This window comes from Ketobacter alkanivorans (assembly GCF_002863865.1).
GTDB classification, from domain to species: domain Bacteria; phylum Pseudomonadota; class Gammaproteobacteria; order Pseudomonadales; family Ketobacteraceae; genus Ketobacter; species Ketobacter alkanivorans.
Window position 1 is genome coordinate 461,371 of record NZ_CP022684.1, and the last position, 461,373, is coordinate 922,743.

General features: G+C 50.5%; 324 protein-coding genes, 8 tRNA genes and 2 pseudogenes (2 of these 334 cut by a window edge). 143 read left to right on the forward strand and 191 right to left on the reverse strand.

What is annotated here, in order from left to right; translation table 11 throughout:
• The 6 genes from Kalk_RS02100 to Kalk_RS02125 all read right to left on the reverse strand — a co-directional run.
• Positions 1-15,390, reverse strand: partial view of a non-ribosomal peptide synthetase gene (locus tag Kalk_RS02100; protein ID WP_158643265.1) — the 5' portion only. It extends 1,053 nt beyond the left edge of the window; only the first 15,390 of its 16,443 coding nucleotides appear in the window; the start codon lies at positions 15,388-15,390; its stop codon lies beyond the left edge, outside the window.
• An 81-nt stretch (positions 15,391-15,471) separates the two neighbouring features.
• Positions 15,472-26,565 (reverse strand): non-ribosomal peptide synthetase, encoded by an 11,094-nt coding sequence (locus Kalk_RS02105; RefSeq protein ID WP_101892632.1) that lies wholly within the window; start codon positions 26,563-26,565, stop codon positions 15,472-15,474.
• Between the two features lie 124 nt (positions 26,566-26,689).
• Complete coding sequence (locus tag Kalk_RS02110) at positions 26,690-28,633, reverse strand: sensor domain-containing diguanylate cyclase (RefSeq protein WP_101892633.1); 1,944 nt, start codon at positions 28,631-28,633, stop codon at positions 26,690-26,692.
• Entirely contained in the window at positions 28,561-37,737 is a 9,177-nt protein-coding gene (locus tag Kalk_RS02115) for a non-ribosomal peptide synthetase (protein WP_101892634.1), read from the reverse strand. Before Kalk_RS02115 ends, Kalk_RS02110 begins: the two co-directional genes overlap by 73 nt.
• Positions 37,734-50,327 carry a non-ribosomal peptide synthetase gene (locus Kalk_RS02120; RefSeq protein WP_158643266.1) on the reverse strand — a complete coding sequence of 4,198 codons (12,594 nt, stop codon included), beginning with the start codon at positions 50,325-50,327 and terminating at the stop codon, positions 37,734-37,736. The genes Kalk_RS02115 and Kalk_RS02120 overlap by 4 nt, the downstream gene beginning before the upstream one ends.
• 139 nt (positions 50,328-50,466) lie before the next feature.
• The gene (locus Kalk_RS02125) at positions 50,467-59,106 is read right to left on the reverse strand and encodes a non-ribosomal peptide synthetase (RefSeq protein WP_101892636.1); all 8,640 of its coding nucleotides are present in this window, start codon (positions 59,104-59,106) and stop codon (positions 50,467-50,469) included.
• A gap of 558 nt (positions 59,107-59,664) precedes the next feature.
• Between Kalk_RS02125 and Kalk_RS02130 the strand changes: the two genes are divergently transcribed.
• The 4 genes from Kalk_RS02130 to Kalk_RS02145 all read left to right on the forward strand — a co-directional run bounded on the left by Kalk_RS02130 (position 59,665) and on the right by Kalk_RS02145 (position 67,561).
• Positions 59,665-61,248, forward strand: a complete 1,584-nt coding sequence (locus Kalk_RS02130; RefSeq protein WP_101892637.1) for a TolC family outer membrane protein — start codon at positions 59,665-59,667, stop codon at positions 61,246-61,248.
• 111 nt (positions 61,249-61,359) lie between these two features.
• Positions 61,360-63,057: an OmpP1/FadL family transporter gene (locus Kalk_RS02135; RefSeq protein WP_101892638.1), complete on the forward strand. Its 1,698-nt coding sequence runs from the start codon at positions 61,360-61,362 to the stop codon at positions 63,055-63,057.
• 285 nt (positions 63,058-63,342) lie between these two features.
• A complete protein-coding gene (locus Kalk_RS02140) occupies positions 63,343-65,178 on the forward strand; it encodes a CocE/NonD family hydrolase (RefSeq protein ID WP_101892639.1) in 1,836 nt (611 codons plus the stop codon).
• A 238-nt stretch (positions 65,179-65,416) separates the two neighbouring features.
• Positions 65,417-67,561 (forward strand): hypothetical protein, encoded by a 2,145-nt coding sequence (locus Kalk_RS02145; RefSeq protein WP_101892640.1) that lies wholly within the window; start codon positions 65,417-65,419, stop codon positions 67,559-67,561.
• A gap of 99 nt (positions 67,562-67,660) precedes the next feature.
• Here Kalk_RS02145 and Kalk_RS02150 read toward each other — a convergent pair whose 3' ends face one another.
• From Kalk_RS02150 to Kalk_RS02170, 5 genes are all read right to left on the reverse strand, one after another.
• The gene (locus Kalk_RS02150) at positions 67,661-68,122 is read right to left on the reverse strand and encodes a MaoC family dehydratase (RefSeq protein ID WP_101892641.1); all 462 of its coding nucleotides are present in this window, start codon (positions 68,120-68,122) and stop codon (positions 67,661-67,663) included.
• Positions 68,123-68,166: 44 nt separating this feature from the next.
• On the reverse strand, positions 68,167-68,415 hold the full coding sequence (locus Kalk_RS02155) for a hypothetical protein (protein ID WP_101892642.1): 249 nt from the start codon (positions 68,413-68,415) through the stop codon (positions 68,167-68,169).
• Positions 68,416-68,530: 115 nt separating this feature from the next.
• Positions 68,531-69,322, reverse strand: a complete 792-nt coding sequence (locus Kalk_RS02160; RefSeq protein WP_158643267.1) for a TatD family hydrolase — start codon at positions 69,320-69,322, stop codon at positions 68,531-68,533.
• An 87-nt stretch (positions 69,323-69,409) separates the two neighbouring features.
• On the reverse strand, positions 69,410-70,951 hold the full coding sequence (locus Kalk_RS02165; protein WP_101892644.1) for a GMC family oxidoreductase N-terminal domain-containing protein: 1,542 nt from the start codon (positions 70,949-70,951) through the stop codon (positions 69,410-69,412).
• Positions 70,952-70,957: 6 nt separating this feature from the next.
• A complete protein-coding gene (locus Kalk_RS02170; RefSeq protein WP_101892645.1) occupies positions 70,958-71,572 on the reverse strand; it encodes a hypothetical protein in 615 nt (204 codons plus the stop codon).
• 197 nt (positions 71,573-71,769) lie between these two features.
• Here Kalk_RS02170 and Kalk_RS02175 point away from each other — a divergent pair, with 197 nt between their 5' ends.
• Positions 71,770-72,018 carry a YdcH family protein gene (locus tag Kalk_RS02175; RefSeq protein ID WP_101892646.1) on the forward strand — a complete coding sequence of 83 codons (249 nt, stop codon included), beginning with the start codon at positions 71,770-71,772 and terminating at the stop codon, positions 72,016-72,018.
• Positions 72,019-72,065: 47 nt separating this feature from the next.
• On the opposite strand, the gene Kalk_RS02180 is transcribed toward Kalk_RS02175, so the two are convergent.
• The 3 genes from Kalk_RS02180 to Kalk_RS02190 all read right to left on the reverse strand — a co-directional run bounded on the left by Kalk_RS02180 (position 72,066) and on the right by Kalk_RS02190 (position 74,645).
• Positions 72,066-72,884: an outer membrane beta-barrel protein gene (locus tag Kalk_RS02180; RefSeq protein WP_101892647.1), complete on the reverse strand. Its 819-nt coding sequence runs from the start codon at positions 72,882-72,884 to the stop codon at positions 72,066-72,068.
• 85 nt (positions 72,885-72,969) lie between these two features.
• Positions 72,970-73,899, reverse strand: a complete 930-nt coding sequence (locus Kalk_RS02185) for an electron transfer flavoprotein subunit alpha/FixB family protein (RefSeq protein ID WP_101892648.1) — start codon at positions 73,897-73,899, stop codon at positions 72,970-72,972.
• Positions 73,899-74,645 carry an electron transfer flavoprotein subunit beta/FixA family protein gene (locus Kalk_RS02190; RefSeq protein WP_101892649.1) on the reverse strand — a complete coding sequence of 249 codons (747 nt, stop codon included), beginning with the start codon at positions 74,643-74,645 and terminating at the stop codon, positions 73,899-73,901. Before Kalk_RS02190 ends, Kalk_RS02185 begins: the two co-directional genes overlap by 1 nt.
• 497 nt (positions 74,646-75,142) lie before the next feature.
• On the opposite strand from Kalk_RS02190, the gene Kalk_RS02195 reads away from it, so the two are divergent.
• The 3 genes from Kalk_RS02195 to Kalk_RS02205 all read left to right on the forward strand — a co-directional run bounded on the left by Kalk_RS02195 (position 75,143) and on the right by Kalk_RS02205 (position 77,484).
• Entirely contained in the window at positions 75,143-75,712 is a 570-nt protein-coding gene (locus Kalk_RS02195; RefSeq protein WP_101892650.1) for a chalcone isomerase family protein, read from the forward strand.
• 150 nt (positions 75,713-75,862) lie between these two features.
• Complete coding sequence (locus Kalk_RS02200) at positions 75,863-76,651, forward strand: GNAT family N-acetyltransferase (RefSeq protein ID WP_101892651.1); 789 nt, start codon at positions 75,863-75,865, stop codon at positions 76,649-76,651.
• Positions 76,648-77,484 (forward strand): lysophospholipid acyltransferase family protein, encoded by an 837-nt coding sequence (locus Kalk_RS02205; protein ID WP_101892652.1) that lies wholly within the window; start codon positions 76,648-76,650, stop codon positions 77,482-77,484. Before Kalk_RS02200 ends, Kalk_RS02205 begins: the two co-directional genes overlap by 4 nt.
• On the opposite strand, the gene Kalk_RS02210 is transcribed toward Kalk_RS02205, so the two are convergent.
• From Kalk_RS02210 to Kalk_RS02245, 8 genes are all read right to left on the reverse strand, one after another.
• Positions 77,408-78,388 (reverse strand): DUF2817 domain-containing protein, encoded by a 981-nt coding sequence (locus tag Kalk_RS02210; protein ID WP_101892653.1) that lies wholly within the window; start codon positions 78,386-78,388, stop codon positions 77,408-77,410. The two genes, Kalk_RS02205 and Kalk_RS02210, sit on opposite strands and share 77 nt — an antisense overlap.
• Before the next feature lie 124 nt (positions 78,389-78,512).
• On the reverse strand, positions 78,513-79,166 hold the full coding sequence (msrA, locus tag Kalk_RS02215) for a peptide-methionine (S)-S-oxide reductase MsrA (RefSeq protein WP_199767994.1): 654 nt from the start codon (positions 79,164-79,166) through the stop codon (positions 78,513-78,515).
• A 58-nt stretch (positions 79,167-79,224) separates the two neighbouring features.
• Positions 79,225-81,192 (reverse strand): acetoacetate--CoA ligase, encoded by a 1,968-nt coding sequence (locus Kalk_RS02220; protein ID WP_101892655.1) that lies wholly within the window; start codon positions 81,190-81,192, stop codon positions 79,225-79,227.
• 2 nt (positions 81,193-81,194) lie between these two features.
• Positions 81,195-83,192: an acetyl/propionyl/methylcrotonyl-CoA carboxylase subunit alpha gene (locus Kalk_RS02225; RefSeq protein ID WP_101896179.1), complete on the reverse strand. Its 1,998-nt coding sequence runs from the start codon at positions 83,190-83,192 to the stop codon at positions 81,195-81,197.
• Positions 83,193-83,194: 2 nt separating this feature from the next.
• A complete protein-coding gene (locus tag Kalk_RS02230) occupies positions 83,195-83,989 on the reverse strand; it encodes an enoyl-CoA hydratase-related protein (protein WP_101892656.1) in 795 nt (264 codons plus the stop codon).
• Positions 83,990-83,998: 9 nt separating this feature from the next.
• Positions 83,999-85,606 carry a carboxyl transferase domain-containing protein gene (locus tag Kalk_RS02235; RefSeq protein WP_101892657.1) on the reverse strand — a complete coding sequence of 536 codons (1,608 nt, stop codon included), beginning with the start codon at positions 85,604-85,606 and terminating at the stop codon, positions 83,999-84,001.
• A 26-nt stretch (positions 85,607-85,632) separates the two neighbouring features.
• Entirely contained in the window at positions 85,633-86,802 is a 1,170-nt protein-coding gene (locus Kalk_RS02240; protein ID WP_101892658.1) for an isovaleryl-CoA dehydrogenase, read from the reverse strand.
• 35 nt (positions 86,803-86,837) lie between these two features.
• Positions 86,838-87,239, reverse strand: coding sequence for a MerR family transcriptional regulator (locus tag Kalk_RS02245; RefSeq protein ID WP_101892659.1), 402 nt, complete (start codon positions 87,237-87,239; stop codon positions 86,838-86,840).
• Positions 87,240-87,436: 197 nt separating this feature from the next.
• Between Kalk_RS02245 and Kalk_RS02250 the strand changes: the two genes are divergently transcribed.
• From Kalk_RS02250 to Kalk_RS02265, 4 genes are all read left to right on the forward strand, one after another.
• Positions 87,437-88,270 carry an SDR family oxidoreductase gene (locus tag Kalk_RS02250; RefSeq protein WP_101892660.1) on the forward strand — a complete coding sequence of 278 codons (834 nt, stop codon included), beginning with the start codon at positions 87,437-87,439 and terminating at the stop codon, positions 88,268-88,270.
• Between the two features lie 138 nt (positions 88,271-88,408).
• Positions 88,409-90,010: an FAD-binding oxidoreductase gene (locus Kalk_RS02255; protein WP_101892661.1), complete on the forward strand. Its 1,602-nt coding sequence runs from the start codon at positions 88,409-88,411 to the stop codon at positions 90,008-90,010.
• 1 nt (position 90,011) lies between these two features.
• Positions 90,012-91,613 (forward strand): glycerol-3-phosphate dehydrogenase/oxidase, encoded by a 1,602-nt coding sequence (locus tag Kalk_RS02260; protein WP_101892662.1) that lies wholly within the window; start codon positions 90,012-90,014, stop codon positions 91,611-91,613.
• Entirely contained in the window at positions 91,610-93,166 is a 1,557-nt protein-coding gene (locus tag Kalk_RS02265) for an FGGY-family carbohydrate kinase (protein ID WP_101892663.1), read from the forward strand. Before Kalk_RS02260 ends, Kalk_RS02265 begins: the two co-directional genes overlap by 4 nt.
• A gap of 7 nt (positions 93,167-93,173) precedes the next feature.
• Here the strand turns inward: Kalk_RS02265 and Kalk_RS02270 are convergent, their stop codons facing one another.
• On the reverse strand, positions 93,174-94,313 hold the full coding sequence (locus Kalk_RS02270) for an HD domain-containing phosphohydrolase (RefSeq protein WP_101892664.1): 1,140 nt from the start codon (positions 94,311-94,313) through the stop codon (positions 93,174-93,176).
• A gap of 212 nt (positions 94,314-94,525) precedes the next feature.
• Between Kalk_RS02270 and Kalk_RS02275 the strand changes: the two genes are divergently transcribed.
• Complete coding sequence (locus tag Kalk_RS02275) at positions 94,526-97,177, forward strand: ATP-binding protein (RefSeq protein WP_158643268.1); 2,652 nt, start codon at positions 94,526-94,528, stop codon at positions 97,175-97,177.
• Positions 97,178-97,241: 64 nt separating this feature from the next.
• On the opposite strand, the gene Kalk_RS02280 is transcribed toward Kalk_RS02275, so the two are convergent.
• Together Kalk_RS02280 and Kalk_RS02285 are read right to left on the reverse strand one after the other, a co-directional pair.
• Positions 97,242-97,442 carry a DUF2788 domain-containing protein gene (locus Kalk_RS02280; RefSeq protein ID WP_101892666.1) on the reverse strand — a complete coding sequence of 67 codons (201 nt, stop codon included), beginning with the start codon at positions 97,440-97,442 and terminating at the stop codon, positions 97,242-97,244.
• A gap of 151 nt (positions 97,443-97,593) precedes the next feature.
• Positions 97,594-98,634 carry a PA0069 family radical SAM protein gene (locus Kalk_RS02285; RefSeq protein ID WP_101892667.1) on the reverse strand — a complete coding sequence of 347 codons (1,041 nt, stop codon included), beginning with the start codon at positions 98,632-98,634 and terminating at the stop codon, positions 97,594-97,596.
• Between the two features lie 144 nt (positions 98,635-98,778).
• Between Kalk_RS02285 and Kalk_RS02290 the strand changes: the two genes are divergently transcribed.
• Positions 98,779-100,314, forward strand: a complete 1,536-nt coding sequence (locus Kalk_RS02290; RefSeq protein WP_101892668.1) for a thymidine phosphorylase family protein — start codon at positions 98,779-98,781, stop codon at positions 100,312-100,314.
• Positions 100,308-101,204, forward strand: coding sequence for a ribose-phosphate diphosphokinase (locus tag Kalk_RS02295; RefSeq protein WP_101892669.1), 897 nt, complete (start codon positions 100,308-100,310; stop codon positions 101,202-101,204). The genes Kalk_RS02290 and Kalk_RS02295 overlap by 7 nt, the downstream gene beginning before the upstream one ends.
• On the opposite strand, the gene Kalk_RS02300 is transcribed toward Kalk_RS02295, so the two are convergent.
• Both Kalk_RS02300 and Kalk_RS02305 read right to left on the reverse strand, forming a co-directional pair.
• A complete protein-coding gene (locus Kalk_RS02300) occupies positions 101,198-101,683 on the reverse strand; it encodes a hypothetical protein (RefSeq protein ID WP_101892670.1) in 486 nt (161 codons plus the stop codon). The two genes, Kalk_RS02295 and Kalk_RS02300, sit on opposite strands and share 7 nt — an antisense overlap.
• On the reverse strand, positions 101,683-102,306 hold the full coding sequence (locus Kalk_RS02305) for an alpha/beta fold hydrolase (protein WP_101892671.1): 624 nt from the start codon (positions 102,304-102,306) through the stop codon (positions 101,683-101,685). Before Kalk_RS02305 ends, Kalk_RS02300 begins: the two co-directional genes overlap by 1 nt.
• A gap of 77 nt (positions 102,307-102,383) precedes the next feature.
• Here Kalk_RS02305 and rdgC point away from each other — a divergent pair, with 77 nt between their 5' ends.
• Positions 102,384-103,316: a recombination-associated protein RdgC gene (gene rdgC / locus Kalk_RS02310; RefSeq protein WP_101892672.1), complete on the forward strand. Its 933-nt coding sequence runs from the start codon at positions 102,384-102,386 to the stop codon at positions 103,314-103,316.
• A 28-nt stretch (positions 103,317-103,344) separates the two neighbouring features.
• Here rdgC and Kalk_RS02315 read toward each other — a convergent pair whose 3' ends face one another.
• The 4 genes from Kalk_RS02315 to Kalk_RS02335 form a co-directional block, all read right to left on the reverse strand.
• Positions 103,345-104,319, reverse strand: coding sequence for an FHA domain-containing protein (locus Kalk_RS02315; protein WP_158643269.1), 975 nt, complete (start codon positions 104,317-104,319; stop codon positions 103,345-103,347).
• A gap of 260 nt (positions 104,320-104,579) precedes the next feature.
• Positions 104,580-105,758 (reverse strand): acetyl-CoA C-acyltransferase, encoded by a 1,179-nt coding sequence (locus tag Kalk_RS02320; RefSeq protein WP_101892674.1) that lies wholly within the window; start codon positions 105,756-105,758, stop codon positions 104,580-104,582.
• A 172-nt stretch (positions 105,759-105,930) separates the two neighbouring features.
• Positions 105,931-106,668, reverse strand: a complete 738-nt coding sequence (locus Kalk_RS21160; protein WP_158643270.1) for a hypothetical protein — start codon at positions 106,666-106,668, stop codon at positions 105,931-105,933.
• Between the two features lie 189 nt (positions 106,669-106,857).
• On the reverse strand, positions 106,858-108,036 hold the full coding sequence (locus Kalk_RS02335; protein ID WP_199767995.1) for a ferritin-like domain-containing protein: 1,179 nt from the start codon (positions 108,034-108,036) through the stop codon (positions 106,858-106,860).
• 206 nt (positions 108,037-108,242) lie between these two features.
• Here Kalk_RS02335 and Kalk_RS02340 point away from each other — a divergent pair, with 206 nt between their 5' ends.
• A complete protein-coding gene (locus tag Kalk_RS02340) occupies positions 108,243-109,628 on the forward strand; it encodes a multicopper oxidase family protein (RefSeq protein WP_101892676.1) in 1,386 nt (461 codons plus the stop codon).
• On the opposite strand, the gene Kalk_RS02345 is transcribed toward Kalk_RS02340, so the two are convergent.
• The 9 genes from Kalk_RS02345 to Kalk_RS02385 all read right to left on the reverse strand — a co-directional run bounded on the left by Kalk_RS02345 (position 109,610) and on the right by Kalk_RS02385 (position 122,602).
• A complete protein-coding gene (locus Kalk_RS02345) occupies positions 109,610-110,683 on the reverse strand; it encodes a DUF1513 domain-containing protein (protein ID WP_101892677.1) in 1,074 nt (357 codons plus the stop codon). The two genes, Kalk_RS02340 and Kalk_RS02345, sit on opposite strands and share 19 nt — an antisense overlap.
• Positions 110,684-110,710: 27 nt before the next feature.
• Positions 110,711-111,784, reverse strand: coding sequence for an imelysin family protein (locus Kalk_RS02350; protein ID WP_158643271.1), 1,074 nt, complete (start codon positions 111,782-111,784; stop codon positions 110,711-110,713).
• A 119-nt stretch (positions 111,785-111,903) separates the two neighbouring features.
• A complete protein-coding gene (locus Kalk_RS02355; RefSeq protein WP_199767996.1) occupies positions 111,904-113,313 on the reverse strand; it encodes a di-heme oxidoreductase family protein in 1,410 nt (469 codons plus the stop codon).
• A 37-nt stretch (positions 113,314-113,350) separates the two neighbouring features.
• Positions 113,351-114,607, reverse strand: coding sequence for an imelysin family protein (locus Kalk_RS02360; protein ID WP_101892679.1), 1,257 nt, complete (start codon positions 114,605-114,607; stop codon positions 113,351-113,353).
• Between the two features lie 46 nt (positions 114,608-114,653).
• The gene (locus Kalk_RS02365; protein ID WP_101892680.1) at positions 114,654-115,718 is read right to left on the reverse strand and encodes an LbtU family siderophore porin; all 1,065 of its coding nucleotides are present in this window, start codon (positions 115,716-115,718) and stop codon (positions 114,654-114,656) included.
• A 99-nt stretch (positions 115,719-115,817) separates the two neighbouring features.
• On the reverse strand, positions 115,818-116,756 hold the full coding sequence (locus Kalk_RS02370) for an alpha/beta hydrolase (RefSeq protein ID WP_101892681.1): 939 nt from the start codon (positions 116,754-116,756) through the stop codon (positions 115,818-115,820).
• Positions 116,757-116,839: 83 nt separating this feature from the next.
• Entirely contained in the window at positions 116,840-117,763 is a 924-nt protein-coding gene (locus Kalk_RS02375) for a histone deacetylase family protein (protein ID WP_101892682.1), read from the reverse strand.
• Between the two features lie 4 nt (positions 117,764-117,767).
• Positions 117,768-120,443 (reverse strand): bifunctional acetate--CoA ligase family protein/GNAT family N-acetyltransferase, encoded by a 2,676-nt coding sequence (locus Kalk_RS02380; RefSeq protein WP_158643272.1) that lies wholly within the window; start codon positions 120,441-120,443, stop codon positions 117,768-117,770.
• A 5-nt stretch (positions 120,444-120,448) separates the two neighbouring features.
• Positions 120,449-122,602 carry a tRNA(Met) cytidine acetyltransferase TmcA gene (locus Kalk_RS02385; protein WP_101892684.1) on the reverse strand — a complete coding sequence of 718 codons (2,154 nt, stop codon included), beginning with the start codon at positions 122,600-122,602 and terminating at the stop codon, positions 120,449-120,451.
• Positions 122,603-122,794: 192 nt separating this feature from the next.
• Here Kalk_RS02385 and Kalk_RS02390 point away from each other — a divergent pair, with 192 nt between their 5' ends.
• Positions 122,795-123,511 carry a DUF6901 family protein gene (locus Kalk_RS02390; protein ID WP_101892685.1) on the forward strand — a complete coding sequence of 239 codons (717 nt, stop codon included), beginning with the start codon at positions 122,795-122,797 and terminating at the stop codon, positions 123,509-123,511.
• Between the two features lie 3 nt (positions 123,512-123,514).
• Positions 123,515-125,107, forward strand: a complete 1,593-nt coding sequence (locus Kalk_RS02395) for a diguanylate cyclase (RefSeq protein ID WP_101892686.1) — start codon at positions 123,515-123,517, stop codon at positions 125,105-125,107.
• A gap of 6 nt (positions 125,108-125,113) precedes the next feature.
• On the opposite strand, the gene Kalk_RS02400 is transcribed toward Kalk_RS02395, so the two are convergent.
• A complete protein-coding gene (locus Kalk_RS02400; RefSeq protein ID WP_101892687.1) occupies positions 125,114-126,790 on the reverse strand; it encodes a DUF342 domain-containing protein in 1,677 nt (558 codons plus the stop codon).
• Positions 126,791-126,938: 148 nt separating this feature from the next.
• Here Kalk_RS02400 and Kalk_RS02405 point away from each other — a divergent pair, with 148 nt between their 5' ends.
• A complete protein-coding gene (locus tag Kalk_RS02405) occupies positions 126,939-128,282 on the forward strand; it encodes an acyltransferase family protein (RefSeq protein ID WP_101892688.1) in 1,344 nt (447 codons plus the stop codon).
• Positions 128,283-128,350: 68 nt separating this feature from the next.
• Here the strand turns inward: Kalk_RS02405 and Kalk_RS02410 are convergent, their stop codons facing one another.
• The gene (locus tag Kalk_RS02410; RefSeq protein ID WP_101892689.1) at positions 128,351-149,716 is read right to left on the reverse strand and encodes an Ig-like domain-containing protein; all 21,366 of its coding nucleotides are present in this window, start codon (positions 149,714-149,716) and stop codon (positions 128,351-128,353) included.
• Positions 149,717-150,159: 443 nt separating this feature from the next.
• Positions 150,160-157,764 carry an Ig-like domain-containing protein gene (locus Kalk_RS02415; protein ID WP_101892690.1) on the reverse strand — a complete coding sequence of 2,535 codons (7,605 nt, stop codon included), beginning with the start codon at positions 157,762-157,764 and terminating at the stop codon, positions 150,160-150,162.
• 543 nt (positions 157,765-158,307) lie between these two features.
• On the opposite strand from Kalk_RS02415, the gene Kalk_RS02420 reads away from it, so the two are divergent.
• Together Kalk_RS02420 and Kalk_RS02425 are read left to right on the forward strand one after the other, a co-directional pair.
• Positions 158,308-159,342, forward strand: coding sequence for an SDR family oxidoreductase (locus Kalk_RS02420; protein ID WP_101892691.1), 1,035 nt, complete (start codon positions 158,308-158,310; stop codon positions 159,340-159,342).
• A 79-nt stretch (positions 159,343-159,421) separates the two neighbouring features.
• Positions 159,422-160,228, forward strand: a complete 807-nt coding sequence (locus Kalk_RS02425) for a mechanosensitive ion channel family protein (RefSeq protein ID WP_199768055.1) — start codon at positions 159,422-159,424, stop codon at positions 160,226-160,228.
• A gap of 39 nt (positions 160,229-160,267) precedes the next feature.
• Here Kalk_RS02425 and Kalk_RS02430 read toward each other — a convergent pair whose 3' ends face one another.
• The 6 genes from Kalk_RS02430 to Kalk_RS02455 form a co-directional block, all read right to left on the reverse strand.
• Entirely contained in the window at positions 160,268-160,480 is a 213-nt protein-coding gene (locus Kalk_RS02430) for a cold-shock protein (protein ID WP_101892693.1), read from the reverse strand.
• Positions 160,481-160,661: 181 nt separating this feature from the next.
• Positions 160,662-161,507: an RluA family pseudouridine synthase gene (locus Kalk_RS02435; RefSeq protein ID WP_101892694.1), complete on the reverse strand. Its 846-nt coding sequence runs from the start codon at positions 161,505-161,507 to the stop codon at positions 160,662-160,664.
• 3 nt (positions 161,508-161,510) lie between these two features.
• Entirely contained in the window at positions 161,511-165,146 is a 3,636-nt protein-coding gene (locus Kalk_RS02440) for an ATP-binding protein (RefSeq protein ID WP_101892695.1), read from the reverse strand.
• Positions 165,147-165,149: 3 nt separating this feature from the next.
• Positions 165,150-165,860 carry a DUF4194 domain-containing protein gene (locus Kalk_RS02445; RefSeq protein WP_101892696.1) on the reverse strand — a complete coding sequence of 237 codons (711 nt, stop codon included), beginning with the start codon at positions 165,858-165,860 and terminating at the stop codon, positions 165,150-165,152.
• A 4-nt stretch (positions 165,861-165,864) separates the two neighbouring features.
• Positions 165,865-167,313, reverse strand: a complete 1,449-nt coding sequence (locus Kalk_RS02450) for a Wadjet anti-phage system protein JetA family protein (protein ID WP_101892697.1) — start codon at positions 167,311-167,313, stop codon at positions 165,865-165,867.
• Between the two features lie 100 nt (positions 167,314-167,413).
• Positions 167,414-168,184: a glutathione S-transferase N-terminal domain-containing protein gene (locus tag Kalk_RS02455; RefSeq protein ID WP_101892698.1), complete on the reverse strand. Its 771-nt coding sequence runs from the start codon at positions 168,182-168,184 to the stop codon at positions 167,414-167,416.
• A 253-nt stretch (positions 168,185-168,437) separates the two neighbouring features.
• On the opposite strand from Kalk_RS02455, the gene Kalk_RS02460 reads away from it, so the two are divergent.
• Both Kalk_RS02460 and Kalk_RS02465 read left to right on the forward strand, forming a co-directional pair.
• Positions 168,438-168,902, forward strand: a complete 465-nt coding sequence (locus Kalk_RS02460) for a hypothetical protein (RefSeq protein WP_101892699.1) — start codon at positions 168,438-168,440, stop codon at positions 168,900-168,902.
• Between the two features lie 97 nt (positions 168,903-168,999).
• Complete coding sequence (locus tag Kalk_RS02465) at positions 169,000-171,312, forward strand: hypothetical protein (protein WP_101892700.1); 2,313 nt, start codon at positions 169,000-169,002, stop codon at positions 171,310-171,312.
• A gap of 177 nt (positions 171,313-171,489) precedes the next feature.
• Here Kalk_RS02465 and Kalk_RS02470 read toward each other — a convergent pair.
• Together Kalk_RS02470 and Kalk_RS02475 are read right to left on the reverse strand one after the other, a co-directional pair.
• Positions 171,490-171,580, reverse strand: a tRNA-Ser gene (locus tag Kalk_RS02470).
• Positions 171,581-171,661: 81 nt separating this feature from the next.
• Positions 171,662-172,213, reverse strand: a complete 552-nt coding sequence (locus Kalk_RS02475) for a nitroreductase family protein (RefSeq protein ID WP_101892701.1) — start codon at positions 172,211-172,213, stop codon at positions 171,662-171,664.
• A 262-nt stretch (positions 172,214-172,475) separates the two neighbouring features.
• On the opposite strand from Kalk_RS02475, the gene Kalk_RS02480 reads away from it, so the two are divergent.
• The 3 genes from Kalk_RS02480 (at position 172,476) to Kalk_RS02490 (ending at position 176,241) form a co-directional block, all read left to right on the forward strand.
• Positions 172,476-173,195: an endonuclease V gene (locus Kalk_RS02480; protein ID WP_158643273.1), complete on the forward strand. Its 720-nt coding sequence runs from the start codon at positions 172,476-172,478 to the stop codon at positions 173,193-173,195.
• 150 nt (positions 173,196-173,345) lie between these two features.
• Positions 173,346-174,746, forward strand: coding sequence for an adenylate/guanylate cyclase domain-containing protein (locus tag Kalk_RS02485; RefSeq protein ID WP_101892703.1), 1,401 nt, complete (start codon positions 173,346-173,348; stop codon positions 174,744-174,746).
• Between the two features lie 16 nt (positions 174,747-174,762).
• Positions 174,763-176,241, forward strand: coding sequence for an AbgT family transporter (locus Kalk_RS02490; RefSeq protein ID WP_101896182.1), 1,479 nt, complete (start codon positions 174,763-174,765; stop codon positions 176,239-176,241).
• Between the two features lie 7 nt (positions 176,242-176,248).
• Here the strand turns inward: Kalk_RS02490 and queF are convergent, their stop codons facing one another.
• The 4 genes from queF to Kalk_RS02510 all read right to left on the reverse strand — a co-directional run bounded on the left by queF (position 176,249) and on the right by Kalk_RS02510 (position 179,493).
• Complete coding sequence (gene queF / locus Kalk_RS02495; protein ID WP_101892704.1) at positions 176,249-177,070, reverse strand: NADPH-dependent 7-cyano-7-deazaguanine reductase QueF; 822 nt, start codon at positions 177,068-177,070, stop codon at positions 176,249-176,251.
• Position 177,071: 1 nt separating this feature from the next.
• Positions 177,072-177,845: an ABC transporter permease gene (locus Kalk_RS02500; RefSeq protein WP_101892705.1), complete on the reverse strand. Its 774-nt coding sequence runs from the start codon at positions 177,843-177,845 to the stop codon at positions 177,072-177,074.
• Position 177,846: 1 nt separating this feature from the next.
• On the reverse strand, positions 177,847-178,764 hold the full coding sequence (locus Kalk_RS02505) for an ABC transporter ATP-binding protein (protein WP_101892706.1): 918 nt from the start codon (positions 178,762-178,764) through the stop codon (positions 177,847-177,849).
• Positions 178,765-178,854: 90 nt separating this feature from the next.
• Positions 178,855-179,493, reverse strand: a complete 639-nt coding sequence (locus Kalk_RS02510; protein ID WP_233716791.1) for a histidine phosphatase family protein — start codon at positions 179,491-179,493, stop codon at positions 178,855-178,857.
• Between the two features lie 165 nt (positions 179,494-179,658).
• On the opposite strand from Kalk_RS02510, the gene Kalk_RS02515 reads away from it, so the two are divergent.
• From Kalk_RS02515 to Kalk_RS02525, 3 genes are read left to right on the forward strand one after another with little or no spacing between them, the layout of a single operon-like run.
• Positions 179,659-180,378 carry a TetR/AcrR family transcriptional regulator gene (locus tag Kalk_RS02515; RefSeq protein ID WP_158643274.1) on the forward strand — a complete coding sequence of 240 codons (720 nt, stop codon included), beginning with the start codon at positions 179,659-179,661 and terminating at the stop codon, positions 180,376-180,378.
• A gap of 14 nt (positions 180,379-180,392) precedes the next feature.
• A complete protein-coding gene (locus tag Kalk_RS02520) occupies positions 180,393-182,777 on the forward strand; it encodes an efflux RND transporter permease subunit (protein ID WP_101892708.1) in 2,385 nt (794 codons plus the stop codon).
• Complete coding sequence (locus tag Kalk_RS02525; protein ID WP_101892709.1) at positions 182,764-183,681, forward strand: cobalamin-binding protein; 918 nt, start codon at positions 182,764-182,766, stop codon at positions 183,679-183,681. The genes Kalk_RS02520 and Kalk_RS02525 overlap by 14 nt, the downstream gene beginning before the upstream one ends.
• A gap of 84 nt (positions 183,682-183,765) precedes the next feature.
• On the opposite strand, the gene Kalk_RS02530 is transcribed toward Kalk_RS02525, so the two are convergent.
• Positions 183,766-183,840, reverse strand: a tRNA-Gly gene (locus tag Kalk_RS02530).
• A 218-nt stretch (positions 183,841-184,058) separates the two neighbouring features.
• On the opposite strand from Kalk_RS02530, the gene rimO reads away from it, so the two are divergent.
• Complete coding sequence (gene rimO, locus Kalk_RS02540; RefSeq protein ID WP_101892711.1) at positions 184,059-185,393, forward strand: 30S ribosomal protein S12 methylthiotransferase RimO; 1,335 nt, start codon at positions 184,059-184,061, stop codon at positions 185,391-185,393.
• Positions 185,394-185,403: 10 nt separating this feature from the next.
• Here the strand turns inward: rimO and Kalk_RS21640 are convergent, their stop codons facing one another.
• Positions 185,404-185,538 carry a DUF2905 domain-containing protein gene (locus tag Kalk_RS21640; RefSeq protein WP_199767997.1) on the reverse strand — a complete coding sequence of 45 codons (135 nt, stop codon included), beginning with the start codon at positions 185,536-185,538 and terminating at the stop codon, positions 185,404-185,406.
• Between the two features lie 211 nt (positions 185,539-185,749).
• Here Kalk_RS21640 and Kalk_RS02550 point away from each other — a divergent pair, with 211 nt between their 5' ends.
• Positions 185,750-186,169: a hypothetical protein gene (locus Kalk_RS02550; protein ID WP_101892712.1), complete on the forward strand. Its 420-nt coding sequence runs from the start codon at positions 185,750-185,752 to the stop codon at positions 186,167-186,169.
• Between the two features lie 150 nt (positions 186,170-186,319).
• Positions 186,320-186,727, forward strand: a complete 408-nt coding sequence (locus tag Kalk_RS02555) for a cereblon family protein (protein WP_101892713.1) — start codon at positions 186,320-186,322, stop codon at positions 186,725-186,727.
• A gap of 10 nt (positions 186,728-186,737) precedes the next feature.
• Here Kalk_RS02555 and yfbR read toward each other — a convergent pair whose 3' ends face one another.
• Both yfbR and Kalk_RS02565 read right to left on the reverse strand, forming a co-directional pair.
• Positions 186,738-187,316 carry a 5'-deoxynucleotidase gene (yfbR, locus tag Kalk_RS02560; protein WP_101892714.1) on the reverse strand — a complete coding sequence of 193 codons (579 nt, stop codon included), beginning with the start codon at positions 187,314-187,316 and terminating at the stop codon, positions 186,738-186,740.
• Positions 187,317-187,397: 81 nt separating this feature from the next.
• Positions 187,398-188,786 carry a PhoH family protein gene (locus tag Kalk_RS02565; protein ID WP_101892715.1) on the reverse strand — a complete coding sequence of 463 codons (1,389 nt, stop codon included), beginning with the start codon at positions 188,784-188,786 and terminating at the stop codon, positions 187,398-187,400.
• Between the two features lie 475 nt (positions 188,787-189,261).
• Between Kalk_RS02565 and Kalk_RS02570 the strand changes: the two genes are divergently transcribed.
• Both Kalk_RS02570 and Kalk_RS02575 read left to right on the forward strand, forming a co-directional pair.
• Positions 189,262-191,409, forward strand: a complete 2,148-nt coding sequence (locus Kalk_RS02570) for a GGDEF domain-containing response regulator (RefSeq protein ID WP_101892716.1) — start codon at positions 189,262-189,264, stop codon at positions 191,407-191,409.
• A 93-nt stretch (positions 191,410-191,502) separates the two neighbouring features.
• Positions 191,503-193,662 (forward strand): acetyl-CoA hydrolase/transferase C-terminal domain-containing protein, encoded by a 2,160-nt coding sequence (locus Kalk_RS02575; RefSeq protein WP_101892717.1) that lies wholly within the window; start codon positions 191,503-191,505, stop codon positions 193,660-193,662.
• Between the two features lie 36 nt (positions 193,663-193,698).
• Here Kalk_RS02575 and Kalk_RS02580 read toward each other — a convergent pair whose 3' ends face one another.
• Genes Kalk_RS02580 through Kalk_RS02590 form a run of 3 tightly spaced genes read right to left on the reverse strand, consistent with a single transcriptional unit; the run spans position 193,699 to position 198,048 of the window.
• Positions 193,699-194,607: a beta/alpha barrel domain-containing protein gene (locus Kalk_RS02580; RefSeq protein ID WP_101892718.1), complete on the reverse strand. Its 909-nt coding sequence runs from the start codon at positions 194,605-194,607 to the stop codon at positions 193,699-193,701.
• 22 nt (positions 194,608-194,629) lie between these two features.
• A complete protein-coding gene (locus tag Kalk_RS02585) occupies positions 194,630-196,366 on the reverse strand; it encodes a thiamine pyrophosphate-binding protein (protein WP_101892719.1) in 1,737 nt (578 codons plus the stop codon).
• A 26-nt stretch (positions 196,367-196,392) separates the two neighbouring features.
• Positions 196,393-198,048, reverse strand: coding sequence for an FAD-binding dehydrogenase (locus Kalk_RS02590; RefSeq protein WP_101892720.1), 1,656 nt, complete (start codon positions 198,046-198,048; stop codon positions 196,393-196,395).
• 241 nt (positions 198,049-198,289) lie between these two features.
• Between Kalk_RS02590 and Kalk_RS02595 the strand changes: the two genes are divergently transcribed.
• Entirely contained in the window at positions 198,290-199,882 is a 1,593-nt protein-coding gene (locus tag Kalk_RS02595) for an aldehyde dehydrogenase family protein (protein ID WP_101892721.1), read from the forward strand.
• Between the two features lie 59 nt (positions 199,883-199,941).
• Here Kalk_RS02595 and Kalk_RS02600 read toward each other — a convergent pair whose 3' ends face one another.
• The 3 genes from Kalk_RS02600 to Kalk_RS02610 form a co-directional block, all read right to left on the reverse strand.
• A complete protein-coding gene (locus tag Kalk_RS02600) occupies positions 199,942-201,417 on the reverse strand; it encodes an amidase (protein WP_101892722.1) in 1,476 nt (491 codons plus the stop codon).
• Positions 201,418-201,520: 103 nt separating this feature from the next.
• On the reverse strand, positions 201,521-202,270 hold the full coding sequence (locus Kalk_RS02605) for a helix-turn-helix domain-containing protein (protein ID WP_101892723.1): 750 nt from the start codon (positions 202,268-202,270) through the stop codon (positions 201,521-201,523).
• Between the two features lie 8 nt (positions 202,271-202,278).
• Positions 202,279-204,066, reverse strand: coding sequence for an ABCB family ABC transporter ATP-binding protein/permease (locus Kalk_RS02610; RefSeq protein WP_233716793.1), 1,788 nt, complete (start codon positions 204,064-204,066; stop codon positions 202,279-202,281).
• Positions 204,067-204,146: 80 nt separating this feature from the next.
• Between Kalk_RS02610 and Kalk_RS02615 the strand changes: the two genes are divergently transcribed.
• Complete coding sequence (locus tag Kalk_RS02615) at positions 204,147-204,854, forward strand: glutamine amidotransferase (protein WP_101892724.1); 708 nt, start codon at positions 204,147-204,149, stop codon at positions 204,852-204,854.
• A 65-nt stretch (positions 204,855-204,919) separates the two neighbouring features.
• On the opposite strand, the gene Kalk_RS02620 is transcribed toward Kalk_RS02615, so the two are convergent.
• Positions 204,920-204,995: transfer RNA gene (locus Kalk_RS02620), tRNA-Glu, on the reverse strand.
• Positions 204,996-205,188: 193 nt separating this feature from the next.
• On the opposite strand from Kalk_RS02620, the gene Kalk_RS02625 reads away from it, so the two are divergent.
• The 3 genes from Kalk_RS02625 (at position 205,189) to Kalk_RS02635 (ending at position 207,570) form a co-directional block, all read left to right on the forward strand.
• Positions 205,189-206,268 (forward strand): SMP-30/gluconolactonase/LRE family protein, encoded by a 1,080-nt coding sequence (locus Kalk_RS02625; protein WP_101892725.1) that lies wholly within the window; start codon positions 205,189-205,191, stop codon positions 206,266-206,268.
• A gap of 106 nt (positions 206,269-206,374) precedes the next feature.
• Positions 206,375-206,686, forward strand: coding sequence for a DUF962 domain-containing protein (locus Kalk_RS02630; RefSeq protein ID WP_101892726.1), 312 nt, complete (start codon positions 206,375-206,377; stop codon positions 206,684-206,686).
• A gap of 116 nt (positions 206,687-206,802) precedes the next feature.
• Positions 206,803-207,570, forward strand: a complete 768-nt coding sequence (locus Kalk_RS02635) for a hypothetical protein (protein WP_101892727.1) — start codon at positions 206,803-206,805, stop codon at positions 207,568-207,570.
• A gap of 37 nt (positions 207,571-207,607) precedes the next feature.
• Here Kalk_RS02635 and Kalk_RS02640 read toward each other — a convergent pair whose 3' ends face one another.
• The 3 genes from Kalk_RS02640 to msrB all read right to left on the reverse strand — a co-directional run bounded on the left by Kalk_RS02640 (position 207,608) and on the right by msrB (position 209,432).
• A complete protein-coding gene (locus tag Kalk_RS02640) occupies positions 207,608-208,069 on the reverse strand; it encodes a MarR family winged helix-turn-helix transcriptional regulator (protein ID WP_199767998.1) in 462 nt (153 codons plus the stop codon).
• Positions 208,070-208,083: 14 nt separating this feature from the next.
• Positions 208,084-208,566 (reverse strand): glutathione peroxidase, encoded by a 483-nt coding sequence (locus Kalk_RS02645; RefSeq protein ID WP_101892728.1) that lies wholly within the window; start codon positions 208,564-208,566, stop codon positions 208,084-208,086.
• 461 nt (positions 208,567-209,027) lie between these two features.
• Complete coding sequence (gene msrB, locus Kalk_RS02650; protein WP_101896186.1) at positions 209,028-209,432, reverse strand: peptide-methionine (R)-S-oxide reductase MsrB; 405 nt, start codon at positions 209,430-209,432, stop codon at positions 209,028-209,030.
• A 146-nt stretch (positions 209,433-209,578) separates the two neighbouring features.
• Here msrB and Kalk_RS02655 point away from each other — a divergent pair, with 146 nt between their 5' ends.
• Both Kalk_RS02655 and Kalk_RS02660 read left to right on the forward strand, forming a co-directional pair.
• Positions 209,579-210,799 (forward strand): pyridoxal phosphate-dependent aminotransferase, encoded by a 1,221-nt coding sequence (locus Kalk_RS02655; protein ID WP_101892729.1) that lies wholly within the window; start codon positions 209,579-209,581, stop codon positions 210,797-210,799.
• Between the two features lie 26 nt (positions 210,800-210,825).
• Positions 210,826-211,260 (forward strand): hypothetical protein, encoded by a 435-nt coding sequence (locus Kalk_RS02660; RefSeq protein ID WP_101892730.1) that lies wholly within the window; start codon positions 210,826-210,828, stop codon positions 211,258-211,260.
• Here Kalk_RS02660 and Kalk_RS02665 read toward each other — a convergent pair.
• Genes Kalk_RS02665 through Kalk_RS02680 form a run of 4 tightly spaced genes read right to left on the reverse strand, consistent with a single transcriptional unit; the run spans position 211,248 to position 218,091 of the window.
• Entirely contained in the window at positions 211,248-212,843 is a 1,596-nt protein-coding gene (locus tag Kalk_RS02665) for an adenylate/guanylate cyclase domain-containing protein (RefSeq protein WP_101892731.1), read from the reverse strand. The two genes, Kalk_RS02660 and Kalk_RS02665, sit on opposite strands and share 13 nt — an antisense overlap.
• 57 nt (positions 212,844-212,900) lie before the next feature.
• A complete protein-coding gene (locus Kalk_RS02670; protein ID WP_101892732.1) occupies positions 212,901-215,690 on the reverse strand; it encodes an Hsp70 family protein in 2,790 nt (929 codons plus the stop codon).
• Positions 215,690-217,513 (reverse strand): Hsp70 family protein, encoded by a 1,824-nt coding sequence (locus Kalk_RS02675; RefSeq protein WP_101892733.1) that lies wholly within the window; start codon positions 217,511-217,513, stop codon positions 215,690-215,692. Before Kalk_RS02675 ends, Kalk_RS02670 begins: the two co-directional genes overlap by 1 nt.
• Positions 217,510-218,091 (reverse strand): DUF2760 domain-containing protein, encoded by a 582-nt coding sequence (locus Kalk_RS02680; RefSeq protein WP_101896187.1) that lies wholly within the window; start codon positions 218,089-218,091, stop codon positions 217,510-217,512. Before Kalk_RS02680 ends, Kalk_RS02675 begins: the two co-directional genes overlap by 4 nt.
• 277 nt (positions 218,092-218,368) lie before the next feature.
• Between Kalk_RS02680 and htpX the strand changes: the two genes are divergently transcribed.
• On the forward strand, positions 218,369-219,253 hold the full coding sequence (gene htpX / locus Kalk_RS02690) for a protease HtpX (RefSeq protein ID WP_101892735.1): 885 nt from the start codon (positions 218,369-218,371) through the stop codon (positions 219,251-219,253).
• 69 nt (positions 219,254-219,322) lie between these two features.
• Positions 219,323-220,672, forward strand: a complete 1,350-nt coding sequence (locus Kalk_RS02695; RefSeq protein WP_101892736.1) for an MFS transporter — start codon at positions 219,323-219,325, stop codon at positions 220,670-220,672.
• Here the strand turns inward: Kalk_RS02695 and Kalk_RS02700 are convergent.
• Positions 220,636-221,754 (reverse strand): ATP-NAD kinase family protein, encoded by a 1,119-nt coding sequence (locus Kalk_RS02700; RefSeq protein ID WP_101892737.1) that lies wholly within the window; start codon positions 221,752-221,754, stop codon positions 220,636-220,638. The genes Kalk_RS02695 and Kalk_RS02700 overlap by 37 nt on opposite strands.
• A 148-nt stretch (positions 221,755-221,902) precedes the next feature.
• Between Kalk_RS02700 and Kalk_RS02705 the strand changes: the two genes are divergently transcribed.
• A complete protein-coding gene (locus Kalk_RS02705) occupies positions 221,903-222,661 on the forward strand; it encodes a DUF6962 family protein (RefSeq protein ID WP_101892738.1) in 759 nt (252 codons plus the stop codon).
• Here the strand turns inward: Kalk_RS02705 and Kalk_RS02710 are convergent.
• From Kalk_RS02710 to Kalk_RS02720, 4 genes are read right to left on the reverse strand one after another with little or no spacing between them, the layout of a single operon-like run.
• Entirely contained in the window at positions 222,624-223,781 is a 1,158-nt protein-coding gene (locus tag Kalk_RS02710) for a 4-phosphoerythronate dehydrogenase (RefSeq protein ID WP_158643275.1), read from the reverse strand. The two genes, Kalk_RS02705 and Kalk_RS02710, sit on opposite strands and share 38 nt — an antisense overlap.
• A gap of 19 nt (positions 223,782-223,800) precedes the next feature.
• Complete coding sequence (locus tag Kalk_RS02715) at positions 223,801-224,238, reverse strand: fructosamine kinase family protein (protein WP_199767999.1); 438 nt, start codon at positions 224,236-224,238, stop codon at positions 223,801-223,803.
• Entirely contained in the window at positions 224,231-224,479 is a 249-nt protein-coding gene (locus tag Kalk_RS21310; protein ID WP_199768000.1) for a fructosamine kinase family protein, read from the reverse strand. The genes Kalk_RS02715 and Kalk_RS21310 overlap by 8 nt, the downstream gene beginning before the upstream one ends.
• Positions 224,472-225,362: a 5'-3' exonuclease gene (locus Kalk_RS02720; protein ID WP_101892741.1), complete on the reverse strand. Its 891-nt coding sequence runs from the start codon at positions 225,360-225,362 to the stop codon at positions 224,472-224,474. The genes Kalk_RS21310 and Kalk_RS02720 overlap by 8 nt, the downstream gene beginning before the upstream one ends.
• Positions 225,363-225,629: 267 nt before the next feature.
• Here Kalk_RS02720 and Kalk_RS02725 point away from each other — a divergent pair, with 267 nt between their 5' ends.
• The 15 genes from Kalk_RS02725 to Kalk_RS02795 all read left to right on the forward strand — a co-directional run bounded on the left by Kalk_RS02725 (position 225,630) and on the right by Kalk_RS02795 (position 242,043).
• Complete coding sequence (locus Kalk_RS02725) at positions 225,630-228,587, forward strand: tetratricopeptide repeat protein (protein WP_158643276.1); 2,958 nt, start codon at positions 225,630-225,632, stop codon at positions 228,585-228,587.
• Positions 228,574-229,383, forward strand: a complete 810-nt coding sequence (locus Kalk_RS02730) for a tetratricopeptide repeat protein (RefSeq protein WP_101892743.1) — start codon at positions 228,574-228,576, stop codon at positions 229,381-229,383. The genes Kalk_RS02725 and Kalk_RS02730 overlap by 14 nt, the downstream gene beginning before the upstream one ends.
• On the forward strand, positions 229,380-229,670 hold the full coding sequence (locus Kalk_RS02735; protein ID WP_101892744.1) for a hypothetical protein: 291 nt from the start codon (positions 229,380-229,382) through the stop codon (positions 229,668-229,670). Before Kalk_RS02730 ends, Kalk_RS02735 begins: the two co-directional genes overlap by 4 nt.
• Before the next feature lie 137 nt (positions 229,671-229,807).
• Positions 229,808-230,503, forward strand: coding sequence for a MotA/TolQ/ExbB proton channel family protein (locus tag Kalk_RS02740; RefSeq protein ID WP_101892745.1), 696 nt, complete (start codon positions 229,808-229,810; stop codon positions 230,501-230,503).
• A gap of 46 nt (positions 230,504-230,549) precedes the next feature.
• Entirely contained in the window at positions 230,550-231,089 is a 540-nt protein-coding gene (locus Kalk_RS02745) for an ExbD/TolR family protein (RefSeq protein ID WP_101892746.1), read from the forward strand.
• On the forward strand, positions 231,086-231,595 hold the full coding sequence (locus tag Kalk_RS02750) for an ExbD/TolR family protein (protein WP_101892747.1): 510 nt from the start codon (positions 231,086-231,088) through the stop codon (positions 231,593-231,595). The genes Kalk_RS02745 and Kalk_RS02750 overlap by 4 nt, the downstream gene beginning before the upstream one ends.
• Entirely contained in the window at positions 231,592-232,521 is a 930-nt protein-coding gene (locus Kalk_RS02755) for an AgmX/PglI C-terminal domain-containing protein (protein WP_101892748.1), read from the forward strand. Before Kalk_RS02750 ends, Kalk_RS02755 begins: the two co-directional genes overlap by 4 nt.
• 16 nt (positions 232,522-232,537) lie before the next feature.
• Positions 232,538-233,038 carry a peroxiredoxin family protein gene (locus Kalk_RS02760; protein ID WP_158643277.1) on the forward strand — a complete coding sequence of 167 codons (501 nt, stop codon included), beginning with the start codon at positions 232,538-232,540 and terminating at the stop codon, positions 233,036-233,038.
• Positions 233,039-233,061: 23 nt separating this feature from the next.
• Positions 233,062-233,814: a hypothetical protein gene (locus Kalk_RS21315; RefSeq protein WP_199768001.1), complete on the forward strand. Its 753-nt coding sequence runs from the start codon at positions 233,062-233,064 to the stop codon at positions 233,812-233,814.
• A gap of 18 nt (positions 233,815-233,832) precedes the next feature.
• Complete coding sequence (locus Kalk_RS02770) at positions 233,833-235,992, forward strand: tetratricopeptide repeat protein (protein WP_101892750.1); 2,160 nt, start codon at positions 233,833-233,835, stop codon at positions 235,990-235,992.
• A 98-nt stretch (positions 235,993-236,090) separates the two neighbouring features.
• The gene (locus Kalk_RS02775) at positions 236,091-236,492 is read left to right on the forward strand and encodes a hypothetical protein (RefSeq protein WP_101892751.1); all 402 of its coding nucleotides are present in this window, start codon (positions 236,091-236,093) and stop codon (positions 236,490-236,492) included.
• A gap of 40 nt (positions 236,493-236,532) precedes the next feature.
• Positions 236,533-237,132 (forward strand): NUDIX domain-containing protein, encoded by a 600-nt coding sequence (locus Kalk_RS02780; protein WP_101892752.1) that lies wholly within the window; start codon positions 236,533-236,535, stop codon positions 237,130-237,132.
• Between the two features lie 451 nt (positions 237,133-237,583).
• On the forward strand, positions 237,584-239,050 hold the full coding sequence (locus Kalk_RS02785; RefSeq protein WP_101892753.1) for a DUF4139 domain-containing protein: 1,467 nt from the start codon (positions 237,584-237,586) through the stop codon (positions 239,048-239,050).
• A 281-nt stretch (positions 239,051-239,331) separates the two neighbouring features.
• Positions 239,332-240,960 (forward strand): arylsulfatase, encoded by a 1,629-nt coding sequence (locus Kalk_RS02790; RefSeq protein WP_101892754.1) that lies wholly within the window; start codon positions 239,332-239,334, stop codon positions 240,958-240,960.
• Between the two features lie 69 nt (positions 240,961-241,029).
• Positions 241,030-242,043 (forward strand): HAD family hydrolase, encoded by a 1,014-nt coding sequence (locus Kalk_RS02795; protein ID WP_407656848.1) that lies wholly within the window; start codon positions 241,030-241,032, stop codon positions 242,041-242,043.
• Between the two features lie 51 nt (positions 242,044-242,094).
• Here Kalk_RS02795 and ftsH read toward each other — a convergent pair whose 3' ends face one another.
• From ftsH to Kalk_RS02835, 8 genes are all read right to left on the reverse strand, one after another.
• Positions 242,095-243,954: an ATP-dependent zinc metalloprotease FtsH gene (gene ftsH / locus Kalk_RS02800; protein WP_101892756.1), complete on the reverse strand. Its 1,860-nt coding sequence runs from the start codon at positions 243,952-243,954 to the stop codon at positions 242,095-242,097.
• Positions 243,955-244,036: 82 nt separating this feature from the next.
• A complete protein-coding gene (locus Kalk_RS02805) occupies positions 244,037-246,469 on the reverse strand; it encodes a putative bifunctional diguanylate cyclase/phosphodiesterase (RefSeq protein ID WP_101892757.1) in 2,433 nt (810 codons plus the stop codon).
• 75 nt (positions 246,470-246,544) lie between these two features.
• Positions 246,545-247,549, reverse strand: a complete 1,005-nt coding sequence (locus Kalk_RS02810; protein ID WP_199768002.1) for an FAD:protein FMN transferase — start codon at positions 247,547-247,549, stop codon at positions 246,545-246,547.
• Between the two features lie 6 nt (positions 247,550-247,555).
• On the reverse strand, positions 247,556-248,248 hold the full coding sequence (locus tag Kalk_RS02815) for an SDR family oxidoreductase (protein WP_101892758.1): 693 nt from the start codon (positions 248,246-248,248) through the stop codon (positions 247,556-247,558).
• A 66-nt stretch (positions 248,249-248,314) separates the two neighbouring features.
• Positions 248,315-248,824, reverse strand: a complete 510-nt coding sequence (greB, locus tag Kalk_RS02820; RefSeq protein WP_101892759.1) for a transcription elongation factor GreB — start codon at positions 248,822-248,824, stop codon at positions 248,315-248,317.
• Positions 248,825-248,877: 53 nt separating this feature from the next.
• A complete protein-coding gene (locus Kalk_RS02825) occupies positions 248,878-249,330 on the reverse strand; it encodes a hypothetical protein (protein WP_101892760.1) in 453 nt (150 codons plus the stop codon).
• Positions 249,331-249,444: 114 nt separating this feature from the next.
• Complete coding sequence (gene cobO / locus Kalk_RS02830; protein WP_101892761.1) at positions 249,445-250,035, reverse strand: cob(I)yrinic acid a,c-diamide adenosyltransferase; 591 nt, start codon at positions 250,033-250,035, stop codon at positions 249,445-249,447.
• Positions 250,036-250,082: 47 nt separating this feature from the next.
• On the reverse strand, positions 250,083-250,628 hold the full coding sequence (locus Kalk_RS02835) for an elongation factor P hydroxylase (protein WP_101892762.1): 546 nt from the start codon (positions 250,626-250,628) through the stop codon (positions 250,083-250,085).
• A gap of 130 nt (positions 250,629-250,758) precedes the next feature.
• Between Kalk_RS02835 and Kalk_RS02840 the strand changes: the two genes are divergently transcribed.
• Entirely contained in the window at positions 250,759-252,141 is a 1,383-nt protein-coding gene (locus Kalk_RS02840) for an MATE family efflux transporter (RefSeq protein ID WP_101892763.1), read from the forward strand.
• 182 nt (positions 252,142-252,323) lie between these two features.
• The gene (locus Kalk_RS02845) at positions 252,324-253,013 is read left to right on the forward strand and encodes a hypothetical protein (protein WP_101892764.1); all 690 of its coding nucleotides are present in this window, start codon (positions 252,324-252,326) and stop codon (positions 253,011-253,013) included.
• Between the two features lie 3 nt (positions 253,014-253,016).
• On the opposite strand, the gene Kalk_RS02850 is transcribed toward Kalk_RS02845, so the two are convergent.
• The 3 genes from Kalk_RS02850 to Kalk_RS02860 form a co-directional block, all read right to left on the reverse strand.
• A complete protein-coding gene (locus tag Kalk_RS02850) occupies positions 253,017-257,285 on the reverse strand; it encodes a DUF2341 domain-containing protein (RefSeq protein WP_101892765.1) in 4,269 nt (1,422 codons plus the stop codon).
• Between the two features lie 89 nt (positions 257,286-257,374).
• The gene (gene tusA, locus Kalk_RS02855; protein WP_101892766.1) at positions 257,375-257,620 is read right to left on the reverse strand and encodes a sulfurtransferase TusA; all 246 of its coding nucleotides are present in this window, start codon (positions 257,618-257,620) and stop codon (positions 257,375-257,377) included.
• Between the two features lie 46 nt (positions 257,621-257,666).
• A complete protein-coding gene (locus tag Kalk_RS02860; protein WP_101892767.1) occupies positions 257,667-258,920 on the reverse strand; it encodes an MFS transporter in 1,254 nt (417 codons plus the stop codon).
• A 131-nt stretch (positions 258,921-259,051) separates the two neighbouring features.
• On the opposite strand from Kalk_RS02860, the gene Kalk_RS02865 reads away from it, so the two are divergent.
• Positions 259,052-259,372, forward strand: coding sequence for an antibiotic biosynthesis monooxygenase family protein (locus Kalk_RS02865; protein WP_101892768.1), 321 nt, complete (start codon positions 259,052-259,054; stop codon positions 259,370-259,372).
• A gap of 27 nt (positions 259,373-259,399) precedes the next feature.
• Here the strand turns inward: Kalk_RS02865 and rlmM are convergent, their stop codons facing one another.
• From rlmM to Kalk_RS02890, 5 genes are all read right to left on the reverse strand, one after another.
• A complete protein-coding gene (rlmM, locus tag Kalk_RS02870) occupies positions 259,400-260,449 on the reverse strand; it encodes a 23S rRNA (cytidine(2498)-2'-O)-methyltransferase RlmM (RefSeq protein ID WP_101892769.1) in 1,050 nt (349 codons plus the stop codon).
• 73 nt (positions 260,450-260,522) lie between these two features.
• Positions 260,523-261,368, reverse strand: coding sequence for a MaoC/PaaZ C-terminal domain-containing protein (locus Kalk_RS02875; RefSeq protein WP_199768003.1), 846 nt, complete (start codon positions 261,366-261,368; stop codon positions 260,523-260,525).
• Between the two features lie 95 nt (positions 261,369-261,463).
• Positions 261,464-261,856 (reverse strand): SCP2 sterol-binding domain-containing protein, encoded by a 393-nt coding sequence (locus Kalk_RS02880; protein WP_101892771.1) that lies wholly within the window; start codon positions 261,854-261,856, stop codon positions 261,464-261,466.
• Between the two features lie 245 nt (positions 261,857-262,101).
• On the reverse strand, positions 262,102-263,415 hold the full coding sequence (locus Kalk_RS02885) for an ammonium transporter (protein WP_101892772.1): 1,314 nt from the start codon (positions 263,413-263,415) through the stop codon (positions 262,102-262,104).
• A gap of 74 nt (positions 263,416-263,489) precedes the next feature.
• Positions 263,490-263,828: a P-II family nitrogen regulator gene (locus Kalk_RS02890; RefSeq protein ID WP_101892773.1), complete on the reverse strand. Its 339-nt coding sequence runs from the start codon at positions 263,826-263,828 to the stop codon at positions 263,490-263,492.
• A gap of 411 nt (positions 263,829-264,239) precedes the next feature.
• Between Kalk_RS02890 and ccoN the strand changes: the two genes are divergently transcribed.
• The 12 genes from ccoN (at position 264,240) to Kalk_RS02950 (ending at position 276,664) form a co-directional block, all read left to right on the forward strand.
• A complete protein-coding gene (ccoN, locus tag Kalk_RS02895; RefSeq protein WP_101892774.1) occupies positions 264,240-265,667 on the forward strand; it encodes a cytochrome-c oxidase, cbb3-type subunit I in 1,428 nt (475 codons plus the stop codon).
• A gap of 12 nt (positions 265,668-265,679) precedes the next feature.
• Complete coding sequence (ccoO, locus tag Kalk_RS02900; protein WP_101892775.1) at positions 265,680-266,294, forward strand: cytochrome-c oxidase, cbb3-type subunit II; 615 nt, start codon at positions 265,680-265,682, stop codon at positions 266,292-266,294.
• A gap of 5 nt (positions 266,295-266,299) precedes the next feature.
• A complete protein-coding gene (locus tag Kalk_RS02905; protein ID WP_101892776.1) occupies positions 266,300-266,482 on the forward strand; it encodes a cbb3-type cytochrome oxidase subunit 3 in 183 nt (60 codons plus the stop codon).
• A 3-nt stretch (positions 266,483-266,485) separates the two neighbouring features.
• The gene (gene ccoP / locus Kalk_RS02910; RefSeq protein ID WP_101892777.1) at positions 266,486-267,385 is read left to right on the forward strand and encodes a cytochrome-c oxidase, cbb3-type subunit III; all 900 of its coding nucleotides are present in this window, start codon (positions 266,486-266,488) and stop codon (positions 267,383-267,385) included.
• Between the two features lie 78 nt (positions 267,386-267,463).
• Positions 267,464-268,870 (forward strand): cytochrome c oxidase accessory protein CcoG, encoded by a 1,407-nt coding sequence (gene ccoG, locus Kalk_RS02915; protein ID WP_101892778.1) that lies wholly within the window; start codon positions 267,464-267,466, stop codon positions 268,868-268,870.
• A gap of 30 nt (positions 268,871-268,900) precedes the next feature.
• Positions 268,901-269,407 carry a FixH family protein gene (locus tag Kalk_RS02920; RefSeq protein WP_101892779.1) on the forward strand — a complete coding sequence of 169 codons (507 nt, stop codon included), beginning with the start codon at positions 268,901-268,903 and terminating at the stop codon, positions 269,405-269,407.
• Positions 269,407-271,863 (forward strand): heavy metal translocating P-type ATPase, encoded by a 2,457-nt coding sequence (locus Kalk_RS02925; protein WP_101892780.1) that lies wholly within the window; start codon positions 269,407-269,409, stop codon positions 271,861-271,863. Before Kalk_RS02920 ends, Kalk_RS02925 begins: the two co-directional genes overlap by 1 nt.
• The gene (gene ccoS / locus Kalk_RS02930; RefSeq protein WP_101892781.1) at positions 271,863-272,045 is read left to right on the forward strand and encodes a cbb3-type cytochrome oxidase assembly protein CcoS; all 183 of its coding nucleotides are present in this window, start codon (positions 271,863-271,865) and stop codon (positions 272,043-272,045) included. Before Kalk_RS02925 ends, ccoS begins: the two co-directional genes overlap by 1 nt.
• Before the next feature lies 1 nt (position 272,046).
• The gene (locus tag Kalk_RS02935; protein WP_158643278.1) at positions 272,047-272,730 is read left to right on the forward strand and encodes a sulfite exporter TauE/SafE family protein; all 684 of its coding nucleotides are present in this window, start codon (positions 272,047-272,049) and stop codon (positions 272,728-272,730) included.
• Between the two features lie 31 nt (positions 272,731-272,761).
• Entirely contained in the window at positions 272,762-273,946 is a 1,185-nt protein-coding gene (locus tag Kalk_RS02940; protein ID WP_101892783.1) for a phospholipase D-like domain-containing protein, read from the forward strand.
• A 20-nt stretch (positions 273,947-273,966) separates the two neighbouring features.
• Positions 273,967-275,958: a monovalent cation:proton antiporter family protein gene (locus Kalk_RS02945; RefSeq protein ID WP_101892784.1), complete on the forward strand. Its 1,992-nt coding sequence runs from the start codon at positions 273,967-273,969 to the stop codon at positions 275,956-275,958.
• Positions 275,959-276,145: 187 nt separating this feature from the next.
• Positions 276,146-276,664 carry a hypothetical protein gene (locus Kalk_RS02950; protein WP_101892785.1) on the forward strand — a complete coding sequence of 173 codons (519 nt, stop codon included), beginning with the start codon at positions 276,146-276,148 and terminating at the stop codon, positions 276,662-276,664.
• A gap of 3 nt (positions 276,665-276,667) precedes the next feature.
• Here the strand turns inward: Kalk_RS02950 and Kalk_RS02955 are convergent, their stop codons facing one another.
• The 6 genes from Kalk_RS02955 to Kalk_RS02980 form a co-directional block, all read right to left on the reverse strand.
• Entirely contained in the window at positions 276,668-277,459 is a 792-nt protein-coding gene (locus Kalk_RS02955) for an NAD-dependent deacylase (protein WP_101892786.1), read from the reverse strand.
• Between the two features lie 10 nt (positions 277,460-277,469).
• Positions 277,470-278,684, reverse strand: a complete 1,215-nt coding sequence (locus Kalk_RS02960; protein WP_101892787.1) for a GGDEF domain-containing protein — start codon at positions 278,682-278,684, stop codon at positions 277,470-277,472.
• 75 nt (positions 278,685-278,759) lie between these two features.
• Positions 278,760-280,061: a GGDEF domain-containing protein gene (locus tag Kalk_RS02965; protein ID WP_101892788.1), complete on the reverse strand. Its 1,302-nt coding sequence runs from the start codon at positions 280,059-280,061 to the stop codon at positions 278,760-278,762.
• Positions 280,062-280,184: 123 nt separating this feature from the next.
• Positions 280,185-281,060 carry a tetratricopeptide repeat protein gene (locus Kalk_RS02970; protein ID WP_101892789.1) on the reverse strand — a complete coding sequence of 292 codons (876 nt, stop codon included), beginning with the start codon at positions 281,058-281,060 and terminating at the stop codon, positions 280,185-280,187.
• A gap of 117 nt (positions 281,061-281,177) precedes the next feature.
• A complete protein-coding gene (locus Kalk_RS02975) occupies positions 281,178-281,594 on the reverse strand; it encodes a tetratricopeptide repeat protein (RefSeq protein ID WP_158643279.1) in 417 nt (138 codons plus the stop codon).
• A gap of 459 nt (positions 281,595-282,053) precedes the next feature.
• Positions 282,054-282,503, reverse strand: a complete 450-nt coding sequence (locus Kalk_RS02980) for a phasin family protein (RefSeq protein WP_199768004.1) — start codon at positions 282,501-282,503, stop codon at positions 282,054-282,056.
• Between the two features lie 224 nt (positions 282,504-282,727).
• On the opposite strand from Kalk_RS02980, the gene mfd reads away from it, so the two are divergent.
• Together mfd and Kalk_RS02990 are read left to right on the forward strand one after the other, a co-directional pair.
• The gene (gene mfd, locus Kalk_RS02985; protein ID WP_101892791.1) at positions 282,728-286,198 is read left to right on the forward strand and encodes a transcription-repair coupling factor; all 3,471 of its coding nucleotides are present in this window, start codon (positions 282,728-282,730) and stop codon (positions 286,196-286,198) included.
• A 54-nt stretch (positions 286,199-286,252) separates the two neighbouring features.
• Entirely contained in the window at positions 286,253-287,128 is an 876-nt protein-coding gene (locus Kalk_RS02990; protein ID WP_158643280.1) for a CsiV family protein, read from the forward strand.
• 3 nt (positions 287,129-287,131) lie between these two features.
• On the opposite strand, the gene Kalk_RS02995 is transcribed toward Kalk_RS02990, so the two are convergent.
• From Kalk_RS02995 to Kalk_RS03025, 7 genes are all read right to left on the reverse strand, one after another.
• On the reverse strand, positions 287,132-287,860 hold the full coding sequence (locus tag Kalk_RS02995; protein ID WP_101892793.1) for an S-methyl-5'-thioinosine phosphorylase: 729 nt from the start codon (positions 287,858-287,860) through the stop codon (positions 287,132-287,134).
• 25 nt (positions 287,861-287,885) lie between these two features.
• A complete protein-coding gene (locus Kalk_RS03000; protein WP_101892794.1) occupies positions 287,886-288,443 on the reverse strand; it encodes a hypoxanthine-guanine phosphoribosyltransferase in 558 nt (185 codons plus the stop codon).
• Positions 288,440-289,552 carry a mechanosensitive ion channel family protein gene (locus Kalk_RS03005; RefSeq protein WP_101892795.1) on the reverse strand — a complete coding sequence of 371 codons (1,113 nt, stop codon included), beginning with the start codon at positions 289,550-289,552 and terminating at the stop codon, positions 288,440-288,442. The genes Kalk_RS03000 and Kalk_RS03005 overlap by 4 nt, the downstream gene beginning before the upstream one ends.
• Complete coding sequence (nagZ, locus tag Kalk_RS03010) at positions 289,553-290,599, reverse strand: beta-N-acetylhexosaminidase (RefSeq protein WP_101892796.1); 1,047 nt, start codon at positions 290,597-290,599, stop codon at positions 289,553-289,555.
• A 55-nt stretch (positions 290,600-290,654) separates the two neighbouring features.
• On the reverse strand, positions 290,655-291,140 hold the full coding sequence (locus tag Kalk_RS03015) for a L,D-transpeptidase (protein WP_101892797.1): 486 nt from the start codon (positions 291,138-291,140) through the stop codon (positions 290,655-290,657).
• Positions 291,137-291,811 carry a TetR/AcrR family transcriptional regulator gene (locus Kalk_RS03020; RefSeq protein WP_101892798.1) on the reverse strand — a complete coding sequence of 225 codons (675 nt, stop codon included), beginning with the start codon at positions 291,809-291,811 and terminating at the stop codon, positions 291,137-291,139. Before Kalk_RS03020 ends, Kalk_RS03015 begins: the two co-directional genes overlap by 4 nt.
• 103 nt (positions 291,812-291,914) lie before the next feature.
• Positions 291,915-293,144 carry a hypothetical protein gene (locus tag Kalk_RS03025; protein ID WP_233716795.1) on the reverse strand — a complete coding sequence of 410 codons (1,230 nt, stop codon included), beginning with the start codon at positions 293,142-293,144 and terminating at the stop codon, positions 291,915-291,917.
• Between the two features lie 333 nt (positions 293,145-293,477).
• Here Kalk_RS03025 and Kalk_RS03030 point away from each other — a divergent pair, with 333 nt between their 5' ends.
• Both Kalk_RS03030 and lexA read left to right on the forward strand, forming a co-directional pair.
• Positions 293,478-293,807, forward strand: a complete 330-nt coding sequence (locus Kalk_RS03030) for a DUF6763 family protein (RefSeq protein ID WP_101892799.1) — start codon at positions 293,478-293,480, stop codon at positions 293,805-293,807.
• Positions 293,808-293,967: 160 nt separating this feature from the next.
• Positions 293,968-294,579 carry a transcriptional repressor LexA gene (lexA, locus tag Kalk_RS03035; RefSeq protein ID WP_101896192.1) on the forward strand — a complete coding sequence of 204 codons (612 nt, stop codon included), beginning with the start codon at positions 293,968-293,970 and terminating at the stop codon, positions 294,577-294,579.
• Between the two features lie 11 nt (positions 294,580-294,590).
• Here the strand turns inward: lexA and Kalk_RS03040 are convergent, their stop codons facing one another.
• A complete protein-coding gene (locus tag Kalk_RS03040) occupies positions 294,591-294,866 on the reverse strand; it encodes a hypothetical protein (protein ID WP_101892800.1) in 276 nt (91 codons plus the stop codon).
• Positions 294,867-295,032: 166 nt separating this feature from the next.
• Positions 295,033-295,548, reverse strand: coding sequence for a DUF6586 family protein (locus Kalk_RS03045; RefSeq protein ID WP_101892801.1), 516 nt, complete (start codon positions 295,546-295,548; stop codon positions 295,033-295,035).
• A gap of 164 nt (positions 295,549-295,712) precedes the next feature.
• On the opposite strand from Kalk_RS03045, the gene Kalk_RS03050 reads away from it, so the two are divergent.
• Positions 295,713-297,731, forward strand: a complete 2,019-nt coding sequence (locus Kalk_RS03050) for a methyl-accepting chemotaxis protein (RefSeq protein ID WP_101892802.1) — start codon at positions 295,713-295,715, stop codon at positions 297,729-297,731.
• Positions 297,732-297,752: 21 nt separating this feature from the next.
• Here the strand turns inward: Kalk_RS03050 and Kalk_RS03055 are convergent, their stop codons facing one another.
• The 3 genes and pseudogenes from Kalk_RS03055 to topA form a co-directional block, all read right to left on the reverse strand.
• Positions 297,753-298,895 carry a hypothetical protein gene (locus tag Kalk_RS03055; RefSeq protein WP_101892803.1) on the reverse strand — a complete coding sequence of 381 codons (1,143 nt, stop codon included), beginning with the start codon at positions 298,893-298,895 and terminating at the stop codon, positions 297,753-297,755.
• 81 nt (positions 298,896-298,976) lie between these two features.
• Positions 298,977-300,053 (reverse strand): matrixin family metalloprotease, encoded by a 1,077-nt coding sequence (locus Kalk_RS03060; RefSeq protein WP_233716797.1) that lies wholly within the window; start codon positions 300,051-300,053, stop codon positions 298,977-298,979.
• A gap of 518 nt (positions 300,054-300,571) precedes the next feature.
• Positions 300,572-303,184: pseudogene (gene topA / locus Kalk_RS03065) on the reverse strand (type I DNA topoisomerase); the annotation flags it as partial.
• 347 nt (positions 303,185-303,531) lie between these two features.
• Here topA and Kalk_RS03070 point away from each other — a divergent pair.
• On the forward strand, positions 303,532-304,278 hold the full coding sequence (locus Kalk_RS03070) for a hypothetical protein (protein WP_101892805.1): 747 nt from the start codon (positions 303,532-303,534) through the stop codon (positions 304,276-304,278).
• On the opposite strand, the gene Kalk_RS03075 is transcribed toward Kalk_RS03070, so the two are convergent.
• On the reverse strand, positions 304,251-305,264 hold the full coding sequence (locus tag Kalk_RS03075; protein ID WP_101892806.1) for an AraC family transcriptional regulator: 1,014 nt from the start codon (positions 305,262-305,264) through the stop codon (positions 304,251-304,253). The two genes, Kalk_RS03070 and Kalk_RS03075, sit on opposite strands and share 28 nt — an antisense overlap.
• A gap of 138 nt (positions 305,265-305,402) precedes the next feature.
• Here Kalk_RS03075 and Kalk_RS03080 point away from each other — a divergent pair, with 138 nt between their 5' ends.
• Positions 305,403-306,269, forward strand: coding sequence for a sterol desaturase family protein (locus Kalk_RS03080; protein ID WP_101892807.1), 867 nt, complete (start codon positions 305,403-305,405; stop codon positions 306,267-306,269).
• Here the strand turns inward: Kalk_RS03080 and Kalk_RS03085 are convergent.
• Positions 306,255-306,752, reverse strand: a complete 498-nt coding sequence (locus tag Kalk_RS03085) for a hypothetical protein (protein WP_101892808.1) — start codon at positions 306,750-306,752, stop codon at positions 306,255-306,257. The two genes, Kalk_RS03080 and Kalk_RS03085, sit on opposite strands and share 15 nt — an antisense overlap.
• A 131-nt stretch (positions 306,753-306,883) precedes the next feature.
• On the opposite strand from Kalk_RS03085, the gene Kalk_RS03090 reads away from it, so the two are divergent.
• Positions 306,884-307,327 carry a universal stress protein gene (locus Kalk_RS03090; protein WP_101892809.1) on the forward strand — a complete coding sequence of 148 codons (444 nt, stop codon included), beginning with the start codon at positions 306,884-306,886 and terminating at the stop codon, positions 307,325-307,327.
• Between the two features lie 5 nt (positions 307,328-307,332).
• On the opposite strand, the gene Kalk_RS03095 is transcribed toward Kalk_RS03090, so the two are convergent.
• Complete coding sequence (locus tag Kalk_RS03095; RefSeq protein WP_101892810.1) at positions 307,333-308,052, reverse strand: DUF6901 family protein; 720 nt, start codon at positions 308,050-308,052, stop codon at positions 307,333-307,335.
• A 217-nt stretch (positions 308,053-308,269) separates the two neighbouring features.
• Here Kalk_RS03095 and Kalk_RS03100 point away from each other — a divergent pair, with 217 nt between their 5' ends.
• A complete protein-coding gene (locus Kalk_RS03100; protein ID WP_101892811.1) occupies positions 308,270-308,869 on the forward strand; it encodes a hypothetical protein in 600 nt (199 codons plus the stop codon).
• A gap of 26 nt (positions 308,870-308,895) precedes the next feature.
• Here Kalk_RS03100 and Kalk_RS03105 read toward each other — a convergent pair whose 3' ends face one another.
• Positions 308,896-309,690 carry an MOSC domain-containing protein gene (locus Kalk_RS03105; RefSeq protein WP_101892812.1) on the reverse strand — a complete coding sequence of 265 codons (795 nt, stop codon included), beginning with the start codon at positions 309,688-309,690 and terminating at the stop codon, positions 308,896-308,898.
• 116 nt (positions 309,691-309,806) lie between these two features.
• On the opposite strand from Kalk_RS03105, the gene Kalk_RS03110 reads away from it, so the two are divergent.
• Positions 309,807-310,019 carry a hypothetical protein gene (locus tag Kalk_RS03110; protein ID WP_101892813.1) on the forward strand — a complete coding sequence of 71 codons (213 nt, stop codon included), beginning with the start codon at positions 309,807-309,809 and terminating at the stop codon, positions 310,017-310,019.
• On the opposite strand, the gene Kalk_RS03115 is transcribed toward Kalk_RS03110, so the two are convergent.
• Positions 310,016-311,416 (reverse strand): MBL fold metallo-hydrolase RNA specificity domain-containing protein, encoded by a 1,401-nt coding sequence (locus Kalk_RS03115; protein WP_101892814.1) that lies wholly within the window; start codon positions 311,414-311,416, stop codon positions 310,016-310,018. The genes Kalk_RS03110 and Kalk_RS03115 overlap by 4 nt on opposite strands.
• 144 nt (positions 311,417-311,560) lie before the next feature.
• On the opposite strand from Kalk_RS03115, the gene imuA reads away from it, so the two are divergent.
• From imuA to Kalk_RS03135, 4 genes are all read left to right on the forward strand, one after another.
• Positions 311,561-312,331 (forward strand): translesion DNA synthesis-associated protein ImuA, encoded by a 771-nt coding sequence (gene imuA / locus Kalk_RS03120; protein ID WP_158643281.1) that lies wholly within the window; start codon positions 311,561-311,563, stop codon positions 312,329-312,331.
• Between the two features lies 1 nt (position 312,332).
• Positions 312,333-313,769, forward strand: a complete 1,437-nt coding sequence (locus Kalk_RS03125; protein ID WP_158643282.1) for a Y-family DNA polymerase — start codon at positions 312,333-312,335, stop codon at positions 313,767-313,769.
• 91 nt (positions 313,770-313,860) lie between these two features.
• Positions 313,861-315,201, forward strand: coding sequence for an acyltransferase family protein (locus tag Kalk_RS03130; protein WP_158643283.1), 1,341 nt, complete (start codon positions 313,861-313,863; stop codon positions 315,199-315,201).
• Positions 315,202-315,275: 74 nt separating this feature from the next.
• A complete protein-coding gene (locus Kalk_RS03135) occupies positions 315,276-318,353 on the forward strand; it encodes an error-prone DNA polymerase (protein ID WP_101892817.1) in 3,078 nt (1,025 codons plus the stop codon).
• Between the two features lie 77 nt (positions 318,354-318,430).
• Here Kalk_RS03135 and Kalk_RS03140 read toward each other — a convergent pair whose 3' ends face one another.
• Positions 318,431-319,111, reverse strand: a complete 681-nt coding sequence (locus Kalk_RS03140) for an OmpW/AlkL family protein (RefSeq protein WP_101892818.1) — start codon at positions 319,109-319,111, stop codon at positions 318,431-318,433.
• Between the two features lie 133 nt (positions 319,112-319,244).
• Between Kalk_RS03140 and Kalk_RS03145 the strand changes: the two genes are divergently transcribed.
• Entirely contained in the window at positions 319,245-319,700 is a 456-nt protein-coding gene (locus Kalk_RS03145) for a DUF1499 domain-containing protein (RefSeq protein ID WP_158643284.1), read from the forward strand.
• A 17-nt stretch (positions 319,701-319,717) separates the two neighbouring features.
• Here the strand turns inward: Kalk_RS03145 and Kalk_RS03150 are convergent, their stop codons facing one another.
• On the reverse strand, positions 319,718-320,656 hold the full coding sequence (locus tag Kalk_RS03150) for a chemotaxis protein CheV (protein ID WP_101892820.1): 939 nt from the start codon (positions 320,654-320,656) through the stop codon (positions 319,718-319,720).
• A 168-nt stretch (positions 320,657-320,824) separates the two neighbouring features.
• Here Kalk_RS03150 and Kalk_RS03155 point away from each other — a divergent pair, with 168 nt between their 5' ends.
• Together Kalk_RS03155 and Kalk_RS03160 are read left to right on the forward strand one after the other, a co-directional pair.
• Positions 320,825-322,042: an EAL and HDOD domain-containing protein gene (locus Kalk_RS03155; protein WP_101892821.1), complete on the forward strand. Its 1,218-nt coding sequence runs from the start codon at positions 320,825-320,827 to the stop codon at positions 322,040-322,042.
• A gap of 27 nt (positions 322,043-322,069) precedes the next feature.
• On the forward strand, positions 322,070-322,858 hold the full coding sequence (locus tag Kalk_RS03160) for a TatD family hydrolase (RefSeq protein WP_407656850.1): 789 nt from the start codon (positions 322,070-322,072) through the stop codon (positions 322,856-322,858).
• Between the two features lie 36 nt (positions 322,859-322,894).
• On the opposite strand, the gene Kalk_RS03165 is transcribed toward Kalk_RS03160, so the two are convergent.
• The 3 genes from Kalk_RS03165 to Kalk_RS03175 form a co-directional block, all read right to left on the reverse strand.
• A complete protein-coding gene (locus Kalk_RS03165) occupies positions 322,895-323,137 on the reverse strand; it encodes a glutaredoxin family protein (protein ID WP_101892822.1) in 243 nt (80 codons plus the stop codon).
• A gap of 12 nt (positions 323,138-323,149) precedes the next feature.
• On the reverse strand, positions 323,150-327,217 hold the full coding sequence (locus Kalk_RS03170) for a hypothetical protein (RefSeq protein WP_101892823.1): 4,068 nt from the start codon (positions 327,215-327,217) through the stop codon (positions 323,150-323,152).
• Positions 327,218-327,361: 144 nt separating this feature from the next.
• Positions 327,362-328,555, reverse strand: coding sequence for a DUF5610 domain-containing protein (locus tag Kalk_RS03175; protein WP_101892824.1), 1,194 nt, complete (start codon positions 328,553-328,555; stop codon positions 327,362-327,364).
• A 155-nt stretch (positions 328,556-328,710) separates the two neighbouring features.
• On the opposite strand from Kalk_RS03175, the gene Kalk_RS03180 reads away from it, so the two are divergent.
• Positions 328,711-330,027, forward strand: coding sequence for a coiled-coil domain-containing protein (locus tag Kalk_RS03180; RefSeq protein ID WP_158643285.1), 1,317 nt, complete (start codon positions 328,711-328,713; stop codon positions 330,025-330,027).
• Positions 330,028-330,053: 26 nt separating this feature from the next.
• On the opposite strand, the gene Kalk_RS03185 is transcribed toward Kalk_RS03180, so the two are convergent.
• Together Kalk_RS03185 and rlmKL are read right to left on the reverse strand one after the other, a co-directional pair.
• Positions 330,054-331,652, reverse strand: a complete 1,599-nt coding sequence (locus Kalk_RS03185) for a hypothetical protein (RefSeq protein WP_101892826.1) — start codon at positions 331,650-331,652, stop codon at positions 330,054-330,056.
• A gap of 67 nt (positions 331,653-331,719) precedes the next feature.
• Positions 331,720-333,879, reverse strand: a complete 2,160-nt coding sequence (gene rlmKL / locus Kalk_RS03190) for a bifunctional 23S rRNA (guanine(2069)-N(7))-methyltransferase RlmK/23S rRNA (guanine(2445)-N(2))-methyltransferase RlmL (RefSeq protein ID WP_101892827.1) — start codon at positions 333,877-333,879, stop codon at positions 331,720-331,722.
• 270 nt (positions 333,880-334,149) lie between these two features.
• Between rlmKL and rmf the strand changes: the two genes are divergently transcribed.
• The gene (gene rmf / locus Kalk_RS03195; RefSeq protein ID WP_101892828.1) at positions 334,150-334,353 is read left to right on the forward strand and encodes a ribosome modulation factor; all 204 of its coding nucleotides are present in this window, start codon (positions 334,150-334,152) and stop codon (positions 334,351-334,353) included.
• 191 nt (positions 334,354-334,544) lie between these two features.
• On the opposite strand, the gene Kalk_RS03200 is transcribed toward rmf, so the two are convergent.
• The 3 genes from Kalk_RS03200 to Kalk_RS03210 are packed head-to-tail and all read right to left on the reverse strand — an operon-like array spanning position 334,545 to position 340,664.
• The gene (locus tag Kalk_RS03200) at positions 334,545-335,555 is read right to left on the reverse strand and encodes a quinone-dependent dihydroorotate dehydrogenase (RefSeq protein ID WP_324775035.1); all 1,011 of its coding nucleotides are present in this window, start codon (positions 335,553-335,555) and stop codon (positions 334,545-334,547) included.
• A gap of 53 nt (positions 335,556-335,608) precedes the next feature.
• Positions 335,609-335,839 (reverse strand): DUF2835 domain-containing protein, encoded by a 231-nt coding sequence (locus Kalk_RS03205; protein ID WP_324773684.1) that lies wholly within the window; start codon positions 335,837-335,839, stop codon positions 335,609-335,611.
• Positions 335,811-340,664, reverse strand: a complete 4,854-nt coding sequence (locus tag Kalk_RS03210) for an NAD-glutamate dehydrogenase (RefSeq protein ID WP_101892830.1) — start codon at positions 340,662-340,664, stop codon at positions 335,811-335,813. The genes Kalk_RS03205 and Kalk_RS03210 overlap by 29 nt, the downstream gene beginning before the upstream one ends.
• Positions 340,665-340,984: 320 nt before the next feature.
• Here Kalk_RS03210 and Kalk_RS03215 point away from each other — a divergent pair, with 320 nt between their 5' ends.
• From Kalk_RS03215 to Kalk_RS03240, 6 genes are read left to right on the forward strand one after another with little or no spacing between them, the layout of a single operon-like run.
• Positions 340,985-341,962, forward strand: a complete 978-nt coding sequence (locus Kalk_RS03215; protein WP_101892831.1) for an AAA family ATPase — start codon at positions 340,985-340,987, stop codon at positions 341,960-341,962.
• An 8-nt stretch (positions 341,963-341,970) separates the two neighbouring features.
• On the forward strand, positions 341,971-342,954 hold the full coding sequence (locus Kalk_RS03220) for a DUF58 domain-containing protein (protein ID WP_158643286.1): 984 nt from the start codon (positions 341,971-341,973) through the stop codon (positions 342,952-342,954).
• The gene (locus Kalk_RS03225) at positions 342,951-343,421 is read left to right on the forward strand and encodes a DUF4381 domain-containing protein (RefSeq protein ID WP_101892833.1); all 471 of its coding nucleotides are present in this window, start codon (positions 342,951-342,953) and stop codon (positions 343,419-343,421) included. Before Kalk_RS03220 ends, Kalk_RS03225 begins: the two co-directional genes overlap by 4 nt.
• On the forward strand, positions 343,418-344,479 hold the full coding sequence (locus tag Kalk_RS03230; protein ID WP_101892834.1) for a vWA domain-containing protein: 1,062 nt from the start codon (positions 343,418-343,420) through the stop codon (positions 344,477-344,479). Before Kalk_RS03225 ends, Kalk_RS03230 begins: the two co-directional genes overlap by 4 nt.
• Positions 344,476-346,287 carry a VWA domain-containing protein gene (locus tag Kalk_RS03235; RefSeq protein WP_101892835.1) on the forward strand — a complete coding sequence of 604 codons (1,812 nt, stop codon included), beginning with the start codon at positions 344,476-344,478 and terminating at the stop codon, positions 346,285-346,287. The genes Kalk_RS03230 and Kalk_RS03235 overlap by 4 nt, the downstream gene beginning before the upstream one ends.
• On the forward strand, positions 346,281-347,990 hold the full coding sequence (locus Kalk_RS03240; protein ID WP_101892836.1) for a BatD family protein: 1,710 nt from the start codon (positions 346,281-346,283) through the stop codon (positions 347,988-347,990). Before Kalk_RS03235 ends, Kalk_RS03240 begins: the two co-directional genes overlap by 7 nt.
• A 173-nt stretch (positions 347,991-348,163) precedes the next feature.
• Here Kalk_RS03240 and Kalk_RS03245 read toward each other — a convergent pair whose 3' ends face one another.
• The 4 genes from Kalk_RS03245 to pepN form a co-directional block, all read right to left on the reverse strand.
• The gene (locus tag Kalk_RS03245) at positions 348,164-350,485 is read right to left on the reverse strand and encodes an efflux RND transporter permease subunit (RefSeq protein WP_101892837.1); all 2,322 of its coding nucleotides are present in this window, start codon (positions 350,483-350,485) and stop codon (positions 348,164-348,166) included.
• 32 nt (positions 350,486-350,517) lie between these two features.
• Positions 350,518-351,564: a WD40/YVTN/BNR-like repeat-containing protein gene (locus Kalk_RS03250; protein ID WP_158643287.1), complete on the reverse strand. Its 1,047-nt coding sequence runs from the start codon at positions 351,562-351,564 to the stop codon at positions 350,518-350,520.
• A 125-nt stretch (positions 351,565-351,689) separates the two neighbouring features.
• A complete protein-coding gene (locus tag Kalk_RS03255) occupies positions 351,690-353,054 on the reverse strand; it encodes a DUF1329 domain-containing protein (protein ID WP_199768005.1) in 1,365 nt (454 codons plus the stop codon).
• Positions 353,055-353,343: 289 nt separating this feature from the next.
• Positions 353,344-355,998, reverse strand: a complete 2,655-nt coding sequence (pepN, locus tag Kalk_RS03260; RefSeq protein WP_101892839.1) for an aminopeptidase N — start codon at positions 355,996-355,998, stop codon at positions 353,344-353,346.
• A 130-nt stretch (positions 355,999-356,128) separates the two neighbouring features.
• On the opposite strand from pepN, the gene Kalk_RS03265 reads away from it, so the two are divergent.
• On the forward strand, positions 356,129-356,581 hold the full coding sequence (locus tag Kalk_RS03265; protein WP_101892840.1) for a DUF6231 family protein: 453 nt from the start codon (positions 356,129-356,131) through the stop codon (positions 356,579-356,581).
• 9 nt (positions 356,582-356,590) lie between these two features.
• Here Kalk_RS03265 and Kalk_RS03270 read toward each other — a convergent pair whose 3' ends face one another.
• The 6 genes from Kalk_RS03270 to Kalk_RS03295 all read right to left on the reverse strand — a co-directional run bounded on the left by Kalk_RS03270 (position 356,591) and on the right by Kalk_RS03295 (position 363,058).
• Positions 356,591-356,854 carry a YeaC family protein gene (locus Kalk_RS03270; protein WP_101892841.1) on the reverse strand — a complete coding sequence of 88 codons (264 nt, stop codon included), beginning with the start codon at positions 356,852-356,854 and terminating at the stop codon, positions 356,591-356,593.
• 59 nt (positions 356,855-356,913) lie between these two features.
• Positions 356,914-358,620 (reverse strand): EAL domain-containing protein, encoded by a 1,707-nt coding sequence (locus Kalk_RS03275; protein ID WP_101892842.1) that lies wholly within the window; start codon positions 358,618-358,620, stop codon positions 356,914-356,916.
• Between the two features lie 75 nt (positions 358,621-358,695).
• Positions 358,696-359,658: a metallophosphoesterase gene (locus tag Kalk_RS03280; protein WP_233716801.1), complete on the reverse strand. Its 963-nt coding sequence runs from the start codon at positions 359,656-359,658 to the stop codon at positions 358,696-358,698.
• On the reverse strand, positions 359,655-360,542 hold the full coding sequence (locus Kalk_RS03285) for an NAD(+) kinase (protein ID WP_101896199.1): 888 nt from the start codon (positions 360,540-360,542) through the stop codon (positions 359,655-359,657). The genes Kalk_RS03280 and Kalk_RS03285 overlap by 4 nt, the downstream gene beginning before the upstream one ends.
• 4 nt (positions 360,543-360,546) lie before the next feature.
• A complete protein-coding gene (locus tag Kalk_RS03290) occupies positions 360,547-361,545 on the reverse strand; it encodes a 1-aminocyclopropane-1-carboxylate deaminase/D-cysteine desulfhydrase (protein WP_101892843.1) in 999 nt (332 codons plus the stop codon).
• Between the two features lie 64 nt (positions 361,546-361,609).
• Positions 361,610-363,058 (reverse strand): hypothetical protein, encoded by a 1,449-nt coding sequence (locus Kalk_RS03295; RefSeq protein ID WP_101892844.1) that lies wholly within the window; start codon positions 363,056-363,058, stop codon positions 361,610-361,612.
• A gap of 266 nt (positions 363,059-363,324) precedes the next feature.
• Between Kalk_RS03295 and Kalk_RS03300 the strand changes: the two genes are divergently transcribed.
• A complete protein-coding gene (locus Kalk_RS03300; RefSeq protein ID WP_101892845.1) occupies positions 363,325-364,344 on the forward strand; it encodes an AraC family transcriptional regulator in 1,020 nt (339 codons plus the stop codon).
• A gap of 15 nt (positions 364,345-364,359) precedes the next feature.
• Here Kalk_RS03300 and Kalk_RS21595 read toward each other — a convergent pair whose 3' ends face one another.
• From Kalk_RS21595 to Kalk_RS03325, 6 genes are all read right to left on the reverse strand, one after another.
• Entirely contained in the window at positions 364,360-364,482 is a 123-nt protein-coding gene (locus Kalk_RS21595; RefSeq protein ID WP_267892415.1) for a hypothetical protein, read from the reverse strand.
• Positions 364,483-364,698: 216 nt separating this feature from the next.
• A tRNA-Asp gene (locus Kalk_RS03305) sits at positions 364,699-364,775 on the reverse strand.
• A gap of 6 nt (positions 364,776-364,781) precedes the next feature.
• Positions 364,782-364,857, reverse strand: a tRNA-Val gene (locus Kalk_RS03310).
• A 137-nt stretch (positions 364,858-364,994) separates the two neighbouring features.
• The gene (locus Kalk_RS03315) at positions 364,995-365,189 is read right to left on the reverse strand and encodes a hypothetical protein (protein WP_101892846.1); all 195 of its coding nucleotides are present in this window, start codon (positions 365,187-365,189) and stop codon (positions 364,995-364,997) included.
• 83 nt (positions 365,190-365,272) lie between these two features.
• Positions 365,273-365,959 (reverse strand): TetR/AcrR family transcriptional regulator, encoded by a 687-nt coding sequence (locus tag Kalk_RS03320; protein ID WP_101892847.1) that lies wholly within the window; start codon positions 365,957-365,959, stop codon positions 365,273-365,275.
• Positions 365,960-366,274: 315 nt separating this feature from the next.
• Complete coding sequence (locus Kalk_RS03325) at positions 366,275-366,844, reverse strand: TetR/AcrR family transcriptional regulator (protein ID WP_101896200.1); 570 nt, start codon at positions 366,842-366,844, stop codon at positions 366,275-366,277.
• 219 nt (positions 366,845-367,063) lie between these two features.
• Between Kalk_RS03325 and Kalk_RS03330 the strand changes: the two genes are divergently transcribed.
• The 9 genes from Kalk_RS03330 (at position 367,064) to Kalk_RS03370 (ending at position 379,100) form a co-directional block, all read left to right on the forward strand.
• Complete coding sequence (locus Kalk_RS03330; RefSeq protein ID WP_101892848.1) at positions 367,064-368,863, forward strand: acyclic terpene utilization AtuA family protein; 1,800 nt, start codon at positions 367,064-367,066, stop codon at positions 368,861-368,863.
• 5 nt (positions 368,864-368,868) lie between these two features.
• Entirely contained in the window at positions 368,869-369,747 is an 879-nt protein-coding gene (locus Kalk_RS03335) for an SDR family oxidoreductase (RefSeq protein ID WP_101892849.1), read from the forward strand.
• A gap of 2 nt (positions 369,748-369,749) precedes the next feature.
• Positions 369,750-371,366: an acyl-CoA carboxylase subunit beta gene (locus tag Kalk_RS03340; RefSeq protein ID WP_101892850.1), complete on the forward strand. Its 1,617-nt coding sequence runs from the start codon at positions 369,750-369,752 to the stop codon at positions 371,364-371,366.
• 53 nt (positions 371,367-371,419) lie between these two features.
• Positions 371,420-372,580 (forward strand): acyl-CoA dehydrogenase family protein, encoded by a 1,161-nt coding sequence (locus Kalk_RS03345; RefSeq protein WP_101892851.1) that lies wholly within the window; start codon positions 371,420-371,422, stop codon positions 372,578-372,580.
• 17 nt (positions 372,581-372,597) lie between these two features.
• Entirely contained in the window at positions 372,598-373,398 is an 801-nt protein-coding gene (locus Kalk_RS03350) for an enoyl-CoA hydratase/isomerase family protein (protein ID WP_101892852.1), read from the forward strand.
• 20 nt (positions 373,399-373,418) lie between these two features.
• Positions 373,419-375,365, forward strand: a complete 1,947-nt coding sequence (locus Kalk_RS03355; protein ID WP_101892853.1) for an acetyl/propionyl/methylcrotonyl-CoA carboxylase subunit alpha — start codon at positions 373,419-373,421, stop codon at positions 375,363-375,365.
• Positions 375,366-375,661: 296 nt separating this feature from the next.
• Positions 375,662-377,500 carry a long-chain-acyl-CoA synthetase gene (locus Kalk_RS03360; RefSeq protein ID WP_101892854.1) on the forward strand — a complete coding sequence of 613 codons (1,839 nt, stop codon included), beginning with the start codon at positions 375,662-375,664 and terminating at the stop codon, positions 377,498-377,500.
• A 100-nt stretch (positions 377,501-377,600) separates the two neighbouring features.
• Complete coding sequence (locus Kalk_RS03365; RefSeq protein WP_101892855.1) at positions 377,601-378,002, forward strand: antitoxin Xre-like helix-turn-helix domain-containing protein; 402 nt, start codon at positions 377,601-377,603, stop codon at positions 378,000-378,002.
• A gap of 120 nt (positions 378,003-378,122) precedes the next feature.
• The gene (locus tag Kalk_RS03370) at positions 378,123-379,100 is read left to right on the forward strand and encodes an NAD(P)H-dependent flavin oxidoreductase (RefSeq protein WP_101896201.1); all 978 of its coding nucleotides are present in this window, start codon (positions 378,123-378,125) and stop codon (positions 379,098-379,100) included.
• Between the two features lie 71 nt (positions 379,101-379,171).
• Here Kalk_RS03370 and Kalk_RS03375 read toward each other — a convergent pair whose 3' ends face one another.
• Positions 379,172-379,864 carry a hypothetical protein gene (locus Kalk_RS03375; RefSeq protein WP_101892856.1) on the reverse strand — a complete coding sequence of 231 codons (693 nt, stop codon included), beginning with the start codon at positions 379,862-379,864 and terminating at the stop codon, positions 379,172-379,174.
• Positions 379,865-380,073: 209 nt separating this feature from the next.
• On the opposite strand from Kalk_RS03375, the gene Kalk_RS03380 reads away from it, so the two are divergent.
• The 3 genes from Kalk_RS03380 to Kalk_RS03390 all read left to right on the forward strand — a co-directional run bounded on the left by Kalk_RS03380 (position 380,074) and on the right by Kalk_RS03390 (position 383,410).
• Complete coding sequence (locus Kalk_RS03380; protein WP_101892857.1) at positions 380,074-381,408, forward strand: serine hydrolase domain-containing protein; 1,335 nt, start codon at positions 380,074-380,076, stop codon at positions 381,406-381,408.
• 208 nt (positions 381,409-381,616) lie between these two features.
• Complete coding sequence (locus Kalk_RS03385) at positions 381,617-382,030, forward strand: hypothetical protein (protein WP_101892858.1); 414 nt, start codon at positions 381,617-381,619, stop codon at positions 382,028-382,030.
• A 189-nt stretch (positions 382,031-382,219) separates the two neighbouring features.
• Positions 382,220-383,410 carry a fatty acid desaturase gene (locus Kalk_RS03390; protein ID WP_101892859.1) on the forward strand — a complete coding sequence of 397 codons (1,191 nt, stop codon included), beginning with the start codon at positions 382,220-382,222 and terminating at the stop codon, positions 383,408-383,410.
• A gap of 81 nt (positions 383,411-383,491) precedes the next feature.
• On the opposite strand, the gene Kalk_RS03395 is transcribed toward Kalk_RS03390, so the two are convergent.
• Complete coding sequence (locus tag Kalk_RS03395) at positions 383,492-384,676, reverse strand: acetyl-CoA C-acyltransferase (RefSeq protein WP_101892860.1); 1,185 nt, start codon at positions 384,674-384,676, stop codon at positions 383,492-383,494.
• 174 nt (positions 384,677-384,850) lie between these two features.
• On the opposite strand from Kalk_RS03395, the gene Kalk_RS03400 reads away from it, so the two are divergent.
• Positions 384,851-385,387: a lipocalin family protein gene (locus tag Kalk_RS03400; protein ID WP_101892861.1), complete on the forward strand. Its 537-nt coding sequence runs from the start codon at positions 384,851-384,853 to the stop codon at positions 385,385-385,387.
• Positions 385,388-385,463: 76 nt separating this feature from the next.
• Here Kalk_RS03400 and Kalk_RS03405 read toward each other — a convergent pair whose 3' ends face one another.
• Positions 385,464-386,045 carry a TetR/AcrR family transcriptional regulator gene (locus Kalk_RS03405; protein ID WP_101892862.1) on the reverse strand — a complete coding sequence of 194 codons (582 nt, stop codon included), beginning with the start codon at positions 386,043-386,045 and terminating at the stop codon, positions 385,464-385,466.
• A 199-nt stretch (positions 386,046-386,244) separates the two neighbouring features.
• Here Kalk_RS03405 and Kalk_RS03410 point away from each other — a divergent pair, with 199 nt between their 5' ends.
• Together Kalk_RS03410 and Kalk_RS03415 are read left to right on the forward strand one after the other, a co-directional pair.
• Entirely contained in the window at positions 386,245-386,853 is a 609-nt protein-coding gene (locus Kalk_RS03410; RefSeq protein ID WP_101892863.1) for a glutathione S-transferase family protein, read from the forward strand.
• Between the two features lie 18 nt (positions 386,854-386,871).
• Positions 386,872-387,531, forward strand: coding sequence for a glutathione S-transferase family protein (locus Kalk_RS03415; protein WP_101892864.1), 660 nt, complete (start codon positions 386,872-386,874; stop codon positions 387,529-387,531).
• A gap of 71 nt (positions 387,532-387,602) precedes the next feature.
• Here the strand turns inward: Kalk_RS03415 and Kalk_RS03420 are convergent.
• From Kalk_RS03420 to Kalk_RS03480, 13 genes are all read right to left on the reverse strand, one after another.
• Positions 387,603-387,679, reverse strand: a tRNA-Pro gene (locus tag Kalk_RS03420).
• 104 nt (positions 387,680-387,783) lie between these two features.
• Positions 387,784-388,143, reverse strand: a complete 360-nt coding sequence (locus Kalk_RS03425; RefSeq protein WP_101892865.1) for a MerR family transcriptional regulator — start codon at positions 388,141-388,143, stop codon at positions 387,784-387,786.
• The gene (ihfA, locus tag Kalk_RS03430; protein WP_101892866.1) at positions 388,121-388,426 is read right to left on the reverse strand and encodes an integration host factor subunit alpha; all 306 of its coding nucleotides are present in this window, start codon (positions 388,424-388,426) and stop codon (positions 388,121-388,123) included. The genes Kalk_RS03425 and ihfA overlap by 23 nt, the downstream gene beginning before the upstream one ends.
• A 2-nt stretch (positions 388,427-388,428) precedes the next feature.
• Positions 388,429-390,807: a phenylalanine--tRNA ligase subunit beta gene (pheT, locus tag Kalk_RS03435; protein WP_101892867.1), complete on the reverse strand. Its 2,379-nt coding sequence runs from the start codon at positions 390,805-390,807 to the stop codon at positions 388,429-388,431.
• 53 nt (positions 390,808-390,860) lie between these two features.
• A complete protein-coding gene (gene pheS, locus Kalk_RS03440) occupies positions 390,861-391,877 on the reverse strand; it encodes a phenylalanine--tRNA ligase subunit alpha (RefSeq protein ID WP_101892868.1) in 1,017 nt (338 codons plus the stop codon).
• Positions 391,878-391,985: 108 nt separating this feature from the next.
• A complete protein-coding gene (gene rplT, locus Kalk_RS03445) occupies positions 391,986-392,345 on the reverse strand; it encodes a 50S ribosomal protein L20 (protein WP_101892869.1) in 360 nt (119 codons plus the stop codon).
• Between the two features lie 30 nt (positions 392,346-392,375).
• On the reverse strand, positions 392,376-392,570 hold the full coding sequence (gene rpmI, locus Kalk_RS03450; protein WP_101892870.1) for a 50S ribosomal protein L35: 195 nt from the start codon (positions 392,568-392,570) through the stop codon (positions 392,376-392,378).
• A gap of 59 nt (positions 392,571-392,629) precedes the next feature.
• Positions 392,630-393,175, reverse strand: coding sequence for a translation initiation factor IF-3 (gene infC / locus Kalk_RS03455; protein WP_101896202.1), 546 nt, complete (start codon positions 393,173-393,175; stop codon positions 392,630-392,632).
• Between the two features lie 178 nt (positions 393,176-393,353).
• Positions 393,354-393,430: transfer RNA gene (locus Kalk_RS03460), tRNA-Val, on the reverse strand.
• 63 nt (positions 393,431-393,493) lie between these two features.
• Positions 393,494-394,501 carry an NAD-dependent epimerase gene (locus tag Kalk_RS03465; protein WP_101892871.1) on the reverse strand — a complete coding sequence of 336 codons (1,008 nt, stop codon included), beginning with the start codon at positions 394,499-394,501 and terminating at the stop codon, positions 393,494-393,496.
• 14 nt (positions 394,502-394,515) lie between these two features.
• The gene (gene uvrB / locus Kalk_RS03470; RefSeq protein ID WP_101892872.1) at positions 394,516-396,528 is read right to left on the reverse strand and encodes an excinuclease ABC subunit UvrB; all 2,013 of its coding nucleotides are present in this window, start codon (positions 396,526-396,528) and stop codon (positions 394,516-394,518) included.
• A 2-nt stretch (positions 396,529-396,530) separates the two neighbouring features.
• Positions 396,531-397,946, reverse strand: a complete 1,416-nt coding sequence (locus tag Kalk_RS03475; protein ID WP_101892873.1) for a mannose-1-phosphate guanylyltransferase/mannose-6-phosphate isomerase — start codon at positions 397,944-397,946, stop codon at positions 396,531-396,533.
• A 124-nt stretch (positions 397,947-398,070) separates the two neighbouring features.
• A complete protein-coding gene (locus Kalk_RS03480) occupies positions 398,071-399,348 on the reverse strand; it encodes an aminotransferase class I/II-fold pyridoxal phosphate-dependent enzyme (protein WP_101892874.1) in 1,278 nt (425 codons plus the stop codon).
• Between the two features lie 245 nt (positions 399,349-399,593).
• On the opposite strand from Kalk_RS03480, the gene Kalk_RS03485 reads away from it, so the two are divergent.
• Positions 399,594-399,669, forward strand: a tRNA-Asn gene (locus Kalk_RS03485).
• Positions 399,670-399,764: 95 nt separating this feature from the next.
• On the opposite strand, the gene Kalk_RS03490 is transcribed toward Kalk_RS03485, so the two are convergent.
• Entirely contained in the window at positions 399,765-400,226 is a 462-nt protein-coding gene (locus Kalk_RS03490; RefSeq protein ID WP_101892875.1) for a transcription termination/antitermination NusG family protein, read from the reverse strand.
• A 164-nt stretch (positions 400,227-400,390) separates the two neighbouring features.
• On the opposite strand from Kalk_RS03490, the gene Kalk_RS03495 reads away from it, so the two are divergent.
• Positions 400,391-400,888: an acyl-CoA thioesterase gene (locus tag Kalk_RS03495; protein WP_101892876.1), complete on the forward strand. Its 498-nt coding sequence runs from the start codon at positions 400,391-400,393 to the stop codon at positions 400,886-400,888.
• On the opposite strand, the gene Kalk_RS03500 is transcribed toward Kalk_RS03495, so the two are convergent.
• The 6 genes from Kalk_RS03500 to ihfB all read right to left on the reverse strand — a co-directional run bounded on the left by Kalk_RS03500 (position 400,889) and on the right by ihfB (position 404,615).
• Complete coding sequence (locus Kalk_RS03500) at positions 400,889-401,557, reverse strand: MlaC/ttg2D family ABC transporter substrate-binding protein (RefSeq protein ID WP_158643288.1); 669 nt, start codon at positions 401,555-401,557, stop codon at positions 400,889-400,891.
• A 71-nt stretch (positions 401,558-401,628) separates the two neighbouring features.
• Positions 401,629-401,922 (reverse strand): ComEA family DNA-binding protein, encoded by a 294-nt coding sequence (locus Kalk_RS03505; protein ID WP_101892878.1) that lies wholly within the window; start codon positions 401,920-401,922, stop codon positions 401,629-401,631.
• A 51-nt stretch (positions 401,923-401,973) separates the two neighbouring features.
• Positions 401,974-402,678 carry an orotidine-5'-phosphate decarboxylase gene (pyrF, locus tag Kalk_RS03510; protein ID WP_101892879.1) on the reverse strand — a complete coding sequence of 235 codons (705 nt, stop codon included), beginning with the start codon at positions 402,676-402,678 and terminating at the stop codon, positions 401,974-401,976.
• Between the two features lie 36 nt (positions 402,679-402,714).
• A complete protein-coding gene (gene lapB / locus Kalk_RS03515; RefSeq protein WP_101892880.1) occupies positions 402,715-403,887 on the reverse strand; it encodes a lipopolysaccharide assembly protein LapB in 1,173 nt (390 codons plus the stop codon).
• A gap of 1 nt (position 403,888) precedes the next feature.
• A complete protein-coding gene (locus Kalk_RS03520) occupies positions 403,889-404,200 on the reverse strand; it encodes a LapA family protein (RefSeq protein ID WP_101892881.1) in 312 nt (103 codons plus the stop codon).
• Positions 404,201-404,300: 100 nt separating this feature from the next.
• Positions 404,301-404,615, reverse strand: coding sequence for an integration host factor subunit beta (gene ihfB / locus Kalk_RS03525; protein WP_101896203.1), 315 nt, complete (start codon positions 404,613-404,615; stop codon positions 404,301-404,303).
• Positions 404,616-404,983: 368 nt separating this feature from the next.
• Between ihfB and Kalk_RS03530 the strand changes: the two genes are divergently transcribed.
• Together Kalk_RS03530 and Kalk_RS03535 are read left to right on the forward strand one after the other, a co-directional pair.
• Positions 404,984-406,429, forward strand: coding sequence for a rhomboid family intramembrane serine protease (locus Kalk_RS03530; RefSeq protein WP_101892882.1), 1,446 nt, complete (start codon positions 404,984-404,986; stop codon positions 406,427-406,429).
• 152 nt (positions 406,430-406,581) lie between these two features.
• Positions 406,582-407,832 carry an acyl-CoA dehydrogenase family protein gene (locus Kalk_RS03535; protein WP_101892883.1) on the forward strand — a complete coding sequence of 417 codons (1,251 nt, stop codon included), beginning with the start codon at positions 406,582-406,584 and terminating at the stop codon, positions 407,830-407,832.
• Between the two features lie 43 nt (positions 407,833-407,875).
• Here the strand turns inward: Kalk_RS03535 and Kalk_RS03540 are convergent, their stop codons facing one another.
• Positions 407,876-408,421 (reverse strand): arylesterase, encoded by a 546-nt coding sequence (locus Kalk_RS03540; RefSeq protein ID WP_233716805.1) that lies wholly within the window; start codon positions 408,419-408,421, stop codon positions 407,876-407,878.
• A 153-nt stretch (positions 408,422-408,574) separates the two neighbouring features.
• Here Kalk_RS03540 and Kalk_RS03545 point away from each other — a divergent pair, with 153 nt between their 5' ends.
• From Kalk_RS03545 to Kalk_RS03570, 6 genes are all read left to right on the forward strand, one after another.
• A complete protein-coding gene (locus Kalk_RS03545; protein WP_101892884.1) occupies positions 408,575-409,252 on the forward strand; it encodes an ABC transporter ATP-binding protein in 678 nt (225 codons plus the stop codon).
• Positions 409,249-411,735, forward strand: coding sequence for an ABC transporter permease (locus Kalk_RS03550; RefSeq protein WP_101892885.1), 2,487 nt, complete (start codon positions 409,249-409,251; stop codon positions 411,733-411,735). Before Kalk_RS03545 ends, Kalk_RS03550 begins: the two co-directional genes overlap by 4 nt.
• 6 nt (positions 411,736-411,741) lie before the next feature.
• Positions 411,742-413,640, forward strand: a complete 1,899-nt coding sequence (locus Kalk_RS03555) for an ATP-binding cassette domain-containing protein (protein WP_101892886.1) — start codon at positions 411,742-411,744, stop codon at positions 413,638-413,640.
• A 556-nt stretch (positions 413,641-414,196) separates the two neighbouring features.
• Entirely contained in the window at positions 414,197-414,913 is a 717-nt protein-coding gene (locus Kalk_RS21740; RefSeq protein ID WP_267892448.1) for a methyl-accepting chemotaxis protein, read from the forward strand.
• A gap of 20 nt (positions 414,914-414,933) precedes the next feature.
• Complete coding sequence (locus tag Kalk_RS03565) at positions 414,934-415,230, forward strand: STAS domain-containing protein (protein WP_101892888.1); 297 nt, start codon at positions 414,934-414,936, stop codon at positions 415,228-415,230.
• Positions 415,231-415,254: 24 nt separating this feature from the next.
• On the forward strand, positions 415,255-416,925 hold the full coding sequence (locus tag Kalk_RS03570) for an ATP-binding SpoIIE family protein phosphatase (protein WP_101892889.1): 1,671 nt from the start codon (positions 415,255-415,257) through the stop codon (positions 416,923-416,925).
• 9 nt (positions 416,926-416,934) lie between these two features.
• Here the strand turns inward: Kalk_RS03570 and Kalk_RS03575 are convergent, their stop codons facing one another.
• Positions 416,935-417,939, reverse strand: coding sequence for an AraC family transcriptional regulator (locus Kalk_RS03575; RefSeq protein WP_101892890.1), 1,005 nt, complete (start codon positions 417,937-417,939; stop codon positions 416,935-416,937).
• 310 nt (positions 417,940-418,249) lie between these two features.
• On the opposite strand from Kalk_RS03575, the gene Kalk_RS03585 reads away from it, so the two are divergent.
• Positions 418,250-419,386, forward strand: a complete 1,137-nt coding sequence (locus Kalk_RS03585) for an acyl-CoA dehydrogenase family protein (protein ID WP_101892892.1) — start codon at positions 418,250-418,252, stop codon at positions 419,384-419,386.
• A 138-nt stretch (positions 419,387-419,524) separates the two neighbouring features.
• On the forward strand, positions 419,525-420,427 hold the full coding sequence (locus Kalk_RS03590; protein ID WP_101892893.1) for an SDR family oxidoreductase: 903 nt from the start codon (positions 419,525-419,527) through the stop codon (positions 420,425-420,427).
• A gap of 66 nt (positions 420,428-420,493) precedes the next feature.
• Here the strand turns inward: Kalk_RS03590 and Kalk_RS03595 are convergent, their stop codons facing one another.
• Together Kalk_RS03595 and Kalk_RS03600 are read right to left on the reverse strand one after the other, a co-directional pair.
• Positions 420,494-421,279: a thioesterase family protein gene (locus Kalk_RS03595; protein WP_101892894.1), complete on the reverse strand. Its 786-nt coding sequence runs from the start codon at positions 421,277-421,279 to the stop codon at positions 420,494-420,496.
• Between the two features lie 15 nt (positions 421,280-421,294).
• Positions 421,295-421,681 (reverse strand): SirB2 family protein, encoded by a 387-nt coding sequence (locus tag Kalk_RS03600; protein WP_101892895.1) that lies wholly within the window; start codon positions 421,679-421,681, stop codon positions 421,295-421,297.
• A 21-nt stretch (positions 421,682-421,702) separates the two neighbouring features.
• Between Kalk_RS03600 and Kalk_RS03605 the strand changes: the two genes are divergently transcribed.
• Positions 421,703-422,740, forward strand: coding sequence for a DUF2804 domain-containing protein (locus tag Kalk_RS03605; protein WP_101892896.1), 1,038 nt, complete (start codon positions 421,703-421,705; stop codon positions 422,738-422,740).
• Positions 422,741-422,801: 61 nt separating this feature from the next.
• Here Kalk_RS03605 and Kalk_RS03610 read toward each other — a convergent pair whose 3' ends face one another.
• The 5 genes from Kalk_RS03610 to Kalk_RS03630 all read right to left on the reverse strand — a co-directional run bounded on the left by Kalk_RS03610 (position 422,802) and on the right by Kalk_RS03630 (position 427,723).
• Entirely contained in the window at positions 422,802-423,233 is a 432-nt protein-coding gene (locus tag Kalk_RS03610; RefSeq protein ID WP_101892897.1) for a phosphate ABC transporter substrate-binding protein, read from the reverse strand.
• Positions 423,234-423,247: 14 nt separating this feature from the next.
• A complete protein-coding gene (locus tag Kalk_RS03615) occupies positions 423,248-424,762 on the reverse strand; it encodes a hypothetical protein (RefSeq protein ID WP_101892898.1) in 1,515 nt (504 codons plus the stop codon).
• Between the two features lie 459 nt (positions 424,763-425,221).
• Complete coding sequence (locus tag Kalk_RS03620) at positions 425,222-425,515, reverse strand: DUF503 domain-containing protein (protein WP_101892899.1); 294 nt, start codon at positions 425,513-425,515, stop codon at positions 425,222-425,224.
• Positions 425,515-426,063 (reverse strand): histidine phosphatase family protein, encoded by a 549-nt coding sequence (locus Kalk_RS03625; protein WP_101892900.1) that lies wholly within the window; start codon positions 426,061-426,063, stop codon positions 425,515-425,517. Before Kalk_RS03625 ends, Kalk_RS03620 begins: the two co-directional genes overlap by 1 nt.
• Before the next feature lie 34 nt (positions 426,064-426,097).
• Positions 426,098-427,723: an OmpP1/FadL family transporter gene (locus tag Kalk_RS03630; RefSeq protein WP_101892901.1), complete on the reverse strand. Its 1,626-nt coding sequence runs from the start codon at positions 427,721-427,723 to the stop codon at positions 426,098-426,100.
• 416 nt (positions 427,724-428,139) lie between these two features.
• Here Kalk_RS03630 and Kalk_RS03635 point away from each other — a divergent pair, with 416 nt between their 5' ends.
• The 3 genes from Kalk_RS03635 to Kalk_RS03645 are packed head-to-tail and all read left to right on the forward strand — an operon-like array spanning position 428,140 to position 433,147.
• On the forward strand, positions 428,140-430,257 hold the full coding sequence (locus Kalk_RS03635; protein WP_101892902.1) for a carboxy terminal-processing peptidase: 2,118 nt from the start codon (positions 428,140-428,142) through the stop codon (positions 430,255-430,257).
• Complete coding sequence (locus Kalk_RS03640) at positions 430,257-430,667, forward strand: HIT domain-containing protein (RefSeq protein ID WP_101892903.1); 411 nt, start codon at positions 430,257-430,259, stop codon at positions 430,665-430,667. The genes Kalk_RS03635 and Kalk_RS03640 overlap by 1 nt, the downstream gene beginning before the upstream one ends.
• Positions 430,668-430,708: 41 nt before the next feature.
• On the forward strand, positions 430,709-433,147 hold the full coding sequence (locus tag Kalk_RS03645) for a hybrid sensor histidine kinase/response regulator (RefSeq protein ID WP_101892904.1): 2,439 nt from the start codon (positions 430,709-430,711) through the stop codon (positions 433,145-433,147).
• 18 nt (positions 433,148-433,165) lie between these two features.
• On the opposite strand, the gene Kalk_RS03650 is transcribed toward Kalk_RS03645, so the two are convergent.
• Entirely contained in the window at positions 433,166-433,483 is a 318-nt protein-coding gene (locus tag Kalk_RS03650; RefSeq protein ID WP_101892905.1) for a YqcC family protein, read from the reverse strand.
• An 86-nt stretch (positions 433,484-433,569) separates the two neighbouring features.
• Here Kalk_RS03650 and Kalk_RS03655 point away from each other — a divergent pair, with 86 nt between their 5' ends.
• Complete coding sequence (locus tag Kalk_RS03655; RefSeq protein ID WP_101892906.1) at positions 433,570-434,898, forward strand: TolC family outer membrane protein; 1,329 nt, start codon at positions 433,570-433,572, stop codon at positions 434,896-434,898.
• Between the two features lie 72 nt (positions 434,899-434,970).
• On the opposite strand, the gene Kalk_RS03660 is transcribed toward Kalk_RS03655, so the two are convergent.
• The 9 genes from Kalk_RS03660 to mtnA form a co-directional block, all read right to left on the reverse strand.
• A complete protein-coding gene (locus Kalk_RS03660) occupies positions 434,971-435,816 on the reverse strand; it encodes an SDR family NAD(P)-dependent oxidoreductase (protein ID WP_101892907.1) in 846 nt (281 codons plus the stop codon).
• Positions 435,817-435,967: 151 nt separating this feature from the next.
• Positions 435,968-437,644 (reverse strand): 30S ribosomal protein S1, encoded by a 1,677-nt coding sequence (gene rpsA, locus Kalk_RS03665; protein ID WP_101892908.1) that lies wholly within the window; start codon positions 437,642-437,644, stop codon positions 435,968-435,970.
• Between the two features lie 238 nt (positions 437,645-437,882).
• Complete coding sequence (gene cmk, locus Kalk_RS03670) at positions 437,883-438,581, reverse strand: (d)CMP kinase (protein WP_101892909.1); 699 nt, start codon at positions 438,579-438,581, stop codon at positions 437,883-437,885.
• Positions 438,574-440,790: a bifunctional prephenate dehydrogenase/3-phosphoshikimate 1-carboxyvinyltransferase gene (locus tag Kalk_RS03675; protein WP_233716807.1), complete on the reverse strand. Its 2,217-nt coding sequence runs from the start codon at positions 440,788-440,790 to the stop codon at positions 438,574-438,576. The genes cmk and Kalk_RS03675 overlap by 8 nt, the downstream gene beginning before the upstream one ends.
• Positions 440,791-440,813: 23 nt before the next feature.
• Positions 440,814-441,920 carry a histidinol-phosphate transaminase gene (hisC, locus tag Kalk_RS03680; protein ID WP_101892911.1) on the reverse strand — a complete coding sequence of 369 codons (1,107 nt, stop codon included), beginning with the start codon at positions 441,918-441,920 and terminating at the stop codon, positions 440,814-440,816.
• 1 nt (position 441,921) lies between these two features.
• On the reverse strand, positions 441,922-443,022 hold the full coding sequence (pheA, locus tag Kalk_RS03685; RefSeq protein ID WP_101892912.1) for a prephenate dehydratase: 1,101 nt from the start codon (positions 443,020-443,022) through the stop codon (positions 441,922-441,924).
• Positions 443,023-443,031: 9 nt separating this feature from the next.
• Positions 443,032-444,111: a 3-phosphoserine/phosphohydroxythreonine transaminase gene (gene serC, locus Kalk_RS03690; protein WP_101892913.1), complete on the reverse strand. Its 1,080-nt coding sequence runs from the start codon at positions 444,109-444,111 to the stop codon at positions 443,032-443,034.
• Positions 444,112-444,116: 5 nt separating this feature from the next.
• Positions 444,117-446,792 (reverse strand): DNA gyrase subunit A, encoded by a 2,676-nt coding sequence (gyrA, locus tag Kalk_RS03695; protein ID WP_101892914.1) that lies wholly within the window; start codon positions 446,790-446,792, stop codon positions 444,117-444,119.
• Positions 446,793-447,010: 218 nt separating this feature from the next.
• Positions 447,011-448,087 (reverse strand): S-methyl-5-thioribose-1-phosphate isomerase, encoded by a 1,077-nt coding sequence (gene mtnA / locus Kalk_RS03700; RefSeq protein WP_101896205.1) that lies wholly within the window; start codon positions 448,085-448,087, stop codon positions 447,011-447,013.
• Between the two features lie 230 nt (positions 448,088-448,317).
• Between mtnA and Kalk_RS03705 the strand changes: the two genes are divergently transcribed.
• The 5 genes from Kalk_RS03705 to Kalk_RS03725 all read left to right on the forward strand — a co-directional run bounded on the left by Kalk_RS03705 (position 448,318) and on the right by Kalk_RS03725 (position 453,145).
• Complete coding sequence (locus Kalk_RS03705) at positions 448,318-449,673, forward strand: TRZ/ATZ family hydrolase (protein WP_101892915.1); 1,356 nt, start codon at positions 448,318-448,320, stop codon at positions 449,671-449,673.
• Positions 449,666-450,364: a bifunctional 2-polyprenyl-6-hydroxyphenol methylase/3-demethylubiquinol 3-O-methyltransferase UbiG gene (gene ubiG, locus Kalk_RS03710; protein ID WP_101892916.1), complete on the forward strand. Its 699-nt coding sequence runs from the start codon at positions 449,666-449,668 to the stop codon at positions 450,362-450,364. Before Kalk_RS03705 ends, ubiG begins: the two co-directional genes overlap by 8 nt.
• Positions 450,365-450,371: 7 nt before the next feature.
• Entirely contained in the window at positions 450,372-451,049 is a 678-nt protein-coding gene (locus tag Kalk_RS03715; protein WP_101892917.1) for an HAD family hydrolase, read from the forward strand.
• An 81-nt stretch (positions 451,050-451,130) separates the two neighbouring features.
• Positions 451,131-451,889, forward strand: a complete 759-nt coding sequence (locus tag Kalk_RS03720; protein WP_101892918.1) for a YciK family oxidoreductase — start codon at positions 451,131-451,133, stop codon at positions 451,887-451,889.
• Between the two features lie 275 nt (positions 451,890-452,164).
• Positions 452,165-453,145, forward strand: coding sequence for a GGDEF domain-containing protein (locus tag Kalk_RS03725; RefSeq protein ID WP_101892919.1), 981 nt, complete (start codon positions 452,165-452,167; stop codon positions 453,143-453,145).
• A gap of 18 nt (positions 453,146-453,163) precedes the next feature.
• Here the strand turns inward: Kalk_RS03725 and rluB are convergent, their stop codons facing one another.
• The 6 genes and pseudogenes from rluB to Kalk_RS03755 all read right to left on the reverse strand — a co-directional run bounded on the left by rluB (position 453,164) and on the right by Kalk_RS03755 (position 458,954).
• The gene (gene rluB / locus Kalk_RS03730; RefSeq protein WP_101892920.1) at positions 453,164-454,003 is read right to left on the reverse strand and encodes a 23S rRNA pseudouridine(2605) synthase RluB; all 840 of its coding nucleotides are present in this window, start codon (positions 454,001-454,003) and stop codon (positions 453,164-453,166) included.
• Between the two features lie 182 nt (positions 454,004-454,185).
• On the reverse strand, positions 454,186-454,983 hold the full coding sequence (scpB, locus tag Kalk_RS03735; protein ID WP_101892921.1) for an SMC-Scp complex subunit ScpB: 798 nt from the start codon (positions 454,981-454,983) through the stop codon (positions 454,186-454,188).
• 211 nt (positions 454,984-455,194) lie between these two features.
• A pseudogene (locus tag Kalk_RS03740) lies at positions 455,195-455,956 on the reverse strand (segregation and condensation protein A); the annotation flags it as partial.
• 131 nt (positions 455,957-456,087) lie between these two features.
• Positions 456,088-457,302, reverse strand: coding sequence for a tryptophan--tRNA ligase (locus Kalk_RS03745; protein WP_101892922.1), 1,215 nt, complete (start codon positions 457,300-457,302; stop codon positions 456,088-456,090).
• Between the two features lie 158 nt (positions 457,303-457,460).
• The gene (locus Kalk_RS03750) at positions 457,461-458,081 is read right to left on the reverse strand and encodes an L-threonylcarbamoyladenylate synthase (protein WP_101892923.1); all 621 of its coding nucleotides are present in this window, start codon (positions 458,079-458,081) and stop codon (positions 457,461-457,463) included.
• 21 nt (positions 458,082-458,102) lie between these two features.
• Positions 458,103-458,954, reverse strand: coding sequence for a PHP domain-containing protein (locus tag Kalk_RS03755; RefSeq protein WP_101892924.1), 852 nt, complete (start codon positions 458,952-458,954; stop codon positions 458,103-458,105).
• An 86-nt stretch (positions 458,955-459,040) separates the two neighbouring features.
• Here Kalk_RS03755 and Kalk_RS03760 point away from each other — a divergent pair, with 86 nt between their 5' ends.
• The 4 genes from Kalk_RS03760 to Kalk_RS03775 all read left to right on the forward strand — a co-directional run.
• The gene (locus tag Kalk_RS03760) at positions 459,041-459,625 is read left to right on the forward strand and encodes an inner membrane-spanning protein YciB (protein WP_101892925.1); all 585 of its coding nucleotides are present in this window, start codon (positions 459,041-459,043) and stop codon (positions 459,623-459,625) included.
• Positions 459,625-459,924, forward strand: a complete 300-nt coding sequence (locus Kalk_RS03765) for a YciI family protein (protein WP_101892926.1) — start codon at positions 459,625-459,627, stop codon at positions 459,922-459,924. The genes Kalk_RS03760 and Kalk_RS03765 overlap by 1 nt, the downstream gene beginning before the upstream one ends.
• 84 nt (positions 459,925-460,008) lie before the next feature.
• Positions 460,009-460,671, forward strand: a complete 663-nt coding sequence (locus Kalk_RS03770) for a TIGR04211 family SH3 domain-containing protein (RefSeq protein ID WP_158643289.1) — start codon at positions 460,009-460,011, stop codon at positions 460,669-460,671.
• A 182-nt stretch (positions 460,672-460,853) separates the two neighbouring features.
• Positions 460,854-461,373 carry the 5' end (the start) of an alpha/beta hydrolase family protein gene (locus tag Kalk_RS03775; protein ID WP_101892928.1) on the forward strand. Its footprint extends 1,343 nt past the window's final position, so the window shows 520 of its 1,863 coding nt (coding positions 1-520); its start codon is at positions 460,854-460,856; the stop codon falls past the right edge of the window.

Consider the following 461,373-nt stretch of genomic DNA (forward strand, 5'->3'; position numbering starts at 1 on the left):
GTATTCTGATCCACCCAGTTGCATGGTAACGGGCCTTGGCAATGATTTACGGTCGATCTTGCCCGCTGGGGTTAAAGGTAATTTGTCCATAACGACAATGGCAGCCGGGACCATGAAATCGGGCAAGGCGTCACGTAACAAACTACGCAGTCTCTGCGGCTCCAGTGTTTCACTTTGATCTAATGGCACAACGTACGCTGCAAGCGCTTTGCCGCCAGGCAAATCGTCACGGACAATGACGACATTCTCACGCACACCCGGCAAACTTGAGAGTGCAGCTTCAACCTCACCCAATTCGATGCGGAAGCCACGAACTTTTACCTGGTTATCCACGCGATCCAAATATTCAACGCTACCATCTGCCAGCCAACGACCGAGATCACCGGTTCGGTACATAATGGAACCGACGGCATTAGTGTATGGATCAGTTACAAAAGCCTGTGCGGTCTTATCTGGGTTTTTCCAATAACCCTCCCCTACGCCGATACCACCGATACAAATTTCACCCGGAACGCCCGCTGGCACCAGTCGCAACAACTCATCAACAATATAAACCTTAAGGTTGCCCAGAGGTTTACCAATTGGAACGGACTTCTGTGTAATGGGTAAAGGGGCATTTATGGCACACTGAATTACATCATCTGCTGCCTCAGTAGGCCCATAAGCATTAACAACAGGCACATCAGGGTAAAGAGCCAGCCAATCATTTACCAGCTCTACAGATACAGCCTCTCCCGTCGCCATCATCCAGCGCAGCGACGGAAGCCCCCGGTTGATCTCAGGCAAAGAACGCACATACTCCATCAACAATTGGAGGGCAACCGGCACCAACTCTACGACGTCAATGTCATTATCCTTCACCAGCTGGAATAGCTTCTTTGAATGAGTAACGTCATCAAGAACAACAACTTTACCTCCTCTGGTTACCGGGCCGACAAACTGCCATACGGAAATATCAGAAGAAGACGGCGCTGTCTGCAAGAAGCTAAAAGCATCCGAAAATGCCAACACTTCACATTCAGCTTCAATGTGATTCATCGCCCCATCGTGCCGAACGATCGCACCTTTGGGCAAGCCAGTAGAACCCGAGGTATAGATCATATAGGCTCGACTGCGCGTAGTTATGGGCAAGTTAGGATTAGCGCTTGACCTTGACTCGATATCGCTCCAGTCACGATCAAGGCACAGCCGAGTAACACCGGCGGAGACAGCGTCAGACTTCTGCAACAAAGCCACTTCAGTTATCAGAACCGATACTTCGGAGTTTTGGATCATATACTCAATGCGATCGTCAGGATATTTCGGATCCATTGGAACATAGGCACCACCTGCCTTCATGATGCCGAGTATACCAACCAGAAAATCACGCGAACGATCAGCACACAACCCCACAAGGTCACTCACTTGCACACCCGATTCAATCAGATAGTGAGCCAGCTTATTAGCTCGAATATTCAGCTCAGAATAGCTATACGATCCATTATCATCGATGATTGCGATATTCTCAGGCATTGCCTGCACCAACATCTCGAACTTTTGATGCACACACAAACTGAGATCATAATCTCGATGGGTATTATTCCAATTCTCGACAAGCTGCACTCGCTCTGACGCAGAATGTACGGTTTGCAATTCAGCCAATGTAATTTGAGGATTATCAAGTACCTGTTCGCTCAGGCTTTTGATCCTTTCGAGCATACCAAGATCAGAAAACAGATGCTGATGGTAAAACAAATTCAATTTAAGACGGCCAGCAACCTCTGTGACAACAAATTGCACATTATTGGCAGGATCACTCGGGGTACCCTCAGGGCTGTAGGTATCTCCCAGAAACTCGGACGTGGCAAGAAACTGATAAAAATTGTACATAAAGCCAATACGGCCTTTCGGTGACAACTCTAATTGTTTGCCGATAGAAATCAAACGCTGGTCTTTTATGGTTTTCTGATATTGACGAGCGTATTCCAGCACATCAATAAACCGCTGATTCGGAACAAGAGACTGCTTCTCGAATACAAAGGGAATTTCCTGGATATAACATCCCATAGATTCCGCATGCCCCTTAATCCTGCCTCCCATTGTTTCCTGCAGGGAAAAGTCGCTGTCTGCGCGACAGTATTGCTGAATCAAATATCCGAACAGGCATTTGAAGTACAAAGACGGTGTAATTCTGTGTTTGCGACACAGCAATTTAACCTGAGACCAGTGATCCTGCTCAAGCATCAACTCCCGCGTAATAAAATGCGCGGGAGCAGGAACCGGGGAAGGAACCGTAAACCCGAGCGGCTCAACCGACGCCAATCGCTGCTGCCAGAAATTTAAAACAGGAGCGGTATCCATAACCATACGGTCATGATTAACAAACTCAGAAAAATCAATAGACTGAATCTTCGCCGTCTGCCCAACAAGGAGCTGGGAATAGGTATTCGCAAGCTGAAGCCACAACACATTAAGCGAAGCACCATCAAGCAGCGCATGATGCACTGCTGTAACAACAACAAAGTGCTCGTCTTCCAGCACCAGCACGTGGAAAGTTATCAAATCATCGTTTTGTATGTCGTATGGTTTGTATATCAATTTATTGATGCGGTCGGACAAATCACAATCAGTGATGTGCTCTTGCCTAAGATCAATCACATCAACAACAGGACGGCGCTGTTTGAAAACAGCTAAGTAACCCATATCCAGGCAAGCTTTTTCAGCGGCGATGAACTGAGCCCTTAACATAGGTTGTTGACGGGCTACATCCTCAATTGCGGCAGACCATAAATCAACATCGAGTGGCTTGCGGACATGTATATTCCACCCATGACTGCTTTGTAGCGAGTCGGGGTTAACTAAACTGTCCAAGAACATATCGTGCTGCATTCTAGAAAGCGGTTGAACGCATTCGCACTCAGCTGGATCAAGCCCAAGCGCCGACAAAAGATCGGGTTCTGCTACGATTGAAATATTCGTGAGTGGCTGCTGCAGGTTATCAACGAATTGCTGGCAAACACGCTCAAACCCTTCCAGCAAGAACTCTGCGGTATCGTCTTGGAACAAGTCGGTATTATATTCAAGAGACGCGCTGAGCTGGTTCCCATTCAGAGTCAAATTGAGGGTCAAATCAAACTTGGCAGATGCAGTCTGACCGCCAACCACTTCAATCTCCATGCCGCCGATAGAAGCGTTGCCCACCATCTCCGATGCGTTAAAATCGGCATTATCCAATAGCTGAAAAGCGACTTGCACCAAAGGCGAATAGGCTGAGCTCCTTGGAATAGATAGATGTTCAACTATTTTATCGACAGGCACATCACCGTTGGAGAAACCATCAAGAACGGTCTGTTTGACCTGCTGCAATGCACCTTCAATTAGGGGGTTGTTATCAAACTTACTTCTAAATACTAAGCTCTGAATGAAGAACCCTATTATATTTTCAAGCTCGGGAGCATGACGCCCCAACGATGGCACACCCACAACCACATCTTTTTGCCCGCTGAATCTACTGAGCAAGACCTGCCACGCAAGGAGCGTGGCCATGAACAATGTCACACCTTGCTGCTCGCATAGCGCTTTCAATTCCTGTGTTAACACCTCAGGCAGGGCTCGACTAACAGTACTCCCGTTCGTGGTTTGCACCTTGGGCCTGGGCTTGTCTAACGGAAGATCCAGCAAAATAGGTGCATCGGCAAGCTGCTGACGCCAATACTCTAACTGACTGGCCATGGCCTCATCATCCAGCCACTGACGTTGCCAATGAGCAAAATCGGGATACTGAATCATCAACTCCGGCAAGGGAGACGGCTGATCAGACATATAAGCGACATACAATGTCATCAACTCACGAAACAACACAACCTGAGATGCGCCATCCGAAATAATGTGATGCATGCAAAGTAGAAGATGCTGTTCATTGGGAGCATTCGAAGTCACAACGACTTTAGCGCGCATTAAGGGTGCTGCAGTTAAGGCAATGGGATTCTGACTGTTCTGGCGAATAAGGTCATCAAGTCTAATATCCAACTCGGACGGATCAAGTGCGGTAATATCCTCTACTTCCAACACAAATTCTGATTCTGAATGAATCAATTGAACAGGGGCACCGTCAGAACCCGCGAGAAATGAAGTCCTCAAGGATTCATGTCGACGACATAACTCCGAGAAGGCTTTCTGCAATACAGCGCAATCCAACGCACCTTTAATTTTTATGGCAACAGGCATATTGTTTGCCTGAGTACCCGGATTGAGTTGCTCAAAGAACCATAAGCGCTGCTGACCAAACGAAAGCGGTGCTTGCTCAATGTCAGGGCGACGCGTAATGATGGGGCGTTGGGCGACATGAGCACTCTGCTCTAGCTGATGTACGATCTGCCGAATCGTTGGATAATCAAATAGCATCCTAACAGAAATACTGCGTTCAAACAGACGCCCCATACGACTTACAAGCTGAGTGGCCAATAGTGACTGCCCCCCCAGCGTGAAAAAGTTGTCGGTAACACCCACGCGATCAACCCCTAGAATTGCACTCCATAGCTGACATAATGATGCCTCAGCGTCTGTTTCAGGCTGCACATATTCGGCGGTGGAAACAAGCATAAGCTTAGGAAGCGCCTTACGATCGATCTTTCCGTTTGGTGTTAACGGGAACGCCTCCAAAGCCAACCAAATTTCTGGAATCATGAAAGCGGGCAAGTGATCAGCACAGGCCGCAATGGCTTTGTTTTCCCAATCGCCGGACACATCAGGCACCACCACCCAAGCAACCAACCTCTGGATACCATTTTCGTCTTTTACTACATCTACAAGGCTATCTTTTACAACTTCGGCATGATTAATAACGGACTGAATCTCACCCGCTTCAATCCTATAACCACGCAGTTTAACCTGATGATCCCTTCTACCCAAATACTCCACATTACCGTCAACACGATACCGTACTCGATCGCCTGTACGATATAATGTACCTTCGTTTGAATAAGGGTTTGGCAGGAAAGACGCCTCTGTTTGTTCCTGGTTGTTAATATACCCTGGGCCAACACCGTCACCGGCGATACACAACTCTCCTATAGCGCCTATCGGCAATAATTCCTGTTGATCACCCAACACATACAGTTGCACGTTGTAGTTGGGTCGCCCAATAGGTAAAGCAGGTGCGTCGTAATCACGATCAACATGAACTGGATACCAAGCAGCAATGTCAGCGCACTCTGTTGGCCCATAGCTATTAATCAACTGACACTTAGACTGCCTCAACCAATCAGACAGACGCGGCACATTGATGGGTTCGCCACCCAAAAACAACAAACGAATACTGGACAACCTACCCCAATCCGATCGCTCATCCTGTAACGCATAAAACGCGCTTGGCGCGCAGTTCAACCATGTAACCTGCTCTTTTTGCAGCAACGTTGTTATTTTCTCTCCGTCAAATTCGGTAAAGTCTGGAATAACAAGCGCAGCACCACTCAACAATGGCGCAAACAGATTCTTCTGGGTAAGATCAAATCCAACGGCTGAAAGTAGAAGCACCTTATCGGACGCGGTCATGTTGAACTCACCGCAATACCAGTTCAACAGGTTCATAGCAGAACGATGATAAGCCCCGGTGCCCTTTGGATTGCCTGTGGACCCTGAAGTGAAGATCAAGTAAAGAAGTTGCTCAGGCTGAACCGTAACCGGATCAAAGCTTTCAGGCAAAGCGTCAAGACTTTCTAAATGATCTTCCCAAATCAGGGTCGATAAGTTTGGCGGTAGTACATCAGACAGGTGCTGTTGAGTTACCACCAAATCTGCTTGAGCATTCTCTAGTATGTATTGAATACGCTGGGCAGGATATGATGCATCAAGCGGAATATACGTAGCACCAGCTTTCAATATGCCGATGATTATCGACATAAGGTGAAGATTTCGGTCTACGCAAAGACCAACACAATCCCCCGCTCTAACACCGCGTGCTTGTAATAAATGCGCTACTCGGTTTGAGCTGGCTTGCAATTCAGCGTAGCTGAGCGATTCACCTCCACATATTATCGCCGTTTGTGCAGCGTGCAAATGGAGAGACGTCGTCAAGGCACGATCTAGGGTTAACTCACGATCGTACTCTCTATCAGTTAGATTCCACTCGATGACTTGCTGATCACGCTCTTCTTGGGATAGATAATTCAGCGCGCATATAGGCGTATCCGGCTTGGATGACAGCTGCTCTAGTAACGCCACGAAATGACGAGACATTGATTCTATGGTAGACCGGCTGAACAGGTCGGTGTTGTATTGTAATGAGCCGCCGAACCCATCTTCGGTATCCCAAAGAGTCATGGTTATTTCATACTTACTGGAATCAACGCCCGGATCAAAAGGCTCCAGCGATATATCCCCTAGAGTCTCCTGTCCGCCCAGCCCCTGCTGATCCATAGGAATATTCTGATACGCAAGCATGACCTGAAACAGCGGGGAACGGCTCATGTCACGTGCTGGATCGATTTCTTCAACAATTTGCTCGAACGGAACCTCCTGATGAGCATACCCATCCAGAAGCGACTGTTTCACTCGAACCAGAACATCATTAAAACAGTCACTTGCAGCAACGTCAGCTCGAACTGCAAGCGTGTTAACGAAAAACCCAACCACTTTTTCTAACTCTGAACGTTCTCGCCCGGCCACAGGGGTGCCCACGCAAAAATCATTCTGCCCAGAGTATTGCCGCAACAAAATAAAGAAACCGCTAAGCAACCCGGCAAACAAAGACGCATTCTGCTCAATCGAAAGATGGTGTAACTGACTTCTGGTAACAGCGGGCACTTCAAAACGAACGGTATCACCGTTATATGTTTGAATGGCTGGGCGCCGGTAATCGGTTGGCAACACCAATGGCTCCACACCTGCCAAATTCTGCCGCCAATATCCCATAAGCTGTTCTTGGCGATCTTCGTCAAGATGCAGACGCTGCCACGTAGAATAATCTGCATATTGGATAGGAAGCCGCTCTAGATAAACCTCCCCATGTAAATCCATTTGAATATATGCATTCCCTAGATCCTGCACCAGGATATTCATGGACCATCCATCTGTGACGATGTGATGTATGAGCACTAAAAATATGAATTCGGATTCTGAAAGCTGATAAAGTCTGCAGCGGAAAAGCGGCCCTGAAGCCAAATCGAATGGTGTCATCAGCTCTACAGCAATGAGACGCTTGGCTTCCTTAAGTATGGCCTGCTCATCCAGCGAGTCTGCTGAAGACGCAACATCAACCAGAGGCAAAGACCAATCCTGCTCAGGCAATATCAATTGATAAGGGCCAACGTCATCTTCTTTGAAAACGGTTCTTAGACCTTCGTGGCGATTCAACACTTTACTAAGCGCTCGCTCCAGCACATCCGGTTTCAAACTTCCGTTTATTCGCAATATAGAAGGTACACTATAAGCAAGGGATCCAGGTTCGATTTTGTCTAACAACCACAGTCTCTGCTGAGCAAAAGAAAGTGACAAACGCTGGTTCCGATCAACTCGAATTAGCGGCAAAGCATCGGTATCCGCTGACATCCGAGAAATCTTGGCTGCCAATGCCGCAATCGTAGGCTCTGCCATAAGATCACGAATAGGCAACACAATGCCTGACCGGCTACGCAGCCGCGCAACGACCTGCGTTGCCAACAAGGAGTGTCCGCCTAACTCAAAAAAGTTATCAAACACTCCAACTTGATCAAGATGAAGAACTTGCGCCCAGATTTCCGATAGCAACACTTCATTTTCGTCCCGAGGAGCTACGAATTCGACTTTCCGCTCTAACCAATCGGGGGCAGGCAAGGCTTTCCTATCGATTTTACCGTTAGCAGTGAGTTTGAATGCATCGATAAGAACCCAAGAATCAGGCTGCATAAAGACCGGCAGGTTATCTGCACATGCAGATCTCAGCGAATTCAGTATCTGATCCTTATCGCCTGCGCCCTCATTGAAAGCAACCCAGGCAACTAACTGATCAATACCTGAAGGAGTCTTAACAACATCAACTAATGACTCTTTCACAGAACTGGTACGGTTGATCAACGACTGGATTTCTCCAGCTTCAATGCGATATCCGCGCAGCTTGATCTGGTGATCGCGACGCCCAAGGTAAACAACCTTACCGTCCTCCTCATACCTAACCCGGTCACCCGTTCTATAAAGCACTGAGCCTGGCTTGTATGGGTTCTCGACAAAAACTTGCCTCGTAAGATCAGGTTGGTTCAAATATCCGGGGCCAACGCCTGCGCCGCTAATGCATAATTCACCAACAGCACCGCGAGGCAACAATTCCTGGTGCTCTCCAAGAACATACAGCTCTACGTTGTAATTAGGCCGCCCAATAGGTATAGCGCGCTTATTGCCATCTACAGTCAGATCGATCTGATGCCATGCAGCAATATCGGCACATTCCGTTGGGCCATAGCTATTGACCAACTGACATTGAGACTGCCGTAACCATGGTTCTAATCTGGACATATTAATGGGCTCGCCGCCCAGAAAAACATACCTAAGCGAACTCAGGTTTGCCCAATCGGATTCATTATCCACTAATGGATAAAACGCACTCGGGGCGCAGTTTAGCCACGTAACTTCTTGTGCTGCGATCGTGGAAATAATTTTGGAAGGGTCGAACTCCTGAAAGTCAGGAATAATAAGACGAGCGCCTGATACCAGTGGGGCAAAAAGGTTCTTCTGCGTCAAATCGAAACCGATAGAGCTTAGCAGCAGCACTCTGTCGCTGCTGTTCATTCCGAATTGCTCAGTATACCAATTAAGCAGGTTCACTTCACTGCGGTGATATGCGCCGGTCCCTTTCGGGTTACCTGTAGATCCGCTGGTATATATTACGTACAGAAGGTCTTCATGTGAGTAGTCAATTGGTTTAAAGCTCGGTGCGCCACTGCACTCTTGCCGCCAGGTTTGAATGTTTCCGATATCCAATACATTGACATCATTCGGGATATTACGAACTAGATGAGCAAGTGAAAGAATGATTTTGATTTCCGACTGGTCACATATATAACGAATGCGCTCTTCTGGGTAATTACCATCTATCGGAACATAAACCGCGCCAAGCCTCAACACACCCAAGATAGCTGACATCAAGTGAAGGTTTCTGTCCAACACCACACCAACAAAATCACCACGGCCGACTCCAGAATCTGCCATCTGTTTAGCAATACTATCGACACAGTTACTCAACTCTGCGAAGGTAAGGCTACTACCACCTTGAACAACCGCAATGTCGTTAGTGCACCTTGCCGCACACTGATCAAAAAGTGCCTCAACCCGTTGCTCTATATTATGGTTGGTGGAAGTCTGATTCCATTCGATTACCTGTTGGTTTACCTCACGCTGACCCAACACACCTATACTAAATAGCGGTGAATTGGGATTGCTGAAGGCGTTCTCACAAAACTCGATGAAGTGATTAATGAATTGATGAGCCGACTCCGAAGAAAACAAATCAGTATTGTAGGTAAAACTCCCCCCCAATCTGTTGTTCTCAGGCCATAGCGTGAGGGTCTGTTCAAACTTTGCGGTGTCTATATCAAGCTGGAAAGGCTCAAGGCTGATGTCACCAACCTGCGCAGCTGCAAGCCCACCTTCACTTTGGGGCAAGTTTTGATAAGCCAGCATCACCTGAAAAATAGGCGATCTACTCATATCGCGGGGCGGATTTAGCTCCTCGACGATTTGCTCGAATGGGACGTCCTGATGCTCAAAACAACGAAGGGCTCGATCCTTCACTTGTTCAAGTAACGTAACAAATGATTGAGTCGAGTCAGGTGATACACGTATAGCAACCGTGTTCACAAAAAATCCAACGATGCTTTCCAGCTCAGGCATATCCCTGCCTGCAACTGGGGTTCCTATTGCAAGCTCTTCCTGACCAGAATACCTCTGCAACAAAGCGCCGTAGGCAGCAAGCAACACCATAAAATTCGTTGCTTGAAAACGGTTTGCCAATTCATTCAAAGCAGTAGAGGCTGCAACGGACAGCTTGAAATCAATGCTGGCACCGTTAAAAGTCTGGACTGTGGGCCTCGGATAATCAGTGGGTAGCTCTAGTGCAGGAACATCGACAAGCATGTCGCACCAAAAAGCCACCTTTTCGCTAAGTTGGTCAACAAGCATATTGTGTTGCCAAGCGGCAAAATCGGCGTACTGAAGCGGTAGCGGCTGATCATTTAACTGTCCGGACGATGCGATCTGCACATACGCCTCGCCTAACTCCCTAACCAGCAATCCGTTAGACCAACCATCGGTCACAATATGATGTAACACAACCAGGAGTATGTATTCATTTTGCGAGCGCTGTATCAATGCAGATCTGAAAAGGGGCCCATTCTCAATATCAAAAGGCAATACAACCTGGGCAGCAACCCGCTGTTTCACCCTGTCTTCGGTATCATCCTGTGCATCAATTTTGGTAAGCGCCCAATCTCCACAAGGAAGGAAGTGCTGAAATGGCCCCTCCTCATCCTCTTTAAAATATGCTCTTAGCCCCTCGTGCCGATTAACAACATACGCAAATGCCTGGTCAAGAATTTCGGCATTCAGATTACCTTTAATAGTTACAATGCTGGGAACATGATAAGCGACATTACCTGGCTCTATTCTATCAAGTAACCACACCCGCTTTTGAGAAGCCGACAAAGGAATACGCTGATCCCTGGAAACAGCAACCAATTCGCCAAGGCTGACGCGTTTCTGGGCCATAGCAACCCGCTGAGACAGTAGCGCTACAGTGGGATGTAAGATCAAATCACGCAGAGGCAATTCAACTTCGAAGTGCTTTCGAATACGAGACACTATCTGATTTGCAAGCAGCGAATGGCCACCTAAATCAAAGAAACTGTCATCCACACCAACCTGATCTACCTTGAGCACCTGAACCCAGATCTGGGCTATCAGCTTCTCCGTTTCGTTACGAGGTTCGACGAAAGGCACAGATCGTTCACTAGCATTAGGAGCAGGAAGGGCTTTACGATCAATCTTCCCGTTAGGTGTTAAAGGCCATTTTTCCAGAATCTCAAGATGCGCTGGCACCATGTAATCGGGAATCTTAGCCCGAAGCTCAGCCTGCCAATTCTCGGGCTTAACACCAAGAGGATTCAGACCGTAAGCAATAAGAGCTTCGTTATATACCAACACCACGGAGTCGATAATACCGTCTATAGACTTAACAGCAGATTCAACCTCGCCAAGCTCAATACGAAGCCCCCGAACTTTAACCTGAAAATCCTTACGCCCAATATATTCTATGCTTCCATCGGGGCAAAAGCGCCCCAAATCACCGGTTCGGTAAAGCTTGCCTTCAGCCAAATCTGAATTAACGAAAACTTCACTGTTTAAGTCATCGCGCCCAATATAACCCAAACCAACACCAGCGCCAGCGATAACGATCTCACCTACTGCACCCATGGCAACAGGCAAGAGATTGTCATCCACTATATGAATCTGCGTATTACAAATAGGTTTCCCAATCGGAATCAGCGTGTTTTCTGACGCTATATTACGAATAACATGGAAAGACACTACATCGGTACATTCTGTGGGGCCATAACTGTTAACAATCTGAGCGCTGGTATCAGAAGACTGAAGCCATTGCTGCAGTGCACCAAGGCGAATAGGCTCCCCACCAAGAAAAACCCAGCGGAGATTTTTGAGCTGAGCAGCCCGATTTTGATCACAACCTTCGACGATAGAGTACAGTGCGCTGGGCGCACAGTTGATATGCGTGATACCGTGCTTTTCAATTTCTAAAGCAACCACATCAGCGTCGAATTGTTCCATAGCAGGAATAACAACTGCACCGCCACACAAAAGAGGGCCGAATAAGTTTTTCTGAGTTAGATCGAACCCAAATGCACTTATGATCAAACTCTTGTCGCCGACTTTAAACTCGCTTTGCTCCGTGTACCAAGCTTGCAGGTTGACTTCGCCCCCATGAGTGACCAGCGCCCCTTTCGGCTTACCCGTAGAACCCGAAGTGTATATCGCATATATTGGATCATGCTTGGTAATCGTCACAGACTGTGGATCATCCTGCACTGATGCCAATACGGCATCCAAACAATCCACTATAACCACATTACCATCGAATTCTTCTGCTTTGATCTGCAAGCAAGATTCGGTAATCAAGGTTCGCGCACCAGAATCGGTCAGAATATATTGAACCCGATCCTTGGGGTAAGCAGCTTCGATAGGAACATATACTGCACCCAACTTTATCACCGCCAAAATCGATATTAATGACCATTGGCTACGGCCAAGAAACACACCAACACGATCATACTGTTCAACGCCCTGCTGGGATAAGTGGTTAGCGAGTCTGTTCGATATACTGTCCAACTGCTCATAGCTCAGTACCAGATCCCCGAATATCAACGCCGAATGTACCGGGTGTTTTCGAACCGATTCTGCAAACCAATCTATTATTCCGTCATAGGGTAATACGCGAGGTTGCTCATTCCAGGCCTCTCGAGTGGCCGTCTCTTGAGGGAGTTCATACCGAACATTAGACAAATCCATTTGAGGGCTAGCTACCAACTGGCGCGTAACTTGCTCCATTCTTGGCAAAAAATGCAGCGGAGTAAAAACGGAACCATCAAACCACAATTCGAAATCTACGGAATCGCCATAGTCTTTAACAAAGATCTGAACCGTACCATCAACATGAGATGAGAAAGTATCTGGCAATGAGGAAGAACCTTCCATTGATACAGGTTGCAGGAAGTTAAAATAGTTATACTGGAAATTAATGGAACCCGTAGGGAAAAGCGAATTGAGCGCAGATAAAGACAACAAGGTGTGATCTTTTATCTCTCTCCGATATTTCCTCTGTTGAGTGTAGAAGTCACCTGCAGTGTGCCCAGCCGACAGCAGGCTTGATGATATAACATAAGGCACTTGCTGATAGAAAACTCCGATTTCCTGCTCATATCCTGCTGCGCGACCTGACTGAATATCCCACAACACAAAATCGCTGTCTGGGCGGCAGTACTGCTTGATCATAAGAGAAGCAATGAGCCGATAAACGATACTAGGATGGGTTTTTTGTTTGCGGCAGTAAGCATGGATATCGCTGAGCAGATCGTCGCTCAAACCGTGCCTCAGGATCTGATAATCCTTCTTATGAGGCCACGCTGGTGGAATGGAAAACACCAAAGGTGACACTTCAAGCGCCCTATCACGCCAAAATGCTACTGAATCAGGATCATCAACGGCTTTGTTGTGTGAGCTGACATACTCCGGAAAGTAATCCTGATAGATACTTAGTTCAGTCCCAGATAGATTTGCCTCATAGCTCTCAACTATCTTGGTCAGCATAGCCATACCAGAAATGCCATCCAATATTATATGATGACATGACAACAACAACCAACTGCGGTCTCCACTAACAACCAACTGGAACCGAATCAGTTCGTCCGAAAATATATCGTGGGTGCGATAACACCAGTCATTAAAGTGGCTCTCAACGAACTCCCTGGCGTCAACACGTGGGCCGATATCTACTACTTCCAGTGGAACATTCTTGCAAGGCTGAAAAATCTGGTACGCCGAGTCTGCCCAAGGCAAATCGCAACGGACGAAACGTGCTCGTAGAATTGCATGTTGACTGACGACATGATTAATGGCCAACTCAAGTACAGACGTGCTGACGTTCTTATGTATTTCGTAGTTAAAACCGACCGCATACTGCTTGGTATCGGGCCTCAGTTCAATATCTTGCACAAACGCTAACTGCGTTGTGGTAAGGCGCGATACAACCTCACCTTGTTGCAAATCAAGTTCAGCGCCCAAAGCGCTGACTGATTCAAGCGCAATGCTCTGAATACGCTCAGCGGTTTCGGACACCATACTATCAAGCGCTACAGTAAAGTGCGTAACCAGTCGAGCAACGGTCGACTCATCGAACAAATCGGTGTTGTACTCTACATAACCACTCAGATCAGCATCATTCTGAGCCACACTTACGATCATATCGAACTTTGATTCGGCCTCCTCCAACCTGATGGGTTCCATGGAAAGATTGGTCATCTTTCGGAACGTATCCATCATGACTACATCTTCGTCACCGCCCTGAACCGAGCCCGAGAAGTTCTGCAATTGAAAGCCAACTTGAGCCAAAGGTGGGTAGCTCGGGTTTCTGGATATATCCAAATGATCGATAATAAGCTGTGCCGGGGTCTCCTGGTGAGAGAGCACATCCAGCATACGCTGTTTTACGTTATCAAGATGCGTCTGCCATGAGGGGTTGCCCTGCAGATTAGCTCGAACCAAAACACCATTAACAAAAAAACCGATAAGCTGCTCAAGCTCTCTATAATGACGACCAGCGGTGGGCATCCCGATACAGAAATCCGTCTGCTGTGCGTGGCGTGACAAAACCATTTGCAATGCAGCCATCAATCCCATAAAAACGGTGTACCCGTTTGACTGGCAGAACGAGATAGTCGCCTGCGCCGTATCGCTGGGTATATCAAAGTGGTATTTGGCACCTTTGGTGGATTGAATGAACGGACGAGGTCGATCAGTAGGCAAGGCCAGTAATGGTGGAACGCCTTCCAGTTGATTCTTCCAAAAAGATATTTCTTTATCTAGTTTATCACCGGCGAGGGTCTCCCTTTGCCAGGCGGCAAAGTCAAGATATTGAATGTCAAGCGGTGGTAATGGGACAGGCGCACCTTGAAGAAGTGCCGCGTAGATTATTGCTATTTCCCGAACGAGTAGATTCTGAGACAAACCGTCGGAAATCACGTGATGAAGACACACTACCAGTACAGAATGCTGTTCACAGCGACCTGAAACGCGAATCAAATCAAAACGACATAACGGCCCCTTAGATAGGTCAAAAGGGCGCATCGCATAGTGGTCGATGACCTTTTTAATCTCTGATGAATAGTCGCCTTCAGCATCAAGAATAAAGTCATGTTGGGGCAGGTTGAATTCCCAAGGCTCGCTGACATGAGCGACAGGTTTACCATCTTCCGTCTCCAGCACAGACAATCTCAGCGTTTCATGGCGTTCAATGATTTTGGAAATGGCCTGTTGCAAAAGATCAACGCGCAGCTCCCCGAAAAACTTGAATGCCATCGGCAGATTATAAGCAACTGAACCCGGGTTAACCCTGTCGAGCGTCCAAAGCGCTTCCTGCGTATAGGATAGGCTCAATGCCTGATCTCTTGGCGATTTGGGGATGGTGCTAACCCCACCTACCGGTGCAGAAGCCTCCTTCAGGAACTCAATTATTTCCTGTTTGGCTTCAGTCAGCTGTTGCTTGATCTCTGGCGTGATTGCACCCTGGGGAGCCTTGATTTTAAGCTTGTCATCCACAAGAGAAATCTGAATATTGGCCTTGCGCAAGCTGGACAGCAGATCAAGCACATTCATAGAGCGAAACATTTCCTGTTAAATTAGTATTGATCGGGTGCAGGCGATAACCCATGGCACCCGCTCTTTATTATGTTGGTCTTATATTTCCAATTCTTCGAAATCGTCACCTGAATCATCATCCGTCGACTCAGACTGGCGCACCCAGAGCGAACTTTCTACATAACTCGCCATGCCCTCAATGCTGGCAATCTCAAGCAGACGCCTCATGGAAAACTCAATTTCGTATTTTTCCTTAACGCGAGCGACAATCTGAACCGCCAAAAGAGAATGCCCACCGACATCAAAAAAGTTATCCACCACACTTATCTGATCGATTTTTAAAATGGACTGCCATATTTCTGCAATATCACGTTCGTAGTCATTGCGTGGGGCAACATACTCCTTCGCTACCCAATAATCCGCAGGGTTTGGCAGAGAGAATCTGTCTACTTTACCGTTTCGATTTAAAGGTATGCTATCAACACTGATAAACAGCGACGGCACCATATACTCCGGCAATTGCTTCCTTAACCTCAGCCGAAGGTCAGTCACGAAATCCGTCTTTTGGGTTTTTACATACGCGACCAAACATTCGTCGCCTCTGGGGTCTCTTGACGCCAACACAACGGAGTCAGTTTTATTCTCAAGTGCTTTATTAATACATCGTTGAACTTCTTCTGGCTCAACCCTGAAGCCACGAATTTTCACTTGTTGGTCAATCCTGCCGAGATACTCCGCAGTGCCGTCAGCCCGATAGCGGCCTTTGTCTCCAGTGTGGTATAACCTGTCGTGCTCACAATGCGTGCGCTTGTTAAGGGTGAAAGGTGATGAATCAGAGTTGATATAACCCCGGCTTAGATAAGGAGTGCGAACAACCAATTCACCTACTTGTCCTGGCGCACATAGGTGGCCATGCGTATCCAGCACGAGCAACTCAACGTCATCAATACCCTGCCCTAAAGGCAAAAACTCCGGCAACCCTGTAATTTCAGAAGGTACATTGAACACAGCCATGACCTGAGGTGTCTCTGTCGCCCCATAAAAGCCTGCAACCAAGGTATTAGGAGCTATTGCTCGGATCTCATCAACGATCTTGCAACTTAAACGATCCCCGCCCACACCGACAAAACGTAGATGATTCAGTTCCTGTTCTTCAGACGCTGTATCAAGCAATAAACGCAGCATGGACGGCGTTACATGTGTAATGGTAACTGCATTTGAGTCAAACCAACTGAACAAATCCTCTGGTTTCAGCATCCAGTCTGGCTCGGGTATACAGATACTTGCACCTACAGACAGCGGCACAAACACATCTCTCAATAGAGGATCATGGGCAAGCCCAGACATCATGCTGACTCTGTCAGTACTGCTAATTGAATACTCATTTACGTACCACTGAACAAAGTGAGATAACGGCTGAAAATCAGCTTTTATTCCCTTCGGGGTACCGGTAGAACCAGAAGTAAACGCAATGTACGATGCATTATCGGGATTGTGATTATCTTGGAAAAGTTCACATTTTGTTGAGCCCTGTCCAGCCAAAGCTGAAACAGAAAGAACTGCACACCCAAAGGTCTGCTCCAGCTTGCTACAATCAACCCCTTGACCAGTTGCATCAATTATCAGCAGAGGCTCACTTTCCTGAACAATATGAGTTAGGCGATCTTCGGGATAACCAGAATCGAGAATAGTGAACACCGACCCCGTACGCAATACCGCAAGCAATGACTCAATCAGCAGGGATGATCTAGTAGCCAGCACTGCAATAACGACCCCTTCCCCCGCGCCTCTTTGAACCAGCTCAGAAGCAATATTGAGACTATTCTTAGCAAGCTCGCCGTAGGTTATATCTGAACTATTCTCCCGAATCGCGAGTGCGCTTGGGTTATTGTTAGCATGTCGCAGAAATAGATCGATTGGGCTTGCATGCTTCTCCAGCTTTGGAGCGACATCTAGATCCGGCAACCACGGCAGACCGCGTGAGTCCAAGCTCAAGTCACTTATCTCTTTATCGGATTCTGCGCTTATGCTGCCCAGCAGACGAGAGAAGTCTGTAACAAATCGTTCAACGGTATCTTGGCGATAGAGGTCAGAGTTATACACCATCACCAACTCTAATCCATTATCACCATCCTCACTTACATATAAATTGAAGTCATATTTAGCATGGCTATGGGCGTCATCGTCCGACAACGGCTCAATTTTGAGCGCAGCGTTATCATCACTTTGAGGCGGCAAATTCAACAGATTCAAGAACACTTGAAAAAAGGGTGTTCTGGATGAATCGCGTGGGGGTCTTAACTCCTCAACCAATTTTTCAAAAGGCAGTGCTTGATGAGAATAGGCACCCAAAGTAACCTCTTTCACCTGTCGCAGAAGAGATCTCCCAGACATTGCCCCCTCAAGCTCAGTAGACAACACCACTGTATTGATAAAGAACCCGACTAATCGCTCTGACTCGATCGTGTCCCTTCCGGCAATTGGAGTTCCTATATTGATTCTCTGCTGACCGGTGTACTTATGCAAAAGCAATTGATAAGTAGCCACCAACACCATGAACAGTGTGGCGCCCTCTTCTTTTGCAAATTGTTGCGCCATCGCCAAATCACGAGGAGCTATGTGCCCCTTAACGACACCACCATTACTGGTCATCACAGCAGGACGAGGATAGTCCGTCTGTAGTTGCAACACCTGCCCATCATTGTCCAACTGATTGCGCCAGTAGTTCAGATGGGTATCCAGCGTATCGCCTGTCAACCAATTTCGTTGCCAAGCGGCCACATCCACATACTGAATATCTAACTCGGGCAAAAATGGAGATCGTTGATCGATAACCGCCTGGTAGAACTCCATCAACTCAGCCGTCATCACATTCAACGACCATCCATCAGAGACAATGTGATGAATCGCGCCGATAAAAGCATGTTCAACTTCAGGCCCGTTACTAACTTTGATAAGTTCTCCACGCATCAAATGATCGAATTTCAGATCAAACCCCATGCTCATTTGAGTATGGACGATGCGTTTTAATTCCGCTTCACGGGCGATCGCATCCAACGATGAAATATCCCGCTGCGCCATATCCCATATGCGCACATCATGTATCAACGCTGTTGGCTTGCCATCAACTGAGTCAAAATTAGTGCGCAGGGTTTCGTGACGCTGAATGATTGCATTAAAGCTTTCTATAAACGCGGCAACATTCAATTCACCTCGAATCCGCAGAGCGACTGGCATGTTGTAAGCTGGCGTACCTGGATCTAACTGATCCAACAACCACAATTGCTGCTGAACGAATGACAAAGGTAGTGGCTCATCTCGATCAATGCGTACAATAGGAGGTACGTTATGATCATCAGACGAAATCGCACCATCAATGTGTTGTGCAGTGTTGCGAATCGTGGGCTGCTCAAACAGTGCTCGCAGAGGAAGATTAACGTTAAACTCCCTCCGAATTCGAGACATCACTTGCGTTGCCAGTATTGATTGACCACCAACTGCAAAGAAATCATCTTCTACAGACAAATCATCGCGCTTTAGGATGCTCTGCCAAATTTCCAACACGCGCGATTCTGATTCGGTTGTAGGCGCAACGATAACCCGGTCTTCAACCGCTACCACATCAGGCGCAGGCAGCATATTTTTTGCGACTTTTCCATTGGGCGTTAAAGGCATTGCATCCAATGGCACAACTACTGACGGCAACATAAATTCAGGCAAATTGGGTTTAAGGAAATCCCTATATTCAGCCTGGCTGTAGCTGTGTCCAGTAACAACATAAGCGACCAGCGCCTTTTGCCCCTGAACATCTTCTCGTACTATCACGCAACTGGCTTTTACACCATCCATTTGTCGGAGTAAGCTTTCGATCTCACCAGGCTCAATTCGGAAACCCCGAATTTTGACTTGATTATCGATACGACCAAGATACTCGACCTCACCGTTCGGTAGAAAGCGAGCCAGATCCCCGGTTCGATACATTTTGGGTTGGTGGGCGACATTAACGTTTAATACAAACTTGTCAGCAGTTTGCACAAGATCATTAAAATAGCCTGGGCCGACACTCTCCCCACCAATGCAGAGCTCCCCTGGAACGCCCTCAGGCACCATTCTTTGCTTTTCATCAACGATATAAAGTTTAACGTTATCTATCGCTGCACCGATGGGAATCGAACCTGATTCATATAAGTCTAGATTCTGAACGATATGATAGGTCGCGATATCCGCGCACTCAGTAGGCCCATAACTATTAACCAGCCGGCCATTACCGTGTTGAAGCCACTCACTCACCCGATCGAAGTCTATGGGCTCACCACCCAAAAAGACCCATCTTAAAGAATCTAACTGTTTATAGTCGGCCGTCTCATCTAAAATTGGATAGAACGCGTTAGGGGCGCAATTAATCCATGACACAGAATGCTTCTCTATATCGTTAAGCAACTCATATGGGTCATATTCAACCGCCATCGGCATTACAAGCGCAGCGCCGCTCACCAACGGCGCAAACAAATTCTTCTGAGTTAAATCAAATCCAATTGCACTCACTAACAGTACGCGATCATTCTCAGACATACTGAACTCGCGACAATACCAATTCAGAAGGTTAACTTCCGCGTAATGACGGGCACCAGTGCCTTTAGGTTTACCTGTGGATCCAGATGTGTAGATCACATATAGCAATGAATCTGCTGCCCCCTGTAACGTTGGGCGCGAGTCTGCATGTGCTACAAGTTCAGCCTCTATACTAGCCAAAGAGATTCGAGCATTAACATCAACATCAGATGCTAATCTTTCTTTCGTATCAGTAATAAGAAGCGACGCTTGCGAATCCTGAAGCATGTACTCAATACGCTCACCAGGATAAGCTGGATCTAAAGGCAAATAGGTTGCCCCTGACTTAAGGATAGCCAATATTGTCACAATTAATTCAGGTGAACGTGGCATCATCACAGCAACAACAGCACCGGCAACAACGCCGCTTTGCATAATATAATGAGCAAGCTGATTGGCTTTGGAATCTAACTCTATATAGGTGAGCGCTTCATCTCCACGAATCAAAGCTGGTGCGTGAGGGGTTCTATCAACCTGACGCTCAATGAGTTGATGAACAGTAATATCACGATCGTAATCTCGTTCAGTATTGTTCCACCCATGTAAACGCTGGATCTCGGCTGGCGTGATAATTGAGATGTCGTCAATTGAACTCTGTGGAGCTTCAACAACCTGTTCAAGAATATTAATATAATGTTGAATCAAATTTTGAACAAAGGGCTTATGGAATAACTCTGTGCGATACACCACCTCACCATTGATTACATCACCTTGCTCCATCAAACTAAATTCTAAATCAAATTTCGCTACAACCTGATTGTTTGCAATAGAGTCCAAACTGATGCCAGGAATCGTTGCTGATGCATCGATACCGATATTTTGCAGGGAAAACAGCACTTGGAACAACGGCGAATGCAGCATATCCCGTTCTGACACAAGCTCATCCACCAAGCGTTCAAAAGGCACATCTTGATGGGCAAAAGCATCCAGTGTTTTTTGCCGGATCTGCCCCAAGAAGTCAGTAAAGCTCAGATCGAGATCCAGCTCACCTCGTAACACCAAGGTGTTGACAAAAAAGCCTATAACAGGCTCTATCTCTTCAAAATTACGGTTGGCAATTGGGCTTCCAACGGCGATGTCACGCTGGTTGGTATACTTTGATAAAAGCACCATGTACGCCGCCAGTGTTACCATATACATACTGACACCATGCTGCTTACACAGCAGGTTCAGCTTGGCGCTTAATTGGCTGTTCAACTGAAAGCCAAGAACATTCCCCGCAAAACCTGTCTTTGTGGTTCTGGCATGATTAGTGGGTAACCCTAGAACTTCTACTCCTGCAAGCGCATTGCGCCAATAACTTACCTGGCGCTCTAATTCGTCGCCGCTTAGCCAGTTACGCTGCCATTTGGAAAAATCCCCATACTGAACCTTAAGATCAGGAAGCGGTGACGGACGGCCATTGGAATAGGCGTCGTACAACTGCCCTAATTCGCGCATTAATATTCCATTAGACCAACCGTCGGAAACTATGTGATGCATATTGATCAGCAGCACATAGTCCTGCTCACCCAGCACCAGCAATTTGGCATAGAAAAGAGGACCTTGATCAAGGTTGAAGACATGACCGTACAACCCATCGACCTCACTATCCACTCTGACGTGCTGTTGTTGATGATTCAAATGGGCCAATTCAATAATATCGAAGGCCCAAGTGTGCGCCGCAGAAACAACTTGAACCGGCTCATCATCTATCAACTGCATGGTGGTACGAAGTATGTCATGTCTGGCCACTATTGTTTCAAGTGCCTGCCTGAGCGCACTTACATCTACTCGGCCACGTAACTTGAATGCGCCAGGCATATTGTATGCAGTGCTACCCGGCTCAAGCTGATCCAGAAACCACAGGCGTTGCTGCGCGAATGAAAGTGGAACTACGCTATCTGAAGGCACACGCTCAATTGGTGGAATATTGCGGGTTTGATTTGCCCTTTCAACCGCGATGGAGAGCTCCGCTATGGTAGGCGCTACAAACAATTCCCGAACACTAAGGGGTATCTGAAACTGCTTTTTTATTCTGGACACAATACGGGTCGCAAGTAGCGAATTACCGCCCACATCGAACAGATTGTCCTGCACACCGATATTCGTGCGCTGTAATACCTCTTGCCAGATAGCTACTAGCTGTTGCTCGGTAGCGTTACGAGGAGCGACATAGACTTGCAAATCGGCAACGGCCGCGTCGGGGTCAGGTAACGCCTTTCTATCGACTTTGCCATTTGGCGTTAGTGGCCACCGATCAACGCTAATCAACAAAGAAGGGATCATGTATTCGGGAATGTGATCCCGCAACATCTCTCTCCAACCTGCAGGTTCATTCTGGGCAACGATGTAACCAATCAACCGATCCTGGTGAACCACTACCAGCGCATCGTCTATACCTTGCAGCGCCTTCAGTGCATGTTCGATTTCCCCTAACTCAATGCGCAAGCCACGCAACTTGACCTGAAAGTCTTTGCGACCTATGTATTCAATATCGCCAGTTGGCAACAACCGCCCCAAATCACCTGTACGGTATAACTTTCCTGATGCTAGAGAAGATTCCACAAAGACAGCTTCGGTCAAATCGTCGCGATTGATATAACCCAGGCCAACACCGGCACCCGCTATGCAAATTTCACCAACACAACCAGGCACAACCTGCTGTAAGTTGTCATTTAATATAAACAGTTGTGTATTCGGTACAGGCTTCCCTATGGGAATCGATTGTTGATCATTTTCGATTACATCAAGAACATGAAACGCCACAACATCGGTACACTCGGTGGGACCGTAGCTGTTGATTAACTGGGCCTGAGAATGCGCACTGGTAAGCCATGGATAAAGTGGCCCCAATCGAATGGCCTCACCACCCAGCACTAGAAAGCGCAACGATTTAAGCGCTTTATAACCATCAACCGCTGCTAATTCTACAATTGGATAGAATGCACTGGGCGCACAATTCACCCAGGTTATAGCATGCTGATTGATCAAGCCCAACAGTTCGTGCTCATCATAAAGTTCCATGCTGGGCATAACCAATCCAGCACCCACCATTAATGGAGCAAACAGGTTTTTCTGGCTCAAATCAAATCCGACAGCACTCACCATCAGGGTTCGATCCTGATTGGTAATGTCCAGCGATTCAAGATACCAGCTCTGGAGATTTACCTCCCCACCATGACAAACCATAGCTCCTTTGGGCTGACCGGTTGAGCCGGAAGTATAAATAACATAGATCTGCTGACTAGGGTCGATTAACACTTGAGGGTTAACGACTGACTCACCCGACAAGCCAGAATCTTCCGCATCCAGGCAAAGCACATGCCCATCAATCGATCCAAGACAATCAGCATGCTCAGAAACTGTAACCACAACGGGAGCAGCAGAATCCCTGACCATATAAGACAAGCGTTCCCGCGGATACGATGGGTCAAGCGGCACATAGGCTCCGCCGGCCTTTAGCACACCCAAAATAGCCACAAGCAAATTGGCACTACGATCCAAACATACGCCAACTCGAACATTGGCTCCCACACCCATATCAATCAGAGCATGAGCTAACTGATTGGAGCGCTCATTTAGCTGTTTATAGGTCAGCGTTTCTACAGCACTGATAACAGCCTCGTTGTCAGGATACTTCTCTACAATACTCTCGAAACGGACGACCACATTATCCTGTGGCTCTATATCCCGTTGCGATACGTTAACCAACTGAGCAATCTGTTCTGCACTGGACAGAAATTGCAAATCCGCAACGGACGCCAAATCCTCAAACTGTATCTGTTCATTCAGATGTATTGTTCGCTCAAGGAACCGTAGGCCGTTAAATGTATTAGCATCATAGCGAAGCTCAAGCTCTATCCCTTGAGTTTGCTCCTTAACAATAAACTGAACGCCACCATCCACTTTTGGTGCTGACATAACAGGCTGCACGGACGCATGATCCAGCGTTAGATCACTAACAAAATTATAGTAATTGAACATGAATACGGTGCGACCAACAGGGAGTATCTGTTGCTGGGCTTGCAGCGATATAGCTCGAAAGCTGCGGGCGCTGTCTCGAGATTCTTTTAGCGACGTCAGCCAATCGTGAACAGTAACACCCCGGCCGTTCAATGCGGCAGGCACTATGGACGGAAACTGCTGATAGAAACAACCCAGTTCACGATCCCAGGCATCCTGGCGACAGCTGTAGAACTCTGCGAACGAAAAGCCTGCATCAGGCCTACAATAGTGATGAATCATCAAACCGAATAATGCTTTAAAATACAGTGGCAGGTTCACTTTGTTGGCGGCACAGTATTCACTGATGGTGGCCACTTGACGATGGTCCAGCGTAATACTGTCCACGCAGTCGTTAAAACGCGTTTCACGACCTGGGTCTCGGTAACGTGATGAAAAAGAAAAATTCAATGGTTCAACAAGCGTTGCTTTCTGGCGCCAGAAATCCAATACCTGAGGATGATCAGAATGCTGCTTGCTCCAACGTAAAAATGCCTCGGCACCGACATCGGTTTGCAGCGCGACGGCCTCGCCCATCAGAATGGCTTTGTAGGTATCAAGCAGCCGTTCCATCAATAGATATGTTGAAGCACCATCTAATACAATATGATGGCATGCCACCACCAGTCTAAAGCTTTCTTCTTTATGCAATAGATAATAGCTAATCAGATCATCCTGATAGACATCATAGGTTCTATGCATCAGTTTCATGGCTGCATCATGGATGGAGAACCCATCCCAATGCTGCTTGGTTAGATCGACTGTTTGCAGGTTTGCTGCAGACTTTCGCGGTATCACAGCATATGCCATATCCGCAGCCGGTATATTGCATTCGGTGATTTTCATTCGAAGTACAGGGGCTGCATCCACCACTAGCTGGATCGCACGATGCAACACATCAAGATCCGGTTTGCCCGGAAGATCAGCGTAAATGCCGTAGGCATTCTGAATGGTTTCTGGGTGCGCCAATTGATCCAGCAACATCGACCGTTGATTTGAATTAAGACTCAACAGATCGTTATCCTCAGCACTGTAACCCAACTGATCAAGCAAATGCACAGAGTCATACAGCTCGATATCATCAATACAGGTAGATTGCGAGCCAGCCAGCGCATCCAGCAGGAACAAGTACTGATCCATCATTCCTGACACTGTATGATCATCAAATAGATCTGTATTGAACTCGAGGCTGGCCTCGTAGTGGTCGCCCGTTTTTGCAATACCCAACACCATATCCATACGAGCAGCCACATGACTGGATGGAATGGGTTCAATCTGCACGGGGGCATCACCAAAGGGATTCGCGCCGTCAGCATCCTGCATATTGATCAACTGAAATGCAGCTTGAGCCAAGGGGGGATATCCGGGCTGGCGTTCCACCTCCATTGCTTCAAGCAAACGGTCGATGGGCAGATCCTGATGACTGAATGCACCCAGGGACATATCTTTAACCCGACGATAAAATTCCTCTACGGTAGGGTTGCCGCTTAAATCCAGACGCATTAACAGCAGATTCACAAAGAATCCGATCAGTTCCTGAACTTCGCTTCGACTTCGACCGGCAATCGGTGAACCTATGACCACATCCTGGCTAATGGCATAACGCCCCAGCAGCAGTTGCCACGCACCGAGAAAGAACATGAACGGCGTTACATCCAGGCTCGAACAGGCATGATTAATCTTACCTGCCAAAGCATCGTTCAGCGGCACCACTTTCAGGGCACCGTTATTGGTGGGAATGTCCTGACGAGGTCTATCCGTAGGAATAGCCAACACTGGCGGCGCTCCGTTTAACGTCTGTTGCCAGTAATCAAGATGCTTTTGCATCTCGTCGCTTTCCATCTGCTGACGCTGCCACGCAGAGTAATCAGCGTACTGAATCGTCAGAGGTGGCAATGGAGAAGACATTCCTGCCGAAAAGGCCATATACAGAATGCTCAGTTCTTTAACCAGCACCTCCATTGACCATGCATCAGAGATAATATGATGCATCCCGGCAACAAGGACATGATGATCTTGCTGTAATTGAATCAAATGGGCACGAAACAACGAACCCGCTTTCAGATCATATGGAGTAAGAGACTCGTCGTTGACCGCCTGGGCAATTTTGGCCTGTTGTTCTGCTTCTGGTAGTTCGCTGAGGTCAGTACGGCGAAAGTGCCAACTCTCAGGAGGCAGAATGACCTGAACTGGCTCACCATCGTTATCATCGAACCGAGTACGCAGTGATTCATGGCGCTTGACCAGCTCCCGCAGCACTTTCTCGAGTACCGTCACATTCAATGCACCTCGAATGCGCAGCGCACTAGACATGTTGTAAGTGACATCACGGGGGTTCAGTTGATCCAGAATCCACAGTCGCTGCTGCCCAAAAGAGGTTAGCAGAGGCAGTGATCGGGATACGGGCTCAATTGCCGTTTCGTTGAGTTTTCTGGCCTGACGCAAAAATTCGATGATAGCAGGCTTGTTGGAGACCACCTTATCGCGAATATCTGAAGTAAAAGCGCCTTCAGGTGCGCTAAAGCGCAGGTTTTCACCTTCCAACCAGAGGCGGATGTCCAGTTTCGATAGAGAAGCCAGAAACTCAACTACGTTCATATTCTTCCTGTTGTATGCTGTTATTGTTATTAGTATACGTGCCGTTTACACCTGATTGGGCCCGAGCTAACGAGTATCAGGTAAACTCTTAATTTTGGGGGATTTATCCTGAAGTTTAAAGAGGTTACAAAGTGTCTTTTGGTGTGTTTTTGAAATAATCGCCAATATTGACCACCGGAGTGTTGCGCTGCTCAGTCAGGACAAAGGTGTTTCGGCCTTTCCGCTTGGCGTCATACATGGCCTGATCGGCAATCTGGATAAAATCCTCAGCCCCAATATTAGCATTTTTGGCCACCGCCGCCCCAATACTGACTGTAACTTGTTTAAAGGGGCTCTCTTCGTGAGGAATACATAGCTTGCGTATGGCGGATATCACGCGCTCCCCTGTGTGCCGTGCGCCCTCCTCATCGGTATCGGGCAGCACCACAGCAAACTCCTCGCCGCCGTACCTGAACAACGCGTCAGAAGGCCTGCGCAAGGCATTACGCATAATTAAGGCGGCACGAACCAGCGTATCATCTCCCTGCTGATGGCCGTATCTATCATTAAAGTTCTTGAAATAGTCGATATCGATCATCATCAACGAAATGGATCTTCGATCACGGCGACAACGTTCTATCTCCTGCTCCAGAACGCTATCAAATGCCCTTCTGTTGGGTACCCCGGTGAGGCTATCCACCAGGGCCAGCTCATAATTTTCCCGAGCCTCTTTCTCATAGCTCTCTTTTTCCTGGCGTAGCTTTCTAATGTGTGAAGCCATCGAGAAAGACAGCAACACGACATTCAAAACTATCCCGTATTTCAATGAGTTAACCGTGATTTCGTTGGTAGCCACCCAACCTTGCTGCTGCGCAGAAAACAACACGGCACCCACTAGCCCTGCCCCCCATGCAGCCACAAAAATCCGCGCCCCGGGGCGATTCCTGAGGATAGCCAAACCACCTGAGATGATGACAGTTATCACTACAAAGAGGGGCCAAATGGCAGTGAAGCGCACCATCCATTCATTGCTTACCAACGCGCCAACGATGGCCATTATGGCGCTGAGAATACATTCAATGAGCAATATCTTGTTAAGAGCACTGCTCATACTCTGAACATCAAGAATACTTCGTGTAAACAGCACCACAAAGGTCAAACACAACCCAACAGTAATGGCTTGCACATGCGAGTTCATCCAGCTCGGGTTGTCCCGCCAGAGATACATGGAGCCGTACCCCATCACTGAAAGTTCAAATAATGTAATAGAGGCAATCAGGATCACATAATAAAGATAGGCCTCATCACGAGCCATCAAGAACACAAATAAGTTGTAGAAAATCATGATGATAAGCGCGCCAAAGAAGAGGCCATGGAACACAGCATCATCAATGAGCGCTACGTCCAGCGCTGTATCATCGTAAATTTTAAAGTGGAATTGCATGGAGCCCAAGGTCTGCAGGCGTACGAGAGCATACGTAGTATCGGGCGGAATCTGGAAATAGAAATTTGGACCATATCGCTGGCGCGCCGACCAGGGACGCATATCGCCCATGCTTGAAGCAAAATGCCAGCCTTGATCATTAAGAAAATAGACATCGATGTTGTCAATTAGCGGGAATCCATACTCAAGCCAGTATGGACTGGGTTGAACCATACCCAGCGGATCAAGGGGGATCAGCACCCAGTGAGCATTAGCGGAATATCCCTTATTATCCTTCGACACATGAAGCTGAAAAGAATGGTTGCGTGTTAATAACTCAACATCCTGATATTCAGAAGGATTCAACGTGCCATTGAGCTCCTCGTGAATGAAAAATTCAGGCACCGCAAAACCTGCACCTGAGGCCATTGCATCAACCCGAGGCAGCAACACTAATATCAAAAAAATCAGACTGCGAGCCACAGTCAACATCAATAAAACACCGGGCATCATCAACCATTCAAGGGGGTTCTGCTCAAGTATAACCTTTAACAACCACGACCTTGAATGGTTAAATGATTGGATTGTGATGTCTAGAGGAAGCCTTCGTCCCGTCCCTCTTCTGAATGACCCGAACTGACCTGCTCGGCGGTCTGTGCTGCCCATTTCATGGTATCCAGATACTGAGCTATATCCGCGATGGTATGCAGCTCAAACAATGAGCGGAGTTGGATATCAACCTCGAATGCCTGCCTGAATTTAGCAACTGCCCTGGCAGCCAGAAGCGAATGTCCACCTAGATCGAAGAAACTGTCGTGAACACCTATGTGCTCAACACCCAAAACCTCACTCCAAATTTCCACCAGCTTTTCTTCGGTGGCAGTTCGTGGGGCAACATAGGGTGGGCGCCCATTGCTTTCAGGATCAGGTAGTGCGTTCCGATCAATCTTGCCATTCGGGGTAAGCGGCCAACGATCCAGGATCGTAACCGTAGACGGAATCATATAATCGGGAAGTGAATTTCTCAGTTGCGCACGAACCTGATCCGTCGACACGTCAGACTGCGCAACAATATAAGACACAAGCTGTTCATTCCTAACGAGCGTAAGGCTATCGGAGATACCGGAAATAGACTTAAGCGCTATCTCAATTTCTCCCAACTCAATACGTAAGCCTCGCATTTTAACCTGAAAATCTTTCCGTCCAATGTAATCAATAGATCCATCGAGTCGCATCCGCACAAGATCACCAGTGCGATACCATCGACCATCACCAAAAGGATTAGGTTCAAATACAGCCCCGGTTAACTCAGGCTTATTAACATAACCCAAACCAACACCCGCACCGGCAATACAAAGCTCGCCCACAACCCCGGGAGGCAGCTGGTGATTTGCGCTATCTACAATATAAAGCTGGGTATTACAGATGGCTTTACCAATGGGCAACTCGTCACCATCGAGACCTGGCTGATACTGATGGAACGCAACAACATCGGTACATTCAGTAGGCCCATAGCTATTGACCAACCTGCACTGACCCAGCTTCAACCAATCCGCGAGCAATGGAAGGCGAATCGGCTCACCACCCAACACAACGTAGCGTAAAGACTGATAGGGATAACCACTCAGCGAACCGTCTTCAACCAAGGGGTAGAACGCACTGGGAGCACAATTAACAACAGTGATAGATTCATCTGATATTGTTTTGGCTACAACACCGATATCGTAATCGTCCATATCAGGAATAACCAAACGCCCGCCAACTAGAAGGGGTGCGAAAAGATTCTTCTGGGTTAAGTCAAACCCGAATGCACTCACCAACAAGAACCGGTCTGATTCAGAAACACCAAGAGCATTGATATACCAAGACTGCAGGTTTATTTCGCCTGCATGGGTGACCTCCGCTCCCTTGGGCTTTCCGGTAGACCCCGAAGTATATATAACGTAAATGGGATCAGCCGCCTTTGGCAGCGCTTCCGAGTCGATGGCGATTGAATCACGCCAGCTGGTGTCAGAATCAAGTTCAAGTACTGTCGCCTGGATCTGGGTGCCCGCCTGCTCCATGCGTTCACGAACACATTGTTGCGTGATCAACACCGGTGCAGAAGAATCATCAAGAATATACGCAAGTCGCTCCGAAGGATACGCCGAATCCATCGGCACATAAGCTGCCCCACACTTCAATACGGCCAGTACGGACACCAACATGTCCATACCTCTATCCAGACATATTCCAACCTTGCTACCAGAAACCACCCCTGAGGCTGCAAGCTTGGCTGCCAACGCCCCAGACATATTATGCAGTTCAATATAACTTAATTGGTCGCCGCCATGTTTAACTGCAATGGAGTGCGGCGTTTTCTGCACCTGCTCGACAAACCCGTGCACCACCGTTTCAAACGGGAGCATCTCGGCAGAAACACCCTCAACTGGAATTGGTTTCTGCTCCTCTGGAAGGCGCAATTCCAACTGATCGATTTGTTTGACGCCTCTCAGAATCTGATCACTCAGAAATTCCATACGATGCAAGAAGCCAAGATCGCTAAACAGATCAGCAAGGTAAATCAAGTTCAATTCGACCCATCCATCCTGCTCATGCACGACAAATTGAACCGGCCCATCCTGCACTTGCGGGTAAGCTTTGAGCTTGATATCGGTACCAAACAACTTCATAGAAGGGATAAAGTTGTAATAGTTGAACATGAAATTCAGACGACCTTGCGGTAATAGCCGTCGCTGCGCCATCAAGGAGATATTGGCATTGGCGCGTAACGATTTCCGATACTGTCTGATGTGGGAAAAAAGCTGATTTACACTGGAGTCACCACGAAACAGATCTTTAGGAAAGACAACCGGCAAGATCTGAAAATAGTTGCCGAATACGCGTTTATGCTGGCCGACACGCCCACCAACAACCTCAGACAGATAAAAGTCAGCCTCGCCCCGACAATAGGCATTGATCAGCAATCCGTACAATGCTTTAAAATAAAGAGACGGCGTAATCCTATGCTCTTCACAGAAGGCTTTGAGCATGCTCCAATGTTCATCAGGCAGCCGTATAGTCTGCTCCATTCTACCAGAGTCAGATCGCCCTCCTGGAGGAATCGAGAAATCCAATGCTTCAATTGATGCACTCTGTTTGCGCCAGAACGCAAGCACCTCAGAACTATCTGTGCGGCGAATATTATCAGCAACGTATTGATCAAAAATATTCGGTGCTGATTCAATTGGTTTACCGCCACGAATAGACTGAACACAATCAATAGAATTCTTGAGATGCACCGCCATGCCAGCACCGTCAAGAATTATATGATTCATTCTAAACACAACCAGATGACGCCCTGAATCTAATTTGAAAATAAAATATTGACTCAGCTCACCTTCAATATCATAAGGCTGCCAAATAAGATCCTGGGCATATTTTGCGGCGTCCTGATCGCTGGTTTTCTTGGTGGACCAGTCCTCAACAATGGGGCTCAAATACGCATTCCTGGCTACTTTAAGATATGCCACGTCGGTATACGGCAAATCAGATCGTAATATTCGAGCGCGCAACATTGGTTGCTGCTGAACAAGCGCCTCGCTGGCCTTAATCCAGTCATCAATATTGAAGTCGCCCTCCGTTATAAAGTGATAACCCAAACTGTTCTTCAGTGATTCTGGTTCCAGCAATGCATCAAGATACATATCCCTCTGCATCGGTGATAACGTTCTAATCTCGTATTGCGATGAATCGACGCCCAGTAAATCAGGAAGATCCTGTTGTGAGAATACATCGATATGGTCAACCATTTTCTCTGGCTGGCGAACCAACTGATCCAACACCTGCGTAAAATGTTTAGCCATTCTAGCTATGGTAGATTCGACAAACAGATCGGTATTGTATTCAAACACACCGGACAAGCCGCTGTCTGAAGATTCTTGAAGGATCAATGACAGCTCATACTTGGCGGTCTTATGCTCTCGAGCAACAGGCTCTATATGCAACCCTGCCACATCCGCACGAATAGATTCCTGCGCAACATTTTGCAACGCGAAGCCAACCTGAGCACCTGGCGAGGTATCAGCGGTGCGCTCCATCTTAATCGCATCCAAAAGCAGATCCGCGGGCATATCCTGATGTGCGTAGGCCCCTAACGAAACCTCTTTGACCTGACGAAGATACTCAATAACCGAGGGATTATCTTCAAGGCGAGTGCGTATAACCAGCCCATTTATAAAGAAACCAATCAAACCCTCCAGCTCTGCACGGTTGCGCCCTGCAATGGGAATTCCAACACATATATCCTTTTGGCCAGCATAACGGGACAGCAATATTTGATACGCGCCCATTAGCACCATGAACGGAGTAAAATCGTTCCGCTCACAAAATCTATTCAGTGTTGCAGTTAAATCAGCTCCAAGCTCAACCGGAAAATGCGCGCCATTGAAGGTTTGATGTTTTGGCCTCGGTTTATCTGCGGGCAACCGCAACACGTCAGGCGCCCCGCGCAACGCCTCTTGCCAATATTGACGAAGTTCATCCAAAACCTCGCCCTGCAACCAATTACGCTGCCAAACAGAAAAATCCGAATATTGAATCGGTAATGGAGGCAGCGGAGAGGTCTGACCTGCGGAAAAAGCTGGATACAACAACTGGATCTCTTGAATTAACACACCTAAAGACCATCCGTCCGAGACGATATGATGCATGTTCAAGAGAAGAATGTGGGTACTCTGATTCAGTCGGATAATCTTGGTAGAAAACAGGCTGTCATCCTGCAGCGAATAGACCCTAGCCGCGTCCTCATCAACCAAACGTTCAATCTCACGCCCCATCTGCTCCGCAGGCATGTGAGAAAGATCAATCAGTTCTGACTGCCAATCTTTGGGCTCACGCACAATCAGCTGAGGAACCCCCTCTGTCTCACCAAAATTGGTCCTCAGCACCTCATGACGAGAAACTATCTCTCCAAACACTTCATCGAGAACATGTAGATCAAGCGGGCCACCGATCTTCAATGCAGAAGGTAAATTATACTCGCTACTGCCCTGATTAAGCTGATCTACAAACCAAAGACGATATTGCGCAAATGACAACGTGTCCCGATTGGGGGGATCCAAACGAACCAATGGTGGAGCACTGGCTGTGACGCCAGATACAGAAGCCGTACTGATATAACGAACCAGCTTTTCAATAGTTGGCGCTTCAAACAGCGCCCTAACAGATAGCTCGACGTTAAATTCCTTTCGGATACGGGAAACCACTTGAGTAGCGAGTAAAGAGTGCCCTCCGCTCTCAAAGAAATTGGCCGTAACACTGACCTCAGAGGTCTTAAGCACCTGACACCAGATGTCCGCTATCTTTTGCTCACTGTCATTTCGCGGAGCAACAAATTCCGCAACAGAGCCAACACTTGGTTGCGGCAAAGCTTTACGATCAATTTTACCATTTGGAGTCAGTGGCCAAACCGCTACACTTATAATTGCAGCAGGCACCATGTAATCGGGTAATTTCTGTCGCAGGTAATCCTTTGCTGCTGTCAGATCGATGTGTTTATCTGAAAGCATGTATGAATACAGGTTGTCATCCCGAACCAATGACAACGCATCCTTAACGCCACCAAAAGATTTCAATTGACTATCAATTTCACCCAGCTCAATCCGAAGGCCGCGCAACTTCACCTGAAAATCAGCGCGCCCAAGATACTGAATAAGATTACTTTCGTTAAGACGGCAAATATCTCCGGTTTTGTACCATCGACCATCACTGTAGGGACATTCTTCAAAACTCTGGTAATTCAGTTCGTCACGATTCCAATAACCGGCACCAACACCCGCCCCGGATATACGCAGCTCACCAGCGGCGCCTTTTGGCATTAATTGGCCAGATTTATTGACGATATACAGGTTTGTATTAGAAAGAGGCTTACCTATCGGTAAATCGGCACATCCAGGCGGCAGCTCTTTTAAACTATGGGATGCTACGACATCACTGCACTCTGTTGGGCCATAACTATTCGTAAGCGTAGCCTTTACGCTTTCCTGAGCTAACCATGCCCCCATCACATCTAGCCGAATGGGCTCCCCCCCAAGAATTACGTGCCGAAGGCCAACAATATCATGCTGGAAATCCAATAGCGGATAGAACGCAGATGGAGCGCAATTGACTATTGTGATGCAGTGACGTTTGATATCCTGCGCCAACTGCTGCGGGTCGTAGTCATTATTTTGCGGGATCACCAAAGTAGAGCCGCTGCAGACAGGAGCAAAAAGATTCTTTTGAGTAAGGTCGAAGCCTAAGGCCGATACTAGCAAAAAACGATCGCCTTCATCACTCTCCAGCAGCGACTGATACCAATCAAGAAGATTAGATTCGCCTCTGTGGTATACCCCAGCACCCTTCGGCAGGCCAGTTGAGCCAGACGTGTAAACGAAATACAGCAGCGCACTACTGTCTATAGTGACAGCAGGCGCATGATCAGAAACATTCGCTAATACCGATACGATTTCGTCGACAAGAACAACCTGCATAGCGGTAGAGAGTGAGGTTTCCTTCGCATCATCAAATCGCGCTTTAACGCAACGCTCCGTCAAGAGGAAGCTGGCTTCAGAGTCAGACGCGATGAAAGCGATTCTGTCGGCCGGATAATTTACGTCCAATGGCACATAAGCAGCGCCCGTTTTTACAACACCTAAATACCAAGCTAGCAGGTTAACACTGCGTCCAACACAAATTGCAACCCTGTCACCAAAGCCCACACCAAGATCAAGTAAATAATTGGCCAGTTGGTTGCTAAGAGAATCAAGCTCCCGGTAGGACATCTGTTCTTCGCCACAGATAACAGCTGTCTGAAGAGGCAATCTATTAACCTGAGAGGAAAAGCGCTCTAACAGAGTTGGGCCAAGTTCTCTATCTTGGCCAGACGCTACCGTTAAAAGTTCACTACGCTCGTCTTTCAGAAGCCAATCGAGTTTCGACTGATGAGTGTGGCCACTCATGATCTCCTGATGCACACTAGACATCCGCTCCAACAAAGAAAACCCAGCAAACTCGTTCTCTCTATAACTCAGCCTTAACGTTAACCCAGCCTCATCAGGTGTAACCAACAGCTTAACAGTGCCAGCGTTGTCCGGTTGCAACGGCTCGATCACTACCTCTTTTCCAGCCAATTCAATCGGCTGTTTTACCTCATCCAGTCGATAGTTAAACTGAAACTCCAGAGCATCCGAGGTTAAGAATGCATTGCGCTGTAACATTGAAATATACTGTGCATCACCTACCGACTTCTTCCACGCTCGGTTAGCCTGTAAAGCGGCATGAACAGTGTCAAGTTTTGCAACCGTACCATGTTGAACATGTGGCACAAACTGAAACGCACAACCAATCAGGCTCTCGCTGTTTTCGTTCCGACCAGAAGCAGCATCAACCAGAACGAACTCATCGGAATGATAATAGCAGCGTTGTAAAGCGTAGGTATAAAGCGTTCGAATATAATTTGCGACAGATACAGCGTTGCTGGAACACCAATCTCTCAACTGGTTAAGGCTGGCTTCGTCAATCCGCAAACTCTGCACGGCCACCGGACCAGGCTCATGTAATTTAGGCGCAGGTGCGTCATAGTTAGCAAGCTCATCACCCCAAAAATTCAGGCTCGCAGCTCGGTCTGTATAAGCAATACGAGTGCGCAACCAGTCAGCCAACTCAGCTGGCGATACAGTATCGATGCTTCTGCCCTCATAGGCCGCCACAACCTGCGTGAAGTGCTTAACTTTGCTGATTCCATCAAATATAGAATGGTGCGCAGACACAACGAAATAGTAATCAGCATCAGTGATCTTCACTAAGCTGTAATGACACAGAGACCTATCTTCAATTTGCCACGAAGGCAACGCCAACGCATTCAGTGCATCTGCCAGCTGATCTGCGGTAAGCTTATCCTGACTCCAATCATGCTGTTCAAGATGCACACTGCTGTCTTGAATGACCAATTGATAAAGGCTATCTGCCCCACGAAGGTCGGCAACCACCACACGGCTGCGAAGAAATGGGTGTGCTTGCGCAACACTACCAAGCGCATCACGCCAACGACCAATATCAATCTGCGGAATGCGAACAGCGTACCCTATGCTGTTGCGGTTGCTATCAGGATTGCGCAAACTATCAAGGCAAAAATCACGCTGCATTGGCGACAAGGGAAGAACGGCATCAACTTGGCGACCGTTTGTCAGCTGTTGACACAGCTCCTGTTGAGAATACAGTTGCAAGGCATCAAGGCTAAGATCCCGATCATCACAAACTGACTCAAGCACTTTCGTAAAATGGGTAAGAAAAAGGTCGATGGTGTCTGGATCAAATAGATCCGTATTAAATTCAAGCATCCCATCTACAACATTCCCATGATCTACTAACATCATGGTTAGATCCAAACGTGCGGCCACCAATTCGATGGGCATCGGTTCGATTTCCAGGCCACCCACTACCGCCTTTTGAGCAGTGCCATCGCCACTGGTTAATGATAACGCAACTTGATACAGCGGCGAAAAACTGAGATTCCGAGGAGTATTTAGCTCCTCCACTATCGCTTCGAAAGGTACATCTTGGTGGCTTTGCGCACCTAGTATTTTTTCTTTAACCTGCAGAATAATCTCACGAAAAGACGGGTTACCCGTGAACTGAGTACGAATCACCAATGTGTTGACGAAAAAGCCAATCAGGCCTTCTACCTCGGCCCTTGTGCGCCCAGCCACAGGCATGCCAACGCACAAGTCTTTCTGCTGCGACCATTTCGACAAAACCAGCTTGTAGGCAGCCATAAACACAACATAAAGTGTTGTATCAAACTCGCGAGCTACCCCACGCAAGCGAACCACAAGTTCAGCATCGAAATTGACTGCTCTAGTCGCTCCATTCAGAGTTTGCAAAGCAGGACGTGGCCGATCAAAAGGCAGTGCCAAATGGGATGGAGCCCTGTCCAATACCTTACGCCAGTAACTTAACTGGCGATCAAGTTCTTCCCCTTGCAACCATTGTCGTTGCCATGCCGCAAAATCCGGATACTGAATCGGCAACTCGGCGAAGGGGGCCTCGGCCCCCATCCGTTCGGCGGCGTATAATGCCGTTATTTCACGAACAAAGACGCCCATTGACCAACCATCAGTGACAATATGGTGCATCGTCACGATTAATCCGTGCTTGTTATCATCCAGCTTATAGAGTCTTGCCCGAATCAAAGGTCCAACAGTCAGATTGAACGAGGTTCTCACCTCAGCCTCGACTCTGCGAGTAGCCTCTTCCATCCTGCTAGATTCATCAAACTCCAGTAGCGACTCTACCGGAATTTCAAAACGCTCAACACTGCTCACGATCTGAGCGGGCTCTTCGCCGTCACCTGTAAATATCGTACGTAATGCCTCGTGCCGCTGCACCAACTTAAGAAACGCACGCTCGAGCGCACTAATGTCGAGAATACCGTGCAGATACAGAGCCGCAGGTATATGAAAAGTGCTGCTGCCAGGAGTAAGCTGCTCAATAAACCAAAGGCGTTGCTGGGCGTGAGAAAGAGGAATCGGAAGTGTGCGATCAGCCTTTGGAATCGACGCCTGAGTGCCACCTTCTGAAATTCTAGCCTCACTTAAAAATGTGATTACAGACTGCTTGTTATCAATAAGGTTTTGTTTAAGCTCAGGAGTCAGTGCACCCTTAGGAGCCTTGAATTTGAGCTGCCCTTCTTCTACCCAAAGCTTGATACCTGCTGCACCAAGCTTTGCCATCAGCTCATAAACTGTCATAGGGAACCTTCCTCAAAATCTTCTTCATCCCACGCTTCATCAATCTCAGACACATTGGGCACCGCCAAGCTTTGTAGAATTTCTGCCAGAGAAGCAATCGTGGGAACTTCAAATAGGGTACGCAACGGCAATTCAACGCCGGTTTTCTGCTTAAGGCGTGTGGAAACCTTATTAATTAAAAGAGAGTGCCCGCCTAAATCAAAGAAATCATCAAATACTCCGACTTTATCTAACTCAAGCACTTCCTTCCAGATATCAACTAACGCTTGCTCCGACTCGTTGCGCGGTGCCACATAATCGTTAACAACAAAATCTTCTGAAGCTGGTTCCGGAAGCGCGCGACGATCAACCTTTCCATTGGGATTGAGTGGCAGCTGATCAAGCATGACTATCGCGCTCGGAACCATATAATCAGGCAGAGTTTGTCGCAACTTAGCTTTCAATTCAGCTACTGAGAGCTGCGCCTCGCTGCTCTGCCTCTCGCAGTAAGCCACCAGTTGTTTGGAGCCATTCGCCATAGCTCTCACCACAACGGTAGACTCGCGCACAGATGGCATTAAATTGAGCGCAGTTTCGATCTCCCCTAATTCAATACGATAACCTCGAATCTTGACCTGATCATCAATCCTACCAGATATCTCCAGTGCTCCATCCGGTAACAGACGGCCAAGATCACCAGTTTTATACAGGCGCTCACCCGGCTTAAACGGATGATCAATAAAAGCGGATGAAGTCAATTCGGGACGGTTCAAATATCCATCGGCCAAGCCAAGCCCACCAACATAGATCTCACCATTTACACCAATGGGTGAAGGCCTTAAAGAATCATCAAGTACATACAGCGTGCTGTTTGCTATGGGTCGACCGATAGGAATAGTCGTAGACCCTGGCAACACCTTCTTAACCTCATACCAAGTAGAGAACGTTGTGTTCTCTGTGGGGCCGTAAACATGAAGCAAGTGATTGGGGCCGTTTCCTGAATCAATCACAGATTTGACTTGATTTGGATCGCAAGCCTCGCCACCAAACAAACAGTAATCCAACCCAGCAAACACATCGAGCTTCTGCTTTGAGAGCGCATTAAATAAAGCGGTTGTAATGAATAAAACGTCAATACTTTCATTAACGATCGCATCGGAAAAATGCTTAGGGCTCAAAGCTGTATCACGATCAACACAAACCAATGTACCACCGTTGAGTAACGCTCCCCACAATTCGAAGGTGGCCGCATCAAATGAAACGTTCGATGCATGCCCCATCCTGTGTCCTGGCTTAAGATCCACATAATCCGTATTCAATACCAGCCGACTAACTGCTATCTGAGGAACACACACTCCTTTTGGCTTTCCAGTGGAGCCGGAAGTATAAATAACATATGCCCTCGCTTTACTCCCACTATTAGAGCCCAAGTTAAGATTGGCATCAGATAAGGCTGCAGCTTGATCAAGCAAGGTCTCTATAGCCAACACTTCCGTATCGACTGCAGACGCCATGGCCTGCATTCGATCTATGTTATCTTTAAACGTCAACAATACGGGTGAGGCAGTATCCGTAACAATATGCTCGATTCTATCCTGTGGATACTCGGGATCAATTGGAACGTATGCCCCGCCGACCTTGAGCACCGCGAGCATCGCCTCAACCATCTGCAAGGATCGGTCAAAGCTAATTGCGATATCCTGCCCTGGCTGAACGCCTTTCTCAACAAGAGCTCGCGCAAGCTTATTTGATCTACGATTAAGCAAATCGTAGCTTACCTTTTGGTCGCCATGCTCCCAAGCGATGCGCTCCCCATGATCATCTACTTTCTTTAAGAACAGATCTATCAGAGATGAATCCGAGGCAAATAGCCGACCAGTATCGTTCCACGAGTTCAACAACTGCTGCTCTTCGCGCATGCTCAGTAGAGGAATATCGTTCAAACGAATACTGGGTGAACCTTGCACAGTAAGCAATATATGCTCAATGTGAGTCAGCATCCTCTGAATGGTTTCTGCCTCAAACAGAAAGCTGTCATATGAGAATCGAAGAACAAGCTCAGCGCCCGGGATCACGATCAGAGTTAAAGGGAAGTTGGTTTGTTGAAATGCATCAACTTTGCCTATGCTAAGAGATGCTTGGGTCTCCTCAAGTTTCTCATCGATTGGATAGTTTTCAAATACCAATATTGAGTCAAAAAGCGCCTGCTTAGAGGACAACTCACTAGCTTTATGTACTTCCACTAATGAGCTATATTCGTAGTTCTTTATCTCTGATTGCCTGGCCTGCTGCTCCTGCAACCAGTCAATAAAGCTTGCCCCTGGCTTAACGTCTAAACGCATCGGCAACGTATTAATAAACAGGCCAACCATCACCTCGATACCAGGAAGCTCTGCGGGTCGACCAGAAACAGTGGTGCCAAACAAAACATCCGTTTCGCCACTGTATCTATTCAAAAGAAGCCCCCAAGCTCCTTGCAATATATTGTTAAGGGTAATCCGATATCGCTTCGCAACATCTTGCAGCCCTTTAAGAAGCGCCCCACTGATAATGATCTCCCGCTCGCAGTAACGCGATGCACCATCTAATGAGCGAGCCTTTTCAGCTGCAATAGCAGCTGAGTTTCTAACAGGGATGGGAGTCGTTGCAGTAAAGCCTGAAAGGTATTCTGTCCAGAATTCAAAAGCAGCTTTTGCATCCTGCCGGTTCAGCCATGCAATAAAGTCCTGATAGCGGGGCGCTATAGGTAGAGCAATATTCTGTTTACTCACTATGGATTCGTAGGTAGCAAACAATTCGCCAAACACAACGGGCATGGACCAACCATCTAGCAGGATATGATGGAAACTCCAAACTAATCGATGTTCGTTATCAGGGAACGCCACCCAACTCAATCTCATCACACTGTGGCGCTTAAAATTAAAGCCCAAATTCCGATCATCTTGCAGAAGCCGATCGAATTTGGCACGCGCCACATCGCTCTCAAGGTTGGACCAGTCATAGCGTTGAATATCAAGCTCAGCGTTTTCGACTACTACTTGCAGAGGCTTTACCAAACCCTCCCACACGAATCCAGTACGCAATATCTGATGACGAGACACAACGGTGCGCCAGGCCTCGAACATTGCGTCTTCGTTGACCGCACCCACAATGGGAACAATGATCTGATCGAAGTAAACCCATGAGCCCGGCTCATAGAGCGCATGAAACAACATACCCTCTTGAACGGGCGACAAAGGCACCACCGTCTCGATACCAGGCATAACACACAGGGCATCAACCTGAGCCTGATCTAATTTGGCTAACGGGAAGTCGGATGGGGTGTATCCGACAACCGCGTCATTACAGCAATGATCGACAATCGCAATCAAGCTTTCTAGGTATTGTGTGGCCAGCTTCTCTATGGTTTCGGCATCATGAAGGTTCTCGCTATACCGCCAAGACATAGCCAACTCACCACCCTGAACACGAGCACTGACTTCAATTAAATAGTGACGTTCGGCATTGGCCGATATTTCAGCTCCTGTATGTTCTGGAGCTCGCGAAAGCATGCCACCCTCTTCCACCACCTGATCAAGCTGCCCCAAATAATTAAAGCTTAACTCGGAGCCAGCTGATTGCTGTGATTCAACATCTTCAGAATGTATTGAGAGGTACTTATACAGCCCGAACGTAAGCCCTTTCTTGGGAATATCTCTGAGTTGTTGCTTTACCCCTTTTACAAGTGCATCGATGCCAGCATCGAGCTTGGAACTTAACACGACGGGGTAAATCGACGTGAACCAGCCAACCGTTCGACTTATGTCTAACTGATCACTAACGAACTCCCTGCCATGCCCTTCCATATCCACGGTTATACGATCTGTGTTGCTCCAGGAAGAAACAACCTGATAGAGCGCCGCCAGCAAGAGATCGTTAATTTCAGTTCGATATGCCTTACCCGCCTTTTTCAACAAACGTTCAGTAACAGCTACCGGCAGAGTTCGCTCTACAGACTTAACAGATTCGACGTTATTTATACCTGAACGGTCGACGGGCAAAGCACCGGACTGGTCTTGTTGTAATGCAGACCAATATGCGTAATCACCGCTTAGCTCATCAGATCGAGCATATTGATGTAAAGATTCTGACCACTGCTTGAAGGATGTGGTTTTAGCTCCAAGATCGATCTTGGCACCACGCAATGCAAGCCCAACAGCGGTCTGCAAGTCTTCTAACAAAATCCGCCAGGAAAAAACATCAACCACCAGATGATGAATGATTAATGCCAACCGAGCCTGAGCCTGATCGCCCAGATCAAAATACACAAATCGAATCAATGGCCCGCTTTCAAGATTGAGTGTGGCCTGCGCTTGATCACACAAGTGTTCAATTTGTTCACTTCGCAGATTCTCCGGCAGTCCGGATAGGTTAATCACTTCGAATGATTCTTCGATAAGATGAGATATGTGCTCAGGATCAATATAATGCTGAACCCATCGACTATTATTTAGCTTGAACTGTGTGCGCAGCATATCGTGCTGACAGACAATTGCTTCCAGGCAAGCCTTCAGTTTTTCAACCTCCAAGCGCCGATCAAGCTGCAGAATTAAAGACTGATTGAAATGGTGTCTGTCAGATAACTGTTCCTCAAAAAACCATGTCTGTATGGGAGTGAGCGGAATTTCACCGGTCAACAAGCCTTGCTCGGCCAACACCACATCTTGAAGCTCTCTGGCAACCTCACTCAACTCAGCGATTGTCTGATAATCAAAAATCTGCTTGGCCGTAATATGAATACCGGAACGTTTGGCGCGACTGATAATCTGAATACTGAGTATAGAATCGCCACCCAGCTCAAAAAAATTGTCATAAATACCGACTGTATCCGCTTTTAACACCTGCTCCCATATATTGACCAGAGCACGCTCTTTATCGTTACGCGGAGCAACATATTCATAGCTGCCCGTTTTCTCAAACACAGGTTCCGGTAGCGCCCGTTTATCTACCTTTCCATTAGAGGTAAGCGGGAATTCAGCAATGATCATGAAAGATGCAGGAACCATGTGCTTAGGCAGATATTCCAACGCCATTTGACGCAAGGTCTGTGCATCGCCCTCACCTTCAAGCTTAACGTAGGCAACCAACTTTTTCTGGTTGTCGCTATCCAATTTCACTAATACAACCACATCCTGGACTGCATCAATTCTGGATAAATTAGCCTCCACCTCACTGAGTTCTATACGGAACCCACGCACCTTAACCTGATCGTCGGCACGGCCAAGTATTTCTATTTCACCGTGTTCGTTATAACGCGCAATATCACCGGTTTTGTACAATCGGTCGGAAGGATTGGATGAGAACGGATCAGGCACGAAAGACAACGCGGTTCTTTCTGGATCATTTAGATAACCGAGCGCAACCCCATCGCCGCCAACATACAGCTCCCCCTTAACACCAACAGGCACTGGCTGCATGCACTCATCCAGCACGTAAGCGGTAGAGCCACTTATTGGACGACCGACTGGCACATTGGTAGCACTTTCTGGCAAAAACGTAATGTCGTTATAAGTAGAAAAGGTCGTGTTTTCTGTGGGGCCATACCCGTTAATGAGGTGCTTTGGCTTATGCTGCTTAAGTGCCGCACGAATAACGCTGGGGTCGAGCGGCTCACCACCGACAATCAAATACTTGAAACGTGAAATGATACGTGGCTCTGTTGACATGTACATATTGAACAGAGCTGTGGTGATAAATGAAGTATTAGCGTTGGTTCGTGTCATCTCCTGAAGAAACAAGTCGGGATTAAGCAACTGCTCTCGAGTAAAGAGCACCATTCCAACACCGTTTAACAAAGGAGCCCATACATCAAATATTGCCGCATCAAAAGATACGTTTGAAACATGGCAAACTCTATCGGACGCATCGAGCGTAAAATAATTAGTATCGAGCACCAACCGCAGAACACTCAACTGATTAACCAGGACTCCCTTTGGTCGGCCGGTGGAACCAGATGTGTAAATAATATAAGCATGTCTGGAGGGATGCGCGGAGAAATTTGAAATCAAATTGTCCCCACTCTTCGAGCAGATCTTCTCCTCCTCCTGATCCAGCAACAGGATGTTCGTTTCCAAGCTTCCAGATTTGACTATCTGAATCAGCTTCTCTGCCTGACTGGATAGAGAAATAACGACAGGTGCCATGGCATCGCTCAGCATATACTCGACACGCTCAGCAGGGTAATCAGGATCGACTGGCACATAAGCAGCGCCAATTTTTAGCGTAGCAAGAATGCTGACAATCATTTCAACAGAACGTTCAAGCGCAATTGCGACGTAACAGCCATCCTTAACACCAAGAGCCTGCAAATGGCGGGCAAGTCGATTGGCCTTAGCATTCAATTCAGCATAGGTGAGTTCAACTTCGCCCGCTACCAATGCAACCCTCTCGGGATGAGCTTTGGCATGCCGCTCAAAAATCTGATGCAAACACAGGTTCCGCGGGTAATTAGCCGCAGGCGGATTCCACTCATGCAATACTTGTGTACGTTCAGTTTCACTTAGCATGGGCAATCGAAGCAGTGGTACATCTGGCTGCGATAATATTCCGTGAAGTAAAGTACGCAGATGATCCAAAGCTCGAGAGATAGTAGTACTATCAAACAAGGAGGCATCATAGGACAACTTCACCCGCAACTGATCGCTGGGCTCCACGATCACCGTCATGGGAAAGTTGGTATGCTCAATGGTCGTTATATGACCGAAATCCAGCAGTTCATCAGCACTGTGTACCGCCTCACCTACCGGATAATTCTCGAACACCAAGATACTGTCAAATAGACTTTGGTCGCCTGGTACTTGTGATACACGATGAATGTCTACCAGAGGGGTATATTCGAAACGCCTTAAATCCAGTTGTTCATCTTGCATGGATTTCAGCAAAGGTAGAATAGTCGTCTGGGAATCTAACTGAACTCTAAGTGGCAGTGTATTGATGAATAGCCCTACGATGTTTTCAACATTTGCAAGATCGGCTGGGCGTCCAGAAACAGTAGTACCAAACACAACATCTTTGTCACCACTATACCGAGCCAACAACACGCCCCACGCGGCTTGCAAAACAGTATTCAGCGTGACGTGCTGATCGCGAGCAAACTGCTGAAGACGCCCGGTAAAACTCTCATCGAGTATGAATTCATTCTCAAGAAATGCCTTGTCGACTCCAGACATTGGGCTGCGCTTATTAGGCAAGGGTGTGGCTGCTTCAAACCCTCCCAGATAAAGCTTCCAAAACTGCAGGGCGTCACCCTTGTCCACTTTTTCAAGATACGATATAAAGTCCTCGTAGGATCCTGGCTGGGGTAATCGGGGGTCTTCGCCCTTTATCATTAAACCGTAGGTCTGGAACACCTCCCCCATTACCAACGGCAAAGACCACCCATCCAACACAATGTGGTGGAAACTCCAGATCAGGCGGGCGCGGTTTCCAGGCATATCAACCCACGCCAAACGCATTAATCCAGGCCGCTCAAAATCAAAGCCTCGCTGCCTGTCTTTTTCCAGCCAGGTGTCGAGTCGATCCTGTACTTGACCGTCGCCTAAATAGCGCCAATCGAGTTCTACGATCTCCATGTCGATTCTTTGATAAACAATCTGCAGAGGTCGGTCTATATCCTGCCATACAAAGGCACTCCGCAACGCAGGGTGTCGATTCACCACGTTCGACCATGCGCTCTTCAAAGTCTCACGGTTAACGCCGCCTAATACTTCAACACTGAGCTGTTCAAAATAGACGCCATCATCATTATCAAAAAGGCTGTGGAATAGCATGCCTTCCTGCATGGGAGACAACGGGTAAACAGACTCTATATCCCTTTGCGCCCCAATTAATCGGTCTATTTGTGATTGATTAAGCCCCGATAGCGGGAAGTCGGAAGGCGTATAGCCAAAGGCAATTGGCTGAATACAGTGCTGAATCAATTGTTCTAACGCAGCAATGTATTGCTGGGCCAGCTTTTCAATAGTTTCAGATTTGAAGATAGCCTTACTGTATATCCAATCAACACGGAGACTGTCACCCACAATATGACTGTTTATACTCAAGGGGTGGGGATCATCACTCTCCAGGCTGTGCTCATGGCCACGGTCTTCTTTAGCAACGGAAAACCAAGAACTATTCTCAAGAAGAGAATTAAATTGACCGAGATAGTTAAATACTATGTCAGCTGCAGGCGCAGACTGAAGCCTTTCATTTTGATTCGGCCCACCCAAATAGCGAAGCGCGCCATAACCAAAACCTTTAGCAGGAATGTGGCGTAACTGCTCTTTAATAGATTTCAGATTATCCTGCAGGGATTGTCCATTCTCATATTTCAACCGTACTGGGTATACCGACGTAAACCAGCCTACCGTTCGGCTAAGATCAATCTTATCAGAGAACATTTCCCGACCATGACCTTCCAGATCGATATATATATCGACATTGCCGCTCCAATCTGAAATACATCTTGCAAGGGCTGTCAGCAGCAGGTCATTAATTTCTGTACGATAGGAATGATGTACATCACGCAACAACGACTGGGTTAGACCCTCTGGCAAAGATACGCTAAAACTCGTTGTATCTGATACCTTCAAACTGCCACCGGGAAAATCGAGTGGTAGATTGGGTTTTTCTTTATCGGTGATGGATTCCCAGTAATCAATCTCATTATTGAAATGACCGTAATCTATCCCTTCTTTTAACGATTCGACCCACTGCTTGTATGAAGTGGTTTTATAACCAAGCGCCACCTCTTCACCTTTCAATACAGTTTCCAGTGCGGCGTTGAAATCCTCCAGCAGGATGCGCCAGGACACTCCGTCGACAACAAGATGATGTAACACTAAAAGCAGTTTGCGCCGACCTCCAGATAACTGGAAAAGCCCCACTGCCAGCAGTGGGCCCCGGTGTAAGTTTAGAGAGGCTTGCAGTCGATTACAGTGGTCTGTAATGCCTGCTGACTCCGCATCAGCAGGCAAGGATGAAAGATCAACCTCTTCAATGTACGCATGTTCGCGTACATCTTGAGCTGCAAGAAAAAACTGCCGCACGCCCGATTCGTCACGCTCAAAACGTAAACGCAAAGCGTCATGTTGAAGCACCAGCCCCACCATTGCCAAACGCAATTGATCAACGCTAAACCCCTGCTCTGGAGCAATATCCAGCAACACAGATTGATTCCAATGATGCTCATTGACAAACCGATGGTTAAAAAACCAGTGTTGAATAGGAGCTAAAATCAGCTCCCCGGTTACCTGTCCCTGCTCTGCAAGCACAGGGGATTCAACCTCGCTGGCCACCATTGCCAGCTCTTCAACTGTCTGATTTTCGAAAATATGTTTGGTAGTAATGTGGAGGCCAGCCAGTTTGGCGCGGCTTATTATCTGAATACTGAGGATGGAATCCCCACCCATCTCGAAGAAATTATCGCGAATACCCAGCTCATCCAAATTAAGAACCTGTTTCCAGATATCAACCAGAATGATCTCTTTTTCGGTTCTTGGGGGGATTCGCTTCAGCGCAATATCTGAGTCCTGCTCGGGCTTCGGCAAAGAGCGTCGATCCAATTTTCCGTTTGCCGTTACTGGCAAGGTTTCCATGGAGACGAATGCCGATGGGATCATGTATTCGGGAAGCGCCTGTTTCAGTTCCGAGCGCAATTCGGACGCCGTTGGATTGGCTCCTGTTACTGGCACCAAATAAGCAACAAGTCGCTTGACTCCCGGATTGTCCTCGCGCGCAATTACGGCAACTTCTCTTACTGTGTTAATTTTACCTAGCGCGTCCTCAATCTCGCTTAACTCGATTCGAAATCCACGAATCTTAACCTGCTGGTCTACGCGGCCTAAATACTCAATGTTGCCATCTGAAAAATACCTGACCAAATCGCCGGTCTTGTACATTTTCGAACCGGAAGAAACACTAAACGGATCATCCAAGAAGACTTCAGACGTCAATTCATCCCGATTCAAATAGCCGTTGGATACCCCATCACCACCGGTGTAAAGTTCACCAGGTATGCCTACGGGCACCGGTTTCAAATTACGATCCAGAACGTAAGCAGTTGTATTAGATATAGGGCGACCTATAGGCACCGTATGGCGAACATCCGCCACGGCGCTCATGGAGTAACAACAAGTAAACGTTGTATTCTCAGTAGGCCCATAACCGTTTATGAGTGTTATCTGCGGTAGTTCTTCAAGCACTTTGCGCGCCACCTTCGGCGCAAGCACATCCCCACCCGCAAGCAGCTGTTTCAAGGGGCGCAACACATCGATGTGATATTCTGCAATGTAGTGAAAAAGCGCTGCCGTAAACCAAGCTGCGTTAACATTACCTTGCTCAATAACGCTGCCGATTTCCTCAGGAGTAAGTTGACCTTTGGGTGCAACAACCACCTTACCGCCATTCAGAAGAGGCGCCCAGATTTCCAATGTGGCTGCATCGAAAGAAATAGGTGCGTATTGCAAGAACGCAATATTGGCATCCATATTCATGAAAGTGGTATTACGAACCAAACGCACCACATTGCGATGAACAACTTCAATGCCTTTCGGTTTACCGGTAGAACCTGAGGTGTACATCACATAAGCTGGTGCCTTGGGGCCAACCCTGATAGCCAAACCAGCGGCTGGCTCAGTCTGGCCAGCAAAACTATCTAGCTCCAGCAAACATGCCTGATCCACAGGCAACTTCTCCATCAAATGGGAGTGGCATATCACAATTGGCGCCTGTGTATCGGCCAGCATGTACTTAAGGCGTTCTTCCGGATACGAGGGATCTAATGGAACGTAAGCTGCTCCGACTTTTAAGATCCCCAAAATAGCAGCAATGGTCTCTACCGATCGCTCGGCGCATAGACCAACACGCGCGTTGCTCTCCACTCTTCTTTCACGCAAAGCATGGGCAATATGGTTACTCATATGATCCAGATCAGAGTAGCTAAGCCGAGCTTCACCACATTGAACCGCGACTGTATCTCCATGCTCTTCAACCACCAGCTGAAAAACATCCAGGATATCCGAGTCACGCTCATATGCTGTGGAAGTTGCGTTCCACTCTTCGAGCAATTGCGTTCTTTCGGCTTCAGTCAGATAGTCAACGTCATCAATACTCTGTTCTGGGTTTTTAACCAACTTCTGCAACAGGTTTGTAAGGTGAGACACCATCCTGTGCATAGTGTCTTCAGCGAACAGATCCGTGCGATATTCAAAATCACCTTTAAGGCAACCTTTCTCCTCTCGCATATTTATAGTGATATCGAACTTGGATGTTTCGGATTCCTCGGGCAGCAGCTCTATATCCAAGCCAGGCACCGATAACGTACTGCCGGCAGTTGCGTTCTGCAGAACAAACATCACCTGGAACAGAGGCGTATGACTCATTTCACGAGCAACACCCAGTTCATCAACCAGCCTTTCAAAAGGAATATCCTGATGATCATAAGCGCTGGTCAAGTTCTGTTGAACCTGCTTAACTAATGCGATAAAGCTAGGGCTGTTCCCAAGATTGCTTCGAATAGCCAAGGTATTAACGAAGCATCCGATCAATTTCTCGACCTCAGGACGCACTCGACCAGCGATAGGGGTTCCTACACAAATATCATCCTGACCGCTGTATCGGTGCAATAGAACCTGCAAGCCTGCGAACAACAACATGAACAGTGTAACGCCCTGCTGCTTGGCTAGTCGGTTCAATGCCTGCGTAAGGTCTTCTGAGAACGAAAAATGCAGATTCCTGCCTTCGTAGCTATGCACCGGAGGGCGTGGAAAGTCGGTTGGCATTTCCAATACAGGGACACCATCCAACCGCGTTTTCCAGTAACTGAGCTGACGATCAAGCCGGTCACCGGACAACCACTCCCTCTGCCACAAGGAGTAATCCGCGTACTGTATAGACAAATCTTGGAGTGGCGAATTCTTATCTTGACGATACGCATCATAGAGCAGGGCCATTTCCTGGATAAACACACCCATGGACCAACCATCTGAGATGATATGATGCATGGATACGATAATGACGTGCTCAAGATTGTTAAGACGGATTAGCCTTGTGCGCAGCAGGGGACCATTAATGAGATCAAAAGAGGTGTGGGCATCACCTTTAAAACGGGCCTTGATGACTTCATCTTGTTCTTCCGAGCTAAGCGGTTCCAAACTGATGGTCGGTAGCTCCCAACGTTGATGCTGGTTGATAACCTGACGCCCCTGCCCCTCATCAGTGACAAATGTAGTACGTAACACCTCATGACGGCGGACAATTTCATCAAAGCTCATTCGCAACGCTTCAACATCCAACGCGCCCTTTAACCGTAACGCAGCAGAGATATTGTAACTGGCACTGCCTGATTGAAGTTGGTCGATGAACCATAGGCGCTGCTGCGCATAGGACATAGCAATGCGGTTGCTGTCACGCTGGACGGCAACTATCGCGTCTTTTCTGGGTTCTGCTCCTTGCGTTTTTTTCTTCTGGAGCTGCTTCAGCAGTGCTTCGCGTTGCTCTGGAGTCAAACTGGCCAGACGGCTCAGTAACTTCTTATCAGTCATTCGGTGATTTGCCCATTCTGATAGCGCCCCCCTTTCTGTATTTAACAATGAAGGCAGGCGCTCTGTATTTATTTACCAGTTTCTTTATTCTAGTTGTTTATAAACCAGTTAAGGCAGGCCCAAGGCCTGCCTTATTTTTAAACAGATTAAGTCTGAATTCCACTATTTAAGCGAGCTGCTTTAACCATTAAAGATTTCTGAGATCCTCTTCAGACAAACCCTCAATCTCGGCAAGCAAATCAGCCATTTCAAGGTCATCGGCGGAAGCCAATTCCGCCTGCAGCAGATGGAGCGCAATATTCTCAATGGTTGGCTCCTCAAACAACGCGCTCAGTGCCAACTCGACATTAAAATGTTCGCGAACACGAGATACGACCTGTGTTGCCAACAGCGAGTGCCCACCCAGATCAAAGAAATTATCGGTTACCCCAACTCGCTCCAATCCAAGCACGTCCTTCCAGATCAGGCAAAGCGTCTCTTCTGTATCATTTCGGGGGGCAACATACTCATTCTTCGCAACAGAACCGTCATCAGGTGCTGGCAGGCTCCTTTTATCAACCTTTCCATTTGGCGTCAGCGGGAACTCATCCATTACCATATAGGCCTTCGGCACCATATAGTCAGGCAGCGATGCACCGAGAAACGCCTTCAGTTCACTCAGGTCAATAGCTTTATCGCTTAAAACATACCCAACAAGCCTTTTGTCCCCAGGTACATCCTCACGCGCCAGAACAACAGCTTCACGTACACCCTGATACTGACTGATTGTAGACTCAATTTCCCCCAGCTCGATACGATAACCCCGGATCTTCACCTGATCATCCGCGCGCCCCATGTACTCGACGACACCATTGGGCAAGTAACGACCAATATCGCCGGTTTTGTAGAGGCGTTTATAGAGCCATTTTTCCCTATGGAAATCAGCACTGAACTCGCTATCAACGAAGCGCAGATCGGTAAGATCATCCCGATTGAGATAGCCATGAGCCAGCCCCTGACCACCGACATGCAACTCACCAGGCACCCCGATAGGCACAGGGTTCATGTGCTGATCCAAAATATACAAATCCAGATCAGGTATCGGCCGCCCAATTAAGCTTTGGCGACGAGCCAGGTCGTCGTTCGTAATTCGATGGTAGGTCACATGAACTGTGGTTTCGGTAATACCGTACATATTGATCAACTGCGGCTGTTCCAGCCCATGGTGATCGCTCCATTTCTGCAGCGCAGAAAAGTCGAGAGCCTCTCCACCAAATATCACATACCGCAGTGAAAGCTGTGTATCTGTTTGAACAATACCATCCCGGCTATATTCATCCATTTTAATAAACTGGGTGAATGCTGAGGGCGTCTGGTTTAGCACCGTTACACCTTCTCGACAAACCAGCTGATAAAAGTCTTCTGTCGACTTCGCTACAGAGGTCGGCACAATGATGACTTTACCGCCATAGAACAAGCCACCCCATAGCTCCCACACAGAAAAATCAAACGCAAACGAATGGAACAGCGTCCACACATCTGAGGCATCAAATCCAAACCACTGATCAGTCGCCGAGAACAGTCTGACCACGTTAGAATGAGGTATAAGTACGCCTTTGGGCTTGCCTGTGGTACCAGATGTGTAAATAACGTAAGCCCGATCATCGTAACCTGACACAGATTCGAGGTTTGTATCCGGTTGTGCGCTGAGCTCCCCTTCCATTTGATCCAGAATGACCGGCTCGAACTCACCGGCAGGGATCACAGTGAGAATAGATGTCTGAGTAATCAATAACGACACGCCAGCATCGCTCAATATAAAGCGTATTCGCTCTTCCGGGTTAGTCGGATCAATTGGTACATAAGCGCCTCCGGCCTTGAGCACAGCCAAAATAGAAACCACGGTATCGAGTGATCGCTCAAGACAGATACCGACCAACTGATTAGTTACTACACCTTTTTCTCTCAGGCAGCGGGCAAGCCGATTAGCGCGTGCGTTAAGTTCGGCATAGGTAACGGATTCATCAGCAATACTCAGAGCTATAGCATCTGGAGACGCCTCAACACTCATTTCAAAACGCTGATGGATTGTGTCTTGGTACGCGTACTGTTGTGGTTGATGATTCCAATCAGTAAGGATCGTGCTCTTTTCATGAGCGCTGAGCAAAGCAACTTCGGACAATCTACAATGAGGGTGCTGCGCAACCACATCCAGAATCTGTTCCAAATGGCTAACCATGCGATGAACCGTTTCCCGATCAAACAAATCGGTATTGAACTCAATCATGCCCTCTAGACCTGAAGGGCCCTCCTCCAAGTTTAGAGTAAGATCAAATTTGGCGGTCTTGGCCACAGACGGCAACATTTCAACGTTAACATCGGGCATCTGCACGTTTAAGGTATTGGATGCATTCTGGAGAGTAAACATCACCTGGAATAATGGGGAATGGCTCTTGTCGCGAGACACACCAAGAGCATCAACAAGGCGCTCGAATGGCAAATCTTGATGACCATACCCCGACAATGTCACATCCTGAACCTGGGACAACAACTCTACGAATTTTGGATCATCTTCGACGTTCACTCGCAAAGCCAAGCTGTTAACAAAACACCCTATGAGCTTTTCGAACTCCGGACGAGCACGATTAGCTACCGGTGTACCAACGCAAATATCAGTTTGTCCAGTGTAGCGATACAACAAGGTATAAAATGCCGACAGCAGCGTCATAAACAGTGTAACGCCCTGCTCCCGGCTCAAGGCATTTAATTTCTGGGTCAACTCAGAACCGATCCTGACTGGCTCATAGGCACCATTAAACGTCATCAAAGCAGGTCGGGGACGGTCGGTTGGAAGTTCAAGAACCGGAACGCCAGTTAAATGACCTTGCCAGTATTTCAACTGATGATCGAACACCGGCCCATCCATCCAGTTACGCTGCCAGGATGCATAGTCCGCATACTGAATATGAATATCATCCAAATCGGGCTCGACACCCGACACTATCGCCCGATATAACTCACCGACTTCATCAATCAATATGCCGAGGGACCAACCATCAGAAATAATATGATGCATAGTCAGCAGCAGAACATGCTCGGTTTCAGATGTCTGCAGTAAGCGCGTGCGCATCAGCCGAATACGGCGGGCTTTGTTTAATGGGCCCAGCACCAAATCAAACGAGCGCGTGGCTTCATCTTCCGCCAAACGAATAACTTCTGCTTCCCGCTCTTCTGCATCCAGATGACGCAAATCACGTACATCCATAAACCAATCACTAGGCTCACGAATCACCTGTGTGGCTCGACCGTCATCAATCAGAAATGATGTGCGCAATGCCTCATGTCGTTCAACCAGATGTTGAAATGCTTTTCGCAAGGCTGATATCTTCAACTGCCCACTTAAGCGGATCGCAGCGGGCATATTGTAAGAGGTGCTTATGTTGTACTCGGACTTACCCGACTCAAGTTGATTAATAAACCACAGTCTCATTTGCGCAAAAGACAGCGGCAGCTCGCCTTCACGATCCAAACGTTCAACAGGAGGCGGAACCAAATCAGAAATAGCCTCGGCGTTATCCAGCTGCTCACAAAGAGATTCAATAGTGGGCATCGTGAATAACAGCTTAACCGGAAACTCTACACCGAACTGATCGCGAATTCGCGACACGCACTGAGTTGCCAGTAATGAGTGACCACCCAGCTCGAAGAAGTTATTGGTAACGCCCACTTTTTCTAACTTAAGAACACTGCACCAAATTGCAGCCATCTTGCGTTCGTTTTCGGTTCTAGGTTCAACGAACTGATCGCCCATCAAATCATCGATGGAAGGAGCGGGTAACGCTGACCGGTCAATTTTTCCATTAGGTGTCAACGGAAACGCCTCCAAAACCACAAAGGCAGACGGCAGCATATACTCAGGCAGTGCACTTCTTATGGCGGCTCTCGTTGCATCCAGCAACGTTTTAACCTCAGCCTCCGGAGCAACTAAATAAGCAACCAGGCATTTTGCTCCTGCTGCATCCTCTCGAGTCAATACTAAGCTGTCCCGTACTGCAGGAACCGAGTTAATAACCGACTGTATCTCACCAAGCTCGATTCGGAATCCGCGCACCTTTACCTGATGATCTATACGACCCAAATACTCTAAATTGCCGTTATCCATGTATCGAACTAAATCACCAGTCCGATACATACGAGCATAACGGGGATCGTTATCAAAGGGGTTAGGTAGAAACTTCTCTTGTGTAAGCGCTTCTTGATTACGATAACCCTGAGTTACGCCTGTGCCGGAAAGATATAATTCCCCGGCCAACCCAGGCGCCACCAGGGAGCCATGCTGATTAAGAATATAAGCCTTGGTGTTACTGATCGGACGACCGATAGTGGCTGCCTTACCAGATTCCCGCAAGGTGTAGGTTGAATAGGTAGTGTCCTCGGATGGCCCATACAAATCATACACCCGGTCAACACTCGTATTTTGATATAGACCATCCACCAGGCTTGCCACCAAGGCCTCTCCTGCCAGGTTGATGACTTTAACATTGCTTGGGATTGACCTGTCTCTAAGCAGGGTGGCGATGGCTGAAGGAACGGTGTTAACCAGAACCACCTCATCACGTGCAGGTATGTTCGGCAACGCCAACACATTCTCTGCCAAAATGACCTTTCCGCCTGACGCGAGCGTCACAAACAGTTCATACACCGACAAGTCAAAACATATCGATGTCGCCGCGAGCACACCGTTCAGGTCTTCATTGCTATAGACTGTCTGCGCCCAGTGTATTAGCCCAGTAGCATTGCCGTGAGAGATCATTACACCCTTTGGTTTACCAGTAGAACCCGACGTATAAATCACATACGCCAAATGATCTGAGGATGTATCCAGCAAAAGGTTGCTGGCAGACTGCGCTGAAAGCTCATTAGCAAGTTTGTCTACAAAAACAGGTTGGAAGCATTCACTCTCCTCAGGCAACAATGAGGATAATGCGCTATGAGAGATAACCAAAGGAGCACTGGCATCTTCAAGCATGTACGCAACCCTGTCAGAAGGGTAATTAGGATCGATTGGCACATAAGCACCACCGGCTTTGAGAATAGCCAGCAGGGATACCACCAAGTCGGTCTCACGTTCCATGCATACACCGACCAGGGTTTCTGATTTAACACCCAGAGCAACAAGGTGGTGCGCAAGACGGTTACTGCGTTCATTCAACTGCGTATACGTTAGGCGCTCAGTACCGCATACCAAAGCAACTTGATTTGGGGTTGATTGCACCTGGGCTTCAAACAGGCTGTGAATACAATCGCTCAAAGGAAGATCGGCATCCGTTGCATTATATTCCTGCAACAATTTGCGTCTGTCGTCCGCTGTGAGCAAATCCAATGAGCCGATAACTTGCTGAGGGTCTGCAATTGCACTCGCTATCAGCTGTTTGAAGTGTTCCATCATCTGAACAATGGTTTCCTCTTCAAACAGATCCGTTGAATACTCCAGATCGCCCTTCAACACGCCTGATTCTTCAGACAGCTCCAAAGTCATGTCAAACTTGGATGTGCCTGGTGCTGTGTGCAGACTTTCAACATCAACACCTGCAAGGTTGAATTCTTTGTCTATGGTGCTGTTCTGCAACACAAACATCACCTGAAACACAGGGGAGTAACTCATGTCACGGGGAATACCTAAACGTTCAACCACACGCTCAAACGGCATTTCCTGATTGGCGAATGCCCCCTGGGTAACCTTGCGAACTCTTTGCAACAGATCAACAAAACTGGGGTTACCAGACAGGTCTGTACGCAACGCCAGGGTATTAACGAAGAAACCAATCAATTTCTCCAGTTCTGGAGTCGTTCGATTTGCGATGGGGGTACCCACACAAATGTCTTCGCTCTGGGTATATTGATGCAAGAGCACATTGAAAGACGTGAGCAACGACATATACAACGTCACACCCTGAGAGCGGCTGAGCTTTTTAAGCGCCTGCAGATGCTCCTTGGGTATTTCGAAATAATAGTTGCTGCCACAGAAACTCTGCTCAGGTGGCCGCGGGTGATCCAGTGGTAGATCCAGCACAGGCACACCTTGCAAGTGCTCCAACCAATAATCCAACTGTTTGTTTAACAAGCCACTATCGAACAGCTGCTTTTGCCAATGCGCGAAATCAGCATATTGAATCTTCAGTTCTGGCAATGATTCCGGAACATCTGAAACAAATGCTTGATAAGCTCCCGAGATTTCTTCTGTAATAACCTTAAGGGAGAACCCATCACCTGCGATATGATGCATGGTAACCAGAATCAAGTATTGTTCCGCTGCTCTGCCTTTTAATGAATCAGACTCTACATCGGGGAGCTGCAGTAAACGCGTCCGAATGACCGGCCCTTCCGCCAGATCGAACGGTTTACGGGCCTCACTGTCAATTCGATCCTGAATGGCCTTCCCAAGCGCCGGCTCCTTAAGGTAAGTGAAGTCTTCACGGGTAAACTTCCACTCCGCAACCGGTAAAACCGCTTGATATGCGTGCCCGTCACGCTCTGTATAGACGGTACGCAGCACTTCGTGCCGAGAAATCATCGTTTCAAACGCTTTTTCTGCCGCCTGGATATCCAGCGCTCCCTGAATTTTCAGAGCAAAAGGCAGGTTATAGGCGACGTTGTTCTCCCGCAGTTTATCCATGAACCACATACGCTTCTGGGAGAAGGACATGGCCATGGTTTCACTGCGTGGAACCGCCTCCAATGGAGGCAGATTGGATTTGGAATCGCTTTCCATGGCATGAGCTAAAGTCGCAGCCAAAGCTCGAAAATCACGGGCATCAAACAATGCGGGCAACTCAAGATTCACCTCAAACCGATCACGCAACCGGGTGAACAACTGAGTGATCTGCAAGGAGTCGATCCCCAACCCCATCAGACTCACATCGTCGCTGATACGCTCGATTTTTTCGCCAATCTCACTGGCTATTGCAGCTTTTAGGTACTGCATTAGGCGCGGTTCTTTCTGATCCTCCGGCAACTGCTGCCATTGCGCTTTACTTAGATCAAGAGCAGCCTCAATTTCTTTTTTGTCATCCTCGCCCTGCGCCTTCGCATTCATAGCAGAGACAGCGATGGGTTCTAATGTGTTTTCAATAAATGCTTTTTTGTTAGCGCTACGCTGAATTTTTCCACTTGATGTTTTTAGAATTGCACCGGGCTTGAGATATACAATAGTGTGAACCTGAAGCTCGTGATTCTCAGCTACTGCCTGACGTATTGCAGCGCTCACCACTTCAGCAACCAGCCGCATCCTGTATTTACGCTCTACTTCCTGCACGATCACCAAGCGCTCTTCGCCATCTATTTCTACGGCAAAGGCAGCACCAGCATCGGACTTCAGGGCCACATGACTTTGCTGAACGGTAAATTCGATATCCTGCGGATAATGATTGCGACCACGAATAATGATCACATCCTTCTGGCGGCCGGTTATATACAGTTCGTTGTTGATTAAACAACCCAAATCGCCGGTACGCATAAACGGACCATAGCCATCTGCCGTATGAGCCCTGAAGGTTTCTTCTGTGGCCGCGTCATTGCGCCAATAGCCTTTGGCAATGTGGTCACCTTTCGACCATATTTCACCCACTTGCCCTTCGGGTAGCGGATTCAAACTGACAGGATCCACAATAACAAGTTCCGCATCCAATGGCGAAACGCCATTTGAAACCAGCCTCATGGTTTTATCGCTGTCGGTATCAGCATCAACCAACTCAATCCGATTCTCAGAAAGCGCAACGGCATCAACTGAGGTAAACAGTGGGCGGTTCTCTTCCAGGGCGCAACTCACCATCAAGGTGGCTTCAGCCAAACCAAATGTGGGCGTGAACGCGCTACGCTTAAACCCACAGGGCTCAAACGCCTTGATGAAGCTCTCTAATGTTTCCGGGCGCACCGCTTCTGCACCCGATAGCGCAATACGCAAACTGGACAAATCCAGCTGGGTTTTCTGTTCTTCTGTAATCTGACTAACGCACAACTCATAGGCAAAGTTGGGAGCACAAATAGCAGTGCCTCGATAATCACTGATAGCCTTAAGCCAACGCATAGGCTTCTGCAGAAACGAAGCAGGCGACATGAATACAGACGTGGCCCCGATAAACAGGGGCTGGAGAGTAGTACCAATCAACCCCATATCATGGAACATTGGCAGCCAACTGACGGACACATCCTCAGAATGACTCTTGAAAGCCGAGGTGATCATGGCCTCGTTATAAATCAAGTTGCCATGACTCACCATAACGCCTTTCGGGTTACCGGTTGAGCCGGAGGTGTATTGAAGAAAAGCCAGCGTATCAGGGCCGGAATCAGGGCTGCTCCACCCATCAGGCGCGACCGCCTCATCCAAATCGATGGTAAGGAATTGCAGATCACCCAGACCTTCCGTATCGGCAAACAAAGGCTCGGCAACCGACAATACCTTGGAAGTAGTCAAAACAAAGGCAGGATCGCTGTCATCAATAATGGATTTCAATCGGCCCAGGTTCTGATTACGGCGGGGCGGATAGGCCGGTACGGCAATAACACCACTATATATGCAGCCAAAAAACGCGAATATGAACTCCAAGCCCGACGGGAACAGCATCAAGGCCCGCTCGCCAGGCTGAGCAATCGCAGAAAACCGCTTCGCGGTTGACTTGGCCCGATCACGTAGCTCGCCATAGGTAACCTTGATGCCCTGATCTTCTCCATCAGGCAAAAAGGTAAACGCCACCTTGTCCGCATGCATATCTGCGCGCACTTCAAGTAGTTCGATCAAAGAAGCACACTGCGCGGGATTGAAGGAGTTAGGCCCAACTTCTAGCGACATAAAGAATTTTCCTGCTTGTTTATTCTTATTATGCAATCACACCTTGAGAGGCTCGAGGGACTAATCCATGACCCAGAAAGCAAATCCAATGCGACACACCACCATACAAATGAAGGCGTCAAAGCCGATGATAAAGGCGAGAATCCACCTAATTTTTATAATTATAGAACCTTAGGGCAGCGGATACTTTATTCAAATTCTCACTTTTAATAAAGATAGACCCCGCGTATACATGCCCACAAGCAGCGGTATACGCCAAAAAACCCGAAATATCAATAAGATAAAGCCAGTCGGATACACCATCCCCACAGCCTGCAGCATCATTCAAACGTTTGTTTACATTGCTTTACGGGCGCTTAACAAAGCCATACAAGAAGGCATCTGAATTTGTGGTCAGATTTTATATGATGATAAAAAGCTTGGCTCCTTAATGTCCACCACTAGACCTAACTTATCTTGGCACCTCTAAAGCCCATGGGAAGGCTTTCATTTGATACAGTTCTGGCGTACAGTGGGCCACAAAAAATACCAAGCATAACAAACAACTACTGAAGAATTATGAGAATAATAACCGTAGTATCTCGCTTGTCGTTAATTTGCTTTTGCTTATCAAGCACCAACCTCTTCGCGGAAAACCTGGAAGAGATCTTCTCCCTCGCCCGCAAAAACGACGCGGAATGGGCAGGCAAGAAGCAAAAGTACCTGGCCGATCGCGAGAAAATGGAACAGGCTTTTGGCAGTTTGTTACCCACCGCCGACCTCAACGGATCATGGGGCAAGCAATACTACGAGGGATCTACTACCACCCTGGATCAGGCTGGTGCGATCGATTGTATTATTGACGAAAACCCGGCCGATATAGGCGAATGGGTGGACTTGTGCCTCGATCGCTCGATCGGCGAAGTGCCTCTCAAAGAAGACTACAGCGCCACCATGTATGACGTTACCATCTCGCAACCTCTGCTGCGCATGGATCGCTGGCACCGCTACAAACGCGCAAAGAGCATGGACAATGCTGCCAAGGCCAACCTGGCGTTTGACCAACAAGAATTAATGATCCGCTCCGCCGAGGCCTATTTCGGAGTGCTTCGTGCCGAGGAAGAAATGCGCTTGGCGCAATCCGAAGAAAAGACATTACGCACGCAACTCACAGAGATCAAAAATCGCTACAAACTGGGCCTGATGCGCGATACCGACGTATTCGAGTTACAAGCGCAGCACGACATCGCCAAAGCTGCGGTAATAGTTGCCCAAAGTCAGGTTCAAGTGGTTAAAGAAAACATGGCCCTGCTGACAGGCACTTATATCGAGATCGTCAACCCCCTCCCAAAAGACATTCCTATAGAGCCACCACAGCCCTATGAACTTTCCGAATGGGAAGACTTCGCCAGAAAAAGCAACTACCAGCTGATCTCGGCACAATATGCAGCTGACGCGGCTGACAAAGAAGTCATGGAAAAGAAGTCCGGTCACGCCCCTACTGCAGATTTATTCCTGCGTTATGAGCATCGCGACGTAGGAGGTGGTTTTATACCCTCTTCCGACACCACAACCTTTGGCGTACGGGTAACGATGCCACTGTACAGTGGCGGCATAACCACATCACAAGGCAGAGAAGCAGACTATCGCGCTCAGGAAGCTCGCTCCAAAGTCGACTTGGCCCTACGTAACGCCCTCAGAGAAACCCGGCAATACCACACCCAAGTAAACGCAAACGTCGCCAGTGTGCAGGCCCGCCTTAGAGCAGTGAAATCCAATAACAGCTCATTAAGGGCCATTAAGGCAGGCTGGCAAGACGGCATTCGCACGATGTCGGATGCCCTAGCAGCCCAGCGCAAGGTGTTTCAGGCCCGAAAAGAATACGCTACGTCAAGGTACGATTACATTCTTAACACATTAAAGCTGAAAAAAGCGGCTGGTGTTCTATCCCCTAATGATTTACAAACGTTAAACAGTTGGCTTGACAGCCCCACGGATACCGTTAGCTCCGTCCTCGATGACTCTGACTCCTATCTCGAGGAAGTGGATGACATCAAGTTTGAGCAAGAGCTTAAAACCTTCGAAGACGAGAAAAAAGCTGAAACCGGAAGCTCGCATAAGAGCCTCTATGATGCCTTTAAAGCATGGCGTGAAAGCGAATAAAAATACAAATAACAAACGTATAGCAAGATTTACAAAAACTAAAAAAGAGGGGGTTCCCACTCGAAGCACTTGCAGCTGAACAGCTGTGGCTGAAGGGTCGGAATGCACTGAATGGATAAAGACCTTAGACTGGATCAGAAAACTCGTATGTATATACAGAATGCTCGCTATCTGGCGTTGGCGGCTGCCATATCCATAAGCTGTGGTGCCAATGCTCAGCTACTTCACAACGTGACCATCGGAAACCCCAAGGCCCTTGCGCTTGGTAACGCGGTTACCGCTGATCCACCCGGAATAGACTCTATCCACTTTAACCCCGCTGGTCTGGCCAAAATCAAAGGCCGCCAGATGAACATCAAGATTCTAGCGGCACATATGACTCTGGACGCTGAGTTTGGAGAGCCCACCCGCCCCGACTCAGACTACAAACAGCTTTACTACAACCTGGTTCAGAACAATCCAGATATTTGCCCGGATGCCAATAACGCTGATGAGTGCTGGGGGACCGACCCTATTGCTAACACCAGCTCATCATCTGACGGCCCTTCATTGATGCTGCCTTTTTTTGGCATGACCGAAATTCCTATACTGGCGTTCCCCTCAGGTGGTATAGCGTTTGAAGATTCTGCCCGCGGTTGGACTTTCGGTACTGCGGTTTATTCCCCTCAGGGTATCGGTTATCGTCGCGAAGATGGAGATCCGGCAGCAAGCGTCAATCCAGGCGATCCAGGCGGTTACCAAGGTGTTGGCGTTGGCGTAACACGTCTGACGTATTTTTCACCAACCGTTGCCATTCCAGTATCTGAAACCCTGTCTTTCGGTGTAGGTATAAATTTCTCATATCAAGGGCTGGCAATGGATACCTATATCCGCGCGCCACTGGAAACAACGAGATGGCTGGAGACGATAAACGAAATCCTTCCTGATGAAGATGCTCTGCATATTTTGCGTCCTTATGACACGGTAGGCAGACTATCTGTGGAAATGGAAGACTTCCTCTCCGTCGGCTTTAATTTCGGTATTCTGTACGAGCCCTACGAATGGCTGTCCTTCGGATTCCTCTATCAAAGTGAAACCACCTCGCAGCTGTCCGGTGATTACAAGATGGAGAATACCGAAAGCTTCATTCACACGGCTGAAGGCCTGGGCACTTTCGAGCTTCTGCTACCGCTATTTGATGGCACAGGGTTCCACGCAACACCAATCGAAGAAGGCACTGTAGAGCTGGAGTACATAATGCCCCAGAACATTGCCTTTGGAACATCGGTCAAAGTCCTGCCAAACCTCAAAATCAATTTCGATGTGCGTTGGGTTGAATACAGTGTTTGGGATGAGCTGGAGTTCGAATTCAGTGACAGCGTCGACTTCTTGAATCTTTCGAGTGTTATTTACTCGGTTTCTGGCTTGAAAGACAACGCCGACCCAGATGCGATGCGGATACGCCGCGCTTACGAAGACACATGGTCTATTGCGATCGGTGCCGAGTATCAATTGAACGACAACGTTGTTCTGCGAGCCGGTTACGAGCCACGAGAAGGCGCGATTCCCTCAACTTCAGCAGATCTGTTATTCCCAATCGGCGATGCTGACCTCTTCACTGCCGGGTTTGGCTGGCAGATGAGCAGCACCACACGCATCGATGCAGCTTTTGGTGTTCTTTATTCCGAGCAGAATATTGCTGCCTGCGAATCCAAGAATGCGAACTCATGTCAGGAAGGCGACGTAGTGTACAACCCTTACTATTCGATGCCCTTCAAGACAGAGACCATTGCCTATATTGGCGCGCTCTCATTCGACAAAAAGTTCTAATATTGAATGCACTCGTAAAGCCCGGAACACCACCGGGCTTTTTTGTGCCTGGTAATTTCCATAATGCCAAATATTCATTTATATCAATACTTTACACGGGCAACCGTGACCAAATAGTCCTTTTGATCTATGTAATTTATTCTTCATAAAGTTATAAATGGAGGTTGAATTAGCTGGAAGCTGACGACGATTTCACGGTAGCGCTTTACAACAATAATGGCGCGCTCCGTAAAAACAAAAACGAAGTAACTTATTAAGTCTGTTTTAAGGCAATAGGGAACCATTATGAATTTGCGGCAATTCACCAAAGGGCTTGTTGCCCTACTCTGCGTATTCCAGATTCACTCCATTCAGGCGGCGGAACGCATTAGCCCCAACAATCTTTGGATTTATAACGACGATATTGGTGTACCGACGCTTACCGACCCAAGCGATCCATCATCAGACGTCATTTACCTGCCCGCCAACATTTTTGTGCCCACATCGGCCGATCCGGACGCACGTTTTCCCGCCATCATATTCATCAGTAGCTGGGCTCTAAACGAACACGAATATTCATCCCAGGCAGAAATCCTCGCTGAGAAAGGATACGTGGTTCTAAGCTACACATCCCGAGGTTTTAATGGCTCACCCGGCCTGATCACCACCGGAGGTGTCGAGGATACTGCCGATGCTTCCGCCGCTATCGATTATCTGTTGGACAGTGCAAATCAATACCCGGTAAATGCCAACGCCATCGGGCTTTCGGGAGTGTCCTACGGCGCGGGCATATCACTCATGACCGGCTTTCAGGACGAGCGCGTCAAGGCCATTGTTGCCATGAGCGGATGGGCTGACTTGGTTGACTCGCTTTGGGCAGGCTTCACACCCAATTACTCTTGGTTGGAACTGCTCATATTCTCCTCCCAACCGGTTCCATTTTTAATACGGAACAATCCGAGCCCGGAAATTGATGCCAATTACAACAACATGAAGATCCATGAAAACGTCGAAGATACCAAGATCTGGGGTGCAATACGCTCCCCCATCAGTTACATCGACCTAGTGAATAGCCGCGAACAGAAGCCTGCGGTTTATATTGCCAATAACCTGCACGACTACTTATTCCAACCGGACGGACTGTTTCGCATGCTGAGCCAGTACGATGGCGAGTGGCGCCTTGATTTGAGCCGAGGCGTGCATGCTTCTGGCGAAGCTGGCGGTTTGCTGGGGAATGAAGATCACGTCATCTGGTTGAATACGGCAATGTGGTTTGACCATTATCTGAAGGGAATTGATAACGGCATAAACAACAGCAAGCCTTTCAGCACCAAAGTACTGAACACAGCCAAGCGCGAAAGCTATGATAGCCTGAACCCAGAGAATGAGGTGAAGATATTCAATCTCATTCCTGAATCTGGCGCACAGGGCGGCCAGTTGTCAGAAGCGTATACTAACACCGTTGATCTGGATGTGAGCTTTAGCACAGTTGAACAGATCACCTATTCAGGCTGGATTACCGGCGCGTTGGCACACACCGGCCGAACGCTCAATATTAACGATATAAATCAAGAACTTGGGCTGGTGTTCACAACCGGCATACTGGACGCTCCACTCCGCCTTAGAGGCGAGGCAAGGGTTAACCTGCCTATCATCGCACAAGATAAAGCCCAATATTTTGGCTACCTGTTCTACCTAAATCCACAGACTGGTATCGCCAACTGGGTTGGACATGCTCCCTTCTCCTGCCATACATCAGAAGGCTGTGCATCAGAACCAGGACAGGTTGAAGAGATTGTTCTGGATTTCTATTGGACCTCTGTGGATATACCGGCTGGCAGCCAATTGATGCTGGTAATCGATGGCAAGGACGCAGATTACTGGCGTTACGCGGCAACACCGGAAACCAACACGGTAGCGTTCAGTGCGACTGCACAAGCAACCCTTAGCCTGCCTGTGGTATGGGAAAACACCCAATACGATGATCCTGTCGCAGCCTACGAAGATCAGATCAGCAGCGCACGAGGTGCCGATGGCGATAACGGCTCCTTCCAAAGCAGTGGCGCTGGTGGTTCCACAGCTCCAACACTGCTGCTCACACTAAGTCTGTTAGCAATACGCAGACTTAAGCGTACCCGATAAATTCGTTCGCGGGGGCTGCCAAGGCCCCCGCTCTGATCACTTTTCCGCCTAACACTTTTTAAATCAAAAATTTGTGAATTCCTCCGCACAGTTTTCATGCATCGCCCCGGAAAACGTCTACTTTTAATCTTGTTACTATCGTACTGATTACGATGATTCACGGTTACCCCAGGTGATGTACCTTGAGCAGTTCATTGTTGGCCCAGCCAAGGCATACCCTTACAATTGAGTATTTGGCATGTTGTTTAGTCGATTGTTACCCCGTTTTACCCCTGCGCTCTTGGCCCTATTTATTGTTGCATGTGGCGGGGGCGGCTCAGAGAGCAGTGACTCCGCCTCAACAGAGAGTTCAACCAGCACAGCGAGTTCCATCCAAGGCAAGGTCGTCAAAGGTGTGGTTAAAAATGCCACAGTAACCGCGTTTAGAGTAGAAAGCGGCTTGGTGGGCAGCGTTTTGACATCAACCACCACCAATAGCGAAGGCCAGTACAACCTAAGGTTTAGCAACTACGAAGGCCCGGTTTACATAGAAGTTACGCCCATTGGTAACTCGACACAGATGGTATGCGATGCAGCCAGCGGTTGTGGGGAGTTTATTGGCCTAACTGACTTAGATTCCAACAACAACGGACTCATTGATTTTGGTGAATCATTTCAGGTACCTGCTGATTTTATCTTAACTGCCGCATTGCCTAACTCCACAAGCGCCAGCAACGTGAACGTATCCACCTTAACTCATCTGGCTGCTCAACTGGCTACAAGCTATCCACAAGGCATTAATGACGTTTCCATAAGTGTTGCTCAGTCCCAGCTAGAGAACCTGTTTCAAATCACCGATCTTGCGAATGCGCCTTTAGTCGACCTGTCCAACCCAACTGCGGTGGCCAACTCCACCGATAACGCCCTTCGCCACGCATTGATTTCAAGCTCACTTCTTGGCTTAACCAACGAAGTTGCCTTCGCCCAGGTACTGGAGCAATTGGTTCAACAGTTCCAAACCAATGCAGGACAGCTGGTCACCCAGGATAGTTCAAGCAATATTCCCACTCTATTAGACCTGACAGAAGAAGCTCAGCGCACAGCCCAACTGCTGAACCTGAGTGGCCTTGCGGCAGCATTAGCTCAAGAAGCATCCGCCCTGCTTAACTCCGCAAGCGGAACCCTGACTAACTCGCAGCCATCGCCCACCGCTGGTGGCAGCAATGCTGCTGTCATCGCAGCGTTCATGGATGACTTAAGCCTGTGGCAGGGTTATTTGAGCCTATCACCCAACGACACGTCATTTGCACAGATTGTTTCAGCAATAGGCGTTTCAACCGGAGCCGATTTAGCACAACTGTTGAAAGCAGTGTCCATCGCCGGTCAATTCGGCCCCGTTGTGGCGTTGCCCGACGCAGCACTGAGTGCCGCTTGCGACAGCTTGGGTAACTATTTTGCGAGGCTGACCTGCCGTGTTCTGATTTCTGGAAAGTCACTGGAGGAAATCTGCAATGGCACTCTCAATCTTGTAATCTTCGGCCGCTCACTGTGCGACCTGTTAAACGATATCACGCTGCCTTTAGGCAACGGTCTGACCGGGAACTTTGCTCTTTACGATGGTGTCGCTCGTATTTATGGCACCACTGAAGGGGTGGATTTGGATATAACGTTTACTTCATCCAGTAACCGCCAATCCAGTTATGGTTTTAGCATCAGCGGTACAGCAGAGTCTGAAATCGGCTTTCTGGAGATTACTGACGGAAGCTTCCAGCTAGAATTCGATGGTGGTCTGGACATTCGTAACCTTAAGCTCCCTGAAACGGCATCAGGCACCTTGAGTGTCGCGTATCAACAGGATATAAATACCGTCGATGCACCAACCTCCTTCGTCGGCGACTTATCGATTGCTCTGGATCTAAGTGGCGTAACGGAATTAGATGACGAACAAGAACTCCCTTACGCAGGGCTGGAAACCATTGAACTTCGAATGACGGCAGATGGCACATTCGAATCTTTCGGAGGTGATCGTTTTGAGGGATCAATCGACCTCAATGGCGGCATAGACAGTGATATCGTATTGCAATTTGAAACAGATCTACCCGACTATAGTGATCGCGCCGTCATAACCCTTACCAGCACCCCTAGCCTGCTGGCCGAAGGACAACTGCAAGACATTCAAATGGAATGGGCAGGCAAACGGTATGACATCATGTACTTCTATGCGCCTTATCGAGGGGTTCGAATTACCAATCAAGATGGCGTCATCATGGATCTTGATTTAAGTGTAGAGGATGGTGATAACGCGGGCTATTTACTCTTGGAAGGTACATCCTACGGCAATGTTACACCTTTAAATGGTAGCGTACTGTTTACACTCTCCAACGGTGAAGAGTTCGTGCTGTAACAGCATACAACCAAGTAATAAAAAAGGGAGCCTGGCTCCCTTTTTTATTACTTGGCATTCGCGCTTGCGTTTTTATGACCAAATAAAGCGCCACCCCAATTAGGCGAAATACATTACTAGCCAATCGGCGATCAACGCTGGTTTGGACTCGCCCTCGATTTCAATGGTGTACTCAGCACTAAACAGGTACTGCCCTGGGTTCTTTTCAGTGATTTCCTTCAAGGTTGCCACACCGCGAACGCGTGAACCGGTTTTAACCGGTGCCAAAAACCGGATTTTATCAAAACCGTAATTCATCCCCATCTTAAGGCCGGCAGGCACAACCAGATCAGCCATCTGTGACTGCATATAGGGCAACAATGACAAGGTTAAAAACCCGTGAGCGATGGTTCCACCAAATGGGGTTTGCTTGGCCATCTCAGGATTCACATGAATAAATTGATGATCCAGCGTAGTATCAGCAAAGGCATTAATCCGATCCTGATCAATCTGAAACCATTCTGATTCACCCATGGATTTGCCTACGTATTCTTGCAATGTCGCGGCATCGACTGCTTTCATTGTGCTTCCTCTGTAAGATTCAAAAGATATAGATCAAACAAACACTATTCGTTAAATAGCTTTTCTAATTGATGCTCAACAAGAGACCAGGGAATAAGCATTGGCTTCTTGGTAACCGTTAAAGTACAGGATTCCCCCAACACCACATACTCCACATGGAAACCCTTGCCCTTTGCATAGCCTTTCTCAACATCGCCACTGAACTCTACATCGTGCTTTTTCGCCATACGATGGAGCCGTTCAACGATTACCGAAGGGTCTTCTTTCAAACGCCCCGTAACTGACCTGGTCATACCTACTCCTAACCGGGTATACACCCGTTAACACCCAACAATCAAACCGCCATTTTACCATGAACAGGCTCACTGTCAGGCTATATAGAGCGTTAAACTGTCCGTGAACCTCCTGCTAAGTGGATAAATTAAATAACTTAATTAAATTTTTCGAACTGAATTGCCACAACTCAGCAACTGGCTCCTCCCGTACATCTGCCAATATTTCTACGATTCTGAACAGATTAAGTGGGCTGTTGGCTCTAGTCCGTGAAAAAGAAGGAGGAATATCGGGTGCATCTGTTTCAAATACAATGGCATCCTGCGGCAACTGCTTGAGCAAGGAGCGCAAACGGCGTGCGCGATCGTAAGTAGCAGCCCCCCCAAAACCGATCAAAAAGCCCATTTCATGAAGACGTTGCGCCTGCTGCAGACTTCCTGAGAACGCATGCATGATTCCACCGGCAGCGAAACCGCTCTCCCTCACCAGTTTTAGTACCAGATCTTGAGTCTTTCTAGCATGCACAATAATGGGCAAGTGATGATTAGCAGCGATCGACAGCTGCCTGCGAAAAAGTGCCATCTGCTGTGGAAGGTCCTTATCGGTCTCGAAGGCATCCAAGCCTATTTCGCCGACGGCTATCGCTCCGTTATCCAACTGGGCGTCTAACTGATCGAGATGCTTGGCATCATGCTTAGTCATAAAATAAGGGTGCAAGCCATAAGCAGGCAGTAAGCGCGGCGCATCCGTCGCATCCGCATTGATCGACGCCACAAGCTCGGCCATACCCCGCCACTGATCGCACGACACACCAGGAACAACGATCGCTGACATGCCCTTTTGTCGGCAATCAGCCAGTATATCTTGCCGAGACTCATCAAATTGCGGGAAATCGATATGACAATGGCTATCTATCAATGTAGGCATAGGGCGCTCTTTATTGGTAAACCCAGATACCACCATAAAAACTCATTTACCGATTCAATTCAACGACACACATTAATGACGGACGCATCAAGCAAAATAGTCATTAGCATCCTCTAAAATACGATCTGCTATATAATTAGATAACGCATATACGCTTTCTTGTGGATTAACAATGATCGAGGTTGGGAAGAGACTCGCGTCACACACAAACAACCCTTTAACATCATGGGTTTCTCCGTAGGGGTTCACTACCGACTTGGCAGGATCGCTGCCCATGCGCATAGTCCCCTGAGGATGGTAGGACACCATTCTCAAGGCAAACGGATGGTTTTCAATGCCATCAACCACCGTATCAATCTGTTCTTCAGACTCAATAACCCGCTTATCACCGGTTGGTAAAAACACACGCTCAGCACCTGCAGCAAAATAGATCTTTGCTGCCGCCTTAAACGCAGCTTTCATGGCAGGAAAATCAGCATCAGCAATCTGATAATCAATCTGTTTTTCACCATCGACCAAACTGACCCGGCCAACATTGTGATCATGGATCAGAGAAATACAAGATGCATAATTCTTGGCTCGCGACATAAAATCAAGATAGGCTTTGCCGGTACCAGGCTCAGTGGACATGCCAAGCTCTATAGGTCCGGCACCACCTCCCTCAAGCACAAATCCACCCTTGTCCGGATGCTCAAACTCATCGACATACACACCCAGCATAGCGCCTCGCCAGGTAAAAATATCCTGAGCAAACTGTGCAACGATCATAGTGGAAGGGTGACACGCAAAGTTGCGCCCTACCTGCTCACTGGAATTAGCAATTTCACTTCTCAAAAACAATAAAGGTGTTTGCACTGCGCCTGCGGCAGCTATGACGACCTTTGCTTTAACATTGATATCCGCAACTTTGTGTTTTGTTACAGGATCAACCATGGTAGCTTGCACGCCCTTGGCACGACCATTTTCAGTCACTATACGGGCAGCAAATGTATCTGTAAAAATTTGCGCACCATGATGGCAAGCCCAAGGCAAGTACGTTACCAACATAGATTGTTTGCGATCCGTTTTGCAGCCCGACAGGCAGTGCCCAGTGAGCGCACAATCTTTAATATTGCGGCTAAGTGGCTTGACCGACCAACCAAGCGCCCTCGCCCCAGCCTCCAACTTACGGCTGTTTTCATTGATTTCATGTGGCTGATTGATATGAATACTCAGGTTACGCTCAACCTTCTCGAAGTAAGGCGATAAAATTTCAGGGGTTAAATTGGTAAGCCCGTACTCCTTGCCCCATTTTTCGAGGATGAAATCAGGAACCCGAAACGTGACACAACCGTTTACTACTGTAGACCCACCCAAACAACGGCCCTGCAACACCAACAAATCACCCTGTTTAGTCGCCTGATTGCCCTTCTCTTCATAAAGCAGTTCCAACATGTCCGGGAATGTTTCATTAAATTGCGTAGAAGGTACGTAAGAACCAGCCTCTAATACCACAACGCTTTTTCCGGCTGCAGCAAGCTCATATGCCATTACCGCGCCGCCCGCACCAGACCCGATAATGACCGCATCAACATCCAAGTCGATATGGGCAGACGTGACATCTGCAGCACTGGTTACCTTTAACATCATAATGCCTTATACCTTCTGCAGCAGTGGAAGTGGTGCCTCACCAAGCGAAGGGAGCCCCCATGTTTCTGATACGGGTCCAGCAAACTGCAATGCTCCCCAGGTTCGTGCATCACGCCAATAAGCGGCATACACCAGCTTCTTGAGTACCGTTGCGATACCTAGCAGAACCGGATGCCCAGCCTGCCAGCTATCGATGTACAAGACTGCATCTTGCTCTGACATGCGGGTAAAACGGGAAAAATTCCAACCCATGACCAAACCACCACATTCAAACAGGTCAATGGCTTTGCCCAGATCAGAGCGTATCTGAGCTGACATACCGTTGAACATTTCATCTAAATTTCTAAGCACAGGAACGCTTTCAAGGGGGGCCATTTCTGTGCCATCGGTTGGCAACAGGATTTGGGCTAAACGCTGAAAAAAGGCCATTTGAGAAGAGCTGAGCGCTTTACCGGCGTCCATATCGCCTACGGGGCTTTCCGTACAAGCGGACACCAAGCTACCCGCACCCGCCACCAACAGACCGTGGACCGCTATGGTCAGGAATCGACGACGTTTCATTGGCGCCAAAGCCGAGACGATTTCGTTTTGTATTGATTCAGGCACGATTGGCTTCGTCATAATGTCATCCTATGCAGTGACTAAAGAGTCTACACAGTTTGTTTGGGCAAAGGAAATGACCAAAATGTACTGTCCATCTGACAAATTTCATCAGTGCGTATCACCTTGATATGGGTCAAAAACCTATACCTACTTTAGGTTATTCTGTGGGTGTACTAACCAATCAGATCAATTTCAACGATGATAAGGGTATTTAGATGACCTTGGAAAAACACGATTTAGTCCATGAGTTTCCAGAAAGCCGGGATGCCATCCATGAATTAAAAATGAACAACAACCACTTCTCCAGGTTGTTCGATCAATACCACGATAAAGATCATGAAGTGCATCGAATTGAGGCTGGCGTAGAAAACACCAGCGACGAATATCTGGAAGTGCGCAAGAAAGAGCGCTTAAAGTTGAAAGATGAGCTTTATAAGATGATTAAGGATCACGAAGGGCAATGATTCAATAAAAAGGGGCGTAAGCCCCTTTTTATAAAGCTTATCTATAACTAATCGCGTCCTCTGCACATTAAACCTGATACATCCTTAAATCGCTCATCGCAAGCCGTCACATCGCGGGAGCCAGAGGATTTGGTTGTCCCATCTGACTTTTTCCGGCTGCTGGATCTTGGTGGCGGTGAGAATTGCCAACGAACACCGGCCATGAGTGAAGATGCTTCGAACCAGCTGTACGAAGATCCGTCCGACGCACTGTATTCAGCCTGCTGAGAAAAGTATTCTCCGTAAATAAACAGATCCTCAGTAAGTCTATACTCCATCCCTACAGAGAAGAACAGATCGTTATCGTCTTCGGTGTCACTATATTTAGACGTAAGTTCTTCGTACTGATCCCCATTCAGAAAAACCTCATCTTCATAGGTATATTGGAATTCCCATGAAGAAATCCCTAATTTAGCAAACGCGGACAATCGATCGCCAAATGGTATAGATCCCCTTAGAGATATACCTGTTGTGGTGGTACGTCCAGACATGGCGGTGATATAGAGTTCCGGTCCGCTTCCGCTCATGATGGTCTCACTAAGCTCGCTCTCCACCTCTCCGAAATCTACATAATTTAATTCGACTGACAAATACCTGGGTATTAATTCCCAGCCACCGAAAACCCCAAAGCCCACAGCAGTGTCATCGAACTCATTATCTAAATCAGGATCAACAAATAGATCTTCAAGAGAGCCATAGGAAGAGTAGCCAACGCCACCGCCGACATAGAAACGACCATCCGAGAAAGCCCCCGCACATACATTGGAGGTGTGAATCACACCGAGCGCTGCAACCACCGCCGGAAGAATGAACCGAAGAATCCCCATAAACCAACCCACTTATTATTATGAATATATAGGCAAAAAAAAGCCCGGCTAAAGCCGAGCTTCTTTTTTAACTCGTATTGACTGCTTAAACAAGCTTTTCCAATTCAGGAACCGCTTCAAACAAGTCAGCAACCAAACCGTAATCAGCAACCTGGAAAATAGGTGCTTCTTCGTCTTTGTTGATTGCTACGATTACTTTACTGTCTTTCATACCGGCCAGATGCTGGATCGCACCGGAAATGCCTACAGCGATGTACAACTGTGGTGCAACAATTTTACCGGTTTGGCCAACCTGCATGTCATTAGGTACAAAACCAGCATCGACCGCAGCACGAGATGCGCCAACAGCAGCACCCAACTTATCTGCCACTTTGTACAGCATTTCAAAGTTGTCGCCATTCTGCATACCGCGACCACCAGACACTACAATTTTAGCAGCAGTCAGCTCAGGACGATCGCTCTTCGCAAGCTCTTCGCCCACGAATGAGGACACACCAGCATCTTTCGCTACAGACAGGGCTTCTACCGCAGCAGAACCACCTTCAGCGGCCACTGGATCAAAAGCAGTACCACGAACGGTCATTACATTCGTTGCTTGTGTGCTTTCAACAGTAGCAATGGCGTTACCAGCGTATATCGGGCGCTGGAACGTTGTGGCATTAACCACGCCAGAGATCTCAGAGATCATCTGGACATCCAATAATGCTGCAACGCGGGGCAGGAAGTTCTTACCGATTGACGTGGCAGGAGCAAGAATGTGGCTATAGCCCTTTCCTACTTCAGCAACCAGCTCAGCAACATTCTCAGCCAGCTGATGTGCATAAGCCGCATCGTCTGCAACCAGTACTTTAGAAACACCAGCGATCTTCGCAGCCGCTTCAGCAGCAGCGCCACAACCAGAACCAGCAACCAACACAACAATGTCGCCGCCGATTTTCTGAGCTGCCGCTACAGTGTTCAGGGTAACACCTTTCAAACTGGCATTATCGTGTTCTGCATAGACTAATACGCTCATTAGATCACCTTCGCTTCGTTTTTCAGCTTGTCAACCAACTCTGCAACGTCGGCCACTTTAACACCCGCTTGACGCTCCGCAGGCGGCTCAACCTTCAAGGTTTTAACCAGAGGACTAACATCTACGCCAAAATCGCCGGGAGACTTGATATCAAGCGGCTTTTTCTTGGCTTTCATGATGTTTGGAAGGGAAGCATAACGAGGTTCGTTAAGACGCAGGTCTGTAGTAACAACCGCTGGCAATTTCAGATCAACAGTTTGCAGACCGCCATCGATTTCGCGGGTAACTTTAACGGAGCCATCAGCTACATTCACTTCAGAAGCGAAAGTGCCTTGACCCATACCAGCCAGAGCAGCCAACATCTGGCCAGTCTGATTGTTATCTCCATCAATTGCCTGTTTACCCATAATCACCAGTTCAGGCTTCTCTTGATCAACAATGGCTTTGAGCAGTTTTGCAACAGCCAGTGGCTGTGCGTCTGCAGCTTCAACCAGAATACCGCGATCTGCACCCAGCGCTAGAGCAGTACGAATTTGCTCCTGAGCTTCTTTAGGACCTACGGCCACCGCAACAATCTCGGTAGCAACCCCCTTCTCTTTTAAACGAACAGCTTCTTCAACAGCGATTTCGCAGAAGGGGTTCATGGCCATCTTGACGTTAGTCAGGTCGACGCCGCTGTTATCAGCAGCCACTCGTACCTTAACGTTGTAGTCAACAACTCGTTTGACAGCAACAAGAACCTTCATGGAACCCTCGGCTTTATATATAGAATGTGGATTTAGGGTGTCGGCAAGAAACGATTAAATTTTGAGCTAACACCATGCGATCGTCATGAGCATGAAATAGATTCAAAACTCCGACCGCCCTTGTTAAAAGCGCGTGGTATCTTGCCGCTTTATCAAAGACAGGTCAATAGCAAATCAGGCCCGGCCAGCGGTCTAAGATGTCAATAATGCAAACTGCATTAGGATGAATTGCTTCTCATAAATCAGCGACTTACCCTATCTCACCCTACCGGCCCATCGCCATGGATACACCAAAAGAGTGGCAAAATTTGCTGAGGTCGTCAATTTTAGTTATTCCCATATCAGTAATGAATTTATCGAGTTATAACTTAAATGAAATAACTTACACTTACGCGGGGCCACCTGCTATCCAGGTGTGAGCGAATCACATCAAAGCCTAATCAAATAAGCCAAAAAGCGGCAACTTGAACAAATTTGACCAACAGGAGTACGTTTGGATGAAGAAATTTGCAACACTAATCACAGGGATCATGCTGAGTCTCAACGCGTTTTCGCTTGATATCGGCGGCATTAATATGCCTGAATCCATCACATCAAACGACAATACCGAGCTACAACTAAACGGGGCTGGCATCCGAGAAAAATGGTTCATGGATCTATATGTTGGCGGCTTGTATTTAGCAGCCAAACAACAGGACGCTGCGGCAATTCTATCCGCGGATGAGCCTATGGCCATCCGCTTGCACATGGTCTCCGATTTGATCACCAGCGAAAAAATGACCAGCGCCACGATTGAAGGGTTTGAACACGCCACAAATGGTGAAACCAAGCCCCTCCAGACAGAAATTGAAACATTTTTATCAAGTTTTGCTGAACCGATAAAAGCTGGTGACATTTTCGACTTTTACTACCAGCCCGGTAAAGGTATTGCCATCCTGAAAAATGGGGTCATCGCCCAATCCATAAACAGTGGAATTGAGTTTAAAAAAGCGCTATTCGGCATATGGATTTCAGATCAGCCTGCCCAGAAATCGTTGCGGAAAGAAATGCTCGGCCAAGAAAGCTGATTACGAAACGGCACATGAGCATCGAGCCTCATGTGCCTGATTCCACGGGGCTAGCACGCCTTGTCTTAATATATTCACAGAACGGTCACCTACAAGAAACAGTCACTCCATAGAGTCAGCATCGAGGTTTCACATACTGCGGAGGCCAAGATGCTTCAGAACCAAACAGCCACCTCTCATAAGGCAGACTTTTCTGGTAGACCGGGAATATTTGCAGAATTCATCACTACCGAACAACAAATCCGCATGGCGCAAAAAATGCGATACGATGTATTCTGTGAGGAATACAACGTTCAGCTGCCGGTAAACATGATATGGAACGGCCAGCCCATTGATGTGGATGAACTGGATGATCATTGCTTACATTTAGTGGTGCGAAACCAGAATAACCATGAAATTATCGGCTATACACGAGTCCTAACCTGTGATTTGGCTAAGCGATTCGGGCGTTACTATTCCAGTCATGAATTCGACATCAGCAACATCATTAATCGCCCTGGTCGCTTCCTGGAAATAGGCAGAACCTGCATTCACCCTGAACATCGTAATGGGGCTACCATCGCAGTACTGTGGGCTCACCTTGCGAAATTCATGCAAGAGAACGATTACCAATATCTATTCGGTTGCGCCAGTGTTTCCCTGGATGATGGCGGCAATACACTCGCTGCCCTAATGCCAGTAATCACACAAAAATACCTTGCAGATGACGAATACAGGGTGACGCCACGAGTACCCTGTACTTTGCGCAAAGCCAAACCTGATACAAAGGCGACACTCCCTCCTCTGCTTAAAGCCTACACTCGGATGGGTGCTAGAATATGCGGTGAGGCCTGTTGGGATCCTGATTTTAATGTGGCAGACCTGTTTGTGCTGCTGGACATCAACCAGGTTGCTAATCGCTACGCTCGACACTTCCTAAAAGATCGGGAAGCGGCATGACTCGAAAGATATATGCATCTGCCCGCCTGCTTTTACATATTCTGGCGGGCGTCGTTCTACTGGCATTGACCGGCGCTATCTGGAACAACAAAACCCAGCTGGTTAAATCCACTAAACAATGGTGGCTCGCTCGTATGGTTCATTTGCTTGGCATCAATGTGAACATACATGGACAGATGCCTATGCCGACAAACAGTAAGGGAATTTTATACGTCAGCAATCACGTCTCATGGATAGACATCCCCCTCATTGGCGGTCTTTCTCAGCTTAACTTTCTATCAAAAGCAGAAGTACGCTCGTGGCCTCTCATCGGTAAACTGGCCGAAGGAACGGGAACCCTATTTATAAAACGGGGATCGGGAGACGCCGCGCGGGTGTCCGAATCAATAGCCCGCTATTTGGATGATGGAAGATCAGTATTGTTCTTTCCAGAAGGAACCACATCCGACGGTAAGACTGTACGTAAATTTCACAGCAAACTATTTAAAGCAGCCCACCACACCACAGTCAACGTCTGCCCTATAGCGATCCATTATCATTTTGATCAAAGTGAGATACCATCATCGGGTAATCCAATAGCATTTATTGATGAGGATGAATTTACAGAACATCTCTGGAGGGTTCTGGGCTTACCCAAGGTTTCCGCAACGGTGGAGTTTTTGCCGGTGCGCTCTGCACCCTCAGGCAATCTGGAAGTATTCGTACGTGGGTTACGATCAGAAATCAACGAAGCACTGCAACAGCTACAGAGGAAGACTAGTACCAATATTCAATGGCCTGATGCATCCACTCACGACGGTCAACGGGATGAGGCAACCAGTTTTTATAGCTAGCAGTGGCTCGTATCAGAAACTCCATCAAACACTGATGCCTACGCAATACTCGTTCATGACGGTGAGGCAAAACAGGATTAAATACCCCCAAAGCATTGAAAAGCTGTAATGGGTTTTTCTTTACCCACAACCATGAGCCCATCTCTAAGGTTAAGGGTAAATAGGTGCCTTTCCGTTTGTGCAGGGTTTCCCGATAGACGTAATCCCAAAGATCACCGTGTGTCGTATAGTTTCGAGACTGGGGTTCAATCAGGTAAAAACTAAATGTCGGATGGGTGCGCCGGAACAGCAATCTAAGCGCAAACATCTCACCGATATCATCGAACGGATCAGGTGTGAATGCATATGGAAACCAAACCTGATCCTGATGCCCAAACCCAGAATGACAATCCAACGAGATCACAAACCTAGAGTCTGCAACAACATTCTCAACCAACTGCAGCAGCGCCGCTGATTCGCGTTGCATCGGGTCACCTTTGCGGCCACGATACCAAGGGATATGACTACTCATACGCTGCCCCCCCAGAAGAAAGGGAACCTTGCCCATCGCTTCAATAGGCGCGTTACGCATCAAATCAACACCATTCCCATTGCTGCGCGTTCGCTTTAACATACCAACTGGATTAACTAAAGGAACAAACAATAGCCTCACATCTTTCAACAGGGAATGGAGGCTCTCATCCCAGTCCATCCTGTTAAATATGGTGTTCATAAACGACAATATGACCTGAGTACCAATTCGCTCCACACCATGCACTCCCCCGGTAAAAATCACTACCGGAGCGTCAGGTTTTGTACTTCCTGTTTCAAAACAATAGAGAGGTAAACATTCTTCACCGCACTCAACAGCGGACAGAGTATTCACCCTGGCGGGCAAATCGGCTTGTTCAAGCCAGCGATCCATTTGGTAAAGTTCAGGTAGGCCTTTAAGTACACGGTCTGAACGGATTAATGTCAACGGTGCAAAGCTCCAAGTCTATTAATGCAACCGTTTTATAACATAAACATTACAGAAACATGACGTCAGCCTAACTCATAGGCAACCGAGGCAAACCTGTGGCATCACAGCCATGATTAGGGCAATACCCTAGTGGATTTTTTGCCAGATACTGCTGATGATACGCCTCAGCATAATAGAATTTAAATGTACTGATAATTTCTGTAGTGCTTGCATCCAGGCCGCGATCAGATAACACGCCATCGTAAGCCGCCTTTGCCTGTTCTGCTTGTCGTTGTTGCTCTGAGGTTGTCACATAAATGCCAGATCGGTACTGAGTACCTACATCATTACCCTGACGCATGCCCTGACAAGGGTTGTGATTTTCCCAGAAGAGCTTCATCAAGCAGGAATAAGATATCTCATTTGGCCAATAAATCACTTTTACGATCTCGTTGTGACCGGTCATTCCGCTGCATACTTCTTCGTAGGTTGGATTTGGGGTGAATCCGGCACCATATCCCACGGCGGTGCAATATACACCCTTAACACTCCAAAACAGTTTCTCGGCTCCCCAAAAGCAACCCATACCGAAGTAGGCAACTTCAGTATCGCTTGGATAAGGCTCAACTAATGGTTTATCTAATACTGCATGGTTATTTGACAGATGGACAGAGGTTGCTCTACCAGGCAGGGCAACGTCGGGTGAAGGTAAACTCTGCCTATATTTATGGAATTTCATCATATCCAACCAACTTCCCGACGTTAACTTATTAATAACATATAAAAACAATGACAATTAATCAGCTCTGCAATACTGGTAAGTTCCTAAAAAGCGCTAGAGATTCAGGGTTCGCCAGTGCATCCGTATTATTGACACACTCATTGTGCACAACTTTCCTGACCGCGAGCTCTGCTATCTTACCACTAATGGTTCTTGGTATATCATCAACCTGAACAATCTTTGCGGGAACATGCCGTGGTGTAGTGTTACCCCTAATTGTAGATTTTATCAAGTTAATACGATCTTCATCCAGGTTTTCGTCTTCACCCAACTTTACAAACAATATTACACGTACATCATCCTGCCATTCCTGCCCTATCACTACGCTATCAACAACGAAATCCAATTGCTCAACCTGCCGATAAATTTCCGCTGTTCCTATTCTAACACCGCCGGGATTCAATACTGCATCAGAACGGCCATAGATAATCATACTTCCGCGATCTGTAATTTCGCCATAGTCGCCATGCGCCCAAACGCCTTCGAAACGCTCAAAGTAGGCGGCACTAAACTTAGTGCCATCTGGGTCATTCCAAAATCCTATGGGGCAAGAAGGAAACGCGTTAACACAAACCAACTCACCTTTCTGATTTACGACACTTGTGCCGTTATCATCGAATATACGCACATCCATGCCAAGTCCAACACACTGCAGCTCACCGCTTACAACCGGAAGGATCGGATTGCCCAACGCGAAACAACTGATAATATCAGTTCCCCCTGAAATTGAAGACAAGCAAATATCAGATTTCACATCACGATACACATAATCAAAGCTTTCAGGGGCCAACGGCGAGCCTGTTGAGAATATCGCCCTCAACTGATCCAATTTATGGGTGTTCCGCGGTTTGATGCCCGCCTTTTCCAGGGCAGATATATATTTGGCACTTGTACCAAAAAGACTGATATTTTCTTCATCTATCATATCAATCAAAGAGGCAGCGGCTGGATGAAAAGGAGAACCATCAAATAGCACAAGCGTTGCCCCACTCGCCAACCCGCTTATCAACCAATTCCACATCATCCAACCGCAGGTTGTAAAATAGAAAAGAACATCACTGGCTTTTAGGTCAGCATGCAGTACGTGTTCTTTTCTATGTTGCAGCAACGTTCCACCGGCAGAGTGGACAATACATTTCGGAACGCCGGTGGTACCAGATGAGTACATGATATATAGAGGGTGCAAAAATCCGAGGTGTGCGAAATCAATTTCACCGTTGGCGTTAGACTGCTCTATCTCATTATAGAAATCTACGCCTGTGATAGGTATTGCATTTGAATCGAGCTCTAGAAATGGAACTATCACCGTAGTTTTTATAGAAGATATTCTCTTTTGTACCAGCTGAACTCGATCCAATATAGAAATAGCCTTACCCGCGTAGAAGTAGCCATCAACTGTCAGCAAAAACACCGGTTCTATTTGCTCAAAACGATCAACTATACCGTTGATGCCAAAATCTGGTGAACACGAACTCCAGATTGCACCCATACTACTTGCGGCGAGCATTCCAACCACGGTTTCTATGCAATTGGGCATCACCGCTACGACTCGGTCACCTGCTGAAACGCCTTGTTCACGCATATATTTAGCCATTCGAAATACACGTTGATATAGCTCGCTATACGTGACACTGTCACGGCGACCATTCTCACCACGAAACACCAATGCTGCTTTCTTCGACAACTGATCGTCATGAGCTGATGCCAAAAGGTTCTCCGCAAAGTTAAGCCGAGAATTGGGAAACCAGTTGGCTCCTGACACTCTTAACGGATCATCAACGACCGGAGTCAGATCCCCTTCAATCCTCACACCACAGAAATCAATGATGGATAACCAAAACTGCTCAGTTTGGTCGCAGCTCCAGCGATGTAATTCTGCATATTCGTGAAAATCTGTGCCATAACATCGATTCACATACTGTATGAAGCAATCTATGTTAGTAGCCTTGATCCAGTCACCTTCCGGTTGCCACAACACTCTACCCACAGTTAATCCTCTTCTTGTTTTAATTCAAGCTCAATTAGCTCATCGCCCTCGTTAACCAGCTCGCCTTCGTTGAAGAATATCGCTTTCACAAAACCGGTTTTTTGAGCACGGATTCCATGTTCCATTTTCATGGCCTCGACAGTAACCAGCAAGTCACCTGCATGTACTTGATCGCCGTCACTAACGGCAACGTGAACAATACGCCCATTCATCGGTGCCCTCAGATGTTTTTCTGATTGAGGATCAACCACTGATACCGGAGAATATCGATATAATTGCACATGGGAATTGCCGGAATCCTTGAACAATACAACACTGTCATCAGTGGAAATCACTGTCAGCGTCAAGGACAGGCCTCCCGTTACGGCCAATCTATCCCCTTCAAGCCTGCATTGAAGTGTCAGGCTCAGTTCTGAACAGATCGCCACGATCTCATCACCATAAAAACTGAGATCCACTTTTATCTGCGCACGATCATTATTAAAGAAGCAAAACTGCTGACTAATAGCTCCATTCACATGCCAACCTTTCAAAACCTGCCAGGGCTCGCCGGATGATTCGGTAGAGTGCCCCTTCAGCGCCAGATAGACCCCGGCAAGCACATAGTCAATATCATCTTTTGGTGCGCTTTCGAACGCCAGTTCTGATTGATGATCTTCGATAAAATGAGTGCTCAGGTTTCCCGCGCAGAACGCATCATGGGCAACCAAGCTCCCCAGAAAGCTGATGTTGGTATTTAACCCAAACAAGTTAATCTGTCGAAGTGCGCGCTGCATGCGATGTATAGCTTGATCACGATTTTTATCCCATACAATCAGCTTGGCGATCATAGGGTCGTAAAACACGCTGATTTCATCACCCTGTACCACACCTGAATCAATTCGCAGATGTACAGATGGATCCGGCAGACGTAGGTAATGAATGATACCTGTGGAAGGCAAGAAGTCCTTTGAGGTATCTTCAGCGTAGATCCGAACTTCGATCGCGTGGCCGTCAATCCTGATCTGTTCCTGCGTCAATGGCAATGGATTACCTTCTGCCACACGCACTTGCCATTCAACAAGATCCTGTCCGGTTATCATCTCGGTTACCGGGTGTTCAACCTGCAAGCGGGTGTTCATTTCCATGAAATAAAAATCACCCGAAGACGCAAGCAGAAATTCGATCGTACCGGCCCCTTCGTATCCAATTGCTTTAGCCGCCCGCACCGCAGCCTCACCCATACGGCTGCGAGTAGTCGGATCTAAACCTGGTGCAGGAGCCTCCTCAATCACTTTTTGGTGTCTACGTTGAATAGAGCAGTCCCGTTCAGACATATAAACAGCATTGCCATACTGATCAGCAAAAACCTGAATCTCAACATGACGAGGCTGATTGATATACTTTTCTATGAGTATATGATCATCCCCAAATGATGACTGAGCCTCACGCTTACAGGCGCTCAAAGCAGCATCAAAATCGTTCTCGCTGGCAACGATGCGCATGCCTTTTCCGCCACCGCCCATGGATGCTTTTAAGAGCACGGGATAGCCAATAGCGCCAGCTTGCTGTTTTAAAAATGCAGAATCCTGGGTGTCACCATGATAGCCAGGCACCAGTGGCACGCCTGCATCCTGCATAATATGCTTGGCCTGAGATTTTGATCCCATTGCCACCATTGCGCTGGCCGGAGGGCCGATTAGTACAACATTGTTTTCTAAGCAGCGTTGCGCAAAGCTAGCATTCTCGGACAAAAAGCCATAACCAGGATGAATAGCATCCACTCCTGAGCGCTTCGCAACATCCAAAAGACGATCCATATTAAGATAGCTCTCAGCTGCAGATGATGGTCCAATCCAATACGCTTCATCGGCCTGCAGAACATGTTGGGCATATCGATCCGCATCGGAGTACACAGCAACAGCCTCGATATCAAGCCGATTTAATGTTCGAATGATGCGACAAGCTATTTCACCACGATTTGCAATCAACACTTTCTTAAATAATTTATTCGTCGACATGATTAATTGGCCTCGCCCTTTACCCGCCATGCAGGTGGTCGTTTTTCAAGGAAGCTGGTTAATCCTTCCTGCCCCTCTTCCGACACCCTGATGTCTGCTATAAGCTTGGCAGTCTGAGTAATTGTCTTATCGCCTATGCGCTCATGGGCGATAGCGTTGATTAGTTGCTTACAATGTGCCGTTGCATCCGGGCCATTTTTAGCGGCCACATTAGCCAATGCGATAACTTCACAGTCAAGTTGATCACGCGGAAATGCAGCCTGAATCAAACCCACACTTACTGCCATGTCTGCATCAAACACCTCTGCGCTCAGCATGAATCTGCGAGCATTGCGTATCCCCATGGCCTCGATCACATAAGGGCTGATAACAGCCGGCACCAAGCCTATTTTGACTTCGCTCAGGCAAAAGGTGGCACCCGTATCAGCGAATGCCACATCGCACGCACTGATCAAGCCCAGCGCACCACCAAAGGACGCACCGACAACTTTTGCAATTACCATTTTGGGTAACGTATACACACGATGCATAAGCCCAGCCAGTCTAAGTGCGTCTGCTTCATTTTCTTCGCGGCTTAGGGATGCCATGCTTTTCATCCAATTCAGATCTGCACCCGCTGAAAAGTTTCGTCCTTCTGCCTGCAACACAACCACCCGGCAAGCGTTATTATGTGCTGCTGTTTCGAACGCATCCGTCAACTCCCTAATCATTTGATCGTCGAAAGCATTGTGAACGGTTGGCCGATTCATGGTGATGAATGTAATGTCTGACTGTTGTTGTACGTTGACATAATCCATAGCAATGCCTCACATACGAAACACGCCAAAGCGCGTATCGGGTATAGGTGCATTGAGCGCAGCACTGATTGAAAGCCCCAAAACATCGCGGGTCTGGGCAGGATCGATCACACCGTCATCCCATAACCGGGCACTTGCATAATAAGGGTGACCTTGGGCCTCATAGGTATCAATAATGGGTTGCTTGAACGCTTTTTCATCTGCCTCCGGCCAAATCTCGCCATTTCGCGTCAGGTTATCCTTTTTGATTTGCGCCAATACACCCGCAGCCTGTTCGCCCCCCATTACCGAGATACGCGCATTAGGCCACATGAAAAGAAACCGTGGATCATAAGCACGCCCGCACATTCCGTAGTTGCCTGCGCCAAAGCTGCCGCCAGTAATGATGGTTATTTTGGGTACCTGAGCACAAGCAACGGCCGTTACCATTTTTGCACCATGCTTGGCAATGCCTTCTGATTCGTATTTTCGCCCCACCATAAACCCGGTTACATTCTGCAAAAATACCAAAGGAATCTTACGTTGCGCGCACAGCTCGATAAAGTGTGCACCTTTTTGGGATGACTCACTGAATAGCACCCCGTTGTTTGCGACTATGCCAACTGGGTATCCCCAGATCCGGGCAAACCCACAGACCAAGGTGGTACCATACAGCGCCTTAAATTCATCAAATTCAGAACCGTCCACTGTGCGGGCAATCACCTCACGCACGTCGTAAGGCGTTTTCAAATCCGCGGGCACTACGCCGTATATTTCTGCAGGATCATAACGGGGCAATACAGGCTGAGCCACGTCCATTTGGAGGTGTTTTTTGCGGTTCAAACGTTTAACTGCTGCCCGTGCCAACTGCAACGCATGCTCATCGTTTTCAGCGTAATGATCAGCTACCCCGGAAGTACGACAGTGAACATCAGCCCCACCGAGATCTTCTGCGGTCACCTCCTCTCCGGTTGCTGCCTTCACCAACGGAGGCCCTGCAAGAAAAATCGTACCTTGCTCTTTAACGATGATGCTTTCATCTGCCATGGCTGGAATGTACGCTCCACCGGCCGTGCAAGACCCCATTACTACGGCGATCTGAGGAATGCCCTTCGCCGACATATTGGCCTGATTAAAGAAGATCCTGCCAAAATGTTCGCGATCAGGAAACACTTCATCCTGGCGAGGTAAATTAGCCCCTCCAGAATCGACCAGGTATACACACGGCAAATGATTCTGCTCTGCAATGGCTTGGGCACGGAGATGTTTTTTTACCGTGAGTGGATAGTAACTGCCCCCTTTCACGGTCGCATCGTTGGCCACCACCATGCATTCCAATCCATGAATCCTGCCAATGCCGGCTATGGCTCCTGCCGCAGGCACCTGCTCATCATAAACGTTATGCGCCGCTAATTGACCCAGCTCCAGAAAAGGTGAACCTTGATCCAGCAGACGTGCAACACGTTCACGGGGTAATAACTTACCGCGGGCGAGGTGTTTCAGTTGCGCTTTTTCACCTCCGCCCTGCTTTATGGCTGCGGTAACATCCCAAAGCTCTTTCACCAGCTTGTTCATTCCTTCTTGATTCGCTATGAACTCAGCAGAATGAGGGTTGATTTTACTTTCCAAAATCGCCATGAATATAAACCCTATTGAATATGGCCTCAGGCCGTTTCATTAAACAATTCGCGCCCAATCAACATCCGCCGAATCTCCGATGTACCTGCACCAATTTCATAAAGCTTTGCATCGCGCAACAAGCGGCCTGTCGGGTATTCATTAATATAGCCATTGCCACCCAGGGTCTGAATCGCATCCAATGCGCATTTGGTTGCGTTTTCGGCTGTGTAAAGAATGACAGCAGCAGCATCTTTGCGAGTGGTTTCTCCACGGTCACAGGCCTGAGCAACCGCGTATAAATAAGCTCGGCTGGCATTGGTTATGGTATACATATCGGCCACCTTTCCTTGCATCAGCTGGAATTCACCAATAGCCTTACCAAATTGCTTACGCTCGTGAATATAGGGCACCACCACATCAAGACAGGCCAGCATAATGCCAGTAGGCCCACCCGATAACACAACCCGCTCGTAATCGAGGCCGCTCATTAACACTTTTACACCTTGATTCAGTTGCCCCAAGATGTTTTCCTCTGGCACCTCACAATCTTCAAACACTAATTCACATGTGTTGGAACCGCGCATGCCCAATTTGTCCAGTTTCTGCGCTTGAGAAAAGCCTTTAAAGCCGCGCTCAACGATAAACGCTGTAATACCATGGGGGCCCTTTTCCAGATCAGTTTTTGCGTAGATCACATAGGTGTTTGCATCGGGGCCGTTCGTAATCCACATCTTGCTGCCGTTAAGAATATAACGATCGCCCTTTTTTTCTGCGCGCAGTTTCATGCTGACCACATCCGAACCCGCATTCGGCTCGCTCATCGCCAACGCACCAATGTGCTCTCCACTTACCAGCTTGGGTAGGTATTTAGTTTTTTGCTGTGCATTGCCATTACGGTGAATTTGGTTAACGCACAAATTTGAGTGAGCACCATAGCTAAGGCCCACTGAAGCAGAAGCTCTACTGATTTCCTCCATGGCAATTGCATGGGCAAGATACCCCATATCGCTGCCACCAAACTCCTCTGCTACTGTCATACCCAGCAGGCCCAATTCACCAAACTTTTTCCATAGATCCATAGGGAACTGATTACTGGAATCTACTTCAGCTGCTCTAGGTGCGATCTCTGCTTTGGCAAAACGATTTACGGTATCCCGCAATGCATCCATTGTTTCGCCGAAACCAAAATTTAAGGAGGGATAGAGCGTTGTCATGATGATGATCCTTTCTTTAAGCTTTACGTGATTATCTATTGCCCAGCTTTAAGCGCATTTACACAGCGCTGGCGAGCCTCTTTTAGTTCAATTTTCATAATTTCGATGTCATGAAGTTGCTGATCCAGTAGCGCTTCCTTTTCATCAAGCATGGCAAGAAACTGCTGAAGCTGCTTGGAATTACCTGAATCAGGATCATACATATCGAAGAGAACGCGACTTTCTGCCAGAGTAAATCCGAGGCGCTTTCCTCTAAGAATAAGCTTGAGCAGCACGCGATCACGGGGCCCATAAATGCGTTTTTGCCCTTCCCGCTTGGGGGTCAACAGACCCTGATCCTCATAGAAGCGGATAGCACGGGTTGTAATATCAAATTCGCGGGATAGATCACTGATTGTGTATGTGACTGATTTTACTTCTAATTTTGAGTCCGTCATGGGTTCTTTCGCTGCTGGCATTCGCTAATAAGGGCCCGAATGTAGATCAATATAAAGGGTTCTGATTAACGCCAATACTAGTTGACGTTTACGTAAAGGTAAATAGTCGATATTAAGGTATCAGTTTGCCCTCCTGCTGTTATAAAAACCTGTTACCATCGAATTTATCCATAATTGACAATCAGTTAGAGGCTTCAATGACTAAGACCGTTCTCATTACCGGCTGCTCAAGTGGAATCGGAAAGCAGCTTTCGATGGCAATGCTGGATAAAGGCTATCGAGTGATATCCACTGCTCGTTCACTCGAGAAAATTGCTGACTTAAGGGCGAAAGGTGCCATTACCTTGGCACTGGACGTTACTGTGCAAGCCAGCATTGATGACGCCTTGAATCAGATAAGCGCCCAAGGACATTGCATCGACATCCTGGTCAACAATGCTGGCTATGGGGCGATGGGGCCTGTGGCAGAAATGCCATCCGATGAGCTGGAAAAACAATTCGCCACCAATGTTTTCGGGCCAGTGTACATGGTACGAGCCTGCGTACCTCATATGCGCCAACGCGGCGGGCTGATTGTTAATATCGGTTCGGTGTCGGGCATTTTGGTTACCCCGTTTTCGGGCGCTTACTGTGCCACCAAAGCTGCACTGCATGCTCTTTCAGATGCGATGCGCATGGAGCTTGCCCCTTTCAATATAAACGTTATGACGGTTATGCCCGGCGCAATAGAGTCAGAGTTTGGCAACAGCGCTGAATCCTCGCTTACACGTACGCTACCCGAAGACTCGCTCTATGAGTGGGTAAGAGACGGCATCCAAAAGCGGGCTCAGGCCTCACAATCCAACCCCACACCAACCGGTCAATTTGTAAAGGCACTGCTGAAAAATATAGAAGCAGTCAAGCCGAAGGCAGAGGTAGCCATTGGCAACGGCAGTACTGTCCTGCCGTTGCTGGCGAGGGTCCTGCCCACCAAGTTAAGGGATGCAATCCTCAAACGTTCCTTTGGCTTACATCAACCCCCTACTCGATAAGCGGAAATAGTTCTAAAGCTTTCCTATACTTACTCTCTGAACTTGCTTATAGAACAAACCCACCGGCCAACTTAACTTATCCAGTACCAGCGCATCCGGCTAACAACCGGATGCAGGCGACCACGACAGGTAACCTAAATGCGACGATGGAATGGCTGGGGTGATGAATCTAATCATTACCCCCTCAAAGAGGAAGCAAAGCAATTTCTTGGGCAACAGATCGGGCCAGGTAACCCTCTGCCGGATGCAAGTCTGGAAACAGTGATAGCGTCAGTGCCTGCCTCCCGCCTGCCGGAACACCCGCTAATCAATACAGATGCCGAGCACAGGGTGCGCCACGCCAGAGGCCAGAGCTTGCCAGACTGGCTGGCCCTTCACTCGGGCAATATCGGGCAGTTCCCCGATGGGGTAGCGTTCCCCGAGAGCGCAGATCAGGTGAGAGAACTAATGAACTACGCTGTTCAAAACCATGTAGAGTTGATCACCTATGGCGGTGGTTCTTCCGTGGCCGGACACATTAATCCGCGCCCATCGGAGCGCCCCACTCTTACGTTGAGCATGCTGAATTTTAACCAGCTGATCCATCTGGATCGGGAAAGCAACCTGGCCACGTTTGGCGCGGGCACTCCAGGGCCCCTAATCGAATCACAACTCAAACCCCATGGATATATGCTGGGGCACTTCCCGCAATCCTGGGAGCTGTCCACCGTAGGTGGCTGGGTTGCCAGCCGTTCCAGCGGCCAGCAATCGCTTCGCTACGGCCGTATTGAGCAGCTCTTTGCTGGCGCCAATATAGAAACAACAGAGGGCACTCTATCCATACCAACCATTCCCGCCTCATCCGCTGGCCCGGATATCCGTGAGATAATTTTAGGTTCCGAAGGAAGAATGGGAGTCATAACCGACGTCACCGTTCGAGTCTCTCCTCTACCGGAGCAGGAGCGCTTTTATGTTGTCTTTTTTCCAGACTGGGACAGTGGTGTGCAGGCTGTGCGCTACCTCACCCAGCAACGGATACCTCTGTCGATGATGAGGCTCAGCAATCCCCAGGAAACCTGGACTCAATTGAAGTTGGCGGGGCATGCCACTGCAATAAACGTTCTAGAACGCTACTTGTCGCTAAGAGGGGCTAGAACACAGAAATGCATGTTTACCTTTGGCGTCACCGGCAGCAAAGCCGCGTGCAAGTCGGCTCTGGCTCTGGCAGCACCGGTCATCAAGCAATTCGAAGGCGTAAACACGGGCACCCTTCTGGGCAAAAAGTGGGAAGAAAATCGCTTCAAGTCACCCTATCTACGTCACGGATTGTGGGAGCAAGGCTATGCGGTAGACACGCTTGAAACTGCTGTTGACTGGGTGCGAGTACCTGCCGCTGTAGATGCCATAGAGCGGGCTATTAATAACACATTAAAATCAGCCGGTGAGAGAATTCATGTTTTCACACACCTTTCCCACGTTTACAACCAAGGGTCGAGCATATACACCACCTACGTTTTTCGGTGCGCGAAGACCTATGACGAAACCCTGGATCGCTGGCGCAGAATAAAGCAAGCCGCAAGCCAAGCTATAATCAAAAATGGCGGCACCATCAGCCACCAACATGGTGTTGGAACCGACCACGCACCATACCTTAAGGCAGAGAAAGGCGAATTGGGTATTGCGGCGATCGACCGCCTCTGTCACCAATTTGATCCCAACGGCATTATGAACCCAGGCAAATTATTGCCTCAGGATCAATAGTATGAAGCCCATTGATCAAGTGCGGACCTGGCAACAGTTACAAGAGCACCCCGACATCTGGGATATTATTGTGATTGGTGGCGGAATAACCGGCGTAGGTATACTGAGGGAAGCGGCCCGGCTGGATCTAAAGTGTCTGCTATTGGAACAAAAGGATTTCTCATGGGGCACCTCCAGTCGCTCTTCTAAAATGGTGCATGGCGGATTGCGTTACATTGCCCAAGGGGACATCAAGCTCACCAAACATTCTGTGCACGAACGGGAACGACTGATTCGCGAAGCGCCCGGCCTGGTTCAGCGACTGGGCTATTTGTTTCCTATACGCAAGGGGCAAATTCCAGGAAAACTACTATTCAACAGCCTGTTGAAGATATATGACAAGCTAGCGGGCATAAAAACCCAAAAGTATTTTAATAGCCGAAAACTGCTGGAGAGAGTATCCGGGCTTAACCCGGAAAACCTCAAAGGGGCGAGCTACTATACCGACGCCATCACAGACGATTCGCGCCTGGTATTAAGAGTGTTACACGAAGCGATCGAAGCTGGCGCAGAGGCATTAAATTATTGCTGTGCTGATAGCTTGCTATTCGATGACCAAGGCCAGGTTAACGGACTCATCGTACGTAATGACATAAACGGGGAGACACTGAAGTTAGAATCGAAAGTGGTGATCAACGCCACCGGCGCATGGGTGGATGGCTTGCGAGAGGCCGTTAGTGGCGAACGTAATATCCGCCCTCTCAGAGGCAGCCATATTATCATCCCTCATCGTTTCGCCCCCGTAGAAGACGCTCTAACTTTATTTCACCCTCAAGATAAGCGTGCCGTGTTTATCTTTCCGTGGGAAAACACAACCGTCATTGGCACCACAGACCTAGACCACGACAGTGATCTAAATCAAGAGCCCAGTATTTCTGCCCAAGAGCTGGACTACCTACTATTACTGGCTCAACAACAATTCCCCAAATCCAATATCTCTAAAGACACCATCATTTCAACCTTTGCCGGTGTACGCCCTGTCATCAGTAAAGATCGTACAAAAGCACCCTCCAAGGAGAAGCGCGACCATCAAGTATGGGTAGATAAAGGATTAGTCAGCGTCAGCGGCGGCAAACTTACCACGTTTCGCCTGATCGCACTGGATACACTGAAAGCCGCCCTTTCACAGATGGGAAGATCCGACGCAAGCTTTCTGTTTAGTGACAAGAACAGCATCATTACCCCTGCCAATATCACACCTGCCGATCTCGATCTGGATGATACCAGTCTGGCGGCTCGTTTGATTGGCTGTTACGGCAATGCGGCCGAAGACCTGGTACGCAATGCACGTAGTGGCGAACTGGCATGTATTAAGCGGACCCGATTCTGCCTGGCCGAGGTACGCTGGTGTGCTGCAAACGAAAGCGTGCAGAAGCTTGATGATCTGCTACTGCGCCGCACCCGCCTTGGCCTTCTACTCGATCAAGGCGGTTACGAACTATTCCCTGCTATAGAAAAAATTTGCCGCGAAGAGCTAAACTGGAATAACGAAACTTGGCAGGCTGAAGTGACGCGCTATCAGACACTTTGGCAGCAGCACTACTATTTGCCCGAGACAACATGAAGCAAGACACTCTGCTTGCCATTGATAATGGCACCCAAAGTATCCGCGCTCTGCTGTTTGATCTGCAGGGCCAGCTGATTGCAAAAAGCAAAGTTGATATTGAGCCCTATTATTCAATCCATCCAGGCTGGGCAGAACAAAGCGCTGAATATTTTTGGGAAAAGCTATGCGAGGCTTGCCAACTACTGTGGCAACAGGATGGCGTCGATCGCAAAAAAATAAAAGCCGCTTCAATTACTACGCAACGCGCTACCATGATCAATCTGGACAGCGATGGAAACCCTCTGAGACCTGCCATGATCTGGCTGGACCAACGTAAACTGGACAGTGTTCCTCCGTTGAAAGGGCCTTGGCGCTACCTTATAAAAGCCGCCGGTGGAGCTGACACGCTAAACTACTATCGCACTCAAGCGGAGTGTAACTGGATAGAATCCTATCAACCCAATATTTGGCGCGCCACCCATAAATACTTACTGCTTTCGGGCTATCACACCTACAAACTGACCGGAGCATACGCCGACTCAACAGCATCACAGGTGGGTTATCTGCCGTTTGATTTTAAACATCATCGCTGGTGCAAGAAACACGACTGGCGCTGGAAAGCACTAGCGATTGAGCCAAAACATCTACCCAAACTGTACCCGCCCGGTGCGCAACTTGGCACCATTACCGCAGAAGCGTCTGCTGCCACCGGAATCCCTGAAGGGCTGGCACTGATTTCATCGGGATCCGACAAAGCGTGTGAAGCCATTGGCTCCGGCGGGCTCAACCCTCAAATTGGCAGCATCAGCTACGGAACAACCGCCACGTTCAACACCACCAGCCCCAAGTATTTTGAAGCGATCTCTATGCTGCCTCCCTACCCCGCCGCCATTCCCAAGCAATACAGCACAGAAGTGATTGTGCACCGTGGCTACTGGATGGTGAATTGGTTCAAGCGAGAATTCGCTCATCAAGAGGTGACAGAAGCAAAACAACAAAACATTCCGGTAGAATCGCTGTTCGAAAAAATGCTGAACTCAGTTCCCCCCGGATGCCTGGGGCTGACCTTACAACCATACTGGTCACCTGGCCTGCGCATTCCAGGCCCCGAAGCAAAAGGTGCCATTATCGGCTTTGGCGATGTGCATACCCGTGCGCATATTTACCGAGCCATTATTGAGGGCATCGCCTACGCTTTGCGAGAGGGCAAGGAACGGGTTGAAGATAAAAGCGGAACCGAAGTCAAAACCCTGATGGTATCCGGTGGAGGCGCTCAAAGCGATGCGGCGATGCAAATAACGGCAGACATCTTTGGTATGCCAGCCATCCGCCCCCATACTGTCGAGACATCAGGGCTCGGCGCAGCCATCAACGCCGCTGTCGGCTCGAATCTATTCTCCTCTCATAAGGAGGCCATTCAAGCCATGACTCATAAAGGCGCAGTGTTCAACCCCGATCCCAGCAATCAAAAACTCTACGACGCTCTTTACAACGAGGTCTATAAACAGATCTACGACAATCTCAGCCCGCTCTATGGCGCCATACGCCGAATCACCGGCTACCCTCAGTAAAGCGGATTTATCCGTAAGGGTTCTCCTTGAACAGACGTTGGATTTCCTCAATCTGCTCAACATTACTGACCAAAGCATCGACACATTCAGCATCCAGTTTCACACCGGCCATCTCACGGAGCTTGTTGAACGCTTCGGTGTTGCTCCAGGCCTCTTTATACGGTCTGCGACTGGTTAGTGCGTCAAACACATCGGCAACCGCCACAATACGGGCTTCTAACGGAATAGACTGCCCCACCAGGCGATCAGGATATCCAGACCCATCCCAGGCTTCATGATGGTGCAGAGCGATGTTGTGTAAAATATCAACATGGGTAACGCCGCTTAACCCACAGTTTTTTAATAGCTTTTCAATCAACTTTCGCCCTTCCTCGGAGTGAGTACGCATAACCGCCAACTCAGACTCATCCAAAGGGCCTTGCTTCAACAGAATGCTATCGGGTATAGCCAGTTTGCCCAGATCATGCAGCGGCGAAAACAGGAGTATATGCTCAATATACTGGTCATCCAGGTTGTGTTTGGGCGCGATGGTCTGCGCGATAAGCTGCGAATAACGCGACATTCGCTCCAAATGGCCGCCCGTTTCTGGATCCTTAGAGTGAGTTAAATCCAAAGCTGATTTAATCGTGGCTAACAATACCCGCACATTAGTACGTTCGTTATACACCAGCAGGGTTATCAAATGGGCAACAACGTCTAATTCTGTTAAAACACGCTCACTGAAAACATCTCTCTCATCACCATTAAAAAACACAAACCCGAAAAAGTGGCCATCCCACTGCATGGGCAGTGTATAACTTGAGCGTAAACCCGCATCGTAAATTGCCTGGGTGTGCTCATGCTCTTCACCATGACGGTTAAAGATACGCAAATCATTTACAACCCTGGGCAAACCAGATGCTGCAATTTCAGCCAAAGATGCACAATCTGCCAACTTGGCCCTGTAGCGGGTCAGCGGGCTCTCCTCCTGACTGCTGTATACAAAGGTGCGCAAATAATCGGTATCCGAATCATGCAGTGCCACAGCAATACGGGTTATGTGGGGCATATGCCCAGTCATCACCTGGTGTATAAACTGTAGCTTGGCAGCAATACTGTCCGCACCATTCAGGCCCTGCCATGGATCAGTATGATGATTGCTAGACATAATGAATCCTCATTATTATCGCCCCCTGAATATTGCTCATCGATCGGCCATATGAACACAAGTATTCATCGTTGTCCCAAACTGGCGTTATTGCAAGTTGAATTGGGAGAAAAACAATTGACCTACGACAGAGATAGTTGAATTACATAAATATTCTGTCACCACGCATCTTATAATCCTATACTTTGGGTATGCATCAAAATGAGCAATCAATGGACTTGAAACGCTCCGGCGACCCTGAGAACAAGCAGTATAATCCGCCCCAAGTAGCGTGGCTCAGCAGCTTACGTTTTAAGTTGGGAGTGGGGCTGTTTCTGTTATTTCTAATATTAGTGTGCTCAAACCTGTGGCTGATCTGGTTTAAAGGGTTGCCACTGCTGGTTCAGCAAAGCAAAGAGCTGAATGAACAGATTGGTCAGAACATTGTGACCGAATTGAATCAGCAGTTCATGCAGGCAGAAACGCTGACTAAAGACATTGCCAATTTAGCAGAAGCATTACCAACCGAGGATCAGCTTTTCAAGAGCACCATCCCGCACCTGCTGGATCTTGAATCCATGCGCGACATCATCGCCGGTGGAGGGTTCTGGCCTGAGCCGTTCCGGTTCGACCCAGACAAAGAGCGCGCCAGTTTTTTCTGGGGGCGAGAAGCCAATGGTGTGCTCAAATTCTATGACGACTATAACGCTTTAGATGGGCCTGGGTACCACAACGAAGAATGGTATGTACCCACCACCCGCCTGCAAGCAGGTTCAGCTTACTGGTCACGCTCCTATACCGATCCCTACTCTTTACAACCTATGGTCACCTGCTCTGTTCCTATTCATCGTGCCAATACACTAATGGGCGTAGCAACCGTTGATTTGAAACTGGAAGGAGTGAACAAGCTGGTCACTGAAAAGATCGGCTCACGCAGCGGATATGCATTCGTCATAGATCGAAACAATAAGTTTATTTCCTACCCAGATCAAAACATGGTGATCACCCAAAGAAGCGAAAACAATCAACAAGAATATACGGATTTTATCTACGCTAAAGAGCTGGCAAAAAAAGCCCCAAACTTTCAGGAAATTGCCGACAAACTTGATTTTATAAGCTATCGCAACACCACTATCGTCAACCGCGATGCAGACCGCATCAAAACCGTTGCAAAAAATATTGCTGATAAAAGTTACCAAATCAACATTCAGGAAGCGCGATTGATCGCCCACAATTTATTCCGTAATGGCGAGGGTAACATTGCCGTATTGGATAGATTTGAGATTTCAGACGATGTTTTTCTACACGGAAAGTCCGATGTTACTGTGTATCAAATGCCCCATACCTATTGGAAGGTTATTACTGTTTTTCCGTTAGAGGATACGATAGAAGCGGCCCGGGATATTAGCGAATCCGTTACCTGGGGATCTCTGACAGGCATCGCGATATGGGGCATGCTGTGCACAGGGTTCCTGTGGCGAGTGCTGTTTTCCAGGCTCCATGATATGACCGATCGCATTCGCCAATCCGCCCACGATGGCAGGGAAATCCCCCTGGATCACAGCGCTAATGACGAACTTGGGTTACTGGCACAGTGGTATAACCGTCGCACCAAACAATTGCATCAAGCGCTTCGCTCTGCAGAGGTCAGCGCCCACGATCTTAAGCGGGAGAATAACGAACACAAGGTCACGGCCAAATTACTGGAACGCAGCCTGTCCATGCAACGGGCGATTCTAGACAGCGCCAACCTGGCGATTATTACCCTCGACAAGCAAGGCCGCATACTGAATTGCAACGCAGGCACCACCAAATTGCTTGGCTATCGAGAGCAAGACCTGGTTGGAAAAACCTTTCCGCATGCATTAATTGACAAACAGCAGATGGAAGAATATCGCGTCGACCTGCAGCAACGCTATGACGTAAACATCAGCGGTTTCAGGCTTTTTACCACTGCGCTCGACAAAGGAGAACGCCAGGAGAACGAGTGGACGTTCACCTGTAAAAATGGTGTCAAACTGGATGTAATGCTGTCCATAACGGCCGTCATCAGCCCGCATCATTCAATTGAAGGCTGGCTGGCGGTAGTAGCTGACATATCGGAACGCAAACAAGCCCAGGGCGAGCTTGAAAGGGCACGCCATATCGCCGAATCCTCAAATCAGGCAAAGAGCCAATTCCTGGCAAGCATGTCTCACGAATTAAGGACACCGCTTAATGCCATCCTTGGATTCACCCGTCGCTTACAGAAGTACTTTAAAGAATCAGAATCAGACAACAATCAGGCACTGCGTAACCTCGATGCACTGAACACCATCGAGCGTAACACCCATCACCTGATGGAGCTAATCAGTGATCTGCTGGACATATCAAAAATAGAAGAAGGCAAACTGGAGCTGGAAAGCAAACTGTTTGATCTTGGCAAGCTGGTGGAAGAGGTACATTCTGATACCCATTCACTGGCAGGCAATCGAGACATTCAATACAGTTTTACGCTGCCACGAAACGGGGCCTACCTACAAGGTGACCGAGCCAAAATTAAACAGATTATATACAACCTGGTTTCTAACGCGTTCAGGGCCACAGAGCAAGGCTCCATCCAAATCGGCGTTACCGTGCAGCATCATAACAACACTGCATTAATCAAGGTAACCGACACCGGCAGAGGCATTACTCCGGAAGACAGCAAGCACCTGTTTGAGAAGTTTTCCAATCTGCACAACTACACATCGAATCAACTCAGCAGCGGGCTTGGCCTGTTCATTACAATGGAGTTGGTTAAACTGCACGAGGGCAACATATCTTTTGAGAGCATTCCAGGAGAAGGGTCAACATTTATAGTTGAACTGCCTTTACACCCTGGCCGTAAAGACGACGACACCTGAAAGCCGCCCCCAGAAACAGAAAAGCCCCCTTATCGGAGGCTTCTCTGTGTTTAATTCTTAGTGGCTAAACCGGCATTACGATGGTCAGCACTTCTTTGGCGATAAAAGCAAACATACCCAGACCTAACGTCAGGAAGATAGCAAATGTACCCATTTTGCCTGCTTTGGATTCGGACGCTAGCTTATACATGATGAAAAACATGTATGCGATCAACCCGGATACACATACATAAAGGGATACCGCTTCAAACTGTTCAATAGACATTACGCCACCTCGACTCTGGAACCTGATACTGCAGGCGTTTCAAGCGAGGCGGACTATACATATTGGAAAATGAATTAACAAGTTCCAAGTGATAAAAAATTGATCTAAAACACAATTAGCGAACACTTGTTTACATTTCTTAATATTGACATCAAAACAGAGCTAACTGATTGTTTTTGCATGGTAAAGAAAACTGACTTTGGTCAAGGATGCGGCTTCCAGCATACTGAATAGCCGAACGTGAACACGCCTTTCTGAAACGGGAGCTTAACAACTCAGCGATCACACCTCGCCCCCTCATTCGTTCGCCAAAGCGCGCCTCATAGAGCTTCCCTCCCCGGCTATGACGAATACTATTAAGCACCCGCTCAGCTCTATCTGGATAATGGTTCTGCAACCACTCCTGGAACAAGGGTGCGACCTCAAGAGGCAATCTCAGAAAGATGAAATTAGCGCTCTCAGCCCCCGCCTTTGCCGACCTGCTTACAATCTCTTCCACCTCATTATCATTAATCCAGGGGATAAGGGGTGCCATCAGTAACCCCACCGGTATGCCCTGGCTCGATAGCATGTCGATAGCGCGAAGCCGTGCCTCTCCCGAAGCCGTTCTGGGCTCCAGTCTGGCTTTCAACTCGTTGCTCAGTGTGGTTACGCTAATCATAACTTTCACCAACCCCATCTGGGCAGCTTGTTGCAGTAAATCAGCATCTCGACAAACCAATGCGCTTTTTGTGATCAGGCTGAATGGGTGTTTATATCTAACCATCAGCTTAAGCAAACTACGTGTGATTTGCTTTTCTCTTTCAATTGGCTGATATGGATCCGTTGCTGTACCTAATGTAATAGGCATGGGCTTATACCCTCTGCGTTGAAAGGTACGCTCCAGACATTCTGCTGCGTTTTCCTTAATGAAGATTTTGGTTTCGAAATCCAGGCCGGGTGAAAGGTCCACGTAAGCGTGGTTTGGTCTGGCAAAGCAGTAAATGCAGCCATGCTCACAACCGCGATAGGGGTTTATCGAAAAATCAAAGGGCACATCCGGTGATTGGTTCTTAGTGACAATGGATTTTGCTGATTCGCGATAGAATACGGTTTTTGGGGCTGGGCGCTGACATTCTTCATCCCATTCAGAGTTTAATGTGTCGAAACGGCTGTTCTTATTGCTGATCGCCCCTCTGCCTTTATACACCATAAGCCATATCCCTCACACCAACCCAAATGAACCTTTAACTGTATATTTATACAGCCGCAATTAACAGTCAATATATTGATGTAGATACAGGGTTCATGTTGTTACTAGATCTATGATAAAAGGATAAGAAACAAGGAGATAATAATGGAAAGCACCTCCCAACCGATATTGACACTGAAACGGGTGGCCATTGATACCTACCATGAAAACGTAGCGTATCTGCACAGAGAATGCCCCACCTATAAGGTCGAGGGGTTTCAGGCGCTGAGTAAGATTGAGATCCAGCAGGATGGCAAACACATTCTGGCGGTGTTAAACGTGGTAGACGATGAACGCATCGTTATGCCAGGCCAATTGGGTTTATCCGAGCAGGCATTTAGTAATTTAGGTGTGTCTGAAGGCTCAAACGTCAAGGTCAACCACGCCGAGCCTCCGCAATCGATGGAGTTTGTTCGAGAGAAATTATCCGGGGAACGCATTACGCAGGAAAAGTTTAATCAGATCATCAAAGACATTGCCAGTAACCGCTACTCGAAACCTGAAATCGCCGCATTTATCGTAGCAGTATCTGAGGCCGGCCTGGATCGGGATGAAGTTCTGTACCTTACCAATGCCATGGTGAGTTCCGGGCAACGCCTGGATTGGGAAGAAAAGCGTGTTGTAGATAAACACTGCATTGGGGGAATTCCAGGGAACCGCACCTCCATGATTGTCGTGCCCATAGTTGCGGCGTTCGGCCTGCTTTGCCCCAAGACATCAAGTCGCGCTATTACCTCCCCTGCAGGCACAGCAGACACTATGGAGGTTCTGGCGCAAGTGGATCTTCCAGTTAATCGGCTGCATCAAATTGTACGTGAACAGCGAGGCTGCCTGGCGTGGGGCGGTACAGCCAAACTGGCACCAGCCGATGATGTGCTCATCTCTGTTGAGCGGCCGCTGGCCATCGATTCTCAGGCCCAAATGGTGGCATCCATCATGTCAAAAAAGCGGGCTTGTGGATCAACGCACCTGTTAATCGATATCCCAGCCGGGCCAACGGCAAAAGTACGAACCATGAAAGAAGCCATGCAACTGCGCAAACTGTTCGAGTACGTTGGCGATCGAATCGGGCTTGAGACCCAGGTAATCATAACCGATGGCCGTCAACCCATCGGCCGCGGCATAGGCCCCGTTCTGGAAGCCCAAGACGTAATGAAGGTGCTGCGCAACGATCCTGACGCGCCCCATGATCTTAGGGAAAAGTCACTGCAGCTGGCTGGCCGCCTGATTGAGTTTGAAAATGACATTCGAGGCGGAGAAGGCTATGACGTTGCCCGAGACATTCTTGACTCCGGCCGCGCGCTATTCAAAATGGAGCAACTCATAGCCGCTCAGGGCAAGCAGGAAACCGTCTATACCCTGGGAACTCAGACCCAGGACGTAACCGCCGTCAAAGATGGTGTGGTAGTGGAGATCAACAATCTGACTATGGCCAGAATTGCGCGACTGGCAGGAGCCCCCATGGATAAAGGTGCTGGCGTCTATCTATTTAAACGTATTGGAGACCATGTGAAGCAAGGTGAGCCGCTTTATCGCATCTATTCCGAGTTCTCAGCTGATTTCCAGTTTGCGTGCAACCTGGCAAACAAGGATAACGGTTTTCGTATCGGCCAATCTGAGGAGCTTCAATTTACATGGTAATGGATGACGCAATGATCGTATTGGGGTTTGAAGGTAGCCGCGACCAAACAGAGAAACTGGCCGCCCAACTTCAGGTGCCGTTCGACCTGATAAAAGTACATCGCTTTCCGGATGGGGAAAGCTGTGTAACCGTGCCCATCGGGCTTCCTGAAACCGTCGTATTTATGCTGAGCCTCGATCAGCCTAACCAAAAGCTGATTGAGTTACTGCTGGCCGAATCAGCTGCCCGCAAGCACGGATGTAAAAAATCGGTATTGGTCGCGCCCTACCTCTGCTATATGCGTCAGGACATTGAGTTTGAGCCTGGGCAGGCCATAAGCCAACTGATCATTGGTGATTTGCTGTCCAGATGCTTCGATACGGTCATCACAATCGATCCGCACTTGCACCGCATCAAATCACTCGATGAGGCCTTTACCCATTGCGAGGCGATCAGCCTGTCTGCCGCAGGTTTAATCGGCACACACTTGTCCAACAATGCCGAAAACACAATTCTGGTGGGGCCGGACGAAGAATCGGAGCAATGGGTGAAAGTTGCCGCCAAACACAGCGGGATGCCATGGTGCGTTGCCAGCAAAGTTCGCAGCGGGGACCGCAACGTGAAGGTAGCGCTACCGAAGGTTGATTTTCAAGGTAAGCACGCAATCCTGCTGGACGATGTGATCAGCTCCGGTCATACCATGAAAGAAGCAGCCGAAGCGCTGCTGGAGGCCGGATGCACACGAGTGGACGCGGCCTGCACCCACGCCTTGTTTGCGGCAGGAGCTGAACAAGCACTGAAGGCATCAGGTGTAAACTCTGTGATCAGCTGCAACAGTATCCCCCACCAAAGCAACCGCATTGACCTGAGCCCATTGTTTGCTGAAACCTTACGCGCGCGACTTTATTGACACTCCCAACTCTTATATTCGGGAACCTGATCCACGCCAATAGAACGCAACGGGAGGCTGTCTACCTCGAACACTCCCTCCCCTTGATCGGGCCACATACCCAAACTGATCTCATACTTGGGTGTTAGTGGGTATTTCTGCAATACCATTTTCTTTACGTTAACGCGTTTAATGGGGAAATACTCAAGAATTAATCGGCTGTGGTTACGTGCGCCGCTGGACATGATTTGCCGACAAAGAAGGTTCGCATACAACACATAACCGTCCTCACGTACATGCATATAAACCCGTTGCACAAAAAGATCATCACCCTCCTGCACTGATTCACTTAAATACCAGCGCCCCACAATAGGCTGCCCTGAAATATCTGCCGGAGCCACCTCTACCCCATCGCAGGCGGCCAACAAGGTAACCAGTACCAGGGGCGTAAGTACCTGACCCCATTTGAGGTAAAACGCAGCATAGAACTGTTTGAACATCAGGATAACCCCACAATAAATTCACTAACCCAGTCTGCAGCTTGTACCCAATGCTGAGATTGGGTTAGTCCGCTGGCCTTGCGCGGCTTGAAATCATGATCACCATCATCCAGCCACTTTACCAACGCACTGGATGGCAACTCGTAACCCTCAACCTCCTCGCGCTTCCCCATAGGATCTCGGGTACCTTGCACAATCAACCAAGGTGCCTCGATGGCTCCCCAGTGATCCTTGCGCAGATTGTCGGGCTTACCTGTAGGATGGAATGGATACCCCAGCGACACAGCCGCTTGTACCGCCCCGTCGGCCAGCAACATCGACGCGACCCGCCCCCCCATGGATTTGCCTCCGACAACACACAACTGCGGGCCACCACAATGTTCAACAGCGGCATAAAAGCTCTTCATAAGCTCCGGCATCCTATTAGGCGGCCTTTTCTTCCCGGATTCCCGCCGCTCAGCCATATACGGGAATTCAAAGCGCACAACGCTGATACCACGGTCGTTCAGAAGCCTGGCCATACAGGTCATGAACTCACTGTCCATAGGGGCACCGGCACCATGAGCCAATACCAGCGTCAAGTGACTTTTCGGCTTTTGCGGGCGATCACACAGGTAAGGCAACTTACCCTCCAAAGCGGTTGGAAACGAGGCTGCATTGTCTCATAATCGGCCTCCATTTTGTTGGGAGCAATCAGATTATGTGGTTCAAAAACTTGCGCATCTATCGTTTTACCAAGCCGTTTGAGATGGGCGCAGAGGAGTTACAGAGCCAGCTGGCGGAAAAGGCCTTTCACCCCTGTGGACGCCAGGATCTGAGCAAATACGGCTGGGTACCCCCCATTGATCAGGATACCAACCAAGAGGCAGAGCCATTGTACGTCCACGCTTGCAACGGCTATCTAATGTTGTGTGCCAAACGCGAAGACAAGGTGATTCCCGCTTCCGTCATCAAAGAAGCGGTACAGGAGCGCTCTCAACACATCGAACAGAAAGAAGCCCGCAAGGTGTTCAAAAAAGAACAGGATCAATTGAAAGATGAAGTCATGCTGGAATTGTTGCCCAGGGCCTTCTCTAAAACGCAGCGGGTATACGCCTACATCTCTCCCAAAGACGATCTGCTGCTGATTGATGCATCCAGCTCGGCCAAGGCAGAGCAGTTCATGAGCCACCTGCGCGACACACTGGGTTCGCTGCCCGTCATTCCGCCTGCCAGCAAACAAGTTCCTACCGACGTGATGACCCATTGGCTTGCCGAGCAGTCTGCACACCCTCCATTCCAACTGGAAAAAGAGTGCGAGTTGAGCAACCCTGCCGACAGCGCCAACGTGATCCGTTGCAAGGCGCAGGATCTGGATGCCGATGAAGTACAGTCCATGCTGGAATCCGGCAAACTCTGCACCAAGTTAGCCGTCAACTGGAACGACAGTTTACACTGCGTTATTGAAGACGATCTGTCCATAAAACGGATGAAGTTTGATGATCAACTGATCGAGCAGGCGAGCGAAACCGATGCTGACAGCAAAGCACAACAGTTCGATCAGGATTTTGCGGTAATGAGCCTGGAGCTTTCCAAGTTTTGCAAGGATCTGTTCAAAGCATTTGGCGGACTAGAGAAAACTAGGGTTATCTAGCGCAGACTGCGTAAGCTGGGCCACGCAGTCAGACAAGAATGATTCCTAATACCAGGCCCAGCACAACGACGGCACCGATCAATAGCGCCACATTGGTACGTGAAGCGGCAAAACGCGGTGTTTCATCGTGATCCGGAACCAGCGCTTTTTCGTCGGTACGAAATATCAATTCCATACGGCCGACCCGAATTACATCGCCGGGATGCAAAGTGGTGAATTCAACTGAGCGGTTGTTTATAAAAATGGGGTTACGCCCTTCGCAGGATTCCAGCACCCATTCATCTGCCAGCTTGCGAATCCTGGCGTGTTGCCCGGATACGGTTTTGTCCCCTACCTGAAAATCAACACTCTGATCTCGGCCAATTACCCAGGCACTTTTGTTTTGGGAGATCAGAGAATAAACCTTACCGCGAATCGGCGCGGTGAGCATCACCAAACGGGGGCCACTGCCATTGTCCACCCTGGCATTTACATGCTCTGACTTACCTTGTAGGCGATTCAGGTCATCAACGCTGAGCAGGCGGGTGCTGTCTTCATCTGGCTCAGGGGCCGCTTCAGCCATAGCTGGCTGGGCTTGAATCTGCTCGGCGACTGAATTGGTCACCTTGCGAGCGGACGTATCCTTAGTGGATGCCACGGCAGGTGCCGACTGAAATACGGTGGCATCGGCATCGCCAGAGCCCTCATCATCAGACACCAGCCGAAACGATATTTCATGGAATCTGACTTCATCGCCAACGCTAACGGACTGGGGCGCCGAAATACGCCGCCCATTTATGAACGTTCCGTTGGTAGAGCGCAAGTCTTCCACTACCACATCACCGTTCAATAGGCTGATTTTAGCGTGGTATCGCGAAATATGGCCGCTATCCAGCGTAATACTGCATTCCACTTCCCTACCGACCAACATCTCATCTGTATCAAGTGGGAATTCTTCACCATCTTGAAGAGAACGCAGCCGGAAACCACCAACTTTTGTAGGGGTTAGGGTACTATCATGCATAGTTGCGTACTGAACATTTTTATAACTCATTATTTCATTATAGGTTGTGTACTCTACGAGCGAAAGGATGAACTACCGGCACGAAGCCTTAAAATTTCACAATGAAAGGTGCAAACGGCAGTAACACACCAGCCTTAATAACGAAGTCTGATGGTAAGTATCGATCATGACGGGAAGAATACAAGCTATACAGGCACAGGAATCAGCCTGTATAGCTTGATAATATTGATATTTTGGCGGGAACTAGCTCAAATCAGCCACTAGATTTGTAAGTTTTCGATGATGGTGGCGTTAGCGGTACCCAGCCCCTCGCAAATGGACAGAAGGCCGTATCGCTCCTTGCGACGAATCAATTCGTAGGTCAGAGTCCCCATCAGCTTGGCTCCGGTGGCACCTAATGGATGCCCCAATGCCTGCGCGCCGCCATTTACGTTCAGGCGATTCAAGTCTGCTCCCAGTGCATTTTTCCAGGCCAGTGGAACAGAGCCAAATGCCTCGTTCACTTCATACAACCCGATATCCTCAATTTTTAAACCTGTACGCTGAAGGATTTTCTGGCTGGCGGGAATCGGGCCTTCCAAAACCATGGTGGGGTCTGAGCCTACCACTGTCATATCGTGGATTTTAGCCAATGGCGTGAAACCATATTGCTTCAAGGCGCGCTCACTCACCACCAAAACTGCGGCGGATCCATCACAGATCTGGCTGGCAGAGGCGGCTGTAATCAAGCCCCCTTCCTGCAGCGGCTCAAGCCCTTGAATGGCTTCCAGACTGGCACTACGACGCAGGCCTTCGTCGACATTGTGTACCACCTGCTCCCCTTCCACTTCGACATTTACCGGCACGATTTCGCGATCAAAGCGGTTGTCATCATAAGCTGCCGCGCCTTTCATATGGCTCTGATAGGCAAAAGTATCCAAATCATCTCTGGATACACCATATTTGGTGGCCATTCGCTCGGCACCGACAAACTGGCTGAACTCTACACCCGGGTAGCGGGCGGAAATGGCTGCACCATCAAACGGTGTCCGCATTCCAGCTTTCGCAGCCACCAACAAAGGTGAACCAATCGGGGTCATGCTCATGTTCTCTACGCCGCCTGCAATGATCATATCCTGATTGCCGGACATAACCGCTTGAGCGGCGAAGTGTATAGCCTGCTGGCCTGAACCGCACTGGCGGTCCACTGTTACACCTGGCACTTCAATGGGCAGATCGGAAGCGAGCACTACAGTACGGGCAACGTTAAAGGTTTGGGGCCCGATCTGGCTCACACAACCGAAAATAACGTCTTCAATCAGGGCGGGATCTACGTCGTTACGCTTTAACAGCGCATTAACAACAACGGCCCCCAAATCGGCCGGACTGACCTGGCTGAGGCGACCATTACGGCGCCCACCGGCGGTTCTTACAGCATCAACAATATAGGCAGCAGCCACGTTATTCTCCTAGGTATCGGGTTGGTATCAGCCAATAGTGACCAGTTGGTCTAAGAGTTTCAATGACATTAACGCTCACGTGGTTGGCAATTCCACCCAGCCCTGAACGCAGAAAAGGCAGCCTAAGCTGCCTTTGTTTACTGTCTGCCATAAACCGGGTTAAACAAACGGCCTACTCGGTAGGGCCAGCCGCCTTTTTAACAGAACTCTTCTTGGCTGGTGCTTTTTTAGCCACGGCCTTTTTGGCGGGGGCTTTCTTTGCGGGAGCTTTCTTCTCAGTCGGTTTTTTAACCGCAGCCTTTTTGGTTGGCGCCTTTTTGGCAGCTGGTTTTTTTGCCGCTGGCTTGGTTGCCGCCTTTTTGGCTACGGGTTTTTTATTGCCAAAAGACAAACCGCTTTTCTTCAGCAGTTCTTTTTCACGTTTTTCAAATTCGTCGGCTGCTTTTTTCAGTTTGGCTTCCAAACCTTTGCTGTAATCCAAAACCTGCTTGGCGTATTTACTCTCCAGTGCGGATTCTACTTGCTTGCGAGCCTTCTCATAGGCATCTTCCAGCTCTTTTTCCAAGCGATGGCGCAGCTCTTCTTCACGGGCAATCATCTTCTCACGCACTTTTTGTTCGGTCTGAATAAAGCGCTCCCGCAGCTGCGATACCTGGGCTTCAAGCTTGGCTTGAGTCAGTTCTTTGCGGGTGTCCTCTACTACATGCATAGCAGTTTCCAATGCATCCTGCGCCTGTTCGACAGCAACCTGAGCAGCGGCTGTCGCCTTTATCCGCCAGCGTTCCTGAGCTTGTACCAACTTGGAGCGTGCCGCTGCCACCCTCTCCTGCGCCTTGTGCAGTCTCGCTTCCATTTTCTCTACCCACTGTTTCGCCATATCGGAATTCAGGTTCCCAAATGCATTTGCCATATTTGTCTCCCAAGTTTGATCAAAATATTCAAGCACAGTCGAGTATCGGCACCCGCTACTGCGTACGCTCAAATAGCTTTATCGCAATTAAAATTAGAGGTTGCAATCTAATTTCCAAAATATTACCGCAGAAATCAGATTGCGCGCTTGGGCAGAAATGGAATATGGATCAAAACAGATGGCTCAGAGCTAACTGAGATCAGCGACCATATCCTGTTCAGACAGCTGGCTGGCGTTCTTGCCTTTCAGGTAATCAAGCATGCCGAACTTGTCATAGTAGGGGCGAATTCGAGGCGACATCAACCCGATAAAATCAAGATTGGGGATCAGTCGGTAGAACATATTCTGACGGAATTGCATCATGGCCGGGGAATTCGAAATCAGATTGTTCCATTCCCGACGACTGATAATACCCTCAAACCACTCTTCAAAAATCTCATGAGCCATAAAGCGATTGCGCATTAAAACCGCCACTTCAAAGGCCCAGTCTTCCCGCTCCCTGCGTTCAGCATCAGACAGCTCATTGGTAAAATGATCTTTCAATGCCAATACACCATAGTGGACATGGCGGGCCTCGTCTTTAATAACGTATTTCAATAGATTCTTAAGGAGAGGCTCCTTGCTCATATTATGGATGGTACGGAACGCCCCCAATGCCAGGCCTTCCACCATGATCTGCATACCAAGAAACTTGAAATCCCAACGGGCGTCGGTCAATAAATCATCCAAAATCACAAAAAGATTGTCATTTACATCGTAACGCTTGTTCAGCTTATCGGTGAGATAACGATTGAACACTTCCAGGTGGCGCGCCTCATCCATAACCTGCGTACCACCAAACAATTTACCTTCCATCCAGCCCACACTTTCAGTTACCTGGGCAGAGGCGTATAACGCACCCTGCTCTCCATGCATAAACTGGCTCAGCATCCAGCAGGCTATGTTGTAGTTGAGTTCAATCCGCTGCTTGCCGGTTAGCTTGACCGGCAACTGCTGGATATAGTCATCCGGGAAAAAGTCATTGGATATAATGGGGATCTCAGGGTTACGGGGGTCAACATCCGTAGTCCAATCAAGATCCTTATCGGCATTCCACTGGTTCTCCACCGCGCGCTGGTACAGTCGGCGCATCTCAGGAAAGTCCATCTTATAGGTAAGATCGAAGGTAACGGGGTGATGCGAATTCATATGCACTACGGATTTACGCTTACCCTGCTTTAAAGCCAAGCCCCGCACTGCCGATGGTGCCATGGAGGCAAAAACCTTTGGATTGCGCATTTGCAGTACCACCGAGATATTATCAATGGCCTCCTCCACCCGGCCCCGAGCTCCTGCGGGCATACCCCGCAACATGGAATCCAGAATCATGACTACCTCCGCGCACTTGCTTTATATGATTATTATTGTCTGACAATATTACAATATAGACGTTATCACCATAATCTCAAGTTAGGTCACTATTTAAACGCCGGTAGAAAACCCTCAGGAAATTAACCCCTTAATGCATTTAAGCCATGCCTATCGACACCAATTAATGGATAATTTAACGAAATAACAGCAACTCCGGTGAGCTCATGCCCCTGTCTCGACGCACTTTCCTTGGCGGATTAGGTTCCGCGCTTACTCTATCAGCCTGCTCGCACATTCCCCGTTTTAGCTTAGAGAGCTCCGCTGAGTCAGGCTACGACTACATACTCACCGCAGCCCCCACACCCATCGAGCTGATCCCCGGCACCACCACACCCGCTTGGTGTTTCAACGAAAGCTTTCCATCCCCGACGATATTTGCCAAACAGGGTCAGGAAATAAAAATACTGTTTCGCAACCGCTTATCGGAACCCACTACAATCCACTGGCATGGGCTGCGTATTAAGAACGAGATGGACGGTGTCCCCTTTCTAACCCAGCCACCCATCCAGCCAGGCGAAGATTTTCTCTATCGATTCACGCCACCGGATGCCGGCACGTTCTGGTATCACCCGCACGTAAACAGCCTGACACAGCTGGGGAAAGGTCTGGTGGGAGCCATTGTGGTAGCAGAGGCAGAACCTGTCACATTCGACACAGACCTACCCCTGTTATTGAAAAACTGGCATATCAACGAAGACGGTAGCTTTGCCCCTTTCACCAGCCCCCGCAATGCGTTTCGAATGGGAACCCCTGGTGCCTGGGAATCAGTGAATGGCGTGCAAAATCCAGAATACGAAGTCGCTCCGGGTGCCCTGGTCAGGCTCCGTTTTTTGAACGTTGATAACACGGTGATGTACAAAATCACCGCCCCTGCACACGCGGCATGGATTATCGCTATAGACGGCAATCCCATTGAAAAGCCCACACCGCTAACACAGCATGAGATCGGCCCAGGCATGCGGCTTGATGTGGCAATCCAAGCGCCCACAAAAGCAGGGGAAAGAATCGCTATCAAGAATGCAAAAGGTCGGCTTTTATTTGATTTGTTGAGCCTGAAAACCGCAGGTGAGGCCATCGCCCAACCCCAAGCAATATCACCACTGCCTCTGAACCCGATATCGGCCCCTGATCTGGATAATGCCGAAACACTGAATTTCGTATTTGAGTGGGAAGGCGCAATAACCCCCACCAATACCAGCGGAAAAGCCAACCACAAGTTCTGGACTATTAACCGCAGGGCTTGGGAGGGCATGTCAGCAGAGAATATCCCCGCCCCGCTGGCCGACCTGCAGTTAGGCAAAACTTATATTTTCCGCCTAAAAAACGTGACCCCGCACAGCCATCCGATCCATATGCATGGATTCACCTGGACTGTGTTGCGCTCAAACCAGAAGAAGATAGTGCCCTATCACACCGACACCGTACTGCTGCAAAAAAATGAAATGGTTGAAGTAGCATTCGTAGCAGACAATCCAGGACATTGGATGTATCACTGCCACGTTATCGAACACATGAAGACAGGGTTGATGGGCTATATCACCGTTAAGTGATTATCCCAACGCAAGGCAGAATGAGCTACCGCCGACCGTTCTAAACGTTGGTCGGCATACTTCAGCAGGCTCACGTCACCATAGCCATTACTGCTGATCCAGCCCGAATGTGGCAGTCGATATAGACCGGCAGCATCAGGGCTATCCAATTGCTGTATCAGATGCCCACTGGCGAGATCCCAGCAACCTAACATGTTACCTCGAGGACAACTCACTACAACGTAGCGCCCAGCATTATCGATCGCCACGCTGGCAGTATACTGTTTAGCGCGCCGCTGCATTGCCACAGGCAGATCAAACCAGCGTATGGGTTCACCGCGTTTATGACTACCCACCAAAGGCACAGTGTCATTGAGTTCACCCTGATATTGCACTCCAAAAACAACCGATCCGTCTGTAGCGACATCCAAATGACGAACACTCATTTTATGGTGAAGAGGCTCATGTAACTCTAACAGCTCACCATCGTTTATGTTGAGGTAGGCTAGATTGGGCGCCATGGTATCCAAGTTTAATACTGAACGTTCAGATGACGGATGAGTAGCCATACCACCATTGGCCACCACCAGTGTTTTTTGATCAGGCAGCAACGCCAATTGATGAGGGCCTATGCCACCAGAGGGGAACTCAGCTACTTTCCGGGGTGATCCAGCCAGGGAATAAACACCGATCACACCGCTAAGATCAGCAGTGTTGTTCTCGGTGGCAAAAAGTGTTTCACCATCAGCACTCACAACACCATGCCCGTAGAAGTGTCGATCAGGCGTATTTGTAAAAGTGTGTACTAATCTGCCTGACCCAACGTCCAACTGATATAGTTGATTTCCTGGGCGACGCGCAAAAAAAAGTGCGCTATTGATCTCACGAACAAATACCGAGCCATGCACCCTAAGAGGCACTTTAATGCGTACGGCAACCTCACCAGATGGAGTTAATTGTGCAATATAGTGATTGCCCGCTGTGTCGTCACAGCCGCTGAAAACAGCCTTAAATGAAGATGGCCGCTTACCTGTGCAGCCTACGTTATAACCAGCAGCCAGACTCAACAGAGACATTTTACAAAATTGCCGCCTCAGCAAGATCTAGTCTCCATCGTTGGAGTTGAACCCGAGCGTTATACCCAGAGCCGGACTCAATCGAGTTTTTAACTGGGAATTCAGGTTTCCCACCGCCAGATGCAGCTCTTCTAACTGGACCCTTGAACCGACATCGGTAACCGCCTCGTTCAATGGTTTGTCTATTGTCGCAACGACATTCAGGATTTCGTTAATACTGGATTCAATATCATTCGCTACAGCATCACTGTCTTTGGCGTCCAGCAGTCGACGCAAATCGTAACTATCCTGATTGGAAATCAATATTTGCAAGGCCAACAAATTGGTCTTGATATTATCCAGCGAACTATTACTACGCCACCCTTCAGAGAAATAGCCATTTGGCTGCTTGCTACGATTCTTGTAACCCAAAGGGCCACCCAACTTATCAGCTTTCAGCTTCTCCATTTGTGTCAGCATGGCAGCTACAACGTCGGTTAATGCGGAAGGGGCCAAGCTCTCTTGCTCTTGATTCACCGTCGCCACCCATGAATTACGGTAGTTCTGATCCTGCCATTGGCTTTTAACCCTCTCGATTGTACTTACCAGTTGCTCACCAATTGCCACAATCAATTGGCACTGCCTCTCTGATGGCTTGGCATTTTGATAAAACAACGCTACATACTCCGCATCGAACAGCAGAAGTTCCAATGCACTCAACCCCTGCACAACAACACTGGCATCAGCAACCACCTGCTGATCAATCTTGTTTTCCTTATCTAATATTTGTTGCACTTTACGAGACACTATATTTTTCTTGTCCGGCCAGAACTGGATCTTCCAATCATCATTATTCTCCACCATCGGACCAAAGCGCACCCATTGAATGTGCTGCCAGGCTCCCATCGTGCGCCGCCATTCGATCTGCACAGTGGATAGCTCGGCAGACAACGCAACAGTACCATCACCACTTTGGCGCTTAGCCTCACAAAAACGGTTGGCGCTCTCCACCAACAATTGACTGTGATGAAATAAATCAGCGTAATCTGCAGCTATCCTGGTTGATAGCGCAGAGACCCATTTTTCTTCCGGAGATACCCGCTCACAGCCCACGCTCATCATTACCAACGCCAAAACAGATAAGATCCTAAGCATATAGATCGTAGCGGCGTTGTTTTTATCAGAGCTATAACAATGTTTCATGTTCATCCGTTAGGCTGTCCCATTTTTGAAAGGGATATTTATAAGGATTTTAGAAAAGCCAGCAAAGCTTCTCGATCCGAGGTACTGGCTTGGACAACAAACTCTTGGCTTCGTTTCGCTTCTCCACCATGCCACAACAGGGCTTCCAGCAGGCTCCCGGCACGACCATCATGAAGATAATGCTCGAAACCACTAACAACCTTGGTTAACCCAATCCCCCACAATGGAGGCGTGCGCCATTCACGCCCTGATGCATTATACACCGCTCGCCCGTCCGCCAGCCCCTCACCCATGTCATGTAATAGCATATCCGTGTATGGGTGAATGGTCTGCTCTGACAGTTCCGGCCGATCTTTGAGCTGTGGTGTCACATGCAGAACTTGATGACATTGGCCACACCCCGCCTCAACAAAAACCAACTCACCTTGTTTTACCATGGGATCATCCACTGCTCTGCGCTTGGGCACCGCAAGATGACGAGTGTAAAACGTTACCAGATCGAGCAGCTTATCAGACAGCTCCGGTACACCTCCTGAAGGTGACTCCATGCATAATTTCTGGTTACGGGTACAGTTTTCTATCGGAAAAAGTGAGCTTGTTATACCTATATCGCCATTGAAGGCGGCTGCATTTTGCTGTCTGAGTGTAGGCTGTTCAGCTTTCCAACCAAAACGCCCCATTACGTATCCCTGTTGCTCAACACTCCAAACCGTATTCCAGCGCCCGGAAATTCCGTTCGCATCAGAATCATCCGGGTCGGCCAGCTTCTTGATTTGATCATCACTCAAAGCCTCCAGCAACCCCAGCCCAATCATCGGAGGAGCAAGACGCAAAGAGTAAACCACCGCCTCATCTATTGGGCCGTATGCAGGGTTGTGCAAAACAAGCTTGGGCTTGCGTAGAGTCACCTTGGCACCGTCGGATAACACGATCTCCGTCTTCTCATACTCTAACTGTAGCTGTGCCTCAGGATTGACTCCGGGCACAGCAAAATCCTGAATCTGATCACCGTACGATGGATGAGGGATCACACCGTGTTTGGCGACATAGTCTCGCTGTTCGTCTGTGACAGGTTTGATACTGATCCGAGCCAGCAGTGAAACTGCATTATCATCAGCGGATTCTGGCAGGTGCCCACGACCGTCTCGTATGTGGCAATTCTGGCAGCCATTAGTATTGAACAGCGGGCCCAAGCCATCCCGAGCCGTAGTGGTTGAGGGAGCTGTTACCCATGGGTTTCGGAAGAAGCTGTTACCAACGCTGAAGTCCAAACGTCGTTCAAATGACATATTGGCCGCAGGCAACGAAAATGCGTTGTTATCGGTTTTACTGACACTGGTTTCGCCCCCGGAATACAACCCAAAAGCCAACGCTGCATTTCCAAACAGCAACAGCAAAAAGCCCCACAACATCTTGCGGGGCCAATGAATGAAACGCTTTATCGTCATGATCTGATGCTTGTCGCTTAAGCTAATATTCTATTGACTAGAAATCATGGTCAGCATTATCTGGCGACAGATTTTCAACACCCAGAGCCATGGCAGCGCTCTCTATCTTACGGGTCAGGGCCACCAGTCCGCCGATGGCATCCTGAATCAGCGTGGCACCTTTAGCGTTCCCTTCAGCTATCATCTGATCGAATTTCATGCCACCGCCGTTAGCTTCAGCGCTGTCCACCAATGCCTGCATGGCCGACATAGATAGCTTGAATTGCTGGTCAATAGCAGCGGCCAGTTTGGGATCTTTGGCAGCTACAAGCTGTGCGATGGAAGCACCTTTGATAGTGCTGCCATCAACGCGTTTATATGTACCGTAATATACATTTTCAATGCCTTTAGCATCGTAAAAATGGGAAAAATGCGTGTTATCACTGAAGCAGTCGTGCTCGTCTTCTGTAGAATTGGCTTCCAAAGCAACTTTCATTCGCTCACCTGCCAACTCGCCCAATGCCAGGCTACCCATGCCAAACAGCGCTTTGGTTAAGCCCAGTTGGGGTTTTTGGCTTTCCAGCTCAGCGCGATAGTTGTCGGCTTCGGCTGCCCACTGCCCCTGCATGTATTTTAAATCAGTCACCAACAGTGTGGTCACCGCCTTTAAATACGCGGCACGACGATCACAGTTGCCATTTGTGCATCCATCACCCTGAACGTAATCAGTGAACGGGCGCTCACCTGCTCCGGCTTTGGTACCGTTCAGATCCTGGCCCCACAGCAAAAATTCGATGGCATGGTATCCGGTTGCGACATTCGCCTCTGACCCTCCCAGCTCGTTGAGACTGGCCAACAACTCAGGTGTGATATTGCTTAGATCCAAAGTTGTACCACCGAGCTTCAAGGTTGAGTTGGCAATGATATTGGCAGTTGCTCCCACATTGCCCATCTCATGATGATAGTTAGAGGAAGCAACGTAATCTATAAGCCCTTCATCCAGTGGCCAGGCATTCAACTGACCTTCCCAGTCGTCAACAACACTGTTGCCGAACCGGAAAACTTCAGACTGCTGATAAGGCACGCGGGCCTGTTTCCAGGCCGCGCGAGCAGAATCCAGAGTAGCCCCACTTGGCTTGCTGATCAGCATATCGATTTTAGACTGCAGTGCTTCCGCTGTGATCAGGGCATCACTGAATACGGCATGGGCGATCTCGCCATAATGCTTGACCACAGCCTGCTCCGTAACAGCGGCCTGCGCAGTTCCCGCAACCAAAATGCTTCCAGCCAGTGCCAGATGTGTCACTACTTTCATTAACTAACTCCAGATTCTGTTCTTCGTTATTAACGTGTGGGCTTAATTAAAATTCAGCTGCCAGCTGCACGACGATGTTGTTGGACTTTTCGTCTGTACCGCCTTTCGCATCGCTGTAATCGGTATCGCGCCAGAATTCAACGGCCAAACCTACGTTCTCATAAACTTCTGTTGAGCCACCGAATGACAAACGCTGCTCAGGCAACCAGCCACCAGCATCGTCGGTTTCCTGGATGGCAAAGCCAATGGTGTAGTCCTTTTGGCCGATTTTGGCAGCGAAATCCACCTCAATCTGAAACGCGGACAATTCACGGCTTTCATTGTTGTATTCAATGTCATCCACGGCCGTCAGGTATTCACCGATAATGGTAACGGCATCAAGATTCAGGCTACCGGACAAAGAAATAGCACCGTCGTCACTTTCAAGATCGGCTGCATCGACTTCTTCAGAAATAGCATCAGACTCAGACAGCGCAGATATATAATCGAAACCGGCGCTGAAATTGTCTTGAGCAAAACTGACCGTCAGACCGTAGTTTTCAGTATGACGCTCACGATCAACTGAACCGTCAAACAAGTATGCACCGATAGTCAGGCCATCCTGCTCCAGTCCGAACAGGGCGGCTGTTTTGTTGGTTTCAGCCAACTCCAGAGCCAGTGTGTCGTTTACCAAAGCGGTTTCAAAACGTCCGAACGGCAGGTATTGCTTACCCACTAATAAATCAACCGGGCCAATCAAATCCTCAAAAGAAAGGGTAGCTACATCAACATCCAGCTCTGTTTCACCCTCTTCGTACAGGAGCACAATCTCGGCATCGACTTTTTCGTTGATCTCTGCAGCAATACCCAGCTCAACGGTGGCAACGGTCAGGTCGCTGTAGCTTTTGTCTGCAAACTCAGTCTTGTCACCCATAGACGCTTCGATCTCTACAAGACCGCTGAACGTCACTTTGTCTCCCAGCATATTACCTTTGCTGGCACCCTGCTGTTCGAGTTTTGCCAGCCGATCTTCGACTTTGCGCTCAAATTCAGCATCAGCAAAAGCCGATGCAGACAGGCCTGTCATGGCAAAAGCCAAAGTAGATAAGGCAAAAGGTGCGACCAATTTCATGTTATTAACTCCTGATAAATATAAAAGGCAGCGTGCGCCTTCAAAGCGCACACACTTTATCGCTAATGATGATTGTTATCAACTGCATCTAATTAGCGTTTACTGATTTCTGTCAAAAAACGACGCAATTTCACTTATGGCTATGCGCCCATCTTTCAACAATGGAAAGGTGTAGTGCCAAACATGCTGCATTTTTTCCCAGATCTGCAGCTCCACCTGAACGCCGCTTTTTTTGGCTTTCTCGGCAAGGCGAACGGAATCATCCAACAAAATCTCTTCTGAGCCAACTTGAATAAGCAAAGGTGGGAGCTGGTTCAAATCTGCCGCCAGGGGTGACAGTTGGGGGCTATTCCCCCGCTCCTGCGCTGGGGTTCCTGCTGAATAATGAACGGCAAACTGGTCTAAAAGTTTTGGCGTGAGCAGTAAATCGACATCCTCCTTAGAGGAAATGGTTTCACCGCTCATTGATAGATCTGTCCAAGGGGAGATACAACAAGCGGCTGCAGGAAGCGGTAAATTAAGGTCTCTGAGCTTAATCAGGGTTGCCAGTACCAAGTTGCCTCCGGCTGAATCCCCTGCCAGATAGATATTGCCTGCTTTAATGCCCTCCTTTAATAGATCCTTATAAACCATCACAGCGTCATCGATAGGCGCAGGGCAAGAATGCTCGGGAGCTTTACGATAATCAGGGGCAACGGCTCGCATCCCGGCCTCTTTCGCAAGGCGCGATATGATATGGCGATGACTGATCGGTGAGCCTACGCAATACCCCCCACCGTGGAAATACAACACAACCCTATTAGTTGGGGCATGCCTTGGCTGATGTTCCTCACACACCACACCACCGTAGGTGATTGGCTTGATTTTAACACCTCGGGCAACCGGCATGATTCTGCCAAAGAAGTTCATACTGTTGCGGGAGTGTTTGATCTTTTCCGGTTCAACGGACAAGTCGGGCGCGAACGGCGACCGCATTAGAGTATTAACTAATGTTACCGGCACGCGACCGGATGAGCAGGTCATGTGACAGACGCTCATTGTTCCCTCTCTGCTTTTATGGTTATTAGTAAGCCGAGCAACTTAGCACCGCTTGGGCGGTCTAGGCAAGTACCGGGATCGCGTTATAGGCCGCTTAAAACCCGTATATGTTGATACACACTGCGAGCCAGCGCATCTAAGTGATACCCTCCTTCCAGACTGGAGACTATCCGTCCCTCGCAGCAGTTTTCTGCCAGCCTTTTCAACTCGCTGGTGAGCCAGTAATAATCCCTGTCATCAAGATAAATATCAGCCAATGGATCGGAATGATGGGCATCGAACCCGGCGCTGATCAGCAATAATTGCGGGTTAAACTGATGCAGTTTATTCATCCACTGCTGCAATACCCAGTCACGAAACTCATCACTGCTGGTACCTGCGTGCATAGGTGTGTGCACAATGTTGGATCGATTTTGATCGGGAACAGTGTGAGGGTAATACGGATGTTGAAAGCTGGAGCAGAACAACACCCGCTCATCGTACTGCAGGATATTCTCGGTTCCGTTCCCATGATGGACATCGAAGTCCACAATGGCAACTCGATCCAGATCATACTGGTGAATAGCATATGCCGCAGCCACCGCAACATTACTAAATACGCAAAACCCCATCGCCCTGTTCTTTTCTGCATGATGACCGGGTGGGCGTACCGCACAAAATGCGTTAGCGGCCTGCCCATTCATGACCATATCCACCGCTTTGCAGACACCACCAGCTGATCTTAACGCAGCGTTAAGAGTGTGAGCGTTGGCTACCATATCATCGCCGAGAGTTTTCGTTTGCTTGATGGGAAACTGGCTGAAGATTCCATCTACGTATTCTCGACCGTGTACCCGATACAGATGTATTTTCTCAATTTTTGGCGCATCAACATGCAGCAAAACATCCCACAGCTGCCGTTCCATTAGATAATCACGGATGGCACTGAGGCGACGGGGGCATTCAGGGTGACCTGCCCCCATATCATGAAGTTCACAATCTTTGTGGCTGATATAAGCTGTCATCATGGCATTAAAGCTTCTTGGCTATATAAACAATATCTTCGTCTTTTTCGTCGTCACGGATCTCAAAACCCATGGAGCGGGCAAGCTTGCGCATAGGAACATTATCCCTCAACACAATGCCGTCCATCACTTTCAGGCCTTTGTTCCGAGCTGCCTCTATAAGCAACTCCATTAACTTATACCCGATCCCGGTACGATGCCATTGATCTGAGACAACCACTGCGAACTCGCAACTGACACCATCAGGATTGAGCACATAACGGCTGACACCTATTTCATGCCAACCCCCCGGCTCTTTCACCAACGCCACCAAAGCCATCTCCCGGTGGTAATCAATCTGCGTAAAGCGAGCCAACATTTCCGGTGTTACCCGTTTTACATTGTGCATAAAACGATAATATCGAGAGCGCTCCGACAGGCTTTCTATAAATGCTTTCTCCAGCTCTGCGTCTTCTGGACGAATGGGCCTGATGACTACATCGGTACCATTTTTCATCTGCCAGTTGGTTTCCAGATAAACCGGATAAGGGTGAATCGCCATATGCTCATAACGACGCTGCGCAGGTGGCAGGTAATCCACTTCGATCACGGCATCCAGCACCATTGCGCTCTTATCATTGAGCACCAGCGGGTTGATGTCCAGATTCCTAACCCACGGCAACTCGCATGCTATTTCTGACAAGCGCAGAATAATTCGCTCCAGTTCTGCATGATTCGCTGCTGGCATATTACGAAAGCTGTCCAGCATTTTTGAGACCTTGGGAGATTGAATCAGCGTCTTCGCCAATAAGGAATTTAAAGGGGGCAAACTGATGGCAATATCATTCATGACTTCCACCATGGTTCCGCCGTGTCCAAACACAATAACCGGACCAAAAATGGAATCGTTCTTAATTCCGAGCAACAGTTCCCTGTTCGCAGCAGACGTAACCATATGCTCTACGATCACCCCTTCTATACGGGCATCGGGCTTGGTTTGCTTCACGTCATCTACTAGTTTTTTATAAGCCGAACGTACCGCCTGGGCGTTCATAACATTCAAAGAAACCCCGGAGAAGTCAACTTTGTGGCTGATATCCGGCGAGTTAATTTTCAAAGCGACCGGAAAACCAACCGATTCTGCGGCCACCAATGCTTCATTCGCTGAATGGGTATTCCACGAGGGATTGATGGGAATATTGAACGCTTTCAAAACCGCTCGTGATTCCATCTGATTCAGAACCTTTCGGCCTTCCTGTAACACGCCTTCAATAATTAGCCGCGCCCCCTCAATGTCTGGGGACACATGCTGCTCCATGGATGCGGGCGCCTGAATCAGATATGTCCGATTTTTAAAATAGGTAGTTAAATACTTCGCCGCCTTGATCGCGTTCTCTGGCGACGAAAACACCGGAATACCTCGCTCTTGCAGCGACTTGCGGATACTTGCGATGTTGTCTCCACCCATACAGCAAACAACAATTGGCTTGAAGCTTGCCTTCTGGATTCTATGCAATCGTTCATCGACATCCCGCAGCACTTTTCCCCTGGGAGGCGTAAGCACAACCACCAAAAAATCTACACTTTTATCTTTAGCGATGATTTCGCAGGCTTCCATGAACTCTTCATTTAAACCAAAGCGGCTGCTATATACCGGGTTACTGCTTGCATCCATGGATCGCAGTTGCGCCAATTTAACGGAGCTTTCATTGCTTAGTTGCGCCAAAGGCAGGCCCAGATCGAAGGCTTTATCACAGGCCATGATAGCTGGCCCCAAGCCATGCGAAATAATCCCTATATTTTCGCCTCTTACACTCCTATGAATAGGAAACGCTCGCGCCGCAAGGAACAGATCGGTAAGGGAGTTGGCTCGCACAATACCGGCACGCTCCAATGCGGCATCGAACACGTAATCGTTACCGATAAGTGCGCCGGTATGAGAAAGATGCTGGCCAGAATCCTCCCCGTGACGCCCTGTTTTCATTACGATAACCGGCTTACTGCGCGCTACACCCCGCAAACCCGATAAGAAGCCACGGGAATCCTGCACACCCTCGGCATAAATTAAAATACATTCGGTCTGCTGATCGATAACCAGATAATCAAGAATATCCCCGGCATAGACTCCAGCGGCCTGTTCAAGGGAAATAATCGTAGAAAACCCAACTCCGTTAGCCTTGGCCCAATCAGTAACAGCTCGACATATTGCGCCCGAGTGGGATATGAGTGCGATCTTGCCAGGGCGAATATTCACATTATCCAAAGTAGCCCGAATACCCAGTGCAGGCCGAACAAACCCGTAGCAATCAGGCCCCCACATGCGTATGCCTAATGATTCGGCCTGTTTGCGCAAACCCTCGACAAACTTACTACGCATAAATCCATCGCGATCGTCCAAATGGGAAAGCACCACCACTGAGTCGATACCCACACCGGCGCACCGTTCAAGCTGTTCTGCTACCAAAGAATCCGGGGTTACAATAATGGCAAGATCTATCCGACCCGGTACCTGATCAATGGTTTCGTAAACTTTATTGCTGCCCAACAAGCTTCGATGCCGTGGGTGCACCAACCAAACCTTACCGCTGAACTGCTCTTTCAACCGCTCTGCCAGTTTCGATTCAATTGAGTCTCCTCCATCACCTGTTCCGATAATGGCTATTGAGGAGGGCTCAAAGAAATGCGTCAAATAATGCTTTTTCATAATGTTTAACCGGACAATTGACCTGATAACTGCATCCATTGCTCAATAGATTGCCTAAGTTCGCTGTGAGCCTGCTTTTTTCCTGCAAGGTTCAAGCGCGCTACGCAGTCTTCCCAGGTTGAATTCTGCAGCACTTTCATGACGATGATAGTGCGTGCACGCTCGTCTAGGCGCTCTACAGACTCAGCCCTACTGTAGCTATACCACACTAGACGCCACAAGCCTGCCGCCACGTTCTCATACGGTGTAGAGCCTGTCACATACTGTTCTAGACTTCGTTGATCTCTCTCATAGTAGTTCATACCAGTCATAGCAATTGACATGAAAGAACCTGACAGGATTTGCCACACAAGATCTACTGGCACCTGACTGTGAATATTTTTCAGCGTCAACGGGAAATCTTCCCGAAAGCGTTGACTTGAAGCGTCGCTCACCAGCACACCGTGCTCACTACACCCCTTTGCTACCAACAAACTATACGAACCGGTGGTGGACTCGCGGGTATATCCCACGCGCAACACGGAGAAACCCATTTTCTGCCAGAACCTCAACACTTGATGGTCACCAGAAAACAATGAGCCGATATTATCAACACCTTCTTTCTCTGCCCGTTCAATCAAATGTTGCACGAGGCTTGTGCCGAGCCCTTGCCTCTGTTCATCGGGCTGCACCGCGATACGCACGATTCGCCAATGATGCTGCGCTAAAGCAACATCCTGCCCTAAATGTACGGCAAGCGTCTGCGATAATACCTGGCCATGGGGTCGGCGCTTGCCTGCCAGTATGCTTTCGGCCAAATCACCTGATAACTGGCCCTCCTGTGCCACCATCGCCACCGCTTTGATGCTTTGATTTTGACGCAAAACAAACAGCCTGATATTGCTGCCATCCAACATCGTGCGTAGATCACTGGGTCGGGTGCGATAGTGAGCCGAGACCAACAACTCGAATACGCTATTGAGCTGATGCTCTGACCTGTCATCACAACGAAAGCAGAACTCGTCGAATGCGACCGGGTCGGCTTGATCCGATTGCGCTTGCTGCTGCGCTGGCTTCAACAGCAGCAACTTGTTCAAACAGCCTTCCAGCCAATCACCCGGTAGCCAACGCACAGGCTGTGTCAGGCTACATTTGCTCCAGCCGGGATAATGAACATCCAGATGACGCTGAAAACGAATAGCAAAACCTCTACCTGTTCCTTCGTAGCCATTTACCGTTGTAGCGAACGCCACTCTTGAATAGGTTCGCAGCATAGCTTTCAATAACTCAGGTGCGATTGCCGCAGCTTCATCCACTAACAGCAGATCTGCTGACGGCTGGGTTTGCAGCAGGTGATCCGGCGCAAAATATTGCAATGAGCCACCAACCTGATTGGTTGTACGTTCGGCAAATTTTATAAGTGTTTCTACACAGTCTGGCCTGGGGGCAGTCACCACTATGCTCTTGCCTTGCGCCATAAGCCTCGCCACCGCAAGCCCCATCGCGGCACTTTTCCCTCTACCTCTATCGGCCTCAAGCACCAATGGCCGCTTACGATGACCGCTGACAACATGCATTACGGCTTCCACAGCTCTACGCTGACAGGCCGTTATACAACCCCAGTCGTCCTCACTGGCTGACGCTTTGGTTGGAGCATTGATATCAATGCTCTTCCATGGGCCCTCTTGGCATAATCTGATTTTGTGTGGAAACGCATCTAAAATCCATGCGGCCCGTTGGATAAAGTCACGCTTTACCATGCTCACACCCCAAGGCTCCACTGCAATTCGGCTAGCCAGTGCGTCCTGAAAGTGCGCCCACGACACCAACGGCGGCCCGAGGATTAGCAGAACACCACCACCCTTAATTGCACCCGCAATCGCAGCCATGGCATCAGGCGCAAAGCCGGAATAGAGGTCAAACACAGCGGCTTCCGCTTCGCGGCCCAGTTCATGATTGACCTTGTTCGCAGGAAGTTGCCAACTCCCTTTCGGAGCGCGCTCGGAATACCACAAAACCGACGAAGAACCGAATATCGACAACACTGCCTGCGCTGCCTGTAAAGTCCACCCTTCATCACCTTCAACCAACACAGGCATACGCTGCCCGGCACGTGCCATCTCAGCGAATATGGCTGCTAGCTGTTGCCGAATTTCAAGACCCAAGATCACTGATTTCATTGCTCCGTAATTCAAGTATGCCTGATCTGCTAGCAGGCCGTTTTTGGCCTCAAGTTAGCCAAATTTAGCAGTGAGCAGAAATGAATCCAGCTGGTCAAGCGAATCAGATGGACTTCATTCCCCCTCTTACATTGATTTCTTCAGAATAAATCTATACTTACAGATAATACTATCGCTTTGGGGCAAGAAGATATGGACAGAAACTATACAAAACGGGTGCGTTACGAGTTTATCTTCAAATCTCAGGACAATTTCCAGTACGAGGTAGATATCGACCCGGTATCGCTGGAGCACTCTGCGCCCCTGGGTAGCGCACCGGAATGGGCCAAACTTGACGTGGACAAATGCCCCCACTGCCCCCTCAACAACAGCAGTTCGGAATACTGCCCCTTGGCACTAAGAATCGCGCCGATTCTCAGTTTTAGTGCTCACCCTGCCTTTGAATCAGTAAAGGTTAGAGTTCACAAAGACAACATGACCATCGAGAGCCAATCTACAGTCCAGGAGGCGTATCGCTCCCTTATAGGCCTGGTCATGGCTACCAGCGGGTGCCCCCATACCGGTTTTTTCAAACCTATGGCCTGGTTTCATCTTCCCTTTGCCACACAGGATGAAACCCTGTTTCGGGCCTGTGCGACCTTCCTGCTCTTTCAGTTTTTTGATCCTGTCGACCCTGAAAATGGCAACCATTTCACCGATCTGAAGCAGGTTTACGAAGACATACACATCGTTAATCAACACATTGCCAAACGATTAAAGAAAGCGTCTGCTTCAGAATCCACCCTTAATGCCCTCACGATACTGGACATATTCGCACAATCATTCCTGCCGACCTTAAATGAATCATTACAGGAATTATCATTCCTGTTCCGACCGGGCATCAACGAAGTCAGCTTTGAGACCCCATAAAGAGTGAACGTATTTTACCGACTCCTGCTGGCGACACTCACAGCATTGATTATCACGGGGGGCGCTTTCGGTGCGCCCGTGGAAATCCACAGCGCTGAGCAGCTTTACATATCTGTATTGCCACAGATTGCGTCGAATAACGAACAGGAACGAACGGAGCTGTGGATACCAGGACGGGAAGATCTCACTGCAGTGCAGGTGAAAAGCCCCAGAACCTCGCTATGGTACCGCTTTGACCTGCTGAATAGGTCCGACCAGGAAAAATGGTATCTTCAGGTTACCAACAGCCTGATCAACGAGGTGAACGTATATACAGTCAATGCCAATGACCATCACCACGGCCATAATGGGTACACATTAGCAATACCTTTTGATCTTAGTAATGCCGTCGCGCTGCCATTACCATCCAACAAAGCCACCAGTGTCTGGGTAAACGTTCAGGCATCTTATGTCAGTCCGAACTTACTGATCAGCGTGATCCCTGAGGACAAATATTCCCAATACCACTTTAACTACACCTCGATGATATTGATCGCCATTGGCGCAATGCTTGCCCTGGTAATTTATAACGCTTTTCTGTATTTCCCTACGCGGGACCCATCGTTTCTCTGGTACGCAAGCTACCAAATTCTGTGTACCTTTGCATGGGCAGTACACTTCAAGGTGATGCTGTATTGCTTTGGCCTTGAATTAGATGCAAGCACGCTGTATCTACCGTTCTTTATCGCAGGTGCAACCAGCCTGATGTTCGCTATAGCCTTTCTAAAGCTGCCTCAGCGCGGCTGGCTGGCGCTGTTAGTAAGGGCTTTTGCTATAGGTCTGGTCGTATTCGGCCTACTGGGGTTATTGCTACCGATCGAAGTATACCAAACGATATTGGCAGTATGTGTATGCGCATGGATGTTCATTATGCTTAGCCTTGGAGTGTGGCGGCTTAATAAAGGTTATCGGCCTGCAAGAATCTATGTAGTAGGGTTCAGCGTAATGACAACCTACTTCATGTTCACCATGGCAGGAAACCTAGCAGGTACCACGTTATTTGATAATCAAATGCTTTGGGCATTATGGGCACAGCTATTTGATTCTATTGCCCTGGCCCTAGCCCTAGCTGATCGCATTAACTTTTTACGCAAGTCACGCCAGCATGCAGACAAACGGGCCAGCACTGACCAATTAACCGGCTTACCCAATCGAACAGCTTTTGAACGGGATGTGCGAGCCTGGGAAGTTTATTACTCGGAAGGAATCGTGCCTGAGTTTTTTCTTACCTTTATCGATGTAGACGGATTAAAGCGGGTAAATGATCAGATGGGACACAATGAAGGGGATCGCCTGCTGTCTCTTGTCGCTCAGTGGCTCACAAGTCAAAGCAATCAGCAAAATGTTTACCGAATCGGTGGCGACGAATTTGTAATCCTCTCACGCCAGCAAATACAGTGGAACCTTTCCAGCCTGCATACGCTTCTTATAGCTGAAGGGTTTCCGAATTCGGATTTAAGCATTGGAACCAGCAGTTATTCTGAAAGTGGAAGCCGATCAACCTTGCTGAAACTGGCAGACGAACGCATGTATGCGATAAAGCATAGCAGTCGTTAACAACTGCTAATCTAAAGTGAAATACGTAATACCGTCATCTTTAGCCTTAATACGGCAGCCATCTCTTTCCTGCTTTACCGGTACGGCATTCTGTACAAAAGTAACCTGAACGCCAGGAAAAAGCGCCTTTTGAACTGTCACTTCGAGGTTATCAACGATTCTACTCACCTCCTCTATTATGGAAGCTCGTTTCGCCTTTAACTCTTTAATAACTGCTTCAAAGTGAGCAACGGTGTTCGCTATCTTACTTACCTGTTCAGCCACATCGCCGCCTGCACTCTTGTCATCTATCCGTCTTAACGCTTCTTTCATCCCTCGGATAACATTAAGCCGTTCTCCCATATCCTCGCGTATATCAGAAAGCTCGGTAAGCTGCACTGAGAATCGCGATGAAAAATCAACCATAGTAGGAATATAAGAGGGGCCGCCGAGAGTGTTGCAACTCAGGCTATTCAAGGGGCGAACCACCCCACCGATAATCTTTCCTTCGTTTTTTTTCGGGCTCAGCACTACAATATCGGTGCCCATTATGTCGCTGTGCATAATATGTTTAGCGGCCGTTATAGTTCCACCTGCGCGAATACTTGCATACTGAATATAGTTAGAAAATACCGTAGAGGGAGTTTCAATACAGGCGGTATACGGATCGTCATCATTACTCGTTGTTGTTTTTTGTCGCCCTAGAATACCCTTTCCTATCACCACTTCATCACCGGCGTAGATGTGTGCAGATTCGAGATAATCGGTAATTAGCACCTTACCTGTCGCCTTGACCGACATACCTTCTTTAACCGACCCCTTTACAATCACAGTGCCATCAAAATCAATATTGCCGGTATTAAGGTCAACATCACCGACACAATACGCGTCAGATACCATAATCCCATCATCGATTTTAAGCGGTACACCACGCCGCGAAGCAACCAGTAGGTTCTTGTCAGTAGCGCTGATTTCTGCCCCCTCTCCTACCGACAGAACCCTGTCTTGCGGCTTAGGCGGGGCTACGATTTCACCCATCACATTGAAGCCCAGCTCTCCGACCACTGGTGGGATGCGTTTCATCAGCGCTTCGCCAACCTCAACCATCTCTATCTCGCCGAAGTCGTGCATATCCACAGTGCCATCATTGCGCAGCTTGGGTTTCATCAGCCGATCCTGCACCGGCATGACCAACACCTCCAGTCGCGCCTGCCGGGACTGGCCAGCAGGCTTACCGTTAGCCACGATCTCTTTGATAACAGTTCCTGGCGCTACGTTATCGATCTTTGTACATATGGAATCCAAGATGGTCTCGTTGATGCCCTTGATGATCCCTGTTTTAGTTAAATACGCCTTCAGGTTCTCTCGGGTTGGATTGGGGGCGCCATAAGCTGTCTCAACCAGCAACGAACAGGACATCTTGTTTTCACCAAGCTCTATAGAGATCATCGCGTCTCTACGCTCAGCCACAACGAAATCAACTGGCTCTGTCAGGCCGTTTTCGTTGCCAGGCTCTAGTGCCTTGTTTTTATAGAGAGAAATCGCCTTTATAAGGGAAGATTCAAGAAGATAAAAGCTGCGAAATTCGGTAATATTGAACTGGTTACGCAAAAACTCAACGGTCAGGGATGCCTGATCCATATTGATCATAATCAAATGGATCTCTTTTCCGTCCTCTGAGGCCTCGAATCTTAGATTGTTCATGATATTCCGGTTGTGATTATTGTAGGCTAGGAGCAGATCCTAAATTTGCCACTAACTTATTAAGTATAGATTCAAGTAGCTCAATTGAAAGCCGCTGGGCTTTCTAATTAGATTTGTCGAGAGACATCAATATCCGAGAAGTATAATAATGAATCCAGCCACCGATACACGTCCGGCGTCCATACTAAAAAACTGGTCCATCTCCCGAAATTTCAAGTCCCTTTTTGAGCAGGGCGGCGAGACTTTTCACCTTATCAATGGGTTACGATTCTTCAGTTTTGTGTGGATTCTGGTATTTCATACCGTTTACATCTACGGACTTTTAACCGGCAAGGAACTCTTCTACGAGCTTTCAGATACAGCTCCCCCTTGGCTGTGGTGGATATGGAATGCAGACAAAGCAGTTGACCTGTTTTTTGTAATCAGCGGCTTTTTGATCAGCATCATATTATTCAAAGAGCTGGGGAAAACAGGCCAAATCAGCTTGAAACGCTTCTATTTTCGCAGATATTTACGTTTAACCCCCATCTATGCAGTTATTGTTCTTATCTATTGGTTGAGCGAAGGGCGTAATTACGAATGGGTTTGGACAAATATCCTGTATCTGAACAACTTTCTGCCTGTTGATAAAATGGCCCTGCATTGGACCTGGACCTTAGCTGTAGAGGAGCAATTCTACCTGGTTCTGCCGCTTATTCTGGGTGCAATTTATAAAAAAACGACTCGCCCCTTTATCAGTGTACTTATTTGGATGCTGATCGCATCACTACTAATTCGATTAGGCGTGATCTACTATTATCAGGAAATCTGGAACGCCGATTATCGCGAAATGTTATCTGCAGAGGCTGTCTATCCTGCCTTCTACACTAAGCTGTACGACAACCTCCTTACCCGCTATGGACCATTTGTGTGTGGAGCTATCGCAGCTTATGGCTATTGTTTCAAACAAGATGAACTACGGGCGTGGTTGTCAGCTGCCCCAATAAAAAGCACCTTGTTGAACCTGCTGGCCCTGGCCACAATACTATTCTTTACGTTGTTTCCCGTGATGAGCGCCGAATTCAGCGAAGCCGGACCAGCTCTCAGATTTTACGTCGTTGCACATAGAACGCTGTTTGCAGGTGCGGTAGCCTGGTTTATGCTCTCTGTGTTTTTGAACATTGATACGTTCAAGCCGCTGGCACGCTTTTTATCCCTGCGCTGCTGGCAGCCACTCAGCCAGCTCACCTATTCCATGTACCTGGTACATTTTATCGTGATTTACTTATGCGTTCAGAATGTGTACCAAAATCTAAAACTGATAGAAGGCCTGGACAGCACAATGCTCGCTGTTTATAGCATTAGCTTAAGCTCGATTATCGCATTGCTGATCACTATCATTATTGGGGTATTGTGCTGGTTGCTTATCGAAAAACCATTTTTGAATATGAGAGATCTGTTTAAGATAAATAAGGGAGCTACCAATACCGCACCCCTGAATCATGATCTGTAATAAAAGCTGTTGGATACCAAACCTTAGCTGCTATGTGGTTTTCGTAATTCCAATTCTAAACGCATTACTTAAGGTACCGCCGTCGCGTCAACTGTGTTTTCTATGTATAAAAACGCACCATTATCCTCGTAAATGTCATAGTCTACACCGCCTACTGTTGCACTTCCGGTATTCACCCAAGCATCAGAGCCTGACGATACCACGGCATCACTTGAACCACCCTTTACATACAATATCGATGTCTCTTTGGACAATCCCAAAACCGTTATTCGACTGACAGTCAGCACATTACCGCTGTCTGCTAGGTCGATCACTTCAATATCCGAGATTGACTCTTCACCAATCGAGGTTAAATCGAACGTATTCAAGGAAGTGGTAAACAGAATGGTATCAGTGCCCAGCCCTCCGTCAATATCGAAAAAATTCACATCCTCAATTTCGACGATATCATCACCAGACCCGGTTCTGATTGCATCCAGCCCCCCTCCGGACTGCACCGTGTCGTCGCCATCAGTACCAATCAGATTTTCATCCGCACTGGTGCCTTCCCCACTTACGTCTACCGCACCTAGGAAATCCTGCCCCCAGATCACATTCACTTCCCCTGAGAAAGAGCCTGCGTTATCACCGGCCACCGACGACACCATGATGTCTTGATAGCCATCACCGTTCATATCGCCCGACGTTGCGGATTGCCCAAAGCGATCATCACTGGTATCACCACTGATTTTAAAACCAGTGCTGGCGCTCAGGCTGCTCAGATCAATATCACCGCGACTGGTGCCTGTGATCCCAAAGATCACCCAGGCAGCACCGGCATTGGTGCCCGCATCGTCATCCTTGCCACTGGAAAGCATAATATCGTCAACGCCATCGCCATTGATGTCGCGAACACCTTGCGCGGTGTAAGAGGATTCTTCTCCCGAATCTTCACCGTAAATGACATAGCCCCGGGCAGCCGGCAAGGTTTCCAACGTCAGATCACTGTGAGGGGCGCTGCTGGTTCCATAAATCACCATAGCCGCACCATTGCTGGTGCGCGATGCATAGGTTGCACTGGGCGCACCGACGATCAGATCCGACAATCCATCACCGTTGACATCCGCAGCCCCTAAAGAGCCACCCAACCAGGCATTGGAATCGGTGGTGCTGATGGCAAAACCGTTGGTGCCATTTAAAGCTGCCAAGTCGATATTACTGAACGTTGGTCCGGCATTACCAAAGACCACATAGGCTTCACCATCATCACTGGAAACGCCTGGAGCACCGATCATGACATCACTGTAACCATCACCGTTGTAATCTCCAAGATACTGAGCGCGACCCACGTGAGCCCCGGTTTCTGAGCTGTATACGCGGAAACCATGAGTTGCATATGCATCCAAACGGAAATTCGCTCGTGTCGCGCCTGATTGACCGAAAATCACATAGACATACCCCCCGTTCGTCGCATTCTCGTCACCCTGCTCATGACCAATCAATAGATCATTGATGCCATCGCCATTAAAATCACCACTTGCATCAATAAACTGAGCATTATTGGGTTCATAGCTATTGTACATGCCGATTTCATCCGAACTTTCGTGCCCGGTAATTACAAAACCCTTGCTGTTAGTAAAGCCCGAAGTGCGATTGAAATCCGATGACAAATTGATTCCTGAAGGTGAACCATTACCCCAGATGACATAAATATTACCCCCAGTGGTAGCACCATCATCAGCTCTACTGGCCACTACGATCATATCGTCGTAACCATCACCATTAAGATCGCCGCTGATGTCTACCACACTGCCCGCGTAATCCGCCGTATCAGCACCATCGACTTCGAATCCATCACTGGCGCTGAGCGAAGTCATGGCAATACCGGAACGGGTGGCTCCAGCTTTGCCATAGACCAGATAGGCGAAACCGCCGCTGGTGTTGCTCAAGTTACTGTCGGGCACCCCAATGGCCAGATCCTCAAAGCCATCACCGTTAAAATCACCACCGCTGCTAATACTGTGGCCGAAATACACTGTGGAGGTTTCTGCGCCGGTAATAAAGAAACCGTCTTCGGCTCTTAAGAACGTAACATCCAAGGTAGTCGCACCACTCAACACAATGGCTTTGTTGGCATTGAGCGAACCACTGGCCCCCGGTGATGGCAATGTTAGGTTCGCATTGGCGTAATCCGCACTGCGAATCACCCCGCCGTTCAATTCCAAAGACGTGGTTGAGGCGTAGGCCAGATCCGAGGTAGTATCACCCAATGCCACCGTATAATTGAACGTCAAGGTGGTAGTGCCTGTGCCACTGGTGTAACTCACATAAATATCCCCAGCATTTAAGCTCAGACGCAAACGCGGCTTTCCACCGGAAATCGTCACGTTAACCAGCTCGCTAAAGGTCACTTGAATGGAAATTTGATCGCCCCCTCGATAGGTGCCGTTGGCGGTGGACGAGGTGACATTGGTGACTGTGGGCGTGGTGACAAATTTGGTGGTGAAATTCCAAGTGCTGTTGTCGCTGATACCAGTAAACGCGACGGAATTAGCGTTGCGAAATGCACCGGAATCTATCTCGACATAATACGCCGTCACAGGATCGAGTACGGCACTGCGTGCAACGCTGATCACCGCGCTACCACTGCCGGTAACCTGCCCTGAGGTAACGTCAATGGTTTCTATGAGGGTGTCATCGGATAACTGCCGAATGCGAAGATCACCACTGTTCACCGTGACGGCCTCGTTAAACGTGAGCGTCAAACCCGCATCTAAATCAATGCCGGTGGCTTCATCGGCTGGAATGGTGGCGCTCAATTGAGTTGGCACCGTGGTGAAATTCCACGTAGTGGTATCGGCAATGCCCCCATAGGTATTGCCCAATCCATCGGCAAACGTGCCTGCGGCAATCTGTACGTAATAATCACTGCCACCGACAAAGGTGCCAGAAGGGTTAATCGTAATGGTATTGCTGCCAGAACCGGTGACCCGAGCATCCCCCACCGGAATGGTTTCAAACACGCTGCCGCCACCGTTGTAGATAACAATATTGCCAGTGCCTACCGTTACCGTTTCCCCAAAAACAATCACAAGATTACTTGTGTAAGCCACCGAGGTATTGCCATCGGTGGGCGATAATGTGCTAACACTTGGGCCTGCGGTATCGACGGTGATATTAAATGCACTCGATGCCGCCGAGGTATTACCGGCTGTGTCAGCCGCGGTGGCCGTGATGGCGTAAGAGCCATCGCTTAGTGTGGTGCCGGTGTAATCATAACTCCAACTACCACCACCGCTTGCGGTAGTGGTGCCAATGCTTCCCGCACCGATGAAAACTTCCACTGTGGCGTTGGCTTCGCTGGTACCACTGAAAATCAGCGTATTATCGGAGGTAACACCATCGCCGCCTGTGCCCGTATCACTGCTGATACTGGTGACCGACGGTGCCGATGGTGTGCTGGAATCTATCGTAATATTGAAAGCGCTTGATGCGGCTGAGGTGTTGCCAGCGGTATCACTGGCTGTCGCCGTCAACACATAGCTGCCGTCACTAATTATCGTGCCGGTGTAATCATAGCTCCAGGCGCCACCGCCGCTGGCCGTGGTGGTACCGATTGAACCGGCGTCGACAAAGACGGTAACCGTGGAGTTGGCCTCGGCGGTACCTGAAACTACCAATGTATTATCATTGGTAATGCCATCACTGTTGTTGCCAGTATCGGTGGTGATTGCGGTCACTGCTGGTGCTGCAGGTGCGCTTGCATCTACGGTCACATTAAGCGCAGAAGACGCCGCAGAAACATAACCACTCAAATTGGTGGCTTGCGCGGTGATGGCATAAGTGCCATCCGACAAAGCGGTACCAGAATAATCGTAACTCCAGTTACCAGAGGCATCGGCTGTGGTTGTACCTATGGAACCTGCATCAATAAACACTTCGACATCAAAGTAGGCGCCTGTGGTGCCACTGAATACCAAACCTGTATCTGAAGTTATATTATCACTTAAGACACCGGTATCATTGGCGAAGGCCGTGACAGCTGGCGCCGATGGTGTAACCGGTTGCGATAGAACATCTTGAATATATAAAGAGGCCTCTCCGTTATCGTAACGGTCGTAGGTGATGGTATTAACTACTGCGCTGCCATTGGGTGTCCAGGTTTCTCCTGCATCGGTAAACACCCAATCGCTGCTGCCGCCATTGACGTAAAGAATCCGCGCTTCGTCAGACAGAGCCAGCAGACTTGGCTTGTCCAGTGATAATCCATTACCGTTGTCTGCCAGATTAATGACTTCAATACCTCGAATCACTTCATAATTTACGACACGTAAGTCCAGAGAAAGCCCTGTCCCCGTCAATTCAAGGGTGTCTTCACCTCGGCCACCGTCAACACGAACGAAACTCAGATCAGCCACTTGAATAGTATCGTCACCCGCTCCGGCACTCACTGCATCGGCGCCACCGGCGGCTGCTATCGTGTCATCTCCACTAGTGCCCACCAGATAATCGGCACCGGCGGTGCCGGTGAGATCAGAATCAACCAGTGAGAGAAAATCCTTACCCCAAATAACATTCACTTCTCCAGCATCTGCGGCACCGTTATCACCCTGCCGCGAAGCCACAACCAAATCCTGGTAGCCGTCGCCATTAAGATCAGCTACCGCATTGGCCATTCCAAAATAATCAACCGCCCTGTCACCAATGATTTTAAATCCATCGCTCGAATCAAGCGTGTTCAATTGCACATCAGCACGAGAGGCACCGCTTACGCCGTAAATAATCCAGGCGGCACCGGCATCACCACCACCTTCATCATCAACCCAGGAGGTGGCCATGATGTCGTCAACGCCATCACCATTCACATCACCCACACCCTCCACCGCGTGAGAGAAAAAATCGGAGACACCTTCACCGTAAATAGTAAATCCGCTGCCGATGGGCACTGAGCCGAAGGTCATATCCGCGTAAGTGGCAGAGTTGTAGCCATACAGCACCAGTATCGAACCGCTATCACCGTACCCAGTGTTCGATGCTACATTGCCTATCAAGACATCGCTCAAACCATCACCGTTTACATCAGACGACCCTACCGATCCACCCAACCAACTGGCTGCTTCTGAGGTGGAAATAGTAAATCCTTCAGTATTGGTCATCGCCGTTAAGTCGATATTATTGAAGGTGGGCCCGGCGTGCCCGAAAATCACATAAGCCTGACCAGCATCACCGGCCACTGCATCAGACCGCACTGCGCCTACCACCAGATCGTTGAATCCATCACCGTTAAAATCACCAATGAACTGTACGCTATGACCTAGTAATTCCCCTCCTACACCACCAGTGTTGATTTCAAAGCCTTGCCCAGCATAGCTTGATAAATCCACATCCGATCGAGTTGCGCCGGTTTGTCCAAAAATCACGTAAACCAGTCCACTATCACCACCACCTTGATCACTGGCTGAATGCCCTATAATCAGGTCATCAATACCATCGCCATTGAAGTCTCCATCTGCATCAAGGAACTGCGCATTCTGAGGATCAATAAAACTGGTATTGCCTACCGCATCTCCCACTTCATGACTGAGAATACGGAATCCATCGGATGGTCCCATTGCAGATAAGTCAATATCAGATCGGGTAGCACCCGCTTCCCCCCAAATAACATAAATGGTTCCACCATCGGCCACTGAGGTATCATCGTGCGAAGCCACCACCACAATTTCATCGTAGCCATCACCATTTAAGTCGCCGGTCAGATCCACTGTCATACCCAGGAAATCTGCCGCATCTGTGCCATAAATCAAGAACCCATCGGTGGCAGCCAATGAATTGACCTGGATATCAGAACGGGTTGCTCCTGCTGCACCGAAAATCACATAAGCGGCACCCGCATCACCGGCCGATATATCACTGTAGGCAACACCGATCACGATGTCTTCAAAGCCATCACCATTGCTGTCTCCACCGCCTCCCACCGAGCGCGCGAACCAATCTCCAACCTCATAACCTTCTATAAAGAACCCATCGCTTGGAGTTAGGTTGGTGATATCCAGTGATGCGGCAGTAATGACAATATTTTTGTTGTTGCTTAAAGAATTTGCCGCGCCGGGCGATGGCAACGTGAGCGTTGCGTTAGCTAGATTTGCACTGCGAATGGTGCCACCATTTAAGCTCAGTGATGCCGCTGACACATAACCCAAGTCACTAGTGCTATCACCGGTCACAACTGAATAGTCAAACTGTAAAGTGGTGGTTCCTGTGCCACTGGTGTAATTAACGTATTTATCCGAACCATCCAGATCGATGTAGATCCGAGGTGTCCCGGTCACGTCCACCGCTTCGCTGAACACGATCTGTATGGGAACGGTATCTCCGCCCCGATAGGTACCGTTTGCCAAGGATGATGTGACGTTGGTCACCGTGGGAATGGATACGTTAACGGTAGTGAAATTGAGCGTGCTGTTGCCACTGATACCAGCATAGGCGGCTGAATCTGTATTTATAAACGCCCCAGCATCGATTTCCACATAATAGGCAGTATTGGGGGCCAGTGTATCGGACAGGGAAACGGTAATGCTGGTAGTGCCATCGCCAGTGATGGTAGCCACTGCCACATCAATGGTTTCGAAAACAACATCGTCACTGACTCGTTTGATCACTATGTTGCCAACATTCGCCGTCACGGCTTCATTGAACACGAATGTTAAATCAGTGTTTAATGCAACACCGGTGGCTTCGTCTGCCGGTGTTGTGCTCGTCAGCGCGGTATTTAACGTAGTGAAAGCCCAGGTGCTGTTACCGCTGATTCCGGCGTAACTGTTGCCTGCCAGATCAATCAATGCACCGGCATCAACTTCCACATAATATTGACGACCACCAACCAAGTCCGATGTCGGGTTGATGGTAAGAGTGGTGGTACCGGTTCCGGTCACCTGGCCACTGGTGATGTCGATGGTTTCTACGATGGTGTCGTCGAGGTAGCGCCGAAGGACCAGGTTGCCTGTCGCCACATAGACGTTGTCGGCAAAGGTCATGGTGAGGTTGCTGGCAAAGGCAACACCGGTTGCACCGTTTGCGGGCGTATAGCTGCTGACAGCGGGTGCCACTGTATCCACCGTGACATTGAAGGTGCTGGAGGTGGCAGACGCATTTGCTGCGTTGTCGCTCGCTACCGCAGTGATCGCATAGGTGTTGTCGGATAAGGTGGTGCCGGTGTGATCGTAGCTCCAGTTGCCACTACCATCGGCAGTCGTAGAACCAATCGATCCCGCATCAATAAATACTTCCACAGTTGCGTTGGCTTCAGCGGTACCGCTGATCACCAATTGGTTGTCACTGGTTACGCCATCAGATGCTGTACCGGTGTCGTCGGTAATTGCGGTAACCGCAGGCGCTGCAGGTGCGGCTGTATCAACCGTCACACTCATTGCAGATGATGCTACGGACGTGTTACCCGCCAGATCCTGAGCAGTGGCAGTGATACTGTAGCTGCCCGCACTCAGGGTGGTTCCTGTGTGATCGTAGCTCCAATTACCTGAGCCGTCCGCGCTGGCTGTGCCAATGCTGGCCGCGTCAATAAATACTTCCACAGTTGCGTTGGCTTCGGCTGTGCCCGAGATCGCCAAGGTATTATCAGACGTAATGCCATCGCCGGCTATTCCAGTATCCGTGGTGATAGCCGTGACTGCCGGGGCCGCTGGGGTACCAGTATCCACAGTAATATTAAATGCACCTGATGCTACAGAAGCATTGCCTGACGTATCCGTAGCAGTAGCCGTAATAGCATAGCTACCATCCGCTAACGTGGTGCCGGTGTGATCATAACTCCAGTTGCCACTGCCATCCGCTGTCGTAGTACCAATCGATCCTGCATCGATAAATACTTCCACAGTTGCGTTGACTTCCGCGGTACCGCTGATCACCAATTGGTTGTCACTGGTTACGCCATCAGATGCTGTACCGGTGTCGTCGGTAATTGCGGTAACCGCAGGCGCTGCAGGTGCGGCCGTATCAACCGTCACACTCAATGCAGATGATGCTACGGACGTGTTACCCGCCAGATCCTGAGCAGTGGCAGTGATACTGTAGCTGCCCGCACTCAGGGTGGTTCCTGTGTGATCGTAGCTCCAATTACCTGAGCCGTCCGCACTGGCTGTGCCAATACTGGCCGCGTCAATAAATACTTCCACAGTTGCGTTGGCTTCGGCAGTACCAGAGAACACCAGCGTGGTGTCACTGGTGATCTGATCGTTGTTGGTACCGGTGTCGGAGGTGATCGCAGTGACAAATGGCGCTGCTGGGGTACCAGTATCCACAGTTATATTAAATGCACCCGATGCTACAGAAGCATTGCCTGACGTATCCGTAGCAGTGGCCGTAACGGCATAGCTACCATCCGCTAACGTGGTGCCGGTGTGATCGTAGCTCCAGTTACCACTGCCATCGGCTGCAGTGGTTCCAATGGACCCAGCATCGATAAACACTTCAATACTAGCGTTGGCTTCAGCAGTACCGCTGATCACCAATTGGTTGTCACTGGTTACGCCATCAGATGCTGTACCGGTGTCGTCGGTAATTGCGGTAACCGCAGGCGCTGCAGGTGCGGCCGTATCAACCGTCACACTCAATGCAGATGATGCTACGGACGTGTTACCCGCCAGATCCTGAGCAGTGGCAGTGATACTGTAGCTGTCCGCACTCAGGGTGGTTCCTGTGTGATCGTAGCTCCAATTACCTGAGCCGTCCGCACTGGCTGTGCCAATACTGGCCGCGTCAATAAATACTTCCACAGTTGCGTTGGCTTCGGCAGTACCAGAGAACACCAGCGTGGTGTCACTGGTGATCTGATCGTTGTTGGTACCGGTATCGGAGGTGATCGCAGTGACTGCCGGGGCTGCCGGGGTTCCGGTATCCACAGTAATATTAAATGCACCCGATGCTACAGAAGCATTGCCTGACGTATCCGTAGCAGTAGCCGTAATAGCATAACTGCCATCCGCTAACGTGGTGCCGGTGTGATCATAACTCCAGTTGCCACTGCCATCCGCTGTGGTGGTTCCAATGGACCCAGCATCGATAAATACTTCCACAGTAGCATTGGCCTCAGCAGTACCCGTGAACACTAGAGTGTTATCAGAGGTAATGCCATCGGCTGCGTTGCCAGTATCCGTGGTGATGGCCGTGACCGACGGTGCGCCAGGAGCACCAGTATCCACAGTAATATTAAATGCACTTGATGCTGCAGAAGCATTGCCTGACGTATCCGTAGCGGTAGCCGTAACGGCATAGCTGCCATCCGCTAATGTGCTACCGGTGTGATCATAAGACCAGTTACCACTGCCATCGGCAGTCGTAGTACCAATCGATCCTGCATCAATAAATACTTCAATACTGGCGTTAGCTTCAGCTGTGCCGGAGATCACCAAGCTGTTATCAGACGTAACACCATCGGCGGCGGTGCCAGTATCCGTGGTAATAGCCGTGACCGACGGTGCGCCAGGAGCACCAGTATCCACAGTAATATTAAATGCACTTGATGCTGCAGAAGCATTGCCTGACGTATCCGTAGCGGTAGCCGTAACGGCATAGCTGCCATCCGCTAATGTGCTACCGGTGTGATCATAAGACCAGTTACCACTGCCATCGGCAGTCGTAGTACCAATCGATCCTGCATCAATAAATACTTCAATACTGGCGTTAGCTTCAGCTGTGCCGGAGATCACCAAGCTGTTATCAGACGTAACACCATCGGCGGCGGTGCCAGTATCCGTGGTAATAGCCGTGACAGCTGGTGCTGCTGGGGTACCAGTATCCACAGTAATATTAAATGCACCCGATGCTACAGAAGCATTGCCTGACGTATCCGTAGCGGTAGCCGTAATGGCATAGCTGCCATCCGCTAACGTGGTTCCAGTGTGATCATAAGACCAGTTGCCACTGCCATCCGCTGTAGTGGTTCCGATGGACCCAGCATCAATAAAGACTTCTACACTGCTGTTGGCTTCGGCTGTGCCCGTTATCACCAATTGGTTATCGGAGGTAACGCCGTCGGCTGCCGTTCCGGTGTCGTCGGTAATTGCGGTAACCGCAGGCGCTGCAGGTGCGGCTGTATCAACCGTCACACTCAATGCAGATGATGCTACGGACGTGTTACCCGCCAGATCCTGAGCAGTGGCAGTGATACTGTAGCTGCCCGCACTCAGGGTGGTTCCTGTGTGATCGTAGCTCCAATTACCTGAGCCGTCCGCGCTGGCTGTACCAATACTGGCCGCGTCAACAAATACTTCCACAGTAGCGTTGGCTTCGGCAGTACCAGAGAACACCAGCGTGGTATCACTGGTGATCTGATCGTTGTTGGTACCGGTATCGGAGGTGATCGCAGTGACTGCCGGGGCCGCTGGTGTACCAGTATCCACAGTAATATTAAATGCACTTGATGCAGCAGAATCATTGCCGGACGTATCCGTAGCAGTAGCCGTAATAGCATAGCTACCATCCGCTAACGTGGTGCCGGTGTGATCGTAACTCCAGTTGCCGCTGCCATCGGCTGTCGTAGTACCAATCGATCCTGCATCGATAAACACTTCAATACTTGCGTTAGCTTCAGCAGTACCCGATAACACTAGAGTGTTATCGGAGGTAACACCATCTGCGGCTGTTCCAGTATCCGTGGTAATAGCCGTGACCGACGGTACGCCAGGAGCACCAGTATCCACAGTAATATTAAATGCACTCGATGCTGCAGAAGCATTACCTGACGTATCCGTAGCAGTAGCCGTAATGGCATAGCTGCCATCCGCTAACGTGGTTCCAGTGTGATCATAAGACCAGTTGCCACTGCCATCCGCTGTAGTGGTTCCGATGGAGCCTGCATCAACAAATACTTCCACAGTTGCGTTGGCTTCGGCTGTGCCCGAGATCGCCAAGGTATTATCAGAGGTAATGCCATCGCCGGCTGTTCCAGTATCCGTGGTGATAGCCGTGACAGCTGGTGCTGCTGGGGTACCAGTATCCACAGTAATATTAAATGCAGTTGATGCTGCAGAAGCATTGCCTGACGTATCCGTAGAAGTAGCCGTAATGGCATAGCTGCCATCCGCTAACGTGGTGCCCGTGTGATCGTAGCTCCAGTTGCCACTGCCATCGGCTGTAGTGGTTCCGATGGAGCCAGCATCAATAAATACTTCCACATCAGCGTTGACTTCGGCGGTACCCGTGAACACTAGAGTGTTATCGGAGGTAATGCCATCAGATGCTGTACCGGTGTCGTCGGTAATTGCGGTAACCGCAGGCGCTGCAGGTGCGGCCGTATCAACCGTCACACTCAATGCAGATGATGCTACGGACGTGTTACCCGCCAGATCCTGAGCAGTGGCAGTGATACTGTAGCTGCCCGCACTCAGGGTGGTTCCTGTGTGATCGTAGCTCCAATTACCTGAGCCGTCCGCGCTGGCTGTGCCAATGCTGGCCGCATCAACGAATACTTCCACACTGCTGCTGGCTTCGGCGGTACCAGAGAACACCAGCGTGGTGTCACTGGTGATCTGATCGTTGTTGGTACCGGTGTCCGTGCTGATCGCAGTGACTGCCGGGGCCGCTGGGGTACCAGTATCCACAGTTATATTAAATGCACCCGATGCTACAGAAGCATTGCCTGACGTATCCGTAGCAGTGGCCGTAACGGCATAGCTACCATCCGCTAACGTGGTGCCCGTGTGATTGTAGCTCCAATTACCGCTGCCATCCGCTGTAGTGGTTCCGATGGAGCCTGCATCAATAAATACTTCAACAGTAGCGTTGGCTTCGGCTGTACCCGTGAACACTAGAGTGTTATCGGAGGTAACACCATCTGCGGCTGTTCCAGTATCCGTGGTAATAGCTGTGACCGACGGCGCGCCAGGGGCACCAGTATCCACAGTAATATTAAACGCACTCGATGCGACAGAAGCATTGCCGGACGTATCCGTAGCGGTAGCCGTAACGGCATAGCTGCCATCCGCTAACGTGGCTCCAGTGTGATCGTAGCTCCAGTTACCACTGCCATCCGCTGTAGTGGTTCCGATGGAGCCTGCATCAATAAATACTTCAACAGTAGCGTTGGCTTCGGCGGTACCAGAGAACACCAGCGTGGTATCACTGGTGATCTGATCGTTGTTGGTACCGGTATCGGAGGTGATCGCAGTGACCGCCGGGGCAGCTGGGGTACCGGTATCCACAGTAATATTAAATGCACTTGATGCTGCAGAAGCATTGCCTGACGTATCCGTAGCGGTAGCCGTAATAGCATAACTGCCGTCCGCTAACGTGGTGCCCGTATGATCGTAGCTCCAATTGCCACTGCCATCCGCTGTAGTGGTTCCGATGGACCCAGCATCAACAAATACTTCCACAGTTGCGTTGGCTTCAGCTGTGCCGGAGATCACCAAGGTATTATCAGAGGTAATGCCATCGCCGGCTGTTCCAGTATCCGTGGTAATAGCCGTGACCGACGGTGCGCCAGGAGCACCAGTATCCACAGTAACATTAAATGCACTCGATGCTACAGAAGCATTGCCTGACGTATCCGTGGCAGTAGCCGTAATGGCATAGCTGCCATCCGCTAACGTGCTACCGGTATGATCGTAACTCCAGTTGCCACTGCCATCCGCTGTCGTAGTACCAATCGATCCTGCATCAATAAATACTTCCACAGCAGCGTTGGCTTCAGCTGTGCCGGAGATCACTAATGTATTATCAGACGTAATGCCATCGGCTGCGGTGCCAGTATCCGTGGTAATAGCCGTGACCGACGGTGCGCCAGGAGCACCAGTATCCACAGTAACATTAAATGCACTCGATGCTACAGAAGCATTGCCTGACGTATCCGTGGCAGTAGCCGTAATGGCATAGCTGCCATCCGCTAACGTGCTACCGGTATGATCGTAACTCCAGTTGCCACTGCCATCCGCTGTCGTAGTACCAATCGATCCTGCATCGATAAATACTTCCACAGTTGTGTTGGCTTCGGCTGTGCCCGAGATCGCCAAGGTATTATCAGAGGTAATGCCATCGCCAGCGGTGCCAGTATCCGTGGTAATAACCGTGACAGATGGCGCTGCTGGGGTACCGGTATCCACAGTAACATTAAATGCACTCGATGCTGCAGAAGCATTGCCTGACGTATCCGTAGCAGTAGCCGTAATGGCATAGCTGCCATCCGCTAACGTGGTTCCGGTGTGATCATAAGACCAGTTACCACTGCCATCGGCTGTCGTAGTACCAATCGATCCTGCATCGATAAATACTTCAATACTGGCGTTAGCTTCAGCTGTGCCCGAGATCACCAAGCTGTTATCAGACGTAACACCATCGGCAGCGGTGCCAGTATCCATGGTGATGGCCGTCACCGATGGCGCCGCTGGTGCACTGGTGTCGATGGTAATGGCAAAGCCTGCCGATACGGCAGAACTGTTACCAGCTCCATCTGTTGACTGGGCTGTCAGGCTGTAACCACCCTCTGCCAAGGTGCTGCCGGTATGATCGTAACTCCAGTTGCCCGAACCATCGGCAGTCGTTGTGCCAATGCTGACCGCATCAATAAATACTTCCACAGTTGCGTTGGCTTCAGCGGTACCGCTGATCACCAATTGGTTGTCACTGGTTACGCCATCAGATGCTGTACCGGTGTCGTCGGTAATTGCGGTAACCGCAGGCGCTGCAGGTGCGGCTGTATCAACCATCACACTCAATGCAGATGATGCTACGGACGTGTTACCCGCCAGATCCTGAGCAGTGGCAGTGATACTGTAGCTGCCCGCACTCAGGGTGGTTCCTGTGTGATCGTAGCTCCAATTACCTGAGCCGTCCGCGCTGGCTGTGCCAATACTGGCCGCATCAACGAATACTTCCACACTGCTGCTGGCTTCGGCGGTACCAGAGAACACCAGCGTGGTGTCACTGGTGATCTGATCGTTGTTGGTACCGGTATCGGAGGTGATCGCAGTGACGGCCGGAGCCGCTGGGGTACCAGTATCCACAGTAATATTAAATGCACCCGATGCTGCAGAAGCATTGCCTGACGTATCCGTAGCAGTAGCCGTAATGGCATAGCTGCCATCCGCTAACGTGGTGCCCGTGTGATCGTAGCTCCAATTACCTGAGCCGTCCGCGCTGGCTGTGCCAATGCTAGCCGCATCAATAAATACTTCCACAGCAGCGTTGGCTTCAGCTGTGCCGGAGATCACTAATGTATTATCAGACGTAACACCATCGGCTGCGGTGCCAGTATCCGTGGTGATGGCCGTCACCGATGGTGCGCCAGGAGCACCAGTATCCACAGTAATATTAAATGCACTCGATGCGACAGAAGCATTGCCTGACGTATCCGTAGCAGTAGCCGTAATGGCATAGCTGCCATCCGCTAACGTGGTGCCCGTGTGATCGTAGCTCCAATTACCTGAGCCGTCCGCACTGGCTGTGCCAATACTGGCCGCGTCAACAAATACTTCCACAGCAGCATTGGCTTCAGCTGAGCCGGAGATCACTAATGTATTATCAGACGTAACACCATCGGCTGCGGTGCCAGTATCCGTGGTGATGGCCGTCACCGATGGTGCGCCAGGAGCACCAGTATCCACAGTAATATTAAATGCACTCGATGCGACAGAAGCATTGCCGGACGTATCCGTAGCAGTAGCCGTAACGGCATAGCTACCATCCGCTAACGTGGTGCCGGTGTGATCATAGCTCCAGTTACCACTGCCATCCGCTGTAGTGGTTCCGATGGAGCCTGCATCGATAAATACTTCCACAGCAGCGTTGGCTTCGGCAGTACCAGAGAACACCAGAGTGGTGTCACTGGTGATCTGATCGTTGTTGGTACCGGTATCGGAGGTGATTTCAGTGACCGCCGGAGCGGCTGGGGTTCCCGTATCAACGGTAATACTCAGGGCGCTGGAGGTTGCCGATACATTGCCAGATGTGTCGGTTGCGCTGGCGGTAACGCTGTAGCTACCATCCGCTAATGTGGTGCCGGTGTGATCGTAACTCCAGTTGCCCGAACCATCGGCAGTCGTAGTACCAATCGACCCAGCATCGATAAATACTTCAATACTGGCGTTGGCTTCAGCTGTGCCCGAGATCGCCAAGGTATTATCAGAGGTAATGCCATCGGCTGCGGTGCCAGTATCCATGGTAATAGCTGTGACCGACGGTGCGCCAGGAGCTCCAGTATCCACAGCAATATTAAATGCACTCGATGCTGCAGAAGCATTGCCTGACGTATCCGTGGCAGTAGCCGTAATGGCATAGCTGCCATCCGCTAACGTGGTGCCGGTGTGATCATAGCTCCAGTTACCACTGCCATCGGCAGTCGTACTACCAATCGATCCAGCATCGATAAATACTTCAATACTGGCGCTGGCTTCGGCTGTACCCGTGAACACTAGAGTGTTATCAGACGTAATGCCATCGGCTGCGGTGCCAGTATCCGTGGTAATAGCCGTGACCGACGGTGCGCCAGGAGCACCAGTATCCACAGTAACATTAAATGCACTCGATGCTACAGAAGCATTGCCTGACGTATCCGTAGCGGTAGCCGTAATGGCATAGCTACCATCCGCTAACGTGGTGCCGGTGTGATCATAGCTCCAGTTACCACTGCCATCCGCTGTAGTGGTTCCGATGGACCCAGCATCAATAAAGACTTCTACACTGCTGTTGGCTTCGGCTGTGCCCGTTATCACCAATTGGTTATCGGAGGTAACGCCGTCGGCTGCCGTTCCGGTGTCGTCGGTAATTGCGGTAACCGCAGGCGCTGCAGGTGCGGCTGTATCAACCGTCACACTCAATGCAGATGATGCTACGGACGTGTTACCCGCCAGATCCTGAGCAGTGGCAGTGATACTGTAGCTGCCCGCACTCAGGGTGGTTCCTGTGTGATCGTAGCTCCAATTACCTGAGCCGTCCGCGCTGGCTGTGCCAATACTGGCCGCATCAACGAATACTTCCACACTGCTGCTGGCTTCGGCGGTACCAGAGAACACCAGCGTGGTGTCACTGGTGATCTGATCGTTGTTGGTACCGGTATCGGAGGTGATCGCAGTGACGGCCGGAGCCGCTGGGGTACCAGTATCCACAGTAATATTAAATGCACCCGATGCTGCAGAAGCATTGCCTGACGTATCCGTAGCAGTAGCCGTAATGGCATAGCTGCCATCCGCTAACGTGGTGCCCGTGTGATCGTAGCTCCAATTACCTGAGCCGTCCGCGCTGGCTGTGCCAATGCTAGCCGCATCAATAAATACTTCCACAGCAGCGTTGGCTTCAGCTGTGCCGGAGATCACTAATGTATTATCAGACGTAACACCATCGGCTGCGGTGCCAGTATCCGTGGTGATGGCCGTCACCGATGGTGCGCCAGGAGCACCAGCATCCACAGTAATATTAAATGCACTCGATGCGACAGAAGCATTGCCTGACGTATCCGTAGCAGTAGCCGTAATGGCATAGCTGCCATCCGCTAACGTGGTGCCCGTGTGATCGTAGCTCCAATTACCTGAGCCGTCCGCACTGGCTGTGCCAATACTGGCCGCGTCAACAAATACTTCCACAGCAGCATTGGCTTCAGCTGAGCCGGAGATCACTAATGTATTATCAGACGTAACACCATCGGCTGCGGTGCCAGTATCCGTGGTGATGGCCGTCACCGATGGTGCGCCAGGAGCACCAGTATCCACAGTAATATTAAATGCACTCGATGCGACAGAAGCATTGCCGGACGTATCCGTAGCAGTAGCCGTAACGGCATAGCTACCATCCGCTAACGTGGTGCCGGTGTGATCATAGCTCCAGTTACCACTGCCATCCGCTGTAGTGGTTCCGATGGAGCCTGCATCGATAAATACTTCCACAGCAGCGTTGGCTTCGGCAGTACCAGAGAACACCAGAGTGGTGTCACTGGTGATCTGATCGTTGTTGGTACCGGTATCGGAGGTGATTTCAGTGACCGCCGGAGCGGCTGGGGTTCCCGTATCAACGGTAATACTCAGGGCGCTGGAGGTTGCCGATACATTGCCAGATGTGTCGGTTGCGCTGGCGGTAACGCTGTAGCTACCATCCGCTAATGTGGTGCCGGTGTGATCGTAACTCCAGTTGCCCGAACCATCGGCAGTCGTAGTACCAATCGACCCAGCATCGATAAATACTTCAATACTGGCGTTGGCTTCAGCTGTGCCCGAGATCGCCAAGGTATTATCAGAGGTAATGCCATCGGCTGCGGTGCCAGTATCCATGGTAATAGCTGTGACCGACGGTGCGCCAGGAGCTCCAGTATCCACAGCAATATTAAATGCACTCGATGCTGCAGAAGCATTGCCTGACGTATCCGTGGCAGTAGCCGTAATGGCATAGCTGCCATCCGCTAACGTGGTGCCGGTGTGATCATAGCTCCAGTTACCACTGCCATCGGCAGTCGTACTACCAATCGATCCAGCATCGATAAATACTTCAATACTGGCGCTGGCTTCGGCTGTACCCGTGAACACTAGAGTGTTATCAGACGTAATGCCATCGGCTGCGGTGCCAGTATCCGTGGTAATAGCCGTGACCGACGGTGCGCCAGGAGCACCAGTATCCACAGTAACATTAAATGCACTCGATGCTACAGAAGCATTGCCTGACGTATCCGTAGCGGTAGCCGTAATGGCATAGCTACCATCCGCTAACGTGGTGCCGGTGTGATCATAGCTCCAGTTACCACTGCCATCCGCTGTAGTGGTTCCGATGGACCCAGCATCAATAAAGACTTCTACACTGCTGTTGGCTTCGGCTGTGCCCGTTATCACCAATTGGTTATCGGAGGTAACGCCGTCGGCTGCCGTTCCGGTGTCGTCGGTAATTGCGGTAACCGCAGGCGCTGCAGGTGCGGCTGTATCAACCGTCACACTCAATGCAGATGATGCTACGGACGTGTTACCCGCCAGATCCTGAGCAGTGGCAGTGATACTGTAGCTGCCCGCACTCAGGGTGGTTCCTGTGTGATCGTAGCTCCAATTACCTGAGCCGTCCGCGCTGGCTGTACCAATACTGGCCGCGTCAATAAATACTTCCACAGTTGCGTTCGCTTCAGCTGTGCCGGAGATCACTAATGTATTATCAGAGGTAATGCCATCGCCGGCTGTTCCAGTATCCGCGGTGATGGCCGTCACCGACGGTGCGCCAGGAGCTCCAGTATCCACAGTAATATTAAATGCACTCGATGCTGCAGAAGCATTGCCCGACGTATCCGTAGCAGTAGCCGTAATGGCATAGCTGCCATCCGCTAACGTGGTGCCCGTGTGATCATAAGACCAGTTGCCACTGCCATCCGCTGTCGTAGTACCAATCGATCCTGCATCGATAAATACTTCCACAGTTGCGTTGGCTTCCGCGGTACCGCTGATCACCAATTGGTTGTCACTGGTAATGCCATCAGATGCTGTACCGGTGTCGTCGGTAATTGCGGTAACCGCAGGCGCTGCAGGTGCGGCTGTATCAACCGTCACACTCAATGCAGATGATGCTACGGACGTGTTACCCGCCAGATCCTGAGCAGTGGCAGTGATACTGTAGCTGCCCGCACTCAGGGTGGTTCCTGTGTGATCGTAGCTCCAATTACCTGAGCCGTCCGCGCTGGCTGTGCCAATGCTGGCCGCGTCAATAAATACTTCCACAGTGGCGTTGGCTTCGGCAGTACCAGAGAACACCAGCGTGGTGTCACTGGTGATCTGATCGTTGTTGGTACCGGTGTCCGTGCTGATCGCAGTGACTGCCGGGGCCGCTGGGGTACCAGTATCCACAGTTATATTAAATGCACCCGATGCTACAGAAGCATTGCCTGACGTATCCGTAGCAGTGGCCGTAACGGCATAGCTACCATCCGCTAACGTGGTGCCGGTGTGATCGTAGCTCCAGTTACCACTGCCATCCGCTGTAGTGGTTCCGATGGAGCCAGCATCGATAAATACTTCAACAGCAGCGTTGGCTTCGGCTGTGCCCGAGATCGCCAAGGTATTATCAGAGGTAATGCCATCGCCGGCTGTGCCAGTATCCGTGGTAATAGCCGTGACAGCTGGTGCTGCTGGGGTACCAGTATCCACAGTAATATTAAATGCACCCGATGCTGCAGAAGCATTGCCGGACGTATCCGTAGCAGTAGCCGTAATGGTATAGCTGCCATCCGCTAACGTGGTGCCCGTGTGATCGTAGCTCCAATTACCTGAGCCGTCCGCAATGGTTGTGCCAATACTGGCCGCATCAACGAATACTTCCACACTGCTGTTGGCTTCAGCGGTACCGCTGATCACCAATTGGTTGCCACTGGTTATGCCATCTGATGCTGTACCCGTGTCATCGGTAATTGCGGTAACCGCAGGCGCTGCAGGTGTGGCTGTATCAATGGTGATGGCATATACTGCTGACGCTGCTCTATTGCCTGCTACATCCTCGGCTACAGCCAGGAAGCTGTATGTGCCATCAACTAAAGCAATTGACGAGTGATCATAACTCCAATTACCGGCACCATCAGAAACAGTTTGACCGATCAGAACAGCATCTTGATATAGGTACAACGTATTGTTGGGATCGGATGCACCAGATAGCACGATACCATTAGCGGAAGTAATACCATCACCAACGATACCAGTATCTGGCGATATCGCAGTAATCGCCGGTACCACTGGCGCAGCAGTATCAATCACCAAATTAAACGCAACCGACATCGGTGACTGCAATCCGGAAATATTTTCAGCCTGCGCAGTAAGAATGTGTACGCCATCCGTTAACACAGTTGCGGTATGGTCGAAGCTCCAGTTTCCAAACATATCTGCAGTGGTTACGCCAACACCAACACCATCGATATAAACATAGACATCGGCGCCTGCATCGGCAGTACCCAGCACTTCCAATGTTGAATCCGCAGTTATGCCGTCAGACGCCAAACCTGTATCCGTTGTTATCCCCGAGATCACAGGCATACTAGGGGGCAACGCATTAATCACAATGTCGAAACCAGGTGAGACTGAAGACTGGTTCCCCGCCAGATCCACAACTTGAGTGGTTACGCTGTAGTTGCCGTTCACTAAGGGCGCGGCACTTAAATCAAGAATCCAATCGCCGCTGGAGTCCACCAGAACCTGACCGACAGAGGAGCCGTCAAAAAACACCTCAACATAATCCCCAGCGTCAGCCGTACCCACTAACTGAATAGCACCAGTAGCCGTCACCCCGTCACCAATTACACCGGTATCCGGCTGTAATGCAATCGACCCAATAGGATTAGGAGCAGCTGTATCAATCATCAGGTTAAACAAAGAAGACCAAGCCGATTGATTGCCTGCGCGGTCGGTTGCCATCAACTGCACGCTATGCGCACCTTCGGACAGGGCAATGACTGAATAATCGAACGACCAGTTGCCGCTCGCATCAGCGGTAGTATTACCCAGAACGGTAGCATCACGGCGTAAACGAATTTGAGCAAAAGGCTCAGAGACGCCATCAAATACCAAACGTGTGTCATTGGTAATGTAATCCGTCGCACTCAGCCCAGAGTCAAGTGAGATATTCAGAACCGAAGGAGCGGCAGGTGGCACTCGGTCAATAACGACAGGGAATTGTGGGGAAATAGCACTTTGCAGAGTCAAAAACGTGGAGTCTGCAGTCAACATATAGCTTCCGTCGGATAAATTGACAGCGCTGTAATCGACAGACCAGTTCCCCTCGCCATCGGCAATACTCGTACCGATAGCCACACTGTTAAGATAGAGGGTGACCGTCATGCTGGGTTCGGCCATACCGGTGATGACTAAAGTGCCGTCCGTCGTAAAGCCATCCCCGGCTACATAGGAATCGTCCGTGATGGCAGAAATGATAGGTGACGCAGGAGCCGTGGGGTCATAGCGAAATGTAAAGGTGCTGGCGGATGCAACGCTCTCACCGGAAGGAGACACCGTAACGAGGTTCACCTCATAACGATCTGGAATCAAAGTGACGACGGTAAAATCGATGCGCCACTCGCCTCGTGAATCCACCACAGTTGACGCGTTCATCACGCCGTTCAACCAAAATTCAAGAATATGCCCTGGCTCGCCTGTGCCTGAGAACGCGACGGTATCATCAATTACCCGCCCTTCACCAAAAGGCACATCATCCGACCACAACGAAACCACGGCCGGTGCTACGTAATCACTGGTCGACGTATTTTCGCCTGCTTCATTCCCTGGATCTACGTTTCCGGTACCGCTGCCATCACCAGACTCCGAATCATTAAACTCCGAGCTGTTGTCTTCTTCCGAGGTACCGGAACTACCTGAATCACTGCTTTCGGTTTGCTCAGAACCACTGCGCGTGTCTGAACCACCGCCTCCACCACCACCACAAGCGGTGATGAGCAATATGCAACCGAGAACTACCAAATATCGGATCGCACCCAATTGGGACACCCAACCTCCAATCAACTGACTAATTAATAAGCAAAAACAATTAATGGCTCTGCCTTAAATATAGTCGAGGCCAATAAATACGCAGGCTCCAGCCGCATTAATCGCGCTTAATTTTGTTATACAAAGTCATAGAGGAACAGGGAGCAAAACTGAGATGAACCAAACAAAGAAAATATATTAAAGTGTCATCAAATCAATTAGTTAGAGCATCTAAAAATCACATAACTTTATAATAAAAACGATGAAAGCTTAGCTACGAACTCAGTTAGCCAACCTAATCTATTGATTTTGATAGACGAAAATTTTTGGCAGAAATCCAGGAAATTACAAAAACCATACAATCCTTGCACATATAGCCAAGAATAAGCATCCAGTCCGACACGACAAACCCATTAAGTAATATCAGCCATTTGTATATAGCCTCGCGGGATCATGGCCTGAAATCAGAACTGGGGGGACACAAAGCTCGAACCACTGCGCTGGTTCTCGTAGTTCAATTTGATGCGGTTTGCGTCGGCGGCAAAGCGACCGTAACGCACTTCATCAAGTTGGACATCAGCACTGCTGTTGCCCATTTTGAAAGGCTGGCCGTTTTCTGTAGCCTTATAAGCTGCCGTTCCAGCAAGGCCTCCGTTGGAATAAATACGTATGCCAGATGCTGGATCAATCACGGCGACCTGATGCACCCATTGTGTTGATGTAAATAACAATCCACCACCATCAAAACTCAAGCTGGTTTGTCCAAAACCACCATCATCAACTATAAATCTAGGCGGCGTTCCTATGATGAGAGTTGCTGAGTTCGAGGTCATTTCCCAGTATGTTCCACTGGTCCCCCGTGATAGAACTTCTCTCGCTGTCTTAAGCCCCAACAAAGTCAGCCCTGGCTCACGCACCCAGGATTCCACTGTGAACGCCTGATTGCTGGAGTTGAATGAAATATCATAGGGTGCCTGAAGTGCTTCGTTGCCACTGAAGTTTCGACCATAACCGATTAACTTATCCGGATTATCGCCAACACTGCCGCTGATTTGTGCTGCATGGTTTTGGAAGGCAGATGAATCATAAGCGGTGCCTGAGGTGCCCTCGTCAAAGTGCCAGACAGCACCATAATCTTTCCAGAGTTTGGACGGGTTCTGTCGATCAGGCACAGTTCCGTTCTGCACATCGTTGTAGTGCATCACGATGTAATCACCGGAGGAATTACCATCAACCTGCGGCACCAGTACCCACGCATACAACTCTCCACTGGCCCCTACTTCAATTTCATAGGGCAGCCAGGTCAATTGATCTTTATCGGTAAAGCGTATGTCTGCTTTGCTGCCTTGTAATGAACTAACTATTCCAGAAGACACCCTGATCAGCACTGGGAAGTCAGTAACACTACCGGACACATTAGCACCACCACCGGTAGTGTCGAACGAATAGGTTTGGGTGCTATTGAAACTTGGCACTGCACTGGAATCGATACTTGTCTGTACATACAGGATTGCTCCCTCATCTAAGTAGATGTCGTAATTAATTCCGCTCACATTCTGTGTGCCTGTATAGCACCAGCCATCGCCACTTGAAGATACCACGGCATCACTGGACCCACCTTTAACAAACAGAGTGCGGGTTTCTCTTGATAATGACAGCATGGATTTCTGGCTAAGCGTGAGTGTATTGCCGCTATCTGCCAGATCAATCACTTCAATGCCATTAATGATTTCCGGCCCTATTGCGGTAAGATCCAGATTGTTCAGGGTAGTGGTGAATTGCAATGTATCGGTGCCCAACCCGCCCTCTATGTTGTAGAAGGTCGTATCAGCCAGTTGAATCACATCATCCCCTGCGCCCGCTGCAACAGCATCGGCTCCACCGGCGGTTACTATGGTGTCGTTGCCACTGGTGCCCACAAGGTTGTTGGCGCCGCTGTCTCCGGCAAGGCTGGTATTGACGGACTGGCTCAGTTCCCGCCCCCAGATTACAACCGTTTCACCACCGTCAGCACTGGCATTATCACCCAGCGTTGCACCCAATATCAGATCGTTGAATCCATCACCATTTACATCCGCATTTCCGCTGGCCTGAGCCAGACGATCATTTGCAGCAGCACCAATGATTTTAATGCCATCGTTGCTATTCAAAGTGGCCAAATCCACATCAGCCCGTGAGGCCCCGTCTTTACCCATCACCAGATAACCGGCACCAGCGTTTGCGCCACCTTCGCCATTGATATAGGCCCCAAGCAACACATCATCCACACCATCGACATTAAAATCGCCCGCACTGGCCAAGCTGTGAGACATGTTATCAGCGTCGTTTTCTCCGTAGATGGCAAAACCTTCACTGGAAAGCAAAGTGTCTACGTCGATATTTCCATAGGATCCGCCATTGTCACCGTAAATCACGAAGGCCGCGCCGTTACCACTCTTGCCATTAATGCTTTTACCATTGGACGAAACCAGTAAATCGCTAATACCGTCGCCATTGAAATCACCGCCATCAACGGAATGACCGATAATACTCCCCACTTCTGTAGAAGAGATTTTGAAACCGCTGCCCCCGGATAATGTTGCCACATCAATAGCGTTGAAAATCGGGCCCGGCGAGCCAAATATCAGGAAGGATTGACCGCCATTTGACGCCACCGCACCGGAGAAGATCGCACTGACCACGATATCGTCATAACCATCAGCATCGTAATCGCCCACAAAGCGTGCGGACTGACCGAGCTGCCAACCGGCACTGGCCCCATAAATCAGCATGCCATCAGGGCCGGTGGTATCGATCAGATCAAGATCTACATCACCTCGAGTGGCACCCGACTCACCAAATATCAAATAGGCTTTGCCACTATCGGCGCCATTCTCGTCGCTGTATCGGATGCCTACGATCAGGTCATCAATACCATCACCGTTAAAGTCGCCACCAGCATCAATACCCTGACCGTTACCACTAAAATCAGTGAAGGAATCACCAATTCGAGCGCTGGCCTCAGATATTGTAACTCTGAAACCATTACTGCTGCTGAAACTGCTGATATTAACGTCGCTGTTGCTGGCTTGGCCGAAGATGATATAAACGATACCGCCATCACTGGCATAGTTATCCTCCAGCGGTGCAGCAACAAAGATATCGTCGTAGCCGTCATCGTTTATGTCTCCGGCTCCACCGACAGCACCGCCGAGCTTATCCACAGCGGATTGACCAATAATTTTGAATCCATTGGTGCCATTGGTAATGGTAGAGCTGTTGAAATTGGATCGGGTCGATCCAGCTTGCCCATAGACAATATAAGCAACACCCGCAGATCCATTGTTATCCGGCGCACCCGTGACAAAATCTTCAAAGCCATCGCCGTTTACATCACCCACACCATTGACCGCCCAACCAATGTGCTCTCCCGCAGTACTACCCTGCACCTGGAACCCATCACTGCTTGTCATAGTGGCCACATCAATCACATCGGCTGTGATGGCTATGTTTTTATTGGCAGACAGGGAACCTGCCGTTGTCGGAGCCGGTAGCGTAAGATCAGCATTCGCATAGTTTACGCTCCTGATAAGGGCACTATTGAGCACCAGAGAGCTGACATCGACGTAATCGAGATCCGCTGCACCATCACCAAAAGCAACACTGTAGGTGAATTGAAGAGTGGCCGTACCCGTGCCCGATACATAGCCAGCGGTTCGATCCACTCCATCCAGATCAACGTTTATATAGGGCGATGCCAAGGTGACATCAACTGACTCACTGAAGGTGACAGATACGTTAATACTACTACCGACGCCATAGGAACCATCGGCAGTAGAGGATGTTACATTCGTCACCGTAGGCACCGAAACATTAACGCTGACAAAGTTGAGATCCGTTTTAGCGGAAATACCCGCAAAACTGGCACCGCCGCCGTTGACCAGAGCACCAGAATCAATAGTAAGGTAATACCCAGTATTTGGTTCCAGCACATCTGTCTGGGTAATGGTAATAGACGCTGAGCCCGAACCACTCACCTGACCGGAACTTATTGCAATGGTATCCCATACGCTGTCATCACTGGTTTTGTGAATCACTACATTACCGGTATTGGCATACACTGTTTCGTTGAAGTTCAGCGTTAAGGTGGAATTCAGCGCCACTCCAGTAGCTTCGTCTGCCGGAGTGCTGGACGCAATCGCTGTAGCTTGGGTTACGAAGTTCCAGTCAGTGGTGTTGGCTATCCCGGCATAGCTGTTAGCCGCCAAGTCGCCAAAGGCGCTGGCGTCAATTTGCACATAGTAGCCAGTACCACCGTAGAATGTACCGGCAGGATTGACCGTGATGGAACTGGTACCACTGCCCGTGACTCTGGCATCGCCAACCGGAATGGTCTCAAAGGTGCTGTCGTCGCTGCTGCGCTTAATCACGATGTTGCCGCTTTGCACGTAGACGTTGCTATCAAAGTTGAGTACTAAATTGTCGTTGAATCCTACAGTGGTGGCACCATCTGCTGGTGACGTGGTACTCAGTGTTGGATTTGCGGTATCAACTTGCAAGGCAAAACCAGAACTCACTGCTGAAGTGTTATCAGCAGCGTCACTTTGAGTTGCAGTAAGGGTATAGCTGCCGTCGCTTAAGCTGGCGCCCGTGTAATCTGCAGTCCAGACACCACTACCGTTTACGGTAGGCGTCAATATGCTGGAGCCGTCAAGCATCAGGTCCACTACCAGCCCCACTTCTCCGGTGCCGGAAATGATCAGGGTGTTGTCATTGGTAATACCATCGTTGGCACCGCTGTCTGTTGTAATACCCGTAATGGCTGGCGCTGCTGGAGTTGAGCTGTCGACGGTGACGCTGAATGTGGATGACAGTGCCGAAGTATTACCTGCTGTATCCTGAGTGCTCGCGGTAATACTGTATGTACCATCACTCAAGCTGGTGCCGGTGTAATCATAGCTCCAGGCGCCCGCGCCGCTGGCCGTGGTGGTACCGATGGAACCGGCGTCGACAAAGACGGTAACCGTGGAATTAGCCTCGGCGGCACCTGAAAACACCAACGAATTATCGCTGGTAATGCCATCGCTGCTGCCAGTATCGGTGGTGATTGCCGTCACAGCTGGTGCTGCAGGTGCGCTGGAGTCGATCGTGACAGCAAAACCACTGGAAGTCGCCGAGTTATTGGCTGCGGTATCTGTTGCGGTTGCTGAGAAAAGATAACTTCCATCAGAAAGTACCGTACCCGTGTAATCGAACGACCATGCACCACTTCCGTTAGCAGCCACAGTGCCCACAGATATGCCGCCTACCATCAATTCAACTGTACTATTGGCTTCGGCGGTACCCGATATGAGCAGTGTGTTGTCGCTAGTAATGAGATCTCCCAGAATTCCACTGTCCAGGGTGATGGAATCTACGGAAGGTGCCGCAGGTGCGACAACATCGATCGTCAGGTTAAAGGAAGTGGAAGCTACTGAAGTATTGCCGGAGGCATCCTGTGCCGTCGCGGTGATGCTGTAGGCACCATCACTGAACGTGGTGCCGCTGTAGTCGAAGGTCCATACGCCGCTGCCATTGGCAGTGGTGGTGCCTACGGAACTTGCGCCGATGAATATTTCAATAGTGGCATCTGCCTCGGAGGTACCACTGAATAGCAAGGTGTTATCACCGGTGATCAGATCACCTAACACACCCGTATCGGTGGTCATGGCGGTAATAGCAGGTGCTGCAGGCAAACCTGTATCTATGGTAATGGCATACGCAGATGACGCCACCGAGGTATTACCAGATGCATCTTGCGCCGTAGCGGTAATGCTATAAGCACCATCACTCAAGGTAGTGCCGCTGTAGTCGAAGGTCCATACGCCGCTGCCATTGGCAGTGGTGGTGCCTACGGAACTTGCGCCGATGAATATTTCAATGGTGGCATCTGCTTCGGAGGTACCACTGAATAGCAATGTGTTATCGCCGGTGATCAGATCACCTAACACACCCGTATCAGTGGTCATGGCGGTGATAGCAGGGGCTGCTGGCAAACCTGTATCTATGGTAATGGCATACGCAGACGAAGCCACCGAGGTATTACCAGATGCATCTTGCGCCGTAGCGGTAATGCTGTAGGCACCGTCGGATAGCGTGGTGCCGCTGTAATCGAAGGTCCATACACCGCTGCCATTGGCAGTGGTGGTGCCCACCGAACTACCACCGATGAACACTTCAATGGTGGCATCTGCCTCGGAGGTACCGCTGAACAACAAGGTGTTATCACCCGTGATCAAGTCGCCCAACACACCGGTGTCGGTAGTCATGGAAGTAATCGCCGGTACCACTGGCGCAGCAGTATCAATCACCAAATTAAACGCAACCGACATCGGTGACTGCAATCCGGAAATATTTTCAGCCTGCGCAGTAAGAATGTGTACGCCATCCGTTAACACAGTTGCGGTATGGTCGAAGCTCCAGTTTCCAAACATATCTGCAGTGGTTACGCCAACACCAACACCATCGATATAAACATAGACATCGGCGCCTGCATCGGCAGTACCCAGCACTTCCAATGTTGAATCCGCAGTTATGCCGTCAGACGCCAAACCTGTATCCGTTGTTATCCCCGAGATCACAGGCATACTAGGGGGCAACGCATTAATCACAATGTCGAAACCAGGTGAGACTGAAGACTGGTTCCCCGCCAGATCCACAACTTGAGTGGTTACGCTGTAGTTGCCGTTCACCAAAGGCGCGGCACTTAAATCAAGAATCCAATCGCCGCTGGAGTCCACCAGAACCTGGCCGACAGAGGAGCCGTCAACAAACACCTCAACATAATCCCCAGCGTCAGCCGTACCCACTAACTGAATAGCACCAGTAGCTGTCACCCCGTCACCCACTACACCGGTATCCGGCTGTAATGCAATCGACCCAATAGGATTCGGAGCAGCTGTATCAATCATCAGGTTGAACAAAGAAGACCAAGCCGATTGATTGCCTGCGCGGTCGGTCGCCATCAACTGCACGCTATGCGCACCTTCGGACAGGGCAACGACTGAATAATCGAACGACCAGTTGCCGCTCGCATCAGCGGTAGTATTACCCAGAACGGTAGCATCACGGCGTAAACGAATTTGAGCAAAAGGCTCAGAGACGCCATCAAATACCAAACGTGTGTCATTGGTAATGTAATCCGTCGCACTCAGCCCAGAGTCAAGTGAGATATTCAGAACCGAAGGAGCGGCAGGTGGCACCCGGTCAATAACGACAGGGAATTGTGGGGAAATAGCACTTTGCAGAGTCAAAAACGTGGAGTCTGCAGTCAACATATAGCTTCCGTCGGATAAATTGACAGCGCTGTAATCGACAGACCAGTTCCCCTCGCCATCGGCAATACTCGTACCGATAGCCACACTGTTAAGATAGAGGGTGACCGTCATGCTGGGTTCGGCTGTTCCGGTGATGACTAAAGTGCCGTCCGTCGTAAAGCCGTCCCCAGCCACATAGGAATCGTCCGTGATGGAAGAAATGATAGGTGACGCAGGAGCCGTGGGGTCATAGCGAAATGTAAAGGTGCTGGCGGATGCAACGCTCTCACCGGCAGGAGACACCGTAACGAGGTTCACCTCATAACGATCTGGAATCAAAGTGACGACGGTAAAATCGATGCGCCACTCGCCTCGTGAATCCACCACAGTTGACGCGTTCATCACGCCGTTCAACCAAAATTCAAGAATATGCCCTGGCTCGCCTGTGCCTGAGAACGCGACGGTATCATCAATTACCCGCCCTTCACCAAAAGGCACATCATCCGACCACAACGAAACCACGGCCGGTGCTACGTAATCACTGGTCGACGTATTTTCGCCTGCTTCATTCCCTGGATCTACGTTTCCGGTACCGCTGCCATCACCAGACTCCGAATCATTAAACTCCGAGCTGTTGTCTTCTTCCGAGGTACCGGAACTACCTGAATCACTGCTTTCGGTTTGCTCAGAACCACTGCGCGTGTCTGAACCACCGCCTCCACCACCACCGCAAGCGGTGATGAGCAATATGCAACCGAGAACTACCAAATATCGGATCGCACCCAATTGGGACACCCAACCTCCAATCAACTAATTGCTTTATAAGCCCTAAAACACCAGGGAACTATGAATGAAATATAGTCGAGCCCAGAGAAACCGTAGGTCTTGGAGGGTTTTGTATTGCTACTTTTTGTGGCTTGTACGTAGAAAGAGAATCATTCAAGTTTTCAACAGAGGCTACCTAAAAAAAGGAAATAATGCCATTTAAATCATAGCATTACAGAATTCCCGAACAATATTCACACAGCGATTGAATCATTCATCCACGTATGGCCTGTAAATACACGAAGCCTAACACTTTGTTTTTATGAAATAATATTCACCGAAACCAACGCATCATATTTACAAAATCAATACACTATAGGTGCCTTGCAAAATACTGACTATCAGGTCACCACCTCCCCGATTGGAATATTTCATCAATCCTTAATCGTTTTTGTCATTCACAAGCCCTTCTTTTTGAGCAATTATCAAAGCCCCCTTGCACTGATTAACCCCTCAAAATCACATAATAAACTGTGTAAGTTCCACAATTCGACTAACAGGGATAACCAGAAGATGAAGAAAGCACTAGTCACCGGCGCCGCCGGATTTATCGGCTCTCATGTAGTAGATCAACTCACAGCGAAAGGCATCGACGTTCGCGCCGCAGTATTGCCAAACGAGCGCACCCACAACATTGATCACTACCAGCCTGAGATCGTACGAGGTGACATGCTGGATAAAGATTTCGTGAAAGAAATCGTGAAAGATGTAGATACCGTATTCCACCTCGCGGCGGTTTACGCTACCTGGATGCCTGACTGGAAGCCATTATGGGAAGTAAACATGCAAGGCAGCCGAAACGTGCTTTGGGCCTGCATGAACGCAAAAAACGTCAAAAAGGTTGTATACACAAGCTCTTTGTCCGCTATCGGACTGTTACCTGGCCGCGCCGCCTCCAACGAAACAACGCCTTTCAACCAATATGATGCCCTCCCCTACATACTGAGCAAATATCTAAGCCAGCAAGAGGCATTGGATTTCGCCGAGCAAGGGCTGAATTTAACGGTGGTCAATCCTGCCTTTCCATTTGGACCAGGGGATGTAGCGCCAACCCCAACCGGTGGCATTATTATGAAAATGATCGAAGGTGGTGCCCGGTTTTCATTCCCCGGCGGCTTTAACCTGGTCGACGTGCGCGATGTCGCAGCAGGTCACATACTGGCAGCGGAGAAGGGTCGACAAGGAGAGAAATACATTCTGGGCAACGAGAACGTAACAGGTGAGGAATTCAGTAAAATTTGCGCAGAAATCCTGGGCAAATCTGATCGAGTCATACCGTTACCCGGTATGCTAGTGGAAGGTGGTGCTCAGCTGGCACAATTCATTGCAGACAACATCACCCACAGTAAGCCCTATATTATCCCCAAAGAGTTAAAATACGCCTCTCAATTCGCCTTTATGGATTGCAACAAAGCCCGTAAGGAACTGGGATACAATCCAAGGGATGTTCGTATCTCTTTACGTGATTCCATTGCTTGGTTTCAAAGCGCCGAGTTCCAAAACACCCAAACACGTCCAATGCCCTTGAAGACTAGCGTTAATTACTAGCTTTGTAGTGGATTTATAGTACTTGTCTTGTAATATTGCCCTCTCATAAACGTAGGAGGGCAATATTATGTTCGAGGGCATGTTACCAAAAGACTTTTCTCAAGAATTGCTTTTGGAGTGGGGAATCAGCATAGGAATGGCAATTGTTGTCTTCCTGGTTGGTCGTATTGTAATCAACGTCATCGTGAAAATAGCTAAACACGCCATGGAAAAAGGTGGCATGGATGCTCTGCTGGTGAACTTCGTGTCATCCATCATGCGCTGGGTGTTGATGCTGTTTGTCATCATTGCAGCACTGGAGCAGCTCGGCGTAGACACCACCTCCCTGGTCGCCCTGCTGGGTGCCGCCGGTATCGCTGTTGGTTTGGCGTTGAAAGATTCTCTGCAAAACTTCGCTTCTGGTGTAATGCTCATCGTGTTCCGCCCGTTCAAAAACGGGGATTTTGTGGATGCAGGTGGTGTTACCGGTGTTGTTGAGCACATTGGTATATTCACTACCACAATGAAAACTGGCGACAACAAAGAAGTGATCGTTCCGAATGGCCAAGTCTATGGTGGCACTATAACCAACTTCTCCGCTCGCTCTACTCGCCGTGTGGACATGGTAGTAGGTATCGCTTATGACGCCGACATTCGCAAAGCCAAAAACATCCTGCTGGATATTCTTAATGCAGATGAGCGTGTCCTAAAAGATCCTGCACCTGTGGTTGCGGTTTCAGAGCTGGCCGATTCTTCGGTAAACTTTGTGGTTCGCCCATGGGTAAACTCGGGGGATTACTGGGCTGTGCTGTGGGATACCAATGAGAAGGTTAAATATGCGTTCGACGAGGCAGGAATAGGTATTCCGTTCCCTCAGATGGAACTACACGTAAACAAAGCGGAATGATAAAAAAAAGGGTGAAGCTAAGCTTCACCCTTTTTCGTTTTAGTCTACAAGTTGAACGTTCTCAGCCTGAGGGCCTTTCTGCCCCTGAGTTACGTTAAACTGCACTCGCTGACCTTCTGCTAGCGTTTTGAATCCATTACCACTGATCGCACTGAAATGAACAAAAACATCGGGACCGCTATCCTGCTCAATGAAACCAAAACCTTTAGACTCATTGAACCACTTTACTTTGCCTTGAGAGGGGTTTGACATATTTTTTACCTAGCTTTTCATAACTTACTTTACGCGTACCTAAGTACAGTTTACAGCACCTTATCACCAGAATATTACAAATAACGCAGCGGAAGCAGGTCGTTAAATCCAGCCTGAATACCAAAGCAAAAAAAGCGCTTAATTTTGATTATAACCGTGCAACCTTGCCCGTCAACGACATTTACTGCCAATAGCGCCCAATACGGGATGAAGATAGCTCAAAGATAACCTGTTGCCCCCGAACAGGGCATATGAAATCCAATTTGGTTGCAGCAAGATGCAATCCGCCAGGATTTTTGACACCATATAGCGCATCACCGCGCACAGGATGACCAATTTGTGACAAATGTCGGCGTATCTGATGCTTACGCCCAGTCTCAATCGAAACCGAAAGCAAACTGGAATCTTCGTCCACACCGATGATTTCCACTGTACTGACAGCGGCTTTTCCATCTAATGGAGCATCAATACGAGTAACCGACTGAGGTAACTGCCCCTCAACACGGACTAAATAGGATTTATTAATGTCTCGGCCTGAAAAAAGATTGCTCAGTAAACCTGCAGACTTTTTATCATGGGCTACCAGAATCAGACCACAAGCATCACGATCAAGGCGATGAATCAAAAACACATGGCGCTTGCTTCCGAAAGACTGCTCCACCAATCGCAGAATACTGCAGTGATCACCCCAATCGTTTCCCTGAGACAATAAGCCCGGCGGCTTAAACCAAACACTATACTTACTACAATCGGAAATCAGCTCCGGCGGCTCCGGTTTAATAGCAAGCAGGACTGGATCGTAACTGAGTTTTATAGAAGACCCTGAAGGCAAACTTGCGGTCGCTCTTCTCAATCTCTGCCACTTGGCACCAGGCTTTTTTACCTGTACCGCACCGTTAGCCATGGCCACCTTAACGCGCCCTTTTGGTAAGCCCGTCTGCTCAGATAGCCAGTCACAAACATTGCCAACCGGCTCCTTTAAATGAAAGGATTTCTGAACACGCTGAGCGCTTATGTCCCCTACCATTATTCAGCTTATCCCTTCCATAAAATCCAGTGTCGCTTGATCCCTTATCTTCTGACGCGACTGCTCCCACAGTTCGGCAATCTTGTCTTGATTACAACGCTTTCGATCAACAAGCACTCGAGTGTTTAACTCGCCAACCTTTTTACCAGATGGACATTTAGTGAATACCGTTTGGTGGCTGATCACATCCATAAATGGACCTGACTTGCTCGTTGGCATAATGAAAAGCAACTGCAAACCCAACGCATCCGTAAGATAGTTGATTACCTCACGAGAGCGAGTTTCATCCATCTTGGAGAATGCTTCATCAACCAACACCATGCGCAAATGAGTCGATCCTTCATTAAAACGGAAAGCGGAAGTAACCGCAGCAGAACGAATAATATAAGCCGGTGTTTCTAACTGACCACCCGACCCGGTTCCATACTGGCTGAGAGCGATCGGTTGCTTACCTTCGGGCTCCTTATATATATCGTAGCTGCGGTAATTCCGATAATCCGCAATGCGCTGCAATTCGCGCATGGCTTTTTGTTCATCCTCATCCAGCAGCATCGATACCAGTTTATCGCGCACAGACAGCAACGCCTTAGGCACATCCATATCAAACAGGCTTGAACCATCACCAACATTTGGTAAACGGGACACTTCCTTGAAAAAGCGCCAATATTCCTTAAATTCAGGCACCCAATTCCAAGCAAAATAAAAGCGCTCGCGATCTGTTCCAAAGCGGTGAGATTCCAACTCCCTGTTGAGATCCGTCAGCGCACGCTCACCTTCATTAATGGCTTGATAAATACTGTGACAAAGATGACTGACAAAGGTCTCATTAAACCGGTCTTTCAGTTTGGCCAACTGCTCATACTTTTCAACCAGCACGTTATTCTTGAGGCGGTTCGAAATATTATCCACCTCCTGATAGACCTCGTTTATTCGCTTGAAAAAGACAGGCATGTGGAGCGTTTCTATCTGGGGATCATAGATGACTGTGTCGGCTGCATTACAATGTTGATTATGACGCAGTAATGTTTCATAAAGCTCATTGGCTGACCCTGTTAGAATTCGATCATACTGTTGAATTTCATCCTGATAAAAATTCTGATCATTTACAACAAGGGTTTCGTCGGCCTGCTTCAGGGCCGCCTCTGCATCGAACTGAGGATAGAGTTTGGCAATGCCTCTAACGGACATTTCTTTATCTTCTGCAATTTCTATCAGTTTATCTTGGTCATCTGCTATCTTGCGGCAAAGCACCTGCTCTGCGTCATATTCTTGCGCAAGTCGGCCTTTCTCGTTTTCCAGCTGTTTTAAATCAGCCTCTAGCGCCGCGTATTTCTCTTGCAGGGCAAGCAACTCCTGATCCAACACCTTAAATTCACCTGCATCCAAGTCGGCAAGTGTTTTTTCAGTCTGTCGTAGCTTTCTATGCAACACCAGAATTCCCTGCATCAGGGTGGCGTAATCAACTCGACGAATACTTTCGATGGCTTTTAGCAATTGTTGAATGCCTGTCAATTGCTCCTGTGCTGCGTGAGCTTGCTTCAGCAGATCGTTATATTCGTTTTGCTTAGCTGCCGAAGCTTTATCAAGGGCAAATTGTCCGAACACCAATTCACTATCAGGAATATCACAACGCCAAAGACTATAGTTACCTGCCGCAAGACCCTCCCGCGTGATGCCACGGGCTACATTTTTGAGGTCTTGTGCATTATTTACCCGCACCACATTGCCGTAACTGGCTTTAAGATAATACTCAACCGTTTTATGTTGAAATGAGAGAATCTCAACAATCGAGTCAGCGGAATTACTCAAGCGCGCCGCATCTCGCTCGGCTCGAGCGCCCTGCACCACCCGAGCAGCGCTACGCCGTCCTGCCAAATTACGTACTATTGATATTGCGTCAGCCTCGTATTCAGGAGCAACCACAATGCCAAAACGGGCTCCGCCCAGATAACCTTCAATGGCCATTTGCCAGTCGGAATCCAGAACCTCGACATAATCACACAGCACGCGAGGTTCAGCTTTAGGGCATTGTTCACGAATAGCAGCCAAGGCAACTTCCACATGGGCAGGGTAACCGACCTGCCGGGCCTCCAGCTGGCTGATTTCCCGCTCTTTTACCTGAAGTTGTTTTCTGCGAGCCTGAAGATTACGTTCAGTATCCGCCCGCAGCTGTGAAACAAGATCACGCAAAGAGGGTTTGCCGTCATCCAGGGAGCCTTGCAACTCTGCACAAAGCTGATTGTGTAGCTTCTCAACCTCAATGGCCTGATCTAACGAGGATTCCAGTGGCGCAAGGTCCACCCAGTCTTTACCAAAGAGCCCGGCCAGATCGACTTTTGCCGAATGACCTGACTGGATCACATTTTTCAGCTTCTCACGCAGGGATTTCGCTTCCAGAGCGGGCAGGTCAGCCCCCCAGCTCTGCTGCGATAAAAGGCCAGCCAAACTATTGGCAAATCGGATGTTGTCATTGATTTGATGATCCTGAGTCAACAGAGGCTGAGCTTTTTGAGCCAATTCCTGTTGCATCCGTTCAACTTGACGGGTGAGCTTATCTTTTTCATTCAACACCGATACCCCTCGGCGCTGAGCTTCCAAAGCAACGATTTCATCATGGGTTTCCACACGACGCGCTTTGTTTACCTCCAGCCGGTTATCTCGTTCCTTCAATTCATCCAATAGCGATGCTTGTTTTTTCCTTGAAGTTACATAGGCACGCTGCTTGACCTGCAATTGACGCTGAGAATCCTGATAGTGCAGAACCTGTCTTTGTATCCAGGCATCCGTGTAAGTCCGGCAGGCCGCCCTGGAACGCTCCAGAATATCCAGTGATTGGATAATAGAGCGAGATTCCTCTTCCATTCCATGTATGGTTTTCATCAGATCGGAAACTGTGCGAATGGCTTCACCCAAGTCTTTCCGCTCAAGAATCTCATCCGCAACGAATTCGTTGATGCTCTTAACGGGTTTATAGGCCATAAAATTGGCAAAGGTTCGCGCCGCGTGCTTGGCTTCGCGATCCGTAACAGCATCTTTTCGCCCACGGAGTAAACCGTAAAACCTACGCAGGTATGCTCCTTTTTTGTCGTATACCTCAACGGCGGCTTTTTGGTACTCCCGACGCAGCAAATCAACAACGTCCGTCATCGGCACCACATGCTTACCGTCTTGATACTGGCGCACGAACTGATCCAAACGTAGCGTCTCACCTGGCACACACAAGAACAACAATTGATCCTGGCGAGCCTGTCGCTGTTGCCCGGCACTATCCAAATGTGCTCGCGCAGCCAGCACCACGCTGAATTCTTCGCCTTGCTCCCCTGCACTTGGTGTAAATACACCCACCAGATAGGCATCGGTTTGTTGAGGTCGGGCGTAACTACCGTCATCACAACCAAGCACGTATGACGCTAATGTTCGCACTTGCTTTCCGCCACGGCCACGCTGTGTGGTTTCGTCTTGCCCTGGGTTGTAGTTGAATAGGTTCTCATGGGCCGCGGTCATCAGCGTTTGGATACCGTCAGCCGCTGTGGTTTTACCCGAGCCATTGCCACCAGAAAACAGATTCACTCGGCCAAATTCCACTTCCATCTGCGGAATATTACCCCAGTTAACATAAATCATTTTCTTTAAATACATGGCTTATTCGGCCTCTTCATGACGGGTAAACAATGTAGACTCTACCGCCCCACCCTCACCTGCACCGTTTTCATCGGATGCTGGCAAGTCCTGGCGAATCTGCTGTAGAACCGCCTCACTGACAAAACTGGTAATGGAAGGTCTGATCTTGAGCCAGGCATCATCTGTGCTCTCTTCTGCGCTAGAGATGAAGCGGATCAGTCGCAACTGGCGAATACGACGAAACAGCTGGGTGCGTTCAGTTTTCTTCTCTGGCAATGAGCGATTCAACAAGTTGCGCATCGCAATACCAAACCCTTCGAGTGAAAGCAGAACACAACCTTGGTCGTCAACCTGCCCCTCACGCAATGCTTTATCGTATTCAGCCCGTAACACCAATACTGCGGCGATCTCCTGTTGTGACAGTGTTGCGCGCAAGCCACCGGCGAAGGGCTGGTTGTCATCGTCAGGCAGCCCAGGTACTTTGGCCCCTGGGGGAAACACGCGAACAAACCCAAAACGGGTGTCATGTTGAATCCGAACATGCAGTGGGCTTAAGTAGTCGAGCACCAGTTCCTCGAGCTGTACGAATCGATCGTACAACAGGGTTTCTATTTGGCTCTCATCCCGGCTTAGCACGCCGTAATCCATCAAACGGATCAACAGTTCACTGAATTCATCCATTGAAAAGCGTTTTGTAATCAACGCCTGCTGCAATTGTTCGGTCAATTTCATAAGTCTAGGAATCGGTTTCTTGTTGCGGTTTTTTTATCAATTCAATGTCAAACACATCAAAGGAATCAAAAAACTCATTGGAAGCAGTTTCGCCCGTAGGTGAAACAACAAACTGGTAATCACTATCCACCGCCTGATAAGAGGCCGTCTCGATAGCATGGGACATCGCCAATACGTCACGTGCAGTTCGCAAAGGAAGATCCCGAGTGCTGACCTTATTAGTACCAATCATGGCCGTAATCAGGTAATCATGTAGACCTTCATTATGCGTGATAAAAGCCTGATCCAGTTTCTGCTGGGTATCCACTTCACGTAATGCCGATTCATCCACCTCGCCTGCATCATCAATTCGAGTGTATAGCACACGTTCCTCACGCTTCATCTGCAACCTTAGCTGATCAGGGTCCAACCATCTAAAATGCAAACCAGCTAACTGTGTACCCGCACGCTCCAGCACCTGGTTCTGCCGATCGCTATCCAGTTGCGCCAGCTCCCGGCACACGTCCACTACGCTGTTGTCACGTTGACTGGTCAGGTATGAAAGCTGTCGAATAATAATGTCCGCCCGCTTGGTGAAACTCTGCAACGCTCGGCGCAGGGCAGGCAACATCAAATCGGCGGCATTACGCATGCGAATTTCGATGGCATCCAACACAAAGTACAGAACCGATTGATTGGGGTGCACCAGTTCCGGTGCCAGTTCTCTGAGCTTTAGCTCAGCCTCTCGCTTGAATTCCTTGCGTTTACGACGGATTTTATCAATAACCGTTTGAATAGCATCGCGGTGTTTTTCGACGCTATCGGCAGACAGGCGGATAGAAACATCCGGCTGAAAACGCTTTTCCATAAAATCAAAAAAGTGGTCGGTCGCCTGCTGTACCAAAAGCTGGGTTTCTACTTGACGTACCAGCTCCCGTTTACGTTCTTCCAACTCTGCAATTACGTCGCTGAAGTCGCTGATGATCCGTTCGGAATATTCATAGGCATCCATCAGGTCGTGCACTTCGCCCCTGGATAAAAATGCCTCCAGGGCGTTAAGTGTATTGCGGGTATTGCGATGGCGGGTACGTACCGATGCTGTGCCCATTTCAGCAAGGCTCTGGGTGAACATGCGCCCTATGCGGGTAAACGGGAATGTGCTTTGCAAGGTGGCTTGATCCACTTGCTTTTCGATCCAGCCGTATTCCAATAACTGGTTGAGAATCCAGCTGGCCTGTTCACGCTCGGATTTAAAGCGGGTTTCATTGCCGTAATCACCCGAATCCAACTGCGGGGCACGAGCAAGGGCTTCTTCGAAGATTTCGATGATCTGATCGCGCTGCAGGGATTCGCCGTAGTCGGCGCGCGCGCTGTACAAGCGCTCGTACAATAGGCGCAAGCACTCAAGGATTTGTTCGCGGTATTTGCTGGTCAGCGGTCGAAAAAACTGATTGCGTTCTTCACTAAAAAACATAGGTGGGCGCTTGCTGCATCGCTCTTATCATAAGCTGTTTATCATAGGTGCTATGCCGCAAAGCGCCAATCTTTATTACTCGATAATGATGGATATCTGCCTAGATTTTGTAGTTCTCGTTAAGGTATTTAAGTATGTCCGCAGATTCAAACAGATCCTGGCCTGTATTTGGATCGATCAGGTAAGGCACCTGTACATTTCCATGCTCCGCCAGAAACGCAGAGCGCTTGGTATTTGGCAAAGGTTTGTATTCACCCAAATGCAGGCGGAAGTTAGATGGCCCAATGTCGGCCCGCTGCTGCTTACCAATATTGACTAATTTATAGGGGATCTCCAGTTCGCACAGTCGCTCCCGCACCGGCCGCGAATAGGGGCTGGACTCAAAGCTGTAAAGGGTCATGTCCTGGGTGGCAGGCTTGGAAGAATCGGCATCCAGCCCATGAGAGCCGCGCACGGTTGTCGCCAGCCGGGACTTAATAACGTTCGCCGGTGTCGCCTTTAACTGCTCCGGCATAATGCGATCACTGTATTGCTTGAACAAATATTGAATAATCGCATCGCTTCCGCCCAACTTGGTTCCGGTATTGGGATCCACCAGATAGGGCACTTGATCTGATCCACTGATATCCATCAATCGCTGGGAGAATCGGGTACCACCCAAGGGAACCGGTACAATGCGCACATCCAGGTTGAGTTCTGTCAGGGCTTCCCGTACAAACCGGCAATGGGCGCAACCTTCACGGTCGAACAGCTCTGGAAGCATGGCGGGCTGCTGCACGGTTCTGCTGGCATTGGTTCCGCGCCAACCCCGTATAGTCGACGCCAACACCGATGAACCTACTAATTTTGCTCTGTTGATGCTGATTGCCATCTCTCGCCCCTTGTATTCTAGGTTGTAACTAAATCAATCTGTTTAATTTGGTGCGCAGTATGAAACCAATTTAGAGCCCATTCAAGGCATCCGTATAGGGATATCAAATTGAGATCTATGTCTACCCCCGTAAAAATCGCCTAAGCAACAGGCGATTTAATAAGCAGGATTAACAAAATGTAACAGACACAATCGAAACGGTCGCGCTACTGTTAAGGGGATTTAAAACTTCGGCACAACGGGGGCAATAGACATGGATCGAGATTCGAACACATCCTCAGTTATCGACTACCGCCTTGCGCACCGGTTAACCCGCCGCCATGACATCGCATTTCTGCGAGAACTGAGTAAAACCAAAGACTCAGAACAAGTGTTAATTTCTCCCGATACCCAGAAATGGTTAAATGATAGCCAGTGCAGTGCCTTCGATATTATCGGAAAGTTGCATGTGCTATTGGAAGTGAACAAGAACGAAAAGAAACGCCACTTTGGGTTTCAATATCGCAATCAGGCAATGGCGTTTCAGATTGTGTATATTGACACCGCTGCCTGGAACAAGCGTCTTTATCGTGAGCGACAAACCGGAGAAAACTGCCGAAAAGTTCAGCGCATGCTGCACCTTTTCCTGTTTGATGAAATCCACCTTTCCAAGGCCCAGCGGTTACAAATCGTTCGCGACATGATGCTTGAACACGAACCAGCAAACGAGCTTGCATAGCCCTGCCCGGGCGAAGTAATTGCCTCCCTCTTTTTACAAACCGATCGACTACGCACTAAACTCAAGCCCTACGCAATAAACTTTGGGGTGGTGGGGCATGACAAAAATTACCGGTCGACTTCTTTTCGGGTTTCTATTCGTTTCAATTTTCTTTACCAGCGGCTGTCGCAATCAGGAATACGAGATTGTGCTGCCTATCAAGAATGCGCGCTATATCGATCAACTACCGCAACGGGTTTTGATTCGCGCCAATGCCATGCCAGATCGCATCACCTTGAATGGTGTTCCGGTACATCATCTATTCGCATTCTCTGATGGCCAGGCTATAGCGAGTGGCATCGACCTCGCCCCTTATCTGACGCAAGGCCAAAACAATATCGCGGTTGATCCTCACCAGTTTGGCCCCAGACGGTTCTTCTACTTTGATAACGAAGGCCCGCGCGTGGTCATCACCGAGGCCCTGCCGGGTGATCTGGTGACGGTTCGCGGTGTTCTGATTGATCCGTCCGGCGGCTATTCTGTGGCAGTCAACGGCGTCATGGCCAGCTTAGGGGAAAACAATGCCTTTGAAGCACAGGTTTCACCTAGCCAGGTCTACACGTTTGCCACTGAAGATTCTTATGCCCAGGTGGCAACTCATCATTACGCTGACCGCGCCACCGTGCTGAACGATATAGTGAAGCTGGACGTGGACGAAGACACCATCAATGAGCTGGTGCCCTTCGCTCAGGAGCTGGCCGAAGAGCAAAACCTGGCTGCCCTGCTGGGTTCGGCCAACGCCAACACGCTATTTAACGAATCCGTATCAATCGGCCTTGGGCGATACGTGATCGTGGAGGAAATCTGTGTCAGGGTCTGTGTGCCTTTCACCGACATATGCAGACGAGAATGTACACCAGAAGTAGCCATCGGCCCTCTCAACGTTGACCTTATCTCGGTTCGAGCCACCCTCACAGACCTGTCTTTCGAAGAACTGGATATCAGCGATCTAGACCTCAAGTCCGGCTCTGGCTGGGACGGCATCGGTCTGGATGCAGAGCTGCGCAACACCGACTTGGGCGTGAATGTTCAAACCAGTCTGCTCAGTTTTAACTCAGATGAGTCGAGGTTGATGGATCTTCTTGGCATCAGCACATCAGGGCTGAATCTGAGCTTTAACGGGGGGATCCACATCAACCGCCTACGCCTGGCGGCGGATTTCGGTCTGGAAGCTGAAAACGGTGATGTCGATGTTAGCGTTCAATCCATCAATGCCATTGGCCTGGGCAGTGCCGACAGTGACTTCAACTTGAACATACCCATCCCCTCGGCCATCGCGAACTTCGGTCAGGGGCTGGGTGGTGCGGTCATTAATTTGATTGAGGATGGAATAGAAGCCGCACGGGATCTAATTGTAGACCTGTTGCTGGGTAAACTGGTGCCACTGATTGCCAATCTAATCATCGACCCTTTGATCAATGAGCTGCAGATCCGCTTAGGTGCCACGGTTAACAATGGCGCCTTACTGACGGTGCTGGTGGGAATACAAGACATTGATGTGATCAATGACAACCGCATGACTCTCTCGCTCATGGGGCGCATTGGCACAGAAACCACGGAACTGGAACCCGGTGAAGTGGAATTGGGGGTCAACCTAGGCTTTCCGGATGTGTTGCAGCTGGATGACCATATCTTCCCGGATCTGCTCGGCATCCCTCAAAACCTCGGGCCCGCACCCGGCCTGACCCCCAACATGCTGGGCTTCCGTTTCACGCCTACCGGTGTCCCCGCTGCAGATGCCAACGCCAACCTTGGGCTGGTCGTGAACAGCAACATCATCAACCAAGCCTTACTGGCAATCTATGAGGCAGGCATTCTCTCCCCTACTGTCCCGATTCTGGATGAACTCACAGAAACCGGTGGCTATTTCATCACCACAATGGAAAACGCCAACACCCGTATCATCATGTCACCAAAAACCGTACCAGAGCTCACCTTTCGCGGTAACACCAACTCGGTTGCCTACCTGACAGTTGATCAATTCGAGATCATCTATCAAGTAAGAAACGAAACTGAGCAATGGGAAACCTCAAGCAGTATTCAGTTCAATATGGAAGCGCCAGTGCAACTCTCAACCGACGGTAATGCTGGATTGGCATTAGCGCTCATTAGCCCCGAGATCGACATAACCCTGGATCTTGGCCACTGGTTTGACTATCGCCTGCAGTTTCCACCAAAGCTGTTTTTTGCCCGAGCCATCGCGGCTGTGATCTTAGAACAGATTAACCGTGGCCTGACTCTGGTACAGCTGCCCAGTAGCATTCAACTCAGCTACGACGACAGCACATTGCAAGTAATACCTGAAAGCGTAAGAACGGTCGGTGAACCACGCCACCACTTTGGACTCAGTGCGAGTTTCGACGCACTCTAATATCTATATAAAGCGGGCTGTAGCAAGTCAGAAGACTTATGCAGCCCACTCTGTGCAGATTTGCTTAATGTGAGGCACCCTCAAAACAATCGGCAAAGCCAACCCACAGCGAAACGGTGCGAAACAGAAAGGGGGAAATGAATTACTTGAAGAGTTTCAATAAGATAGGATGAAATCTGGCGGTCAGGGAGGGATTCGAACCCTCGATACGCTATGAACGTATACACGCTTTCCAGGCGTGCTCCTTCAACCGCTCGGACACCTGACCAGACCCGAATAACGCATACACGCCAATCGAGAGGCGCGTAAGATAATGGTTTTAATCCCAAATATCAACGGAATTTGAACATCACCCTCGATATTCAACGATTTCGTCAAGAGGCTGCAGATCTGCAGCTTTGGGTTCCCCGTCCGCCGTCCCCGTGTACAGAAAGCCGATAATTTGCTCATCATCCGCAAGGCCCAAATAGTCCCTCACCGGCCCCGACTCCGCCATGTCACCGGTTCGCCACATGGCGGCGAACCCCAAGGCTCCCGCCGCTAGCTGCAAATGCTGAGTAGCAATACCCACCGCTACCTGCTGCTCCCACACGGGCACCTTTTTATGCTCCCAGTCCAAGCGCGCTATCGAGACAATAATCATGGGCGCACGCAATGGCATAGAACGTAATCGCATACGCTTCTGTTCATCCGCGTCAGGCTGAGATGCCTCAAACGCACTCCCCAACGCCTCCAGTGCAGCGCCCTGTAACACCACAAAACGCCAGGGTCGCAATCGGCCATGATCGGGGGCCCGCACAGCACACCGAAACATTTGCTCCAGCTCCGCCCGGCTTGGGCTGGGAGCAATCAGCTTGGGCGTCGATACCCGCTCAAGCATCGCATCTAGAATAGTGGTCATAATCTGCCTTGTATGGGAATTTCAAAGTGTCTGATCCTAAGGCGCATCATACCCCAAGATATCGTGTGCTTCCCAACCTTCAAATGAGAACTGATTCCATTTAAGAGCGTTTATCCAAGTAATGTTGCCGCTCGCCCAACAAACCGAGCCGTTAGTGCATTTTTTGCACAGAAAAGCGCCAAAGTTTGAGCCAGTTCTCATAGCTCTCGCCGATTCTTGTCAATACTTAATCAATGATCTTACCGGAGTCGGGCATTCAGGTATGAAAACCCATAACCTGCATTCATGGAATGTTTCACTGGAAAACGCGAGAGCAATCCATAAAAATCTGCGCGCGTGGATTATAACAGAGGGTGATTGCAGCCAACCGCGGCTTGTGGGCCGCATTTCGCTGACATCCAACAACGAATCTGACCAGTCAGCAACCATTCAAGCCTGCATAACAGTGCAATCAAGCCCATCCAAGACCCTGTTAGAACGAAAAGTCGCCATCAAGACGGCCAAGTTCCCGCTAGAGCCTGGGCTGTACGCCTTTCGCAAAGTGCCAGCCATCATTGCCGCACTGAACAAGCTGAATCGCGTTCCCGACTTGTTTATCTGTGATGGACGAGGTGTTACCGGTGACGAAAGCTTTGGGGTCGCATCTCATGTGGGCTTGGTCTGCAGTGTGCCCACCATTGGTATCCGGCCAGTCAAACCCCGCCACATGACGGAAACCCTAGGCCTTGAACGGGGCAGCTATTTGCGTGTCCACGACAACAATCAAATTGCTGCAATCGTGAGGATCATCGATAACGCCGACCCGCTATTGGTTTCACCCGGGCATAAAATCAGCCTGGAAGCATCTATAGCCCAGGTTTTAGACTACATTCCCGCCAGCCTCTCCAAGCGTGAATATTTACAGGCGCTCTACCCCGAAGCAGGCCATAATAACGAAGCACCGGTTAAATTAACGCTGGTGCACTCGGCCACTGGTCGGTAAAAACACAAATCCTATAAAAAGGAAGTTGTTAGCGCGTTCCCAACCGCTTACACTTCTGAACATACTAACAAAACAACTTGAATTTCGTTACCAAAGCCTTTGATATGATTGATATTCATCTAGTGCTTTGTTTGGCGTGGACGGAGATGGATGCCTAGCAAGTTTGCTCTCGACATAACACCCGAAAGTCTAATCAACAAAGACCTTTCGCCGTCTTATATCCGATTTTTCGCCTATATTCTGAGCTGCCTGACCGTAGCCACCGCACTGCTGGCTGGCGATATTCAAAAGTCACTATGGTGGGTTCCGGTAGCTGCGCTGGTATACCCGGCGCTGAGCCATCTGATTACTGCCCGCTGGCAGCGCTCCAACCCAGGTAAAACCAATTCCATATTGATCCTGTTGGACTCGACCATTGCCGGTGGCTCGATCGCCCTGCTGCATTTCAATCCAGCCCTGTCGCTGTTTCTATTTTTCTTAGTCAGCGCTGGCACCATTACCATTGGTGGAATCTTCGGCTGGCTGGTGAGCTGCCTGGCATTGATAATCGGCACAGTTATCGGCATGGCCGTTGTCGGGATGCCTGCGTTTTCACCTGAACCACCCAACGTTTTTACCCTCACCGTGGGCCTGTTCGGCGTAACCATGTATTCCACCGCTTTGGGCTATTTCTCGTTCAAACAAGCCAGAACCCTGATGTCGATCCAGGGCGAACTGAAAAAACGCCAGAAAGAATCCGCCAACCTGTCACGTAAACTCTCCAAATATCTGCCGCCGCAGGTCTGGGGCTCGATCTTCTCAGGGCAGACCGACGTGAAACTGGAAACTCAGCGTAAAAAACTGACCGTGTTCTTCTCAGATATAAAAGGATTTGCAGAAATCTCTGAGGAGCTGCAGCCAGAAGCGTTGACGGATCTGCTTAACAGCTACTTTACCGAGATGTCACGGATTGCACTGAAGTATGGCGGCACCATCGATAAGTTCGTGGGCGATGCCATACTAATATTTTTCGGTGATCCTACGTCTCGCGGACAAAAACAGGATGCCATTGCCTGTGTATCAATGGCGCTGGAAATGCGTAAAAAAATGAAGCTATTACGGCAGCAATGGCGTAAAGAAGGTATAAGCAAACCCCTGCAAGTACGCATGGGCATCAATACCGGCTATTGCACAGTGGGTAACTTTGGTGCCGAAACCCGCATGGATTACACCATCATCGGCCGCGAGGTGAACCTGGCCAGCCGCCTTGAGTCTGTGGCTCAACCAGGCGAGATTTTAATCGCAGAATCCACTTACAACTTGGTGCGTGACGTCATCATGTGCCGGGATCGCGGACAGATAAATGTAAAAGGCTTCAGCAAAACGGTGCCCATTTTTGAAATAGTGGATCTTCGTAAAGAGCTCGGCGCCTCACAAAGCTTCCTTGAATGCGAAAAAGACGGGTTCACCCTGTTCGTAGACATCGATAAAATCCGTAACTATGACAAGGATACGGTGGTGGAAGCACTGGAAGAGGCTGCAAAACGTATCCGTGACAAGTTGATCGTCTAATATGAAACAGCGGCCGATGCTCAGGTTTCTAAATCGCGTCGAAACCCTCGGCAATCAACTCCCCCACCCCACAACCTTATTTATTTGGTTCAGCCTGTTGGTATTGATCCTATCCTGGGCACTATCAATGCTCGGGGTTAGCGCAGTACACCCCACCCAGAACACCACCATCGCGGTCACCAACCTGCTTAGCCAGGATGGTCTTCACAGAGTGCTCACCGCTAGTGTCAGCAACTTCACCCAGTTCGCCCCCGTTGGTACCGTGCTGGTGGCCATGCTTGGGTTAGGCATTGCAGAAAAGTCGGGGTTACTGGCTGCATTGCTACACAAACTGGTAGCAAAAGCGGGTGGACAAACCTTGTCTGCCATTGTTGTATTCGCTGGAGTAATGAGCAGCCTGGCGGCAGATGCCGGCTACGTAGTGCTGATACCCTTGGCCGGGATAGTATTTGCCAGTGCGGGCAAACACCCACTGGCGGGGATGGCAGCCGCATTCGCTGGCGTGTCCGGTGGCTACAGTGCAAATTTATTAATCGGACCAGTCGACGCCGTACTGGCAGGCATCTCGACTGAGGCAGCCCATTTGGTAGACCCAGAGCGAGATGTCAGTGTCGTAGCCAATTATTACTTTATCGTCATGTCTACGTTTTTGATCACCTTGCTGGGAACAATCATTACCGAAAAAATCACGCTTCCCGCGCTACCTAAATGGCAACAGGATAAACCGATAGCAAGCCAAACACCGTTGTCCGGGTTACACGCAGCAGGGTTGCGTAATGCAGGGTTGGTATTCGCAGTCAGCATCACCCTCATCGCGGTAGGCCTGATTCCCGACAGTGGCATCCTCAGAGATCCGAACACACATTCAATCAGCCAATCTGCCTTTATGAAAGGCATTGTTACGGTCATCTCCCTAATCGCCGCACTGTGTGGCATCGCCTACGGCGTGACCGTGCAACGCTATAACAGCAAGGGCAGCATCATAAAGGATATGGAAGACACCTTCGCCACCATGGCAAGCTATCTCGTCCTGATGTTTTTCGCAGCACAGTTTGTAAATTACTTCGGCTGGTCCAATATGGGTATGGTTCTGGCAATCAAGGGTGCCACCTGGTTGCAGGCACTATCCCTTTCCCCGGTGATCCTGTTGTCGATTTTTATCGTGATGGCTGCGTTCATTAACCTGTTGGTGGGGAGTGCGTCTGCCAAATGGTCATTATTGGCACCGGTTTTCATCCCCATGTTTTTACTGTTGGGCATAGCACCAGAACAAGTACAAGCTGCCTACCGAGTGGGGGACAGCAGCACCAACATTATTACACCCCTGATGCCTTATTTCGGAGTCGTGGTAGCGTTCATGCAACGCTATAAACCAGACTTGGGTGTGGGCACCATCATGTCACTGATGCTGCCCTACTCCATTACGTTCCTGCTGGGTTGGAGTATTGTGTTTGCCATCTGGATTGCGGCTGGGCTACCTCTGGGCCCAGCCTGATAGCTGACTACTGGCGAACCAAACGCAGATTTGCCATCGACCGAGGGTCACTGCTGCGAAACGGGTTGATGTCGATACCACCACGACGAGTGTAACGCGCATACACACTCAGCTTTTCAGGCTTGCACTGACGACTAATATCCATAAAAATTCGCTCCACGCACTGCTCATGAAACTCCTGATTACTACGGAACGAAATAAGATATTTCAGCAGCCCTTCTTCACATATTCTATTACCTGAATATTCAATCAATACACTGGCCCAATCAGGCTGGCCGGTAACAGGGCAACAAGAACGCAACAGATGGCTATGCAGCTGAACCTGAACAAAGTGATCTTCTGTTGTCAGCAACGAAGAGTCGACCTCATAAGCACTGACATCAACATCCAAATCATCAATACAACGGCCAGGCAAGGAGACAACCTCAAACTTTCCCTGCCAGGCTAGCTCAGTAAGCTCAATCCTAACCTTCGCACCCACCACCTTGCCAATATCTTCAGCAATCTTATCGGTCACCTGCCGCACAGATGCCATAACAGTTTGGTTATACGAGCCGAGATAGAGCTTAAGGGATTTGGACTCGACGATATTAGGTGAATTAGCTGGCACTACCATAAACATAAGCGCCACCACCGGTTTACCTTTGGGATTCAACCAGGACAGTTCATAAGCATTCCACACATCCTCACCATGAAACGGCAATGAATCTTCGTCCACCCCAATTTCCAAACGCCCCAGCTTCCGAGGAATTGCATGCAACTGCGCAGGATCATATTGATCAGGATACGCGCTGGATTGCCCTAATGGGCCATTTAGTTGATCGCTCATATTAACTTCTGATTCCCACGCCATTCTTTAACAACCAATGAGCCCAACAATAGAGCGCAACTATAAACATAATAACCATGCCATAAGCCAATCCGACATTAACATCGGATATACCCAGAATCCCATAGCGAAAACCATTCACCATATAAACAATAGGATTGGCCTTGGAAACCCCTTCCCAAAAATCGGGCAACATATTTACAGAGTAGAACACCCCACCCAAATACGTTAACGGAGTCAGAACAAACGTTGGAACTATAGAGATGTCATCAAAGGATCTGGCATATACCGCATTAATAAAGCCACCTAACGAGAACAAGATGGCGGTCAGCACAACCATCGTTATCGTTATAAATATGTTCTCTACGGCCAATTGAGTAAAGAACAGCGACAACGCCGTAACAATAACACCAACTGCCAACCCGCGCGCCACTCCTCCGAGCACAAAACCACCTATCACTATATAGTTGGGCATGGGCGAAACCAGCATTTCCTCAATGCTACGCTGGAACTTGGTACTGAAAAATGAGGACACCACATTGGAGTAAGAATTGGTTATGACCGACATCATAATCAAACCCGGTACAATGTACTCCATATAAGAGTAATCACCAATCTGACCGATACGCCGACCTATCAACTCGCCGAAAATAACAAAATACAGCGCAATCGTAATCGCAGGAGGAATCAAGGTTTGAATCCATATCCGCATAAAACGGCGTATTTCCTTGGTGACGATGGTATTGAACGCGTTGAATTTCTGCTGCCAATTCATATCAAGCGTTCCTCTCAACCATCGACACAAATAACTCTTCCAAGCGATTGGCTTTATTGCGCATACTGGTGACGGCAATACCCAATTCGCTCAAACGAGTAAAAATATCATTTAAAGGTGCCTGCTTGGATACCTCAACTTCAAGAGTATGGGCATCCACCAAGGTAGTCTGGGCTCCATCAAGAACAGGAGCAACAGAAATATCCTGCCCCAAATCCAATACAAACGTTTCTTTATCCAAGCGAGCCAGGAACGCTTTCATAGAGCATTGTTCAATAATCTGTCCGTGATCGATGATTGCAATGCTGCGGCACAAGTGCTCGGCCTCTTCCAGGTAATGGGTGGTGAGAATGATCGTGGTTCCCTGCTTGTTCAGTTGCTGTAGAAACGACCACATGGAACGCCGTAATTCAATATCGACACCTGCAGTAGGCTCATCCAATACCAGCAGTTTGGGCTCATGCACCAAGGCACGTGCAATCATCAACCGCCGCTTCATACCGCCTGATAACATGCGCGAGCGATCATCTCGCTTATCCCACAACCCCAACAGCTTTAGGTATTTTTCGGCACGCTCGGCTGCCGTTTTCTGATCTATACCAAAGTATCCCGCTTGGGTACGTAATATGTCGCCAACTTTTTCGAACTGATTAAAGTTGAATTCCTGAGGCACAATACCAATATTCATCTTGGCTGCAGCAAAATCGCGGTCGATATCCTGACCGTAAATACTCACAGTGCCTGACGACTTGTTTACCAGAGAGCTGATAATGCCAATCGTGGTTGATTTTCCCGCTCCGTTGGGCCCAAGCAACGCCATAAAATCACCCGATTGAACTTGAAAACTGATTCCCTTAAGCGCCTCGAACCCGCCTGAATAGGTTTTCTTCAGATCTGAAACAGCTAGTGCAATAGTCATGGTAGGTCTGATCTAATAAATGCGTGGAGGTGGATTATACGGAAACAAATACCAGGTGCCAGCGTGGCGCAAGACGGTAACCGCTCTGCCTCAAGCGAGCTGGTCGAGATGGAGGCTACCTGTCTCGCCTCGCCAAAGCCAGTGCAGAATATCACAATCGAACCACAGGAACGCGCCCTCCATCATCCAGGGCCAGTGAGGCTCCTCAATCTCCGATTCACTGCGCAAAAAATAGATAAACGACGCCAGAATGGTATCGTGAGTAACATGTACCGAAAAAGATCCGGGTTGCTGCAAACCACCCTTCATATGCTCGATAAGCTGTAAGGCTCCCTCCTTGGGCGACAACACGCCTCGAACCTCATTGCGTAAATGCTTGCGAGCAAAGGCCAATGGCCCCAGCTTCATGAAATATGGCCCCGCCACCGGCAGATCTTTCACATAACTGCCGGGCTCAACCAAGCTGCCATGGGTCAGAATGGGCAACTCAACACCAGCACCCTGCGCCATCGCTTCAGCAGTTTTGATACAGCGCCCCACAGGGCTGGAAAAAAGTGCGCTGATTGGCCTGTCGAGGTTTCGCCCCCACTCACGGGCTAGCTCAACGCCCTCCTCAGTAAGCGGTATGTCGTAACCGGCGAAACGATTCTTGGGTTGTTCTCGAATGGAATGCCGGGTCAGCAGCACGCAGGGCACATGCCTTGGCACCCGCGCTAAAGAAGGTATCATCGTTGGATGAAGATGTTCCAAAATCGCCTTATTTTCCAAATCGTTACCGCCCTTACTCACAATCAAGTATCGTACTTTAAAACAGTTTAACAGATTAACGTATTGACTTTGGCATACCAATCCTGAAAATATGACGAAACGTCACTCTTTGACGGAGTATCCATTTTGAACACCCAGACCCGACGTCAGCGGGAGTTTGAACAGCGAGAACAGCTGTTCATCGACACCGCCCGCAGCATCATCCGCCAAGACGGCCATTCCGGCCTGACGATGGATAAGATTGCAGAGCTTACCGAGTACGCCAAAGGCACCGTTTATAAGCATTTCACCTGCAAGGAAGATATCTTGTGTGGCCTGTGCCTGGATAGCCTGGGCCACTTGCACAAGATGTTCAGTCTGGCAGAAACCTTTCAGGGTACCAGCCGTGAACAAATCATGTGCCTGGGCATTGGCTACCAACTGTACACACTAAGCTACCCAGAAGAATTCGACCTGTTGATTGCTGCACGTACCAACAACATTCGCGAAAAAGCCTCTCCTGAAAGACTGGAGAAGATGAAACAGGTGGACAACCTGGTAATCAACCACATGCGCGGCGTTATCGAGCATGCAGTACAGTGCGGTGATTTACAATTGCCCAAGGCAAGCACCATAGATGACATTTGTTATGGTTTGTGGGCCATGAACTTCGGGCTTTTGGTACTGGATCATGCGCGCGATATGGTGAATGGATTAACCTTGTCACCCAGCCATCATCTCGTGCTATCCCAGATCAGCTGCCTGCTGGATGGCTACAACTGGCAGCCTTTAAGCAGCGAGAAAGATTACAGCACCACTATCGCAGCGGCATACAAACACCTTCACCAGCCTAACTCAACGGATTGAGAGGAAGTATCGACATGCATCATCCAATATCTCATTGGCTCGTACAGCACAGGCTGCCTCTGTTTATCCTGAGCATCCTCGCCGTCGCGTTCCTTGCCTTCGGAGCAACCAAGCTCACCGTCAAATCCGATTATAAGATCTTTTTCGAAGCGGATAACCCGCAGCTGGTCGCCAACGAAATGATCCAGAATCGTTTCAGTGCCAGTGATAATGTGCTGCTGGTTCTAAACCCGGCCAACGGTGATATTTTTAACCGTGAAAACCTCCATGCCATCGAAGAGCTGACCGAAGCAGCGTGGCAGATACCCTATTCTCAACGCGTGGATTCCATCACCAACTTTCAGAACACTGCCGTTGATGGCGATGATCTCATGGTAGAGGATTTAGTGCAGGATGCGCTCTCTCTTTCACCACAAGAGATCAGTCAACGTAAAGAAATTGCCCTCAACGAGCCGCTGTTGGTGCATCGATTGATTTCCCCAACAGGCCATGTCAGTGCACTGAACGTCCAGCTCAATCTGCCGGAAGATCAGACTATGGCCATTCCGGTGGTAATGGAAAAAGTGCGCTCCATTCGCCAGGAGTTTGCAGAGAAGCACCCTGATTTGCAAATAATGATCACAGGGGTTACGCCGCTCAACAATGCCTTTAATGAAATGAATCAAAAGGATTCAGAAACGCTGATTCCACTCATGCTGTTGATCATAGTGATGTTAGTCGGCCTGTTATTGCGTTCGGTGTCCGGTACTGTTATCACTGTTCTGATCATCATATTCAGCGTAGTCACTGCGGTCAGCTCTATGGGTTGGATTGGAATGCCAATCAACAACATCAATTTCGCTGCGCCCATCATCATTCTTACGCTGGCGGTTGCTGACTGCATACATCTACTTTCCTATTATATGATGGGCCTCAGAAAAGGAATGGATAAAATAGAGGCCCTAAAAAGCAGCCTGGACGTCAACGCCAAGCCGATATTCCTCACCAGTCTAACAACTGCAATCGGGTTTCTTAGCATGCAATCCAGCGAGTCCCCTCCGTTTAGAGAGCTGGGTGTGGTCGCGGCAATCGGTGTGCTCTTCGCTTTTTTGTTTACTTTAACAGTCATGCCCCAACTGATTCTGTGGTTTACCCGTAAAGCCCCTGCCATAGATACTGAGCGAACCGCGCAATTCAGCAAGCTGGCAGACTTCACGCTTCGTCATCCTAAAAAGCTGTTTTTCATCAGCCTGGGCACCGCGGTCTTTTGTATTGGTTTCATCGGCCAGAATGAACTCAATGACGACAATTTCGGTTACTTCAAAGAAACACTGGAAGTGCGCAAAGCCGCTGATTTCACCGAGGCCAACCTAAACGGCGTCAACATCATCGAATACGCGCTGGAGTCCGGGTCAGATCAAGGCGTAAACAGCCCTCAGTACCTGAAGCAAGTAGATAAATTCGCAAACTGGTACCGACAACAGCCCATGGTGACTCATGTATTTACGTTCACCGACGTGCTGAAACGCCTAAACAGAAACATGAATGGAGATGATCCTGCTTTCTACCGCCTGCCTGAAAGTCGCGAGCATGCATCGCAGTATCAGCTGCTTTACGAAATGTCACTGCCCTTCGGTATGGATGTGAACAACCAAGTGGACATGAACAAATCCGCAATGCGCATCACTGTCAGTATAAAGGGCGCGAAAGCCAAGGACATCATTGACATGGAAGCTCGAGCACAAGCCTGGTTTGCGGAAAATGCGCCAGAAATGACCGCGATAGGTGCCAGCCCTTCCATCATGTTCGCCACCATAGGGCAAAAGAATATTGAAAGCATGATCAACGGAACGGTCATCGCCACCATCATCATCTCAATGATTCTTGTCTTGGCTCTTGGGTCATGGAAACTGGGCGTGCTCAGCATCATCCCCAATGCGTTCCCGGCAGCCATCATGCTGGGCATCTGGGGCATGTTTGTCGGTGAGGTCAACCTCGCCGTTGCGGTGGTTTTCGGTATCACCTTGGGCATTGTGGTGGACGATACGGTGCACTTTATGGCTAAGTACCTGCGTGGCTATCAGGAGCATGGCAATGTAGAACAAGCCATCCACTACGCCTTCGAACACGTGGGGGCAGCCTTGGTAACCACCACCGTGGTACTGAGCCTGGGATTTGGCATGCTGGCTTTATCGGATTTTAACGTTAATGCAATACTGGGCATCATGGTGTCCATGACCATAATAATCGCACTGGTATTCGACTTCTTGTTCTTACCAAGCATGATGATCTTGTTGTCACGCTTTATTCACCCAACGCCAAAGACAAGTGTCACACAGAAAGCGGCTACCACGGATCGGGTAGTCGAAGGCCAAATATCAGAAGGCCAGCCGCTAGGAGCCCAAAGTGAAGCTATTTAACCTAGTGCTGTGCGCTGCGCTTGGCACTGTATTGAATGGCACGTTGAGTAGCGCCTCACAGGCCTCCCCCATCGAGCTAACCGATGATGCAGAACGGCGGGTTCATATGAGCAACCCAGCCCAACGTATTATTTCATTAGCGCCACATATAACCGAGGCTCTTTTTGCTGCTGGCGCGGGGGATCGAATTGTCGGTACGGTAAGTTATAGCGACTATCCCGAGGCAGCCAAAACGATTCCCTTGGTTGGCAGCTATAACCAGGTGAACTTTGAGCGCATTTTATCCCTGAACCCTGATCTGATCATCGGTTGGTACTCAGGAAACAGCGCAGAAACCGTTGAAAAACTCGCCCTGCTCAACGTACCGGTGTACCTGAGCGAACCGAAAACCATGGACAGCATCGCCCGCAACATTCGTCAGTTTGGCGTATTAGCAGGCACCGAGCTCACCGCGAATCAGGCAGCGGACACGTACGACAAGCGTCGTGCGGCACTAAGGGCCCTGCACGCTCACAAACCCCCGATAAAAGTGTTTTATCAAGTATGGGAAGACCCACTCTATACCCTTGGAGGCGGCCACTTTATTTCTGATCTGTACAGCCTCTGTGGTGGCATCAATATATTTGCCGACCTCAGCGACCCCTCGCCCATTGTCAGTGTAGAAGCCATTGTGACTCGCAACCCGCAGGTAATGCTTACCGGCGGCCATCACGGCAAACGCTCTATCAAGGATTGGAAACAAAAATGGCAGCACTGGGGCAGCATGGACGCCATAAAAAATGACATGCTGTTTTTCGTGAATCAGGATGTGTACACACGCTCGTCTCCGCGCACCGTTGATGCAGCAGAAGACCTGTGTGAGATATTAGATAAGGTAAGGGCTTCAGACACCGCCAAACATTAAAGAAGCAGGCCCCTGCCAGCTCCCCAACCAGACACCTAAAGCAAAAAGCCCGGAACCATTACTGGCCCCGGGCTTTTCATATTTTGGAGCGGGTGATGAGATTCGAACTCACGACATCTTCGTTGGCAACGAAGGGCTCTACCACTGAGCTACACCCGCTTGTTATGGGCGCGAATTTTAAGGAGGCTCAGGAAACGAGTCAACAATTTTTTCAAAGACTTTGCATTCTTCGCTACAATTGGCCTCAACAAGCACCGGAATACATCATTCATTTGACAATATTAGCCGCAATAACCAAACTACTGCGCTTTTTGCCATTCCCAAAGTTTGGCAAACGAATACCCACCTGCAACAAGTTTCAAGAGTAACAAGTACTTATGAGCGACAGCCAAAAGAAAGTAGGATTCATCTCACTGGGGTGCCCCAAAGCCCTGGTAGACTCAGAGCGCATCCTGACTCAATTGAAAATCGATGGCTACGACATAGTACCCACCTACCAAGATGCCGACGTTGTGGTCGTCAATACCTGTGGTTTTATTGACGACGCCAAACGGGAATCATTAGAAACAATAGGCGAAGCCTTACACGAAAATGGCAAAGTGATTGTGACCGGCTGCATGGGCGGCGACGCCGAACAAATCACTTCGATACACCCAGGCGTTCTCAGTGTGACTGGGCCTCAGGCCTATGAGGAAGTGGTAGGCGCCGTCCATAAATACGTGCCGCAGATCAAAACCCACGATCCCTTTACAGACCTTGTTCCGCCACAAGGCATCAAACTGACCCCGCGCCACTACGCCTATCTGAAAATATCAGAAGGCTGCAACCACCGCTGCACCTTTTGCATCATTCCTTCTTTACGAGGCGATCTGGTAAGCCGACCTATCGGCGATGTGATGGAAGAAGCGGAAAGACTGGTGAAGGCTGGTGTACAGGAGTTGCTGGTGATCTCCCAGGATACCAGCGCCTATGGCGTTGATACCAAATATCGAACTGGTTTTTGGCAAGGAACCCCGATAAAAACCCGCATGAAAGAACTGTGTGCTGCACTGGGTGAATTCGGCGTGTGGGTTCGTCTGCACTATGTGTACCCCTACCCCCATGTTGACGACATTATCCCCATGATGGCCGATGGGAAAATTCTTCCCTACCTGGACATCCCCTTTCAACATGGCAGCCCTTCTGTTCTGAAGGCCATGAAACGCCCGGCTCATGCTGAAAACACCTTGGAACGCATCCACAAATGGCGTGCAATCTGCCCTGATCTCACCTTGCGCAGCACCTTCATCACAGGATTCCCTGGTGAAACTGAGCAGGATTTCGAGATCATGCTGAACTGGCTGGAAGAAGCACAGCTGGATCGGGTGGGATGCTTCAAATACTCTGCGGTAGAAGGGGCCAAGGCCAATGAAATCGACGGCGCAGTGCCAGAGGAAGTGAAGCAAGAGCGTTTTGAGCGCTTCATGGAGGTACAGTCCCGCATATCTGCCAAGCGCCTGCAAACCAAAATCGGCAAAACCATGGAGGTCATCATTGACGAAGTGGACGAAGAAGGCGCTATTGGCCGCACAGCAGCCGATGCTCCAGAAATCGACGGACTGGTATTCCTCAATGGCGAAACAGAACTGATGCCCGGCGACCTGGTAACCGCCAAGATATTCCAGGCCGATGAACATGACCTATGGGCCGAGCTGGCGCACCCAGAACAATAAAATACCCCTGCTAATGCCGCCCCAGCACATTCATGATCAAAGTAAGCACCACGCTTATGATGATCATGGATGTAACAGGGAAAAATACGCCGCCGTTTTCGTTCCCCCAGCGCAAATCCCCAGGCAACTTACCGAACCAGCTCAACAGGCCTGCGCGTACACCAATACCAAACCTATCAGCGCCACAACAACCCCTATAATAATCAATAATTTACCCATATTCGGAACACCCTGCCCTTAGTCAAACTGCGGAGTTTGAACCAACGTACTCAAATTAGTAAGAATATTCTAATTTTTGACCTTATGATCCCCCCCATTGTTCAGTAATCTCAATATCGCACCTGTGAGGAACCCCCATGATTCAAGATAAAGTCAAAGTTCAACTGAGCCAGTTTAAAAAGCAAGGTGAAAAGCTGCAGGTTGAATTGGGTAAAGGCTTGGAAGCAGCCAAAGAGGAAGGCCAGCGCATACTCAAGGAACTGGGTGTAGATACCAGCACCAAAAAGATTGATATCAACGAACTGGTGACTGAGCTACGCAAAGCCAACCCCAGCGTACGCGATTTCCTGCGCAACCTGGATGTCGCCACTTATGACAACCGTTTCCGCTTGAACTGGAACACCACGATGATTTCGGCCTACGCCAAGCAGCAAGCTGAAAAAGCCTACGCCAAAGACGTGAAACCCCGTATTGCTGAAGTACGTGAAACCGTATCCACCCAACTGCGTGAAGTTCAAGCCAAGACTCAAGAATTGCGTGCCAAACTAACGGCCTGATTAGTCGATTTATCTTCTCCTGCGTTTTTTAGCCCCCGTATTCCGGGGGCTCTTTGTTTTTGGCTATATTAAATCCAGTCTTATTCGAGTTTGGTACAGCCTCACGGTCAGTGCTAAACTTTCTTGCCTAACCAATCGATAAGCAAAGCCATGCACTGTCTCGATAACGATGCACCACCCGCCCCTTTTAAACAGTGGCTGCTAGCGCTGGATCCAGAGCTACAATCTGGCGACAAGCTGAAGCCTGTGCGCAACCGGGTGCGCTGCAAGGCTTGCCTGAACTATCTAACCAGTAATGACTATCTGACACCCATCGAAGGCGAGACCAGCCACTTCTTCACCAACCCGGAAGGAGTAGGGTTCGATCTGCAAACCTATAGCGCCGTTGATGGAAGCGTAACCGGAGGAAAACCAACTGAACTGTTCAGCTGGTTTGAAGGGTTCGCCTGGGAGCACTGCTTTTGTGCCCGGTGCCACCAGCACATTGGCTGGTATTTCAGTAGTGAGGGCACCAGCGGCTTTTACGGATTAATAATAGACCGGCTATTGTTGGACTGAAACACTACGATTAACCAAGTTCATCCAGGGTCAAACGAAAGCTGGGTAAAAACTTTTCCATAAAATACGCCACCTCAGGCAAATCATACTCACCAAGCATCCCCTCTACCCGCTGCTTGGCAACCTGAAATTCGTGATTATTCGATTCAACTTCCTGAATGCATTTAATATACGCCGACAACACATCCGCCGCCTTCAATAACTTGCGTGTATCCGTCGGTAACAAGTGATCTTGAATCAAGGGTGCGTAATCAGCCTGCAATTCATCGGGCAACATGGTCAGCAACTTGGTCTTGGCCGCTTTCTCAACCTCTTTGTAGGCTTCGGCTATTGTAGGATTGAAATATTTGATTGGCCCCGGCAAATCCCCTGTAAGCACCTCCGAAGCATCATGATACATGGCGATCACCGCGATCTGGTTCGCATCCAGCTTACCCCCAAAATAGCAATTACGAATCAATGCCAGCGCATGGGCGATGGTGGCTACATCAAAGCTGTGCTCCTTAACATTCTCGTTTTCCACATTACGCTTCAGCCCCCAGCGTACGATGTACTTAAGCTTTGATATATAGGCAAAAAAATGATGCACAACAACTCCCCTTGGATAATGAATACAAGCCTAAAAACGAACAACGGCCCGACTAAGCGGGCCGCTTTCGCCTGAATACAGTTAAAGGTTAGCTTCTGCGTACTCCGCCAGCAAGGAGCGAGGAATACCGTTAAGCCGTAAACTGGTGCTGTGCTTGAACCCTTTGAAACGCTCAGTCATATAGGTCAGCCCCGAACTGATAGGGCTTAAATACGGCGTATCGATCTGCGCCAGGTTGCCCAAACAGATCACCTTACTGCCCTCGCCTGCCCGAGTGATGATGGCTTTCATTTGATGCGGTGTAAGATTCTGGGATTCATCAATCAAAATCAGACTGCGCTGAAAGCTGCGACCACGAATATAATTTAAGGCTTTAAACTGAATATTGGCCTTGGATTTCACATATTCGATGCTGCCTTGGGGGCTTTCATCCTGTATGTGCAATGCCTCTATATTATCCGTAATGGCCCCCAGCCAAGGGTCCATTTTTTCTTCTTCTGTTCCTGGCAAAAAACCGTGATCCTCCGCCAACGGCGGCGTAGAGCGGGTCACGATGATCTTGTTGTATTGCTTATGTGCCACGGTCATCTCAATGGCGGCAGCTAAAGCCAGAATGGTTTTTCCTGAACCAGCAGGCCCCGTGAGATTGACTAAGTGTACATCATTGTCCAGCAACGCGTGCAGCGCCATAGCCTGATAGATATTACGCGGCTTCAGCCCCCAAGCCTGCTGGTGCATAATGGATTCGCGCTTGATGTGTTTAATCAAGACATGCTCATCGGTGACCTCCTCGATTCGAGCCAGAAACTCCAAATCGTCCAGAATGTACTGATTGATGAACAATGGGCCATCAAATACATCCCGTGATAACGAATGATAAGTGCCGTTTTCTCGCTGGATGGTATCCACGTGAGACACGCCATCCCAAAACGAACCATTAAACTCATGATACCCCGTGGTCAACTGCTTAACGTCAGAGATCAACTGGTCGTTGTGGTAATCCTCAGCATGAATACAACACCCGCGCGCCTTTAGGCGCATATTAATATCCTTGGTTACCAACACATACTTATACTCGGGGTGCTCTAACTGCATCTGCACCACCCGATTAATAATTTTGTTGTCATTGTTGTCGTTGGGCAGGCACGCTTCCGGTGGTTCACCGGTTTTATTCATCAGGATAGCCAGCTTGCCCAAATGACTGGTGCCATTGTTTCTGGGAATGGGCACTCCATGCTGCAGACGCTCCGTAGGGCTATCGGCAATCACACTATCAATCAGCCGAATTGCTGAACGACAATCAGCGGCGATGGATTTGTTTCCGTTTTTTAGTTTATCGAGTTCTTCTAGCACGGTGATAGGAATGACGACCAAATGTTCGTCGAAGTTGAGAATAGAGTTCGGATCGTGAATCAAAACGTTGGTATCGATTACATAAGCCTTCTTTGTACTTTCTGCGTTGACACTCATTCGCGTTCCTCAAGAAGAATAATTATTAGTTCCCGGCTGATAACCGTGTTGCTGTCTTCTGTACCTCCCTAATTAACGTCCCGGTGAATATCTGAAGGTTTGAGGTGTTGAATTCCCCTGTTGATCTCCCTAACACTAATTGCGGAACAAGGGTTCCCGCGCTGATCATTTTCTGGTTTAATTTATTAAGAATGTAGAACATATTTCGCCGGTCAGGCAAACATTTTTCTTGCTAAGTTATTGATTTACTTGGCAGACAGCTTTCTCACCCTCTTTTTTTAACCTAATCCCATTACGGCCTTATTACAGCGCTTTGAGGCTGCGTTATTATTTTGCGCAAATCTTTTGTCAATTTTGTCATCCATCAGGATTGCTCATGAATCGCGCACGGCCTTATACTTTACTCGTCTTAGGTTAGCGCCCGGAATTCGCTGCCTGTCAGACATACTCGATCAGATAACCCTGCGAGCCTTAAATGACAACAAGAATAACGCAAGGACATACGCACAACCTCTTGTTAATTAACGAAAATCAGCATGGCCACGCAACCCTGAGGAGATTCATTGAATCACTGGGTCATCGTGCTGGCGAGGTGGACAGCGCTGACTCTGCACTGGAGTCTTTACAAAAGTCCAATTTCGACCTGATTTTGTTAAACGCCCAAAACGGGCCAGAACAGTGGACGCAACTACTGTATTTCATCCGCGATAAGCGCCAGCATCTGCCAGTTATTACAATCTGCGACCCCAAACAGTTCTCCGAATTTTCGACAAAATTGCGCCACCCTTCCATGTATCTGGTCACCGCCCCCTACAATCCGCTGGAACTGGAAAAAACCATCAAGGAAGCGCTGGAACAGCGACGACTGAACTTTGAGTTCAACACCCTGCAAGAACGGATTCAACAGTCAGAGAAAATGCATCGGTTCGTGGTGAACCATTCTCCCGACATCATTTATATATTGAACGAGCGCGGCAACATTTCTTTTATAAACGATCGGGTTGAAAAGTTGCTGAACACCAGCAAGCAGGATCTAATCGGTAAGCATTTCAGCGTGCTGATGAGCGAAGATGAACGCAAGCAGCACCCTCATGTGTTTGATGAACGGCGTGCCGTCAAGCGGGAGGCGCAACGTAATGAGATCCACCTCAGAAAAAGGCTTTGCCTGAATGGCGATGGCTCCAGCACTTCCCTGTCCATGCCATTCGAGGTCAGTGCTATGGGAATTTACGAAGCCGACCGTCGTAGCGGCAAGCAACTGTTTAAAGGAACTTATGGCATTGCACGGGACATAACTGATCGCAAACATGCCGAATCCCTCATGCGTTTTCAGGCATATCATGACATGCTAACCGGCCTGCCCAACCGATCACTGTTTCGGGATAGACTATCACTGGCCATATCACACGGTAAGCGCAACGGATCAAAAGTCGCTGTTATGTTTGTGGATCTGGACCGCTTCAAGCTGATCAATGATTCACTAGGCCACAACATTGGGGATCAATTAATTCAGGCAGTTGCTCGACGCATCAGCGCAACCTTGCGCGAAGGAGACACACTATCTCGCTTCGGAGGTGATGAATTCACCCTATTATTACCCAATATTCGCAATCAGGATGATGCGGCAACCATAGCTAAAAAGATTCTCCACGAATTGAAACAGCCCTTCTACATCGAACAACACGAATTGTATGTCAGTGGATCGATAGGCATTGCTCTAAACCCTGATCACGGCCATCAGTTGGATCAATTGATACAGAACGCTGATATCGCCATGTATCATGTCAAAGCCAATGGCAAAAACGGGCTGCAGTTTTTTAACGAAAAGATGAATCAATCCTATACCGAACGGCTCAATACAGAGCACGACCTTCGGCAGTGCATTGAAAACCAGGAGCTCTTTCTTGAGTACCAGCCAATCTTTAACGTCGAAACATCCCAAGTCTATGCGCTGGAAGCCTACCTTCGCTGGAAACACCCTGAACGTGGCACATTAACACCGTCTGATTTCCTGCAGGTTGCAGAAGAGACAGGCATAATCGTTGACCTTGGTGCGTGGGTCATGGATCGGGCCTGCGCTGATTTACAGGATTGGGCAAACCCTATTCTTAAAATTGCTGTTAACTTTTCGCCCAAACAGGTTGAGCATCCGGACTTTGAAAACATGCTGATGAGTGCGGTTAAAACTCACGATATCTCACCGAATCAGATTGAACTGGAAATCACCGAAGAACTGCTAATGCACGATCAAACGCTGGTTACAGCCAAGCTCAAGCGTCTCAGCCGGTTGGGATTTTCCATTTCGGTAGATGATTTCGGGACAGGCTACTCACCTTTAAGCTGCCTACACCAGCTGCCACTAAACACCATAAAGCTGCACGAATCATTCTTACGGCAAATCGGCAATCAATACCAAAGTGGAGACGCCTGCATCGTCAGCGCCATCAGCGCCATGGCCAGTGGATTAAACCTTAACCTGGTGGCAGAGTGTGTTGAAACATCAAGCCAGAAAGAATATCTATTGAAATTGGGTTGTAAGACGATGCAGGGAAACCTGTTTCAGGAGCCAGTATCCAGTGAAAAAGCCCGCCATATCGTAGTTACCCCAATACTGACCGACTAAGGCTGATTTAAGGACAAAATCTGACTTCGATCATATGCAATCCCAGTGTTATGAGGCATATTTTGCATAGATCTCATCCAGGGAACAAGAAGAATGACAATACCTATCCATCACTCCAGCGTTGAAAAATGCGTCGACCATATTATTGAAACCATCGGTAAAGATATACGCATAGGTTTGCCATTGGGATTAGGCAAACCGCCTGAATTAATCAACGAGCTTTATCGGCGCGCAAAAGCTGATCAAACGTTGAAGTTAACCATAGCCACTGCGCTATCGCTGGAGGTACCTGATCCAGGTAAAGGCTTGCAAAAACGCTTCCTTGGCCCTTTCCTGCAGCGGGTATTTGGCAATTATCCAGGGCTTGATTACACGCGGGAGCTGCGCGCAGGCACCGTGCCTGACAACATCGAAATTCACGAATTCTTCTTCAAATCCGGTTCCATGCTGGGAGTCGATCAGGCCCAGCAAAACTACATCAGCACCAACTATACCCACTCTGTGCGAGACCTATTGGCATTGGGTGTTAATGTAGTAGCCCAGATGCTTTCCCATCGAATCGTGGACGGCAAAGATCAATTCAGCATGAGCTGCAACCCGGAAACTACCAGAGATTTGTTGCCTGAGCTGATGAAGCGAAAACAGGCGGGCGAGCCCGTACTTCTGATTGGCCAGGTCAACGAAAACCTACCTTTTATGGTAAATGATGCCATCATCGAAGAAGACATGTTCGACGTTGTGGTGAACAATAAGGAATATTATTCCGACCTATTCGCACCGCCCAATATGCCTGTCAGTACTGTGGATCACATGATTGGCCTGCATGCCAGCGCGCTGATTGCAGATGGCGGTACTTTGCAAATCGGCATTGGCTCCCTTGGGGATGCCATCGTTTATGGTTGCGAATTACGGCAGCAACAGAATGAAGCCTACAATGCTGTATTGAAAGATATGAACGTCATGCATAAATTTGGCGACATCATCAATCAGGTTGGCGGCACGGACACCTTCGAGAAAGGCCTTTATGGCAACAGTGAGATGTTTGTTGATGGCTTCTACTTCCTGATCAAAAGCAATATTTTACGCCGCAAAGTCTACGATAACGAAGCGATCCAGCGCCTGTTAAATGATGGAATCATCTCAGAATCCGTATCGATCAACACACTGGATGCGCTTATTGATTGCGGTGCTATCCAACCTGTACTTACTGATTCAGATGTTAGGTTACTGCAGCATTTTGGTGTTCTCAAAGCCGAGTTAACCCTTGAGAACGGAACGCTGCACATAAATGGCACCACCTGCTCCGCCGACACCAGACAATCACGACAAGCGATCGCAGAGCATTGCCTGAGATCGACCCTAAAACAGGGCAGAATCATGCACGGCGGGTTCTTCCTTGGCCCTCGGGCTTTTTACGACGGCCTGAAAAACCTTGGCGAAGACACCCTATCTGCCATCAACATGACCAATATCAGTTACGTAAATCAACTATATGGTGATGAAAACCTCAAACGCCTGCAACGAACAAAAGCCCGTTTTATCAATACTGTATTTCTGGCTCACGGGCTGGGGGCAGCCACCTCGGATGGCCTGGAAAATGGCAAAGTAGTAAGTGGAGTCGGTGGTCAATATAACTTTGTTGCTCAAGCTCATGAATTAGACGATGCACGCTCGATTCTGATGCTTAAAAGTACCAGAGAAAAAGATGGCCACACCCAATCTAATATCGTCTGGAACTACGGCCACATTACTATACCGCGTCATCTAAGGGACATTTATGTGACCGAATATGGCATAGCGGATGTTCGTGGAAAATGTGACAAAGACGTGGTAGCGGCGATGCTCAACATTGCTGACTCCCGCTTTCAACCGGAGCTGATGGCGAAAGCCAAACAGGCTGGAAAATTACCTAAAGGCTACCAGATTCCTGAGCAGTTCCGAAACAACACGCCTGAGGCGCTGGAAGCGGCATTGACTCCCTATCGAGCCAAGGGCATGTTCCCCGCGTTTCCATGTGGAACCGATTTCACCACAGAAGAACTGGTGGTGGCGCGTTGCCTGAAATCGATGAAAGCTAAAACAGAAAGCAAATCAACCCTGATCAAAGCAATGATTAGGGCTCTGCAAAACCCCACTGCTCCCGCCCAATTCACACCATACCTTGAGCGCGTTCAATTGGATCAGCCAACCTCGATGGAAGACAAAATTGCTCGTGTATTAATGATGGATGAACTGAAAACTGTACTGAGCTGATTCTGCTAATACGAAAAGGAGGGCCAGCAATGGCCCTCAACTATTGTGCTCGAGCACCTGCAGATAATTTGCGCGCTCGAACCCTGAAGGGTCGGCTACCCGGCCATAGCTCATGAGACCTTTAATGGAGTCAACGCCTACATACCCCTTATCATCCAACCATTGATCCAAGGCGTCTCTCAGGCGACCCAGCTCATCGACTCCCTTTTGAAACAGCACGCTGCAAAGCTGCACTGCATCAGCGCCAACCAATATAGTCTTGAGCACGTCATCAAGGCTGTGCACGCCACCGGTAGCCGCCAACGATAACCGAATCTGCTCCCTGAGTATCGCAATCCAACGTATCCGCAACAAAGCCTCGCTGGAGTTGCTAAGCTGCAGGGTGGGCGATACTGTCATCGTCTCCACATCAATGTCAGGAAGGTAGAATCGGTTAAATAAGACCACACCATTAACACCGGTATCTTCTAACCGCTTCACCAAATGAGCCACCGAGGAGAACTGATGCGTAAGCTTAACCGAGATCGGCACGCCAATATGCGCGCGCAGCTTGTACACTAAATCAATATAACGCCGCTCAATCTGATCACTGGACTCGTTGACATTTGCAGCTACGTAATAAATATTCAACTCAATGGCATCGCATCCAGCCTGTTCCAATGTGGCTGCGTGCTCCAGCCAGCCACCTTCGGTTACACCATTCAGGCTGGCAAATACAGGAATGTCCAAAGCATCTTTGTAAGATTTGATCTTGTCAGAATACTTGCTCAACATCTTCGCATCACTGCGCACTGCCTCCTCAAATAACGAAGGCATCACCAACCCACTGGCACCAGCAGACTGCAGTTGTTTGACCGAGGCTAAATCCGCCGTAAGCGGAGAAGCCGACACCATTAGAGGGCTAGCAAGTTTCAATCCACAATATACGCTGCTGAGATCGGCCATGTTTTACGTTACCCTGTTAAATTCATCCAGTGACTTTGCGTACCAGTGCTCTTCCAATAATGCGCGCCTTCGCACCCATATTGAAGCGCTTTAAGTTAGTCACCACTATACCTTCAGTGAAACGCGTTCGCTTGGAATAGTCAATTTTAACGTCGACGATAACCGGCACATTATCCTCCGCCATCGACCACGCTTTATCCAATATTTGATCCACATCAATATTGCGCTCAAGAGCCAAGAAGCGAGCCCCCGTTGCTTTGGCTACACCAGCCACATCCAAAGCACCCAATACGGTACAGGTTTTACGGTTATAGGGGATCTCTTGAGCCTGGGAAATTTGCGATAGCTCACCATCGTGAAAGACAAAAAACACCAACCCCAATTTAAGGGTTGCCGCTGTAAGTATCTCCATACAGGTCATTGTAAAGGCTCCATCCCCCACAATTGCGGCCACTTTCTGATTGCGATTCGCCAATTTTGTTGCGATGGCGGCAGGCACAGCGTAGCCCATACAGTTGAAATCCGTAGGCGATATAAAGTGGCCTGGCGTGTGAATGGGCATTAGCTCCGCCGCCAAGAACGTGTGGTTACCATCGTCCACAACAACAAAGTCATCATCAGCAATGCTGCTACGCAAACCGCGAAAGAAGTGAAAGGGGTTAACACGATCCTTGCTGTCATGCTGCAACCAGGCCGAGGCGTACTCCTGTTTATCACGCTGAATCTCATCGCGGACCCTATGCCGCTGGTTATTTGGCTCAGGTATCCGCTGCAGACCATCCCATAACATTTCCGATACCTGCTGAGCATCCCCCTCAATTGCTACCTTAGCGGGGAAATTTGCGCTGAACACCAATGGATTGATGTCGATATGGATCAGGTTTTGCGGCACCTTTACCCCAAAACTGCCAGTGGCTATTTCACCAAAACGAGTGCCAATGGCAAGCATGCAGTCGCAGTCTTTAAACGCATTGGTTGCAGCAGGCACAGCATATTGCCCAAAACCCATACCGGTATGCAGCGGGTGATTTGCAGGAAAAGAACTTAAGCCTTGCAGTGTCGTGCACACAGGAGCGTTAAACAGATCTGCTATTTTGGTTATCCATTCTGTAGCGTTGCGGGCGCCCCACCCAACGAAAATACCGGGTTTCTTTGCCTGTGCCAGCAACTGCACCGCACGGTCCACCTCTCCAGACTCAACCAAGTTACTGGAACTGTATTGTGGTTTGTATTCAAGCAGTTGCTCTACTTCTCCGGTAAACAGCTGTAGGTTGACTGGAATTTCGATAAATACCGGGCCGGGCTCACCTTCGTTGGCAATGCGATGCGCTTCGTAGATCGTGGGAATAATTTCACTGTGACTATTTATCTTGTAGGTTTTCTTAGTGATTTCGGCAAGGAAATTCTGCTGATCCATTTCATGCAACTGATAGGTATACGGCACATCGGTGCGTACGCCACCAGAGATCACCAGCATTGGTATGCCATCCAGATAAGCTTCACCAATACCCGCAGAAGCGTAAGCGGCCCCTGCTGCCGGCACTATTACAATGGTTCCAATTGAATCCGACGTACGACTTACAGCATCAGCCATAAACGCAGCACCGGCCTCATGGGTTACCAATATAGGATGAATGGATTCAGAGCTGTTCAGCTCATCATAAAGTTCGGTGTTGTGTACACCGGGGATGCCGAACGTAAAACGGACTCCAATTTGCTCCAACGCGTAGCGTGCCAACCAAGCTCCCGTCTTTTTCATGATGCCTCGCCTTCAATGCAATTTAATTAAGGATTTTGTTCGCCCCGTATCGAGCGCGCAGCCACCCGACCGGTCAACACACATAAGGAAAGAAAGGTGCCTTCCAACGATCTCTTGCCATTGGCACCGCCGCCACCAAAACCTGCAGCTTCACCTATAGCATACAACCCACTCAAGGCATTGCCCGCTGCATCCAATACTCGACAGTGATTATCGGTATGAATGCCACCCATACTTTTACGGCTGATGATGAATTCACGAATGGCCACTAACGGATAAGCGTTGAGGTCATCAATCTTTTGATACTTAAGGGTGCGAACCTTATCCCCCTTCCAACGTCTGGCATGCTCGATACGCCGCAGCTGATCATCATTATGAAAGGCTTCACCGCGGTCTATGACCTTATCATAGTGTCGCACATCACAAATCATGCCCGCTGTATCCACTGTCACCTCCGGGGTTAGACTGTTCATTTTCTCCCCAAGCTCTTCCAAAGAATGCGCCGTGACCACATCGGGGCACTGACTTGTGAGGTAATCGTAAAGACGATCATTGCCTAAAAGAATCTCTTTCATAAACGTTACCGGCTTTTTATCACGAAAGGCCGCATTGTGCTCAGATCCCGATATGGACATTTCCTTGCGCGCTATCTTGCGGTTCATAACCTGCCAGGTATAACCGTGAGGCAATTCGCATATGCGTTGACACAAACCGTGGGTATCAAAACCGGTTACCAGTGGGTGAGGACCTATCCTGCGCCCAGTAGCATCCATCCACAATGCCGACTTGGGAGGAATCAGGCTCAGTCCATGGGCTGGCATACGGGGCTGAGGGTGCTGTATACCGGCAGCATAGTTCCATTGCCAATCAAGATGAGTAACGCTTGCCCCCAGCGCCTGCGCTGCATCGTGCAGCAAACCGTCCGAGTAACGGTGAGATCCGTTCAGGATCGTGGTGGGGACTTCGCCCCAGGTCGGGGGCCAGTTCTGCCTGACTTTCTCCAGGTTGCCATTGATGCCACCGGTGGCAACAATCGTGATATCCGCCTGATACTGAAATGGCTGCCCTGTCGCTTCATTTTGGCCTGTTACGCCACAGATTCGATCGTTGCTGCTGTCAAACCCATCGACACGGTGGCGAAACGCCATCTTTAAGTTCCCAGCCTTAGGGTGATGACGTAATTTCTGCTCCAGTACCCGCACCAGCTCCCAACCGGTACCCCAAACGATGTGATAGCGCGGCACGGAGTTGCCGGGCATGAATTCACCCCGCTCAACCCAGTTAACCGCCGGAAAGAACTGCACTCCCTGCTGCCTTAGCCATTGATAAACATCTGTTTTATTACGATAAGCATAAGCCTCAGCCCAATAACGAGGCCATTTGTCATCCGCTGAAAAGTCAGCAAATGACAGCCAGTCCCGCAACATAAGCTCCGGATCATCTTTGATGCCATTGATGCGCTGCAACGGCGTGCCACACAGAGCCATGCCACCAAAGGCTTCCTTCGCCAAACCGCCAAAATTGGTCGCTTCGTCCCTGTCCAGGATCAGTATGCGTTTGCCACTGTCCAGCAACTCCAAAGCCGCCGTGATACCGGCAATACCAGCGCCAATAATGAGAATATCCGTGTTGTCCGCTTCCACTATGGGGATCTCCTTATGCCACAGCTGATATAAGGTCATTATCAGAGTCTACACCACAGCGTGGTTTGTACACTGTCGGGTACACGGCAATGCGGGTTTTTTGATCATGTTTTCAGACAGTTAAATATGTATACAAAGCGTCACTATCTGGTGTTTGCCGCGGCTCGACGGTTCTCGTAGAATGGGCAATTAATTAAAGTGATTTATAAACAGAACAATAACGCCCGAAGGCGATCCATTTTGTAATATTGCCTAACTGTCTTTCAGAGGTTTGAACCCAATGACTGCACCCCAAGACATCAAAGAACCAGGCCTGACCATAGCCTACAACCCTGCCACTGGCGAAGAAATCGGCCAGGTTCCCAATACTGATCTGAACCAGCTACCTGAAATATTTGCCCATGCTCGAGCTGCGCAAAAGATCTGGGCACACCGATCATTCAAGGAACGTGCGCGCGCCTTGCGCCTGATGCGTGATTACATTGTCGCCAATGCCGAAGAGTTGTCTGAAGTTGTCAGCAAAAGTAATGGAAAAACCCTGGTAGATGCTTTGGCAACAGAAGTGCTGCCCTGCACATTAGCCTGTGATTGGTACGGCAAGCATGCAGAAAAAGTACTGAAAGAGAAAAAACTACCTATCGACAGCCCCTTGTTCATTAACAAACGGACCGTGATCCAGCGTAAGCCGTTAGGCGTTGTGGGCATTATCAGCCCTTGGAATTACCCGCTTTCGATCCCGTTTGGTGAGGTCATCATGGGGCTGATGGCTGGAAACGCCATCATCCTGAAGGTTGCCGCTGCGACCCCTCTGGTGGGCGAAGCCATTAACAAAATCATCGAAGCAGGTCATTTGCCCAAAGGCTTGTTCCAGCAGATAGTGGGTTCAGGCGGCGCTGTATCACAAGCGTTTTTCGACCACAGCATTGATAAGATTTTCTTTACTGGCTCTGTGCCTGTGGGCAAACAACTGATGGAGCAGGCATCCAAAACCCTGACACCTCTGTCATTGGAGCTGGGCGGCAATGACCCGATGCTGGTATTTGAAGATGCTGATTTAGAGCGTGCCACCAATGGAGCCGCTTGGGCAGGGTTCCAGAACGCAGGTCAATCCTGTGGTGGTGTGGAGCGTATTTACGTTCATGAATCCGTATATGAGCCATTCCTTGAGCTGATGAAGAAAAAGACCGCAGCCATGCGTCATGGCGTTGGTCAGGGCTTCGACGTAGACATGGGTTCCCTAACCACCCGTGGCCAGCTCAATACCGTTGAACAACATATGGAAGACGCTTTGGCCAAGGGTGCGAAAATTGAGGCGCAATCCAAACCGGTTGGCCCGCAGAATGGCTATTTCCATCCCGCTACACTGCTGAGCGGAACCACCAACGACATGTTGCTGGTTAATGACGAAACCTTTGGCCCCATCATCCCCGTCATGAAATTCTCCACTGAAGAAGAAGCCATTGCATTAGCCAATGAGTCTCACCTGGCTCTTACTTCCTCCATTTGGACTCGAGATTTGAAGCGCGGCAAGCGTGTGGCTGGCCTACTTGAATCAGGCGTGACCACCATTAACGACCATCTTTACACTCACGGCATATCTGAAATGCCATGGGGTGGCTGGAAACATTCTGGCTTGGGCCGAACCCACGGCCATGAAGGCTTGCTGGAAATGACCCACGCGAAAGCCATCAACTGGGATATCCTGCCCATGAAGCGTAATGCCTGGTGGTATCCGTTTGATGAAAACACCTACAACGCGCTGTTAAAGGCTCAGCGGATGATGTACCCACAGGATGCCAAGGAATTCCTCGGTAGCGCCCTGGGCGCAGCACCTACAATGGTGAAAAAAATGCTGACCCGCTGGAAGGTGTAGCGATATCCGCACAGAAGCTCAACTAAAGAAGCCCGGTTTACACCGGGCTTTTTGTTATTTCAGTATCCAGGGGGCGCCTGGAAAGTGATCCCTGCTTTTTCCAGCAGCTTGGCAAAACGAATGGTGGTCTTGTCCTCATAAGGCGCACCCACAATCTGCACGTTCACTGGCAGACCCTCTTTAGTCACCCCCACGGGAGCACTGGTGGCCGGTAGCCCCATCAGGGTTGCAGGCGCTATCCACATAAACAAGTCCGGGTAATTACGCTGCTTTCCGTCTACTGTGATTTTACGCAGCAACATTTCTGGTTGCTGGAGGTGCTTGAAGGTGGTGGTCATCGCTACAGGGCACAACACCACATCGAACTCATCAAATACTGCCTTGAATTTCTCCCTCAAACGATAGCGTTTTTCACTGGCTCGCAACCAGTCCACATGGGACTGACCGGCACCTATCAGGTAATTATCGAATAACTTGGGAAGCTTAAAACGGGAACCTAACTTTTCAAAAACCGGAGCAGCCAGCGACATCACTGTACGCTCAACCTTTTTATGGGACGCTCCCATCACACCACCGATCAACTTCAGATACGTAGGGTAGAACGTCTCAAGGTTCATGCCCAGAGGTGACCCAGTGGTAACTGAGACACCCTGCTCTTCCAATGTGCGTTTTAACTGTGCATACGCTGGCTGCATGTCTGAACCTATAGGGCACAACGGATCGTCGAACCAGAACAGCACACGGAAATCCTGCAGTTTACGTTGCTTCGCGGCCGGAAGTTTAAGATTCCAGCCCGGCTCCATCAACGGCGATGGACCGGTCACCACATCCATCAGCATCTGTAAATCGTCGGCGGTTCTGGCCATTGGGCCGGCCACCGCCAGATCAGTCTCGCTCAACACGCCAGGAGGGCCAGGAATATGGCCTCGCAGCGAAATGATACCGTGGGTGGGCTTGTGCCCATACACTCCACAAAAGTGAGCAGGCGTACGAATGGAACCGCCAATATCCGAACCCAACTCTACCGAGGTAAATCCGGCCGCCAACGAAGCCGCCGCGCCGCCGGAAGACCCACCCGGGGTATATTGAACGTTCCATGGATTGTGAGTAGTGCCGTATACCTTGTTATAACTCTGAATATCAGACGCAAAGAGCGGTACGTTGGTTTTCCCAAACACGATGGCTCCGGCGTCTTCGAGCCTTTGCACTGCAACAGCATTCTTCTTTGGCAGGTGATCTTTTAAACTGGGGGCACCGGCGACGCACGGCATACCCACCACTTCGTAGGTGTCTTTTACTGTCATGGGCAAACCATGTAGTGGCCCCCAACTTTTACCATCAATGCGCGCTTTATCGGCAGCATCCGCTCGCGCCCGGGCAGCGGAGAAATCAGTCGCTATAACAGCGTTTAACTGCGGGTTGAGTCGTTCTATGCGTTTTATATAGTAATCCAACAGCTGACGACTGGTCAGCTTGCCATTCTTCATATCCGTCAGTAATTGCTTGGCGCTGTGATAGGCCCACTCAGTCGTCACTTCTCTTTCCCCTGTATACACTACAAATTAAAACCGGACGGTCAGATTAACCCAGCCCGATTCAAATTCCAATCGAGCATAATGCTGTGGTCTCAGGCCTCGCCTAGAATGTTTTTTCTGATCCGGCACGACGATGACGCAGAAATAGTTCAAGCTCCCACGGCCTCATGGCCAACACCAGACTGGTTCCATGTCGATCGTCCAGAGGGTAACTGAGATCCTGCTGATGCATTCTGCGAAAATCCCCAGCCAGCCGCTCAAGTTTTTGCATCATAATGGCATTCGAAGTTCGCGTTAACATACCTGTGACAAACAATCTGATCTCGCCGGGGCTTTCGAACCGACTCTTGAAAAAGTCATGCTGAACTTGTGTTTCGAAAAACCGTTGAATAGGCCCGTTTTTTTGCCATTGAAAGTCCGTGGTAATTAATGGCTTTATTCTGTTCCCAGGCAACAGATCAATCAATTTGATGCGGTCGAGCTTTGCCAGGCACTGGATCAGTTCCGCCTCAGAAAAATCATAATTGGATACGATCTGCTCAAATGTCCATTGATTCAGTGCTGAGAGCGCCACAATAAGCAGTTTCTCGTTTTCCACCAGTTGCTGTTCCTGTTCGAGGGTAAGATGGCTTATTTTTCTTGCCCTCTCTACGCGCCGGGCCAAATCGCTGATCTCGATGCCTGCCAGCTCGCAAACACTGTCCAACCTCGTTAGCGAAAACTGCTTTTCAGAAAACAATCGCTTTACGCTGGCCAATGACATATCCAAATGATCTGCCACTTGGCTGTAGGTAATGGATTGCTCTTTTAATACCTGTTTTAATGCATCGATTAGTGCAACGGTTTGCGCCATGATCTCGATTACTCCGTCTCGGAATGCATTTGTACGCGCCACATATCCTGATAACGACCAGACTGCTTTAATAAATCATCATGACTGCCACGCTCTACTATTTCACCCTCTTCCAGTACGATGATTTCATCGCAATCCACCACGGTCGAAAGGCGATGAGCGATCATGAGGGTGGTATGATCACGGGCAATTTTTTGCAAAGATTGATTGATGGCCTGCTCGGTTCTGGAATCCAAAGAGGATGTAGACTCGTCAAATAGAAAAATTCGAGGCCGCTTAAGCAGGGTTCTGGCGATGGCGATACGTTGTTTCTCGCCGCCGGATACTTTCAGCCCCCGCTCACCGACCAAAGTGTTATAACCTTTGGGCAGTTTTTCGATGAAAGCAGACAACATTGCGTGTTGACTGGCATCCAGTATTTCTTGCTCGCTTGCATCAGGACGACCATAGCGTATGTTCTCCTGCAGTGTATCGTTGAACAACACGGTATCCTGAGGCACCACTCCAATGGCAGCTCGCAGGCTATCTTGTGTCAGATCACGCACGGCATGATCACCAATATAAATGTCCCCTTCATTTGCTTCGTAAAACCGAAACAACAAACGCGCAATAGTGGATTTACCGGCACCGCTGGGGCCAACGATTGCTACCTTTTTGCCTGCCGGTACGGTGAAGGATACATTTTTAAGTATGGGTCGATCCGGATGATAGGAGAAACTCACATTGTCAAAACGAATGCCATCTGCGCCCACGGGTAAGGCTTCAGCATGATCAGAGTCCTGAATTGCGGGGGTCACATCCAGTATATCGAACATCCCCTCAACATCAGCCAACGCCCGCTTCATTTCACGGTAAACAAAGCCCAGCGCATTTAGGGGAATAAATACCTGAATCATAAGCGCATTGATCATGGCGAGATCACCCAGGGTCATCAGTCCATCCTGCACTTGATACGCGGCAATTAACATCATCACGGCGATGCTGGACGCTATAATCAAAGCCTGCCCGGAATTCAACGCCGCCAGGCTAAGATGGTTGGTGACTTTTGCCTGCTCCCGCTCTAACAGATTGGCGGCGTACAGCTTTGACTCGTAATGTTCGTTGTTAAAGTATTTAACCGTTTCGTAATTGAGCAAACTATCGATAGCTCGCGTGTTGGCTTGATTGTCTTTCATGTTGGCGGCCCGCACGAACTCTGTACGCCAATTAGTAACCACCACCGAGAACCCAATGTAGACCACCACCGCAAACAAGGTGATCCAAACAAAAATCAAATCAAACTGCAGAGCAAAGATAGCAATCACCAAGGCTACCTCCACCAAAATTGGCACAACACTGAACACCAGGGAGCGAAGCAAAAACGAAACACCGCTGGTTCCCCTTTCGATATCGCGGGATAACCCGCCGGTTTTACGGCTCAAATGGTATTCCAGATCCAGTCGGTGCAGGTGCTCAAACACTGTCAGCCCCAAGCGCGACAAAGTGCGTTCTGCCACCCGCCCGAACACGGCGTCGCGCAGCTCACCAAACAGCACGCTGCTGAAACGCAATATACCGTAGGCAAACACCATAGCCACTGGAACCGCAACGGCTTGAACCGCCAGGGACTTATCCAGAGAATCGACAATATACTTAAGTGAGACCGGCACCCCAACGTTGGCGAGCTTAGCGATAATCAGCAACACCAATGCAAAACCGACCCTTATGCGGAATAACCACAGATACGGCACCAATTTTGCCAAAACACGCCAATCCACATTGGATCGCTGAACCGCACCGTACATTCTGTCGTGCATAGTGTTACCTTAATTTCCCCAAACAGTCTTTTCTTGCTATAAAGCCAACTGAAGATCATTCAGTATGGATTGCAAACCCTATGACCTCCAGAATCGCTATTATCAAAACCGGCACCACCCACCCACGCTTGCACAGCATCTTTGGTGACTTTGATAATTGGTTTCGAGAATCTGTGAGTCATGCGCACTTTACTACATTTGAAGTAGCGGATGGTAACAAGCCGCCGGAGCTTAGGGATTACGATGGGTTTATCGTGACTGGCTCGCCCGCCATGGTGACTGACAATGCTCCCTGGAGCGAAAACCTGAAGCCCTGGCTTAGATCAGTACAACAATACGGCAAGCCGTTACTGGCAGTATGCTATGGGCATCAATTGTTGGCAGAGGCATTGGGGGGCAAAGCAGGCTGGCATCCACAAGGACGGGAAATTGGCACGGTGTCGATCAACCTGACCGATGCGGGCAAGCAGGATCCACTGCTGGGGGGGCTGGCACCGATATTCACCGCCCAGGTAACTCATGCCCAAAGCGCACTCACCTTGCCGCCTGGCGCGACCTTGCTCGCCTACAACGATTATGAACCCCATCAGGCATATCGGATTGGGAACAACATATGGAGCGTGCAGTTTCACCCTGAGTTCAGTGTAGACATTATGCGTGGGTATGTATTTGAAGCTGCAGAAAAGCTGCTGGCGGCCGGTATGCCGGTTCGTAAACTATTGGCGACTTTAGATCATGCTGACGCCAATCGGCATCTGGTACAGCGCTTTGTGGATTTGTGTCAGTAGATCAAGCCTCAGCTAAATCTCACCCATAAAAAAAGCAGGCCTAAAGCCTGCTTTTTACTTAATAGTGGCGTCCCCTAGGGGGTTCGAACCCCTGTTACCGCCGTGAAAGGGCGGTGTCCTAGGCCACTAGACGAAGGGGACGCAAGTAACACTTCGCTGTGTTGAGGCGCGCATTTTATGGACGGATCAAAACCCAGTCAAGATTTTTTTACCAAAAAAATCAATTACCCCTGAATAATCAAGACACTATACGCAAATCCTACCTTAACCGCCTGTTAGCAATTACGCAGCTACTTCGCTAGGATGTGGGCTATTCACATTAGGAATTATAACAATGAAAAAAGCGCTACTCGGGCTAGTGATTTTACTGGCCGCAGGATTCACCGTTCTGCTCGTGATCCCCTCTCCTATCGACGCTGCCGCCTACACACCACCTACCCCCCCAGCCATGGACGGTCCATATGCGGTCAATCATGCGCTGGATAGCGCCACGTTATTGGGGCAAGGTGAAATTTTTGGGGCAGAAGACGTGGATGTGGATGCCTTCGGGCGGGTCTACGGTGCCACCGAAGATGGACGTATCGTACGCGTCGACCAAAATGGCAACATTTCAACCATGGCCAATACCGGTGGACGCCCCCTTGGCCTGCATTGGGATAACCATGGCAACCTGATCATCTGTGATGCTTTCAAAGGTCTGCTCTCGCTGGCACCAGACGGCACCCTGACTACGCTGTTAACCGAAGTCGATGGTCAGAAACTGGTGTTTACCGACGATCTGGAGATCGATCAGGATGGCATCATTTACTTCTCTGACGCCAGTATAAAGTATGATCAAAAGCACTATATGCTGGATATGCTGGAATCACGCCCCTGGGGCCGGCTGATTGCCTATGATCCCGCCAGCGGTCAAGCCAAGACCGTGCTGGATAATCTCTACTTTGCAAACGGGGTCGCCCTATCCAAGGATCAAGATTTCGTGCTGGTGAACGAAACCTACCGATACCAAATCACCCGCTACTGGATTCGAGGCCCCAAACAAGGCCAATCGGAGATATTTATCGACAACCTGCCCGGCTTTCCTGATGGCGTATCCAGCAGTGGGCGCGGCACCTTCTGGGTGGCATTGCCCACTGTGCGCAACCCTCAAGCCGACAACCTACACCCCAAACCCTTCCTTAAGAATCTGGTTGCCAAACTGCCGAGCTTTTTCAGCCCCAAGCCTCAACCTTATGGGTTCATTCTGGAGCTGGATGAACAAGGGAATGTGCTGCGCAGCTTGCACGATCCGGAGGGCGATCACTTTTCGTTCGTCACCTCCATCCAGGAAAATGCAGGCACCCTGTACCTGGGCACTCTGACCGGTGACAGCATTGCCATGCTGCCGCTGCAAAATGATAACGTTAGGGAATAAAAAGCCGATCACTAGGAACCGTTGGTTACACCGCTAGGCCATCAGATCGCCATGAGGTAATCTGATGGCACTGAAGCAAGAACAATAGAAATCCTGAGGCACCCCCATGTCAGAAACCAAGCAATATGAGTCATTTAGTGAATTCTATCCATTCTACCTGGCAGAGCACAGCAACCTGACCTGTCGCAGGCTGCACTTTGTAGGCAGCACTTTGGTACTGGCTTTACTGGTGTACATCGTTACCAGTGCGAGCTGGGGCATGATTCTGTTGCTGCCGGTTGTGGGGTATGGATTCGCCTGGGTCGGCCATTTTTTCTTTGAAAAAAACAAGCCCGCCACGTTCACCTACCCCTGGTATAGCTTCATGGGGGATTGGGTGATGTATAAGGACATCATCACCGGGAAAATCCGTTTTTAAGCCATTACCTAATCCGCTTATGAGGTTTTCTCTGCCCGGTATACAACCTTTCTCCTGAATCAAGAATTTAGGTCTACACTTAACAAAGTAGGAAGGCTCCTGGCAAGGGAAACACCATGTCCACAGAACTCATAGCAATTTTGTCCGTGCTTGGCGGTGCCGGGTTAATCGGGTTGTTCTATATCAGTCACAGCATCGAGAAGCAGCGACGGCAACGGGCACTTATGATTGCCAATCTCTCCGATTACGCGTTTCGCCTGCAACGCCTGCTGGATTCTATTCCACCGGCATACCTGGGCAAAGATATACAGCTGGTTTTGCTAGGGCAGATAAAGAAGCGCATGGAGAAACTGAAACAGCTTGCGCCAAACAACGACAAGTTCCGCAAGAAACTGGATTCCACCAACGAGCAAATCGCCGAAATCAGCGCCGCCACCACCAAGCAAGCCAAACCACAGCTTAAAAACCCCGAAGAAGCCAACCAAATACGCGTGCTGCTGCAGGAACTCAGCAAGGTGATCGAAGGATACACCCAGAACAAAGTGCTGACCGTTGATGAGGCTCGTAAACATCTCACCTTTATTCAGGCCAGCTTCATCGACGCCAACCTGAACTTTTTGCTACAAGTCGCCGAAAGCGCCCGCCAAGAGAAGAAGACCAAAGTCGCCATACTCAATTATGAGAAAGCGTTGGCCGAAATGAAGAAACGCAATAAGAAAGGTGAGCATAACGAGCGCATAGAGCAGATCAACGCCATTATCAACGAGCTGAAACTAGAGTCAGGCCAAACGGTTCAAACCTCTTCAGACGCGGACAACGAACTGGATCAAGCCATGAACGAGCTGATTGAAGAGGAAGACGCCTGGAAGAAGAAGTACTTCTGAGCGGATTGAATGCCGGGTTTGGCATTAACCCAACCAATCAGGATTCGTCCAGCAGAAGCCTCAACTCATCCTTCAGCTCAATCAGTTTTTCAGGTGCCACAGCACTGCTGCACAGCACCTGCAAAGGTACATGGCGGGTACGCTCTTTTAACTGAATGCCATCAAGCGATAACCTGATCAGTACTTCACGCTCATCATGCTTGGCTCTTTCCCTGTGCAACAATCCGTTGCCCTCCAGCCGTTTAAGCAATGGGGTCAAAGTACCGCTATCAAGCATCAGACGTTCACCAATAAACTTTAACGTCACCCCCTGCGGCCGCTCTGGATCAGGCAGCGCCTCCCACAACACCAGCATAACCAGATATTGCGGATAGGTGAGCCCAAGCTGATCCAGTAACGGTCGATACTGGGCGATGATTTTGCGGGATAACGCGTACAGCACAAAACAGAACTGATTATCCAGCTTGAGCGCATCATCACCGTCATAAAGCGGTATCACGGCAGGCCTCCGGGTCAGGCCAGCAGCTTGCGAATTTCAGATTCGATTTTCGCAGGCGTATCCTTAGGCGCGAAACGCTTCACCACCTTGCCATTCTGATCCACCAGGAATTTGGTGAAGTTCCATTTTATCGCCTCTGTTCCCAGCAACCCTGGAGCCTGCGCTTTCAAGTGCTTGAACAAGGGGTGTGCATCATCTCCGTTCACGTCCACTTTTTCGAACATATTGAAGGAAACCCCGTAATTCAGCTCACAGAACTCGTTGATCTGATCATTACTGCCTGGATCCTGTTTGCCAAACTGGTTACATGGGAACCCAAGAATCTCCAAGCCCTTATCCTTATAGCTCTCATAGAGCTTTTCCAGGCCTTTAAACTGCGGCGTAAAACCACATTTGCTGGCGGTATTGACTACCAACAATACTTTACCTTTGAATTCAGCCAGAGGCCTTTCTTTGCCTTGAATAGTAACGGCGTTGAAGTCATAAACATTGGTCATTGCTGTCCTCCAGTTCACGGGGTTTGGGATGTCGAATGCGACGTTAGGGAGCTTATGGGAAAACTACATTGTGCACAATTATATTTTGCATAATTCTAATAATATTTGGCGTGGATAAAGACCCACTTTTCCACAATATCTGTGGATAACTCTGTTGATACATTATGTAAAAATTCGTAAAGCACACACAGAGCGGTTTCCCCAACAAGTTGATCATTTTTTATACAGTCATAATCCATCCATATTTCAGCAACTTATATGACAATCGTACCATGACGGCAGCCTCCACGTTTTACGAGCCTCACAGAGATAGCAGACACTAACTGTGTACAAAATAATTACCGACAAAAAGCAAGCATTTAAGTGATCGATGAATAGTTTAATCGATTAAATCTAGATGGGCGCCCGTTAACAATTTGTGGTTATAACGAGCGCCCCTTAGGGAAAAGGGTTGTTAATAACTATTCTTGACCATTATCACGGAACTGCAACGAGGCTGAATTAATGCAGTAACGTAGGCCTGTCGGCGGCGGCCCGTCGGGGAACACATGGCCCAAATGGGCATCACAGGCGGCACACACCACTTCAGTACGAATCATGCCGTGGCTGCTATCGCGATGCTCAGCCACAGCGGCATCATTGACCGGCTTGAAAAAGCTGGGCCAGCCGGAGCCGGAATCGTATTTGGTTTCGGAAACAAACAAGGGTGCATCACAACAGGCGCAGTGATACTGCCCTACTGCTTTGTGATCCCAGTATTTACCAGTAAAAGCAGGCTCTGTTCCTGCCAGTCTGCAGACGGCGAACGCCTCTTCCGACAGGGTTTGCTTCCATTCATCCTGGCTTTTTTCAACGCGTTTTCCCACCGTAACCACCTCACACTCAAAGTACATTAAAAACAATCGGTTTTCGTATACACTTACCGGTCTTTGTAAGCTTGCTATGCTTGCATACTATGAACCTTTTTAATTGTTAAGAACATAGAGGCCCGTTTGGGGTAAGAGTTGTCTATATGAAGCCAGTGTTGAAGTCCAATAAACTGCATAATGTGTGCTACGACATTCGGGGGCCGGTGTTGGAAGAAGCCCGTCGCCTGGAAGAGGAAGGTCACCGCGTACTCAAACTCAATATTGGCAACCCCGCACCGTTTGGCTTGATGGCACCGGAAGAAATCATCCAGGACGTGATTTATCAATTGCCGGACGGCTCCGGATACAGTGATTCCAAAGGCCTGTTTTCCGGGCGCAAAGCCGTTATGCAGTATTACCAGAAGCGCGGCATCGAGGAAGTTCAGATTGATGACATTTATCTGGGCAATGGTGTCAGTGAATTGATCGTGATGTCGATGCAGGCGCTGCTCAATAACGGCGATGAAGTACTGATCCCTGCACCTGACTACCCACTGTGGACAGCCTCCGTGTGTCTGTCAGGGGGCAAAGCCGTGCATTATCTGTGCGATGAGCAGTCTGAATGGTATCCCGATATCGAGGACATGCGCAGCAAGATCACGGATCGAACCCGTGCCATGGTTATCATCAATCCCAACAACCCCACCGGCGCGGTGTATCCCAAAGAGGTGTTGGAGGCGATGCTGCAGGTGGCTCGAGAGCATAAGCTTATCGTGTTCTCCGACGAGATCTATGACAAGATTCTGTACGATGATGCCGAGCACGTATGCACAGCGTCACTGGCTGATGATCTGGTATTCATCACCTTTAATGGTTTGTCCAAAACCTACCGCATAGCCGGTTATCGGGCCGGCTGGATGGTGGTAAGTGGTAACAAGTTTGCAGCCAAAGACTATCTGGAAGGCATAACGATGCTGGCGTCCATGCGTCTGTGTGCCAATGTACCGGGGCAATTGGCCATTCAAACCGCACTGGGGGGCTACCAAAGCATCAACGAGCTGATCGCACCTACTGGCCGCCTGTACCGCCAACGGGAACTGGCTCACCGTATGCTGTGCGATATCCCCGGGATCAGCTGTGTTAAACCCAAAGGCGCCATGTATATGTTTCCGCGCCTGGATCCAAAAGTGTATCCCATCAAGAACGATCAACAGCTGGTATTAGATCTGCTGATTCAGGAAAAAATCCTGGTGGTACAGGGAACGGGGTTTAACTGGCCTAACCCCGATCACCTGCGCCTGGTGTTCCTGCCACGGGAAGAAGACCTTCATACCGCTCTGACCAAGATGGCTGAGTTTTTCGAGCGGCTCAGAAAAGATCTATAGTTGCATAAGATCCAGAGACAGTAGCCATGGCAGATTTGAACATACTGGATTTCTACAAGGATACGGCGCTCATCCTTATGAGCCTGCAACGGGTGTTCCCCCGCAAAATGGATCTTTTTGTTGAAGATCTGATCGGCCCGGATCAAGTGGATGAGTTCGGTTTGCATACCAAACGCCACGAAGCCTGTTTTGGTGCCATGCTGTGGCTGGCTGAGGAAGGTTATCTACGGTACGGCGCCACCGTGCGCCAGGAAGGCGTTGATCAGTCACATCTCACAGCGAAAGGCTTGATCAAGCTCTCGGCCATCGTCCACGACGCACTGACCGACGCCAAACTGGATGACGTTCCTTCCTTCGAGGCACAGGAACGTCTTACCATGATTGAGCATATGCGCCGCGCGATTGCATCCCAATCGTCAGAGCAACTGACTCAGGTAATGCGCGCATTCTACAACGAATGACAGATGACCGGCTGCGATCGCCCTTTGACCTGGCTGAGCCCCATCTGGGTGGTGCGCTCAGCCAGATCGTTCGGTAGCCGGGCTTTCACATCATCGCTGATCAAAATCGTTGTGGTGAATTCCTTGTTAAGATGTTCCAGCCGCGCCGCCACGTTGACGGTATCGCCTATTACTGCGTATTTCATCCGGGTTTTTGAACCCAGGTTACCGGCCACCACGGCACCGGTGTGCAGACCGATCCTGAACTCGATCTTATCGACACCCAGCGCTTCCCAACGCTGTGCCAAACCATCGGCCTGCCATTGTTTATTAAGTGCGTCCAGCCCCTCGCGCATGGCCAATGCACAGCGGGTGCCTTTTTCAGCGTGATCCGGCGAAGCCTGAGGTGCGCCAAACACCGCAAGAATGCCATCGCCCAAAAACTCGATAACGCAGCCTTTATGCTGATCAATAATGCTGTTCATTACGCCCAGATATTCGTTGAGCATGGACACCATCTGCAATGGCGACAGGCGCTCACTGATGGTGGTGTAATCCTTCAGATCACAAAACAGCACCGTGACGACAACTTCCTCGCCCCCCAAATCAATTTTGTGCTCCTGGGCCAGCACGGAGCGGGCCACATCCTCACTGAGATAGCGACCAAACAGGTCACGTAAGGTTTGGCGTTCTTTCAGTTCGTCGGCCATTTTGTCGAAATACTTGCCGAGCAGCCCGAACTCATCGCCCCGGCTCATGTGCATGCGCACATCGAGGTTTCCTTGTGCCACTGCACCGGTGCCCTGAATGAGCCGCCCAAGGGGCTCGCGAATACTACGGGAAACAAACCATGACACGAACGCAATCACCAGAAAGGACAATACAAAGATGACAACAGAAATCATCATCACCCGCTGTTCAACCATACCCAGGCGCTCAGCTTTGACATCCACCCCCACCAAGCCGACGGTCTGTCCAGCATTGGTCTTCAAGGGCGCATAAGCCGACAGCGTATAACCAAACTCGTCACGATAAGGCGTATTTTCTACCGCCGGCCGGGAGAAGCCTTTCAACAGTATGGGGGTATCTTCCGCAGAGTAATACTGCCCCGGCTGACCCACCATCTGACCTTTGGCAAAGTCTACAAAGAAATAAAGATCTGCTGGTACGTTGGATGGCCGTAACAAATAAATGGAATCAATATCGCGATCCCGCTCTGCCATGGCCTTGAACTGCTCATAAATCTCTTGATGAAACGGCGTAAGTTCAGTGGCTTGAAGTGGGTAGGTGGCGACTTTGTCTGCATCAATGGTGGCTGCCAAACTGGTGGATAGGGTCAACAGACGCTGCTGCAGCGACTCAACTTCGGATGACGACCAGAGGCTGTAAAATAGATAGACAAGCAGGGCCAGCGTAAGAATCACCACACTGCCGTAAAGCATGGTTAAGCGCACATGGAAGCGATGGAAGGAACGAATCTCACTGATGGGATCCAGGCTCAAGGCGGGTGCGATTAAAACCTCACCCGGCCGTTCCTGCAGTAAAACGGGCGCCTCGGTAGCTGACCAAACTTTGGTCTGATTTACTTGTTTTTGTTCGCTCATGGCGCTCCATTCTTTTACGGTTTTGTCGCTTTTGGCCCTGCTAAAAATACAATAGCATTAACTCAGCAGCTTCAAGCCTACCGGTAAGGCTTCACCAAACACTCGTTTATTTTCCATATCATCCAGCGCGAGTTTCTGTTCCACCATAGCCTGCCATAGCTCCGGGGCTTTTGTAGCCCTCAGTTTTTCTACAATGGCCATGCGGGTGGTTTCTGGCAAATCCCTCACCCTGTCACCTGTCACACGAGCAATCATTACGGCCGCAAAGGCGGCATTTTGATTCTTTTTCCAATCCTGACGGGTGATCAGATCAAGCCAGGATTCCGTCTTTTGGGGCTCTATAACCGTCTCCACACCACTGTGAAACGGTTCCCGTGAGGCAATACGCCCCAGCGCCCACCAGCTGGTCTGGGTTTCACTGGCTTTCTCCAGGCGCTTGGCAAACCAGTTGGCCAGCTCTACTTTGGTGGTTGTAGGCAACCCCTCTAGGGACGCTGCCAAACGTACCATATCTTCATAGGCTTTGTTCTTGATCTCGGTTTTAATTTTGAGATTTCGAGCAGAAGCCGGGTTTATAAATTTACTGATGTCTTTGTAAAGTTTCAGTTGGGCGCTCTGATCTAACCCACCAGCGGCGCGACGCCAAAAAGTCCACCAATCAGCCCAAGACTGATTCTCTTTATCAAACTGTAGCCCTTGCTGATACAGAGTCCAGGCCTGTTGGATGCGCCAATCGTCTGCCGGATACCCAAAACCCGGTCGCAAGCAGAAACCCGCCAGGTTAAACCACAGCCGCTCGTGAGCCTGAGAGCGCCGACGTTTTTTGCGGCGCTGCCACAATTCATCAAACAACGACCGTGCCAGGGCGGTATCCCAATCCTCTCGCGGCCCTAACAATTTTTCAAGGGACTGACGCAGTTGTTTCACGGCATTCTTGTCGGCATCCTTATCATTGGCACCGTATACCGCCTCAATAGCATCGACCGCATCTGCGTACCGAGCTGGCAGACTGTGACCGGGGTGGCGGCTCTGCAAATCCTTACGCAGCTGAAACTCAACCTTCCAACGCTGCTGCGGACTGGCCACGGCATGGCACTGAATATCCAGAGTTCCCACTTCCGTAAGATGGGTCACCAAGCTGACTTCGACCTCTTTACGCTCATCACTTGCATCAAGTGCTGCCACCAAAGGAGGCAACGGCTGAAAGCGTTCGCCCTCTTCATCCAGCTCGACCACCTGACCGGCTGTAAAATCATCATCGCCGGAGCTGGCCACCAGGGAAAACTGCACCGGTTGATTTACCTGCAACGCAAAGCGCTGATCAAGCAAAGGCACTGCGACACCCTCTTCACTGCCTTTGGGTAGAATACAGACTCCTTGAGGCGCACCACCTTGTGTATTTACTGTTAGAAAATAGGAACGGGCTGAGCCACCCCCGATACGCATCTGATTGGTATGGCGTGCCAACGCGAACGACACCGCGCCAAAAGCCACCGCCAGATGTGGATCACGATTTTCCAGCACAGTAACCGGTGCTCCGCGCCACTGACTCAGCAAAGCCTGGGCCCGTTCAGACAGTAGTGCACTGTTGAACACGCCTCCATTCATCAATACCGCATCAGGGATAGCCACTGCAGGTTCTGCCTGGTTAAGGGCTTTGCGACAACCTGTTTGATGTTGAGTTAAAAACTGGGAGATATATTTGCTTACCGCAGGGTCCGGTGCGTAGGGTAAGCCGAACTCCACAATTGCGCTGCTGCGTTTGACCGGTAAATCGCCAAACGCCACCAAAGGGAAAAACCCATCCAGCGCCAGCTCGCGCACTTCCTGCTGACTGAATTCGGCACTTTTGGAGCCGCCAATCAAGCGGGAACCACCCCCCAGCAATGTGACCTTGGCTGAAGCGGGTGCCTGCTCACTCAATAGGATCTCTTTGGCGATGCGGCTTTGCTGAATCAGCTGACTGAGGCTGGCGGCAGTAAGCGCCTTGCCGTTTTGACTGATGCGCTGTTCAGCAATTCGGGCTAACGCCAGATCCACGTTATCGCCGCCCAGCATCCAGTGGTCACCTACGGCAATTCGGTTGAGTTTCAGTTCGCTTTGACCGCTATCGACCTGTATCAGGCTGAGGTCGGTGGTGCCGCCACCTACGTCCACCACTAGCAGTAACTGCATACGCTTCAGGGCATCCTGGGCAGACTCACCCTGGCGAAAGTACCAGTCGTAACATACCGCTTGGGGCTCTTCCAGCAGGGTTATCTGCGGTAAACCTGCCAGCTCAGCGGCCTGCAGGGTCAGGGCGCGGGCAGCCTCATCAAAGGAAGCCGGTACGGTAATAACAATTTCCTGATGCTCAAGCGGGGCCTCAGGGTGCTCGTGATTCCAAGCGCACTTGATGTGTAAAAGGTAGGACGCAGAAGCCACCACCGGCGACACCTTTTCCACGTCTTCTGCTGCCGCCCAGGGCAAGATAGCCCCAGATCGATCCACTCGGCCGTGGGATAACCAGCTTTTGGCGCTGGCAATCTGTCGACCTTCCACTTTGCTACCCAGCTCGCGAGCGTATTCGCCCACCAGATAGGCAACGTCGTCCCCCGCTATTCGTTGCTGGGGCCAGGGCAGTACCAGTTGTTCCTGAGGCAGCTCAGCGGCGGCCGGGTGATAGCGAAAAGACGGCAGCATAGGCCTTTTTGCCACTTCACCGGGGCCCACCAGCTGCTCGATTTCGAACAGCTTTGGGGTAGCCTGAGTGGCCCCGCTGCTGAGTTCTGCATACGCAACGACGGTGTGGGTGGTGCCCAGGTCGATACCTACCAGGAAACTGCCTTTCACGTTGGTGCTTTTCACTATGCGTTATCCCGCACTTCAAACTCCACCTGCCAACGCTGCTCTCCATCACGGGGAATCGCTTCCAGGCACAACGTACCCAGCTCACTTACCCGTGCAGCCAGGCGAACCGCTACGACTTCGCCGGGTTGACGACCCTCAACGGGCAAAGAGGCCTGAATCGGCGGCAGCTCTTCCAACTCGGAGTCGTTCCAATGATCCAACAGCACGCCAGCGCTGTCATCCCGACGCACGGTGGAACCGAAAAAGCTAAAGTAAACCGGCTCCCCCACCACCAGACCAAACTCCTGCGAACTGGGTTCGGTGTGTGTCCCCTCCTCCATACCAAAAGGTGCTACACACAAAGCCTGAATCGGTGGCGGCATGCCAGGCACTGCGGGCATGGCGCTTTCTATACCCACGTAATAAGCACTGGCCAGACCACCCCGAATACGCACCCCGTGGCCCTGTCTTACGTAACCGTAATAGGCCGCCCCGCTGGCCACCGCCAGATCGAGATCGGCGCCGTCGAGCAAACGGGCAGGCTCAGCGCCTTCCTGTTGCAACCAGCCGTTAATCACTGACAGCAAACGCTGGGACAGCTTAGGTGCTTTCAACACGCCGCCGTTGAGCAAAATGGCCGTGGGCTTAATGAATGTTTGCGCACTGCCGAAAAAGTCCTGGGCGGCATTGGACTGGCGGCAAAGAAACGCGGCCAAATGGCGGGTAATACCGGCGTCCTGCGCGTAGGGCAAACCCATCCGGGTTAGCGCTCCACGGGGCATTTGTCGTGGATGCTGGTGAACCTCGGTCACAGGAAAGAAGCCATCGACCAGTGTCTGCTCCACTTCCTCCCGAGTCAGTTCTGTGCGTAGGGTGCTGCCCAGCATCTTGGAGCCCCTACTGGGCACCACCAAGGGCACGGATTGCACATCCGCCTCGCCCAACAACGCTTCTTTGGCATCTCGGCAACCGTGGGTAAGCGCCTGAAGTTGCCAGGGTTGCAGGGATTTTCCCTCTGCCTCCAGCTTGGCTTTAACCCGATAGGCTAACGCCAGATCCATATTGTCGCCTCCCAGCAGGATATGGTCTCCCACTGCGACACGATTCAAAACCAGATTTCCTTGCTCTTCGGTCACGGCCACCAGCGAAAGATCCGTGGTGCCGCCGCCGACGTCCACCACCAGCACAATGTCACCCACTTTGACCTGCTCGCGCCAGGCATCACCGCTGTTTTTTAGCCAACTGTACAGGGCCGCCTGAGGCTCCTCCAGCAAGGTTAATCGCTGCAAACCGACCGCGCGCGCGGCCTCTGCGGTCAGGTCACGGGCCGCAGGGTCAAACGAGGCCGGCACGGTTAGGGTAATATCCTGTTGCTCCAGTGGATGCTGAGGGAAGCGCTGATTCCACGCGGACTGCAAATGGGCAAGGTAGGCGGCTGATGCTGCCAGCGGCGAGGTCTTTACTACCTCCTCCGGTGCATCCAGAGGCAGAAAGTCAGAACGACGATCCACGCCCCCATGACACAACCAGCTTTTGGCACTGGCAACCAATCGCAGCGGCGTTTTGGCACCCAGATAGCGCGCTCCGTAACCGACGATCTGTGTACCGCTTTGCCCCCAGGGCAACGACAGCTCTGTAGCAGACACTTCGGCTGCGTGGGCCTGATACATAAACGAAGGCAACTGATTTCGGGCTTCCACTACGCCGGGTTGGGTCAGCTGATCAATCGCCAACACCTGCTGTTCGGGTGAGTCCCCATCGGCGGCCAAATCAACAAACGACAACACGCTGTTGGTGGTACCCAGGTCGATGCCCACGCTGTACCGTGCACCGTCACTCATAGCTCTACCTCAGCCGGTGCAATGATGCGGGGGTCATGCCCCTGGGCCAGTTTGGGCAACTCCGACTTAAGCGCACGCCAGCCCCGATGCACCAGAACGCCGTTAAATGGTGGCTCACCAACCACATTGCCGGTAACACGATTTTCTGCGGGGTTAAAACCTGCCTCCAGCGTCACTCGGCTTTCTTCATCTTCACTGCGCACTGGCTCCAGCACAAAATACTGATCCAGCAACTTTTTGCTGCCCTCATGCACCACGCGGGATACAGCTCCGATCTCCGCATCACTGAAACCGGTCAAATCCTCATTCAGAAAATCAATAAAACGCGCCTCCTGCTGCAGCAAACCCAACAATTGCAACGCAGACTCAGGATCCTTGGATTTCAGCGTGGGCTGTGGCTCAGGTTGCGGGCTCTGTGCAGGTTTATGCTCTGAAGCTACCACTGCTTCAGGCTCAGACACAGCCACTTTCTTGCCAGACCCACGGATCACAGCAACCACTAGCAGTATCAGCGCCACTGCGCCCAGAATCAGGTGCAAAACATCAATGGTGGCTGGCATTACAGGATTGAACTCCATAATTTTCACTCTCGGTCATTAAGTAAACGCACCGTACTGACTACGGCCATGAGAAATGCCGCGCAGTTTACCATCTTGCCAGCCAGGATAAAGACCACATTAATTTCGTCTTTTATGTTTAACAAAATAATGACATGATATGTCGGAATCTTTTGGATAATGAACAGTCCAAGGCTCAGTTGATTCAAGATATCAAACACTTGAAATTAACCGATCCGGCCCAATGTAGGGCATGTTCGAAACTGATTTCTTATTATAGTGAGGTTAAAAGTCAGCCATGATGCGCATATTGTTGTTCCTTGGTACGAACCTGGCCGTGCTTGCCGTCGCCAGTATTACCTTAAGCCTGTTAGGGGTACCTGGTTACCTGCAACAGAGTGGTACAAACCTGGATCTGCAATCACTGCTTATTTTCTGTGCAGTTTTCGGCTTTGGTGGATCATTTGTTTCCCTGTTCTTGTCCAAGCGTATGGCCAAGTGGAGTTCACGGGCTCAGGTAATCACCCAGCCCCGTAACCAAGCCGAACAGTGGCTGCTTGAAACGGTTAACGATCTGTCCACCAAGGCTGGCATCAAAATGCCGGAAGTGGCGATCTTCCCATCCCAGGTGTCCAACGCATTCGCTACCGGCTGGAACAAAAATGCCGCCCTGGTAGCGGTAAGTGAAGGCCTGCTGCGCCGCTTTGACCGTGAAGAAGTCCGGGCTGTGCTGGCCCACGAAATTGGCCACGTGGCCAATGGCGATATGGTGACCTTGTCGCTGATCCAGGGTGTAATGAACACTTTCGTCATGTTCTTTGCCCGCATTGCTGCTTTTATAATCGACCAGTTCTTCCGCAACAATGAAGGCGAAGGCGGCTTGGGTATGTTTGGCCATATGGCCGTGGTGTTCCTGTTCGATATGATCTTTGGGGTACTGGCCAGCATCGTGGTCATGAAATTCTCCCGCTGGAGAGAGTTCCGCGCCGATGAAGCCGGTGCTGACCTGGCCGGCAGAGGTGCAATGATCCGCGCCCTGCAGCGCCTGAAAGCAGAGATGGAAATGCCCAACGACCTGCCTGATACCATGGTGGCCTTCGGTATTCGTAATTCCAAGATGGCATCACTGTTCTCCTCCCACCCACCGCTGGATGCCCGTATCGCTGCACTCAGCAATCGGTAATGTGCACGCCCTGACAAAGCCCGCCCCTCGCGGGCTTTGTTTTAGCGCAACTCCACTAGAGCACAATCCGTGAAACAACTCTTCGAGCGCATTCACCACCACCTGATTCCGCCCGGCGACGCCAGAGAATCCCCTCTCGACATCACAGATCACGCCCATCAACATCAAAAGCACAGTTTTGGTGTGCATGTGGTAACCCTCAGCCTAACCAAATCCGCAGATACGCTGGCAGATGTCAAACTGATCCTGCCCTGGCTGCTGGGATCATTAGGTGCCCCTGCCGCATTCATTGGCTGGCTGGTGCCGTTAAGGGAATCCCTGTCGCTGCTGCCGCAACTGTTTATTTCTGCCTGGACCCAGCAATACCCGCGCCGCAAATTCCTGTGGTGCATTGGCAGCTTCCTCAGCGGGCTGTGTATGGTGGCCATGGGCGCAATGCCATTGTTGGGTTTTAAAGGTGAATCCGCAGGGTTGGCAATATTGATTCTGTTAGCGCTATCCAGTCTGGCACGCTGCCTGTGCTCCATCGTCATCAAAGATGTGAAGGGCAAGACCATCGACAAGCAACTGCGGGGCCGTGTTGGTGGCTATGCTACCTCTGTGGCCGGTGTGGTGGGGATCGCCTTTGCCCTGGGGCTGATGTTCAATTGGTTGGGAGATGCCAATATCCAGGCGCTCGCGGTGTTGCTGATTCTGGCTGGCATTGCATGGCTGCTGGCCACCCTCTGCTACCTCTGGGTACCGGAGCTGCCGGATACTGATCGAACTGTTCTGCCCCAGAGCATTCGCGGCAGTCTGAGTCCATTCCAAGCGCTGCTGCAAGATCGCCATTTCATCCATTTTCTCATCACGCGCACGCTCTTTATCAGCACTGCGCTGGTGGCACCATTCTATGTGATTCTTGCAAACCGCTATAGTGCCGGTGATCTCACCGCCCTCGGCACCCTGTTATTGCTGACCGGTATGGCCAACCTTATCAGCGGCAGTGTCTGGGGCAAATTATCGGATCGCTCCAGCCGCTGGACACTGGTTCTGGCCGGTAGCATATGCGGGCTGCTATCACTTTTGGTCTGCGCCGGGCTTTACTGGCAACTGGCCTTTGCCACATCTGAATGGTGGTATGGCGCAGTCATCTTCACGTTGTATATTGGCCACGCTGGCGTGAGACTGGGAAGATCCACCTACCTGGTGGACATGGCCAATGCCGAAAACCGCGCCAATATGGTCGCGCTCTGCAACACACTCATTGGCATCGTATTACTGCTGGTTGGATCGGCCTTTGCGTTAATAAGTCGATCCAGTGTTGAAATGGCGATTATAGCCCTCGGCTCCACCTCGCTACTGGCCGCTGTCATGGCTTGGAAACTGCCGGAAGTGACCCATCAGCCCTCCACGGGATACAACACTGCATCCTCATAACCTGTGATAACCGGCATATACCCGTTGAGTTGCTGGTTCAGCTCCGCATCCCAGGTATCCACCAGCAGTGGTCGGCCTGCCATCTCTTTAAGTTTGGTTTTAGTGGCCACAATGGTGATCTGCTGGCGCCCCACTTTACGAATAACCAAGGGGCTGATCTGATGATTACCACGCCCGAAAATATGACCCTGACCGCCAATCAACGTCACGATAATGCGAGCAGGATACTGGTTCAACCAATGCAGAATATCCTGCTCTGTGGCATCCAACTGCACAATTTCGTGATTCAGCATCAAATCCACACCCAACAGAGTCTTCTCCAGGCCCAATTCATCTGTAATTGCACGGGTAGTGGTGCCCGGGCCTAGGATATAGAGCCAGTCATCCTCTAAATCATCAATGATGTGAGCCGCCATTTCCTGCAACGCGATGGCCTCCACTTCCTTACCGCCACATTTTACATGCTGCAGATAACGCTCCTCCGCAGGCACCAGTAGCTCACCAAAGTGGCTGGCACGCACCTGCCCATGACGAAAGGCTTCCTCATCGATGTCCCGCACCTCCATCTGGGCCACACTGACCAGCTCACCCTGAATCATCTTAATGACAATCTCTGCAGCCCCTTTGGCATGTACCGCGTAAACGCCGGAATGAATTTTCACCCCGGCAGGCACCCCTAGCACCGGTATGGTGGTGCCCACCGCGCGATGAATATCTCGGGCTGTGCCATCCCCGCCTGCAAATACAATCAGATCCACTCCTCGTTGCTGTAAGGCACGGGCAGATTCCCGCGTATCGGCGGCTGCGGTCACATCCTGGCACTGCCCACACACTGTATGAGCAAAACCCGCTTCCTGCAGGCTGTCTTCCCCCATAGCACCGCCCCAGCAGAACCACTGGATGTAGTGCGCATAGGGTTTCAGCTCCTGCAGGAAAATACCCACCCTTTGCAACGCCCGGGGAATAGCGCCCCGATGCAACGCTTCGTCCACGATGGCCTCGCCGTCGCTGCCTTTCAGGCCCACAGCGCCACCGATTCCCGCCATGGGATTTATAATCAGACCGATTTTGATCCGGTTCATAGCAATCTTGACTGCCTTTAGAAGATAATCCGTGATGGCTGCATTCTATACCACGCCTATGAGCCTGTCCCTTTCGGACATGTCAAACGTCCACAAACGTGCGACACTTGGCCTGCGTTAACCAAAAACAAAACCAATACGGTTCATCATGCTGATTTCGCTGAATTACGCTATTTTCGCCCTCGCCATCGCCTTAAGCCTGGATCTGTTTCGCCGCGCCCGGCGCTATCGGGAGGCAGCCATTCATATGGCCCTGTTCGCCATCGCCGCCCTGTTAGGTGGCTTTGCCCACCATATGGAGGCAGAACAGATGCTGGTGCACCGCTGGATTCACGAAGCAAACAATCTGCTGCCAGCGCACTCACAAGCTGGCTCCTATCACAGCATTTACTTGCGGATGTGGTTGGCCACATTCTTTGCCATCGGCCTGACTGAATATTATTTTATGCGGATATTTCTGCACCCGCTGGCAGAACGCTACGGGCTGGGCTGGGTGAAAGGCGCTCTGGTGGCGTCACTGGTTGCTTTCTGCTGCGCGTCATTGGTGATCAGCCAGTATTCACTGGTGGTTATGTTCCATCTGTTTACCCATGTCCTGGTGATTGGGTTTTCTCTCTATCTGATTTACGCCAAGGGGCTGAAACTGTTTTGGCAGCTGATCTTTCTGGTGACTCTGAATCTGGCCGCAGGTGGCGTTTGGTCATTAATGGCATTGGGCGAACTGCCCACCGGCCCCCTGCATTACAACGACTGGTACCACATCATTATTCTGGTATTTTTGCTTTACCTGCATCGTGTACTGACTAAAGGCAGACTGGTGGATACATTGGCAAGCCTGCAACCAGAGCCAACAACAGCCTCCAAACAACTTACTCCATCAACAAGCCCAATGCCTGCAGTCGATTGAACTCGGATTCATTCATCACCGACTGCAGGTAATCAATACCCCGCAGAACCACCGTGGGGAACTCGCGTCGCACCCGATAATGCTTGCGTAGGGCATCAAACCCGAATGCACGTTTTTCTCGGGATAACTGCAGGCTGGTGCGCAACCCCAAGTCATCTTCACGAATATCGTAAATGCGCGATACGATGTCACGGGCGCAGCTTGGCGAGGCCGCCTGATCCGGCCGCGTATCCAAAATCAGATTCAGTTTGCGGTCAATCAGCTCTGCCTCCGTCAGGCATGCCTCCACACCGAAATGCTGGCACAAAGCCTGATATATCATCCAGGTGCCTCTCACTTTGCCATCGTAGCTGTAACCGGCAATATGCGGTGTGGCAATATCAACCTGATTGGCCAGCTCGATGTTAACGAAAGGTTCCCCCTCCCACACATCCAAAATAACCGATAGGTCATAACGTTGATCCAGCGCGCGACTTAACCCCATATTATTCACCACCGAGCCACGGGATGTATTGATCAGTACGCCCCCCTGCACCATATCGCTGATGCGCTGAAAATCAGCCAGATGATGGGTGGCGTGAGGGCCGTCCATGCTATAGGGCACATGCAGCGTCACGATATCAGCTTGCCAGGCTTCATCGCTGCTGACTAACCCGGTTTCACCCGCTGCCTGTCGCAACGGATCGCATGCCAGCACCTTCAGACCCAACGACTGGCACACGGCACGCAAGCGCGACCCCACATTACCGACACCGACAATCCCGATGGATTTGCCATCCAGTTTGAAATCGCGAATGACTTCCAATTCCATTAGCGCCGCCACTACATACTCCACCACCGAGCGGGCATTACAGCCAGGGGCACTGGTAAAGGCTATGTTATTGGCAGCAAGCCAGGCCTGATCAATATGATCCACACCAATGGTGGCTGTTCCCACAAATTTCACACTCGATCCCGACAACAGGGCCTCGTTCACTTTAGTGATAGAACGAACCACCAGTGCATCGGCATCTTTCAGTAGCGCAGGATCCATATCTCGACCCGGCACGGCAACCACTTCAGCGAGCTGACCGAAGCAGCGTTGCGCCATGGGAATGTTTTCATCCACTACGATTTTCATGTGTTGTTTCCCTGCCCGTTCATCCGAGTTCTGCCAGTGCGGCATTCAACGCTGATTCAACCTGGCCCAAATAAATAACACCAAACAGGTTGAAGTGGTTCAACCAATGGTAAAGATCATAAAGGTTACGGCGCAGCACATGCCCTTCCCGCACCGCAATAGCATGGTGGTACGCATCATAGAATGCCTCACCGGGGGCACCGAACATACGGGTCATGGCCAAATCAGTTTCGGCATCCCCGAAGTACACCGCTGGATCAAACAAGGTTGGCTTTCCTTGGGCATCCACTGCCATATTGCCGCTCCACAGATCCCCATGCAATAACACCGGATCAGGCGCATACCCTTTCATCGCGCCGGGGATCAACGCCATCAAACGATCTAATTGCTCAAGCAGCGCCCGCCGCATACTCTTGGCCTCTGCCAACTTGCGTTGAGGCAACAGACGCTTATCCACATAAAACGACCACCATTCCGCATGCCAACCATTGCAACCCCAGCGACTCCTTTTTATACATATCCAACTGGCCAATTGAGCCCACCTTCAAAAACACGGAATCCAAGCCCGGCTTATAGGCTTCATAAGTCGCATTAATGCAGCCAGCACCTGAAGGCCGTATCTCGGCGGTGCGGTAATCGCATCCCAGCTCTGCCGCTAGCCACGTGAGTATTGCATCTGCTTCGGGGCGTCTAAGCATAATATCGATTCACCAAATTCTTAAACTCAGCACCCAGGCCAGCGGCACTGATAAAATCCAACCATTTATCCTGACCGACCGGGGCACACTCAAGCTGATTCAACGTCAGCGCATCAGGCGGCGGACGCAAGCGAATCAGCTCCCGAAACAGGAATGCCTGGTCCTGAGACGCCTGTAACACTGCATGCAGCCGCTTTGCACCCCGCACCGGCAGGGTCAAAACCGCATCCAGATCTGAATACAAATGTTCCAGGCTGCCAAAATGGCTCATCAGCGCCTGTGCCGACTTTTCACCGATACCAGCAACACCCGGAATATTGTCTGCGCTGTCCCCCATCAACGCCAGCAGATCCGGAATCTGCGAGGGTTCCACCTGCCAATGATCGATCAAAGCCCGGTGGTCACGCCGCACATCCTTGGCCCAATCCCACCATAAATCCCCTTCCCCCACCAGCTGCGCCAGATCCTTGTCCCGCGTGATAACCGCACAACGCAGGCCTGCGCTCTTAGCCGTCTGCGCTCCCAGGGCCAACCAATCATCGGCCTCATACACAGCATCCCCCACACAACAAACACCGGCCAGCTCGGTTAATTCGCGACACAATTGCAGCTGCCTGGCCAGAGATTCGTCAGGCAGGGCTCGGTTCGCTTTGTAATCGGGGTAAAGCTGATGCCGAAAGCCACTGAACAAACTTTCATCAAACGCAGCCAGCATATATTTCGGGCGCAAGGCACGACATTGAGCAAGTAATGTCTTCATATAGCCATAAACAGCGTTCACTGATTGGCCAGCCTGATCGTGAAAGTGATCCGGATACCCAAACCAGGCCTGAAATATGTAGATACTGGAATCCAGCAGATAAACCGTGTCAGAATCTTTCAAAGTTGTTATATTCCTATCTACAACTAACTATAACTATCTGAAAAGCGTACAAATGCACTATAACCTAGCAAGTGCATAAGCCAAAGAAGCAGGTCTCAGTAGGGTATACTTTCTGTTTTTGGATAACGGGCGCACAAATTTTAAGTTTACGCCCCCCACTACTTTGCCAGATCTCAAAAAACCAGCGACAATTAAAGTCTCTAATCCTTTGGCCCACCGGTATTTACGCTTCGAGAGACAATAACAAGAAGTGCCAGGTTGTTACGAGTGAGTAAATCTATCAGACAGACTAAAGCAAGTTGGGTGATTTCTACTCTTACTGCCTGCTCACTGTTGTGCGCTCTGGTTCTGACCGGCTGTGCCCCGTCTTCTCAAACCACCAGCGCCGGTAAAGGCCGCGATCTCACCCTGGCCGATTTAAAACGCCGTGATGTCAGCGTTAAACCGCAAGAACTGGAACCCATTGCCGCCGAAAAGGTGCTGGCCAGTTACGAACAGGCCGTGGCCTTGTTTTCAACACAAGAAGAGCGCGCACTGGCTCTGCGCCGCATGGCAGACCTCACCATGGTGGCAACCGAAGACAACATGATCGCCTCCTTGGAGGAATCCCCCCTGGTTGACGGCGCGACTGCAGGCACATCGCCTCAAATCGAAGCACTCCAATACACTAAAGCCGTTGCTATCTATGAGGCTCTGATTTTAGGTGCACCTGCTGGAACCGATCTGTCTGAAGAGTATTATCTGCTGGCAAAAGCCTATGATCTGAACGGCGAATCCGACAAAGCCCGTGAGACACTGGATGCACTGGTCAGCAAATACCCCGATGGCGAATTCACCTATGAGGCCCAGTTCCGCCGCGGCGAACACCTGTTTCTGCTGGGGGAATACTCCGACGCCGCTGAAGCCTATGCCTATGTATTAAAAGCGGGTCCGGCACGGGAGTTTTACGAACATTCCCTTTATAAGCACGGCTGGAGCCTCTATAAACTGGGGGATTACGATCTGGCAGTAGGTGACTTCGTTGCGCTTCTGGATGGCTACATGCCCACCCCTCCACCCAAAACCGAGGCCGAAAGGGCCGCGGAGCGACGCGATCGCACCATAACCAAGATTGAAGCTATTCCTCTACCCGAAGTGTCCAAAACTCAGCAAAAAACATTGGATGACACCCTGCGCGTACTGAGTATGTCGTTTTCGAATCTGGAGGGTGCCGAAAGCGTATCGCAGTACTTCCGCACCAATGGTTCCCGCATCTATGAGTTCAAGGTCTATAGTGCCCTCGCAGAGTTATACCTTTATCAGGAGCGCTATAAAGACGCCGCCGACGCCTACGCCATGTTCTCTCAAAAGAACCCGTTGCACCCAATGGCACCTTCCATGTCGTCCAACGTAATCGACACCTACCAGAAAGGCGGTTTCCCCAGCCTGGTATTGCCATACAAAGAAAAGTTTGTTGAACAATATGGCGTATACAGCGCCTTCTGGGCCCGCGCCACTCCCCAGGCCCGCGACCAATACAGCGCAGAGCTGAAACAACACCTGATCGAACTGGCCCAGCACTATCACTCTTCGGCTCAAAAAACCAAGCAACCCAAGGATTACGGTATTGCCGCTCGCTGGTACCGCGAGTTTCTGACCACCTTCCCCAACGACGAAAACGCTCCCGTCATGAATATGCTGTTGGGTGAAACCCTGTTTGCCGCCAAAGATTTCCGCCCCGCTATCGAAGAGTTCGAGCGTACCGCATACGACTACCCACCCCACGCCGACGCCGAGAAAGCAGCCTATTTTGCCCTGTTGGCCCATCAGGAATACCTCAACACCCTGGCCAAAGACGATCCTACCCGTCGCGGCTGGATCGCCAAGCGCGCCAGCAGCGCCCTGCGCTTTGCCAAGGCTTACCCAGCCAACGTGAATACACCCAAGGTGCTGGATAACGTCATCGAAGATCAGCTGCTGCTGGGCGACATAGAAAGCGCCATCGTAACCGCCCAGCTCATCATCGAACTGGTTCCACCTGCTCCGCAAGCCTTGAGAGAAAAAGCCTGGATCACCTACGCCAACGGCATGTTCGACAAAGGGGCATGGGTGAAAGCGGAGGAAGCCATCAGCAAGGTGCTGGAATTCAACTCCATCAAACCCCAGCAACGGGTCAAGTTCGAGGAAAACCTCGCTACCTGCATCTACAAACAGGGTGAAATTCTGGAGCAGGAAGGCCGCCTGGCAGAAGCCGCCGGCGAATATCTGCGTGTTGCCGTTGCCGTGCCCAACGCCTCCGTACGGGCCAACGCCGACTACGACGCGGCAAACATACTGCTTCAACTGGAAGAATACGACAAAGCCATCAACGTATTGGAAGGCTTCCGCAAACGCTTCCCGAGCAATGCGCTCACCGCCTCGATTCCGGCCAAGCTCAGTTTTGCCTATGAAAAAACCGGCAACCTGGCCATGGCCTCAGCGGAACTGCTTACCATTGCCATGCTTAACAAAGACACCAACCCCCAACTGGCACGGGAAGCACTGCTGCAAGCTGCTGAAATGCGCGAGCAAACCGGCGATACCGATGGCGCAATCGAGCTGTACAAAAAGTTTATCTGGGATTACGAGCGCCCTGTTGCCCCACGCATGGAAGCCCAGTACAAACTGGTTGGCCTGTATGAAAAACAGGGCGACAGCAACAAACGCTACTTCTGGCTGAATAAACTGGTGGAAACCCACGCCAGCGCAGGCCCCGAGCAATCCGACCGTACCCTGTACCTTGCCGCGTACGGCTCCTACAACAGTGCCGATGCCTTATTTGCCGATTTCAAAAGCATACGCCTGACTCAGCCACTCAAAACCAGCCTCAAGAAAAAGAAATCCGCCATGCAGAAAGCCAGCAAGGCCTACACCAAAACAGTTCAATACGGTGTCATCGATTTCACCACTGCTGCCAACTATAAACTCGGTGAAGTGTATCGCCTGTTCGCCCGCAGCATCATGGAAAGCGAACGCCCCCGCGGCCTGGATGAGCTGGCCCTGGAGGAATACGAAATACTGCTGGAAGATCAGGCCCTGCCTTTCGAAGATAAAGCCATCGCTATATTTCAAACCAACTCCGAGCGAACCAGCAATGGCGTTTGGGATGAATGGATTCAGAGAAGCTACGAATCACTTAGCAAGCTATCGCCCGGCCGCTACAACAAAACCGAACTGACGGAGGATTACGTTGATGTCATATACTAAATCAGCCCTCCCACTGCTGGTGATATTTGCCCTCTCTGGCTGCTCAATGTTTGGCGACAAAGAAACCCTCGAATCAAGCGATTTCGACATGCCTGATTCCGTCACCATTGACCTGACCGGCGAGGTGCCTGAGGAGCAATCTGCAGCGCCAGAAGCGGTCGCCATTCCCGATGCGGAAAGCACACAGGCCACGGACACATCTCAAACAGAGTCCACCAGCAACACCATCGCTGACCAAGACTCCGCTGCGGTATTGGCACGCCTCAATCAACCCAGCCAGGAAGCGATAACACGCGACCCCGAGCAAGCCAAACAAGCAAAACTGGCCCAGCCAGACTACGATCGCGCCATCACCGAATTGCGCAAAGGCAACCTGGATGCAGCCATGGCCCGTTTTAAAGACTTATCCCAGCAATATCCGGCCTTATCCGGCCCAATTGTGAACCAGGCCATTATTTTAAGAAAAAAAGGTAAAACCCAGGAAGCCTACGACCTGTTGCAGAAATCCATCTTGCAGCATGGGAAAAACCCGTTACTTCTTAATGAGTTAGGAGTGTTAAGTCGGCAGCTTGGCAAGTTCAAACAAGCACAGGCCAGCTATGAATCTGCGATCCGTATCGACGAACGCTACGCAGCAGCCCACTATAATCTTGGGGTACTGGCGGATCTTTATCTACACGACCCCGCTATGGCCCTGAACCAATTCGAAATCTATCAGACCCTGATCCCCGAGCCGGACCGTAAAGTCAAAGGCTGGATCATTGAACTACAACGGCGAGCAGCGCGAGCACAATGAACCGATTACATAAGCTGATACGCATACCACTGTTGACTGTGCTGGCCATCACCAGCCAAGCCGCATGGTCACTGGATGAAGGTACCACCATTATTGGCACCAAAGAGGCTCCCAACGTGTTGAACGTTGTGCCCTGGCAGAATCGGGAGCTCAATATAGACCCATGGGAAGCCAAGCCTACTCTGGATTCCCAATTGCTGAATGATTCTCTCAAACCGGTGGATCAAGACGAGTTGCGCAGACAAGTGGAATATTTTAACCTGCTGCAACACTCTGACCCCAAGTGATTGATCAATAAGGATTTACAGCGCAACAAGAACAAGAAACGACAACCCGGCCACCCTGCACTGCTATTCAGGGGCACCGGACACACACTGATTAAACGAACAGATGAAACCTTAATTTGGTAACGCAGGAGACCAAAATGTCTGACACAGTGAATGCTGCTGAACAAAGCGCAGGATTGATCACCACCACCGCCCAGTTCTTTCAGGAAGGCGGCCCCTTTATGTACATCATATTGGCGGTGTTTCTGGTTGGCCTTGCCATCACCCTGGAGCGCTTCATCTATCTGAACCTCACTCAAACCCGAAATCAGATGGTGTGGAAGAAACTGTTTCCCCTCCTGACTCAGGGCAAGTTCAAATCAGCCATGGAGGAAGCCAAAGGCTCCGGCAGCGCAGTGGCCAAAATCTTGGTGTACGGTCTGTCCCGCAGCGCCTATGCAACCCGTCATGACGAAGTGGAAATGGCGATGGAAGAAGGCCTTATGGAAGCAATCCCTCACCTAGAGCGTCGCACCAACTACATCGCCACCTTCGCTAACATCGCAACGCTATTGGGTCTGTTGGGCACCATCATGGGTCTGATCAATGCATTTACCGCCGTAGCCAGCGCTGATCCGTCGCAGAAAGCCGACCTGCTGTCTGCCAGTATCTCCGTGGCCATGAACACCACCGCATTCGGTCTGATGGCGGCGATACCACTCCTGCTGGCCTTTACCTATTTGCAGAACAAAACCAACCAGCTGATCGATAGCATGGAAATGGCCTCCGTTAAATTCCTCAACGTATTCCGTCAAGCACAAAGCCAGAAGGCACAGGGCAACGGACAGGGCTAATGCTGTTTAGCGTTGGCCAAACGAATACGTTTGAGCAGGAGCTGTTATGAGTAGACGCTCGCGTCGAAGACATACTGGAGATGCAGAAATCAACATTACCGCCTTCATGAACCTGATGGTGGTACTGGTGCCGTTTCTGCTGATTACAGCGGTGTTTTCGCAGATTTCAATTCTTGAACTGAACTTACCGGCCACCACCCCGGCTGTTCAGCAACAGGAAGACAAAAAACCCATCGTGCTGGAAGTTCTGATATACAAGAACCGATTGGAAGTGGTCGACCGTCAGACAGGGCCACTAAAGATTATTCCTGATATCGGTAACAGTCACGATTACGACACTATGGTAAAAACGCTGAAAGCGGTGAAAAATCGTTTCCCTGATATCACCGAGATCACCCTGCTGCTGGAAGCCAATACGCCGTACGACGTACTGGTAACCACCATGGATAAAGTGCGCCTGACCAAACAGGTGATCAACGGCACGGCAGAAAGCGCTGAACTGTTTCCGGATATAGCCATTGGCGATGCGCCGCCCGATAAGCAAAATACCTCCTCCATCAACTCAGTTGAAGGAGGTGCGGCATGAAGCTTTCCCATCGCGCAAAACGCATGGATCGACGCCACAAACGCCAGTTCCTGCCCGGCGTAAACCTGGTGTCCTTAATGGACATATTTACCATTCTGGTGTTCTTCCTGCTGGTGAATTCATCGAATACCACTCAGCTGCCCAGCCAGAAGTCCATTAAGCTGCCTGAGTCCATTGCCGAACAGCTGCCCAAAGAAACACTGACCATTATGGTGAACGACAAAACCATATTGGTGAATGGGCGCATCGTGGAAGAAGTGCCGACCATCATGGCACAACGCAGCGATACCATTCCTGCCCTGCAAAAAGAACTGCTCTATCAGGCCAGTAAAGCACCGGCACTGGTGGTGAATGAGCTGGGCGTCGCAGAACGTGATGTCACCATCATGGGCGACAAGGAAATCCCCTACGCGCTGCTACGCAAAATCATGATGACCTGCAGCAACAATGAGTATTCACGTATCTCACTGGCTGTCCTCAAGAAAGCGGAGGACAAGCGATCATGAAGCCTCTGTATTACTCAACGCCAAGCCTGCCCTGGGATCGAGCAGCCGAAGAGGAAAAACTGTTCCGCAAGATGATCTCGGTGTTCATCGTGATATTTGTCATCATGCTTTTGGTGATTCCCAATATCCCGGTACCCGAAAAGCAGCGGGATCAAGTGGAGAAAATACCGCCTCGATTGGCAAAACTGGTAATGGAAAAGCAAAAGCCGCCACCACCGCCTCCTCCTCCGAAAGAAGAGAAAAAAGAGGAAGAGAAAAAGGAAGAACCCAAGAAAGAAGAGCCCAAAAAGGAAGAACCTAAAAAAGAAGAGAAGCCCAAGCCAACAGCGAAAGAAAAGGCCAAAGCCGCTATTGCTGTCTTTGATGACTTGAGCGATCTAAGGGACACCAATGATCTGGCGGATCTGAAAACCGAGCAGAAATCGATTGCCTCTGTGGGTGCGCAAGAGCAAACAACCCAGCGTTCACTGGTGGGAACGATGGCACTGGGTAGCAGCGGCGGTGTCAGCACTTCCAAGGCCAGCTCTGGCGGCGGCGGTTCTGGCACTCTGGCGGGCGTCACCTCAACTAAAGTGGAAAGCCAGATCGCCGATCCCGCTGCCCAAAAAGAGGAACGACGTGGCAAAGATGGTAAAGCTCGTCGCTCCACTGAAGACATCCAGCTGGTATTTGATAAGCATAAAGGCGCTATTTACTCCTTATATCGTCGGGCATTGCGCAACAACCCAGCCTTGGAAGGTACCGTGGTACTGCGCATGGAAATCCAACCAGATGGCACTGTCACCAAGTGTGACGTGGTCAGCAGTGAGCTGAACGATGCAGACCTTGAGCGCAAAATCGTGCTCAAGATCAAACGCATCAACTTTGGTTCCATGGCTGTGGGTGTATGGAACGATACCTACCCCATCTCGTTCATACCGTCGTAATGACAAGGGTAAGAGCATGCTGAGAGCGCTGAGTTGCATCATTATAGGGTTGGCCTTACTGGCCAGCCCTGTAGCGTTCGCCAAAAAACCACCGATAGGTGACAAAGCGCCTGATTTCACACTGCACAGCGACGGTCCACACAACCTGAGGCTGTCAGAGCAAAAAGGCTATATTGTCGCTGTGGTGTTCTGGGCCAGCTGGTGTCGCTCCTGCCCGGTACAATTGCAGGCATTGGAACAGTTACAGAAAAAGTACGCCGATTTCGGGGTTAAAGTATGGGCGATTACTCTGGATAAAAATCGCGCCGACACCCAACACTATCAGGAGCACAAAGGCCTGGCCCTGACCGTGCTCTATGATGAGACTTTTGTTGTCAGCGAACGCTACGACATAGATGATCTGCCCTCCTCCTTTATCGTGGATAGGGATGGGGTTATTCGTCATTTGCAAAACGGCTTTGAGCCAACTGACGTCAACACATTCGATACCCTGCTGCAAAGCCTGGTATCCGAGTAGGCGAACCCAAACGAGTGAAGCACATGAACGCGATCAATCACAAACTGGCCCGATTATTTTCCGCACTGCTGCTGGTGTCACTCTGCAGCCTGTCCACTGCGGCTGATCTGGAAGAGACCGTGGATCTTGATGTGGGCGACGACCTTGAGTTCATCGAAATCGATGACATCCTGGATGAAGAAGCCAGCGCCCCGGCAGCAACCGTTGCCATACCCAAAGCCAATCTCGAGGCACCAGCCGAAGAAGAAGAGTTCGTTGATCTGAACATGATTCTGTACGGCACAGAAAACCCCAACGGGGATGCGCAAACTGCCATGGCAGACAAAGATCCTGAAACCATGCAACAGGAGATGCAATCCCTCAAGGAAAAGATTCTGCAAGTGAACCGGGATCTGTTTATCCTCGAAGAAGATCTACTGTTCCCGAGCAGCACGCAGGTGAACGTGTTCGTGTCTTATGATGCTCTGGAGTACTTTCAGCTGGATGGTGTCTCGCTCAAAATCAATGATCGCCCTATCAGCAACCACCTCTATACCGAGCGCGAATTGAAAGCAATGAATCGCGGCGCTGTACAGCGACTGTTCACTGGCAACCTGCCAGTAGGTGAGCACGAACTGGTTGCGGTGGTGACTGGAGTCGGGCCAGAAGGACGCGACTACAAGCGAGCAGTCAGCATGGCGTTTGAGAAAACCAGCGGCACCAAATATATCGAACTAACCATCGAAGGGGATGATCTCCGCAAGCAACCCGGCTTCAGACTGAAGCAGTGGGAGTGATGGCTGAGGAATCCTGAATTGAAACCGAACCCTCATCGCCTGGCTGATCGGCACCAGACCTCCTCGACACTCTGGAGCCTGAGTGCTGCCTTGGTTATTGCACTGACAATAGCCATGCCGGATCGTGCCAACGCCTTGGACCTGGATCCATTTGACTGGTTTGGCTCCGATCAAACTACGGTTGAAGGCACTGAAGCACCGCCACAACCCAAGCCGCCAGTGCCCATCGATCAACCACATGCGATTGAAGACCTGGCGTATGGTGACTTACTGTATGAGTTCTATCAAGAACATTACTTCTCTGCCATTACCAAAATCCTGGTAGCCAAAGAGCGAGGTTTGTTTAAAAACAACAGCGAACACGCAGAGCTGGTATTGGGTGCTCTCTATGTTTCTTATGGCTTACTTGATAACGGCGAAGCTATTTTCACCAACCTGCTGAATACCTACACATCGCCACAAGGAGCAGATGAATCCTGGTATCAGTTGGCCCGCATTTATTACAAGCGCGGCAGACCACAACACGCCTTAGATATACTCACTTCCAATATCAGTGAGCCTGTGGAGTCCCGTGCTGCCGAGTACGTGCTGTTACAAATACTCTGCTACATTCGCCTGGGTGATGTGAATCAGGCCCAATCCCTGAGCCAATACCTAAAAGAAGATCGAGTCCAAAGCCTGTTTGTGCGTTTTAACATGGGTTCGGCAATGGCGCAGCTGGGCAATATGGAAGGCGCTGCCGGATACTACCGCGACATCCTCAACAGCAATCAACCCCATACCGACATAGATAAAACTGTGCACGACCAGGCGGCCCTGGCCCTTGGCATCCATTACTTGCGCAGCAACGAACTGGCCTTGGCGGAACAAACGTTTTTGAAAATTCGTTTGTATGGGCCGGTGGCCAATCGGGCGTTGTTAGCGCTGGGCTGGACTCATTTTCACGCTGACCGCAAAGCAGACGCGCTAACACCCTGGATGGAGCTGAATGAGCGCCCTCTTACGGATCCATCCGTTCAGGAAAGCATTCTCAATGTGCCTTTTGTCTATGAAGAACTCGGCGCACTGCAAGATGCCTTGGATGGTTACAATGCGGCCTACAAGATATTCCGCAACCAACGCCGCAAACTTGAAAAAATCAAACGCGGAGTATTGCAACCCGACTGGATAGAAAACATCAGCCCCGTGGATTTATCCGGCCAGGATGTAATGGGCACCCTCCCCGAGTTTCAGTTGCCGGTGGATGATGAGATCAGTCAGCATTTGTATCAGTATTTCGCCAGCAATGACTTCCAGCGGCTTTATCACGATTACCGTGAATTACAACGGCTGTACATGGTACTAAACCACTGGGAAAAGCAGTTCCCCAGTTTCAACGAAATGATCAATACCCACGTTGAGCGTCTGAACGAGCTGGCTCCGCAAGCTGAAAAATCGATTGAGCAGTCACAAAAGTTCTACGCCTATTCACGAGTAAAACTGGATGAATTCGAAACCCGCCTGAATCAGATCATCGCCAATGACGACCTTATGGGGCTGGCCAATGTGTCCCAACTGGCCCAGAAAGAACGCCTCGATGCCATCGAAAGCACACTTAATGAACTGAATGATCCGGATATGTATGCCGAGGAATGGCATAAGCTGAAGCTATTGAAAGGATTGTTGCTGTGGGATCTGAGTGCCGCCTCCATTGACAAAAGATGGGAAACCACCAAAGAGCAAGTAGCCATCAATAACATGCTCACCGAACTCGAGAACCGGATACGAGCCGTATCCGCTGCCAGAGAAGTTCGACTGAATCGCTTCTACGGATTCGAGACCCGTGTTATTGACCTGCGCCAGCGAGTGGAAGGCCTTAAAGCTGAAACCGCCAGACAACTTCGCCAACAGCGCCATCAGATGCAGAAACTGGCGGTCGCTATCATCGAACGGCAGCAGAAGCAACTGGATGCCATGCGCGCAAAAACCTTGTTGGCCATTGCCCGCCTACAGGATCTTGGTTACATGCAGGAGCGAAATCGCAAAAGAATACGCGAGCAAAGCATTATGTTAGAGCTAGGTGCCGAACCCTCCGATTCGTCGGCCCCGGATACCAACACTGAACTGACCCCGGTGGATCAAAAAGAGTCAGCTCAGAACCTGGGTGACGTGATCAAACGCATTTTTTCAGGCGATTGATATTACGCGCTCACCCAAGCTCTTGCTCTAGCTCATTGTGAGATCAAATCATACAGGCTAGCATTGACCTCAAATACTGTTCATGTAAGCGGCACACTATGTCTAGCACTACATCTACCAAAACCAACCAACACCCGATAATACGAGCCATCGCCTACTTGGTTATCAGCGGTGGATCGATCGTTCTGATATTCAGCCTGGCACTACTGCACAGCACCCTACAAAAGCAAAGTTGGCCTGCCGCCACAATTGCTCGGGTGAATCAGAGCTTTTACTATCAGGTGGGTGAAAAACGCTACGAAATTCAACCTTCGGATAGCATCAACGACAGCACCCGAAAAGTATATTTCAACCCAGAGCAACCCGACCAATTTGTGGTTGAGATCCCCAGCTTCTGGTGGCATCTATACTTGAGTATGGCTGGACTTATTGTATTGTATGCAGGGTTACATTTGCGCCAAGAGCGCAACCGTAATATCCAGTCCTTGGGGTTCGAATAGAATAAAGCTACCCAAAACCAAACCACTAACGGCAAACATAATGGCAAAACATCAAGAGCACATCGTCTGCATCAAATCCTCAAAAGTAACACACCACAAGCATGGCTTTGTCGACTATGAGTTGAGCAATCAAGACCTGATGCTGGGGCAGCGCGCATCCTTGGAACTGGATGAGGATTTTCGTCAAGTACTGCCTGTCTCGATCTTTACCCACAAAGGCAAAGTATGGGCTTACGAGCGCACATCCAAAGGCGGAGAAACTCGACTGCATAACAAAGTAGCTGTAGCCGTTGGTGGCCATTGGGATTTGAATGATCTTGTTGTTGAAGACAGCGTTATTGATCTCGAAAAATCCCTATCCCAAACCATGGCTCGCGAACTGAATGAGGAGGTACATTTAACCTCGGCAGTTATTAATACTACAGAGCTGGCGCAGAAGATCTGCTCTGATGAAACAGAGGTAGATAGAGTTCACCTGGCAGTAGTGTACGTTCACGAACTGGACGGAGAAGGTATCGCATCAGCGGAAGAACAGCTGAAGACAATAGGATTCATATCACCCAAAGAGCTGCTTTCTGGCGAGTATAATATTGAGGGCTGGGCCAGAATCATCTGCGAGATATTAGTTCGGAATACTTAATCCACATCCATCAAGCTGATCTAAGGCGCGAGCATCTAACAACCAAAACAGTAGCCTTGCGCCAGGTTGCAGCCCCGCGTCCGCACCTGGAGCCGCTACCTGCATATTCAACTCATATATTAACTCGACGCTTTATTGTTGGAGTTTACGTATATGCTACGGAACATCGAACTGGCGGAAATGTCCATTGTCTAATGGCAATTAGATGCTTTTTTGACCGGGCTCATTAATATTCAAACCCATGATCGAATACAAAGGCTATATTCCCTTGTTTCACTATCCTTTAATGTTAGGTCAATATACTGGCTGACGTAGGAAGATATAATAGCAGCGATTCTAAGGGACAGAATCGGCCTGATGTTCACTCAGCTCGCTCAACAACACATTAGAATGTACAGTGACATGCATTGGCACGTATAAGTAACTACGTGGAACCCAATAAGGATATGACATGAAACAGAACCGCAATACCCCCAAAAGCGCCTTATCCATCGCCATTTCGATCAGTTTGGCTGTCGGATTATTCAGCGTTGGTATCCGTACCGCTGTCTCCGCGCCCTCCCTTACCATTTACAACGGCAATTTCGCAGTTGTAAGAGACACCATTAAACTTAACCTCTCCAAAGGCGACAACGATGTTAAGTATCAGGACATAACCAAGCAACTGGAGCCCGATTCTGTGGTGTTTCGGCCAACTGATACTAAATGGCCATTATCGATTCTTGAACAAAACTACCTGTCGTTGCCGGTAAATGAGGCCCTGCTACTGAACTATTTTGAAGGCCAGACCATCGACTTCGAAGTTATCCGCAATAAACAAACCTCGAACCTGCCGGGCAAAATCATACGCAGTGGCCTCTCTGGAGGCTCGCCCATTATCGAAATGGAGGGTAAAACCCGTTTCGGCTTGCCCGGACGCCCTCTGTTTCCTGCCCTGAAGGATGACACGCTGCTTAAACCTACCTTAGCCTGGCAATTGAAATCGGGTAAATCAGGCGAGGTAAATGCTGAATTGGCGTATCTCACTGGCGGCCTGAACTGGAAGGCCGACTATAACCTGATTGCAAAAGAAAACACCGACAAGGTTAACGTCAATGGCTGGGTCACTTTTGAAAACCAATCGGGTAAAAGCTTCAACGCTGCCAAAATAAAATTGATGGCTGGGGACATCAACAAACTGAGCCCTCCTTCGGTAAACCTATACAAAGCAAGAGCCATGGCGATGGAAATGGCGATGGATGCCCCAAGCGTTACTCAGAAAGATTTTGATGAGTATCACCTTTATGCCATTGGCCGCCCGATTGACCTTGCCGATGGTGAAAGCAAACAGGTGGCCTTTGTGGATGCCAGCGGGGTTATCTCCAATACGCGTTTCATTTATGACGGCGCTCAGATTGATCAGCGCTATCAACCTGGAATGGAGCGGATTCGCAGCGATCCCAACTACGGCACCCAAAGCAACAACAAAGTGTGGATCTATCGGGAATTCAACAACAGCAAGAAGAACGGACTGGGTATTCCTCTGCCAAAGGGCCGCGTGAGATTCTACCAAGCAGATAACGACGGGCAGCTTGAGTTTCTTGGTGAAAACAATATCGACCACACCGCAACCGAGGCAAAGGTATCATTATACACAGGGAACGCATTTGACGTGGTTGGTAGCCGCAAACGTTTGGATTTCCAAATGAATGATCGTCAGAACTCGGCTCAGGAATCCTTTGCTATAACGCTGAAAAACAGCAAGAAAGTACCTGTAACCGTTTCAATTGTGGAACACCTATATCGTTGGACCACATGGTCTATTCAAACGCATTCAAGTCCATTCGACAAAACTGACGCTCAAACCATTGAGTTCGAAGTGGAGCTAAAACCAGATCAGGAAAAAACCACCACCTACACCGTTCACTATCAGTGGTGATAGCACCAACATTGTGTTCGCGTGTGGATCTCTTGAATCAAAATAAAATAGTGACGGCTTCTAGGCAGCGACGGCTTCTGAATTAGAGGTTAAACATTAATCAAGAGCGTGAATTTTTGCCAAATAATATTCGGAAAATACTACTCGGTTGGGTAACATGAAAAAGGGAGTGGGCTTGGTTTGCTTAACTTGGGAGGTGAGCGAATACACATTAAATTTTGCCTTAACAAATCTTACAGAATCTACTTTTACTTAATTAATGTTAGCAAGGAGCTGAGTTTATGAAATCCACAAAACTGTTACTGGCCGCAGTACTGCTATGTTTGGGAGCGCTGCCTGGCTTGGCAATGGCGAAACCCAATATACTGCTGATCGTCTCCGACGATACAGGCTATGGTGATTTGGGCCCCTATGGCGGCGGTGAAGGCCGCGGCATGCCAACACCGAACATTGATCGCATAGCCAACGAAGGCATGACCTTGTTCTCGTTCTACGCCCAACCCAGCTGTACTCCGGGCCGTGCTGCGATGCAAACAGGGCGTATTCCGAACCGCAGTGGTATGACCACAGTGGCATTCCAAGGGCAAGGCGGTGGCCTGCCTAAGGCAGAGTGGACGCTGGCTTCCGTATTGAAAACCGCCGGTTATAACACTTATTTCACCGGAAAGTGGCACCTTGGGGAAGCTGATTACGCTCTGCCCATTGCACAGGGTTATGACGAAATGAAGTACGCCGGTTTGTACCATCTCAATGCCTACACTTACGCCGATCCTACCTGGTTCCCTGATATGGACCCAGAACTGCGCAAGATGTTTGCCAAGGTAACCAAAGGAGCGTTGTCCGGTAAGGCCGGCGGCAAGGTGACTGAGGAATTTAAAATCAATGGCCAGTATGTAGACACCCCAGATAAAGGTGTTGTGGGTATCCCTTATTTCGACGGTTACGTTGAGAAAGCCACCATCGAGTTCTTGGAGCAAGCCGCCAAGTCCGATAAGCCTTTCTTCATCAACACCAACTTCATGAAAGTGCATCAGCCCAACATGCCACATCCCGACTACGAACATAAATCCCTGTCTAAGAGCAAATACGCAGACTCGGTAGTAGAGATGGATGCCCGCATCGGACGCATCATGGACAAACTGCGTGCGTTGGGCCTGGATAAGAACACCCTGGTCTTCTATACCACAGATAACGGTGCCTGGCAGGACGTATACCCTGATGCAGGCTACACTCCTCTGCGCGGTACCAAAGGTACAGTGCGTGAAGGCGGAAACCGTGTTCCTGCTATTGCCTGGATGCCAGGAAAAATCAAGGCTAACACCAAGAATCACGACATCCTGGGTGGACTGGATCTAATGTCAACCTTCGCCAATATGGCAGGCATCAGCTTGCCGAAGAAAGATAGAGAAGGTAAGCCTATTATTTTCGATAGCTATGACATGTCGCCAGTGCTGTTCGGCAAAGGAAAATCTGAGCGTAAATCCTGGTTCTACTTCACCGAGAATGAGTTAACCCCTGGTGCCGCTCGAGTAGGCAACTACAAAGCAGTATTCAATCTACGAGGTGACAATGGTCAATCCACTGGAGGATTGGCGGTAGATTCGAACCTGGGATGGAAAGGCCCAGACAAATATGTTGCCACGGTACCTCAGATATTCGATCTGTGGCAGGATCCACAGGAACGCTATGATATTTTCATGAACAACTACACTGAGCGCACCTGGACACTGGTCACCATCAACGAAGAAGTCAAAAATTTGATGAAGACCTATGTCAAGTATCCACCACGCAAACTGCAGAGTGAGGTGTATACCGGCCCGATCACCATCACCCAGTACCAGCGTCTGAAACATGTTCGAGAGACACTGGAGAAAGAAGGATTCAAACTGGGCATCCCTACCGGTAACTAAAATAAAGGCCCCGGATTTTGACAGTCTGGGGCCTTTATCGTTTCCTCACAAAATTGAGATCACGACATGATGAGAAATCTACTCAAGCTACCCTTGATGTATTTAATAGCCATTACTGTGCTATTTACGACCCCCACTCAAGCTGCTGATCCTCTACCCTCGTGGAAGGACGGCAAAACAAAGGCATCGATCATCACCTTTGTCAAAGCAGTTACCGATAAACAGTCTGCAGATTTCGTGGCACCCGCAGAACGTATCGCCACGTTCGACAACGACGGCACGCTCTGGACAGAGCAGCCCATGTATACGCAACTGAGCTTCGCGCTGGATCGTATTACTCAAATGGCACCTCAACATCCTGATTGGGCATCCAAGCAACCGTTCAAAGCGGTGCTCGACAAGGACATGAAAACCCTGGCAGCCAGCGGCGAAAAGGGGCTGTTGGAACTGGTGGTTGCCTCCCACTCCGGCATGAGCACTGAATCCTTCGAGGCTATTGTTCTGGACTGGTTTTCACAGGCCCGGCACCCGCGTTTCAAGCGCCCTTATACTGAGATGGCGTATCAACCCATGCTGGAGCTGTTGGCGTTTTTACGGGCAAACGAATTTAAAACCTACATTGTCTCAGGTGGCGGTGTTGAATTTATGCGCCCCATAACAGAATCCGTCTACGGTGTTCCACCCGAACAGGTGGTAGGCTCGTCTATAAAAACCCAATACGAAGTTCAAGACGGAAAGCCCACACTGGTTCGGCTTGGTGAGATCGGGTTTATTAATGATAAAACGGGTAAACCTGTTGCCATAAACGATCATATAGGGCGTCGCCCCATTGCCGCATTCGGTAATTCCGACGGGGATCAGCAGATGCTTGAATGGACTGCAGCAGGTGATGGCGCGCGACTGATGATGCTGGTATTCCATGACGATAAAGATCGGGAATACGCCTATGGCCCCGCCGGAGGTCAGCCGGAAAGCAGCTCTGGGCATTTCTCGCAAGAGCTGATGGATAAAGCCAAGAAAAACAACTGGAATGTTATCAGCATGAAAAACGACTGGAAGAAGGTTTTTCCAGACAAGAAATAATCTGCATCACCTGCTGCGGGCCTGCGATTCAGCAATACCGGCGGTACTGGATCATTGCTGCAACAGCGCCTGAATTTCATCAGCACCCAAGGTTTCATGTGCAATTAAAGCCTCCGCCAACATATCCAGTTGGCGGCGCTTTTCTTTCAGAAGCTGCTCGGTGCGCTGTTCACTTTTCTTTACCAATGCTTCAACCTCAAGATCAATTGTGTGGGCCGTGGTGTCACTAAAATCGTGGGAAGTAGCTATTTCCATACCCAAAAAGGGATGCTCTTCATTCTGCGGAAAATAAATCGGGCCCAACTTTTCACTCATGCCCCACTGGGTGACCATTCGCCGGGCCAGCCTTGTGCATTGCTTCAAATCATCTGCAGCACCGGAACTGATATTACCGAACACCACCCGCTCTGAGCAGCGCCCTGCCAATAAAACACAAAGGCGATCTTCCAGTACATCCTGGGTATAATTAACGCGATCTTCTACCGGCATGGTTTCAGTGACACCCAGCGCCCGCCCACGAGGGATGATAGTAACTTTGCTGACCGGATCTGCGTTGGGCAGGCTGATCGATAACAGAGCGTGTCCTGATTCGTGGTAGGCAATGCGCTTTTTATCTTCTTCGTTAAGAATTTCCTGCCGTGCCGATCCCAGTAGAATCTTATCGTGGGCGTACTCGAAGTCACTTTGCTCTATTTCAGATTTATTGTCATGGGCCGCGTGCAGCGCAGCCTCGTTTACCAGGTTCTCGAGGTCAGCCCCCGAGAAACCAATGGTTCGAGCCGACAATTGTGGCAGATCAACGTCATTGCCAATGGGCTTTTTACGGGTGTGCACCTGTAAAATCTGCAGACGGGCCATCTTTTGAGGCAGCTCCATGGTAATTTTGCGATCAAAACGCCCCGGCCGCATAAGCGCAGGATCAAGCACATCCGGCCGGTTTGTGGCTGCCAGCACAACCACCGGCTCATCATCGGCAAACCCATCCATCTCGGCCAATATTTGATTCAGGGTTTGTTCCCGTTCGTCATTGCCGCCCCCCACACCAGAACCCCGCACTCGCCCAACTGAATCAATTTCATCGACAAAAATCAATGCAGGTGCCTTTTCGCGGGCCTGCTGGAACATGCTTCGCACACGCCCTGCCCCTACCCCCACAAACATTTCGACAAACTCGGAACCGCTGATGCTAAAGAAAGGCACACCGGCTTCAGCGGCGGTGGCTTTGGCAAGTAAGGTTTTACCTGTACCCGGCGGCCCCATCATCAATATTCCCTTGGGTAATTTAGCCCCGAGCTTGCGGAATTTCTCCGGGTTAGACAGAAACTCGATGATTTCCCTTAGATCCTGCTTGGCATCATCCAGCCCGGCCACTTCATCAAAGCTGATCTCGTTAGTGGCCACGTGCTCATACAGGCGGGCACGGGAGCGTGCAAAGCCAAACAGCCCTGAACCACCCCCCATTCGCCCCTGCAAAGCATGATTGCTATAGGCAAAAAAGCCGAAAATCAAAATCCAGGGCAAAATACTGATCAGAACGGTAGCCCAGGTTGGCAATTGTTCGCTTTTTGCAATCAGCTCTACGTTTCGGGTCTCGATCTCGGTCAGCAGGTTATCGTCCTGCAGTGCGGGCATATACGTTTTAAAATCGTACCCTTTTGCTTTATCCGTTCCGCTATAACGACCAAACACCTGCTGCCCGCGCAACTGCACCGATTCAATTTGATTATTGTAGAGTTGCTGCTTGAACTGGGTATAGGGGATTTCAGCTGGCCCAGTTTCTGATTGAGTGGAAAAGCTGTAATAGAGAGCGAACAAAAAAAGCGTGAAGAATAAGGGCCGCCAGTCAAAAAGGGGATGGGGTGGCGGCACGTTACCTTTGGTTTGGTCTGGTTTCTGTTTGGGTTCGTTCATTACTTAGTGCCTGAATGCGCATGCTGTAAGGGTCGATGCCCCATACTAACACATCGAATAAAAGCGCATTAGCAAGGGTGTTCTATTCGAGTACGCAGGCCACCAGATCCAGCAAGGCTGTTTCAGACAGGGCACGGCTCATGTAGTAGCCTTGCACTTCATCACAGCCGTGCTCGCTCAGCAACTGATACTGCTCCCAGGTTTCCACCCCTTCGGCAATGACACTGAGGTTAAGGCTCTTGGCGATGGCTATTACCGTTTGTGCAAGCTGCAGTGTATCGGCGTTCTCGACAATATCTTCAATGAAGACTTTGTCGATCTTCAAGGTGCTTATGGGAAACTTGCGCAGGTAGTTTAATGAGGAATAACCTGTCCCGAAGTCATCCACGGCTATGCGAATCTGAGCCTGTTGCAACTTTTTCAGCATTTGCAGGCTGTGTTCCACATCATCCATGATAGCGCTTTCGGTAATCTCCAGCTCAAGATGGGCCGGGTTAACATGATAGCGCTGTACCTGGAACAATACCCATTCAGCAAAATCATCCCGCTTGAACTGATTGGCAGAAACATTAACACCCACCCTGCCAAACGAGACCCCCTGTTGCTGCCACTGGGAAATCTTCTCGCAAGTCTGCTGGAACACCCATTCCCCTAGCGGAATAATCAGATCGGTCTGCTCGGCCAGATCGATAAACTCAAGAGGGCGCACAGTACCAAACACCGGGTGATCCCAACGCAACAGCACTTCAATACCGGTCATCACGCCATTGCGCACGGAATATTGTGGCTGAAAGAACAGGTCAAACTCTTCCCGTACCAACGCTTTGCGCATGGCGTTTTCCATGATCAAACGATCCATGGCGCGCTTGTTCATCTGTTCATCATAGAACTGGTAGTTGTTTTTGCCTGACCGCTTGGCGGCATACATGGCAGTGTCGGCGCTGCGCAACAGCACTTCTGCGGTCTGCCCGTGATATGGGTAAATGCTGATACCGATACTGCAGGAGGAGTACACCTCTCTGCCATCGATTAGAAACGGGGCAAAGAACTGGGCCAGCACTCGGGAGGCCATTTTAATGGCGGTCTGCTCGGCGACTTCCCGATCCAGGTTACGCAGTACCAGGGCGAATTCATCGCCACCCATGCGGGCAACGGTGTCCCCTTCGCCCAGGCAGTACATCAAACGCCGGGCAACTGATTTAAGCAGTTGATCACCCGCGCTGTGCCCAAGGGAGTCATTAACCGGTTTAAAGCGATCCATATCCAGGAACAAAACGGCTAGCGCCGTGCTGTTTTCTTCCGACTCAACCACTGCATCCTGCAGGCGTTCATTAAACAGCAAACGATTGGCCACCCCGGTAAGGGAATCGTAATGGGCCAGCCGATAGATTCGCATTTCGTTGCGCTTCTTATCGGCAATATCCATTAGCATCCCCACATAGTTCTGCACCTCATTTTTGAGGTTGTGGGTCTGACTGAAACTGAGTATGGCCGGTCGGTGTTCACCGCTGCGCCGCACAAAGTCGCATTCGCCCCGCCATTTTCGATCACGCTGCAGACAATGACGTATTTTACGGAAAAACTCCGGCCCGTAACGGCCACGCCAGATGTGGCTGCAGTGAAGGCCCAGCATCTCTTTGGGGGAATAGCCGGTTAACTCGTAGAACGCAGGATTGGCGCGCAAAATAAAGCCGCTACGATCGGTAATGAAGAACCCTTCTGACACGGCATCGAAAGTGGCAGCGAATAACTGGCGTTCGCTTTCCAACAATTCACGGCTGGGGAAATATTCTGCAATACCCAGGGTTCCGATGATGTCTCCAAACTCATTAAACAACAGGGAAAACTGGATAGTGGCTGATATCGCATTGCCATCCAGGCTGCGCAGGGTCTGGCGAACCACTCGGGTTTCAGGCTTTCCGTTTACAAACAAATCCTGGCAAACGGATTCCAGAAACTCTCCGGTTTCCTGGGTAAGAAATGTCATCTGGCCTGACGTCAGCAGCGTATTGATATCAAAGCCCAGGGTTCGACATTCACCACTTACCTTTATCAGGCGCATGTTCTGGTCGGAGACCCAAACCAAACGGGACAAAGCCGATTGCTCCCCCGCATTATAGACGGCAGGGTTTTGCACCATGGAAATCACACCGCACAGGTATTCCTTGTTACCGGCTTCTCCACCAAAGAGCAGGGTGTTATCCAAGTGCCCAAAGCGCCAGTAGCCGCACTCATCCCGAAATCGAAATAAGTGTCCTGCATTCGACTCGTTGGCTTTTACCATGGCGTCGATCAAATCTTCGCGAATATTGCGTAGCTGCAGCACCGGTGACGACGGACTGTGAAGATGAGCCTGATACAGATCGGTATCGTGGGACGTTTGGGTTAGCAGGGATTGCGGGGATGCCATATTGGAACAAACAATTCGCTGCTGATGCTGATCGGCAACAAAAACGTAATTTGGGCAATGTAGCCCTGCTTCGGCAGGGTCGTGCAGCATCAGTGACGAATTCATAAGGAAGCCACGGGGTCCGCTTGTTATTGTTCTTATTTATTAGGCTGTAGTAACGGTTATACCATGGCCAAATGATTAATGCATGGTCGGATCTATTAAATCATTTGAATAGGATACCTTTCCTGTCCTATCTATCAGTATTGCAGAGATACCTGCCAAAGAATTGACTAGTTTCATGCCTTTTTCAGGCCCAAGCACGAATACGGTGGTAGACAGCGCGTCTGCATCAATGGACTGATTCGCCAGAATGCTCACGCTTAACAGCTCACGGGCTGAGTCCCCCTGAGCGGGGTCGATAATATGGTGAAAGCGCACACCGTCCGCATCAAAGTAGCGCTCGTAATCACCGGAGGTGGATATGGCTGCGTTGGATAGTGGCACGGTGATCACATGCTCCTCCCCTCTGGGATGCTTGATGCCCAGCATCCAGGGCCGACCTCGATGATCGCCGATCAGACGACTATCGCCGCCTGCAGTCACCACCGCATTGTTAACACCTGCCTGCTGCAATATGGCAACCGCGTTGTCTACCGCATACCCTTTGGCAATGCCGCCCAGATCGATTCTCATGCCTGGTTTAGCGAATGCAATGGTCTGCTCAGCAGCATTCAGTTTGAGCTGGCGATAGTCAATAAGTGCGGCGGCGGCTTTCTGCTGCGCCTCATCAGGACGAACACGATTACGATAGTCAAACCGGTGTCCAAGGGATGCAAAGGTGATGTCAAAGGCTCCGCCGCTTACTTGACTGTAATAATTGGATTTCTGAATAAGCTTGAACAGTTCTGTACTGACGGATACCGGATGATCGGCTGCCTCGCGGTTGATCCTGGCCAGTTCAGCCGTGTCGATGTAGGGGCTCATCAGTTGATTAATGCGCTCCATTTCATCCATGACCCGCTGCATTAACACTTGGGCTTGCTGTGGGTCGTCCTGCCACAGCTCGACGAACACTCGGGTGCCCATTATGGGCTCTTCCCGACTGAACCAATCGGCTCGGGCAAGATCCGCGAATGACGCGACAACCGCAATGGCTGCCCAAATCAGGTAGCCATAACGATTGGTGGGCTTATGGGTGATCACAACGCCTTACCAAGGTACCAGGGTGCCATCGTAGGCGATAAAGTCACCGCTTTGCTGAGTTTTGAGTCCATCAATGATTTTGCGCATGCCACTGACGGAAGTGGTTGTGTCAATCAATGCGTTGGGGCCGCCCATATCGGTCAGCACCCATCCGGGATGCAAGGCAACCACTTTGATTTGCTCGGATGCCAAGTCAACTGATAAGGACTTGGTGGCGGCATTCAGCGCCGCCTTGGAACTGCGATAAAGGTAGCTGCCACCGGAGGTGTTATCACTCATGGAGCCCATTTTGCTGCTGAGCATGGCAATGGTGGCACTGCCTGCGCTCATCAGGTTGGATCTCAGCAACTCGACCATTTTAATGGGAGCAATACAATTGATCTGAAACACTTTGCTCCATTCCGCCTCATCCAGTTTGCCCAAAGGGTTGCTGTTCCCGTAGTAACCGGCGTTGTTGATGAGCACGTGAATGAGCCTGTCACCAACCGCATCAGATAATGCCTGGCGGGAGGCTGCATCTGCCACATCTAATGCATACAGTGACATGGCGTCCGGGTACTGTTGCTGGAGCGCTTGCAAGCCTTCGGATTGATCTGGATGGCGTGCGGTTGCGATCACTCGTTGGCCGGCTTTCAGATACTGTCGGGTGAATTCCAGTCCGATTCCGCGATTGGCACCGGTAATTAATATCGTTTTCATAACTCGCGCTCCCCGTTAATGTGCGACGCCGCTGGCGTCACATTGACCTCACCCTATGGTACTTTATCACTGAAACCCGTCATAGCTGACCCTGGATATTTCAAAGCAGGCCTCCCCTTTTGGGCGTGCCACGATCACGTCATCCCCTTCCTGCTTTTTAAGCAAGGCTTTGGCCATTGGGGAATCAATGCTGATCCAACCTCGTTCAAGATCAATTTCATCTGCACCAACCAGCCGGTAACGCTCGATGCCTCCCCCATCCAGATCCTCCAGCTCAACCCAGGCACCAAAGAATATCCGGCTCTGGTCGGTGGGTTTTTGGTTCACTGCTTTCACCACCTCCAGGCGCTTTACAAGATACCGAATGCGGCTATCGATTTCCCGCAGCTGCTTTTTACGGTAGATATATTCTGCGTTTTCGGAGCGATCCCCCTCTGCCGCAGCCTCACTAAGGGCCTTGGTCACTTCCGGCCGCACTGTATCGCTGATATGACGCAACTCCGTCATGAGTTTGTCTCGCCCCTCCGGGGTGATGTATGGGGCGGCGGGTTGTGAGGGTGGTCGGTATCGGCTCATTAAGTTTCTTTTTTTAAGGGCAGCTCACTCAGCAGGGCTGCCAGGATTTACTATCAGGGACGGCTTATCAAGTCAGGGTTTTCGGATAACTGTTTTACCATTTTATATTCGGCGCTGAGCACTTGCATGGTGCCATCCTGGGGGGTTTCCTCTGCGTTATCCACAATTTTATTCATAAGAAAATCGAATGACAGGTAGCCCCCATCATCAGGGCGACAATGGGGAAACAATTGAATCAGTCCATTGAAGTATTCCCTTGGGGCTGCGATCAGGATATGCAGTTTGCCATCCCGTGGGGCAGTGACCCCCAGGGATGGATTCTCCAGCCGGGCCACTTCCTTCACAGTGACCACTGCCTGGTTTTCAGCGAACGAGGAGGATCTGGCACCACCGTTACATTTCAACTGATAGCGCATGGAAGCCTTACCGGTTGCAGGATCCACCTCCAAGGTTTGGGACAGTTTGAAAGTGCTCACGATCATTTGGATCTGGGCGTCGTAATGCATGGGTACGTCTCACTACTTTATTGTTCTTATAGGTGTGCTTGTGTCGGTGTTCAGCGACTTATTCAGCTGACTTTATCACGAATTCACCATGCTGTTCGAGCCTGGTGTGTGAGCCTAAAATTCGATCCCGGCCTGGGCCTTCACCCCCAGACGAAACGCATGACGCTCGTCCTCAACAGAGCTGATAGTGTCTGCAATTTCCTGCAGCGGGGTCGCCATGGTTCGACCGGTAATGATCACGTTCTGGTGCTTGGGGCGTTGTTGCAGGGCTTCTACCACTGGCTCTACGTCCAGATAATGGTATTTGAACATGTAGCTCATTTCGTCAAATATCAGCAGGTCATAGGCTGGGTTGCTGAGATAAGGGCGGGCGGTTTCCCAGGCTTTCTGGGCGGTGGCGATGTCCTGCTCTTTGTTCTGGGTTTCCCAGGTGAACCCATCCCCCATCACATGCCAATCCACCATGGGGTGATCACGGAAGAATTTCAGCTCGCCGGTTTCCTCTCGCCCTTTTAGAAACTGTACTACGGCACAGCGTTTGCCATGGCCCAACGAGCGCGCCATGGTGCCAAACGCTGAGCTGCTCTTGCCCTTGCCATTGCCCTTCATCAGGATAAGAATGCCCCGCTCTTCGGTGGCTTTGGCAATTTTAGCGTCCATGACGGCTTTTTTAGCCGCCATACGTTGTTGATGCTTATCTGTCATGAGTAAGTTCCATTAATGTGGATTGAAAAGCCCTCGACGAAGGCGGTTCATAGACTGAGTGGATCGAATTGTTCCGGGGTGAGCTGCTCGCTTTGACCATAAAAGTGGCACAGCGACAGGCGTAACGTCTCTGCTCGCGTGGACAATCCTTGTTGAATAAGGGTTAACACCTGCTGATATACCGCCTGTTTGAACGGGTTAGAATCGGTGGCTTCGCCATTGAGATTATCCACGCTCACTTGAAAGCGAATGCCTGCGGCAACCGACAATATCCACTCCAAGGCCTGCGGCTTGACTTCAACTTGCTCAAAAATCATTTGCTGTTCGGCGCTGCGACCATCCGGCTCGTACCAATAACCAAAATCCACTTGCTGCCGCCGGGCTGCGCCAGCAATCAGCCAATGGGCGGTTTCGTGCAAGGCGCTGCGATAGAAGCCGTGGGCAAAGTGCAGTTCATGGTTGGGCTGCCCTGGCCCGGCAGGCAGGTAAATGGGTTCATCACCACCTTTTACAAGGCGAGTGTTGTAGGGCTGCAGAAAGCACTGATTGAACAGTGCGATGATGTCTTCTATTTGATGTTCCGGCTGTGCCATTCTGATTCAACTACCTGACATTACTGCTGAATTACCAACCTTGTTGCGTGCGATGCCTGGCTAAAAACACCCATTACAACGCCGGGCAACATGATAAACTACTCAACCCTCAGACTCACCTTAGTAGAGCATGAATAAACACCCATCACCATTCTGGCAGGAGTGCAAACGCATTCTGTTGTTGTCGTTCCCCATCGTGATCGCTCAGTTTGCCCAGACCGCAAACGGGTTTGTGGACACGGTGATGGCTGGCCGGGTTAGCCCGGATGATCTGGCGGCGGTTGCCGTGGGTTCTGCGATCTGGGTGCCGGTGTTCCTGTTTCTGGTGGGTGTCATGCAGGGCCTTACTCCATTTGTGGCGCAATACCGGGGGCGCTCGGATCACACCGCCATCGGAGCAGTGGTGCAGCAGGGCTTATGGCTGGCAATACCCTTGGGGCTGCTGGGCTTGCTGATAATGCGCTCCATGCAGCCAGTGTTGCAACTGATGAGTGTCGACGACGCCATCCAGCCAATGATTCTAGGGTATCTGGACGGATTATCCTGGGGCTTCCCGGCTATCACGCTGTTCCTTGCCTTACGGGCGCTGACCGAAGGCATGTCATTTACCAAACCCATTATGGTGGTAAGCCTGATCGGGCTGGCGGTGAATATCCCGGTTAACTATGTTCTGATCTACGGCAAGCTGGGTTTCCCTGCGTTAGGCGGTGTGGGTTGTGGCTGGGCGACGTTTGTCGTCATGTGGCTGATGCTGATTTTGATGTCAATATACTGCATCGCATTCGATCGCGATCAGGGCACCGGGCTGTTTCAACGCTTTGTCGGCCCAAGGCTTCCGCAAATAACCAATATCATCAAGGTGGGGCTGCCCATCGGCCTTTCGATTTTTATCGAGGTGAGCCTGTTCTGTATCATTGCCCTGTTTATTGCCGGTATCGGTGCCCAGGTGGTTGCCAGTCATCAAATTGCGCTGAACGCAGCCTCTATGACGTTCATGATCCCGCTCAGTCTGTCCCTGGCGCTGACGGTCAGGGTCGGAACCAATTTAGGCAAGGGCGACGTGGCGGCGGTGCATAATTCTACCTGGAGTGGTTTGGCCATTATCTTGGTGATAGCGCTGTTCAATAGCAGCATGATGGCGCTTTTTCGCACCCAAATTGCCGGTATTTACACGGATGACCCTATGGTGATTGAGCTGGCCGCTGGCCTGCTGCTGTTTGCTGCCCTGTTTCAGATATCCGATTGTCTGCAGGTCAGCGCTAATGGTGTATTACGAGGCATGAAAGACACTGCCTGGCCGATGTTGATTACGGTACTGGCGTACTGGTGCCTGGGGCTGCCCATCGGCTACAGCCTGGGCCTGACCGACTGGGTTGTGCCTGCCATGGGAGCCCGTGGCTTCTGGATCGGGCTGTTGGTGGGGCTGACTGCGGCTGCGATTATGCTGTGCGGGCGAGTGATTTGGCGGCTGCGCTCCATGCCGCACCCAGGCTATTCCAGGCAATTTACCTAACCCTTTTAGATCCCGGCGTTGCTCCCTAGCCTGACAAGGAATGACCTAAGAGGCATAGCAAAACTGGCGTTTTGCGCTCATCTGTACTTAGATATAAAGTAGAAGTGTGAGTCTATGACGACCCGGGCTGCGCATCACCATGACACACGGGATTCCCGGCTCAGGTCCGCGAGGGTAGTCGAATGAAGCCACAGGCATCGGATGATCGATCCAATGTGATTGATTTGTTCTCTGGGCGCCCGATTGATGAAGTGGTCGACCGCATTGTCCGGATGGCTCCGGAGCTGGATGGGTTGGAGATGCTCTATACCAATGACACCTCCCCCAATCGCCTGTATTCGCTCAAAGTGGTGTGTTGGGCCATTCGGGAGTCCGGCGAGGTGGTTGGCATGGTGCCCTGGCTGAATCAGGTGGTGCCTTGTACCGAAATCAACGATCCACTCAACGGCCGCTGGGAAGGCTATCGCGATCCCGGCACTAACGATATCTTCTACACCCCTCCCCGCCACAAAGTTAAAGAACTTGAGCTGGCCGAAGAATTTTATCATCTGGAACAGATCCGCGACGGCAGCATCGTGCAGGAAATTCCGGACGCCATTGGCACTCACGCCGTATTGACTGACAACGGTTTCCGATCCTTTGTTTTGATTGAGGTGTTGAGCTGGCGTCTGATGGCCGATGGCACAGTGCACGCCATGCTGGTGGATGAGGAGAAGGTTAAATCCACCCCAGTGCTACCGGGCGATCCTTGCCTCTATTCAGCCCAGGAGCAGGCGGAGTTTAAGTACTTTTTCCAACATCGCATCGCCAATAAAATCAAAGAGCAGGATCCGGAGGCCTTGGCCGCCATTTCCATGCTGATTGAGAACTGAGCGCTATTCTGCAATCACCAGACCGCTATCCTCGATCTGATTCTGATGAGTCAGGCGGATACGGTCTGCATCCCACATACGACGGGCCACGCGGGCTTCATCCAGGGTAAGATCGTAATTCGTACCATGACCACCAATGATCAGATCCGCGCTAGAAGCCAGGTTATAACGGCTGTCATCGGTGTCACGCAATGATCCATTGATGTAAATTTGGGCGCCGACAATGGGGTCGTAGGTGGCAACCACATGCTCCATACAATCCCCCAGAAACACACCAATCAGCGAACCGCCGGAGAGATTGCTGTCCGAGCTGCCCTCACCCAAAGCAAACGAAGCACGATCAACCCGACTGCCCACTATAGGAATAACGCTGGCCACATACTGGGCGCTGTTCAGTTGCCAGAAGCCACCGCTGCCATCATTGCGCCCCAGAAGGCTCAAGGACAAGCGGCCAAGCAGGGAAATACTGCAGGTGTCGCTGGTGTACCAGGCCTCTACTGAAAACGCGCCACCAGCGCTGTTCATGGACGGGGCGTAAGGCACTCGATACGCGTCATCGTTGGTGAAGGTGGCGCCTCGTCCAACAAAGGATTCGGTGCGACCAACACCATTGACATCCACACCGTGGTTGGCAAAAGGCGAAGAATCCCGGGCACTATCGGTTTCCGCAAAATGCCAAACGCCGGAGTAGTCATTCCACAAGGTGGCTGGATCCTGGCCATCGGCCACCGTGCCGTCCACCGCATCGTCGTAGAGCATGGTGATAAAGTCGCTGTTGCTGTTGCCGTTCACGGTTGGCACCAGTACCCACACCAACGCTTCGTTGGTGGCCTGATCCCAGCGCTCGATCTCGTAAGCTAAACGGGTGGTGCCATCGTCATCCACAAAGCGGATATCGGGCGCGCCGGGTTGCACGGCATCGATAATGGCCGCATCACTGATGCGTACCAATAACGGAAAATTATCCACGTTGCCTCTCACACTGGCTCCGTCTTCGGTGGTATCCAGATAGTAGCGCTGGCTGGATAGTAATCGCTCCACGCCGGGCTGGATGATGCTGTCTTGTACCAAGACTTCGGCCTCACCGTCGGCATAGTGAACATAGGTGATGCCATTCAAACTCACATCCCCTACCCGATTCCAGTTATCCCCTGTGGCAGTCTCAAACCGATCCGACGATCCACCGGCAACTCGCAGTGTGTTGGTGTGCGATGACAGCTTTAACACCCGCTGGCGGCTGACCCGCAACAGGTTGTTACTGTCACCCAGATCAATCACCTCAATACTGTTAACGGTTTCCCGAGGCAACTGTGTTAAATCCAGCTCCACGTTGCTGCCTGTGAGCGTCAAGGTATCCTCGCCATTGCCGCCATTAAGCCTGAAGAAATCGGCATCCGGGGTTTCGATACGGTCGTTACCCGCCCCCGCTGAATAGGCGTCGCGACCACCGTTGCCAACCAGCACGTCGTTGGCGGCACTGCCTACGATATTGTCCTCGCCACCCTGACCATTAAGAAAAACTACACCTCCCAGCCAGTCGTTGCCCCACACAATTGCGCCTAACCCGGCCTCACCTGAGTAGCCCGGAGCCCCCAGAATCACATCGTTAAAACCATCACCATTGTGATCCGCGGCAGACAGGCTCTGACCCAGCCGATCCCCACCCGCATCACCCCGCAACGGGATGCCATCTGTGGAGAGGAAATCCTGTAAATTCCAGCTGGGGATTGTGGCGTCTTCGCTGCCCAGCACCACCCAGGCACGACCACTGCGCGCCCCGGCATAGCGGGCGTTGTAAGCACCGATCACCAAATCGTCCAGCCCGTCGGCATTGATATCACCGGCACCGGCCAAGCCGTGCCCCACGTGGTCATCGGTATCTGCCCCGAACAGACTAAACCCAGCGGCGGCGGGCAACAGGTCCACATCAGTAGAAAACGGCTGGCTTGTGCCACCAAAGATGACATGAACCGCCCCCGCATTCTGCATTCCGTCATGGTCTTTGCCGGGCTGGCCAATATAAAGATCCGCTATACCATCACCGTTAAATTCACCGGCAGCCAGGCCATAGCCAAGATAGGAGTCTATTTCGCTGGAAACCCAACGCCGGCCCTGGGAGGCGCCAAGCTGGTTCACATCCAGCGTAGGAAAATCTGTACCCGCCCGCCCATAGATCAGGAAAGCTGCACCGCCATTGGCGGCACCCAGATCACTGCCGGTGGCGGCCACTGCCACATCATCAAATCCATCGCTATTGAAATCGTAAGCGAAGGTCACACTCTGACCCAGCTTCCAACCACTACGCCCCGTGGGCCGCATCGCAAAGCCATCGGCCCCCAAAGCTGCGGTATCCACATCACCTCGGCTGACACCTGCTCGCCCCAGTATCAGGTAGGCGGCCCCAGCGCCGTTGGCGGCAGTATCGCTCAGCGGATGCCCGATCAGTAAATCAGCAAAGCCATCGCCGTTATAATCCCCACCAGCCGCCAAAACCTGACCATTACCAGTCAGACCTGCCACATCGTCGCGGGAATCACCCAGGCGCGTGCCGGGCTCGCGCCCCAAAATGCGGAATCCGTTTGCAGCAGACCATCCGGCAACATTGATATCACTCAGTGCGGGCCGACCCCAAACCACATAAACCACACCCGCGTCGCTGCCGCCCACATCCGCACCGGGAGCAGACACCATCAAATCGCCATAGCCATCGCCATTGAGGTCACCGGCAGACGCAACGGCCTCCCCCAAACGATCCCCGACCGCAGCGCCCAATATAAGGAAGTCTTGGGTAGGAGACCAATCGGCCAGGGTCACATTACTGCGGCTCAACGCCGCACTGCCCAAAATCACGTAAACAGCGCCACGCTCCGAGTCCACCCCCGGTGCCCCCAGCGCGAATTCATCCCAACCATCACCATTCATATCGGCGATGCCGGTAACGTCAGCGCCCAGGCGCGCCGAGGGAATTCCAGTAACGGTGTAACCCTCATTGGCCCCCAGACTGGTCACGTTGATGGGAGCAAACGCCGGCTGCTCCACGGTGAAAGACCAAGCCTGCCTGCCTCCCAGCAGAGCCGACAGATTACCCGCCAGATCACGCAATGCCCCGCCGCTTAACTCGACATAATATTCCGTGGAAAACGCCAGTTGCGCAGACACAGCAACATCAATACTGGAGGTACCATTTCCACTCACTGCGGGGCTATCCAATGGAATATTGGCAACCACAGCATCGTCTTCGGCCCGGCGTATGCGCACAGAGCCACCATTGATAAACACCGGCTCAGGAAACTGAAGCTGCAACAGCGGCGATTGGGCAACGCTGGTACTGCCAGGGCGCGGCAGGAGTTGGGTCTGCTGGGGCGGCAATTGATCCACTACCAGCAGGAAAGGATCTGTGAGTGTACTTTCCAAGCCGAAATCAAGGCTGGTAGCAGTAATGGCGTAGCTGCCCTCGGGCAACGCACTGCGGGCAGAGCCCAGATCAAAACGCCACAATCCTTCACTGTCTGTCTCGGTACTGCCGACGGGCTCGCCATCCAGAAACAGATTAATGGTGTAACCGGGCTCGGAACTGCCCTGAACGATCTGATCTCCATTGTTGGTAATGCCATCTCCCGCCACACCCGAGTCGTTGCTGATGCCTGTAATCGTGGGGCGGCTGGGAGGAAATGGATCATATATGAACACAAACGACGATTCCGCCTGCAGGGTTTCACCGGCAAGCGTGATCGCTGAAACATCAATACGATAGCTGCCCGGAGCCAATAAGAAAGGGCGAAAATCCAGATCCCAGACCCCTTCGGCATTCGCCTGAACCGAGCCCGACCCGGTTTCCGACACATAAACAATGACGGTATCAAAGGGGTTTGCCCGACCAATAATACGCACCGTTGGATCGAGGATGCGACCGGGGCCAACCCGGCCTGTATCTGTCTCTAGAAACAGAGCTTCAGGTGAAATCAGATCCGGTTCGGGGTCATCCGGTTGCGGCTCATCCGGTTGCGGAGTGTCTTCAGGCTCCTCATCACCATCCGGTGTTTCCACCGGGGGATCAACCGGCTCTTCTGTTTCGCGATCGGAATCTACATTACGGTCGTTAGAACCCGACGAGCCGGAACCACCACAGCCCGATGCAAGCAACAGACAAGCGCACAACAACCCCACCCACAAGCCAGATGTGACATTGGTTATTCCAACAGAAAGAGCCTGCTTAGAGGCGCTTTGTAGCGCAACAACCCGCAACAATTGAGAGATAATTTGAATCTGCATAAACAATAGGCTTCCCGCCGATTCGTCTACCGTTTTTATCATTCTTGGGTTTCGAGCTTATCAAAATTAATGCTGATACATTTATCAAATTAAGCCTGACTCTGCTTCTTGCGAATCTGGAAGATAAACTTGCCTTCCTGCTCAGCAGCCATCACCAGCTCATGCCCCAGAAACTGGCAGAACTTGGGAATGTCGCGCTGGGTAGAAGGGTCGGTTGCAATCACCTCCAACACCTCCCCAGCTTGCATGTCACGCACCTTACCGTGCAGCATCATCACTGGCTCCGGACACATCAACCCGGATGCATCAAATTGGTGATCTACTTTATCGGACATGAAAACCTCTTGTGGAACCGTTCTGCGTAAACGTTGCAAATAGCACTCAGTGCCAGGCTTGGCGCTGGATCTCAGGCGCTCTCGGCAGCCAAATCAAAATAGGCAGCATAGACAGTAACGCCAGACCAAATGCGGCCATAAAGTGTACCTCATAACCCAGCGCAGAGGCACTGAAGCCACTGACGCTGTGCAGGATTCCAGCCACCATCACTTGCACGCTGGCCTGCATGGTGTAGTCGGTTCCTGCCAGGGGTCGCCGACAGGCATCCATCATCAACGTAAACAGTGCTGCCGTCGACATACCGCCCAATAAGTGCTCCAGCGCGATGACCAGGGTGACCGATTGCAAATCCGCCGGGCCACCCGCCCCGCCAGAGGCAAGCCACCAGAAACCCAGCAAACTCAACGCCTGCAATACCCCGAACCCCAATAAAGCCTGCACTCTGCCTATACGGGGCACCAACCACCCCCCCATCAAGGCCCCGCTGATGCCTGCGGCCATCCCAACTCCACCACTGATCCAACCCACCTGTTCCAGGCTGTACCCCAGGTCGATAAGCAGCGGTTTGGACATGGCAGACCCAAAGGCATCCCCTGCCTTGTAAAACACAATCACCAACACCCAGGCCCACATGCCAGGCTGGCGCACAAACGCCAAAGCCAGCGTAAACACATTATGGGGTGAATCATGTAACGGGCCAGCGTCAGCGGGAGCCACCTCCTTAAACAGCCAAACGGGAATGCTCACCAGCAGAATCAACAGCGCCAACGTCACAAACGTGGAAAACCAGCCCAAATGCTGCAGCAGAACGAGAATCACCGCCCCGCCAAACAGCATCCCCACCCGGTACCCTGCCACCTGAACACCATTAGCCATACCGCGCTCCTTGGGCCCCAGGCTGGACACAGCCAAACCGTCAGTAGCGATGTCCTGGGTGGCGGCAATCAGGTTGGACAGAAATAAAATCACCAGCAGCACATAGAACCCATCACCCGCCAGGGTCTGCGGATCCAATGTACCCAACAGCAGCAAACACAACATAAAGCCCGCCTGCATGGGAATGATCCAGCTTTTACGCCGCCCGAAGCGGGCACTGCCGTAATGATCCACATACGGCGCCCACAGAAATTTAAACGCCCAGGGCAACGCCACCAGGGACACCAGGCCAATTTTCTCTAAACTGACATCGTAATTACGCAATAATGCGGGCAAGGCCTGACTGAGAAAGCCAAACGGCAACCCCTGGGAAAAATAGAGACAGGACAACAGCCCCAGACGGAAAGTCAGCGATGATCCCATCAACAAACACTCATTTCACTGGCAAATAGCCTAGACATAATACTCGAATTGCCCGCTTAGTCATTGAAAATCCAAGCAAAGAGATTACCATTAGAGCCCTACAGCAGTGGTTTTTGTAACCGAGGAACATAATGATAAAGGTATTGATAGAGCGGACCATCGCCGAAGGACTGGAAGGCAACTACGAACACACCATCGTGGAGTTACTGAACCATGCCGAAAAATCACCAGGCTATCTGGGTGGCGAATCCTATCGGGACGCAAAACGCCCCAATCACTACGTGGTCATCTCCATGTGGGAAAGCATCAATGCCTGGCAGCTTTGGTTTGGCTCCTCCGCCCGAATGGAAATGCAGAACAAGATCAGCATGTTTTTGAAGGAGCCGGAGTGCTTCACAATACTGGAGCCTTGCGTCTATCAATCTGCGAAAGGCCTTCATCAACAGTCCTAATAGTTGATGCTGCAAGGCTAAACCGCACTAACGATTGCGCGGAGCAGCAAATACCGTAATTTCTTCTCGATCGTGGTAAAGCTGCTTCGCCTTCAGCTCGTAGGAACACCCAGCCGCTTCCAACGCTTCCTGCATATGGCTCAGAATCTGCGCCACCTCCAACCAGCGCCGTTTCATGGGCAGCTTGAGATTAAAAATCGCGAATCGGGTCCACCCCTGAATCAACCAGCGCTCCATCAGCTCTGCCACTCGGGAAGGCTTCTCCACCATATCGCACACCAGCCAATCCACGTTACGCACCGGCTTATAGTGAAAGGCATCCTCACGTAGATGAGCCACCTGCCCGCTATCCATCAGCCCTTTATCCATAGGGCCGTTATCAATTGCGGTAACCTGCATCCCTCGCTGCACCAATTGCCAGGTCCAGCCGCCGGGTGCTGCTCCCAGATCCACCGCTTTCTGAAAGGGTTTTAACAGGATGGCGCGCTGCGCTTGCGGTATTAATTGCAGCCAGGCCTCTTCTAATTTCAAGGTGGAGCGGCTGGGGGCCGAAGAGGGTTGCCGCAAACGGGGGAAACCCAACGGCCAGGGTGAAGCGTTATCGCACGGAGTATAACCCACCCACATATTGGTTCCGGATTCGAAAAAAACGTGAGCATGAACCGGTGCCTTGGCTCGGGTCAGCTTGGCGGTGGCTTTGGCGAATGGGCCTTCCAGTTTACGGGTCAGCTTAGACAAACTCTTGCCATCATTGGTATCCGGGAACGACATCCAGATATCCACGTATGGCTGCGCGCGCAACACCTCGCAAATGGGGCCCACCCTGTCGGCGGGCGGCAAATCTTCCAGATGGGCCGCCACCACCAACCATTGGCGGGCAAACACCAGGGTCTGAAACGGCAACGCTTTAACCAGTTTCGATCCGTCATCAGGCTGATGGCCTTCGAACACCACAAAACCAGCGTCCGTTTTTGCGCGCACAAAACCAAACACCCCACAACTGCTGGCCTTTTCCTGTATTTCTGCCGCCAGGTCCGATTCAAACCCCTGACGACAGGTCAGCAGTACTTGTTGCATATAGAAGCATCATCCGTAACGAAGAAGTGGGCGCATTCTACCGAAAGGAGCGCTTCATTAGCCAGGCATTCGACTATTCAGGTCGAAACTCCACTTGGCACTGGCTTAACACCACATTGCCTTTCTGGGTTTCAACCTGCATTAACGCCATGCCGGGTTCGGTTTTCCAGATACGGGTGATAATGCTGTCTCCCATATACACCTGATCAGAAAAGCGACCACTCATGGAGACAAAACGGGCAGGATCACCGCCACACAACGAGGACAATGCCGCGCGCCCGGCGAAGCCATAGGTACACAAGCCATGCAGAAAGGGCCGCTCAAACCCGCCAAACTTGGCAAAATTCGGGTCTATGTGAATGGGGTTACGATCCCCGGTGAGACGATACAGGGCAGCCTGCTCGGCGCGGGTGACATCCTCCACAACGACATCGGGATCACGCTCAGGAATGATCAGCGCCGGTGCTGATACGCCCCGCTCACCGCCAAAGCCTCCGGCTGCGCGTATAAAAAGCGTGGCATAGGTCGTGAACAGCGGGCCCTCATCGTCGGACACCGCGCATTCAACGCCAATAACCGCCGCCTTGCCCTTGTCCCAAACCTCCGCAATGCTGCCCACTGCCGTAGCCTTACCGCTGGCCGGGATGGGTCGGTGCAGGGTAATTTTCTGCTCCCCGTGCAACAGCATCGCCAGGTTAAACTGCACCTGCCCCATAACCGCACCCATCACGTTCAGGCCAGGGATCACCGCAAAGGTAGGCAGCACCTTAGGGCCGCGCGCCTCATACACAAAGTCCAATTCCTGCTCGGGCTTACAACCCACCGCCAAAGCATACAGTTGAACATCTTTCTCATTCCATGTGATATCGATTGGATCAGTGGACAACCCGACCAAATCCGCTGAAATAGGCTGCGCCATGGACATTTCCCTCAGTGTCTTTTTGTTATTGGCATAAAAAAACCCGCTCTGTTTCACCAGGGCGGGTTCTCAATTCACGAAGATCAAACCAGCAATTAAGCGGCAGTGATTTCCAGAATTTGTTTTTGCAGAGCTTTCTGATCGGCAGAAGGCTGAACAGTTTGCATAGCCATCAGCTTGCTCATGTCACCTTCAATTTTGATTTGACCAGACATGAAGCCTTGCATACCGGCAGACTGGTCGTTGTCGATGAACAGACGGTGAGCCAGATCAACAGGCAGGATCATCTTAGTAGGCGCGCTGTCGTGGTGACCTTTTTCGATCATGCCAGCATTCAGGCAGATGTCCACGTCGCCGAAATCAGTACCGTTAACAGTGATATTGATAACCAGGTCGTGCATAGCCGCAGGCACTTCCAGATCACCCGCCGCCGCTTTCAGTTCAGCAACTTTGGTAAACCAATCTTCAGACAGGAACTTGAGACTCATTATCTTCTCCTATGAATTTTTATTCTCGCTATCAGGGATGTCCCAGTAGCCTTTATACGCTGATCAATCAAACGACTGTTCGAGACGCTGTCAGCTAACTTATAAAATCCCCACCCCAAAGACAATAGCCTTTTGCACCAGGCACCCGTGTTTTTTGGTCAATTGCCCGTAAAAACAAATGGGCGGCCCTGTAAAAGCCGCCCATTTATTAAACTATTCAATAATTTCAACAGTTTGACAGTGCTCTAGCGAATGTCGTATCCACGCTCTTCGTGCAGCGCAATATCCAGGCCTTCTGTCTCCTGATCTTCGCTGACACGCAAGCCCAGCAGCGCATCCACCACTTTCAGCAGTATCCAGGACACCACAGCGGTATAACCAAAGGTCGCCACGATCCCGATTGCTTGCACTTTCAACTGCGATCCGATGGTGGCGTTATCTCCACCAAAGCCCAAACCGCTGAATACACCCAGCTCGGTAGAACAGAACACACCCACCAGGAACGTGCCCAGTATGCCGCCAACACCGTGCACCGGGAACACATCCAAAGAATCATCGATCTTCAAACGTTGCTTAACAAACATGGTGGCGTAGAAACAGATCACACCCGCACACAAACCAATCACCAGCGCCGCCGCAGGGCCAACCGAGCCGGATGCTGGGGTAATCGTACCCAAACCGGCAACCATACCGGTCACAATACCCAATACCGAGGGCTTGCCATGACGCACCCACTCACACGCCATCCAGGCTAACGAACCGGCTGCAGCAGAGATATGGGTTACCAGCAACGCCATAGCCGCATTACCATTGGCCGCCAACGCACTGCCGGCATTAAAACCAAACCAGCCCACCCACAGCATACCGGCACCGGTAACGGTCATGGTCATGTTATGAGGCATCATAACCGTGGTGGGAAACCCTCTGCGAGGGCCCATCACCAACGCCGCCACCAGCGCTGCAACCGCGGCAGTGATGTGAACCACAGAACCACCGGCAAAGTCTAAAAAGCCCATCTCGGCCAGCCAGCCACCGCCCCACACCCAATGACACACCGGCGCATACACCAGTAACAGCCAGGCGGAACTGAACAACAACATAGACGAAAAACGCATACGCTCAGCAAACGCACCCACAATCAAAGCCGGGGTAATAATGGCGAAGGTCATTTGAAACGCAGCAAACAGAACGGCAGGGATATCACCATTAAGGCTATCAACCGTCATGGCGGCAAACAGCACGTTACCAAAGTCACCGATAAAGGCACCCTGCTCATCCAGCGAACCAAATGCCATGGTGTAGCCCACCACAAACCACAGAATTGACATCAGGCAAGTCAGCGTAAAGCACTGCATCAGCACCGACAGCACGTTTTTTGAACGCACCAACCCACCGTAGAACAGCGATAAACCTGGAATGGTCATAAACAGTACCAACGCAGTGGCCGTGAGGATCCACGCCGTGTTGGCACCACTGAGATCATCAGCGAAGGATAATGAAGGAATAGATAGAAACAGCGACGCAAGCAAGGCCCGCTGCAGGTTGCCTTTACCAAACATTAAATTACACCCCTTGAAGGTAGATAGTTATAAATTGGCCTTTGTTAAACAAATTTACCGGTCGCAGAAATGCGCTACAGTGCATCTTCCCCCTGCTCGCCGGTACGAATGCGCACGACTTGTTCCAACTCTGAAACGAAGATCTTGCCATCTCCGATCTTGCTGGTATTGGCTGCTTTAGCGATTGCTTCGGTAACAACATCAACTAGATTGTCATTAACCGCCAACTGCAGTTTAAACTTGGGCACAAAGTCGATTACGTACTCTGCTCCCCGATATAGCTCGGTATGACCCTTCTGACGGCCAAAACCCTTTACTTCTTCCAGTGTCATCCCGGAAATTCCCATTTCCGTTAACACTTCACGTACATCATCTAACTTAAAAGGCTTGATGATTGCCGTAATCATTTTCATAATTGCCGCCCCAAAATTCTGTGGCTCGAGACACAGTGGTGGATTCTCGGATTTATTATTGGTCTATTGTGGTGCTACTGCACCATAAAAGAGCATGCAGAATGTGGGCCATCTGGATATTTCTATATATATCAATATGTTAGGAATTTTCAGGATAGAGCTTTCACGAAAAACGCACTTATGAAGCGCACCGCGGACCATTTGCGCACCGTTATAGAGCATTCCCTGACACCTCCAAAGGGGTATAAGGGGTACAAGAGGTGATTACCCTTAGTTGACTTGAATCAACAACATAAGGGCGATCACTCCTATAATGCAGACTGCTATTTTTGATGATGGCACTTTCTGCTCTCGTGAGAGAAACCGTAGTAACCGTGTGTGTTCAATCACTCAACACAGGAATGACACTCAATGAGTAATACTCCAGCTGCAACGCCGCAATACGATTATGGTGTCGTTAAGCAATTTTCGGTCATGACCGTTGTCTGGGGCATCGTGGGGATGGCTGTCGGCGTGTTTATCGCTGCCCAGCTCGCCTTCCCGGCCTTGAACTTTGATCTACCCTGGCTGACGTACAGTCGCCTGCGCCCCCTTCATACCAATGCAGTTATTTTCGCATTCGGTGGCTGCGCGCTGATGGCAACGTCCTTCTATGTGGTTCAACGCACTTGCCAAACCGGCCTCTTCGCTCCGGGGTTGGCCAAGTTTGTGTTCTGGGGATGGCAGCTTGTCATAGTGTTGGCGGCAGTAACGTTGCCCCTGGGTATATCCTCAGCAAAAGAATACGCCGAGCTGGAATGGCCCATCGACATTCTGATCGCCGTTGTTTGGGTAGCCTACGCCGTCGTGTTTTTCGGCACGATTACCAAACGCACAACTTCGCATATTTATGTGGCTAACTGGTTCTATGGTGCGTTCATCATCACCGTAGCCCTGCTGCACATCGTAAACAGCATGGCGATTCCGGTCACGTTAACCAAGTCCTACTCCGTGTACGCGGGTGCCATGGACGCCATGATCCAGTGGTGGTACGGCCACAACGCGGTTGGCTTCTTCCTGACGGCAGGCTTCCTGGGCATGATGTACTACTTTGTACCCAAGCAAGCAGGACGCCCTGTGTACTCTTATCGTCTGTCGATCGTACATTTCTGGGCACTGATCTCCATTTACATGTGGGCTGGCCCTCACCACCTGCATTACACCGCGCTGCCTGATTGGGCACAGTCCATCGGCATGGTGTTCTCTCTGGTTCTGCTTGCACCATCCTGGGGCGGCATGATCAACGGTATCATGACTCTTTCCGGCGCATGGGAAAAACTGCGGGATGATCCGGTTATCCGCTTCCTGATTGTGGCACTGTCATTCTATGGGATGTCTACGTTTGAAGGCCCCATGATGTCCATCAAGACAGTAAATGCGCTGTCTCACTACACTGACTGGACCATCGGCCACGTACACTCAGGTGCTCTGGGCTGGGTTGCCATGATCTCCATTGGCTCTATTTATGCTCTGATTCCCTGGTTGTATGGCAAAAAAGAAATGCACAATGTCGGCCTGGTTAACACCCATTTCTGGCTGGCCACTATCGGTACTGTTCTGTACATCGCCTCCATGTGGGTTGCCGGTATTTCTCAAGGCCTGATGTGGCGTGCAGTGAACGACGACGGCACCCTGACCTACACCTTCGTAGAAGCCCTGAAAGCAACCTACCCCTACTACGTAGTGCGCATGATTGGCGGCTTGGTGTTCTTGTCCGGCATGTTCCTGATGGCATACAACGTCTTCAAGACCATGAATTCCCCTGCCGCTTCTGGCAACACTGCTGCACAGCCAGCTTAAGGAGTAGAGAAGATGGCTAAGACACATGAAATAGTCGAAAAGAACGTTGGCTTGATGATCATCCTGACGCTGGTAGCGGTGAGCTTCGGTGGCCTGGTTGAGATCGTTCCCCTGTTCTTCCAAAAACAGACCACTCAGCCCATAGAAGGCCTGAAGCCCTGGACTGCACTGCAGCTGGAAGGCCGCGACGTATATATCCGTGAGGGTTGCAACACCTGCCACTCACAGATGATTCGCCCGTTCCGTGCTGAAACCGAGCGCTACGGTCATTACAGCGTTGCCGGTGAACACGTCTATGAGCATCCCTTCCTGTGGGGCTCCAAGCGTACCGGCCCTGATCTGGCTCGCGTTGGTCAACGTTACAGTGATCAGTGGCATTACGATCACCTGATGGATCCCCGTGATGTGGTTCCCGAATCCAATATGCCCGGTTTCCCCTGGCTGGACGAGAACATCCTCACCGGCGACATCACCGGTGCCAAGATGGAAGCGCTGCGTGCTGTAGGCGTGCCGTACACCGATGCAGACATTGCGGGTGCCAAAGCGGCGGTTGAAGGCAAGAAAGAAATGGACGCGCTCATCGCGTACTTGCAGGGATTGGGTACGTTCCTCAGTGTGAAGAGGTAACCCATATGGATATCAATACTTGGCGCGGCATCGCAACAGTATTGGCATTCGTCGCCTTTATCGGTGTGTGCTGGTGGACATTCAGCGCACGCCGCAAGAAAGGTTTTGATGATGCAGCCAATCTGCCGTTTGCAGACGACGCCAACCACGAGAACACCCTCAAGCACGAAAAAGGGCATGGAGATTAAAGAATGACTGGTATTGATTTTACACAAGGCTGGGTGAATGGTTGGATCATAACCATCGTCCTGATCAATCTGCTGGGTTGCCTGTGGCTGCTCTGGTGGACGCGCAAGCGCCCCGAAGACCCAATTAAAGACGGCGAATCCATGGGCCACTCTTTTGATGGCATCGAAGAACTGAACAACCCCCTGCCCCACTGGTGGTTGAATCTGTTCTATATCACCATTATTTTTGCGTTCATCTACCTCACGCTCTATCCCGGCTGGGGTGATGCCAAAGGCGTATTGGGGTGGACCTCAGTAAGCCAGTGGGAAACTGAAGTAGAGAAAGCAGAAAACCGCTATGACCGTTTGTTCGAAGAGTATGCCCAGATCCCAATGGAACAACTGGCTACCAACGATGAAGTCATAAAAACCGGCCAGCGTTTGTTTGGTAACAACTGCGCCATCTGTCACGGTTCCGATGCTCGCGGCAACAAGGGCTACCCCAACCTGACCGACAGCGACTGGCTGTATGGTGGGTCTCCTGAAAAAATCAAAGAGACTCTCAACAACGGACGCAGCGGCATGATGCCTGCTCTGGGCGCAGCCCTGGGTGAAGAAGGCGTGAAAAATGTCGTGGCCTATGTGCTGAGCCTGAGCGGACGTACCGGTGCCGGTAACGCCGAAGCCGGTAAAGAAAAGTTCAACATGATGTGTGCGGCCTGCCACGGCCCCGATGCCAAAGGCAATCACATGCTGGGCGCGCCCAACCTGACCGACAACATCTGGTTATACGGTGGAACCGAGGCCATCATCACAGAAACCATCAACGGCGGACGCCAAGGCAAAATGCCTGTGTTTAAAGATAAACTGACCCCAGCAAAGATTCACGTTCTGGCGGCCTATGTTTATAGCTTAAGCAAGTAAGTTTGACTAAAATCGGGGCGCGCCACCCTCAGGTGCGCGCCCTTTTTATCATCAGCACGCTGTAGAGCAGGTGAAGAGATGTCAACGCCCGATAAGATTGCAGTGAAAGAAATCAACCCGCAGGATAGCGGCGATCTATATAAAAAACGGGAAAAGATATATCAGCGACACCTCTCAGGATTTTTCCAAAACATTCGGATTGTTACGATCTGGATTACCTTGGGCGTCTACTTTCTAGGCCCTTGGCTGTCATGGGATAGCCGTCAGGCGGTCCTGTTCGATCTACCCGAGCGCAAATTTTACATATTCTGGTTTACCTTCTGGCCACAGGATTTCCTCTACCTATCCTGGCTGTTAATCATTGCCGCTTTTGCCCTGTTTTTCTTCACCGTACTGGCCGGCCGGGTCTGGTGTGGTTATACCTGTCCGCAAACGGTATGGACAACGTTCTTTATGTGGATAGAACACATCACAGAGGGCGACCGCCACCAGCGCATCAAACTGGATGCGCAGCCCATGTCCACCAAGAAATTCGTTAAAAAATTCATGAAACACAGCCTGTGGTTGGCGCTCTCCTTCTGGACAGCGTTTACCTTCGTAGGCTACTTCGCCCCGGTGCGCGAGCTGTGGTTTGACCTGTTCTACCTGAACGTGTCCGGCTGGGCACTGTTCTGGATGTTCTTTTTCACTGTAGCCACATACACCAACGCCGGCTGGCTGAGAGAGCAAGTATGCATGTACATGTGCCCATACGCTCGCTTCCAGAGCGTTATGTTCGATCGCGACACGCTCATAGTGACCTACGATGAAGCTCGCGGTGAGCCCCGTGGAGCCCGTAAAAAAACTGCCAACCCGGATGAAATGGGATTGGGCTCCTGCATCAACTGTCAGATGTGCGTACAAGTCTGCCCCACTGGCATTGATATCCGCAACGGTCTGCAATACGAATGCATCGGCTGTGCAGCCTGTATCGACGCCTGCGACTCCATAATGGATCAGATGAACTACCCCCGTGGATTGATTAAGTATTCCACCGAGAACGCCATCGAAGGCAAGCCCATACATATCTTACGGCCAAGGCTGATTGGTTATGGCGTTGTACTGGGTCTGATGATCATCACCTTCCTGTCCACGGTGTATTCCCGCGTGCCGCTGGAACTGGACATCATCCGGGATCGCAATGCGCTCTATCGCGAAACCTGGCAAGGTACCGTTGAAAACACTTACACGCTGAAGATCATGAACAAAACTCAGGCCGCCCAGGACTACCACATTGATGTTTCCGGCCTGGACAACATCATCCCCCATATACCCAAAGAAGTAAGTACTTTGGCGGGAGAACTGTTAACCTTAGTGGTGACTCTGGAAATGAAACCGGAGGACATCAAGCAACGCAACTCCACCGTGTATTTCACGGTGAAATCCGCCAGCGATCCATCACAGGAAGTGACCGAAGAAAGCCGATTCCTGAGCCCTCGCAACTAACTATCTGTAGTGGAATATGTGGTGCATGCAATGACACAAATCGAATCCAAACCCTGGTACCGCCAATTTTGGCCCTGGTTCCTGATCGCCATTCCATCCAGCTCTGTTGTAATGGGTGTAGTGATGATCAACTTGGCCATGAGTGGCAACGACAGCCTGGTACGAAAAGACTGGTATAAGGATGGCATGGCCATCAACCAGCGCATGGAAAAACGCCTTAAAGCCAAACAAATGGGCATCAAGGCAGCCCTGACGCTGGATCAGCAGACCGGTGACCTGTTTGTGGATGCCGACAACATTGATGTGCGCACCGAAACTGAACTGACCTTGCAGTTGATCCACCCGACCCTGGAAAAAAACGACCGCACCTTGCAGCTCTATTTGGCCCCCAATGACCGCTACTACGCCAAGTTGGATTTTGAGCCCAAAGGCATGTACTACCTTCTGCTGACAACCGCCTCCGAAACCTGGGAAATAGAAAGCAGCGTCAACTTCAGCAACCCACTCAAGCGGCAGGAACTCGTTCCCAGCAGCTGATGGCGGACCAATCTTGTTTTCATTGCGGGCTGCCAGTTGCATGCGGCGACAGCATCAGCGTCACCATTCTAGGGCAGCCCCGCCCCGTGTGCTGTCCGGGCTGTCAGTCTGTGGCCCAGACCATTGTCGATATCGGCATGGAATCCTATTACCAGCACCGCCAGCAGTGCCCACCGGGTGCGTCACCGGCCAGCGAGCTGGTTCCAGACTTTCTCGAAGGTCTCAATAATTGGGATGATCCTGCACTACAGGAAACCCTTGTTCACCAGCTTCCAGAAGGGCATCGCGAGATCAGCCTGTTGCTGAGCGGCATTACATGCGCCGCCTGTGTATGGCTAATTGAACGGCATTTGAGCCAAACACCCGGTATCACGCAAGCCAAGGTCAACATGGGCAGCCACTTGGCCGTAGTCACCTGGGATCCGCAGCAAACCAGCCTGAGCAGCATCATCAAAGCCATTGCCCATGTGGGCTACAAGGCAGAACCCTACACCCCGGTACAGCAAGAGCAAAACATCAAACAAGAAAACAAGCAGGCTCTTACCCGCATCGGCGTTGCTGGTCTGGGGGCCATGCAGGTCATGACCTACGCCGTCAGTTTATACATGGGTGCGTTTGAAGGCATGGAACCGGCCCATGAGCAGTTCCTGCGCTGGGTAAGCGCGTTGGTGTGCACACCGGTATTCTTCTATTCCGGCATGCCGTTCCTGACAGCAGCAGCCCGCAGTTTACGCAACCGACATCTTTCCATGGATGTTCCTGTTGCCATAGCGCTGTGCTTCGCCTATTTCGCCAGTGTCTGGGCTACCCTTACCGATGGCCCGGAGGTGTACTTCGACTCTGTCTGCATGTTTGTCTTCTTCCTGTTGGTGGGGCGTTATCTCGAAATGCGCGCTCGCCATCGCTCCCAGAGCACCTCCATCCGGCTCTCACATTCCCAAATGCAAACTGCACGCAAGCTCGATACCGCGGGCAATCCCTCACTCATACCGGCTGAGAAATTACAGCCCGGCGATCGAGTGCTGGTCAAGGCAGGCGAAACCATTCCCGGTGATGGCCACATACTGTCCGGCGCAAGCTCCGTAAATGAAGCCATGCTCACCGGCGAGCACCTCCCGGTCAACAAAATCATTGGCAGCCCGGTGACCGGCGGCACCCTCAACGTGGATCAACCGCTCACCATTGAAATCAGCACCAACCCCAAAGACAGCACACTTTCCACTCTCAAGCGCCTGCTGGAACGGGCCGAAGCCGACAAACCGGCCACCTATCTGCTGGCGGACAAGATCGCCTCCTACTTCGTGCTGGCTGTATTGATCACCTCGGCCAGCGTATACACCTTCTGGTGGCATTATCGGCCCGAGGACGCGTTTTGGATCATGCTCTCGGTACTGGTGGTGACCTGCCCTTGTGCGTTATCCCTGGCAACCCCCACCGCTATCACCGCCGCCACTGCAAAATTAGCCCAGATGGGCTTTCTGGCAACCCGCGCCTATACCATCGAAGGCCTACGTCATATCAATCATGTGGTATTCGATAAAACCGGCACCCTCACCATGGGGGAATTTGAACTGGCCGAGGTGATCCCTCTCACACCTGAGTTCAGTCGGGATCAGGCGCTGGCGCTGGCCTGCAACCTTGAAGCAGTATCGGAGCACCCTATCGCCCGCGCCTTTCATAACCAAAAACAGAATCTGGAAAGCACTCTAGTGGGCACCCTCACCGATCTGGTTATCGTTCCCAATCAGGGGGTGCAAGGCACGTACAGTCAAAGTGCCACAGAGCAGCAACGGCTGCGCATAGGGAAAGCAGAATTCGCCTTGCCAGAAGGCTCAGTGTTAACGCCCCCCGAAACCAGCGGCCAGTGGATACTGCTGGCCAATCAAACCACCGCCATCGCATGGTTTAAAGTAGAAGACACGCTGCGGCCAGATGCAAAGCAGCTCGTGGGTTACCTGAAACAGTCCGGCCACCAATGTCACATTCTAAGCGGTGACAGCAGTGGCCACGCCGAAGCCATAGGGCTCCTACTGGGCATCGATTCCGTCATCAGCAATGCCAATCCCCAGGACAAACTGAGCTATATCCAAACCCTGCAACAAAACCACGGCCGAGTGCTCATGTTGGGCGACGGCCTCAACGACGCGCCGGTGCTTGCCGGTGCCGACGTATCTATCGCTGTCGCCGGCGCGTCTGACCTGGCAAAAATAGCAGCCGACGGCATTCTGCTGAGTCAGAGCCTGAAACCGCTCTACCAGAGCATGGCGCTGGTCAACAAAACCTACCGCATTATTCGACAGAACCTCACTTGGGCCATACTCTATAACCTGATTGCCTTGCCTCTGGCGGCCGCCGGTTTTATTCCACCCTGGGCCAGTGCCTTGGGTATGTCGGCCAGCTCATTGCTGGTAGTGGTGAACGCCTTGCGCCTAAACAGAAATCAGGAAGCCGCGTAATGGACATAATCTATCTGCTGATCCCATTGGCACTGGTGCTGCTGGTCGTCGCGATATCCGCTTTCTTTTGGGCAGTGCGAACAGATCAATTCGATGACCTGGATCGCGAGGCCAGCCGCATCTTGTTTGATGAAGATACGCCATCAGGCAAACCCCAGCCCGAGCCCAAGCAGCAGGACTAGAATGGATTTCAGTCACGACCTTATCGCAGCCTTTGCAGTCGGCTTTATGGGAAGCCTGCACTGCATCGGCATGTGCGGCGGGATCAGCAGCGCGCTGTCCACCGCTTTACAACCCCAACATGGCAATCCCATGTTACGCCTGTTTGGTTATCAACTGCTGTACAGCATCGGTCGAATCAGCGCCTATGCAACAGCAGGTGCTGTTATCGGTTTTGCCGGTTCAGCCTTGTATAACCAACTGCCTGCACACGGCCCTTCTTTGCTGCGGATTTTCGCAGGCATTATGATGATACTGCTTGGATTTTACTTGAGCGGCTGGTGGAAAATACTCAACCAGCTGGAACGGGCTGGCACCCGGATCTGGAAACGCATCGCCCCCACGACCCGGCGCTTCATCCCGGTGGATCGTCCCTACAAAGCATTGGTGCTGGGCTTTCTGTGGGGCTGGCTGCCGTGCGGACTGGTATACAGTGCCCTTGCCTGGTCACTGGGCGCCGGGGGGGCTGAACGGGGGGCGTTACTGATGCTGTATTTCGGACTCGGCACCCTCCCCGCCATGATCAGTATCGGTGCTTTTAGCCACATCCTGTCCGACTTTGCCCGCGCCAGCACAACGCGAGCCTTTGCAGCCCTTATGCTGATGGGGTTTGGTGTGTGGACCATCGTATCCCAGCTGAGCCATTGATTTGTCAGCAAATTAGCTTTAGTTTCAAGCTATGATTCCAGCGTCGACCGAAAACTTTACCTGCATACTGCCTTGGCGCAGCCGCAACCACTTCACTTTACTGGTGAATGGCGATCAATTCTTTCACCGAATCTTTGAGTCGATCTCTGCCGCCACCAGCGCCGTGGATATAGAAATGTACCTGATGGAATCAGGTGCAATCTGTAACCAGCTAATCGAGACCCTGCTGGAAGCCCGCAAACGTGATGTGTACGTACGCCTGCTATTGGATCATGTGGGATCACACAACCTAAAGCATCAAGATCGACAAAAATTACGCGCCGCCGGCGTGGATCTACGTTTTTTCAATCGTATTAAGCGCAGCAAACGGCTGCGTAATTTTTCCCGCGATCACCGCAAAATAGTGCTGGTGGACTGCGCCATCGCGTTTACTGGCGGAGCGGGTATTACCGATAACTTCTCCCCCACCCATGCAGGAAAGGCTGCGTGGCATGACACCATGGTGGAGATCACCGGGGAACTGGTACACGATTGGCAACTGCTGTTCGAACGCACCTGGCTGCATTACGATTCCGTTCATGAAGAGGAAATGCGCGCCAAGCTGAGACTCGCGTTCAGTCGCGATCATAGCTCCCCCCTGATGAATCGTAACTTACCCCAGGCACGCGTTGTGGCCAGCCGGGGCCTGGGCAACAAACCCATCATTGGCTCGCTGATCAGTGAAATAAATAAAGCCACTATACAAGCATGGGTTTGCACTGCCTATTTCTACCCGTCGCGCAAGCTGCTGAAGGCGCTGACCAAGGCGGCCGAACGGGGCGTTGATGTCCGCCTGATACTGCCGGGCTATAAAACCGATCACCCCAGCGTTCGTTACGCAGGCCGATCCTGGTACCGGGAGCTGCTGGAACATCAGGTACGCATCCTTGAATACCAGCCCAGCTTCCTGCACCTGAAAGCCGCACTAACCGATGACTGGGTTACCATAGGTTCCTGTAATTTTGATCGCTGGAATCTACACTGGAACCTGGAAGCCAACCTGGAAGCACTGGATCCGCAACTGCATCAGCAAATCACCCGCCTGCTCGAACACGATCAAGATCAGTGCATAGAAATCACATTAGAACGCTGGAAAGTCCGCGGCTGGCATGAAAAAATAAAAGAACGATTCTGGAAATGGGTTGCCATGTTTTTAGCCCGCCTCCCCAATGATTGACAGCTTAAGGAACCCCGTTCGTGGAACACAGCAACATTATCAATGAGCTGATCATCATACTCACCGCCTCGGTTATCGCCGCGGCGCTATTCCACCGCCTCAAAGTCCCAACCATCATCTGTTATTTGATCGTGGGGGTAATACTGGGGCCCCAGGAACTGGGCTTGGTCAATGACGTAAGCCAGTTTCAGATTATTGCAGAGTTTGGAGTCGCGTTTCTGCTGTTCACCCTGGGGTTAGAGTTTTCGTTGCCCCACCTGATCGCGTTAAGACGGGTAGTATTCGGAATGGGCAGCTTGCAGGTGCTCATATGCATCTCTATTTTTGGCGGCCTTATCTACTTCTCCCGCATGCTCTATGACATTACCGTGACCGGCACCCTGATCGCTGCATCCGCCATAGCGCTTTCATCAACCGCCATCGTCAGTAAAGAACTGTCTCAGAGGAATGAAATCGCTACCGCCCATGGCCATATAGCCATTGGTATTCTGCTGTTCCAGGACATAGCGGCCATCATCATTCTGGTGTTGATTTCCGTAGGGGGTGAAGCCAGTGGCGATCAATTAATGGAATCCCTGGCCATCGCCGGTGCCAAGGCGATAGGATTCTTTTTTGCCGTTGTTGCCATCGGTAAATGGCTGCTGCCACCGCTGTTTAACGAAATCAGCAAGACGCGCTCCGAGGAACTATTCGTACTGACCGTTTTAGTTGTTGCCCTGCTGGCCGCCGCCGCCGCCCACGCCCTGGGTCTGGCCATGGCACTGGGCGCTTTCATGGCCGGTATGATGCTGGGGGAAAGTCACTTTCGCCATCAAATTGAAGCAGAAATTCGCCCATTCAGAGATGTTCTGCTTGGGATATTCTTTGTCAGCATCGGCCTGCTGATCGACGTAGATCTGATCACCACCTACTGGCCTCGCATCTTGCTTTTCAGTGCCTGCCTGATCGTGTTTAAAACCATTCTGATTGCATTGCTGTGCAAACTGTTCGGCAACAACGGCATGGTATCCATTCGCACCGGTCTGGTGCTTAGCCAGGGTGGTGAGTTCGGTTTCGCGCTGCTGGCCCTGGCAGTAAAAGGTAGCCTGGTGCCACATGATGTTGCCTCCTTCTTCCTGTCTATTATCGTAATTTCCATGGCCGCCACCCCCTTTCTGGTTTCCAACAGTGAAAAAATTGCCGACCGCATGCTGGCCAGGCGTCAAATCAAACAGGAAAACGTCGAAGAGCTACAAAACCCCGAAGCAACCGAAAACCGTCATCATCACGTTATTCTGTGCGGCTACGGCCGGGTTGGCCAAACCATTGCACGCTTTCTTCAGCAGGAAAACATCCCCTGCATCGCCGTTGACGACGACCCAGTTCGCGTACAGCGGGCACGAGCTGCCGGAGAACATGTGCATTACGGCAGCGCCCGAAAAATGAAAGTGTTGAAACATCTTGGCCTGATGGAAGCCAATCTGGTGGTCATCAGCTTTGATGATCACAACGCTGCCAAACAAATGATCCATGAAATTCGTCAGGAGCGCGAATCCATTCCGATTCTGGTGCGCACCCGGGACGACGCCCATCTGGTGGAGCTGCAAGAAGCAGGTGCTACGGAAGTCATTCCGGAAACATTGGAAGCCAGCTTGATGTTGGTAAGCCACGTCATGGTGGCCCTGGGCTTGCCGGGCCGCAAGGTGTTTCAATCCATCGAACAAGTGCGCAAGCAGCGCTACAAAATGTTGCATGGTTTTATCACCGGTCAACACGGCGCCTACGGTATGTCTCGCTATCAAGGCCACCTGCAACCTATATACATTCCTGGCACCTCCTACGCCGCCAATAAAACCGTTGGCGAACTCAATCTAGAAAGCAGAGGTGCAAGCCTTCACACCATTCGACGGGGCAACGACACCGTAATGAATCCCAGCGATGAAACGATGTTGCTGCCAGACGACGTCGTGGTGGTAAGCGGCGAACATGCCGCCATTGAGGCAGCCGAAGCCTATCTGCTGAGTGGAAAGTAAAACGCTCAATAAAACCACAAACGCTAAGAACAGCTCAGGTTAGACCAAAATATTTTTTGCTTATAGGTTAAATAGTTAGCAATATGAGCTAATCTGAGTTTTAGGGAAAGCGGTTTAAACGAATGAATTTTCTATACGCCCTTTTCCTACATAACTAGCAGCAGTAATTGAACGCCGGGTATCGTGAATGGGTATTAATCCGCTGGACTTTCGCCAGTATGTTGTTCGACCCACCCTGAAAAAATTGGGTGCATGGACTCCCTCCCTCGAAAATCTTCTCCTTGGTTCCGCAGCACAAGCATCTCAACTGGGTATGGAATTGCAATGTGATGCAGGTTTAGGTGTGTACAAGATCAAACGAGAATTACACCATCGGGTGTGGGATGAATTTTTGGCCTTCGATGCCGATCTCGCAAGCAAAGTCAGGGGATTTGCATCTCAAAGAGAGTTTTTAGCCAATCCTGATATGGAACTGGCGATCAACCTGGCTTACTCAACGGCCATCGCCTGGGGTGTATATGCGCTCAATAAGGCCGAGATACCGGAAGATGAAAACAATCCGGAAGCGTTGGCTTGGTGTTGGTACCATCATTTCCGCACCGATGAGCATCTCAAGCCTGAGCATTTTCTCGCTGGCTATAAGGTGCTCTCGGCCCCCGCCACAAAGAACAAATCGGCAACCAAAGCACGGATCATTGCCGCATAGGTATTAACTCAAGGCAGCTTGCTGTTGCGGCACAGGCTGCCCCATGGCCTCCCAGATCGCTTCCATTGCCTCAACTGCACGCATCGGCAACTTGTAGTGTACAAACGGCGAGACCTCGGTAATACCCGGATTGATTTCAATCACCTTGGCATTCCACTTACGCGCTTCAAACACCGGCTGGGAAATATAAGGGAACACACTGGTCGTACCAACAGAAAACACCAGATCAAACCCTCGCATCATCTCACGATGTAACACTTCCACCGCAGGTTCCGGCAACATCTCACCAAACAGCACCACATTCGGGCGCATCACGCCGTGACATCGGGGGCAAATCGGCATTCCATCGATCTGGCTGTAGTCGTTTGCGATCATTTCATAGTGACATTTGGGGCAGCTAAGCTCTCCCACCTTGCCGTGAATTTCAATTAACTGTTGGCTGCCAGCCGCTCGATGAAAGCCATCGATATTCTGAGTTAACACCCAGGTCTGAGGCTTTAGACGCTCCAGCTCTGCAATCAACCGATGCGCCAGGTTAAAACCGGCACCACGGCAAGCACGCTCTACCTGCAGTAAGTACTTCCAGGTGATCTCTGGCCGTTGCCGTAACATATCGCCGGACAATGCAACCTCAATGGGCATGCCTTCTTCAGTGTCAGCATCATCATACAAGCCACCAATACCGCGATAGGTCGGCAAACCAGAATCCGCCGAAAGGCCAGCCCCCGTAATGAAAAGTATACGGTGAGACTGGTCTATCAGATCGGCAATTTCCGTAAAATCAGGTTGTTTCATTAAGAGAGTCTCACAGATTACCGCCGCCGCTCTGCTTTTGTTCCCGACAACACAGGGCAGTACTTTCTAAAGGCACCAGATGCATAAACATACGATCAATCAACCCCCTTGGATCACGATCCGTATCCGGCTCCAGCGTCACTCTACCCCAGGATAACCGCACCACCTCACCCATCGCCGGGTAGCGATCCAACACATTGATATGGGACAGTTTCTCACGCAGGCTTTCTAACTGACTGTTCACCATCGGCTCAGTCCCCGTGAACATTATTACAAAACGGCCACCGCTTGTGCGGCAGGCGCAATCTTCTTTATCCAGTAAAACCGTGCGTATCTTGCGTGCCATCTCACGCAGCAGATCATCACCACACTCGGCCCCACGCTGTTCGTTAAAGTACGCAAAATGCTCCACATGCACCGCAACAAGCACCAGCCATTGACGGTTTTGGGTAGAAAAGCTCCAACTGGACAGCAATTTATCTTCGAAGGAAACGCGGTTCATCAGCCGGGTCACACGATCCAGGCTCGCCTCCTCGTTAATATGATCGTTGAGCTCCCGCAATTGATTCTTCTCATGCTGGATAAGCTCTGACTTTAGAAAACTCCCGCGAGACATTTTCTCAGTTTTAATGGAAACCATCACAGCAATCAGGGTTCCACTCACCATGAAAAACAACACATGAGCCGACACATCCAAACTCATGGTGTCGAGATACACTGTGCCACCCACCATCAACAACAGCACCAACCCAAGCGTGTTGGTAAAGTTCAACGGAAGGCGCACAAACGTGAACACCACAACTTCGACAAAAAACACGTTGCAGTAATACATCATTTTTATGGGCTGGCTGATCTCCTGGGCCATCAGCAGCAGGCTGGCTGAAACCAGCAGCGTATTGACGGTGACAACCCAGTATTTCCAGGTCATGCGCTTGGACTTGCGCGCATATAGATAGGTGCCAAGGAACGCCGCGATGGCCACACCTCGAACCACTAATGTAAACACACTAAGATGAAGGCCGGTGCTCCACTCCACCACATAACTGGTGGACAACAGCAAAACCGCCAGCAAGGACGATATACGAATGGTTTCCCGGTACCAGTCCATTTGCGCTTCCTGGTATCGGGCTTCAAGTTCCTTCGAAAAGCCCATATCCAACCACGCACCGGAACGAAGGTTCGCCAGTTGTTCTGTTACTTCTGTGTATCGCTTATTATTGTCCACATCCCTGACCGCGCAATCGAAACCCAGTAAAATTTCAGTTTACCCCCTCGTTCCCGTGCTTGCCAACAAAGAGCGTTAACCAACAGACTTAGGCGATGAATCCATCAACTTCTGACCTGACTCAACGGCAGGGCGATACACCTGGATACGGTTGCGTCCGTTTTTCTTGGCCAAATACAGTGCTTCATCTGCCAGCCCCACCAGATCAGAAGCGACACTCTCCTCATCCGGCAACACGGCCGCCACCCCCACACTGATAGTAACGAACTCATTAGCATGGGAAGTGGGGTGCGGAATTCTTAAATCTCTGACGCTTTGACATATGACTCGCGCCACGTTGGCAGCCTCCTCTTTATCCAGAGCAGGCAAAATAACGGCAAACTCTTCTCCACCGTAACGGGCAACAAGATCACCCGGACGTCGCACCGTTTGCTTCATGCATTGAGCAACCTGCTGAATACAGAGATCACCCTGCTGATGCCCAAAACTGTCATTGTAGGATTTGAAGAAGTCGATATCGCACATCAGAATCGCCAGGTTATAACCCCGACGTCGAGCACGACGCCATTCTTCATCCAGCACCTGATCGAACGACCGTCGGTTCCCAATCCCGGTAAGAGGATCAACTTCCGCCAGATCCTTCAATCGGGAATTCAGTTTTTTGAGTTGTTGGTTTTTACGATGGATAAGCAACTTCTGCAAGAACTCTCGGCGACTGGAACGGTCACTGCTGTATTGCGCCAGCAAACACAAACCGATCGCGCCAACACTTAGAAAAAGGTAGTACGCCAAGAACGAAAATACACCACCAAATGGCATCAATATGAGCAGATAGCTCACCACAAAAAGCAAACCACTGGTTAATGCAGGCCAGAAGCGCATTTTACCTATGGTCAGACCTGCCATAATAATCGCCAGCTCACTGATCAAATAAAGGCCTTTGGCCTCGTCCGGCACCACTCTTATCATTGTCAACGTGGTGACAGACAACCAGAACAGCCCCAACACCACCAGCTTGTCCAAATAACTATCGAATTTACGGGAGTGCACCAGAAACCAAATGGACACCAGACCTGGCAGCCCCATGGCATATCGAATCTTGAGAATAGGTTCTACTTGAGCGCCCAGCAGCAACCAGTCGAACAGACCGTATAGTGCGTAGAGGGCCACCAGTATGTTGACCAATTGACGAATATAGCGTCGATCACGCAATCCGCAGTAACGACGGTAGCGATCCTCTAAACCACCGGCAAACCGCAGCCGCATTCGGTTCACATAAAATTGTCCATGCAATTCTGAGCGAACCAAAGGCTGACTTTCGTGGTCGTCTGGGCCGTTGGGGCCTTCAGGGGACAGGGAGTGTCGCGAATTTTCCACTCATGTACCTGCTGTCTGCGAGCGTTATTAGTTTTATTCTAACAGTATAGTAAGTAGAAAAACCTGTGCGCTAATACAAAAATGCCCTCTTGCTAGAGGGCACTAAAGCAGCGGCTGTATTGATCAATGCAGGCAGGCAAACAGGCGGCGGCGGTAACTGGCAACAACCGGATCGCTCCCCATCAGTTCAATCAACTTCAAAATCGCCAGACGCCCACCATCCTCTTTGAATTCGCGATCTTTTTGCACGATCTCCAAAAACAGCTCCAGTGCGGCATCCGGTTCACCGGCCAACACACAATTGGCACCCAGATAATATTTTGCTTCCAGATCATCACTGTTCTGCGCGACACGATATTGAAGGGATTCTACCGTTTCAAAACCTTTCAGTTCCTGTAGAAAAAACAAGCGTGCCAATGTAGCGGCTTTAGCCTTATCGTCACTGATGTTATCCAGAACCTGCTGAGCTTCTTCCAGCCGCTCAACATCCATCAACACCTCCGCCATCAACACCTGGTGTTTAAGCTCCGAGGGCTGCTCTGCAATCGCTGACTGCAATGCTTCTATGGCCTGGTCGTATGCACCCATGCGACGAGCCCTTTCTATCTGGGCAAAAAAGTCGTTGGAGAGGTCTTCTTCCTGGTCATCAGCTTCTGGGGCGTCACCAAGATAAGGTGCGAGTAATGCACGGATTTCCGATTCGGTCTGGGCACCATTCAATTCGCCAGCCAATTGCCCTTGCACGATCAACTTTAATGATGGAACGCCACGAACACCCAGCTGCTGAACCAGCATTTGGTTGGCATCGGCATCGACTTTCGCGAGAATGAACTGGCCCGCATACTCGTGGGCAATTTTTTCAAGAATAGGAGCCAGCGCCTTGCATGGCTCACACCACTCGGCCCAAAAATCCAAAAGCACCGGCATGCGCGCAGAAAACTGCACCACATCATTAATATTCTGCGGGTTTACGTCGACGATGTAATTTGTTTCTGACATGGCTATCCCAATTCACATATTACTAATGCTGTTATTGGGATAGGAGAGTAACCGCACCGCCAGATGGAGTCAAAGAAACTATGCGATGAAGCTACGTTACGAATCTGCGTATCCAGCTTATGCCAAAGCGACTGGGCTACTGTTGCCGGCTTCATCTTCACGCCGACATTCTGACAATACCTCTGCGGCCTGAGCGTGCCCCCGGTCAGCGGCCAAAGCCAGCCAGTGTGTTGCAGCTTTACTGTCCTGATGAGTGAGGCTGCCATCGAAATAGGCCTTACCCAACTGAAACTGGGCTTCGGTATCACCTGCCTTGGCAGCCATACGAATGTATTCGAGCCCACTACGCTTCACTGCCCGCCCGACACCTGAACGATACAAGAGACAGCCCAACTGCGACATCGCGGAAAGATGACCGTGATCAGCAGAATACTGCAACATTTTGAGCGAGAAACGCGACGGATAAATACGCCCGCGCTGATTTTGAATATCGATGATGCGATTCGCTGCGCGAAACGAAAAACGCGCAATCATGCTGCACTCATTGTTAATGCTATCTGCAATCATTTCCCCAACCACTGATCCATTCAAATACAGTACTTATGAAAGCCGGGCCCCAAGCCTGGATTAACAATGGGCGCATAGGCTACTCCCATTAAACTCCGTTGCCAACACGGAATTCATATTTCGATACACTCGATTAATAGACGCGAAAACTATCCACATTTTCTGTGGAAAACTCTGTGGATGTTTTGGTGACAAGACGCCGAAACCTCCAGCAGATCTAACACCCATACAGATTGATCAATATCTAACCAAATAAAATATCCATATTTTTCAATACCTTACGAAAACCAAAGCAAAATATCAGCAAGTTACATCAACTTCTTAACAATATGTGGGAAGTGATACAGCCTGTTAACAACAAGTCGGTTAGGTTTCACTATCTACAGAATGGAGGCATAAAAAAACCGGCTTGAGCCGGTTTTTTTATTATTTGGCGCCGTTGGCAGAGCTGGATCTGCGTTTGACGGCGGCTTTCTCCACCTTACCGAGCAGCTGTTCCAGCTCGGCAATACGCTGATTCAAGTTATCCACATCGGCACGGGTGGGTATGTTCAGTCGATGCAATGCTTTGGAGACCCGCAAATCAAATGCTTTTTCGACCTTCTCCCAAGATCCTGTGGCACGAGCACGTACCGTTTCAACCTTTTCCTTGGCAACATTCAGCGGCTTATCGACAATGGCACGGGTCTTAGCTTCTAGCTTCTCACCATCCTGAACCAGTGAATCAAACAGTTTGCCGCCCTCTTCTTCGGCTTTTGAATACGCACCCAGCCCGGCCAACCAGATTTGATTGGCCGATTCCTTTACGCGATCCGCCATATGTTCTGCTATCTGGCTTACCTGCTTGTCTGATCCTGATGTCTTTTTCTCACCCATGATGATCTCTCTTGCTGTGTTGCACGTACCGAAGCGACAAAATCACGAGGCATCGGTTTAAATGATTCTACATTCGTCATGTGGACGACAATCGTACCACTTTAACAAGCCACTTTAGAATATTCATACTAGATTGATGGACAGCGGGGGTCATGGCCTTCAACCGGAGGGAAAAGCATGTACAATGCGGGCTTTCCTCTGGCGCAAACACCGTACAGCATCCCATGACGATTGATTTTCTTGATAATTTTCCCAGCAAACCCGGCGATCAACGGATTTGGAGCAACCTGAAAGGCAGTGGGCAGGCGTGGGCACTGGCACAGTCCGCCCGCCACCACAAAGGGTTGATTCTGGTGATCACACCGGACACCCAGAGCGCCCTGCAGCTGGAACTGGAAATCCCCTTCTACGCCGATAAAAATCTGGAGCTGCTGACGTTTCCAGACTGGGAAACGCTGCCCTATGACAGTTTCTCCCCCCACCAGGACATAATTTCGCAGCGGCTGGCAACGCTGAATCGGCTGCCAACACTGACTCAGGGCATTCTTATTGTGCCGGTTTCCACACTCATGCACCGCATCGCGCCGCCGTCGTTTCTTGCGAGCCAGACCCTGCTGCTGGACATAGGCCAGAAGTTTGAGCTGCACCTGGTCAGGAAACAACTGGAGCAGGCTGGTTATCGTGCCGTTGACACCGTCTTGGATCATGGCGAATACGCCGTTCGCGGCGCCATCATGGATCTGTTTCCCATGGGCAGCCAAGTGCCCTACCGAATTGAGTTATTTGACGACGAAATCGACACCCTGCGCTCCTTCGACCCCGAGACTCAGCGCTCCATCGATAAAGTTGAGCAAGTCCGCCTGCTGCCAGCCAAGGAATTCCCCCTCCACGATCAAGCCATCAGCGGATTCAAAGAGCGTTTTAAACAACAGTTCGACGCAGATCCCCGCAGCTGCCCTGTGTATCAGGACATAAGCGATGGCATTACCAGTGCCGGTATTGAGTACTATCTGCCTTTGTTCTTTAAAGGTACTGCCACGCTGTTTGACTATTTACCAGACCATACGCTGGCCTTCACACCGGAAACACTGCAAAGCAGCGCCGACCATTTTTGGACTGACTGCAACAATCGCTATGAAGAGCTGCGCTACGACCGTATGCGCCCGATCCTGCCGCCTGCAAACCTGTTTCTGGCCAGCGATGAACTGAACCGTGCCCTCAAAGAATTGCCAAGAGTGAGCGTACGCAGCGGCCTGGGGGAGGTAGATAAAGATCACCACACCGACCTGCCCTTGAGCACCCCTCCCGATCTGCCCATCAACGCCAAAGCCACCAATCCGTTGATGCATGTGGAAGCCTATTGCATGGGGGCCAAGGAGCAACAGCGCAGGATTCTGTTCGTAGCGGAATCTGCCGGCCGACGCGACACCCTGCTGGATCTGCTGCAACGCATCCGCATCAAGCCGAAACCCGCTGAACGGTGGGCCGACTTTCTGGCAGAGAAAAAAGCAGCCGTGATGATCGCTGTGGCACCTTTAAGTGCCGGGCTGGTACTGGATGATCCCAGTGTCTGCGTGATCACTGAATCCCAGCTGTTTGGCAACCGTGTCATGCAGCGCCGTCGTCGCAAACGTGGCGATGACAACGCCGAAAACGTAATCCGCAACCTGACCGAGTTAAATCCCAACGACCCGGTAGTACACATAGATCACGGTGTCGGCCGCTACAAGGGCTTGCAGACACTGGAAATCGACGGCCAGAAACAGGAGTTCCTGACCCTCGAATACGCCAATGAAGCCAAACTCTACGTGCCGGTGTCGTCTCTGCATCTGATCAGCCGCTATTCTGGTGCCAGCGACAGCATGGCACCCTTGCATCGACTGGGTACCGATCAGTGGACCAAGGAAAAACGCAAAGCAGCCGAACAGATTCACGACACCGCGGCTGAACTGCTGAATATTTACGCTCGCCGAGCCGCCAAACCCGGCCATGCATTCGACCTTAACCGCCAGGATTACGAAGCCTTTTGTGAAGGTTTTCCGTTTGAAGAAACCCCGGATCAACAGGCCGCCATCGACGCCGTGATCGCAGACATGACCTCCGATCGACCTACTGACCGTCTGGTGTGTGGCGATGTGGGCTTTGGTAAAACGGAAGTGGCCATGCGCGCTGCCTTCGTCGCCGTACAGACCGGCAAACAAGTCGCCATTCTGGTGCCCACCACTCTGCTGGCGCAACAGCATTACGAGACCTTCAAGGATCGCTTTTCCGACTGGCCAGTACAGGTTGAAGTGTTGTCTCGATTCCGTACCGGTAAAGAGCAAACCAAAGCCCTCAAACTGATTGAAGACGGCAAAGTAGATATCGTGGTGGGTACCCACAAGCTACTGCAGGAAAGCGTTCAATTCAAAAGTCTGGGCCTTATCATCGTGGACGAAGAACACCGTTTTGGCGTGCGTCACAAAGAGCGCCTGAAGGAAATGCGCGCCGATGTGGACATGCTCACCCTGACCGCCACCCCCATTCCCCGTACGCTGAATATGGCGATGTCTGGAGTGCGGGACATGTCCATCATCGCGACACCACCGGCCAAGCGACTTTCCATCAAAACCTTTGTGCGGGAAGACAACAAAGCAGTCACCAAAGAAGCCATCCTGCGTGAACTGTTGCGAGGGGGGCAAGTGTATTTTCTCCACAACGAGGTCAAATCCATTGATCGCCGCGCCGAAGAAATTCAGGCGCTGGTGCCGGAAGCCCGCATCATCGTAGCTCACGGCCAAATGCGGGAGCGGGAGCTGGAACAGGTCATGTCCGACTTCTACCACAAGCGTTACAACCTGCTTATGTGCACCACCATCATCGAGACCGGTATCGACGTACCTTCGGCCAATACCATCATCATCGACCGGGCTGACAAATTCGGGCTGGCTCAACTGCACCAGCTACGAGGCCGCGTGGGCCGATCTCACCACCAGGCTTATGCCTACATGCTCACCCCCAACCCCAAAGCCATCACCGCCGATGCCCGCAAGCGTCTGGAGGCCATTGCCGAAGCCCATGATCTGGGAGCGGGTTTCACGCTGGCCAGTCACGATCTTGAGATTCGTGGTGCCGGTGAGCTGCTGGGAGAAGAGCAAAGCGGCAACATGACCAGTATCGGTTTCTCCCTCTATATGGAGCTGCTGGAAGACGCTGTCAAAGCGATTAAAGAAGGCAAAACCCCGAATCTGGACAAACCGCTTAAGCATGGTGCCGAAATCAATCTACGCATCCCCGCCCTGATCACCGAGGATTACGTGCGGGATGTACACACCAGGTTGATTACGTATAAACGCATATCCAACGCTCGGGATGATGATCAACTGGACGAGTTGCGGGTTGAACTGGTGGACCGATTTGGCTCGCTGCCGGAATCCACCAAAAATCTGTTCCAACTGACCAAAATCAAGCTGCGTGCGCAATCGCTTGGCCTTAGCAAAGTGGATGCAGGCCCAAGGGGCGGTCGGGTCGAGTTTGGGCCGGACACTCAGGTTCACCCACTGACCATCGTAAAAATGGTACAAATTCAGCCCCAGTTCTATAAACTGGACGGTGCCGATAAGCTAAAATTCGCCATAGAGACCGAAACCGCCGAGCAGCGGCTGGACATGATTAACGAACTGCTGCAAAAACTCAGCGCTGGCCCCAAAGGGTAACGCTTTCACACTATCAATATTGATATTTAACGCCGGTTGAGCATGACATCACGCATGAAGAACACCAGACCCCATATTGCCCTGTCCCTTTGCAGCCTGTTGCTGATGCTGCCCGTTTCAGCAACGTCAGCCACCCCCGACGAGGCAACAATAACGCCCTGGTATGAAGTCTCTCTGGTGATTTTCAAGCATCGTAACAGCCCTACGGGCAATGAAAGATGGCCCACGCCGGACACGCTGAACATTTCGTTTCCCCACGGCATTCTGGAGCTTGAACCCGCGCTGGAGCCAGCAACAACCGGTGATGGCAAGACTGGACCAGTTGAGCAGGCAGCGATCCCCTTCCGCAACTCAAAGCCCACAGATGTAGGATTTCAACAGGCCCTGCGCAGCATTCAGCTCAGCTCTAACTATGAGATCATGACCAGCGCCAGCTGGAAACAACCCGCACTGGACAAAGAACAAGCTATTCCTGTACTGATTCAGGCAGGTGACGAGTTTGGTGGTTACTTTGAGCTGGAAGGCAGCGTAACCCTGACCGTATCCCGCTATCTACACATGAAGGCTGACCTGTGGCTGTCAGAGTACATCCAGCAAGTGGAAATGATCGCTCCGTGGTGGGAAAGCACTAACACCGTGGCCGACAGTTTTGGTGGGGATTTTGATCCGTCTGAACCCAGCGCAGCGCCCGCCTATCAGGATATCGATTTTGGCAGCCAGCCCAGCTACTCAGAAACCGTGACCCGTTATGAATCGGTGCGCACAGTGGTGCTGAATGAGTCACGCCGAATGCGCAGCGGTGAGTTGCACTATCTGGACAACCCCATGTTTGGCCTGCTGGTTAAGGTGGTGCCCTATGAGCCATCCACCACACCAGCAAGCGACGCCCCAGAGAGCATGATGGATGCCACCCCGATCAGCCTGCGCTAACGGTTAACTTAAAAACTGCGCAATGATGGCCCGAGCGTTGCCCATGCCATTATTGATGGCCTGTTCAATGTCTTCCATGGTTATAATGCCATCGCTTCGCCCCGCCGCCATATTCACCACCAAAGACAGGCAGGCATACTCAAGATCGGCCTCACGGGCCAGCGATGCTTCCGGCATTCCGGTCATGCCAACAATGTCACAACCATCCCGCTCCAAACGATTAATCTCTGCGATGGATTCCAGGCGCGGCCCTTGGGTGGCTGCGTACACACCACCATCGTGAATCTTGATATTCAGTTTACCGGCAGCTGCCAATAAGCCCTGACGCAAACGCTCCGTATAGGGAAACGTAAAGTCGACATGAATTACATTGCCCTGACCTGCAAACGTAAACTCGCGCCCCCAGGTATAGTCGATGATCTGATCCGGTATCACCAGGCTCTCTGCATCCATTGCGGCATTAATACCTCCCACTGCGTTAACGGCGATGATCTCGCTCACGCCAACCTGCTTCAGGGCCTGAATATTGGCGCGGTAGTTCACCTGATGGGGAGGCACGGTATGACCTTTGCCATGGCGAGCCAGAAACACTACATCCTGCTGACCAAAACGCCCAAATTCCAATGGAGCAGAAGGCGCTCCGTAGGGAGTGTCCACTACTCTGGACTCAGTCCGTTCCAAACCTTCCAGTTCAGTCAGGCCAGTCCCCCCTACTATTGCAATCAAACTCATGCCAGCAACACCTCAATTACGTCTTTTATAAGCCTTTAACTGCGTAGATGCCGTCGGCATTGCGCAAATAACCTTTGTAATCCATGCCATAACCGAACACAAATCGATCCGGCACCTCAAGACAGGTGTAATCTGCCTTAAAACCGGGCTCGTATTTTCGATCATGAACCTTGTCAACCAGCACGGCACAATGCAGCGACGCGACACTTTGGGTTTTGAAGCTCTCCAAAATTTTATGCAGTGTCTGGCCTTCATCCAGGATGTCATCCACCACCAGTACATGACGCCCTTCCAGGCTGTGTTGAGGCAACACCTTCCACAACAACTCCGATCCCGATGTTTCCATGCCATAGCGGGTGGCATGAATGTAATCCATCTCCAGTGGAAAACGCAGACTCATCATCAAGCGAGCGCCAAACATAAGCCCACCTTTCATAACCACCAACACCAATGGGTTCTTATCCGCCAGATCGACCTCAATTTTCTGGGCTACGGCTTCAATCGCCCGATCGATCTGCTGCTCGGTCCAGATACAATCGGCTTCCCGCCAAATAGCATCCACTTCTGCTACTGTCACGCTCATGCTGGCTCCTCTGTCTTAACGGTACGGCTGTCTTGGGCGACCCCTTCGATCACATGCAAAGTCTGCGTTGGGAAGGCAAACTCAGCGCCATGCTCCTGCACTATTTCAGCAACTTTAAACAACACATCCTGCTTCACTTCATGGAATTTGACCCAATTGGTGGTGACCGTCATGCAGTAAATAAAAAAGTCCAACGAGGAGGCGCCATACTGATTAAAGTTCACAATCAACGTTTGGTTGTGATCAACTTCAGGATGTTCTGCAAGCATGGCTTTCACGGCACTGACAATGCTCGGTAACTTGGCAACATCATCGTATCGCACCCCCATGGTTTCATAGATCCGACGGTGGCTCATACGGGACGGATTCTCCAGCGCAATACTGGTAAAGGTAGAATTCGGCACATAAAGCGGACGCTTATCAAACGTGCGAATAACGGTAAGACGCCAGCCAATGTGCTCGATGGTACCTTCGATATTGCGATCCGGTGAGCGCACCCAATCACCAACAGAAAAAGGCCGATCCAGATACACCATCAAACCGCCAAAAAAGTTGGCCAACAGATCCTTGGCTGCAAAGCCCACTGCGATGCCACCGATACCACCAAAGGCCAACACACCAGACACCGAGATGCCCATCGACTGGGCAATCACCAGACCACCGGTGATAATCACCGATAAGCGCAGCAGTTTGGCTAAGGCCGTTACCGTGGTTTCATCTAAAGGCTGCTGGGTATAACCGGGCGTTTTCAGCAGCTCTTCGGCTTTGGAAATCATACGGATCACAAACCATAACACCACACTGATAATCATCACCAGAAAGGCAGGTTTTACGAGGTTGTTAATGGACTCATCCATCATGGGCTCCATGATTTCTGCAGCCATTCGGGTGCCGATGATCAGCATGAAGGCCCGCGAAGGTTTGCGCACCGCCCACAGCAATGCGTCATCCCACAGGTTTTTGGTTTTGGAAAATTGTATTTCAAGACGATCGTAAAATTTCTTGGCAATAAAATTGGCCAGCAAGGTGATAAATATCACCGCGAACACCTGTAAAACCCAATCCTGATTTCCGTTCAAATGCTGCCACCATCGCTCTAGCGTATCCACTTACTGCGCTCCTGATTCTTCAATAGATAGATTATTCAACGGATTGTTAATGGTTTGTCTTATGTTTTGATAACGGGGGCTCTGCTGCAGCGCCTCCCAAACCGGACGCTGACGAGCCAACATCGCCTGTAGCCGAACCTGATCTGCCTGTTTGCCTTGTGTTTCCAGCCAGTTCAAGACTTCATCTGCACCATCGGGTTTATTACACACCAACACCATGTCACATCCCGCTTGCAATGCTGCGTCTGCCCGCTGGGCATAACCTCCGGCTACTGCGGCACCTTCCATGGTGAGATCATCACTGAAAATCACGCCGTTGAAGCGCAGTTGCTCACGCAGTACGGTTTGCAGCCAGAAAGAAGAAAAGCCCGCAGGCTGCTGATCCACATTGGTGTAAATAACATGGGCAGGCATGACCGCATCAATCTCAGCGGCCAACTGCGTAAATGGTTGCATGTCCACCGATGTAATTTGCTCGAGGCTCCGCTCATCCACAGGTATCGCCACATGGGAATCCGCCTCCACCCAGCCATGCCCCGGAAAGTGCTTGCCGGTGGCTGCCATGCCAGCTTCGTGCATACCCGCCACATAGGCCCGACCCAGCGCCACAACGGCCGCAGGATCTTTGTGTAACGAGCGATCACCAATAACTGAACTGCGGCCAACCTCAAGATCCAGTACCGGTGCAAAGGAAATATCCAATCCCAATGCCAGCATTTCTGAGGCCATCAACCAGCCCCAGTCACGGGCCCGAACCAATGCTGCGCCGGTGTCCTGATCGTATAACGCCCCCAAACGAGCCAGCGGAGGCAGGCGCGTTACGCCATCACGAATCCGCTGTACTCTGCCCCCCTCCTGATCAATAGCCAATAGCAACTGGGGGCGCACATCGCGCACCGCAGCAACCAGGTCACGCACCTGGGCCACAGACTCGATATTACGGGAAAACAGTATTACGCCACCCGTGCCGGGGTGCTGAAGGCGTTTGATATCCTGTTTGGAAAGAACCGTGCTTTCCAGGTCCAGCATGAGTGGGCCCATGACCATGGCAACAACAAACTCCTGATTTTGTGCTCTGAACACCCGAGGCTAATGCCAAGGGTTATGGCGCGATGATAACTCTGTCACCCGGCCCAACCTGTTCAAACAGGTGGATAACATCCGCATTACGCATACGAATACAACCATGGGAAAGCGGCTCGCCCATTGGTTCAGTGTCCGGGGTGCCATGAATATAAATGTATCTGCGCTGGGAATCCACGTTGCCGCCGCGATTCACGCCCTTTTCTTCGCCACACAGCCAGAGAATGCGGGACAATATCCAGTCCCGATGGGGGTACTGTTGGGCCAGCTCCTGGCTGTAGATTTCCCCGGTGGGCCTACGCCCCACGAACACCGCCCCCTCAGGCTGACCAGCACCGATACAGGCTCGGATACGATGCTTCCCCAACGGGGTCTGGTTGGAGCCGGACTGGTAGCCTGTGCCTTTCAAGGCCGTCGAAACGGGCCAACTGGCCAGCATGGTTTCACCTTGCCAAAGCTGCAGTAATTGCTTCTGAATCGATATCCGTATCTCAAGCTCAGTCATAAAGGTTGGTCTTCGGGCCGAGCCTGGGCCGGAGGTTCGGCATGGGAGGCGTTTTTCAAACCCGCCGCCATAAAGCTGGTAAGACTATTAACAATAAAGTCGACTGACCCCCTGTGACCGGTGTCGTTCACCGCCATGGCCCGCAAGGCATCAAAGTTAGACATGGTGAAGATCGCCGTGCCCAGAGCAAAATGGGTATGCCAAAACAGCTCCTCGGCGGTAGCCCCAGGCAATGCCGGTTTCAACAGCCGTGCATAGCGCTGGAACGCGTCCCCATAACGCAGACTGATGAAATTACGCACATGGGCCTGGGATTGGGTATACGCCAAACCCAGCAGACGCATAAACGCGGTAGCCCGATTAGTATTACGGCCATGGACTTCATAAATGGAGCCTGACAGCACCCGAAGTAATGACTCCACATTGATGGACTCGGGCTCTTGTTCCAACTCACTCAAACGACGGTCAATCTCTGCCACCAGAGGTTCCAGAAACCGCTCAAAAACCGCCTGTATCAGTGCCTTTTTTGAGCCGAAATGATAATTGACCGCTGCCAGGTTAACCCCGGCGGTGCTGGTGATGGTGCGCAATGAGGTCTCAGCGAACCCTCGCTCAGCAAACAGTGCCTCCGCTGCATCCAGGATTCGCTCTACCGTTTCTTTTTGTGCCATAACTCAAGATTCCTGACAGGGGTTCAACAACGGGCTTCGAACCACCATAAACGATCGTTTGAAACTTACGTTTGCAAACTGTCCCTGTCAAGAAAACCGGTCATTAAAAATACCGAATCAACTCCAATTGGAGCAAGTCATTGCGGCTACTCTGAGCCAGTTTATAGAGTGGATCGAAAGAGCCATTGGCCAGATCATCCTGGCTGGGCGGGGTCTTGCTGTGAAAAAATAAAGCGTCCAGGCTCACCATCCAGACGTCGCCCAGGCGGCGACTGGCTTCCAGACTGAAGACCCGCTCGTTGGTCTTGTGATCATAAATAATGCCACCTAACATCTCGGTGGAGGCCTCGTCATTCAAGGCCCAACGCAACCCCAAGGCAATGTCGTTTTCCAGGTAGTAGGAAGATGGGCTCTCTTTACCGCGCTCATCATAATTGTACTCGGACACAATTCCGAGATCCGAGACGCCATCAAACAGGCCTTCGAGTGTGTACTCAAACCCAAAAACCGTGGCGAAATATCGCCCTGACTCAGTGCCGCTGCGGTTTAACGCCTCCATTTTCAACAACCAGGCATCGTAGTTATATTGCAGCTCCAGCCCGAACTGATCTATGACCGGATAGAAAGGAACCGGCTCACCCTGCGCATTGATACGGCGGAACTCAGGGTCGCGAGAGGTGCCACCAAAGTAGGATAACGCCAACTCCCATGCTTCAATGGAGGTAGACCAGCGTGCCGCAATGTCGACCCGCTTGTCTTCAGCGCCAGACTCGTAATCCGCATCATCGCTGGAGATCACCAAAGGCCCCCTGGGCCAGCCATCCTCCCCAGGGAAAGTGCGCTCCCGAAACCCTACCAGAGCAAACAGATCCACGATGCCCCAGTCGGATACCAAGGAAAGATTGATCATGGGCTGGCCTAATTTGGCCTCGCCGTCTGTGCGCTCCACCAGATCCGACTGGTTAACGATGTCGACCAAGTGCTGAAACTCGGTAACACCCCAGAATACGGTTCGCACCCCACTGCGCAACTCCCAATCATCTGCCACATGAATCCAGGCCAAGTCCTGAATATCCCCATGGGTTCGCTCGTCATCGGCCTCCGACCAGCGATAAAACGCCTCAAACTGGAATAAATCCGCACCATCATTCCAATCATGCACGTATTCCCCCCGCACACTGACCGAGGCCGCATCATCACCCACACCATAAGGTGGATTCTGCGGCAAGTATCGATATTCAGCCCCCAGCTCAAAATCCCAATCTCCCGCCTGCACAGCCGAAACCGTCAGCCAAGGCAGAATCAATGCAACCAAAACGACTCGCGACCTCATTCACACACTCCCAAAGTATCACCCTGTCACAAAATGACGAAACGTCACGCTATCGCTTTTATCAGGCCCAGTCAACCGATCACCCTGCCTACGGGCTTTAGATTTTTATGCACCTTAGCTGCATCTGTTTAGCGCAGACGTATATAAAAATAGCAGCGTTTAGCAGGCTGTCATGGCTAAGCCTATGTTTCTGGTGGAGTAATAGCCGACCCGCCGCGATTACAGACAATCCTTAGAGGCACGGCACCCTAAATATTTTCGTGTCGAATCTTCAGTCTGCGCCATACTGCCACAAAATAGTAATGGAGCGGATCAAACTCAAGTGAGGCTGCCATGTTGAAACGTATTCAACCAGAAGTTGGCGTGTGGTATGAAAACACAGAACAGGAAACCCTGTTTGAAGTGGTTTCCATAGATGACGACAGCAGCACGCTGGCATTGCAGTATTTTGACGGTGAGCTGGAGGAAATCGAGCTGGAGGCCTTCGTTCAGCTACGCCTGAAGGTAATCGATCAACCTGAAGACTGGTCCGGCCCCTATGAAATAGATCAGGAGGATCGTGACGATCACGAGTTTAGCGGTGTAAGTAACGAACACGACAATGAATATTTTCCGTTTGATGATTTTGAGTCGGGAGGCGTGCGCGTCTACGACGATTACTGAGTTCCACCCCACCTCGCTTTAGGGGCTTTCGGGCCCCTTTTTAATGCCCTGAATTAATTAACATTTTTATTTTCAATTTCAAACCTGCTGTATATAATAACAGTAACTGTATAAACTAACAGCTACTCTCCAACTCCCCCTAACATCAATGGGCGACAGCATGGAAAAACTGACCAAGCGACAGGCGGAAATTCTCGCCCTGATCAAGACCTATATCGAAGAAGACGGCATGCCGCCAACTCGCATGGAAATCGCGGCTACATTTGGCTTCCGCTCACCCAACGCAGCAGAGGAACACCTGCGCACGCTGGCCCGCAAGGGTTATATCGAAATGCTGCCCGGCTCATCTCGCGGCATTCGCTTAATCAGTCAGGATGATGATGAAGAGCCAGGCCTGCCCATCATTGGTCAAGTGGCTGCAGGGCAACCGGTACTGGCGCAGGAAAACATACTCGGGCGCTGCGAGGTGAACCCCAGCTTCTTTAAACCCAAGGCAGATTATTTTCTGCGGGTAAAAGGGCTAAGCATGATAGATGCAGGAATTTTAGAGGGGGATCTACTGGCCGTACACAAAACCAAGGATGCCCAGAAAGGTCAAATCATAGTGGCGCGCATTGGTGACGAAGTCACCGTCAAACGCTTTGATCGCAAACGCAACAAAATCATATTGTTACCCGAAAACTCAGACTTCGAGCCCATCGAGGTGGACAGTCGCAGCGATGATTTTGAAATTGAAGGATTGGCGGTAGGGATCGTTCGTGACGGAATCTAAACAAATGCCTGTTAATGCAGCACGCCGGACACATCATCAAACTCTTCTGCCATAGCAGAAGAGTCACTGCGATCCTCATGGGCTTCCAGCACATGGCCATAAACCTCACCCACGGCCTGCACTCCGGCGCTTACCATCGCTTTGCCGACATCCAAAGAATGCTCTGATAGCAGCACGCGAACCTCATCGGAAAACTTGATTTCCACTAAAGGCGAACCTACTCCGTCTGCTCGACGCAATACAATTTCACCGGACTCAAGTTCAACAATTTCTAAAAGAGAGGACATTAAACAAACCTTTTGCATGGAAGTGTTTGAAGCAACAGCAAAAATTCCAAAAATATCGATTTTTATCGGAAAAATCACCTTAAAAGCGCTGCTCAATCGGCGGAGATACTAACATGCGAGGTGTTGCTGTCACAAATAAATCCCCCCCTTCACTGATACAAAATTACTACCACTCAGACAGAAGTTGCCTGATTTCATCTATCATATTTGAAAGATTGTTATACCAATCATGCAGTTGCGCAAACTCATCGATGTCCGTCATCACACGAACCTCAATGGCATTCAAATTGACAGCTTCCTTGGGTGTGCTATTGGCTTGCGGGTTTACCTGATTGATCTGTTGCCAAACCCTTATCATGTCATTCAACCAACTACCTTGATTGGATTCCAGCTGGTAAACACGTTGCAATTCACTGATTGACTTACCTCTATCGCTCGCCTGCTGCAAAAACTCTCCCAGCGAGGTTGATCCGTCATAGGGCTCATCATAGGTATTAGCCACTTCCCAAATAAAGCAACGGTAAGCCCCAACCAAGTGAAACAAACACGATTCCCGATGCGCAGCCAGCAGCGCTTTGCGGTTGATAACCGACTCATCATGTTCCATGTTTTCAATCGCTTCCAGATAGAAGCGAGCAAAATAACGCTTCTGATTTGACCCGCTTAGCATGTGCTTTGCCATGTGAGAGCTAACTCCTAGATATGATTCACTATTCTACTCAGACCCAGAAAAAACCACTAGTGCGGATAATTTCCAATCCTTAACTATACTTTCAAATACAAGCACGAATTTCGCACATAGTTTGCTGATTTTTTTCAAGTTTTGAAGTAAAGCGGATAACCATAATGAAAATACTGTGGCTAGCCACGTTCATAATGAACCGGCTGACATACAACTATAAGTTCATGCTGATCAGTGTTCTGTTCATGTGCCCTATTGTTCTGCTTAGCTTCCAGCTCTGGAACCAGCTTGAACAGGATCTTCAGGTCACTGCAACTGAAGCCAAGGGCATCAATGTAATCAACGAGTTAAACGCCATCTCGATCACTGCCGCTGAGTTGCGGGATGTAATGATGGCTTACAACTACGACCGATCTGAGGCAACAGCCAGTAAGATATACAAATTGCGCAGCGCCATAAACGAGCAATTGGAGATCTTTGCCCGTCAGTATAAAGACTCCCACTTGGTCAAACCCTCTCAAATTGAACGCCTAATGCGAGCAAGAGACGCAGCCTACAAAGAAGATCTTGGCTCTCAAATCATGCTTCGCGAGTATATAAACTCGTATGGGAGCCTGGTCAATGAAATCGACTCCATTGTATTTGAAATCAGCAAAGGCAGTGGTTTGTCCAACGACACCGACCCCAATCTAGCCAGTGATATTGGCCTCTATTTTGAGAAAGTGCGCCCGCTATTGGGGCAACTGAGCAAACTCAGAGGTTACGGCAACAATACCCTCAATACGCCCTTCATGGACAGCGCTACATTTACAGAGGTGGACGCTACGTTTTTCAATACGCAGACCGTGTTTACCGAGTTTCAGGAGTCCATAGAAAAGATACGCAAGCAGCGCCCTGATGCCCCAATCGTCAGCGGGTCTGCCGATTTTGTGGATGCTGCTGGTAAGTTGCTTTATCTGTTTAATGATCAAGTAGTAGAGGCTATTTCAGATCGCCAGACCTGGCAGCAATATAATGACAGTGTCAGTGGTTTCATTGCCACCGCCCACACGATCGAAAACTCCATTCTCCAGCGCGCCCTAAAGACCGTACAGGTTCGTCTGGAAGCCAAAGAAACCAACCGAATCTTTCTGGTAGTAAGCCTTCTATCTTTGCTGGCAGTAATTTCATACCTCTACCTTGGCCTGTACGTGACACTCAGCCGCAGCATCAACAATATGGTGGGCAGTGCTGGCCGGGTGGCCAGCGGAGACATGACCGTAGAGGTTGAAAACCAGACTCATGATGAATTTGCCACCTTGATTGGCAATTTTAACGATATGGTCAAGCAAATGAAGCAGCTGATTCGAGCAGCACGAGAGCGCAGTGATTCAGTTGCCAGCCACGCACGCCACGTAAAAGAACTGGCCGATCAAAACACTGACATCGTACGCCTGCAAACCGAAGAAACCTCCAAGATCAGCCATGCTATGGAGGAAATGTCTTCTGCCGCTGAAGAGGTCGCACGGGAAACCGAACTGACTGCCGGTGCAGCAGAAGATGCAGATGAAAGCGCCCGCGAAGGTCAGCAATTGGTTGTAGAAGCGGTTAAACGATTCGCCGATTTAACTGCAAATGTGAATGGGTCTATGCAGGTGGTAGAGCGCCTGGCAGAACAAAGCCGTGGCGTAACAGACATCCTTTCAGTTATTAAGAGCATTGCCGAGCAAACCAACCTGTTAGCACTCAACGCCGCTATTGAAGCTGCTCGCGCCGGTGAACAGGGTCGAGGTTTTGCTGTGGTTGCTGATGAGGTCCGCACCCTTGCCCAGCGCAGTCATGAGGCGACCGTTGAAATCGACGATGTATTGGGCAAAATACAGTCCGGCGTGCAAGAGGCCGTCTCTTCGATGCAGGTCAGTGTTGATGTAACCGAAAGATCAGTAAGCACGGCTAACAACCTCACCGAAAAGCTGGAAGAAATTCTGAAAGGTGTAAGCGCCATTAATTCACGCACTCAGTCCATCTCTGCCACAACGCTCCAACAAACCGAGTCGGTGAATCATGTTCTTTCCAGTATTCAGGCCATCAATTCTCGAGCACAGGATGCAGCCAGCGCTGCAGAGAACTCCCAGCATTCCTCAGAAGAAATGCTGGCCTCTCTGAGCGAACTGATTGACCAGCTCGCCCGTTTTAAAGTGTAGTGATACGGTGTCACGCCGAGGTCAACTCCGGCGTGCTCTATACCATAACCCACAACCAATACCTGCAACCACCAGCGTCAAGCCTAACCAGCCCAGCCAATTGCTTTCATCAACGGCGCGATCTGCTTTTGGGCTAGCCACTAAATTGTTAGAGTCTGCTCTGGCACTGGCGATAACTTCCACGCCATGCTCCTCAACATAGAACTCAGGGTGCTTCTGCTCCATCGCTTTATTCAGGGCCAACAACTCCTTCTGACGCTCCGGGGTTAGATTACGCTGTTCAAAATCAGCCAGAATGGCCGCCTCTAACTCCCTTTCGATACGCTCATCTTCAGGCATGTCGTCCGCAAACTCACCGCCCTGCTCTGGTGGCATGCCTGCAGCCACTCCGCCCATTTCATAGGTTTCGTCTGTAAACGGCTGATCAGGATCAGAACTTTCAAACGGAGGCAGGTTTGCCAGCTGTTCTTCAGTGTGATTCTGGCGAATCTTATCATCCATATGCTCCACAAATCCGTCAGGGTCTGCTGTGGTGGCATTGGGGTATTGTTCGCTGACACTTGGAATCTCTTCGGGATCAATTTCGTTCACTTCCCGTGTTTCGATCTTCACATTTTCAGACAACTGGTTGGTATTCAAATCTTCATTTTCGATCTTTTCGCCCATCACGATCTGCCCGTTGGCATCCAGATACAGTCGCTGCCCAAGTTCGTTCACGACCATTCCCCCTAGATACCGGTAGCGCCCATGGGCGCATTCCACCAGTGGGCAAGGGAAACGATTATTGCCTTTTACCATCAGCAGATCTCGATCACCTACATCGAACAACGGCTGGCCCGGTATCAATAACACCTGACCATCCTCGCTTTCTCCGCCAAGAAAACGCAATGTAACAAGGTTATTCTGATAGTTGCCCTTCAGCACTCGATTCACTTCATAGGTAACAAACCGGTACGGTATAGCAGGATCAGATTCGCTTTGACGCTCTGAGAAACGAGTTTGCACATCGACCACAATGCCTTGAAATACAAAATCGGCAGATTTTACTTTTTCGTCCACCGTACTGCTGATCGCGGCTTGAGATAAAAACAACAGGGGAAAAATCACGGCTCCGCATAATGCAGAACAGGACTTGGAAACTTTGGTTAAGATAGCATTCGACATAACGCATTCCTGGGTAACTCGTTAAGTTGCGCTGTAACGGCGGCACCTGCATCAATACGCAGATACCGCCACCAGCATCATTTAGTTGACACGGATCGCCAAGTAGGTGCGGTTATTGGTCTCGGTCACTTCAGACAAGGTGCTGTCTTTGTCGATAATAGTGCCTAACCAATAATTCTGACCCGAGTTCAAGGTACTAGGAATGGTTATTGTGGTTTGATAGGTGTAAACCGTATTGCGGCCCAGCCCCATCGAGATGGTTTTGAGCGGAGTATCAACCGTCGAGATATAATCGTTGGTGGAAACATAGTAACCCACCTTGGTGCTTTGGTAACTCTCACCATTATTCTCAAAGCTGAATTCAAGCCTATAGGTCTGCCCCTTTGTCACGTTATAACGAGGCTCCCCATTGATCGTAGAATAACTCACGCCACCGCCAGCACTGGTCAGTACTCGTGTGCGAGCATGCGTACTGTATTCGCCGCTTGAACCGGTATGCCTCCACTGGGCAACACCAAGATCTTCCACCGTCCCTGGATTCAGACCGTATAGTGCAACTGCCCCGCTGGATGCATCCTCACCAAAGTAAGCGCGAGCTGTGCTGCCATTGGCATGTATATGATCCCAGTCTTGCCCCATGATGCTGTAAGTCGTGGCAGTATGACTTAAACCCACACCATGCCCCAGCTCATGAATCGCGGTGGTATGGAATGGGCGATAACTTCCGCCGTATGGCCACAAGGAAGACTTGGACGTTGAGGTGGTGTACGCAACCGTATTATCAAAGCGAATATCCACTTCAGTAAAGCGGCCGGTATTACAGTTCATCCACCAGTTCGCAATAGCAGGCGCACCAAACCCGCTTGTCCACCAGATTTCATTCTGTCCATTATTGAAGCCAACACTGGTGTCTCCATAGACAATACCGTAATCAAATGCTGAAGGGTTTTGATTTACCAAGCTGATACTGCTGCCCAATGCAGATCGCCAGCTGCTACCGGATGGAAACCCAACATTGCTGGCACGCATGGTGGCGCTGTTGCCATTCCAGCGAATGTTATTTCCATTACAAGTAATTAACGTATATGCCTCTGCAACACCGCTTATTGCAAAGGCCAATGCGGCAGCACCGCCATAGATTGAATGTTTAAGTTTCACTTTTTAATCTCCATTTTTAAGTGAAAGTTTTCGTGCCTGATTCCTTTTCAGGTCGCCGAATACTAGCGAACAACATTTCACAGCATCAGCAGCATTAACGCCCCAAAAGCACCGGACTGCTGTATTACTGCAGTGAGCCTATGGCCCATAAAAGCGAGAGCAATACTCTCAACGCAGAGAAATATTAACGGTGAAAAATTAAAAAGGCCGGGAACAATGTCGGGTTGAAGAAGTTGATTATGGGCCGTTAGAAATGTGACAGGGTATACATTCAGGAACGTATCAGAACCACAGGGAAGATATCGGCTGCACACTGGCTATCAAAACAAGTGCGCAACCGGTAGTGACTTTATGCCGCCACAGGAGCGGCATAATTACTTTTATGAAGATTACTTTTTCTTGGCGGTGGTTTTTTTCGCCGCTGCCTTTTTAGTAGTGGTTTTCTTAGCTGCGGATTTTTTGGCGGTAGACTTTTTCGCTACTGCTTTTTTGGCTGGTGTCGCCGCCGCTTTCTCAATCCACTTTTTACCATCAAAGGTTGCAGACCAGCCGGTAGCCTTACCCTCTTCATTCTCTGTCATCACATATTGTGATTTGGTTTTACGGCTGTAACGAATAACGGCTTTGTTACCCGCCGGATCCTTTACAGGTGCCTGCAGCAAGAAATGATATTTCGGATCAAGCTGCTCGCCCGCTGATTTTACTTCTTCCACTAGCGGCGCACGGGTTTCTCGATGTTTGGGAAATTGGCTTGCCGCAAGGAACAAACCGGATGCCCCATCCCGCAACAAAAAGTAGTCATCTGATTTTTCGCATTTCAAATGCGGCATAGGGATGGGATCAGCTTTAGGTGGTGCTACTTCGCCATTACGCAATAGCTTGCGGGTGTTCTTGCATTCTGCATTAGTACAGCCAAAGTACTTGCCAAAGCGACCGGTTTTCAGCTGCATGTCAGAACCGCATTTATCGCATTCCACGATGGGGCCATCATAGCCTTTAATCTTGAAGTTACCCTGCTCGATCTCAAAACCTTCACAGTCGGGGCTATTGCCGCAAACATGCAATTTACGTTTTTCGTCGATCAGATAATTTTCCATGGCCGTGCTGCATTTCGGGCAACGTCGCTTCTCGCGCAATGCCTTGGCTTCGCTCTCATCATCATCGGCATTGATGGTTTCTGAGCCGTGGATCAGGTTGATGGTTTCCTTGCAACGCTCCTTGGGCGGCAGCGCATAACCGGTACACCCCAGGAACACACCGGTACTGCCGGTACGAATGGCCATGGGTCGACCACAAGCAGGGCATTCAATGTCGGTTTCCACTGGTGGATTGGTGCGCATTCCGGCATCTTCGCCTTCTGCCTTTTCCAGTTTGGTTCTGAAATCGGCATAGAAGTTATCCAGCACCTGTTTCCATTCCAACTTGCCTTCGGCGATTTCATCCAGCTGCTCCTCCATTTTGGCGGTGAAGCTGTAATCCATCAGGTTGTCGAAGTTTTCGTTGAGGCGGTCGGTGACGATGTCACCCATTTTTTCGGCATAGAAGCGGCGGTTTTCCAGCTTCACATAACCACGATCCTGAATGGTGGATATGATTGAGGCATAAGTTGAGGGGCGGCCGATGCCTTGTTTCTCAAGTTCTTTAACCAAGCTTGCTTCAGAAAAACGGGCCGGTGGTTTGGTAAAGTGCTGGCTGGGATCCAGTTTCTTGAGATCCAGAGTTTCACCGATGGCAACATCCGGCAGTTCAATATCCTCATCGGACTTCTTGCTGCCGGGCATATTGATCGCCAAATGACCATCAAATTTGAGAATGCGGCCCTTGGTGCGCAGCTCGAAATCAGCGGCCTTCACGGTTAGATTGGTGCTCAAATACTCCGCTGGAGGCATCTGACAGGCTACGAAGCGCTTCCAAATCAGGTCGTAGAGGCGCTGAGCGTCGTTCTCCAAGCCGGAAATGCCATTTGCGGACACATTCACATCCGTAGGGCGAATAGCTTCGTGAGCTTCCTGTGCGCCCTCTTTGCTGGCATAGGAAAGTGGTTTCTCGGGCACATAGCGGGTACCAAAGTTACCTTCAATATAATCGCGCAGACTATTGACCGCTTCGGCGCTGAGGTTGGTGGAGTCCGTACGCATGTAGGTGATGTGCCCGGCTTCATACAGCCGCTGAGCCATCATCATGGTTTTCTTTACGCTGAAACCCAGGCGCGTACTGGCAGCCTGCTGCAGGGTTGAAGTGGTAAACGGTGCGGCGGGACGCGACTTGGTGGGTTTGTCTTCGCGGCCAGCAACCGTGTAACTGGCCTTATCCAGTACCGCCAGAGCTTTGTCGGTCTGTTCTTTATTTACCGGGCGGAAGTTGTCACCGTTGTGTTTGGCTACCTGCAAACGCAGTGGCACCTGCTTGGCCGTGGCAGTATCGGCGTACACTTCCCAGTATTCTTCTGGAATGAAGGCACGAATCTCACGTTCGCGCTCTGACACCAGCTTTACGGCTACAGACTGTACACGGCCTGCAGACAAGCCACGGGCGATCTTGGCCCACAGCAGCGGTGACACCATGTAACCCACCACGCGATCCAGAAAGCGGCGGGCTTGTTGGGCGTTAACCCGGTTGGTATTGACCTTGCCAGGCTCGCGAAACGCTTCTTTGATGGCGGTTTTGGTAATTTCGTTGAACACCACGCGCTTGTAACGATCATCATCGCCGCCGATCACTTCCCGCAGGTGCCAGGCAATGGCCTCCCCCTCTCTATCCAAATCCGTCGCGAGATAGATGGTGTCAGCCTGTTCTGCCAGCTTTTTGAGTTCGTTTACGACTTTTTGTTTATCTGGCAACACTTGATAGTTAGCGGTCCAACCATGCTCGGGGTCGACCCCCATGCGGCCGATCAGCGCGGTGCGGGCCTTTTCCTTTTTATAGCGGGCTTTCTCTTCCGGCGGCATCTTGCGGGTAAGCGCCGCCTGCTTGGCACGCTCCGCAGCATCTACGGTTGCTTTACCGCCACCGCTGGTAGGTAAGTCACGCACATGACCCACGCTGGATTTCACCACGAAATCCTTGCCCAGGTATTTATTGATGGTTTTCGCCTTAGCGGGCGATTCCACGATTACCAGTGACTTTCCCATAGAATACTTTCCAACCTTACTGGTGCAAAAAGGGTTCATCGGAGGCCTAATATGACCTCTACGATTCAATATTGTTGTTTCATTTTCACTGAAAGGGCGACATATATAAGAGGTGTCAGCCTTTGGGTCAAGGGAGCCAATCCATTCCTTGACTAATTTGTTTTTAGGATGAAATTACGATTTTTTCCAAATCTGAACGAAAAGTTTTCCACAGACAAGCTAGCAACTTCCGATTTTTCAATAAGTTAGAAAGCTGTCACAATTCAGATTTAAATGCCAGCATTGCTTTGGTTTGCCTTTTTAAGGCACAGGAAAATAATATCCACAATTTTACCGAGACTGTGTTTATGGGTTTTAGAGCGGGGTTATTCAAGTGCAGCGTTGTGTTTACTCTGCTGGTGATCAGCCTATTCACCCCATTACGAGCCGATTCAATAAATAAAGCAGAAACCCAGGCCTGGAATGGGTTTCTCAGTCAGCACTATCTGCTGGCCTTGATCACCGACTTTGAACGTTATCAGTCTGGCTTGGGCGACCCGCAACAGTACGACAGCTTAACGCAGCATTTGCAGGGGTTTCGCACCCATTTTGACCCTTTGCTGCTAGCGGGATCCTCCTTGCCGGAAACGCAAAAACAGCAACTGAAGCAGCAATGGCAACAAACTGCGCGGGCACTCAGCGCCTGCCTGGTCACGGTGCAACAGGGAGGCTTCATTGATCAGGAAATACGCTACCAGTATCAGGAAGGGATGTTGGCACTGTGGCAAGGTTTGCACGAGGCCGTCTCCTCAAGCTCATTCCAGATAACACCGGATATGGAATTGATCTTGCTTTTGCAGCAGGTCAATTTGCGTTATCTCAATCCTGCATGGGTACTGCCAGCCACCAAACTCCAATCCATCGCTGCCATTGCCGATGACATCGACCTCCGCGTACAAGCTGCACCTGAAGATCTGGCTGCCTTGAAGGAAAAGTGGCCACTTTTGAATCAAGCGCTACGTAATGAACATCAGTCCATGTCGTTTATCGTACATCGCTACAGCGGTGACTTGGTCACGTTGCTGCTTCAGCGGCTGGAGGCTGCCCGCTTCTGATATTGCAAAGGTGTGGTTCCACTCCATTGTTTGAACGCTCGAGTAAAGGCGCTTTGCTCAGAATATCCCAGTAACAGCGCGATTTCTGCCAGTGTGAGCCGCTGCTCTGCCAAGTACTGGCGCGCCAACTGCAGCCGTATCTGCTGCAACAGATCCTTGAACACCAAGTTTTTTTCCTGCAGGCGACGATGCAAGGTGCGACGGGACATTGCCAGGGATTCTGCTACCTGCTCCAGCGTTGGCTCCCCCTCCTGAATGGCTTTAAGAATGGCCTGTTGTAGACGATGATTGAAATCCTCCTGCTGGGGCAGCACCGCCAGCAAGGTCTGAGCCTGTTGCTCCAGCAACTGCTTCAATGCAGGATCGCTGTTGGTGACGGGCAAAGTGAGATACTGCATGGGGAAATGCAGCTCCAGCCGGGGCTGATTGAAGGTGATAGGACAGTCGACAAAGGCTCGATATGCATCTTGGTTGGCTGGCGTTGAAGACACGAAATGAATACTGGACGGTTGCAGGTCAGGCATACCGGTCATGGTACGCAAATTAGTCACCATGCCCATCACCAGCACCTCATCAGACAACTGAGTAGACAGCCCGAACTCACTGCTCCAGCACAGGCAGGCCAGATCGCCCCGCACTTCAAATTGAGCGGTATCACCATCGTGCAGCAAGCGCTGATATCGTTGGAAGCGCTGCAGCGCCTCGGCCACGGTATCGCAGGATAAGGTCAGGTAACCCAGCACCCCTACGTAGGACGGTTTAATGGCCCGACCCAGCTCCATCCCCACCAGACGCTCCGGCAGCTGCTCTTGTAGTATCTGCAAGAGATGCCACCACTGACGGAAACGCATCCGGCTGGCAGGCTGAAATTGACGCAGCTCTCGCTCCAGCGCCTGCAGCTGTAGATGGTTGTCCGCCAGATAATCCAGCAGCAGTGCCGCCAGATCACCACTCACGTTCATATCGGCCAGCATGGTAGAGGTCACGGTGTAGCCCTTTTTGATTGATGTTCATAACGCTTGCATATTGGCGGGAATTGTCAAAAATTAGCCCCGCCAGGTCAATCACTAAATGACAAGTGGGTCTATCTTAAGCACCATAACAACCGCTTACGGGATGATTTCATGTCTGATGTTCTACACGCGATATTCTTTGTTTTGGCCTTTGGCGCGATATTTGTTGCTGTGATCCTGCTGGAGGCAGGCTACGTGAGATGGAAGGGCCGTATCGGCGTGTACCATTTTCAGGAAACCCTGGCCAATCTTGGCACCGGTTTTTCCTATAAAATAGTCGATGGTATTGCCATTGCCCTGTTCATTCAGGCCTTTTACAGCTGGGTATCCCAGTTCGGCCTGCAATGGAATCCCTCAGCGTCCGTGTGGAGCATTCTGGCGCTGATTGTGATCGTTGATTTCTGCTTCTATGTGAATCACTACTTAATGCACAAAACACGCTGGCTCTGGGCAAGCCACGTTACCCACCATTCGTCCGAACATATGAATTTTTCCACGGCTCTGCGTCAGAACTTTACCCACGCCTTTAACGGTGCCTGGATACTGTGGTGGGTTCCGGCTGCGCTGATCGGGTTCGATAAGGATTGGGTGCTATTGGCTATCGAGGGCAACCTGGTGTATCAGTTCTTTCTGCACACGGAGCAAGTCAAACGCCTGGGTTGGCTGGAGAAGGTGCTGAACACCCCATCTCACCACCGGGTGCATCATGGCCGCAATCCAGAGCAGATCGACACCAATTTTGGCGGCATTTTTATTATCTGGGATAAGTTGTTCGGTACCTTTCGGGATGAGCGCGATGCCGGTGAGATCGTATACGGTGTATCCCAGATGCCTGAGCGGCCCTACAACCCGATACACCTGCAATTGCATGAGTGGGCCAGCCTGTGGCGGGATCTGCGGACTTATCGCGACCTGCGCATTCTGGTAAAACCACCGGAATGGGTACGCCTGCGTTATCAGGATTCAGATCGCCAGTAATTGCTTGAGATGCTTTAGCAGTGCTTCAACCTCTGCCAGATCACCCCGCTCGTTCCAGACGATGGATACACTGCGGGGCCCCAGCTCCAGCGACAGAAAGTCTTCCGCCTGCTGCTGCTGCCATTGATCAATTAGCTGCTGTACCGCCGGCGGCGTTTGCACTTTAGTGTCGGTAGGCTCCCACACCAGCTGGCCTTCACGGGTTTTACGTTGCAACCACTCCCCCTTTACGGATGGCCCGGTCTCTTTCTCTGTTGCCACCAACTGATAACGAAACCAGCGAAAGTCATCGATATGAGGATTGCGCTGCTTCAGTGCATTGAATTTTTTATCCCGCGCCAGAGAAATCGGGCTGATCAGCACACTATCGGCCATGGCACGCTGACGAATACGGGCTTCCCGCCGCTCACGGGCAGAGGGCCGCAACATCAACACCGGGCCAAGAATAAACAGCATCGCTAATGCGATAATTACATACACCATGAACAGGGTTCCAACTATTGACCAAAAACAAACCTTGAAATGAAAAGGCTTGAAATGAAAGTGCCGGGCATTATCTAATAGATTCGATCATTCATAAACGCTTACCGCACTGCTAATACAAGGATTTATCCATGGGCCAATATAATCACATTCTGCTGGCGGCTGATTTTAACAACGAATCTGAGATTGTTGAGAAACGCGCAGCGGCCTTGAAGGGCACGTTTTCAGCCACGCTTAGCATTGTTCATGTATTAGAGCCAATCTCCATCGCTTACGGCGGCGAGTTCCCGGTAGACTTGGGCGATCTGCACAAAGAGCTGGAAAAACAGGCACTGAGCCAATTGCGGGAACTGGGCCAAAAACTGGGCGTACCCGAGGATCGACAGCATCTGGAAGTGGGCATCACCGAAAAGGAAGTCTTGCGGGTTGCCAAGGATAATAGTGTAGATCTGATCGTGATGGGCAGCCACGGCCGCCACGGCCTGGCGTTGTTGCTGGGGTCAACGGCCAACGCTGTGCTGCATCATGCCGATATTGACGTGCTTGCGGTTCGGGTTAGCAAAAACTCGAAATAATCGGCCTAAAATAAACTGGTTTCGCCGGTTTTCACGTCCATGGCGGGCGACACGGTTTCGTCCGTCATCAATGCCTTCACCGCTTGCAACTGAGATTCCAACGAATAACTGACACTGGATGACATATCCAGAAAACTGAGCAAAGCCTTCAGGTTGGAATCCCCCTCACAGGCCTCTTTAACGCGCCCCCACAGTGCTTCGTTCAGGGTTTGCAGCTCCTGATTCAGGCTGATCAAACCTTGCAGCTCCCAGTCGGGCCGCTTGCCCTCCCGGTAATTAAAATACTGTTTGAGTAAATACAGCGCCGTAGAGCGAATAATAAAATCATCCTGCGAGGCAAACGGCAGGTGATTGCGCGCGTTGGGCTTGAGCTGATGCAGAATGGGGCACGCACTGGTGGCCATAATCAACCCCATCAGCGACCGTAATCCTTCTTCCAATGCTGTCTCTTTATCGTAATTGCGTTCCGGGGTAGAAACCCTGATTCTGGCCGTTTTTGCGGCAGGCAGGCGTTGAAAATCCGTTACCACCGCAGCCAGATCCACCGCAGCCGGGCAATATTGGCAGTCTTTAACCGTCAACGGACAATTGGGGCATTGATTATGCTTCAGTTCTGCCCAACTGGGAGCCTCCGTACGATCTGCCTGAAAATCGAACGATCTGTCCACATCTACTTCGTATTGCAGCGAATGGTCTTCGATATCAAAGCGGTATTGAATTTTCATGATCTAGTTCCTGCTCGCTTCCTGGGTAGCCCTCAAGCTCATACCTACAGTGTAGACCCGCCCGCACTGTATTCCAAAATGCTCTAGGCCAGGCTAAGCCTTTGATTGCCAAGCATCTCATAATTTTCATGATTTTCCTTTTCACCGCCCACCGGTTTCTGAACTATGCTGACTAATATGAACCTGTTTTCACCACGCAACTGCAGGAGCGCTCGGCGTGTCACTCGGATCTCAACTGTCAAATCCCGGTTCCAGCTCAGTCAAACCCGATCTTGACTGGAGTCAGATCAAAGAAACCATATCCATGCTGTGCCTTGCCATGGCACAGATTGAAACCACCCTGACAGACAGCTCAAAATCCGTAGACGAACTGTCGTCTACCTTTACTGGCATGGCTCAGGATGCCAAAAAAGTCATGACACTGTGCGAGCACGCTGACAGCTCTGACAAGTGGGAGACTCAGCGTTCCGACATCATGACCGCCTCGGAACAAATGCACCAGCAGATGCAGCGGGCCATCGTCGCATTCCAGTTTTATGATCGTCTCAGCCAAAAACTGCACCACGTAAATGAGAGCCTTACCCATCTGGGCGATCTGATCAGCGATGCCAGCCGCCTCTACAACCCCGGCGAGTGGAGCCGAATCCAACAGGAGATCCGTTCCAACTACACCATGGAATGCGAGCGCATCATGTTTGACCATATCATGAAAGGGGCCACCATCAGAGAAGCATTGGAGCTCTATCGTCACCAGTTTGAACAAACCGAGTCGCTGCAGAGCGATGATTCCACCGACGACGATATCGAGCTGTTTTGAGGTAGGCTTAGCGCTTTATGTGAAGGTTATTCCAATACCTCGACCTGATCCCCAACAAAGAGCCGCCCTCCTCCCCGCGCCACCAGGTTCTGGCCGAAATAGACTTCACCGGCCTGTGAACGGTATTGTTTAAGGGTTTTAAACACCTCCGGCTGTTTGCTGGCGTCCCCGGGGTCAATGGTAGGAATGGCGCAGCGTGAACAAGGCTTCACCACATCAAACAGCATCGACCCGATGCGCAATTTCCGCCATTGATCTTCTTCCCAGGCAAGCCCCCCGTCTACCACTAGATTCGGGCGGAATCGCTCCATGCCTACGTTAATACTCATATAACCGTTAAGAACATCGAGCGAGGCCTGCTGCGTTAACAGCAACGGAAAGCCATCTGCAAAACTGACGGTATGCCCTGGGCCTGAATAGGATTCATCCACCGACCGCTTGCAGGCATCGTGCATGAATACCAGGCGACAAGGACGCCCTAATACCCGGCTCAACCAGGCATGGACATGGGCTGGCCCCAACTTGGCCACGCACTGGTCACGCCAGACCTGCACAGTCACGTCCTCACCGGCATTAAAGTCTGCCGCTGAGAACTCCAGAGCTTCGCCACTGGCAGCCGTCAACTGCACATTATCCTGTACCATTTTTGCCTTGATCAGCGCCATCGCCGCCAACTGCCGCTGAGTAATAAACTTGCCCTGCTCATCCACCACCATCCAGCGCCGATCCCACTGGGGGCCAAAACGATCTACGATGTAAGATTCCACTGAAACACCGCCCAGTGATTTCACCGGATGAACAAACAGTCTGGACACGTACATAGGTTACTATTCCATTCGAATCATAGGCTTGAGATCAAAGTAGACTAACCTATACTGAATGAATAACCCATCGGGTGTTTAATGATTTATGGCTATGTCTTGCGGGGGATAATCTAATGCGAATGTTTCTGGGGCTGATCTCTATTGTTATGCTGAGTGCTTGTGGTGATTCTAAATTTGCGGACATTTCCGGCTCTGAGCTGCAGGATCGCTATTCCCGGTGCGAGAACGCTGACAGCCTTTCTCCCGGCGGTGCCATTACGTGCGATAATATTCGCCGTGAATGCGAACGCCGCGCCGATGAGAAAGGCCGAAGGGTCTGTTATTAGAACACCATACTGGTGCCTTCAGCAGGAATCTCAGCCGTAATACCCAAATTCCCATGCAGCTTCTGTTGCAACACCTGCAAGGCCTCCAGCTCGCCATGCACCAGATAGAAACGGGTTGATTGCTTGAAATTGGATGCCCATTCCAACAACTGCGATTGCCCGGCATGAGCCGAGAAACCACCCAATGTGTGCACTTTTGCCTTCACCGCAAAATCCGACCCGAACATCTTAACGTGCTTTTCCCCCTCAACGATCTGACGCCCCAACGTACCCTTTGCCTGAAAGCCGGGAAACACAATATGGCATTCAGGACGCCAGATATTGTGCTTCAGATGATGACGAATCCGCCCGCCGTTACACATTCCGCTACCGGCAATAATCACCACTCCGCCCTTGATTCTGTTGATGGCCATGGAATCCTCTGTGCTTTCGGTGAGCGTCAGTATAGGCAGGTAGGATTTGGGGTCATCGCCCAACCTGGCCGAGACTTTTTTCAGATCTTCCGGATCCAGCAAATCCATGTAGTCGGTATAAAGACGAGTCACCTCGATGCCCATAGGGCTGTCGAGAAAAACCTTCTGCTGAGGCACCTTGCCCTGTTTGTACAACACCCCTAAATGGAACAGCATCTCCTGGGTTCTTCCTACGGCAAACGCTGGAATCAGCACATTGCCTTTTTCTTCACTGGCCTGCTGCAAGGCGGCCCCCAACTCTTCCAGAGTGTTGTCCATGGTACGGTGATTACGATCACCGTAGGTGCCTTCCATCAACACCACATCCGCATCCTGAACAATCTCAGGATCCTTCATCAATACAGCATCGGCATTCCCCAAATCACCAGAGAACACCAGTTTTTTAGTACGGCCACCTTCCTCGATCTGCAGCTCCACAATGGCCGAACCGATGATGTGAGCCGCATCGTGGAAGTACAACGCAACATGACCACTAATTGTACGAGTTTCGTGATAAGGAATACCTACGCAGTGCTCCAGAACATGCAGCACATCTTCCATGTCATACCAGGGCTCTATCTCCGGCTTGCCCGCACGCTTGCGACGCTTGTTCTCCCATTCCACATCCCGCAAATGCAAATTGGCAGAGTCCTCCAGCATAATGGCCAGCAGGTTACGGGTTGCATCGGTGCAATAAACCGGCCCTTTGTAACCGTCTTTAAACAGACGCGGAAGCAATCCACTGTGATCCAGATGCCCGTGGGATAACACAACTGCATCCAGCTGACTGGGGTTAAATGGAAAAGGCTCGCCGTTGCGACGCTCAGACTGACGCCCCCCCTGATGCATGCCGCAATCCAGCAAGATACGCAGCCCTCCGGTCTCGATCAAATGACTGGAGCCGGTTACTTCCTGCGCTGCACCCCAAAAAGTCAGTTTTGCCATATAACATCTCCTTTTTTTATTAGGGCTAGCGTAACACAAGCACCTCTTTTCAATACTGTTTTACATCATGCTTTCAAATGCCTTGCCGCAACCAAAATACTGTATATAATTACAGTATTCGTAACCCGTTTTGAGCCTCTGAATATGTCTGCCGCCAAACCGCAACTGAATCATATTCTGCAACACCCCGCCATCTGGCGGGCGGCAGATGGCATGCGCGGCAAGCAGTGGCAGCCACTCGAAACCATCGCTACTGGATTCCATACCCTGGATCAGGCTCTGCCGGATGGTGGGCTGCCCTGTGACAGCGTGGCAGAAATACTGTGCCCCCACTGGGGTTGTGGCGAAACGGAACTGGTCTCCTCAGCACTGGCCTCACTCAGCCAGCAATCGCGCTGGCTGGTGTGGGTCAACCCACCATGGCTGCCCTATGCTCCGGCCCTCAGGCAGCAAGGCATTCAGCTGGAAAACACCCTAATCATTCACAGCAAACAAGATAAAGACATGCTTTGGGCCATGGAACAGTGCCTGGCCTCCGGTGCCTGCAGCGTGGTACAAGGCTGGCCTCATAACCCAACACCGCAACAAATCAGGCGTCTGCAACTGGCCGCCCAGAAAGGTCATAGTCTGTGTTTGCTTATGCGTCCTCAGGCGCACATGCAACAGCCTTCTCCTGCACCCTTGCGGCTGGAACTCGGAGCCTTACAGCACAACATTCAGGTACGAGTAGTAAAATGCCGTGGCCACTGGGGCTCCCCCTGGCTACACCTGCCACGACATGATCTTGATCACCGCGCGGCATTCACTGTGCGCACTGCAGCCAACAAAACCATCTCGCAAGATCAGATCCCGCAAACGCCGCCTAGTGGGGCTGGATACTCACAGCATTCACCCCTTTCCCCACCCGGAACCTGACATGCTCTGGGCCTGCTTTCACTTTCCTGCACTGGCGTTGAATCTGGTGGAACAGGGTGTCCTCACCCCTCAGCCACTGGTGGTAGAAACCACGCGTAAACAACGTCGACTGGTACTGTATGCTAATGAACTGGCACATCAGCAAGGCATTGTGCCTGGCATGACCATTCCCACTGCACAAGGTCTGGCCCAGAATCTCAACTGCTATACCTATGATGCACACAAAGAGCAACAAGCACTGCAACAACTGGGTAACTGGGCCTATGAATTCACCCCGCACATACGCACCCACGGCCCTAACAACCTGCTAATAGAGGTCAGCCACAGCCTGAAACTGTTTCACGGGCAGAAAGAACTGGCACAGCGCCTGACACAACAATTGCCCCCTGGCTTTAAGCCCTTCAGCCTGGCCTTTGCCGATACTGACATGGCCGCCCTGCTGTTTGCCCAGGCCCACGAAAGCAGCAACCGTGCACTTTTTTTTTCGCTGCCGGATCTGCATGATTACGATGTGCAATGGTTGGATGTTGCCGATGCGCAAAAAAGCCTGCTGTACAGCATGGGCCTGAAAACCGTAGGCCAACTGCTGAACTTACCCAAAGATTCACTGAGCAAACGTTTTGGCATGGAATTCAGCCAATACCTGTTATGCCTTACCGGGGAACAGACTGCTCCCCTGCCGAACTGGTCTTTACCCCAAACCTTTCAGGCCGAGCTGGATTTTGTGCTGGAACTGGATAATGCCCAAAGCCTGCTGTTTCCCATACGACATTTATTAAGCCAACTGGAGCATTACCTCTACGCCCGCCAGTCTGCCGTCAGCACTTTTCAGTTTTCACTGCTACTGCGTAACCGCGCCATTCAGCAATGGCCTATCGAACTGGCCATTCCTATGCACCGATTGGCCGATATGATGCCCCTGATTCAGTTAAAATTGGAAAAATTGAAGCTGGAAGCCCCGGTATTAAGCCTGCAACTGAGTGCACACACATTCGGCCCCATCAGTGTTCGTCAACAGGACATGTTCCAGCTCCATCAACCCGATCACATCACTCGCTATCAACTGGTGGATCGACTCAAGGCACGGCTGGGGGAGAAGCAAATACATAGCCTGAGCATGGTGGCAGATCACCGCCCCGAATACAGCTGGTGCTCCGCCACACCGGGGCAAGGTGAGGCCCTGCAGCATCCATCAGAACAGCGCCCGTTCTGGCTACTGTACCAACCGCAGAAACTGCGCAGCAAAAAAGGCCTGCCGGTCTACCACGAACCACTACACTTGCTGAAAGGGCCTGAACGCATTGAAACCGGCTGGTGGGATAACCAGCCAATAAACCGTGACTACTACATTGCCCAACAAGGCCACGGCCAGCATCTGTGGGTATACCGGGATAGAGATAACAGCGCCTGGTTTCTACACGGAATATTCAGCCGATAGGCAACGGCTATTTCATTTTGCAACATCTCATCGCTTGGCGTTTCATGGCCCCTGCAGTAATCTGTTGCAATACTTAAAGATCTATAAAAAAATGAACAATAATAAAGCAGCTCCGGCCCTATCCGCATCTGGGATATGGTCTGTAAAACGCAATCTCAGCGCACTGACTGAAGACAGCTCTGGCACTTTTTATCTGATCAATGGCCTGCGTTTCTTTGGCATGATCTGGATACTTATTGCCCATACGGTGTTCGTGTACAGCCTGTATAACGGCAAAGAAATCTTCTTTCAATCCCTAGAAAGCGCTCCGTTTTATCTATGGTGGATATGGAACGCAGATAAAGCTGTGGACCTGTTCTTTGTTGTAAGCGGATTCCTCATCAGCATCATGCTGCTGAAAGAGCAAAACAAAACCGGCGCTATACAGTTGAAACGGTTTTACTTTCGTCGCTATCTACGATTAACCCCCCTCTATGCCGTCATCGCCATTATTTTCTGGGCCAGCGGAGCCCGTAATCATGAATGGATCTGGGCCAACCTGCTCTACGTAAACAACTTCCTGCACCCAGACAACATGGCCCTGCAATGGACCTGGACCCTGGCAGTAGAAGAACAGTTCTATCTGCTGCTCCCCCTGATTCTGATTTTCATCGCCAAATCGCCGCAGCGTTCCTTTATGCAGACCATGCTGGGCCTATTGGTGCTGTCCTTATTGATCCGATTTGGTGTGCTCTACTACTACGATGAACTGTGGAATAGCAACTATCGGGACATGCTGTCAGACAAAGTCATATCCATGACATTCTACGGCAAGCTTTACGATAACCTGGCCACCCGCTTCGGGCCACTGATCGTCGGTGTTATTGCCGGTTATGGATACTGTTTTCATCAACATGCCATCCAGAACTGGGCACGAGCCACCACGTATCGGCCCCTGGCTCTGAACATTCTCAGCATGGCTGTCATTGTATTTTTTATGTACTTTCCGATTATGGATACACGTTATAGTGAATCCAGTAATGGGTTGCGCCTGTACATCGTCTTCCACCGCACCATATTCAGCATCGCCTTTGCGTGGTTTATGATGTCGGTGTTTCTGCAACTAAGCCACGTGCGCTTTTTCTCCTGGTTTTACTCCCTGAAGATCTGGAATCCCTTAGGGCAGCTCACTTACTCCATATATTTGATTCACTTGATGGTCATTCTGGTGGTGGTACACCCACTCAACAAATACATACAAACACTGGATCTACACCCTGCTCAGGCCATGCTCAGCACCGTGGGTCTGGGAGCGATTCTATCCCTGATTCTTTCTATTATTATCGGCATTCTGTGCTGGCTACTGATCGAAAAGCCGTTTCTGAATATGCGTGAGCTGTTTGAAGTAAACCGTGGCGCACCAAAACCGGTCCCCATGGAATCCAAGGGTTAACCTGACAGCATCAAAATTCATCTAGACCCACTCTCAACATGGCACTATACTGTATATATTTACAGTATAGTGCCATGTTGTATTCCGAACTTCACTGTTTCACCAATTTCAGTTTTCTTAAAGGCGCATCCCATCCAGAAGAACTGGTGCAGCAAGCCACTGCACTGGGTTACAGCGCCCTGGCCATCACCGATGAATGCTCGGTGGCCGGTGTTGTACGAGCACATGTAGCGGCCCGTGAGCAAAACAGCACTCAACACAAGCTGAAGCTCATTGTAGGAACAGATGTCACCACAGTAGAACATTTGCATCTGGTGATTCTGGCCCCCACCCGTCATGCTTATGGGCAACTGTGTACACTGATTACCCGCGCCCGCAGCCGTTGCACAAAAGGCCATTACCAATTGCGGGTAAAGGATCTGGAGCCTGCCACCAGCGAATGCCTGTTCATTTGGTTGCCATCGGCAAAACAATGCCAACAACTTGATGACACCTGCCAGAAGCTGCTGGCCTGCACAGGCAACAGGCTGTGGATCGGACTGGAAAACAACCTGAGGCAACAGGATCACAACCTCTGTCAAAAGCGACAACTGCTGGCACAACAACTGGAACGCCCTGTGGTGGCCTGTGGCAACGTGCATTGCCACATACCAGAGCGCCAACCGCTGCAGGACATCATCACCGCCATTCGCCTTAACACCCACGTACACAGCGCCGGCTTTCAATTACACGCCAACCGGGAAACCAGCCTGCGACCTTTATCGTCTATTCAACCACTGTTTCCGCAAGAGGCCATCCAGCAAACCCAAATCATCCACCAACAGTGCGTTTTCTCATTAGATGAATTGCGCTATGAATACCCCCACGAAGTGGTACCTCCCGGCCACAGTGCGCAATCCTGGTTACAGCAACTGGTAAAAACCGGTATCCGGGCGCGCTGGCCGCAAGGTATTAGCGACAAACTCAGCGCCCAGATCAAAAAAGAGCTAGATCTGATTCACGAGCTGAATTACGAGTACTACTTTCTGACCGTCTACGACATTGTACAGTTCGCCCGCAGCCAGCAGATCCTGTGCCAGGGCCGAGGCTCCGCCGCCAACTCCGCCGTATGTTATTGCCTGTTCATCACAGAAGTCGATCCAGCCAAAAGCAACCTGCTGTTTGAGCGCTTTATCTCTCGGGAGCGTAACGAGCCGCCAGACATCGATGTGGATTTCGAGCACGAGCGACGCGAAGAAGTAATCCAGTTCATCTACCGTAAATACGGCCGCCAAAGAGCAGCCCTTACTGCCACGGTCATCCGTTATCGCATCAAAAGCGCCATCCGCGATGTCGGCAAAGCAATGGGGTTCGATCAAACGCTGCTGGATCAACTGGCCAAATCCATTGGCTGGTGGGATAAACAGGATCAACTGCCTCAGCGTTTGCAAGAGCTTGGCATTAACATCAATAACCTCCGCATTCGACAGTTCAAGCAACTGGTGGACACCCTGCTGGGGTTTCCGCGCCACCTGTCACAGCACGTTGGAGGCTTCATCATCTCTGCCGGGCCATTGGATCAGCTAGTGCCCATTGAAAACGCAACCATGGCCGATCGCACCGTGGTGCAATGGGATAAGGACGATATCGAAGCACTGGGGCTGATGAAGGTAGATGTCCTGGCACTGGGCATGCTTAGCGCCATCCGCAAATGCTTTGATATGCTATACAACCTGCGTGGACAGCGCTGGTCCCTGTCCAGCCTCCCCAGCGAAGATCCCCAAACCTATAAGATGTTGCAACAGGGTGACAGCATTGGCGTATTTCAAGTTGAATCACGCGCCCAGATGGCCATGCTGCCCCGCCTTAAACCTGCCTGCTTTTACGACTTGGTTATCGAGGTGGCCATTGTACGCCCCGGCCCGATCCAAGGTGACATGGTGCACCCCTATCTGCGCAGGCGACAAAAACTGGAGCCTGTAAGCTATGTCAGCAAAGAGGTGGAACAGGTACTAAAACGCACTCTGGGAGTGCCTATTTTTCAGGAACAAGTGATAGAACTGGCCATGGTAGCAGCCGGTTTCAGTGCCGGGGAGGCAGACCAGTTACGACGGGCCATGGCCGCCTGGAAACGCAAAGGGCAATTGCAACAGCACGAAGAGAAACTGGCAAAAGGGCTTCTATCCCGAGGCTATTCCACTGAATTTGCGCAACGCATCATCTCCCAAATCCGCGGCTTTGGGGAATACGGCTTTCCCGAATCTCACGCTGCCAGCTTTGCCCTGCTTGCGTACGCCTCTGCCTGGCTGAAATGTCACGAACCCGCCGCCTTCTGTTGTGCCCTGCTCAACAGCCAGCCCATGGGATTCTATTCCCCCTCACAACTGATCCAGGATGCAAAACGCCACGGGGTTACAGTGCATCCTGTAGACGTACTGCACAGCACATGGGATCACACCTTGGAGAAAGAAGCGATCCGGCTGGGGTTCCGGCTGGTAAAAAACCTATCCCGCAGTGCAGCAGACACACTCATAAACCAAAGACAACACGCACCTTTCCGCTCTATGGCAGATCTGCAACAACGCAGCAAACTCAACAAACGGGACATAGACGCCCTGGCTCACGCCAACGCCTTCGGCTCCCTAAACACACATCGCTTTCAGGCTCGGTGGGAAGTTCAGGGCCTGCAACAGGAATCAGCGTTGCTACAACAACAGCACCAGCAGGAAACCCCCATAGAACTACCCGCTCCTACCGAAGCCGAGAACCTCAATGAAGATTATCATAGCCTGGGGCTGACCCTGGGCCGCCACCCCATGGCACTACTGCGGGATCACCCGGCACTTAAAGGCTACAAGCGACACAACGACCTTTACGCTCTGAGCCATAAACGTTTCGTGCGCATTGCCGGACTGGTCACCGGGCGTCAAAGGCCCGGCACGGCTACCGGCGTAGTATTTATTACCCTGGAAGACGAAACCGGCAACAGCAACATTGTGGTTTGGCGGGATCTGGTGGACTGCAATCGAGCTGCCGTCGTGCATTCCCGCATGCTGAAAATCAAAGGCGTATTGGAACGCGAAGGCGATGTAATTCACGTGATCGCAGGCAGCATCGAGGACTGCAGCCATTTGCTGGGAGAGCTGGAGACCCAATCAAGGGATTTTCATTAATAAGCAACACAATGACAAAAGCCTCCCACAAGAGAGGCTTTTGTATGTAGCAGATACGCTTTTAAAGCGCGGCAGGTTTAGAACTTATAACCCACACCTACCATATAAACCAAAGGATCGATATCCACATCGGTAGTGATCTTGTTGCCTGAATCCAACTTAATGGTGGCACTGGTATCAATATCGATGGTCCAGATAGCCGCGTTCAATACCAGGTTGTCAGACAGCTGATAATCGCAGCCCAGCTCGAAAGCCAACCCAAAAGAATCTTCCAGGCTAACATCGCCATCACCGAAAACAGCCTTGAAATCAGACGTCAGCTTTTCATCAAAGAAAGTAGTGTAGTTCAAACCTACGCCCAAATAAGGCTGAAACACAGAATCACTGGCCATAGGGAAATACTGAATGCTGACCGTAGGGGGTAGATGCTTAAGATCGATGGCATCAAGATCATCACCCAGCCCCTTGGCCGTTACAGTATGAGAAAAAGGCGTCGCCGCCAGGACTTCAACACCAATATCGTCACTCAGCATATAGGTAAACGTCAGGCCTAACTGAGTATTATCATCAACATCAACAGAAGTATCGGATACTACATTGCCATTCAGAACCAGAGGTGTACTGCTGGCATCCGGATCGACCATTGCCAAACCGGCACGAGCAACCATGTCACCTTGTTGATACGCCAGCACAGAGCCAGACGCCATTGCAACGCTCAATGCCAAAACAGATACTGAAGCTTTTAGTTTCACAGCCATGTTATTCCTCTATTTTTTAAGTTAAAACAAGAATCTATAAATCTGGAATGGCTGTAGTCTAAGGTTTAGAAAAGATGCAATAATGACTTAAATCAAAAAGCATTAAAGACCATATGGATAAGGAATGTACAAAATGACTCAGATCAAGATTTCGAAAATCAGTGCAATGTTTGTATTGACCACGAGTGTATTAATAGGGGGATGCGGCTCAAACCCAGTCGCAAGAGGTGTTATTGGTGGCAATCTGACTGACTGCCCGAGCAGCCCTAACTGCGTTTCCTCACAAGCCAAAGATGAAGATCACCTATTCCAGGCCATCCCCTACACTGGATCAGCAGCACAGGCAAAAGATAAACTATTAGAGATTCTCGATGGTTACCCACGCTGCACCATCACCAAAAACGAAGACAACTACATCCGTGCAGAATTCACCACCGCCATCATGCGTTTTACTGATGACGCTGAATTTCTAATTCAGGAAGACAGCATACAAGTACGGTCAGCATCCAGAGTCGGCTACAGCGATCTTGGCAAAAACCGTAGCCGAATGAATGAGATCAAAGACGCACTTGAACCTTGCTGTGAATAAGCCGGATTGGTGTTCACTCAGGTGTTCGGATCCAAATAATCCTTGATTCGGTTCTGAACGGTAATGGCCAGTTTGTCGGGTTCGAATTTCGATAGAAACCCATCGCACCCGACTTTCTCCACCATCGCCTCATTAAAGCTGCCACTAAGGGAAGTATGCAGCACAACAAACAGATCCTTTAAGCGGGGATCATCACGAATCTCACGAGTCAAGCGATAGCCGTCCATTTCAGGCATTTCCGCATCCGTGATCACCATTACCAACTTCTTAGGCACGTCGATCCCTTTGTCGGCCCAGCCCTTCAGCATTTTCAACGCCATAGCACCATCGCTGGCGGAAATCAGCTTAACACCTAACTGCTGCACTGTTTCACGCACCTGGGCAAGGCCCACCGTTGAGTCATCCACAGCCAGAATTTCAAGACCCTGCGCCCGGCTTACCAACTCCTGATCCAACACATCGGGGTTTACCGTGGTGTTGTAAGGCGATACTTCCTGCAATACTTTCTCGACATCAATCACCTCCACCAGCTGATCATCCAGCTTGGTAATGGCAGTAAGATAATGGGAACGCCCCGCACCTTTGGGAGGCGGCATGATTTCCTCCCAGTTCATGTTTACAATCCGATCCACAGACTTGACCATGAACGCCTGAATGGTCCTGTTGTATTCAGAAATGATGATGTTGCAGTTGGTACGATCCTGCAAAGGCCCGAGCCCAATGGCAGCCCCCAGATCAATCACTGGAATGGTGCGCCCTCGAGCGTGAGTAACGCCTATAATGTGGGGATGGCTTTGAGGCATGCTGGTGAGCTTAGGCATAGTCTGCACTTCTTGAATCTTGAACACATTCAATGCGAACAAGCTCCCCCGCTGCAGCCGAAACAGAAGCAGCTCAAGACGATTTTCTCCCACCAACTTTGTACGCTGATCTACCGAGTCAAGTACGCTTGCCATGGCCCTTCCATAATCAATAAAAATAACAGCTTACCTACAGTGTAGACCAGCCCTCACCGCCCCTCTTATTACCTTTTATTATAAAGAGTCAAAGCTACCCTCCGCCCCTCAGGGTTCAACTACACTCAATACATCCAATCTGAAACGACACCTTGCACAGAGACTCGAATGGACTCCACTAACATTCTGCTAGCCAGACAGCCAATTTATGATCGCGATCTAAACCTCCATGCCTATGAACTCCTGTTTCGACCACCACACCCGTCGGACTGGATATGGGATGGCGACATCGCCACCTCGCAGTTGGTTATTAATGCCTTTACAGAAATAGGCATCGATAAGGTCTGCGACAACAAAACCGCCTTCATTAACTTCACCCGTAAGTGGCTTATTTCACCACCGCCATTTGATGCGCAACACGTTACCGTTGAAATTCTTGAAGACGTAGAACCGGATGAAGAAGTGATTGCCGGTGTAACCGCCATGGCCAAGGCTGGATTCACCATCGCGCTGGATGATTTCGAGTTTGATGAAAAGTGGCATCCACTCTTAAAAATGGCAGACATCGTAAAAGTAGATGTACTGGCGCAGAAGGGTGAATCACTGGAACAGCTGGTCGCCAAACTCGCACCCTACAACATAAGGTTGCTGGCAGAAAAAGTAGAAGACTACGATATGCTGGAACGCTGCAAGGCATTAGGATTTGAACTTTTTCAGGGCTTCTTTCTGGCACGGCCACAGAATGTGCATGGCGATAGCATGCCCACCAACAAAATAGTGGTTATGCGGCTATTAGCAGAACTGCAAAACCCGGATGCATCCGTAGCTAAACTCGAAGACATTATCTCCAATGATATTGCCCTCAGCACCAAGATCCTGCGCATCTGCAATACTGCCCAGTATGCAACTCAAAGCAAGATCGATAGCATCCGCCGAGCAGTCGTATTACTAGGCATGAATACCCTACGCCAGTGGTCCAGCCTGATTGCACTGTCGCGTATGTCCGATAAACCCAGCGAACTGATATGCCTCACGCTCAGCCGCGCCAAAATGATGGAACTGCTGGCCAAAGCAGTGGGCAAAGATAACCCGGACGCTTATTTTACCGTAGGTATGTTCTCATTTATTGACGCTTTCTTTGATCAGCCCATAGAAACTTTGCTGCAATCCCTGCCTTTTGAGAACGCCATTAATGATGCATTGTTACATTATGAAGGGGATACGGGTAAACTACTGCGCTATGTCATTGCCCACGAACGGGGCCAATGGGAAGAAATCAATTGGACTTATCTCGAAGGCAACGGTATAAACGAAGCACTGTTCGAGCAAGCCTATATGGAAGCCCTGGTCTGGTCCACTGACGTCATGAAATCCCTGCTGGAATAACTGGAGCCACTCGCTTTTCCAATGAGCATTAAATTGGTTGATATTGGCGTCAACCTCACTGATCACGCCTTTTCCGCCGACCGCGACAACGTCATTGCCCAAGCCTTCGAGGCTGGCGTGACCTCTTTGATCGTAACCGGTACAAACCTAAATGAATCACACCAAGCGGTGAAGCTGTGTCAGCAGTACAACCCTGGATTATGGTGTACGGCAGGCATTCATCCACACCACGCCAAGGAGTGGAACGAGCATCACCTTGCCGAATTAAAGAATCTGACCCATGAACAATGTGTAGTTGCCATAGGTGAAACCGGGCTGGACTTTAATCGCAATTTCTCACCACCTGAGCAGCAGCTTTTTGCATTCGAACAACAACTGAAGCTCGCCGCTGAGGTGGCTTTGCCGGTGTTTCTTCACGAAAGAGACGCCCATACAGAACAATTAAAGCTGCTTAAGCAGTATCGCCCCCATATTCAAGGTGGTGTCATACATTGTTTTACCGGCAATCGCGAAGAACTGGAAAATTACCTTGAGCTGGATCTGTACGTTGGCATTACGGGTTGGATATGTGATGAACGACGTGGGCTACACCTCCAGGAACTGGTGAAATTGATCCCGGAAAACCGCCTGGTACTGGAAACGGATTCACCCTACCTATTACCTCGAACATTGCGACCAAAGCCGAAATCAAGGCGCAATGAACCTCGCCATCTGACTCACATCAATCAACAAATCGCACAAATGCTTGAGTTGAGCGAATCCGAACTGGCAAAGCGCACAACGGACAATGCCAATAGACTGTTTAAACTGAATTGATCCAATGAATAACTTCAGCTTCTGTCACGCATGCGTCTATTCGGGAAGAAACTCCATCAAAGCCTGCTGATCGAATGGCCAAGCCAACTCAGAATCATCTTTAACCCGTTTGATCAGCGGGATACAGGTTCCATAGCGATCAATCAATTCGTCATGATCAGCGATATCGACCTCCTCCACCAGAAAGTAATCAGGGCTCAGAGTAGATTGATATACCTGGCGGGCGACATCACACAAATGACAACCCGCCGTTGTATAGAAGATCAAAGATTCTTTCATGCTAATAATGTTTCACTTTTCAGTTGAACTTTCCAACACCACTCCAGAACGCCAGTAACCATCTTGGGTAAACGCTGCCCATGCCCATTTTAACCAACGCAACATAGACACCACCAACCACAACGACCACACCAGCATGAACGCCCGATACACCCATAATGGTAACGATATAAACCAGGCACTCTGCAACACAGATTCGCCTCGATCTACGAACCAGTTCAGATCATACTGGCTGGAACCATTGCCCACCACACCCATATCAGGGCTACCAATTAAACCATTGGGAATAGCAGCCAGTAATAATGCAAAGGCAACCAGGCTAAACAAAACAATCACCACCTGCAGCAAATTAAACTGAGTACGATTCAGTTTCTTCACCCAGGGCGCTTGTCGTTGCTGCAACAACAAAAACCACAGCACCACGACCACGATGGTCTCCACCCAACCTGCACACAACCCCACCATCAGCAGAATCCAGTGTGTGCTTTTTAAAGGCAATGCCTCCACACGCCCCAATGCAAAGCCCACTACAACCAGTACAATCAATACCCCCCAGAACAGTATCGCAGGCCCCATATCCGGGCCACCCACAAACAACACCCATCGGTTACGGGGTACTTTTACCTGCAATAAATGGTTTACGTAAGCGTCTTCGATGCTAACCACAGGCGACTGACTTTTAAAACCGGATGGACTGGGTTGACGCCAGCTCACCTCAATCCAATGTTCTCCTGGGTTAACTGGAATAATCAGCTTGGGGTTCAACTCATCCACCGCCCGCAGCTCGTTATCCACCGAAACAGACTTCACCCTGGCTTCCGCTGGCAGCTCAATACGCTGCTCTGCCCCCTTGCTGGAAAGCACGTGCAAGCGCAAATTACCACTGGACTCCCGCAAACCCGGTTCCCATTCCTGCATGACCTGATCTATGGTTTTGGTGGCCCCCACCAAGGCCTCCGGACGTGAAATGGCAAGGGTCAAAGATTCTCCGGGATAAGGCTGCCAACGAGGTCGCCAACCACCGTCCAAGGTGCCATCTTTCACTGGGGCCAAGCCTTCGGCCTGCATGCGCCACAGAGGCGACACTTCCACCTGCCAGAGCTCTGCCCAACTAGCCGTATTCGCAGCCTGCAGAGTCAGCAGTGAAGTTTTTTCCAAAGCGGAAAACCACACCAACTGCTTCTGACCCGGTTTTAATACGGCCTTGGCCATTCCCTCTGCCACTTCCAAATCCTGACTGGTAACAGACTCACCCTCAATCAATGGTATATCCAAGCTGATACCACCATCCTCTGGAGCAACCCGTTTGACTCGGGTTTCCATATACCAATTGCGCCCCAAACGCAGGATGCGCTCAACACTGACAAACGCCGCTATTGGGTCTGGATTTAACTGCACTTCCTCCAGCGCTATTTGCTGTCGTAAGGCATTCACCGGTTGAAAGTGCAACGTATTCGAAAGCAGACGGCCGCTATCCAATCCCCGCACGGTAAAATCATCACTGACTACCTGCAAGTTATGAGGTTGCACCCCAAAGGTAAGCTGGAAAGGCATGATCGAATCCAACGTTCCGGAGAGGGTAAGTTGATGTGCCCCATGAGGGACAAACAATTCGAGCTGGGCTGAATTGAGGGCTGAACCGGTAGCGGATTTGCGCGCATAATGAGGCTCCCCATCCAATAGCACGCTATCGACTCGCCATTGTTTCTGGCTATCGGGCAGCGGCCAATAAACCTCCCGCTGCGCATTCAACGTCAAGCGAATCGTTACTCGGTTCGACTGAATATCAATGCGAGACTTCACAATTGACAAACAGGCAGGCGTACAATTTTGTTCCTGTAATTGCCTGCTGGCCAATTCATCCAGCATTTCATTATCAGGGAATTCAGCCTTCGCATCCCGCGCAACCGGCATCATCGCCATCAAAGCAAAAATCATAATGCCCAACTTGCCAAAGGTTGCTCCCGTTGGAGGCCAACGCCCTTTAATCTGTGACAACCCAAGCAACGCTGCCAGCAATAACACCGTCAACACAACCCTGGCCCAACTCAAGATTCTGTTTTCATAGGGTTCAAGCAGCCACAGGGTGACGGTCTCATCCGAGGTTACCGGGCCAGACCACTGTAAAAATGTACGCTGCCACGCCCAGTTGGGTAACCCAGGCCCGGTCTGCGCGGCAAGCCCCGGATCATGCTGATCCAGCCGCTCAGATGCGCCATAGGAGGAGTACATTCTAGGTGGACTGGCTTTTGCTGCAGCAGGCATACTGGCGAAACTGACATCCATCTCCCTGTTACGTTGCGATTCTGGTGAACCGGAAACGGGCTGAGCGCCCATTTGGATCCAGGGTTGCTGCAACTGCGGATACATACCAAGCCGGGCTTGCTCAACCATAAAACCCAACATCCACAACACCAATGCCAGCGCCGCAGCGCCGCCATAAAACTTAAGTACACGCTGCAACCTGCCTGCGGGCAATAACAGCAGCAACGTCATAACAACAATCACGTTTAATAACAAATACAGGAACACAGTGGCCTCAGGATAAATTAATACCAACGCCACGCCAGTGATGAGCGCAGCCCAGGCACCTCTAAGTCGCAAAATTGCGGCTATAGTAATCAGCACAATAAATACATCCCACACGCTCCAGCTATCCAACCATGTGTTACTGGAACGCTCCATGCCGGTTGCCATCAACACTCGCCACCCCGGCGGCAAATGCAAGGTAGCGCGCAAGCTGTCAACGTCATGCAACCACCCCACAGCAGGTAACTTGTGCTTATGGGTTCCTTGCTTCAATGTCTGGCGGCTCAGCGCTTCAGCCTGTAACTGACGATCACGCACCTCCACCCCTTGCAGCCCATCACTTATGGTAATCACCTGAGGACCACCATTGAGGCTGAGGCTGCCAAGTTGCAAGCGAGGATCCACATTGACACGCCAGCCCCTGTTCATTGAACCCCGGATTCTGTCTTGCAGAGTTATCCCTGCACCGTCAAAGTCCAGCCACAGATCACGCTCAACATTGAGCTGATTGGGAGACGGCTGTGGATCACCTCGTCGTAGCTCAACCAGGTTCAGCGCCTGCCCCTGTCGCACATGATACGCAGGCCATTGCCGCCAAGCCTCCGGCAAAGCGGTTTGAGCGGGGTCGATACTGTCTGCTCCCTCAACCCTGACCTGCCTTAAAGCCGGACGCGCCTCAAACACCCACACTTCCTCTTCTGGCCAGAAACCCTCGTCGCTGGTTTCCAAAAACACTTTTGCCACCGGGACATTTTGATGTGCCTGCAATCGAACCTGCCATTGCCCAGGGCGAAGCTGTATCCGTAAGCGCCCACCCTGATCCACACGGGCAGGCAGGGGGCTGTTCAATAAACGGGGTGTAAACTGATCAAACAACAACTTCCCCAGCGTCACTTCACGTGATTTTCCAGAGACCTCCAGATCAACCCGCGTCTCTATCACAAAGGGAATATCGTCGGTTAGCTTTCGGTACACGCGTACCGTCAACTTATCTTCAGCCTGCGCTTCAACTTTAGCCGTTGTGGAAATTTCGCTGGCAAACCATAAGCGTCCGTCATCATCTACATTAGGCCGGTTGATGACAGCTCCATTAATGGTTAGCTGTATCAACGCAATGTTTGGAGGTAACAAAACCGATTCAGGGATTCGCTGCCATGGAATAAAACCCACGATATGATGACTGCCTTTTGCCAACCTAAGAACCGGGGTTTCACCTTGCTCGAATACCAGGCCCTCCACCCCATTGACCAACACAGATTCCGGCCAATAGCGATCGCCTCCAGGCAGAGACACCAACCCTTTCGCAAAGAGTTGCCATTGCTGCTCAAACTGCAGCCCCTCTTCGGTAACCCGCAATTGCAGAGTTCCCGGCCACTGACATTGGCGGCGCTCAAAAGTGGAATATAAGAAAGGACACTGAATATCGGAGTGATTACGCAACGACCATTCTTGCCAAGGCACTAAAGGCGAAGGCACAGAAAAATCAGCGGCAGCCAGCCGGGGCATCAGGCAACACACAAAACCGATCCACAACAGACCACGCCAAAGCATTTGCAACTCCCCAATCAAAGCAACGATTTATTAAATATGAATATTAAAGCATGCATGTGAGCGCCCTGAGCGGAACTCACTCTTCAGAATAAACAGATTAGGCGGGCAGAAAAACCCAAAGTTGAAGTATTTTTGAACCGGTTCTCAGGCCAGGGCTTCTACAAACTCCCTGAACGCTGCCCCGGTACCCTGGTTGGTTTCAGCATCAGAGTGAAAGCGGCTGATTAACTCACGCAATAGATCCTGGGTATTGATACGACCACCGTCGATGGACTTCACGGCCTCGCCAGCCTCTCGAGTCTGGTTGGCAAACGCCCCCAGTCTGGGCATCGCATCACTAAAACCGCTACCCTCGCGGCCAGCCATATTGTCAATGGCCACATAGGTGTCCCTGACTGCCACCACTTGAGATTGTTTAATATCCACCGCAAAAGCTGCCAATTCGCTGGTATCCATGCCGACACTCATGGCCTGATCGAAGGCCTGCTCAACATTGCCTCCAAAGAAGGTCTCCGCCACCCCATTCACCTGTTGAAACAGATCTTTCAGAGCGGAAATCTCACCCTCATCCAGTTCACCTTCCACTGAAAAAGACAAATTGTCGTAACTCGAAAAACCAACGCTAAAACCATCCACCTGCACATCTTCTGCTTGCAGGTTATATTGACTGGCATAGCCACTTTGCCCTGAGTTCACCAACAGTTTAATGGTGTCGCCATCCTGGGTAACAACCTCCATCTCAAAGCTACGGTCACGCTGAAACGCAACCTCACTGTTCTTGTAAGATGTCGCTGCTACCGGCTGAGGGTCAATCTCCTGACCGAACAACTCCTCACCCAATGCCTCCAGCCCATCAGCCAGTTTTGTCACAGTAGAATAAAAATTATCTCGCACCTCACCCTGAAACAGGCCATTCGTTTGAATAATGTCTTTTGCTTCCCGCAGCCCCTTTTTGATACCGCTTAATGCCTGCTGATACAGATCCTGAAGCTTTTCATCCGATGCTCCATTGGCCTTTTCAGCAGCCAGGCGATCCGTCACGAAACCGAGTATTCGATCAGACACGGCCTGCGGGGAAAAATCGGTCTCTGACTGAGTCCCGGGTACAGTAGACGAGTCTGCTCCTGGAATTTTGCTGGTGACCGTGACCTGTAACTTTTCGTACGCCACCGCCAGGGTCTGCTCGATTGTGGAAGTACTGACTGTAGGCTGGATAGGTGCGCCCTGTTTAAGGTGTCCAGGCGCAGAATGGTGCCCCATGGCGTGATGCCGACCTCCATGATGGCCTTTGTCAGCACCAAAGAAATCGTTTTTAAACAGTGGGTTAAAGGAAAACATGGCCTCTTCTCCCGTGCCTCGCCAGCACAGTGATGATCAAACGTACGAGCCCTGACATCGAAACAAGCACCCAATACTTCTATATCGGCCTGCACCAAAGAACCTTTAACTAAAAAATACTGACCATAATTCAAGGTGTTAAGAGAAAACTAACTGTGCACGTCCGTAATTCATGGGCCATACTCAATGTTGAGGAAATCCATATAGGCAAAAAGCACAACATGTCCACCGAGTTTTTGATCGCAATTCAGGCCTTTTTAGCAATAATCACCGCCATGGTGATCCTGCTGCTGATCATTCGCCGACAGAAGAAAACCATCAATCAACTGAAAGACATCCTGACCACGATTAAGGAAGACATCAGCGGCGAAAACCTGACCGGATATTTTCAGACTGAAATCGATAACACCACCGCCCACTGCGCGCAGGAAACCATTGCACTGCGCCCGGATCTGCCTCCTGATGACATGGCAATATCCATCCGATATTTAGTGCTGCAAGCCGAACTTTCGCTTATTCAGGATCATGTGGGCGCAACCAACACACCGTGGCGAGAGCAAATCAAAAATTACATTCACCTTGCGGAAAAAATCACCGACTTGATCAAGGCAAGAGTGGACAATGCCACCAAAACGCTCAACGAATCCCACAACGAAGAAATATCCACCAAAGATGAAGTCATAGCCAAACTTGAGTCTGAAAAACAGGACAGCCTTGAACAACTGAACAACCTAAAACCATTAGTCTCATGCTTGGAATCCGCAGCGCAAAGCGACATGCAACGCAACGATCTGGAGCTTCAGTTACATAAAGCGCTACTGAGTATCTGTGAGAACTTCAGCAACAGCGAGAACCTGCGGGAGCTGGTGTACCTTTTACATGAAGCCTACCACGAGTCGAGCGGAACCACCGATGGGCAAGCATCACCAGCTACCAACGGACAAACTGGCGGCTTTGCGCAAGAACAAAACATCAACATGCTCAACAACATTATCGATCAGCAGAATGCGACCATAAAATCGCTGAGAGAGCTGATCGCCTCCATGGAAGAAGGTGCAGACCGGGAGAGTCTCACGCATTCCGTTAATGATCTTGAGTCAGCGATTCAACAAGGTGGGGAATGCCTGGACTCAATCATGAATGAAATGCAGTATGAACCAAGCGAAGTTATTCATGATGAGAAAGTGAATGAGGTTATAGAAACCTTTATCGAAGAAAGCGCAGTAATGGTCGAGAAAATCCATATGCTCAGCAACCAGAACAAGCAGCTGATGTTGGAAAACGACGAAATGCGAGCCGCATTGGAAGCCAGCACAGAAAGTGACGACCCTCTCGTAGTGGGTTTAAAAATGAAATTAGAAACCCAGAAAGAAGAAATGATTTCACTACAACAGAACTTCACCGAACTGGAAGAACGTTATCTAGCCCTTTACGAAGAGCAAGGAGGCAACCAGGCACCGCCATTGCTGTAGAATAGCCAGCCGCGTCATCGATGTTACTACTGTTTATTTTTATTCAAAAGGCTTGCTGCCACCTTGGAAATATTCTTTCTAAATGCAGGATCAATAAGTTCGCTCTGAACATAAACCTTGGCCAAGCTATCCTCAAGCTTTTTCAAATCCATATTAAGCCGAATACTGTTTGGATCGCCAGGCGCTATACCAAGGCTTTTGCGCATCTCCTGACCCAACATATTGATAATCTGACTGGTTTTGCCTTTCTTCTTCTCAAGGTTCTGCTCAAAAGTACGAAACACTTCATTGCTGCGAATAATCAAGGCATCAACCTGCGATTTCTGCCGTAGAGCGGCACTCTCAGCCATGATTCCTTCATATCTGGCCTGAACACCTCGCATTAAGGTACCAAGGTTATCTTTCAATCGTGCGTAACGTTCTGCGTCCTCCTTGGGAGGGTTTTCAATAAGGATACAACAACTGTCTTCGAACAGCATGAGATGAGGTGATTCAACTGTTTTACCGCTTGAGATCTTACTGTGAAGCTGTGACTTAAGGGACTCACTAGCGCCGGTTTCAGGAAAAAACACGTAGCTGTTTGCCTTCTTTATGCCAACAATAGGCTTAAGACCAAAGGTAGTAACGGATCTTACCAGCTCAGCACCCAACTGCTCATGACTGATGCACCTGAAACTGGTAAGCATAAACAGCACCACAATGCCCAGGTCAGAATTGGCCATAAAAGCATTGTATGCAGCGTCAGATGTGGATGTCAGCTCTCGTTCAAGTGACTCAATTTTCATCAACAGCGATTCCTGATCGGAATCCAGCACCATACTTCCAAGTGGATCTTCCTGATCCGATACATTAACCTCGCGCTCCCCTTCATAATGCCCCTTCCGCTGATTCGCATCGGAGGCAAGTCGCAGTTGCGCATTCTGTTCTTCCAACGCGCTCTTTTCTCGCTTCAGAACAGCAATTCGTTCATCTCTGTCATCCAGGGAGCTCTTTAAACCAAAGCTATCTTCCTGAGCTTTTTTTAACGTTTTTTCCTGCTGATTGTACTTTTTTTCGAGATCCTGAAGCTGCTTCTCCAGCGAAGCCAGTATGTTCCTTTCTATCTGCGCTTTACTGCTATTTGCATCATATTCAGTGGAACGAGATGCCTGTTGATCACCACTCTCCGCCCCAGATTCCGACGCGAACAGCGTCATGGCTTCCTGCTTAAGCCGCTTATCCAAATCAAAAAAGAATGATCGGAAACGATCCGAATTGTTGAGTCGGTCTTTATATACATTCATAAGGGTATCGGGCCTCAACTCTCGGGCCTCAATATCCAGGGTCTGAACAAATTTCTCATGGGTCAGGTAGGCTAACACCACCGGTTGAAGGCGGGCGCGCATTACACGCCAAAACCGATCCTCATAGGCATTAAACGGCAGGCATGAACGCTCAGCTTCCAGAAATATACAGCGCAGTGTAGCGACTTGCTGATCAATCGAACCCTCCGGGTCCAGCAGAGCCTCGTCACTCACACCGAGTTCAGCTAACCGATCACGCGTAAACCCCAGAGCCAACTCGATAAACTCTTCGATGGTTCTTACGTCAGTAACAGATTGACTGCTCTGCTCCTTGTTGCTCATTCCTTCACCTTAGCTCTTTACATATTTTCAGATTAGCAAAGAATTCAGGAATTTAACGCTGCAACGATTATTTGTGCCTGAATTCCCAGCAATGGTGTATGGGCTTTCCACGGGAGAAATCAGGCGGCAGGCTGTCCTTGGTAATATCCTTAACGTCATAACGCTCCATCAACTCGGGCTCAAGCTGGAAGCGATTGAAATTATTAGAAAAAACCAGCAAACCACCGGGCTCAAGGCGCTTCATGGCCAAATCCAGCAATTCAACTTGAGATTGCTGGACATCAAAAAACCCCTGCATACGTTTAGAGTTCGAAAAAGTAGGTGGATCCACAAAAATGAGATCAAACTGATCATTTGTCTTCTTCAACCACTCCATACAATCACTGCGTATCAGCTGGTGGTTGCTTTCCGCACAACCATTCAGATACAGGTTATTGCGCGCCCATTGCAGGTACGTGGCAGACATATCCACTGAGGTTGTCTTTTTGGCACCACCAATGGCCGCATGCACAGTGGCCGCTCCGGTGTAACAATACAAATTAAGGAAGCGAAGGCCTTTGGACAAGGACTGCATCCGAACCCGGGTAGGCCGGTGATCCAGAAACAAACCCGAATCCAGATAATCATCTAAATTAACCAGAAGCAAAGCGCCAGCCTCATCAATAGGCAGCATACGACGGGTTTCGCTTAACTTTTGATATTGAGTAGCACCCTTCTGCCGTTGGCGACTTTTCACATGGATGTATGAGAAAGGAATATCAAAAAAGCGTTTAAGACTTTCAAGCGCATCCTGTAACCGTTGTTGGGCTTTTTCAAGGTTAACGGTTTTTGGAGGAGCATACTCCTGCACATGCAGATGACCGTTATACCAGTCAATCGCCAGGTTGTATTCAGGGATATCCGCATCATAAACCCGATAAGCGGTTACATGCTCTTTATCCGCCCATTTTTGCAGGGTTTTCAGGTTCTTCTTTATTCGATTCAGTAAATCTTTAGCAGGAGCATTTTCAATACAGTCGTGTTGCAGCGCAGGTGTAACAGGTACGCATTGATGGGACGAACGTTTAACCACGGTACCACTGCGAATCACGCAACGAATCGGACCATTAAATACTCGGTGCGTTTGGGGATCATCCAATTGCAGCGCATCGGCATATTCAACATCGTTAGTAATAATGGCAGCACGCCAATGTTCGCAGTTTTCCTGCAAGCGGCGAGCGATTGCTCGATATAGAAAGATTAAATCTGCATCCTTATCCAGGCGTTCGCCATAGGGCGGATTGGATACAACCATGCCCCGCACAGCGTCCCCTGTCCTTAAGGCAAACTGTGCCAGTTCACGTCGTTCAACATGAATGTTGCCCTGCAACCCAGCGGCCTCGATGTTCTTCATTGCCGCCTGTATAGATGCATTATCAGAATCGTAGCCCTTGATTTGAAATGAGAAATTCTCTGAAATATCTTTCGCAGCAGCTCGACTCACCGCATCCTGCCAGATGCTTTCATCATGATAGGCCCAAGCCTCGAAGCCAAACCGCTTACGAATCAGTCCCGGTGCCATACCAGCCTGCATCATGGCCGCTTCTATCAACAAGGTGCCAGAGCCGCACATGGGATCTACTAACTGCGGATAATCCGCATCAGGCCAACCCGCACTCATCAACAATGCTGCAGCCAGTGTTTCTTTTAAGGGGGCGTCATTTTGAGCCACCCGGTAACCACGCTTGTGCAGAGGATCTCCGGCAAGATCCAATGAAACCTGTACAGTCTCACGATCAAAGTGAACGTGGATACGAATATCTGGATTACGGGTATCAACGTTGGGCCGATCGCCCTGGAAATGTCGAAAGTAATCCATGACAGCATCTTTGGTACGATAAGTAAGATACTGAGTGTTAACCTTTACGCTGGCATCTTTTGAAGTGGATATGGCAACACTTTCATTCAACGAAAAATGGGACTGCCAATGAACCTGGCGCAAGTTATGGTAGAAGTCGTCTTCGTTTTTATAGGTAAATTCAGCGATTGGCAGCAGAATTCTTGAGGCAACCCTCGACCATAAACAAAAATCATACAGACTTTTCAGCTCCACGGGCCCTTCAACTGCACCACGTACCAGCTGGTATGAATCACCTGCAATTGATTGAATTTCTTGCAATAAAAAATTTTCCAGGCCACCAGCACAGGTAATTACCAGGCGTGACGATTTCCAGTCATTTATATTCATTCAGCTTAAACACCGTTTGTAAGCCCATGAAATTTATCAAATCCCATTCAGGCGGCCTATTTTATCAATTACTCAATTTAATTGATTCGTGTCTTCTTTATGACAATTTTTTTGTCGACATCATTCTAAAAGTTCGGTACTAATGTAAGTCCGGGCCTTAATAAGAGCCCCTCTTCCTTACCAGCAACATCTTTTAGAAAGGAGTTTCTCTTCTAGTTCATACAGTCAACATCTCTCAAATCTCAAACAGGATAACGAGGTCGATAATTTATGAAGAGACAAAAACGCGATAAAACCAGCAGAGCCTTCGTTAAGGGTTACCAAGCAGGTGTTAGCGGACGATCAAAAGATTCCTGCCCCTTTGCGGAAATTGTATCACGACATACGTGGCTCAGTGGTTGGCGCGAAGGACGTACAGACCAATGGGAAGGCTACACCGGCGTATCCGGCATTCACAAGATCGCGAATCTCTGACTGCCCTGAATCAACTTCAGCATTCTGGATAGATCAATTTATGATTTATCAACGCCAATCCAAAGATTAGGTACAAACACATTTAATTAGCAACTTACAAAAACGCTTTCTTTAATAGAGTGCCTCCCGCACTCTGGCAGCCCCATGAAGCTGTCGCCCAGAGGCCCCGCAAGGGGCCTCGTTCATTCAGGCTAGCGGCCCCAGGCTTTCACACAGGTAGCGATCAATCTGGGGCCCTGATAAATAAAACCGCTGTAAATCTGCACCAACACTGCTCCCGCCTCTTGCTTGGCGCGCGCCTGCTCACCTTTCACAATACCGCCAACACCAATTACCGGCATCGCTCCCGCCAACTCATCACACAACTGCTTTAACACAGCCGTGGATTTTTCAAATACCGGGGCACCACTGAGGCCACCCTGCTCATCACCATGAGGCAGGTGCTCTACCCCTTCACGGGCAAGCGTAGTATTAGTGGCAATAACGCCATCAACTTCATGTTTTTTAAACTGCCCCGCAATTTGAGCAACTTCTTCTGTTGTAAGATCGGGTGCAATCTTCACCAGTAACGGGACATACTTGCTGTGCTGATCAGACAAACGTTTCTGAGCAGTCTTCAGTCCATTCAGCAACTCATCAAGGCTCTCTCCGTATTGCAAGGATCTCAAGCCCTGCGTATTGGGAGACGAAATATTAATTACCACGTAGTCCGCATGCTGATACACCTTTTCCAGGCAGATCAGATAATCACTCAGCGCATGTTCCACTGGGGTATCAAAATTTTTGCCTATATTGATGCCTAACACACCGTCATATCGAGAGCGCTTCACCTGCTCCACCAGATGATCAACCCCCTTATTATTGAAACCCATCCGATTAATGATGGCTTGCTTCTGCGGCAATCGAAATAAGCGCGGCTTGAGGTTGCCCGGCTGAGGGCGCGGAGTAACCGTACCGATTTCAATAAAGCCGAACCCCAGCGACCCGAGAGCATCAATGTGATCTCCGTTCTTATCCAGTCCTGCGGCCAATCCTACCGGGTTTCTGAACTTTAACCCCATCAGCTCCACCGGGGCAGCCAGCTCAGGTAATAAACACCTGGTCAACCTCAACGAGTACGCCACATCAATGGCTTTGAGAGCAAGCTCATGGGAGGTCTCAGTGGGTAAGGAAAACAGAAATTGTCTGGCTACTTTATAGATCATGAGGCATACCGCTGCTAAAAAACGGGGCGATTATACCAGCATGCTTGGGTTTACTGCAGTTTTTCCACCCTTACCAACTTATGGTTATCATCAAAATGGATAGCAAAGGTGCCATTTATACCCCCGTGGGTAACATAGGGCTGCAGAGATTGGGCAGGAAAACTAACTTTCCGCCCATCCCTGGTTTTAGCCAACACCGATTTTGCTGATCCCTGATACCAACGCAGATATTCATCAGGAGTTATCACCAGGTCAACTATCAGATGCACGATCTCCCTCACTGTGCAGTGTCGTTTGCGCAAGATCCATTAATTCGCGTAACGCAACCCCGTACATGGAGAACTCCTTTACCTCCATGCTGTGAAACTCGCTGATGAGCGATTTCCATCGGCCTATCATGATTTCATGATGCTGAGCCCATGCCGCTACACGCTCATCAACACTATGAGCAACGCCTGCCATCTGCAAGACGCCCACTGTCAACGTCCGTTGCTGCCAATCCAGATCGTCGCGATAAGCTTCCCGCGCCAGCGCCTGCCAATGGTTCTCGATATTCAGTGCGTTGATCTCTTCGCTGAACCAGTATAAATCCAACTGTGACCCTAAAGAAAAATACACCTCTGCTACTTCTGCTACCGGCTTACCCGTTACTTCTGCGGCTTGAATGATACCTAACACAGGCAACATACTGTCGGCACCGGCGATAAAAGTCGCTAATGTAGACGGCACCCCTTTCTCCACGTAACGATTATGGCGTTTCTCCCACACCTCTCTGCGGGGGCCACTTAGCACCGCAGGGAGACTGTTCGCTACCGCCTGAACCCCTGAATGAAAGCGATCTATCGCCTCACGCACATTCACACCACAACGATTGTTACGTAAGAACCATCGTGTTGCACGCCGCATCAAGCGAATTAACATACGCATCATTTCCAGTTGCTCACTGGCTTCGATCTTATAGTCCAGCGCTTCGATCTGAAGCCACCAGTTTTCTAGATCAAACACATCACGGGAGGCAATAAAGGCTTTAGCGATATCAGGTACACTGGCACCAGCGGCATCTTTCATACGATGCACAAAAGTGATGCCCATAAAATCCACCATGCCACTGGCTACCTGAGTCGCTACAATCTCACGACGAAGTTTATGTGCGTAAAGTGGATCACGGTATTTTTCTACCAAGACCTTAGGAAACGCCTTCTCGATTTCATGACAGATGAAATCGTCATCCGGCAGCGCAGAGTGGGTCAACTCGTCCTTCAAAATGGCCTTGGTATAAGACAATAATGTCGACAGTTCTGGTCGCATCAAGCCTTTACCATTAACTATACGATCATGCAGCTCCTCATCACCTGGAATATTTTCCAGCTCCCGATCCAACTTACCCGAGGTAGTTAACGCATGAATATAGCGCTTGTATTCCCCCATTCTATAAGTGGTTTCGCTACGAGCGACACTTAATGCCTGGGTCTGTCGATAATTGTTCTTTAATACCAACTCAGCGACTTCATCGGTCATCTGGGCCAGCAGCTCATTACGCTGCTTAAGTGTCATATCTCCATTATGAACAATATCATTTAATAGAATTTTGATGTTCACTTCATGGTCAGAACAGTCCACTCCACCGGCATTATCAATAAAGTCGGTATTGGAAAGCCCGCCACGCAGGCCGTACTCAATTCGACCTAACTGCGTCATACCAAGGTTGCCTCCCTCACCGATCACCTTGGCTTTCACATCACAACCGTTCACTCTTAATCCGTCATTCGCCTTATCACCCACATCCGAGTTCAGTTCTTTGGATGATTTAACGTATGTACCTATACCACCATTCCAGATCAAATCGACCGGAGCTTTTAACAGCGCACTGATCAGTTCCGTAGGATTCAGTGCATCGGCCTCAATCGCAAAGCGCTCTTTCATTTGAGGGGTAATACGGATGGATTTTGCTGAGCGAGAAAACAGCCCCCCGCCAGCGGAAATCAGATCAGCATTATAATCTTCCCAACTGGATCGAGGTAAATTGAATAAGCGCTCCCTCTCCAAAAAACTCTGTTCGGGCTCAGGGTTGGGGTCAACAAAGATATGCATGTGATTAAAGGCAGCGACCATCTGTAACGTGCGGGACTGCAACAACCCGTTACCAAACACATCACCTGCCATGTCTCCGATACCAATTAAGGTCACCGGTGTATTCTGTACATTGATACCCAGCTCGCGAAAATGTCTCTGTACAGAAACCCACGCGCCTCGAGCAGTGATCCCCATTTTCTTGTGGTCATACCCAACTGAGCCACCCGATGCAAACGCATCCCCCAACCAAAAGCCATACTCGTCTGACAAGCTATTGGCTATGTCTGAAAAGGTTGCGGTTCCTTTATCAGCGGCCACCACCAGATAGGGGTCGTCGTCATCCTTTCTGATTACGTTAGCCGGAGGAACCACCTCTCCATTCTGCAGGTTATCCGTAATATCCAACAAGCCACGAATAAAGGTTTTATAACAGGCAATCCCCTCAGCCAGCACCGCATCTCGGCTGCCATTTTTTGGCAATTTCTTTGGATAGAACCCACCCTTGGCACCAACTGGAACGATTACCGCATTCTTAACCTGCTGAGCCTTAACCAGGCCTAGCACTTCGGTACGAAAATCTTCCCTTCGATCAGACCAACGCAGGCCACCACGAGCGACTTTTCCACCGCGCAAGTGCACCCCTTCCACGCGAGGTGAATAAACGAAAATCTCAAACAAAGGCAGGGGTTTTGGCAGGTCCGGTATGGTCTTGGGTGACACTTTCAGGGAGATGTAGGGCTTGCTGTTGCCCTGAGCATCTTTCTGATAAAAATTAGTTCGCAATGTACCCACCATCATATCCAAATAGCGGCGCAGTATTCTGTCTTCATCCAAACTTGCGACCTGATCCAGCTGCTCCAATATCCGGGCTTTCAGTGCAGTCTCAGCGGATTCTGACGAATCGGAGTTAAGGCCGAAACGCAGCTCAAAGAAATCAACCAGAGAACGGGCCACTTCAGGGTGATTGACCAGCGCATCCTTGATATAGGTTTGGCTAAAAGCAAATCCTGTCTGTTTAAAATAACGAGCATACGCCCTCAGCATCGCGACTTCGCGCCAATCAAGGCCTACCGACAATACCAGGCGATTAAAGCTGTCATCTTCGGCCATACCCCGCCATGTATTCAGGAAGGCATCCTGGAATTTGCTCTTTATTTTTTCGATATCAATAATGGCATCACCAAAATAGCGTACACTGAAGTCGTATACCCATATGGTGGCATCATCTTTTTTCTGAATCCGGTAAGGTCGCCCACCCAAAACCCGTAAGCCTAAATGCTCAAGCATCGGCAACACATCTGAAAGGGGGATATTCCTATCCCTGCGGAACAACTTGAAACGCAGAGCCTTAGGATCATCCTCAAGGGATCGGTAAAACGACACGGCCAGAGGGCTGTGTTCACTCAAGTTTTCGATGTGCTCTATATCCGACACAGCGGTACGGGTCGGGAATTCCTCACGGTAGCTGGTTGAAAACGCATCCGCATAGGCTGACTGCAACATGCCAGCCCTGTCCTCGCCAAAACTTTCAATCAATGTCTCATAAAGACGATCGGCCCAACTACGAGCCAGCTCCACCAGGCGATCTTCTACCTCGCGGACATCGAAATCCATTTTTGAACCCTGCTTAACTTTAAGTACGATGTACAGTCGGGCCAACGTGGATTCTGTGAAGTAGGTGTTGAATTCCATATCTTCAACATCCACGTACTCGTAAAGCACATTCTGAAAAGCTCGGCGTAGAGCAGTGGAGTATCCATCCCGTGGCGTATAAATCAAACAGGAAAGGAAACGCCCAAACTGCCCTTTACGCACAAATAACCGCAGGCGTCGGCGCTCTTGTATATGAAGGATACCAACAGCGGTTTTCAACAATGCTTCTGTGGTGGTCTGAAACAGTTCTTCCCTGGGAAAGGTTTCCAGAATCTGCATCAGGCGCTTGCCGTCGTGACCAGTAGGCTCAAGACCAGAACCTTCAATAACTTCACGCAACTTATGGCCAATAATAGGGAAGTTACGCGGAGAGTTATTAAACACGAGTGATGTATACAGGCCTACCCAGCGGTATTCACCAATGACTTTGCCATGCTCATCGCATTTGCGAATAGCAATGAAATCCATATAAACAGGGCGATGCCAACGGGATCGGGTACCGGACTTGCCAAATACAATCAGCTTATCTTCATGAATCAGTTCACCGCCGTCTTCCTGCATCAAATCGACGCTGTGACAGACTTTAGATACGCCTAGCGCGGTATCCGCTATTGCCTGCAGGCGCGGTTTACCCTGTTGGTCAACAACTTTGTATTCCTGCATTGCTAGAAACGTAAAGTGATTCTGAACCAACCAGGCGAGAAAACCTTTCACTTCAAGTAATGAAGCTTCACCTTTATTGACCTCAAGCTCATGCAGCTCATCTCGAATGGCAGAAGAACGATCCTGCATAATTTGGAAATCGCCCACTGCACTGCTTAATTCAAGCAACGTTTCTTTCAATGCCTTGGTAATGTCCCCCACCAAGGCTTCATCGGGCTGGCGATCGATTTCCATATGAATCAAGGCTTCTTTGTGGCCTTCAGACTGAGTATCGAAATTCAGCCCCTGTAATTCACCCGATTCATCGCGCTGCACCCGGAACACACTGTTCATGACAGAGTGAATAGAAATACCGCGGCGCACAACGTCCATCATCACGGTATCCACCAAAAAGGCGCAGTCTGGAGCCAGTACTTCAACTACCGTGTGAGTACTCTGCCAGCCATGATCCTCAAAACGCGGATTGAACACCCGAATCCGAGGCTGCTCGTCAGGCATGGTTCTGAGAAAATTCCACAACCCCACAGTCATGCCATAGAGGTCATCAACACGCTTGCGCTGTAGCTCCTGTATCGGTGCTGCCGCGTAGTAATGACGCGCAAACTCAAGCACGTGATTCGTCTGGGAGGAATGATTGCGATCAAAGCGCTCCTTTACCATGTCGGACAAGCGCTCGATCAGTGCTACATAATCTTCACCCAGCGATAGGTTTACCATAATGCCCCCTGGCAACTTTTCCATTAAATATCAGTCATATTAGTCTAGTAGTTACATTAGATTATGAACAACTTGTTAAATGCAGTCGTTCAGCACCTGGGATCTCGGAACTTTCTGGTTTATCCCTGATCACATACACAGTCTGGCTACGGCTAGCATTCATCCTCAGGAATAGGCATAATCCGAGGGATAAGAAGAAAGAAAGTCTGGCAAAAACAATATATTAGCGGACGTTGGTGTGGGGCCTTACTGATTTACCTCACGAAATCACCCTATAGCAGCCCCACCACCACGCAAACACGCCTGGAGTATTTGGAATCATGTCAAATCGGGACGCTATTCTTGCGTTGAAAGAATCCTTGTGCGAGCAGATCATCGGTCAGGCCCATCTGGTAGACCGCTTATTGATTGCCATCCTGGCGGATGGGCATTTGCTGGTGGAGGGCGCACCCGGCCTGGCTAAGACCAAGGCGATCAAAGCGCTGGCCACTGGCTTGGAAGGGGATTTCCATCGTATTCAGTTTACCCCTGACCTACTGCCTTCCGACGTGACCGGAACTGAAATTTATCGCCCTCAGGACAGCAGCTTTGTATTCCAGCCCGGCCCAATCTTTCATAACCTGGTGCTGGCAGATGAAATCAACCGCGCTCCAGCCAAGGTTCAGTCTGCCCTGCTGGAAGCCATGGCAGAGCGCCAGATCAGCGTTGGCAAGTATACCCATCAGCTGCCGCCCCTGTTTTTGGTTATGGCCACTCAAAACCCTATTGAGCAAGAAGGCACCTACCCCTTGCCGGAAGCGCAGCTGGATCGCTTCCTGATGCATGTGACCATCGGCTACCCCGACGCCGCATCGGAGAAGAAAATTCTACAGCTGGCCCGTATGGAATCCATGGATAAACAGCATCGGGATGAAGAAACCGCCGCCGATCCCATTCATATTACCCAAGAACAGATCTTTGGGGCCCGCTCCGAGATCCTGGAGCTGCACATGATTCCCGACATTGAGGAATACATCGTGCAATTCACCATGGCCACCCGCAATGCTCTGGCCTATGGCGACGACCTCGCCAGCTGGATTGAATACGGTGTCAGCCCTCGTGGCACCATCGCCATGGATGCCTGCGCCCGAGCCCACGCCTGGCTCAACGACCGAGACTTCGTTACCCCCGAGGATGTGCAAGCTGTGGCCCACGACACCTTGCGCCATCGCATTGGCCTCACCTTTGAGGCTGAAGCCAAGGGCGTCACCGCTGACCACATCATCGATGAGCTGATCGACCGCGTATCCGCCCCCTGAGGTGTCCTGTGGCTACATCCGGTAACCTAGTGCAAGAACGGGAGAACATCGCCAGTTATCGAGGCGTATATGTTTCCATGGATGAGCTGGTGGCCTTGAAAGGTGCAGGTCTTGAACTGGACCTGCGCGGCAAGAAAAAAGCCATGGCAGCCATGGCCGGCATGCACCGCTCATCATTCCGTGGTCGCGGCATCGACTTTGATGAAGTACGAATCTACCAGCCCGGAGACGACGTTCGTAACATCGACTGGCGGGTGACCGCCCGCACCGGCCGCACTCACACCAAACTGTTCCGCGAAGAAAGAGAACGCCCGGTCTATCTGGTGGTTGATCAGCGCCAACCCATGTTCTTTGGCAGTCAAAATGCCTTTAAATCAGTGGTTGCAGCTCGGGTGGCTGCCTCCTTCGCCTGGGCTACCCGTTCACACGGTGATAGAATTGGCGGTTTTCTGTTCACTGATAATGACGTTCAAGAAGTACGACCAAAAGAAGGCAAGCGCGGCATTCAGAACTTCTTCCGCATGCTGGTTCAGTACAATCAATCTCTGGATGGAAAGAGCAAGCCGCACCGCTCATCCCGCCAATCATTTATTAACGCACTACAAGGGCTCAATCACGTAGTGCGACCCGGCAGTTTGGTAGTCATTATCAGTGATTTTCTGGATTATGACGACATTACCCATCAACACATGAGCCTGCTGTGTGGTCATAATGATGTCATTGCCATTCAAATTTTTGACCCTATGGAAAAACATCTCCCCGCCGCCGGCGTGTACGGATTTACGGATGGGCAACGCAATGTTCGCTTGAACACCGCCCCTCACAAACTACGTAAAGACTACGCATTACGCTTTGTTGAGCGGCAAATCACACTTAAAGATCAGCTAACACGCGTTAGCGTACCACTGATCGAAATCAGCACCGCAGACAGCGTAACCGAGCGCCTGCGTGCCACCCTGGGCTTACGCGCCGCTCCAGGAGTTCGGACATGAACCCCACCGATCCGTTAAGCCAGCTGCGTGACATCCATCTGCCCGAAGCCGTAGGCTGGTGGCCTCCGGCCATTGGGTGGTGGCTGTTGGCATTACTGTTAATCAGCATTGTGTGCGGCAGCATTTACTGGATGATCTGGCGTCATCGCCGGCTGGCCTATAAACGGGAGGCCATTGCCCACATGGAGAGCATTCGAGCCCGCTACCTGAGTTCAAGGGATGATGCAAAGCTATTGTCAGAACTGTCATCTCTGTTAAAACGTACCGCTATTACCCGCTACGGACGTGATGAGATCGCAGGGATGGCAGGAAACCAGTGGCTGGCGTTTCTCGACAGCACAGGGCAAACCAGCGAATTCTCTGAAGGATCCGGCCGAGTACTGGCTGAACGCTTCACCCCTTCCCCTCGCATTGACAGCACCGAGCTACTCAATGCCGTAGATCAGTGGTTAAAGAAACAGTCATGATTATTCTAAAATGGATTCCTCTGCTTCTGATCTTACCGTTGCCCTGGATACTAAGGGCGCTGTTGCCACGCGCCAGCAGTAACGATAGCGCTCTGCTACGAGTGCCCTTCTTTTCCAGCGTGAACGATATGGCCAACCGTCGTGACCGCAATCGCTCCGGAAGCAGTCGAAGCTTCCGCCTGCTGATCAGCATGATCTGGATATTATTAGTGATGGCCGCCGCAGGCCCCCAATACATAGGAGAGCCCATCAGCATTACCTCCAAAGCCCGGGATCTCATGCTGGCGGTAGACGTATCTGAAAGTATGCGCGCAACGGATCTACAGCTGAAAGGCGAAAGGGTGGATCGCTTAACCGTTGTAAAGAGTGTGCTCGAAGAGTTTATTCAACGTCGTAGCCATGACCGTATGGGGCTGATATTGTTCGGCACCAACGCCTATCTGCAAACCCCACTGACCTTTGACCGTAAAACACTGTTGCAATTACTCAATGAATCCGCAATCGGAATAGCAGGTCAGAGCACCGCCATTGGCGACGCCATCGGATTAGCGCTGAAACGCCTGCAGGATCGTCCAACTGACAGCAAAGTTTTAATTCTATTGACCGATGGACAAAACCGCGCCGGCGAAATACAACCATTGCAGGCAGCCGAACTGGCCGCGCAAAAAGGATTAAAAATCTATACTGTTGGCGTCGGTGCAGAGTTCGTAATGTCGCCAGGCTTATTGGGCACCGGCATTGGAGCGCGCCGCCTCAACCCTTCTGCAGATTTGGACGAAAAAACATTAACGGAAATCGCCAATATCACTGGGGGCCAGTATTTTCGCGCAAAAAGCACCGAATCGCTAAAACACATCTACGAAATATTGGATGATCTGGAGCCGGTAGATGCAGACCCGGAAACGTTCCGACCGATCAAGGCACTATTCCACTATCCACTGGGGTTGGCGCTACTTCTGAGCGTAGCCATCGCACTGCATACAATTATTCGCAACTACAGTGTGCATTGGCGTCTTGCTCGTCAAGACAAACGGGATGAGGGAGTAGTACAACCATGACCGAATTCCTGCAACAGATAGAACAATTCCATTTTCTGCGCCCTTGGTGGTTGTTGGGGCTGCTGCCCGCGGTCATCCTGGTGGTACTGCTGTGGAAACGTAAAGCTTCTTACGGCAGTTGGCAGCGAGTGATCTCACCTCACTTACTGCCTCATTTGTTGTCCGCCAATCTGGCCCAGCAGAGTCGCCTCCCCCTGATCTTGCTTTTGTTGTGCTGGCTTCTGGCAGTAGTGGCCATGGCGGGCCCAACCTGGAAACAACTGCCCCAAGCCGTACAAAAGAAAGTAAACGCTCAGGTGATCGTGCTGGATCTTACGCTCTCCATGTACGCAAAAGATCTCCCGCCATCTCGACTGATTCGCGCTCGCCTCAAACTAACGGACATATTGCAACGTTCCAACGAGGGCTTGACCGCTCTGGTGGTGTATTCAGGGAGCGCCCACGTAGTCACCCCGCTCACTGACGACACCAACACCATTCTTAGCATGGTAAACAGCCTTAGCCCCGACATCATGCCAAACAAAGGGAATAACCCCGTCGCTGCAATCGAAAAGGCCGTTGAAACCTTGAAGCAGGCAGGCCTGAGCCGAGGCCGTATTCTTTTAATGACCGATGAACTGCCAAGTGATTTCGCCGGCAAAGTAGAAGACTTGATTGGCTTTCAGACTCCAATCTCCATCATGGGCATCGGCACACGAGATGGTGCCCCGATCGAATTACCCGATGGCTCCTTCATCAAACAAGCTGATGGCAGTATCGTGATACCAAAGTTGGGTGTCGGCATGCTCAAGCGGGCCGCGCGACAGTTGGACGGGCGCTTCAGCACCATCAGTACCAGTGACGAGGACATCAACTACTTACTGGCAGATGGGCTCCTGCCCAGCGAGCAGGAGGTCACCGACACTGGGCGTGAATTCGATGTATGGGATGAAACCGGCCATTGGCTCGTGTTATTGATTCTACCTTTTGCTGCTTCTGCTTATCGAAAAGGCTGGCTAGGGGCATTTCTGATGCCTTGCCTGCTGTCTCTGCCACTGCTTATTCACTCCAGCAACAGCATGGCCTTTGACTGGGATGAGTTGTGGCAAACCGACGATCAACGAGGGCAGAAACTGCTGCAATCAGGAGCCGCAGAGCAGGCAGCTGAAACCTTCAGCGATCCCAACTGGAAAGGTGCAAGCCACTACCAAGCTCAAAACTTTGAGGCTGCTGAAGCCCTGTTCGCAGAAGAAGAGAGTGCGAAAAACCTATATAACAAAGGCAACGCCCAGGCTCGCCAGCAGAAACTGGATGAAGCCATAACATCCTACCAGCGTGCCCTGGAACTGGATCCGTCCATGGAAGATGCTCAATTCAACCTCAACCTTGTTAAAAAAGTAAAAGAGCAGCAGAAAAAACAGGATCAAGAGCAAAGCGACAACCAGGATCAGGACAAAAAGGAAAAGCAGGATCAAGATCAGAACCAAGACCAACAAAACCAAGATCAGCAAGATCAGCAAGATCAGCAAGATCAGGATAGCGAAAGCCAGCAAGATGATTCAGAGCAAAATCCTGAGGATGAATCTAAAGACAACAAAGAACAGCAGGAACAGAAAGAGCAAGATAAAGAGCAACAAGAGAATGACAGCGAATCAGAGCAGAACGAACAAGAAGCAATACCACAAAACCCGGAGCGCACAGAAGATCAACAGGCGCTAGAACAATGGTTGCGCCGCATTCCTGATGATCCCGGCGGTCTGCTTAGACGTAAATTTGAATACGAATCTCAATTGAGGAAAAACACATCCTCTGGAGACACCCAATGGTAAAACGCACAACTATATTCACTTTTCTGGTACTGACTCTGTTTAGCTTGCAGGCTCACGCTCTCAACATCAGCGCCAAGCTCAACACCGAACAAGTCATGCAAGGGGACACGGTTAAGCTAATCGTGACCATTGATGAGCGAGCCGATGGCAAGACACCGGATTTCACGGTATTGAACCAACATTTTGATGTACTCACCACGTACACAGAAGAGCGCAGCAACATCATTAACGGTCGCTTTACATCGCTGACCAGCTGGATACTGACCCTGTTACCCAAGCAGACCGGTTATATAGCCGTGCCACCCATTAGCTTCAATGGGGCAACCTCTAAACCGGTAAAGCTCCACGTAACCAAACGCACTGCTGCAAAAAATGCTGATCAACTCCTATTTGTGGAAGCAAAAGTAGACAAAGACACCGTCTACGTTCAGGAACAAGTGCTCTACACTGTGCGCATATTTCGTCACGATGTGGATATTTACGATCCATCATACCAACCGCCTACCATCGAACATGCTGCCATGGAGCAGCTAGGTGAACAACGCAACTACAAAACCACACTAAACGGCAAAGAGTATGATGTATTCGAGTTCCGTTATGCCTTATTTCCACAAAAGAGTGGAAGCCTGAGCATCCCTCCTGCGCAGCTCACCGCTACAGTGTTTCGCGGCCGTTCACGCGGTTTGACCTTCGACCCATTTAACGGCAAGCAAGTGCGCAGAAGCTCTCCCACCTTAGAGCTGGAAATCAAACCCAAACCTGACAGTTATCCAGCAGATAAACCCTGGCTGCCTGCCAAATCGCTGCAACTCACCGAAGCATGGTCACCCGATAGTGCCACCGCTAATATTGGTGAACCGCTCACCCGAACCGTTACTATGCAAGCCGAAGGCGTGCTCGCCACCATACTGCCTGCAGTGCCGGATACAAGTATACAAGGCGTTAAAATCTATCCCGAGCAAGCTGACACCAATAGCAAGGCTACAGACGATGGCATCGTCAGCTCTCGTACGGAAAGCCTCGCTCTGATAGCCACCCAAACGGGCGATATAACATTGCCACCAATGGATATCACCTGGTGGGATGTTGAAGAAAATGCCGTTAAAGTGACCTCTCTGCCCGCACGGGTTATTCGTGTAACGGGAACCACAAGCCGCCCACAAACCGACAACACCGTAAACGCACAAGCGGATACCAGCCAAGCGGGAGACACTCCTCCCCCGGCATTCAGCCAAGGGGAAAGCGTGAATCGCACCTGGCAATGGATCGCCATCGCATTTCTATTGTTATGGGTCATCACTTTAGGGTTGCTCGTTTGGATCTGGCAATCCCGCAACCCCCAAACAAAGCCGAAAGAAGCATCTGGCGAATCACCGTTTTCAAACTCTCTGCTCAAGCATGCACAAAAAGAGTTACAAACGGCATGCAACAATAATAGCCCCAAAGCTGCCCGGACGGCCTTGATTGCGTTGTTTCAACAGCATTACAAGAACCCCAATATCAAAAATCTTGATGATATTGCACGTATCGCCCAATCGGAACCATTAAGCAGCGCCTTCCGCAACCTGGATGCTGAACTGTACAAAGAGAATACAGACAAAACCTGGCGCCCGGAGTTTCTGCTTCAGGCGACCGCTGAAGTGCTGTCGAAACCAACCACGAATAAGAGCAATCCAGTACTCGAGCCCCTTTATCCAGCTTAATATTCCACAACAATAGGCTGCTTAAAGAGATCGTTGAGGTACACCACCAATCTGTTTTCAACTTGCGTGCTGGCGACGCAACTATGAAACCAAGCCCCATGATGTAAAAAGGCCCGAGCGATAGCTCAGGCCTTTTTACTATTTCAAACCACATTTCTGATCGTTATATCATATCAACCTTTCTTTGGAATCCTGCCACGAATAAGGAAGTTCGCCAGTGCTGGCAACAGCCAAATGGCTCCAACCATGTTCCACAAGAACATAAAGGTGAGCAACACACCCATATTGGCCTGGAATTTAATGTCAGAGAAGATCCAGGTACCCACGCCAATCGCCAGGGTTAAACCGGTAAAGCACACCGCCTTACCTGTGACTTTTAGGGTTTCAAAATAAGCCTGCTCCAATTCCAAGCCTTCTTCCATAAAGCCCTTTAATCGAGAGTAAATATAGATACCGTAATCCACACCGATACCAACACCCAAGGCAATAACCGGCAAAGTGGCAACTTTTACGCCAATGCCCAGAATAGTCATCAATGCCTGGCAGAGGATCGAAGTCAACGCCAGCGGTACGATTATACAAATCACCGCACGAATGGAGCGGAATGCGATAAGGCAGAGAATGGAGACCACACCGTACACCAGAATTTTCATCATGTTCTGAGCGTGTTCAATGGTTTCGTTGGTGGCCGCCTCAACACCGGCGTTGCCGGATGCCAACACGAATGTCGCCACGTCCGGATCATTCTCTGCTGCGGCAAACTCCTGCACTGCTGCAACAGAACGATCCAATGTTTCGGCTTTATGGTCATCCAGGAATATGATCACCGGTGCAAGACTGCAGTTCGTGTTCACTAATCCACCCGGCACTGTTTGCACCGAGTTATTGATAATATCCTGCACTCGGGTCAGCGCAGCCCATTTCCAGTTGCCTTCATTAAAGCCCGTTATTACCCGTTTCGATACCGTCACCACCGACAACGCAGACTGCACCCCTTCCACGTTCTCCATGTGCCACATAAAGCGATCCATTTTCTCCATTGCGGCAGATTTGGTACAAGAATCCGCAGGCGTTTCCACCATAACCACCAACACATCGGCACTCACGGAGTAATGATCGTTAACGTATTTATCATCCAGGTTATAGCGCGAATCAGGCCACAGTTCAGGAGCACCCGCATCCAAATCCCCGATTCGCAAATCTTTACTGATATACAAACCGGCACCAGCACCGACTGCAGCAATAATCACCGATACCGTAGCCACTTTAGGTGTAGCGAATTTGGCAACTTTTGACCAAATAACGTGTTTGGCATGCAACTTTTTATTCATTGCATTAATCGCTGCCGGACTGGCTCCCGCATAAGACAACAGAACAGGAATCATCAACAGGTTAGTGAGTATCAGCGCAAACACACCCAGCGCAGCAGAAACGGCAAGATCCTGAATTACATGTATTTCAATAGTCCACAGCGTCATAAAACCTATTGCATCACTGACCAGCGCCAACAATGCCGGAATGTAGAGTGCACGAAACGTGAGGCGTGCCGCTTCCAACTTGAAGTTGACTCGATGCGATTCAACGGCAAACTCATTAATCAGCTGCACGCCGTGGCTCACCCCAATAGCGAAAATCAGGAATGGCACAAGCATTGAGTAAGGATCAATACCCTTACCCAGCAAGGTGAGGATCCCAACCTGCCAGATCACCGCCACAACCGAACAAAATATAACGATGGAAGTACTGCGAATGCATTTGGAATCCAGCAACAGCAGAACAAAAGTAATACCAATAGCAATGACAAAGAACAGCGCCACACCTGTTGCGCCTTCAATCAGATCTCCAATCTTTTTCGCAAAGCCCACAATTCGGATATTCACGTGCTCAGACTGAAACTTATTGCGAATATCTTGTTCCAGTGCCATGGAGAATTTTTTATAGTCCAGCTTCTTATTGGCCCCAGATTGATCGAGCAACGGAACATAGATGATTGCAGAACGGAAATCATCTGCCACCAGTCGGCCAACCTGCCCGGACCGCAATACGTTATTCTGCACTTGCTCTAGCAACTCAGCAGAACCATCGTAAGTCGGAGGTATGATCTCTCCGCCCCGGAAACCGTCTTCAGTAACTTCCATCCAACGTACGTTGGGCGTCCATAAAGACTGGATCTTAGCTTTATCCACCCCATCAAAATAAAAAATTTCGTCGGTAATCTGACGCAACGCCTGTAAGAATTCGTCGGTGAAGATATCTCCGTTTTTTGCCTCTACGACAATACGGATATCATTACCCAGGCTTAGTTCGTCTTTGTGTTTAAGCAGGTTTTGAATAAACTCGTGCTTTAACGGCACCATTTTTTCGAACTCGGTGCTGAGTTTTACACGGGATGCTTCATAGGCGAAAAATGCAGTCAGTACTGCAAACGCAATCAAAAGAATCGGGCGTATCTTGAAGATCGATTCTTCGAGGAAGGAACTGTTTTTAGTTGACATAACGGACCTTAACTTAAATCAGAAATTCGGAGTTACTTCAAATCAGGGGCAGCTAGCTGTACCCCTCCCTGCCCAACCAATATGAGCTTGCCATTTGCCAAGCGTTCTATGGCAAGAATCGATTCTCGAGATGGGGTTATTTGCATAGAAAAATTAAGGCCACCATCTTTACTCGTCAGTATCACACCGGAGTTGCCCACCATAACTACGCTTTTGCTCCCTATCACAACACCATCCATAAGCCCATTGGTGTTTTTAGATTTGGACCTGACCCAGGTTGCCCCACGGTCAGAGGATTTAAAGCTATTACCCTGCAGCCCGAAAACATATATGTCATCGTTGCCAGCACCGGTCATGGCACCAAAATAGGAGCCACCATAAGGGCTGGTCAGTGTTATCCAATTATCACCGCCGTCATCAGAGCGGAACAATATGCCCTTTTCCCCAGCGATATACACCACGCCATCGCCGTTGGCTTCAATAGCATTCAAATGCCAACCATCAATGTTTTCGATTCTGGAAGAAACATCAACCCACGTTTTGCCAGCATCCTGGGTTCCGAGAAACATACCGTATGCTCCGACTGCGAAACCTGTGTTCTCATCACGAAACCACACATCCAGCAATGGGGAGCCTGCTTGAGGTAACTTGGCAAACTGATCGTCAGTTAGTTGATCCATCTCCTCATCAGATAGCACTCTATGGGGGTTGGCGTATTGAAGCTGCCAATTATTGCCACCATCCGAAGAATGCAGAATCACACCTTCGTGCCCAACGGCCCAACCGTGCTGAGTTCCGACAAAGTCTACCGCTGTCAGTAAGTTTTGTACGGGCACATTGGCTTGGTTCCAACTTTCCCCATTATCAAGCGAAATCAGGATATGCCCCCAGTCACCCACGGCCACTACCTTATCGCCCTCCACGCACACGTCCGTCAACAGTGACTGCGCTGCCTTCGCGGAAGGAATGGCAGCCCGCATGTTCAGATTTTTTTCATAGTCTGATGCTGAAGCGATGCCGGTTGATAAAACCCATACAGCCAGAGAACTGGCGACTGTTTTTATAATTGAATAACCCATGTTGTTACTGACCCACATATCAATATTGACTGCCTGCTATTGGTTGAACCTATTAAACCATGTTATCCGGCCATCATTTACTCAAGCTATGCGTACTGTCCAAAATACGCAGCCAAATTGGCCATTCAGCGCCCCATTCGCCGCAGGGACTGAGGGCTGAAATAGCCATCTCCCGGCGAATCGTCACCAAATTGAATGCCTATGCCATTGGCGCTATCGAGATAGCCTGCAAAATAACGACCTGATTCCAGATCATAATTTGCTGATGCGGCCGACCATGTGACCGGTACGTGATAATAGTTCACTAAATACGAAAGGCTTACGCGCCATAGCTTGCCACGAGCGTCATACTGATCGGCTTGTACGATGCTCCAGCTGTCTTCATCTATGTAGAAACGGCGTTTAGTATACAAATGTCGTACGCCTTCTTTTACCGTGCCTTCCACCACCCATACTCGATGCAATTCATACCGAGTCAAGTCCGGGTTTATATGTCCCTTATGCAGCAGCGCCTTATCATCTTTAGTGGCATTGCTCAAATCAAAGTTATTGTAGGGTATGTAAATTTCCTGTTTACCCACGAAGCTCCAGTTATAACGATCGAGTGCGCCATTAAACATATCCACTTCATCTGCAGTGATCAGGTTATCTGCACTTGGGACTGGCATATCGTACTCAACCGAGGGGGCTCGCCTGACCCTTCGAGTACCCGAGTTATACACCCAAGCTGCACGGGGTTCTTTGATACGATCAATGGTTTCATGCACTAACAATCCACCACCTGCCAGGCGGCTGGGTTGTTTTATAAAGGCAAGAAAGTAGGAAAGCTTATTATCAAGGCTATCAGCGGTTTTATCGCGATCGTAGTAAACGAAATACGCTTCGTGGGAGGCAGTGACCAAGGAATAGCTGCCATTTGCATGCACCGGCGCTTCCGATAAGTCTGCCTTAATATGAATACCTCGCCAGCGGGTAAGGTGATTCCAGATAATTTTCAGCGCGTTAACCTGTCCATCCTGATCAACAGGCACCGGAAACGCGACTCCGCCGTAGGCCTGTTCGATACCGTTGCCTGCGTTAACCAGTTTCGCATGTTGATGGTTGCGGGCAATATTGTCGTAAACCCACTGCGGTGCTGCCGCTGTGCGGTGGCTTGGATAAACAGGGATTCGATAGCTGTCGGGATACCGCTCCAGTAAGGCAACCTGCCCAACCGTTAGCTGATCCAGGTGCTGGGATTTGTTAGCCGCGGTAATAACAAACAGGGGCTTCTCATCGCGAAACGGATTTTCCAGCTGCTTGGGTGGGGGCGCGTTATTGGCTGCCATACCGCCATCCCAAGCGGGAATAGTACCTGCGGCATTACCTTTCTGTTCGGCTCCGTATGGGGTTAGGCCTTCGGGTAATGCAACAGGCTGAGCATTCGCCACCACAGCGGTAAACAATACGTAGACTGAGGCCAGAACAAGCCCACATGTTCTCATCAACATTCCCAATACACCGTCTAGCCGAGAGTCGGCCCAATTAAATTCGCACTGTGATAAAAAATTCGCCCATATAGCAAAGAGTCATTCAGTACTCCAGGCGATAATAATCATATTTTTAATAAGTTAAGCTGAAATAATGGAAATTGTCCTTATTTCGACGCATTTTTGACAAAGCGGCCCTGTTTGAGGCCGCCATAAAATAACCAATCGAGCACTTCATAACAAATACTTATTCTTGATAAGAACAAGCAGTCTTATGTTTATTACCAAAACACTTAAACACTCCGTATATCTACTGATTAAGTGCTTTGCTGACTATTTCATATACATCTGGCGACAATTTTTCTGCTTTTATTCGCGTCAATTGAGCTTTGATCAGATCCGCTCTTACCCGATCATAATTCGCCCAGCGGGTGAGGATTGTCGACATTCTGGACGCTACCTGAGGGTTAATGTTATTCAGTGCGATGATCTGATCAGCCAAAAATGCGTAACCGGCACCGTCTAAGCGATGAAAGTTAACCGGGTTGTTGTTGCAGAACGCTCCGATCAATGCGCGAATTTTATTGGGACTGGTCATCTCAAAGGCTTCGTGCTGCATCAACGCTTGCACATTATCCAATGCATCAGGCTGCGGAGAACTTGCCTGAACCATAAACCATTGATCCACCACCAGCGCCTCGCTCGACCACTGCTGATAAAAATCGGCAATAACCTGTGTTTTTTCACTGCGCTCAGAGTGAGCCAATGCACGAAATGCTGCCAGTTGATCCGTCATATTGCCGGCTTCACGATACTGGCTAAGGCAAAGCTCAGTTGCCTCATCATCAGCCAGAGTCATGACATAGGCCAGGCACACATTACGCAGGCTGCGTTTGGCAACAGCATCAACGTTATAGTGATATTCTGGGTCCATATGGCAGCGGTTAATCACCTGCTGCAACTCCTGCCGAAGCCCGCAGGCCAGCTCACGCTTTAGCCCCTCTCTGGCATGATGGATCGCATCCACCTGCACAGGCTTTGGCAACAACTCTGCCAAGAACTGCTCTGTAGGCAATTCCAACATCTTCGCCACCATGGCCTGATCGAGGGATTCGTCGGCCAACAACGCGCGGAAAGATTCAAGCAGTAAGCTATCCACATACAGAGGCTTCTGCTCCTGATAGGCGCTCATCAAATCCAGCAAGACTTCAACAGTCAACCGCTGTGACGCGTTCCAGCGATTGAAACCATCGCTATCATGGGACATAAGAAACGCAAGCTCTGCTCTCTCCTGCTCATAGAACAGTTTTACCGGAGCAGAAAACCCGCGCAGAACAGATGCCACCGGTTGCTCCTTGATGCCATTAAAACGAAACGTCTGCTTGGCCTGTTTCAATTCCAAAACCGGATTGAGCGGGTCCAACACTGTGCCGTCGCTTAATTGCAGCGCCAGATCTTTGCCATCTGCACCCAGCAACCCTATTGCTACGGGGATGTGCAGAGGGAGTTTCTCAGGTTGCCCCGGCGTTGGCAGCGTGGTTTGTTCGAAGGTTATCGAGAACTGATTTTGATCACTGACGTATTCGCTGGTCACCTTGAGATGAGGGGTTCCCGCTTGAGAATACCAACGACGAAACAGGGTCAAATCCACGCCATTGGCATCCTCCATCGCTTGGACAAAGTCATCACAGGTCACGGCTTGGCCATCATGGCGTTCGAAATACAGATCAGATCCTTTGCGAAAACCATCTTTGCCCATGAGCCGATGAATCATGCGCACAACTTCAGCACCTTTCTCATAAACGGTAGTGGTGTAGAAATTATTGATCTCGATATAACTGTCCGGGCGCACAGGGTGGGACATAGGGCCGGAGTCTTCGGCGAACTGCACGGTCTTCAGCATGTTGACATCATCGATCCGGTTAACCGTTTCTGACCCCATATCAGCCGAGAACTGTTGATCACGAAATACCGTGAAACCCTCTTTAAGACTGAGTTGAAACCAATCGCGACAGGTAACCCGGTTGCCAGACCAATTGTGGAAATACTCGTGGGCGATCACACTTTCCACCCGCTGAAAACCCATATCCGTAGTGGTTTTAGCATTGGCAAGCACGCATGATGTGTTGAAGATATTGAGGCCTTTGTTTTCCATCGCCCCCATATTGAAGTGAGATACGGCAACGATCATGTATATATCCAGATCGTACTCACGACCATAGACTTCCTCATCCCAGGCCATGGAGCGCTTGAGAGAATCCATGGCATGCTCGCATTTGTCGAGATCGTGAGGCTCCACATACAGCTGCAACAATACATCTCGCCCACTACTGGTGGTGAAGTGATCTTCCACGACGGACAAATCCCCTGCGACAAGAGCAAACAGATAGCAGGGCTTTTTGAACGGATCCTCCCAGATAACGTAATGACGTCCATCGTCGAGGTCGCCCCGCTCCACAGGGTTACCGTTGGACAGCAGCACTGGGTAGGCTTGCTTGGGAGCCTCTACCCGCGTGGTAAAACGCGACATAACATCAGGCCGATCCAGATAATAGGTTATCTTGCGAAAGCCTTCTGCTTCACATTGAGTACAATACATGCCCTTGGAAACGTACAACCCTTCCAGAGAAGTGTTCTGTTTAGGATGAATACGGGTCATGATCAGCAACGTGAACTGATCGGGTACATCTTTGATGGTGAGTACTTCACCATCTATGCGGAAATGATCCAGCGCCAAGGTTGCTCCATCCTGCTCAATGCCCAGCAACTCAAGCTCTACACCTACCAGCTCCAGTGGCTGCCCACTGGCAGTGGGCACATCAGGGTTAGCGCGTACCGCCAAATGTGAAATCACATCGGTGTAATGCTCATATATACGCACATCCAAATGTACTGTATCGATCAGATAGTTGGGGGCTTGGTATTCTGACAGTCGGATGGTTTTTGGCGTGTTGTTTTCTTTCATGCTGACTGACCCTGAACTGAGAAGCAACGCAGGAGCAAACTCCGTATTGCTTGTGAAATGAAGTTTTGTTCTGCAGTATGTATGAGCAAGATGAATTTCACAACTTAACGACGATTTAACGAGGAAAGCTATGGCGTTGCCGGCCCCTTTGACCGCTCTGATTCAGTCAGAGCAACTTAGCAATGTACTCTGTGTGGACGTCGCGCCGGGAACAACCGAAGGCAAGCCATCATGCTCACTCCATCATGTCACCGCAGATCAACTGATGGAGCCCACGTTTCAGGATCGATTTGATCTGGTATGGCTGTCTGAGGCAACGCTTAAACAGGGTCAGCAATGTCAGAATGGACTGATTGCGAAGTGCCGCGATCAACTTGCCGCAAGAGTATTACTGGAGTTGGGAAACGAAGATAGAAGTGGCTTGAGCGATACAGAATGCCTGGCTCTGGGTTTTGTGCGTTGCGCGACCACTGACCGACACAACTACTACCTGTTTAACCTGAGGACCTATAAGCCTGTGCCGGACTGGCTCAATCCACGATTCTGGGCCAATCCGCAAAACTGGGACAAGTTCCGCTGGTGAAAGACTGCTCTACTGCAGGAATTTAACCGGCTGGTGCTCGTGGGTGTTATCGTCACACATTTCACCCTCGTCCTTGCTGCCACGATCAATAAAACCGACACGCTGATCCTCACTTAAATTCTTTTCACCGTAAGCAATGATGGCCTGCATCACGTGCTCCTTCTGCTCCTGAGTAAGGCGGTTACCATCGGCCCACTTACCCAGCTCAAGCGCACGCACCAAGGCATCATATGTTTCGGGGGTGATCGAGTTAATCAGTGTTTCAAAGTCCATAACTGCAACGAATCAGGTAGCTAAACGGAGCGCCATTATATCACAGCAAACAGGAATATTTAGCTCTGCAGCGCTACTTCCACAGGCACTGTAGCACCAACTGCAACCCCTTGATATTCAACAGGCAAATTGTGGCCTAACACGTCCAGCTGAGCCTCGGTTTCGATAGTCTTTACAATAACCCTGACGCCAAGACCTGCGGCAAACCGGGCGATGCCATCAATAAATGCCGTCTCTCGCTGCTCCCAGGCCAGGCGTTCTGTAAAGGCGGCAGACAGCTTGATCGTATCAACCGGTAGCCGCTGCAGATACATCAGGGAGTAACGACTCAAACCATAGTCATCAATACAGATTCTGACGCCCTTGTCTTTCATGCGTTTGATGAGCACTAACGCTTGATCAAAATCGTGGGTAATGGTGGCTTCTCTGATTTCAAACTCCAAACAGCGCAGCAACTTACTGTCTTCGTCCGACAACTCACACAATGCTGTCATCAATGCCGGTGAGAAGAATTGGCCAGAACTGAGGTTAATGGATACCACCAGCTCTTTACCGTGCTTCTCCTGCAGGGTTCGCAGAGCGCGAAAAGCATTGGCCAACATTAAATCAGTCATGATATCCAGCAACCCGGCTTTTTCGCACATCGACACGAATTCGGCCGGAGCCACCATGCCAATTTCCGGATCCATCCAACGGGCCAGCGCTTCATACCCGGTAACGGTTTTGCGATCTGACGAAAACACCGGCTGAACGAACACATCCAGCGCATTGGTTTCGAATGCTTCGCTAAGGCGTGACACCACATCCAGAGAGGACTTTAACTCACCCTCTTCGGTCATCACAGAATCGAACTCAGCCGACACCTGAAGATCTACTTTCTGCAGCAACTCGGTGGTGATGAGGTTAGTCTTTGCCATCAGGTTATAGCAATATTCCAACGAACTGAGAATGGCATTGACCTGCACAGCCATGTCCGCAATTTCATCTTTACCTTTGTAGGCCAATCGTTGTTTGAAATTACCGGACTTCATGATCTGGCGTGATTGCACCAGCATTTCATTCAGCCGCTTCCAAATGGGACGATAATAAAGCGTCCACACCAACACACCGGATACAGCCGCGCTGATCAAGGTAGACAACCACCATAAATAAGCCCCCCCTCCCGCAGAGTGCAGCGGACTGACAGCAACGTAGACTGGCTTACCTATCATAGAAGGTAACATTATGATGGCAGAACCATCATTGCCGATGGTATCGCTGATGTTTCCTGCACTCAGGTTCAGTTGATAATCCAGGGTTTCAGATATTCCCAACAACCAGTCGCCGACAAAGCTTGCTGAAATCGATCGCACGTCTCCCTGCTCTTCAACAACCATCAGCATTACTTTATCGCGCCAATAGGTGACGCCTTCGTTTGTCTGTCGTGGCACTTTAAGAAAGTTGATCAGATTCGCTAACAGGCTTTCGCTTGTTTCGTTATCGCTCAGGGAGGTTTGGTACTCAAGCACATCCTGCCGATCAAAAACCAAGCGAACATCGACACCTGTAGGCAACTCTTCCAGTTTCAGCTGAGGGTTACGAGCCAACCAACTAAGCTGCCCCTGAAGACCTGTCACGATCACATCGAAATTACGCTTGATCAGCTCCGCTTCCTGATTCGATGGTGTGTGTGTCACCAAGCGATGCACCCAAGCGCTGATAAACACGCTGGCCAGCGTCATCAGCACCCACAAAATCAAAGCAGACGTCTTCCCCTTCAGCTGCATATCAGGCTTTGCCTTTTTATGTTGGAACTTAATTGCCAGTAAGTGTAGGAGAAAAAACGGGGTTCGTCCCCAGGCTCAATCACTCTGCACCCAAACGAATTGCTCATTGCTCAAAGTGTGTTCACGCCCCATTCGGTACGCGACCAGCAGGCCGCCTTTAACGGCACTGTAATCCAGGCAGGCGATGTTATCGCGAATAATACGGGGCTTTCCCTGGCACCAGTAATGCCCCACAAAGAGCGCCTTCTGATCACTACCATACCTCAGAAGACGCTTTTGTTCATCAGCCGATAGTGGTTGATGCACCAGCTCATCAGGCAACCCGTCGGGCTGAAACACTACATCGCCGTATGTCTGCGGAGATCGACTCCAGAACTTGGTGCGAAAACGGGTTCGCCTCACGCCATCGGCGCCCAGCAAGCTGCGCCCTGCTGGCAACTCCATCTCGGTTCCCTTGAGTAAGCGCTCCACCACTCGATTCGGCTCGGTGGCCGGCAATAAGCTCTGCGCCAAAAAATCATCGTCTTTAAGTACACAACCTTGATGGCAATCTGCTGCCTGGGCAATTCGCCGCGCATCCCAACAGGCATGCACCACACGAAAATGAGTAAACTCAAGAAAGATAGGCAGCTGTCGCAACCACACAATCAGATCCTGCCACTCATGCAGGTGAAAACGGTAGTCATCCAATGTGGTTTTAAGATGGCTGCCCAAGCGACGATAATAGCGTTGTAACGGGGGCGGTACTGCGTGATGACAGTGGCTGGAGTAGGCGACAGCATTGAACTCATGATTACCCAGCACCATGTAGGCACTGCCACTATCCACCATCCGACGCACCATGTTCATGGCGTGGCGGATCTGAGGGCCCCGATCGATGATGTCTCCGACAAAAACAGCCTTGCGGGCAGGATGGTGCCACACGCCATTCTGCTCGCGATATTCAAGCTTTCGCAACAGGCGAACCAAAGCGTCGGCACAGCCATGCACATCACCAATGATGTCGTAGCCGTCAAGGGCAGAATCATCTGCGATCAAAGAACTTCACTCCAACCCAACTTAGAACGACAGGCTTCGTAAAAACTGTGCGTTTTGGGGTGCAACAATTTCAGCGGATGGGAGCGTTTGCGGATATAAAGCCAATCACCGGGCTCCACCACCTGGCCACCCTGGCCATCGCAATTGAGCAGCGGCTTAAAATCGTTGGATTGAGAGACCAGGATCTTAATTTCGCTGTTGCCATCAATCACAATGGGGCGGCTACTGAGCGTATGGGGAAACATCGGCACCAACACAATCGCATCCAGCCGCGGATGCATGATGGGGCCACCACCTGACAAAGCGTAGGCTGTAGAGCCGGTGGGTGTGGACATAATCAAGCCATCTGAGCGCTGACGATAAACAAAGTCACCATCGATATACAGCTCAAACTCCAGCATCTTAACCGAATTCCCCGAGTGGAAGACCACATCATTCAGGGCTGCGCTCTCCCCCATCATTTTACCGTTGCGCCTGATCTGGGCCTCCAGCAAAAAACGATGCTCTATGCTGTATTCACCCCGTAAAACTTCATCCATTCGATGTTCAATTTCACCGGGATGAATGTCAGTAAGGAACCCAAGCCGCCCTCTGTTCACGCCCAGCAGGGGCACTTTATAGCGCGCCAGATCCCTGGCGGCACCCAGCAAACAGCCATCGCCACCCACCACAATCACCAGATCGCAGGTTTCCCCCAGCAGCTTTCGATTGGCTCTCTGATGACCATCTGCGGCGATATTGACGGAAGTTGCTTCGTCTAGAATGACCCGTATGTTTCTATTATCCAAGTAAGCAATCAGCGCCAGCAGGGTTTCTTCCACCTGCTGATTAACTCCGGGCCGCCCGATCAGGCCTATGTTACGAAAGGAATCTTTTGTCTGCATGCCATTACTCATCTGGAATGTCCGGATTGGGTTCTAAAGGCGGTTTGAATCCGCGAAGTCCCTGCAGGCCACCGCTGTGTATAAATAACACGCGACTTCCGCTGGGAATAATCTGCTGTTGTATAAAATCAATTAACGCCAGCATGGCCTTGCCGGTATAGACCGGTTCCAGTGCCACACCGGTATTGTCTCTAAATTCAGTTATAAAACTCAACAGGCTTTCATCCACCGCAGCAAATCCACCGCGATGGTGTTGTGTGCTGAGCAGCCAAGAGGCCTCAGGCACGTTCAGCTGGGTCATTTTCTCGGCAATAGCCCGCTGCATCCAAGCGCCTTTCAGCGCGGAAACCCCCAGCAATTTTACCTGGGAAGGCAGCCCTAACCGCAATCCTGCATAGGTACAACCGGTTCCCACCGCAACAGCCCCATGAGTGTAACGGGAAACATCACACCGCAGACAATGAACCATCGATGCTGCACCCAGCACCCCCAATGGATTATCGCCCCCTTCAGGGATGAGGTAGCGGCCAACCGAGGCCATGGCGAAAGGATCATCACGCAGCTGCCGAAATCGCTGACGGGATACAAATTCAAATGTCATACCCTGTCGCGCAGCCTCCAGCAGCATGGGGTTTGTGGCGACATCATGCTCTTCGCCTCTTACCACCCCGACAGCGGAAATCTTGAGCGCAGCAGCCAGACAAGCCAACGCGTGAAGATGGTTGGACCAGACACCGCCAAAGGAGAGCAGCTCATGACAGCCCTGCCGCTGCGCTTCCAACAGGTTGTATTTCAGCTTGTACCATTTGTTGCCAGAGATCACCGGGTGCAGCTGATCAGCCCGAACCAAGTCCACTTGCACGCCATACGCATCAAATAATTTGTAAGGCAGAGGCTCAACGACAAGCTCGTGCCGCAAACCCAAGGCACTCAGTACCGGGAGCTGATCCAATTCAGATTCGTAAGCGGCTATTGTTTCAGTGAGAGGGGCATGGGGCAACATCTGGCGGGGAATACTCCATAACAGGAGTTCGTCAGTCTATCAAAGTGCCGAGGCTATCGACAGATCAAACCCGCAGATTCACCACATTGTCTCCGAGGGTTCTCGGCTTATGCTTATCACATCGATCGGACTGCCCCACCAGGAACTGGCTGGGCACATCCACACGGGAGATACGGCAGGAGCATGTCTTGTCATTGGTAAGAGGTGCCTGACACTCGGGCTTTTGATAATGGTTAAGCCACTTCCGATAATGCTCCTCCGAGACAAGGCACTTATCCGCAGCATACGCTATGGGGTTTTCCATATAAGACGGCATGTCGGACAGCAAAATGGATACGTGGCCAGCCCCAGGATGGAAAGCAATGAAGCTCACGCCCAACGCTTCCAGTCGCTCCAGAAACTTGTCGCCCCCTTCATGCACCAATCTGATTTTGTCTTTACGCAACTGGGTCAGCTCTTCGCGCAGTTGCTTTGCGACGTCATGCCGATACATCAATTCCATATTACGAAGCTCAATATCCTCTTTGAGTTTGGCCGTTTCCTCCTGAATACGCTGCTGCAATACCTCCTCATACTGTTTACGCAGCGCGGCCACTTCTGCCTTTTCACTTTGTTGAGCGTTTTTCAGTTCAAGGTCGCGGGAGCGCTTCATGGATTCCATCTGCTTACGCTGCGCTTCATTCTGCTCGCGCAAAGCGATATTCTGGGCATGCAACGACTCGTGCTCACTGCGCAAACGATGCACTTCCTGACGGGCCAACTCCAATTCCTTCTCCAGGCTTTGGCGAGTTTTCTGCAACTCCTGCTGCGCCTCGTTTTTCTGGGTCTGGATATGCAGGCGCTGCTGTTTTATAAGCGCAGCAATTTTATTACGATGCTCTGATTCAAGGGCTGCCAACTGACTCTCGGTCAAGCCGGGGTCGTCGCTGTCCCATCCTGCGTTGATCAGAGCTTCATCATTACGACGCCAATCCTGCTGTGGAGGCGCTGCGCGCTGCTGCTGGTTCGGCATCCCCCAATTGGGCGGCACAGACTGAGACTGGGGTTGAATAAGCGGTGGGTCGGGCTCACCGCTGGACGGCAGGCACATACGATTTTCGGCAATGGCATCACGCAGACGGACAAAGGTGTTGGACTTAGGGGACATATCTGGATCCCACAGCGATGATGAATGCCAGGACACCGAGCACTGGGATTTGCAAGCCAGCTTAATTGCACCCGCACCCAAATCAGGGCCACTGCCACCGGTGTCAGCCAAATGACGCAACGGCAGATTCCAGCTGCGGTCGGCGTAGCCCTGGCGATCGAACCCAATTCTGAACAACACCGCAGCCGTGACTTTGAGGCGGCCGTTAACCACCACAAATGCGGCCTTTAGGGTATCACCGGCAAAGTCATCCATACCCACCACCCCGTCCAGGATGGCTTCAAATTCGGAATAGGTCATCTCTTTGGAGACCACCCCATCCTCAAAAAATACTATCGCCTCGCTCGAATATGCCGCGTCACGCATGGGATCGTTCCAATACACCTGCCATTCAATCTATCATTACCGGGATAACGGGTCGGCAACCGTGCGACCCAATCAATATCAGTGTAGCTCTGTTTCTGGCCCACATCCCATTCTAGTGCAGCAGTCTGGCCCGTGTAGTGACTGCTCAGACAAGCGAAGTGTGACAGCCCGCCCAAAAAACGATCAAACATCCAGCGAGCAATGCGCCGCTATAAGCATATATAATGAGGAAACAAGAGCAGTTTAATGATGTTGCGAAGGCATAAATGAAAATCGGGGACACCACAGCACTGTATGTGAACCAGTTATTAAAGCTGGCAGCGGGGATGGGCGCAGACTGCGATCAGCTGCTGGCGGACGCGGATCTTAATCCCAATGAACTGGCCGATGACGATAACCGTATCGACCTGACCTACCTGATGCGTCTGGGCCGCGGTGCCATTCGCCAGACAGGCCGCCCTGATATCGGGCTCCAACTGGGTGCCCACAGCCACATCAGCAGCCTTGGCTACGTAGGGCTGGCTGCCATGACCGCCAAAACCCTCGGGGATGCGCTGAATATACTGGTGCGATATGAACATCTCAACAGCCAGTGCTATCGCGGCACCAGCCAATTGGTTGCTGAAGGCGGACAAATGGCCCTCACCTTTTACTCCATCGCGCCTTATAACGCCTACACCTGTTTTGTAGTGGATGGTGTGCTTGGCGCCTGGGCAAAGCTGACTTATCTGTTAACTGGCGTGACAGACTTGGTCCGCAGAGTCGATATTGAGTTTGACGCACCCAGCTATGGGGACGACTATCAGACGGCCTTCGGTTGCGAGATTCGCTTTGGTGCCCCCCGCAACGCCATCATCATGAATGCGGCGGACATGGCTATCCCACTCCCAGACTCCAGCCCGCAGCTGCACGACAAACTGATTCAGATTTGTGACGAGCTGTTGAACCAGATCGCTCTGGCGGACAGCTATCGCAACAAAGTGCTGAAAGTCTTGGGCACCATGCTGCACGGCCAAACTCCCTCCATCGACGAGGTTGCACTAAAACTGGGCATGCCCAGCTGGACCTTGCGCCGAAAGCTGAAAGAAGAAGACTCGGCCTATCAATCCCTGGTGGATGAAATGCGCCGGGACGTGGCTATGAGCTACATGAAAAACACGGATTTAAGCTTTGGGGAAATATCGTATCTGCTAGGGTTTTCGACCCCAGGGGCGTTTCAGAGAGCGTTTAAGCGCTGGTCGGGGCAAACCCCGGGAGAGTTTCGTAAGCTACTGAGCAAGAAATAAAAAGACGCCTAGAGACTACATCTCAAAGGCGTCATCCACTTCATCATCAAATTCGAAGTCTTCTGTATCCAGCAACTCGTCCTGATAATGTTCCATAGTACTTCCTCCATTTATTGGTACGCAGTTTTGACTGCACATTCCATTCAAAGTTCGGGCCAACCTATAAAAGGCTGAACTTGAATGCTAGAACCAAGTAAACAGGAAGTCAGTGACAGTTGTGTGAAACAGAAGAGGTAATAATGCGCTTAACGAAAAAAGATTTGAAACGAAGATGAGGGCTAACAGATATTCGGAGCGTCAATCTTGTCTAGAAAAGCGGCTTGCTCTCGGAAACAAGCCGCTTCTTTAGAAAGTTGGCGGAGCGGACGGGACTCGAACCCGCGACCCCCGGCGTGACAGGCCGGTATTCTAACCAACTGAACTACCGCTCCGAATTTTGGTGGGTGGTACAGGGATCGAACCTGTGACCCTCGCCTTGTAAGGGCGATGCTCTCCCAGCTGAGCTAACCACCCGAGAAGTGGCGCCATTTTACGAAATTCCGGGGTGCTGTCAAACGTTAATTCAAAAAAAGTTGAAACATTCCCGTCATGTTAGTGTTCACTTCGTCTTTGGCGCACAAATTGTGTGCAATAGCGCTAACCCATTCATTTTATTTATTTTTTGCCTCCTGCTCACGAATGAATTGTTCAGCCTCCGCGAAGGAAAAGTTACCTGACACTTGCTCACCATTGGGCTTTACCACCAGATAATGGCGTACATCCAACTGCAAAGATGAAGGGTTAATGTCGCCCTCTTCCAGAATGACATAGCCCTTTTTGCCACAGGGATAACCATTACCAATCATCGTTCTTCCTCGTTTTAGCGTTTAGCAGGCAATAAAAAAGCCGCCATAGGCAGCTTTTTATCAGAGAATCTGCTGAATTGTAATCAGGCAATCTCGGTTTCCGACAGGTTAGCAACAGGCTCGCGCAATATGGCGTTCACCGCAACTTCAACCACAGCATCAGAATGGGCTAACACTTGATCGGGTCCATTGGCATCAATTCCGTATAGCGCCTTAACCATTGGCGCCATGGAGAAGAAATGACTGGCAGATGCAGTAATCAGCATAATCAACTGAGGGAATGGAATATCCTTCATCCAGCCTTGCTCAATGCCCTTCTCATACAGAGCATGAAATTGGTTTAAGGTAGGCTTAAGCCACTCTTCGACCATCCATTGCAGTCTGGGTGAATCCTGTACACCCTCACGCATAATAAACTGACCGTACTGAGGGTAACGCGCCACAAAGGATACATAACAACGAATCATCTCTATCAAATAGCGACGATCATCCTTTTGCTGGAGTGTTTTAACTTCGGCATTAAACTCATCAGAAAGACGCGAAAACAGGCGTGTAATAGTCGCTTTCCAAAGAGCTTCTTTATTTTTGAAGTGATAGTGAATCAAAGGCTGCGTGATTCCTGCCACTTTAGCGATCTGAGTGGTCGAAACCCCCTCGAACCCCCGAACGGCAAACAGTGATTCAGCTGCTGACAGTATACGTTCCCGTGCATCGGGCCCCCGCTCAACCGAAAAACCGTTGTCGCCGGGTGTTATTTCCGGTGTGTTCATAACCAACCACCTATTATTTTTTTTGTTTTGTAGAATAAATCAGAGTTTTCCTGCCCCGTTTGCGCCACATACACCATGCCGCGTACGAAAACCCTTCAGCAATTGAGCTCGAATAATTATTGCTCACTTCGAATACTATCAGCATTCAGAAAAATGACTCGAGCGTAAATTTGTAAATTTATTAAACCTATTGTGACGTAACGAAACAGGTGCCACATAATCCACAAGAAAATGAAAAATAATTGGAAAATCAGGCCATTTGGCGGGAGTTAGACACCACTATTGGTGACTTATCAGTAGCTAAACGGGCGTTATTTAACCGCCGTTGAGAGCCATATGGAGCGCTTGCTCTGCCAGTTCATCAACGCCCATTGGCCCACCGGGCTTATACCAGTAATGAGACCAACTGATCGCACCGGCAAGAAAACGACGCAGCACAAACAGGTCGCGCTCAGGGGCGATCAGCCCGGCATCGCGAGCTTCCACCAGCGTATCTATCCACATGCGCTCATAGTGAGAGCGCAGCTCCAGGATATACGCCTGACTGTCAGGCTTCAGGCAACGCCATTCAAAAATCAGCACGGCCATTGCCTCACCCGTATCGCCATTGATAGAGGTCAGCTCCGAGCGAATCAGTGCCAATAACTTTTCCCGAGGATTCTCAGATTGTTGCAAGCCCTCGCGCATGCGCTCGGTATTGAAGTGAATAACCTCCTCCATGACACAACGAAGGATTTCCTCTTTGGTTTTAAAGTGGTGAAAAATGCTACCAGACTGAATACCCACCTCTTGAGCCAGATCCCTCACTGTAGTGCGTTCAAACCCCTTATTTCGAAATAAGTGGGCGGCGGCCGCCAACAAGCGTCCTCTGGGGGTATCGTCCATGCCGTTGGGCAATTTCGCGGATATATTCACTATTCATCAAAACCTGTTAATTCAAGCAGTTGCCTACTTTACTGATTGCAGGGGTAGCTTGCACCCCAGTGACCGTTATATTTATGGAATTAGAGAAACAATAAGGGAAAATCGACACTTTACAAACCAAGCGCTTGCTTGGTAGTGTAGGACATCTACAATAAAAGTCTATACAGGAAACCGGACCCCATGACGGACAAGATCATCAAAATCGGTTGCGCCGCAGCGTTCTGGGGCGACACTGAAAGCGCTGCTGCTCAGCTGATACGTAAGGCCGATCTGGATTACCTGGTATTCGACTATCTTGCTGAAGTCACCATGTCCATCATGGCAGGCATGCGCATGAAGGATAGCAAGGCAGGTTTCGCCACGGACTTCGTCAGCAGCATTATGGCTCCCCTGCTACCGGAAATTTCCGCCAAAGGCACAAAAATCATCACCAACGCTGGCGGGGTTAACCCTCACAGTTGCGCGGAAGCTATACGTGAATTGATTGCCCAAGCAGGGCTGACACTGAAAGTTGCCGTGGTCAGTGGCGATGATCTGATGCCCATCGCCCAGGATCTGCAACGACAGGGTATAACCGAGATGTTTAGCGGCTCCCCCATGCCGCCTTTTATGGTGAGCATGAACGCGTATCTTGGCGCTCCCGGCATTGTAGCCGCCCTGGAGTGCGGAGCTGACATCATCATCACCGGCCGCGTCGTAGACAGCGCTTTGGTACTTGCACCATTGATGCATGAATTTGAATGGTCATGGTCGGACTACGACAAACTGGCACAAGGTAGCCTGGCAGGGCACATTGTTGAATGTGGGGCTCAGTGTACAGGTGGAAATTTTACCGATTGGGAAAGCGTACCCGATTATCACAACATGGGTTTCCCGGTGATCGAATGCCACGCCGACGGCAGCTTTGATGTAACCAAACCGGCAGACACCGGCGGACTGGTCAGTGAAGCCACTGTAGCCGAACAGTTGGTGTATGAAATAGGCAATCCTAACGCCTATTATCTGCCAGATGTTATCTGTGATTTCACGGACGTAACCTTGCAACAAACAGGTAACAACCGAGTCCACGTCAGCGGTGCCAAAGGTTTTGCGCCAACGGGCCAATACAAAGTCTCTGCCACCTATCCCGATGGTTTCCGGGTTACCGCATCGTTCCTGCTGGCAGGAATCGACGCAAACCAAAAAGCACAAAAAGTCAGTACCGCTATTCTGCGCAAAGTCAGTTCCATGCTGGCAGAAAAAGGCATGGATGATTTTTCGCAAACCCATGTGGAATTACTGGGCACAGAAGCCACCTACGGGGCGAATACCCGCATTCAATCAGCGCGTGAAGTTATCGTTAAAATTGCTGCCAGCCATCAGGATAAAAAAGCACTGGTGCTGTTTTCGCGCGAAATTGCGCAGGCAGCTACCGGGATGGCTCCGGGCATTACCGGTATCGTAGGCGGCCGGCCTAAGGTGTCTCCCATTATCCGGCTGTTCTCTTGCCTGGTTCCAAAGTCCGGTGTAACGGTCAGCATGACCTGCGCAGACAACACCCAGACAGTTGAGACAGATACCGTTGATCACCCGTTCAAAGAACCTGTTCCGGCTATCGAATCGATATCACCTGAACTCAGTGATTGTACCGTGCCTCTGGTGAAACTGGCCTGGGCCCGCAGCGGAGACAAAGGCAATCATGCCAACATTGGGGTAATTGCCCGCAGCAAAGAGTATCTGCCCTACATCAAAGCAGCACTTACCTGCGAATCGGTAGCTCAGTTCATGGCACACACTTTCGATGGCAACCCGGTAGTAAAAGGTTGGGAGCTTCCAGGAATCAACGCACTGAATTTTCTGCTGGAGAATAGCCTGGGTGGCGGTGGCATTTGTAGCCTGCGCATTGACCCCCAAGGCAAAGCCTACGCCCAGCAGCTACTGGATTACCCTATCCCCGTAAATCAGGCCATCTATCAATCCCTTCAATCTCATCAGGAATAACATTCATGGGTTACCGCTCTGTATTTCGACCAGACACATTTCAGGATAAAACCATCATTGTTACTGGAGGAGGCAGTGGCATTGGCCGCTGTACCGCCCATGAAATCGCTTCACTGGGTGCTCACGTAGTATTAATCGGACGCAAAGCTGAAAAACTGGAACGAGTTCAAGCAGAAATCATCGAGGATGGCGGCAGCTGTGATTACCACAGCTGCGATATTCGTGATGAAGATGCGGTTAGAGCGGTTGTAAAAATCATCGTGGATATTCATGGCGACATCCACGGCTTGGTGAATAACGCAGGCGGCCAGTTCCCTGCGCCATTATTAGCTATCAGCAAAAAAGGCTGGGATGCGGTGATCGCCACCAATCTTACCGGTGGTTTTTTGATGGCACGGGAAGTATTTAATCAGTCCATGTCCAATCATGGTGGTTCCATCGTTAATATCGTGGCCGATATGTGGAACGGAATGCCTGGCATGGGTCACTCTGGCGCAGCCCGTGCCGGCATGGTCAACTTCACTCAAACCGCGTCCTATGAATGGGGCGGCGCGGGAGTTCGCGTGAATGCAGTTGCGCCCGGATGGATTACCTCCAGTGGCATGGACACCTATCCAGACAGTTTTAAAAGCGTCATTAAAACGCTACGGGCAGCGGTACCCTTGGGACGAATGGGCAATGAAGCTGAGGTCAGTTCTGCCATCTGTTACTTACTAAGCGACGCCGCCAACTTCATCAGCGGCACAACGATTCGCATCGATGGTGCTGCCTCACAAGGCAACGTAGCCATTATGCCTTTACAAGCACACAACAAGAGCAAGCCATTCGATGGCTTTCATAGAGAAGTGGTACCCGACCTTTTTAAAACTGAAACAGGCGAATAACCATGCCGATTCTGGAAAGTGGCCTTAACGTAACCAGTGAAGAGTTTAAAGCCAACCGTGAGCATATGCAGGCGTTGCTACTGGCATTCCGAGACATCGAAGCCAAAGTAAAGGCTACTGAAGAAAAAGCCCGAACCAAGTTCGAAAAACTTGAAAAACTGCTCCCCCGTGAGCGCATCGAACATCTTCTGGATGCCGGTTCACCGTTTTTGGAATTAATGTCACTGGCCGGTTATCAAATGCACGATGACAAGGATGGCAGCGCTGCCGGTGGCGGCATCATCGCCGGGATAGGCTATGTCGCCGGGGCTCGCTGCCTAGTGGTGGCGAACAACAGCGCAATCAAAGGCGGCACCATTTCTCCCGCCGGTTTAAAGAAATCACTGCGTCTGCATGAAATTGCTGCGCAGAACAAGCTGCCTGTTATCACCCTATCAGAAAGCGGCGGAGCCAATCTAACCTATGCAGCCGAAATCTTTGTAGAAGGCGCCCGCAGCTTTGCTAACCAAGCACGACTTTCCGCAGCCGGCATTCCACAAATCACCGTGGTGCATGGCAATGCAACGGCAGGAGGAGCCTACCAACCAGGGCTATCCGATTATCTTATTGCAGTGCGCAATCGCACCAAGATGTTTTTGGCAGGCCCTCCGTTGCTGAAAGCCGCAACCGGTGAGATCGCTGACGACGAATCCCTGGGTGGAGCCGAGCTGCATGCAACCATCGCCGGCACTGCTGAATACATGGCAGAAAATGATGCCGATGGTATTCGTTTAGCGCGGGAGGTCATGAGGAAAATCCCCTGGCAGGATCAACTGCCGGTATTTCCTCAAAAGACCTTCAAACCGCCCCGCTACGATGCTGAGGAATTGCTGGGTGTCGTGCCCAGTGATGCCCGTCGCCCTTACGACTGTCGCGAAATCATTCTGCGCATCGCTGATGATTCCGACTTTCTCGACTTCAAGAATGACTATGACAATCAAACCCTATGTGGCTGGATCGAACTCCACGGCCACACCCTTGGCGTCATAGGCAACAATGGCCCCATCACCACAGCAGGTGCCACCAAAGCGGCACAGTTCATTCAGCTATGTGATCAAAAACAAGTGCCTTTATTGTTCTTGCACAACACCACCGGCTTTATGGTGGGCACCGAATCAGAGCGCAACGGCATTATCAAGCACGGCTCTAAAATGATTCAGGCAGTGGCCAACGCCCGCGTACCCAAGTTTTCGGTTGTAGTCGGCGGTTCCTATGGTGCGGGCAACTATGCCATGTGCGGTCGCGGTCTGGATCCTCACTTTATTTTCGCCTGGCCCAACAATAAAACCGCCGTAATGGGTGGAGCCCAGGCAGGGAAAGTGCTGCGTATTGTGGCAGAACAAAAGCAGCGCTCCATGGGCATGGAACCGGACGAGAAAGTGTTGGATATGTTGGAACAGACCACTGCCATCAATTTGGAAAAGCAATCCACAGCGCTTTACGGCACTGCCCACTTGTGGGATGACGGCATTATTGATCCCCGCGACACCCGTGCTGTGCTGGCCTTTGTACTGGACACCCAGAAAGAGGCCAAGGCCCGACAACTGCAAGACAACAGTTTTGGCATCGCACGATTTTAATTATGCAGACACAACATTGTCAGAATTGAATACCCTGAACTGAGGATCGAAACATGCTATTCACCGAAGAACACGAAGCCCTGCGTCGCACCGTACGCAATGTAGTGGAAAACGAGATCAATCCAAACGTGGAGCTATGGGAAGAGCAGCCCCCATTCCCGGCCCATGAACTGTTTAAAAAATTGGGTGATCTGGGGCTGTTGGGTATTAGTAAACCAGAACAATACGGAGGCATGGGGCTGGATTACTCATACAACCTTGCTGCAGCCGAAGAATTTGGGCGCGCTCGGTGTGGCGGCGTACCGCTGGCGATCGGTGTGCAAACCGACATGGCGACGCCTGCATTGGCGCGTTTTGGCACCGAGGATCTCTGTAAAGAATATCTCGTGCCAGCCATCAAAGGGGACATGGTAGCGTCAATAGCAGTAAGTGAGCCCGGCGCTGGCTCCGACGTGGCCAACACCAAAACCCGAGCCACCAAAGCGGGTAATGATTACGTCATCAATGGCACAAAAATGTGGATCACTACGTCCACCCAGGCAGATTGGTATTGCCTGTTGGCCAACACCAGTGATGATGCAAAACACAAGAACAAGTCGCTGATAGTGGTACCTCGTGATGCTGCAGGAATTTCGCTGTCCAAGCCACTGAACAAACTGGGCATGCGCTCCTCCGACACAGCGCAGGTGTTTTTCGATAACGTAAAAGTACCACAACGCAATTTGATTGGTGCCGAAGGCCAGGGTTTCATGATCCAGATGATGCAGTTCCAGGAGGAACGCATGTGGGGTGCAGCCAACGCCATAGGCGGGCTTGATTCCGTCATCAAAGCCACCATCGAGTACACCAAAGAACGGGATGCCTTTGGCAAGAAGCTTATCGATAACCAAGTGATTCATTTCCGCCTCGCAGAGCTGCAAACAGAAGTGGAAGCACTGCGAGCTCTGGTATACAACACCTGCGAACAATATATCAACGGTGGCAACCCCCAACACATGTTACAGCTTGCCTCTATGTGCAAACTGAAAGCAGGTCGCTTGGCTCGCGAAGTCACCGATGGATGCCTGCAATACTGGGGGGGCATGGGCTACATGTGGGATAACCTGGTATCACGCTCATATCGGGATAGTCGTCTGGCTGCCATCGGTGGCGGTGCCGACGAAATCATGCTGGGCATTATCTGCAAAACCATGGACATCCTCCCCTCCAAATAAGCGAACAGGCAGGCACCATGCGCTACGAAACACTGGCAGTACAACAGCGTGACATCACGCTCTTTATCACCCTGAACCGACCTCAAGCCCGCAACGCCATGAGTCTGAAAATGGTAGAGGAATTGAATCAGGCGTTTCAGTTCGCCAACCAGAACCCAGACATACGGGCCATCGTGTTACGTGGAGCCGAAGGCCACTTCTGTGCAGGCGGTGACATTAAAGACATGGCTGGTGCTCGGGCGCAATCATCCAACACCGGTGATGAAGATCCTTTCTTTGCCCTGAACCGTGCCTTCGGCCATATGATCACCCAAGCCAATCATGCCTCCCAAGTGGTGATTACTGTTTTGGAAGGCGCGGTACTGGGCGGCGGCTTTGGATTGGCCTGCGTGTCTGACGTTGCGATCACCGCAGCCGGTGCGCAATTTGGGTTGCCAGAAACCGGGCTGGGGGTTGTACCGGCGCAGATTGCCCCCTTTGTTGTAACGCGGGTAGGCCTGACGCAAGCTCGACGCCTTGCGCTATTGGGGGAACGCTTTGATGGCCACGAAGCCGTACGACTTGGCATCGCCCACTATCTATGTGAATCACCAGAGGCCATTGAAGCAACCCTGGATGATGTGTTGAACAAGGTAAAACGCGCCGCACCCGACGCTAACCGGGTTACTAAGGCACTGCTGCACCAAGTGGGCACCATTGAGATGGAACAGCTTCTGGATCAAGCCGCCCATCATTTTGCGGCGGCAGTACAAAGCGAAGAAGGGGCTGAAGGCACTATGGCCTTCGTACAGAAGCGCCTGCCGCACTGGGCCCAATAAACAATGTCGGAATCCACAACATGACCGAATTCAGCAAAATCCTTATCGCTAACCGTGGCGAAATCGCCGTACGGGTAATCCGCACAGCCAAAAAACTAGGTTACTTCACCGTTGCCGTATACAGCGACGCCGACGCCGACGCACTGCATGTGCAACTGGCAGACGAAGCCGTTCGTATCGGCCCTTCCAATGTCGGCGAATCTTACCTGCACATTGATAACATCATCGCAGCTGCCAAAGTCAGCGGTGCAGACGCCGTTCATCCCGGCTATGGTTTTCTGTCGGAGAACAGCGACTTCGCAGCCGCGTGCGCGCACAACAACCTGTGTTTTATCGGCCCCCCTGCGGCTGCTATCGAATTGATGGGTTCTAAACGCTTGTCCAAGCTCGCAGTTGAGAAAGCGGGTGTACCCACAGTGCCTGGATACGATGGCGCAGACCAAAGCATAGATAACCTCATCCAACAAGCAGAGCGAATCGGTACACCTCTGATGATCAAGGCATCAGCGGGCGGTGGAGGCCGAGGCATGCGGCTGGTCAATGATTTGGCTAGTTTGAAGCAGGAGCTGAGTTCCGCGCGTTCCGAAGCTGAAAATGCGTTTGGCAGCGGAGAATTGATTCTGGAAAAGGCCATCCAGAACCCGCGCCACATCGAAATCCAAATCTTTGCCGACCAGCAAGGAAACGCCGTGTATTTAGGGGAACGAGACTGCTCGGTGCAACGTCGCCATCAGAAAGTAGTCGAGGAAGCACCCTCCCCCTTTGTCAGCCCAGAGTTACGGGCCTCCATGGGTGCTTGCGCGGTGAAAGTTGCCAAACTCTGTGATTACGTGGGTGCAGGTACGGTCGAATTTCTGGTGGATGAGGATGGCAAATTCTACTTTCTGGAAATGAACACCCGCTTGCAAGTTGAACACCCGGTTACTGAGTTGATCACCGGCACTGACCTGGTGGAATGGCAACTACGCGTTGCAGGGGGCGAGGCACTGCCTCTGGCTCAGGAACACATCCGGTTGCAGGGTCATGCTATTGAAGTGCGCCTCTACGCGGAAGATGCCTATCAACATTATCTGCCGCAAACCGGCCCGGTTTACCTGTGGCACACAGAGGAACAGGCTGGCGTTCGCATCGACAGCGGCATCCGCAGCGGATCCCACATCAGCTCACACTACGATCCCATGCTCGCTAAGATCATCGCCTATGGCCCCGATCGCACCACCGCCATCCGCAAACTGGATCGGGCCTTGGCCAACACCGTTGTGCTGGGCACTCAGACCAACAGGCGCTTTCTACGCCAACTGATTCAACACCCTCAGTTCAAGGCCGGGCAAGCCACTACCGCCTTTATTAATGAACACGCAGATGATTGGCAGGCTGCATCAACACAACAGGAGCAAGATGCCGCCGCCGTGGCCGCCGCTCTGCTTCACACCACTCATCAGTCATCGTCGTTGGGGGCAGGCTCAAGTTTCCGTCTCACCGGGGCGAATCAAACCTATTCATGCCGGGTACGCGGCCATCAATGGCTGGATATCACGATACTGGGTGCATGCTATCGACTCAAAGTGGATATCAATGGCCACCAGGCGACCATTTGGCAGCAAACCACCCACCAACCCACCCTGGAACGTCGCTACCATTTCCACATTCAGGGTTCCGAGCTGTATTTGGACAACTCCGAGCAGGCATACCGGTTCGAAGACCAAACCCACGCCCCCTCTGCCAAAGCATCCAGCCAAGGCTCAGGCAAAATCGTTGCACCCATGGATGGAAACCTGATGGCCATTCTGGTTGAACCAGGAGCCAGCGTTAAAGAAGGGGATGTGGTGGCGGTAGTAGAAGCCATGAAAATGGAGCATCAACTGCGCGCCAGTATTGACGGCACCGTTTCCAGTGTTGAAGCCAGCGTGGGTGACCAACTTAAGGCTCGCCAACTTATCTTATTGATAAATAGAGAAAATTCGTAATATTTAAGAACTTGACTTTAAGCGACAACGCACTGTGATTATGCGCCACCACCAAGTCCACTTTTAGACCTCAAAGGCTTGAACCAAGCGCCCCATGAGGTTATCGTACGCCAACGCTAAAGAAGTGTGGATACCAAGTCGAAAAACCATCGATTTCAGCTTAGGGTGGCATTATTTCACCTACACCTGTTGGGATATTCGATGTTGCGATCTACAGCTGCACTCAGGTAACAAGCCTGTGTTAGCGCAACAAAAACATTATAAACCTACTTTATGGATTGCCGACTGGGGGTAACATGACTAGCAGTACTACTGGTGTGATTACCTGGGGCATGATGCTAAAAAAGGCTCCGTTCATAATGCGGAACCTGCCTCGGATAATCAAAGGATTAAAAATCGGTAACATCAATGATCCCACACAGCCATGTGGTCTAGGATGGACATTTGAACTGGCTGCAAAGCGCAACCCTCGTGGCACCGCTATCTTGTACGAGAACACGCGGTTCAACTACGACGAATTCAACCAGTGGGGCAACCGCATTGCCCACTACCTGCAAAGCCAAGGCATCAAGAAAGGTGACGTTGTCGGTGTCTTTATCGAAAACCGCCCTGAACTGCTGGCTACCGTGTTGGGTGTCTCCAAAATTGGTGCGGTTTGCGCCATGCTCAACACATCGCAAACACAGAAAGTACTGATACACAGCTTCAACCTGGTGAATCCAAAAGCCGCCATCGTCGGCGGTGAACTGACGGATGCCTTTGACGAAGTTCGTGGCGATCTAAATGTAGATGACGACAAAGTCTTCTTCCTGGCCGATCAAGACACCACCAAAGATCCCGGTGTGGCACCTAAAGGTTATCGCAACCTCGCAACTGAGTCTGCCAGCAGCCCGACTCATAACCCGGATTCCACCAACCGCATTTATTGCAACGATCCCTGCTTCTATATATACACCTCCGGCACCACCGGTCTGCCCAAGGCAGGTATCTTTAAGCATGGTCGCTGGATGAAATCCTATGGCGGCTTCGGCATCATGGCCATGCGGTTGGGCCCGAAAGATGTGATGTACTCCACCCTGCCACTCTACCATGCAACCGGTTTGTGCGTATGCTGGGGCTCCGCCATCGCAGGCTCCTCAGGCTTCGCTATTCGTCGCAAATTCAGTGCCTCCAACTTCTGGCGTGATGCGCGCAAATACAATGCTACCGCTATTGGCTACGTTGGTGAGCTGTGCCGCTATTTGCTGGATCAGCCGGTAATGTCCGATGATGCCAACAACCCGGTACGCAAAATGGTCGGTAACGGCTTGCGCCCCAACGTATGGATGCCCTTCAAGAAACGCTTTGGCGTTGAAGAGATTGTCGAACTGTACGCTGCATCAGACGGCAACATCGGTTTCACCAATATCTTTAACTTTGATAACACCGTTGGCTTCTCTCCCATGAGCTGGGCGCTGGTGGAATACGACAAAGAAAAAGAAGAACCGATTCGTGGCGCTGACGGCTTCATGAAGAAAGTTCAAAAAGGTGGGCAAGGCCTGTTGATTGCTGAAATCAACGACAAAGCGCCCCTGGATGGCTATACCGATCCCGAAAAAACCAAAAAGGTTGTGCTTACCGATGTGTTCACCAAGGGTGATCGCTGGTTTAACACCGGCGACATGCTGCGTGACATCGGCTTTGGCCACACCCAGTTTGTGGATCGTTTGGGCGATACATTCCGCTGGAAAGGTGAGAACGTATCCACTACGGAAGTTGAAAACATCGTATCCAGCCACCCTCAAATTTCCGAGGCAGTTGTGTACGGCGTAGAAATTCCCAACACCAACGGTCGCGCTGGCATGGCATCCATTACCCCCGCTGTTCCTCTTGAAGAGATCAACTTCAAGGAACTGTGCTCGTTCCTGCGCAATAACATGCCTGCTTACTCAGTGCCGCTGTTCCTGCGCATTAAACAGCAGATGGAAACCACCGGCACGTTCAAGTATCAGAAGTCTAACCTGAAAGAACAGGCTTTTGATCCAGCCAAAACCAACGGCGAACTGGTTTATGCACTGTTGCCGGGATCAGATGAATACGTTGAAGTGACTGACGAGGTTCTGGCAGGCATCAATAACAACGAATATCGCTATTGATTTATTGCCATCCAGACAAAAAGGCCAGCTTTAAAGCTGGCCTTTTTTATGAGGTTTGCTATAAAAAGTAAGGACTGAAACAAACCTGTTGGCGGACACAATGTATAATCAGGACGTGACTGCGCGCCGGGGCATTGCCCAATTGGCGTTAAAAGGATTTTTCAATATGGCCTCCCGCTGGCAGCTAACCCGTCCAGAGGCGATGACGCTGCTGGGCCTGACCGCCACCTCAACCTATGCCAACTGGAAAAACGGCAAAACGGGCACTATCCCCCGCGACACCTTGGAACGCATTTCCTATTTATTGAATATCGACGACAGCCTACGCGCCTATTTACCCACCGACACCGCCATTATCCAGCGTTTACGCCACCCCCAAACCCCTCATGAGAAATCAACATCCTTTATCGAGCGCATGCTACAGGGCAACGTGATCGACATCTATCTGGTGCAGCAAGAGCTGCTCCAACACGGTGAACAGGCCAGAAAACAGGCGGGTTGATTGTCTTCAGTAAACAAAATCATCACCCTGCCTAACTAGCAGGCTTTCCGCCATTGCAACAAAATCCGTTATTTGATGTAGTCCGCTCTCGAGACAAATCAATTGGAGTAACTCATCATGATAAAAACCGCCTTAACCGAGATGCTCGGCATTGAACACCCCATCGTCCAAGGGGGAATGATGCATGTGGGCCGCGCTGAACTCGCGGCTGCTGTGTCCAACGCTGGCGGCTTAGGCATTTTGACTGCCCTGACCCAGCCTACACCGGAAGATCTGACCAAAGAGATCGCCCGGTGCCGCGAAATGACGGACAAACCATTCGGTGTCAACATCACCTTGCTGCCCACCATCAAGCCGGTTCCTTACGATGAGTACGCCAAAGCGGTAATCGAAAGCGGTGTCAAAGTGGTAGAAACCGCAGGCCGCAGCCCAGAGCCCTTTATGCCAGCCTTTAAAGCTGCGGGCATAAAAGTAATCCACAAATGCACATCCGTGCGTCATGCACTAAAAGCTGAAAAAATCGGCTGTGACATGGTGTCCATTGACGGTTTCGAATGCGCTGGCCACCCAGGTGAAGATGACATTCCAGGGCTGGTACTGATTCCCTGCGCTGCCAACATGTTGAAGATCCCAATGATCGCCTCCGGTGGTTTTGGGGATGGCCGAGGTCTGGCCGCCGCACTGGCATTGGGCGCCGAAGGTATCAACATGGGTACCCGTTTCGTTGCCACCAAAGAAGCACCTGTTCACGACAACGTAAAACAGCGCATGGTTGAAGCATCCGAGCTTGATACGGCCCTGATCTTCCGTACTCTGAACAACACGGCGCGCGTATTCAAAAACAGCATCGCAACCCAAGTTGTAGAGATCGAAGCACAACCAGGCGACACCAATTTCGATGACTTGGCACCTTTGGTTGCTGGCGTAAAAGGTCGTGAGGTGTTAGATAAAGGCGATCTGGAATACGGCATCTGGACAGCAGGCATGGTAGTAGGCCTAATCAAAGACATTCCAAGCTGTGAAGACCTGATCAAAACCATCGTCGCAGACGCGCAGGAAATCATTGCCGCCCGCCTGGGTAGAATGGTGCAGAACTAAGCGACTCGCTGCGGTGAAAACAACCCATGAATAAAAAAGGGACGTTAATTCGTCCCTTTTTTATTCATGCATTAAGCAGGATGTGGATACAAAATAGACTCAGAGAACTCGAAGAAACCTTCCATTTCCTTGCTGCTCATCGATGGAATCACCTTACGAATTACCGTTTTCGCCGCGCTGCGGATAGCATCGCTGGCCACCGACGTAATCTTGTTCATTACCATACCCAATTTCATCATACTCAAGGGCTTATCCATATACGAATGGATCGCAACCTCCACCAGCTCACATAATGCATCGGAGTAATCTTTAGCAATGGCATCTGCGCCTTGCTCTTTCCCATTAGCCACTACTCGACCCAAGCGCTCTCGCAATTCGGGGCTGATCTCTACGGCTACATAGGTAGGATAACGCTCACTCTCCCGTAAAGGCTTGAGCAGGCCATTAATATAGTCCGCCATATGCAATCGATCGGCCTTGGACATCTTCTTCACCACTTGTTTCAACGTCAGGTGAATGGTTTTCTTCATGGCAGACACACCACCGGACACAATCTTTTGCCCCATGCTGTTGAGCTTTACTCGCTCAATGGGATTCATAAAATATTGATCCAGGCATTCATCGGCAAACTGATTCAGTAACGCCAGCAGCTTTTCTGCCTGCTCTTTTTCAGAACCGTTTTCCAGAGAAGCACGGTAAATATTGTTCATTGAATACAGGGCGTCCGATGCACCGAATCCAAGATACCAATTGGTTTGACTCATAAAACTCCTCCTAATCCACAGGCGCGCAATTAGACCAGATCACGCACCATATCCAAATGGCTTTAGCGCCCAAATAGTGATTTTTTGAACCAATCCTCACTCACTTTGGTGACTAAAACACCTAACCTATTACGATTCAAACCTCAATGTGCCAATACAGGTAAAAACTGCTATAACTATTCAAACAATAAAGAGAAGGACTCCAGTCTATGTTACAGGGTTATGTGCATCCAGATTTTGGTCGCGTTGCAGAAGTTCTCTCCCAGCAGATCCCCCGTAACCGGCCAGGTGGCGCCGCTTTATCGGTATATCACAAAGGTCAGTGTGTTGTAGATATCTGGGGCGGCACGCGCAATCGAGATGGTGATCCCTGGCGCTCTGAAACCCTGTCACTCTCTTTCTCAACCACAAAAGGCGTAGCCTCTACCCTGCTGCACATCCTGGTGGATCAAGGCTATCTGAATTACGACGATCCGGTCAGCAAACATTGGCCCGAGTTCGGCCAGAAAGCCAAACAGAATATCACCGTCCGCCAATTGCTATGCCATGAAGCCGGTATGTATCACATCCGCGAGATGATCGACGACGCCGAGCAAATGATGGACTGGAACTTCATGACCACCGCTATTGAGCGCGCCAAACCCGTTCATGAACCTGGCACCAATAACGGCTACCACGCCCTCACCTACGGTTGGTTGATCGGCGAACTGGTGCAACGGGTCACCAGTAAAACCTTTGCAGAAGTACTGGATGAGCTGATCGCCGCACCACTGCAATTGGATGGACTGTACGTGGGCCTACCTGAAGACCAGATGCACCGCCGCGCCGAGCTGGTACAGAGTATCGGCAAGCAAGGCTCATCGGAAATGCGGGTGGAACGCCGCAGCCAAAAACTGATGCTCAAAGCAGTAACCGCAGGCCTCAAAATTGCCAATATCGACCTGGATAAAACCATATCCGCATTGGTACCCAAAGGTGCTATGTATCTGGATTACAACAGCCCGGACTTCGTCAATGCCTGCGTCCCCGCCGCCAACGGCATGTTCACTGCGCGCTCCCTGGCCAAACTTTACGCCGTGCTGGCAAACGGTGGCGAATTGGACGGCATTCGCCTGATCTCCCGGGAAACCATGAATGAAATCACCCAAATCCAGAATCGCACGATGGGTGACGTAATCCCCGTACCGATGCACTGGCGCTTGGGGTATCACCGGGTCTTCGCACTGGGCAAAGCCACCTCTCTAAGCTTTGGTCATTTTGGCTTTGGCGGTTCCGGTGCCTGGGCTGACCCCGTGCGTAAACTTTCGGTAGGGCTGACCTTGAATAACGGTGTAGGCACCCCGTTTGGAGATGCCCGCATTCTGCAGATCACCGGGGCGGTCATTAAAGCCGCAGAAAAACGTTACCTGATGCCGGATCTGGAACAAGTCCACGGCATCGGCCCATTCTTTCCCCGAGATCGCCGCAGCACCTATGGCACAGCCAAAAAGCTGGTTACCGGTGTGCTGCCCCGTCGGCGCAAGGCTGACCTCAGCGCAATTTAACGCACTTTTAGCACACAAATTTAACGGCACCTGAAAGGCGCCGCTAAATTTGTGATGCAATTAGGGTTAATATTCTAATTTTTTTGTATAAATTGCGTTTCGCAGTGTTGTTGTTCTGAACATCACAAATGGAATTTTCCTGTCAGGACAAACATATGCGCCAATATGAGGTTTTTTTAATCAGCCATCCTAAATGAGGGATTATTAAATGAGCGAGTTTTCGGTCCGCGTTAAAACGCAATTAGAGCAGTTCAATTCATCTGTTGATCAAATTATCAACGCTTCTCGCGGTCTTTATGTGAAAATCAGAGAAGAGAGCAATAAGCAGTTCGACGAACTGGTTAAGGCTGGCGAACAGCAGCTGCAAGCAGAAGAATCTTTTCTGGAGCAGCTCAAGAAAGACATCATCAACCCTTTTGAAGACGTAAAAAGCAGCCTTGATCAACTGAAAAATGCATCCGTTGGTCTGGTTGTGAAAGCGCGCAAAAGCAGCGAATCCTATTTCGACGAGCTGGTAGAACTGGGTTCCACCACCGTAGAAGAAGTAACCGAAGTTGCTAAAAAGACAGTAAAAAAGGTTTCTTCAGCAAAAAAGACTGAAAAGGCTGTGGTTACAGAGTAAGTCTCTCACAGCCATGCCGGCTCCCCCCTACTTTAAGGCGGCATCTTGCCGCCTTTTTCCTGTAATATACCTGCTAGATGATTTAAGTTAGAATCATGTCTCAAAGTTGGCGATCAATATACTTGTCGATCACCCGAGAGCTATACTGTCAACACCCATTACAATACCCGTTCAGCGAGAAAGTAGTGCATGCAAGAATCCAAGCAGGCAATTAAACAAGAAGAAGCCCCCATTAACTGGGCTCCAACGATCATCTTTTCCGTCACATTCCTGATTTCAATCACTGCGGTGCCTGTATACGGCTTCATGTCGGGCTACGACGCTGTAGAGTGGATTACCTTTACCCTGATGCTCGCCTTTTGTGGGCTCTCTATCACAGCCGGTTATCATCGCCTGTGGTCGCACCGGGCCTATGATGCCAACCCGGTAGTGCGTGCCTTCTTTGCCTTCTGGGGAGCCTGCGCCCTGCAGAACACAATACTGATCTGGTGTTCAGGTCATCGTAAACATCATCGCCATGTCGACGATGTGGACAACGACCCCTACTCCATCAACCGAGGCCTGTGGTTTGCCCACATTGGCTGGATGCTGCGTAACTACAAAAGCGGCGAGGTGGATCTAAACAATACCCAGGATCTGCAACGTGACAAAATCGTCATGTTCCAGCACAACCACTATGTTCCTCTGGTGGTTGCCTCCAACGTTGGCGTGCCCTTGTTACTGGGCTACCTGAATGGCGACATTCTGGGCATGTTGCTGCTGGCAGGTGTCTTGAGATTGGTGATCAGCCATCATGTAACGTTCTTCATCAACAGCCTCTGCCACGCCTGGGGTAAGCAACCTTACACCAACACCAATACCGCCAAGGATAATTTCCTGCTGGCGCTGGTGACCTACGGTGAGGGCTATCACAATTTTCATCACTACTTCCAGACCGATTATCGTAACGGCGTGCGCTGGTGGCAGTTCGACCCCACCAAATGGTTGATTTCAGCGTTATCCTGGGTGGGCCTGGCCCGCAACCTGAAGCGTGTTCCTAACTTCAAAATTCAGGAAGCCATGCTGCAAATGCAGTTTGAAAAGGCCCGCAAACAACTTAGTCTGAGCCGTCTACCCACGCCCAACGTAGAAGCACTGCGACAAACTCTGGAAGCAGAATATCAGCAGTTTATGGACACACTGGCAGACTGGAAAGAACTGCGCGGACAATGGGTGCAACAGAAACGCGAAGCGTTCGAAGAAAAGAAACAGGAGCTGCAAGCCAAGTGGCAACAAGCCACTATTCGTACCCGCTTTAAAGAAATGGAGTACATGCTGAAAATGCAACGTAAACGCATGCAGGTATTCAACCTGAGTTTTGCTAGCGTGGCAGCGGTCTGACCGGGTAAGCGTCGCGATATAGAAATATAAAAAGGGCCGATTATTTCGGCCCTTTTTATGGATGAACTTTTAACGCTGACATTACGCTACTTCAAACAGACCCGCAGCGCCCATTCCACCACCGATACACATAGTCACCACCACGTATTTAACGCCACGGCGCCTACCTTCAATCAAAGCGTGCCCCACCATGCGGGCACCGGACATTCCATAAGGATGCCCAATAGAGATAGCACCGCCGTTCACATTATAGATTTCGGGATCAATACCAAGATGATCGCGACAATACAATGTCTGCACCGCAAACGCTTCATTCAGCTCCCACAAGCCAACATCATTGATGCTGAGGCCATGCTGTTTCAACAACTTGGGAATGGCATACACAGGCCCGATCCCCATCTCCTCGGGCGCATTACCCGCAACCGCCATACCGCGATATATGCCCAACGGATTCAGGCCGCGCTGCTCCGCCAGTTGACGATCCATCAGCACACAGGCTGAAGCGCCGTCGGACAGCTGACTGGCATTGCCTGCGGTGATCACCCCACCCTCCACAACCGGTTTCAGTCCAGACAAGGACTCAAGGCTAGTCTCAGGACGATTACCTTCATCCTTTGACAACGTTACCTGCTGATAACTGATCTCTTTGGTTTCCTTATTCATCAACGCCTGGGTCGCCGTGATAGGCACAATCTCATCATCAAATTTACCGGCGGCCTGGGCGGCGGCAGTACGTTGCTGTGACTGCAACGCATACTGATCCTGTGCTTCACGGCTTACACCATACTTGCTGGCGACGTTCTCTGCCGTTAATAGCATCGGCATGTAAGCGTGCTCTGCATTGGCGATCACATTGGGATCTTCTTCGGCCTTGGCCCATTCAAAATACTTGTTCTGAACAGCGCTGATATTTTCCTGGCCGCCGGCCACACAAACCGACATTCCATCCACAATAATCTGCTTGGCTGCTGTGGCAATAGCCATCAAGCCCGAAGAGCACTGGCGATCCATGGTTTGACCGGAAACCGACACCGGCAGACCCGCAGCCAGGGTGCCCGTACGCGCAATATTGGTTCCAGCGGAGCCCGCAGTGAGCACGGCCCCGATCACAACATCTTCGATCTCGCCAGGCTCGACACCGCTGCGCTCAACCGCATGACGAATGGCATGGCCCATCATGGTAGGCGACTTGATATTGTTGAGAGAACCCCGATAGGCACGACCGATTGGGGTACGGGCTGTAGAGACAATAACGGCTTCTTTCATAACACTGACTCCTCGTAACGGCAAAACCACCATTCTAAACCGGGCACACTAACATTGCTGTCATAACGAGCATGCTTTAGCGGCCAAAATGAATATTGCACAGGGTTTCACGCAGCGTTCACAGGCAACCGGTTACTGTCTGAAAACACTTAAAATATTACCGAGGCCTACACCATGACAATGCACAAAATAAAAACCACATTATTGCTACTGGGCGCGGTTTTCTTATCCGCATGTGCCAAAATCGAAACCGTACCTTATGTGGAAGTCGAACGCTACATGGGGGTTTGGTACCAGATTTCTGCCTATGAAACCAATTTCAACGAAGGGCTGGTGGGGGTTACCGCTGAATATACATTGCTTGCCGACGGTAGCGTGCAGGTCTACAACAAAGGGTACCTGGACACATTGGACGGGCCGCTGGATGAAATTCTGGGCAACGCTGTAGTGGTGGATGAAGAAACCAATTCACGACTGAAGGTGAGCTTTCCAGGTGTGCCCAACTTCCCTTGGGCTAACTATCTTATCGTGATACTGGATGAGGAAGACTATCAATATGCGGTGGTTACCGACCCGCTCAAGTACACGCTGTTTGTATTGAACAGAACCCCGCAAATGGAAGCTGGTCTATACAGCGAGATCCTCACTCAACTGGATGAAATGGGCATCGATACCGAGAAACTGTTATTGACGCCTCAGCCTGAATTCTGATCGCGCCGCAGAGCGCAGGGTTTTACCTGGCAGCCCAACAGCCGTAAAGCCCTGCCGCCACGCGAGGCACTGAAAACTAAGACCGCAAAACGCCCTGCAATACGGCGATAGAGCTGTTCAGAGCATCGCCATTACCCGTGCGACTCATCAAAATCATGCCCTGAATCTGCGTCGTAACAAAATCGGCCAAAACCTCTGCAGATTGCTCACCTCGCAACTGACCCTGCGCTTTAGCTGCCACTAAAATGGCCAGCACATGGCCGTGTAATACCGTCACAAACTCATCAATCAAAGACTGAATAGCAGGCTTGAAGTCACCCTGCTCCATCGTTGCATTTTGCAGCAGACAACCCCATGGCCCCGGTTGGCGACGTAATCCTTCCTTTAGCGCCTCCAGATAGCCGAACAAACGGGGCAGCCCATCACTGGCGGGTTGCAATTGAGATTCGAGACGACCAAAAACCGTTCTGCGGTAGTGCTTTATAACCTGCGCAAACAGCGCCTCTTTGTCACCAAAAGTGTTGTACAGGCTAAATCGGTTGATCTGCAGCGCATCCACCAGATCCTGCACCGATGTAGCCTCATAGCCTTTACGCCAGAACAGCAACATAGCCTGGTGCAATTTCTCTTGTGGATCAAAGGCAAGGGGACGGGCCATTAGACTATTTCAACCGGCTGATTTTCGTAATAAATGAGGGCAATGGGTAACTTTCAGCCGAATTATAACCGGTAATTGACCGATTGTTTAGAAATGAAGTATATTTCTGAACAATCATTCTGAAATGCATTACTGAATTCTAAACACTCCACTGATCAATGCATCACTGCCCATCAAACAAGGCCAACAGAGAGACAACATGAAAATCTACGAAGCCAGAACCGCCCCCAACCCTCGCCGAGTTCGCATGTTCCTTGCCGAGAAAGGCATTGATATGGAATACGTTCAATTGGATCTGGCCGGTGGTGACAACCTCGCCGAAACCATGCGCTCCAAAAACGTCACCACCAAGATCCCCTTTCTGGAGCTGGATGACGGCACCTGCATCGGTGAGAGCATGGCAATCTGCCGCTACTTCGAAGAAACGCATCCTGATAGGCCGCTACTGGGCACCACCCCACTGCAAAAAGCACAGGTCGAAATGTGGCAACGCCGGGTAGAGTTCTATTTTTTTCTGGCGGTCGGCATGTGCTTCCAGCACACCACCGGCTACTTCAAAGATCGCATGACGCCAGTACCGGCGTGGGGCGAAGAGTGCGGTAAAAATGCGGTAGCCTTCCTGGACACACTGGAACAACACCTGGCGGAGAACACCTACTTATGTGGTGACTATTTTAGCGCTGCCGACATCACCCTGCTTTGTGCACTGGATTTCGCCAGGGTGGTCAAAATCAAACTGCAGGATCAGCACGCAAACCTGAAACGCTGGTACGAACTGGTAAGCAGCCGCGAAAGCGCCAAAGCCTAAACTCAGAGATGACACCCTATGATTGACCTGTATACCGCATCCACACCCAATGGCTGGAAAGCGTCGGTGACATTGGAAGAACTGGGCATGGACTACACCGTCCACCCTATCAACTTGATGGAAAATGAGCAGAAGAAACCTGAGTTTCTGGCGCTTAACCCAAACGGGCGCATCCCCGTGATAGTAGATAAAGGCAATGAGGATTTCGTGGTATTCGAGTCCGGAGCCATAATGATCTATCTGGCCGAGCAAGCCGGACAACTGCTACCAACCGATAGCAAAGGGCGCACCCAGGTGATTCAGTGGCTTATGTTTCAAATGGGTGGCCTTGGCCCCATGATGGGTCAAGCCAATGTATTCTTCCGCTACTTTGAAGAAAAAATTCAACCGGCGATTGATCGCTATCAAAACGAAGTCAAACGCCTGCTGACAGTATTAGATGGCCACCTGGCACATAACGAATACCTGGCAGGAGACTACAGCATTGCCGACATCGCCAACTGGTGCTGGGCCAGAACCCATTTATGGTCAGGGGTCGAGGCGGAAGATCTCGAACATCTACAACGCTGGATGAATCAGATTGGAGCGCGCCCTGCCGCACAACGGGGTGCAGCGGTGCCTGGTAAGCTGGATACCGAATCCCTGATCAAGGGCGCAAGGAACATAGTCGTTAAGTGAAGCCCTAACGACGGGGGAAAACCTCAGACACAAAAAAGCCGCATTAAGCGGCTTTTTTGATTCAACAAATTTGGTCGGGACGGCAGGATTTGAACCTGCGACCACCACACCCCCAGTGTGGTGCGCTACCAGGCTGCGCTACGCCCCGAATCTCTACTATATCAATAGGTTAGGTCAAGCCAAACCCCAGAAGAGGACGCAAATAATACAGTATTCATGGCAATTATCAAACAGTTTTTCGCAGACCTGAGGCTAGTGATCCTTAAGAACCAATAGCACTTCCTCCAACTCAGCGATCATCTGATGAATCAGCTGAGAGGACTTGGTGACGTCCTCCTGGGCATCATCACCCGTCAGCTTCAAACGGGCACCACCGATGGTATAACCCTGATCATACAACAGGCTTCGGATCTGACGAATCATGATCACATCCTGCCGCTGATAATAACGACGGTTACCCCGACGCTTCACAGGTTTAAGTTGGGTAAACTCCTGCTCCCAGTAACGTAAAACGTGCGGTTTCACGTCACAGAGTTCGCTCACTTCCCCAATCGTAAAATAGCGTTTTCCCGGTATTGCTGGTAGTTCGTTATTGTTGCTTGGTTCCAGCATAGGCTTCCACTCGTTGCTTCAACTTCTGACCAGGGCGAAACGTGACGACTCGACGAGCGGATATTGGGATTTCCTCACCGGTTTTCGGGTTCCTTCCTGGACGCTCACGCTTATTCCTGAGATCGAAGTTGCCAAACCCGGAAAGCTTTACATGCTCGTTTGACTCAAGCGAGGATCGAATTTCTTCGAAAAACAATTCCACCATTTCCTTGGCTTCTCGCTTGTTCAACCCAAGTTCTTCGAATAGCTTTTCAGCTAAGTCAGCCTTGGTTAACGCACCCATCCTTATTCCCTCAATGTCACATTGAACGTTTCTTTCAGGGATGAAACCACCTTTTCCAGCAATGGATTAATGTCTTCATCCTGCAAGGTCCGAACCGAGTCCTGTAGGGTTATTCCGAAGGCGATACTCTTTTTACCCGCCTCAAGATTGCCACCCTGATAGACATCGAACAGCACGAGACTGGTCAATAATGAACCAGCTGTTTCGTACACATTTTTCAGTATAGCTTGTGCTGGGATGTTTTCATCAACTATTACTGCAAAATCGCGCCTAACTTCCGGATATTTCGACAATTCTTTGAACTGCGGCAGACTTCCACGACGAATTTCCGGCAAAACCAACTCAAATAGGAAAACTTTCTGGCTAATATCCAGCTCTTTTTGCACGCTGGGATGCAGCGCACCAACATGACCTATCACTTTGTCGCCACACTTGACGACTGCAGTCTGCCCAGGATGCAACGCCTTATGCTCTCCGGCCTCAAAGGTATACGTGTTGGTGCCACCACTCAGCGCAAGCAAGGCCTCAACATCGGCTTTGATATCGTAAAAATCCACCGATCGCACCTTGCCGAACCAGCTCTCTTCGGCAACACCACCACAGATCAGACCGCCGATATGGGCTTCCTGGCGCAGCTCTGTTCCTGCTTTTATGAAGTTCAGGCCGGTTTCGAACAAGCGTAAACGATCCTGCTGTCGGTTCAGGTTATAGCTTGCAGTCTTCAACAACCCAGCCCACAGGGTCGTGCGCATTTCCGACATATCGGCAGATATTGGGTTGGCCAGGCGTACCGAAGGTTGATCAGGGGTTAGCAGCTCTATGTATTTTTTATCCACGAAGCTGTAGGTAATGACTTCCTGATAGCCTCGATCCACCAAAACCTCTTTGAAGCGGTCACCGGCGATAACAACTTCCTCTCGCTTGGGCGCTATACCTTCAAGAATGGGTCGCGTCGTGGGCAATTTGTTGTAGCCGTAGATCCGCCCCAACTCTTCAATCAAATCCACTTCCAGACGAATATCAAAGCGGTAACTGGGAGGCACAATATGCCAACCGCTGCTGGTGGTCACGATATCCATCCCCAAGCGCCCCATGATGTCTTCCACTTCAATATCAGGAATATCACATCCCAAAACACGCTTGATGCGATCACGGCGTAACTGAATTGAGGGCAAATGGGGCAAATCTTCTGCGCTCAGCACTTCGATTAAGGGGCCGGCACTGCCACCTACAATGTCCAACAGCAAGGCTGTAGCCCGCTCTATGGCATTATGTTGCAACTCGAAATCCACGCCACGCTCAAATCGGTGAGAGGAATCAGTATGCAACCCATAGCTGCGAGCCTTACCCGCTATAGCGATGGGATCGAAGAATGCGCTCTCCAGAAACAGATCCTTGGTTGCTGCATTGACACCGGAGGCCTCCCCTCCCATAACACCGGCCATGGCCAACGGCCCGGACTGGTCAGCTATAACCAGAGTCTCGGCGTTAAGAGAAATTTCCTGACCATCCAGAAGCGTCAGCTTTTCACCGTCATTGGCCAGACGCACACAAATGCTACCCTGAAGGTTATTCAGGTCAAACGCGTGCATGGGCTGGCCCAGCTCCAACAGAACGTAGTTAGTCACATCAACCACCGGGTCAATGCTGCGGATGTCACTGCGGCGCAACCGCTCCAGCATCCATACAGGCGTCGGCCTGGTAAGATCAACACCACGCACCACGCGCCCGACGTAACGCGGGCATTGAGCTTTGGCCTCGACGGATACCGGGAAGGTATCGTTAATAGTCTGTTTTACTTGCGGGCAAGGCACCTGAGTTACCTCTGCGCGATTGAGCACACCGACTTCCCGCGCGAGACCCGCAATTCCAAGACAATCCCCCCGGTTCGGCGTCAAATCCACCTCAATGGCCGCATCATCCAACGCCAGATAATCACGGATATTGGCTCCAACAGGGGCGTCCAGAGGCAACTCCATTAAACCATCGGAAGATTCCGCCATGCCTAATTCTTGCTCGGCACACAGCATCCCGAATGACTCAACACCGCGCAGCTTGGCTTGCTTGATTTTAAAATCGCCAGGCAGGACCGCACCGATTTTGGCGCAGGGTATCTTAATGCCCGGGCGAGCGTTGGCAGCACCACAGACAATCTGCAAAGGCTCCGCCTCACCTGCATCTACTTTGCACACCTGCAATTTGCTGGCATCGGGGTGTGGCTCGGCACTGATGATTTCAGCCACAACAACACCGCTGAATTCGCCCGCTACTTTTTCAACACTGTCCACTTCCAAACCGGCCATGGTGATTTGAGCCACCAATTCTTCGGTACCCAGCTTGGGGTTTACCCAATCACGAAGCCATTTTTCACTGAAGCGCATTCTCTATTCCTCTAAATTCTGGTTCGATGTTCGATATGACTGCAGCGGCACCACTATTGAAATTGCCGCAAGAACTTCATGTCGTTCTCAAAGAACAGACGCAGATCGTTAACGCCATAACGCAGCATGGTGAGACGCTCAACTCCCATACCAAAAGCAAAGCCAGTGTATTTCTCGGAATCCACATTGACGTGTTCGAATACTTTCGGGTGAACCATTCCACAACCCAGCACTTCCAGCCAGCCCGTTTGTTTACATACACGACAACCGTGGCCGTCGCACATTACACATTGAATATCCATTTCTGCCGAAGGCTCAGTAAATGGGAAATAGGATGGACGAAAGCGCACATCCAGGTCTTTCTCAAAAAAGTCCCGTAGGAACTCTGCCAAAATGCCTTTTAGATCCGCAAAGGTAATATCCGTATCCACCAGCAGCCCCTCAACCTGATGGAACATGGGGGTATGGGTCAGATCGGAATCACAACGATAGACTCGGCCGGGGCATATGATTCTGTAAGGCGCCTGGGAGGTTTCCATGGTGCGCACCTGAACCGGGGATGTATGTGTTCGCAGCAGCGTGCCCGGATCGAAATAAAAGGTGTCGTGCATCGCCCGCGCCGGGTGGTGGCCAGGAATATTCAGGGCTTCGAAATTATGAAAATCATCTTCTATTTCAGGGCCTTCAACCACCTGAAAACCCATATTGGCAAAGAATGATTGAATACGCTGCAAGGTACGACTGACAGGATGCAAACCACCGGCACTACCACCACGGCCAGATAGCGTGACGTCGATACTCTCGCTGGCCAGCTGTTGCTGCAAAGCTTGTTCTTCTAGCAGGCATTGACGGGCCTTGATGGCATTCTGCACCTGCTCTTTCACTGCGTTGATTTCTGCACCGGCAGCCTTACGCTCTTCTGGTGCTAATTTGCCCAACGTTTTCAGCTGGCCGGTGATTTCACCTTTTTTACCCAGATACTGAACCCGAACCTGGTCCAGGCCTGCTACTGAATCGGCTTGTTCTACCGCTGCCAACGCCTGTTGAAGAATGCTTTGCAGGTTTTCCATTGTGATTCCGCTTTAATTTCAATAAACAAAAAGGGGAAGAGCCTGAGCCCTTCCCCTATTCTATGCTTGATTTGTCACCTTACTGTGACGGTGACAGACCCGCGACGCTTAGTTGGAAAGACTGGCCTTAGCCTTCTCTGCCAACACTGCAAAAGTCGCTTGGTCGTGCACAGCGATGTCGGCGAGGATCTTACGATCCACTTCAACAGACGCTTTTTTCAGACCATTGATGAAACGGCTGTAAGATAGGCCATTCATGCGGGCTGCTGCGTTAATACGAGTGATCCACAGCTGACGGAACTGACGCTTACGCTGACGACGGTCGCGATAAGCATACTGACCGGCCTTGGTTACGGCTTGCTTGGCAACACGCAGAACGCGTGAACGAGCGCCATAATAACCTTTGGCCTGCTTGAGGATCTTCTTGTGACGGCGGTGTGCGGTAACTCCGCGTTTTACTCTTGGCATTGTTTAAACCTCCAAATTCCTAAACGGGCCTTACACGTAAGGCATCATGCGTGCAACCAAAGCCACATCGGACTTGTGCACCATGGTCTTGGGTCGCAACTGACGAATTCGCTTGGAATTCTTCTTGGTCAGAATGTGACGTTTGAAGGCTTGTTTTCTTTTGAAACCGTTGGCGGTTTTTCTAAAACGCTTAGCAGCCCCACGGTTGGTTTTCATCTTTGGCATAATAACGCTCCGCATTGTTTTCACAATGTTTTAAAGTTTAATAAGCAAACCGGAATGGCTTACCTTTTCTTCTTCGGCGCAATCACCATAGTCATCTGACGACCTTCCATTTTAGGCACCTGCTCCACAGCTCCCAGTTCTTCCAGGTCGGTTTCGATGCGACGCATCATCTCCATACCCAGCTCCTGATGAGCCATTTCGCGCCCACGGAAGCGCAGTGTGATTTTGGTTTTGTCACCATCTTCGAGGAACCGCTTCAGGTTGCGAAGTTTGACCTGGTAGTCCCCCTCTTCAGTTCCCGGGCGAATTTTGATTTCCTTCACCTGGGTCTGTTTCTGCTTTTTACGGGCTTCAGCTTGGCGCTTCTTCTCTTCGAAGATGTGCTTACCGTAATCCATGATTCTACAAACGGGAGGTTCAGCATCAGGTGCAATCTCAACCAGATCCTGTTCTACCTCTTTTGCGGCACTCAAGGCTTCATCAATACTGACAATGCCGATCTGCTCTCCGTCTGGCCCGACCAACCTCACCTCGGTTAAGGTGATATCGTCGTTGATCCGGTTCTTTTTCGATGAAGGTACGGGGCGTTTGCTGCGCTGCTTAATAGCTCTTCCTCCAAGCCCGTTAATAAAAAAACCAAGCACGCTCACCTACTGAGCCGCTTGATTCCGTTTCAATTCACTATTTTGGATCCCGCAGGATTCCTGCCCTTGAGATTCTATGACTGCTTTGGGAAATTCTCAAGCTACAGAACCACTTAGATTGAAAATACTAAGTGAAAAATGGTAGGCACGATCGGATTCGAACCAACGACCCCCACCATGTCAAGGTGGTGCTCTAACCAACTGAGCTACGTGCCTGCTACATTCAGGCGCGCAAAAATAACACCGCGCACCTGTAAGTGCAAGTAATGATTTCAAAAATCAGACTTGGTAGAAGTCTCGATACCACTCAACAAAGCGCTCAATTCCAGTTTCTACCGGCGTCGATGGGCGATAATCCACATCAGCAGCAAGGGCATCTACATCGGCATAGGTATCAGGCACATCACCGGGCTGAATCGGCAGCAGGTTCTTCTCCGCCTTTTTACCTAAACAGTCTTCCAGCACCTCAATGTAGCGCAACAGCTCAACCGGGCTGTTACTGCCTATATTGTATAGTCGGTAAGGCGCCTTGCTGGTGGCTGAATCCGGGGTATCACCTGTCCATTCCGGGTTCGGCTGAGCGACATGGTCCAGAGTACGAATAACACCCTCTACGATATCGTCAATATAGGTGAAATCCCGGCGATGGTTGCCGTAATTAAAAACATCAATTGGCTTGCCTTCCAAAATGGCTTTGGTAAACATAAACAGCGCCATATCCGGACGCCCCCAAGGGCCGTACACCGTAAAGAATCGCAGCCCGGTGGTGGGAATATTGTAAAGATGACTGTAGGTATGGGCCATCAGCTCATTGGCTTTTTTACTGGCAGCATACAGAGACACGGGGTGATCCACGTTATCGTGAACAGAAAACGGCATACTGGTGTTGGCACCGTAAACGGAGCTGCTGGACGCATACACAAGATGCTCTACCCCATGATGGCGGCAACCTTCCAAAATATTGATGAACCCCATGATATTGGAGTCAACATAGGCGTGGGGGTTCACCAGGGAGTAGCGGACACCCGCTTGCGCCGCCATATTAACCACCCGCTGGGGCTGCTCTTTTTTGAATAGCGCCTCGAGTGTTGGGCGATCTTCCAGCGCGGCTTTGACGAAAGTGAAGCCTGCACGATCTTGTAGACGTGACAGACGAGCCTCTTTCAAGGCGACATCATAGTAGTCGTTCATGTTGTCGAGGCCGATGACTTCGTCACCTCGATCAAGCAGTTGCTGACTTAGCGCAGCCCCAATAAACCCTGCTGCGCCGGTTACCAATACCTTCATACTGTTTCGAACCCCTAACTGATGAACGCCTGACTCTTGATCTCTTGCACTTCGTCTCTGAGGCGGGCAGCCTCTTCAAATTTGAGATTTTTTGCCGCTTCGAACATTTGTTGTTCCAAATCTTTTATCAGCGCGGCTACCTGTCGAGGCTGCATAGTGGCCAAATCTCGACCAGTATCGGATTTCTTATCCGCAACCTTACGGCCAGCCTTACGCAGACTACCGGGAGCCCTGGCCCCTTCCATGATGTCTTCAACGGACTTTTTGATGCCGATGGGCGTTATGCCATTGGCTTCATTGAAGGCAACCTGTTTAGCTCTGCGGCGGGCGGTTTCGTCGATGGCGCGCTGCATGGAGTTCGTTATTTTATCCCCATACAGGATGGCTTTGCCATTCAGATTACGGGCTGCTCGCCCAATGGTCTGTATCAGGGAGCGTTCTGAGCGCAGAAATCCTTCTTTATCCGCATCGAGAATGGTGACCAAAGACACCTCTGGCATATCCAGCCCCTCACGCAGCAAGTTGATGCCCACAAGCACATCGAACTCCCCCAACCGCAGATCGCGAATGATCTCCACCCGCTCTACGGTGTCAATATCGGAATGCAAATAGCGGACTCGCACCCCATGCTCCATAAGATAGTCGGTCAGATCCTCCGCCATACGCTTGGTTAGGGTTGTAACCAGCACACGCTCTTGCTTGGCTACTGTGGCGTGTATCTGAGACAACAGGTCTTCCACCTGAGTCAGCGCAGGCCGCACTTCGATTTCAGGATCCACCAACCCGGTGGGCCGCACGATCTGTTCAACAATAGCTTGCTGATGCTCCGCCTCGTAATTGCCTGGGGTGGCGGACACAAAAATAGTCTGAGGGCACAAGGCCTCCCATTCTTCAAATTTCAGTGGGCGATTATCCAAAGCAGAAGGCAGTCGAAAACCATATTGAACCAGCGTTTCCTTGCGTGATCGGTCACCACGATACATTCCGCCTACCTGAGGGACGGTTACGTGTGACTCGTCAATCACCACCAGAGCGTTGTCTGGCAGGTATTCGAACAGGGTTGGCGGTGGCTCGCCAGGTGCCCGGCCAGAAAGATAGCGGGAATAGTTTTCGATGCCGGTGCAGTATCCAAGCTCTTGCATCATTTCGATATCAAAGCGAGTGCGCTCACTCAAACGTTGATGCTCCAGCAATTTGCCTTCATTGGAATAGAACTCGAGCCTATCGTGTAACTCAAGCTTGATGTTCTCAATGGCACCAACCACCGTTTCACGGGGCGTCACGTAGTGTGATTTCGGGTAGATCGTGTATCGGGGGATCTTCTGCAACACCTCTCCGGTCAGCGGATCGAACAGGGACAGGTTTTCCACTTCATCGTCGAACAACTCAATACGCAGTGCCTCTCGCTCCGATTCTGCGGGAAACACGTCAATAACCTCACCTCGCACACGATAGGTGGCGCGGTTGAATTCGAGGTCGTTGCGGGTGTACTGAAGTTCGGCCAGGCGACGCACAATCTTACGTTGATCAATCTGCTCACCACGATCCAGATGCAGCACCATATTAAGGTAACTACCAGGATCGCCCAAACCATAGATAGCGGACACGGTGGCCACTATCAGGACGTCTTCCCGCTCCAACAAAGCCTTGGTGGCAGACAGCCGCATCTGCTCGATATGCTCATTAATGGAGGAATCTTTGTCGATAAAGGTGTCGGATGCGGGTACGTAGGCTTCGGGCTGGTAATAATCGTAATAGGAAACAAAATACTCCACCGCATTATCAGGAAAGAAGTCTTTAAACTCTCCATACAGCTGTGCGGCCAGGGTTTTATTGTGAGCCATCACCAGTGTGGGGCGCTGAACCTGCTCCACCACATTGGCAACCGTAAAGGTTTTGCCGGAGCCGGTCACCCCCAGCAATGTCTGATGGGAAAGGCCGTCATTCAGGCCTTCCACCAACTGAGCAATGGCAGCGGGCTGGTCACCCGCTGGCTTATACTTGGAGTGAACCTTGAACTTTTTCACTACTAGTCTTTCGTTCCACGACCGTACTGGTCATCGAGACGAATGATGTCGTCTTCCCCCAGATAGGAACCCGTCTGGATTTCGATAATTTCCAACGGAATTTTTCCGGGGTTTTCCAGATAATGAACCTCACCCAAGGGAATATAAACCGATTGGTTCTCTGCCAGCAAAATGCTGTCTTCTCCCCTGCGGACACGGGCGGTACCTTGCACCACGACCCAATGCTCGGCACGATGATGATGCAGCTGAGTGGACAGCTTAGCACCCGGCTTCACCGTAATACGTTTTACTTGATAACGATCGCCAGCATCCACCGAGTCAAAACGACCCCAAGGTCGATGTACCTCGCGATGGAACTCATGTTCTGAGCGACCGCTGGCTTCAATTAACTTCACGATGTCTTTTACTTTTTGAACCTGGTTGATATCGGCCACCAGAACGGCGTCTGCAGTTTCCACCACAACCAAATCCTTAACGCCCAGACAAGTGACGAGTTTGCCGCTGGCATGCACCATGGTGTTGTGGGTATCCTGGGTGATCACATCACCCACCAAAACATTGCCCTGCTCGTCTTTGTCCTGCACTTCCCACAGAGATTGCCATGAACCCACGTCAGACCAACCGGAATCCAGAGGGATCACCACGGCTTTGTCGGTTTTCTCCATTACGGCATAATCGATTGAATCTTCCGGGCACGATTCAAATGCCTCGACACCAACACGAATAAAATCCAAGTCTTCATTGCGAGCATCCCAGGAAGCTTTTGCCGCATCATAAATAGCAGGGTTCAACCGCTTCAGTTCTGACAGATAAACATCCGCCCGAAACGCAAACATGCCGCTATTCCAGTAATAATCCCCGGCTTCCAAATACTGCTGCGCCAACTCCAGGTTTGGCTTTTCAACAAAGGCCTCTATTGGCTGGCTGGCACCCTCACCCGATCCTGAGGCTTTAATGTAGCCATAACCAGTCTCGGGCTTGGTAGGAACCACGCCAAAAGTAACCAAGTTACCCGCCATTGCAGACTGGTTGGCCTGCTCCAAAACCTGGAGGAAGGCTTCGTTATTTTCGATATGATGATCGGAAGGGAGAACCAGCAGGACGGATTCCGCATTTCGCTCCAACGCCGCAAAACTGGCCAGAGCGATGGCTGGCGCAGTGTTACGCCGGGCAGGCTCTAACACGATCTCAGCACCACTCAGGTTCAATGCCTGCACCTGATCGGCCAGCAGAAAACGCTGATCATTGGCGGTAACAAATACCGGCGGCTCATCAGCGACACTGCCTTTCAATCTCAGCACGGTGTCTTGAACTAACGAATATCCTGAACACAGCGGCAGGAATTGCTTGGGGTATGCAGAACGGGACAATGGCCACAATCGGGAGCCGCTGCCGCCAGACAAAATCACAGGAATCATGGGGTTACAAATCCTTCTTCAACAGCCAAAACAGGCCGACTATACCACAATTATGCGCTTTAAAAGCGAAAGCCCGTGAACCTGGTTCTACGGGCTTACACAGACAACAAAACGGGCACGGATATTATGAGTTCAATTTCTGCCGAACCGATGCCAATTTTACGCACAGTACGAATACTTCCATGGTTTTATTAATATCCGCCAGGGAGGGGAAACTCGGTGCCAAACGGATATTTTTATCTTCAGGATCTTTACCGTAAGGGTAAGTCGCCCCTGCAGGCGTCAGCTTGACCCCAGCCTCGGCGGCTAGCCTTACTATTTCCCGCGCCAAGCCCGGCCGTGCATCAAATGACACGAAATAACCACCTTCGGGCACGGTCCAGCACCCTAAATCCGATTCAGCAAAGCCGGCATCCAGGTGTTCCAGCACCGCGTCAAAGCGCGGACGAAGCAGTTCAGCGTGCTTGTTCATATGAGCCATAAGCCCGCTGTAATCACCAAAAAACTTTACGTGGCGCAGCTGATTCACCTTATCAGGGCCTATGGTGCACATTCCCAGATGCTTCTTAAAGTGCTTGAGGTTTTCCTCGGATGCCCCCATAAACGCAAGCCCGGCACCGGCAAAGGTTACTTTGGAGGTGGAGCCAAAAATCAGCACCGAATCCTCGGTGCCATGCTGGCGTGCCACATCCATCAGATTGGCCAGCACAGGCGCATCATCATGCAGCGCATGGATGGCATACGCGTTATCCCACATCACACGGAAGTTAGCACCGGCAATACGGCCCAACTGTGCAATCCGATCCACCACCTCATCGCTATAGACAATGCCTGAGGGATTGGAAAAACGCGGCACACACCAGATGCCTTTGATACAGGGATCGGATTTAACCAGTGCCTCCACTTCATCCATTACCGGGCCATTTTCGTCCATGGCAACTGGAATCATTTTGATCCCCAGTTCTTCACATATGCCGAAGTGACGATCGTAACCGGGCACCGGGCACAGAAACTTAATTTCGCCCTCAGCCGACCAGGCAGAACCTGGCCCACGCGCTCCAAACAGGTGCGTAAAAACAACACTTTGAAACATTAAGGTAAGGCTGGCATTACCGCCAATCAGTGTCTCGGAGGGTTTCACCCCCAACACCTGAGAAAATAGGGCTTTAGCCTCTGCAAGACCATCCAGACCGCCGTAATTTCTGCAATCATCGCCGCCTTCTGCCTTGTAGGAGCCCGCTAAAATACCATCGAGACCATTAGATAGATCCAGCTGAGATCCACTGGGTTTACCACGGGTTAAATCCAAATTGAGTTTGGCTGCCAATATATCGGAATACTGACTTTCCAAATCAACTAACTGTGCTTTTAATTCCTGAGCAGACGCTTGGTCAACGTACAAGGTATACCCCCTTGAAATACAGATGTGTGACGCTACGAAAACGACACTATAGTGCGTTGCAATTCTAATGCAATAGACGGGGCAGGACTCCGAATCAAAAAGTAGCCCGAAAAAAACCGGCACCCGCCTGATCCATCAAGCCCTTTGACGTCCCTGAAAAATCTCTAACTACCTGATAAAAAAATGGAAAAAATTGGTTGACCGAACAGGGGTGTGCCCTTAATATACGCGTCCTCAAGAGCTGATCCACAGTAGCTCAGTTGGTAGAGCAAGCGGCTGTTAACCGCTGGGTCGCAGGTTCGAGCCCTGCCTGTGGAGCCAATATTAAAAAGGAAGCCAGCTGGCTTCCTTTTTTTTGCCTGCAATTTCCCGCAATATTGTGTTTTGATACGCTGCCACAACCCGGACAGCACATATCAGACTGCCCTTAACAAGCCCTCATCAATCGCCACCATCTGCTTCCTGCCCAGTATCGTGAGCAGCACCATGGCACGCTCTTCGCCTTTAGCGCAAAGATACACCGCCTCGATTCCTTTGAAAGGCCCATCCTTGATAACCACCTCCTGATCAGCCTTAAACAAAGGCATATTACGAAAGCCGTTCTCTTTGAACCTGAGATACTCGATGAATTTGTCGTCAACCTGCGCCCACCAGTCGCCAAACTTGAGCATCTTCTGCACCCCTCGGGTGCTCTTGATCGCTACAAAATGAGTCGCCAGACAGGAGAGATTAATAAACATGTAGCCGGTGAACAGCGCTTCGCGCTTGCCCTTCTTATCGATCAGCCAAGGGCAATAAACGTCAAGATCCTGATTTTCGAGATGGGTAACTGCGCGCCCTTCTTGTCGGGCTTTAGTTTTTATGACATACCAGGACATCGATCCTTCCCCTGAATAAACGGCTTCCTTTCGCCTTTATTAGCTATTGAAAATTAAGCATTTTTATTGGCGGCGTATAAGCTTACAGTATTGTACTTTAGATGGGATGCCTCAACCCTTTTTTACCAAACTAGAACAGTTTTTAACCCAAACAGGATGACCACATGAATACCAGCCGCCCCCCGAAAACGGTTTCTGCCTCTTCTGTGCAGAACCATGTATACAAAGTATTCCCCAACGATCTGAACGCGCACTATACGGTGTTCGGTGGCCTGGTTATGTCGTTATGTGACCGTGTAGCACTGGTGGTATCCGAGCGCCACAGCGGAAAAATCTGCGTAACAGCCTCCGTTGATTCATTTCACTTTGTGGCGCCGGCCAAAGACGGAGACACCCTTTTGATCAGCGCCGCAGTTAACAGAACCTGGTCAAGCTCTATGGAGATCGGCGTGCGCGTGGATGCGGAGAATTCATTTTCGGGGGAAAGCAAGCACATTGTATCGGCCTATTTCACGTTCGTGGCACTGGATGAAGATAACAGACCCTGTGAGGTGCCAGACATACAGCCCATGTCGGAAGATGAAATCAGACGTTACAACGGGGCCCAGGTAAGACGGGATGCCCGCCTTAGAACCCGGGAAAGCTTAAAGAGCATGAAATAATTATTGAACCGTGGACTCCGAGCCCTGAGTGGCCGTTTCAGAATTCTGCAGCTGCGCGATCATGTACTCAATGCCGTTATTTTTGAAATCCTCGGCACTGGCAGTTTTGAAGCTCTGCAGCACGCTCACGCCCTCAACGACGATGTCGTAAACCTGCCAGTTACTGGCATTGCGACCCACAAACAATTTATAGCTGATATTGTATTTGGTACCGGTCTTAACCTCGGTAACAACGCTATTGACCGCAGCCTGATCGCCCTTGTCATTCTGGCGTGCGCCAGTGACTTCCAGATCGTATTTTTTCGATGGATCATACTGGCTCACCAACGATAGGGATACACGCTGACGAAAGGCTTGGGTATAACGAACACGCTGATCTGGGGTAATCTTGCGCCAGTTCTTACCCAGAATCTGCTTGGCCATGGTTTCGAAGCTGACATAGGGTGCAAGCACCTCATCGCCAATTGTGATCAGGTGTGTTTTATCCGCTGCGATTTTATCCTGATCAGCTTGTAATCGCTCATTAACCGCTTCAAACAGGGAGGTGATCAACTTGTCTGGCTCAGCTTTACTCTCAGCCATAGCGGACGGCACCATCGAACCCATTGCCAACACCAGGAACAGGGCAAACTGAATTGTCATCGCCATAGGTTTACGCACTGTATACACAATATTCTCCAACCGATTCCGCTTAATTGACCAGTATAAAAACCCGTACCGGTTAATAAAAGGTAAATATTTCACTCAACACTGATTCGACCTTTGTTCCTGGCAAGGGTTCCTTTGCCGATTCCCTTCACGCCTGCCAGCTCGGCGGGTGACTGGAACGGCCCATTTTGCTGACGATAAGCCACAATAGCCGCCGCCTTCTTTGGGCCAACCCCCACCAACGCTCTGGAGAGGGTCAGCTCATCCGCCAAGTTGATGTTTATAGGCAGCGGAATAAAATATTGCTGCTTGTCCCCACTGAATGCCGCGCCCGGCCACCCACTGCAAAGGGCGAACAGCATCAGTAAGATGGGCAGTATTCGCATGACCAATCCTTGGAAAACGATGTTTCCAATAAGACAGGTCGGTGTTAAAAATCAGGCCTGTGCAGCGAGGCTCTTCAAGACATTATCTAACGCCACACGAGGATTGGAAGCCTGAGCGATGGGGCGACCGATCACCATATAGTCCACCCCCGCAGCCACGGCATCAGGCGGCGTCATGACTCTGCGTTGATCCCCAGCTTCTGATCCCACCGGTCGAATACCGGGCGTAACCAGGCTGAAATCGGCCCCAAACATTGGCTTCAGAATCGGTGCTTCCTGGGCAGAGCACACGACTCCATGCAAGCCTGAGTCCTTGGTAAGCTGAGCCAGTCGCTTAACCTGATCAATAGGCTCGAGATCCAAGCCCAGCTCTGTTAAATCGCTGCGCTCCATACTGGTAAGCACGGTAACGGCAATCAACTGGGTTCCTGTACCGGCCTGATCGACGGCTTTGCGGGCAGCTTCCATCATACGGCGACCGCCGCTGGCATGGACGTTCACCATCCAAACCCCAAGATCTGCCGCCACCCCACAGGCTTTGGCTACGGTGTTGGGGATATCGTGGAATTTCAGATCCAGAAACACTTCAAAGCGCTTTTGATGCAGCGCCTTTATGATGGATGGGCCTTCGCGGGTAAACAATTCTTTGCCCACCTTGATACGACACTTGGCCGGATCCAGTTGGTCAGCCACTTCCAGAGCCTGTTCACGATACTGAAAGTCCAGCGCCACTATGATGGGTGATTGACATGCCATGGGTATGCTCCTGATTAATCTATGCGCCAGAAACGACTATTCGCCTTCCAGACCCTGGATCGGCCGTACCGCCCCCCAGGTCTTACAAGTGGGGCATTTCCAGTGCAAGGTTTTGCCGTCAAACCCGCACTCGGTACACCGATAGATGGGCTTGTCTTTAATGAGTTTTTGGGTAAACGCCTGGAGGATGCCAAGATTATCTTTTTCATCACCCTCTGCGCGGGACATCTGCAAACTGATCAACCGATCCAGCCCTTTTACCGACGGCCGCTTCTTGAGATATTCAGACAAAACGAAAGCTCCGGACTGCTCCCCTTCCAGCTGCGTTACCAGATCCGATAATTCTATCACGATGGAGATTGCGGGAGTTTTCTCAAGACACTCAAACAGATATTTGGATAACTCGCTCATTTGACCGAGCTTTTCGTAGTTATCGTGCAACAAGGGCAGCGTATCGGGTACAAAGGCTGGATCTTGATCCAGCACCTTGCGCAACACTTTAACCGCCTCGCCATGATTGTTGGTTTCGGTTTCAAGCTCCGCCAGTATCATAGTGGCACGCACGCAGCATTTATCGGCTTGCTGTGCTTTTTTCACCTCCCGCCGCACCTGAACGTAATCCCCCAACTTCAGGCCCTGTTCGGCCAGCTCACAATGATAGTGGGCCAACCCAACCTGCAGCGACTTGCCTTTGGCAATCAGTTTCTCTGCCACCTCAATGCATTGCAGCCACTCACGCTCTTGCTCGTAAATAGTGAGCAAATATTCCAGTGCCTTGACTTGATTGAGGTTGTTTTCTTCAGCAATTTCCTTCAACAGGCGCTCGGATCGATCCAAAACTCCTGCTTTAAGGTAATCACGAGCCAGCTCCAGTTTAACGGCAGAATGCTGGGCTTTGTTCAGGTCCGAGCGTGCCAGAAGATCCTGATGAATGCGAATCGAGCGATCCACCTCACCACGTCGCCGGAACAGACTGCCCATCACAATATGGGTTTCGAACGTATCGCCATTTACATCCAGGGTTTTGAGAAGCAGATCCACTGCCTCATCCTGCTTTTCATTCAATAGCAGATTAAGGCCATCAAAATATTCTTTACCAACACCAAAGGAAGGCTCAACCGGTGCCCTTTTTTTGCGTTCTGTCTTCCCCAGAAGCCACCCGATTACAATGGCGACAAAAAGCAGGACACCAACAAAAAGATCCACCATATCAGGTGGATTCCTTCAGGTTTCGTTCGCGCAGCTTACTAAGCTCTTTGGATAGTTTCTTTGCTTCGCGACGGGCAGCGTTCAACTCGATCCCCAGCACTATACAAATCAGCACACACAAACTGATACCGACCAGCACACCGGCAAAGAAAAAAATCATTCCGAAACGAGCCACGCTCATTTCGATCGGTTCGGCAAAGTAGATGAGGTCAACCAGAATATCCTGATCGTTCTGGATCTGATACATCCCCAACACAACAGACACCAGCAGGATCACCAGCACCAGCATGAAGGCTTTCAATATGTTTCCCATGTCTTGCTCTTTTTGGCGGCTAAGCGCGTCTCAGGCGCGCATAAAAAAACGGCATGGACTAATCATGCCGTTTTTATCAGGGAATTCAAGCGAATACGGCTTATACCGTGGGCGCACCTGAGGAGCCTTCGTCTTCATCTCCATTAACCCGGTCCCGCAGCTCCTTGCCTGGCTTGAAATGGGGAACGTACTTTCCGGTCAGATCGACGGATTCCCCGGTCTTGGGGTTACGGCCCAGCCTTGGCGCTCTGTAATGAAGTGAGAAGCTGCCAAAACCACGAATTTCGATTCTGCCACCGGTGGCCAATGCCTGGGACATTTCCTCCAGCATGGTTTTTACCGCCAGCTCGACGTCTTTCTGAGAAAGTTGAGATTGTCGCTGGGCAACCCGCTCAATCAACTCTGACTTGGTCAACACGGAATTTCTGTTGTCGTTTGTCCCGTTGTCTTCCATTTTCTCAGTACCTCCCGCAGTACTTATTTCCCTGAAGCGCTTCGTTGCGCGGTGAGTTTTCTGCACCAACCTACGAGACCAGCAGGACAAAGTAGCTTAACTCGTTGAGAAAACTGTACTTATTAATTTAACTCATGTTTTAAATATAGCAAACTCTGACGCTTTGCAAGCTCAAAATTTGGCCGCCAGATCTATGACCGGACAGTCACAACCAATTCCGGTGACTGTTTATCCATTTTTAGAACTAAATTCTATAAAAACCTGTTTTTCCTGATTTTTTTAAAGTTTGCTTTAATTAAACTGGGATCATTATTTGGGGGCTAGAAATTATGTTGATCATTCCCGCGGAACGGGGCATAGACTGGCGACGGGCACCTGTGGTTACCGGGGCGCTGATATTACTCTGTTTTCTGGTCTATTTTTCATGGCAATGGCGTGACGATCAACGGCTTCAGGGTGCCGCGGAGTATTATCTCGAGAACGGCATGCTGGAGCTGGAGTTTCCCAATTATATTAGCCACTTGCATCAGAATGGCCGCGAATCTGAAGCAGTCGAGCTGGAGACGATCTGGGATTCAGATGAGCGTGGAATAGCGGCCTATGCCATTCTTGGTGATAAGTCTTTCACGGTTGAAATGGATAAAACCGACATCCAGTTTTGGGGCAAGGATGTATACCGTAACTGGCGCACGACAAGGGATACGGTCAATGAGATGATCGCTGAAATCAGTGCCTTCAAACTGGGGCTGATCCCTGCCGAAAGCCGCGCCATTACCTACATTACCTACCAGTTCATGCACGGCGATACCATGCATCTTCTGGGTAATATGGTGATACTGGCATTGACGGGTATCGCGGTTGAAGCGGCCATCGGTTCAACCTACTTTCTGGTCTGTTACCTGTTCTGTGGTGTGATGGCAGGTTTGGCTTTCACTCTGTTTAACTGGAATGACTACGGCACCTTGGTGGGTGCGTCGGGTTCCATCTCCGGGGTGATGGGAATGTACGCAGCACTGTACGGACTGCGTAAAATACGCTTCTTTTATAGTGTTATCTTCTATTTTGGCTACTTTACGGCCCCTGCTTTGGTGATGTTGCCGGTGTGGCTGGCGTGGGAGTTGATCAATGCCCTGTGGGGCGAACACAACAACGTTGCTTATATTGCCCATGCCGGAGGGCTGCTGGCCGGAGGGTTAGGGATGATGGTGGGCCGCAACTATCTGGTTCAAGTGGAGGAAACCTATCTCGATCAAGCCCCTGACGAAGATGAAGAATATCGAAAAGCACTGGATGAATATCTGAAACAACTGGCCGCCTTTAATTTCGACTCAGCGCGCCGTAAGTTGAGCACTCTGGAAGCAACCTACCCTGACAAAAATGCGGTACTGGAACAACGGTATCTGTTAGAAAAACTCACACCAAACTCCGAGAGCTTCCATCAATACAGCCACAGCCTGCTGGCCCGCACAACAGCAGACACGGCAACCATGCACATGCTGCATGATGTATACCGCGACTACGTACCATTAATGGCAGATCACATTTTGCCCGACGAAACGCTGCTGAAGCTGATGCTTAACTTTTGTCAGATCGACGCCTGGGATACTGTTCAAACGATGGTGAGATTGGCGCAAAAGAAGCGCCTTAAAGACCCCATGCTGGTAAAAATTCTGCGATTACTGGCAAGAGGCATCAATGAGCAGGGCGAGCACCATCTAAGCATTCAGTTTCGCGACTTGGCTGACAGTTTGGAACAGTCTCTGCAAGAGCCCTGATTGACAGGATTCCCCTTTCGATAAGCAGTTTTGGTCATGTCCGCCTTTACGGGGATTGGGTATGCTGAATCACACAATGACTAAATGGTCATAATGCGTACCCAATACCCACGCCAATAATAAAAAGCACACCAACAATACAGGAGCAGGACATGATTGAATGGAGCGAGCCCCAGCGCATGCTGCGTACCGCTGTTCGCCAGTTTGTAGAGCGGGAAATTGCCCCCAATCTGGATCAACTGGAACACGGTGACACCCCACCCTACGAAACCTTGCGTAAATTCCTGAAAACCTTTGGCATCGATGCCATGGCGAAACAACGCTTTGAATCGGATCTGGCCAAAGAGCGCGCAAAACTGGCGGGCGAGCCGCCACCTGAAAAGGAAGAGAAAGATCCGGCTGTGGTGGAAATGATGCGTGGAGAAGAAGCCGCCATGCGCATGATTCCCAGTATCGAGCTATGCCGTTACTGCCCTGGTATGGTTACCGCTTTGGGCGTGAGCATGGGCCTTACCGCTGGCACCATCATGTCACGGGGCACTATTGCGCAAAAAGAACGCTGGGCATTGGATCTGCTCACCCTGGATAAAATCGGGGCCTGGGCCATCACGGAGCCAAATTCGGGCTCTGATGCCTTTGGTAGCATGAAAGCCACTTGCCGACGTACCGACGATGGCGGATACCTGCTGAACGGCAACAAAACCTTTATCACCAATGGCCCTTACGCCGACACCATTGTGTTCATCTGCAAACTGGATGAACCCGGCGTTGAGCCCAAGCAGCGCAAAGTGCTCAGTTTCGTTCTGGATACCGGTATGGAAGGCCTTAGCCAAAGCAAACCCTTCCGCAAAATGGGCATTCATTCATCCCCCACAGGTGAGCTGTTTCTACAGGATGTAAAAGTAGGCAAAGATCGCCTGCTGGGTGAAACCGAAGAAATATCCTACCGTAGCGGCGTGAAAGACACCTTCTCGGCAGAGCGCTCAGGCGTGGCGGCTATGGCACTGGGTATTACCGAACGCTGCCTTGAGCTAAGCGTGAAATACGCTAAAGAGCGGGTTCAATTTGGCAAACCCATCGGTGAATTTCAATTAATTCAGGCCAAACTGGCGAAGATGGAAGTGGCCCGCATCAATCTGGAAAACCTGGTGTTCCGCTATATCGAAACGGTCGCCAAGGGTCGCAGTATGACGCTGGCGGAAGCCTCTGCCATGAAACTCTATGCAGCCCAAACTGCGGTAGAAGTGGCCATGGAAGCGGTACAGATACACGGCGGCAATGGCTATATGGCCGAGTATCAGGTGGAACAGCTGGCTCGCGATGCCAAGATACTGCAAATTTACGGCGGTACCGACGAGATTCAGATCACCCACATTGCCCGCGACATGCTGTCACGCGCTTAAACAACGATCAACGATATCGGGGCAGGCTGAACACTATGCCTGCTCAGTTGTCCCTCTTCACCATAACGGGTTTAAGAAACTCCCAGACATTATCCGCAATCAATGGCTGGGCTTGCTGGTTAGGGTGGATACGATCAGCTTGCATCAAGTTGTCGATCCCTCCCACGCCATCCAATAAGAATGGCAGCAGCGCCACATCGTTACGCTCGGCCACATCCACAAAAACCTGCTCAAAACGGCTGCGATATTTGTTGCCATAATTGGGAGGAATTTTGATACCCAACAATACTGGCTGTGCACCGCTCTCCTCCACTGCATCCACCATTGCCTGCAGATTGGCCTCCATTGCCACCAGCGACATCCCCCGCAAACCATCGTTGCCGCCTAACTCTATCAGCACCCAAGCGGGGGTTTCCCGCTCCAACAACGGTTTTATGCGCGCCACCCCGCCGGAGGTGGTCTCGCCACTGATACTGGCATTAACCACTTTTACGGGCTGAGCCTCCCGCGCGAACCGCTGACTCAGCAGAGTCACCCACTCCTGCCCCTGCGCAATACCGTAGCCCGCACTGAGACTATCCCCCAGCACCAGCAAAACCCGATGAGGAGCTGGCTGCGCTGCACTTACAGCACCGCTAAAGCAAACAACAATTAGAATTAAACTAAATACTGAAAATAATGGTCTCATCATTTGTTAGCATAACCACTCAGTGCAATTCATGAGAATGGAACCTTACCCCTTATGCCGCAAAACAGCCAATCCGTCCTGCTCGCCGATAACGTAGGTAAAACCGTACAGATGCCTGATCAGCAACTTACCATTCTGTCCAACATCAATCTGCAGGTTGCCGCAGCGGAATCCTTAGCCATTGTAGGGGAATCAGGATCAGGTAAATCCACCCTATTGGGACTGTTGGCAGGCCTGGATGTTCCCAGCACTGGCTCCATTTCGCTGATGGGAGAAAAACTGGAAACTCTGACAGAAGATCAACGGGCACGAGCAAGAGCCGCCCACGTGGGCTTTGTCTTTCAGTCATTCCAGTTATTGCCCAACCTCACGGCGCTGGAAAACGTCATGCTTCCTCTTGAGATTGCCAACGGCGGTGAGGTACGCAAAAAAGCCCAGGCAATATTGGAACAGGTGGGCCTGGGTAAACGCATCAGCCACTACCCCAATCAACTATCCGGCGGTGAGCAACAACGGGTCGCCCTGGCACGAGCCTTTGTAACGGAGCCGGCCATCCTGTTCGCCGACGAGCCCACCGGCAACCTGGATACACACACCGGCGAATCCATCGCTGACCAATTATTTGCGCTGAACGCGAATCGCAACACCACTCTGATACTGGTCACCCACGACATGAAACTGGCACAGCGCTGCCAGCGCACCGTCATCATGAATGCAGGGCAACTACAATGAAACACGTCCTGCTGGCCCTGCGACTCTTAAAGAGAGACTGGCGTTCTGGGCATCTCAATCTGCTGCTGATCGCGCTGTTTGTAGCCGTCACCACCCACAACACCATTGGCTTTCACAGTGAGCGCATCGAAAACGCCATGGAATTGCAGGCAGCAAACCTGATGGGTGGCGATCTAGTGGTGCGCAGCCCGGTTAGCATCAGTGATTTCCCATCCGTTACAGACAGCATCACCGCCGCCACGGCCGTTGAATTTTCCAGCGTGGTAATGGCAGGTGATGCCATGCAGCTGGCATCTATCAAAGCAGTGACCGCTCATTACCCCTTGAAAGCACCGCTTAAAATAAGCGATCAGCCCTTTGAGCAAGATTACGAAACCAACCAAGGCCCCGCTCTTGGTAAAGCCTGGCTGGAACCCCGGTTGTTCAACGTACTGGGCGTAAAAGAAGGGGATATGATTGATGTTGGTGACACTCAGCTACAAGTAGAAAAGGTACTGACCTTTGAACCGGACCGCGGTGGCAGCTTTTATGCGTTCGTACCACGCTTGATGATGCATGCAGATGATCTGGCCAAGGCCAACCTGATCCAGACCGGTAGCCGGGTGGATTACTATTATCAGTTTGCAGGCCCAACCGCAGCCATCGAATCCCTTAAAAATGCAGTAGAACCTTTGCTGCAGCCAGGCCAATCCGTTCTATCCATTCATTCACGTCAGCGTACCGTAAGTGCGGCCTTGAACCGGGCTCAAGGCTATCTGCAATTGGCCAGTCTGATGGCTATTTTACTGGCATCAGTAGCGCTGGCCATGGGTGCACAGTTCTTTAGCGAGACCCGCTTCGATACCGCTGCGCTGCTGCGTTGTTTTGGCCTGCAATCCCGGCAGATTCTGCTGGTATTCAGCGTTCAGCTGATCGCGTTGGCGCTCATCAGCGGCGTGCTGGGCGGCAGCCTGGGCTGGATTTTACACTTTTCCCTCAGTGAACTGCTGGCCGGGTTATTGCCCAAAGACATCCCCCTACCCTCCGCTGCACCTTTTTTCAGCGGCCTTGCTCTGGCGTTGATTATTCTGCTGGGCTTCAGCCTGCCTGCTCTGGTGCAATTGCAACGCACCTCCCCCCTGCGAGTGCTGCGCCGCGATCTAACCCCTGCCCCCCTGTCAAAATCCCTGTTTTACATAGTGGTGATTGTTTTAATTGGCGGGTTGATGCTTTGGTATACCCGTGACCCAGTGCTGATCGCAGCGATACTGCTGGGCAGCGCAGCCGCCTGGCTGATCACCTACCTGCTCACTGCATTGTTCGGCCTCCTGATCCGCGCTATCGGCCAGCGCAGTTCTCTGTCCTTGCAGGCAGGCTTGCGCAACCTGAGCCGCCGTCAAATAAGCACCCGGGTACAACTGCTGGGATTCGGCCTCACCGCCATGGCCATGCTGATCATCCTGCTGGTAAGAGGGGAGCTGATTGATACCTGGCAAAAACAACTGCCGGAGCAGGCGCCCAACCATTTTGTGTTAAACGTGCTGCCCCAGGATGCCGCAGGTTTTGCACAGCACCTAGGCAAGAACCAGATCCAAACCCAGCCCCTCTACCCCATCGTGCGGGGCCGCCTCACCCACATCAACCGCAACCCCATAGCCGAGGCCGTGACGAAAGAAGAAGGCGAACAGCAGGAGGAAGCCCTCAACCGGGAGCTGAACCTGAGCTGGTCAAGCACCCTGCCCAGCGACAACAACATCGTGGCCGGGCACTGGTGGGATAAGATCGCCGACGATGGGCAACGCAGAGTCTCCATTGAGCAGCGACTGGCCAACCGTCTCGACATCAACCTCGGCGACGAACTCAGTTTCTTTGTAGCCAGTCAAACGTTCAGTGCTACTGTCAGCAGCATCCGCACCGTTAAATGGGAATCGTTCCAGCCCAACTTCTACCTGATGTTCAATCCAGGCGGTTTGGATGATCTGCCTGCCACCTATCTCACCAGCTTTTATCTGGAGAGCGAGCGCAAGCACCTGCTCAAACCACTGGTGCAGCAGTTCCCTGCCATTACGCTGCTGGAAGTCGATGTAATCCTAAAGCAAGTCAGAACCATACTGAATCAGGTCAGCGCCGCGGTGGAGTTCATCCTGCTGTTTGTGCTGGCAGCAGGGCTTACCATCACCCTGGCCACCCTTATAACCACCATGCCCCAGCGCTACAAAGAAGGCGCAATCATGCGCACCCTGGGGGCAACACGCCGCCAGCTCATCATCCAGCAGTGGTCTGAGTTCTTCGCCATTGGCGCGCTGTCTGGCCTGGTTGCCTGTTTCGGTGCCGAAATGGCCCGTTTCGGTATTTATCTAAAGCTGTTGTCTATCCCCTATACTCCCAACCCCTGGATCTGGATAATAGTGCCCCCACTTATGGGCCTGTTGATTGGGTTAGCCGGGCAGATCAGCAGCAAACGCATCCTCAATCAAAGCCCGGCGTTAGCATTGAGAGAATAAAACCCTATGTCCCTACTACGACTTCGTGACATTCATCTGGCCTTTGGCGGGCCGGAACTGTTGAGTGGCGCCAACCTGAACCTGGAAAAAGGCGAGCGCGTGTGTCTGGTGGGGCGCAACGGAACCGGAAAATCCACCCTGCTCAAAATCGTCAGTGGCCAAATCAAGGCCGACGAAGGCCAAATTGAAATGACGCCAGGCACCAAAATCGCCTGGCTGGAACAAGAAGTGCCGAAAGGCACCACAGGCAGCGTCTACGACGTGGTAGCCTCGGGCCTGGGGAAAGTGGGCGACCTGATCAAACAATACCACCACCTTATCGAGGAAGTCGCCGAAGGCAGCGAAGCGGCTTTCGCCAAGTTGGAGACAGTACAAAAAGCACTGGAGGCCGAAGATGGCTGGGCGCTACAGCAGCGCGTGGACACCACGCTCTCCAAGCTCTCACTCAACGGTGACGTACCTTTCGAAGCCCAGTCCGGCGGGGTCAAGCGGCGCGTGTTACTGGCCCGAGCCTTAGTGCAAGAGCCCACCATTTTGCTCCTGGACGAGCCCACCAACCATCTCGACATTGAATCCATAGCGTGGCTGGAAGACTTCCTGCTGAGCTACAAGAACAGCGTCCTGTTCATCACCCACGACCGCGCTTTCCTCAGCAAACTGGCCACCCGCATTGTGGATCTTGATCGTGGTCAGCTCACCAGCTGGCCCGGCAACTACGAGACCTATCTGCAGCGCAAAGCCGATGCGCTGGAGGCTGAAGCCGCAGAATGGGATCGTTTTGACAAAAAGCTGGCTCAAGAAGAAGTCTGGATTCGACAGGGTATCAAAGCCCGCCGCACCCGCAACGAAGGCCGGGTCCGAGCACTGGAAGCCATGCGCAATGAACGCTCCCATCGACGGGAACGTCAAGGCACAATGAACGCCACCATCCAGCAAGGGGACCAAAGCGGCAAAAAAGTCATCGAAGCCAAAAACATCAGTGTCAGCTTTGATGGACGCCCCATCATCAAGAATTTTTCAACGTTGGTGTTAAGAGGCGATCGCATCGGCATCATCGGCCCCAATGGCGTGGGCAAATCGACCCTGATTCAAGCATTATTGGGCAAATTGGAGCCGGACACAGGTGAAATCACCATAGGCACCAACGTCGAAATCGCCTATTTTGACCAGTTACGCGCCCAGCTGAACGAAGAACTCAGCGTACGAGAGAACGTTGGCCAGGGCAGCGATACCGTCACCATCAACGGCCAAAGCAAACACATCATGGGTTATCTGCAGGATTTCCTCTTCAACCCTGAGCGGGCTCGCACCCCGGTACGTGCGCTCTCCGGTGGCGAACGCAACCGTCTGCTGCTGGCCAAACTGTTCACCCAACCGTCCAACGTACTGGTGCTGGACGAACCCACCAATGACCTCGACATTGAAACACTCGAACTGCTGGAAGAACTGGTAGATCAGTATCAGGGCACCATCCTACTGGTGAGCCACGACCGGGCCTTCCTCAACAACATCGTCACCAGCAGCATCGTATTTGAAGGTGATGGCAACCTGGCAGAGTACGTGGGTGGCTACGATGACTGGTTGCGCCAGCGGCCAAGCACGCCAGCCATCAAAACCACGAGCAAGGAGCCGGCACAATCAGCACCCGCCAGCAAACCAGCCAGTAAACCCGACAAAAAACTGAGCTTTAAAGAACAACGAGAGCTGGAGGCGCTGCCTGAAGCACTCGAAAAGCTGGAGCAGCAACTGGAAACAGTTCACCAGCAATTGGCAGATCCCGGCTTATATCAACAAACGCCCGAGCAAATAGCTGAGGTAAAACAACAAGCTGAACAGTTGGAAAAGCAACTGGAAACCACATTCGCTCGCTGGGAAGAACTGGAGACGTTAAAAAACAACAACTAATGCAGCGCCGAGACTGGAAAAAAAGCCCAACTGATCTAAACTGATTATAAAACAAGCAGTTACCAACATCATTGGCTTTTTTGGGTGAACGGATAGTACTTTGACCAAGACTCAAGTCACATCAGTTGTGTTAGGCGTTGTCGTCGCGGCGGGCATTCTGTTCAGCGAAAATACGGTTGTGGAAGCCGCTCTGATAGGGGCTTTCGCCGCCGTCATGTTTGCACTGTGGTGGGGCCAGCGCGCCAAAGCCGCAAATCAGGCACAGCAACCGGTCATGCATCCATTAAGCGCGCAGCCATCTGTCAATGCAGCCATCCGCGACAACGAAGCCAGCTACGAAAACATTACCCGCAAAGTCCATTCCCTGGACAAAGCCATTCGTGACAGCAGCGCAACACTGTCCAGCAGCTTTTCGGGCCTCGGCAGCACCTCAAATCAAAGCAACATGTTGATCAATGAGGTCATGAAATCCGTTACTGGCCACCACAGCCAGCAAAATAGCGATGAAGAAAACGTCACGGTCGAGAAGTTCGCCAGCGAAGTGAGCGACATCCTGATGCAATACGTATCGTTGTTGATTGATGTGAGCGAAAAGAGTGTTCAGGCAGTTCATCACATTGGCGACATGGTGAGCGAACTGGATCAAATGTTCTCGCTTCTGGCAGACATTCGCACCATTGCCGAACAAACCAACTTGCTGGCTCTAAACGCAGCCATTGAAGCGGCCCGCGCCGGGGAAGCCGGTCGCGGCTTTGCCGTGGTAGCCGATGAAGTGCGTAAACTCTCCCAGGACACAAACCGTCTTAGCGATCAGATCCGTAACCGTGGCGAAGTCACCAAATCCACAGTCACCATGGTACGTGAAATTGTAGGGGCTATCGCCTCACTGGATCTGAACGACGCCATCAATGCCAAGGGGCACGTCGACAATATGCTGCAGGGTTTAGAAGAAACCAATCAACATATTTCCAGCACCATGGATCAACTTAACTCGCTGAACGTGGACGTCAATCGCCATGTCAGCACTGCAGTGCAGGCCATGCAATTTGAAGACATCATTACCCAGATCATCTCAGAAATCAGCCAGGATCTGGAACGGTTGGACTCCGTCAACCTCGTATTAGGTGACGTTTGCGCATCCGCCAACATTCAAGAAAACCACATGGACCGAGTATCCAAGTTGGAAAATGTACTCGCAGTGAAGAAAAAACAGTCCATAATGCGGGATAGCGTCAACGACGCATCCGCAGAGGGCAATATCGATCTTTTCTAATCTCGGCAAGGAGAAAACCAATGCCTGTTGAAAGCACCTCATCCAGCGATGGCAAAACCATCACCATCGGCATCAGTGGCCGTTTCGACTTCGAAATTGTGCAGGAATTCCGCGCTGCATATGGCGAGAAAAAAGACGTCGACTTTGTTATCGATATGCGCGCTACCGAGCACATGGACAGCTCTGCCCTGGGCATGCTGCTGAACATGCGTAAAAGCCTGGGCGACAGCGCCAAAATCGCGATCATCAACTGTCGACCGCAGATCAAAAAAATACTGACCATTTCGAGATTCGATAAAAAGTTCGACATCGAGTAAGCTCGCCAACGGAGTGGAGCTGTCATGAAAATTCTGGTGGTGGACGACACCGAAGCCAATCGCAAACTATTGGCTTGGATGCTTGAAGACGATGGCCATACAGTAATAGAAGCCGTTAATGGTCAACAGGCCGTAGAATTATTCAAGGAATCCGAACCTGACCTGGTGCTCATGGACGTCATGATGCCGGTGATGGATGGTTTTGAGGCCACCCAGGCCATAAAGGAATACCTGGGCGGCACCCACGTCCCCATTATTTTTCTCACCGCCCTCTCCGACGATGCATCTCTCACCAAATGCCTTTCTATCGGCGGTGATGACTTCCTCAGCAAACCTATTAACGAACAGGTTTTACAGGCAAAAATCAAAGCTCATACCCGTATTAAGGATTTGACCGAACAGCTGAAACGACAAAACAAAGAACTGACCTTAATGCATCAGTTCACATTGCGAGAGCACGAAATCGCCAAGAACGTGTTCGATAGCGCGCTGGCCGCCAGCATTCTAGACAGTAAAAACACGCGCCATTACATCTCTCCGGCAGCCACCTTTAACGGAGATCTGCTGCTTGTTTCCATCAGCCCCTCCGGTGGCCTTTACGCCATGATGGCCGACTTCACAGGCCATGGCTTACCCGCAGCGATTGGCGCGCTGCCCGTCTCCCAGGCGTTTCTGGAAGCAGCCCAACAAGGAGCTTCCGTCAGCAGCATCGCCAGAGAATTAAACAGTACACTAGAAAAGTTTCTACCTGACGACATGTTTGCTGCCGCAGCCATCGCAGAACTGAACGCCGATGGCAGCAGGCTTACACTGTGGCTGGGCGGCATGCCTGATGCCATACTCACCGATTCGAGTGGAAAGCTAAAACAACTGATCGAATCCACTCACATGCCACTGGGCATACTAGAAGACGAAGAATTCGAACGGGAAGCCAACATTCTGGAGGTCGTCAGCGGCGACCGCCTCTATTTGTACACCGACGGCATCCCCGAATCCCTGAACCCACAGGGAGAAATGTACGGCGAAGAACGACTGCTAAAACATTTTGATGGCAGCTCCAACGATCCAGTCAAACACCTTATCGACGAAGTTAACGCATTTACCGGCAACAAAGATCAAAACGATGACATCACTCTGCTGGAGTTGACCTGCAAACCGGTGGAAGCCAACATCACAGGTGACGCCTCAGTACTGACGCTGAATCACGCCCTGCCCTGGAAATTCAGAATGTCGCTCACGGCAGAAGAGCTGCGCAAGCCAACCTCCCCTGTCGGACAAATAGTCGATATGATCGCGGCCGCCCCTGGTATCGAATCCCACAAAGACTATCTGCACACCATCATGGCAGAGCTATTCTCAAACGCTTTAGAACACGGGGTGTTGGGGCTAAGCTCAGAGCTTAAAAAAACCGAAGACGGATACCTGGAATACTACCAACAACGCGAAGAAAAACTGCAAGCACTGCAAAGCGGTCAACTGGACATCACCATCACTTTCCGCACCGAAGGCCCAAAAGGCTACCTCACTTTGCGGCTGGATGATTCCGGCCCCGGCTTTGACTTTGAAAACCGCAACCACTCAGGCGATGATGATTCATTCGGTCGCGGGGTTGACCTGATAGAAACGCTCTGCGAAAAAGTTACCTATAGCCAGGGCGGCACACGAGTAGAAGCAGAATACACCATCTACACCTGATGCCTGGTTTCAGCCAAGCAACTCTTGACGATAGGCCGATGGCGTTTTACCCGTCCACTTCTTAAATGCGCGATGAAATGAACTGGCCTCTGAAAAACCCATTAACAGCGCAATTTCATCAATGGTCAATTCCGGTTTGGATAAATAAAAGATGGAGGCATCCTTACGGATCGTATCTTTTATTTCCTGGTAGCTGGTGTTTTCATCCTTCAAACGGCGACGCAAAGTCTGCGGGGTCATCGCCAACTTCTCGCACACTATCGAGAAGTCAGGGAAGTTGTTACCGAACTCCTTACTGATGATACTGCGAATCTGAGCGTTCAGGCTGGCATTTTCAATATCACCATCCATCAACTCTTCTAAGGATGCTTTCAAAAACTTGCTCAGAGAAAGCTGATTCTGTACCAGAGGCATGGACATATAACGACTGTCCAGCACGATTTCACAGCGCGACTGGGCATAATGCACCTGACAGGGGAATTGATTGGAAAATTCACCATCATCAAAACAGTCAAAATCCAGATTAATGCGTTTTGGCACGATCTGTTGGCCAATCAGCCAACTGAGAAAACGCAACGTAAGAAACACCACAGCCTCCATAATGTGAGGCCGAAACATCACCTCACCGCGCGAGACAAACTGTATACAAGCATCATCACCGACTGGCAGCAGGCGACTGGCAATCGCATAATCAAACAACTCATAGAACTTGGCACCGCGACGAATTGCTTTCTCAAGCGTAGCGCAATTGATAACGGCGTGGGCCATCATACTGAAGGTGCCAGGTTTTGAAACGCGGCCAGAGCCGAACCCCATGAACTCATCCTCAGTGTGCCGCATTACGGTCAACATCAGATGAATAAACGCTTTTTTATCCACTCTTGCGTCAGGATCTGTCAGCGCGGACACATCAATGCCACACTCCTGCAACAACAACTCGGTACTGAAACCTCCTCGCTTGGCGGCTTCAAGAAGCAAAAGCACCTGACTTATTGGGATGGATCTAGAACTCACAGAAAAGCCTTTAATTTATTTATAAATCAACAGTTTGTATAGGCTCGACAGGTTTGCGTAATTTCCCTAAGCTCCGTATGGGGGCTACAATGAATAAATGGCAAACAGCCAACAACTTTACTGGCTTCCATGACGAAGTTCCAGTCCTTGTCGTTTTAGGTCATGAAAAATGGCACATTAAGTCATTGTTGCAAATGGTGCCCACACCAATAATTGCGACTATACAGTCTGGCATGATTTGGGCAAGCAACATTTATAGTATGTGGAATTACCGGTATTAAACGGCAATTCCAAGAAACCGGAGAAAACCATGAGTTTTGACAACAGATCCATTTTCGAAGAAGAGCATAAGGTTTTTCGAGACAACTTCCGTCGCTTCTGTGAAGAAGAAGTAAAGCCTTACCAAGAAAAATGGATCGAGCAAGGTATCGTTGATCGTGAAATCTGGGAAAAGGCAGGCGAAAACGGCTTTCTTGCTCCCAAGGTAGACGAAGAATACGGCGGCTTGGGCCTGGCTGACTTCCGCTACAACCAAATCATGATCGAAGAGCTAGCCTATGTGGGCGAAAGTGGTTTCGCTCTCAGCCTGCATAACGATGTTATTGCGCCCTACATCAGCGCTTACGCCACCGATGAGCAGAAGCAGCGCTGGCTGCCAGGAATTTGCAGCGGTGAAATCATCCTGGCAATCGCCATGACCGAGCCTGATACCGGTAGCGACCTGCAAGCCATCAAATCGCGCCTGGAAGACAAAGGCGATCATTACATTCTGAATGGCTCCAAAACCTACATCAGTAACGGCATCATCTCTGATCTGGTGATCGTTGCCGCCAAAGCACCAGAAGGTGTCACCCTAGTGTGTGTTCCACGCGGAGCCGAAGGCTTCAATCGCGGTCGCAACCTGAAAAAAATGGGTATGAAATCTCAGGACACCGCAGAGCTGTTTTTTGAAAACGTAGTGGTACCTAAAACAGACGTACTGGGTGTTCCTGGTCAGGGCTTTATCTACCTGATGCAAAAACTGGCCGAAGAGCGACTGGTATGTGCAGTAGGTGCAATCGCCTCCTCCGTATACGCGTTCAACGAAACGCTCAAATACGTGAAAGAACGAACAGCTTTCGGCAAACCCATCGGCAAGTTCCAGAACACTCGCTTCCGCATGGCTGAAATGAAAACTGAAATCACCATCGGACAAGTATTTATAGACAACCTCGTCACCAAACTAAACGATGGCAAACTGACGCCAGACGAAGCCAGCATGGCTAAATGGTGGTGCACCGATCTACTGAATCGAGTCGTAGACAGCGGCGTGCAGTTCCACGGTGGCGCGGGATACATGATGGAATACCCCATTGCACGGGCCTATGTGGATGCACGCATTACCCCAATCTTTGCTGGCACCAACGAAATCATGAAAGAGATCATTGGCCGCAGCCTGGGGCTGTAAAACCCGGCATTGAACGGTACAAGAGAGGCTGGTCTTCAGTCGGCAAAGGAGGCGGTTTCATACCGCCTTTTTTGTGCCAGCCCACTGTTCAACCCATAAATACAAATCCAATAACAAGAAAAGTCAGGAGCACATAACATGACATCGGTACGATTCGACGAACGTGTCGTCATAGTAACGGGCGCAGGTAACGGCCTGGGCAAAAGCCACGCTCTGGAATTCGCCCGCCGAGGCGCTAAAGTCGTTGTCAACGATTTAGGTGGCAGCGCCTTCGGCGATGGTGCCAGTAAAAGCGCAGCGGATCTGGTGGTGGATGAAATCATCGCCGCCGGGGGCGAAGCCGTGGCCAACTACGATTCTGTCACCGATGGCGAAAAAATCGTTCAATCCGCACTGGATAACTTTGGTCGTATTGATGTGGTCATTAACAACGCAGGCATTCTGCGTGATAAAAGCTTTATCAAAATGACCGAGGATGACTGGGACCTGGTCTATCAAGTACACGTAAAGGGCGCCTTTAAGGTCAGCCACGCGGCGTGGCCTTATATGCGCGAAGCGGAATACGGCCGCCTGATCTTTACAGCCTCCGCTGCTGGTATTTACGGCAACTTTGGCCAAGCCAACTACAGCATGGCCAAACTGGGTCTGCACGGCCTGAGCCAGACACTGGCTATCGAAGGCAAAAAGGCAAATATATTGGTCAATACCATTGCACCCATCGCTGGATCAAGGCTCACAGAAACCATACTTCCACCACCGCTGGTAGAACAACTAAAACCGGAATTCGTTACTCCTCTGGTGGTAAAACTTTGCGATGAGAACAGTCACGATACTGGTGGCCTATATGAGGTTGGGGCTGGTTGGATGGGCCAGCTGCGCTGGGAGCGCAGCAAAGGCGTCGGCTTCAATCTTGGTAATGGCATCAGCGCCGAAGACGTTAACGACAACTGGGCCGCCATCACCGGTTTCGACAACGCAGACCACCCCCGCAGCGGGCAGGAAGCCATGATGGCAATGATGCAAAACCTGCAGAATCGCTGATCGCTCATAAACAAAAAGGCCCTGTCATTCAGGGCCTTTTGCTGCAACCAAACCGGGTAGTGCACACTAAAGCGCCCCACCTCTATACTTAGCCAACTGGCGACTCAACGCCACCAACTCACCCCGCGAATCCCAGATCTCACCATCTTCTTCCATCAACCCATTAATCAGATAACGGGTTCGAAATCGAGCAGTCAACAACCCGGGTGCAGGTTTGGCGCGCACATGTACCGTTAACTCCAAGGTAGGCACCCACCCCACTGCCCCAAACTTTGAAAACGTCGTCGGCGGCACACAATCAGCAAAAAACGGCAGAGACATCACATCAGGCTCAGTGCCGTCACGCAAAAAAGCCATCAGCTCGTGATCCATACGATCAGCGGTTTTTCCCCGCAACCAATCTGCAGTAACAGGCGAGAACAATAGCTCTACCCGCTCGTGTATTGCCAGAAAACGCGGCGACGTCAGGCATTTCTCCCGCTGAATCTCTGGCGGCTGATCACCAACCCAAGTGACACCACTGGTTTCTTCCAAGTCTCCGTAGGTCGCGGTGAAACGTACTCGCTCTTTGCCTTCCTGCACAAACTTCAGTGCCGCCGTGGATACCGTATTACCCTGCCGAATCACCTCTAAGTGCAGATCCGCTGGCCCCACCATAGCCTTCTCAACATAATGCCCGGTGATGGTCAAAGGGTCGGGGTGCGACAATGATTCACTAAATGCCCTTGCCGCAATCGACATCATATAACCGCCATTGGGGATGCCATTCACGCTCCAACGGTCGGTTACATTAGCCTTCAAGATATTGTCGGCAACACGCTCAACCGCCGTATCGTCCCAAAACTCACTCATCGGTTCACCTGCCAATTACAGTAGCGACAAAAAGCCCATTGGATTGTGAGTACGCGCCACCGACATGGTAAACACAAAAGCCACCAACGCAGCGGCAAAGGCCACGGCCCGAATCATCTTGGTTTTACCACGCTTCAGTGCCACCACACCCAAAACGATATAGGCCACCAACGCAACAACCTTAACCGTCAACCAGCTTTGCTCAAATGGGTACTGCTGCGACATTACACACAGCACTATGGCACACAGTAACAACAAGCTATCATTTACATGAGGTAAGATCTTTACCCACTTTTTTTGCAACATGCCGGAATCCATTAACATCCAGCAGCCGCGAACCAGGAAGAACAGACCACTGATCACCGCGAACATCATGTGGCTGTGCTTGAAAGCGATATACATATTTCACCCCGTAGAAGAACAATGACTCTAAAGAAAGCCACATACGATAAGTTGATTAAGCCCGATGGGCAACCGCAATATGGACGATTTAACAAACCTTTTGCAGAGATAAATTATCGCGACTTCGATTACTGCAACAATATGGATAAACCGGCCAGCAGGTTGCAAAAGCACTTCCACTACAACCAGTTTCATTTTCTCGGCATTCACAGCCCCGATTTTACAATGGCCTGCGCCATTGCCAACGTACGTTACGTCGCCAATGCCTTTGTTTACCTATTTAACCACCAAAGTGGCGAACTGCATCAACGAAGCTTTATTCAGCCATTAGGCCTGCGCTGCAAACAATCCAATCAGCCATTTCACGGTTTGAGCCGTTTCACGAAAGGCGATGCCCAATTCGAGATACTGGGGCGCAGTGCCCCGAACCGTTACGATCTCAGTGTCAAAATCGGCAAATCCATCAGCATCGACGCAACCATAACAGCACCAGACACCCTTGAGCCCACTGCCCTGTGTACCCACACCGGATATAACGGCTGGGCCTATACCCAAAAGCTCAACACGCTCTCCGTAGAGGGCTATATCCACTGGAAACAACACACTCTGGCACTGGAGCAAGACCGATGCCTGGCCAGCAGCGACTGGAGCTGTGGCTATATGCGACGGGAAACCGCCTGGAACTGGGCCAGCATCAGCGCTTTTCTGCCAGATCAAACGCGCCTGGGTCTGAACCTGGCATGCGGTGTTAACGAAACCAGTTTCAATGAAAACACCTTATGGATAAATGGAACCGCACACGAGCTTGAATCCGCCGTGTTCGAGTTTGATCGTAAAAATCGTATGGCCCCATGGCAGATCACCACTCGAGATCGCAAAGTTGAGTTAACCTTTGTGCCGGAAGCCCGCCATGAGGAAAAAGTGAACGCGTATCTGGTTGCATCCAATTTTTCGCAACTGCCCGGTCGATATTATGGAACCGTTCAAGATCGCGACTGTCACACCTATAAGCTTGATGGGGTGTACGGCTTAGCCGAGGATCACTATGCCAAATGGTGAGGTCACGCATAAAAAAACCGCGCCTTGTGAGCGCGGTTTTTTTAAAGGAAGCGATTAACCGTTATTGCGCGGTATAAATCACTTTTACACCTTCAGCAACCGAAGCAGAGTCGATATAGCCAACGGCTTCATCGTCTTCCAATACGGTTTCCAGTACTTCAGCATCATCAAAGTACTGCTTGGGGGGTTTACCTTTACCCGTGAAGATCAATCGAGACCAATAGGCGTTCAACTGCGAGGGCGTTTTGTCTACCACTTTTTCGTAGAACGTCGCTCTGGCCTCGTTACCTTCAGCCTGATCTACCGGTGTGGCAGATACTCCACCGATGTCGTTACGCTTACCCAGGAACAATTGCTGAATATCACCAGAGCTTGCGCTGTTAAGAGAAGAATTGGCGTTAACAATTACAACCACCTCAGCCGAAGCAAAGGTTGCAGCCATCATCAAACCAGCCGTGGACAGTACTCGTGCGAGTTTTAGTTTTATAGTCATTATCTGCTCCCCCCTTAAAATACAGCGTCGATTGAGAAGGAGTAGATAGCGGTATGATTACCCGCCGCGTCTGGATTTGTTGCATCTGTCTTGGCAAAGCGTCCGGAACCTTGGAATTCCTGGGTAACAGGGGTCCCTCCAACTACGCCAAACGTTGGCCCTGGTGCAACCACACCAATTACAGGATCAAAGCCTCCTGTAACGTCGTAACTGCCAAAATTCTCATAGTGGGCAACTTCAAGCTTAGCTTTAACTCGAGGGCTAATATCGTAGGTTAACCCCAGCGTATAGGATTGCTGCTGTTGAACCAGAGCTTGCATGCCACCCTGAAGTGTAAGTACGTCCTGAATATTTTGAGCTGTAACACCGGGTATACCATTAGCGACAGCAACATAAGCTGTTTCCGCCACCACCGAAGTGTAGTCAGTTACATCACTGATCTTCTCATCGTGATAACTATCGGTGTAGAACTTGGCAAAAGTCACATGTGGCATCCACTTGCCAAAACGATAACCAACCGTGATGTATCCACCATCGCCAGCAGGCTGAGGAACATCTTCCACCCTAAGGTTGGATATCTCAGCCATAACCAACAACTTACCATTGTCGTACATCCCAGCAGCAGACATATACTGAGTGCGCGCGTTGGTTAATACCGTTTCTGTGATCGGATCTGGCACCCCTAAAGCATTACCAAGTGTAATTACACCTGAGGTTCCGGCCACTAAAGTCGCACCAGCACCACCTTCAACCAAGTTCTCAACATCCAGTGATCCTGTGTTATAACCAATTCGGAAGGTAAAATCATTCCATTCGGCAAACAGGGCCGTACCCCACTGCTGATTCAATGAGAAATCGGCTTCTAGCAAATCGCTTTCACCTGCCGTACTGCCAGCGTAGGCCTGCAATGTGAAGTTAATATCGGCAAGGTTGAAATTATACAGCGCAGAGAGGCCATCAGTACTGCTGAGAGGAATGTTGTACATTTCGATAGGCGGACGCACCCAAGGATACGCATAACCCACATCCAGATACTCTGACAGCAAGTAATAAGGAATACGGCTGCGGCCAACACGCAAAGTGAAATCATCCGTCATTTTGTAAGACAGATATGCCCACTCAGCCTCAACATCGTAGTTATTGACCCCTTTACTTACCAACTGGGCAGTAGCATCAATATCCTCAGAGACCTCAAAGGTCATCTGAATACCCATTTTGGAAACAGAAGTTGAATTGTAGTCATCCTCAATTCCGTAGAATTGTTCAACCACATTATCGCTGTCCAGGGTAGCCGCACCACCCGAGAAGAACCCATTGATCTTCAATCGGTCAGCGGCATCTGATAATCGTGAACGGTTTTCTTTAACGGCAGCTCGAGTCCCCTTTAAACGGTTCTCAAGACGTTTTATTTGCTTTTCTTGTTGCTCTAACCTCTTTTCCAAGTCTGCGGTGGTTGCAGCAAGCACCGGCAGGCTGGAGAAGCAAAGAGTTAATGGCAACAAGGCTAAGGTCGCTTTCTTCTTAACCATTGTTGTTTCCTTTAGTATTAGACAAAACCCCCACCATCACGATTATAGGCAGCATAGTGATGGTGACTCAGACCTCTGCTGTCTATTCCGAAGTCTAGGCCAAATAACGGCAACATCAAAAAAAAATCATAAAAAACCGTCACAACTTGCTGATTTTTTGAAGAAATACTGACGCCAGCTCAAAAAACAGGCAAAAAATAGCCGGAACCATAAGGTGTACTTACGATCCGAGAATGTTTAATACACTTTTTCAGGGGCAAAAAAATGCCCGCTTGGGAGGCGGGCTAAGGGAATGCCCGATGAGGTCCGGGCGAGAAAGTATGCTAAATTTCAACAACAGATTGGTCGGCACAACCAAAAATTCTGTAGCTGGAGACCTTTTTAAGAAGATTTCCAACTTGAAATCAAGGTTATCAATTAATTTTAGAATAAACATACTAAAAGACTGTTAAAAACGGCTCAGAGCCATTCTCTTGAGTGCCACTGAATTTCCCCATCCACGATTTCCAAAGCGTGTGCCTGCAACGCACTGAGCTGTCTATCAAGGTGGGTGCGGCTGTTTCCCACCATGACGATGGCGATGCCCGCTCGCTGCCAGTCTTCCAGGCTCCCAACTTCTGCCACCGATGCATTGAACTGATTGCGTATCCGGTCACGGAAGCGGTTCACCACCTGTCGCTTATCCTTGAGGGATTGGCTATAGGGGATATGAATTTCCAACTCAGAATAAAGTATGCACGCCGTATCCGTCATCACAATACGCGGCTCTGCGCCTCCTGCCCCAAACTGATCAAATGCAGGCCAGTTGCCTGCCTCTCAAGACTAACCACCGAGCAATAGTCCGGCTGATAACAAACTAAGTTGGGCGCGCCACGCAACGCACCCACTACCGCGTTCATCACCATAAAATGAGTGAATATTACGGTGTTGTCAGGCGCATCCCGTAACGACTTCAGGATGGAATGTCGCCAGTCGAGCAACACCGTACCAGCATCGCTCCAAGGGCTATTGGCACAGCCCTGTAGCCAAGCTAAACGGTTCTCCAGGCTAATGTTTACTGGCGTTGGAATTTCACGGAAAGCATCGTTCAGCTGCACAGCCAAACGCGTTGACTGGCCCAGCGGCAACGCCGTCTCTCGGGTGCGCAATAAGGGGCTGGATATAAGATGCTCAATCTTTCTGTGCGCAAAGAACGGCAGCAGTGACTGAGCTTGCGCTCTGCCCCGCTCGCTTAGACCCGGATCAGGATTGTGTTGCCAGGAGGCCGCTGCCTCGCCATGTCGTACCAAATAGATTGTCATGGTAGCAGCCTAGCGTATTTTCAGCCCGCCCGCATCAGAACTGCCAGCTGTAACTGGCCTCGAACAAGTAGGCGGTTGCCTCGGTTTTGATGTCGAGGCCTGAATAGGGGTTATACAAAATATTGGTGTATGGATCCATACTGTTGGCGTTGGTGCTGCTGCCAGCAGGAATATCCGCTTCGGCACGCAGGTAACCGAAGGCAACGTCGAAATGCTTATCGGTTTGCCAGTCGTAACCAAAGCCAACCGTAAACAGGTTTGCATCACCTATTGGCAACAGCACGCCTTGTTTGTCGTCGGGAATGGATGACTTTCTTGGCTCCCAGCCCGCCCGCAGCGCAAGCCGATCGCTGTATTGATGTTCGATTCCAAAGGCCAGGTTCCACACGCTCTCATAGTGGCGCGGAATCGTCAGGGTATCTGACGTTGAATATTGCGGTGCCAAGGCTGCCGCTACAGCGGTAAATTCTTGCTTCTTGTCATACTCAATTTTCAAACCCTCCCATACTGCCCAGTCTGTCCATTTGGCATCCACATTTATCTTCCATTTGGGCAACACACGAACGCTCACACCGGTAGCAAAATGCGCTGGTGTTTTAAGATCAATGCTGGCATCACCTTCTTGCTCAGCCAGGCCAGAAGGCAAACCTAGCAGGGAAGTCAGCGCAGGCACATCCCGCTTGATGGCCCCGAACACACCCTGCCATTCATCAGAATAGGTCATGCGATAACTGCCTTTCATTCTGTTGGTGGCCTCTGTGTGATAGACAAAGCCCCAGGTAAACCAAGGCGTTGGCTCCCACAAGGCACCAAAGACCGCGGTCACAGAGAGCGGCGTTTCAACATCAACTTCTAACGTCACTGATTGTTCAAAGGGGTTAATCGACTCACCGCAAAAGGTAAAAGCCCCCCCCAGGCAGCCCGATCCGGAACCGATCTGATCCAACGCTGTGTTGACAACGCCAAGCAGCAGGTGGGATACCCGAAGATCGGTATAAGCAGAAATACCTTGATAGGAAAAGTGAATCCCCGCCCCCACAGACCACTCGTCATTCAGTTTAAAACCAATACTGGGGGAGAAGTATGTGATACGGGTGAGGGCCATCTCCTTGCCCATAAACCGGCCTGGATCGTCGTCATCCCGGACATAACCCGCCGCCATGGGAGCAAAAGCGGCGGTGCCCAATGCGTAATCTTTACCTGCAGGGCGAAACGCCGCACCACCGGTAGGAACAATCATTACCGGCAACGGCCATTCCTGCCGTCCATCGACAAACGGCACCTTAATTACAATGTCATCCGTTTCACTGACGCTGTTTTCAACTGAGTCTGTGGCCCCTACACCCCATGTGTCAATTTGCGCTTGAGCGTCAGGATGATAGCTGCCAAATTCAGCCTTAAAATTGAAATAGGCGGCGGTCAGTTTAAACAAGGCCTCCCGGCCTTGGATTCGAGCAAGGCCTGCGGGGTTGAAATGAATGGAGTCCACACCTGGAGGATCTGCAGTCACCGCATTGCCCAATGCTAGTGCCTTTGGATTGGCGATGGTTAAATTATCTACAAGCGCCGCAGAGCACAATGGTGAAACCACAAGCAAGGCAGACGCGCACACACGGTACAGCCAACCAAACGGTTGGCTGCCATCCTGACATTTGATCATGAAATCCCTCTACTAACTAAAAGGCCCATATACGGGCAAATAACTATTTGTTTTTATTAGAAATCCGTTCTAACTCACCAATAAACATGCTGCTGATTTATGCTGTTTGCTTGATGTTAGCGGCAGCAACAGTGAGACATTTTTTTCATTATGTCTAGTCTATCCAGTCCGATGGGTTTTTCAAGCGCTTTTTTGTATGCTATCAACACAACGAAGTTTTCTTTGAGTTTCAATTAATTAGATACGAGTCACAGTTGACATGGGGCATGGATGGCGGATTGAGTTACACTTACTGTACCGTCGACCATTACGTGCTTGATCTGTGTCCAGTGTACGTAATAAGGTGAGATCTGCACTACGCAAATCGATTTTGTTTACTTTGCAGCCAGCACACACTGGCTTTTATTGGTAATGTCATGACTCTAATAACAAAGCCCGTCCTCCAGTCCGTATCCGCATTCATTCTAGCGGCCACTTTTATTGGCACTTCTTGGGCTAATATTCCACCGACACCGGATAGCCTCAAGCCAACCCGGGCGCAGGCGATCACCTCTGTGCGAATTCTGGACGGCGTAAATCGTTACCATATGCGCAAACACGAGCTGGATGACGCGCTCTCCAGCGAGTTTTTTGACGACTACATTAAATCGCTGGACAGCGGTAAGGCTTACTTTCTGGCATCTGACATCGCAGAATTTGAACGTTATCGCCTGCAACTGGATGACGCCTTACAACGATCTAACCTGCAACCCGCGTTCGAAATATTTAATCGTTACCAGACCAGAATCACCGAACGACTGGAGTATTCCATCTCCCTCATTTCAAAAGGCATCGATTCGTTCAATTTTGACAAGGATGAAACGCTGGAACGTGACCCAAAGAAAAGCGACTGGGCCAAAAGCACCAAAGAGCTGAATGACCTGTCACGCCGCCGCCTGAAAGACACGATCATCACCATGCGCCTGATGGGCAAGTCGGATAAAGACATTCATGACACGCTGGATCGCCGTTATCATAATCAGTTGAACCGGGTTAAACAGGCCAATAGCGAAGACGCTTTCGAAATTTATATGAACGCCTTCACCCAGATCTACGATCCCCACACGCAGTACTTTTCCCCCAAGGTGTCTGAGAACTTTGACATTAACATGAGCCTGCAACTGGAAGGCATTGGCGCTGTACTGCAAAGCGATGACCAATACACGAAAGTCGTCAGTCTGGTTACCGGCGGCCCCGCGGAAAAAGCCCAGCAATTGAAAGAAGCAGATCGAATTATCGGTGTAGGACAAAGCCGCGATGAAATCGTGGATGTTGTGGGCTGGCGCCTGGATGAAGTGGTTCAACGAATCCGCGGCAAAAAAGACAGTACTGTCTATTTGGAGATTATTCCAGCCGATGCCAAGAGCGATTCTGATACTAAAGTCATCAGCATAAAGCGGGATACCGTGAACCTTGAAGACCGCGCTGCCCAATCGGAGATCATGGAAATCGATTCCGCCAGTGGCAAGAAAAAGATCGGCATTATCAGCGTACCCACTTTTTACGCCAATCTGGAATGCCTCAAGAACGCCGGTAGCCAATGTCGCTCAACTACATTTGATGTAGCTCACTTGATAGAAGATCTCAAAAAACAAAATATCGATGGCTTGGTTATTGATCTGCGTAACAATGGCGGCGGCTCATTAACCGAGGTGAACCAAATGCTCGGTTTGTTCATCAAAACAGGCCCCACCGTGCAAATCAAATCTTTTAACGGCAGCATCGAAGTGCTGGAAGATCATGACCCAGATGTGCTGTACGACGGCCCGATGGCCGTGATGGTGAATCGCTTAAGTGCATCAGCATCAGAAATTTTTGCCGGTGCGATTCAGGATTATCAACGTGGCATCATTGTGGGCGATCGCACCTTCGGCAAGGGGACGGTACAATCGTTACAACCACTGAACTACGGCTCCCGCGGTGACCGTTTAAAAGTGACCATGGCAAAATTCTATCGTGTGTCCGGGGTCAGCAATCAACACGCAGGCATTGTTCCTGATATCGAATTCCCCAGCCTGATTGATCATGATGAAATCGGCGAAAGCTCACTCCCTAACGCTCTGCCTTCTGACCAGATACGCCCGGCGCGCTACCATCGCGACCCTTTGTTGGAAACAAGCCTGACCTACTTACGCACAGCCCATGATGAGCGAGTAAACCACAACCCTGAATTTCAGTATGTTCTCGATCAGATGGCCAGCATTGCCTCCGCTCGAGCCCAAACCAATGTGAGCCTTAACTGGGCGGCCCGCAAAAAAGAGAAGCAGGATCTGGAAGCCCGCAGGCTTGCGATTGAGAACAAACGCCGTACGGCCAAAGGCGAACAGCCTTATAAAACGTTCGAAGAGCTGAAAACCAGCACTGAAGACAACGAAAGCAGCTCAGAGGCAAGCCACCGAGGCATTGAAATCGACTATGAACTAAAAGAAACTGGCTTGATATTGTCAGACTTTATCGCACTGCAATCACCACAAACCAGAATGGCGCAACATTAATGGCATTTGAGTTACACCCACAACTTGCAGCAGATACGTTTCTGGTCCGCGATGAGGAGGACCTCCTGTTGCTGATGATGAATGATCAGCAATACCCTTGGTTTATTGTTGTGCCCAAACAGAACAATGTAAGCGAATGGCATCATCTGACTGAAGAGATGCAAGTTCGCTTGCATCTTTACTGTGTAGAACTGGGCAAAGCTGTTGCCTCCACATTCGGCAGCAGCAAAATCAACACGGCGGCATTAGGCAACATGGTCAGCCAACTGCACGTACACGTGATAGGCCGTAATCAGCAGGATCCGTGCTGGCCTAAACCTGTCTGGGGCCAGCTGGCTGCCATTCCCATGGATGAATCAGAAGTCAAGGAACGCTCCGATAAAATGAATCGCTATTTTTCAAGCATCTGAAACCGTTTGCATCAGTCACTCCAATTCCAGTAAAGGCTTACATGCATACATCGGGTTTCATAATCACAGTACGACAACTGCTGCTTTGCGCAGGCATGTTTCTTTGCACGTCTTTAGCGTTTGCCGCTCCGGTCGCATCCGTCATAATCGACGAGCAGCAAAGTGTATTCAACCTCTCCAGTCACCTCGAAATCCTGGAAGATCCTGAAGGCAATGCACGGGTCAGTGATTTTATAAACAAACACCAGGATTACGACTGGGTTCATACTGATTCGATTATTCCAAATTTTGGCTATAACCTATCGGCGTTCTGGTTTCACACCACCTTGATAAATGGCCACAGCCAGAGGGCCGAGTGGCTGCTGAATGTTGACTACCCCCTCATAGATTATCTAGACATTTACATTGTTCGTAACAACGAAATCATTCAGGCACACCACGTTGGTGACCGACTCCCACACGAGCATCGCCCGATAGATCACCGCAACTTTCTGTTCCCATTGAGCCTTCCAGCCACGGAACCCACCGAAATCTACATCAGGATTGAAACCGAAGGCTCGGTAAAAATGCCGCTTTTCTTGTGGGAGGAAGCGGAGTTTATCAAAGCAGATCAGAGCTTCATGCTTGGCCAGGGTGTATTCATTGGCGGCATGTTCATCATGTTCTTTTATAATTTATTTTTATTCTTTGTAGTACGCAACACCTCATACTTGTATTACGTCATGTATCTGCTTTGTCAGATGTTTGCCTTTTCGGCTTGGCGCGGTTTTGCTTATCAGTATCTTTGGCCCACCTGGCCCACCTGGAATCAGATTTCGATAATATTCTTTCTCGGTGGCATGGTCACATTCTCTCAGCTCTTCTCCATATTTTTTCTCAATATACGCAAATACGTTCCCAAACTGTTTCTACCCATGTGTGCCTGCGCACTGCTAGGCGCAAGCCTGATGATTCTCAGCTTCGTTGGAGGCTATAGCTCACTGCTCCAGACCATAATGTATACGCTCATCGGGTCAGTCATGCTAAACCTGGCTGCTGGGATCATGGCGTGGGTGAACGGCGTTCATGTGGCGCGTTACTACACCCTGGCCTGGCTCACGGTCGCAAGTGGCTTTACTCTGTTCGCGCTCAACTATACCGGCCTTATACCCAGTAACTTCCTGACAGAAAACGCTGCGCAAATTGGTGCCTCGATCGAAGTAGCACTACTCTCAATGGCATTTGGCAGCTTTTTCACCGAAGAGCGAAGAGCAAAGTCCAAAGCCCAGACCCAGCTGCTGGAAAAAATGCGTGAAGCCTACAAAGCTCAAGCAGCCAGCACAGCCAAAAGTGAATTTCTTGCCAAGATGAGCCATGAAATCCGAACACCCATGAACGGTGTTATCGGCATCGCCGAGTTACTTCGAGAGACCACGCTGAACAAAGAACAGAAGCGATATGTGGACACAATCTACAACTCAGGCAACGCACTGCTGCATCTGATTAATGACATTCTTGACCTCTCTAAAATCGAGGCCAAGCGCATGGATCTGGAACGGGCCCCCTTCAATCCTCACGACCTGATCGACGAGTGCTTAGCTGTATTCCAAAGCAAAGAATTGTCCAGCAATCTAAGTTTCTATACTCGTGTCGCCAAAGATATCCCCCCGATCCTGATTGGCGACCCTACCCGACTGCGTCAGGTATTACTGAATTTAATGAGTAACGCTGTCAAATTTACCAAGCACGGCAGCATTGGAATCATTGCCACCATCGAAGAGCACAGCAACAACCGAATCGTCATCGGTTTTCAAGTGAAAGACACCGGAATCGGCATCCCAAGAGACATACAGAAAAATCTATTCACCCCATTCACCCAAGCAGACAGTTCTACCACTCGCCGCTATGGCGGCACCGGGCTGGGCCTTTCAATATGCAAGGAGCTGGTTCATATCATGAACGGTGACATAGGAGTGGAAAGTGAAGCATCCAAAGGATCTACATTCTGGTTCACCTGTCGCTTCGAAGTAGGAAAAAACACGGATCTGCCGGTGGAAATGCGCAAGAACAAAACGACCGAGCCAGAGCAAAATGAGCAGCTGGCCATAAAGCTACTGGTTGCTGAAGACAACGAAGTGAATCGGGTGGTTGTGAAGGGACTTATTACCAAACTGGGATCAACCGCTGAATTTGCAACGAACGGCAAAGAGGCGTTTGACTTCTATTCTGAAAATCACACCGAAATCGATGTTGTGTTAATGGACTGTGAAATGCCGGAGATGGATGGCTATGCCGCTACCCGTCACATTCGGGAGTTTGAACTTAGAAACAGGCTACCGCGAAAACCGATCATTGCAGTGACAGCTCATGCTGTAGGAGAGTCACGGGAACTTTGTCTGCAAGCGGGCATGGATGAATACATCACCAAACCCATCCGTTTGGATGCACTGCGAAATAAAATCAAAGAGACCATGCTCGAGAACAGCAACCTGGCATCCTAACGGTGTTGACAGTGCTCCTTATGAAAACTCCTCATCAAAGCAACGCAACAACCCCAGTACCGGATCCGAGTATATGTCCAGCTCTTTAAAATACTCTTCTGCCATAGGGGCCACTTCACACGTTGGCGGCAGCGGGTGCTGGCCCTCAAGTATGGCTCGAAAACGCGCTACGAACACCCACTGCAACCACTGTGAAAAGTTCATGGTGTCATAGAAAAACGGCAATTGGCTTTCAAACGCAGACGTTGGCGGTGACTGAGCCTCCCACAGATCAATCTCACGCATTTCCGTTTCAATATTTGCCAGCAATGCCAACAACAGATCTCTATCCGGCATAAATAACCCTTCACTCGAGTGAACCAGTGGACAATAATACACTCACATTAAGATTATCCCAAAATAGCCATACAACGGGGCCTTGCATGAAGATCAGTCAAATCAAGATAATGATAGCATCAGCAATATGTCTGACCGCCGCATCACTAAGCCAGGCGGAAACGCTTACGCTAAAGCAGACCTATGAACTTGCCCTGTTAAATGACCCTCAGTGGGCCGCAGCGAAAAACACCTACTCCGCCAATCAACAGGTTATTGATCAGAATCGGTCAGGCTTATTACCACAAATCGGGCTAAGTGGGTCGGTTAGCCACAGCGATGTGGAATACGATGACGTAGGTGAGGATAGTTATGACGGCCATGGTTATGCAGCCAGCCTGCGCCAACCTTTATTCAGACTGGATAACTGGCACACTTATCAATTAGGTAAGGCACTAGACAGCCAATACAGCGCTGAATTTCAGAGCACCAGTGAGGATTTCATCCTACGGGTGCTTACGCGTTATTTGGAGGTTCTGAGAGCCAACGCTAACCTCACCTATCGCAAGGCCGAGCAAGAAGCTATCGCTCGGCAGCTGGAACAAAGCAAACAGCGATTTGAAGTGGGCCTGGTGGCCGTTACCGACGTTCATGAAGCGCAAGCCGCCTATGATACTGCTGTCAGCGCGCGTATAAGTGCAGAGAGTGAGCAATTCGTGGCGCTACGGCTTCTGGACACCATTACCGGCACCAACGTCGACAACGTTGTAGATCTCAGTGAAGATCTGCCCATTCTGCCGCCGGAGCCCATCGATCTAAACCAGTGGATCGAAACCTCAATGGCAAACAACGCAAAACTGAAAGCTGCAATTTACTCCGCAGAAGCCGCTCAGCAGAACTACAAAAGCAAGCGAGGCAAACATGCGCCTACTATCGACTTGGTAGGTACTCATGCGTATAACAGCACTGACGCCATGACATCACTTGGATCGGCTACCCCAGACTCTACCAGCAATGTGATTGCGATCGAGATCGAAGTGCCGCTTTATACCGGAGGCGCTGTCAGTGCGAACCGCAGACAAACTCAGTTTCAATATCTGGCTGCTAAAGACCTGGAACATCAGGCTCGACGCGAAACCATTCAGGATGCCACCAACTTCTATCAGCTTACTATTGCTAACGTAGCTCAGGTTAACGCTCGCAAGCAAAGCACGATCTCGGCCAAAGTCGCTTTAGATGCCACCCAGGCAGGTTATGAAGCAGGTACACGAACCATCGTTGATGTTCTGAGCGTACAACGCAACCTGTTTCAGAACGAGCGGGACTACACTAACGCGCGCTTTGACTACGTGCTTAACTCGCTGCGGTTAAAGCGGGTTGCCGGTATGCTGAACGGCGATGAGTTGCTGGCATTGGAGCAATGGATGAAGCAGTAAACAACATTCAGACAGACACCTAACGTAAAAAAGGGCTCAATCTGAGCCCTTTTTTATTAGTATATTCTGACACTACTGACTGTGCTTGGCGTGATTACGCTTGGCCCCCCATATCAGGATTTTCTGATACCCTGTGGGCAGCAGTCGCTGCATGGTATCTATGACACGAGCATCTGTACCGATTAACACCCTTGCCTTATCTTTCAACACGCCCTCGATGATTACACGGGCGGCTTCCTGAGGTGTGGTTCGCGCAGCCTTATCAAACATCTTTGCCGCCTTAACGGGATCTTTGGTGCCTGCCTTGCCAACCTCACCGATCCTACTGCTGCGAACAATGTTGGTTTTGATACCACCAGGGTGAACACAGGTCACGTTAACATTGGCGCCTTCTATAGCCATCTCTTCACGCAGGGACTCGGTGAATCCGCGAACTGCAAATTTTGCTGCGTTATAAGCGCTCTGGGTGGGTACACCAATCATACCGAAGACGCTGGAAACATTAATAACGTGACCGGAACCTGACTGTTTCAGATAAGGCAGGAACGCTTTGGTGCCGTACACTACGCCCCAGAAATTAATATTCATGAGCCACTCGAAGTTGTCATAACTCATGGTTTCGACGGTTTCGCTAAGCGCAACGCCTGCATTATTAAAAATCAGATTTACCCTGCCATGTTCGGCAACCACCTGATCGGCCCAAGCGTAAACGGCCTCTCGCTCCGCTACATCCAGCAAACAGGATGTGCACTTTGCCCCCACAGCAACAACCTGCGCTTCGGTTTCCTTCAGGCCAGCTTCATTTCTATCCGAAATGGCAAGCTCACAGCCCAGCTTCGCCAACTCAATTGCTAAAGCCTGGCCAATCCCGGAGCCCGCTCCGGTAATCGCCGCCACCTTGCCTTGTAATTGCTTCATGATCACTCCTAAACAGCCCAATTAACCAAATGTCATCGTATACGAATTGTTTATGGAACTGAACTGCGAAGCAATAGACGCTCTTCCCTGCGACATAAAAAAAGGGCGGCTACCTAAATGGCAGCCGCCCTTTCTCAGACAACGTTAACAATTACTTGTCAGCGTTCTCCAGTTGTTGCTTGATCAGATCACCGATGGTTTTCGGTGCAGCTTCCTGAGTCTGATTCAGCGACTTAATGGCTTCTTTCTCATCCGCCACGTCTTTCGCTTTAACAGACAAGCTGATCACGCGATTCTTACGGTCAACACTGATGATGCGAGCTTCAACCTGATCACCTTCGTTCAAGTGTGAACGTGCATCTTCAACACGATCACGGCTCAATTCAGAGGCCTTCAGAGAAGCTTCAACGCCTTCAATCAGCTCAACCACAGCGCCTTTCGCGTCAACAGACTTAACGGTACCGGTTACGATAGCGCCCTTGTCGTTATCCTGTACGTACTGTGCAAATGGATCTTGTTCCAGTTGCTTGATACCCAAGGAGATGCGCTCACGCTCTGGATCTACAGACAGGATAACGGTGTCGATCTCGTCGCCCTTCTTGTATTCACGAACTGCTTCTTCTCCGGGCAGATCCCATGAGATATCAGACAGGTGAACCAGACCGTCGATGCCGCCGTCCAGGCCGATGAAGATACCAAAGTCAGTGATGGACTTGATCTTGCCGGAGATCTTGTCGTTCTTGTTGAAGTTGGTGCCGAACTCTTCCCATGGGTTGGGCTTACATTGCTTGATACCCAGAGAAATACGACGACGCTCTTCGTCGATATCCAGAACGATAACGTCAACTTCTTCGCCGATGGATACGACTTTGGAAGGATGTACGTTTTTGTTGGTCCAATCCATTTCGGATACGTGAACCAGACCTTCAACGCCTTCCTGCAGCTCTGCGAAACAACCGTAGTCAGTCAGGTTAGTAACCTTGGCTTTCACGCGGCTACCTTCTGGGTAACGGTTAGTGATTTCAACCCAAGGATCAGAACCCAGCTGCTTGAGGCCCAGAGACACACGATTGCGCTCGCGGTCGAACTTCAATACTTTTACCAGGATCTCGTCGCCAACTTCCACGATTTCGCTTGGGTGCTTAATGCGCTTCCAAGCCATGTCGGTGATGTGCAACAGACCGTCGATACCGCCCAGATCAACAAACGCACCGTAATCGGTGAGGTTCTTGACGATACCTTTGACTTCCATACCCTCTTGCAGTTTTTCCAGCAGCGCTTCGCGCTCTGCACTGTTCTCTGCTTCAAGAACTGCACGACGGGAAACCACCACGTTGTTGCGCTTGGCATCCAACTTGATGACTTTAAATTCGAGTTCTTTGCCTTCCAGGTGCAGAGTATCGCGCACCGGACGAACATCAACCAATGAACCAGGCAAGAAGGCACGAACGGATTCGATATCCACAGTGAAGCCACCTTTGACTTTACCGTTGATAACACCTTTAACCACTTCAGTAGCTTCAAAGGCTGCTTCCAGACGCTTCCAGGACTCAGCGCGCTTCGCCTTTTCACGGGACAGACGGGTCTCGCCCCAACCATCTTCCAAAGACTCAAGGGCTACGTCGATTTCATCACCGACGACAATTTCCAATTGACCAGCTTCGCTGATGAATTGCTCACGGGGAATCACACCTTCGGATTTCAACCCGGCATAGACAGTTACCCAATCATCATCGATGGAAAGAATGGTACCTTTAACGATGGCACCAGGGGTCATGTCCAGTGTTTTTAGACTTTCTTCAAATAGTTCGGCAAAGCTTTCGCTCATTTTTTTTACCTGTGTTTAATTGCTAACCAAAGTTAGCGATTACCGCCATACGCTACCAGCACCGTACGGGTTGTTTTATTCAGTTTTTCAGCACCAGCTGGCAAATACGGTGTTGAAAAACGCCAAAAAGCGAATGAAAACCACCCTGAGGTGAGTCCCCATACGCTTTTATTCTTATTTCCGGGCGGTGCCCGGTGCAAGCTTGCCTAATCTTATATGGCTAACAGAGCCACTCAGACTACTTCACAAGCCCTTTTTGTCTGGCATGATTCATTAATTCGGTGAACACCTCATCTATATTCATGTCAGTACTGTCTATTACGAATGCATCATCCGCTGGCACCAAAGGCGCCACTGCGCGATTCATGTCCTGCTCATCACGGGATTGTATCGCTGCTTGAAGGTCGGCTAAATTAGCACTCATGCCCTTCTCTTGCAACTGTTTGAAGCGTCTTTGCGCTCGCTCATCAACACTTGCGGTCAGGAATATCTTCAGTTCTGCATCAGGAAACACGACTGTGCCCATATCCCGGCCATCGGCCACCAGGCCCGGGGCCTCCCGAAAGTCATGTTGACGCTGCAACAGGCCCGCCCGAACACTCGGTAAAGCGGCTACTTTTGAGGCATCACGACCCACGTCCTCTGAACGGATGTCTCTGGTCACTACATCCCCTTCCAGAATGACTCGAATAGGTTGCTCCGGATCGTCTACCAGAAACTGGACGTCCATGTTTTCGGCCAATATCTGCAGGCTTTGCTCATTATCCAGAGACACGCCGTGATTACTGGCCGCCAGCGCCACTAATCGATATAGTGCGCCACTGTCTAATAGATGCCAATTGAGGAACTGCGCTACTTTTTGTGCAATTGTGCCTTTACCGGAACCGCCGGGACCATCAATGGTGATGACCGGTGCTGTAGCTGGACTGCTAGCCATTGGATTCTCCTACTTCTGCGACATCCAGCTTCATACCCACTTTCCGTGACAGTTCGACGAAATTAGGAAAAGAAGTTGCCACGTTAGCACAATTGTTTATGGTGATGTTGCCACCTGCCCGCAGCGCGGCAACTGCAAAAGACATGGCAATGCGGTGATCTCCATGACTTTCAACGGTACCACCGCCGTATGCACCACCTTCAATGACGATGCCATCTGGCGTCGGATCAGCCTTAACACCCAGCGCCTGTAGCCCATCCGCCATGACTTGAATACGATCGCTTTCCTTCACTCGCAGCTCCTCGGCACCGGTGAGTACGGTGGTGCCTTCGGCGCAGGCCGCCGCAACGAACAAAACGGGGAATTCATCAATAGCGAGCGGCACCTGATCTTCGGGGATATGAATCCCTTTCAGTTTGGCATGCTGGATACGAATGTCCGCCACCGGCTCACCCCCGACTTCACGCCGGTTAAGTACTTCCAGGTTTCCGCCCATAGCGTTAAGTATATTGATGACCCCAACGCGGGTTGGGTTAATACCAACATGCTGCAGGGTAAGATCGGCTCCGGGGGTAATGCTGGCCGCCACCATAAAAAAGGCAGCGGAGGAAATATCAGCGGGTACGTCGATTGTGGTGCCTTTAAGGCTGCCACCGCCCACCAAAGTGATTTTATTGCCCTCTGTGGTTACAGGATAACCAAAACCACGCAACATGCGCTCGGTATGATCACGAGTCGGCGCTGGTTCTGTGACGCTGGTGACACCCTCGGCGTATAAACCCGCCAGTAACACGCAGGATTTCACTTGAGCGCTGGCCATGGGCATATCGTAATGAATGCCTTTAAGGGGCTGACCGCCTTTGATCTTGAGAGGTGGCGTACCATCCTCACGACAATCCACTTTGGCTCCCATCATGGCCAGAGGCTTGGTCACGCGCCCCATGGGGCGGCGGGACAGGGATTCATCACCGGTCAGTTCCACGTCAAATTTCTGGGCGGACAACAAGCCCGCCAGCAGGCGCATGGAAGTGCCGCTGTTACCCAGATAAAGCGGCCCGTGGGGCGGCAACAGGCCATGGATACCCACACCATAAACTTTTACATGTCCATTATTGGGGCCTTCGATGGTGACCCCAAGGTCGCGGAAGGATTGCAGGGTAGCCAGGCTGTCCTCGCCCTCCAGAAACCCGAACACTTCAGTGACGCCATCGGCCAGAGACCCCATCATAATGGAGCGATGGGAAATTGATTTATCGCCAGGTACACGAATGGAACCCTTTACCTCACCGCCACGATGGGCAGTGAACACAACATTCTTTTCAGTCATAGTCTTACTGTATGCACGCTTTGCTAACATTTTGGTGAAATGATCCCGCGCCACCTTGGCTCGGGTCATGATGCCCAGCATGGCCTGGGAATCCTGCTGTTCCACCGCTGCTTTAAATACTTCGAGCCCGCGACTGAAGTGACCTATCACATCCAATATGGACTGCTGGTTGGCAATGAAAATATCATGCCACATGGTGGGATCACTGGAGGCTATGCGGGTAAAATCGCGAAAACCGCCGGCAGCGTACCGGAATATTTCCTGATTTTCATCCTCTTTAGCTAAGGTATCCACCAGCGAGAATGCCAGCAGGTGCGGTAAGTGGCTGGTGGCGGCCAGCACGCTGTCGTGCTGTTCCACGCTCATGGTGAGCACTTCTGCTCCAATCCCACTCCAGGCATGCTGTACCAGGTTTAAGGCGTCAGGATCGGTATCCGGCAGAGGTGTCAGGATAACTTTGTGATTCTGGTACAGATCGACCTTGGCGGCTTCAACACCACTGCGTTCAGACCCGGCGATCGGATGGCCTGGCACAAACCAGTTAGGCACCTTGCCGAACACGGCTTTGGCGGCAGCCACAACATTGCCTTTTACGCTACCCGCGTCGGTAACAACGGCGCTGCCATCCAGGGCCGGGGCCATGGCGCGCAACAGGGTTTCTGTGGAACCTATAGGGGCTGCCAGCATCACCAGATCGGCTCCGGCAACCGCTTTGAGTATGTCAGGCTCGGCGCGATCAATGACGCCCAGCTGCAAGCCTTTATCAAGGGTGCTTTGGGAGCGGCTGCAACCGACTATTTCGTTGCATAGCCCGTGAGCCTTGAGACCTAATGCAAAAGATCCACCTATCAAGCCCAGCCCCACAATCGTGACACGATTCATAGGCTGAACCAGAGAGGCATCCTTTAACATTGCGCCAACACCTTGGCCAGCGCATCCAGGCAACGGCGGTTTTCTTCCGGCAAACCAACACTGATGCGCAGTGAGTTAGCCATGCCGTAATTCGCTACGGGCCTGGTGATAACCCCTTCGAGTAACAATTTTTGATAAACAGCGGTACCTTGCTGCTCAAAATGCACCGTAATAAAGTTGCCCGCAGAAGGAATGTATTCCAATCCGAGGCTTCTGAAACCTTCCTCAAACTGCTGCAGGCCCTGCCGATTCAAATCACGGCTGCGTTGCAGATAGCTCTCATCATCCAGAACGGCCGTTGCCGCCGCTAAAGCAAAGGAGTCCACATTGAAGGGTTGGCGCACACGGTTCAATACGTTTGCCACCTGAGGATGAGACAGACCGTATCCAACCCGCAAAGCTGCCAAACCATATGCTTTGGAAAATGTACGAGTCACGATCAGATTGGGGTACTGATTCAGGTAATCCACACCATTGAGAACAGCATCGTTCTCCACATATTCTATGTAGGCTTCATCCAACACGACCAGTACGTGCTCGGGTACCTTGCTGATAAAGCGCTCCCATTCCTGCCGACCAAAAGAGGTGCCGGTTGGATTGTTAGGATTAGCAATAAAGATCAACTTGGTTTTATCGGTGATGGCAGATGCCATGGCGGCCAGATCATGGCCCCAGTCTTTAGCGGGCGTTACAACGGCAGTGGCACCACAGGCCTGGGTGGAAATCGGGTAAACCGCAAAGGCGTACTGGGAAAAAATCGCCTCATCACCTGCTGACAGGTACGCGCGGGCAATCAGATCCAGAACATCGTTGGAGCCATTGCCCAGGGTAATGGTGTCTGCTTTTACACCCAGCTTAGCGGCCAGCGCCTGCTTAAGTCTGAAGCCATTGCCATCCGGGTATCGAGTCAGATCTGCCTTGACCTGATCCAGTGCCTGCAACACTTTGGGGCTGGGTCCCAGCGGGTTTTCATTGCTGGCCAGCTTTATAATGTTGCTGATGCCAAGCTCCCGCTCCAGCTCATCTATCGGTTTACCAGGCACGTAAGGGGTCAGCCCCTGCACGCCAGTTGTCGCCAACGCTATGTAATCACAGGTCATATTAAAGAACCGCTTTGGGGTAGGAACCCAGTCGCTTCACGTACACCGCCAGTTCTTCTACGTGCTTGAGTACGTTTTTGACGGATTCCGTGTTTTCGTGGCCTTCGAAATCAATGAAGAAGAGATAGGCCCAGGTCCCATCGCGGGATGGGCGGGTTTCCACTCGGGTCAGCATGATGCCTGCCTCATGGAAGGGTGCCAGCAATTCATAGAGGGCACCGGGCTTGTTCTTCATGGACACAATGATTGAGGTTTTATCCTGCCCCGAACTGGGCACATGCTCTCGGCCAACAATCAGGAAACGGGTGCTGTTATGGGGGTTGTCTTCAATGTTGGAGGCAACCTTTTTCAGGCCATAAATTTCAGCGGCGACTTCACCGGCAATGGCTGCAGCGTTCCATTCGCTCTGCATACGCTTGGCCGCATCGGAATTGCTGCTGACGGGGATTCGATCCGCCGCGGGATAGTGCGCATCCAACCACTGGCGACACTGGGCAAATGATTGCTGGTGAGAGTAGATGCGGCTGATGGAATTCTCTTTGGTGTTGGCACCCACCAATAAATGGTGGTGTATGCGCAACTCCACTTCACCACAGATGGTGACATTGGCATGGGTAAAGGAGTCCAATGTGGTGTTGACGACCCCTTCAGTGGAGTTTTCAACCGGCACCACTCCGTAATGAGCGCTGCCGGATTCCACTTCACGGAACACTTCGTCAATGGTCGCCATGGGTAATGTACGCACGGCGTGGCCGAAATGTTTCTGCGCTGCAGCCTGGGTGAAAGTACCTTCCGGCCCCAGATACGCAATGCTCATGGGTTCTTCGAGCGCCAAACAGGCCGACATGATTTCACGAAACAGCCGCGCCATGGATTCGTTATTCAGGGGGCCGCTATTGCGTTCCATCACCCGCCGTAGCACTTGAGCCTCTCGCTCAGGGCGATAAAAGACGGCTTTCTCGCCCTCTTCCATACCCGCTTGCTTTACATCCGCAACTTGCTGGGCACAGCTTGCACGCTTATTGATCAACTCCTGAATCTGACGATCCAGCTGGTCGATTGTGTCCCGCAATGTTTCCAGTGTGGGTTTGGAATCAGACATGCTTTCGAATTAACCCCTTCGTTGCGCAAAATCTTTCATGAAGTCGATCAGTGCGTCTACCGCCTCCATGGGAACTGCGTTGTATATACTGGCCCGCATGCCGCCCACGGAACGATGCCCTTTCAGGTTTAACAAGCGGCGCGCTTCGGCCTCTTTCAGAAATGCTTTATCCAATGACGCATCCGCCAAGGTAAACGGCACATTCATGCGGGAACGATTATTGACCGCCACCGGGTTGGCGTAAAAGCCACTGCCATCAATATATTGATAGAGTTTTTCCGACTTGGCGCGGTTAAGTTTGCCCATGGCCTCTACACCGCCTTGCTGTTTCATCCACTCAAACACCAGCCCGGAAAGATACCAGGCATAAGTTGGCGGCGTGTTGTACATAGAGCCGTTGTCAGCATGGGTTTTATAATCGAACACGGTGGGGGTCGCCGGGATGGCGTTACCCAATAAATCCTCACGCACAATCACCACGCAAATACCGGCAGGGCCAATATTCTTCTGGGCCCCGGCGTAGATCAGGCCGAAACGGCTTACATCCAATGGTTCAGACAGTATGCTGGAGGAGAAATCCGCCACCAAGGGTACGTTTACCTCCGGGATGAAATCGAACTCCACACCACCGATGGTTTCGTTGGGGCAGTAATGCAAATAGGCCGCATTACTGCTTAATTGCCAGCGCTCAAAGTCCGGCACGGAGCTGAAGTTATCCTCCTCGCTACTGGCCACTACGTGAACATTGCAGTACTTTTTGGCTTCTTTAATGGCCTTGGAGGACCATTGCCCTGTGTTCACGTAATCCGCAGACTGAGTACCATCTGACAGATTCATGGGCACCATCGCGAACTGAGCACTGGCACCGCCCTGCAAAAACAGCACTTTATACTGATCAGGAATGCTCAGAAGATCCCGCAAATCACGTTCCGCTTTTTCAGCGATTGCCACCACTTCATCCGAACGATGGCTCATCTCCATCACCGACAGACCTTTGCCCTGATAATCGAGCATTTCAGCCTGGGCCTTTTGTAACACCGCCTCTGGAAGCGCTGCGGGACCTGCACAAAAATTATAGGCGCGCGTCATGGCGTTTATTCATCCTCTGGATCAGAATCGCTTACGTCGGAAGCGCCGACATCAGTGTCCGCCGGCGCATCAGAAGCAGCGTCGGAAGCTTCGGCCACTTCACCGTCCAGAGCTTCACCGTCCAGAGCCTCATCATCAAGCTCGTCGACTTCAAGCTCCGCAATACGCTCTACACCCACCAGACTTTCATCTTTGGCCAGACGGATCAACATCACACCCTGGGTGTCTCGACCTTGTACTGACACTTCGGAAATCCGCGTGCGTACCAGCGTGCCCTGATCCGAAATCAGCATAATTTCATCTGTTTCGGAAACCTGTACAGCACCAACGAGGGCGCCGTTACGATCGCTGCAGCGCATGGCGATGATGCCTTTTCCGCCGCGACCTTTGGTGGGGAAGTCTTCTACCGCGGTACGCTTGCCATAGCCGTTTACACTGGCGGTCAGTACTTGATGTCCGGGCTGCGGCACGATCAGGGAGATCAGATCCACACCCTCAGGCAGGTTCACACCGCGTACACCACGGGCAGTACGCCCCATGGCCCGCACATTTTCTTCTTTGAAACGAACAGCTTTACCTTCGGAGGTGAACAGCATGATGTCCTGTTCGCCATCGGTGATATCAACACCCACCAGACGGTTGCCGTCGTCCAATTCAATAGCGATCAAACCGGAACTGCGAGGACGGGAGAATGCCTCCAGCTCCACTTTCTTGACGGTACCATTACTGGTGGCCATGAAAACGAACTTGCCGGACTCGTACTCTCGCAGCGGTAGAATCGCTGTGATTTTTTCTTCTTCCGATAGCGGTAGCAGGTTCACGATGGGACGACCACGGGACTGGCGACCAGCCTGCGGGATCTGATACACCTTCATCCAATAAACCTTGCCCTGATTACTGAAGCAAAGAATGGTGTCGTGAGTGCTGGTGACCAGAAGGTGCTCCACGTAATCTTCATCTTTAACCGACGCTGCCGCCTTACCCTTACCACCGCGGCGCTGGGCCTGATAGTTGCCGATTGGCTGGGTTTTGGCGTAACCACCGTGGGACAGAGTGACCACTACGTTTTCTTCAGGGATCAGATCTTCGTTGGTGAGATCCATGCGCGAAGCAACGATCTCGGTACGGCGCTCATCGGCGTACTGCTGGCGGATTTCAACCAGCTCGTCACGAATCACTTTCATCAACAGTTCGGGGTCTGCAAGGATCGCCATCAGCTCGCTGATCAGGTCCAGTTTTTCCTGATATTCCTTGAGCAGCTTGTCGGTCTCCAGACCTGTCAGGCGATGCAGGCGCATGTCGAGAATTTCTTTGGCTTGCACTTCTGACAGGTAATACAGGCCATCATCACGCAAACCAAATTTGTCATCAATATTGTCGGGGCGACAGGCTTCCGGGCCACCGGCACGTTCCAGCATGTCCAGCACGTTACCGGGCTTCCAGCCCTGCCCCATCAAACGCTCCTCAGCTTCTGCACGGCCGGGGGACGATCTGATCAGCTCAATTACGGGGTCGATATTGGCCAGGGCCACAGCCAGGCCTTCCAACACGTGACCGCGCTCGCGGGCTTTGCGCAGATCGAATACGGTACGGCGGGTGACTACCTCACGACGATGACGGATAAAGGCCTCGACGATGCCTTTCAGGTTCATCAGTCGTGGCTGACCGTCCATCAGGGCCACCATGTTGATGCCAAACACGGTTTCCAGCTGAGTCTGCGAGTAGAGGTTGTTGAGCAGCACTTCGCCGTTGTCGCCACGGCGCACCTCGATAACCACACGAATGCCGTCTTTATCGGACTCGTCGCGGATCTCGCTGATGCCTTCAATGCGTTTTTCTTTCACCAGCTCGGCGATCTTCTCGATCAGGCGGGCTTTGTTCACCTGATAGGGGATCTCGGTGATGATGATGGTTTCTTTGCCGTTCTTTTCGGTCTCGATATGGGCGCGGGCGCGCATATACATGCGGCCACGACCGGTACGATAGGCTTCGATGATGCCGGAACGACCGTTAATGATGCCGTAGGTAGGCAGGTCAGGACCCTGGATGTATTCCATCAGGCCATCGATATCAATATCGGGGTTGTCGATGCAGGCCAGGGTGCCGTCGATCACCTCTCCCAGGTTGTGGGGAGGGATGTTGGTGGCCATGCCTACCGCAATACCGGATGAACCGTTGATCAGCAGATTGGGGACTCGAGTAGGCAGCACCGATGGCATCTGCTCGTTGCCGTCGTAGTTGGGCACAAAATCGACGGTTTCTTTTTCGAGATCTGCCAGTAGATCATGGGCGATCTTGGACATGCGCACTTCGGTGTATCGCATGGCTGCCGCGTTATCGCCATCGATGGAACCGAAGTTACCCTGCCCATCCACCAGCATGTAGCGCAGCGAAAAAGGCTGCGCCATACGGACGATGGTGTCGTATACCGCGGAATCACCGTGCGGGTGATATTTACCGATTACGTCACCCACCACACGGGCAGATTTCTTGTAGGGTTTGTTGTAGACGTTACCCAGCTCGTGCATGGCGTACAATACGCGGCGGTGTACGGGTTTCAGTCCATCGCGCACATCTGGCAAAGCTCGCCCCACGATTACGCTCATGGCGTAATCCAGGTAGGATTGTTTTAGCTCGTCTTCGATGTTGACCGGTAGGATTTCTTTGGCTAGTTCTGACATCGGGTTCCTGATCTGCTGTTGACGGCTGTGAGCGGACTCATTCGGGGCCCAAGCTGCACAGTAACCGGGGTTGGTCTTTCGTCGTTTTTGTCATTGCCCCTGACGGCTGGCAAGGCCGATTTTAAAGCTCCAAATCATAGCACAATGCGGCCACAGTGAGCTAAGGGCAAAAGGCGGTTTTTTATAGAAATATTGCGCTTTTGCCCCCCCCCTATCACTCAGTGTAAAGCTGGCTTTTCCATCAACTGGGCAATACCGGCCAGCGAAGGCCGTTCCACGACACCCTGCTCGGTCACTATGGCGTCTATCAGCTCGGCCGGGGTTACATCAAAAACCGGGTTGTACACATCCACATTTTCAGGTGCCAGGCGATGGCCTTTCACTGCCACCACCTCCTCTGGCCCCCGCTCCTCTATGGGGATATCCCGTCCGTTGGACAGCTCCATATCAAACGTGGTGGTAGGGGCCGCCACCATGAAGCGCACGCCGTGATGCTTGGCCAGCACCGCCAGGCTGTATGTGCCGATTTTATTGGCCACGTCGCCATTGGCGGTAATACGATCAGCACCCACGATGACCCAGCTGATACTGCCCTGCTGCATCAGGCTGGCGGCAACGGAATCTGCCATCAGAGTAGTGGGGATGGCGTCTTTTGTGAGCTCCCAGGCAGTTAGGCGGGCACCCTGCCACCAGGGACGGGTTTCGCCGGCAAAAACACGATCGATCAGTTTTTGCTCCCAGGCTGAGCGAATCACCCCCAATGCTGTGCCATAACCTCCGGTGGCCAGGGAACCGGTATTGCAGTGGGTTATCACCCCCCGGGCAGGCATATTGTATTGGGCGATCAACCCTGCACCGAGCTTACCCATGGTGTGGTTGGCCGCCAGGTCCGCCTCATGAATGCTTTTTGCCTCCCGCAGCAGCTGCACCACAGGGTCTTCGTCATCAGACAGGCGCGCCAGTGCACGCCGCATTTGATCAAGCGCCCAAAACAGGTTCACTGCCGTAGGCCGGGAGGCCGCCAGGGCATCAATGTCTTGCTGAACAAGATCCAGCCAATGATAGGCGTCTTCATTACGCCGATTACGGGCCGCAATGACCACCCCATAGGCCGCCGTGATGCCAATGGCCGGTGCCCCCCGCACCACCATGTCACGAATGGACGCCACCACAGCATCCACATCCTGATGCTGCAACCACACCTCTTCCAAAGGCAACAGACGCTGATCCAGCAACCAGAGCGAGTCATCACGCCATTCTATTGCGCTAACCGAATTTTCCTGTGGTGAAACCATGGGGCGATCTCCTGAATATCGAGCGCGGATTATAGAGGGCGGCCCAATTACAAGCAAAGCAAACCAGCCTGCCGCAAACTTCATCATGGGCACCAAACAGCTCGGCGAAACATCAAGAAAACATAAATAGAACAATGACTCCTGAATCTTCGGCAACAGAGGCTTCCCTTTGTCTGCGTTGCGAAACACAGGTACTATTGCCCCACGCGAACACAGCGCAGGAATTCACCATGCCAGAAAACTCTACCACTCCGGAAAATACCACCGTTGCCACCCTGATCAACGCCCGCTGGGTGCTGACCATGGACTCGAAGCAACCCTTTCTGGAGCATCAGACCATCGCCATCGACAAAGGCCGCATCGTTGCCATTGCGCCTCAAGGCAGCCTGAATCTAAAGGCATTGGAGACGATTGAGCTACCGGATCATGTGCTGATGCCAGGCCTGATTAACGCCCATGGCCATGCCTCCATGAGCCTGTTCCGCGGCCTGGCTGACGATCTGCCACTTATGGATTGGTTGCAAAACCACATCTGGCCAGCGGAAAGCCGCTGGGTAGACGAAGCCTTCACCCTTGAAGGCGCGGATCTGGCCATGGCGGAAATGATTCGCAGCGGCACCACCTGCTTCAGCGACATGTACTTCTATCCCAACATGGTGGCCAAGGCGGCGGCCAAAGCCAACATGCGCTGCCAGTTGAGCTTTCCGATACTGGATTTTCCTACTAACTGGGCGCAGAACGCTGATGAGTACCTGCGCAAAGGCCTGCAGCTCCATGACGACTTCCGCAACCACCCTTTGGTGCGCGTGGCTTTTGGCCCCCATGCGCCTTACACCGTGTCCGATGAACCCTTGAAAAAAGTCGCTGCCTACTCGGTGGAAACCAATATGGCGGTGCAGATTCACCTGCACGAAACCGCCTTTGAAGTGCAGGAAGCCGTTAGCAACACAGGGCAACGCCCGATTGCCCGCCTGCATGAACTGGGGTTGCTGAACCCGCAACTGCAGGCAGTACACATGACCCAGTTAACCGACGAAGAGATCCAGCTGCTTGCAGAAACCGGCACCCATGTGATTCACTGCCCGGAATCCAACCTGAAACTGGCCAGCGGTTTCTGCCCGGTAGCCAAACTGGTGGCGGCCGGTGTCAATGTGGCATTGGGCACCGACGGTGCCGCCAGCAACAACGATCTGGATATGTTCGGTGAAATGCGCACCGCCGCCCTGCTGGCCAAAGGTGTATCCCAGGATCCCAGTGCCGTTCCCGCCAGCATCGCCCTGCAAATGGCCACCATCAATGGCGCCAAGGCGCTGGGTATTGACGATCTGACCGGCAGCCTGGAAATTGGCAAGGCCGCCGACATGATTGCCGTACACATGGATGACGTTACCTGTCAGCCCCATTATCACCTGGAATCCCAGCTGGTATACGCCACCCCCGCCAGCCAGGTCACCGATAGCTGGATCGGCGGCAAGCAGGTGATGAGACAACGCAACCTGACCACCCTGGATCTGGACGCAGTGCTGTCCAAGGCCAAGCTCTGGAAAGCACAAATTCAACAGGCAGACGAGCACCCCAATGAATAACGTAGACCAATCCGAGATCGCCAAATTCGAATCCATCGCCGACAAGTGGTGGGATCTGAATGGAGAATTCAAGCCACTGCACGACATCAACCCCCTGCGCTTGAACTACATCAATCAGCGTACGCCGCTTGCAGACAAAGCCGTATTGGACGTGGGCTGTGGTGGTGGCATTCTCAGCGAAGGTTTGGCGTTTCGGGGTGCCCAGGTAACCGGTATCGACATGGGAGATGCCAATCTGAATGCGGCACGAATCCATGCGCAGGCGCAGAACCTCAACATCGATTATCGCCTCATCACCGTAGAAGAGTTGGCCGCCGAAATGCCCGGCACTTTTGATGTGGTCACCTGCATGGAAATGCTGGAGCATGTACCGGATCCATCAGCCATCGTTCGGGCGTGCGCCGCCTTGGTGAAACCCGGTGGCCACGTATTCTTCTCCACCATTAACCGCAACCCCAAAGCCTACGCCATGGCCATTGTGGGGGCTGAATACGTGATGAACCTGGTGCCCAAAGGCACCCACGAATACATGAAGTTCATCAAACCCTCGGAGCTGTCCGGCTGGGCTCGCCGTGCGCAGCTGGCTATTCACGACCTCAGCGGCATGAACGTAAACCCGCTTACCATGAGCTTCAAAATAACCAAGGATGTGGGCGTAAACTACTTCCTTTATTGCACCAAACCGTCCTGAGAGCAGTATGTCGCCAAGAACCCCTGTAGCTGCAGTACTATTTGACCTGGACGGTACACTGATCGACACCGCGCCGGATTTCGTTCGCATCGTCAACCAGATGCGGCAGGAGCATGACCTTGCCCCGTTTTCCTTCGAAACCATTCGTCAGCAAGTATCCAACGGCGCTCGAGCCTTAACCACGCTGGCATTTGGCGCAGAAGACAGCAACCCCAACTTCGCCCAGCATCTGGACACACTACTGACCCGCTACGAACAGCAACTTGCCGTGGATTCCTGCCTCTTTGACGGCCTGAACGAATCACTGCTGACATTGGAGCAGCGCGGCATTCCCTGGGGTATTGTCACCAACAAACCCAGTCGCTATACCAACCCATTGCTGGCAGGGCTGAATCTGAATGAGCGCTGCGCCGTTGCCATCTGCCCTGATCAGGTCACCCATCGCAAACCCCATCCAGAACCCATATTAACGGCATGCAAGCTGATCGGTGCTGACCCGCTTCACACTATCTACGTTGGCGATCACGCCCGCGATATTGAAGCCGGGAAACGGGCCAACAACTTTACCGTGGCCGCCGCCTGGGGCTATCTGAATGAAGGCGAACAAGCGCAGGACTGGCAAGCAGACATCACCCTGCAAAGCCCCAACGACTTTAAGCCCTGGTTGCAGCAATACCTGAACTGAACCGGCAATTATCAAACTCAGTCTCAAACTGACATACAGATCTGGTAGACTAGCCTATACGACTTTTGGATGGATTCAGCCATGACTCAGAATTTCACCGACTACCAAGCTTCCGACAACCTGCTCAAGGATCGCGTTATTTTGATCACCGGTGCCGGAGACGGTATTGGTAAAGCTGCCGCCCTGAGCTTTGCCCGCCTTGGTGCAACAGTGGTGCTGCTGGGTCGCACCGTGGAGAAGCTGGAGAAAGTCTACGACCAGATCGAAGCTGAGGGCGGTAAACAGCCTGCCATCGTGCCGTTAAACCTGGAATCCGCCAGCCACATTGAATATCGCCAAATCGCTGAAACCATTGAAACCGAGTTTGGCCGCCTGGATGGTCTGTTATTAAACGCGGCCATTCTTGGGGATGTACGCCCCCTGGAATATTTTCCGATGGAACTGTTTGAAAAGGTCATGCAAGTGAACGTCAATGCCCAGTTCATGCTGCTACGCACCCTGATGCCTATGCTGCGCGAATCCGAACAAGGCTCTATCATCCTCACCACCTCATCGGTGGGCAGAAAGGGCCGTGCTAACTGGGGTGCCTACGCTGTTTCAAAATTCGCAATAGAGGGCATGATGCAAACCCTGGCGGACGAGCTGAAAGACACCAGCAACATTAAAGTAAACTGCATCAACCCCGGCGCTACCCGCACCCAGATGCGCGCCAGCGCCTACCCCGCCGAAGAACCGGCAAGCATTTGCCCCCCCGATGCCATCATGCCCCTCTACAACTATCTGATGGGGCCGGATTCTGCCGGTGTCACCGGCCAATCCCTCGATGCGCAGGTTAAATAGGCCCGCCCATAGCGCCTGCTGAGCCCGCAACGGCCAAAACGTGCCGGAAAACCGGCACCATGGCACGATCGTACCACCAAGTTCTCACCCTCCCCCTGACAAATCGCTAAAAATGCCTGATATTTGACACCGATCACATGTATTCCGGTGTCATCAGACGGTCGGTTATCGTTTAACCAAGTAAACCTCTTGTAAACTAAGGGAAATCTACAATTCGTATAAATTTAGATCAAGGCTGGCACGGTCTTGGCATTACTCCAGGCAGATGACAAACCATGTCAAAGATTGAATTGGATGAGGAACTGGTAATGAACGCGATAATCGGTGCGCGAATTGTTGACCTGGACAGCAATGGATTGGTAAACAGCGAACTCCATGGCCCTGAGGGGTTTCGAGCCCGCAGCCATAACGAAGCGCTGGCTCTGTCACGACTCAACGCAGTATTGCAAACCAGCATCGAATTGCCTGAGATTATTCGCCTGTTCTTTAAAGAGATCCAGCGAGCACTGTCCCTGGACGGATTAGCCTACGAGCACCGCAACAATCGCTTTGAATACCAACTGGGGGATCAGGATGGCTACCCCTCACACTATCGCATTCAAACCGACAGTGACTATCTCGGCGAGCTGACCTTATTTCGCACTGAGGAGGATTTTCAGCAGAGCGATCTGGAAAAGCTGGATCGCCTGGTGACGGCTTTGGTTTTCCCGTTGCGCAACGGCCTGCGTTACCATGAAGCGGTACGCGCCTCTCTTACAGATGGGCTCACCGGTGCCGGTAACCGCATCAGCCTGGATTCAATCCTCAGCCGAGAAGTAGATCAAGCCAACCGCTACGGTCACCCGCTTTCGGTGCTGATTCTTGACCTGGATTACTTCAAACACATCAACGATACCTTTGGCCATGCGGTGGGCGATCACGTGTTACGCAATATCGCCAACGCCATCAAAGCTACTTGCCGCAATGCCGACATGACCTTCCGTTACGGCGGCGAGGAATTTGTGGTTCTGCTGAACAAGACGGATGTGGCAGGAGCCAAAATTGGTGCCGAGCGCGTTCGCCGAATTATCGAAAACCTGGACATTTGTCTGGGTGACGCCAGCATACCAGTCACCACCAGTATCGGTGTGGCCAGTCTGTGTCATGGTGAAAGTCGCGAAGGTTTACTGAAACGTGCCGACAAAGCGCTCTACGGTGCTAAGGCTAATGGTCGCAATCGAGTGGTGGTGGCCGAGCCGACTCTGGCCAATGCCTGAGTCGACCCGTAATTCGGGCTAGTAACGACGGCGGCGCAAATAGCCGCCGCGGCGAACTTCTTTTTCCACTGCCCGCTCAGATCGCGCCTTGGCGCGACCATACAAACCGGTGCGCTTGCGCAGAGATGCACCGCAGCTTTCTGCCAATTGGTCGATTGCCTCTTTATCAAGCTCGATCCAACGACCTGCCTTCAGACTGCGTGGCAATTCAATATCGCCATAGCGCACGCGGATCAGTCGGCTCACCTGAACGCCTTGAGTTTCCCACATACGGCGCACTTCACGCTTGCGACCCTCGCGTAACACAACGTGATACCAGTGGTTAGTGCCTTCACCGCCGCGATCAGAAATATCATCAAACTTGGCTTCGCCATCCACCAGCATAACGCCGGTGCGCAACGCCTCCAGATTGGCCTCGCCGACCTGACCGTGTACGCGAACCGCGTACTCACGCTCGATATTAGAAGACGGGTGCATCATGCGATTGGCTAAATCACCGTCGGTTGTAAACAGTATCAGCCCTTGGCTGTTGATATCGAGACGGCCAATGGCAACCCATCGCTGATCTTTGAGTTTGGGCAAAGCATCAAACACGGTGGGCCGATTGCCGGGGTCAGTACGAGTACAGACTTCGCCTTCAGGTTTGTAGTACAGAATCACTCGGCGGATGCTTTCCTCTTCCGAGTCAAACGCCACTACCCGACCGTCCACCCGCAGCTCGTCACCGTCTTCGATACGATCGCCAAGGGTGGCAAGCTGACCGTTGACCGATACTCGGCCAGCGTCAATCCACTCTTCCATGGCACGACGGGAACCCAACCCCACACGGGCCAATACTTTTTGTATTTTCTCACTCATTAGTTACTGAACTCATTATATGAAGCGGGAACAGGCCAACGCCCATCCACTCGCAGTACCAATCAACAGTCGACGTAAATAAAACTTCAGTATAGTGCAGCCTCACGGCTACCCCAGCCACTCTGGGGAATGGACAGAAACTGTAGCTAATCGTAAAAATCTAGAATGCTCAACCTAAGTTGCTAATCCAGTTTCGTTTCCTGCTCCTGTTCCGCCCGATCTGACTCAGCGTCCGCGGCGTCATCCGACGCTGCCTGAGCCGACTCTGCAGCAGGTTCCTGTTCGGAATCAGCAGCTTGGGACTCTGATTCCATTGCTTCCATTTCTACCGGCGCAACCGCCGTTCCTTCTTCGTTCTCTTCTTCGCTATCGCTAATCTCTTCAACATCCAGTTGCCCGTTGGGGTCCATGCCCATTTGCACCAGTTCCAGTTCGGCATTGATGGTGTCGAGATCACGGATTTCTGCCAACGAAGGCAGCTCATCGAGGTTCTTGAGATTAAAATAATCTAAAAACTGGCGGGTGGTTCCGTACATGGCTGGCCGTCCGGGCACATCCCGATGCCCCACTACGCGCACCCACTCGCGCTCCAGCAGGGTTTTGGTGATATGGGTACTGACGCTGACACCACGGATTTCTTCAATTTCACCGCGGGTAATGGGCTGGCGGTAGGCAATCAAGGCCAGTGTTTCCAGCAAAGCACGGGAGTAGCGCGCGGGTTTTTCTTCCCATAGACGGCTGATCCACTCGCCGATGTTTTCCTGCACTTGGAAACGATAACCCGACGCCACCTCTTTCAGCATGACTCCGCGCTCGGCGTAATCCTGTTTTAACTCATTGAGGGCGTCCACCAGCATTTCTGTGGGGAGTTCTTCCTCTTCCAGAAACAGTGCGGCCAGCTTATCCAGTTTCATGGGTTGGCCCGCTGCAAACAGCGCACCTTCCACTATGCGTTTTACCTTCTGATGATCAAGAGACATTGTTGTGTTCTTCGCTCTCTGATTGATCGTTATTGCGCTCGTTATCCTCTGGGGATGCGTGCGGATCGTATTGTTCACCCAATCGCGGCTCATCCTCATCGACTTGCGCCAATACCGGAGGAGCCACCGGTTCAAATGCACCTTCTGCGGGGTTTTCAGCCTGATCTATTGCAACGTCTTCGTCATCCGGGCCTGCTTCATGGGCGGACTCGCGGGCCTTGACGTGGATCGGGCCCAAAGGCTCGGTTTGCACCAACTCTACCAATGATTCTTTTACCAGTTCCAGAATGGCCAGAAAGGTAACAACCACCCCAAGCCGACCTTCTTCGAAGGTAAACAGGCTGACAAATGGCACAAAGCGATCCTGCCCGAGCCGTTCCAGCACCTGGGTCATGCGCTCGCGGGTGGAGAGTTTTTCACGGCTGACCTGATGGCTTTCAAACATGTCAGCCCGATGCAGAACTTCCTGCAGGGCCAGCAGCACTTCTTTCAGGTCAATGTCGGGGTGGGCTTTTTCCCGCTCGAATTTAGGATGCTCGGCTTCGGCAAGATGGACATCTCGGCCCATGCGCGGCAGCTCATCTATGTCTTCGGCGGCTTTCTTGTAGCGTTCGTATTCCTGCAGACGGCGGATCAGCTCTGCCCGAGGGTCATGCTCGTCGTCTTCTTCTTCACTTTGGCGAGGCAGCAGCATGCGGGACTTGATCTCCCCCAGCAAGGCCGCCATAACCAAATATTCCGCCGCCAGCTCAAGGTTCAGGCTCTTCATCAGCTCCACGTACTTCATGTACTGGGTGGTGATCTGAGCAACCGGCACATCGAGGATGTCCAGGTTTTGGCGTTTGATCAAATACAAAAGCAGGTCCAGCGGCCCTTCGAATGCCTCCAGTATGACCTCGAGGGCATCCGGTGGAATGTACAGATCCTGGGGCAGCTTGGTGAAGGCCTCGCCATACACCAACGCAAATGGCATTTCACCCTGCTGAGGATGCGCCGTTTCGGCTTCCGCAGCCTGAGGCGCGTCTGCTTGCTGCGCATCTGCGGTGGGCTCCTGCTCAATCACAGGGGCGTCTTCCAGCAGGGTGTCCTGTTCGGAAATGCTCATTAGAAGTATCCCAAGCCCATGGCTTCGCGCACCTCTTCCAGTGTTTGTTTGGCGGCATCACGGGCCTTTTCGCAGCCTTCTGCGACTATGCTTTTCACCAGATCCGGGTTACCTGCGTATTCGGACGCGCGGATGCGGATGGGTTTCAGCTCTTCCTGCACAGAGTCGATCAGCGGCTTTTTGCATTCAAGGCAGCCTATACCGGCAGTCTTGCAGCCCTGCTGGACCCAGTTGCGGGTGCTGTCGTCGGAATACACCAGATGCCACTGCCACACCGGACACTTTTCTGGATCACCGGCATCGGTAAGACGCACTCGGGCCGGATCTGTAGGCATGGTGCGAATCTTATGCATGACGTCATCTTCGCTGTCACGCATGGTGATGGTGTTGTTGTAGGACTTGGACATTTTGCGCCCATCCAGCCCGGGCATTTTGGACGCCGGGGTCAGCAGTGCCTGCGGTTCGGGCAGAATTACTTTGCCACTGCCTTCAATAAAGCCATGTAAGCGTTCTTTATCGCTGAGTGTGATGTTTTGCTGCTCCCGCACCAGTGCGTGGGCAGTTTCGAGGGCACTTTCGTCACCTTGCTCCTGATATTTGTTGAGCAGGCTTCGATAAAGCTTGGCGGATTTTTTGCCCATCTTTTGAATCGCCTGTTCCACCAGCTCTTCAAAGCCTGGCTCCCTGCCGTATAGATAGTTAAAACGGCGCGCCACTTCACGGGTCAACTCAATATGAGATACCTGATCGGCACCGACCGGCACTTGACCGGCACGGTACATCAGGATGTCTGCACTTTGCAGCAAGGGGTATCCCAGGAATCCGTACGTGGCCAGATCTTTCTCTTTGAGCTGTTCGATCTGGTCTTTATAGGTGGGCACCCGCTCCAGCCAGCCCAAAGGGGTCATCATGGACAGCAGCAAATGCAATTCAGCGTGTTCCGGCACCCGGCTCTGGATGAACAGGGTGGCCGAACCTGGGTTGATCCCCGCCGCCAGCCAGTCGATCACCATGTCCCACACTGATTCCTCGATAACGCGAGGATCTTCGTAATGGGTGGTCAGGGCATGCCAATCTGCCACGAACAAAAAGCACTCATATTCGTGCTGTAGCTTCACCCAATTTTTAAGTACGCCATGATAATGGCCAAGGTGCAGGCTGCCTGTGGGGCGCATGCCAGAAAGGACACGCTGCTCCGAAACTGCTGAGCTCAAGGTAAACTCCTGATTTTTATATGATGTTCTGCTGTCATTAGCGTCTCCCCCAGCCTCACGGCCACGGCGCCAAGACGAAAGGGGTGATTATAGCGATATTCGTCACGCTGTCGAAGCGCCATAAGCGGGTTTGGGGCAGTATGTGGCAAACTATCCTATTAAAGGAAGGGCGACGGGTCGCCTTTGCCTTCCCGTATTACGATGGGTGAATCCCCTTCCAGGTCAATCACGGTGGTGGTTTCCATCTCCCCCCAGCCTCCATCCAGCACCAGATCCACTTGTTTGCTGACCCGCTGGTAGACTTCTTCGGGGTCAATGAGCGGGTATTCTTCACCAGGCAGCAGCAAGGTTGTGCTCATGATGGGCTCACCCACCTCTTCCAGCAACGCCTGCACGACGTTGTTGTCCGGCACTCGCATGCCGATGGTTTTCTTTTTGGCGTGCATCAAACGCCGCGGCACTTCGCCTGTGGCCTTTAATATGAAGGTGTAGGCGCCGGGGGTATTGGCTTTCAGCAAGCGGAAAGCCCAGTTCTCAACCTTGGCGTAATTCGCCAGCTCCGACAGATCTCGACACAGAATGGTGAACTCGTGTTTCTCATCCAGTTGGCGTAGCTGCACGATACGATCCAGACCCCGCTTGTTCTCCAGCGCACAACCCACTGCATAGGCAGCGTCGGTTGGATAGACCACCACCTCACCGCCCCGAATACGGTCTGCCGCCTGTTTGATCAGGCGTTTTTGTGGTGTTTCGGGGTGGATTCGAAAAATATCGGTCATTACTTTCTACCTAATTGAATTCTAACTGCGTGGTTCCAACAGCAGGCTCACCGGGCGGCAACGGCTCGGCAGAGGAGGCATGCTGCCCAATCGTACCCAACGCATGGAGGGGCCATGATAATCGCTTCCCTGGGAGGCATAAAGCTCAAATTTAAGCGTTAAATCAGCCAGTTGCTGCACCACATCGGGGCTGTGGGTGGCCACCGAAACCTCCAGCGCCTGGCCACCGGACTCGGCAAAGTCCTTCACCAGATGATTCAGTTTGGTACGGGTGAGCTTATAGCGCCCGGGATGCGCCAGCACGGCAACGCCTCCGGCCTCCCGTATCCAGCGCACAGCCTCAGGCACCGTCGGCCAATCGGTTTTGACATAGGCTGGCTTGGCTTGGGCCAGATAACGCTGAAATGCCTGTTTGCGGTCGGTGCAGATGCCCTGCTCCACCAGCACCTGGGCAAAATGAGGCCGGGCCGGGGTATTTTGAGGCGCAATGGCTGCGGCTTTTTCGTACAGGCCGGGGTAGCCCAGCTTATCGAGCCGGGCAGCGATGGTACGAGCCCGCGCCTCACGCCGCGCCATCTGACTCTGCAAGTGTCCTTGAAAACGTTGGTCCTGAGGCTTAATACCCAGGCCAACCACGTGGATGTCCATGCTGTTCCAGCGGGATGAGATCTCCACCCCGTCAATCAGGGTCAGGCCCAGCTCATCACAAGCAGAGCGCGCCTGACACAAACCTTCGGTGGAATCATGATCGGTCACCGCCAGCACCTGAATCCCGGCTTGGGCGGCCCGAGCCACCAGTTCGGCGGGCGCCAGCTCCCCATCGGAAGCGGTAGTATGCAGGTGAAGATCGATAATGGAGGGCTGATTTTGCATGGATTTTCCAGTTCTGCTCAGCAGGGAGTGCTTAGGCTGAGCAAATATTCTATCATTGGGGCCTCAACAAATATGAATTAATTGATATGAAACAGTTTTTTGACTTTTTTCCGGTTGGGCTCTTTGTGGTTGCTTACTTTACGAGCAAAGACATGATCCTGGCCACCAAGGTGTTAATGGCCGCCAGCGTGATACAGATTGCCGTGTTCTGGATCTGGAAGCGCACCGTAGAAAAACTCCATTTGGGCACCTTTGTCGTGGTTGTGATCATGGGCAGCCTAACCATCTTTCTCGATAACCCCATCTTCATTATCTGGAAGCCCTCCATCATCAATTGGTCCATTGCCACCGCGTTTCTGGTTAGCCTGTTGATTCGCAAAAACCTGGTGCGCAAGGCTGTGGAAGGGTTTCTAAAACAAGCCCCCCATCTGAGCCTGAAGATGCCGGAAGAAAAGTGGGCTCCACTGTGTATTGTATGGGTGCTGTTCTTTATTCTGCTGGGTTGCATCAACCTGTTTGTGTATTTCACCTACGGTCAGGATTTTTGGGTCACGTTCAAACTGGTTGGGTTCACCATCATCAATATGGTGTTCTTCGTTGGCCAGTTTATCTACTTGTCCCGCTACATCACCGAAATTGAACCGGATACTAACCAGGAGCCACAGGGATAATGTATTACGCCATTGTCAGCGAGGATGTCGAAAACAGTCTGGAAAAGCGCATGGGAGCGCGGCCGGATCATCTGGCCAGACTGGAGCAACTGAAACAACAGGGTCGCCTGCTGGTGGCTGGCCCCTTTCCCGCCATTGATAGCGAAAACCCCGGGACAGCAGGTTTTACCGGCAGCCTGGTGATCGCCGAATTCGAAAACCTGCAAGCCGCACAAGAATGGGCGGACGCTGATCCATACATCGCCGCCGGGGTTTATCAGAACGTCATGGTGAAGCCCTATAAAAAAGTGCTGCCATAATCGTCGATTGTGATGTGGGTTAACGTTAAAAACCGGGTAAAACCTTTACACTGCGCCAATACCAAAAAGTCACGGGGAAACACAGTGAAACAGTTGATCAGCGCTATTGTTACTTTGATCATCGCCAGCGCCATTGCGCTGCCAGCCACCGCAAAAACCATCTACATTCACGACAATCTGCGCGTGGATATGCGAACCGGCCCGAGCCTGGAATACCGCATCATCGACTTCCTCCGCAGCGGCACCAAGATGCAGGTGCTGCAAGAATCAGGGGAATGGATTCAAATCGAAGCCAACGGCAAAGAGGGCTGGATTCAGTCTCAATACACCTCCGAAGAACCCATCGCCCGGGATCAACTGGCTCAGGCCCTGAAGGAAATCCAGGCGCTGAAACAGGAGAACAGCGGCTTGAAATCCAAGCTTTCTGAATCCCAATCAGAGCTGGGGGGGCTGAAATCCGACCACTCCAAGATGACCAACAGCACCGAAAAACTGCAACAGGAGCTGGATCGAGCCCAGCAGACCTGTAAAAACGCGATCTCGACGGAAGCGGCTTACCGCCAACTGCAAGAGGAAGCCGAATTACTCAAGGTAGATGTCGAAAAGCTGAAAGTGGAAAACATCCGCCTATCCGAGGACAACCTGAAATCAGGTATTCAATGGGGTGCAGGCGCCGTGTTCCTGGGCGTGATCCTGGCTTGGCTAATCGCAAAAAGCAGCGCCAAGAAGCGTCGCAGCGAATGGTAGCGTCTCCCTTATAAGTTCCAATATTGATGCCCTATATTTCCCAGCCCGACCGAGCGTCGGGCTGCTGCTTCTATAAGCTTCTCCAACACCCTCCTTTTGAGGCCGGTCTGAACAAGCATTTACGCCGCGATCCGTGCTAACGTTTGCGAACACACAAATATAACAACGAAAAAGGTGTACCCGTGAATCGTCATTCATTGTCATTGCGCCGTGCTGGCTGGTTGTCCGCTGCCGGTATAGTTGTGCTGACCGCATTTCCGGCCCTGGCCAAACCACTTTGCAACCCACTGACTCTTAACACCTGTGGACTGCCGTTCCCCTCCGATTATTGGGTGGAGACCGAGCCAAACAGCCCAACCGGTGCCCGCATAGACATCAGCGATGAGATACTGCGGCCGGAAGTGCTGGCGCAACTGCCGGTGGAAAACGGCATCAGCGTAGAACAGATATTCAATGATGCATCAGGTTTCTCTGCCGCCTCAGCCGTGGTGTTCGAGTTTGATAACCCACCGGATACCGCCACCCTGCCCAAACACGGGGGCAGTGCCGTGCTCGCCTTTGATCTCACCGCAGATGCGCCAGTGGATATTCGCACCCAGATCAACGAATACGCTCGCGGCCGTCGCGTCAGCTCGCCATCCCAGGTGTTAGAAATCTTTCCCATGGGGCGCTGGAGTTTTGGTCATACGATTGCCGTAGTGG

Coding starts and splice junctions, on each gene's coding strand:
- Kalk_RS02105 (WP_101892632.1), bottom strand. CDS start 26,565: ATGAACGTAGTTGAGTTTCTGGCTTCTCTATCGAAACTGGACATCCGC.
- Kalk_RS02110 (WP_101892633.1), bottom strand. CDS start 28,633: ATGGGCAGCACAGACCGCCGAGCAGGTCAGTTCGGGTCATTCAGAAGA.
- Kalk_RS02115 (WP_101892634.1), bottom strand. CDS start 37,737: ATGACAGTTTATGAGCTGATGGCAAAGCTTGGTGCAGCAGGTATCAAG.
- Kalk_RS02125 (WP_101892636.1), bottom strand. CDS start 59,106: ATGTCGCTAGAAGTTGGGCCTAACTCCTTCAATCCCGCGCAGTGTGCT.
- Kalk_RS02130 (WP_101892637.1), top strand. CDS start 59,665: ATGAGAATAATAACCGTAGTATCTCGCTTGTCGTTAATTTGCTTTTGC.
- Kalk_RS02135 (WP_101892638.1), top strand. CDS start 61,360: ATGGATAAAGACCTTAGACTGGATCAGAAAACTCGTATGTATATACAG.
- Kalk_RS02140 (WP_101892639.1), top strand. CDS start 63,343: ATGAATTTGCGGCAATTCACCAAAGGGCTTGTTGCCCTACTCTGCGTA.
- Kalk_RS02145 (WP_101892640.1), top strand. CDS start 65,417: ATGTTGTTTAGTCGATTGTTACCCCGTTTTACCCCTGCGCTCTTGGCC.
- Kalk_RS02150 (WP_101892641.1), bottom strand. CDS start 68,122: ATGAAAGCAGTCGATGCCGCGACATTGCAAGAATACGTAGGCAAATCC.
- Kalk_RS02155 (WP_101892642.1), bottom strand. CDS start 68,415: ATGACCAGGTCAGTTACGGGGCGTTTGAAAGAAGACCCTTCGGTAATC.
- Kalk_RS02160 (WP_158643267.1), bottom strand. CDS start 69,322: ATGCCTACATTGATAGATAGCCATTGTCATATCGATTTCCCGCAATTT.
- Kalk_RS02165 (WP_101892644.1), bottom strand. CDS start 70,951: ATGATGTTAAAGGTAACCAGTGCTGCAGATGTCACGTCTGCCCATATC.
- Kalk_RS02170 (WP_101892645.1), bottom strand. CDS start 71,572: ATGACGAAGCCAATCGTGCCTGAATCAATACAAAACGAAATCGTCTCG.
- Kalk_RS02175 (WP_101892646.1), top strand. CDS start 71,770: ATGACCTTGGAAAAACACGATTTAGTCCATGAGTTTCCAGAAAGCCGG.
- Kalk_RS02180 (WP_101892647.1), bottom strand. CDS start 72,884: ATGGGGATTCTTCGGTTCATTCTTCCGGCGGTGGTTGCAGCGCTCGGT.
- Kalk_RS02185 (WP_101892648.1), bottom strand. CDS start 73,899: ATGAGCGTATTAGTCTATGCAGAACACGATAATGCCAGTTTGAAAGGT.
- Kalk_RS02190 (WP_101892649.1), bottom strand. CDS start 74,645: ATGAAGGTTCTTGTTGCTGTCAAACGAGTTGTTGACTACAACGTTAAG.
- Kalk_RS02195 (WP_101892650.1), top strand. CDS start 75,143: ATGAAGAAATTTGCAACACTAATCACAGGGATCATGCTGAGTCTCAAC.
- Kalk_RS02200 (WP_101892651.1), top strand. CDS start 75,863: ATGCTTCAGAACCAAACAGCCACCTCTCATAAGGCAGACTTTTCTGGT.
- Kalk_RS02205 (WP_101892652.1), top strand. CDS start 76,648: ATGACTCGAAAGATATATGCATCTGCCCGCCTGCTTTTACATATTCTG.
- Kalk_RS02210 (WP_101892653.1), bottom strand. CDS start 78,388: ATGGATCGCTGGCTTGAACAAGCCGATTTGCCCGCCAGGGTGAATACT.
- msrA (WP_199767994.1), bottom strand. CDS start 79,166: ATGATGAAATTCCATAAATATAGGCAGAGTTTACCTTCACCCGACGTT.
- Kalk_RS02225 (WP_101896179.1), bottom strand. CDS start 83,192: ATGTCGACGAATAAATTATTTAAGAAAGTGTTGATTGCAAATCGTGGT.
- Kalk_RS02230 (WP_101892656.1), bottom strand. CDS start 83,989: ATGGATTATGTCAACGTACAACAACAGTCAGACATTACATTCATCACC.
- Kalk_RS02235 (WP_101892657.1), bottom strand. CDS start 85,606: ATGGCGATTTTGGAAAGTAAAATCAACCCTCATTCTGCTGAGTTCATA.
- Kalk_RS02240 (WP_101892658.1), bottom strand. CDS start 86,802: ATGACAACGCTCTATCCCTCCTTAAATTTTGGTTTCGGCGAAACAATG.
- Kalk_RS02245 (WP_101892659.1), bottom strand. CDS start 87,239: ATGACGGACTCAAAATTAGAAGTAAAATCAGTCACATACACAATCAGT.
- Kalk_RS02250 (WP_101892660.1), top strand. CDS start 87,437: ATGACTAAGACCGTTCTCATTACCGGCTGCTCAAGTGGAATCGGAAAG.
- Kalk_RS02255 (WP_101892661.1), top strand. CDS start 88,409: ATGCGACGATGGAATGGCTGGGGTGATGAATCTAATCATTACCCCCTC.
- Kalk_RS02260 (WP_101892662.1), top strand. CDS start 90,012: ATGAAGCCCATTGATCAAGTGCGGACCTGGCAACAGTTACAAGAGCAC.
- Kalk_RS02265 (WP_101892663.1), top strand. CDS start 91,610: ATGAAGCAAGACACTCTGCTTGCCATTGATAATGGCACCCAAAGTATC.
- Kalk_RS02270 (WP_101892664.1), bottom strand. CDS start 94,313: ATGTCTAGCAATCATCATACTGATCCATGGCAGGGCCTGAATGGTGCG.
- Kalk_RS02275 (WP_158643268.1), top strand. CDS start 94,526: ATGGACTTGAAACGCTCCGGCGACCCTGAGAACAAGCAGTATAATCCG.
- Kalk_RS02280 (WP_101892666.1), bottom strand. CDS start 97,442: ATGTCTATTGAACAGTTTGAAGCGGTATCCCTTTATGTATGTGTATCC.
- Kalk_RS02285 (WP_101892667.1), bottom strand. CDS start 98,634: ATGGTGTATAAAGGCAGAGGGGCGATCAGCAATAAGAACAGCCGTTTC.
- Kalk_RS02290 (WP_101892668.1), top strand. CDS start 98,779: ATGGAAAGCACCTCCCAACCGATATTGACACTGAAACGGGTGGCCATT.
- Kalk_RS02295 (WP_101892669.1), top strand. CDS start 100,308: ATGGTAATGGATGACGCAATGATCGTATTGGGGTTTGAAGGTAGCCGC.
- Kalk_RS02300 (WP_101892670.1), bottom strand. CDS start 101,683: ATGTTCAAACAGTTCTATGCTGCGTTTTACCTCAAATGGGGTCAGGTA.
- rdgC (WP_101892672.1), top strand. CDS start 102,384: ATGTGGTTCAAAAACTTGCGCATCTATCGTTTTACCAAGCCGTTTGAG.
- Kalk_RS02315 (WP_158643269.1), bottom strand. CDS start 104,319: ATGCATGATAGTACCCTAACCCCTACAAAAGTTGGTGGTTTCCGGCTG.
- Kalk_RS21160 (WP_158643270.1), bottom strand. CDS start 106,668: ATGGCAAATGCATTTGGGAACCTGAATTCCGATATGGCGAAACAGTGG.
- Kalk_RS02335 (WP_199767995.1), bottom strand. CDS start 108,036: ATGATTCTGGATTCCATGTTGCGGGGTATGCCCGCAGGAGCTCGGGGC.
- Kalk_RS02340 (WP_101892676.1), top strand. CDS start 108,243: ATGCCCCTGTCTCGACGCACTTTCCTTGGCGGATTAGGTTCCGCGCTT.
- Kalk_RS02345 (WP_101892677.1), bottom strand. CDS start 110,683: ATGTCTCTGTTGAGTCTGGCTGCTGGTTATAACGTAGGCTGCACAGGT.
- Kalk_RS02350 (WP_158643271.1), bottom strand. CDS start 111,784: ATGATGAGCGTGGGCTGTGAGCGGGTATCTCCGGAAGAAAAATGGGTC.
- Kalk_RS02355 (WP_199767996.1), bottom strand. CDS start 113,313: ATGACGATAAAGCGTTTCATTCATTGGCCCCGCAAGATGTTGTGGGGC.
- Kalk_RS02360 (WP_101892679.1), bottom strand. CDS start 114,607: ATGAAAGTAGTGACACATCTGGCACTGGCTGGAAGCATTTTGGTTGCG.
- Kalk_RS02365 (WP_101892680.1), bottom strand. CDS start 115,718: ATGAAATTGGTCGCACCTTTTGCCTTATCTACTTTGGCTTTTGCCATG.
- Kalk_RS02370 (WP_101892681.1), bottom strand. CDS start 116,756: ATGAGCGTCTGTCACATGACCTGCTCATCCGGTCGCGTGCCGGTAACA.
- Kalk_RS02375 (WP_101892682.1), bottom strand. CDS start 117,763: ATGATGACAGCTTATATCAGCCACAAAGATTGTGAACTTCATGATATG.
- Kalk_RS02380 (WP_158643272.1), bottom strand. CDS start 120,443: ATGAAAAAGCATTATTTGACGCATTTCTTTGAGCCCTCCTCAATAGCC.
- Kalk_RS02385 (WP_101892684.1), bottom strand. CDS start 122,602: ATGAAATCAGTGATCTTGGGTCTTGAAATTCGGCAACAGCTAGCAGCC.
- Kalk_RS02390 (WP_101892685.1), top strand. CDS start 122,795: ATGGACAGAAACTATACAAAACGGGTGCGTTACGAGTTTATCTTCAAA.
- Kalk_RS02400 (WP_101892687.1), bottom strand. CDS start 126,790: ATGAACAATCTAAGATTCGAGGCCTCAGAGGACGGAAAAGAGATCCAT.
- Kalk_RS02405 (WP_101892688.1), top strand. CDS start 126,939: ATGAATCCAGCCACCGATACACGTCCGGCGTCCATACTAAAAAACTGG.
- Kalk_RS02420 (WP_101892691.1), top strand. CDS start 158,308: ATGAAGAAAGCACTAGTCACCGGCGCCGCCGGATTTATCGGCTCTCAT.
- Kalk_RS02425 (WP_199768055.1), top strand. CDS start 159,422: ATGTTACCAAAAGACTTTTCTCAAGAATTGCTTTTGGAGTGGGGAATC.
- Kalk_RS02430 (WP_101892693.1), bottom strand. CDS start 160,480: ATGTCAAACCCCTCTCAAGGCAAAGTAAAGTGGTTCAATGAGTCTAAA.
- Kalk_RS02435 (WP_101892694.1), bottom strand. CDS start 161,507: ATGGTAGGGGACATAAGCGCTCAGCGTGTTCAGAAATCCTTTCATTTA.
- Kalk_RS02440 (WP_101892695.1), bottom strand. CDS start 165,146: ATGTATTTAAAGAAAATGATTTATGTTAACTGGGGTAATATTCCGCAG.
- Kalk_RS02445 (WP_101892696.1), bottom strand. CDS start 165,860: ATGAAATTGACCGAACAATTGCAGCAGGCGTTGATTACAAAACGCTTT.
- Kalk_RS02450 (WP_101892697.1), bottom strand. CDS start 167,313: ATGTTTTTTAGTGAAGAACGCAATCAGTTTTTTCGACCGCTGACCAGC.
- Kalk_RS02455 (WP_101892698.1), bottom strand. CDS start 168,184: ATGGCAATCAGCATCAACAGAGCAAAATTAGTAGGTTCATCGGTGTTG.
- Kalk_RS02460 (WP_101892699.1), top strand. CDS start 168,438: ATGGATCGAGATTCGAACACATCCTCAGTTATCGACTACCGCCTTGCG.
- Kalk_RS02465 (WP_101892700.1), top strand. CDS start 169,000: ATGACAAAAATTACCGGTCGACTTCTTTTCGGGTTTCTATTCGTTTCA.
- Kalk_RS02475 (WP_101892701.1), bottom strand. CDS start 172,213: ATGACCACTATTCTAGATGCGATGCTTGAGCGGGTATCGACGCCCAAG.
- Kalk_RS02480 (WP_158643273.1), top strand. CDS start 172,476: ATGAAAACCCATAACCTGCATTCATGGAATGTTTCACTGGAAAACGCG.
- Kalk_RS02485 (WP_101892703.1), top strand. CDS start 173,346: ATGCCTAGCAAGTTTGCTCTCGACATAACACCCGAAAGTCTAATCAAC.
- Kalk_RS02490 (WP_101896182.1), top strand. CDS start 174,763: ATGCTCAGGTTTCTAAATCGCGTCGAAACCCTCGGCAATCAACTCCCC.
- queF (WP_101892704.1), bottom strand. CDS start 177,070: ATGAGCGATCAACTAAATGGCCCATTAGGGCAATCCAGCGCGTATCCT.
- Kalk_RS02500 (WP_101892705.1), bottom strand. CDS start 177,845: ATGAATTGGCAGCAGAAATTCAACGCGTTCAATACCATCGTCACCAAG.
- Kalk_RS02505 (WP_101892706.1), bottom strand. CDS start 178,764: ATGACTATTGCACTAGCTGTTTCAGATCTGAAGAAAACCTATTCAGGC.
- Kalk_RS02510 (WP_233716791.1), bottom strand. CDS start 179,493: ATGATACCTTCTTTAGCGCGGGTGCCAAGGCATGTGCCCTGCGTGCTG.
- Kalk_RS02520 (WP_101892708.1), top strand. CDS start 180,393: ATGCATCATCCAATATCTCATTGGCTCGTACAGCACAGGCTGCCTCTG.
- rimO (WP_101892711.1), top strand. CDS start 184,059: ATGAGCGACAGCCAAAAGAAAGTAGGATTCATCTCACTGGGGTGCCCC.
- Kalk_RS02550 (WP_101892712.1), top strand. CDS start 185,750: ATGATTCAAGATAAAGTCAAAGTTCAACTGAGCCAGTTTAAAAAGCAA.
- Kalk_RS02555 (WP_101892713.1), top strand. CDS start 186,320: ATGCACTGTCTCGATAACGATGCACCACCCGCCCCTTTTAAACAGTGG.
- Kalk_RS02565 (WP_101892715.1), bottom strand. CDS start 188,786: ATGAGTGTCAACGCAGAAAGTACAAAGAAGGCTTATGTAATCGATACC.
- Kalk_RS02570 (WP_101892716.1), top strand. CDS start 189,262: ATGACAACAAGAATAACGCAAGGACATACGCACAACCTCTTGTTAATT.
- Kalk_RS02575 (WP_101892717.1), top strand. CDS start 191,503: ATGACAATACCTATCCATCACTCCAGCGTTGAAAAATGCGTCGACCAT.
- Kalk_RS02580 (WP_101892718.1), bottom strand. CDS start 194,607: ATGGCCGATCTCAGCAGCGTATATTGTGGATTGAAACTTGCTAGCCCT.
- Kalk_RS02585 (WP_101892719.1), bottom strand. CDS start 196,366: ATGAAAAAGACGGGAGCTTGGTTGGCACGCTACGCGTTGGAGCAAATT.
- Kalk_RS02590 (WP_101892720.1), bottom strand. CDS start 198,048: ATGACCTTATATCAGCTGTGGCATAAGGAGATCCCCATAGTGGAAGCG.
- Kalk_RS02595 (WP_101892721.1), top strand. CDS start 198,290: ATGACTGCACCCCAAGACATCAAAGAACCAGGCCTGACCATAGCCTAC.
- Kalk_RS02605 (WP_101892723.1), bottom strand. CDS start 202,270: ATGGCGCAAACCGTTGCACTAATCGATGCATTAAAACAGGTATTAAAA.
- Kalk_RS02610 (WP_233716793.1), bottom strand. CDS start 204,066: ATGCACGACAGAATGTACGGTGCGGTTCAGCGATCCAATGTGGATTGG.
- Kalk_RS02615 (WP_101892724.1), top strand. CDS start 204,147: ATGACCTCCAGAATCGCTATTATCAAAACCGGCACCACCCACCCACGC.
- Kalk_RS02625 (WP_101892725.1), top strand. CDS start 205,189: ATGAAAAAAGCGCTACTCGGGCTAGTGATTTTACTGGCCGCAGGATTC.
- Kalk_RS02630 (WP_101892726.1), top strand. CDS start 206,375: ATGTCAGAAACCAAGCAATATGAGTCATTTAGTGAATTCTATCCATTC.
- Kalk_RS02635 (WP_101892727.1), top strand. CDS start 206,803: ATGTCCACAGAACTCATAGCAATTTTGTCCGTGCTTGGCGGTGCCGGG.
- Kalk_RS02645 (WP_101892728.1), bottom strand. CDS start 208,566: ATGACCAATGTTTATGACTTCAACGCCGTTACTATTCAAGGCAAAGAA.
- Kalk_RS02655 (WP_101892729.1), top strand. CDS start 209,579: ATGAAGCCAGTGTTGAAGTCCAATAAACTGCATAATGTGTGCTACGAC.
- Kalk_RS02660 (WP_101892730.1), top strand. CDS start 210,826: ATGGCAGATTTGAACATACTGGATTTCTACAAGGATACGGCGCTCATC.
- Kalk_RS02665 (WP_101892731.1), bottom strand. CDS start 212,843: ATGAGCGAACAAAAACAAGTAAATCAGACCAAAGTTTGGTCAGCTACC.
- Kalk_RS02675 (WP_101892733.1), bottom strand. CDS start 217,513: ATGAGTGACGGTGCACGGTACAGCGTGGGCATCGACCTGGGTACCACC.
- Kalk_RS02680 (WP_101896187.1), bottom strand. CDS start 218,091: ATGGAGTTCAATCCTGTAATGCCAGCCACCATTGATGTTTTGCACCTG.
- htpX (WP_101892735.1), top strand. CDS start 218,369: ATGATGCGCATATTGTTGTTCCTTGGTACGAACCTGGCCGTGCTTGCC.
- Kalk_RS02700 (WP_101892737.1), bottom strand. CDS start 221,754: ATGAACCGGATCAAAATCGGTCTGATTATAAATCCCATGGCGGGAATC.
- Kalk_RS02705 (WP_101892738.1), top strand. CDS start 221,903: ATGCTGATTTCGCTGAATTACGCTATTTTCGCCCTCGCCATCGCCTTA.
- Kalk_RS02710 (WP_158643275.1), bottom strand. CDS start 223,781: ATGAAAATCGTAGTGGATGAAAACATTCCCATGGCGCAACGCTGCTTC.
- Kalk_RS21310 (WP_199768000.1), bottom strand. CDS start 224,479: ATGCTTAGACGCCCCGAAGCAGATGCAATACTCACGTGGCTAGCGGCA.
- Kalk_RS02730 (WP_101892743.1), top strand. CDS start 228,574: ATGTCATATACTAAATCAGCCCTCCCACTGCTGGTGATATTTGCCCTC.
- Kalk_RS02735 (WP_101892744.1), top strand. CDS start 229,380: ATGAACCGATTACATAAGCTGATACGCATACCACTGTTGACTGTGCTG.
- Kalk_RS02740 (WP_101892745.1), top strand. CDS start 229,808: ATGTCTGACACAGTGAATGCTGCTGAACAAAGCGCAGGATTGATCACC.
- Kalk_RS02745 (WP_101892746.1), top strand. CDS start 230,550: ATGAGTAGACGCTCGCGTCGAAGACATACTGGAGATGCAGAAATCAAC.
- Kalk_RS02750 (WP_101892747.1), top strand. CDS start 231,086: ATGAAGCTTTCCCATCGCGCAAAACGCATGGATCGACGCCACAAACGC.
- Kalk_RS02755 (WP_101892748.1), top strand. CDS start 231,592: ATGAAGCCTCTGTATTACTCAACGCCAAGCCTGCCCTGGGATCGAGCA.
- Kalk_RS02760 (WP_158643277.1), top strand. CDS start 232,538: ATGCTGAGAGCGCTGAGTTGCATCATTATAGGGTTGGCCTTACTGGCC.
- Kalk_RS21315 (WP_199768001.1), top strand. CDS start 233,062: ATGAACGCGATCAATCACAAACTGGCCCGATTATTTTCCGCACTGCTG.
- Kalk_RS02775 (WP_101892751.1), top strand. CDS start 236,091: ATGTCTAGCACTACATCTACCAAAACCAACCAACACCCGATAATACGA.
- Kalk_RS02780 (WP_101892752.1), top strand. CDS start 236,533: ATGGCAAAACATCAAGAGCACATCGTCTGCATCAAATCCTCAAAAGTA.
- Kalk_RS02785 (WP_101892753.1), top strand. CDS start 237,584: ATGAAACAGAACCGCAATACCCCCAAAAGCGCCTTATCCATCGCCATT.
- Kalk_RS02790 (WP_101892754.1), top strand. CDS start 239,332: ATGAAATCCACAAAACTGTTACTGGCCGCAGTACTGCTATGTTTGGGA.
- Kalk_RS02795 (WP_407656848.1), top strand. CDS start 241,030: ATGAGAAATCTACTCAAGCTACCCTTGATGTATTTAATAGCCATTACT.
- ftsH (WP_101892756.1), bottom strand. CDS start 243,954: ATGAACGAACCCAAACAGAAACCAGACCAAACCAAAGGTAACGTGCCG.
- Kalk_RS02805 (WP_101892757.1), bottom strand. CDS start 246,469: ATGAATTCGTCACTGATGCTGCACGACCCTGCCGAAGCAGGGCTACAT.
- Kalk_RS02815 (WP_101892758.1), bottom strand. CDS start 248,248: ATGAAAACGATATTAATTACCGGTGCCAATCGCGGAATCGGACTGGAA.
- greB (WP_101892759.1), bottom strand. CDS start 248,824: ATGAGCCGATACCGACCACCCTCACAACCCGCCGCCCCATACATCACC.
- Kalk_RS02825 (WP_101892760.1), bottom strand. CDS start 249,330: ATGCATTACGACGCCCAGATCCAAATGATCGTGAGCACTTTCAAACTG.
- cobO (WP_101892761.1), bottom strand. CDS start 250,035: ATGACAGATAAGCATCAACAACGTATGGCGGCTAAAAAAGCCGTCATG.
- Kalk_RS02835 (WP_101892762.1), bottom strand. CDS start 250,628: ATGGCACAGCCGGAACATCAAATAGAAGACATCATCGCACTGTTCAAT.
- Kalk_RS02840 (WP_101892763.1), top strand. CDS start 250,759: ATGAATAAACACCCATCACCATTCTGGCAGGAGTGCAAACGCATTCTG.
- Kalk_RS02845 (WP_101892764.1), top strand. CDS start 252,324: ATGAAGCCACAGGCATCGGATGATCGATCCAATGTGATTGATTTGTTC.
- Kalk_RS02850 (WP_101892765.1), bottom strand. CDS start 257,285: ATGCAGATTCAAATTATCTCTCAATTGTTGCGGGTTGTTGCGCTACAA.
- tusA (WP_101892766.1), bottom strand. CDS start 257,620: ATGTCCGATAAAGTAGATCACCAATTTGATGCATCCGGGTTGATGTGT.
- Kalk_RS02860 (WP_101892767.1), bottom strand. CDS start 258,920: ATGGGATCATCGCTGACTTTCCGTCTGGGGCTGTTGTCCTGTCTCTAT.
- Kalk_RS02865 (WP_101892768.1), top strand. CDS start 259,052: ATGATAAAGGTATTGATAGAGCGGACCATCGCCGAAGGACTGGAAGGC.
- rlmM (WP_101892769.1), bottom strand. CDS start 260,449: ATGCAACAAGTACTGCTGACCTGTCGTCAGGGGTTTGAATCGGACCTG.
- Kalk_RS02875 (WP_199768003.1), bottom strand. CDS start 261,368: ATGGCGCAGCCTATTTCAGCGGATTTGGTCGGGTTGTCCACTGATCCA.
- Kalk_RS02880 (WP_101892771.1), bottom strand. CDS start 261,856: ATGAGTCTCAAGTTCCTGTCTGAAGATTGGTTTACCAAAGTTGCTGAA.
- Kalk_RS02885 (WP_101892772.1), bottom strand. CDS start 263,415: ATGTTTGGTAAAGGCAACCTGCAGCGGGCCTTGCTTGCGTCGCTGTTT.
- Kalk_RS02890 (WP_101892773.1), bottom strand. CDS start 263,828: ATGAAAATGATTACGGCAATCATCAAGCCTTTTAAGTTAGATGATGTA.
- ccoN (WP_101892774.1), top strand. CDS start 264,240: ATGAGTAATACTCCAGCTGCAACGCCGCAATACGATTATGGTGTCGTT.
- ccoO (WP_101892775.1), top strand. CDS start 265,680: ATGGCTAAGACACATGAAATAGTCGAAAAGAACGTTGGCTTGATGATC.
- Kalk_RS02905 (WP_101892776.1), top strand. CDS start 266,300: ATGGATATCAATACTTGGCGCGGCATCGCAACAGTATTGGCATTCGTC.
- ccoP (WP_101892777.1), top strand. CDS start 266,486: ATGACTGGTATTGATTTTACACAAGGCTGGGTGAATGGTTGGATCATA.
- ccoG (WP_101892778.1), top strand. CDS start 267,464: ATGTCAACGCCCGATAAGATTGCAGTGAAAGAAATCAACCCGCAGGAT.
- Kalk_RS02920 (WP_101892779.1), top strand. CDS start 268,901: ATGACACAAATCGAATCCAAACCCTGGTACCGCCAATTTTGGCCCTGG.
- Kalk_RS02925 (WP_101892780.1), top strand. CDS start 269,407: ATGGCGGACCAATCTTGTTTTCATTGCGGGCTGCCAGTTGCATGCGGC.
- ccoS (WP_101892781.1), top strand. CDS start 271,863: ATGGACATAATCTATCTGCTGATCCCATTGGCACTGGTGCTGCTGGTC.
- Kalk_RS02935 (WP_158643278.1), top strand. CDS start 272,047: ATGGATTTCAGTCACGACCTTATCGCAGCCTTTGCAGTCGGCTTTATG.
- Kalk_RS02940 (WP_101892783.1), top strand. CDS start 272,762: ATGATTCCAGCGTCGACCGAAAACTTTACCTGCATACTGCCTTGGCGC.
- Kalk_RS02950 (WP_101892785.1), top strand. CDS start 276,146: ATGGGTATTAATCCGCTGGACTTTCGCCAGTATGTTGTTCGACCCACC.
- Kalk_RS02955 (WP_101892786.1), bottom strand. CDS start 277,459: ATGAAACAACCTGATTTTACGGAAATTGCCGATCTGATAGACCAGTCT.
- Kalk_RS02970 (WP_101892789.1), bottom strand. CDS start 281,060: ATGTCAGAAACAAATTACATCGTCGACGTAAACCCGCAGAATATTAAT.
- Kalk_RS02975 (WP_158643279.1), bottom strand. CDS start 281,594: ATGATTGCGCGTTTTTCGTTTCGCGCAGCGAATCGCATCATCGATATT.
- Kalk_RS02980 (WP_199768004.1), bottom strand. CDS start 282,503: ATGGGTGAGAAAAAGACATCAGGATCAGACAAGCAGGTAAGCCAGATA.
- mfd (WP_101892791.1), top strand. CDS start 282,728: ATGACGATTGATTTTCTTGATAATTTTCCCAGCAAACCCGGCGATCAA.
- Kalk_RS02990 (WP_158643280.1), top strand. CDS start 286,253: ATGAAGAACACCAGACCCCATATTGCCCTGTCCCTTTGCAGCCTGTTG.
- Kalk_RS02995 (WP_101892793.1), bottom strand. CDS start 287,860: ATGAGTTTGATTGCAATAGTAGGGGGGACTGGCCTGACTGAACTGGAA.
- Kalk_RS03000 (WP_101892794.1), bottom strand. CDS start 288,443: ATGAGCGTGACAGTAGCAGAAGTGGATGCTATTTGGCGGGAAGCCGAT.
- nagZ (WP_101892796.1), bottom strand. CDS start 290,599: ATGGTCATGGGCCCACTCATGCTGGACCTGGAAAGCACGGTTCTTTCC.
- Kalk_RS03015 (WP_101892797.1), bottom strand. CDS start 291,140: ATGACTGAGCTTGAGATACGGATATCGATTCAGAAGCAATTACTGCAG.
- Kalk_RS03020 (WP_101892798.1), bottom strand. CDS start 291,811: ATGGCACAAAAAGAAACGGTAGAGCGAATCCTGGATGCAGCGGAGGCA.
- Kalk_RS03025 (WP_233716795.1), bottom strand. CDS start 293,144: ATGAGGTCGCGAGTCGTTTTGGTTGCATTGATTCTGCCTTGGCTGACG.
- Kalk_RS03030 (WP_101892799.1), top strand. CDS start 293,478: ATGTTGAAACGTATTCAACCAGAAGTTGGCGTGTGGTATGAAAACACA.
- lexA (WP_101896192.1), top strand. CDS start 293,968: ATGGAAAAACTGACCAAGCGACAGGCGGAAATTCTCGCCCTGATCAAG.
- Kalk_RS03040 (WP_101892800.1), bottom strand. CDS start 294,866: ATGTCCTCTCTTTTAGAAATTGTTGAACTTGAGTCCGGTGAAATTGTA.
- Kalk_RS03045 (WP_101892801.1), bottom strand. CDS start 295,548: ATGGCAAAGCACATGCTAAGCGGGTCAAATCAGAAGCGTTATTTTGCT.
- Kalk_RS03050 (WP_101892802.1), top strand. CDS start 295,713: ATGAAAATACTGTGGCTAGCCACGTTCATAATGAACCGGCTGACATAC.
- Kalk_RS03055 (WP_101892803.1), bottom strand. CDS start 298,895: ATGTCGAATGCTATCTTAACCAAAGTTTCCAAGTCCTGTTCTGCATTA.
- Kalk_RS03070 (WP_101892805.1), top strand. CDS start 303,532: ATGGGTTTTAGAGCGGGGTTATTCAAGTGCAGCGTTGTGTTTACTCTG.
- Kalk_RS03080 (WP_101892807.1), top strand. CDS start 305,403: ATGTCTGATGTTCTACACGCGATATTCTTTGTTTTGGCCTTTGGCGCG.
- Kalk_RS03085 (WP_101892808.1), bottom strand. CDS start 306,752: ATGGTGTATGTAATTATCGCATTAGCGATGCTGTTTATTCTTGGCCCG.
- Kalk_RS03090 (WP_101892809.1), top strand. CDS start 306,884: ATGGGCCAATATAATCACATTCTGCTGGCGGCTGATTTTAACAACGAA.
- Kalk_RS03095 (WP_101892810.1), bottom strand. CDS start 308,052: ATGAAAATTCAATACCGCTTTGATATCGAAGACCATTCGCTGCAATAC.
- Kalk_RS03105 (WP_101892812.1), bottom strand. CDS start 309,690: ATGTACGTGTCCAGACTGTTTGTTCATCCGGTGAAATCACTGGGCGGT.
- Kalk_RS03110 (WP_101892813.1), top strand. CDS start 309,807: ATGCGAATGTTTCTGGGGCTGATCTCTATTGTTATGCTGAGTGCTTGT.
- Kalk_RS03115 (WP_101892814.1), bottom strand. CDS start 311,416: ATGGCAAAACTGACTTTTTGGGGTGCAGCGCAGGAAGTAACCGGCTCC.
- imuA (WP_158643281.1), top strand. CDS start 311,561: ATGTCTGCCGCCAAACCGCAACTGAATCATATTCTGCAACACCCCGCC.
- Kalk_RS03125 (WP_158643282.1), top strand. CDS start 312,333: ATGCTCTGGGCCTGCTTTCACTTTCCTGCACTGGCGTTGAATCTGGTG.
- Kalk_RS03130 (WP_158643283.1), top strand. CDS start 313,861: ATGAACAATAATAAAGCAGCTCCGGCCCTATCCGCATCTGGGATATGG.
- Kalk_RS03135 (WP_101892817.1), top strand. CDS start 315,276: ATGTTGTATTCCGAACTTCACTGTTTCACCAATTTCAGTTTTCTTAAA.
- Kalk_RS03140 (WP_101892818.1), bottom strand. CDS start 319,111: ATGGCTGTGAAACTAAAAGCTTCAGTATCTGTTTTGGCATTGAGCGTT.
- Kalk_RS03145 (WP_158643284.1), top strand. CDS start 319,245: ATGACTCAGATCAAGATTTCGAAAATCAGTGCAATGTTTGTATTGACC.
- Kalk_RS03150 (WP_101892820.1), bottom strand. CDS start 320,656: ATGGCAAGCGTACTTGACTCGGTAGATCAGCGTACAAAGTTGGTGGGA.
- Kalk_RS03155 (WP_101892821.1), top strand. CDS start 320,825: ATGGACTCCACTAACATTCTGCTAGCCAGACAGCCAATTTATGATCGC.
- Kalk_RS03165 (WP_101892822.1), bottom strand. CDS start 323,137: ATGAAAGAATCTTTGATCTTCTATACAACGGCGGGTTGTCATTTGTGT.
- Kalk_RS03170 (WP_101892823.1), bottom strand. CDS start 327,217: ATGCTTTGGCGTGGTCTGTTGTGGATCGGTTTTGTGTGTTGCCTGATG.
- Kalk_RS03175 (WP_101892824.1), bottom strand. CDS start 328,555: ATGTTTTCCTTTAACCCACTGTTTAAAAACGATTTCTTTGGTGCTGAC.
- Kalk_RS03185 (WP_101892826.1), bottom strand. CDS start 331,652: ATGAGCAACAAGGAGCAGAGCAGTCAATCTGTTACTGACGTAAGAACC.
- rlmKL (WP_101892827.1), bottom strand. CDS start 333,879: ATGAATATAAATGACTGGAAATCGTCACGCCTGGTAATTACCTGTGCT.
- rmf (WP_101892828.1), top strand. CDS start 334,150: ATGAAGAGACAAAAACGCGATAAAACCAGCAGAGCCTTCGTTAAGGGT.
- Kalk_RS03210 (WP_101892830.1), bottom strand. CDS start 340,664: ATGGTAAACCTATCGCTGGGTGAAGATTATGTAGCACTGATCGAGCGC.
- Kalk_RS03215 (WP_101892831.1), top strand. CDS start 340,985: ATGTCAAATCGGGACGCTATTCTTGCGTTGAAAGAATCCTTGTGCGAG.
- Kalk_RS03225 (WP_101892833.1), top strand. CDS start 342,951: ATGAACCCCACCGATCCGTTAAGCCAGCTGCGTGACATCCATCTGCCC.
- Kalk_RS03230 (WP_101892834.1), top strand. CDS start 343,418: ATGATTATTCTAAAATGGATTCCTCTGCTTCTGATCTTACCGTTGCCC.
- Kalk_RS03235 (WP_101892835.1), top strand. CDS start 344,476: ATGACCGAATTCCTGCAACAGATAGAACAATTCCATTTTCTGCGCCCT.
- Kalk_RS03240 (WP_101892836.1), top strand. CDS start 346,281: ATGGTAAAACGCACAACTATATTCACTTTTCTGGTACTGACTCTGTTT.
- Kalk_RS03245 (WP_101892837.1), bottom strand. CDS start 350,485: ATGTCAACTAAAAACAGTTCCTTCCTCGAAGAATCGATCTTCAAGATA.
- Kalk_RS03250 (WP_158643287.1), bottom strand. CDS start 351,564: ATGGGTTATTCAATTATAAAAACAGTCGCCAGTTCTCTGGCTGTATGG.
- Kalk_RS03255 (WP_199768005.1), bottom strand. CDS start 353,054: ATGTTGATGAGAACATGTGGGCTTGTTCTGGCCTCAGTCTACGTATTG.
- pepN (WP_101892839.1), bottom strand. CDS start 355,998: ATGAAAGAAAACAACACGCCAAAAACCATCCGACTGTCAGAATACCAA.
- Kalk_RS03265 (WP_101892840.1), top strand. CDS start 356,129: ATGGCGTTGCCGGCCCCTTTGACCGCTCTGATTCAGTCAGAGCAACTT.
- Kalk_RS03270 (WP_101892841.1), bottom strand. CDS start 356,854: ATGGACTTTGAAACACTGATTAACTCGATCACCCCCGAAACATATGAT.
- Kalk_RS03275 (WP_101892842.1), bottom strand. CDS start 358,620: ATGCAGCTGAAGGGGAAGACGTCTGCTTTGATTTTGTGGGTGCTGATG.
- Kalk_RS03285 (WP_101896199.1), bottom strand. CDS start 360,542: ATGCAGACAAAAGATTCCTTTCGTAACATAGGCCTGATCGGGCGGCCC.
- Kalk_RS03290 (WP_101892843.1), bottom strand. CDS start 361,545: ATGTTGCCCCATGCCCCTCTCACTGAAACAATAGCCGCTTACGAATCT.
- Kalk_RS03295 (WP_101892844.1), bottom strand. CDS start 363,058: ATGCGTGACGCGGCATATTCGAGCGAGGCGATAGTATTTTTTGAGGAT.
- Kalk_RS03300 (WP_101892845.1), top strand. CDS start 363,325: ATGAAAATCGGGGACACCACAGCACTGTATGTGAACCAGTTATTAAAG.
- Kalk_RS21595 (WP_267892415.1), bottom strand. CDS start 364,482: ATGTGCAGTCAAAACTGCGTACCAATAAATGGAGGAAGTACTATGGAA.
- Kalk_RS03315 (WP_101892846.1), bottom strand. CDS start 365,189: ATGATTGGTAATGGTTATCCCTGTGGCAAAAAGGGCTATGTCATTCTG.
- Kalk_RS03320 (WP_101892847.1), bottom strand. CDS start 365,959: ATGAACACACCGGAAATAACACCCGGCGACAACGGTTTTTCGGTTGAG.
- Kalk_RS03325 (WP_101896200.1), bottom strand. CDS start 366,844: ATGGACGATACCCCCAGAGGACGCTTGTTGGCGGCCGCCGCCCACTTA.
- Kalk_RS03330 (WP_101892848.1), top strand. CDS start 367,064: ATGACGGACAAGATCATCAAAATCGGTTGCGCCGCAGCGTTCTGGGGC.
- Kalk_RS03335 (WP_101892849.1), top strand. CDS start 368,869: ATGGGTTACCGCTCTGTATTTCGACCAGACACATTTCAGGATAAAACC.
- Kalk_RS03340 (WP_101892850.1), top strand. CDS start 369,750: ATGCCGATTCTGGAAAGTGGCCTTAACGTAACCAGTGAAGAGTTTAAA.
- Kalk_RS03345 (WP_101892851.1), top strand. CDS start 371,420: ATGCTATTCACCGAAGAACACGAAGCCCTGCGTCGCACCGTACGCAAT.
- Kalk_RS03350 (WP_101892852.1), top strand. CDS start 372,598: ATGCGCTACGAAACACTGGCAGTACAACAGCGTGACATCACGCTCTTT.
- Kalk_RS03355 (WP_101892853.1), top strand. CDS start 373,419: ATGACCGAATTCAGCAAAATCCTTATCGCTAACCGTGGCGAAATCGCC.
- Kalk_RS03360 (WP_101892854.1), top strand. CDS start 375,662: ATGACTAGCAGTACTACTGGTGTGATTACCTGGGGCATGATGCTAAAA.
- Kalk_RS03365 (WP_101892855.1), top strand. CDS start 377,601: ATGTATAATCAGGACGTGACTGCGCGCCGGGGCATTGCCCAATTGGCG.
- Kalk_RS03375 (WP_101892856.1), bottom strand. CDS start 379,864: ATGAGTCAAACCAATTGGTATCTTGGATTCGGTGCATCGGACGCCCTG.
- Kalk_RS03380 (WP_101892857.1), top strand. CDS start 380,074: ATGTTACAGGGTTATGTGCATCCAGATTTTGGTCGCGTTGCAGAAGTT.
- Kalk_RS03385 (WP_101892858.1), top strand. CDS start 381,617: ATGAGCGAGTTTTCGGTCCGCGTTAAAACGCAATTAGAGCAGTTCAAT.
- Kalk_RS03390 (WP_101892859.1), top strand. CDS start 382,220: ATGCAAGAATCCAAGCAGGCAATTAAACAAGAAGAAGCCCCCATTAAC.
- Kalk_RS03395 (WP_101892860.1), bottom strand. CDS start 384,676: ATGAAAGAAGCCGTTATTGTCTCTACAGCCCGTACCCCAATCGGTCGT.
- Kalk_RS03400 (WP_101892861.1), top strand. CDS start 384,851: ATGACAATGCACAAAATAAAAACCACATTATTGCTACTGGGCGCGGTT.
- Kalk_RS03405 (WP_101892862.1), bottom strand. CDS start 386,045: ATGGCCCGTCCCCTTGCCTTTGATCCACAAGAGAAATTGCACCAGGCT.
- Kalk_RS03410 (WP_101892863.1), top strand. CDS start 386,245: ATGAAAATCTACGAAGCCAGAACCGCCCCCAACCCTCGCCGAGTTCGC.
- Kalk_RS03415 (WP_101892864.1), top strand. CDS start 386,872: ATGATTGACCTGTATACCGCATCCACACCCAATGGCTGGAAAGCGTCG.
- Kalk_RS03425 (WP_101892865.1), bottom strand. CDS start 388,143: ATGCTGGAACCAAGCAACAATAACGAACTACCAGCAATACCGGGAAAA.
- ihfA (WP_101892866.1), bottom strand. CDS start 388,426: ATGGGTGCGTTAACCAAGGCTGACTTAGCTGAAAAGCTATTCGAAGAA.
- pheT (WP_101892867.1), bottom strand. CDS start 390,807: ATGCGCTTCAGTGAAAAATGGCTTCGTGATTGGGTAAACCCCAAGCTG.
- pheS (WP_101892868.1), bottom strand. CDS start 391,877: ATGGAAAACCTGCAAAGCATTCTTCAACAGGCGTTGGCAGCGGTAGAA.
- rplT (WP_101892869.1), bottom strand. CDS start 392,345: ATGCCAAGAGTAAAACGCGGAGTTACCGCACACCGCCGTCACAAGAAG.
- rpmI (WP_101892870.1), bottom strand. CDS start 392,570: ATGCCAAAGATGAAAACCAACCGTGGGGCTGCTAAGCGTTTTAGAAAA.
- Kalk_RS03465 (WP_101892871.1), bottom strand. CDS start 394,501: ATGAAGGTATTGGTAACCGGCGCAGCAGGGTTTATTGGGGCTGCGCTA.
- Kalk_RS03475 (WP_101892873.1), bottom strand. CDS start 397,946: ATGATTCCTGTGATTTTGTCTGGCGGCAGCGGCTCCCGATTGTGGCCA.
- Kalk_RS03490 (WP_101892875.1), bottom strand. CDS start 400,226: ATGTCCTGGTATGTCATAAAAACTAAAGCCCGACAAGAAGGGCGCGCA.
- Kalk_RS03495 (WP_101892876.1), top strand. CDS start 400,391: ATGAATACCAGCCGCCCCCCGAAAACGGTTTCTGCCTCTTCTGTGCAG.
- Kalk_RS03505 (WP_101892878.1), bottom strand. CDS start 401,922: ATGCGAATACTGCCCATCTTACTGATGCTGTTCGCCCTTTGCAGTGGG.
- pyrF (WP_101892879.1), bottom strand. CDS start 402,678: ATGGCATGTCAATCACCCATCATAGTGGCGCTGGACTTTCAGTATCGT.
- lapB (WP_101892880.1), bottom strand. CDS start 403,887: ATGGTGGATCTTTTTGTTGGTGTCCTGCTTTTTGTCGCCATTGTAATC.
- Kalk_RS03520 (WP_101892881.1), bottom strand. CDS start 404,200: ATGGGAAACATATTGAAAGCCTTCATGCTGGTGCTGGTGATCCTGCTG.
- Kalk_RS03530 (WP_101892882.1), top strand. CDS start 404,984: ATGTTGATCATTCCCGCGGAACGGGGCATAGACTGGCGACGGGCACCT.
- Kalk_RS03535 (WP_101892883.1), top strand. CDS start 406,582: ATGATTGAATGGAGCGAGCCCCAGCGCATGCTGCGTACCGCTGTTCGC.
- Kalk_RS03545 (WP_101892884.1), top strand. CDS start 408,575: ATGCCGCAAAACAGCCAATCCGTCCTGCTCGCCGATAACGTAGGTAAA.
- Kalk_RS03550 (WP_101892885.1), top strand. CDS start 409,249: ATGAAACACGTCCTGCTGGCCCTGCGACTCTTAAAGAGAGACTGGCGT.
- Kalk_RS03555 (WP_101892886.1), top strand. CDS start 411,742: ATGTCCCTACTACGACTTCGTGACATTCATCTGGCCTTTGGCGGGCCG.
- Kalk_RS21740 (WP_267892448.1), top strand. CDS start 414,197: ATGCAATACGTATCGTTGTTGATTGATGTGAGCGAAAAGAGTGTTCAG.
- Kalk_RS03565 (WP_101892888.1), top strand. CDS start 414,934: ATGCCTGTTGAAAGCACCTCATCCAGCGATGGCAAAACCATCACCATC.
- Kalk_RS03570 (WP_101892889.1), top strand. CDS start 415,255: ATGAAAATTCTGGTGGTGGACGACACCGAAGCCAATCGCAAACTATTG.
- Kalk_RS03585 (WP_101892892.1), top strand. CDS start 418,250: ATGAGTTTTGACAACAGATCCATTTTCGAAGAAGAGCATAAGGTTTTT.
- Kalk_RS03590 (WP_101892893.1), top strand. CDS start 419,525: ATGACATCGGTACGATTCGACGAACGTGTCGTCATAGTAACGGGCGCA.
- Kalk_RS03595 (WP_101892894.1), bottom strand. CDS start 421,279: ATGAGTGAGTTTTGGGACGATACGGCGGTTGAGCGTGTTGCCGACAAT.
- Kalk_RS03600 (WP_101892895.1), bottom strand. CDS start 421,681: ATGTATATCGCTTTCAAGCACAGCCACATGATGTTCGCGGTGATCAGT.
- Kalk_RS03605 (WP_101892896.1), top strand. CDS start 421,703: ATGACTCTAAAGAAAGCCACATACGATAAGTTGATTAAGCCCGATGGG.
- Kalk_RS03610 (WP_101892897.1), bottom strand. CDS start 423,233: ATGACTATAAAACTAAAACTCGCACGAGTACTGTCCACGGCTGGTTTG.
- Kalk_RS03615 (WP_101892898.1), bottom strand. CDS start 424,762: ATGGTTAAGAAGAAAGCGACCTTAGCCTTGTTGCCATTAACTCTTTGC.
- Kalk_RS03620 (WP_101892899.1), bottom strand. CDS start 425,515: ATGACGGATACGGCGTGCATACTTTATTCTGAGTTGGAAATTCATATC.
- Kalk_RS03625 (WP_101892900.1), bottom strand. CDS start 426,063: ATGACAATCTATTTGGTACGACATGGCGAGGCAGCGGCCTCCTGGCAA.
- Kalk_RS03630 (WP_101892901.1), bottom strand. CDS start 427,723: ATGATCAAATGTCAGGATGGCAGCCAACCGTTTGGTTGGCTGTACCGT.
- Kalk_RS03635 (WP_101892902.1), top strand. CDS start 428,140: ATGACTCTAATAACAAAGCCCGTCCTCCAGTCCGTATCCGCATTCATT.
- Kalk_RS03640 (WP_101892903.1), top strand. CDS start 430,257: ATGGCATTTGAGTTACACCCACAACTTGCAGCAGATACGTTTCTGGTC.
- Kalk_RS03645 (WP_101892904.1), top strand. CDS start 430,709: ATGCATACATCGGGTTTCATAATCACAGTACGACAACTGCTGCTTTGC.
- Kalk_RS03650 (WP_101892905.1), bottom strand. CDS start 433,483: ATGCCGGATAGAGATCTGTTGTTGGCATTGCTGGCAAATATTGAAACG.
- Kalk_RS03655 (WP_101892906.1), top strand. CDS start 433,570: ATGAAGATCAGTCAAATCAAGATAATGATAGCATCAGCAATATGTCTG.
- Kalk_RS03660 (WP_101892907.1), bottom strand. CDS start 435,816: ATGAAGCAATTACAAGGCAAGGTGGCGGCGATTACCGGAGCGGGCTCC.
- rpsA (WP_101892908.1), bottom strand. CDS start 437,644: ATGAGCGAAAGCTTTGCCGAACTATTTGAAGAAAGTCTAAAAACACTG.
- cmk (WP_101892909.1), bottom strand. CDS start 438,581: ATGGCTAGCAGTCCAGCTACAGCACCGGTCATCACCATTGATGGTCCC.
- Kalk_RS03675 (WP_233716807.1), bottom strand. CDS start 440,790: ATGAATCGTGTCACGATTGTGGGGCTGGGCTTGATAGGTGGATCTTTT.
- hisC (WP_101892911.1), bottom strand. CDS start 441,920: ATGACCTGTGATTACATAGCGTTGGCGACAACTGGCGTGCAGGGGCTG.
- pheA (WP_101892912.1), bottom strand. CDS start 443,022: ATGTCTGATTCCAAACCCACACTGGAAACATTGCGGGACACAATCGAC.
- serC (WP_101892913.1), bottom strand. CDS start 444,111: ATGACGCGCGCCTATAATTTTTGTGCAGGTCCCGCAGCGCTTCCAGAG.
- gyrA (WP_101892914.1), bottom strand. CDS start 446,792: ATGTCAGAACTAGCCAAAGAAATCCTACCGGTCAACATCGAAGACGAG.
- mtnA (WP_101896205.1), bottom strand. CDS start 448,087: ATGGTTTCACCACAGGAAAATTCGGTTAGCGCAATAGAATGGCGTGAT.
- Kalk_RS03705 (WP_101892915.1), top strand. CDS start 448,318: ATGCCAGAAAACTCTACCACTCCGGAAAATACCACCGTTGCCACCCTG.
- ubiG (WP_101892916.1), top strand. CDS start 449,666: ATGAATAACGTAGACCAATCCGAGATCGCCAAATTCGAATCCATCGCC.
- Kalk_RS03715 (WP_101892917.1), top strand. CDS start 450,372: ATGTCGCCAAGAACCCCTGTAGCTGCAGTACTATTTGACCTGGACGGT.
- Kalk_RS03720 (WP_101892918.1), top strand. CDS start 451,131: ATGACTCAGAATTTCACCGACTACCAAGCTTCCGACAACCTGCTCAAG.
- Kalk_RS03725 (WP_101892919.1), top strand. CDS start 452,165: ATGTCAAAGATTGAATTGGATGAGGAACTGGTAATGAACGCGATAATC.
- rluB (WP_101892920.1), bottom strand. CDS start 454,003: ATGAGTGAGAAAATACAAAAAGTATTGGCCCGTGTGGGGTTGGGTTCC.
- scpB (WP_101892921.1), bottom strand. CDS start 454,983: ATGTCTCTTGATCATCAGAAGGTAAAACGCATAGTGGAAGGTGCGCTG.
- Kalk_RS03750 (WP_101892923.1), bottom strand. CDS start 458,081: ATGACCGATATTTTTCGAATCCACCCCGAAACACCACAAAAACGCCTG.
- Kalk_RS03755 (WP_101892924.1), bottom strand. CDS start 458,954: ATGCAAAATCAGCCCTCCATTATCGATCTTCACCTGCATACTACCGCT.
- Kalk_RS03760 (WP_101892925.1), top strand. CDS start 459,041: ATGAAACAGTTTTTTGACTTTTTTCCGGTTGGGCTCTTTGTGGTTGCT.
- Kalk_RS03765 (WP_101892926.1), top strand. CDS start 459,625: ATGTATTACGCCATTGTCAGCGAGGATGTCGAAAACAGTCTGGAAAAG.